Source organism: Mesorhizobium sp. M0910 (assembly GCF_040319465.1).
Classification (GTDB): domain Bacteria; phylum Pseudomonadota; class Alphaproteobacteria; order Rhizobiales; family Rhizobiaceae; genus Mesorhizobium.
Map to the genome: position 1 here is coordinate 112856 of NZ_JAMYNZ010000002.1, position 444691 is coordinate 557546.

Genomic DNA, 444691 nt, shown 5'->3' on the forward strand with positions numbered 1-444691 from the left:
GGCCGAGGCGAGAGGCGGCGACGGCATCAAGCGGTACCGGTGACAGAGTCACGAAGGCAGCGTTCTGTCACACCCCCCTCTGGCCTGCCGGCCATCTCCCTCTCAAGGGGGGAGATCGGCAGCTTTGACCTCGCCGTCCGTTCTGCAACACTGAAAATTAGCGAAAACCGATGCGAAATCCGATCTCCCCCCTTGCGGGGGAGATGGCCGGTAGGCCAGAGGGGGGTGTACGAGCGCAGAGTCAGCGCGAGTTCCCGCGCACAATCGTCATGAAATGCGCGCAACAAGCGGGCCTACTGCCCCATCTTGTAGTCGAGGAACCACTTCTTGTTGAGCGCGTCGAGCGTGCCGTCGGCCTTGAGCGCGGCGATCGCCGCGTTGACCGGCTTCACCAGGTCGGAGCCCTTGGGGAAGATGAAGCCGAAATCCTCGGTGCCGAGCGGCCCGCCGATCAGCTTCAGCCCGCCATTGGACGCATCGACATAGCCCTTGCCGGCAGTGCCGTCGGTGAGCACGACATCGACGTCGCCGGCCTTCAGCGCCTGCACCGTCGCGCCGAATGTCTCGAACAGCTTTATGCGCGGGTTCTGCTCATTGCCGTCGAGCACGCTGTAGACGGCGGTGTAGAACGGCGTGGTGCCGGCCTGCGCACCGATCAGCCCGTCCTTGAAGGCAGCGAACGTCTTGGCATCGGTGAAGCGTTTCTCGTCGCCGCGCACCAGCATGAACTGTTCCGAGCGCATATAGGGATCGGAGAAATCGACCTTCTGCTTGCGGTCGTCCTTGATGGTGATGCCGGTCATGCCGATGTTGTATTGGTTGTCGGAAACCGCCTGGATCATCGCGTCCCACGAGGTGTTCTGGTACTCGACCTTGAAGTTCAGCCGTTTGGCGATCTCGTTCATCGCGTCATATTCCCAACCGATCTGCTTACCGGTCTTGGCATCGATAAACTGCAGCGGCGGATAGGCGTTTTCGGTCACCACCACCACTTTCCTGCCGCCAAGATCCGGCAGCGCCTGCGCCAGGGCCGCGATGGGCACGAGAAGGCAAGCCAGCAGGCCGGCCAGCAGCAGTTTCGATTTGGTCATGACACGCTCCCCAAGAACTGAACCGCCTCGATCGACCGAGGCATGCAGGAAATCCGGCGCCGACTTTAGCTTTCCGCAGGCGCCTTGCAAGCCGCTCCGATGCGCCGCTCGGCACGAAAATGAGTTCCAATGCTTTCAATGGCGGCATTACGGAACGATCCGTATCGATTGCGGACCGGCAAAATCGAATCCACCTCGCGAAACAAAAAGGCGGCCGAAGCCGCCTTTCCGAAACCATGGGTTTTGACGACGCCTTATTCGGCGGCAGCTGCTTCCGCGGCCTTGGCGGCCTCGTCGGCGGCCTTCTTCTCGGCGGCGTCCTGCGCGGCCTTCTCGGCGGCCAGCGCCTGGGCGGCGGCCACTTTCTCGGCCTCGATACGCGCCTTCTCGGCGTTCAGCGCATCGCGCTCTTCATCGTTGAGCTTGCGGGCGCGCACGCCGGTGTTTTCCGAAATACGGGCCGACTTGCCGCGACGGTCACGCAGATAGTACAGCTTGGCGCGACGCACCTTGCCACGACGCACGATCTCGACGCCCTCGACCATCGGCGAATAGACCGGGAACACCCGCTCCACGCCTTCGCCGTAGGAGATCTTGCGGACGGTGAAATTTTCCTGGAAGCCGGCGCCGGCGCGGGCGATGACGACGCCCTCATAGGCCTGGACGCGGGTGCGGGTGCCTTCGGTCACGCGGACCTGAACGCGCACGGTATCGCCGGGCTGGAATTCGGGAAGCTTGCGCTTGGCTTCGATCTTGGCGGCCTGCTCGGCCTCAAGCTGACGGAGGATGTCCATCTCAATAATCCACTTCTTGTTCTTCCGACAGTCAGAGCGTCCGACACTCGCCTTGCAGTCGCATCGACCGCTCGGCTATGCCCTTCGTTCGAGAACTTCTGTTCGAGAACATCGGGCAGGGGCGACTACACCGTCACTGTTGACGGGTCCGGGAGAATTTTCTTCCGGTTCGGCGCGCACATACAGCTATTTCGGCGCTTTGTCACGCCTTCGCTGGCTCTTTTTTGGCGCTGCTTCTTTTTGGCTGGCGCCGCTGTGGCAATCCCGTGATCGCTTGTGGTCCAGGGGGTTGCGCCCGCGCGTCAAGCTTTCTAAGCCGGAAGATAAGCATTTTTCCTCCAGCGACGACACCCCTCATGCCAATCTTGGACGCGGTCCTGCTCTTTCTCGCCGGCTTTCTATCAGGCGCGGTCAACGCCGTTGCCGGCGGCGGCACGTTCATAACCTTTGGCGCCATGACCCTGGCCGGCCTGCCGCCGATCGTCGCCAACGCGACATCGTCGGTGACGCAATTTCCTGGCTATATCACCTCGACGCTGGCCTATTGGCACGACATCAAGCATTTCTGGCGCGGCGCACTGCTGCTCAGCCTCATTTCGGCTCTCGGTGCGCTGTCTGGCGCGCTCATCCTTCTAGGCCTCGACAACCCGTCGTTCCGCGCCTTGGTGCCGTGGCTGCTGCTGGCGGCAACAGCGTTGTTCGCTGCCGGGCCTTGGCTGAAGCCGGCGCCCAAGCCGGAGCATGAAGCCGCCGTGGGTTCGCTGGTCGGGTCGCTGGCGCAGTTCGCCACCGCCGTCTATGGCGGCTTCTTCGGCGCCGGCATGGGCGTCATGATGCTGGCGACGCTCGGTCTCACCCAGTCCGGCGATTATCATCGGCTGAACGCATTGAAGAACATGCTGGCCGTGGTCATCGCTGCGGTTGCCATCCTGGTCTTCGTCTCTGGCGGCGTCATCGCCTGGCTGCAGGCGATCATCATGATCCCGGGTGGCGCGCTCGGCGGCTATGCCGGCGTCTGGATCGCCAGGCGCGTGCCGCAGAACGCGGTGCGCGGCTTCGTCATTGCCGTCGGCCTGTTCCTGGCCTTCTACTATTTCGATAAGGGCTGAGCGGCTAAAAGATCCGGCCGTCGCTCCTTCGTCAGCCTCTCCGCTTCGGCCCGCCGCCACGCCGCGATCTTGCTGTGATTGCCCGAAATCAACACTTCCGGAATCGGCCGGCCCTCGAATTCCTGCGGCCGCGTATAATGCGGATGTTCGAGCAGGCCGTTTTCAAAGCTCTCTTCCTCGCCCGATACCGCATTGCCCATCACGCCGGGCAGCAGGCGCACCACGGCGTCGAGCAGCACGAGTGCCGCCGGCTCGCCGCCGGACAGGATGAAATCGCCGATCGAGACTTCCTCGAGGCCTCGCGATTCGATAACCCGCTGGTCGACGCCTTCGAAGCGGCCGCAGACGATCACCGCACCCGGCCCGGCGGCGAGCTCACGCACACGCCGCTGTGTCAGCGGCTTGCCGCGAGGGCTCATCAGCAGGCGCGGACGTGGATCGCCTGCCGGCGAGGCATGGTCGATAGCGCTGGCCAGCACGTCTGCCCGCATCACCATGCCGGCGCCGCCGCCGGCCGGCGTGTCGTCCACGGTCCGGTGACGATCGCGGGCAAAGTCGCGGATCTGGATCGTTTCGAGCGACCAAATGCCGGTCTCGAGCGCGCGGCCGGCCAGCGACAGGCCAAGCGCGCCGGGAAACATCTCGGGATAGAGCGTCAGCACCGAAGCCGAAAAACTCATCGATTGCCTCCGGCGTCCCTCGGCCCGCGCGGCCGGCCCTTGGGGTCGAAGCTGTCGCGCTCGGCAGATTCTCCGTCCTCGTCCTCGACCAACCCTGCCGCAGCCGGATCGATGCGGACAAAGCCGCCGGCGATCGACACTTCCGGAACAGCGGCCTGCGTGAACGGGATAAGCACGCCTTTGCGCCCCGCCAGCGTCACGTCGAGAATGTCGCCGCCGCCAAAATTATGCACGGCGACGACCTTGCCGATAATGGCACCGGTGTCGTCCTTGACCTCCAGCCCGACGAGATCGGCGTGGTAGAATTCGTCCTCTTCGCCCTCATCAGGCAACACCGAACGGTCGACGAACAATTCGGTGCCGGCAAGCGCCTCGGCGGCATGGCGATCGTTGACGCCTTTGAAGCGCACCACCACGACGGTGTTGGCAGGCCTGATGTCGACGATCTGGAAGGCGCGGCCATCCCTGGCGTAGAGCGGACCGTAATCGGCCAGCGCCAGCGGGTCGCCGGTAAAGCTCTTGACCCGCAATTCGCCCTTGATGCCGTGCGCGGCACCGATCACGGCCATCTGGACGGGGTTTTGCGGTTTGCTCATCTGCGGAAAATCCTTTGCCTTGCTCTAACCCCAGCCCATCGTCATTTCAATGATGCCGCTCTTCACCGCTTCCTAACCCGCATGCCGGAAGATGGCCGGGAACTGGAAGAGCGCAATGCAGGAATTCCTCATACCGGCAAAGCCCGATCTTCAGGCGGCGCGCGAGGCCTGGCTGAAGATGCTGGCGCGCGAACGCCGGCTGTCGCCCGAAACCGTCGAGGCCTATGAGCGCGACACGCGCCAGTTCCTGCATTTCCTGACCAGCCATTGCGGCGGCTCGCCCGGTATTTCCGACATCGCCGATCTGCGCCCGGCCGATCTGCGCGGCTTTCTCGCTGCCCGCCGTGCCGAGGGCGCCGGCGCCCGCACGCTCGGGCGCGGGCTGGCCGGCATCCGCTCGCTGCTGCGTTTCCTGGAACGGCGCGGCCTCGCCAATGCGGCAGGTGCGGCAGCCTTGCGCGCGCCGCGGCAGCCGAAATCGCTGCCCAAGCCGCTGACCGCAAGCGATGCAAAACACGTCGTCTCGGTGGAAGGCCAACTGGCGGAGGAGCCGTGGATTGCCGCGCGCAACGCCGCCGTGCTGACTCTGCTTTATGGGTCCGGCTTGCGGATCTCCGAGGCGCTCGGCCTGTCGGGCGCCGATCTGTCCTCACCTGGTGATACTGTGCTGCGCGTCACCGGCAAGGGCGGCAAGACGCGGCTGGTGCCGGTGCTGCCGGTAGCGCTGCGGGCGATTGCCGAATACCGCCGCCTCTGCCCCTGGCATCTCGATCCCAAGGGCTTGCTGTTTCGCGGTGCCCGCGGCGGCCCGCTCAACCCGGCGATCGTCCAGCGCGACATGGCCAAGCTGCGCTCGGCGCTCAACCTGCCCGACACGGCGACGCCGCATGCGCTGCGCCATTCTTTCGCCACGCATCTGCTTGGGCGCGGCGGCGACCTGCGCACCATCCAGGAGTTGCTCGGCCACGCCAGCCTGTCGACAACCCAGATATACACCGGCGTCGACACCGCGAGGCTGCTCGAGATTTACGAAGCAGCTCATCCTCGTGCGTGATGGACGCTTGAATAGGTGACGATCTCGTAACAATTTTGATGCGCTGATTAACCGTTTTGCCGCTTTTTGCGCCTACGAGTGCAGCATGAAACGCCTCATCGCCATCGCCGACCGCGCGACCCAAGTGTCGCTGAAGCTGCTCGTCGCGCTCAACGCCCTGTTTTTCCTCTCCTTCCTCATCATCGCGCTGCTCGCCGCGGGCAAGGCGCGCGCCGAGACCCCGGTCTGCGCCGGTACCGATATGCTGAGTGCGCTGCAAAAGAACGACCCGGCTGGCTACCGTAAGATCGAGGCGGACGCGGCAGCAACACCGAACGGCAAAGGCTTGCTGTGGAAGCTCGAAAAATCAGGCGAAAAACCGTCCTTCCTGTTCGGCACCATGCACCTTACCGACCCGCGCGTCACCACGCTGCCACCCGCCGCGCAGAAGGCATTCGATGCAGCTGGCACCGTCGTCATTGAGACCACCGAAGTGCTCGACAAGCAGAAGATGATGGCAGCATTGCTGAAAGAGCCGGATCTGATGATGTTCACCGACAAGACGACGCTTTCATCGCTGCTGTCGCCGGAGGACGCGGCGGTGGTCGACAAGGCGCTCGACGCGCGTGGCATCCCGCCGGCGACCGTCGCCAAGATGAAACCTTGGTTGCTGTCGGCGATGGTGGCGCTACCAGCATGCGAAGTCGCCCGCCAGGCTGGCGGCGCGCCGGTGCTCGACGTCAAGCTTGCCAAGGACGCCGAGGCTGCGGGCAAATCAGTCGAGGGGCTGGAGACAATCGCCGACCAGCTGCGCGCCATGGCTTCGCTGCCGATCGCCTTTCACCTGAAGGGGCTGGTCGATACGCTGAAGCTTGGCGACAAGGTGAACGACGTCAACGAAACCATGATCGTGCTTTACCGCCGTGGCGACACTGGCATGTACGTACCGCTGTTTCGGGCTGTCGTCCCCGAACAGGTCGACGACCAATCGGGTTACGCCGAATTCGAGCAGACCATGATCACCAGCCGCAACAGGGTGATGGTTGATCGTGCAGCGCCGATCCTCGCCCACGGCAATGTCTTCATGGCGGTCGGCGCCATGCACCTTCCCGGAGCGCAAGGCTTGGTCGAGGGTTTCCGCAAGACCGGCTATACTGTGACTGCCGTCAACTGAACAACACGGCGGAGTTGCACACCGAATCATCGCCACGCCTGGGTCAACCCCTACTCGCGGCGCGACGGCGGACCAGCCGCGCTTCGTGTCAAGAAACTGAAAAAGGTTCGCTTTGGCTCGACCGAACCCATTTTGCGGTGGAAATGCATGCCTGCAGGCGATTCCGGATCAGAATTGCCCTGTTTTCGGCGTTTTCAACGCCTAATGTGAAACTGATTCAACGATTGTACGTTGATGGCTATTACTTGATGTTTTTCATCCACGGAGGACACTTTTATGGCGAACACACCCAATCCGAACGACCCATTCACCTCGCCGGGCACCGCACGGCCAAGCGGCGGCGGCAGCGGCTGGCTGATTGCCCTGGTCGTCGTTATCCTGGCAATTGTCGCCTATTATGTTTTTGGAAGACGTAGCGAGGCACCTGCGCCTGCCGAACCGCCCGCAGCCAGCACACCAGCTCCGGCCCCAGCGCCTGCCGAGCCGATGAAACCAGCCGAACCGGCTCCTGCGCCAGCTCCGGCAACACCCGCTCCGGCTCCCGCTCCGGCAGAGCCTGCACCCGCGCCGGCTCCGGCTCCGGCTCCGGCACCCGCGCCGGCACCGGCTCAGTGATCAGACTGCCGACTTAATATATGAACGGCCCGCTGAAAGGCGGGCCGTTTTGTTTTTGGGAGCAGCCGTCGATGGCTTCATCCCTGGGATGACGAGGCGCGGATGTTTCAGCCAATATCTAAGGTTTGCGATTCACCGCTCAGATATGGATCGGCTTGAAGAACGTCGCCAGTGCCGCCTCCTTTACCGCTTCCGACATTGTCGGATGGGCGTGACAGGTGCGGGCCAGGTCTTCCGACGAGCCGCCAAATTCCATCAGCACGGCCGCCTCGTGGATCATCTCGCCGGCGCCGAAGCCGACGATGTGGACGCCGAGCACACGGTCGCTGGCCTTGTCGGCCAGGATTTTCACAAAGCCGTCGGTGTGCAGCATGGCGCGCGCGCGGCCATTGGCGCTGAACGGGAATTTTCCGGCTTTGTAGTCGACGCCGGCCTTTTTCAATTCTTCTTCGGTCTTGCCGATCGAGGCGATTTCCGGCGTGGTGTAGACGACGCTCGGAATCACGTCATAGTTCACATGCCCGGCCTGGCCGGCGATGGTTTCGGCCACCGCCACGCCCTCGTCCTCAGCCTTGTGTGCAAGCATCGGTCCGGCGATGACATCGCCGATGGCATAGATGCCAGGCACGTTGGTCCTGAGATGGCCGTCGGTCTTGACCCGGCCGCGCTCATCGACGTCGACGCCGGTCTCCTTCAGCCCGAGAGCGTCCGAATAGGCCCGTCGTCCCGTCGCAATCAGCACCGCGTCCGCCTCGATCGTCTCGGCTGCTCCGCCCTTGACCGGCTCGAAGGTGACAATCGCTCCCTTCTTGGCCTTGGCGACGCCGGTCACCTTGGCGCCCAGCCTGAACTCAAATCCCTGCTTCGACAGCAGGCGCTGGAACTGCTTGGAGACCTCGCCATCCATGCCGCCCAGGATGGTGTCGAGGAACTCGACCACGGTGACCTTGGCGCCAAGCCGCGCCCAGACCGAGCCGAGCTCCAGACCGATGACACCGCCGCCGACCACCACCAGATGGCCCGGCACCTTGTCCAGCGACAGCGCGCCGGTCGACGAGATGATCACCTTCTCATCGAAATCGACCTTGACGCCGGGAATGCCGGCGACGTCGGAGCCGGTGGCGATGACGATGTTCTTGGTCTCGATCTCCTCGACCTTGCCGTCATCGGAGGTCACCGACACCTTGCCGGCCGCAACTACCTTGCCGGTGCCACGAAAACTGTCGATCTTATTCTTCTTGAACAGGAAGGCGACGCCATTGACGTTGGCCGTTACCGTCGCATCCTTGTGTGCCATCATCTTCCCAAGGTTGAGCTTGGGCGCGCCGATCTCGACGCCGAGCGCCTCGAAGGAATGGCCGGCCTCGGCAAACATCTCGGACGCATGCAGCAGCGCCTTCGACGGGATGCAGCCGATGTTGAGGCAGGTACCGCCGAAGGTCGGGTCCTTTTCGACCACCGCCGTCTTCAGACCGAGCTGCGCCGCCTTGATGGCGCAGACATAGCCGCCTGGTCCCGATCCGATGATAACGACATCATAGGCCATGATACTGTCCCTTTTGCTTTAGCGGCCGCCGCCGATTTCCAGATTGGCGCCTGTTGTGTAGGACGCCTCGTCCGACAGCAGCCACAGAATTGCGGCTGCGACTTCCTCGGCGGTGCCGACGCGCTGCATGGGCACCACCTTGCGCATTCTCTCGGCGCGATCCGGCTGACCGCCGGAGGCATGAATTTCGGTGTCGATGATGCCCGGGCTGACCGCGTTGACACGAATGCCTTCGCCGGCCACTTCGCGGGCAAGCCCGATGGTGAAGGAATCGAGCGCGCCCTTCGAGGCGGCGTAGTCGACATATTGACCCGGCCCGCCAAGCCTTGCCGCGATCGAAGAAACATTGGCGATGGCGCCACCCTTGCCGCCATGCCTGGTCGACATCCGCTTCACCGCCTCGCGGGCGCAAAGCATCGGCGCGATTACATTGATGCGCATCATGCGCTCCAGCCGTGCAGCGCTAAACTCGTCGACGCGCGCGCTCTGGTCGACCACGCCGGCATTGTTGACGAGCGCGTCGAGCCGACCGAAACGGCCATCGACAGCCTCGAACATAGCCAATACGTCCGTCTCGCTGCCGACATCGGCCTTGACTGTGAAGGCTTCTCCGCCAGCAGCCTCGATGTCGGCGACCACCGTTTCGGCGGCTTTTGCATTCGACGCGTAATTGACCGCAATGCGATAGCCGGCCTTGGCGGCAAGCCTGCATGTAGCGGCGCCAATGCCGCGGCTGCCGCCGGTCACCAGCAGGATCTTTCCGCTCGCGCTCATTCCTGACATCCCTTCAGGGCAAAGACGTCCCAGGGCACCCTGGAAAAGCCGTTGGCGCCATTGGCCGCCGACATCTGCAACGACGCTCCCAAGTCAGGCAGGATCAGCTTCTTCGGCGCATCCTTTCCTTCGCCCGGCAGCAACGCGATATTGCCCTGGTCGTCGGCAGTGTAGATGACGCCCTCCCACACGGTGCAGGCGGCGAGCTCGTCGCCGGTGACGTCGCCGGCCGGGCATTTGTACATCAGCGAGCCGTGCGGCCGCGCCACGCCCTCCGTCCACATGACGATGCCGTCGAGCACGACGCCGTTGTCGAGCACCATCTTGAAGGTATTGGTGACGGTAGCCGACTCCATGGTCGGCCTGAAATCGATCTCGGCGGCGTTCTCAGGATCGCCATAGACGGCCAGTTCGAGCGGGCAGGCGGCGAGGGCCGCGGAGACCGTCTGCACGCCGAGTGCGCAGATTGTGACAAACAAACCGGACCGGAAACGGCACGAACTCATCCGGCGGCGCAGATCCATGCTCCGGCCCACGTCGGCCGCCCCCTAGAGGTCGAGCACCAGCCGCTCAGGATCCTCCAGGCTTTCCTTGACCCGCACCAGGAAGGTCACCGCTTCCTTGCCGTCGACGATGCGGTGGTCGTAGGACAGCGCCAGATACATCATCGGCCGGATGACGATCTGGCCGCCGACCACCACCGGCCGCTCCTGGATCTTGTGCATACCCAGAATGCCGGACTGCGGCGCATTGAGGATCGGCGTCGACATCAGCGACCCGTAAACGCCACCGTTGGAAATCGTGAACGTGCCGCCTTGCATATCGGCGACGGAGAGCTTGCCGTCGCGCGCCGCAAGCCCCAGCCTGCCGATGTCCTTCTCGATTTCGGCGATGGACATCTGGTCGGCATTGCGCACAACCGGCACGACAAGGCCTTTCTCTGTACCGACGGCAACGCCGATATGAGCGTAGTTCTTGAAGATGATGTCGGTGCCGTCGATCTCGGCATTGACCGACGGGATCTCCTTCAGCGCATGGGTGACGGCCTTGGTGAAGAAGCCCATGAAGCCGAGCTTCACGCCGTGCTTCTTCTCGAACACGTCCTTGTATTTGCTCCTCAGCGCCATCACCGCGCTCATGTCGACCTCGTTGAAGGTGGTCAGCATGGCGGCGGTCGATTGCGCTTCTTTAAGGCGGCGCGCAATGGTCTGGCGCAGCTTGGTCATGCGCACCCGCTCCTCGCGCGACGCATCGTCGGCAGCGGACGGCGCGCGCGCGGCAACGGGTGCCGGTACAGGCGCGGCCTTGGGCATTTCTGCCGGCTGCGACGGCGCGCCCCTGGCGATAAGGTCGAGCACGTCGCCTTTCAGCACCTGGCCGCGCTTGCCCGAGCCCGACACCTGGTCGACCGCGAGATTGTGCTCGGCCAGCAGCTTTGCCGCCGACGGCGCCGGCGGCATGGTGCGTGTCTCGATCGCGCCGGCGTCACCGGCAATCTTGGCGGTCTCGGCCGCAGCCTGCTTGACGCTCGAGGCTGCAGTCGGAGCCGAGGCCTGCGACACCGCCTCCTGCTTCGTTGCCGGAGCGGCGGCGGCATTGGCTGCCGCGCCGGCGCCTGCCGAAATCGTGCCGAGCAGCGCGCCGACGCCGACCGTCTCGCCTTCCTTGACGGCGATCTCGGCGAGCGTGCCCGCGGCGGCGGCCGGCACTTCCACCGTCACCTTGTCGGTTTCGAGCTCGACCAGCGGCTCATCGGCGGCGATCGCGTCGCCGACCTTCTTGAACCACTTGCCGATGGTCGCCTCGGTGACGGATTCACCAAGTGTCGGGACGCGGATTTCGGTTGCCATTGTGCCTGTCCGTTTCTTTCGGTTCTGTTCTATTCACCAAGCGCGTCGTCGAGCAAGGCGGCAAGCTGGGCGAGATGCTTCGACATCAATCCGGTCGCCGGCGAGGCGGCGGCCGGCCGGCCGGTATAGCGCACCCGCTGATGCTTGGCGTCGATATGCGCCAGCACCCATTCGAGATACGGGTCGATGAACGACCAGGCGCCCATGTTCTTGGGCTCCTCCTGGCACCACACCATCTCGGCATTACGGAAGCGCGACAGTTCGGTGATCAGCGCCTTGGCCGGGAACGGATAGAGCTGCTCGACGCGCAACAAATAGATGTCGTTGATGCCGCGCTTCTCGCGCTCTTCGTAGAGGTCGTAATAGACCTTGCCCGAACAGAGCACGACACGGCGGATTTTCGAATCCTTGGTGAGCTTGATGGCCTGGCCTGACAGCAGCTGCGCGTCGTCCCACAACAGCCGGTGAAAGGCGCTTTCGCCCGACATTTCCGGGAGGGTCGACACAGCCCGCTTGTGGCGCAGCAGCGACTTCGGCGTCATCAGGATCAGCGGCTTGCGGAAGTCCCGCTTCAATTGCCGGCGCAAGATGTGGAAGTAATTGGCCGGCGTCGTGACATTGGCGACCTGCATGTTGTCTTCGGCGCAAAGCTGCAGGAAGCGCTCGAGCCGGGCCGACGAATGCTCGGGCCCCTGGCCTTCATAGCCATGCGGCAGCAGGCAGACGAGGCCCGACATTCTGAGCCATTTGCGCTCGCCCGACGAGATGAACTGGTCGAACACCACCTGGGCGCCGTTGGCGAAGTCGCCGAACTGCGCTTCCCACAGCGTCAGCGCCTTCGGCTCGGCCAGCGAGTAGCCATATTCGAAGCCGAGCACGGCCTCTTCCGAAAGCATCGAGTTGATGACCTCGAAGCCGGCCTGCGCCGCCGACAGATTGTTGAGCGGGATATAGCGTGTCTCGTCGCGCTGGTCGTAGAGCACGGAATGCCGCTGCGAGAAGGTGCCGCGCTCAGAATCCTGTCCGGACAGCCGGATCGGATTGCCGTCGAGCAGGATGGCGCCGAAGGCCAGCGCCTCGGCCGTCGACCAGTCGATGCCTTCGCCGGACTCGATCGCCTGGCGGCGATTGTCGAGGAAGCGGATGATCGTCTTGTGCGCCTCGAAATCCTTCGGCACCTCGGTCAGTTTCTTGCCGATCTCCTTCAGCGTCTTGACCGGCACGGCGGTCTTGCCGCGCCGCTGTTCGTCCTGGTTGTCGGCCGAGCGCAAGCCGGACCACGCGCCGTCCAGCCAGTCGGCCTTGTTCGGCTTGTAATGCTGGCCGACCTCGAATTCCTGCTCGAGATGCGCCCGCCAATCGGCCTTCATCTTTTCGAACTCGGCCTGCGTGATGTGGCCTTCGGAAATCAGCCGGTCGGCATAGATCTGCACCGTCGTCTTCTGGTTGCGGATCTTGCGATACATGATCGGCTGGGTGAAGGCGGGCTCGTCGCCCTCATTGTGGCCGAAGCGGCGGTAGCAGAACATGTCCACCACGACAGGCTTGTGGAACTTCATGCGGAATTCGATCGCCACCTTGGTCGCATGGACCACGGCTTCCGGATCGTCGCCGTTGACGTGGAAGATCGGCGCCTCGATCATCTTGGCTACGTCGGACGGATAGGGAGACGAACGCGAAAAGCGCGGGTTGGTGGTGAAGCCGATCTGGTTGTTGATGATGAAATGCAGCGTGCCGGCGACGCGGTGGCCGCGCAGGCCGGACAGGCCAAGGATTTCGGCAATCACGCCCTGGCCGGCAAAGGCGGCGTCGCCGTGCAGCAGCAAGGGCAGCACCTTGGCACGCTCCTCCAACGGCACGATCTCCTCGCGGCTGCGGCCGAACATATAGTCCTGTTTGGCGCGCGCCTTGCCCATCACCACCGGATCGACGATTTCCAGATGCGAAGGATTGGCGGTCAGCGACAGATGCACCTTGTTGCCGTCGAACTCGCGATCCGACGAAGCCCCGAGATGGTACTTCACGTCGCCCGAGCCTTCGACCTCGTCGGGCGCGGCCGAGCCGCCCTTGAACTCGTGGAAAATGGCGCGGTGCGGCTTGGCCATCACCTGTGACAGCACGTTCAGCCGGCCGCGATGCGCCATGCCGAGCACGATCTCCTTCATGCCGAGCTGGCCGCCGCGCTTGATGATCTGCTCCAGCGCCGGGATCAGCGACTCACCGCCATCAAGGCCGAAGCGCTTGGTGCCCTTGTACTTGACGTCGATGAACTGCTCGAAGCCTTCCGCCTCGACAAGCTTCTGCAGGATCGCCTTCTTGCCGGCTGCGGTGAAGGAGATCTCCTTGTCGGTGCCCTCGATGCGTGCCTGGATCCAGGCCTTCTCCTCGGGATCGGAAATATGCATGAATTCGACGCCGAGCGTCGAGCAATAGGTCCGGGTCAGGATATCGAGCATCTGCCGGATGGTGCCGAATTCCAGCCCGAGCACATTGTCGAGGAAGATCGGCCGGTCGTAGTCGGCTTCGGTGAAGCCGTAATTCTCCGGCGACAGCTCGTTATAATCCTCCAGCGGCTTGGCAATGCCAAGCGGATCGAGATTGGCGTGCAGGTGGCCGCGCATGCGGAAGGCGCGGATCATCATGATGGCGCGGACGGAATCGCGCGTCGCCTGATGCACGTCGGCGTCGGAAAGCGCTGCGCCGTTGCCGGCTGCCCTGTCCTTGACCTTCTTTTCGATGTGCTTTTCGACCAGGCCCCAATTGCCGTCCAGGGCCGAGACCAGCTCGCCATTGGCCTGCATCGGCCAGGAGGGCTTGGCCCAAGAGGCGCCCTTGGCGTTCCTGCGCACGTCGCCGGCGTCATCCTTCAGCGCCGCGAAGAAGTCCTGCCATTCGGGATCGACCGAAGCGGGATCGTCCTCGTAGGCGGCATAGAGCGCGTCGATATAATCGGCATTGCCGCCATAGAGGAAAGAGGTAAGCGAAAACTGGTCGTTGGCCTGATCTTGTCTTGCCATTTTTGTCCGCGGAGCCGCGCTCCGTCTCCTTTTCAGAGCGAATAGAGAGTAGCGAATAGCGAGTAGGGATTTTCCCTGGTTCGCGCCGTTACTCTGTTCTTACCTATTCGCTATTCACTACTCGCTACTCACTAACCTTTGATCGCCTCGACCAGCGTCGTGCCGAGCCGGGCCGGCGATGGCGAAACCTTGATGCCGGCCGATTCCATCGCCGCGATCTTGTCTTCCGCACCGCCCTTGCCACCGGAGATGACCGCGCCGGCATGACCCATGGTGCGGCCGGCCGGCGCGGTGCGCCCGGCGATGAAGCCGGCCATCGGCTTGCTGCGGCCGCGCTTTGCCTCGTCCTTGAGGAACTGCGCGGCGTCTTCCTCGGCCGAACCGCCGATCTCACCGATCATGATGATCGACTTGGTCTCGTCGTCGGCGAGGAACATCTCCAGCACGTCTATGAACTCCGTGCCTTTGACCGGGTCGCCGCCGATGCCGACGGCGGTGGTCTGGCCGAGACCGACATTGGTGGTCTGGAACACCGCCTCATAGGTAAGCGTTCCCGAGCGCGAAACAACGCCGACGGAGCCCTTGCGGAAGATGTTGCCGGGCATGATGCCGATCTTGCATTCGTCGGGGGTCAGCACGCCGGGGCAGTTCGGCCCGATCAGCCGCGATGTCGAGCGGTCGAGCCTTGCCTTGACCTTGATCATGTCCATCACCGGTATACCCTCGGTGATGCAGACGATCAGCGGGATCTCGGCCTCGATCGCTTCCAGGATCGCTTCGGCCGCTCCCGCCGGCGGTACGTAGACGACCGAAGCGTTGGCGCCGGTCCTGGCCTTGCCTTCGGCAACGGTGGAAAAGATCGGCAGCGTCTCGCCCTTGGCGCCGGTCCAGGTCTCGCCGCCCTTCTTGGGGTGGATGCCGCCGACCATCTTTGTGCCGTGATAGGCGAGCGCCTGTTCGGTGTGGAACGTGCCGGTCTTGCCGGTCAGGCCCTGCACCAGCACCTTGGTGTTCTTGTCGACGAGAATGGACATGGTGGTCCTTTTTAAAAACCGTTGATCGGGGAAGGCCGCGCGCTCATGGTCACAACCGCTTCAGGTCGGCGACGGTGAGGTCGCTTTTGGCGTTGCCGGTGTTGAGCGTCGTCGCCGGCTCGAACATCAGCACGACAGGTTCCTCGCTCAGCGAGCGCGGCCGGTGCTCGACGGCGCGCGGCACGACGATGAACTCGCCGCTGCCAAGTTCCACCGTGCCGTCGCGGAAATCGATGGCGATGCGGCCCCGCAGCACCAGGAACGCTTCGTCCTCATTGTCGTGGGCGTGCCAGTCGAAGACGTCGCCGAACTTGGCGATCTTGACCTGGCTGTCATTCACGTCGCCGGCAATATGCGGATCGAAGACCTTCTTGATCTTCGCATCCGCCGCCTCGATGAGGTTTATCTTGTGCGGAGGCACAGACTCAGCCCTTCACCGCCGCGACAATCTTCTTGGCTGCGTCATCGAGGTCATCGGCCGAAACCACGTTCAGTCCGCTGTCGTTGATGATCTTCTTGCCGAGCTCGGCATTGGTGCCTTCCAGCCGCACCACCAGCGGCACTTGCAGGCCGACCTCCTTGACTGCGGCGATGACGCCCTCGGCGATAATGTCGCACTTCATGATGCCGCCGAAGATGTTGATCAGGATGCCTTTGACCGCCGGATCCTTGGTGATGATCTTGAACGCCGCCGTCACCTTTTCTTTCGACGCGCCGCCGCCGACATCGAGGAAGTTGGCGGGCTCGGCGCCGTAGAGCTTGATGATGTCCATCGTCGCCATGGCAAGGCCGGCGCCGTTGACCATGCAGCCGATATTGCCGTCGAGCGCGACATAGGCGAGGTCGTATTTCGACGCCTCGATCTCCTTCTCGTCCTCTTCGGTGGTGTCGCGCAATTCGAGCACGTCCGGGTGACGGAACAGCGCATTGTTGTCGAACGACACTTTTGCGTCGAGCACGCGCAGCCGGCCGCTCTTCATGACGATCAGCGGGTTGACCTCGAGCAGGCTCATGTCCTTCTCGACAAACGCCTTGTAGAGGATCGGAAACAGCGTGGAGCCGTCCTTGGCGGCGTCGCCGTCGAGCCTCAGTGCGGCGTTGAGCTTCTTCATATCGTCGGCCGTCACGCCCTTTTCCGGGTCGATGGCGACGGTAATGATCTTTTCCGGCGTGTCGTGGGCGACCGCCTCGATGTCCATGCCGCCCTCGGTCGAGACGACGAAGGCGACGCGCCCGACCGAGCGGTCGACCAGGATCGACAGATAGAGTTCGCGCTCGATGTCGGCGCCGTCCTCGATATAGAGCCGGTTGACCTGCTTGCCGGCCGGGCCGGTCTGCTTGGTGACCAGCGTATGGCCGAGCATCTCCTTGGCGTTGGCGACGACCTCGGCCACCGACTTCGCCAGCCTGACGCCGCCCTTGGCATCGGGCCCGAGCTCCTTGAACTTGCCCTTGCCGCGGCCGCCGGCATGGATCTGGCTCTTGACCACATAGAGTGGGCCGGGCAGCGCCGTGGCGGCAGCTTCCGCCTCGCTCGCCTTGAACACCGGCACGCCCTCGGCCACCGGTGCGCCAAAGCCCTTCAGCAGCGCCTTGCCCTGATATTCATGGATGTTCATGCGCTATGTCTCCAGCTTGCTTGGCGGCTTGGTTACCGGCTTACTTGGCCGCGAGATGTGGAGCGATCTTGACGCAGGCGTCGCACAGGCCCTGCACCGCCGCGACCGAATTGTCGAACATCTTCTGCTCGTTCTTTGTGAGCTCGATCTCGATGATCCGCTCGACGCCGCCGGCGCCGATCACCACGGGAACGCCGACATAGGTGTTCTTGACGCCATATTGGCCGGAGAGGTACGCCGCACAGGGCAGCACCCGCTTCTTGTCCTTGAGATAGGCTTCGGCCATGGCGATGGCCGAGGCGGCCGGCGCATAAAAGGCAGAGCCGGTCTTGAGCAGGCCGACGATCTCGGCGCCACCGTCGCGGGTGCGCTGCACGATCTGGTCGAGCCGCTCCTTCGAGGTCCAGCCCATCTTGATGAGGTCGGGCAACGGGATGCCGGCAACCGTCGAATAGCGGATCATCGGCACCATGGAATCGCCATGGCCGCCGAGCACGAAGGCGGTGACGTCCTCGACCGAAACCTTGAATTCCTCGGCCAGGAAATAACGGAAGCGCGAACTGTCGAGCACGCCGGCCATGCCGACGACATGGCTCTTGGGCAGGCCGGAAAACTTCTGCAGCGCCCAGACCATGGCGTCGAGCGGGTTGGTGATGCAGATGACGAAGGCTTTCGGCGCGTATTTCTTGAGGCCGGCGCCGACCTGCTCCATCACCTTCAGATTGATGCCCAGAAGATCGTCGCGGCTCATGCCGGGCTTGCGCGGCACGCCGGCGGTGACGATGCAGACGTCGGCGCCCTCGATACCGGCATAGTCGTTGACGCCGGTCAGCCTGGAGTCGAACCCATCGACCGGCGACGACTGCGCGATGTCCAGCCCCTTGCCTTGCGGGATGCCTTCGGCGATATCGAACAGCACGACGTCGCCGAGATCCTTGAGGCCGACCATGTGGGCGAGGGTGCCGCCGATCATGCCCGAGCCGATGAGCGCTATCTTGTTGCGTGCCATGTCAGGATGTTTTCCCTTTGACTATGACGGCGCCCAAATCCTTGACGATTTGATGACGGCGTCGGAGGAAGAGGCCGGAATGCTGCGGAACCGCGAAATTCGCCGCACGCAATAGCCCCGGCCGCACAAAAATTCAAACGATTATTTTGCAGTGAATAATTTCAATCGGTTAGAAACAATGGGACTTACGTAAGCGTCAAAATTCTGAAGCCGGCTAGAGGAATTCTACACAATGGCATTGGAAATCAGAAGGCTGTTTCCTGGCGATGACGCCCTTGTGATGCGGGTTGCCGACGAAGTCTTCGACGAGCCGGTCAGGCCGGATCGGCTCTCCGCCTATCTCGCGGAGCCCGGTCATTTCATGGTCGTGGCCCTCGCCGACGGCATCGTCGTTGGCCAATGCGCAGCTGTCATCCACCGCCACCCGGACAAGGTGAGCGAGCTCTACATAGACGAGGTCGGCGTGGCGCCGGCCTTTCAACGCCAGGGCATTGCGACGAGGATGCTCGACGCCATGTTCGCACTCGGCTGCGAGCATGGCTGTGAGGAGGCGTGGGTCGGCACCGAGCCGGACAATGTTGCTGCTCGCGCACTTTACGAGTCGCGAAAAGAGCCGCGTGGGCCGGCGGAGGGGTTCGTCATGTATATTTATCGGTTATAGGCGCCGGCAGCAGCGGCCTCTTCTGTACTACCCCTCACGCCTGGCCTGCCGTGCCTCGGTCGATGATCCCTGCGCCCTCTGCCTCTCCGCCCAGTTCTCCAGCCAGTCGTGGCTCTGCATCTCGATCAGCCGCGATGCGGTGCGCTCGAACTCGAAGACTTCGTTGCCGCGCTTGGCCGTATAGAGCTGCGCCGGCGGTGCCGCGGCGCTCATCACCAGCCGTACATGATGATCGTAGAGCGTATCGACCAGCAGGATGAAGCGCTTGGCTTCGTTGCGCTTGCCTTCGCCGAGCACCGGCACCCGGTCGACGACGATGGTCGAGAAACGACGGGCAATGGCAAGATAGTCGCGGGCCCCGAGCGGCCTCTCGCAGAGATCGGTGAAGGAAAACCGCGCCGCCTCGCCGGCAGTACGCGGCACCACGACGTGTCGGCCCTTAACCGTCAGCATCGTCTCGGCCGTCGGCCTGCCATGCGTCATCACCGCCCACAGCTCGTCGAGCGCATGGTCGGCGGCGGCATCGGCCGGGGTGATATAGACCGGCATGCGGCTGAGCTTGTCTAGGCGGTAATCCTTGTCGGCATCCAGCGCCAGCACGTGCGCGTGGCGCTCCAGGATAGCGACAAACGGCAAAAACAACTGACGGTTCAGGCCGTCGCGGTAGAGATCCTGCGGCGCGACATTGGAGGTGGCGACCAGCACCACGCCATTGGCAAACAACGCCGAAAACAACCTGGACAGGATCATCGCATCGGCGATGTCGGTGACCGAAAATTCGTCGAAGCACAGCACCCAGGCTTCCTCGGCAAGCGCGCGCGCCACCGGCGGGATCGGGTCGTCCTCCTTGACCGTACCCTCTTTACGCGCCTGCCGGTGCTTGTGGATGCGGTCCTGCACGTCGGCCATGAAATCGTTGAAATGCACGCGGCGCTTGCGCCGCACCGGCAACAGCTCGAAGAACATGTCCATCAGCATGGTCTTGCCGCGGCCGACGCCGCCATGGATATAGAGGCCCTTGACCGCCTCGTGCCCCTCGCGCTTGCGGGCGAACAACCACCCCAGCGCGCTTGATTTATGCGCCAGCCGCTTTGCCGATATCTCGTCGATCAGCCGGTCGAGCGCAGCGGCGATCCGCTCCTGCGCCGGATCGCGCCCGATGGCGCCCGTCTCGACCAGATGGTCATAGCGCTGCTTGACGGTCGCATGGGTCTGGAGGCCGTCACGCAGATGCATCGGTCACGTCGTTCCGGAGCAATTCCAAGAAAAGTGTGTAGCGGTTTTCTGTCCGGAATTGCGTAAAAAACAAAAGAGAGCAATTCCAGGAAAAGTATGTAGCGGTTTTCCGTCCGGAATTGCGTACCAATGGGGGCCGTTCTCTTACCTTGTAAGCGAGATCGGCAGGCCGTTGGAAGTCTGGCCGTCGAATTTCTCGCCGCCCGAGGAATAAAGCCGTGCCAGCGTGCCGCCATTCTCGTCATAGAGCGTCAGTTGCTTGCCGGCGACGTTCCAGGATTTGATGCCGTCGATCGGCGCCGGGCAATGCAGCGGTCCGGCGCGGTAGCCCGACCCGAATTTGGTCTGCGGCGTCGCCACCTGACAGCTCTGGCCGGACACGCTTGCTTTCCACACACCAGCGACGCTAGAGGCGGTCAGGTCGGCCGCACCGGCCGGCGCCGTCCCGTCGGGCGGCAGCGAGGCGACCTGCGTGTTCTGCGGCGCAGTCGGAAATTTCGACGGGTCGGCGGCGCCGGGTGTCGCCGGTGGCGGCAACTGGTTTGCAGTCACCTTGCCGGCAGGCGCAGCTTCCAGCGGCGCCGGCTGCTGCTCGTCCATCGATGAGAACCGCGAGGTCGAACAGCCGCTCGCAACGAGCGCGGCCAGCGATACGGCCAGCAGGCCGGTTTTCGAAAATTTCATTCTTCAACCTCCGTCGGATCGAGCTGGGGAAGCCGTCCGCGCAATGTCCCCCTCACCAAGATGGAGAAGGTGGCGAAATTTCAACCCGATATGGTTAAAATACGGTTTGCGCCGCTAATGTTGCAAATTTGTCGCAAAATGCACATTGCCTGAATTGCGTCGCGCCTTGGCCTTTGGCCGGCCTCTCCGGTTGATGCGATACGGCGCGCTGGCGTCAAATCCTTGGCGTTTCCTTGGCGTTCACCTCAATGCTTGTGCGGGCCGGCTCCGGCATTATCTCTTGGCGATCAGCAAACTGCAGGAAGCCGATTTCTTGGCCGCGAGAAAGAGAGCCGCCAACCGCTATTACAGCGGGCCGCCCAGCGATCATTTCGACGGCACCTTGTTCTTCAATCCCGGCGGACGGCCGCCGGGTCGCTTTGCCGATCTGTTGAAGTGGCAACTGAGCCGCGAGCGCTCGAAATGGCCGACGGCGGATCCGAGCCCGTTTCCGCCGGCAAGACCGGTCGAGCGCATCGATGGTTCTGCGCTGCGCCTCACCATGGTCGGTCATTCCTCGCTGCTCGTCCAGACAGCAGGCCTGAACATCCTGACCGATCCGGTCTGGTCGCGGCGTGTCTCGCCGCTCTCCTTCGCCGGGCCGAAACGCGTCAATCCGCCGGGCATCGCCTTTTCGCATTTGCCGCCGATCGACCTCGTGCTGGTCAGCCACAACCATTACGACCATCTCGACCTCGCCACGCTGAAGCGCCTGAAGGCAAAACACGACCCGCTGCTGCTGACGCCGCTTGGATGCGGCTTTCCGCGCATGACTGGGGCGACCGGGTCGATATCGGCGATGGCGTCGCCGTCCATGTCGAGCCGGTGCATCACTGGTCGGCCCGCGGTACTCGCGACCGGCGCATGGCGCTATGGGCGGGTTTCGTCGTCGAGACGCCCGACGCAAAGATCTATTTCGCCGGCGACACCGGCTTCCACGGCGGCATCAATTACCGGCTGATGGCGCAAAAGCACGGCGGCTTCCGCCTCGCCATCCTGCCGATCGGCGCCTACGAGCCGCGCTGGTTCATGGCGCCTCATCACCAGGATCCGGAAGAGGCGGTGCAAGGCATGCTTTTGTGCAACGCCGCCTATGCCGCCGGCTGTCACTGGGGCACGTTCCGGCTCACCAACGAGCCGATCGAGGAGCCGCCCAGAAAGCTCGGTGAAGCGCTCGATGCTGCCGGCCTGCCGCGGCAACGTTTTCGCGCCTTGCGGCCGGGCGAAGTCTGGGACGTGCCGGAGGTTTAGCGCGGCGGAACCTGAGGCATCACATAGACGTTTGTAGGTTGTTCAAACCTGTCGGTTGCGAGGTGCCTCTTATGATCAGGTGGATTATCATTCTTTTGATTATCGCGGCCGCGGCGAGCCTGCTCGGCATGCCGGCACTGGCCGGAGCCGCCGCCACCGGCGCGCGCATCCTCATCGGCATCGTGCTGATCATCTTCCTGCTGATCGTGCTTGGCGTCTTCGCGGTGACGTGAAAATCACGCCGCGCTGGTAATTTCTGCCGCTATCCGCCATATAGGCGCCAAACCGGCAAGAGACCTTTCGATCGATGGCAAGCGCGGCCCCTTTCGCCAAGATGAACGGCATCGGCAACGAAATCATCGTTGCCGATATGCGTGGCCGTGCCGATCGCGTGACGTCTGCGGCAGCCGTCGCGCTCAATGCCGACACGTCGACCCGGTTCGACCAGATCATGGCGATCCACGACGCCAGGACGCCGGGCACCGCCTTTTTCATCGATATCTTGAATTCCGACGGGACCAGCGCGCAAGCTTGCGGCAACGGCATGCGCTGTGTCGTCCAGGCGCTCGCCGCCGAGACCGGCCAGAAGACATTTGCCTTTGAAACAGTCGCCGGCATCCTAAACGCCGAGGAACATGCCGACGGAATGATCTCGGTCGACATGGGCAGGCCGCGCTTTGGCTGGCAGGACATCCCGCTGGCCGAGGAATTCCGTGACACCCGCATGATCGAGCTGCAGATCGGCCCGATCGATGCCCCGGTGCTGCATTCGCCGTCGGTCGTCTCGATGGGCAATCCGCACGCTATCTTCTGGGTCGACCGCGACGTCTGGTCCTACGAGCTCGAGCGCTTCGGCCCGCTGCTCGAAAACCACCCGATCTTCCCCGAGCGCGCCAACATCACCATCGCGCAGGTGACTTCGCCGGAGACCATGATCATCCGCACCTGGGAGCGCGGCGCCGGCCTGACCAGGGCCTGCGGCTCGGCCGCTTGCGCCGCCGTGGTCGCCGCGGCCCGCACCCGGCGCACCGGCCGCAGCGTCACGCTGATGACGCCCGGCGGCGGCTCGCTGCATGTTCTGTGGCGCGACGACGACCACGTCATCCTCACCGGTGCCGCCGAATGGGAATTTTCCGGCAGCTTCGATCCGGCGACCGGGGCCTGGGCGCGCGACACCGAAAGCGCCGCCTGATGGCTCCTCTTGGCAACAAGGGCATCGAGGTCGTCACCTTCGGTTGCCGGCTGAACACCTATGAATCCGAGGTGATGCGGCGTGAAGCCGAAAGTGCGGGCCTCGGCGGCCTCGAAGGCGGCGCCATTATCTTCAACACCTGCGCCGTCACCGGCGAGGCTGTACGCCAGGCCAAGCAGTCGATCAGAAAAGCCCGCCGTGAGAACCCGGCCGCCCGCATCATCGTCACCGGCTGCGCCGCGCAGACCGGTCCGCAGGGTTTCGTCGCCATGCACGAGGTCGACCTCGTCCTCGGCAATGAGGAAAAACTGAAGGCGCATTCCTATCGCGCGCTGCCGGATTTCGGCGTCAACGACACCGAAAAGGCGCGCGTCAACGATATTTTTTCGGTACGCGAGACGGCCGCCCACATGGTCGACGCCATCGAGGGCCGGGCACGCGCTTTCGTCCAGGTGCAGAACGGCTGCGACCACCGCTGCACCTTCTGCATCATTCCCTACGGTCGCGGCAATTCGCGCTCGGTGCCGATGGGCGCCGTGGTCGAGCAGGTCAAGCGACTCGTCGGCAATGGTTATGCCGAGATCGTGCTGACCGGCGTCGACATGACCAGTTTCGGCGCCGACCTGCCTGGCGCACCGAAGCTCGGCAAATTGGTCAAGACCATCCTGAGGCAGGCGCCCGACATGAAACGCCTGCGGCTTTCCTCCATCGATTCGATCGAGGCCGACGACGATCTGCTGGACGCCATCGCCACCGAGCCGAGGCTGATGCCGCATCTGCATCTGTCGCTGCAATCGGGTGACGACATGATCCTGAAGCGGATGAAGCGCCGGCACAGCCGCGACCAGTCGATCCGCTTTTGCGAGGATGTGCGCAAACTGCGCCCCGGTATCGTTTTCGGCGCAGACATCATCGCCGGCTTCCCGACCGAGACGGACGCAATGTTCGAAAACTCGCTGGAGATCGTCGAGGAATGCGGCCTGACGCATCTTCATGTCTTCCCGTTTTCGCCGCGCGAAGGCACGCCCGCCGCGCGCATGCCGCAGCTCCGCCGCGACGTCGTCAAGCAACGCGCGGCACGCCTGCGCACCGCCGGCGAGGCCGCCTATCGCCGCCATCTTGCCTCGCTCGCCGGCACACGCCAGTCGATCCTGGTCGAGCGTGACGGCCTTGGCCGCACCGAGGGGTTTACGCTGGCAGTGTTGTCGGCGGGCGCGCCGGGCGACATCGTCGAGGCTGATATCGCCGGCCATGACGGTATCAGACTGATCGCCGCGCCGCTTGCCGCCCGCGGCGTCTGAGAGCGCAAGACATGGCTGGTTTTTTCAAGAAGATATTTTCGTTCGGCAAGAAGGAAGTGGTCGAGGGGCGGCCCGACGAGACCGCACCGCTGCCGCCGATCAAATGGGACGAACTGGAGGCGCTGAAGCCGGCCGCCGAGCAGACCGTTCCGGAGTTTTTGAAACGCGAAGAGCCTCGCTCCGAGACCGAAGCCGTACCGCCGGTCGAGGCGGAAGCGCCCGCGCCGCAGCCGGCGCCTGTTGAAGAGGCCGAGCCCGAGCCTGCGCCGACCCTTCCGCCCGAGCAGGACACCCAGCCAGAACCCGCTCCGGAGCCAGAGGCGCCTGCCGAACAGGCGGCGTCAGACGCCGCTCCCGTCGTTCCCGAGCCAGCCCCGGAGCCAGAGCCGGAGGAAATTCCTGAGCCAGAGCCGACGCAGCCAGAAATCGTCCAGACTGAGCCTCCGCCATCCGAACGTGGCGCTGCCCCTCATCCGCCTGCAGGCACCTTCTCCCCTTATAGTGACGGGGAGAAGGGTGCTGATCGTCACGCCGAGCCTCGTTTTGAAAGCGGCAAAGAAAAAGCTCCGGCGCTGACGCCCCCCTCTCCCCGTCCCTTACGGGGGTCCGAAGGACGGGCGAGACAAGCGGCTCGCCCCGGAACGGGTAGGGGTGAGGGGCAGCGCCAACCTGCGCAAGACGCGGCACCCGCTGCCGAAATCACGCCAGCGCCGCCGCCGGCCGAAATCCCGCCGCCGATCCGCCAGCCAGCGCCCGTCGAGACGAAGCCGCCGCTCGCCGAGATCGCGCCCGAGCCGGAGGCCGTCCCGCAACCATCGCCGGAGCCAAAGCCCGCCTCCGGCAAAGTCACCGTAACCAAGAAGGTCGAGCAGAAAGCCGAGCCGCAGAAGGCGCCCGAACCGGCGCCGAGGCGCTCCTGGTTCCAGCGCATGCGAGACGGGCTTGCGCGCTCCTCCCGGGAGTTGTCGGGCAACATCGCCGGCGTCTTCACCAAGCGGAAACTCGACGAGGACACGCTGCAGGACCTGGAGGACGTGCTGATCCGCGCCGATCTCGGCATGGAGACGGCTTTGCGCGTAACCGATGCACTCTCCGCCAGCCGCTACGGCAAAGACGTCTCCGATACCGAAGTCCGCGCCATCATGGCGGCCGAGGTGGAGAAGGTGCTGTCCCATGTCGCCATGCCGCTGGAACTCGACCTCAGCCATAAGCCGCATGTCATCCTGGTGGTCGGCGTCAACGGCACCGGGAAAACAACGACTATCGGCAAGCTCGCCGCAAAGCTCACCGATGGCGGCCTTTCGGTGATGCTCGCCGCCGGCGATACTTTCCGCGCAGCCGCGATCGAGCAGCTGAAGATCTGGGGCGAGCGCACCAACTCGCCAGTCATTGCCTCGAAGCTCGGCGCCGACGCCGCTGGCCTCGCCTATGACGCATTCGAGCGGGCGAAGGAGGCCGGCTCCGACGTGCTGATCATCGACACCGCCGGGCGGCTGCAGAACAAGACCGAACTGATGGCGGAACTGGAAAAGATCGTCCGCGTGCTGGGCAAGCTCGATCCGGAAGCGCCGCACACGGTGCTGCAGACGGTCGATGCCACCACCGGCCAGAACGCGCTCAACCAGGTCGAGATCTTCCGCAATGTCGCCGGCGTCAACGGCCTGGTGATGACCAAGCTGGACGGCACGGCGCGCGGCGGTATTCTGGTGGCGATCGCGGCAAAGCATAAATTGCCGGTCTATTTCATCGGCGTCGGCGAACAGGTCGACGACCTCGAACCCTTTTCCGCAAGCGAATTCGCCAGGGCGATCGCTGGCGTGGCTTGACGAGCATGATCCCAATAAGGTGCAGGCTTTTTGGATTGAATCATGCGTAAGAAGGACCTTATGAGCCCACCCATTCTCGAACGCGACCCATCCGACCCGCAAAAGCAGAAGAAGGAAGCCGTCAATCCGCTGCTCAAGCTGGTGCTGGAGCTTGGCCCGCTGATGGTATTCTTCTTCGCCAATGCGCGCGGCGCATGGCTGGTGCAGAAATTCCCGGCGCTGGGCGAGTTCGGCGGACCGATCTTCGTCGCGACCGGCCTGTTCATGGCCGCGACCGCGATCGCGCTGATCGCTTCCTGGCTGCTGACCCGTACCTTGCCGATCATGCCGATGGTGTCGGGCGTCGTCGTCTTCATCTTCGGCGCGCTGACGCTCTATCTGCAAGACGATATCTTCATCAAGATGAAGCCGACCATCGTCAACACGCTGTTCGGCGGCGTGTTGCTCGGCGGCCTGTTCTTCGGCAAATCGCTGCTCGGCTATGTCTTCGAATCGGCCTTCAATCTCGACGCCGAGGGTTGGCGCAAGCTCACCTTCCGCTGGGGCCTGTTCTTCCTGTTCCTAGCCCTTGTCAACGAAGTGGTCTGGCGGAATTTTTCCACCGATACATGGGTTACCTTCAAGGTTTGGGGCATCATGCCGATCACGCTTCTGTTCACCTTCAGCCAGATGCCGCTGATCCTGCGCCATTCGCTCGAGGACAAGACCGAGAAAGCGGGAAACGCCGGCAAGTAGCAATTCCAGGAAAGGTCTGTGCAGCGGTTTCCCCTGGGAATTGCGTCAGAATAGGAGGGGACGAGGATGGAATTCATCATCACGCGCGACGAGCTGAGGACGATCTACAAGACGCCTCGGCCGACCGACGGCTCGATCCGCAAGGAATTGAAGACATTGGACGGCCACTGCCGTTCCTTCATCGGCAAGAGCCCGTTCGTGCTGATCGGCTCGTCCGACGGCGCCGGCAATGCCGATGTGACGCCCAAGGGCGACAGGCCGGGCTTTGTGGCAGTGCTCGACGAGAAGACCATCGCCATCCCCGACCGGCCGGGCAACAACCGGCTCGACACGCTGGAGAACATTCTTCTCAATCCCTCGGTCGGGCTGCTCTTCCTCATTCCCGGCATGAACGAGACGCTGCGTGTCAACGGCGATGCCCGCATCACCGTCGATGCGGCATTGCGCGAGCGGCTGGCGGTCGACGGCAAGGCACCGCAAAGCGTCGTCGTGGTGACGGTCAAGGCCGCCTATATGCATTGCGCCAAGGCCTTCATGCGCTCCGAACTGTGGAAGCCCGAAACCTGGTACGACCGCGCGACGCTGCCGACGCTCGGCCAGATCCTGCGCGACCAGCTGGCGCTTGCCGAAACGGCGGAGGCCACCGACCGCTGGCTTGACGAGGATTACAAGCAGACCATGTGGTAGCGTGCCCGGCAACGAATCGCCGAGCCGCTCCCTTTGCTGAACATTCTCGCCATTTCCGGCAGCCTGCGCGCCGCCTCGACCAATTCGGCCCTGGTCGCGGCCCTCACGCAAAACGCGCCGCCGGACTGTCACGTCTCCGTTTATGACGGGCTTGGTCGGCTGCCGATCTTCAACCCCGACGACGAAGGCGAGCGGACGCCGCCGCAAGCAGCGGCGCTGATCGATGCGGTCACCGCCACTGACGGCGTCATCGTCTCCTGCCCGGAATACGCACACGGCGTGCCAGGCGGCCTGAAGAACGCGCTCGACTGGCTGGTGTCGCGCGATGCCGCCGTCGGCAAGCCAGCCATGCTGGTGCATGCCTCGCCGCGCTCGCTGTTTGCCCGCGCCGCACTGGTCGAGGTCATGCGGACAATGTCTTTCGCGCTCTATGAGGAAGCAGCGCTCGAAATCGCGCTGCTCGGCAAGAGGCGGCCGGAGGTGGAGAAAATCCTGGCGGAACCGGAAAACCGGCTGGCGATGCGCGGCGCCGTTTCGGATTTCGCCGAGTTCATCCGCGTCGGCTGAGCGGCGCTCAACCCTTGCCTCTCCGCGTCTCGACGTCGGTCTCGCCGACGAACCAGTCGCGTGCAGCGACCTCCTCGAAGACCACCCAGACATCGTTGTTGGTCAGGCCGGTGACGCCGGTTATGGCCGCTGTCACCTGGGCGGCGATCGCGGCCTTTTTGCCGGCCGGGTCATCGGCAATCACCTCCTTGACCAGGCGGATGTTCACGAATGGCATGGGTCCCTCCCTTGGATATGCTTGGCGGCCGCTCAGTAGGTTTTGGCGCCGTTGACCATGAACCGGACCATGTAGAGCGAAGTCGTGCCGGCGATATAGAGGCAGTTCAGCTTGTTGCCGCCGAACACGCAATTGGCAACGACTTCCGGTACCTTGACCTTGCCGATCAGCGTCCCGTCTGGATCGTAGCAGTGGATGCCGTCGGCGGCGCTGGTCCAGATGCGGCCGTCCGCATCCAGCCTGAAACCGTCGAACAGGCCGGCGGTGCAGTCGGCAAAGACCTTTCCGCCTGAGACCGTCTTGCCGCCCTGGCCGACATTGAACACCCGGATGTGCGCCGGGTTTTGCGCACCATGCGTGCGGCCGGTGTCCGCGACATAGAGCTGGCGCTCGTCGAGCGAGAAGGCGAGCCCGTTGGGCCTGACCATGTCGGTGATCACCGCCTCGGTCTCGCCGGTGCCGGGATCGACCCGATAGACATGGCAGGCGCCGATCTCGCTTTCGGCCTTGTCGCCCTCGTAATCGGTATCGATGCCGTAGCTCGGATCGGTGAACCAGATCGAGCCATCGGACTTGACCACCGCGTCATTGGGCGAGTTCAGCCGCTTGCCGCGCCATTTGTCGGTGATGGTGATGACCGAGCCGTCATGCTCGGTGCGGCTGACACGGCGGCCGGAATGCTCGCAAGTAACCAGCCGGCCTTGCCGGTCGACGGTGTTGCCGTTGGAATTGCCCGACGGCTGACGGAACACGCTGACACTGCCGTCGGTCTCGTCGTAACGCAGCATGCGATTGTTCGGGATGTCGGACCATACCACATAGCGCCCGGCTGCAAACCAGGCCGGTCCTTCCGCCCATCGGCAGCCGGTAAACAGCCTGTCGACCTGTGCATTGCCGTTGAACAGCCGCGAAAAGCGCGGATCGAGAACTTCGTAGAATTCGCTGGCCATGGTTCCTCCCGGTAGCAGTCGCTTGGCGAGGCGCGATCAAGCCAGCCTGCGATCGATATGGCAAGATCGATGATGCGTCAGAAGCATTGTGGAAGCGAATGCTGGCCCGGACGGCAGGTCACATCCGGTTAACCGGCTATGCGCCCAGCGCAATGGTGCATTGCAACATCTTATTTTTGCAACGCACCATAACTATGTCATGCTTCGTATCGATCAAGGGAGGAACAACTGGCCGCAAATGCGGCGCAAAAGGAGACTCGCTATGATCATCGACAGCCTCATGAGCCGCGCTCGCGCCAGCATCGCCAAGCGCCGGCATTACAACCGCCTCGTCGCCGAAATCGACAGCTTCACCAGCCGCGACCTCGCCGACATGCGCGCCGATCGCTCAGAAATGCTCTACCAGGTCCACAAGCAGATCTACGGCTGAGTCTTCGGTCAACCTATCACAAACGGCGGGCAATCAGCCCGGCACGGCCAGCGCCTTCTCGATCTCCGGCAGCAGCAGCGTCTGCGCCGAGTCCGGCGTCAGCGGCCCGACATGCTTGTAGGCGATCTTGCCGTCCTTGCCGATGACGAAGGTCTCCGGCACGCCGTAGACACCCCAGTCGATCGCCGTGCGCCCGGCCTGATCGACGCCGATTGCCTGGAACGGATTGCCGAGATCGCCAAGGAACCGACGGGCGTTTTCCGGCTGGTCTTTGTAGTTCAACGCTGCCATGACGAAGCGTCTGTCCCGCGACAGCGCCAGCAGCACCGGGTGCTCTTCGCGGCACGGCGCGCACCACGACGCGAAGACGTTGACCAGCGTCACCTTGCCGGCGAACTGTTTTGAATCGAGGCCCGGCAAATTGGTGCCCTCGAGCGCCGGCAGGTTGGTCTGCGGCGCCGGCAGGCCGATCAGCGCCGACGGCACTTCCGACACGTCGCGCCCGGACAAGAGCTGCGCCAGGAACAATCCCGCCAGCCCGAGAAAGACGAGCAGCGGCAGCAGCACGATCAGGCGGCGGCGCCCCGGTGTTTCCGTTTCCGTGCTCATGGCTTGACTGCCCTATCGGAGCGCCGGCGCACGCCGGATGCTTCCAGCTCGGCGAGTTCTCGCTTGCGGCCGCGCTGGTCCAGCAGGATCCAGCCGATCAGCCCGCCCAGCACCACGGCCGTGATCGCATAGGCGGCGGTGACATAAAGCGCGTGTACGCTCATGCTTCTCGCTCCGCGGCGCTTTCCAAACGGTCCGTCTCGCCTTGTTCCGACATGTCCTCTCTTAACGCCGCGCCATCGGCTCCGCAATTGTTCGCCGCGCCGCAGGGATGAGCTGAAGCCAACACATCAATCCGTTCCGTGCCGCAGCGCCAGCGCCGCCGCCACCGGCCCGAGCACGGCAAGGAACAGGGTCAGCGCGGCAAGAATGAGGAAGGGCTGCAGGAACGGATCGGGGTCCGCTACCGCGCCATAGCTTGCCGATACGCCGAAGATCAGCACGGGAATGGTCAGCGGCAGTACCAGCACCGAGATCAGCAGCCCGCCGCGCGGCAACGCTACCGCCACCGCAGCACCGGCGGCACCGATGAAGGTAATCGCCGGCGTGCCGACCAGCAGCGTCAGCGCCGTGGCGCCGATGCCGGCCGGTTCCATGTTCATGAACAGGCCAAGCAGGGGCGCGGCGACGACCAGCGGCAGCACGCTTCCCGCCCAATGCGCCAGGCATTTCGTCAGCACGGTCAAGGCCAGCATTTGCCGGTCGTTGCCAAGCACCAGAAGATCGAGAGAGCCGTCTTCCCGATCAGCCTGGAACAGCCGGTCGAGGCCGAGCAGGCAGGCAAGCAAGGCGGCAATCCACAGGATCGCCGGGCCGATGCGGGCCAGCAGCCTCAGGTCGGGACCGACGCCGAACGGGATGGTCGCGATGACGGCGAGAAAGAAAATCACTCCAGTCAGCGCTCCGCCGCCGGCGCGGATGCTCAGGCGGATGTCGCGCAGGAAGAGGGACCACATTATGGTTTGGTCCCGATGCAGGCGTGAAGGCCAAGCAAAGGATGGAGTTCCGTCGCAGGACAGAGGGGGGCGCCGTAGAGCACCAACATCAAACGGCCTCGCCCATCACCAGCCCTTGTGCCCGCTCGATCCCCAGCGGCAAATGCGTCGCCGCGACCACGATCCCACCACTCTCGAGGTGCTTCTCCATCAATTCGCCGACTCTCTCCTCCGAAACCTTGTCCAGTCCTGCGGTCGGCTCATCAAGCAGCCACAATGGCCGATGGCTGACCAGCAGTTTTGCAATCGCCGCGCGCCGGCGCTGGCCGGTCGAGAGATAGCCGAACGGCAGATGGCCGATGCGGCCCAGGCCGACGGTTTCCAGCGCCTCTTCGACACCCGCAGAGCCCGCGCCCGAAAAATCGCGCCAAAAGCACAGATTCTCCTTGACGCTCAGCGCCGTCTTCATCGCGTTGAGGTGGCCGAGATAGTGACAGGCCGAGGCGACCGACGGGAAGTCTTCGCCACCACCTTCGAACCGCACACGGCCTGCCGCCACCGGCAACAGACCGGCGACGATCCTGAGCAGCGTCGATTTGCCGGCGCCGTTCGCCCCGGTGACGACCAGCGCCTGGCCATCCCCCAGCGCGAATTCGATGCCGGAAAATACCGTCTCGCCGCCGCGTTCGCCGCCCAGATTTTCGGCGATCAGCCGCATCCGTTCCCCTTCGCCGAAAAGTTCAAGTGCGGCTTCGGTGCGCCGCAGCAAAAATGGCGATTCCGTGTCTAGAACTATTCCAGAAAATTCTCTATATCCGCATCATCCGTGCCAGCGGTCGGCACGGGAACCGAATTTGCGCCGAACCAGCGCGCGTGCCGCCTTGAACGGCCCGGACGCTTGGGAACGGACAGCGGAAATGGCCGTACCCGCACCTTTGCGCGTGATTTGCATGCCCACTGGCGTCCGTTCCCTCCCGGCAACCGACAGTTAGGGATCGCACGTGTCCAAATCACTCGACAGCTTCAATTGCCGCCGCACGCTGACCGCCAGCGGCACCGAGTACATCTACTATGACCTTGTCGAGGCCGAAAAGAACGGCCTCACAGGCATTGGCCAATTGCCCTATTCGATGAAGGTGCTGCTGGAGAACCTGTTGCGCAACGAGGACGGCCGTTCCGTTACCAAGGAGAGCATCCAGGCGGTCGCCGGCTGGCTGACCGACCGGGGCACTGCCGGCGTCGAGATCGCCTATCGCCCGGCCCGCGTTCTGATGCAGGATTTCACCGGCGTTCCGGCTGTGGTCGACCTTGCCGCCATGCGCGACGCCATGGCCTCGCTCGGCGGCGACCCGCAAAAGATCAATCCGCTGGTGCCGGTCGATCTGGTCATCGACCATTCGGTCATCGTCGATGAATTCGGTACGCCGCTGGCTTTCGCCCGCAATGTCGAGCTTGAATATGAGCGCAACGAGGAACGCTACAAATTCCTGAAATGGGGCCAGCAGGCGTTCCGCAATTTCCGCGTGGTGCCGCCCGGCACCGGCATCTGCCATCAGGTCAATCTCGAGTACCTCGGCCAGGTGGTGTGGACCAACAGCGAAGACGGCGAGACCACCGCCTATCCCGACACCTGCGTCGGCACCGATTCGCACACCACCATGATCAACGGTCTTGGCGTGCTCGGCTGGGGCGTCGGCGGCATCGAGGCGGAGGCCGCGATGCTCGGCCAGCCGGTTTCCATGCTGCTGCCGGAAGTCATCGGCTTTCGCCTCACGGGCAGGCTGAGGGAAGGCGTCACCGCCACCGACCTGGTGCTCACAGTCACCCAGATGCTGCGCAAGAAGGGCGTCGTCGGCAAGTTCGTCGAATTCTTCGGTCCGGGCCTGTCCAACATGACGCTGGCCGATCGCGCCACCATTGGCAACATGGCGCCGGAATATGGTGCAACCTGCGGCTTCTTCCCGGTCGACAGCGAAACCCTCCGCTATCTCACCATGTCCGGTCGCGACGAAGGCCGCATCGCCCTGGTCGAGGCTTATTCGAAGGCGCAAGGCTTGTGGCGCGATGCCGGCTCGGCCGATCCGGTCTTCACCGACCTGCTGGAGCTCGATCTCGGCAGCGTCGTCCCGTCGATGGCCGGCCCCAAGCGGCCGGAAGGCCGGGTCGCACTTGAAGACATTCCGGCTGGCTTCGCCAAGGCGATGGAGACCGAATACAAGAAGGCCGCCGAAATCGACAAGCGCTATGCCGTCGAGGGGACGGACTACGATCTTGGCCATGGCGATGTCGTCATCGCCGCCATCACCTCCTGCACCAACACCTCGAACCCGAGCGTGCTGATCGGCGCCGGGCTGTTGGCGCGCAACGCCAACCGGCTCGGCCTCAAGCAGAAGCCGTGGGTCAAGACCTCATTGGCGCCGGGCAGCCAGGTCGTGGCCGAATATCTCGAGAAATCCGGCCTGCAGAAGGAGCTCGACCAGATCGGCTTCAACCTGGTCGGCTTCGGCTGCACCACCTGCATCGGCAATTCCGGCCCGCTGCCGGCGCCGATCTCTAAGACCATCAATGATAAGGGCTTGATCGCTGCGGCAGTCTTGTCCGGCAACCGCAATTTCGAAGGCCGCGTCTCGCCCGACGTGCAGGCGAACTATCTCGCCTCGCCGCCACTGGTCGTCGCCCACGCGCTGGCTGGGACCGTGACCAAGGATCTGACCACCGAGCCGCTCGGCGAGGATCGCAACGGCAATCCGGTCTATCTCAAGGATATCTGGCCGAGTTCGGTCGAGATCCAGGAATTCATCGAGAAGAACGTCACACGCGAATTGTTCGCCCGCAAATATGCCGACGTCTTCAAGGGCGACGAGTACTGGCAGAACGTCAAGGCGCCGGAAGGCCAGACCTATGCCTGGGACGACAATTCCACCTATGTGCAGAACCCGCCCTATTTCGCCGGCATGACGTCAGGCTTCGGCAAGATCGGCGATATCAAGGGCGCGCGTGTGCTCGGTCTGTTCGGCGACAAGATCACCACCGACCACATTTCGCCGGCCGGTTCGATCAAGGCGGCCTCCCCGGCCGGCAAGTACCTCACCGACCACGGCGTCGGCGTCGCCGATTTCAACCAGTACGGCACGCGCCGCGGCAATCATGAGGTAATGATGCGCGGCACCTTCGCCAACATCCGCATCCGCAACCACATGCTGGGCGAGAACGGCCGCGAGGGCGGCTACACCATCCATTACCCGTCGAAAGAAGAGGAATCGATCTACGACGCCGCCATGCGCTACAAGAAGGAAGGCGTGCCGCTGGTCATCTTCGCCGGCGTCGAATATGGCAACGGCTCGTCGCGCGACTGGGCGGCCAAGGGCACCAATTTGCTGGGCGTTCGCGCCGTCATCGCCCAGTCCTTCGAGCGCATCCACCGCTCCAATCTTGTCGGTATGGGCGTCATCCCCTTCGTCTTCGAGGAAGGCACCTCATGGGCCTCGCTCAACCTCAAGGGCGACGAACTGGTTGAGATCGACGGACTGGGCAACATCAAGCCGCGGCAGAAGATGACCGCCAGAATCACCTACGGCGACGGCAGCGTCAAAGAGGTTCCGATCATCTGCCGCATCGATACGCTGGACGAGCTCGACTACTTCAAGAATGGCGGCATCCTGCAATACGTGCTGCGCGATCTGGCAGCATAGAGAGAGGAGTAGGGCAGTAAGGGAGTAGGGAACGCTTCCCCTACTCCCCTACTCCCCTACTCCCCTACTCCCCTACTCCCCTACTCCCCTACTCCCCTACTCCCCTACTCCCCTATTCCCGGCTTTCCAAACCGTGCTGTCGCCGCCAGCAGCACACCGAGCATCAGCCCGTTGAGGATGTGCCACAGGAAGTGCGTGCCGAGCGGGAAGCTGCCGCAGACCAGCGGATCGATCATCCGGCAGTCGACCGATACGACGAAGATCGCCGAGCCCGCCAGATTGTACCAGCCGGCACGGTTGCCGCTCGCCGCCACCAAGGCGCCGAAGAAGGCGAGCGCCAGGAAGGGCGGCAGATAGCCGGTCGTGCCGTTCGACGCCTCGCGCAGCCAGTCCGGCACGGCAAAGGTCACCAGCCCGGCGACGGCATAGAAGGCGACGAAGATGGCGATCGCCTTGCCCCATTTCATGCCGAGAAAACGCCGCAGGTTGAACAGCGTGTAGGCCAGCGTGAACCCGGCGATTGGCAGCACGTCGGCCCAGACCGTGCCACGGTTGGCAAAGGTGTGGAACAGCGACGAGCCGACGCCAATCGCCACCACCCACCAGGCCAGCACTTCGGCGAAGATGCCGGTGCCGCGCCTGCGCACCTGCCAGACACCCCACAGCCCGGCGGCAAAAAAAGCCAGATTGCTCAGCGCATTGAGCGGTTCGGCCCAGAGTTCCGGCCCGGTCCGCTCGCAGTACAGGTCGACCGGCGCCAGGAGAGATTGCCACATGCTGATTGCCGCCCGAATCGCTTCCATCGTGTAGTGCAAGTCCACCTATTGCGCCCTTGCCAGCGGTTGCAACGGCAAAATTTCACCGCAACGTGACTTCCCGTTGACTGACGCTTCTGCCACATATTTCGACAACCAGAACAAAGCCGGCGTCACCGGCGGGATCGGAACGGCCATGCCATCTCGAAGACCATTGCGGCTTGCGGCCCTTGCGCTGGCCCTCTCGGCGTTTGCCGGCGGGGCCCTTGCCGAGCCAACCGACAAGCCATTAGGCGTCGTCGAGCTCTTCACCAGCCAGGGATGCAACTCCTGTCCGCCGGCCGACGAATTCTTCGCCGAGCTCGCCGCCAAGGAGGACATCGTCGCGCTCGCCTATCATGTCGATTATTGGGATTACCTCGGCTGGCAGGACACGCTGAGCCGCAAGGAAAATACCGAGCGGCAATATGAGTATATGCGCGCCTTCGGCAGCCGTTCCGTCTACACCCCGCAAGCCGTCATAAACGGCCGCAGCCATGTCAACGGCGCCAGCCGCAAGGAAGTCGACGGCGCGCTGGCCCGCATGGAGAGGGTCGGCGAAGGCATGCGCGTCGGCATCAAAGTCAGCCGGACCAGCGATCGCGTCATGATCGATGCCGGCGACGCCGTGACCGGCCCCGCCGACGCGCATGTCGTCATCGTCTATTTCAACCCGCCACAGACGATAAAGATCGGCAAGGGCGAAAACAGCGGCCGCAGCATGACCTACTGGAACGCCGTCACCAGCATCCAGACCGCCGGCATGTGGCACGGCAAGGCGCAGCGCTACGAACTGCCGATGAGCGAGATCGCCAAGAAGGGCGGCTGCGCCGTGCTGCTGCAGTCAGTTGGCAAGGACGGCATGCCCGGTCCGATCCTGGGTGCAGCCTTTATCCGCAAGCCTTAAATAGAGCGCTCCCCTTCTTCCCTGTGGGAGAAGAGGATAACCGCGCTCAAGCCTCCGACGACAGCCTGTCTGGAGGGATCGCACCGCCACGGCTCCGGCCAATAAAAAACCGGCGTCAGCTTGCTTCTGACGCCGGTCATTTAGGTTTTGGGATCGTCGCACCCGATCTTTCCAAGGAAAAACCGAGGTTGGTTCGATCCGACGCAGACCCGTGGGCGGGGGGCTTGGGGTTTACGAGCCGGTGCCGGACCGAACCGTCTCAGGCAACACCGGTAAATTCGTCGGACATTGGGGCATGAGCACGGATAAAAAAAGGCAGGATTGTGGCGAAGCATCACCAATTCCAACAGGCGTTTCGCAAACGTGACTGGACGCTGCAGAAACCGCACGACGCTGCCCTTGCTCGGCCGGGCCTTGCAATTCGGCAACGAAAGCGCCAACTTTGGTCGGCGTACGATTCATTGCGAGGATCCAGGCATGACTGATCGCAGCAGCGGGATGGAGGATGGGGACGCATCCGCAATACTGATCCCGCTGCATGAGGCAAGACGCGAACGCCTCGACCAGCCGGTGCAGTTCGACCGGCGCGAACTGGACCAGATCCTCAGACTCTACGGCCGTATGGTTGCCGCCAATGAGTGGCGCGACTATGCCATCGACCATCTCGCCGACCGCGCCGTTTTTTCTGTCTTCCGCCGCACCAGCGAAGTGCCGCTTTTCCAGATCGTCAAGGATCCGAAGCTGGCGCGCCGGCAAGGCGCGTTCGCCGTCATCGCCGCCGGCGGGCGCATCCTCAAGCGCGGCCAGGAGCTCGGCCGGGTGCTTGGCGTGTTCGACCGAACGCTGAAGCTGGTCGAAGCGTAACCTCTTATTTTTGTTCGCGGAACTTCCGCTCGGGCAGTGACTGCGGATCGGGCGGGATCGACGCCCCGCCATTGATCGGCAACTGCATGAACACCGTGTCGAGCCAGCGTCCGTGCTTATACCCTGAGCCTTCCAGGCGGCCGGAATGACGAAAGCCGAGCTTCTCGTGCAACCGTACCGAGGCGCTATCGGGCCGGCCGTCGCCGATCACCGCGATAATCTGGCGAAAACCTGCCGCCTTGGCCGCTTCGATCAGCCCTTGCATCAAGAGCAGCCCGACGCCTTGCCCTTTGGCCTCGGGCGCGACATAGACGGAATCCTCAACGACGAAGCGGTAGGCCGGGCGCGGCCGGAACGCCCCGGCATAGGCATAGCCGAGCACGCTGCCGGCCTTTTCCGCAACCAGATAAGGAAAGCCGCCCGCCATCAGGTTGTCGAAGCGCGCGCCCATCTCGGTGCGGCTTGGTGGCTCGAGTTCATAGCTGGCAGTGCCATTCGTCACCGCGTCGGCATAGATTTCCGTGATCCGGTCGAGATCGGCCGACGTCGCGGCCCGCAAGGTGATGCTGCTCATAATTTAGGCACGTCGTTCATCTGCCCCATATCACAGCAAAAGCCGGCACAAAAGAAAAGGGCGGCCATTGGGCCGCCCTTTCCACACTCCTGGTCCAGGAAAACCGTATTTAGCGACGGTCGCCCATGAACTGCAGCAGGAACATGAACAGGTTGACGAAATCGAGATAGAGCCTCAATGCGCCCATGATCGCCTTGCGGCCGGCGACATCAGTCTCGTCACCCTCGAAATACATCTCCTTGATGTTCTGCGTGTCGTAGGCGGTGAGGCCTGCGAAGATCAGCACGCCGATCGCCGAAACGGCAAAGGAAAGCGCCGACGACTGCAGGAAGATGTTGATCACCATCGCGATGATCAGGCCGACCAGGCCCATGACCAGGAACGACCCGAACGCCGAGAGATCGCGCTTGGTCGTGTAGCCGTAGAGGGACAGCCCGCCAAAGGCGGCGGCGGTGGCGAAGAAGGTCTGCGAGATACTGGCGGTGGTGTAGACCAGGAAGATCGACGACAGCGACAGGCCGACGAGGCCGGCATAGACCCAGAACGTCGTCTGTGCGGCCGAAACGCTCATCGACTGGACGCGGAACGACAGGAACATCACCGCTGCCAGCGGGGCAAAGATCACCAGCCATTTCAGCGGCGAGCCGAAGATCGCGTAGCCGAACGAGGTCAGCATCTCGCCGCTTGGCAACGTCGCGACCGCCGAGGCGGGATCGCTGGTCGTGGCCAGCATGATTGTGCCGACCGCGGCAAGGCCGGTGATGAGGAGGCCAAGCCCCATCAGATTGTAGACCTTGATCATGTAGGCCCGCAGGCCCTGGTCGATGGCAGCATCGACGCCGGCGCCGGGCACGGCGCGCGTCTGATAATTGCGAACGGGATCAGCCATGGAAATCCTCATATTGCTTCTGCCCCGTCCGGTGTCAGGTCCATTTGAACCCAGGCGCCGCTGGCGGGGCTCCAGCATGCCTGCGCCGAAATATGATGGTTCTTGGTGTAAAGGACAAGACCGTAACCAAACGTAATGCTCCGTGAAGTGCCAGAGATCCGGTTTTATTGGCCTTCCCGCCCGAAACATTAACGAGATTTAATCAAAACCGGCTCTGGCTCAAAGATTCCGCAGCACCGGCGCCGCCTTGTGGCCCAGCACCCGCCACGTGCCGGCAAGGCCGATGCCGACGGTGACCACCAGTGAAAAGCCGATGGTCGCCACCGCCACCTCGGGCATGAAGTGCGATGGCAGCGTCATGATGCGCGCGACGACGAACCATGCCGCTACACCGCCCGCCGCCAGTGCGAAGATCGCGGTGGCAAGGCCGATCAGCATGTATTCCAGCGAAAAAGCGGCGATCAGCGTTTTCCTGGTCGCACCCAGGGTCTTCAGCACCACCGCGTCGTGGATGCGAGCCCGGTTGCCGGCGGCGAGCGCGCCGGCCAGCACCAGCACCGAGGCGATCAACGCCACGCCCGCTGCCGCCCTGATTGCTGTGCCGAGCTGCGCCACCAGCCGGTTGACGATTTCGAGCGCGTCCTTGACCCTGACCGTCGTGACCGCGGGAAAGGCACGCGTGACGGCGTTGAGAAGGTGCGCGTCGTCGGCTGCCGACGCATTCGTCTCGGTCAGCGTAGCCAACCAGCCGTGCGGCGCCCCGGCGAATGTGTTGGGCGAGAACACCATGACGAAATTGATGCCCATGGTTTCCCATTCGACCTGGCGGAAATTGGCGATCTTGGCCGTGATGTTGCGGCCGAGCACGTTGACGGTGACGGTGTCGCCGAGCTTCAGCCCGATCTCGTTGCCTTCCTTGGCGGAAAACGAGACCAGCGGCTCGCCGGCATAGTTCTCCGGCCACCAGCTGCCCTCGGTCAGCGTCGCATTCTCCGGCATCTTTGCGTCATAGGTCAGGCCGCGATCGCCGCGCAGCACCCAGGCGCCCTCGGCCGGAACCTTGACCTTGTCGACAGCGACGCCGTTGAGCGCCATCACCCGGCCGCGCAGCATCGGCACCTTGATCAGCCTGCCCTGCGGCGCCTCTTTGGCGACCAGCGCAGAGAAAGCATCGACGTCGCCGCTCTGGATATCGACGAAGAAGAAGTTCGGTGCCCGTTCCGGCAGGCTGCCCGAGATCTGCCGCCTGAGATTGCCGTCGATCAGCGCCAGCGTCACCAGCAGCGTCAGCCCGAGGCCAAGCGACAGAACCACCGATGGCGTCAAGGCGCCTGGCCGATGGATGTTGCCGATGGCGAGCCTGAGCGCGGTCGAACGCACGCGCGGGCTTTTCTTTGCCGCCCACTGCACCAGCGAGCCGACGACACGCAGGACCAGGAACGACACCACCGTGGCCCCAATGAAGATCGAGGCAATACGGCGGTCGTCGGAAAACAGGATCACCAGTACCGCCAAGAGCAGGGCGATGCCCAATGCCGCGGCGATGTAGAGCGGGTGGGGAAAACCGCGGCCCTCGAAACCCATTTCGCGAAACAGCGCCGTTGCCGGCACGTCGCGGGCGCGGCCGAGCGGAAGCAAGGCGAAAGCCAGCGTCACCAGCAGCCCGAACAGCGCTGCCATGCCGAGGGCGCCGGGATAGAACCCACCTTCCGCCGGCACAGGAATAACCGATTGGAGTGCGGCGCTGGCCGCGAACGGCATCAATGCGCCGAGCACCAGGCCCAGCGTGATGCCGAGGGCGGCGATCATCAGGATCTGCACCAGATAGACGGCAAAGACGAACCCGCCCGAAGCCCCTAGGCTCTTGAAGGTGGCGATGACGCCGCGCTTGCCGTCGAGATAGGCACGCACGGCATTGGCCACGCCGACGCCGCCGACCACCAGCGCCGTCAGCCCAACCAGCGTCAGGAATTGCGAGAACCGCTCGATGTTCGAGGACAACGCCGGCGCCGCGTTGCTGCGCGTGCGGATCGACCAGCCGGCCTGCGGGAACTCTTTTGCCACCTGCTCCTGGATCGCCTTGATCTGTGCGTCGCCGGTGCCGCCGGGCAGCCGGACCTTATAGGCGTTCTCGACCAGGCTGCCCGGCTGGATCAGGCCGGAAGCGGCAAGCCCGTCGGTCGACACCATCAGCCGCGGCGCAAAGCCGAAGCCATCCGACACCGCATCCGGCTCGTTGACCAGCCTTGCACGCAGCTCGAATGTCGCGCTGCCGAGCTTCAGCCGGTCGCCGATGCCAAGATGTAGCCGCTCGAACAAGAGAGCCGGGGCGGCGGCGCCGAAGACGCCGGATTTTTCGCCGAACAGATCCTCTCGCGACAGCACCGGCTCGGTCTCAAGCGCGCCATAGAGCGGATAGGCGCCGTCGACCGCCTTGGCCTCGACCAGCGCCTGGTCGGAGCCGTCCTCGAGCCTGGCCATCGAGCGCATGTTGGCACTGTGCGAAACCGCGCCAAGCCGGTCGACGAAGCTGCGTTCGGCTCTGGTAAGATCGCGCTGGTTGAGCTGGAAGCGGAGATCGCCGCCGAGCAGCGTCTGGCCCTGGTCGGCAACACCGGCGGAAATCGCTTGCGCCACCGAATTGACGCCGCCGATTGCCGCGACGCCGAGCGCGATGCAGGCAAGGAAGATCAGGAAGCCGGACAGCCCGCCACGCATTTCGCGCAGCGAAAACCGAAAGGCGAGCCTCAGTGTTTGCGACAGCGGCATCAGGCGGTCACCTTGCCGGCCCTGGTGGCCGGCTCAGGCGCGTCCTCGATCAGCCCCGACCGCATCGACACCTGGCGCGAGCAGCGCGCCGCGAGTACCGGGTCATGTGTGACCAGCACCAGCGTCATGCCGCGTTCCGCGGCCTTGGCAAACAGCAGGTCGGCGACGTGCCGCCCCGTCGCCTGGTCGAGATTGCCGGTCGGCTCGTCGGCGATCAGGATGCGCGGCGACGGCGCCAGCGCCCGGGCGATCGCCACGCGCTGTTGCTCGCCGCCAGACAATTCGCCGGGGTAATGGGTGACGCGATCGCTGAGGCCGACCGCCGCCAGCTCGCGCGCCGCCACGCCGAACGGATCGGCATGGCCGGCAAGCTCCAGCGGGACGGCAACGTTTTCCAGCGCCGTCATGTTGGGGATGAGATGGAAAGACTGGAATACGATGCCGATGTTTCGCCCCCGAAACGATGCGATCTGGTCTTCGCTTTTGCCGTTGAGCAGCTCGCCGGCAATTCGAACCGTGCCCGAATCGACCCTTTCAAGCCCAGCCAAAACCATCAGCAATGTCGACTTTCCCGAACCTGAGGGTCCAACGATGCCTGTCGCTTCGCCGCCCGCCACATTGAGGCTGACGCCCTTCAGCACATGGACCGAGGAGCCACCTTCACCGAGCGTCAGCGATACGTCTTTCAGCGAAATGACGGCTTCTTCCAAAATCAAATCGTCCTATATGGAGGATGAAGGCTAGAGCATCCGATGCTCGACAAAAGATGAAAACCTGCCTTCGCCAACAGATGTTCCTGGTTCATATGGGGCCTGCCGCATGGCTTTCAAACACACCTTTGCCGCAGCCTTCGCCGTTTTCCTCGCCGTTTGCGGCGCCATTTCGTCGGCGCGCGCCGAACCCTTCACCATTGTCGGTTTAGGCGACAGCTTGATGGCGGGTTATGGGCTCGGGCCAGGTCAGGGCTTCACCGAAAAGCTGCAGGCGGCGCTTCGCGCCAAGGGCTACGATGTCACGGTCGCCAATGCTGGCGTCTCCGGCGATACGACGAGCGGCGGCCTGTCACGGCTCGACTGGTCGGTGCCGGACGGAACGCAACTCGTCATCCTGGAGCTCGGCGCCAACGACATGCTGCGCGGCGTTTCGCCCGCCATAGCGGAAAAAAACCTGGACGCCATGCTGGCAAAACTGAAGCAGCGCAAGATCGCCGTTTTGCTTGCCGGAATGCGCGCGGCGCCCAATCTCGGCGCCGACTACCAGAAGGCGTTCGACGCAATCTTTCCGCGACTGGCTGAAAAATACGGCGTGCCGCTCTATCCTTTCTTTCTCGAGGGCATCGCTGGTCAATCCGTCCTGCAGCTCGAGGACGGCCTTCATCCGAACGCCGGAGGCGTCGACCGCATCGTCGAGGGTATCCTGCCCGGTGTGGAGAAGGCCATTGCAACGGTGCGGGGTAATTCCTGAAGGCGAGGGTTCGCCGCCGCACCACATTCCGTAGGGGAAGATTTTAGGCAGCCCTGCGACCAACAAACCGCTTGCCCCGTTCGAATATCGATGATTCGCTAGGGGCAAGAGTTCGATTCGAGGACAGGAGGCTTCCCATGCCGCGTCTTTTTACCGCCCTCGAAATACCGCGTGATGCCGCTCTTTCGCTGTCCCTGCTCAGGGGCGGCCTGCCCGGAGCCCGCTGGATCGACGTCGAGAACTATCATCTGACGCTGCGCTTCATCGGCGATGTCGAGGGCCATGTCGCCGACGAAATCGCCAACGCGCTCGACCGTGTTCACCGCGCCTCCTTCCCGCTGACGCTGTCCGGCGTCGGCGCCTTCGGCCAGAAGAAGCCGCATGCGGTGTGGGCCGGGGTCGCCGCTTCGCCCGATCTTTCCGCATTGCAGGCCGAGATCGAGCGCATCTGCCAGCGGCTCGGCATCCCGGCCGACCCGCGCAAGTTCATGCCGCATGTGACGCTGGCCCGCCTGCGCAATTCGAGCCCGCTCGATGTCGCCCAGTACCTGTCGGCACGCGGCAATTTTTCGACGCTGCCGTTCCGGGTCGGCCGCTTCGTGCTGATGTCGTCGCGCGATTCGGTCGGCGGCGGGCCTTACGTCGTCGAGGAGGCCTGGCCGCTTTCAGGTGCCGACAACCGCATCGCCAGCCGTTTGGTCGGCGTCGCCGACGCTTCGCGGATCATGCGGTAGGCGGATATGGCCAGGGAGAAACTAGCAAAAGAGGCGATCCGCGCCGAACTTGCCGGCCTCGAAGGCTGGTCGCTGGCCAAGGATGGCGGCTCGATCACCCGCACCTTCACCTTCAAGAATTTCTCCGAAGCCTTTGCCTTCATGACCCGCGTCGCCCTGGCGGCGGAGAAGATGGACCACCATCCCGACTGGTCGAACGTCTACAAGACGGTGAACGTGACCCTCAACACGCACGACGCCGGCGGCCTGACGGCGCTGGATTTCGATCTGGCCAGGAAGATGAACCGCTATTTCGGCGGCTGAGCCTAGCTGCACCTTGCAGCGAGGTTCGGCTTTCACCACATTTTGCCTCGTGGTCATGCGTGAAGTCACGCGACGGCCGCACGGAGAGATTGATGGCGCAAAAATCCGGTTTTGATTTCTTCGGCCTCGGCAGCAAGCCGGGCAACGAGAGTGAGGTGCGCGACAAGTTCTGGCGTACGGCGAAGAAAGCCGCCCGGCATATCCCGTTTATGGAAGAGGTGGTCGCCGCCTATTACTGCGCCATGGACAAGAAGACGCCGCTTCGCGCCAAGGGCACATTGCTGGCTGCGCTCGGCTATTTCGTGCTGCCGACGGACGTCATCCCCGATTTCATCGTTGGGCTTGGCTTCACCGACGACATCGCCGTACTGACCGCCGCGATCACAACCGTCAGCGCCCACATCACGCCCGCGCACCGGCTCGCCGCCAAACAGGCCATCGCCGACAAGAGCTGAGCCGGCACGGCGCAAAAAATCGCGCGAGACTTTCCGGCCATCAAACCCACCGCCGCACCCGCGCCTTGTAGGCGCGATAGGCATCTCCGAACTTGCGCTCGAGATAGCGCTCTTCCGGCGCGATGACGCCGGTATTGATCACCCACAGCAGGGGGATGACGAGCGCGATAGCCCAAAGACTTCCGGCGGCGACGCCGAAGCCCAGATAAATGAGGGTCGCTCCCAGATACAACGGGTTTCTGGTCCGCCGATAGATACCGTCGACGACCAGCGCCGTCGTTGGCAAGGTCGGTGGTATGTTGGTTCCAGCGGCCTGAAAGCGGCCCGCCGCCATAAAGAGGAACACGAAGCCGCACACCGCGAGCACGGCGCCGGCCAGATAGCGGGCGAGCGCCTGCCCGGCCATGACCGGGAGCGGCGCGAGCACCTCGAGCACGGTTGCCGCCGCCAGGAAGCCGAGGAAAATCAAAGGCGGTAGCGCAATGACCCCGGGCACGTCGGACGCGCCCGATCCGCCCGCCGCCTCTCCGCCATCCGACCGGGGCACCGCGCCGCTAGCCGCCGCGCGGACGCCGACACGAATGCCAAACACGATCGCCAGGACGACTGTGCCGCCCGCGAGGATCAGGACTGTCTCGGAAATGGCCATGGCCAAATCTCCCGTAAGCCGCCAAGGAGGGCACCCTGGCCGAGTGCCGTGGCGACGAACGCAGACATGGTACCGCCTGCAGGGAAATTCGTCACGTACCTCAAGAAAAGCGGGAATCGCCCCGAAACCTAGCTGCTTGAAAAGTCAAACTCTTGCCGTTTTCGTGGCCTCCAAGTCGCGGCAGGGACAGTGCGCCAGCCGCTTTTTCGAGCGGCAGTGCGAAGACGGCGGCGGTTTCCTGGCGTGAACATCCTTTTCTTAGGGAAATTCACCGTTTGGTAACCCAGATTAAATCAAAATGAAGCGACGGGCAGGACGCCGAGCCGGCCTGCCGCCGCACCAGTGGAATACGGGAAAAGCGATGCGCGGATTGATTGCTATAGTTTCCAGCCTGGCCCTGGTGGCCCTGACGGCGCCCGCGCTGGCGCAGTCGGCCACCAAGATCGGCCAGCATAATGCCTGGGGCACCTACAGCTATCAGGCGTCGGGCGGCGGCAAGGTCTGCTATGTCCTGACCGTGCCAACCGACAAGCAGCCGCCGACGCTCGATCACGGCGACATGTTCTTCTTCGTCAGCCAGCGGCCGGGGCAGCAAGTGTCCTACGAGCCGCAATTCATTGCCGGCTATACCTTCCAGGAGGGTTCCAAGGCCACCGTCACCATCGACAAGAAGTCTTTCTCGATGTTCACGCGCGGCAAGTCGGCCTGGGTCGAGAACGCCGCCGAGGAGCCGGTGCTGATCGCCGCGATGAAGACCGGCACCGACATGAAGGTGTCGGCCAAGTCCGGCCGCGGCAACACCACCACTTACGTCTTCTCGCTGAAGGGCATCTCGGCGGCGCTGGCCTCGATCGCCAAGTGCAAGTAGGCGGTTAGGCGCGGTCTTCCCTTCCCTCCTTGTGGGAGAAGGTGGATCGGCGCGCAGCGCCGAGACGGAAGAGGGGTGTTGGACGGAACGCGGTCGGCGCCAAGCTGGAACACCCCCGACCGAGCTACGCTCGGGCCACCTTCTCGCAGGGGAGAAGGAAAGACCACCTGCATGACTCCGCCGCTAACCTGTGCTATGCGCCGCGCTTCATTTCGGGCCCGATGCTGTATTCGGCCGCAAATCGCTTATATTGGCGCAACAATGACCCTTTCATTCGATCTTACCACTGAGGGCGCGCGTGACGCGTTGCGTACCCGCACGACGCCTGAAAAGCCGTCGCTGATCGGCCTGACGCGCGCCGAACTCGGGGCCGCCCTCGTCGCCGCCGGCATCGTGCCGGAGCGCCAGGCGAAAATGCGCGCCCAACAGCTCTGGCATTGGATCTATGTGCGCGGCGTTTCCGACTTTGCCGGCATGTTCAACATCTCCAAGGATCTGCGCGCCGCGCTCGACAGGCATTTCACCGTTGCCAGGCCCGAGATCGTCGAGGAGCAGATTTCCTCCGACGGCACGCGCAAATGGCTGTTCCGCTTTCCGCCGCGCGGCGCCGGCCGGCCGGTCGAGATCGAGACCGTCTACATTCCCGAAGAAGGCCGCGGCACGCTCTGCATCTCTTCGCAGGTCGGCTGCACCCTGACCTGCTCCTTCTGCCACACCGGCACGCAGAAGCTGGTGCGCAACCTGACCGCCGAGGAAATCCTCGCCCAGCTTTTGACCGCCCGCGACCGGCTCGGCGATTTCCCCGACCGCGACACACCCGACGGCGCCATCGTGCCGGCCGAGGGCCGGAAAGTGTCCAACGTCGTCATGATGGGCATGGGCGAGCCGCTCTATAATTTCGAGGCGGTGAAGAAGGCGCTGCTGATCGCATCCGACGGCGACGGGCTTTCCCTCTCGAAGAGGCGCATCACGCTCTCGACATCGGGCGTCGTGCCCGAGATCTTCCGCACCGGCGAGGAGATCGGTGTGATGCTGGCGATCTCGCTGCACGCCACCAATGACGATCTGCGCGACCTTTTGGTGCCGATCAACAAGAAGTATCCGCTGAACGAGCTGATCGCTGCCTGCCGGGCCTATCCCGGTCTGTCCAACGCCAAGCGGATCACCTTCGAATATGTGATGCTGAAGGACGTCAACGATTCGATCGAGGACGCCAAGGCGCTGGTCAAGTTGCTCAAGGGCATCCCCGCCAAGATCAATCTGATTCCGTTCAATCCGTGGCCGGGCACCAACTATCAGTGCTCGGACTGGGAAACGATCGAGAAGTTCGCCGACTACATCAACAATGCCGGCTATGCTTCGCCGATCCGCACGCCGCGCGGCCGCGACATCCTCGCCGCCTGCGGCCAGCTCAAGTCGGACTCCGAGCGTATGCGCAAGGTCGACCGGCTGGCGCTGGAAGCGATGATGATCGCGGGGCATGGCGAGGTGTGAATCGCGTCGTCGCCTATCTGATCCGCTTCGCCGTCATCCTGGTCGGCTATGGCGTTGCTTCGCTGGCGGCAAGCGCCTTCCTTAACATCATGGTCCTGGCGTCTCTTGGGCTGATGACGGACGAGACGCAACCGGCGGCGCAGGCTTCGCTGTGGTTTTCAATCCCCTTCGTCGGGCTGTTCGTCGCTTATTTCGCTTTCATGCCGGCGGCGATCGCCATCCTGGTTTCCGAGATCCTTGGCCGGCGGGACTGGCTGTTCTATGCACTGGCGGGCGCGGCGGTAGCGGCGGTCTTCCTCGGCTTCGTCCACCAGACGGCCGATGCCAATTTCGAGGTTACCAACACAAGCGTCATGCTGGCGGTGATCGGCTGCGGTATGGTCGGCGGTATTTTCTACTGGCTGAGCGCCGGGCGCTCGGCCGGAAGCTGGCGCCAGATCAGCGCATGACCCCGAACCAAAGGCTCGGAAAGGATCATGCGCAAAATGAAAGTACCTATTTCGCCTGGGCCGTCAGGATCTTGAGCGCGAAGGCCGAAAAAACTCCGGCAAACAGATAGTCGACGACGCGGGTCACACGCGGGCTGGATTTCATCGCGGCCGAGAATTTTTCCGCCGCCAGCACCATCGGCGCCGTCACCGGGATCGCCAGCACGACGAACATCACGCCGAGGAAGAACAGCTTTCCCGGCGCGTTGGGATCATGCGCGGAGACGAATTGCGGCAGGAAGGTCATGAAGAACAGGATGATCTTCGGGTTGAGCAGATTGACCCCGAGCCCCGCGGCCCAGCTGCGGAACAGCGAGATCTGCGGCCCGCTCTTCTTCTCCGGTGAAAACGCCGACCCTTTTGTGATCGCCTGCCATGCCAGGAAGACCAGATAGCCGGCGCCGAAAATCTTCAGCACGAAGAACGCCATCGGCGAGGCGACGATCAGCGCCGAGACGCCGACCACCACCAGCGTGGTGTGAATCAGTGTGCCGCACAAGGCGCCGGCCATCGAGGCAAAGCCGGTGGCACGGCCCTGGCTCAGCGTGCGCGAGACGAACAGCGTCATGTCAGGCCCGGGCGTGATCGCCAGGATGAAGGTGGCGATGGCGAACTGGATAAGCGTCGTACTGTCGGGGATGAAGGACATGGCTCGTCTCCTAGCGGCAAAAGACGGCGCAGCCATAGCGCAGGACCCGTGTGCTCGCCAGCCTCTGAGCGATACAGCATCTGGTCCAAGCATCGTTCGTCCCTTGCGCTGGCCTAAAACGCCGTGATACCTCGCCCGCGAAGAACCCCTGTCGCGGAACTGCCCACCATGTCGAAAGCAAAAGCCGTCAAGAAAGTCGTGCTCGCCTATTCCGGCGGCCTCGATACCTCGATCATCCTGAAATGGCTGCAGACCGAGCTCGGCGCCGAGGTCGTCACCTTCACCGCCGATCTCGGCCAGGGTGGCGAACTGGAGCCGGCTAGGCGCAAGGCCGAGATGATGGGCATCAAGGACATCCGCATCGTAGATGTCCGCGAGGAGTTCGTATCCGATTTCGTCTTCCCGATGTTCCGCGCCAACGCCGTCTATGAAGGCAGCTATCTGCTCGGCACCTCGATCGCCCGGCCGCTGATCTCGAAACATCTTGTCGAGATCGCCAGGGAGACCGGCGCCGACGCGATCGCGCATGGGGCCACCGGCAAGGGTAACGATCAGGTGCGTTTCGAGCTTTCCGCTTATGCGCTGAACCCCGACATCAAGGTCATCGCACCCTGGCGCGACTGGTCGTTCAAGTCGCGCACCGACCTGATCAACTTCGCTGAGCAGCACCAGATCCCGGTGCCGAAGGACAAGAAAGGCGATGCGCCGTTCTCGGTCGACGCCAACCTTCTGCACTCCTCCTCCGAGGGCAAGGTGCTAGAGGACCCGTGGAGCGAGCCGCCGGAATTCGTCCACCAGCGCACCATCTCGCCGATGGATGCGCCCGATGAGGTCACCGAGATCGAGATCGAATTCCTCAAGGGCGATCCGGTTGCGCTCGACGGCAAGAAACTGTCGCCGGCGACGATGCTGGCGGCGCTCAATGATCTCGGCCGCGACAACGGCATTGGCCGGCTAGATCTGGTCGAGAACCGTTTCGTCGGCATGAAATCGCGCGGCGTCTACGAGACCCCCGGCGGCACCATCCTGATATCGGCCCACCGGGCGATCGAATCGATCACGCTCGACCGCGGAGCCGCCCATCTCAAGGACGAGTTCATGCCGCGCTACGCCGAGCTGATCTATAACGGCTTCTGGTTCGCGCCCGAGCGGCTGATGCTGCAGGCGATGATCGACAAGAGCCAGGAAGACGTTGAAGGCACCGTGCGGCTGAAGCTCTACAAGGGCAACGTGATTGTCACCGGCCGCAAGTCGAGGAATTCGCTCTATTCCGATGCGCTGGTCACCTTCGAGGACGACCGCGGCGCCTATGATCAGAAGGATGCCGAAGGCTTCATCCGCCTCAACGCGCTCAGGCTGAGGACACTAGCGGCGCGTAGCCGCAAGGGTTGAGCCAAATACTATTCCAGGAAAACCCGGCGGAGACGCCGGGTTTCTATTTGGTATCTCTAACATAAGAAAGTCAAACCAGCTAAATTGGCTCCTGTTGACCTTTTAAACGCCTCATCTAAATTCCCTCGCGCGACGGAGGGATTCTGATAATGAAAAACGCCATTTTTCTCCTGCTTGCGGCAGCCATCGTCTTTATTGGATGCCAGTCCTCGCAGGCGGCCTCGAAACGCGAGCAGAATCCAGACGGGTGCATCTCTGCTGTCCACCTGTGGAGCATCACGTTCAAGCACGAAATCGCCTCTTTCATGGGCGTCTCACAGGAGCGCATGCCGGCCTTGTTCTGCCAGCGCCTTGGCGAAGGAATACGCACCGGACGCATCAGCTACTCCGACATAAACGGCCTGCAGCTCGACCAATCGACCGAAATCTGGCTGGTCATCAAGGGCAAGTCAAAGGCGGCTGCTAGGGCCACCCCGGCGCCGCGGAACCCCAAATTCCGTACCTGCTCAAATGTTATCACCGGCTCCTTCGAGGTTGCCGCTTCCGAGAAATGCCCCTTGGGCGGCAGCTACTCGCAAGCTGCCGGAGTCCCGACGGTGATCGAGGGCAGGCCAAAGGCGGCTCCTTCAACGCCACCGAACTCCAAGTTCCGTACCTGCTCAAATGTTTACTCAGGCTCCTTCGAGGTTCCCGCTTCCAAGAAATGCCCATTGGGCGGCGGTTACGTGAACAATTGAGAGCCCAGGCGCTCGCCGCTCTTGGCATGCCACACGCACCGACAAAAAGCCCGGCACACGGCCGGGTTTTTTGTCGAACGGACATTTCTAGTCAGCCGCCGTCGATCGCGTCGGCGATATGGGCGATGGCCTGTTGGTAGACGCTCGCGGAATTCCAGCCGGCAATTGCACCGATATTCGCCTGCGCGCTGGCGCCCGGTCGCCAACCATGACTCTTGAGGAAGTTGGCGGTAGAAGCCAACGCAGTGGCCTTGTCGCGCAGGTTTTTGTTACCTACGCCATATGTCAAAACATTTCCGGGCAGGAACTGCGTGTGACCAATCTCGCCATGCGCGGCACCGACCGACGAGGCGCTCAACGCTCCGCGATCAACCAGCTTCAGGGCCGCAATGGCATGCGGGTAGAAGAACTCCGGACGGCGGCAGTCATAAGCAAGCGTTAAAATGGCGGAGACCGTATTCTGGTTGCCCATGGCGGAACCGAAGCCGGTCTCCATGCCCCAGATGGCGAGCAACACGCCCGGCGACACGCCGTAATTCTGTTCGATCTTGTCGAACAGCGCAGCATTGGCCTTCTTCAGCGCGCGGCCCCTGGCAATGATCGCGGACGCGCCACGGCGCTTCATGAAAGCTTCCACCGAGCCGCTGAAAGCCTTATGGATGGCGCGGTCGACGGAGATCGTCTTTGTCGCGTAGGTTGCGCGAGCCAGAGCGGCCAGACCCTTCGAGCCGACGCCGTCGGCCTTGGCCTCCGCGGCGAACTCCGGTTTCCACGCCTCGAAGCCGGCGCCGCTCTTGCCACAGCTGGCCGCCTGCGCGCCCGTCGCCAGCGCAAGCACCGCCACCACCGTGGCCACTACAAACATCTTCTTGGCAAGAAATGCCATGCTGCTCTCCTGGTTGCCGGAATCACGTTCCCAATTGCGAACTTGCCTGCCAAACACCTGCTTGTCACTGCCCCGGCGCCACGCCGATGCACTCAATACAGCAGGAACCTCAAATCCACCACACTGGCGGACGCCCGGGAATTTGCCTACGATCAAGTAATTATTGTGGCGGGGGCAGAATAAGCATGGAAGACGTTGACGTCGTGATCATCGGCGCCGGTTCAGCCGGGCTTTCGGCTGCCAAGACTCTGCGCGCTGCCGGTTTTTCCTTCAAATTGTTGGAAGCGATGAACCGCATTGGCGGCCGCGCCTGGACCAGCGATCAGCATTTCGGCGTGCCGTTCGACATCGGCTGCGCCTGGTTGCATGCCGCGGACCGCAATCCTTATTTTCCCGAGGCGAAAGCCGCCGCCTGGACGCTTCATCACCACGACATGAATGTCGATCATCTCTACTACCGCGAGCGAAAGGCAAGCGAAGCCGAAGAGGCGGCGATGAAGGTTGCCGACGCAAGGCTGTTCGAACTGGTGGCGGCACATCAGGTGAGGGAAGGCGACGACGACCGTCTTTCGGCATTGCTCGCCAAGGGACACGCGCCGCGCGCCGCCGCAACCTTCGCCGGGCCGATGGATTTCGGCGCCGACGAGGACGAGATATCGATCCGCGACTTTCAGGCGGCCGCCGATCTCGATCCGAACTATTTCACCAGGGAAGGCTTCGGTACGCTGGTTGCGCGCTTCGGCGCCGATGTGCCGGTGGCACTGTCGACGCCGGTGCGCAAGATCGTCTGGGATGGGCCGGGCGTAGCCTGCGTCACCGATCGCGGTACCATCTGCGCCAAGGCGGTTATCGTCACCGCCTCGTCGACCGGCTCTGCGGCATCTTTGGCGGCGACGTGCGAAAACATGTCGGACGCGCGATGATGACCAATTGGGGCGCTGAGCGGTTCGTGCGCGGCGCCTATGCGGCGGCGCGGCCAGGCCGCTCGCAAGCGCGCGCCACGCTGATGCAGCCGGTGGCGGAAAAGATCTTCTTCGCCGGCGAGCATTTGGCCGGTCCGCTGATGCAGACGTGCGGCGGCGCCAGGCTATCGGGCGCGGCAGTGGCCAAGGAGGTCGTCGCCCAGCTTGCGGCAAAATAGCGTCGGCCGGCAGGAACGTGGGCAGCTGACAGGCGTTTGGCGTTCTCCTGCTCGTATCGTCCTTCGCATTTCCAATGATTTGAGACGCCAATGAAGCTTTTCGACTGCCCGCATTGCGGCCATCGTCTCTATTTCGAGAACGCGCAATGCCTGAACTGCGCCAGCCTCGTGCTCTACGATCCCGAGCATGCGTGCTTCGCGCTGTCCGGCGGCGACGTCTTCCATTGCACCAATGCCGACGAATGCGCCTGCAACTGGATGGCGGAGCCCGGCCACGCCTTCTGCCGCGCCTGTGCGCTGAACCAGCTGATTCCGGATCTGTCGGTCGACGGCAACCGCCGCCGCTGGATCCGTGTCGAGGCGGCAAAGAAGCGTGCCGTGTATTCGCTGCTCGCCTTCGGCCTGCCGGTCGCACCCAAGCAGAATCCCGGCGACGAGATCGGCCTCGCTTTCGATTTTCTTGCCGATCCGATCGGCGGCGGTCCCGGTGGCGAGCGTATCTTGACCGGCCACGACAACGGCCGGATCACGCTCAACGTCGCCGAGGCGGATTCGGCAGAGCGCGAGCGACGGCGCGTCGAGATGGGCGAGAACTACCGCACGCTGCTCGGCCATTTCCGCCATGAACTCGGCCATTATTACTGGGACCGCCTGATCCGCGACGATCCGCAAAGGCTTGCCGGTTTTCGCGCTTTGTTCGGCGACGAGCGCGCCGATTACGAACAGGCGCTGAAGACCTATTATGCCGATGGCGCGCCGCCCGACTGGCAGCAGCGCCATATCTCGGCCTATGCGACGTCGCACCCATGGGAGGACTGGGCCGAGACATGGGCGCATCACATGCACATCACCGACACGCTGGAGATGGTGCATGCCCTGAATTTCCCGCTCGGCCGGTTGGAGACCGTTGAAGCCAACGAGCTGCCGCGCGCCGATACCGGCGGCAAGTTGCAGCCGGCACCATCGGAACCCGCCCCCAGGCCAGAGCCCTTCGAAAGGATTCTCGAGCGCTGGCTGGTGCTGTCGGAGGCGTCCAACTCGATCAACCGCTGTATGGGCCTGCCCGATCTCTATCCCTTCGTCATCTCGGACGTGGCGGCGCAAAAACTTGCTTTTGTTCACGAGCTTTTGACCGACCTGCCGAAAACGACTGGAACAAATCGTGAGCCGGCCGAAGCCTTTTAGCCGGAACGCATGCGGCTTTGCTTCGTTTTCGGTCCCGAGGGACTGTGAAACGGAGAGAAAACCATGAAACGCATATTGTTTCCGGCGGTGGCCGGAGCGCTCATAGCGATGTCGGGCTCTGCTTTGGCCGACACCGCCGTCTCGGCCATCACCGATCTCAATGTACGCGCCGGCCCCGGCCCGCAATATCCGGTCATCGGTGTGCTCGCGGCCGGCCAGTCGGCGACGCTCGACGGCTGCATCGCCAACAGCAAATGGTGTACCATCGCCGAGGCCAACGGCCAGGGCTGGGTCTATTCCGACTATGTGACGGCCGATTTCGGCGGCAGCCGTGTGGTCCTGACACAGCGTCCGGCCAGCGCCGACATTGCCGTCGTGACACCGCCTGCCGATAGCGCCGAATATTCCGACACCTATACCGGAGCGATCGTTGCCGGCGAGGCGATCGAGCCCATCCGCAGACCGCCGGCCGAGATCCGCACCTATGTCCGTACGCATCGGCTCGAACCGGTCTATCTCGAGGGCGAGGTGGTGACCGGCGCGACGTTGCCTGACACCGTCGAGCTGCGCGAGATTCCGGACTATGATTACCGCTATGTCTATGTGAACGGCCAGCCGGCACTGGTCGATCCAGGCACCAGGCGCATCATGTACGTCGAGCGCTGACAATACAAACAGGGCGGTCACCGTATAGCGGCGGCCGCTCGCACTGCCGACATTGCCACAAGCCGGTACTGCCGCTGCAATACCGGTTTCCACATTGCGGCCGATGTTCTAGACCTTGCGAGCCGAAGCACCAGCCAGCGAGCCCGCGTGACGATCGACCCAACCGCCTTCCAACAGTACCGGCACACCACCAACAACAAGACCACTTTGCCGCGGCTTCTGCTTGGAGCGGTGGTCGTCATCCTGTTCTGGCTCGGAACCACTGCCGCCGTGCTGTTCGGCGGCACATATGCCTTTGCCGTTTGGCAGGCGTCATCTGGCACCGCCCCGCTAGGTGGAGGAGCGGTGCAGGATTTCATGGCCTCTCCTGCGGGCATCCTCGCGGCGCTGGCTTCATTTGCCGGAATCTGGCTCGGCCTTTGGGCTGCAATGGGCTGGATCCATCGCGAAAAGCTGACCGCCCTGATTGGCGTCAGCCGGCGCATTTCTTGGGCGGGGTTCCTGAAAGGGTTGACCGCGGTGCTGATCACCTCGCTGCTTTCCGAGATCCTGCTTTATGGTTTGCAGCCCGACATCGCGCGCGGCGCGATCGGCCTGTCCTGGTGGCTTTTGTTCCTGATCCCGATCGCCACCCTGACCTTTCTGCAGACCTCGTCGGAGGAGATGCTTTTTCGCGGTTATCTGCTCAGGGGCCTGGCGAGCCGGTTCCAGAACCCTTTCATCTGGGCGCTGCTGCCGGGATTGCTGTTCACCTCCCTGCACTGGAGCCCAGGTTCGAGCGCCGCCATCAATGCCTGCGTGCTGGCCTCGATCGCCGCCTTTGCGCTGTTGCTGACCCTTCTGGTCTATGCCACCGGCAATCTCGGTGCCGGCTTCGGCGCCCATCTCGGCAACAATCTGACCGGTTTCCTGCTGATTTCGCACCAGCAAAGCTATAATTCCTTCGCCCTGTTCAACGCCAAGCCGCTCGAATCCGCCGGCTGGACGACTTTAGACGCCGTCCTCATCGCCGTGATCGGCATCGTCAGCACCCTGTTGACTGTTCTGTTGCTTTTGCATCCGCGCTCACCGCTGAAGGTCGAGCCGGATATGCCGCTCGCCGGCGGCGTGCGCTGATGCGCCTTGCCTGCCGCCCCGAGCATATTTGGCGCAAAGCCTGACGAAAGCTTGACTCTGCAGCCGATTTCCTGTCTACACGCCGCGAAATCCGCGACGAGTATTCCTCCGAGCAAACCGACCGGGACGCCGAAACCTCCTTGAGGTGAAGTGCTGTAAATCGATCCCGGAGGCCAACACCCGGCAGCGCTATGCGCCCCCGGGTGCTTTTTGGCTTTGGGCTTTTGCCCGGACCGGCTTTTGCTTGGACAGTTGGCGCGAACGCATTACCTCTCGGGCATCATCCGGGTGCCAGGGAAAAGGAAAAAGAATGTTTGAATCGCTACAGGAACGCACAAGAGGCGTGGAGGGCCATCGGCCCGACAGGGATCAAAATCAATCCAAGGCGCTGTCGCGCGGTGGGTTGACCAATGTTTGAGTCCCTGCAAGAGCGCCTTGGTTCGATCCTGAACGGCCTCACCGGCCGCGGCGCCTTGTCGGAGGCTGACGTCTCGGCGGCGCTGCGCGAGGTGCGCCGTGCGTTGCTCGAGGCCGACGTGGCCCTGGAAGTGGTGCGTTCCTTCACCGACAAGGTGCGCGAGAAGGCCGTCGGCGCCGCCGTGGTCAAGTCGATCAAGCCCGGCCAGATGGTCGTCAAGATCGTCCATGACGAATTGGTCGAGATGCTCGGCGCCGAGGGCGTCGCCATCGATCTCAATGCACCGGCTCCGGTCGTCGTCATGATGGTCGGCTTGCAGGGTTCCGGCAAGACGACGACCTCGGCCAAGATCGCCAGGCGCCTCACCGACCGTCAAAACAAGAAGGTTTTGATGGCCTCGCTCGACACGCGGCGTCCCGCCGCGCAAGAGCAGCTCCGCCAGCTCGGCGAGCAGGTCAAGGTCGCCACATTGCCGATCGTCGCCGGCCAGACGCCGGTCGATATCGCCCGCCGCGCCGTGCAGGCGGCCAAGCTCGGCGGCCATGACGTCGTCATCCTCGACACTGCCGGCCGCACCCACATCGACGAGCCGCTGATGGTCGAGATGGCCGACATCAAGAAGATGTCGTCGCCGCACGAGATCCTGCTGGTTGCTGATTCGCTGACCGGCCAGGACGCCGTCAATCTGGCAAAAAGCTTCGACGAGCGCGTCGGCATCACCGGCCTCGTGCTGACTCGCATGGACGGCGACGGCCGCGGTGGTGCGGCGCTCTCGATGCGCGCCGTTACCGGCAAGCCGATCAAGCTGATCGGCACCGGCGAAAAAATGGACGCGCTGGAGGAATTCCATCCCAAGCGTATCGCCGACCGCATCCTCGGCATGGGCGACATCGTCAGCCTCGTCGAAAAGGCGGCCGAGAACATCGACGCCGAACAGGCGGCGGCGATGGCCAGGAAGATGCAGTCGGGCAAGTTCGACCTGAACGACCTCGCCGGCCAGCTTCAGCAAATGTCGAAAATGGGCGGCATGGGGGGCATCATGGGGATGATGCCCGGTATGGGCAAGATGAAGGATCAGATGGCCGCCGCCGGTCTCGACGACAAGATGTTCGGCCGCCAGCTCGCCATCATCTCGTCGATGACCAAGGCGGAGCGCGCCAACCCCGATATTCTGAAGCACTCGCGCAAGAAGCGCATCGCCGCCGGCTCGGGCACCGACGCGGCCGAAATCAACAAACTGTTGAAGATGCATCGCGGCATGGCCGACATGATGAAGGCGATGGGCGGCAAGGGCAAAGGCGGCGGCCTGATGCGCGGCATGATGGGCGGCCTCGCTTCCAAGATGGGGCTCGGCGGCATGATGCCTGGCGGCCCAGGCGGTCCCGGAGGCGGCATGATGGGCGGCGGCATGCCGGATCTCTCCAAGATGGACCCCAAGCAGCTCGAAGCCTTGCAGAAGCAGGCGCAGGCGGCCGGGCTCGGCGGCATGAAGGGCCTGCCCGGCGGTCTTCCCGGTGGCGGTGGCCTGCCTGGGCTGCCCGGCGGCATGAAATTTCCCGGCCTGCCGGGCGGTGGCGGGCTGCCAATGCTTGGCAAGAATGGCCTCGGCAAGAAGAAGTGAGGGCGCCATGAACGAAGAGAAGGACATGGCGGACGCACGTGCGGCGCTGGCCAATTATCGCGCCTCGATCGACAACATCGACGCGGCGCTGATCCACATGCTGGCCGAGCGCTTCCGCTGCACCAAGGCAGTCGGTGTGCTGAAGGCGGAACATGGCCTGCCGCCTGCCGACCCGGCGCGTGAGCAGGAGCAGATCGCCCGTCTTCGCCAACTGGCCAAGGACGCCCATCTCGACCCGGATTTCGCGGAGAAATTTCTGAACTTCGTCGTCCGCGAAGTGATCCGCCATCACGAGCAGATCGCCGCATCCAACGGCGTGACGAAAACCGGCTGAGGACCAGCCACCAACCGATCAACCAAATCAGAGCTTTTAGGAGAAGAGAAATGCCACTGAAAATCCGATTGGCCCGTGCGGGCTCGAAGAAGCGTCCCTATTACCATGTCGTCGTCGCCGACGCGCGTTCGCCGCGTGACGGTCGTTTCATCGAGTCGCTAGGCTCGTGGAACCCGCTGCTGCCCAAGGACGGCGAACGCGTCAAGGTCGACGCCGAGCGCGTCAAGCATTGGCTGTCGCATGGCGCCCAGCCGACCGACCGCGTGCTGCGCTTCCTCGATGAAGCCGGCATCGCCAAGCGCGAAGCCCGCTCCAACCCGAAGAAGGCCGAGCCCGGCAAGAAGGCGCAGGAGCGCGCAGCCTTGCTGAAGAAGGCGCAGGAAGATGCCGCCGCGGCCGTTGCCGCCGCTGCAGCCGCGCCGGCCGAGGCGGAAGCCGCCAGCGCCGAATAAATCATCTCCACAACCACGAAACGGCGGGCCTTGCCCGCCGTTTTGCTGTTCGTCCGCATGGTGCGGCCCGATCAATAGCCCTCTGGGCAACTCGCAACGTACACACGACCGTTACGATCGCGATAACGGCACTGGCCGCTTTCGCTGGCACGGCCGATCAGCGCACCGGCCAAAGCGCCGGCCGCACCACCGATCACCGCGCCCTTGGTTGGGTTGCCGGCCACCGCAGCGCCGACCGCCGCACCGCCCAGGCCACCAACTGCCGCGCCTTGCTCAGTGCGGGAGCAGGCACCGAGCGGTACCAGCAAGGCCATCAAGATCATCACCTTTTTCATTGTCGTTCCTCTCCAACAGGGTGCCGTCCTCGCCGCTGAACCTCCTAACTCGCAACCAGGCGATTTGATCCAAAGAAGAAGATCGGCTGCCGCCCGGCGCTCTGGCGGCGTGGCCACCATCGAACGGCTTTCGAAGTCGCCGCTATTGGCTGAATGGGAACAACCCGCGCACCCTTGGATCGCGCAGATACAGGCCACCCCAGAGGATGGCGCCGAGATAGACGCCGAACAGTATGTGCGAGAACAAAGGGCTGCCGATCCGCACATGCGTGGCGACGGCGCCGCCGAGATAAGCGGTGAGCAGGATGGCGCCGAGCACCGAGGTGCGCGGCAGCGCGTAAAGCGCTGTCGAGACCAGTCCAATGATGCCGAGAATGCGCGAGACATTGGCATCGGCCGGCCAGCCGAGCTGCACCATGGTCTGGGTGACGATTTCGAGCGGCGGTAGCTTGATCACGCCGTCGAAGATCATGAACAGCACGACGACGGCGCTGAGCACGCGGCCGGCCCACAAGGCACGCGATGAGACGGGTGCTGCCTGAGACATGGTCATTGATGTTCCCTCCGGTCGTTGTGAGCACTGGCTCCTCCGCCAGCTCGAACCAAGGACGCGGCCCATTACGGCGATCCGACATGCCTCCAGTTCTTTTCACTCCAGCGGCGAACCTTGGGTGTGTACGTTCAGTCAGCAACGAACCTGGCCAAGTCCACCTTGCGGGGTGAGGTGGAGGGCGTTATCGAAAATCCATAGAAGTGTCTTCGAGCGCTCGACGCAGCAGCCGCCTAGTCGCACAACGAAAGCAATCGATGGCCGGAGAGACCGACCTGAAACAGTTGCTGGCGGCAATGACGCCGGAATTGCTTGCCGGGGTTCATGTGTTCACCACGTTGCCACCCGATGCGCCCGTTCCCGACAGGCTCCACCCGGTGATGCTATTTCGCGAGCGCGAGGGCATGACGCTGATCGTGCATGAAGACCATGCCAAGGCCGCTGGACTGAAAACCGTGTTCCGCTGCCGGATGCTGACGCTGAACATCCATTCGTCGCTGGACGCGGTCGGCTTCCTCGCCGCCATCACCGCACGACTGGCCGCGGCCGGCATCGGCGTCAATCCGGTCTCGGCCTTCTACCACGATCACCTGTTCGTGCCCGCCGACCGGGCGGAGGAGGCGCTGGAGTTGCTGTTGGACCTAGCGGAGGAGAACCGGCTGTGACGCCGGCACCTTGCTGGCCATTTGAGACGCCTGCGCTGCCCCTCATCCTCCTGCCGGAACCTTCTCCCGTGAGCGGGGAGAAGGGCGCTAACGGCCGAAGGCCGAGCCCGCGACTGCGGGCCGCCGGCCTTCCGGCGCCCCCGCGGAGGGCCAGCCGCGATAGCGGCGATACGGCCGTGAGCGAAACTACGCCGCCTTCTTCTTTGGCTGTATCAGCCCGCGCTCGACCAGCAGCTCGGCGATCTGAACCGCATTGAGTGCTGCGCCCTTGCGCAGATTGTCGGAGACGATCCACATCGAAAGGCCGTTGTCGATGGTCGAATCCTCGCGGATGCGCGAGATGAAGGTGGCGTCCTCGCCGGCCGATTCCAGTGGCGTGATGTAGCCGCCGTCCTCGCGCTTGTCGATGACCTGGCAGCCCGGCGCCTCGCGCAGGATCTCGCGCGCCTCATCGGCGGTGATCGGCTTTTCGAACTCGATGTTGACCGCTTCCGAATGACCGATGAACACCGGCACCCGCACGCAGGTCGCCGTCAGCTTGATCTTGGGGTCGAGCATCTTCTTGGTCTCGGCCACCATCTTCCACTCTTCCTTGGTGAAGCCGTCGTCGAGGAAGACGTCGATATGCGGGATGACGTTGAAGGCAATACGCTTGGTGAACTTCTTGACGTCGACGGTGTCGGCGACGAACACCGCGCGCGTCTGCGTGAACAATTCGTCCATGCCTTCCTTGCCGGCGCCGGAGACCGACTGGTAGGTGGCGACGACGACGCGCTTGATGGTGGCAGCGTCATGCAGCGGCTTCAGCGCCACGACCAGCTGCGCCGTCGAGCAGTTCGGGTTGGCGATGATGTTCTTGCGCGTGAACAGCGAGATCGCATCCGGGTTCACTTCCGGAACGATCAGCGGCACGTCCTGGTCGTAACGGAAGGCCGACGAATTGTCGATGACGACGCAGCCCTGCTTGCCGATCTTCGGCGACCATTCCTTGGAGACGTTGCCGCCAGCCGACATGATGCAGATGTCGGTGTCTGAAAAATCATATTGGTCGAGCGCCCTGACCTTCAGCGTGCGGTCGCCGAACGACACTTCCGTGCCTTGGCTGCGCCGCGAGGCCAGCGCCACCACCTCGCTTACCGGAAAGCCGCGTTCCTCCAGTATGTTGAGCATTTCCCGGCCCACATTGCCCGTGGCGCCGACGATCGCAACCTTGAAACTCATCGAAATCTCCTGTCCCTCTCCGCTCGGTTTCTGGAGAAAACCCGCCGGCCGATGCGGGTTTCAACCCCCGGGCCGGACCCGGGAGAGGGTGGTTAGGCCAAGGGAATCAGACCGTTTTGGTGGTCGTTTTGCCGGTTTTTTTGAGCAAGAACGTGATTTTGCTGGAACGAGGAGACGCAGCAACGCGCCCGGCCCAATGGTTCGCATTGGGGCCGGGGATGTCGAAGGCAGAAAGCGCCATCAAAAGGCCGCGCATCGAAAACTATCCCGTTCGGTGCCGGCTTTTACGCGGTTTACGTCTAGAGTCAATCGCAAGCAGGCCGACCCGCCCGCCCTGTACAATGACGGCGGCACCAAGTACGAACGAGCATCGTCTGGCTCGTGGCGCCCGTCTGTGGGCGCTTGCCGACATTTGACCCGTCGCCGGGTATTCAGAATCCGAATTTCGAAAGAGCAAGATGTCCAACTTCGAAGCTATTGTTCCCGCGCTGGCAAAGGCGCTGGAAAAACGCGGCTATGTCGAGCTGACGCCGGTGCAGAACGCCGTTCTCGAGCTTGGCCAGGCCGATGCGCTGGTTTCGGCCCAGACCGGCTCCGGCAAGACCGTCGCCTTCGGTCTGGCTTTGGCGCCGACCCTTCTCGATGGCGCGGAGCGCTTTTCCCACGCGGCGGCACCCCTGGCGCTGGCCGTGGCGCCGACGCGGGAGTTGGCCCTGCAGGTAACGCGCGAGCTGGAATGGCTCTACGAACTGACCGGCGCCACGGTGGCGTCCTGCGTCGGCGGCATGGACATGCGCACCGAACGGCGCGCACTGGAGCGCGGCGCCCATATCGTCGTGGGCACGCCCGGCCGCCTGCGCGATCACATCACCCGCAATTCGCTCGACATGTCGGCGCTCAAGGCAGTGGTGCTCGACGAGGCCGACGAGATGCTCGATCTCGGCTTTCGCGAGGATCTGGAATTCATCCTCGATGCCGCGCCCGCCGACCGCCGCACGCTGATGTTTTCCGCGACCGTGCCGCGCTCCATCGCCACGCTGGCCAAGGGCTACCAGCGCGATGCTGTGCGCATCTCGGCCTCCGGCGAGGAAAAGCAGCATCTCGACATCGAATACCGGGCGCTGAGCGTCGCCCAGGCGGACCGCGAAAACGCCATCATCAACGTGCTGCGCTATTACGAGGCCAAGAACGCGCTGGTGTTCTGCAACACGCGCGCCGCCGTCAACCATCTGACGGCACGCTTCAACAACCGCAACTTTTCCGTCGTGGCGCTGTCCGGCGAGCTTAGCCAGAACGAGCGCAGCCACGCGCTGCAGGCGATGCGCGACGGCCGCGCAAAAGTCTGCATCGCCACCGACGTCGCGGCACGCGGCATCGACCTGCCCAACCTCGAACTGGTCATCCACGCCGACTTGCCGACCAACCCGGAGACGCTCCTGCACCGAAGCGGGCGGACGGGACGGGCAGGACGCAAGGGCGTCAGCGCGCTGATCGTGCCCAACAATGCCCGCAGGCGCACCGAACGCCTGCTGCAAAGCGCCGGCCTTGCGGCGACGTGGGCGAGCCCGCCTTCGGCCGACGACGTCTTGCGCCGCGACGACGAACGCATCCTCGCCGACCCGGTCTTCAGCGAGCCGGTGACGGACGATGAGCGCGGCTTCGTCAACGCGCTTCTCGACCAACGTGGCGCCGAACTGGTGGCGGCAGCCTTCGTGCGTCTCTGCCGCTCCAGCCGCTCGGCGCCCGAGGATCTCTTGGACGTCGCTCCGTTCATGCCGTCGGGCGACAGACCCGCTGGCGACAGAGCCGCCCGCCGCGACGAGGCACCGAGCCGCCGCGACGATTTCGGCGACAGCGTCTGGTTCTCGCTGTCGGTCGGACGCCGGCAGAACGCCGAGCCGCGCTGGCTGATCCCGATGCTGTGCCGGGCAGGCGGCATTTCCAAGCGCGAGATAGGCGCGATCAAGATGCAGCCGGAGGAAACCTTCGTGCAGATCGCGGCGGACTGGGCCGAGCGCTTCCTCGCTGCGATCGGTCCCGACCGCAAGCTGCAGGGCAACATTGCGGTCAAGCGGCTGGACGCTACGCCGGATTTGTCGCGAGCCGGCTATCAGGAACCGCGGCCCGACAAGAAGCCGCATCGCGGCAAGCGCACCTTCGATCAGCACGCGCCCAAATTCGAGAAGCGCGCACCGGCCGACCAGCGCCCGGCATTCGAGGCGAAGCCCTGGGCCGGGAAACCGGCCAAGGCGAAGTTCGAAGGCGGACCTGCGAAACACAAGAAATCGAAGAAACGGCCGGGGTAAATAGCCAGCACTCTCCATTTCCGCACGCCCCTTGCGGTCTGCCGGAACTTTGCACAGTCTGGGGCGGGGAAATGGGGGTGGGCAGGACATGCGCGGCGAAGTTCTTCATTACGACGAAGACCAGGGTTTTGGTTTCATCACCGGAGCCGACGGCAACCGCTACACTTTGGCGCGCGAAGATTTGCGCCGCGAAGCATCGGTTGCCGGAGGTACGACCGTCGAATTCCAGCCGGCTGGCGGACGGGCACGCGATGTTTTTTCGATCCGCGTCCAACCTCGCAGTGCGCCTGCCGACGCCTCCACTGCAACCGCCGTGCCATCTCAGGCCGGCAATGCGCCAGCGGCACGTCAGCCGCAACATTTCGGCCGTTCCGCTGAACAAAGTCCGGCCGAATCCGCCGGCCTGTGGAACTATTTCTGGCTGGGTCTGACCGAGAATTACTTCAACTTCGCCGGCCGTGCCCGCCGCAAGGAATATTGGGGGTATTGCCTGTTCTGGACGATCGCGCTGATTGTGGTCATAGGCATCGGCGTCTTCATCGACGACGCCATGGGCAATCTCGACAACAGTGAATTGCCGGCAGTGACGGTCGGCCTTTTCGGCCTCTTTCTGCTGGCGACAGCCCTGCCGTGGTTCGGGCTGAACGTGCGTCGCCTGCACGACATCGGCCTGACCGGCTGGCTCTTCCTGCTTTTCCTGATCCCGACCTTCGGCACCGTGATCATCCTGATCTTCGCGCTGATCCCGACCCAGCCGCGTGAAAACCAGTGGGGTCCGGTGCCGGCAGGCGTCAGGGTTTAGCTGGCGCCGTGCCTAGCAGCCGCTCCATTCGCACATGTGATGCGTGCATATTGCAATTGAAAACAACCTTGGATAGTATCCGTACGGCACAGTATTTGGGGGCAAGCAGTGCGCGGCGCGATTTATCATTATGACCAGGATCAGGGTTTCGGATACATCAATGGAGCCGACGGCAAGCGTTACATCGTCGGGCATGAGGATCTGAGTCCCGGCGTGGCGTTGGTCAGAGGCGCACCCGTCGAGTTCCAGCCGGACCATGGGACTGCGCGCGCCGTCATTGCAGGAAGGCCAAGGGCTGCCGAATCCCGCAGCCTCATTCCCAACGGCGTTGAACCTGCCCAATCCACCGGATTATGGGCTTATTTCTGGCGCGCATTCAAAGTGAGACCTGTCAGCTTCACCGGCCGCGCCCGCCGCAAGGAATTTTGGGGCTTTTTTCTGCTCACGCTGATCGTGTTCTTCGCGCTTCTTGCGTTCGGCGTCCTCATCAATGCAGCGATCACAGCTGTCAGAGGCGACCTGGAATTTGGAGCTTTGGGTTATGCGCCAGCCTTCGTGTTCCTGCTACTGACTGTCCTGCCGTGGTTTGCCCTTATGGTACGACGCCTGCACGACATCGGCCTGAGCGGCTGGTTCGTTTTGCTGTACTTCGTTCCCGGCTTCAACACGCTGGGTCTGTTGGCGCTTGGGCTTATCCCATCCAAGGTCGGTGAAAACCTTTGGGGTCCGGTGCCGGCGGGCGTCAGGGTTTGGCGATCGCCTTCAGCGCCTCGCTCGAAAGCCTGAGGAAGACCTTCCGGCCCTGGCGCTCCGCGCCGAGCCCGACGTAGAAGCGCAGCGCACGCTCGTTCCAGTCCTCGGTGGTCAGGTCGATGCGGCCGATGCCTTCGCGCAGGCAATGGCCGGCAAGGAATGCCATCAGCGCTCGACCGACACCGCCATTGCGGGCATCATCGCGTACGAATAGGTCCTTGAGGAACAGCAGCCGCTCGAGATCGATGCCGGGATGCGCGATCGCAACCGAGGCCAGCCCGCAAACTTCACCATCGACGAAGGCGAGCGCAAAATGCGGATAGGCCGGACTTTCGTCGCCAAGCCATTTCTGCGCCGCCGACAAAGCTTGGCTGGCGTCGAGTGGCGGCTGCCGGTAATGCACCGCCATTTCGCAAAGCATGGCGGCGAGTGCGGCGGCATCCCCGGTCGTCGCCCAGCGGACGTCGACCGACACGGGATCAGCCCAGGAACTTGGCGATGATCGCGTCGCCCATCTCAGCGGTGCCGACCTCGGTCATCCCCGGCGAATGAATATCCCTGGTGCGCAAGCCCTGGTCGAGAACGGCGGCGATCGCGCCTTCCAGCCGGTCGGCCTCTTCAACCATGCCGAAGGAATAGCGCATGCACATGGCGAAGGAGGCGATCATGGCGATCGGATTGGCGATGCCCTTGCCGGCGATGTCGGGTGCCGAGCCGTGCACCGGCTCGTAGAGCGCCTTGCGCTTTTTTGTCTTCGCATCCGGCGCGCCGAGCGAGGCGGACGGCAGCATGCCGATCGAGCCGGTCAGCATGGCGGCGATGTCGGACAGCATGTCGCCGAACAGATTGTCGGTGACGATGACGTCGAACTGCTTCGGCCAGCGCACCAACTGCATGCCGCCGGCATCGGCCAACATGTGATCGAGCTTGACGTCGGCATAGCGCGCCTTGTGCGTCTGGGTGACGACCTCGTTCCACAGCACGCCAGATTTCATCACATTGCGCTTTTCCATCGAGGTGACGTGGTTCTTGCGCGTGCGTGCCAACTCGAAGGCAACGCCCGAAATGCGCTCGATCTCGAACGTATCGTAGACTTGGGTGTCGATGCCGCGCTTCTGGCCGTTGCCGAGATCGATGATCTGCTTCGGCTCGCCGAAATAGACGCCGCCGGTGAGCTCGCGCACGATGAGGATATCGAGCCCTTCGACCACCTCCTGCTTGAGCGAGGAGGACGCCGCCAGCGCCGGATAGCAGATTGCCGGCCTGAGATTGGCAAACAGCTCCATGTCCTTGCGCAGCCGCAGCAGACCCGCCTCCGGGCGGACCTCGTAAGGCACCGCATCCCATTTCGGTCCGCCGACGGCGCCGAACAGCACCGCGTCCGCGGCCATCGCCTTGGCCATGTCGGCGTCGGAGATCGCCGCGCCATGCGCGTCATAGGCGCAGCCGCCGACAAGGCCCTCATCGGTGACGAAATCGCTGCCGAGCCTGTCGTCCATGGCGGCGATCAGCTTCTTCACCTCGGCCATCGCCTCGGGGCCGATGCCGTCGCCGGCAAGCAGGAGAAGATTTTTCGAAGCCATGAGAACCGTCCCGATTGTTTAGCGCATGAACGCGGCCTTGCTAAACGCCAAGCAGCCGGCGCGCAAGCCTGCGGTTCATAGCATCGGACCCAAAAGTGGAAACCGGTTTGGCAGAATCCGATGCTCAAGCCAAAACGCCTACAGATGCGAAAGGATATTGACCAGCCTGCCGAACGGGTCGCGTACGAAGAAGCGCCGCACGCCCCAGGGTTCGTCCGCCGGACCGTATTCGATGGCAAAGCCGGCCGTCCTCATGCTTTCAAGCGCGGCATCGACGTCGTCGACTTCGATAGAGATGTCCGGCACCGGCGTTCCTGATCCCCCTTCGGCCATGAAACTGACCTGCATCGTCTCTTGCGAGCCGTAGGTAGCGATCCAGCCCATATCCATCTTGAGATCGAGGCCGAGCACATCCTGATAGAAGGGTTTTGCCGCCGCGATATCCTGCGTGTCTATGTTTGCAACGATGCGCCTGACCTTCACCATGGGCCGATCCTCGTGCTAACCGTGTCGTTGTCGCAACCGTGACAGGCATCAGGCTGTGCGCCGCAGCGCCGTCACCTCGATCTCGATCTTCATCTCCGGCTTGTTGAGCTGGCACACGATCATCGTTGCCGCCGGCCTGATCTCGCCAAAGGCCTCGCCGAGGATCGGGAACACCACATCCACGAAAGCCGCATCGGTGATATAGTAATGTGCCCGCACCACATCGGCCATCTCGAAGCCGCCGTCTTGCAGTGCCTTGGCGATGGTAGAAAGGCAATTACGCGTCTGTGCCTCGACCGTCTCCGGCATCGTCATAGTGGCATAATCGTAGCCGGTCGTTCCGGACACGAAACACCAGTCGCCCTGCACCACGGCACGCGAATAGCCGGCGGTCTTCTCGAAGGGCGAACCGGTGGAGATCAGTTTTCGCATGGGCGGCCTCGTTGGGTTGCTGAGCGTCGTCTAGCAGAGGGGGCCGGGCGGGCCATGAGCCAAGCTAGGCAAATTGTTGTCACGAGGCGGCAAGACGCTAACCTTGGAGATTGGCCGGAGCATCTATCCGTCGTCATCCTATGGCGGAGCAAGGAGCGTAGCGACGCAGCGTAGACCATAGGATCCATGCCGAGACATCATGGCTTTGCCACGGTGCAGAATTTCTGCTCAGCCGCGCCTTCCGACAACGGTCGCGGCATGGATCCTCGGGTCAAGCCCGAGGATGACGAATGCGCAGTGCGACCCCTTGTCGAAACCTTAATTCGCCGACCCCAGCGCCTTGTCCAGCGCTTCCTTGACGTCGGCCGGCCATGTACTCACCGCCGGCCACGCGTCCGGCTCGGGCTTGTCGCCGCGGCGGGCGAAATAGAGCTTATGGTTGACCGGGTCGACGGCCATGAAACCGTCATTGCCGCCGCAATCATGCGGCACGCAGCCGCTGGCAAAAAAGGCGCCCGAAGCGGTCGCCTCAGTACCGCCGCCGACCAGCAGGCTGGTCGCCATGTCGGGCATGTCCTTGCCGAGCAGCGTCTCGGCTAGCCTGTAGACGGCCTCGTTGTGAAAGGCATCAATGATGTTGTCGTATTTCGACGGATCGACGTCTTTCCAGTCGGTGCCCGGCTCCGGCATGTAGGTCAGAATACCGGACGTCGTCAGCCCGTCCGTCGGCGACCATTGCAGCGCCGGCTTGGAATCGCCCGGCAAAAGATAGGGTACGAAATAGATGGCGCTGTCGGAGATCGCGGCCGGCGGTGCGCCGCATTCATCCTGCTCGACCGTGGTCGTCTGGATCGTGCCGCCTTCCGGCTTCCACACGATCACCTTGGCCGGGCCGCATTGATTGCCGCCGTCGCCGACATCGACCAGCGCCACCTTGACACCGCCGACCTCGACGACCTTGTCGAAGAAGACGTCGTAATTGCGCGCCAGTTCCTTGCCGTCGAAGGCGAGCATCCGTTCCCCGTACTCTTCCTCCTGGGTGATGGTCAGCTGGCCGCCCTCGAACGGGATCGGCGCCTGTTTGTCATTGTCGGCTAGGGCCGCATTGCTCAACGCGCCCTGGTCGGCGGCCCCGCCGGACGCATCGTCAGCCGGCACGAGCACTATGTCGGTCTGTGCATGCGCGCCTGCCACCGGCATCAGAATCCACGCCAGCGCGCAGGCCCCGGCCAGAAGCGAACGTATCATGACTGTCCCCTCCGTTCAGCCGCCACGAACCCGGTCTGTCGCGACCAGGTCATCGTACCGCTCAGGCCCAGGGTCGCTCAGCAGCATTCTTCTTCTCGAACGAAGCGATGGCGCCGGCCTTCTCCATGGTCAGACCGATATCGTCGAGCCCGTTGAGCAGGCAGTGGCGCTTGAACTCGTCGAGGTCGAACTTGACCACGCCGCCGTCCGGCCCGCGGATTTCCTTGGCCTCGAGATCGATCGACAGCGTCGCGTTGGAACCGCGCGAGGCATCGTCCATCAGCTTCTCCAGGTCTTCCGGGCTGACGGTGATCGGCAGGATGCCGTTCTTGAAGCAGTTGTTGTAGAAAATGTCGGCGAACGAGGTCGAGATGACGCAGCGGATGCCGAAATCGAGCAGCGCCCACGGCGCATGTTCCCGGCTCGAACCGCAGCCGAAATTGTCGCCGGCGACCAGGATCTGCGCCTTACGGTAGGCCGGCTTGTTGAGCACGAAGTCCGGGTTTTCCGAACCGTCGTCCTTGTAGCGCATTTCGGCGAACAAGCCGGTGCCGAGCCCGGTGCGCTTGATCGTCTTGAGATAATCCTTGGGGATGATCATGTCGGTGTCGACATTGACGATCGGCATCGGCGCGGCGACGCCGGTGAGCTTGGTGAATTTTTCCATGGTTCTTGCCCGTCTTCTTCTCGTTGCGGGGAATTGCTGGCGCCCGGTTTACACAAAGCCGCGGGCAAATAAAAGGCGGGTGTTTCTGGACTTCCGTCGTCGATCGAAACACAAAACGCTTCAAAACCACCGGCCCATGGTGCACTTTTATCGACATGACAACGCGATCCACGATCCTTTACGCCAGCGAACCGGGCCTCGGCATCGCCGAGTTCCGCCGCGTGCTGGTGGAATCCGGCCTCGGCGAGACACGGCCCGTCGATGACAACACTCGATTGAAGGCGATGTTGTCAGCGGCCAATTTGGTGCTCACCGCGCGTCTCGATACAGAAGGCAAGCCGCTGGTCGGTGTCGCTCGCGGCATCACCGACTTTTCCTGGGTCTGCTATATCTCCGAGCTCGCTGTTTCTGCATCGGCGCAAGGGCTGGGTATCGGCAAGGGTCTGATGGATGAGGCACGCCGGCAACTCGGACCGTCCGTCGCCATCAGCCTGATCTCCATGCCCGACGCCGTCGGCTTCTATGAGCGTATCGGCATGGAGCGCATGCCCAACGCATTCTGGTTCGGCCGCAAGCGCTGAAATCCACTTTCAGCGACCTCAACCTGCGCAGCCTCGGCCAAGGTTCTGCCTCTTGACATGCAACCAGATGGTTGCATATTAGAGTCATGAGCATGGATGCCGTCTTTCGCGCCTTGGCCGACCCGACACGTCGGCGATTACTGGACAGCCTTCATGCAAGGAACGGGCAGACGCTGAACGCGCTGTGCGGTGAGATGGACATGACGCGCCAGGCGGTGACCAAGCATCTGGCGATCCTGGAAGAAGCAAACCTCGTCACCACCATCCGCAAGGGACGCGAGAAGCAACATTATCTGAATCCGGTTCCCATCAACGAGATCGCCGAACGCTGGATCGGCAAATTCGAGCGGGGGCGACTGGGCGCCCTCAGCGATTTGAAGAAACGCCTCGAAAGGGAAGACTGATGAGCAACATTTTCGTTTATGTCACCTACATCCGCACCTCGCCCGAAAAACTCTGGCAAGCGCTGACCGAGCCGGAGTTCCAGCGGCAATATTTCCTCGGCGCCCAGATGCTAAGCGACTGGAAACAAGGTTCGGCGTGGAAGATGGTTTACACCGACGGCCGCGTCACCGACAGCGGCGAGGTCCTCGAGATCGATCCACCCAAGCGCATCGTGCTCAAATGGCGCAACGAGTTCATGCCCGAAGTCAAGGCGGACGGCTACACACGCTGCACCTTCGCCATCGAGCAGGAGGGCGAGATGGTGAAGCTCGCCATCACACACGAGGCCGATGGACCGCACAAGCTGCTTGGCCATGTGGCGAACGGCTGGCCGCTCATCCTGTCCAGCCTGAAGAGCCTGCTCGAAACCGGCAAAGGCCTGTCCCGCCCCGCGTCGAAGGCTTGAGGTTGTTTCGATAGCGAAACGTTTCTGGAGACAGGCGATGTACAGTTCCGCGGTGCACAGCATGACGAATGGCAAGACCGTTATGGCGAGCGCCGATGTTTGCGCGCCGCCCGAGCGGATCTTTGACGCGCTCGTTACACGTGAGGTCGAGCGCTGGTGGGGGTCCGCCGCGACCTACCGGATGACCGGATGGACGGCCGACCTCCACGTCGGCGGCCGCTGGAGCGTCACCGTCGAGACGGCGGCCGGCAGACACCTGCCCGCCAGCGGCGAATTCCTGGAGATCGAAGAGCCGCGCGGGATCGTGCAGACGCGGAGATACGGCTGGGACCATCCGACGCTTGGCCGCCGCGAAACCAAAGTCGCCTGGCTGCTGGAGCCGATCGCCGGCGGCACACGCGTCACCATCTGCCATGGCGGCTTCGCCGGCCTCGCTGCTGCCGCGACGAAGCATGCCGAAGGCTGGGCCCAGGTGCTGGGCTGGCTTCAGGCGTATCTTGGTACGGACGGCTTAGTGGCGGCTTAATCCACCAAGCAACGGTAGCATCCCTTCGGGCTAGCGTTAAATTACATTCAATTCCCGAAACGGCCGCCCATCGGCGATCCGGCTATACCCGAACGCCGAGCAATCCACCGTGCGATAGCCGCCATGCACGATCAGTTCGGCCAGCGCCTTGCCGACCGCTGGAGCCTGCTGCAAGCCGTGACCGGAAAACCCGTTGGCGAAGAGGAAATTACCGACCTCGGGATGCGGGCCGATCACCGCATTCTGGTCGAGCGTGTTGTAGTCGTAATGGCCGACCCAGGCGCGCGTCGGCTTAATCGCCTCGAAGGCTGGAATGCGGGTCGCCAGCACCGGCCAGATCACCTCTTCGAACAGCGGCCAGTCGGGGTCGAAGTCGGCGGGGTCGGCCGGTCCTTCGCCCTCTTCCGGCTCGGCGCCGCCGGTGATGTAGACCGAGCCCTCCGGCCGGACATAGATGCCGCTCGGGTCGACCAGCAGCGGCATGTCGTCATATTTCTCGCGCGCCTCGAAGACGAAGACGTTGCGCTTGCGCGGCTCCACCGGCAGCGCCAGCCCGGCCATTGCCGCCACCTTGCCGGCATTCGGCCCGGCGGCGTTGACGACGGTGCCGGCCTCGAGCCGCTCGCCATTGTCCAGAAATACACCAGTGACGCGGCCGCCTAGCCGCTCGATACCCGTCACCGACGCCGTGATAAAGTCGATGTTCTTCGTGCGCAGTGCCTTGCGGAACAGCATCAGCATCGCATGCGCGTCGAACCAGCCTTCGCCGCTGCGGCCATAGGCGCCGGCGGAAATGCCCTCGACCGACAGCCACGGAAAGCGGCGGACGAGCGCCTCCGCATCCTCGAGCAGGATGTCGGCGCCCTCGGCCATCTGCGCTTCGTGGTTGGCCCGCAGGATAGGCAGCCCGTTTTCGCCGGCAAGGATGAGATAACCGCCTTCGCGAAAGCCGATATCGGCATCCGCGCCAAACTCTTCCCTGAGCCGCCGGAACAGTTTCAGCGTGAACTGCGACAGACGGATGTTTTCCGGGATCGAAAACTGCTGGCGGATGGAGGCGCAGGACAGTGTGGTCGCCGCATGAGAAAATTGCGGGTCGCGCTCGACAAGTGCAATCGAGCCCGAAAACCCTTCCTCGCGCAGATAATAGGCGACCGAGGAGCCGACGATGGCTCCGCCGATGATGACGATGTCATAATGCACCTTTTGGCCCTTCCGATCTGAACCGCCGAGTCACGCCGCCGGCAGGATGATCTCGAAGCGCGTGCCGCTCGCTGAGTCAACCAGCCGGATCGTGCCATCATGCGCTTTCAGGAGGGCCAGCACGATGCCGAGGCCCATACCGGTGCCGCCTGAATCGCGGCGCGTGGTGAAAAACGGCTCGAAGATGCGAGCCTGGTTGCTGGGCGAAATGCCGGCGCCGTCGTCGCTCACCTGGATCGTCGCCTTGCCGTCCGCGCTCGCCGCCGCAACGGAAACGAGCGTTGCGCCATGCCGCGCCGAATTGTCGATGAGATTGGCCAGCACGATTGCCGCGTTCTCGGCCGAGATGCGCAGGCCGATATCGCTGCCGGCCTCGAGGCGCATCGCCAGCCTGTCCTCGGCCGGCAGCAGCGCCAGCGCAGCACCGAGCGACGTGCTTTCGCCGCTCGGCTCGAGATTTTCGGCGCGCGCCAGGTCGAGCAGGCGGCGCACCAGAAGGTTGAGCCGGCCGGCATCGGTGACGATATTGTCCGAAAACCGCCGCCGCTCGGCCTCGTCCATCGCGCTGCCCGAATCGCGCAGCAGTTCGGCGGCCCCCTGGATCGCCGTCAGCGGCGATTTGAGCTCGTGCGAGACGTGGGTGGCAAAGGTCTGGATGCCGTCGGAGCGTGCGTGCAGCTTTTCGGCCATGTCGAGGAAAGCAGCAGAGAGTTCACCCATTTCGCGCGTGCCGTGGTGATCGAGCGGCCTGATCGCCGCGCGGTCGCCGGCGGCGATGCGTTTCGTGCGTTCCATCAGCGCATAGATCGGACGGCTGACGGCGCGCAGGAAGACCAGCCCGATCAGCAGCGCGCCGCCGAGGATGGCGATTGCCGCCAGCGCCACCTTGCCGCGCTCGCCATAGAGATGCTTGACGATGTTGTTCGGCGTCCGCGACAGATAGACGACGCCGGCGACCTTGCCGGAGACCGCAACCGGCATGGCCACGAAGACGCGAACCTTGGTGCCGCGGCTGACCGAATAGAGCGGCGGCGACGGCTGGTCGGGAACCCGCAGCCTGAGCGCGCTGGCGTAGCGGCCGGCAAGCGCTGCGCGAACCTCTTCGACAGCCGCGAGCGACAGGCCGGCCTCCTCACGGCCGGCGATGACCACGCCTCTGGGATCGAGCAGCCGGAAGCCGGCGAGCGTGGTCTTCTGCGTCTCGGCAAGAATGCCCGACAGGCGTGCGCCGATTGCCGCGAAGGCGGGATCGGCGCTGGCCGCGGTGGCCGCGGGCCGGGTCGGCAGGATCCCGTCGGACGCAAGATCGAGGCCCGGTTCGATCGGCTGGTAGGGAGAGGCCCGATCGCTGGTGTTGGGTGAAGGCACGGGTGCGCCTAGCTTTTCCGGGGCAAGGCCGGCCTCGCGAACCTCTTGCGCATAGATCGCGCCAAGGGCGGCGCCTTGGGCGATCAGCTCGGCCTCGGTCTGCCTGATCAGCTGGTTCTCGTAGAGCCGGAAGAAAAACAGGCCGGCCAGCGGCAGCGCCATCACCATGATCAGGATGGCGATGACGACCGTGGCGAGGCGAGGCCGCCATTTGCTGCCAATCAGTTCTTGGGCGCTCACGCGCCGCATCCGCCCAGCCGAAAACCGACGCCGTGCACGGTCTCGATCGCGTCGACGCAGCCGACGGCCGCCAGCTTGGCGCGGATATTGCGGATATGGCTGTCGACGGTGCGGTCTGCGACATGGATATTGGCCGCATAGGCGTTGGCCATCACCATGTCGCGGCCAAGCACATGCGCCGGCCGCGCCAAAAAGCCTTTCAGAATCGCGAATTCGATCGACGTCAGCGCCAGCGGCTTGCCGTCGAAGCTGGCTGTATGGCTTGCCGGAACCAGCAACAGTCTGCCATGCGAGAATTGCCGGTCGTCGGCTGGTTCCGGCGTGGGCCGGGAGCGGCGCAGGATGACGTTGACGCGGGCGACCAGCTCGCGCGGGCTGAACGGCTTGGTGACATAATCATCGCCGCCCATCTCCAGCCCGAGCACGCGGTCGATCTCTTCATCCCGCGCGGACAGGAACAGCACCGGCAGGTCGGATGTGTGGCGCAGCCGCCGGCACACTTCCAGCCCGCCCATTTCCGGCATGCCGATGTCGAGCACGACGAGATCGGGCGCATGGCGCTCTATCGCCTGCAGGGCAGCCGCGCCGTCCGGCACCGCCAGCGTTTTCATGCCGGCCTTTTCCAGCGCGAAGCAGATGATTTCGCGAATGTGCGGGTCGTCGTCGGCGACCAGTATGTGGTTCGGCATCAAATCAGCGGCCCGGCATGAAGGGTTCGGACATCGGAGGAACCACGAACGGGCCACGCCTGTCGAGGGCGCGGTTGAGCCGCCAGTCACGAAAGCTCCAGCCCCGCCAGTTTTCCTGGCCGGCGCGGAAGCGTGCTTCGTCCTGTGCATACCAGCCGGCGAGTTCGCGGATGGAGGCATCCTCCGCGGAAACCGTCCTGCTCTGGTGCTGGACGAAGCGATCGAGCGCTGGCAAGGCGCCGGGCCCGAGCGAGCGCAGGTACCAGACGTCGAGCTGGGTGCCTTGGCCGGTCATTTCGAAGCAATGGTCGACATTGTAGTTGGCGATCAGCGCGGCAAAGTTGATGAACGAGCAGGCATAGAGCGTCGCCGATAGCGTCAGAAGATTGGCGGCAAACAGCCATTCGTTGGACTTTTCGCGCGCGATGCGGGCTATGATCAGGACAAGGCCCGCCGCCACCAGCCCCATCCAGACGAACGCAGCGACACGCCAATAGGTCAGCGCATAGATACCGACATAGAGATCGAGCCGCAGGATCGACGAGACCACCAGGAGGATGTTCTGCGCCACCCAGGCATAAACCAGCCGGCGGATGAGCGGATCGCCGGAGGTCGCACTTCCCGGCCGCAGCGCCGCCAGCACGAAGCCGGCGGCCAGCAGCGCCGTGACGATCAGCGGATAGGCGCCGCGATGCGCGTAGGCGGCATAGGTCAGCCGGTCTGGAAGCGCGATGCCGCCCCACAGATAGGTGGCGTCGAGTGCGCTCTGCACCGCGAACAGGATGTTGAAGACGACGAGCGCGCGGAGGATAGCGGCCTTGCCGAAGACGATGTCCTCGATGGTGGTCCTGGTGGCCGGCGTCGCCGGTGCGCTGGCTGGCGACACCCTGCGGCGGCGGAGAAAGCGCGGCAGGCGCGGCTGCAGAAATGCCCAGACGCAGGCAAGCACGAACAGCCAGAAGGCGAGACGTGGCAGCTGGACGAGGTCGAGCAGTGCCATCAGGTCGATCAGCGAGAACCAATATTCAATGACCGGATTGGCGGCGCCGAACAGCGCGAGGAACACTGCGCCGAGGCCCAGCGGCATGACCCAGACGGCGATCGCCGCAAGGCGCACGCGCCGCCGGCCAAGCCGCCGCGCCGCCGTGCGCCAGCGGAAGAAATCAAGGACGAGCCGAAATGGCGTTGCAAGCAGGAACAGCGAGAGTTGGCCGGCAATACGGGCAAGGCCGCGCCGCAACCGTCCGGCCAGTGAAAGCGCGAAGATGGCCAGCCCCGCCAGCGCGATCGAGACGGACAGTGCGCTGACATTTTCCACAAGCGGCAGCAGCGCCATGAGCAGCGCAACCGGCTTGAACCAGAATTTGCCATCGTTGAAGGAGCCGAGAGGATGGAGAGCCATGCTCGCCGCGGCAATCGCAACGCCGAACAGGAAAAGCGTGATGCCCGCCGGTTGGCCATAGAAGAAAAAATCGGCCAGCGCGACGAGCAGGACGGCAACGCCGAAGCGGTTGCAATAGCTCGGCGCCGCCGGGAGGAATACTATCATGATCGGGCTTTCTCGGCGGCTTTGATGCGGCCGGTGGGCGGGGATTTCCGGACGAAAGGGAGGAGGTTTACCGAAGTCCGGGGCGGATCGACGAGCCACCAGCTTTCGCGGCGAAGCCGGTACGGCAGGGACCAACGGGAGTTCGTTTGCTCTTGCATGCCGCCCTTGTCGCATCCGGTCGGGTGGCAAGCGGGGCGGAGACGAGGAGATTTTCCGAAGTTGCGTGCAGTTTTTATGCACGGCTTGCCTCGGCCGGCTGCAGACGGCATAGATCGGAGATGACCACCGAAAGCTACCGCCCGCGCCGCTCGGTGCTTTACGTCCCGGCTTCGAACGACAAGGCGCTGGCCAAGATCCAATCGCTGGCCTGCGATACCGTCGTCATCGATCTCGAGGACGCCGTCGCCCCGGCCGACAAGCCTTCCGCGCGCGAAAAGCTGGTGGCGATTTTCGCCGGCCATTCCAACCGGCGCTGCGAGATGGTCGTGCGCATCAACGCGCTGTCGAGCGAGTGGGGCGGCGCCGACCTGCTGGCCGCGGCAAAATGCTCGCCCGACGCCATCCTGCTGCCCAAGGTCGACACGCCGCGCGACATTCTCGAGGCCGGCGACGTGCTCGACGACAATTTTATCGCCGACGAAGTCAAGCTATGGGCGATGATCGAGACGCCCAGGGCGCTGCTCAATATCGGGCCGATCGCTGAGCTCGGCCGCGACCCGGCCTCTCGACTGGTTTGTTTCGTTGCCGGAACGAACGACCTGGTCAAGGACACCGGCATTCTCGCCACGCCCGATCGGCGCTATCTCGTTCCATGGCTGATGCAGATGGTGCTCGCCGCGCGCGCCGGCGGCCTCGACCTGCTCGATGGTGTCTTCAATGATTTTCGCGATATGGACGGGTTTGCGCGCGAGTGCACGGAAGCGGCCGCCATGGGTTTTGACGGCAAGTCGCTGATCCATCCGGCTCAGATCGAAGCCGCGAACCGCGCCTTTGCACCGTCGCCCGAAGCAATAGCCGAAGCGCGCGCGGTCAAGGATGCCTTCGCGCTCGCCCAAAATACCGGTAGGGCGGTAGTTGCGCTGAACGGCAAGATGGTCGAGCGGCTGCATCTGGCGCAGGCCGAAAAACTGCTGGCGAAGGCCGCCGCTGTTCGCGCATGACTAACGCAACTGACGACAGGATTGAAGAATGAAACTCTACCGTTTTCTGTCCGGTCCGGACGATTCCAGCTTCTGCCACAAGGTGACGGCGGCGTTGAACAAGGGCTGGCACCTGTTCGGCTCGCCGACCTATGCCTATGACCAGGAAGCCAAGACCATGCGCTGCGGCCAGGCCGTGGTGAAGGACATCGAGGGCCAGGAATACGGCCCCGACACCAAGCTCAGCGATTGGTAGGGAGGTTCGCTGAAGCGCTCGTCCTTCGTCATCCTAGGGCGTAGCAGTCGCGAAGCGACGTCGCGGAGTACCCTAGGATCCATGCCGTTACCTCTGCCGAAGGGCACGGCGGATCAGGATTAGTCTAGTGTGATCTACCACCGATCGGGATAGCCCCGTTACCCAGAACGGGATGATGAGCGTTCGGTTCTGCACCGCCGGCGCACTGCATCACTATCACGGCATGGATCCTGGGGTCTGCGCCGCGTCGCTTCGCTCCTTGCTCCGCCCCAGGATGACGAGGAGCGGGGTCGCTCACTCCGCTGCCTCTTCGATCTTCTCCATATCGTCGTCCGACAGGCCGAAATGGTGGCCGATCTCGTGGATCAGCACATGGGTGACGATGTCGCCCAGCGTTTCCTCGTTCTCGGCCCAGTAGTCGAGGATGGCGCGACGATAGAGGGTGATGCGGTTCGGCCCCTCGCCGGTCTGCGGATTCCAGCGCTCGGCGATGCCGCGCCCCTCGAACAGGCCGAGCAGGTCGAAGGGCGTTTCCAGCGAAAGGTCGTCCATGATCTCGTCGGTCGGGAATTCGGCGATCTGAATGACGATCTCGCCGGTCAACTTGCGAAAGTCCTCCGGCAGATGGGCATAGGCCTCCAGCGCCAGGAGCTCGATTTCCTCCATCGTTGGCGAAAGCTGGTCGTGCCAGATGCGTGTTTGGTAGATGCGAGCCATGCTTTGTCCTTTGATCCCGGCATATAGGCTTTCAGGCCGAACTCGGCAAATGGTCGGGCTGCCGCCTTTGCCCCAGGATCATAAGCAGGAATAAATTCAGCGTGTCGTAATTCGCGTACGCACTGAGGAGGTGGTACCGTGCTGAACAAATTTCGAGCCGATGAGTCGACGGAAATGGTGGAAGGCGCGTCCTAGAGTTCCGCGACACCTTTCTTGCCCCTCGGGAAGGTTTGGTGGTCGTGATTGAGGTCTACCTAGACGAATCTGGCACTGACCATGACTCGCAAATTCTTTCCGTATCCGCCGTTTGGGCTTCAAAAGAAGACTGGCAGATCTGGACCCTCGAGTGGATCGTGGCGAAGGCGCCGATAAAAATTCACCACTCGGTCGATTGCCATAACAGGCATGGGGAGTACGAAGGGTGGACCCGTGAAGAGCGAGATAGACACGTCAAGCGCATCCTGCCGGTAGTCAAAAACCACTACATTCGGGGCATTATCGCCGCCGTCGACAGGCGGAAACTGAGCGAGGTCTTGGCTCACAAACATAGCTTAGCCATCAAGCCGGAAGACATGGTACGCGGCTGGTACTACATCTGCCTGCAATGGGCCCTTCGCAGCACGTGGGAGAAACTCGCATCGGAAGGCCACGATAACATCGCATTCGTCCATGAAGCCAACCAGTACAGCGCGGCGGCGACTGAGGCGTTCCAGCAAGTCCAGCGGCATTTTCCGGGAAAATCGGCGACTTTCAATTTCGGCTCAAAAACTAGGCACCCACCGCTTCAATGCGCAGACGTATTGGCATATGAGGGGAACCATCAAATGAGGAATTTTCGCGGTCCCCTACGAAAAACCCTCCAAGCTATCGACCCTAGCTTCAGCCGCTTTAGCTTTCGCAAATATGACGATGAAGAAGTCGATCAAATCGCCGACTTTACCGCCCAATATTTGAGACGCGTCGCTTCAGAATTGGCTTCAGGCTAGAGTCAAAAGCCGCCCCCTTTTTATCAACCCCAGGCTCCCGAGCGGTTTCCTTGAAAAGCTCGGATTGCTCTTTCTGGGAATAAATTCCCCATGACTCCGCTTGACTCTTCGGGCGGCCTCTGGAATCTATAGGAACATAACGGGAACAATTGTGAGTGGAAGCTGACCGTCATGGCGACAAGCGCCGTGGCGCGGGAGACTGTTTTTGCCCTGCGCCGCCAGATCGCGAAGATCGAAGGGACCTTGCCCGAGCGCCTGGAGGCGCCGGCCAGTTCGTCGTTTGACGCGGATGTCCCTCGTCAGAGTCTGACACCCTCTCGGCATCCGACACCCGCTCGGAATCTGACCATTGTCCGGCGCGGCCTCGCCGTGGCGCCGCCCGATGCGTTTTTGCGCACCGGCGCCGAGCGCCTCGATGCTGCGCTGAGCGGCGGCCTGCCGAAGGCGGCGGTGAGCGAGTTTCATGGCGCCGCGACCCGCGATGCCGGGGTCGTTGCCGGTTTTGCCTTGTCGCTCGTCAGCCTGATCCTAAGCCAGGGGCCGCGATTGCCGGTGCTGTGGATCGGCACATCAGAGGTTTTCCGCGAGGCCGGCTTTCCCTATGCCAGGGGGCTTCACGCCTTCTTCGGCATCGAGCCGGAGCAATTGCTGTTTTCCGAGGCGCCAAGGCTGCTCGATGCGCTGTGGATCGCCGAGGAGGCTGCCCGGATGACGGCGCTGGCCGCCGTCATCCTCGAAATCCGCGGCAGCCCGCAGCGGCTTGACCTCACCGCGACGCGGCGGCTGCACGCCCGCGCGCAGAGTGCGGGCCGGCCGCTGTTCCTGCTGCGCCAGGCCGGCGAGCCCGAACCGACGGCAGCGCCCGTCCGCCTCATCCTGTCGGCGGCACCGGCGGCAACGCGTAAGACGCTTGCCGGGCCGCTCGCCGGCTCGATCGGCCGGCCCGCCTTCACCGTCGCCATCGGCAAGAGCCGCACGGCCTTGCCCGGAAAATTCACACTGGAGTGGAACCCCGATGAACGCATATTCGAAGAAAGACGGGGCGAGCAAGGAAGGTCTCAGGAATGGGCCCCAGAACGGCCAAAGAATCCTATCCCTGTGGTTTCCGCATCTCGCCGCCGAGAGAATCCTGCGGCAGCGTCTGGGGCGGTCCTGGCGTTCCCGGCCGTCGGATCACCTGCCGCTGGTGATCAGTCACCGCGACCGGAACGCCCAGCGCATCGCCGCCCTCGACGAGCGGGCCGAGGCGCTTAATCTGAAGCGCGGCATGGGCATAGCCGACGCACGCGCCATGCATCCCTCGATCGACATCGTGGAGGCCGATCCGGAGGCCGACCGGCGCCTGCTCGAAGGCCTCGCCGACTGGTGCGACCGCTATACCCCGCTGGTGGCGCTTGACGGGACCGACGGCCTCTATCTCGACGTCACCGGCTGCACCCATCTTTTCGGCGGCGAACGCTCGATGCTGGACGATATCCTGTCGCGTTTTTTCCATCAGGGCTTCGATGTCCGCGCCGGGCTTGCCGCCACGCCTGGGGCTGCCTGGGCGGCGGCGCGGTTTGCTGGCGACCGCATCGTGCCCGATGGTAAGGAGGAAGCGCTTCTCGCGCCCTTGCCGCTGGCGGCGCTGCGCATCGACCCGGAGGTACGCGCCAGCCTCGAAAGCGTCGGCCTGCGCACGGCGGGCGCCGTCATGGCGGCACCGCGCGCGCCGCTGGCCCGCCGCTTCGGCGCATCGCTGCTCTTGCGTCTCGACCAGGCGCTTGGCCGCCTCGAGGAGGCCGTGTCGCCGCGCCTGCCGGTCGCACCGCTTTCGGTCGAGCGTCACCTTGCCGAGCCGATCATGCTGACCGAGGACATCGAGCGGCTGACCGGCATGCTGGCGACCACCTTGAAGAGCGACCTCGAGCGTCGCGGCGAGGGCGCAAGGCGGCTGGCGCTGCTGCTTTTCCGCGTCGATGGCGGCGTCAGCCGCATCGCCGTCGGCACCTCGCGGCCTCTGCGCGAGCCGCGGCTGATCCAGAAATTGTTCCACGAAAGGCTTGCCGCGCTCGAACAGGATATCGACGCCGGCTATGGCTTCGATCTCGTGCGCCTTTCGGTGCTGACCGCCGCCGCCTTCGACATGCAGCAGGCCGACCTTGCCGGCGAGACGAGCGACGACGGTGCCGATATCGCGCTTTTTGCCGACCGCATCCGCGCCCGGCTCGGCGAAGGTGCGGTCTTGAAACCGGTCGCCGTCGAGAGCCATCTGCCGGAGCGCGCCGTCGCCACCCTTCCCTTCGCGGAAGTGCCGCAGAGAACCTCGCCGCCGAAGCAGCCGGACAAGGCGAAGGACGCTCCCACGACCGTCTTCCAGCCGGAACGGCCGATCCGGCTTTTCCGTGCGCCCGAGCCGATCGAGGTGCCGGCCACCGAAATGCCGGAAGGCCCGCCTTTGAACTTCCGCTGGCGGCGCGCGCTCTACCGGGTCGCGCGCGCCGAAGGGCCGGAGCGCATCGCGCCGGAATGGTGGCGAGGGGCGGCGGGACGAGAAGATGCCCCGACCCGGGATTATTTCCGCATCGAGGATGCCGACGGCCGCCGTTACTGGCTCTATCGCCAGGGCCTTTACGGCGCCTCTCAAGTCCCGCCGCGCTGGTTCATGCATGGGATCTTCGCATGAATGCGCTGACGGCCATCCCCTATGCCGAATTCGGCATTCAGTCGAACTTCTCGTTCCTGCGCGGTGCCTCGAAACCGGAGGAGCTGGTGGTCGCGGCAAAATTCCTGGGGTTTTCGGCGATCGGTCTCGCCGACCGAAACACGGTGGCGGGCGTGGTGCGCGCCTGGCAGCAGGCCAAGGTTGAGGGTGTTTCCTATCATCCCGGCTGCCGCCTGGTTTTTTGCGACGGCACGCCGGACATCCTCGCCTACCCGCAGGACCGCAAGGGCTGGGGTCATCTGTGCCGCATGCTGACGCAGGCCAATCTGCGCGACGAGAACGAAAAGGGCGCAGCGCTTCTCAAACAGAGCGATCTTCTCGAATGGGGCGATCTCCTGTCGCTGGCCATACTGCCGGATCTGTCGGCGGACGCGGAAGCTGGCCTCGAACTGATTAGCCGGCTCAGGGATCGCTTCGGCGAAAACCTGAGGCTGGCGGTTTCGCCGGATTACCGCGGTAACGACCGCTTCCGTATCGAGCAGGCGGCGGCGATGGCCGAGCTGGCCGGCATCCCGCTGATGGCCACCAACGACGTGCTCTACCATACGTCGGAACGGCGCCCGCTGCAGGACGTGCTGACGGCGATCCGCCTCAATGTGCCCGTCGCCGAGGTGGGGCTGGAGCTGGCGGCCAATGCCGAGCGTCACTTAAAGCCGCCGCTGGAGATGGCACGGCTTTTCCGCAGGCATCCGCAAGCGCTGGCGGAAACGCTGCGTTTTGCCGGCGAGCTGACCTTCTCGCTCAGTGATCTGCAATACAACTATCCCGACGAGCCGACGGAATCGGGCCTCGGGCCGCAGGCCGAGCTGGAAAGGCTGGCCAAGGAGGGGGCCGCCATCCGCTACCCCTCGGGCGTGCCCGCTTTTGTGACGCAACGCATCGAGGAGGAGCTCGCCCTGATCGAGCGCCTGAACTACGCGCGCTATTTCCTGACTGTCCACGACATCGTCAAATTCGCCCGCAGCCAGAACATTCTCTGCCAGGGGCGCGGCTCCGCCGCCAACTCGATCGTCTGCTTCTGCATCGGCATCACCGAAGTTGGCCCGGACAAGATCGACACGCTTTTCGAGCGCTTCATTTCCGAGGAAAGAAACGAACCGCCCGACATCGACGTCGATTTCGAGCATGAAAAGCGCGAGGAGGTCATCCAGTACATCTATTCCAAATACAGTACCAAGCGCACCGCGCTGGCCGCTGCCGTCGTCAGCTACCGGGGCCGCTCGGCGATGCGCGAAGTGGCCAAGGCGATGGGCCTGTCGGACGACGTCCGCAGCGCGCTGTCCAGTTCGATCTGGGGCTGGTCGACCTCGGAACTCGGCGAAAAGGAGACAAAAGCCGGCGGCCTCGATCAGACCGATCCATCGACAAGGCACGTGATCGAATGCGCCAACGAGATCATGGGCTTTCCCCGTCATTTGTCGCAGCATGTCGGCGGTTTTGTCATCACCAGGGACCGGCTCGACGAGATCGTGCCCATCGTCAAGACGGCGATGGACGAGCGCAAGATGGTCGAGTGGGACAAGGACGACCTCGACGCGGTGAAAATCCTTAAAGTGGACGTGCTGGCGCTCGGCATGCTGACCTGCCTGCAGCGCGCCTTCACCCTGCTCCGGGATCATTATCCGGAGGCGCGGGACGATTACGGCCAACCCTATGTGCTGGCCACTCTGCCTGCCGAGGACAAGCGTGTCTACGACATGATCTGCCGCGCCGACACGATCGGCGTCTTCCAGATCGAATCCCGCGCGCAGATGTCGATGCTGCCGCGGCTGCGGCCGAAAAACTTTTACGATCTCGTCATCGAGGTGGCGATCGTGCGGCCCGGCCCGATCCAGGGCGACATGGTCCATCCCTATCTGCGCCGCCGGCAAGGCAAGGAAAAACCCGAATACCCCAAGCCGGAACTGGAAAAAATCCTCGGCAGGACGCTGGGCGTGCCGTTGTTCCAGGAGCAGGCGATGAAGATCGCCATCGTCGCCGGCGGCTTCAGGCCGGGCGAGGCCGATGAACTGCGCCGCGCCATGGCGACGTTCAAGCGCACCGGCACGATCGGCAATTACCGCAAGAGAATGGTCGACGGCATGGTCGCCAAGGGCTACGAAAAAGACTTCGCCGAGCGCTGCTTCAAACAGATCGAAGGCTTTGGCGAATACGGCTTTCCCGAAAGCCACGCCGCCTCCTTCGCCCTGCTGGTCTATGCCTCCTGCTGGTTCAAGACCTTCTATCCCGACGTGTTCTGTGCCGCGATCCTCAATTCCCAGCCGATGGGGTTTTACCAGCCGGCTCAGCTTGTCCGCGACGCGCATGACCACGGCGTCGAGATCCGCGACGTCGACGTCAATTTTTCCGGCTGGGATTGCGCCTTGGAGAAATCGCCTTTCGATCCGGATCGTATCCTTGACCGCCATGCCCAGATGCGCGGCGTCATCCGGACCAGCCATGCCGTCCGGCTGGGTTTTCGCCAGGTCAAGGGCCTGTCGAAGGAGCGCATGGAGACCTTTGTGCTGCGACGCGGCGACGGCTACGCATCCGTGCGCGATGTCTGGCTGCGCTCGGGCCTCAACGTCGACGAGATCGAAAAACTGGCACAGGCCGACGCTTTCCGCTCGCTTGGATTGAACCGCCGCGACGCTCTATGGGCGGTCCGCGCGCTCGACGGCAAGAGTGCCGCCGAAAAGCTGCCGCTGTTCGATCAGCCGGCGATCCGCTTGCGCGATCTCGAGCCTGAAACCCGGCTCCCGGCAATGCCGCTCGGCGAGCACGTCGTCCACGACTACCGCTCGCTCGGCCTGTCGCTGAAGGCGCACCCGGTCGCCTTCCTGCGTCAAAGGCTGGATCGGTCCGGCGTCACGCCCAATGCGCGGCTCGGCCAGGTGCGGGACGGCCGCCGCGTTTCGGTCGCCGGCCTCGTGCTGGTGCGGCAGCGGCCGGGCAATGGCAAGGCGATTTTCCTGACGCTGGAAGACGAGAATGCGGTCGCCAATATCATTTTCTGGGAAAGAACCTTCAACCGCTTCCGCCCCATCGTCATGGGCGCGCGTTTCATCCGCGTCACCGGCAAGCTGCAATCGGAATCGGACGTCATCCATATCGTCGCCGAGAAGGTCGAGGATCTGACGCCGTGGCTGTCGGTGCTGCTCGAGGAGGCAAGGCTTGTGGATGAACCTTCGAGCGGCCCCGAGGAGAAGCGGCCCGATAGCATCGCGCAAACGGAACTATTGGGAAAGGCAGAGAAGGTCATGCCCAAAGGGCGCAATTTTCAGTAGAACATGGCTGGCTATTGGCCTCTTCTCTTCGTCAGGCCGTTCCGCCCAGGCGCGGTGGCGTGGGCACGGCATCGTCAATGGTGATCGTACGTGCCTCCGAGGGCAGCATGATCGGAATGCCGTCCCGCACCGGATAGGCAAGCTTTGCCACCCGCGAGATAAGCTCGCCGCGCTCCGGATCCCAGGCAAGCGGCCCCTTGGTCAGCGGGCAGGCCAAGAGTTCCAGCAGCTTGGGATCGACAGTCCTGTTCCCGTCACGTCCATCCGCCATTCGATCCATCCTTTCCACAAGGCGACCGCTTCAGGTTTTTGCGCGTGGCCTCCCCTTCTCCCTTGTGGGAGAAGGAGGGCCAACCTACTGCAAACTCGAACCGAAATCCTCATTGTCGCGCGCCAGCGCCATTTCGGTGATGGCGATCAGGGTCTCGGCGCGTGTCTTCAGATCGGCCGCTTCGAGCAGCGCCTGTTTCTCGGCCGGCCCGTAGGGTGCCATCATCGACAGTGCGTTGACCAGCATGGCGTTTTCGGCGCGGCTGACGCTCTCCCAGTCGGCCTCCAGATCGTTGGCCTGCAGATAGGCGCGAAACGCTTTCAGCAGCGCCGGCCGGTCGATCTCGGCGTCTGCCTGCTCCTCGTCGAGATCGGCGAGAAAAGGTGCCAGCCGGCACTGGCGGAACGGCGTCTTGACCGTGAGTTCCTGAACAATGCGGAACCGGCACACGCCCTGCAGCGAAATCAGGTAACGGCCGTCGCCGCTCTCGGACAGCGCAATGATGCGCCCGGCACAGCCGACATTGCAGAGCTCCGGCTCGCCGTCTGGACGCAGCGCACCGTCGAGGCTGGGCTGGATCATGCCGATCAGCCGCGGCCCGGCGATCGCTTCGTCGACCATCTGCAGATAGCGCGGCTCGAAGATGTTGAGCGGCATACGGCCTCCCGGCAACAGCAATGCGCCCTCAAGCGGAAAGATCGGCATGGTCGACGGTAAGTCCGCAGCGAGCCGGTAATGCGCGTTTCCCGCCTGCACCTCAATCCTCCGATCGCTTTGTCAGGAAGCGCACCAAATCCGTCTCCTCCCGGCCGGCACAAGGCGCAACACCGGAAACCTGAAATCGAACGCCGTCCGAAAACCTAATCTGGCGCAGCTGCCGCCCACCGCAAGCCCGCGCGACAAAACAGTCTGCGCCGGCTCAGGAAAACAGCAGCGACGACAATTTGCGCCGTGCCGACAGCGTTGCTTCGTCGGTCATGCCCCATGCCTCGAAGAGCTGCAGCAACTGGGTTCTGGCGCCGTCGTCGTTCCACGAGCGGTCTGCCTTGATGATCGCCAGCAGATTGTCGGCCGCCGCCATGCGATCACCCTTGCCGTTCTGGATCATGGCAAGCTCGAACCGTGCCTGGTGATCCCCGGGATTTTCGGCCAGCCGCCGTTCCAGTTCCGCCGGATTGCCGAGCACTGCTGCTTGCGCGGCGAGCGCCATTTTGGCCCGCAGCGCGGCGAGCTGGGGCGCATCCTTCTTCGCTTCCGGCGCCCGCGCCAGCACCGCCTCGGCACCTTCGGCATCGCCGGCCTCGAACAGCAGGTCGCCCAAGCCGGCGATCGCCTCGATCGTCTCCGGCGCCTGTTCCAGGATGGCATCGTAGATGTCGGCCGCTGTCTGCACATCCCCGGCGTCGCGCGCCTCGGCAGCCGCGGCCAGCGCTTCGGCCACTTGCGGCGCGCCACCGTTCTTGCCGCCAACCTTCTGGATGAATTGCGTGATCTGGCTCTCGGGAATGGCGCCCATGAAGCCGTCGACCGGCTGGCCGTCCTTGAAGGCAATGACCGCCGGTATCGACTGGATGCCAAGCTGGCCGGCGATCGACGGATGGTCGTCGATATTCATCTTGACCAGCTTGACCTTGCCGCCGGCGGCTTTCACCGCCTTCTCCAGCAGCGGCGTCAATTGCTTGCAGGGGCCGCACCACGGCGCCCAGAAATCGACCAGCACCGGCTGGCGACGCGATTCCTGGATGACGTCTGCAGCAAATCCAGCGGTCGTTGTGTCCTTGATGACGTCGGCCGGCGCCTTCGCAAGCGCGACCTTCTCACGCGCGGCATCGGTGCCGCCATATTGCACGGTGGTGGCATACTGGCGGCCATTGCTGCCAAATGGGCCGCCAAAGGGGTTGCTATCGCTCATCTCTCGTCGCCTTTCGGTCGCGCCGCCGACCAAGGGACGGGCGCAACATCCTTCTTTAGAACCCGGTTTCAGTCACCCCGGTCTTAGTCACCCATGTGGCGATCATGCCGAGACTTTCAAGATAACAGCATCATGTCCGGTTGCCTCGACGAATTTGACCAGGTCCGCGGCAGCGATGGAAGTCGTCGCTTCATTGGTCAGCGGGTGGGCATTGACCACCGCATGGCTCATCAGCTTCTCGTCCAAAACGACCTTGACCCTTCGCTCGGTGTCGTTGATCAGCCCGAACACCGTGACCGCGCCCGGGACGACGCCGAGAAGCTCCATCAGCATCTCCGGCCGGCCGAAAGACACGCGCCCCGCAGCGCCGATCAGATGGTGGATCTGCTTGAGATCGACCACCGCCTCCTCGTCGACGCTGACCAGGAAGAAATTGTCCTTCTTGTCCTTGAGGAACAGGTTCTTGGTGTGGCCGCCGGCAATCTCACCGCGCAGCGCCTGCGAATCGGCGACCGTGAACAGCGGCGGATGCCGCCGCGTCGATACCTCGATCCCGAGTCCGGCAAGAAAGGCGAAAAGTTCGGCTTCGGTCTTCGGCATCGGTCTTTCTTCTGGTGGCCCGCTTTCAACGGCTTGTTTGGCTAACGCCGTTTACGGCCAATGATGCGGCCAAGACAAGTCCGTCGCGCAACGCGGGGGGTGATTGCCTTGCGACGTCCGGAGGAGCGCTTCTCCGCATTGCCGGCGAAGCAAAAAAGCCTGCGAATTCCCTGTTGCAATCGCCGCGCTCTTCAGCCATATAGGCGCGGCTTGCGGCCCAAAAGCCGCGCGAGCGGGTGTAGCTCAGGGGTAGAGCACAACCTTGCCAAGGTTGGGGTCGAGCGTTCGAATCGCTTCACCCGCTCCATTTCTCTCAAGGGAAATCAAGCATCGAAAAGCCGCGGTCCGCCGCGGCTTTTTCGTTTTTGCGCGCCAACAGGGCGCAGCGCGCCGAATCGGCTGGCCGCGCGCGCAAGTTCATTTGCCACGAGATTCATCCGCAGACCGCTCAGGTGCTTTTGAGCGTTCCGTTCATTCCGTTCGGGTAGAAGCCGCCCTTGCTGACGCCTTTCTGGTCGGTCAGATAGACGATCCGAAGCACTTCTTGCGGCGTCCTCGTGAAGGCGATTGCATCCGGGGTCGATGGAACGATATTGGCTTTGCCGTCCACTCGGATGCCCTGGTCCTTGTCTTCCGGTCCATCGATCTTGTCGCGGGCGTCGGAAACCGCATTGGCGGCCTTCCAGGCATCCTCGCCCATTCGGTAAAGCGACGATCGCGCCATCCCCATGTGGTAGGCCTCAACGGCCAGAATGCCAGCGGCGGCGGCCTGGAAATCCTTGTTTTTCAGAAGGGGCGCGGCGCCGGCATAGGCAGTGACGCCGACATCCTCGAACAGCATGCCGCCGAGCACGAAGTTCATCTGGTTGCCGAAAGGATCGAAGTCCGCTCCGAGCCCCGCCGCCTTGGCAACCGCCGCAAAGCCCGCATCGAAATCGATTGCCGGCCGGTCGACGGCATCGCTTCCAAGTGTCTTGCGATAGAACCTGACATGGGCAAGTTCGTTTTCGGCGACCTCACGCATGAACTCGCCGATTGCAGGCGTGTCAAAGCGAACCTGTTTGCCGCCAGCCACAGCGCCGGCCTTCGGGCCGGCATCCGAGTCATCGATCCCTTTTCCGGTTGTGCCGCGCAGGTAATATTCGGCTTCCATATATTGAGATTGAGGGCGAACCGGAAAATGTCTTCGTCTTTGACCTCATCCTGCGCATAGGCGCGGGAAACCGGGGCAAGCCCGGTGGCCGAAGCGAGCGTCGCTCCCAGGCCAAACTGCAATGCGCGGCGGCGTGAAACACGAAATGCAGGCGTGACGCGGATCATGGCTTCCTCCCAAAAGCCCGCCGGCATCAAACATTTTGGCACCTCAAAAGCGGGCCTGCGCTCCCAACTTCACGAACTGTGGAATGTTCCTCAATCGCCTTAAATGATCTCGCCGGATGGCGAGCACCGAGGTTTCCTCGATTGTAACCTCATGTCAGCCGACGCACATGCGCTGTAGCGGCGCTGGATCTGACGGCAGCAAAATCCAGCCGTTGCGGTCGTCCGAAGTACGCTGTCGATAAAATTCAGGACTTTTGCGTGCCGGTTTCGGACCAAGGTCCATCTTGCAGAATACTGTATTTGAACAAAGCTAGGTAACAGCCGGCTTTCACATTGGAAGTCCTGACGTTTTTCATTTGGAACCCATCCTGGCGGGAGGGCGACTCGAAGGAGGAACTATGAAAACGCGCACCTGTCTATTCGCGACTGTAGCCGCTCTCACCCTTGTCGCATCTCCGGTACTCGCTGCTCCCGGCGGCAATGGCAATGGCAATGGCAATGGCAACGGCAATGGCGGCAGCAACGGCAATGGCGGAAACTCGGCCGGGGCCGGCTCGCAGGGACACGGAGCCGCCACTTCCGCCGCGGCCAGGGACAAGTCGACGCACGGAGTTGCTCACGCAGCGGCGGTCGTTGCGACGACACCGGCCTCGCCACAGGCCACGTTGGCCTTGCAGGCAGCGCTGGCAAGGCAGACCGCGGATGACGCGGCAGACACTGCCGACGACACTTCCGACGAAACCGAATAAAGCTTTCGAAGCAGCCGCTTTTTGTGTTGAAAAGCCGCGGTTCGCCGCGGCTTTTTCGTTTCCCGACGACGAACTCTCAAGGTGAACAGCGCTTCCAGAAAAAAGCTGCTCCACGGCGGCACTGAAGCTACGCTAAGGCCAAACGCCGCCGCATCGGCGTCGGTTTCGATTGCATTCGAGGAGATCCCATGACCGGCTTTGTCGACCGCGAGCGCGCGACTGACCTGATGCAGCGCGCCGGCATCGAGGCGCTGGTGCTTTGCGAGCCCGAGGCGTTCCAATATGCCACCGGTGCCTGGATCGGCCCGGCAGGCCTGTTCCGGCGGGCCGGCGCCGGTTTCGTCGTTATTCCCAAGCGAGGCAACCTGCCGATCGGCGTCGTGGTGGCGGATTTCCAGGCTGCCCAGCTCCCGGCGGCGATGGCCGGCGCCATGGTACGCACGCATCCGATCTGGATCGAATCGGCGTCGCTCGAGCCGGCGACGGCCGACCGGCCTGTTGCGCAGCGCATCGAGGCCGGCCTGGTTGGCCGCGCCCCCGGTTTTTCACGTCCGGCGACCTTCGAGCTTGCCCGCTCCGTCCGCGAGCTGAAGACGATCCTCGCAGAATTCGGGCTGGAGCGTGCGACGCTCGGCATCGAGCTGGATTTCGTCTCGGCCAGCGATTTTTCCGCGATGCAGGCGATGTTGCCGGGCACTGCCCTGGTCAACGGTTCGCCGATCCTCGACCGGCTGCGGGCGATCAAGTCGCAGAGCGAGATCGACCTGTTGCAGCAGGGCATCGTCCTGTCGGAGGCCGGCCTGTCGCGGCTGCAGCAGCATGCAGCGGCCGGCATGCGTCAGTCTGAGCTGGTCGCGCTTTACCGGCAAGGCGTCGCGGATGTAGCCGGCGGGTCGTCGCAGCAAATCTCGACGGCGGAATACGTCACGCTGGGCGCTCGCCCAAAAGGCGCCGACGCGGTCGCCGCCGCCGGCGATCCGCTGAAGGCCGACATGGTGTGCAGCGTGAACGGCTATGCCTCGGATATGTCGCGGAATTTCACCTTCGGGCCGCCGTCGCCCGAACAGGCCGAATTGCATGCGATAGCCGAACGCGCCTTCGCCGACGGGCTTGCCGCGCTTATGCCCGGAAAGCCGTTGGCCGCCGTGCATCGCGCCGCCAGTGACAGCCTGGCGCGCCAGGGCCTGCGTTCCTATCGCCGCGGCCATTTCGGCCACGGCGTCGGCCATTCCGTGTTTTCCGAGCAATGGCCGTTCATCTCGGCCGACTGCGATGTCGCGATCGAACCCGGCATGGTGCTGGCATTCGAGATTCCGCTCTACATCGACAGTCTCGCCAGCTTCAATCTCGAGGACCAGTTCCTGATCACCGCCAACGGGCCGTCGCCGATGAACCGCCTGCCGAGACGTCTGGGGGTTATCGGCTGAATCCAGCCGGCGCCCTTATCTGGCGCCGGCCACGCCCCTGCGGAAATCCGACGGCGACATGCCGGAAAGCTTGCGGAACGACTTGTTGAACGCGCTGAGCGAGCCGAAGCCCGATTCCATGGCGACGCGCAGCACATTGGCATCCTGATGCATCAGCAGCGCCTGCGCGTAGCTGAGGCGCAGCAGATTCACATATTCATTGAGCGTCATGCCGGTCGATTTCTTGAAGATGCTCATGGCGTATTTGGGATGGATGTCGGCCGCCGCGGCGATGTCGACGCAATCGATCTCGTAGAGGAAATTCTCGGCGATGAAGTCGCACATGCGCCCGACATTGCGCAGCGATTGCTGATCGAACGGGCTGCCTAGCTCCTGTTCGACCGGCGTTTCCGGCACCAGCCGGTAGGGCTCGAACCGCACCCGCTCAAGCCGCAGCAAAAGCTCGTTGACGGCATGCTCCGCCTTGACCGGGTCGCCGGAGCGGGCATAGCGGTTCCAGCGCTCGAAATTGTGGTCGTCCGACCGGTCGGTGGCGTCGGTCACCAGCGTCGCGCCGGTCATCAGCCTGTTGCGGACGTCGACGGGCAAATGCAGCCGGAAGAAATGAACCAGCGGCAGATGCGCACCGGCGTAGATGGCATCGTCGGAGGCTTCGTCCATCTGGTGCGGCAGGCCGCCCCAGAACAGGCACATGTCGCCCGCAGAAAGCGAAAGCCCGTGCCCGTCCATGCGGTAATGCACGGCGCCACGCACGATGAAATTCACCTCGACCTGGGCATGCCAATGTGGCTTGAGCATCACCAGGGGCTGGGTGTGGAACATTTGCAGCAGCAGCGGCAGGCCCTCCACGCTGCTGGCGCCAGGCTGGTAAAACGGCCTTTCCGGCATCTTACTTTCCGCTCATTTCTTATTCCCTTTGTCGCGGACAAGGCTTTCCCGAAGCCTAGTCTAGCCACGCTCGCAAACAGAGAGCAACTGAAATGGGAGGATTTCAATGCGCTTAAAATTGACCTGCGCCGCGCTCGCGCTTGCCTTAGGCTCCAGCCCGGCCTTTGCGCAGTCCGGTGAAATCACGATCTGGAGCTGGAACATCGCCGCTTCGTCGCTGAAGGCCACCATAGCGGGCTTCAACAAGCAGTATCCCGACATCAAGGTCACGGTCGAGGACCTCGGCAACCAGCCGACCTACGACAAATCAATCGCCGGCTGTGCCGCCGGCGGCGAGGGCCTGCCGGACATCGTGACGATCGAGAACGGCGAAGCCGAAAACTACTGGAGCCAGTTCCCGGATTGCTTCGTCGACCTGCATACGCTCGGCTACACCGCGGAAGACCAGGCAAAATTCCCCGACTTCAAGCGTACCGAGCTCGAGGTTGACGACAAGGCCTATGCGATGCCCTGGGATTCGGGCCCTGTAGCGATGTTCTACCGCCGCGACTTCTATGAGAAGGCCGGCGTCGACCCGTCTTCGATCAAGACCTGGGACGATTTCATCGCCGCCGCAAAGAAGATCCAGGCCGCCAATCCCGGCGTGACGATGACCAACGCCGATTTCAACGGCGATTCCGAATTCTTCCGCATGATCTCCAACGAGCAGGGCTGCGCCTATTTCTCCGCCGATGGTCAATCGATCACCGTCAATCAGCCCAAATGCGTCGATGCCATGACCAAGATCAAGGAGATGAAGGACGCCGGCATCATTTCCTCTGCCGACTGGAGCACCAAGATCACCAACAACACCGCCGGCAAGGTCGCCAGCCAGATGTATGGCGGCTGGTATGAAGGCACCATACGCACCGAGTCGCCCGATGGCGCAGGCAAATGGGGCGTCTATCTGATGCCGAGCCTGACCGCCGACGGTCCGCGCGCCGCCAATCTCGGCGGCTCCTCGCTCGCCATCACTTCGGTGTCGAAGAACAAGGAAGCCGCCTACGCCTATCTGAAATACACGCTAGGGACGAATGAGGGCCAGATCACCATGCTGAAAGGCTTCGGCCTGGTACCGTCGCTGATCTCGGCGCTCAACGACCCTTACGTCTCCGAAGGCCTGCCCTATTGGGGCGGCCAAGCCGTGTGGAAGGACATCCTCGGCACCTTACCCAAGGTCGTCCCCAGCCGCGGCACTCCGTTCCAGAGCGACGCCGAAATCATCATCCGCGCGGTGCAGACCAAATATCTGGCCAGCGGCTATCCCGACGCCAAGGCAGCGCTCGACGATGCCGCAAGCCAGATCGCCGCGGCGACCGGCCTGCCGGTCAAGTCGTGATCTGATACGGGATGGCTCCAGACTTCGTGATCTATTTCGAACGCTGGCGCTGCCCCTCACCCTTACCCTCTCCCCATAAAGAACGGGGAGAGGGGGATCGCCAGCGTTGCGGCCAAGCCGGCAGGCGGATGAGGGGCGACGCTGGCCTTCGAACAAGCCGCCGTTTGCGGCGGCGCATCACCTGAACATCAACACCGCGCGCCCCAGCAGGCGAAAGCAGAAAGGAGGAAAGGAATGCGCTACCAGAACGCCACGGCTTATCGCTTTCTCGCGCCCTATCTGCTGATCTTCTCGATCTTCTGGCTGTGGCCGATCATCGATTCCTTCCTGATCTCGTTCCAGGCGACGCGCACCGTGCCGTGGCGGTTCGCGCCGACCTTCAACTGGGGCCGGCTGATCGGCGATCCCGCCTTCTTCAATGCCTTGAAGAACACATTGCTGATCCTCGTCATCCAGGTGCCGGTGATGATTTCCCTGGCGATAGTGATGGCGGTGCTTTTGAATTCGCCGCTGCTCAAGGCACGTGGCCTGTTCCGCTTTGCCTTCTTCGCGCCAGTCGTGGTCGGTGAGGTCGCCTATTCGGCGGTTTTCCGGCTGATGTTCAATCTCGACTACGGCATCATCAACAAATTGCTGAACAGCATCGGCCTGCCCAGTGTCGACTGGTTTACCAACGTCACCCCGGCGATGGCGGTGATCATGATGGCGGTGACCTGGCGCTGGGCCGGCTACAACGCCATCATCCTGCTCGCCGGCCTGCAGTCCATCCCCGAGGATGTCTACGAGGCGGCGACCCTGGACCGGGTCAGCAAGGTCAAACAGTTCTTTTACATCACGCTGCCGCTGCTCAAGCCGATCATCGTGTTCTGCGCCGTGCTGTCGATCATCGGCACCATGCAGCTGTTCACCGAGCCCTTCCTGATTACCGAGCGCGGCGGGCCGGGCGGCGGCACCGAAACGCTCGGGCTGCTGCTTTACCGCCAGGGCTTCCGGTCGCTCAATTTCGGCTACGCTTCGGCCGTCGCCTACACCATGGCCGGGCTGGCGATTGCCATTTCGCTGGTGCAGATATGGCTGACGAGGGAACCGAAATGACCTCGCGCTCCCCAATCAGCCATTCCCAGGTCAGCCGTTCCCAGGCCAGATTGGGCCGCAGCATCGCGCTGCATCTGTTCCTGACGCCGCTGGCGCTGGTCTGGCTGTTTCCGCTGTGGATGATGGTGGTCTTTTCCACGATGCCCGACAATGGCATCTTCAGCCCCGACATCGAGCTTTTGCCGCACGGCAATTTCCTCGACAATGTCAGCAATCTGCAGCGCGGCACCAATTTCATCGGCGCCATCGGCATCTCCGTCTCGGTGGCGGTGACCTATACCTTCCTGTCGGTGATGCTCACCTCGATGGCCGGCTGGGCGCTGGCGCGTTACAACTTCTTCGGCAAGGGCATGGTCGTAGCCATCATCTTCGGCACCATCACGCTGCCCTATGCGGTCGTGCTGATCCCGCAATTCATCATGGTGGCGCGCGACTTCAAGCTCGCCAACACCTGGGTGGCGCTGATCGTGCCGCCGCTGTTCAACTCGCTGGGCGTGCTGTTCATGCGGCAGAGTTTTTCGATGATGCCGCACGAGCTGTTCGACGCGGCCAAGGTCGAGGGCGTCAAGGAATGGCGGATATTCCTGTTCGTCGCATTGCCTCTGGCGCGGCCGATGCTGGCGGCGCTCGCCATCATTCTCTTCCTTGCTTCCTGGAACAATTATCTGTGGCCGCTGCTGATCAATTCCAAGCCGGGCGCAATGACCGCGCCGGTGGCGCTCGGCACGCTGATCGGTCTCACCAAGGTGTCCTGGGGCGGCATCATGGCGGGCGCGGTGATGCTGACGGCGCCAATGCTCGTCGTGTTCGTGCTTCTGCAGCGCCATTTCGTCGCCGGCATCGCCGCCGGCGCCATCAAGTAAGGATCAGCATGGCTGCAGTCACACTCAAAAACGTCATCAAGCGCTTCGGCGTCTTCGAAATCGTCCACGGCGCCAATATCGATATCGATGACGGCGAATTCGTCGTCTTCGTCGGCCCTTCCGGCTGCGGCAAGTCCACGCTGCTCCGGATGATCGCCGGGCTCGAGGACATCAGCGACGGCGAGATCGCCATTGGCGGCAAGGTGGTGAACGACGTCGAGGCGGCCGATCGCGGCATCGCCATGGTGTTCCAGTCCTACGCGCTCTATCCGCACATGACGGTCGAGCAGAATCTGAGCTTCGGCCTGAGAATGACCGGCAACCCCAAGGCAGATACCGAGCGGCGGGTGAAGCGGGCTTCCGAAATCCTGCGCATCGCCGAGCTGATGAAGCGGCGGCCGCGGCAATTGTCGGGCGGCCAGCGCCAGCGCGTCGCCATCGGCCGCGCCATCGTGCGCGAGCCGCAAGTGTTCCTGTTCGACGAACCGCTCAGCAATCTCGACGCCGAGCTCAGGGTGCAGATGCGCGTCGAGATATCGCGCCTTCACAAGGAGCTTGGCGTTACCATGGTCTATGTGACGCACGACCAGACCGAGGCGATGACACTGGCCGACAGGATCGTCGTCCTCAACGCCGGCAACATCGAGCAGATCGGCGCGCCGCTCGATCTCTACGACGACCCCGCCAACCGCTTCGTTGCCGGCTTCGTCGGCTCCCCGAAAATGAACTTTCTGGCGGCGAAAATGGTCGGGGCCGACAACGGCGCTGCGGTCGTCGAACTGGTCAATCATCGCGGCGCGCGACTGCGCAAGCCGCTTTCGGATGCTCTGCCTGCGACAGGCGGCGATGTCGTGCTTGGCGTGCGGCCGGAGCATTTCTTCGACGCCGGCCAGGGCGATTGCGACCTTACCCTCAAGGCCGACGTCGCCGAGCACTTGGGATCGGTGAGTTATGTCTATGCCAATTCCGGTACCGGGGGCGGACGCGAGGAACTGATCATCGAGCGCGAGGCCTCGCGGCATCGCGCGAATGGCGACGACCTGGTGGTGTCGATCAAAGCCGACCGCTCGCTTCTCTTCGACGCCACCGGCGCACGCATTCGCTAACCCATCTTTCTTTTGTCCGATCGCGATTGCTCGCGGCCACCCACGGAGATTTGACATGACGTCCAAACCAGAAAAAGTTCGCTGGGGCATTCTCGGGCCCGGCAACATCGCCAAGGCTTTTGCCGGGGGCGTCGCCCATTCGCGCACCGGCACATTGGTCGCCTTAGGGGCGCGCAATCCCGGCAAGGCGGGGCTCACCGAGGCTTTCCCCGGCGCCCGCATCCTGGACGGCTACGAGGCTTTGGTTGGCGATCCGGATGTCGACGCGATCTATATTTCGACGCCGCATCCGAGCCATGCCGAATGGGCGATCAAGGCGGCCGAGGCCGGAAAGCACGTGCTTTGCGAAAAGCCGCTTGGCCTGACCGCATTCGAAGCCGACGCCATGATCCATGCCGCGCGCAAGGCCGGCACCTTTCTCGGCGAAGCCTTCATGTACCGGCTGCATCCGCAGACGGCCAAGCTGGTCGAGCTGATCAGGGCCGGCGCGATCGGCGACATCAAGATGATCAAATCCAGCTTCGGCTTCGCCATGCCGGGCTTCATGCCGGAGCACCGGCTTTACGCCAAGGATCTCGCCGGCGGCGGCATTCTCGATGTCGGCGGTTATCCCGTCTCGATGGCGCGGCTGATTGCCGGCGCAGCAGTGGGAAAGCCCTTCGCCGAGCCGGACAAAGTCGTCGGCGCTGCGCATCTCGGCCAATCCGGCGTCGACGAATGGGCGTCGGCGCTGTTGCATTTTCCGGGCGGCATCGTCGCGGAAGTGTCCTGCAGCATCTCGCTCGCTCAGGACAATGTCTTGCGTATTGTCGGCAGCAAAGGCCGCATCGAGGTGGCGGATTTCTGGTATGCCAGCGGCCAGCAAGGCGGCACCGGCGAAATCCGCATCATCCGTCCGGGTGACACCGAGGTGGTCGAGGTCACGGAGGACGGCTGGCTGTACGCATTTGAGGTCGACGCCGCCGGCGAGGCCATTCTCGGCGGAATGCAGGAGTTCGCCTGGCCCGGCATGGGCTGGGCCGACAGTCTTGGCAATCTGCGCGTGCTCGACAAATGGCGGGCCGCGATCGGGCTCGAATACGACATCGAGAAACCAGCAAAGCGCGTCAACACGATCTCCGGACGGAAGCTGCGCTCCGGCGGAACCGCCATCCCCAAGCGCAGCATTCCGGGCCTGCCGCGGCCGGCCTCGTGCCTGGCGCTCGGCTTCGAGGATTTCCGCACCTTTTCGTCGGGCGCCATCCTGCTCGATGCCTATTTCGAGGCCGGCGGCAATCTGTTCGACACCGCCTTCGTCTACGGCTCCGGCTATACCGAGACGCTGCTCGGCCAGTGGCTGAAGAACCGCGGCGTGCGCGAGCAGTCGGTGGTCATCGGCAAGGGCGCGCACTCGCCGCTCTGCTATCCCGACGTCATCGGCAAGCAGCTCACCCAGTCGCTCGAACGGCTGCAGACCGACCATATCGACGTCTATTTCATGCACCGCGACAATCCGGACGTGCCGGTCGACGAGTTCGTCGATGCGATGGACCGCGAGGTCAAGGCCGGCCGCATTCGCGGTCCGTTCGGCGGCTCGAACTGGACGATGGACCGCATGGACAAGGCGATTGCCTATGCCGAGCGCACCGGCAAGCAGAAGCCCGGCGCGCTTTCCAACAATTTCTCGCTGGCCGAGATGCTGGAGCCGATCTGGGCAGGCTGCGTCACCTCCTCCAGCGACGAATGGAAGGCCTGGCTCGCCGCCCGGCAGATGCCGAATTTCGCCTGGTCGAGCCAGGGCCGCGGCTTCTTCACCGACCGCGCCGGGCGCGACCGGCGCGATAATGAGGAGCTGGTCCGGGTCTGGTATTCGGAGAGGAATTTCGGCCGTCGCGACCGCGCCATCGAGCTCGCCAAACGGCTGGGCAAAAGCCCGATCCACGTCGCGCTAGCCTATGTGCTGGCGCAGCCGTTTCCGTCCGTCCCGCTGATCGGGCCGCGCACGCTCGACGAGTTGGAAGACAGCCTCCAGGCGCTCGACATCTCACTTTCGCCGGACGATCTCGCATGGCTGGATAGCGGTTCGGATCAGGCCCGCGCGCGGGCCTGACGGCAGCGGCAGTCGCTTCGGCCTACGCTGCGCCCTTAGCTTCCGGACTGTTTGCACGGCCCTTACCCTCTCCCGCAAAGAACCGGGAAAGGGTAAGAATGAGGTCAGCGCAAAGGCCACTGGAAGTTAGGCAAGACAGATGCTCGACATCGCACCGACGAAACAGGCTGCCACCTGGCTCGATTCCTTTGCCCGGGCGCTCGAGGCCGGCGACGTCGAGGCGGCAACCAATTTGTTCGTCGAGGACTGCTACTGGCGCGATCTCTTGACCTTCACCTGGAACGTCAGGACGATGGAGGGCCGCGTCGCGATCCGCGACATGCTGGCGGCGACGCTGGCAACGACAAAACCTGCCCGGTGGCAGCTCAGCGGCGAAGCGACTTCGGACGAAGGCACGATCGAAGCCTGGTTTTCTTTCGAGACGTCATCGGCGTGGGGCCAAGGCATCATGCGCCTCAGGGACGGCAAATGCCGGACACTGTTTACCGCGATGAGCGATCTCAAGGGGTTTGAGGAGCGCAAGGGCCCGGCGCGGCCGCTGGGTGTCCGCCACAAGGCCGATCCGGAGCGCGAGACCTGGCTGGAGGCGAGGGCGCGCGAGACGCGTGAACTCGGCGCCGGCCAGCAGCCTTATTGCCTGGTCATCGGCGGCGGCCAGGGCGGCATCATGCTGGGCGCCCGGCTCCGGCAATTGGCCGTGCCGGCCATAGTCATCGAGAAGAACGCTCAGGCCGGCGATTCCTGGCGCAATCGCTACCGCTCGCTCGTGCTGCACGACCCGGTCTGGTACGACCATCTGCCCTACATACCGTTTCCCGAGAACTGGCCCGTGTTCACGCCCAAGGACAAGATGGGCGACTGGCTGGAGATGTATACGCGCGTCATGGAGCTCAACTACTGGACCTCCACGACATGCGTGAGCGCGTCCTATGACGAGACCGAAAGGGTCTGGACGGTCGAGCTCGATCGCGCCGGCGAGCGCATCACGCTAAGGCCGAAGCATATCGTCTTTGCGACCGGCGCCTATGGCCCGCCCAGGCGCATCGACCTGCCGGGTGCCGATGTCTTCAACGGCGAGATCCTGCATTCCAACCAGTATTCCAGCGGCGAGAAATTCCGCGGCAAAAAGGTCGCCGTCATCGGCGCCGCAAGTTCCGGCCATGACGTCAGCGTCGACCTCTGGGAGAGCGGCGCCCAGGTGACGATGGTCCAGCGCTCGCCGACGACGGTGGTCAAGTCGGACACGCTGATGGAGATCGGTTTCGAGATCTTTTCGGAAAAGGCGCTGGCCCGCGGCATCACCACCGAGAAGGCCGACATGATCGTCGCCTCGACGCCGTTCGCGCTGCTGCCGCAAGGCCAGCGGGCGCTTTACGACATCATCAAGGCGCGCGACGCGGCCTTCTACGATCGTTTGCGCGGCGCCGGCTTCGCCATCGATTTCGGCGACGACGAGACCGGGCTCCTGATGAAGGCCTACCGCACCGGCTCGGGCTTCTACATCGATGTCGGCGCTTGCGACCTGATCATCGACGGCGAGATCGGCATCCGCAGCGGCGTCGGGATCAAGTCGCTGACGCCGACAGGCATCCTCTTCGACGACGGCACCGAACTGGCGGCCGACGCAATCATCGCCTGCACCGGCTATCTCTCGATGAACGAAACGGTGGCGGCGATCGTCTCGCGCGAAGTCGCCAACAAGGTCGGCCCGTGCTGGGGGATTGGCTCGGGCGTGAAAGGCGACCCGGGTCCATGGCAAGGCGAATTGCGCAACATGTGGAAGCCGACGGCACAGGAAGCGCTGTGGTTCCACGGCGGCAATCTGGCGCTGTCGCGCTTCTATTCGAAGTTCGTCGCGCTGCAGATCAAGGCGAGGATGGAAGGCATTGCGACGCCGGTTTATGGAGCGGCGGGGCGGTGAAGCTGTGATCTCCCCCTTTGAGGGGGAGATGGCCGGCAGGCCAGAGGGGGTCGCCGCGCGTCGAGCGCCAGCCTCCATCCGTTGCAGGAAGACGAGCCCGGTCGAACCGACCCCCTCTGTCGCCTTCGGCGACATCTCCCCCTCAAGGGGGGAGATCACCCACGCCCGAAATGCCGGCTCGCCACCTCGACATGCGTGTCGTGCGCATGCGCTTCGAAACGCTCGGTTTCGCCGAGATCGTCCACCGCCTCGTTCGGCCACCAGCTGCCGCCGACCACGATTCCGTCCGAGACCAGCCTTTGCTCGGCGACCAGCGAGGCGCCGACCGAATCGACAAAGGTGAAGCGGCCCGGACGCAGCCGCAGCACCGCGATGTCGCCGACCGCACCCACCGCAAGCCTGCCGAGATCGGGCCTGGCGATCGCTTCGCCAGGGCGCTGCGTGGCGGCGCGCAGCACCTCGACCAGCGGCATGCCGAGCGCCAGCAGCTTCGACATGCAGACCAGGATGTCGAAGGCCGGCCCGTCGACGCAGTAGAGATGCACGTCGCTGCTGATCACGTCCGGCGCCAGCCCCTCGCCGAGCATCGCCTTGGCCACCTCGAAATCGAACGAGCCCATGCCGTGGCCGATATCGAAGATGACGCCGCGCTCGCGCGCCAGCCGCATATCTGGCCGCACCGCCCCCGAGGCGAAGACCGGCGCGTTGGGAAACGGCCGGAAGCAGTGGGTGAGGATGTCGCCCTTGCGCAGCCGCGGCAGCACTTCCGAGCGGCCCGGCGGCGGCTCGTCTATGTGCGCCATCAGCGGCAGGCCGGCTTTGTCGGCGGCTTCGAGCGCGAGATCGACCGGCGCGATGCCGCTGGTGCCGCCGGCATGGCGACCCGAGCGGACCTTGATGCCGACAACCACGTCCGCGTGCTCGCGAGCCGCCGCTACCGTCTCGCGCGGTTCGCAGAGCCGGAGGTCGCTACACTCGCCGACCGCCACGGTCTGCGAGAAGCCGAATATGCCGGCAAAGGAAATGTTGACGTAAGCCAGAATACGGACTTTCGAGCGCTCGATGACGTGGCGGCGAAAGCCGAGGAAATTGCCGGCACCGGCACTTCCGGCATCGATGAAGGTGGTGGTGCCGCTCTTTGCGGCGAGCCGGTCGGCATCGACGCCGAGCGACGTGCCGCCCCAATAGACATGGCTGTGCAGGTCGATCAGGCCCGGCGCGACGATCGAGCCCGTGGCATCGATGACGCGGGCGGCACGTTCGAAGGGGATTTCGGTGTCGATCGCGGCGATACGGCCGTCGGCAATCGCCAGATCGCGCTGCGCGTCGAGGCCGGACGCCGGATCGATGAGGCGGCCGCCTTTTATCAGGAGATCGAATTGCATCGCGCCTGTCTCCACTTTCCCGTCACGCCGGCCTGTAGGCAACGGCCTCGACCTCGATCTTGATGTCGATCATCAGCCGCGACTCCACTGTCGTGCGCGCCGGCGGGTCTTTCGGGAAATGCCGGGCGTAGACGGTATTGAAGATGCCGAAATCGCGGGCGTCTTCGAGCCAGACCGTCGTCTTGACTACGTCGTCCAGGGTACAGCCGGCCAGCGCCAGTGCCGCCTTGACGTTCGACAGCACCTGCTCGGTCTGTTCGGCGATGCCGCCCTTGACCACCAGCCCGTCTGTGCCGACCGGCACCTGGCCTGAGACATAGACGAAGTCGCCGGCCCTGACCGCCGGCGACAACGGCACATGGGATTTTCCAAAACACTGCTTGGGCAAGGAGGCCTCCTCTGGAAATCGTTGCGTGACCGAGCGACTTGTCAGCTTGGCGCGAGAGGACGCGGCCTCTCTGCGAGTCTCATCCAACATCTTCGAAGCCTATATCGCTTTGCCGCGAGAGCGCCAGAACGATCACTGCGCTCGGTGATCCTTCGCGTCAGCATCTGGACCCGCGACACCAGCCCGCTCAGCGGTCGATCCGCGTCGACAGGATGATCGACGACGACGTGCGCTCGACTCCGTCCATGGCGCCGATCTGGTCGAGAAGCGTGTCGAGATCCCTGATCGAAGGCGCCTCGACGATGACGATCATGTCGAAATTGCCGCTGACCGAGTGCAGCGTGCGAACCGGTGCCAGCGCCTGCAGGCTGCGCACCACCTTGTCGGCAAGCTTGGGGGTTACGGTGAGCAGGACATGCGCCCTGACCAGCCCCTGCTCGTAATCCGGCGACAGCCTGACCCCATAGCCGGCGATGATGCCGCGCTGTTCCAGCCGCTCGATCCGGCTTTGCACCGTCGTTCGTGAGACGCCGAGCCGCCGCGCCAGTTCGGCGGTCGAGGCGCGCGCATTGGTGCGCAGCAGGGAAAGCAGAGCCTGGTCGGCATCGCTGAGCATTTCGACGAACCTTACCGGCACATTGCCCAAAGAGAGGCTGCGTTTCGTACAATCTCACGCTTCCTTTCGACAGGCAAGCTGCGATTCTAACCCTGAATTTAGCATTGGTGCGAGGGACCGGTCATGAAGGAAATCATCGTCGTCGGCGCCGGCAAGATCGGCTCGACCATTGCCGAGATGCTGGCTTCCACGGGCGACTACCAGGTCACGCTTGTCGACCGCTCGGCGGCGCAGTTCGGCGCGGCCGAACTGCCTGAAACGGTCGAGACGCTGGAACTCGACATCGAGGCCGCCGGCACCCTCGAAGCGGCCCTGGCCGGCAAATTCGCGGTGCTCAGCGCCGCGCCCTTCCATCTGACCACGCGCATCGCCGAGGCGGCGGCCAGCGCCGGCGTGCACTATCTCGATCTGACCGAGGACGTCGTCAGCACCAGGCGGGTCAAGGAACTGGCGCGTTCCGGCAGCAGCGCCTTCATCCCGCAATGCGGTCTGGCGCCGGGCTTCATCTCGATAGTTGCCAACGATCTCGCCAGCCGCTTCGACACGCTGGAAAGCGTGCGCATGCGGGTCGGCGCGCTGCCGCAGTACCCGTCGAATGCGCTGAACTACAATCTGACCTGGAGCACCGACGGCGTCATCAACGAATATTGCGAGCCTTGCGAGGCGATCGTCGAAGGCGAGCTGATCGAAGTGCCGCCGCTCGAGGAGCGTGAAGAATTCTCGCTCGACGGCGTCACCTATGAGGCGTTCAACACCTCGGGCGGGCTGGGCACGCTGGCCGAAACGCTGAAGGGCAGAGTGCGAACGCTGAACTACCGCACCATCCGCTATCCCGGCCATGCGGCGATCATGAAGGCGCTGCTCAACGACCTCGGCCTGCGCCACCGCCGCGACGTGCTGAAGGACATTTTCGAAAGCGCCCTGCCGGCGACGCTGCAGGACGTGGTTATCGTCTTCGTCACCGTCAGCGGCCGCAAGAACGGTCGTCTGCTGCAGGAAACCTACGCTAACAAGATCTACGCCAGGCGCGACGGCGAAACGGTGCGCAGCGCCATCCAGATCACCACCGCATCGGCCATCTGCGCGGTGCTCGACATGCTCGCCGACGGCAGCTTGCCGGCCAGGGGCTTCATCAAGCAGGAGGACATCGCGCTCGACGCGTTCCTGGCCAACCGCTTCGGCCGCGCCTATGCGCAGCACGAGATGGTTAGCCGGCTTGCGGGGTGAGCTGCGTAATCTCCCCCCTCGAGGGGGAGATGTCGCCGAAGGCGACAGAGGGGGTCGCCTCGCGTAGAGCGTCAACCTCCATCTGTCGCAAGGGAGGTCGCATCCAGTCGAACCGACCCCCTCTGGCCTGCCGGCCATCTCCCCCTCAAGGGGGGAGAGCGCGAGCCATCAGACATGCAGTGCGTGCCCCAGCGCCTTCAGCGCCGCTTCCGGAAAACCCTCGCCCTGTGTCGGATGGGCATGGATCGTCCCGGCGATGTCCTCCAGCGTCGCGCCCATCTCCAGCGCCAGCCCAAACGCCGTCGACAGTTCCGACACGCCCTGGCCGACGGCCTGGATGCCAAGCACCAGATGGCTGTCCGCCCGCGCCACTACCCGGACGAATCCGTCATCGCCCAACTTCGTCATCGCCCGGCCATTGGCGGTGAAGGGAAACAGTCCGACCTTGATCTCGCCACGCGTCTTGGCCTCCTCCGGCGACAGGCCCGCGGTGACCAGCTCCGGGTCGGTGAAGCAGACAGCCGGGATCGCTCGTCTGTCCCAGCTGCGTTTGTGGCCGGCGACGATCTCGGCGACCATTTCGCCTTGCGCCATCGCCCGGTGCGCCAGCATCGGCTCGCCGGTGACGTCGCCAATGGCAAGGATACCACGCATCGAGCTGCGGCACTGGTCGTCGATGCGGATGAAGGGTCCGGCCATGTCGAGGTCGATCTGCTCCAACCCCCAGCCTTCGGTCACCGGCTTGCGACCGACCGTGACCAGCACCTTGTCGGCGGCAATCTTGCCGTTCTTGCCGCCATTCGTCTCGACCAGCAGCGCGTCGCGCTTAGTGGACAGCCCCTTGGCCTTGGCGTTCACGAGCACCTCGATGCCGAGTTCGGCCAGCCGCTTCACCACCGGCCGGGTCAGTTCCATATCATATTGCGCCAGCACGCGCGGCAACGCCTCGACCACGGTCACCTTGGCGCCCAGCTTGGCAAAGGCGATGCCGAGTTCCAGCCCGATATAGCCGCCGCCGACCACCGCCAGCCTCTCCGGAACTTCGCTCAGCGCCAGCGCCTCGGTCGACGAAATGACCGGACCGCCGAACGGCAGCGATGGCAGCTCGACCGGCGCCGAGCCGGTCGCTATCACCACCGTTTCGGCGCGGATCACCTGCATGCCGATCTCGGTCTCGACGGCAACGGTCTTGCCGTCGCGAAATGTCGCCCAGCCATGCACCGTCTTCACGCCAGCTTTCTTCAGCAGGCCGGCGACGCCGTTGTTCAGCCGGCTAACGATGCCGTCTTTCCAGGCAATGGTCGCCGCGAGATCAAGCGACGGTGCCGCGACCGTTATGCCGAGTGGGCTTTTGCCGCCGGCCATGTGCGAGAGCTTTTCGAACTCTTCGGCTGCATGGATCAGCGCCTTTGACGGGATGCAGCCGACATTGAGGCAAGTGCCGCCCGGTCTGCCTGCCTCGACGATCACTGTGTCGATGCCCAGCTGCCCGGCGCGGATGGCACAGACATAGCCGCCCGGACCGGCGCCGATGACCAGCAGCTTGCAGGAGATTTCCTTCATGTCAGCTGCGTCCTTTCGGGGATAAATGCCCCACCATCCGGCCGCTGCGCGCCTTTCCTTCTCCCCCTGTGGGAGAAGGTGGATCGGCGCGTAGCGCCGAGACGGATGAGGGGTGTTGGACGGAGTGCGGTAGGTGCCAAGCTGGAGCACCCCTCATCCGTCGCCTTCGGCGACACCTTCTCCCACAAGGGGAGAAGGGGGAGCCAGCGTCCCGGCGCCCCATGCTGCCGGGCGAGGGGGCCTTTGCGACCGTTCTCATCTCCTCAGTCCACAAAAATCAGCGCCGGCGTTTCCAGCAGCGTCTTTATCCGCTGGATAAACACCGCCGCGTCCCAGCCGTCGATGACGCGGTGGTCGAAGCTGGAGGACAGGTTCATCATCTTGCGCGGGATGAACTGACTGCCGTCCCATACCGGCCGCACCATCATCTTGTTGACGCCGACGATCGCCACTTCCGGATGATTGATCACCGGCGTCGTCGCCACGCCGCCCATGGCGCCCAGCGAAGTGATGGTGATGGTCGATCCCGAGAGTTCGTCGCGCGTCGCCGTGCCGGATTTTGCCGCCTCGGCCAGCCTGACAACCTCGGCTGCACAGTCCCAGATGTCGCGCGCCTCGGCGTGCTTGACCACCGGCACCATCAGCCCGGAAGCCGTCTGCGCGGCGATGCCGATATGGACGCCGCCATGCTGGTGGACGATGCCGGCTTCGTCGTCGAACAGTGCGTTGACATTGGGCTGGTCGGCGATTGCCTTGACCATCGCCCGCATCAAGAACGGCAGCAGCGTCAGCTTCGGCCTGTCCGCGCCCGGCCGCTTCTCCTTGTTGAGCGCGGCGCGCAAATCCTCGAGCGCGGTGACGTCGATCTCCTCGACATAGGTGATATGCGGGATGCGCGACTTGGCCAGCGTCATCTTCTCGGCGATCTTTCGCCTGAGTCCGACTATCTTGATGTCCTCGACCGCCTCGTTGCGGGCAAGGCCGGAAACCTTGGCGAGCCGGGGTCCGCGCGCCAGGAAAGCCTCGATATCCTCGTGCCGGATGCGCCCGGCCGCGCCGGTTCCCGGGACCTGCCGAAGGTCGATGCCGGCCTCTTTCGCCCTCAAGCGGACGGCCGGCGAGGCCAGTGGCTTTTCGCCCTCGGGGCGCGGCGCACCGACCGGCACTATACCCCCGAAAGCCGGCGCAGTACCCCCACCCCTAAACCCTCCCCACAAGGGGGAGGGGGACTCCGTATCCGCCGTTCGTGCGCCCTCGGTTCTTGGCACATGCCCGACCAAGGGCGAGCTGGACCTGGCTTCGGCTTTGGCGGCCGAAGCTCGTCCCCCTCCCCCTTGTGGGGAGGGGCTAGGGGTGGGGGTAGGTGCCACCTCACCCTCCGCCGATTTCGCGCCTGCGTTCACATTTCCCTCGCCGGCCACCTTCAACCTGACAATCGGCGAGCCGATCGCCACCGTGTCGCCGATCTCGGCGCCCAACCAGACGATCTCGCCATCGACGGGCGACGGAATTTCGACCGTCGCCTTGTCGGTCATGACAGCGGCAAGCACGGCGTCCTCGCGCACGAGATCGCCGACCTTGACCTGCCATTCGACGAGCTCGGCCTCGGCGACGCCTTCGCCGACATCGGGCAGCTTGATGACATATTCGCCCATCGTCCCCCCTCAGGCTTCCATCGTTTCGATCAGCGCGCGGCCTAGCCGGGCAGGACCGGGAAAATAGTCCCACTCCTGCGCATGAGGATAGGGCGTGTCCCAGCCGGTGACCCGCGCCACCGGCGCTTCCAGATGGTAGAAGCAGTTCTCCTGGACCAGCGCCGAAAGTTCGGCACCGAACCCCGATGTCAGCGTCGCCTCGTGCACGACCACGCAGCGCCCGGTCTTGTTGACCGAGGCGACGATCGTCTCGAGGTCGAGCGGCAGCAGTGTCCTCAGATCGATGATCTCGGCATCGATCCCGGTCTCCTCGGCTGCCGCCTGGGCGACATAGACCATCGTGCCGTAGGCAAGCACGGTGACCGCCGCACCCGGCCGTCGGATCACCGCCTTGCCGAGCGGCACCGTGTAATGGCCGTCGGCAACCTCGCCGAGCTCATGTTTCGACCATGGCGTTACCGGCCGCTCGTGATGACCGTCGAAGGGGCCGTTGTAGAGCCGCTTCGGCTCCAGGAAGATCACCGGGTCCGGATCCTCGATCGCCGCGATCAAAAGGCCTTTGGCGTCATACGGATTCGAGGGCACCACGACTTTCAAGCCGGAGACGTGGGTGAACAGCGCCTCCGGGCTCTGGCTGTGGGTCTGGCCGCCGAAAATGCCGCCGCCGGTCGGCATTCTCACGACGATCGGGCAGGTGAAATCGCCGTTCGACCGGTAGCGCAGCCGCGCCGCTTCCGAGACAATCTGGTCATAGGCCGGATATACATAGTCGGCAAACTGCACCTCGACGCAAGGCTTCAGCCCGTAGGCGGCCATGCCGATGGCCGCGCCGACAATGCCGGATTCGCTGATCGGCGCATCGAAGCAGCGGCCCTTGCCGTATTTCGCCTGCAGGCCTTGCGTGCAGCGGAAGACGCCGCCGAAGAAGCCGACATCCTCGCCGAACACGATGACTTGGCTGTCGCGTGCCATCGACACGTCCATGGCGTCGCGGATCGCCTCGATCATGGTCCGCCGCGGCATGGTCAGACCCCTGCCTGTTGGCGCTGGCGCCTGAGATGCGGCGGCATCTCGGCATAGACGCCCTCGAACATGTCGCGCGCCGAGGGCTTGCCGCCGGCATGCAGCGTGCCGTGGCGCTCGGCCTCCCGCTGCGCCGAAATCACCGTGTCGAGGATTTCCGCCTCGGCCTGGGCGTGGCGCTCGTCCGACCAGACGCCGCGCTGGATGAGATGGTTCTTCAGCCTGACGATCGGGTCACCGAGCGGCCAGGCATCGGACTCGGCCTTCGGCCGGTAGGCCGACGGGTCGTCGGAGCTCGAATGGGCGCCGACGCGGTAAGTGACGTATTCGACCAGCGTCGGCCCGAGATTGCTGCGCGCCCGTTCCGCCGCCCATTTGGCCACCGCATGGACGGCGAGATAGTCGTTGCCGTCGACGCGCAGCGACGGAATACCGAAGCCGAGCCCACGGGCGGCAAAAGTACCGGAGCCGCCGCGGGCGATGCCCTGGAAGGTCGAGATCGCCCACTGGTTGTTGACGACGTTGAGCACGACCGGCGCCTTGTAGGTCGAGGCGAACACCAGCGCCGAATGGAAGTCGGACTCGGCGGTCGAACCGTCGCCGATCCACGCGGCGGCGATCTTTGAATCGTTGCTGATTGCCGAGGCCATCGCCCAGCCGACCGCCTGGATGTACTGCGTCGCCAGATTGCCGGAGATAGAGAAGAAGCCGTGCTCCTTCGATGAATACATGATCGGCAATTGCCGCCCTTTCAGCGGATCGGCCTCGTTCGAATAGATCTGGTTCATCATCGTGACCATCGGGTAGCCGTCGGCGATGAGCAGGCCGGCCTGCCGATAGGTCGGAAAATTCATGTCGCCCCGCGACAGCGCCTTGCGGAAGGCGCAACTCACTGCCTCTTCGCCGAGATGCTGCATGTAGAAAGAGGTCTTGCCCTGGCGCTGCGCCATCTGCATGCGCGCATCGAAGCTGCGCAGCGTCATCATATGGCGCAGCCCCTCCAGCAACTCGTCGTCCGAAAGCAGCCCTGCCCACGGCCCGACCGCCTCGCCGGCGCGGTTGAGCACGCGAATGATCGAGAAGGCCAGATCGCGGATGTCGCGCGGGTCGACGTCGATCTTCGGGCGCGGCACCGAGCCAGCTTTTGGAATGCTCACATTAGAGAAATCCGGCGTCCCGCCCGGCCGCACTTCCGGTTCCGGAACATGGAAGCGCAGCATTCCGGCATCGGCCATGATCTCGGTCCTCCACTGTTGCCCGGCCAGGATATTTGCACACCGCCAGACCAGTGCCAATTCGTCGGGCGAGGCTTCGCTGCCGCTGGCTGCTGCCCGCGGCCGACAGGATGGAGATATGTCGGCGAAATTTCTTGTCGATCTTGCGCGCCGGCGCGCAATTTGGGAGATGATTGCGCCGGGTTTCCCGCCAGATAAGGCATGCGTCGGGTTGGGCGGCGCGAGCACCTCCTTCTCCCCTTGTGGGAGAAGGTGGCCGAGCGAAGCTCGGTCGGATGAGGGGTGTTCCAGCTTGGCAAGGACGGCACTCCGTCCAGCACCCCTCATCCGTCTTGGCGCTGCGCGCCAATCCACCTTCTCCCACAAGGGGAGAAGGAAAGGAGGGCGGCGCCGTTCACCCCGCGCCCGCGTCATGCTAATCAGCGCCCATGGCACAAAAGAAAGCATACGAGGTCGATGCATGGCTCGCGAAGCCGGATCCGCGCGTCTCGATCGTGCTGCTTTACGGTCCCGATCGCGGGCTGGTTGCCGAGCGGGCAAAGGCCTTTGCCGGCAAGACCGGCCTGCCGCTCGACGATCCGTTCTCGGTCGTCAGGCTGGACGGATCGGAAGTCGATCGCGACGAGGGCCGTCTGCTCGACGAGGCGCGCACCGTGCCGATGTTTTCGGAGCGGCGCCTGCTATGGGTGCGCAACGCCGGCGCTCAGAAGGCGCTTGCCGATGACGTCAAGGCGCTGACGTCGGAGCCCGCGCGGGACGCCATCATCCTCATCGAGGCCGGCGACTTGAAGAAGGGCGTCGGCCTGCGCGCCGTGGTGGAGGCGGCGGATAATGCCATGGCATTGCCTTGCTATGCCGATGAGGCCAGGGATATCGATACGGTCATCGACGACGAACTGCGCAAGGCCGGCATGTCGATGACACTGGAGGCGCGGCAGGCGCTGCGCCGCAATCTCGGCGGCGACCGGCTGGCCTCGCGCGGCGAGATCGAAAAGCTGGTGCTTTACGCGCATGGCCAGGCCGAAATCGGCCTCGACGACGTCAAGGCGACGTCTGGCGATGTCTCGGGCCTCTCCTTCGACGCGGCGGTCGACGCCCTGCTCGAAGGCAGGATCGCCGACTTCGACACCGCCTTCACCCGCCATTGCCAGTCCGGCGGCCAGCCCTTTCTGGTACTTTCATCGGCGATGCGGCAGTTGCAGGCGATTCAGGCGATGCGCGGCCTGATGGACGCCGGGGGCCGCAATGCCGCTTCGGTCGTAGCCGCGGCGCGCCCGCCGGTGTTTTTCTCCAGGCGCAAGCTGGTCGAGAAAGCCCTCGAACGCTGGAGCAGCGAGGCGCTCGGCCGCGCCCTCAACCGCCTGCAGACGGCGGTTCTGCAGACACGCCGGCGGCCGGATCTGTCGGTCGCGCTGGCACGCCAGGCCCTGCTCGGCATTGCCGTGGAGAGCGCCAGGCTGGCGCAGCGCACCTGATCTCCCCCCTTGAGGGGGAGATGTCGCCAAAGGCGACAGAGGGTCACAGCGCGTAGAACACCAGCCCCTTCCGCGACGACAGAGGAGGTGGGCGCTTGAAATTTGACGACCCCTTCTGGCCTGCCGGCCATCTCCCCCTCAAGGGGGGAGATTAACTACTTCGACGATTTCGCCAATCACCGCACGGCAGCAAAAATCTTATTTGCCGGCTAATTTTAGCAACCTACCTACTCCCGCTTCAGCCTTCGGCAAAGCTCGTCGAGCTGCTCCAGCGTCCGGTAGGCGACGCTGATCACGCCGCCGCGCTGGTTGTGCTCGATCGTGACAATCATGCCGATCGTGCTGGTCATCAGCCGCTCCAGCGCCAGCGTGTCGGCATCCTTTTGCGGCGGTGCGGCGGGCTGGCGTTTTGCCGACGGCGCGCCGACCGGCAGCTGCGCCAAGGCCTCGGCCTGGCGCACCGAAAGCCCCTCATCGATGATCCGCTTGGCAAGCCCGGCCGGGTCGTTGGCCGTCACCAGGGTACGGGCGTGGCCGGCAGAGAGCGCCCCGTCGACCAGCATGTCGCGGATGACGTCGGGCAGCTTGAGCAGTCTCAACGTGTTGGCGACATGGCTGCGGCTCTTGCCGATCACCTGGCCGAGATCGGCCTGGGTATAGCCATGGTCGTCGATCAGCTGCTGGTAGCCGAGCGCCTCCTCGACCGGGTTGAGGTCGGTGCGCTGGACGTTTTCGATGATCGCCAGTTCGAGCGCCGTGCGATCGTTGACGTCGCGCACGATAATCGGGATTTCGGTCAGCCCGGCGCGTTGCGCCGCACGCCAGCGTCGCTCGCCGGCGATGATCTCATAGCGGCCCGGCTGGGTTTTCGACGGCCGCGCCACCACCGGCTGCACCACGCCATGTTCGCGGATGGACTGGGCGAGGTCGGTCAGGTCGGCGTCGCCAAAATGCCGGCGCGGGTTTTTCGGGTTAGGGCTGAGGAACTCGATCGGCACCTTGCCGTCGGCCGCCAACCCGGGCTTTTCCGGTGCCGCCGGGCGATCGATTTCGCCGATCAGGGCCGCCAGTCCCCGTCCCAGTCTTTTCCTCGAAGGGTCTTCGTTCATCGTCCGTCCAGATCGTTTCGGTATCGAATCGCTTGTTGGTTACTGCTAGGCGGCACGCAATTTGCGCTCGCGGCGGATGACTTCCGAAGCAAGCTGCAGATAGGCCTGGCTGCCCGAACATTTGAGGTCGTAGAGAATCGCCGGCTTGCCGTAGGACGGCGCCTCGGAAACGCGGACATTGCGCGGGATGACGGTTTCATAGACCTTGTCGCCCATATGCGCCCGCACATCCTGCACCACCTGGTTGGCGAGATTGTTGCGCCCGTCAAACATGGTTAGCACGATGCCCTGGATCGTCAGGTCGGGGTTGATCGAACGGCGCACCTGCTCGACCGTCTCCAAAAGCTGGCTCAGGCCCTCCAGCGCGAAAAACTCGCACTGCAGCGGCACCAGCACCGAATCTGCCGCAGCCATCGAATTCAGTGTCAGCAGGTTGAGCGAGGGCGGGCAATCGATCAGCACATAGCCGAAATTGGCCGAGCGCGCGGCCGAAGCCCGCAGCGCGTTGCGCAGCCGCAGCACCCGATCCGGCGCCGAGGCGATTTCCATCTCGATGCCGAGCAGGTCGAGCGTCGACGGCACGATCGACAGGCCAGGCACCGCCGTCGGGATTGCCGCCGCTTCGAGGTCCAGTTCGCCGGTCAGCACATCATAGGAGGAGACCATGCGGTCGCGCCGGTCAATGCCGAGCCCGGTGCTGGCGTTGCCCTGCGGGTCGAGGTCGACGATCAGCACCTGTTCGCCTATGGCCGCCAGTGCGGTGGCCAGATTGATGGCCGTCGTCGTCTTGCCGACGCCGCCCTTCTGGTTGGCGACGGTGATGATTCGGGGGCCGTTCTTCATCATGGGTCTATGCCAGAAATTCATTTGGGCCAGAGATTCATTGGGGGTCGCCGGTCACAAGCCAGGGTGCGGTCGCAAGTCGGATACTTCGAGAATGACGCCCTGCGCGTCGGTTGCACTGGCATGTTCTACCAGATCGAAAGACCATCGTTGAGCGCTTTCTGCCACTTCGGCGCGGTAATCCCGGCCTTTGTGAAACAGGCCATGCGACCCCTTGGTTAGCCACGGCGCCGCCAGGTCGAGCAAGTCAGGCAGCGATGCGAGTGCCCTGGCTGTGACGATTTGCGGTGCAGGAACAAGCGGATAGCTATCGTCGATGCGGCGCGCGATGACCGTGGCGGGCAGATTGAACTGTCCGACCACCGTTTGCAGGAACGATGCTTTTTTCCGGTTGCTTTCAACAAGATCGATGCCGGCGCCTTCCCGCTCGGCAAGCAAAAATGCCAGCACGAGGCCGGGAAACCCGCCGCCGGAGCCCAGATCGACCCAGCGCTTCGCCTCTGGTTTGATTCGCGCCAGCTGCGCGCTGTCGAGGATGTGGCGGCGCCAGACATCGTCCTGCGTCGATTGCGCGGCCAGATTGATCCGGCGGTTCCATTTCTGGAAGACGGCCTCGAACGCGACCAGGCGATCGAATGTTTCACGTGAAACCGGGCCTGCTGCCTCTTGCAGGTTTGCCCAGGACGCAGCGCTCACGCGACCTGCTTTCGCGCAGCCGCCTCGGCATTGCGCACATGGGCGACGATAATCGCCAGCGCCGCCGGCGTCATGCCTTCCATACGCTGCGCATCGGCAATGGAGCGCGGCTGGCGTGCCAGCATCTTCTGCTTCAATTCATTGGACAGGCCGGGAACAGAGGCAAAGTCGAGCGATTCGGGAATCAGCCGGCTCTCTTCATGCCTGATCTGCGAGACGTCAGCCCGCTGGCGGTCGAGATAGACAGAATATTTAGCTTCCGTTTCAAGACGTTCGGCCGTTTTGCTGTCGATCGCCGCGAAAGCCGGTTCGATGCGCGCCAGCCAGGCGATGTCGACGCCCGGATAGGCCAGCAACTCATAGGCCGAGCGACGGACGCCGTCCCGGTTGATTTCGAGCCCATGGCGCGCTGCCTCATTGGGGGTCATGGTGGTGCCGAGGGCGAGGTGTCGCGCCTTCTCAAGGTCTTGCACGACATTGTTGAACCGCTGCATCCGCTCCGGCGAGGCAATCCCCAGCCTTATCGCCAGTGGCGTCAGCCGCTCATCGGCGTTGTCGGCTCGCAGCGATAGCCGGAACTCGGCCCGCGAGGTGAACATGCGGTACGGTTCGGCGATGCCGCGGCTGGTCAAATCGTCGACCATCACGCCGATATAGGCTTCGGTGCGGCTGAGCACGATTTCCTCGCTCGCCGACGCCTTGCGCGCTGCATTCAAGCCGGCAAGCAGCCCTTGCGCGCCGGCCTCCTCGTAGCCGGTGGTGCCGTTGATCTGGCCGGCGAGGAAAAGGCCGGCGATCCGCCTGGTTTCCAGCGTTGGCTTGAGCTCGCGTGGATCGACATGGTCATACTCGATGGCATAGCCCGGCTGCAGCATGGTTGCCCGCTCCAGCCCCCGAATGGTCTTCAGGATGTCGAGTTGTACGTCCTCGGGCAGCGAGGTCGAAATGCCGTTCGGGTAGACCGTGTCGTCGTCCAGCCCTTCCGGCTCCAGAAAGATCTGGTGGCCGTCACGATCGCCGAATTTGACGATCTTGTCTTCGATCGACGGGCAATAGCGCGGCCCGACGCCTTCGATCGACCCCGAATACATGGCCGAGCGGCCGAGATTGGCGCGAATCAGCTCGTGCGTTGCATTGGTCGTTCGGGTAATGCCGCAATGGATCTGCGGATTTTCGATGCGCGCGGTGAGCAGCGAGAACGGCACGGGGTCCTCGTCCGCCGCCTGGCTCTCCAGCGACGCCCAATCGATCGTCCTGCCGTCCAGCCGCGGCGGCGTGCCGGTCTTCAGCCGCCCGAGCTTGAAGCCGGCGCGGCTCATCGTCGCCGACAGGCCGACGCTCGCCTGCTCGTTCATGCGGCCGGCGACGATCTTCTTCTCGCCGATATGGATCAGCCCGCGCAAGAAAGTGCCGGTCGTCAGCACCACGGCGCCGCAGGCGAACCTGCTTCCATCCGCCAGCAGCACCGCCGCGATGCGTCCGTCGTCGATTTCCCCGTCGTTGATTTCGAAATCCAGGACCTCGCCCTCGACCACGTCGAGGCCAGCCTGTTCGCGAATCGCCGCCTGCATGGCGAGCCGATAGAGTTTTCTGTCGGCCTGCGTCCGTGGCCCGCGCACCGCCGGTCCTTTGCGGCGGTTGAGCAAACGGAACTGGATGCCGGCCGCATCGGCAACGCGGCCCATCAGCCCGTCCATGGCGTCGATCTCACGAACCAGATGGCCCTTGCCGAGGCCGCCGATCGCCGGATTGCAGGACATCACGCCGATCGTGTCGAAGCGCAGCGTCACCAGCGCCGTCCTGGCGCCAGCCCGCGCGGCCGCACTAGCCGCCTCGCACCCAGCATGGCCGCCACCCACCACCACCACATCGTAGCGATTGGTCATTTCAGAATCCCGAATTCAAGTGGACCGACACATGTCCCTGGAGGCACGCGCTGTCAAGGACGCAGGGCCTTCAGACGCATGACAGCCCCCGACAATGCAGACAGAGATCGCCTGGCGCCGCCCCTTTTCCTTCTCCCCTTGTGGGAGAAGGTGGATTGGCGCGCAGCGCCAAGACGGTTGAGGGGTGCTGGACGGAGTGCAGGTGATGCCAAGCTGGAACACCCCTCATCCGACCGAGCTTCGCTCGGCCATCTTCTCCCACAAGGGGAGAAGGGGAGACGCTACGAGCGAGATCGTTTCACGTGAAACAGTCCCCCTATTCCTGGGCCGTGTTTCACGTGAATCACCGCCGGTGCTCCTTCCCCTATGTTTCACGTGAGTCATTTCCCAATACAAAACTGCGAAAAAATCACATCGAGCATGTCTTCGACATCGACCGACCCGACGATTCGTCCGAGCCGATCCGCCGCCAGGCGCAGCTCCTCGGCCTGCAGTTCCCGGCCGCGATCACCACTGGCCACTGCTGCGAGCAGGAAGCGTTTCGTCTCATTGAGCAGCTCGACGTGCCGCTGCCGCGACGGCAGGATATCGCCGGCCTTGCCGATCTGGGCTGCGGCACGACGCCCGACCTCGTCCAGCAATTCGGCCAGATCCGTGCCGTCCCGCGTCGAGATGGCGAAATCAAAGTGCGCCGTGGGCGAGGGTGACTTGCCTCCCAACAGGTCAATTTTTGTTCCGACCCTCAGCGCCGGAATGCCGCTCGGCACCACACCGATCGCGATTGGCTCCGCCAGATCCTCCAGCAGCAACAGCAGATCAGCGCTGTGCGCCTTGGTCCTGGCCTTCTCTATGCCGATCGCCTCGATCTTGCCGGGCGCCTCGCGCAGACCGGCGGTGTCGGTTACCCTGACCCGCACCCCTTCCAGGTCCAGTACCACCTCGAGCAGGTCGCGGGTCGTGCCGGGCTCGTCGGTGACGATGGCCGCTTCGCGCCGCGCCAAGGCGTTGAACAGGCTGGATTTGCCGGCATTCGGCGCGCCAAGGATGACGACTTCGAACCCGTCGCGGATGATTTCGGCGGCACGAAAGCCGGCGACATGACGCTCGATTTCGTCGATCATGGCCTGAACATCGGACCAGACCGTATCGGCGACCGAACCCGGCACGTCGTCCTCGTCGGCAAAATCAATCTCGGCCTCGATCATCGCCCGGGCGTGGATCAGCCGTCGGCGCCAGCCCAGATAGAGTTCGCTCTGCACGCCCTGAGCGTTGCGAACGGCAAAGCGCCGCTGCGCTTCGGTTTCGGCGTTGATGAGATCGGCCAGCGCCTCGGCCTCGACCAGATCGAGCTTGCCGTTGAGAAAGGCGCGGCGGGTGAATTCGCCAGGCTCGGCATGCCTGACGCCGTCGAAGGAGGCGATGGTTTCCAGCATCCTCGCCACGACGGCGCGGCCGCCATGCACGTGGAACTCGGCGACGTCCTCGCCGGTGAAACTGTCGGGCCCGGCAAAGAAGACAACCAGGCCGCTGTCCAGCACCGATCCGTCCGGCGCCCGGAGCTTGCGATAGGTGGCCACGCGGTTCGGCACGGTCGATCCGGAAATCGTTTCGACAACGAATCGACTCTGCGGCCCGGAAATCCGGATCACCGCAATGCCGGCCGGCAGGCGCCCGCTCGACAGCGCTACGATGGAGTCTTTCAAAATCATTTGCCCGCTCTGCCGAAGCGCCCTAGCTATGCCTGTTCAATCCGCTATCGAGTAGCGCCGTGACATTGCCTGCACAAAACCTGCTTGCCGAAGAGGCCAGCCCCTATCTGCAGCAGCACAGCGGCAATCCGGTGCACTGGCGGCCGTGGTCGCCCGCCGCTCTGGCCGAAGCAAAGGCGCTCGAGCGTCCGATCCTGCTCTCTGTCGGCTACGCCGCGTGCCATTGGTGCCACGTCATGGCGCATGAGAGCTTCGAGAACGACGACGTCGCCGCCGTCATGAACCGTCTCTTCGTCAATATCAAGGTCGACCGCGAGGAGCGGCCCGACATCGACCAGATCTATATGGCGGCATTGTCCTCGATGGGCGAGCAAGGCGGCTGGCCGCTGACCATGTTCCTGACGCCGGACGGCAAGCCGTTCTGGGGCGGCACTTACTTTCCGCGCGAGGCCCGCTACGGCCGGCCGGGCTTCGTCCAGGTGCTCGAGGCGGTCGACAAGGCTTGGCGGGAGAAGAAAGAAAGCGTTAACCAAAGTGCCGACGGCTTGAGCACGCATGTCGAGACGCGGCTGGCGGGCAGCCGTGCCAAGGCCGTGCTCGACAGCGGCATGCTGGCAAAGTTCGCCAACGGCATTGACGGCATGATCGACCGCGAGCTGGGCGGCCTGCGCGGCGCGCCGAAATTCCCCAACGCGCCCTTCATGCAGAGCCTCTGGCTGTCCTGGCTGCGCGATGGCACCGCATCCCACCGCGACGCCGTTCTCCTCAGCCTCGAAAAGATGCTGGCCGGCGGCATCTACGACCATATTGGCGGCGGACTCAGCCGCTACTCGACCGACGCCGGATGGCTGGTGCCGCATTTCGAAAAAATGCTCTATGACAATGCCCAGCTCATCCGCTTGTGCAATTGGGCCTATGCGTCAACCGGCAAGGAATTGTTCCGGCTGCGAATCGAAGACACGATTGCCTGGCTGTTGCGCGAAATGCGGGTCGAGGGCGGTGCCTTTGCTGCCAGCCTCGATGCCGATAGCGAGGGCAAGGAGGGGTTGTTCTACACCTGGAGCAGGGATGAAATCGAGACCGCCCTTGGCTACGAATCAGCCTTGTTTTTCAAATACTTCACACTTGCCGACCCGCATGGCTGGGAAGGCAAGCCGATCATCCACCAAACCGAAGCCCAGCAGATACAAAGCGTCGTCGATCGTGACCTTTTGGTTCCGCCCAAGCAAAGGCTGCTGGCAGCGAGGGAACAGCGCGTTCGGCCCGGGCGTGACGGCAAGGCCCTGACCGACTGGAACGGCTTGACGATCGCAGCCCTTGCCGAGGCCGGACGATCGCTTGGCCGATCCGACTGGATCGAAGCGGCGGAAGCGGCCTTTGCCGCCATTGCCGCCATTGCGGCTGCCTCACGTGACGGCCGCCTGCCGCATTCGATGCTCGGCGCAAAGAAGTTGTTTCCGGCTCTGTCGAGCGACTATGCCGCCATGGCCAACGCCGCCATCTCGCTGTTCGAGGCGACCGGCAATCCCGACTATATCGATCGCGCCGGGAACTTCATTGAGCAACTCGATCTTTGGCACCGGGACAGCGACAAGACCGGCTACTATCTGACCGCGTCCGACAGCGCGGATGTGCCGATCCGCATCCGCGGCGATGTCGACGAAGCCATTCCTTCCGCTACCGGCCAGATCATCGAAGCCCTGGTCCGATTGTCGTCGCTTTCGGGCGATCTCGATCTCTGGGAAAAAGCCTGGACAGTCGCCGAGCATGCCGCCGGGCGGGCCGAGCACCAGCCCTATGGCCAGGCGGGTATAGTCAATGCCTGTACCTTGGCGTTCGAGCCGTTGAAATTGGTGATCGTGGATAGATCTGAGAATTCAAGGCTTGTTCCGGTTGCGAATCGAAATCCGGACCCGCGCCGGGTGGACATCGTCGTGCCTGTCGGCTCTGCGACAAACCTGCCGACGCTGCCAGGCGGCGTCCTGCCACCAACCGAAAAGCCCGGCGCCTGGCTCTGCACCGGCCAGGTCTGCCTGCCAGTGATAACGGAAGCTGAGGAGCTGGAACGGATGCTGCGGCGGTGATGGACCTGACGCTCCGTCCCTTCTCCCTTGTGGGAGAAGGTGGATCGGCGCTAAGCGCCGAGACGGTTGAGGGGTGTTGGAAGAAATGAGGCGATGCCAAGCTGGAGCACCCTCATCCGACCGAGCTTCGCTCGGCAACCTTCTCCCACAAGGGAGAAGGGAAGGCCCGCAACCCTACGTGTTCATCGAATCGAAGAAATCCGCATTGGTCTTGGTCTGCTTGAGCTTGTCGATCAGGAACTCGATGGCGTCGGTTGTTCCCATCGGCGCTAGGATGCGGCGCAGCACGAAGATCTTCTGCAGGTCCTGGCGCGGAACCAGAAGGTCCTCCTTGCGGGTGCCGGACTTGAGGATGTCCATGGCCGGGTATATGCGCTTGTCCGCCACCTTGCGGTCGAGCACGATTTCCGAATTGCCGGTGCCCTTGAACTCTTCGAAGATGACTTCGTCCATGCGGCTGCCGGTGTCGATCAGCGCGGTGGCGATGATGGTCAGCGAACCGCCTTCCTCGATATTGCGGGCAGCACCGAAGAAGCGCTTCGGCCGTTGCAGCGCGTTGGCGTCGACACCGCCGGTCAGCACCTTGCCGGATGACGGCACGACGGTGTTGTAGGCGCGGCCGAGGCGGGTGATCGAATCCAGCAGGATGACGACGTCGCGGCCGTGCTCGACGAGGCGCTTGGCCTTCTCGATGACCATTTCGGCAACCTGGACGTGGCGAACCGCCGGCTCGTCGAAGGTCGAGGAGACGACCTCCCCCTTCACCGAGCGCTGCATGTCGGTGACTTCCTCCGGCCGCTCGTCGATCAGAAGCACGATCAGGTAGCATTCCGGGTGGTTGGTAGTGATCGAATGGGCGATGTTCTGCAACAGCACCGTCTTGCCGGTGCGCGGCTGCGCCACGATCAGGGCGCGCTGGCCCTTGCCGAGCGGCGCCACCAGGTCGATGACGCGCGCCGAAATATCCTTGGAGGTCGGAACCTCCATCTCCATCTTCAGCCGCGAGGTCGGATAAAGCGGCGTCAGATTGTCGAAATGGATCTTGTGGCGGATTTTTTCAGGGTCGTCGAAATTGATCGTGTTGACCTTGAGTAGCGCAAAATAGCGCTCGCCCTCTTTCGGGCTGCGGATCGGCCCTTCGACCGTATCGCCGGTCTTCAGTGAGAACCGCCGGATCTGCGATGGTGAAATGTAGATATCGTCGGGGCCTGGCAGGTAGTTGGCATTGGCGGAGCGCAGGAAGCCAAAACCGTCCTGCAGCACTTCGACGACGCCGTCGCCGATGATCTCGATATCCTGGGTCGCCAGTCTCTTCAGGATTGCGAACATCAGCTCCTGCTTGCGCATGACGCTGGCGTTCTCGACCTCGAGCGATTCCGCATAAGCGATCAGCTCTGGTGGTTTCTTGTTCTTGAACTCTGTGAGCTTCATTTCTTGCATCATTAGACGGACTCTGAGTAAGCTTTGGGAAAAATATCGGCGGGATGCGACAAATGCCGGGCGCGGCCGAAGCGATAAATGGGCGGCGCATGACGGGAAGGAAGACCCGTCTTTTATCGTCGGTCGGTTGAAAGAGCAAGCCGCCTTTTGCGGGCAACCGAGGACGTCAGAACGGTTTTACGATAACCAGGACGACGATGACGATCATCAGCAATGTAGGGATCTCATTGACGATCCGCCAGTGCCTTGCCGATTTTTCATTGCGGTCTTCGGCAAATTTGCGGACGGCGCCGGCGAGATAGCCATGCACGGCCGACAGACCAACCACCGCAGCGATCTTGGCATGCAGCCAGCCGCCCTGAAAACCAAAGCCTTTCCAGGCGAGCCACAGGCCGAATGCCCAGGTAATCACCATTGCCGGATTGATGATGCCGCGCAGCAGGCGGCGCTCCATCACCTTGAAAGTCTCCGACTGGACGGAGCCTTTTTCGGCATCGGCATGATAGACCAGCAAGCGCGGCAGATAGAGCATGCCCGCCATCCAGGAGATGACGGCAATCACATGGATCGCCTTCGCCCAGGGATAGAAATCATCGGGCCCGAAGAAAAACAGCAGCCCAGCCAGCACCAGGAAGATGGCGATCGCAATTGCCGCGCGGCGCATCGCCCCTCGACCGCTGTTGGTGCTGTTCGCATTGTCTGCGCCCATCATCGTCACGATGCGCTCCGCACCAGTTTCATCATCTGCTCGACATGCGCCAGCGGCGTCTCCGGCGTGATGCCGTGGCCGAGGTTGAAGATCAGTGGTCCGTCGCCCAGCGCCTTCAGGATCGCCGCTACGCCGTCGGCAAGCGCCTTGCCGCCGGCTACAAGCCTCAGCGGATCGAGATTGCCCTGCACGGCGCCGTCGCGCTGCAATTCCTTCGCCGTCGACAAGGGCACGGTCCAGTCGAGGCCCAGCCCGGTCACGCCGGTCTTCTGGCGATAGCTTCGATAGTGATCTCCCGCGCCCTTGGGAAAGCCGATGATCGGAACGTTGGGATGGACAGCCTTCACTTGCCGGACGATCTCGGCCACCGGCTCGACGCAGAACAATTCGAAAGACGCTTCGTCGAGCACGCCTGACCACGAATCGAAGATCTGCACGACATCGGCGCCGGCTTCGATCTGGCGGATCAGATAGGCAGCCGAATGATCGGCGAGCACCTTCAGCAGCCGAAGAAAGGCCGCCGGCTCGCGATAGGCGAACAGCCTGGCCGGGGCCTGGTCGGGCGTACCGTGGCCGGCAATCATGTAGGTCGCCACTGTCCAGGGCGCACCGCAGAAGCCGATCAGCGTCGTTTCATCGGGCAGTCTGGCGCGCAATCGCCGCACCGTCTCGTAGACCGGCTCGAGATTCACGTGAAACGTTTCGCCGTCGAGAGCCTCGATCTCCACAGCCGTGATCGGCGTCAGCAGCGGGCCGCGTCCTTCCTCGAAGCGCACGTCGCGGCCGAGCGCATGCGGCACGACAAGGATGTCGGAAAACAGGATCGATGCATCGAAGCCGAAGCGTTCGATCGGCTGCAGCGTCACTTCGACGGCGAGATCCGGGTCGTAACAAAGATCGAGGAAGGATCCGGCCCGCCTCCTCGTCTCCCGGTATTCCGGCAGATAGCGGCCGGCCTGGCGCATCATCCAGACCGGTGGCGGAAACACCGTCTTGCCTCTCAACACGTCCAGCACGATCCGGTCTTGAGGCATTGAGCGCTAGCCTTTCCAGGCTTCCCTATAATTAAATATTCTATGTTTAGGAATCTTATGATTCTAAGAGTCTGTTGGTTGTGGTGGTTGTCTCCTGTCCCGCTTTGCTCTGGAAAAGACCAGCCAGCATATTGTCGCGCGCTTCTCCAGCGGGATTGCAGGACTTTGTGGAAAACCGCGAATTTACGACTGGAGTCAATGCGTTGCCGCCACGCCAGGGAAATTGCCCCTGTGGATGAAGCGAAGGCAAAAAGCTCCGTCCCCGGACTTGTCCCCAATCGCCCGGAGAAGCCGACAGCACATCGAATTGTGGACAAACCGGCATCTGATACAGTCGCTTTGCGGTGGCCGAGTTTTCCGCCCGGCTTATCCACATCGGCCCACAGCCTGGAATGTATCCTGTGAACAAACCGCAAAGCTTCTTTCATCTCCACCTGATTTCCGACGCGACCGGCGAAACGCTGCTGGCTGCCGGCCGCGCGGCTTCCGCGCAATACAAGGATGCGCGCGCCATCGAACATATCTATCCGCTCATTCGCACCGAAAAGCAGGTGACGAAGGTGTTCGAGGACATCGAAGAGGAGCCAGGCATCATCCTCTACACGGTGGTCGACCAGAAGCTTGCCCGCGGCATTGACGAACGCTGCGCGGCCATGGGCCTGCCCTGCGTCTCGGTGCTGGAACCGGTGCTGACGGTGTTCCAGTCCTATCTCGGCACGCCTGCCGGCCGACGCGTCGGTGCCCAGCATGTGCTGGACGCCGAATATTTCCGCCGCATCGACGCGCTCAACTTCACCATGGAGCATGACGATGGCCAGCTGCCGGCCAATATGGATGATGCCGACATCGTGCTCGTCGGCATCTCCCGCACCTCGAAGACGCCGACCAGCATCTATCTCGCCAATCGCGGCATCAAGACCGCCAACATCCCGATCGTGCTCGGCGTGCCGGTGCCCGAAAGCCTGGTCAATGCCACGCGGCCGCTGATCGTCGGCTTGGTCGCCACCGCCGAACGGATCTCGCAGGTCCGGCAGAACCGCATTCTCGGCACCAGCGCCTACGAACCGACCGACTATGTCGACCGTGCCGCGATCGCCGAAGAGCTCGCCTATGCCCGCCAGATATGCACGCGGCATGGCTGGCCGATGATCGACGTCAGCCGCCGTTCGATCGAGGAGACGGCGGCGGCCATCGTTGCCCTGCGCGGCAAGACGCGGTAGGGCATGTCGATATTCAGGTGATGCCGGCCTGCGAACGGCGGTTTCCTGCGCTTCCGGTACTCACGGACCCAAATGTCCGCTCCGTTCCGGTTCTCGGAACCCACCATTCTCTGCTCGGCCTGACCTGAATCCCGACACACCCTAGTGAGCGCCAGGAAACGGGCGAAAAAAATGACCGAAAAAATCATCCTTGCCTCAGGCAGCCAGTTCCGCAAGGCGCTGCTCGTCAATGCAGGCATCACTGTCGAAGCGGTTCCGGCTTCTGTCGATGAGCGCGCGCTGGAGGCGCCGCTGCAGAATAGTGGCGTGTCGCCGGAGGACGTCGCCCTGGTGCTCGCCGAAGCCAAGGCCACCGAAGTCAGCGAGCGCAGGCCCGGCGCCCTGGTGCTCGGCTGCGACCAGACGCTGTCGCTCGGCGACGAGTTGTTCCACAAGCCGGCCGACATGGAAGGAGCGCGCCGTCATCTGGTGGCGCTGTCGGGCAAGACGCATCATCTCAACAGCGCCGTCGTGCTCGCCCGTGACGGCCAGGTTCTGTGGCGGCATGTCGGCATCGCCAGTCTGACCATGCGCAAGCTCGATCCGGCCTTCATCGGCCGCCATCTGGCGCGCGTCGGCGCCAAGGCGTTGTCCAGCGTCGGCGCCTACCAGATCGAAGGCGAAGGCATCCAGCTATTCGAAAAAATCGAAGGCGACTATTTTACCATTGTCGGCCTGCCACTCTTGCCAGTGCTGGCCAAGCTGCGTGAGTTCGGGGCGATCGATGGCTGAGGCCTCGAAAAAAGCCTTCGTCACCGGCCACCCGATCGCCCATTCCAGGTCTCCGAAGATCCACGGCCACTGGCTGACGAAATACGGCATCGACGGCGTCTACGAGGCTATTGACGTTGCACCGGAGGCCTTTGCCGAATTTCTGCAGACGCTGGAGGCACAAGGCTATCGCGGCGGCAACGTCACCATCCCGCACAAGGAAGCCGCCTTCGCTTTGGCCGAGCGGCGTGACGCCGACGCCGAACAGATCGGTGCGGTCAATACGCTGTGGTTCGAGAATGGCGAATTGTGGGGCGGCAACACCGATGCCCATGGCTTTACCGCCAATCTGGACGAATATGCACCGGGCTGGGCGACCAACGGCCCCGCCGTGGTGCTCGGTGCCGGCGGCGCCGCTCGCGCGGTCATCCATGCGCTGAAGCAGTGCGGCATCAACGATATCCGCATCGTCAACCGGACGCTTGCGAGGGCGCAGGAACTGCGCGACCGCTTCGGTACCGGCGTCTCCGCCCATGGCATGGCGGCGACCGGCGAATTCCTCGAAGATGCCGGCCTGCTGGTCAACACGACGGCGCTCGGCATGCATGGCAATGAAGGCCTGTCCGCGGATCCGGGCAGACTGCCGGACCGCGCCATCGTCACCGACATCGTCTACGTGCCGCTGGAGACGCCGCTGCTTGCCACCGCCAAAGCGCGCGGCCTGAGAACCGTCGATGGGCTCGGCATGCTGCTGCACCAGGCGGTGCCCGGCTTCGAACGCTGGTTCGGCATCAGGCCACAAGTCACCGCCGAACTGCGGCAAATAATTATTGCCGATATCGGCGCGATAAAATGATCGTGCTCGGCCTCACCGGATCGATCGGCATGGGTAAGTCGACCACGGCCAAGATGTTTGCCGAAGCCGGCGTGCCGGTCCATGATTCCGACGAGGCTGTGCATCGCCTTTATGCCGGCAAGGCCGCGCCCTTGGTCGAGGCGGCCTTTCCCGGCACCACCAGATCCGGTGCGGTCGACCGCGCGGCACTGGCGGAGCGGGTGCTCGGCGACGCCCCCGCGCTGCAACGGCTGGAAGCGATCATCCATCCGCTGGTCCGTGCCGATGCCGATGCGTTCCTGGCTGAAAATCGTGCCGCCGGCGCGCCGCTTGCCGTGCTCGATATACCGCTGCTGTTCGAGACCGGCGGCGGGAACCGCGTCGACAAGGTCGTGGTCGTCACCGCGCCGCCTGAAGTTCAGCGCGCCCGCGTGCTGGCGCGTCCGGGCATGAATGAGGAGAAACTGGCGTCGATCCTGGCCAGGCAGGTTCCCGACGCCGAAAAGCGCCGGCGCGCCGACTTTGTCATTGACACTGGTCAGGGCTTTGACGCCGCTCGCGCGGCCGTCAAGGCCATCATCGCCGAACTAGTCGTGGATAAGGCAGCCAGGCCTGGTTAAGAGGCTTGCAGACCCACATTAGTGGTTGCCATTTTGTTCCTGGTGTGATTCGGCTAGAATGATGCCGGCACCAGTGGACTGATTCGATGCGTGAGATCATCTTCGATACGGAAACCACCGGCCTCGACACGCGCGAGGACCGCGTCATCGAGCTTGGCGGCGTCGAGTTGGTCAACCGTTTCCCGACCGGCCGAACCTTCCACAAATATATCAACCCGCAAGGCCGCCAGATACATCACGAGGCGCAGGCCGTGCACGGCATCAGCGCCGCCGATCTAGTCGGCAAGCCGACTTTCATGGAGATCGCCGAGGAGTTTCTGGCCTTCATCGACGGCGCCAAACTGGTCGCGCACAATGCCGGCTTCGACATCGGCTTCCTCAATCTCGAATTCGGCCGGCTTGGTCATCCGGCCATCGATCCGGGACGGATCGTCGACACGCTGGCGCTGGCGCGCCGCAAGCATCCGATGGGCCCCAATTCGCTCGACGCGCTCTGCCGCCGCTATGGCATCGACAACGGCCGCCGCACCAAGCACGGCGCGCTGCTCGATTCGGAATTGCTGGCCGAGGTCTATATCGAGCTCATCGGTGGCAAGCAGGCAAGCCTTATCCTCGACAGCATCCTGACTCCGACGGGCGGCAGGCAGAATGTCGAAGACATCGATATTTCGATCGGCGTCAGGCCGATCGCCTTGCCGTCGCGCCTGACCGACGCCGAGCGCACCGCGCACGCGGGCATGGTTGGCACATTGGGCGAAAAGGCGCTCTGGCTGCGCGTCGCCCAGGAAGCGAGTTCCGCGGCGTAGTGATTTTGACAGGACAGAGGGGGGCGCTGTCCCGCCGACGTCTCAAACAAAAAACCCGGCGCGAGGCCGGGTTTTCAAACGCTAGCAGCCGCGCTCAGCTCACCTTGACCTTGGCGGCAGCCTGGTCCTCTGCCAGCTTCTGCTGGAACATCTGCGCGAAATCGATCGGGTCCAGCATCAGCGGCGGGAAGCCGCCGTTGCGTGTTGCCTCGGCAATGATCTGCCGCGCGAACGGGAACAGCAGCCGCGGGCATTCGATGAACAGGATCGGCAGCATGTGCTCCTGCGGGAAGCCGCTGATGGCGAAGACGCCGCCATAGACCAGTTCGACATTGAACAGCACTTCCTGGTCGAACGACGCTTTTGCGTTCAGCGTCAAATTGACGTCGAACTGCTTGTCCGAAAGCGGGTTGGCGTTGACGTTGACGTTGATGGCGATGCCGGGAGCCTTGTCGCGACCGCGCAACGAGTTCGGTGCACCGGGGCTTTCGAAGGACAGGTCCTTCACATATTGCGCAAGCACGTTGAGCGAAGGCTGCGCCGCATTTCCATTACCGTTGGCTGCGCCGGTCGGCGCGTCGTCGTTGCTGGCCATAAGCTGTGGTCCTTTTGCCTGGGCAGCGTTGCTGACCGGATTGAAATTCGGGCGTTCGCTATCATGGCCGGCCCGACAAGACAAGTTTGCAAAAGACGCTGGTTGCCTTGCGGCTACTCGTCCTTGAGGCGGCGCCAGGGAGAATCCGGTCCGCGCGTATGGTCGTCGGCACGCGAATAGTCGCCGTCGTCGAGATCGATGACCTTGCCGCGTTGCCTTGCCCGCAAACCACTGCTGAGATCGGTGGCAAGCACGATGCGGCCTTTCAGCATCCGCCAGGCAAGATCGCGCACTGGCGGCAGGAACAGCAGAATGCCGAAAATATCCGAGATGAAGCCGGGGATGATCAAAAGGATCGCGGCCAGCACGATCATGGCGCCATGCGCAAGCTGGCCGCTCGGATCACGCCCGGCGTCCATTTCGGCACGTACCCTGACCATGACGCCAAAACCCTGGTGTCGAAGGAGCAAGGCGCCGGCGACGCTCGAGGCCAGCACCAGCCCGACCGTCGCCAGCGCGCCGATCTGGCGGCCGACAATGACGAAACCGGCTATCTCCAGCAGCGGAAGCGCGAGAATGAACAGGGGAAACAGCGAGATACGCAAATCTTGACCGATCGTTTCGATGTTTTGCCGGCCGGCGAGCAATCGCCGCTGGCACCAGAGCTGTTAGATAGGTATGGCTGCCTTTGATTTGAATGATTGCGCCATGCGTTCTATATGCTTTGGATACCGAACGCTATGTGATCGCGGCCCGTGCTTGGCCGCTGGTCCGGCCAAAGCAGGGATTGATCGGCGCAAGATATGGGCTTCTTCGACTTCGGCACGATTTTCTTTCTGATTGCGGCGGTGGTGATCTTCTTCCAGCTGCGCAACGTGCTTGGCCGACGCACGGGCAACGAGCGCCCGCCCTTCGATCCATATACGGCAGCGCGCAAAAACGACAAGGATGCCGCCCAGAAACCCGAGAACGTGGTTTCGCTGCCGCGCAAGCGCCTGACAGGAGAACCGGCGGCCGACACCTATGCGGCGATCGATGCCTTTGCCAAGCCCGACACCGATCTCAACCGGGGCCTGCGGGCGATCAAGGACAATGATCCGACGTTCGACCCGAAGACCTTCGTCGACGGCGCAAAGATGGCTTATGAGATGATCGTCATGGCCTACGCCGATGGCGACCGCAAAACCTTGAAGAACCTTTTGTCGCGCGAGGTCTATGACGGCTTCGTCGCGGCCATCGGCGACCGTGAGGCGAAAGCCGAAAAGATCCAGTCCTCCTTCGTCGGCATCGACAAGGCCGACATCGTTTCGGCCGAGATGAAGGGAAGCGAGGCCCACATCACGCTGCGCATCGTCAGCGAGCTGATTTCGGCGACCCGCGACAAGGCCGGCGCTGTCATCGACGGCGATCCCGAGACCGTCGCCGAGGTCAAGGACGTCTGGACCTTCGCCCGCGACACGCGCTCGCGCGATCCGAACTGGAAGCTCGTCGCCACCGAAGAAGAAGAGTGAACTGGACGGCGGCGGAGGCTGTCGTGTCGCTTTCTCGAGCCTTCCGCGAAAAATCCTTTGGCGAATTGCCGGGCTGGGGTGAGGACGACCATCTCCCTGCCTTTGACGCCTTTCGCCGCTCGGCCTTTCATATCCTGACCAAACCCTACCGCTCCGGCGCGCTCGGCGTCGACTACAATGGCTTTGCCGATGCCTATGCCGAAGCGCGTACCGTTTCGTCGCCGAATCGGTTGCAGGCACGAAGCTTTTTCGAGCGCCATTTCGTTCCGGCCCGTATCGATGCCGAAGATGGTGGTCCGGGCCTGGTAACCGGCTTTTATGAGCCGCAGGTCGAAGCCTCGCCGGTGCGCACGGAACGATTTTCGGTGCCGTTGCTGGCGCGCCCGGCCGACCTGGTCGACATCGACGACGGCAATCGTCCTTCCGGCTTGGATCCTTATCTCGCCTTCGCTCGTGCGGCGGCGAATGGCCCGGTCGAATATTTCGACCGCGGCGAGATCGAACGCGGCGCGCTTGCCGGAAAAGGGCTGGAAATCGCCTGGCTCGCCGACAAGGTCGACGCCTTCTTCATTCACGTGCAGGGCGCGGCACGGCTCAACATGACCGATGGCAGGCTTCGCCGCATCACCTATGCCGCCAAATCCGGCCAGCGCTTTACCGGACCGGGCAAGATCCTGAGCGAGGAAGGCGAGATCCCGCCGGAGAAGGTGACGATGCAGTCGATCCGTGCCTGGTTCAAGGCGCATCCGGAGCGGGTCGACGAGACCCTGTGGCGCAACCGCTCCTATATCTTCTTCCGCGAAACGGGCGTCGATGACCGGGAGCTCGGCCCGATTGCTGCCGCCAAGGTGCCGCTGACACCCGGCCGCTCGATCGCCGTCGACCGGCTGCTGCACACGTTCGGCACACCCTTCCATATCGATGCGCCATCGCTGACCGTCTTCGACGGAAAACCGTTCCGGCGGCTGATGATCGCGCAGGACACCGGCTCGGCGATCACCGGCCCGGCCCGCGGTGATTTGTTTGCCGGGTCGGGCGAAGCGGCGGGCGAGATCGCCGGCGTTATCCGCAACGCCGCCGATTTTTATGCGCTGATCCCCCGGTCGCTGGTTTCAGGAGCAGGCCGATGACCCGGCGCATCGACAGGCTGAGCGAGGACGACCGGGTGCTGTGGAACCTGGTGGCGCGCACGGCAAAACCGCTGAAGGGTAGAACCGCCGTCGAAATTCCACACGTTGGGCCGGAGATCGACGAGACCAGGCAGGCGCCGCCGCCGGCACAGGGCGCGGGCAATCCTGCCGCGGCCGCAAAGCCGAAGGCGCAGCATGTCTCCCACGCGCTCGACGAACCGACGCTGGACAAGCTGTCGAACGGCCGGCTGCCGATCGAGGGCCGCGTCGACCTGCATGGCCTGACCCAGGACGAAGCCTATTCGCTGCTGTTTTCCTTCCTGTGCCGGGCGCATGCCGGCGGCATCCGCTACGTCCTGGTGATCACCGGCAAGGGCTCTTCGTCGGGCGGTGATGGCGTCTTGCGGCGCGCCGTGCCGTCATGGCTGTCGACACCCGCTTTCCGGCCCCTCGTCTCCAGCCACGATCATGCCGCCCGCAAACATGGCGGCTCGGGTGCGCTCTATGTCCGCTTGCGGCGGGCGCGCTCATGAGGACATGCCGATGAGGGACGCACCTATGAGGATGCACCCATGAAGGTGCGCTGGTGACCCCGTTCGGCGAAAAGCTTCGCGTGCTGCGAAACGAGCGCGGCGTCAGCCAGAAGGACATGGCCAAGGCGATCGGCGTCAGCGCAGCCTATCTCTCGGCGCTGGAACACGGCCGCCGCGGTGCGCCGAGCTGGACGCTGATCCAGAAGATCATCGGCTATTTCAACATCATTTGGGACGACGCCGAGGAACTGGCGCGGCTGGCCGAAACCTCGCATCCGCGCGTCAAGCTCGACACGTCGGGCCTTAGCCCGGCGGCGACCGAGCTTGCCAATCTCCTGGCCGACAACATTGAAAAGCTCGACGAAGCCGAGCTTCGTCAAATCATTGCGTCGATCCGCGCCGGGCTGGCACGGCCGAAATGAGCTGCCTTGTTACTGGACCGAGCCGACCAGAACCTGCTGGCCGCCGCGGATGGAGACCCAGCGGCCGGTATTGTCGATCGCCTGCCGCTTGAGGAAACGATAGCCGGTCTGGTCCCAGGGACGGACCTGGTCGGTCAGATTGTCAAGGATGTAGTCGCCCTTGTCGGTGCGCACCGTCAGCACCGCGTGGCCTTCGCCATCCGGCTTGCGCACGACGGTCATCAGCAGATCGGCAAACGAGACGCCCAGCCGGTTCAGCTCACGGCGTTTTTCCAGGACATAGTCCTCGCAATCGCCAACGCCCTTGTCGGGGTAGGCCCAGACCTCATCCTTGCCGTAGATGTCGAAGTCGCTCTCCGGCTTGACGGCGGCGTTGACCTTTGCCGTGACGCTGAGCAGCTTGCGCCACAGCGAGCCGGTCAGGCTGGCGGGCGACAGATCCTTCGGGCGAATCGAGCATTCGGACGCGTAGCTCTTGCAGAAATCATAATGGCCGATCGGCTGCGAGGTCGGGCCACCTGTTATCATCGGGCCGGCCGCCGAGGCCGAACTGGCCCAACCTGCCGCCACAGTAAGTCCGGCCAGCGCGCACAGGCGCAGCGTTCTCGCCATTGGTGAGGAAATCATTGTCCCCGCTTGTCCCTTGTTATTAACGAAACGTTAAGGGGTATTTACAGCCCGTGTCAATTATGAGGATGGATTGATTTTGCGGCATGGTTACCCGCGTGGCGCCAACGCGACTATTGTGCAACAGGTCGACCCGCCGCACGGCCGCGCCAACCGATGATTTTGGCATAGACCGACCTGATGCGGATTGACGGGCATCATCACTGGTCGCCTATTTCTTGCCGGTCCTGACCAGCTTGGGCTTCACCGCAACACGGTTCTGACGGCCGTAGCTGGTGATGAAGTCGACGATGCGCGGCACGATTTCGGAGCGGAAGCGCGAGCCGTTGAACACACCATAATGGCCGACCGCAGGCTGCATGTAATGGGCGTGCCGGTCGGCCGGGATGTTGATGCACAGATCGTGCGCGGCCTTGGTCTGGCCGAGGCCGGAGATGTCGTCGTTCTCGCCCTCGACCGTAAACAGGGCGACATTACGGATCGCCGAAGGGTCGACCGCCACGCCGCGATGCGTCATCGTGCCCTTGGGCAAGGCCTGGCGGACAAACACGGTGTCGACGGTCTGCAGGTAGAATTCCGCCGTCAGATCCATCACCGCCAGATATTCGTCGTAGAACTCGCGGTGCTTCTCGGCATTGTCACCGTCATGCTTCACCAGATGCATGAAGAAGTCCTTGTGGGCGGTGATGTGGCGGTCGAGGTTCATGCTCATGAAACCCGAAAGCTGCAGGAAGCCGGGATAGACCTCGCGGCCGAAGCCCGGCACCGGCCAGGGCGCGCGCATGATGACATTGTCGCGGAACCAGTCGATCCCCTTTTCCTGCGCCAGCAGATTGACCGCTGTCGGATTGCGGCGCGTGTCGATCGGCCCGCCCATCAGCGTCATCGTCGAGGGCACGAACGGATCACCCTTGGCTTCCATCAGTGCCGCCGCCGCCAGCACCGGCACCGAAGGCTGGCACACCGCCATCACATGGGTGTCGGGGCCCAGCGCATGCAGCATGTCGACGATGTAGTCGATATAGTCGTCAAGATCGAAGCTGCCGTCGGCCAGCGGCACCATGCGGGCGTCGACCCAGTCGGTGATATGCACGTCGGCATAGGGCAGCATCGCCTCCACCGTGCCGCGCAGCAGCGTCGCGTAGTGGCCCGACATCGGCGCGACGATCAACAGCTTCGGATCCGGCCGGCGCCCTGCAGGAACCGCCCGCTCGAAACGAACCAGGTTGCAGAACGGCCGCGACCAGACGGTGCGTTCGCTGACCTCGACGTTTTTCCAGTCGACCACGGTCTTGGTCAGGCCGAATTGCGGCTTGCCGTAGCGGCGCGTCGTGCGCTCGAACAGTTCGGCCGTTGCCGCAACCGAGCGGCCCCAGGACGTGTGTGAGACCGGATTGAGCGGATTGGAGTAGAACAGGCGCACCGCATCGGCATAGAGGCGCGCCGGCTGCAAGGCGGCGTGGTTCAGTTCGTAGAGCTGGTAGAACATCGAGAACCCCGCTGCCGACTGCGATTGAAGGGCCGACGAGCAGCGCCGAGCCTTGAATGCTTTGCGGGGAAGTTAGCAACAATCTGCTGCGATGCAATACGTCAACCTGCGTGATTTATGCTCGTTCTTTCGTCCAAGGCGTTGAGAATCCGCCTTCAACGGCAACAGCCGGCTCAATGTGCACCTGCGAAGGCCAGGCAAGGGCCGGCTATCGGGACAATCGTTGGAGGCGGCGTCCGGCCGTGGCGGCCGGACCGTTAGACCCGTGCCATGCAGACAGCCGTATGGCCCGAGCTGATGAAGCCAAGCTGACTGGCTGCGCCCTTCGACAGATCGAGCATCCGGCCCCTGATAAAGGGGCCGCGGTCGTTGATGCGCACGACGACGCTGCGGCCATTGTTGCGATTGGTCACCTTCAGCTTGGTGCCGAACGGCAGGCTGCGATGCGCGGCGGTCAGCGCCGACGGGTTCATGCGCTCGCCGGAAGCGGTTCTGGAATGCAGTGAGTACCAGGAGGCACGGCCGCACTGAGCGGCGGCGTTGGCGGTGGATGCGCCGACCGTCAGGCCGGCCGCAATCGTGGCCGCGACGAGCGCGGCCTGATAGCTTTTCTTCATGCTTGGGGTTAGCTCCGTTGACAGACCCAAGCCGTTAGGTGCGGAACAAGGCAGCAAATGCGGCAATGATCTGTCGGTTCCATGGCAATGTTACACGTTTGGAGTCGGCGCGAAACAATTTGTCAGAGACTTTCCGCAGCGAGGCGCAGCTTCTTTGATGATGTCTGCGCCGATCTCCGGGCGTCTTGCACAAGATCAGAGATTAGCATCCAAGTAGAAGTTGGTGTAATCGAGCGGCCTCTTTTCGCTGTTCCATTCCGGCTGGAACGCGGTTTATGATCGACTTGGAACGGAGTTCTAGCGATGAGATTGATCAAAAATCTGCTGGCCTTGATTGTGCTCGCCATGGGCGTGCTGTGGACGTTGCAAGGCATCGGCGTTATCGGCGGCAGCTTTATGACCGGCCAGTCGCAATGGCTCTATGTCGGCATCGTCACCGCGCTGGTCGGCCTGGCCGGCCTGGCCTGGGCGAACCGTTCGCGCGTTTGAACGGGCGTCCATGCTCAAGCTCCCTTGAGAGCAGCGCACAGCGGACCCTGGCGGCCGGTCACCGCGACCAGTACTGCCAGCCCCAGTAGAAACTTTCGTCGCGCGGCGGTAAGCGGTTGCGCTCCGCGTCCAGATGCACCGGCGTTTTGCGTTCGCCGTCAGGCGGCTGTTTGTCCCCGGCCTTGATCAGGCGGAGCCAATGGCCGAAATGCGCGAACAATACAGCGATGGAATGGGGCATTGTCGGTCATTCCCGCCCTGCCCACGGGACGAGCACCCGCTCGATCCTGCGGATGATGAATTCGAGCACGAAGGCAATGGCCGCGATCACCAGTATGCCCATCACCACCACGTCGGTGACGAGGAACTGGGCAGCGGACTGGATCATGAAACCGAGCCCGCGCGTCGCGGCCACCAGCTCGGCGGCGACCAGCGTCGACCAACCGGCGCCAAGCGCGATGCGCAGACCGGTCAGGATCGAGGGCAGCGCGCTGGGCAGGGTGACGTGCCTGATCACTTGGCGCTGCGTGGCGCCAAGCGAGCGCGCTGCATTGATGCGTTCCTGCGAGACGCCGCGAACACCCGATGCCGTCGACAGCGCAACCGGCGCCAGCATGGCAATGGCAATCACCAGGATCTTGGACGGCTCGCCAATGCCGAACCAGATAATGATCAGCGGCAGATAGGCCAGCGGCGGGATCGGCCGCAGGAATTCGAGCAGCGGATCGAAGATGCCGCGCCCGATCGTGCTGATGCCGATAGCCAGCCCGATGGGAACGCCGATGACAAGGGCGACGATCAGCGCTGCAAACACCCGCCACAGACTGGCGGCGATATGCTGGAGCAGCGTCGCGTCGACAAAGCCGTCACCGGCGACGACGACAAATTTGTTCCAGACTGCCACAGGCGACGGCAGGAAAACCGGCGACACCAATTGCAGGCGGGCCGATGCCGTCCACACCGCCACCACCATTAGAATGGTGATCGCGCTGACCACGCGGGCCGAAACGCGGCTGCGTCTCGGCCGCGGCCGCGACCATGGCACCGACAGCGCGTCGGCTCCGTCGTCGACTTTGGAGCGCTGCGGCCGCTCGGTATAGGAGGTAACGGTCATGCTGCCTCCCCTTCGAAGATCGCGTCGGTCAGCTCGCCGCGCGCCGCGGCGAAGGCGGGATCGGCCTTGATGCTACGAATGGCCTCGCCGGCTGCATAGCGCCGGCTGAAACCGGCCTCGAAACTCCGCACCACCCGGCCAGGGCCGGGAGCGAGCACAATGATGCGAGTGGCGAGCACCAGCGCTTCGTCGATGCCGTGCGTGACCATCAGCACGCCGACCTGGCTTGCCGTCCACAGATCGAGCAGCGTTGTCTGCATGCGTTCCCGTGTCAGCGCATCGAGTGCGCCCAGCGGTTCGTCGAGCAGCAGGAATTGCGGCTCGGCTGCCAGCGCCCTGGCCAGGCCGACGCGCTGGCGCATGCCGCCGGAAAGCTCCCAGATGCGCTTGTCGCCGTCGCCGTCGAGCTTCACCAGCGCCAGAAGGTCGTCGGCAGTCCGCGCCCGTTCGGCGGCCCTGACACCGCGCAGCCTGAGAGCAAAGGCGACATTTTCCCGCGCGGTCAGCCACGGAAACAATGCGTCGTTCTGGAACACGACGGCGCGGTCCGAGCCTGGCGCCGTGATCGGCCTGCCGCCAATCGTGGCGCGTCCGCGCACAGGCTCGACCAGGCCCGCGGCGACGTTGAGCAACGAGGTCTTGCCGCAGCCGGAACGGCCGACCAGGACAACGAAGTCGTCCTTAGCGATGTCAATCGACACGCGTTCGACGGCCGGCGCCGGCTGGCCGTCATAGTGAACCGAGACTTGGTCGAGCACGAGATGCGTCATGTGGGGTCGCCGATATTCTGAACCTGCCTGCCCCGAAGCCGTTCCTCGTCAGCGGCTCCGGGGCAGGCAACGCGCGTCAGGGAAGGGAGGACGCGCGGTATTGAGCCGCCGCTAATTCGAGGCCAGCGCCTCGCCGACATATTTCGACGACACGTATTTCGAATAATCCGGCAACACGGCGTCGATCTTGCCCTGCTCCTTGAGGAAGGCCGATGTCGCCTCGACCGCCTTGACAGTGCCGCCACCGAGGAACTTTTCCGAGGCTTGCTCCTCGAGCGTCGGGAAGACATAGCCCCTCAGCAGTTGCGGCACGTCTTCGAGCTTGGCCCCGGTGATCCTGGCGATCTTGGCCGCTTGCGGCGAGGACACCGACCATTGATCCGGCTTGGCCAGGAAGTCGGCATAGGCAGCGCCCGTTACTTTGACGAAGTCGCGCACCGCTTCCGGGTTCCTTTCGGCGAAGTCGGTGCGCACGATCCAGGCGTCGAAGGTTGGCGCGCCCCAGGCGGCGACCTGCGAGGAATCCAGCACGACCTTGCCCGTCGTCTTGATCTGGCCGAGTGCCGGATCCCAGACATAGGCGGCGTCGATGTCGCCGCGCGCCCATGCCGCCGCGATCTCCGGTGGCCGCAGATTGAGAATATCGACCGACTTCGGGTCGATACCCTCATGCTTCAGCGCGGCAAGCAGGCTGTAATGCGTCGTCGAAACGAAGGGCACCGCCACCTTCTTGCCGGCAAGGTCGGCGGCCTTCTCGATGCCGGCGCCGTTGCGGGCGACAAGGGCCTCGGATTCGCCGATCAGCCCGACAATGAAGATTGTCTGGATTGGAAGCTCGCGGCTCGCCGCCGCCGCCAGCGGGCTCGAGCCGACATAACCGATGTCGACCGAACCGGAAGCGATGGCGGCGATCACGTCGGCGCCGGAATCGAATTTCCGCCAGTCGATTGCCGCCTTGGTCGCGCTCTCATAGGCGCCGTCGGCCTGCGGCACCTTCGAGGGTTCGACGACCGTCTGGTAGCCGATAGTGATCTTGAAGTCCTGCGCATCGGCTGGGCCGAGAAAGGCGGCACCAGCCAAGGCCGCCGAAGACAAGAGAACGATACGTCGCGAAATGGTGGACATGAAAGGCTCCTTGGAAACGAGAAAAACCGGATTGCGTCTCATAGTCACCTAACTCTATTGGTCTTGTAGAGTTAAATCCTTCCAATCGGTTCGGCCTTGTTAGAAAAAGTCATCTGGCTATGGCAGTTGCCCATTCGCACACTTCTGGGTGATGGCCCCGGGTGAGAATCGTCGTCCTTGCCCGGGAACCGCTTCCGCGCCGTCCATGCGCGCAGCAAGGATTTTCCCGCGTTCGCCCCTGCATCGGCAAATTCATGCTGTGAATAGCCAACAAATTGGAAACAAGTTCCCTGTGTTCGCGGTTAAGTCTAGTATCCTTATCGACATTGAAGGATTGGAGAGGACGATGAGCGACGCCACCCTCCTTGTTGCCGTGCGCGGCATGCTTTGGCCTTCAAATTCAGGGGCAGAAGCTGCCGTCGGTATCCTAGCCGATCGGGACATTCCTGCCGCCGGCCAGTTTGCCGGTGTGCCATTCGCGGCGGCTACTGTGCTCGCAAGGGCACAAGCCCCAACCAAAATGGCCATTGCGGCTTGAAAACGAAGCAAAATCAACGTTTCTGAGCTTGTATATCATGTCACTAGAATTTATCTGTAGTGACAGCTTGGACGCGGCGGGGAGGCACGCCAGGCGTTTCGCAACCGGTGGCCTTGCGCCATCGCATGACAGAGAAACGTTCGGGTTATGCTCACGAAAAAAGGTAAATACGGCCTCAAGGCGCTCGTCCATCTGGCGCGCCTGCCGGTTGGACAGCTCGCCTTCGTCAACGACATCGCCACAGGAAACAATATTCCGAAGAAGTTCCTTGATGCCATTCTTGGCGAATTGCGCAATGCGGGGTTCGTCCAGAGCCGCAAGGGCAAGGACGGCGGCTATCGGCTGGCGCGCCCGGCGGACGAGATCAAGGTCGGCCACGTCGTGCGCGTGCTCGACGGGCCGCTTGCCCCCATTCCTTGCGCCAGCCGCACCCAGTATCAGCGCTGCGAAGACTGCAACGAGGCGACATGCCAAGTCCGACACCTGATGCTGGAGGTCCGGCAGGCCATCGCCGAGGTGCTGGATCAGCGCAGCCTCGCCGAAATGCGCGATATCGTCGGCGACGAAGACTTTTCGGCGGCGTTGAAAATCCAGGCCTGAACCAATCTCTCCTGAGCCGGCGACGATCGCCAGCACAGCTGGTGTGCGTATGACCGGGCGCGTTACGCCAAATTCGATCATCATTGTCGGTGGCGGCGCCAGCGGCGTCGTGCTTGCGGCGCATCTGCTGAAGTCGCCCAATCCCGATCTCCGCGTCAGCCTGATCGAAAAACGCCCGCATTTTGGGCAAGGCATGGCCTATTCAACGCTGCTGTCGGCGCATGTGCTGAATGTCAGTGCGTTGGGCATGAGCGCCTATGCCGACGATCCCGGCAATTTCTCGCGCTGGCTGCTTGAACGCGGCATAGCGACGCCGGAACAGGCGCCAGTCTATGCGCCGCGCAGCGTCTACGCCCGCTATCTCAAGGAGCTGCTCGACGAGCTTGAGGCGCGTGAGCAGCACACGGGCCGGCTGCGCCTGATCCGCGAGGAGAGCCTGTCGATCTCGCCGACCGCCTCCGGCGTCGAGGTGGCGTTGGCCAACGGCACCAGCGTGGTCGCGCATCTTGCCGTGCTCGCCACCGGGCATGACGAAGAGCCGGGGGCGGGGCAGGGGCATGCGATCAGGATGGGATCCGAGGCGGACACTGCGCTCGACCCCGAAGCCCAAGTCCTGGTCCTGGGCACCGGCTTGAGCATGGTCGATGCCTTCCTGTCGCTCGAGCAGCGCGGCCACCGCGGCGCGATCGTCGCGGTGTCGCGGCGCGGCCTGCTGCCTTCGCCGCATCGCAAGGGCAATCCGATCAAGCTCGACGTCGCCGACATTCCGCTCGGCACCCAGCTTTCCTATTTCGTCGGCTGGTTCCGCGACCTGATCCGGGAAAACCAGAAGGCCGGTATCGACTGGCGCGACGTGGTCGACGGTCTGAGACCCTTCAACCAGAAGATCTGGCAGAACTGGCCGTCATCGGCCAAGCGCCGCTTCGTTGAGCACACCAAGGCCTGGTGGGACATCCACCGCCATCGCATGGCGCCGGAAGTCTACACCCGCGTTGCCGAGGCGGTGCAAGCGGGCCGCATCCGCCTTGTCGCCGGGCGCGTCGTCGAGATCGCCGCCGGCGACGGCTTCAGCGTACAGGTCCAGTCGCGCCACACGCAGCAGCTCGAAAGGTTCGACGTCACCCGCATCTATGATTGCACAGGCATCGCCAGGGACATCTCGACCACCTCGAACAGCGTGGTACGGTCGCTGGTCGACCGTGGGCTGGCACGGCCGGATCCGCTGCGCCTCGGCCTCGACGTGACCGCGAACTGCGAGGTCATCGCCGGCGATGGCACGGTATCGGCCAAGATCCTCGCCGTCGGGCCGCTGACGCGCGGCACCTTCTTCGAGATCGACGCCATTCCGGATATTCGCGTGCAGTGCGCGCGGCTGAGCAAGCGGTTGCTCGGATAAGGCCCCTTTGTCTCGACGCAATTTCGGATGCAAGACCGCCGACCAGCCAGCCCGTCGTGGTCGATACAGCCAGGCGATGACGATCGCCACAGGTTTCGGCCGTCTCGCATTGACCGGATTGGTGTCGCGCAGGCTCGTCTTTGTTCTCCTCCATGGATTTTGTCGCCGGCGCGGCCGCGAGCCGCGACCCTGGTCAGATGACCGGGCAAATTCTGCTTTCGTCGTCGCCGTGCCTTGCCTACCATGGGGCATGACCCAACGCGGAAGACTCTACGGCTGTCCGGTCGAGTTCGCGCTCGACGCACTCGGCGGCAAATGGAAGACGGTGATCCTGGCGCGCATCAAGGAACAGCCGATGCGCTAATCCGACCTGCGCCGGCTGATCCCTTCGCTTTCCGACAAGATGCTGAAGACCTCGTCAGCCTCTCGGTCTATATCGCCGCCGACCTGGATATAGGGCCGGCCTTCGGCGCCTGGATGGCCTTCTGGGCAAACCGTGGCGCGCCGCCGATCATCAAGGTGCTGCGCGTCGCCGGCCTCGGCAATCCGGATTTTCTGATCGAGATCGAAGCCCAGGCCGCGATCGCCTGAACCCTAAGCAGGTTCTGCAAATCTTTTGCCCTGCCTGGAGCCGGCGAAGCTTTCGCGAAATTCCATTCCCCTGCTGGCGGCCGGATTGGCACGATCTATCTTCTTTCCAACTGCAAACGGCTGGAAAAGACGGTAGGTTGCCGTCTTCCAGGGCGGTTGCTCATTCTGGCAACGGAGCATCTGATATGAGCAAGCACAAGATCGTGGCACAGGACGATGCATCGTCCCGCCTGCGCCCGCCCTATGCCTCGGTTCTCGACCTGATCGGGCAGACGCCGGTCGTCGAGCTGACCAAGTTCGACATCGGCAAGTGCCGGCTGTTCATCAAGCTCGAAAGCCAGAATCCCGGCGGCTCGATCAAGGACCGCATCGCGCTGTCGATGATTGCCGCCGCCGAAAAACAGGGCAAACTGAAACGCGGCGGGACGATCGTCGAGGCGACCGCCGGCAACACCGGTCTTGGTCTCGCCCAGGTCGGCATCCCCAAGGGCTACCACATCATCCTTGTCGTGCCTGACAAGATGTCGCGCGAAAAGATCCAGCATCTGCGGGCGCTCGGCGCGGAAGTGCGCATGACGCGTTCCGATGTCGGCAAGGGCCATGCCGAATATTATCAGGACATGGCCGAAAAGATCGCCGCCGAGCTGCCCGGCGCCTTCTATGCCAACCAGTTTGCCAACCCGGCCAATCCGCACGCCCACGAGACCACGACCGGGCCGGAAATCTTTCAGCAGCTAGAAGGCGATGTCGATGCGGTGGTCGTCGGCGTCGGCTCCGGCGGCACACTGACCGGGCTCGGCCGCTACTTTGCGAAAGTCTCGCCGAAGACCGAGATGGTGCTCGCTGATCCGGTCGGCTCGGTGCTGGCGCCCCTGATCAAGACCGGCAAGATGGTAGAGGCCGGAAGCTGGACCGTCGAAGGCATCGGCGAGGATTTCGTGCCGCCCAACGCCGATCTGTCGCTGGTCAGGAAGGCCTACTCCATCCCCGACAAGCAGAGCATGCTTGCGGTGCGCGACCTGCTTTCGAAGGAAGGCATTCTCGCCGGCTCGTCGTCCGGCACGCTGCTTTCGGCAGCACTCCGCTATTGCCGCGAGCAGACCGTGCCGAAGCGCGTCGTCACGTTCGTCTGCGACAGCGGCAACAAGTACCTGTCGAAAGTCTTCGACGATTTCTGGCTGGCCGAGCAGGGCCTTGCCGAGCACGAGCAGCATGGCGACCTGCGCGACCTGGTGATGCGCACGCTCCGCACCGGCGATGTCGTGTCCGTCGGCCCCGACGAAAGCCTGCTCAACGCCTATGGCCGCATGCGCCGCTCGGATGTCTCGCAACTGCCGGTGCTGGACGAGGGCAAGCTCGTCGGCATCATCGACGAAAGCGATATCCTGGCCAAGGTCGAAGGCCCCTATGACAGCCGCTGGGACCGCTTCAAGGCCCCGGTTCGTACGGCGATGACCTCCAATCTGCATACGCTGCAGGCCAGCCAGACGCTGGACGCGCTGTTGCCGGTGTTCGACCGCAACGAGGTCGCCATCGTCTTCGACGGCGACGAATTTATTGGCCTGATAACCCGCATCGACCTGATCAACCATCTGAGGCGCGCCCGATGACCATAAAAGCCACTGTATCGGGCAAAAACCGCCTCGCCTTCTCGACCCGCACCATCCATGGCGGCCAGAGCCACGACCCGACGACGGGCGCGGTGATGGTGCCGATCTACGCCACCTCGACCTATGGCCAGCAGAGCCCGGGCGTGCACAAGGGCTTTGAATATGCCCGCAGCCAGAACCCGACCCGCTTTGCCTTCGAACGCGCTGTGGCCGACCTCGAAAGCGGCACAGCCGCTTTCGCCTTCGCTTCGGGGCTGGCGGCGATCGCCACGGTGTTTGAACTGCTCGATTCAGGCGCGCATATCGTCGCCACCGACGACATCTATGGCGGCACGTTCCGATTGCTCGAGCGGGTGCGCAAGCGCTCGGCCAATTTGCAGGTCGACTTCGTCGACTTCACCGATCTTGCCGCCGTCGAGGCGGCGATCCGCCCCGAGACCAAGCTGCTCTGGGTTGAGACGCCGACCAATCCGCTGCTGCGTGTCGTCGATCTGGAAGCGGTCGCGGCACTGGCCAGGCACAAAGGCGTGCTTTCGGTCGCCGACAACACCTTCTGCAGCCCCTATCTGCAGCGGCCGCTGGAGCTCGGCATCGACATATCAGTCCATTCGACGACCAAATACCTCAATGGCCATTCCGACATGGTCGGCGGCGTCGCCGTGGTCGGCGACAACAAGGATCTCACTGAGCGGCTGAAATTCCTGCAGAACGCCATCGGTGCCATTTCCGGGCCGTTCGACAGTTTCCTGGCGCTGCGCGGCTTGAAGACGCTGGCGCTCAGGATGGAGCGCCATTCGTCGAACGGCCAGAAGATCGCGCACTGGCTGGAAAGCCGCCCCGACATCCGTCGTGTCATCTATCCCGGCCTGCCCAGCCATCCGCAGCACGCCATCGCCAGGCGGCAGATGCACGCCTTCGGCGGTATGATCACCGTCGAGCTCGACCGCGACCTCGCCGGCACCAAGCGCTTCCTCGAACACACGCAACTGTTCACGCTGGCCGAAAGCCTCGGCGGTGTCGAAAGCCTGATCGAGCACCCGGCGCTGATGACGCACGGCTCGATCCCGGCGAAAAAACGCGCCGAGATCGGGATATCCGATTCGCTGGTGCGCTTGTCGGCCGGGATCGAGGATGGTGATGATCTGATTGCGGATCTAGATCAGGCGCTCGCGAGTTGAGCCCGGCAACAAGAACCTTGCGAGACGTCGGCGGACAGTGCGCCTCTGCCCTACCGGGCATCTCGGCCACGAGGGGTGAGATTGGCCGTCATCTTGCGCTTTCGCCAACCTCCAACACTGAAACACGGACGGGACGGCGAAGCTGCCAATCTCCCCCCTCGAGGGGGAGATGTCCGGCAGGACAGAAGGGGGCGTGAAGGATCGCCAACGAGCGGCGCTTGTTCTGCATCCATCCATGTGTCTTACATTCTATTCCGTTGACCTTGGCGCCATCTGGCAGAATTGTAGCTTCCTGATCCACCTTGCTGCCTGGCTCCGGAAGCTATGGACAACCGACAACGCAACCAACCGACGGCAAGCGACACCCCGCTCACCTTCGCCATCCTCGTCTTCCCCGGCTTTCCGATGATGGCGTTCAGTTCGGTCATCGAGCCGCTCCGCGCCGCCAACGTGCTGGCCAAGCGGGACTATTATCGCTGGATCATTGTCGGCGCCGCCGAAGGCCCGGTCGAGGCTTCGAACGGCGTCGTCATCCAGCCCGGCTTTTCCGCCCATGACGCGCCGAAGGTCGATCGCATCGTCGTCTGCTCGGGCGGAGATGCCGATCATCTCGTCGCGTACGATGCCGTGAGCTGGATCCGCAAGAGCCTGCGCGGTGGCGCCCATATCGGTGCTGTGGCGGATGCGGCGTTCTTCCTTGCCCGCGCGGGCCTGCTCGACGGCCATGCCTGCACCTTGCACTGGACCAGCCAGGCCGCCTTCACCGAGGCCTTTCCCGACATCGAGCTCAGGCGCGATCTCTACGTCATCGACCGCAAGCGCTTCACCTCGGCCGGCGGTGTCGGCAGCCTCGACATGATGCTGGAGATCATCACCCGCGATTATGGCGCCGAGCTGTCGGCCGGCGTCGCCGAGTGGTTCGTGCACAGCCCGCTGCGCTCCAGCGTCGACCGCAAGCTGATGCCGCTGCGCTTACGCACCGGCGTGCAGAATGAACTGGTGCTGTCGGCCATCGCCATCATGGAGGATGCAGTGGAGGAACGGCTCGGCATGGCGGAGTTGGCGAATAGGCTTGGCGTCTCCTCCGACAAGCTCGAACGCAATTTTCGCTCCGAGCTCAGCATTTCGCCCAACGGCTACTACCGCCGGCTGCGGCTGAAGCGTGCCGCCGACCTGCTGGCGCATTCCACGCTGATGGTGCGCGACGTGGCGCTCGCCTGCGGCTTTGCCTCGATGTCGAGCTTTGCCCGCGCGTTTCGGGAAGAGCATGGGCATGCGCCGAAGGTGATGCGGAGGCATTAGGGGCCTCTGCAAGCCGCAAACGTCGGAGATTGGCCGAACACCCCTCCACTTCGTCATCCCAGGGCGGAGCAAGGAGCGAAGCGACGCGGCGCGGACCCTGGGATCCATGCCGTTACCTCGCGGCAGTGCGCCTGCGGACCCGTCCCGCGAAAAAGCTCGAACCATTCCGGATTGGTCTTCTCGATGAGCTCGATCTTCCATTGGCGTGGCCAGCGCTTCAGCGACTTCTCGCGCTGGATGGCGTCGACAATGTCGAAATGTTCCTCATACCAGACCAGACGCTGCACACCGTAGCGGCTGGTGAACCGCGAGCCCTCGCCGGATTTGTGCTCCGGCATGCGGCGGCCGAGATCATTCGTAACCCCGATATAGATCGTGCCGCGCTTCTGGCTTGCGGTCATGTAAACGTAGCCGGTCATGGTTTCAGGGTAGCGAGCATCGATGCGCGCACAAGCGCCATTCCGCCGCATTCTACGACCAATGTCACGGCATGGATCCTAGGGTCTGCGCTGCGTCGCTTCGCTCCTTGCTCCGCCCTAGGATGACGAAAACGTTCGGGCCCACAGTCAATCGCCGAGGTAATTGAAGGGGGCTGCCGCCTAGCGGCATCCGGCACAACACCTGCGGGATTTCGCACAGACTTTGCGCCACCCTTGGCCCATCCTCGCCGCTTCCAGGAGGCACCCATGAGCATTGTCGTTTTTGACCCCGACAGCACCGAGGACGTCGACTTCAAGGACCGCATGCGCCATCCGGCGGCGGCCGATCCGGCCGGCGGCATGTGGCTGTCCGATACCGAGCCGTCCTTCATCGACGCCGACGCGCTGCGCAAGGGGCGCCTTGCCAAGCTGCGTGCCTGGATGCGCGAGGCCGGCTATGGCGGCGTCGTTTTGTTCGACCCCTACAACCAGCGTTACGCCACCGGTTCGCGCAACATGTTCGGCTATTTCCTGCGCAACTCGACGCGCTACTTCTTCATCCCCACCGAAGGGCCGATCGTGCTGTTCGAATATCCGCAGAGCTACCATGTCTCGATGGTGCTCGACACGATCGACGAGGCGCGTCCGTCCAAGCTGGTATGGTCTTCGGTGTCGGGCCGCGACGACGAAACCGCGGGTCCCTTCGCCGACGAGATCGCCGATTTGCTCAAGGCGCATGGCGGCGGCTCGATGAAGCTCGGCCTCGACCGCTGCAGCCATCTGCAGGCGCTGGCGCTCAAAAAGCGCGGCTGCGACGTCCGCGATTGCCAGGGCGAGATTTTGGCGGTGCGCGCGGTCAAGACGCCCGAGGAAGTAAAATGCCTGCAGGTGTCGATGGCCGGCGCCGAGGCCGCCGTCTATGCCGTGCGCGAGGCGATCAAGCCAGGCGTTTCCGAAAACGAGCTGTTCGCCATCATGTATGGCGAGGTGATCCGCCAAGGCGGCGAGTTCATCGAAACCCGTTTGCTGACCTCGGGCCAGCGCACCAATCCTTGGTTCAACGAAGCGAGCGGCCGCAAGATCAGGCCGGGCGAACTCTTGGCGCTCGATACCGACACGATCGGCTGCTACGGCTATTATTCGGACTTCTCGCGCACCTTCCGCTGCGGCCCGGGCAGGCCGACGGATTACCAGAAGTCGCTCTACAAGATGGCGCACGACCAGGTTCAGCACAATATCGGGGTCGTCAAGCCGGGTATGACGTTTCGCGAGATTGCCGAAAAGGCCTGGAAAATTCCCGACCGCTTCGTCGACCAGCGCTACACCTCGGTCATGCACGGCGTCGGCATGCATGGCGAGACGCCGTTCATCGCGCACGCCATGGATTACGAAACCTATGGTCGCGACGGTGTCATCGTGCCCGGCATGGTGGTCAGCGTCGAAAGCTATATCGGCGAGAAGGGCGGCCGCGAGGGCGTCAAGCTGGAGGACGAGATCCTGATCACCGAGACCGGCACCGAACTTCTGTCGCGGTTCCCTTATGAGGACGATTTCTTGGAGAAACAGGTTTGATGCTCGTTCCCTCGCAAAGTTTTGATAGACGGACGCGTTTGGCCGGTCGCACGCTTTGGCGACTGTCGGAAACACCCTTTGCTTCGTCATCCTGGGGCGGAGCAAGGAGCGCAGCGACGCGGCGCAGACCCCAGGATCCATGCCGTGACTTCAGAACGCTGCTGCGGTGCAGGATTCTGTTCCGCCGCATTCCTCGGCAGCCGTCACGGAATGGATCCCAGGGTCTCCGCGACGGAGCTTCGCTCCTGCTTCGCCCTGAGATGACGAAGCTGGCTAGGCGTCGCCCAATCTCCACGGCTTGCGGTAGCCCACCGAAAGGAACAGCGTTGGCCGGGAAGCCAGGCAGTTTTGCATGAAAAGCCCGATCTCGATCAAGTCCGGCAAGGCGGCGGCGGTGTTCATCGATCTCCAGGAGGAGCATCGGCGGGACAAGCGCTATCTGGTCGAAGGCTATGGCGATATCCTCGCCAACGTACAGCGCCTGCAGGCAGCGGCACGGGCCAATCATGTGCCGTTGTATCACTGGGCCTATGTCGTCGATCTCGCCACAGCACGGCCGTTCCACCCGGTCGAGGCCAACGGCAAGTCGGCCTTTTCCGACAAGGACGATCCGCTGACGGCGATCTGTCCGGAAGTGGCGCCTGCAGCCGGCGAGACGATGCTGGTCAAGACCGATGCCAGCGCCTTCCGCGCGGGGCCTGCCGCCGGGCGGCTCAAGGCCGACGGCATCGAGTGGCTGGTCGTCGCCGGCGTCTGGACCGAGGCCTGCATCGATGCCACCGTCAAAGATGCGGTGGCGCTCGGGTTTCGCGTGCTGCTGGTCAAGGATGCCTGCGGCAGCGGCAGCTCGGCGATGCACCAGACGGCCATTCTCAACCTCGCCAACCGGCTCTATGGCGGCGCCGTCACCACCACCGAGGCCGCCTGCCGGCTGCTGGCCGGCGAGACGGTCGATGCCTGGCAGGTCGAGGGCTCAGTGCCGCTGCGTTTCAGCTACGAAAACGCCGCCCGGCTCTATGCCGAGCTCTGAGCGGAATCGCGCCGCGATGGTCACCGAAGCCGATCGACCCGAAATAAAAGACCGCGGAAAATACCAAACGCTGCTCGATCCGGAACTGTGGGCCTATATCGACAGGGTCAACGAGTGGTATCCGCCCGAAATCGTCTACATGCCGATCGACAGGCAGCGGGCGGTCTATGACGCCATGTGCCGGGCGTTTCGCGAGCCCTATCCACCCGGCGTCAAGGCCAGCGACAGCAGCGTCGGCGACCGTGCGATCCCGGTCCGGCGTTACCATATGGCGGGAACGGCGCCGCAGGCGATGGTCGTCTATTATCACGGCGGCGGTTTCGTGCTTGGCGGGCTCGACAGCCATGACGACATCTGCGCCGAGATCTGCGCCGGCACCGGCTTTGCGGTTCTGTCCGCCGACTACCGGCTGGCGCCGGAACATCTGCATCCGGCGGCCTTCGAGGATGCGCTGGCGGTGTTCGAATGGGCTGCGGCGACGACCGGCTTGCCGATCGTGCTCTGCGGCGAGAGCGCCGGCGGCAACCTGGCCGCAGCAGTGGCGCAGGCGACACGCACTCATCCTCGCCGCGCGATCGGCCAGGTGCTGATCTATCCCGAGCTCGGCGGTGACGAGCTAGACGGCCCAGAGCTGGACCGCAAAGCGCGCACCGGCTCCTATATCGAGCACGCCGAAGCGCCGCTGCTGACGTTGCGGGACGTCGAATTCTATCGCCATATCCGGGCAGCGAAGGGGCAGTCGCCGGACGACCCGACATTTTCGCCACTTGGCGATAGCGACTTCTCCAGCCTGCCGCCGACGGTAATCGTCACCGCGCAATGCGATCCGCTGTCATCGGACGGCCAGACCTATCGCGACCGCATCCTTGCCGCCGGCGGTAAGGCATGGTGGCGCGAGGAGCCGCGCCTCGTGCACAGTTTCCTGCGCGCCCGCAAGACCGTGCCGCGCGCCAGCGAGGCCGTTGATCGCATCGTCGCGGCTATAGCCGCGCTGGGCGGGGGTAAGTGGCCGGAGTGACGGCGGAGTGCGGCTCTCATGCCGGCCAGGCAAGCGCAGAAATCCTCTCTCCTCAAGCTCCCCACTGCGGAACAGCGCACAACAACTGCGGAAAACCGAACACTTGCCCGCTCAGGCCAGCATTATCATCACCTCACGTAAGGCGCCCTGCGAAACGCAACCACCCCCGCGGCGCGGTCGGTCGGAGGCGCCCAACAAAGAGGGAACGACGATGAAGTTCATGCTGACCGATCGGAAATTGCATCCGCAGGCCGCGCCCGTCGCCGACGGCTTCAAGAAGGGCCAGATGAACCGGCGCGAATATCTCGCCACCATGGCCGCGTTTGGTGTCAGCGCTGCCGGCGCGCTGGCGCTTGGCGGGCTTGCTCCGTCACCGGCCAGGGCCGAGGAGGCGAAGCGCGGTGGCGTCTTGCGCGTTGCCATGAACGTCAAGGGCTGGAAGGATCCGCGCACCTTCGACGGCGTCGAGATGTCCAACGTCGCCCGCCAGTGTAATGAATATCTGGTGCGCTGGAACCGCGACTTCACCTTCGAGCCATGGCTGCTCGAGAGCTGGGAGACCAGCGACGATGCCCGCGTGCTGACGCTGCATGTCCGCAAAGGCGTCAACTGGTCGAATGGCGACACCTTCAACGCCGACGATGTCATTCACAATCTGACGCGCTGGTGCGATGCGTCCGTCGCCGGCAATTCTGTCGCCGCGCGGATGGGCGCGCTGGTCAACGCGGACACCAAGAAAGCCGTCGACGGCGGCATCGAACGCGTCGACGACTTCACCGTGCGGCTCAATTTGCCCAAGCCCGACATTTCACTGATTGCCGGCATGGCCGACTATCCGGCGCTGATCATGCACCGCAGCTATGAAGGCGACGGCGACCCGATGAAGGCATTGGCGATCACCACCGGGCCGTGCGAACTCGTGGCATGGGACGCCGAGGTCGGCGCCGAAGTCCGCCGCAAGGACAAGCCATGGTGGAAGGGCGAATTCTACCTCGACGGCATCAAATGGGTCGACTACGGTTCCGATCCCAACGCCATGCTGTCTGCCTTCGAATCGGGCGAGATCGACACCGACCACGAAACCGCCTCCGACACGGTTGCGCAGACGGACTCCATGGGCCTGAGCAATTCCGAGATCGCCACCGGCTCGACGATCGTCGCGCGTTTCAATGTCGCCAATCCGCCCTATGACGACATCAAGGTGCGCCGCGCCGCCCAGCTCGCCGTCGACAACGCCGCTGTGCTGAAGATCGGCATGGACAACCGCGGCAAGCCGGCCGAGAACCATCATGTCGGGCCGATGCATCCCGAATATGCCGATATCGGCCCAGCCGTGCGCAACATCGATCAAGCCAAGGCCCTGCTCGCCGAGGCCGGCAAGGCCGATCACGAATACGAGCTCATTTCGGTCGACGTCGACTGGCAAAAGACCACCGGCGACGCCATCGCAGCGCAGATGCGCGAAGCTGGGCTGAAGATCAAGCGCACGGTGCTGCCGGCCGCCACCTTCTGGAACGACTGGAGCAAATATCCGTTCTCCTGCACCGAATGGCTCGGCCGGCCGCTGGGCGTGCAGGTGCTGGCGCTGGCCTACAAATCGGGTGCCGCCTGGAACGAGAGCGCCTACGCCAATCCGGAATTCGACAGCCTACTCGACAAGGCGCTGGCGATGCCCGATGCCGGTGCCCGCAAGGAGATCATGGCGAAGATCGAGCAGAATCTCCGCGATTCCGGCATCATCATCCAGCCCTACTGGCGCTCGGTCTACCGCACCTACCGCAAGGGCGTCCATGGCTGCGAGCAGCACCAGTCGCTCGAGCAGCATTTCGAGAAGGTCTGGCTCGAGGCGTGACTCGTGCCGCCCGACGGAAGGCCGGCGCGCAAGGCAGCGGAAGCCAGCGTCACCCGGCGGTGCCCGCCCTTGAAATCTCCCGCCCGAGGCGCACCGTTTCCCGCACCAGCAGGTCCAGATCGTCGCGCCGGGTACGGTGGTTGTTGATGGCGACCCTGAGGCAATGTTGGCCATGCACCGTCGTGTCGGAAATGGCGGCGATGCCTTCTTCCTGCAGCCTCAGCATGATCTCGGTATTGAGCGCTTTCAGGCGCTCAGCGTCCAACCCATCGGCGCGATAACCAAAGCAGACGATGTTGATGTTCACCGGCGCCACCAGCTCGAGCGCCGGTTCGGCCTCGATCAGCTGACCGAGATAGTGCCCTTGCGCGATGTTCTGGTCGATCAGCCCGCCGAACTTTTCGATGCCATGTTCTCTCAGCGCCATCCACACCTTCAGCGCCCGGAAGCCGCGTGACGTCTGCAAGCCGTAGTCGTGCAGCCATTGGCCGGAGGCCAGGCCGCGCGGCGTCGATTCCAGATATTCCGGCGTCACCGCGAACGTGCGGCGATGCGCGGAGGCATCCCGGATCAGCGCGCAGCCGACCTCGAAGGGCGCGTGCAGCCATTTATGCGGATCGAGCGCGATTGAGTGGGCGTGCTCGATGCCGGCAACGCGATGCGAATTGTCCGGCGCAATCGCAAGCAAGGCGCCGATGCAGCCATCGACGTGAAACCACAGATCCTCTTTTGCCGCCAGGTCGGCCAGCGCTTGCAGATCGTCGATTGCGCCGGTGTTCACCGTGCCGGCCGTACCGATTACGCAGGCCGGCTTGAAACCGGCGTCACGGTCCTCGGCGATCGCCGCCCGCAACGCAGCGATGTCGATCCGCAGCCCGGCATCGCTCGGGATGCGGCGCAGCGCCCGGTTGCCGAGGCCGAGCGCCTCCATCGCCTTGCGATGGCAGGAGTGAAGCTGGTCGGAGCCGTAGAAACGCAGTGGCTTGTCGATGCCGGCAACGCCGTGCTCGCGTATGTCGATGCCGGCCTTGGCGTTGCGCGCCACGGTCAGACCGATGATGTTGGCCATCGAGCCGCCGCTGACCAGTGTGCCGCTGGCCGATTGCGGAAAGCCCATCATTTCCTTGCACCAGTCGACGACCTGGTTGTCCATCAGCGCGGCGGCATGATTGCCGCCGCCGAGGTTGGAGCCCTGGATCGCCGCCAGGAAATCGCCGAGCGCGCCGGTGAAATTGCTCGAACCCATATACCAGGACCAGAAGCGCGGATGGATATTGCCCATCGGATAGGGCATCAGGCTCCTGGTGACGTCGCCATAGATTTCTGCCAGCGGCGCCGGCGAACGCGGCAGCGGCGATGTGAAGAAGGTCCTCACATCAACCGGCATCTCCTGCCACACCGGACGCTCTCTGACATCGCGCAGGTAAGCAACGGCATCGTCGACGATCCGATGCGACAGGACCTGCACATCGGCCCAGTTCGAGGGGTCAAGCGTTTCCTCGCTGGCCGTGACGGCCAATCCAGGTTTCGTGTCCATGCAGGCCGCTCCCGATGTGCCGCCGTCACGCCGGAAACTGGCAGCCGGGCGTCGACTGCGAAAGCGCGGTCTCCTCGGCGTCCATCTCCGCTTCGATGCCGTCGAACAGCGGCGTGGTCATGTAACGCTCGCCGGTGTCGGGAAGCATGCACAGGATCACCGAGCCGGGTAGCGCCTTTTCCGCGATCTGCCGCGCCACCGCGAAGGTCGCCCCGCCGGAGATGCCGGTGAAAATCCCTTCCTTCTGCGCCAGCGCCTTGGCCCATTTCATGCCCTCGGGCCCGGCAATCGGCACCACGTCGTCGTAGAGGCTTGTATCGATCGCCTCCTGCAGCACGTCCGGAATGAAGTCGGGCGTCCAGCCCTGGATCGGATGCGGCTCGAACGCTGGATGGCTGGCGGCAGGCGCGCCGCCGGCCCCGCGCTGCTGCGGCTTGCCGCTGCCGATAAGCTGCGCATTGGCCGGTTCGGCGAGCACGATCCGGGTCTCCGGCCGCTCGCGGCGCAGCACGCGTCCGACGCCGGCGACGGTGCCGCCCGTGCCATAGCCGGTGACGAAACAGTCGAGCCGCGAGCCGGCGAAATCGTTGATGATCTCGCGCGCCGTGGTCGCTTCGTGAATGGCGGCATTGGCCTTGGTCTCGAACTGGCGGGCAAGGAACCAGCCATTGGCCTCGGCGAGCTCCACCGCCTTCGTGTACATGCCAAAACCCTTCTGGGCGCGCGGCGTCAGCACCACCTTGGCGCCCAGCATGCGCATCAGCTTGCGGCGTTCGATGGAAAAACTGTCGGCCATCGTCACCACCAGCGGATAGCCCTTCTGGGCGCAAACCATGGCAAGGCCGATGCCGGTGTTGCCGCTGGTCGCCTCGACCACGGTCTGGCCCGGCTTCAAGGCGCCGCTGCGCTCGCCCTCCTCGATGATGTTGAGTGCCAGCCTGTCCTTTACCGAGGCGGCGGGATTGAAGAACTCGGCCTTCACATAGATCGTGGCATGGTCCGGTCCGAGATTATTGATGCGGATCACCGGCGTATCGCCGACCGTGTCGAGAATGCTGTCGAACAGACGGCCGCGCCCGGCGGTGGTTCTGATTTTCTGTTGATGCAACATGTCGATCTCCTCGCGTTGTCGTTGTCTCTTGTCGTCACGGGCCGGTTACAGACCGGTGGCTTGGGCGGCGAGGTTTCGAGACCTTGCCACGCTACATCTGCCTCCCGGCAATGCCAGCATCCGGCGCGGGAATTCGCTGCCGGATGCACCGTGTCACGTTTGGTGATAAAACAAAGGCCGACTGGCCAGCGTGGGAGCAGGCGTGGAAACTTACGTGGAATCCGCCCGATCGAGCCTCGGCGGCGAGATGGCCGGTCTTTCCGTGCGTCTGCTCGGACCGCTGACGATCGCACGCAACGGCATCATCATCCAGCTCCCAAAATCGCGCAAGCTGCGTGCGCTGCTCGCCTATCTGGCGCTGGCGCCGCATCCGGTCGGCCGCAGCCGCCTCTGCGAGCTTTTGTGGGATGTGCCGAACGACCCGCGCGGCGAGCTTCGCTGGTGCCTGAGCAAGCTTAGAGGCATCCTCGATGAACCGCACCATCGCAGGGTCGAGACACCAGGCGACACGATCGCGCTTGATCTGAAAGGTGCTTCCGTCGACGCTGTCGACATAGCCTCGGCCGCCGCCAAGGGTGTTGAGACGCTCGGTCTGGAGCGGCTGCAGGCCCTTTCCGGAATGTTCGCCGGCGATTTTCTCGATGGGCTGGAGATCGACCGCAGCCCGCATTTCAACGGTTGGCTGATCGCTCAGCGCCGCCGCTTCAGCTCCTGGCACGCCGCAATCCTGGAACACCTCGTCAACAAGCTTCCGGCGGATGCCGACGAAATGTCCTTCCATCTGGACAAATGGCTGGACCTCGCTCCGTTCGACGGGCGCGCGCATGTGGCTCTTCTGAAAAGGCTGGCGCAGCGCGGCCAGTTTGGCGCGGGCGAGGAACATCTCGCTTCCGCGGCGCGGCTGTTTGCTTCAGAGGATCTGGATTTCGGAGCCGTTCGGGAGGCATGGCGGACGATCCGCGGCGAACGACCTGCAGCAGCGCTCTGGGCGCGACCTTCACTCGTACCCGCGGCCCCCCACGCGTCAATTGTGCCTCCCCGTTCCGATACTGCTGCATCGCAGAAGGCTTCGCTCGCCGTGATGCCGTTTGCCGAAGAGGCGGCTGGCGGGGGCCCACGCGGAGGCATAGCCGATGGCCTCACCCACGACATCATCACCCGCCTGGCCAAGCTCAGGGATTTCTTCGTCATCGCGCGCGGCTCGGTGTTTGCCTTGGCGGAGAAAAACATCGCGCCCGAAGATGCCGGCCGGCGGCTCAACGTCGACTATGTCGCCACCGGCACCGTGCGCTGCCAGGCCGGCCGCGTCACCGTCGCGGTCGAGCTGGTCGAAGTGCGCACCGCCAGGATCGTCTGGGCCGAGACGTTCGAGCGCAAGCCGGACGACATCTTTGCCGTGCTCGACGACATCGGCAACAGCATCGTCTCGTCGATCTCGGCCGAGATCGAGACGGTCGAGCGCAATCGCGCCATGCTGAAGGCGCCCAATTCGCTGAACGCCTGGGAAGCCTACCACCGGGGCCTCTGGCACATGTATCGCTTCACCCGCACGGAAAACGAACAGGCCCGGCATTTCTTCGACATAGCCTTGAAGCTCGATCCGACCTTCGCCCGCGCCTATGCCGGGCTCTCCTTCACCCATTGGCAAAATGCCTTCCAGCGTTGGGGCGACCGCGACCAGGAAAGCGCCCTGGCCTTCGAGGCAGCCGGCCAGAGCCTGCTCGTCGACGATCACAATCCGGCCGCGCACTGGGCCATGGGGCGGGCGCTGTGGCTGCGCGGCGAGCAGGACGGCTCCCTCATCGAGCTCGTACGCGCCGTCGACCTCAGCCCGAATTTCGCGCTCGGTCACTATGCGTTGTCTTTCGTCCATTCGCAGTCGGGCGACCCGCAAGCTGCGATCGGCTCGTCCGATCATTCCAGGCATCTGAGTCCCTTCGATCCGCTGCTGTTCGGCATGTTGGGCGCCAGGGCGATGTCGCATGTCCGGCTTGGCCAGTTCGACGAGGCCGCCGAATGGGCGCTGAAAGCAGCCGCGCGTCCCAACGCCCACGCCATCATCCTGGCGATTGCCGCGCATTGCCTTGCGCTGGCGGGGCGGCTCGAGGAGGCACGAAGTTTCGCCGCTGCGCTGCGCAAGATGCTGCCGAACTACTGCGCCGACGATTTCATCGGCACCTTCCGCTTCGAGCCGGGCGCCGAGGCGCTGTTCCGGCAAGGCGCCAAGCGGATCGGGCTGCGGTGAGACAAGGCGTGGTTCGTCCGGCTCTCTAAACCGCTCATCGCGGCTGGCGCCACGAAACATCGTCATGTCCGCAGCCAAGGCGCATCGTCAGGCTGACCTTGAGGATGTTTGCCGTCGCTTGGCCCGACGGCCAGTACGAAAAGTCGGCAAAGGGGCGGCGTTTCTTTCGGCCCTCGCAACGGGTTGGGCTGGGTTCGAAAAAATACCACAATAGATCACGATTAGGGCGATCTTATAAGAAACGGTTTCGTCGCGTTTTTTCGTAGAGCAGGCGAAAAGTCACAACGATATGGAGTATTATTTGTATCAACGAGAAACAAAGCTAATGGAACGTTCCGTAATCTTGCTGGAGATGCATGTTTCAGTGTCTGCTAAGATAACCGGTTCTGATTCCGAAATATTAAGCATTTGCCAAATTCAATCCTGCGATATTGGGATCTGTCCTTGTCACAGGCGGATTCGAATGCAATTTCTTGGAAGCACAGCCGCGTCAGCGGATTGTTGAAACATGCTTGGGCGGACGGGGCACTAAGCATGGAGAGGAATATTGACATTCGCTAATGCGGCGGCCCCCGCCGGGAGCGTTCCCTCCGACGTTAGAGATTACGACAACCATCGGCTAAGTCGTCGAATGCGTCGCCTACAGCCTGGCTCTCGTTCGATGGCCGGCGAAGCTTTGCCCTCCTCCGATTGGCGCCAGACTCCGCGGCAAAGGCGGGGATCGCCGCCTGCAACGGCCTTCCGACATCGACGATGTCCGCCAGCCAGTCGGAGGAATGAACCATGAAATTCGTAATCTGTGCGGCCTTGGCCACTGCTGTGATGGCGATCGCCGGTTGTACCACCGACGATTACGATGATTGTCGCGGAAAGGGCTGCCTGGTTGATCCGCCCCACAAAGCCGGCCGAAAGATTGATGACCGGCCGCAGTTCGACAGGAACGGCAATCCCAACTTCGATACGCGGGGCCGCTACATCGGCTGCCATGGGCTCGGATGTAAAGTCGATGATCCTGATGACGGGGATCAAAGCATCGACGACAGACCGCAGTACGACAAAGAAGGCAATCCCAACTTCGATACGCAAGGCAACTACCAAGGCTGCCGCGGTATCGGCTGCGAGGTCGATACACCGGACGATGACAGTTCATCGAACGATGACGATTCCGAATAAGGGACTCCGGGGCGAAAAAGGAGGAAGCCAATTATGCCTGAATTCAGCGGCCTGGTCCGGCGACATTTCAAAATCGTTATGGTCGGCCTCGCGGGGCTGGGAATGACGCTGATCTCCGCTTTCGCTGCGGGTAACGCCTGCGACGGCATAAAGGTCGAAGCGACGAAGGCGCGCAAGCAGGAATATGCCACGCTCGTCGCCTCGGCGTTGAACAACAAGGTCAAGCCCGCTCGGGTGAAGTTCATCACGATCATGGAGAACGGCAACTGGAGCGCCGCTTACGTCTCCACGCCCGTGAGCGACGACGGTGTGATGTTCTTCCAGACAGTCGATGGAAAAAAGCAGTTCCGCGACGTCTGGGGCGGCTATGCCGAGCCGTCGGAAAAACCTGAACTGGTATCCTGGGCGAAGAAGCTCGGAGCGCCGCAAGATCTGGCAAAGTGTTTTGCCGAGCAAGTTACGGAATGATGGTGATCGGTGGAGATTTGCCGCCGACGCCGTTGGCGCATGAGGAGAACAACTATTCCGGCGTGACGGAAGTCGTGTCACGGTCTCCGAAGGTGACAAAGCTGATCCAACGAAAACCAGATAATCACGCCATGGGCACGGCTGACCGTGGCAATGACGGACAGCTGAAGAGGACATGGGGCGGGGCTGAGCAACTTAAGAGCTTGACTGCAACCGGAAAGGGAAATCGATGAAAACCGCAATACTGATTGCTGCCGTGGTTCCGGCCATGCCGACTTTCGCCTTCGCCGAGGACAAGTGCGCCGATGCCAACGATCAGGCACCATGAACCAGTGCTTCGGTGCCGAGTTTCAGAAATCCGACAAGAAGCTCAACGAGCTTTACAAGCAGATCGAAGCCCGCCTGAAGAACGATGCGGATACCAAGAAGCTTCTTGTTCAGGCACAGCGGGATTGGGGCAAGTTTCGCGACGCGGAGTGCAGTTTCCAGACCGCGGGAGCGGCCGGAGGAAGCATGATGCCAATGCTCATCGCGCAGTGCATGGACGGCCTTACGCAATCCCGTGCCAAAGATTTCGAAGGCTATCTGAAATGCCAGGAGGGCGACATGAGCTGCCCTGTTCCGGCCGCGAACTGACACACGCCACAGCTGATCTGATCACGATGACGCCGGCGGCGAGCGTGGCGTCGCCACCGGGCATGAAAGGATGCGAGGCGCGCAAGGGCAGTGCGGACAATTGGCTCAACGGCGATTTCATCGACGGTCCACTGTGCGCTACCGCAACGACAGATCGCTACCTAACCCGGACGGATAGGCATAACCGGAGACCAGTGACAGTCAGGAAATGGCGCCTCTCTGAGCAACACGCTGCGGTACTGTGCCGACGATTTCATCAATCCCTTACGTTTTCGAGCCCGACGCCGAGGCCCGTTTCGGCAAGGCACCAGGCGGATTGGCTGGGGTGATGGCGGCGCGCCTTACTAGTGGTCGCGACAAAGGCAAAACTTCAAGTTGCTCTCACCAAATCTGCAACGAGGATTCGACAGTGTCGTCCGCCGAAGCTAGGCTACTTTGGGGGTATTATGGGCCATGTCTCGCATCTTTTTCGTTCGTGTCTTGTTGTGGTTTGCATCGATGCTGCTGGGCGCTCCGGTGGCGCATGCCGGTTTGCAGTTTCAAGCCGGGCAGACCGACTCCGGATTTCAGTATATCCTCGTGTCGGGTGATTTCTCGTATCAGGACGACCTATCGGTTTTCGAGGCACTGGCACGGTCCAATGCATCAGTCGCTGTCACCTTCCAGTCCCCCGGCGGCAATATCCAGAAGGCTATGGAGCTTGGCCGCCTTATTCGTAGGCTGCGCCTTAGCACGGCTCAATTCAGGGCTGTCGAGTGTGCTTCGGCCTGTTCCCTGGCGTTCCTTGGTGGCGTTGTGCGCTTTGCCGAGCCGGGTTCCATCGGCGTCCATAGATCCTCATTCAGTGGCGACATTCCCGTAAACAGCAAGGACGCCGTTTCCGGCATCCAGCAAATGACCGCCGACATCATCACCTACATGATCGAAATGGGCGTGGATCCCGCTCTGCTTCAGCTTTCGCTGCAATATGACAGTGACGACATACGTTATCTTTCTAGGAGCGAGATGGCTAAGTACAAGGTCGTTACCTTGGAACCCGAAGCAAGCTGGCCGCAGGTCGCAAACCAGGCACCATCCTCGACGCCATCGTCCCAGCAAGCGCCGTTACAACCGCCTGTCGCCTCTTTGCCACCTGCTTCCACGAATCCTTCACTCGTTATTCCTCAAGCCCGCTCGGGCCGTATTCTCCGCTCCCAGGGCGCGGCGCCTTTAAAGGCCCTCCCAGAGGTAAAATCCGCCACGCTCGCAAATGTGCGAAACGGCGGCGCAGTCGTGATCTTGGGTAATGTCGAGCGATGGTACCGTGTCCGTGCAGGCGGTCAGGTCGGCTACATGCATGACACCTGGGTCTACGTCGACCAGTATGAGAGCGGCCCCTTCGGACAGCGTCATATCCAGGTCAAGAGCTTCGACAATCTCGCCGAGACGGAGGCCTATGTGCGATCGGCATCAATCCCGCTTGTCGCCTACCTCGCCACCAACGGGTGGTTCGCCATTACGTTACGCGGCACCTATGCCCAGGATGCCGCTAAGGACCTAGCCAAGGCGATGAAGGAAAACGGGGCGATCCCCGACGACGCCTACGTTACTTATGGCAACACTTACGTCCGCAATGTCTGTTGTCGCTAACCGGCACGTTTAACAGCAAGGGCAGCACTTCACCCGGCCGGACCCCAAAAGGCCATGAAACAACAAAAAAGCCCGGCAAAACCGGGCTTTTTCTTGGGGTCTCCGAACCATATCAAACGGTCCGAAACGGGAATTTGGTGCCCAGAAGAGGACTCGAACCTCCACTCCTTGCGGAACACGGACCTGAACCGTGCGCGTCTACCAATTCCGCCATCTGGGCTGGTGCGCGCTCATTAAGCGGGCGAGGGATGAGTGTCAACGCGCTTTTTTGAAAGCCGCGTTCCTTCTCCGGCTCAATGCTCCAGCACTTCCTTCGATGCCACCGTCGAATCGGTGTTGAGCGTGTATATGACCGGCACGCCGGTGCCGAGCTCGAGCTTGACGATCTCCTCGCCCGATTGGCCGTCCAGCGCCATGATCAGCGCGCGCAGCGAATTGCCGTGCGCCGCCACCAGCACCGTACCGCCGCGCAGCACATGCGGCTGCAGATCGTGCAGGTAGTAGGGCCAGACGCGCGCGCCGGTGTCTTTCAGGCTTTCACCGCCGGGCGGCGCCACGTCGTAGGAGCGGCGCCAGACATGCACCTGCTCCTCGCCCCATTTCTTGCGCGCATCATCCTTGTTGAGGCCGGAGAGATCGCCATAGTCGCGCTCGTTCAGCGCCTGGTCGCGGATGGTCTCGAGCTCGCTCTGGCCAACGGCGTCGAGAATATGCTGGCAGGTCTTCTGCGCCCGGATCAGCGACGACGTGAAGGCGATGTCGAATTTCATGCCGCGCGCCCTGAGCTTGGCGCCCGCCGCCTTGGCCTCGGCATGACCCAGTTCGGTCAGGTCGACGTCGCGCCAGCCGGTAAACAGGTTCTTCAGGTTCCATTCGCTCTGGCCGTGGCGCACGAGCACGAGAGTTCTCGACATATTTGCTCCTTCAAATTTTGTGAATCAGCCAAATCTTCAGCCAAATCTGCGGATCAGCCAAGTCTGTGGATCAGCTTGTCAGGCCGAGCACGTCCCGCATCGAATAGAGGCCCGGCTTGCGGCCGCGCGCCCACAGGGCTGCCTTGACCGCGCCGCGGGCAAAGATTGCCCGGTCTTCGGCGTGGTGGGCGAGCGTGATGCGCTCGCCGGTACCGGCCAGCACCACACTGTGATCGCCGACCACCGAGCCGCCACGCAAGCTGGCGAAACCGATCGAGCCTACCTTGCGCACGCCGGTATGGCCGTCGCGTACGCGAACATCGTTGCCGGCAAGTGCTACGCCGCGCCCGGCAGCGGCGGCTTCGCCGAGCAGCAGCGCCGTGCCCGACGGCGCATCGACCTTGTGCCGGTGATGCATTTCCAGGATCTCGATGTCGAAATCGTCGGCATCGAGCGCGCGCGCGGCCTGCTCAACCAGCACTGCCAGCAGATTGACGCCGAGGCTCATATTGCCTGACTTGACGATCGTCGCGTGCCGTGCCGCCGCCGCGATCCTGGCGTTGTCTTCGGCCGAGCAGCCGGTTGTGCCGATGATATGGGCGATGCGCGCCTGCGCGGCGTAGCCGGCGAATTCGACGGTCGCCGCCGGCGTGGTGAAATCGAGCACGCCGTCGGCCTTGGCGAAGGCCGGCAGCGGATCGTCGCCGATTGCCACCTCGAGCCTGCCGACGCCGGCCAGTTCGCCGGCATCCTTGCCGATATGGGGCGAGCCGGCCCGCTCGATGGCGGCGGCGACGCGGGCACCCGGTATCGTGTGGATGGCGCGGATCAGCGCCTGGCCCATGCGGCCGGCCGCGCCCACCACCACCAGGCCCATTTCCCCCGTTTCATTGATGTCGACGGTCGGTATGTCGCTCATGAATGTCTCCCGGCCGCCTGTTTCGCGTGACCATTTTGCGCCGCAGTCTGGATTGGCTTGGCGTCATCGACAAGCCCCAGCCCTTTCCTGCCCTGCACCCGGTGGAACCGCGCATAGACGCTGTGCGGGTCGGCCATCAACGAGGCATGCGTGCCCTGTTCGACCAGCCGGCCCTGCTCGAGCACGATGATATGGTCGGCATTGACCACCGTCGACAGCCGGTGCGCTATGACGATGGTGGTGCGCCCTTCCATGACATGGGTCAGCGCTTCCTGGACGCGGGCCTCGGCCTCGTTGTCGAGCGCCGAGGTGGCTTCATCGAGCAGCAGGATCGGCGCCTGCCGAACGATGGCGCGTGCAATCGATACACGCTGGCGCTGGCCGCCCGACAGCGTCACGCCGTTCTCGCCGACCGGCGTGTCGTAGCCTTGCGGCTGCTGGCGGATGAAATCGTCGGCCGCGGCCTGTTGCGCGGCGCGTTCAATCTCGGCGTCGGTGGCGCTCAGACGTCCGTAGCGGATGTTGTCGCGGATGGTGCCTTCGAACAGATAGGGCTGCTGCGAAACATAGGCGATCGAGCCGCGCAGCGAATGCTTGGTGACCTTTGAAATGTCCTGGCCGTCGATTTCGATGCTGCCCGACTCGACGTCGTAGAAGCGCTGCAGCAGCGCAACCAGCGTCGTCTTGCCGGCGCCCGAGGCGCCGACGATGGCGGTCACCTTTCCGGCGGCGGCGACAAAGCTCAAATCCTGCAGGACCGGCGCTTCTTCGACATAGCGAAAGGACACGTTGTTGAAGCGCACTTCGCCAGAGGTGAATTTCGCCTCGGCGGCTCCCGGCACGTCACGCTGCTGCGGCTCGAGGTCGAGAAGCTCGTAGATCATGCGCGCATTGACCAGCGACTTTTCCATGCCGACCTGCATGCGCGCCAGCCGCCTGGCGGGGTCATAGGCAAGCAGCAGGGCGGTGATGAAGGCAAACACCGCGCCGGGCGGCTGGCCGCCGACGGTCGCCCGGTAGCCGGAATAGGCGATAACGCCGGCGACGGCGAAGCCGGCCAGCATTTCGGAGATCGGCGTCAGCCGTTCCGAGACGCGGGCGATCTTGTTTGCCCGCTGCTCGGCGCCCGCGACGAGGCCGCCGATGCGGCGCGACAGCTCGTCTTCCAGGGTGAGGGCCTTGACGATGGCGATGCCTTGCGTTGCTTCTTGCATGGCGCCGATCAGCCGCGAGTTGATCTGCACCGATTCACGGGTGATGCGACGCACCCGGCGCATCAGATAGGTGACACTGTAGATCAAAGGCGGGCCGATCAGCAGCGACATCGCGGAGAGCATCGGGTCCTGCCAGATCATGACGCCGACCAGCGCGACAAGCGATACCGCATCGCGCGCCAGCGATGTCAGCGTCATCGACAGGAGATCGCGGATGCCGTTGACGTTCTCGTTGATCTGCGCGGCGAGCCGGCCCGAGCGGGTGTCGTTGAAGAAGCCGACGCCGAGCTTCATCAGGTGGTCGAAGATGCGGCGTTGATAGCGCGCCACCAGATTGTTGCCGATTTTGGCCAGCGTCACTGCCTGACCGTAGCTGGCCAGCCCGCGCAGCATGAAGGCGGCCAGGATCGACACGCTGATCAGCGCGATAAGATCGCCGCGCCGTTGGTAGAAGATCTGATCGATGACATCCTTCATGATCCACGCTGTGAAGGCGGTCGTCGCCGCGATCGTCACCAGGCACAGCACGGCAAGAGCATAGTACAAGCGATAATCGCGGCTGTTCTCGGCGATGACGCGGCGGATAATAGCCACGATCTCGCTGGGACGGACTTTCCCTTTGGTTGGTGCTGGAAGTGTCACGTTTGAGCGCTTTGTGTTTCGGTTCGGCCGGGCTGCAATTCGGCAACCTCTTAACGCCCCAATGGCGGCTTGCCTATGGCCGGGGACGGCGAAACTTCGTCGCGGCGCAGCTTGTGTCCTAAACCCGCCAGCGTCGCCCCGCCGTCTGCACGCCGAACAGCGACGGATTTCTGGCATAGGCGGCCAGCCCTAAAAGCGCTGCCAGCGGATGGGTGATGACGTAGACCGGCATGCTGCGCATCAGGGCGCTGTGCGGCGCCTTGTCCTCGAAGGCAGCGCGGAAACTGCCGGTCCGCAGCGCCGGCAGGATTTTTTGCGCGATGCCGCCGGTGAGGAAAACACCGCTGCGGCTCATGAACACCAGAGCGAGGTCGCCGGCGGTGCGCCCCAGGCAGGTGACGAAGATCGACAGCGCCTCTTCGGCCACCGGATCGTTCTTTGCCAGCGCCGCGGCGGTGATCTCGGCAGGCGTGGTGAAGGGCGACGGCTTGCCGTCCGCTTTGGCCACCGCCCGGTAGGCGTTTACCAGGCCGCGTCCTGACAGGATCTGTTCGCCGGAGATGCGACCCTCGAGCTTCTCGATATGCGGAAACACCTCGAAATCACGCGGCGAGCGCGGCCCGATATCCATATGGCCGCCCTCGCCGGGCACCGGTATCCAGTGATGCAGCGCATAAACCAGCCCGGCGACGCCGAGCCCGGTTCCCGGGCCGAGCACCACCCGCCCGGAATTCGGTTCCGGCTCGTCGCCGCCGATCTTTTCCATGTGCTCTTCGCCGAGCGCGACGACAGCCAACGCCTGCGCCTCGAAGTCGTTGAGCACCACGACGTCGCCGAGACCGAGACTGGCGAACATCTGTCTCGGCTTGACGATCCATGGGCAATTGGTGAGGGGGATCTCGTCGCTCTCGACAGGGCCGGCCACCGCCAGCACAGCTGAATTCGGCCGGACCGACGAGCGGTCGAGCACGGCCGACTGGATCGCCTCGTCGATCGTATTGAAGTTGGCGGTTTGGACGATGGTCGGCTCGCCGGCCTCGGAATTCGCGTCAAGTACGATCGAGAAGCGCGCATTGGTGCCGCCTATGTCGCCGATCAGGATCGGAAATCGCAACAGAGTGTCGTCGTCGCTTACGCCTGGCATGCTCTCGTCCGTTCCCGACGCGTATCGCCGTTCTCTCGTTGACTAGCGCATGACCGCAAAAAGGGAAATCGGTTTTCGAAGTGGAGAGGCACGGATGCAGACAGCGAACACGCTGCCCGCATCAGTGCCCCGGTCGTGGCCGCGGCAGCGGAATGCCGAACTCGGGCGTCGCCATAAAGGCGTTCGCCGAGGCCGGAAGCGCTGCCGCGCCGGCTGCGAGCGTCGGCGGCGGCGAAGGCTCTGCCGCGGGAGCGGGTGTGGCCGCAACCGGCACGCCGTCGCCATAGTAGGTGACTGCTTCCGCCGAGGGCGGAGCCGGCGCGTCGAGCACGAACTGGCATTGCCTGGGCAGGTTCGCCATCGTCATCACGTCGCGTGCCTTCGGCTTGTCCGGGTTCTTGTTGGGACGCCACGGCTCCTCGGTGAACCACCAGGCCAGCGCCTGGTCGCAGCCATCGCCCGGCGCCGTCGCTTCCTGCGCCTTGCAGTCGGGTGACCCAGGCTGGCAGCCGATGCGAATGTGGAAGTGGTAGTCGTGGCCCCAGAACGGCCTGACCTTGCGCAACCAGCTACGGTCGCCTTTGACCGTGTCGCAGAGCTTCTTCTTGATCCCGGGATTGACCAGGATGCGCTCGACTTCGGGATAGCTCGCGGCGCGCCTCAACAGCCGCGTATGCATCGGCGTCCACAGCCCGTCCTTCACCAGATGGGTCTTTTCGTCGACCATCAAGGTAGCGCCGATGGTTTCGCGCTCTTCGGCCGAGAGCTTGCGGTCGGGCATCGGCGTCAGCCAGATGTCGGCGTCGAGGCCGATCTGGTGCGAGGCATGGCCGGTCAGCATCGGACCGCCGCGCGGTTGCGAGATGTCGCCGATCAACAGGCCCGGCCAGCCATCGGCGGCGGCATCGCGCGACAGCTTCTCGATCAGCGCGATCATTGCCGGATGGCCCCAGCGGCGATTGCGCGACGGTCGCATCACCTCCCAGTGCCGGCCGTCCAGGGGCAGGGCGACGCCGCCGGAAAAACAGCCTTTGGAATAGAAGCCGATCGATTGCGCTGCTGCGAGTGCCGGCAGCTTTTTGGCGCCGAACAGGTCCTTTGCCCGTTGCTCGGCACTCCCTGGCTGCGTTGCAAGCGCCGCCAAGCTGGCGACGGCCAGTGCTGCCGTCAGCGGCAGCGTTTTGCCGGGCAAGGCTCGCTTCAACATTTTCCCCAAGCTGGACCCCTCCGCGATTTGAACCGCATCATACCATAGCCCGCGCAACGTATCGATCAGGACCGTTTCATCGGGCTGCGCGCCTCACCGTCGCGCCAGTCGCCGCTCGCCCACATGGCATCGAGCGCCGAGCGGTAGTCGGGAAAGCGAAAGCCATAACCGGCCGCCTTGATTGCCGCGTTGGCGACACGCTTGTTCTCGCCATAAAAAGACCGCGCCATGGGCGAAAGTTGGGCGGTCTCGAACGGAATTTCGGGCGGCGGCTCGATGCCCATCAATTGGGCGGCATAGGCGACGACGTCCTGCGGCGGCGCCGGCAGGTCGTCGGTGATGTTGAAGATGCCGCCGCGATTGCCTTCGGCCAGATGCCAGAGCGCGCCGGCAATGTCGTCGCAATGGATGCGGTTGAACACCTGGCCCGGCTTGACCAACCGCCGGGCGGTGCCGTTTTCCAGATTGACCAAGGCGTTGCGGCCTGGCCCATAAATGCCGGAAAGTCGCAGGATCGCCACCGGTCGGCCGACGTCGTGGCCCAGTTTCAGCCAATCCTGCTCGGCGGCAACCCTCATCGCTGATCGCTTCGATACTGGCCGGCATTCGGCGGCCTCGTCCACCCAATTGCCGCCATGGTCGCCATAGACGCCGACGGTGGAGAGATAGGCGATCCATTCGAGCTCCGGCATGTTGGCCGCGATCTCCTCGCGGGCCGCGCCCAGCACCGGGTCGCCGGCCTCGTCCGGCGCGACCGAGACGACGAGATGGGTTGTCTTCCCAAGGGCATCGCCGATTTCGGAGGTCAGTGTGCCATCGAAACGCAGCGGCACGATACCGGCTTGCCGCAGCGCCGCGAATTTTTCCAGCGACCGTGTTGTACCGAAGATCGTTGTGTCGGCGTCCCTGTTGGCGCGGGCGAAGGCCTTGCCCGAATAACCGGCGCCGAAGATGAAAATCTGCTTTTTTGTCATGTATGCGCCTCGATCGGCTTTGGCAGGGGCAGAAGCCATTCGCCTCTCACCGCCTCGTCATCTTCTGCCTGCAAAGCGGCTGCGGCACGTTCGGCAAACTCCCGACCCGGCACCAGCCGCGACAGCGCCCATACCGCGGCTCCGCGAACCAGGGGCGAGGCGTCGTCGAGCAGCGCGCGAACGGCGCCGGCCAGCGACAAGTCCTGGGAATTGCCGGCCGCTATCAGCACGTTGCGGATAAAACGGTCGCGGCCGATGCGCTTGATCGGCGAGCCCGAAAAAAGCGTTCGGAAGGCAGTGTCGTCGAGACGCAGCAGCTCGGCGATCGGCGGTTCGCGCAAGTCCGCGCGGGCGGCAAGCTTTGCCTCAGAAGCGGCTTGGGCGAACTTGTTCCACGGGCAGGCGGCCAGGCAGTCGTCGCAGCCATAGATGCGATTGCCGATCTTTTCCCGGAACTCATGCGGGATCGGTCCTTTGTTCTCGATGGTGAGGTATGAAATGCAGCGCCGCGCATCGAGCCGGTAAGGCGCCGGAAAGGCATCGGTCGGGCAGGCGTCGAGGCAGGCCTGGCAGGAGCCGCAATGATCGTTCTCAGGCGCGTCCGGCACCAGCTCGGCCGTCGTGAAGATGGTGCCGAGGAACAGCCAGGAGCCATGCGCGCGGCTAACCAGGTTGGTGTGCTTGCCTTGCCAGCCGAGGCCGGCCGCCTCGGCCAGCGGCTTTTCCATCACCGGTGCGGTGTCGACAAACACTTTCACGTCACCGCCGGCGCGCGCCACGATCTTGCCGGCGATCTCTTTCAGCCGGCCTTTCATCACGTCATGATAGTCGCGGTTCTGCGCATAGGCCGAGATCGCGCCGCGGTCGCGCTTCGCCAGCACCTCGCGTGGGTCGTGGTCGGGGCCGTAATTCATCGCCAGCACGACGATCGAGCGGACCTCTGGCCAAAGCGTCGTCGGTTTGCCTCGCCGCTCGAGCGTTTCGGCAATCCAGCCCATCGAGCCGTGAAAGCCGTCGGCAACGAACTCGGCCAGCCGCTCCGGCGCCTGCGGGATAGCATCGGGCGTGGTGACGGCAACGGCGTCGAAGCCGGCGTTCCGCGCCTCGCGGTCGATGAGCGCGCGCAGCTTTGCCGTATCAGAAATCGAGATCCGCATAATGTGACACCGGCGACAGGCCGCGCACCCGGTCGGACAGAAGCGGCCGGAACGAAGGCCGTGATTTCACCCTTGTATACCATTCGCGCGCGGCGCTGTGTTCGCGCCAGTCGATCTCGCCGAGATAGTCGAGCACCGACAGTGCCGCCGCCGCCGCGAGATCGGCATAGGTGACCTTGTTGCCGGCCAGCCAATGACGGGTGCCGGCCAGCCAGTTGGTGTATTTCATATGCTGGCGAATATTGGCGCGGGCGGCGCGGATCGCCGCCGAATCGGGCGAGCCGCCGCCTGCCGTTTCTGGCATGACCGGCTTCAGGACGCGCTCGCGCACCAGATGCCGGGTAACCTCGCTTTCCGCCTTGTTGAGGTACCAGTCGGTCAGCCGGCGGATTTCGGCGCGCTCCATCGGATCCTCGGCGAACAGCCGCTTGTCGCGCTTGAGTACGCCGCGCGTCTCGTCGAGATATTCGGCGATGACCATCGCGCCGACGATCGGCACGTCGCCCTCGGCAAGCAGGATCGGCAGCGTGCCGGCCGGGTTCAGTGCCAGGAACTCCTTGCGCCGCGTCCACGGCTTTTCTTCGATCAGCGCCAGTTCCTCGGCATACTCGCCAAAGGCGAGGCGGACGAAGCGGCAGCTGGCGAACATCGGATGGTGGAAAAGCGTCAGCATGGTCCCGCGATAATAGAGCGCACTGGCAAATCGCCGGCTGCGCCGGTAAGTCTTGGCCGCCCGATTCAGGGGCTGTCAGGGTGCTGCGACCTATAGGGGGAGTTCCGCGCCGTGACAAGCAAACCGTTTTCTCAAGCCCGCCCTCCAACGCCGAGGTTGCCATGGAAAGCCAAACCGTAGTCGAAGCGCTGCTGCTCGGCATGCTCGAGGGCCTGACCGAGTTTATTCCGGTGTCTTCGACCGGTCATATCCTGCTCGCCGGCCATTTCCTCGGCTTTCATTCGACCGGCAAGGCCTTCGAGATCCTGATCCAGCTCGGCGCCATATTGGCGATCCTCAGCGTCTATTTCCGCCGTCTCTGGAAGATGCTGCTCGAGCTGCCCTACGATCGGCTGACGCGGCATTTCGTCCTTGGCATTCTCATCGCATTCCTGCCGGCGGCCATTATCGGCGCACTGGCGCATGACTTCATCAAGACGGTGCTGTTCGAATCGCCGCGGCTGATCTGCATCATGCTGATCATCGGCGGTGTCATCCTACTGCTGGTCGATCGCATGACGCCGAAGCCGTATTACCACGATGTCGAGCGGTTTCCGACCAGGCTTTATCTGCAGATCGGGCTGTTCCAGTGCTTGTCGCTAATCCCCGGCACGTCGCGTTCGGGCTCGACCATCGTCGGCGCGCTGCTGCTCGGCGTCGACAAGCGGGCGGCGGCGGAATTCTCTTTCTTCCTTGCCATCCCGACGATGGTCGGCGCCTTCGCCTTCGACCTGTTCAAGAACCGCAATGTGCTAAGCAGCGCCGACTTGCCCATCATCACGGTCGGCTTCGTTGCCGCCTTCGTCACCGCGCTAATCGTCGTGCGCTTCCTGCTCGACTACGTCTCGCGCCATGGCTACGCGCTGTTCGGCTGGTGGCGGCTGGTCATCGGCATCGTCGGGCTGACGGGGCTGGCAATCTGGGGGTGAGCCGGCGCGGATAGCGCAAATCCCAGCCGGAACTCTATTCTTGCCTGAAGCCGAGCCATACGATCTTGTGGACGTATGGTTGGCAGGGGGAATGCGTGAGCGAAGTTCTTGACGCCCTCGTTATTGGCGCCGGTCCGGCGGGACTCGGCGTCAGCTACTTCTTGAAACGGCGGGCCCGCGACCACCGTGTACTCGATCGAGGCCGGATTGGCGAAACGTGGCGAACGCAGCGATGGAACTCGTTTCGACTGAACTCGCCGACCATTCGCTCCATCTTACCCGGTGATTCCTACGACGGCCCCGAGCCCTGGGGCGCGATAACCCACCACGAGTTCGTCGCATACCTCGAAGGCTATGCCGAGCGGCACCGCTTGCCGGTAAGCACTCAAACTCCGGTGCAAGAGCTGACCAGAGACGACGGGATCTTTCGCATCACCACGACGGACAGGGCATTTCTGGCGCGCACTGTGGTGATCGCCACCGGCGACCAGAATCGGCAGGTCCGGCCAGCAGGGTCGGCGGATTTGCCAACCGCAATTCGCCAAGTCGATTCCTCGGCTTATCGCCACCCGGCCGAGTTCGAGAGTGGCGCGGTGCTGGTGGTCGGCAGCGGCCAGTCGGGCGGCCAGATCGCCGAGGATCTGGCGTTGGCAGGACGTGTGGTCTTTTTGGCGACCAGCCGCAACGGCCGTTGGGTGCGGCGCTACCGCGGGGGCAACATACTTAATTGGCTGACGCTGTCCGGTTTTCTCGACGTTCCGCGCAAGGAACTCGTCCTCCCCTCCGGCAAGCTGCAGGCCCGCGCGCTGGTCGGCGGGACTCACACGATCAGCCTGCAATCGCTGAGCGCGCAGGGCGTGGTGCTGCTCGGCCGCTTCAGGGGTGTGGAGAACGGCAACCTCGTCTTCGGCGACGAGCTCGACGACCATATGCGATTTGCCGACGAAGTCTCCGCGAATGCCAAGCGCCTGGTTGACGAGTACATCGAGCGCGCCGGCCTCGATGCGCAACTGGCCGAGGATGATCCGGCCGAGACGATTGAACCGCGCTTGCCCGATCCTCCGATCCGCTCCCTCGACTGGACGGCGAGCGGCATCAGATCAGTGATCTGGTGCACGGGCTTCACCGGCGATTTCTCATGGGTTCGGCTTCCCGGCGCGCTCGATGCAGCCGGCCAGCCCGTCCACGAGGATGGCGTCGGCGCTGTTCCAGGTCTGTTTTTCGCCGGCCTCGATTTCGGATCGACGCGGAAGTCGGGCACCATACCGGCCATTCCAGAGGAGGCGGCCGCCGTCGTGGAGCGACTTGTCCAAGCGCGAGCCGACTTGCCACGGAACGGCGTCTAAACGAGCCGTCGAACGCGGTTCTTGAACGTGCAAGAACATGACAGCTCTGGCGCGATCAAGACGACGTACGCTGCCTAGCGGACCGAGCCGGCACAGCCGTTCGGAATGGTCGACCTGGAGACGCCAAAAGGAGGTGCGTCAAGGCGCACGATCGGTCAGCGCGCTCGCGCCTTCTTCCGCGGCGCAATGTGCGCAGCAGTAGATGATGTCATCCTGTTCGACGCCATGTCCGATGATCCGGCATCCGCAATGCGGACACGTCGGAGCAAGTTTCTGGACCGCGCATTCGAAGCTGTCGAATGTGTAGGTCTCGTCGGCCATCGTCACGTTGAAAGCCTTATCGTAGTCATTCCCGCATTGATCGCATCTGGCCATAGTTCTTTTCCTTCTTTCACTGGCTTCAAGCTCGACCAACCTGTCGCGCGGCGATAGGTTCCCGCCAGGATCAGGGGGTCGTCCTAAGGCGGAGACGACCGCGAGCCTGTGCCACGACGCTGTTCGATCGCACGGATCACCTCGTCGATACCCCGCGGCTCGATGTCGAGTTCCTTCAGGCCAGGCACGTCGATTGCTGCCACATTGTCCTGACGCATGAGATCGACCTGGTTGCGCGTTATGGGGGCAGCCGGGAGGAGTTCCGCGACGCCAGCCAAGGCGTTCCATACCGCAAACGGCACCGGCATCAGCTGGACGTGCGTACCGAGCTGTCGGGCGATCTCCCGAAGCAGTTCCTTATAGGTGTAGATGCGCGGGCCACCGAATTCGAATATGGATGAACCCTTGTGGGTTCGCCCGTCGATCAGCCGGCTCACTGCTTCTGCGACGTCTGCCACATGGACCGGCTGAAGCCGTGTGCCTCCATCGCCGAACAGCGGATAGACCGGCAGGAGGCGTATCAGCCTCACAATGGTTGTCAGGAAAGCGTCGTCAGGTCCTGTCATGACGGCGGGACGCACAATGAAAGCGCCGGGAAATGCGCTTTCCACGGCACCTTCTCCGCGCCCACGCGCCCTTATGTAATTCGAATCCGATTGAGGATCGGAGCCGATCCCCGAAATCTGGACGAACTGGTCGATCGCGCGGTCGCGCGACGCGGCAGCGAGATCGACCGCGGCCTTTACGTGCACGCGTTCAAAGGTCTGGACGCCCTGCTCGACGTAAAGACTGACGGCATTCACGACCGCCCGCGATCCGGTAATGGCCGACCCGATCGAGGACGCATCCGTTATATCCGCCTCGACTGCTTCGGGCATCCTCGTAATCGAGGAGAAGACCAGGGCCACGCGAGCCGGATGGCGAGATGCGGCGCGCACCGTGAAACCTCTTTCGAGGAGTCGCTTCACGATCCTGCGCCCGAGAAAGCCAGTTCCGCCGAACACGGTGACGATCCGTTCCGGGTTGAGATCGTCGGGATCCATTTGCCTCGCCATCCCTTTGTCCTCGCCTAGCTGTCACGAGGACTGCCCTGGCCGGCATTTGAACCAGCCCGTCGAACATCAGGACGATTGAGGAACAACGCAGGAACGCTTTTGTTCCGGTCAGCGCTGGGCGGATGCTTGACAGATCGGCAAACCATGATCTGAACCGCAGGCGCAGCAAAACGGCCCCACTTCGAGAATGGCCTAGTTTCGCCCGTAAAACACATTCTCGACATGCACCGGCCAACGCCACGGCAGCACCGCCACCATGTCGAAGCGCACCGATAATTTTCCGTAGTCGGATTGGCGCGACAGCCAGAAATCGGCGGCGCCTTCGATGCGGTGCTCCGATTCGCGACCGACGGCTTCCATTGCCTCCATCAGCGTGCGGCGCGCCTTGACCTCGACGATCAGCACCAGATCGCCACGCCGCGCGATCAGGTCGATCTCGCCGAACCTGGTGCGGTGGCGGCGGGCAAGAATTCGGTAGCCTTTCAGCATCAGCGCCGCCGCCGCCAGCCATTCGCCGTGATAGCCGCGCCGGTAGGCCTTTTGCCGGCTGGCGCTTGGCCGTTCAGCCATCGCCGTCTCCGCCGGCCCCGTCTCTTCCAGCATTCTTGAGGTCGAGCAGCCGACGATAGAGCGTCTGCTTCTGGCCACCCGTCATCTTGGCGGCTTCCGCCGCTGCCTTGGAGGCCGGCATTTCGGCGGCGAGCGAAAGCAGCAGCCGGTCGATGTCTTCTGGCTCATCAGCGACCGCATCGGCCGGGCCGACGCAGATGACGATTTCACCCTTGGGCGTATCGGCTCCCGCATAATGGCCGGCGAGCGATTGCAGGGTGCCGGTCCGCATCTCCTCGAAAGTCTTGGTCAGCTCGCGGCCGATCGCCGCCTTGCGGGCACCGCCCAGCACCTCGACCATGGCACTGAGCGTCTCGGCCAGCCGGCGCGGCGATTCGAAGAAGATCAACGTTGCCGGCACCGCCTTCAGCGCTTCCAGCCGCATCAGCCGCTGCCCGGTCTTCACCGGCAGGAAGCCGGCAAACAGAAACGCGTCCGAGGGCAGGCCGGATGCCGTCAAAGCGGCAAGTGCTGCTGACGGGCCGGGGATCGGCACGACACGAATGCCGCGTTCCAGCGCCTCACCGACCAGCCGGTAGCCGGGGTCGGAGATGAGCGGCGTGCCGGCATCCGAGATCAGCGCTACGCTTTGGCCGGCCAGCAGCGCCGCGATCAGCTTCGGTCCGGCCTCGCCGGCATTGTGCTCGTGGTAGGCGGTGGTGCGGCGGCGGATGCCGTAGCGGTCGAGCAGCACGCGGCTGACACGTGTGTCCTCGCAAGCGACGATATCGGCGGCGGCGAGCGTTTCCAGCGCGCGCAGCGTGATGTCGGCGAGATTGCCGATAGGCGTCGCCACCAGGTAGAGCGCCGGCTCGAGCGGCCGGGCGGCGATTTCGGTCTGCCCGACCACATAACTGCGTTTGGCCGATTCGCCGGTCACCTGCACAACTCCGTTCGACCCTGTTTGGCACGGCTCACGCTTGGTTGCAAAAGCCTGGGTTGCAAAGGCCCGGGTTCCAAAAGGGATGCCGACGTGAACCAGCCGCCATGCCTTCGCCATAGTAGGGAACGAAACCGTTGCCGGCGAATTTTACACCTGATCTCGGGAGGAGCAGGATGAACAGCCTGACCATACAGGACGTTTTCGAACCCTACTATGCCGGCCGCAAACGCTTCGCCGCGCCATGCGACAAGAGCCTGCCTGCCGAAGCCGCAGATGGCAGAGCCAAGAAGCCGCTTGCGCGTCAGAGATCGGCAGAGAGCAAGCCCGCAACCGAAACCGACAGCACGACGGAGCACTGACCGGACGATGCCCAATCGCTTCGACATTTTCATCACCCGCCTCGAAACAAAAAGCGCCCGCGATGGCGCAGCGTCACATTCCACAGACGACCAGCACCATGCCTCACGCGACAAAAGCGAGATCAAGCCGGCCCGTTCCGGAGAGACCAGCGAAAAAGATCGCGCCAAACACCGCCACAAGCACGAGGCTTGACCCCGCAAACCTTAGCGATCGGTCGAGACAGTTCTCGAAGCGCGGTTGCGAATGCTCCGCGATCTATCATTCAACCCAGATACTTCGAGACACGCGCCTCCAGCAGGCCCACCAGAGCCGGGTCCATGAATGCATAGTCGTCGGGAATATCGAGGCAGATTACTCGAGCCTTTTTCAGGCTTGTCTTGAATTTCTGCTGCAGTTTGGCGCGGTGCGTTTTTTCCATCACGAAGATGATGTCGGCCCAGGCGACGAGTTCATGCGTCAACGGAATGTCGGCATCGTGATTAGTGCCGCCCGAAGCGACCTCGATGTCCCGCCGCTTGGAAAACACCTGCTCCGCCGTCGGGCTGCGCAAGCGATTCTGCTGCAGATGAAGAGAACGTTCTTCAACGTGCTATCTGGCCAAATCCGCCACGACCGCATCGAGCACGATCATGCCGGCCGGCGTGGCGCGCAGGCGGGCATTGCCGATCGGTGCCACCAGGCCTTCGTCCTGCAGCACCGACAGCCGTGCCGTCGACAGGCCGCGCCCTGAAAATGCCTCGTAGCGGGAAAGGTCGATGCCTTCCGCCAGCCTCAGCCCCATCAGCAGGAACTCGTCGGCCTCTTCCGAGCGCGTCAGGATTTCGCCGCCGGTAACGCCATGGCCCTTGGCCTCGACCAGATTGGCCCAGGTCTCCGGCATTTTCTCGGCGATCGTCACCACGCGGCGGCCATTTTCGACGAACCGGCCATGCGCGCCGGGACCGACGCCGACATATTCGCCATAACGCCAGTAGGTGAGATTGTGCCGGCTTTCGGCGCCGGGCCTGGCGTGGTTGGAAATCTCGTAGGCCGGCAGTCCGTGCGCGGCGGTGATCTCCTGTGTCAACGCGTAGAGATCGGCGGCAAGCTCATTGTCTGGAATGATGAATTTCCTTGCCGCATGCAGTGCATGGAACGGCGTGCCTTCCTCGATGGTCAGCTGATAGAGCGACAGATGGTCTGCGGCGTGGCCGATCGCCTGCTCGAGCTCCGCCTGCCACGCTTCCGGCGTCTGACCAGGTCGCGCGTAGATCAGGTCGAACGACAGCCGTGGGAATATCTCGCGCGCCAGGCCGATCGCATGCAGGGCCTCATCGACATTGTGCAAACGGCCGAGGAAGCGCAGATCCTTGTCGTTCAGCGCCTGCACGCCAAGCGACACCCGGTTGACGCCGGCCGCGCGATAGCCGCGAAAGCGCTCGGCCTCGACCGAGGACGGATTGGCCTCCAGCGTCACCTCGATGCCATCAGGCACCGTCCAGTTCTTCGCCACTGCATCCAGCACCGCCGACACGGTCTGCGGCTTCATCAGCGAGGGCGTGCCGCCGCCAAGAAAGATACTGGTCACCTCGCGCGGCCCGGTGCGGCCGCGCATCGTCGCTAGCTCGGTCTCGAAGGCGCGGGCAAAACGCTCCTGGTCGACCGGCTGGTGGCGGACATGGCTGTTGAAGTCGCAATAGGGGCATTTGGCCGCGCAGAATGGCCAGTGGACGTAGACGCCGAAACCGGGGCTGCGGTCGAGCAGCATGGTCATGCGCCGGCCAATCGGGCTTGCGCGAATTTCTGGAAAGCACGGGCACGGTGCGACAATGCGGTTGGCTGGCCGGGCTTCCAGCCATGCTTTTCCTCCGCGCTCATCTCGCCGAAGGTCTTTTCGAACCCATCGGGCAAGAACACCGGATCGTAGCCGAAGCCGAGCTCGCCGCGCGGCGGCCATACCAGCGTGCCCTCGACCTCACCGCGAAAATATTCCGCCTGGCCATCGGGGAAGGCAAGGCAGATGACCGCGACAAAGCGGCCCTTGCGCTGGGCAGGCGTGATCGCGCCAACTTCTTGCAAGGCCACTTCCGTGCGCTGCATGGCCATGCCGAAGTCGCGGGAGCCGTCCGGCGTCTCGGCCCAGTTGGCGGTGTAGACGCCGGGTGCGCCGTCGAGCGCATCGACACACAGGCCGGAATCGTCCGACAGCGCCGGCAATCCAGTTGCCTTGGCGGCGGCCAAGGCCTTTATGAGGGCGTTCTGCTCGAAAGTGGTGCCAGTCTCGTCCGGCTCCGGCAAGCCGTATTCCTTTGCGGACTTCGCTTCTATGCCGAATGGCGCCATCAGATCGGTGAATTCGCGCAATTTGCCGGCATTGTGGCTTGCGACGACGATCTTATGCCCGTCAAGCGAGTGAACAGTTGGCGAATGCATCAGATGCCCCAGATTCTTGGCTCGGCGAATTCGATCGAATTGCCCGAGGGGTCGCGAATATAGATCGAGCGACCGCCCTGAGGCCATTCGAACTCACTTTCGATGGCGATTTTCTTCGCCTCAAGATGCGCTTTCCAGCGCGGGATTTCATCCGCGCTTGCGGCGAAGCAAAGATGGCCCTCGCCGACCGTGCCATGCGGCGGCACGGGCAGCTTGGCGTCGGCCCGCGGCGGCACTTTGGTCGCCTCGGCATTGAAGATAAGCAGCACGCCGTCGCCGCAGCGGAAGAAGAGATGCCTGCCATCGACCTTACCGAGCAGATCGAGCCCGAGGACGCCCGAATAGAACCGTTCCGCGGCAGCAAGGTCCGTCACGTAGAGTGCTGATTCCAGGATTGCGGAAGGAGTCACAGGATCGCCAATCTCTTCAATATTGACCGCAGCTAAGCCACCGCCATCTGCTGCAAGCTGACCAGGCGCTGAATGCCTTTCTTGGCGAGCCCCATCAGCGCCGCGAACTGCTCTTCCGAGAACGGCTCGCCCTCGGCTGTGCCCTGGATCTCGACGATACCGCCCTTGCCGGTCATGACGAAATTGGCGTCGGTGCCGGCCGAGGAATCCTCGATATAGTCGAGATCGATGACCGGCTGGCCATCATGGATGCCGCAGGAGATCGCCGCGACGTGATCCTTAAGCACCTTGCCCAGGCTCGCCATCTGGCGGGCTTCCATCCAGCGCAGGCAGTCGTAGAGCGCCACCCAGCCGCCGGTGATCGAAGCGGTGCGCGTGCCGCCGTCGGCTTGGATCACGTCGCAGTCGACGGTGATCTGCTGCTCACCGAGCGCCTGCAGATCGACCACGGCGCGCAGGGAGCGGCCGATCAGCCGCTGGATCTCCAGCGTGCGGCCGCCTTGTTTGCCGGCCGAAGCCTCGCGGCGCATGCGCTCGCCGGTCGAACGCGGCAGCATGCCGTATTCCGCCGTCACCCAGCCCTTGCCGGAGTTGCGCATCCAGCCCGGCACCTTTTCCTCCAGGCTGGCCGTACACAGCACATGAGTGTCGCCGAACTTCACCAGGCACGAGCCTTCCGCATGCTTGGAGACGCCGCGCTCGAAGGAGATGGGGCGCATTTCGTCGAATTGGCGTTTGGAAGGGCGCATTCAGGCTTCTTTCTTTCTTCGGAATCTTGGCCGGGGAATCTTGGCCGGCTTGTAGCCGCACGGGGCGTGAGGCGCAAAGGAAAATGGACCGGTTGCGCCGACGCCGCGGAAGTCTATATCTTCGGACCGGAGGTTTTTGGCTCGAATGACCAAGGTAGTCGATCCCGGTTCGCAGTCGCCAGTGCTCTCGTCGCCGGCACTTCAATCGCCCGCGCTTCAATCGCTCGATATGCGTTCGCGCGACATCTTCCGGCGCATCGTCGATTCCTATTTGAGGGATGGCGAGCCGGTCGGTTCGCGCAGCCTGTCGCGCATCCTGCCGTCATCGCTGTCGCCGGCCACCATCCGCAACGTGATGAGCGACCTCGAGCATCTCGGCCTGATCTACGCGCCGCACATCTCGGCTGGCCGGCTGCCGACCCAGGCCGGCTTGCGCTTCTTCGTCGATGCATTCATGGAACTCGGCGACCTCTCCGACGAGGAGCGCCGCACCATCGAGGCGCAGGTGCGCGCCTCCGGCTCGGGCGCGACGCTGGAGCATATGCTGACCGAGGCCAGCCAGATGCTGTCCGGCATGTCGCGCGGCGCCGGCCTCGTGCTCGCCGCCAAAAATGAGGCGGCGCTGAAGCACATCGAATTCATCCAGCTCGAGCCGACCAAGGCGCTGGCCGTGCTGGTCTCGCAGAACGGCGACGTCGAAAATCGCGTCATCGATCTGCCCGCCGGCATCACCGTCTCGCAATTGCACGAAGCCTCCAACTTCCTCAACGCCCATATCCGCGGCCGCACCCTGGCCGAGGCCCGGGTCGAAATCGCCCGCATCAAGGAAGAGACCAGGGCAGCCCTCGACACGCTGTCGCAGGATCTGGTCGAGAAGGGCCTGGCGGTCTGGGCAGGCGCCGAAAGCGGGGTGCCTGGGCGGCTTATCGTGCGCGGCCGCGCCAATCTCCTGGAAAACGTCACCGCCCAGGCCGACATAGAATTGCTGCGGCATCTGTTCGAGGATCTGGAGACGCAGAATGGGCTGATCCAGCTCCTCGACCTCGCCGAGGAAGGCCCGGGGGTGCGCATATTCATCGGTTCGGAAAACAAGCTGTTTTCGCTGTCGGGCTCCTCGCTGGTGGTGGCACCCTATCGCGACAAGGACGCGCGCGTCGTCGGTGCGCTCGGCGTCATCGGGCCGACGCGGCTGAATTATGCGCGCATAGTACCGATGGTCGACTATACCGCGCAGCTGATTTCGCGCATGCTGCGCTAGGAGCCGCCGCGGCCTGCCGCAAGGAGAAAAAGAATGGCGCTGGAATCGTTCAAGGCCCAGATCAGCCTCCTGCTCGAGGAAATGGTCAATCAGCCTGAGGATCAGCACGAGGTGCAAGAGCAGTTGCGTGAGAAGCTGCAAGAGATGCGGGCCATGGGCCTGCCGCTGCCGGCCGATCTGGTCGCGCTGGAAAAGCGCCTCGACGACGACTTCTACGCCTCTGGCAACTGAACGGGGTTCGGCTTCAAATCCTCGTGTGCTGGACGACCGCTTGGAACGACCAATGCCTGATCCCGTTTGTCCTCTTCGAGGCAAACCTCGGAGGACGTTAATGATCCGATCTGGCGGCTTTGCGGCCGTTGCCGTTGCCCTCCTTGCCGCGACACCGGCAGCCGCCCAGCAGGCGGATCAAAAGGTGCTCAAAGGCGAAGCCGCTTTTGGCGATTGGCACGCCGACAGGCCTGGCGTCCGCCGCCTGATCGGGCCGCAAGACATGCCGGCAGCCGACCCCGCTCAATCCGCTTCGAACGGGGGCGGCATGGCGGAACGGCCCGAAAGCGCCGAGCCAGAATTGCCGCCGGGCTTTTCGGCCGAAATGATCGCCTCCGGACTCTATAATCCGCGCGTCGTTCGCGTCGCTCCGAACGGCGACCTGTTCATCGCAAACGGCCATGCCGACCAAATACGCGTCTACCGTCTGGCCGAGGGCCGCGCCAAACCCATCGAGAAAGCGATTTTCGCCCAAGGCCTCAACTATCCATACGGCATCGCCTTCTATCCGCCAGGCGGCAAGCCGCGATGGGTCTATGTCGCAAACAGCGACAGCATCGTCCGCTTCCCCTATCGCGACGGTGACCTGAAGGCGTCCGGTAAACCAGAAACCATTGTCGCCAAAATCCCGTCGGGCGGTCACTCGACCCGCGACATCGCCTTCTCGCTTGACGGCAAGACGCTTTTTTTATCGGTTGGCTCGGACTCGAATGTCGCCGAGGACATGGACAGGCGGCCGGATGGCGGCCTCGACGCCTGGGCGAAATCAAAGCCGCTCGGGGCGGCCTGGGGCCCCGAGGAAGGCCGTGCCGATGTGCTCGCCTTTGACCCGGACGGGAAAAATCCCCGAACTGTCGCCACCGGCCTACGCAACTGTACGGGCATGACGGTGCAGCCCGCCAGCGGCGCGTTGTGGTGCGTCGTCAACGAGCGCGACGAGCTCGGCGACAATGTGCCGTTCGAGTTTGCGACTGAAGTCAAGGACGGTGCGTTCTATGGTTGGCCTTGGTACTACATCGGCAATCACGAGGATCCGCGCCATCAGGGCGAGCGGCCAGACCTCGCCGGCAAGGCCACTGTCCCCGACGTGTTGATGCAGGCGCATTCGGCGCCGATGAACATAGCCTTCTACGACGGCAAGAACTTTCCGGCGGATTACCGGGGTGATGCTTTCGTCACCATGCATGGTTCGTGGAACCGTGGCGCCAGGACCGGCTACAAGGTGGTGAGGCTCAAATTCAGGGATGGCAAGCCGACCGGCGAGTATGAGGACTTCATGACCGGCTTCGTCATCTCGAACGACGCCGTCTGGGGCCGCCCGGTCGGTGTCGCCATGGCCAAGGACGGCTCCCTGATCGTCACCGAGGACGGTAACGGCACCATCTGGCGCGTTACCTACGAAGACGGCCGCTCCTGAACGGCGGCGTCGCCTGCTGCGCTGGCGCAATCGAATTCGGCGCGAGGGAATTCACCCAACTTCAACATTGTGCGACAAGCGCGAACCATGACGCTCACCGGGTTCCTCGCCTATAGCGCCGCCCTCGGCATCGCCGCAGCCATCCCCGGCCCAGGCATCACCGCGCTTGTTGCGCGTGCGCTGGGTTCCGGCTTCCGCTCGTCGCTGGCCATGTCGTTCGGGCTGATGCTCGGCGACCTGACCTATTTGACTGCCGTGGTGCTCGGCCTGGCTTTCGTCGCACAGACGTTCGGCGTGATCTTCCTGGCCATCAAATGGCTGGGCGTCGCCTACCTCGCTTTTCTTGGCTGGCGTTTCTGGACGAGCGGCATCACGCCCGAATCGGTAGAGGCGAAGAAAGGCAAAGGCGGCTTGGCATCCAGCTTTGTAGCCGGTCTCGCCGTCACACTCGGCAATCCGAAGACGATGATCTTCTATCTCGCCATCACCCCTACCATCGTCGATCTGAAGACGATCACACTGGCCGATTACGGCATCCTGGTCGCGCTCACTATCATCGTTCTGCTCGTGGTGCTGGTGCCCTATCTGGCGCTGGCGGCCAAGGCGCGCTGGTTCCTGAAGTCGCCGCGGGCGCTGAGGGCACTCAACCGCACCGCCGCCGGCTTCATGGTCGGTGCGGCGGCGGCAATTGCCGCCCGCCAGTAGATCTCTTCGCCAATCCGCCCAACGCCCTGCAAGGCGCCGGTATTCAGCACGAACGTCACTCGGATATTTTTCGAACGTGCCTATCTTGCGTGGTGGATGGCTCTATCCTATGTCCGCCCGGCTCTTGCCGCTTGACCTCTGGGAGGAAAACCAATGAACAAGCCCGCCACCCACACACACGTGCCCGGCCGCGGCCGCATCTACAATTCGATCACCGAGACGATCGGCGACACGCCGCTGGTGCGGTTGGATAAATTCGCCAGGGAGAAGGGTGTCGTCGCCAATCTGCTGGCCAAGCTCGAATTCTTCAATCCGATCGCCTCGGTCAAGGACCGCATCGGCGTCTCGATGATCGAGGCATTGGAGGCTTCGGGCAGGATTACACCCGGCAAGACCACGCTGATCGAGCCGACCTCGGGCAATACCGGCATCGCGCTCGCCTTTGCCGCCGCCGCCAAGGGCTACAAGCTGATCCTGACCATGCCGGAAACCATGTCCGTCGAACGCCGCAAGATGCTGGCGCTGCTCGGTGCCGAGCTGGTGCTGACCGAAGGGCCGAAAGGCATGAAGGGCGCCATCGCCAAGGCGGACGAGCTGGCGGCAACACTGCCCGACGCCGTCATTCCGCAGCAATTCGAAAACCCCGCCAATCCGGAAATCCATCGCCGCACCACGGCCGAGGAAATCTGGAACGACACCCATGGCGAAGTCGATATCTTCGTTGCCGGCATCGGGACCGGCGGCACCATCACCGGCGTCGGCCAGGTGCTGAAGAAACGCAAGCCCTCGGTGCATGTCGTCGCCGTCGAACCGGAAGCCTCGCCGGTGCTGTCGGGCGGCCAGCCAGGCCCGCACAAGATCCAGGGCATTGGCGCCGGCTTCGCGCCAAAAATCCTCGACACGACGATCTACGACGAGATCGTCAAGGTCTCGAACGAGGATTCTGTTGCCAATGCACGGCTCGTCGCTCGGCTCGAAGGTGTGCCGGTCGGCATTTCGTCGGGTGCCGCCCTGCAAGCGGCGATCGTCGTCGGCTCGCGGCCCGAAAACAAGGGCAAGACCCTCGTCGTCGTCATCCCCTCCTTCGCCGAGCGCTATCTCTCGACTATCCTGTTCGAGGGATTGGGGACTTAGAGTCTGGACACGAGAGTGTTTGACCGGTTGTAGCGATCCTTCGCGCTGCCCCTCCGGCATCAAACGTTCTGTATCGACGCTTCGGCGTGGAAACCACCAAATCGTCGCTGCCCGGCAGGTGGAGGACTTCATGTACAAGCTCTATACGCGTGCCAATACCGGCGGCTTTGTCGTTGAGGCGGCGCTTGCATTGGCAGGCGTGCCTTTCCACCAGGTCGACGTTCCGAAGGGCCGCCTCGATCAGGCCTTTCTTGATATCAGCCCCTTGAACCAGGTGCCGGTGCTGATCTTGCCGGACGGACGCTCGATGACCGAATCCGCGGCGATCTGCATCCTGCTGGCCGAGCGCCACCCGGAAGCAGGCCTGGCGCCCGCGGCAAGTTCGCCTGACCGTGCGGATTTCCTGCGCTGGATGATCTTCATGTCGTCGGTCATCTATCCAGCCAACCTGCGGTTCTTCTACGCATATCGCTACACGGCCGACGCCGGCGGCGTGGACGCCCTCAAACAGGCGGCGGTCTCGGAAATGGATCGCAGCTTCGCCATTCTCGATGCCGCTCTCGACGGCCGCGACTGGCTGGCCGGCGACCAACTCTCGCTGGCCGACATCTATCTCGTCATGTTGGTGGCCTGGCATCCGGAGGTCGCGAAGGTTCCAACCGCTTGGCCGAACATCGAACGCCTGTGGGCCAATTTGCGGGAACATCGGGTGATGAAGAGGCTGAATGCTTCCCACGACATGTGGCCGGCCTGAGCACTCCGCCTTGTCTCAGTCTTTTTCCGCGCGGCCGAGCGCGGCCCGTCGTTCCTGCAGGAACCGGCGCACGGCTGGATCGCGTTCGAGGCCGATAGCCCGGTCATAGGCCTCGCTCGCCTGCGGAACTTTGCCGACCCTGGACAGCAGGCCCGCGCGGGCGGCCCAGTAAGGTTGATAGTCATACAGCCGCTTATCGCCGCTGAGTTGATCAAGGGCGCCCAATCCTGCCGAGGCACCTCCGGCCTCGGCAATGGCCACCGCACGGTTGATCGAAACCACCGGCGAGCCGGCAATCACCGACAGCGCGTCATAGAGCTCCTTGATCGCGACCCAGTCGGTGCCGCCGGTCAGCCGTCTTGTCGCATGGGCGGACTGCACGGCGGCCTCAAGCTGGTAGCGGCCGACAACGCCCTTGGCCGCGGCGCGCCCAAGCAGCGTCTCCGCTTCATCGATCAGTGTATCGTCCCACAGTGCAAGATCCTGCTCGGCCAGCGGCACATAATCGCCCGCCGCATTGCGCCGCGCCGCGCGCCGCGCTTCGGCGAACAGCATCAGCGCCAAAAGGCCGAGCGCCTCCGGCTCGTCCGGCATCAGCGTGGCCATCAGACGGCCGAGCCAGATGGCTTCGGTCGCGAGGTTGCGGCGCCGCGTTTCGGTGCCGGCCGGGTCGGACCAGCCTTCGGCAAACGCCGCGTAGATTGCTTCCAGAACGGTGCCCAGCCGCTCGCCGAGTTCGGCCCGCTCCGGCACGCGGAACGGAATGCCTGTCTCGCGAATTCGTGTCTTGGCGCGCACCAGGCGCTGGCTCATCGTGGCTGGCGAGACAAGGAAAGCCGAGGCGATCGTCGCTGCGTCGAAGCCCAGGACCGTCTGCAGGATCAGCGGCGCGCGGACGCCGGCCTCGATCGCCGGATGGGCGCAGGCAAACATCAGCCGGAGCCGCTCGTCCGGCAGGTCTTCCTCGACCATGCGTGCCTCCATCTCCTCGGCGATCAGCCTAAGGTGGTCGCGGGCCGCCTCGCTTGTCAGTCGTCGTCTGACCGCGTCGACGCGGCGCTTGCGTGCCACCGCCAGCAGCCAGGCTTCCGGCTTGTCGGGCACGCCCGCCTGTGGCCAACGCTCGAGCGCCGCTGCAAAGGCATCTGCCAAGGCGTCCTCGGCAGCGGCCACGTCGCGTGTGCGCGCGGCGAGATACGCGACCAGCTTGCCGTAGCTTTGCCGGGCGGCCGCTTCCGCCGCCGCCCGCGCGATCTCCGGACGACTGTTCATCACCCGGTCACTTCTGGGATGGGTACTCGGTCATTTCCCAGATCGGCCGCACCTCGATCGTGCCGGTGCTGGCACCCGGGCAGCGAGCCGCCCAGGCAATTGCTGCGTCGGCGTCCTCAGCCTCGATCATGTAGAAGCCGGCGAGTTGCTCCTTGGTGTCGGCATAGGGACCGTCGAGCACATTGGTCTTGCCGTCGGCCATCCGCACCGTGGTGGCGGTCTGGGTCGGCTTCAACCGGTCGCCGGCCAGCCACGCTCCGGATTTCTTCAACGCCTCGGTATAGGCTCCATAGGCTGCGCTGATTTCGTAGGTCTTCTCCGTCGGCGCGACCGCCATCGCGGCTTCGTTCGCATAGATCAAAAGCATGTATCGCATGGTCTTCTCCCGTTTTTCTCGAAGGCCGCTCCGTTGCGGGCCGAACGTATGTCGCGTGGCCTCGCCCGATTTCGACACGCGCTGCAAAAATCTTTCGGCTCCCATGGCATTTCACGCAAGCTCAACCGTTCGTCTAATGGCGACAATTGCGGGTTGGCATTTCCCGCCCGCTCTCTAAACTCGTCCAGGATCGCGCTGACGAGGAGAGTGCGGCAGATACTTCAGGGAGGAAACCGAATGCTCAATTTCAGGACGAAGTTCGTTGCCGCCAGCGCGGTAGCGCTGTCGCTTGGCCTTGGCGCGGTATCGGTCAAGGCACAGGAATTCATCAACGTGCTGACCGGCGGCACGTCGGGCGTCTACTATCCGCTCGGCGTCGCGCTGTCGGAAATCTACGGCAAGGGCATCGAAGGCGCGCGCACCCAGGTGCAGGCGACGAAAGCGTCGGTCGAAAACCTCAACCTGCTGCAGCAGGGCAAGGGCGAGATCGCCTTTGCGCTCGGCGATTCCGTCAAGCTGGCCGCCGAAGGCAACACCGAAGCAGGCTTCCCAGGCAAGCTCGACAAGCTGCGCGGCATTGCGGCCATCTATCCCAATTACATCCAGATCGTCGCCAGCAAGGAATCCGGCATCAAGACGCTCGCCGATCTCAAGGGCAAGAGCCTTTCGGTCGGCGCGCCGGCCTCAGGCACCGAGCTCAACGCCCGCACCATTTTCGCCGCTGCCGGGCTGAAATACGAAGACCTCGGGCGGATCGAATATCTGCCCTTTGCCGAGTCCGTAGAGTTGATCAAGAACCGCCAGCTCGACGCCACGCTGCAGTCGGCGGGCCTTGGGGTCGCATCGATCCGTGACCTCGCCACCTCCGTGCCGGTAAACATCGTTGCCGTGCCGGCGGAGGTCGTCGCCAAGATCGGCTCGCCCTATCTGTCCGTGGTCATCCCCAAGGGCACCTATGAGGGCCAGACCGAGGATGTCGCGACCGCCGCCGTCGGCAATTTCCTGATCACCAGCGCCGATGTCCCTGACGAGACCGCCTACCAGATGACCAAATTGCTGTTCGAGCATCTCGACCAGCTCATCGCTGCCCACGCCGCTGCCAAGGCGATCGACCCCGCCAAGGCGCTCGACGGCATGCCGGTGCCGCTGCATCCAGGCGCCGAGAGGTATTACAAGGAAAAGGGATTGGTGAAGTAAGGAGCCTCGCCTCGCTCGGCACCCTCCCTCGGGGAGGGGAGCGCCCCGCCAGGAACCCCGCCAATGACCGCAACCCCGACCGTTCTTTCCCCCACAGCGGAAGCTCCTGTCGAAGGATTGCCGCCGGGCTTCGGCGAAGGCATCGCCGGCAAGGCGGCTTTTCTCATCGCCATCGCCTTCTCCATCTTCCAGATCTACATCGCCGCCTATGGCAGCCTGCCGAGCCAGGTCGTACGCGCCATGCATGTCGGCTTCCTGCTGCTGCTCGGCTTTGCCCTAATCACCAATCTGCGCGCCAAAAGCGTCCCGGCGAAAGCAGTGTTCTGGACGCTCGGGGTGCTCGGCTTCGCCACCGGTCTGTACAATTGGGTGTTCTATGCCGACCTCATCCGCCGCTCCGGCTTTCTCACCACGCCTGACCTGATCGTCGGCGCGGTGCTGGTCGTGCTGGTCTTCGAGGCGGCGCGGCGGTTGATGGGGCTGCCGCTCGCCGTCATTGCCTTCATCTTTCTCGCCTACGCATTTGCCGGCAATCATCTGCCGCCGCCCTTCATCCATCGCGGCTATGATTTCGCCCAACTCGTCGACACCTTCGCCTATGGCACCGAAGGCATCTACGGCACGCCGATCTATGTTTCGGCCGCCTACATCTTCATCTTCGTCGTCTTCGCCGCCTTTCTTGAGCGCGCCGGCATGATCGCGCTGTTCAACGATTTTGCGCTTGGCCTGGTCGGCTCGTGGCGCGGAGGCCCGGCACAGGTCTGCGTGCTGTCCTCGGCGCTGATGGGCACCATTTCCGGCTCCGGCGTCGCCAATGTGGTGGCCAGCGGCCAGTTCACCATCCCGCTGATGAAGCGCTTCGGTTTCCGCTCGGCTTTCGCCGGCGCCGTCGAGGCGACCTCGTCGATGGGCGGCCAGATCATGCCGCCGGTGATGGGAGCGGTTGCCTTCATCATGGCCGAGACCCTGAACATCCCCTATGCCGCGGTGGTCAAGGCGGCGATCATCCCGGCGCTGCTCTATTTCGGCGCCTGTTTCTGGCAGGTGCACCTGGAGGCAGGCAAGGCCGGCCTGCACGGCATGGCCAAGGCCGACCTGCCCAATCCGTGGGATGCGGTGAGACAGCACTGGCCGCTGGTACTGCCGCTCGCAGCACTGATCTATCTGCTGTTTGCCGGCTACACACCGGTGTTCGCCGGCACCATGGGCCTCGCGTTGACTATCGTGCTCATCCTCGGCACGCCGCTGGCAGCATCGATCGGGCCGCTCGCCTTCCGCATCGTCTTCTGGCTGGCGCTCGGGCTTGCCGCGGCTTCCTTCATGAAATTCGGCGTCGACATCCTCAGCCTGGTCATCGCCGTGCTGGTCGTCGCCTGCCTCACGTTCAAGGGCGGGCGCGAGACGCTGCGCATATGCATCGATTCCCTTGCGGAGGGAGCAAAGAACGCGCTGCCGGTCGGCATTGCCTGCGCCATCGTCGGCATCGTCATCGGCACGTTGACGCTTACCGGCATCGCCTCGACCTTCATCGGCTGGATCATCTCGATCGGCGAGAACAATCTGTTCCTGTCGCTGCTTTTGACCATGCTCACCTGCCTGGTGCTCGGCATGGGCATACCGACCATACCCAACTATATCATCACTTCGTCGCTGGCCGGGCCGGCGCTGCTGTCGCTCGGCGTGCCGTTGGTGGTCAGCCATATGTTCGTCTTCTATTTCGGCATCATGGCCGATCTCACCCCGCCTGTGGCGCTGGCCGCCTTCGCCGCCGCACCCATGGCCAAGGAAAGCGGCCTCAAGATCGGCATCCAGGCCACCAAGCTTGCCATTGCCGGCTTCGTTGTGCCGTTCATGGCGGTCTATACCCCGGCGCTGATGCTGCAGGATCCCGGCCCGATCGCCGCCCAGTTCGGCTATCCCGTCGAGGTCGCCTATATCGTCATCAAAGCCTGCATGGGCATCGTCCTGTGGGGCGCCGCTGCCGTCGGATTTCTGGCCCGGCGCATGGCCTGGTGGGAACGCCTCATCGCCTTCGCCGCCGGTGTGCTGCTGGTTGCGGCGCTGCCGCTTACCGACGAGGCGGGCTGGGCGCTGTCCCTTGCCTGGATCGGCTGGCACTGCTGGCGCGCGCGGCAGGCTTCGCTGGCCAACTCGGCATGAGCCTCTGCATCGTCGCGGCCGGCAAGACGGTGACGCTCGCGGTCGCTGCCTTCACGCTCTCCTGGGTGCATTCGGTGGAGAAAACCCAGTGGCAGGAAGACTGGAAGGTGCTGGCGTCCGGCCTGCAGCTGGTCGGGGCCCGCATCAAGGGATCGGGCGCCGGGATGGAGCCGCCGCAAGGCTCGGTGCTGATAAACGGCTGGTGGGTCTATGCGCCCAAGGTCGGGCCACAGCGGCGCCTCGTGCTTGCCGCCTCGGGCGCTACGGGTCAGGGTTGGACGCTGTGCACGGCGCAGGACTGCCGCGAACTGGCTAAGCTGGCAGGCGACACGATCTCGCTGGAGCCGTGCGGGCCGGAGGGCTCCAGCCAGCCGCGGTAGCAGGCGATCATGCCGGCAAGTGGATGCGAGATCTCGACGTGGAAGCGGAAGCGGCCATCCTCCACCGTTTCGTAGGGATCCGAGCGTGGACCGAGCCACATCGGCAGCGGCAGGCCAAAAAAGCTCCAGCGGCGCAAGACCAGCGCCAGCCGGCCGTCCTCGGCAACCAGCGCCATCGCGAAGGTCAGCGGGCCGAAGCGTTCGCACAGCAGGCGCTGCGATCGACCCCGGCCTGCGAACTGTAGGCTCGAAAAACTGTGCTTGCCGAATGTCCGCGTCCAGGTCTCGCCGTCCTTCTCGGTGTCGAAGCGGACATCAACCGGGATGTCCTCGCTTGCCCCGGGGAAGCCGACCATCCGGGCCATTAGCCGGCCAAGAACATTGCGCCCGCGTTCGACGCGCGCGCGGCCTGCCGCCATTGTTGTGCAATCGTGCATGGCGCGGATTTCCCGGGGCAGGCCATGCCAGGCGTCGCCGAGCAAGACGGCATAAAGCGACTTGTCCCTGTCAGCGGGCTCATTCCTGAACCCGGTGTAGATTGTCTTGCCGGCGAACAGCGCTTCATAATCCCGGAGCTCCAAATCGCGCACCGCCGCCCGTGCGCCCGGCGCGGGCTGATGTCCGGCCAGCGCTTTGCGGACCAGCGCTTCGACCGCCATCGACGGGATCAGCGGCCCATCATTGCCCTCGGCCAAGAGATGCCACGAGCGCTTGACGATGGCGCCCGCCCGGTCAGATCCCTCCACCTCGACGAACATGCCGCCGCGATGCTCGCCCCAGCGCAGCCGGTTCGTTGCCTGATGCATCAGCGGCGCCAGCGGCAAAAGCGAACCGATCAATCCGGCGCGCACCAGCCAGGCGAGGCAGATCAGGGCGCGGTGCAGCAACTCGGGTACCGGCCCGGCTCCCATCCAGATGGTCCTCGCCTCCGGCCAAAGCTCGGCCAAGGCGCGCAGGTCGGGAACGTCGACAAGCGAAAACAGCCTGTATCGAAGCGGCAGCCGGCCCGGCGGCACGATGGTGTAGCGCAGTTGTTCGGTGAACGGACGGCCTTGTTCCGGACGGCCATTGCGAACAAGCCGCACCGGCTGACCGGCATAACCGGCGATAGCGTGAATGACGTTTCCGCCGACACCGGCAAAGGGCGACGGCGCGATGCCGCCGCGAATGCCGTCGACCCGCGTCAGGTCCGACGACAGGCGGCGCACAACCGCGGCCGTCAGCACCGGAAAGCTCGAGACGCCGGACAGCACGAAAACCCCGGCATTTCGCGCCGCCTCGTCGAACGCAGAGACGCCGGCGACGAAATCCGAGCCGTCGGCTAGATCGAGATAGTTGATGCGCCGGGCGATGCAGGCTTCGATCAGGCGATAGCGTCCCTCGCCATAGGCCTGGAATGGGCCGCTCGCGTCGACTACAATATCAGGCTCAAATGCAGCGAGTTGCGCGGCGAGATCGCCGTCACGGTCGAACAGGGCCGGCTCCAGCCGGGCTGCTGTCGGCGCAGGCCTGTCGCAATAAGCGTCAGCCTTGGCAAGCGAGCGCCCGGCGACGAAGAGGATCAGACGCGGTTCGCCCTCCAAAAGCTCGACGGTGCGACCGCCAAAGGTGCCATAGCCGCCGACGACAAGAACCTTCATCCGCAGTTCCCCCAAAATGCCCCGCGCCGCTCCCGGCCACGGCGGTGAGCCTAGCCGATCAACCTTGCCCTCACCTCGGCGGAAGGGATTTCACAATTGTCCTTCTTGCCGAACAGAGCGTAGCGGTTCTTTGCGATGCGGTCGTAGAGCCAGTCGCGAAGCGGGCGCGGCAACAGCAGCAGGATCCGCGCTGCCCGCCACGGCCAGCCGAGTTCGGCCATGACGGCAACGAAACTGTCCAGGCGGGTGAAAGCGGCGCCATCGACGATGACGAGATTGGTCTCGTAGCGATCCGCTCGCAGCCCGTATTTCTGGAACAGCATCTCGCCGAAGGGCGACTGCGCCGTTGCGAAATGGAAGCGGCCCTTGCGGTCGAGCTTCACCACCATGCGCACAAAGCCCGAGCACAACACGCAAATACCGTCGAACACGATCAACGGGCGACGTGATTCGAATTCTGGCGGCTCAGGAGAATGGTTCGGCTTGACGATCACGTGACGCCCGGCAGCTGGTGTCAGGCGACACTAGACCTGCCGGCGGCTCGATCAAAGCCCGGACTGCTGAAGGCTTGGCGTTGTCGCACGCCGTCTGTCGGTCAGCGCAGGGCGCTCGGCGCGATAGGTCGTTGACCGATTGTCGGCGTCGGGCCGGCATATCCGGCTGTCGTGACGGCTCTCCATGCTCATCATCAGTGCACGCTGATCCCAAGCGTGTTGCCCCGGCGCGCGCAGGCGGGGCCTGGGCCGCGCATGTAATAGCGCTCGGGCCGATAGGTCGGTGCGACGAATTCGCGGATGGCGGCAGCATAGCCGGCGATGTGATTCCAGAAGCTCATTTTACTCGGTCCCTGTCCCGTTTCGGATGTCCCTTCCGAATTGCGGGGATCATAGCGTCCAGGCGTGAATAGTCGGTGAACGCGATGTTAATCTCTGGTCGAAAATGCCTTCGTTCATGGCTGGAATGCGGCTGATTCGCGGTGTTTCCATGCAGTCCGTCGGCATTTCGCCCAGTGTGACTTTTGCATCACATATGTTTCGCCTGAATGTCGCTGAGGCGCGGTTTTGTTTCAGCTTTTTGCTGGACCGCGAAATTTCCGTGCACGCGGCCGGAAAACCAGGAACCCGCCCGTCAGCCGCACGTTGATTTCCCAGTGCCGGGACGAACCGGTTCCGCAGGCTGTGGTGCTCGGGTTGGGCCGCAGCCAAAAATCCGAAACTGCAAGAGAATGGAAAGGCAAAGGCCATGAGCTTCTTTTCGAAGGATATCAAAACACTCGATGACCTGTTCGTGCACACGCTGCGCGACATCTATTACGCTGAAAAACAGATCGAGAAATCGCTGCCGAAGATGATCGACAAGGCGAGTGATCCGCAGCTGAAAGCCGGCTTTGAGAAACATCTCGCCCAGACCAAGGGTCATATCCAGCGTGTCGAGCAGGTGTTCGAACTGCACGGTGTGAAGGCCAAGCAGGTCGACTGCCCGGCCATCGACGGCATTCTCGAAGAGGCCGACGACATCAGCGGCGACATCGCCGACAAGGAGGTCCTCGACGCTGCGCTGATCGCCTCGGCCCAGGCGGTCGAGCATTATGAGATGACCCGTTACGGCACCTTGATTGCCTGGGCCAAGCAACTGGGCCGCAGCGACTGCGCCAATGTGCTGGCCAACAATCTCAAGGAGGAGCAGGCGACCGACCGCAAGCTTACCGAGATAGCGGAAAGCAAGATCAACCTGCAAGCCGCCGAGTAGGGCAGCGATAGAGAATTGAGTTCAGGGCAAGGCCGGGCCGAAAGCCCGGACTTGCCTTTTTGCGCCGCCGGAACCGGAACGGGCTTTGGCCGTTCTCGGTTGAACGCCGTTCTCGGTTGAACCTTGTCGCGCAGGGAGTTTGTCATGGCGCCGCGCCCCGCCTGGAGAGGATATCTCAAGCTTTCGCTGGTTACTTGCGCCGTCGAACTGACCAATGTCGTGACCCAGGCGGAGAAAGTCTCGTTCCGCGTGCTCAACCGCAAGACCGGCAATACCGTCAAGCGCGTCTATGTCGATCCGGCCAGCGGCAAGCCGCTCGATGAAGGGGACGAGATCAAGGGCTACGAGATCGGCGACGGCGACTTCGTCCAAATCGAGGAGGAGGAGATCGAAGCCGTGCAGATCGAATCCTCGCACACGATGAGCCTCGATGGTTTCATCGAAAAATCCTCGATCCAGCAGATCTATCTCGATACGCCCTATTATGTGACGCCTGCGGACGAGGTCTCGGAAGAGGCCTTCGCCGTCATCCGCGACGCCATGGCCGCCAAGAAGACGGCGGGGCTGGCCCGTATCGTGCTCTATCGCCGCGAACGTCCGGTGGTCATCGAGCCGTTGGGCAAGGGTCTGCTGCTGACGACCCTGCGCTATGGCGATACGGTTCGCAGGCCCGAGATGGTGTTCGGCGACATCAAGCCGGTGAAGACCGACGCCGAAATGATCAGGCTGGCCGAACACATCGTCTATGAGAAACAGGCGAAGTTCGATCCTTCCGAATTCGAGGACAAATACGAAAACGCCCTGATCGAGCTGGTCCGCGCCAAGAAGGCCGGCAGGAAGGCACCGAAGACAAAGGCGGAACCACGGCCCTCCAACGTCGTCAATCTCTTCGATGCACTGAAGAAGAGCCTTTCGTCGGAAGCCGGTGCGCCGGCAAAGACCGGACGCCCGGCAAAGGGCGCCAAGTCCAAAGCCGCTCGGCGCAAATCTGCTTAGGATCAGACCATGGTCAGCCTCGAGCAGTATCACGCCAAGCGCAATTTCAAGAAGACCACCGAACCGGCCGGCAAGGTTTCGCGCGGCAAGAAAGCCGAGCCAGGTGGCATCTTCGTCATCCACAAGCATGCCGCCACCAGGCTCCACTACGACCTTCGTCTCGAGCATGGCGGCGTGCTGTGGAGCTGGGCAGTGACGCGGGGCCCGAGCCTCGACCCGCACGAAAAGCGGCTCGCCGTGCATGTCGAGGACCACCCGATCGACTATGCGCCGTTTGAAGGCACTATCCCGAAGGACCAATATGGCGGCGGCTCGGTCATTGTCTGGGACGAGGGAACTTGGGTCCCCGATGGCGACCCGGCAAAAGCGATGAAGAAAGGCCATATCAGTTTCGAACTGCATGGCCACAAATTGCATGGCGCCTGGCATCTGGTGCGGCTGAAGCCGCGTCCGGGCGAAAAGCGTGACAACTGGTTGCTGATCAAATCCGACGATGCCGCCGCGCGTCCGGGCGAGGACATTTTGCAGGAGGCGCCGCAATCGGTGAAATCCGGCCTGACCATCGAGGAGGTTGGCGAAGGCAAGACCGCCGATGGCAAGAAGCCAAGCGTCTGGCAGTCCGACAGGCCGGCCGCCAGCAAAGCGAAGGCCGTCGCCGCAAGGCGGCTCGAATTCATCGAACCGGCGCTCGCAACGCTGGAGCGGGACGCCCCGCCCGGCAAGGACTGGCTGCATGAGGTGAAGTTCGACGGCTATCGCATGCAGGCGCAGCTTGCCGGCACCGAGGTTCGGCTTTTGACACGCGCCGGCCTCGACTGGACCGACAAGTTCGGTGGCGCAATTGTCGCGGCACTTGGCGGCCTGAAATGCACCGATGCTATCATCGACGGCGAAATCGTCGTGCTGGCGGATAATGGCGTGTCGTCATTCTCGCTGCTGCAGCAAGATCTGTCGGCAGGCCGCACGGATCGTTTCATCTACTACGTTTTCGACCTGCTGCGTCTTAACGGTGAGGATATCCGTTCCGAGCCGCTGGTCGAGCGCAAGGAAAGGCTGCGCACGTTGCTCGCCGGACAGGCCGAGGATCAGGCCGTGCGCTTCAGCGACCACTTTGCCGAGCCCGGCAAGATCATGCTGGAGCATGCTTGCCGGCTGGGGCTCGAAGGCGTCGTCTCCAAGCGCGCCGATGCGCCCTACCGCAGCGGCCGGGTCCCGTCCTGGGTGAAGTCGAAATGTACGGCGCGCCAGGAATTCGTCATCGGCGGCTACATGCCGTCGGACAAGACCGGGCGGGGCCTGCGCTCGCTGCTGGTCGGCTATCACGAGGGCGGCAAGCTGCGCTATGCCGGCCGCGTCGGCACCGGCTTCACGGCCAAAAGCACCAACGAGCTGAAGAAGAGGCTTGATGCGCTGAAGACGACAACCTCGCCCTTCGACAGGGCGGTGCCAAGGGGTAAGGGGCTGGTCTGGGTCAAGCCCGAACTTGTCGGCGAAGTGGAGTTTCGCAGTTGGACGTCGGACCGTATAATACGCCACGCGTCGTTCCAGGGATTGCGCGAGGACAAGCCGGCGGAGGAAGTCGTGCAGGAGAAACCGAAAGCACGCTCAGCCCCGGCAGAGTCGAAGCCAAAGCCCGCCAAACCCGTGGCCACGGCGAAAACCTCGGTTACGCTGTCCCGCCCCGACAAGCTTCTGTGGCCCGAGGAGAACGTATCGAAGCAGGATCTGGTCGATCACTACGCGCTGGTCTGGCCGCGCATGAAGCAATTCGTCATCAACCGGCCGCTCAGCCTCGTGCGGGCGCCGGACGGTGTTGGCGGCCAATGGTTCTTCCAGAAGCATGCCTCGGCCGGCATGCACGACAAGATCGCCGTGATGAAGGATCCCACCGACGGCGAGGAGATATTGTTCATCCGCGATTTCGACGGTGTCGTGGCCCTCGTTCAACTTGGCGTCGTCGAGATCCACATCTGGGGCTCGACCACGGACGAGCTGGAAAAACCAGACCAGATCATCTTCGATCTCGATCCCGACGAGGGTGTCGACGTGAAGGCGGTGCTTGCCGCGGCGCTCGACATCCGCAGCCGGCTCGACGAACTGTCCCTGCCTAATTTCGTCAAGACCTCGGGCGGCAAGGGCTATCATGTCCTCGTCCCGCTGAAGCCGTCGGCGGACTGGGATGAGGTCAAAGGCTTCGCCCATGAGTTCGCTCGAGCGCTCGAGCAAGCCGCACCCGACCGCTACACGGCGACGCTGTCGAAGAAGGCGCGCACCGGCAGGATATTCGTCGATTATCTGCGCAATGGCCGTGGCGCGACCACGGTCGCGCCCTATTCGTCGCGCGCCAAGAAAGGTGCCACTGTATCAATGCCGGTGACCTGGGCGGAAATCGAGGCCGGATTGCCGCCGAACGCCTTTCCGATAGGCGACAAGACGACGCTGAAGCGGCTTGGGCAAGCCGATCCCTGGGAGGATTTTTTCAAGCAGGCCAAGCCGCTCAAGCGCGGCTAGAGCAATTCCAGGAAAAGTGTGTGGAACGATTTTCTGTCCGGAATTGCGTCAAAACAAAAAAGATAGAGCGGTTCGGCGTTTCCGTGGAGACGGCGAGCCGTTCTGGTGCGTCGAAGCGAGCCGTCAGGCGAGAAACGTCTTCTCGAATGCCTGCTTGCCTGTCGGCGAGAAGATCACTGCACGGCTGTCCTTCTCGCGCCGCGCCCATTTTTCGGCGAGGATCTTATCGAGAATGGCGGCGCCCAGCGTGCCGGCGAGGTGCGAACGCCGCACGCTCCAATCGAGGCAGGCCCGGCACACCGGTCGCCGCGCCTTGCCCTCGACATCGATGCCGATCGCGGCGAAATGCGAGGCGGCCGACGGCCCAAGCCGGATCTCCTCATCATTGCGCAGGAGCACTTGTCGAGCGACGAGACGGTCCAGCATCGCCACCGCCTGCTCGCCGGCGAGGTGGTCGTAGCAGACCCGCGCCACGCGCATGGCAGCGTCGCGTGGGCCAGGCCGCACTCGTTGCGGCCCGACCGCGGCGGCAACACCGGTGATCGCCTCAATCATGCCTGCTACCTGCGGGCCGGCGAGGCCGTAGTAGCGGTGCCGTCCCTGGCTTGCCAGCGTCAGCAGCCCGCCTTCCATCAGCTTCGACAGATGGGAGCTCGCTGTCGGAAGCGACACGCCGGCCTCGAGTGCCAGTTCACTCGCCGTCAGTGCCGTGCCGCCCATCAGTGCGGACAGCATGTTTGCCCGCGCCGGATCGCCCACCAGGCTGGCAATGCGGGCTATGTCAGGTCCTTCGCGCATGGTTCGTTCATCATCGAAGCATCCTCGTCAGACAAGCACTAATCTCGATGCAAATCAAGGAGACGACAATGCCTGCAAGGACTATTCTCGGCGCCGCGCCTGCTCGCCGGCCGTTCCCGTTCATTGTCTTGCGCCGCCTGCGGCTGCGGCTCCTGAAGCGGTGGTACGACCGTCATTTGCAGCGTCTCGACCTCGCCGAGATCGACGATCATCTGCTGCGTGACCTTGGCCTGACACCCGAAGACGTCCGCCGCGAATGCGCGAAATCCTTCTGGCAAACCTGACCGGCCAGCGAATTTGCCTAGCATATCGATCTTCGGAACGTTTCGACCCGGCTCGAACTGTGACCGCCAGAAAACATCCACCGCCAAGGAGGCGAAAATGACCATCACCTGCTTCATCCGCTACGAGATCGATCCGTTCGGCAAGGCGGCGTTCGAGGAATATGCACGCAATTGGGGGCAGGCGATCCCGCGCTGCGGCGCCGATCTGATCGGCTATTTCGCGCCGCACGAAGGCTCGGCCACTACGGCTTATGCCGCCTACAACATCGACAGTCTTGCGGCCTACGAAGCCTACCGCGCCCGGCTCGCCGCCGATCCCGCCGGCAAGGCGAATTACGAGTTCGCCCGGCGGGAAAAATTTATCCTGAAGGAGGACCACATCTTCCTCAAACTGGCCTCCGGGCCACATGCTTCTTTGGTGAAGCCATGATCGCCGTCATCTTCGAGGTCGAGCCGGCGGCGGGCATGCGCGATGCCTATCTCGGCATCGCCGCCGATCTGCGCCCACTGCTCGACGGCATCGACGGTTTCCTGTCGATCGAGCGCTTCCAGAGCCTTGCCGATCCGAACCGCATCCTGTCGCTGTCCTTCTGGCGCGACGAGGATGCGGTGAAGGCCTGGCGCAACACGCAGGAACATCGGCAGGCGCAGAGGGCTGGGCGCGGCGGCATCTTTGCCGGCTACCGTTTGCGGATCGCCCATGTCATGCGCGACTACGGCCTGACCGAACGCGCCGAGGCGCCAGCAGACAGCCGGGCGGTGAATGGGTAGCGACTGCTATGCATTCCCGATCAGCACCCCTGCCGCAAACACCAGCGCGCCGCCCAGCACCACCTGGAAGGCGGCGCGCCAGAATGGCGTCTGCATGTAGCGGTTCTGTACGAAGGCGATCGTCCAAAGTTCGAAGAACACCACGACCGCGGCGACGATCGTCGCCGTCCAGAAAAGCGGGATGAGATAGGGCAGCGCGTGCCCGAGCCCGCCCAGCGTCGTCATGACGCCGACGGTCAGCCCGCGTTTTACCGGCGAGCCGCGGCCGGATAGCTTGCCGTCGTCGGAGGCCACTTCGGTGAATCCCATCGAGATACCGGCGCCGATCGAGGCGGCAAGCCCGACCAGAAAGGTCTGGAACGTGTCGTGCGTGGCAAAGGCCGCGGCAAAGATCGGCGCCAGCGTCGACACCGAGCCATCCATCAGCCCGGCCAGCCCGGGCTGCACGTAGGTCAGGATGAACTGACGTTGCTCGGCCGCCGCCTCTTCGTCCTTGACCGCGCCCGATATATGCTTTTGCTCCAGCCGCTGCGCCAGTGTCTCGTGGCCCTGTTCGGCCACCGCCAGATCGTCGAGCAACTTTCTCGTCGAGGCATCGCCTGTGCGTTTGGCCGCCTCGATATAGAACAGGTAGGCCTGCCGCTCCATGGCCTCGGCTTGGCTGCGCACATGATCGATACCGAGCGGCCTCACCAGCCAGTCCGGCTTGCGCTCGTAATAACCCTTCACATGCTCGCGCCGGATCAGCGGTATGCGCTCGCCGAAACGCTTGCGGTAAAGCTCGATCAGCGCGTCGCGATGGCCGTCCTCTTCCTCCGCCATCTCCTCGAACACTTTGGCCGATTGCGGAAAGCTTTCCGCCAGCCCGTCGGCATAGGCGCGATAGATGCGCCCGTCATCCTCCTCGGAGGAGATTGCGAGCGCCAGGATCTCCTGCTCCGAGAGAGATTCAAACGGACGGCGGCCGAAGCCAAAAACGCGGGAAAGCATGAGAAATTCGCCCCAGTTTAGAATAGTTCTAAACTAGAGCTTCGCACATCCTCGGTCAATCGCGCCCCTCCACTCATCTGCTCAAAAGTATCGACGTCGAAACCGAACGAGGCATCGTTTGCTATCGGCAAACGTTCACCTATATGATCGAATCTGAACCAAGAGAAAGGAACCCCGCAGATGCCGGAACAACAGCAGCCATTTGACCCCAAGCCGGTTCTCGACCTGATCGCTAACATCGAGGCGGACTTGCAGCGCCTGAAAGGGCTGGTCGAGCAGCAGGTCGAAAAATTCGATCCCGCCAATCCACACAACAAGGCTCCCGACGGCAAGTTGACCGAGGAGGGCGTCGAGTGCTGCTATCGCCTGTTCGACGAGGGTAAGTCGCGCTATTCGGTTGCTCAGCAGATGAAGATCTCCTTCGCTGCTGCCACCCATCGCTTCAACACCTGGCGCAAGATGGGCGGCCCCAAACGGAAAAAGACGCTGTTGGGATGAGGAGCGGCCGGCAATGCCGGTCAGGCAACGATTTGTCGATTGAAGTGACGAATGCATAGCGGAGGGCGGAGGCGGCGGTGGGTGACAGTCACGCCCCACTCCTGCCTCCAAGTCGATTTGTAACGGTCACATTTTTTATTGGTGCGCGGCCTCCCTTTCCGTGCACCATAGGCGGTCTCATTTCTTGCAGGACCCCAGCCATGACCATCCCTCCCGGCATCGCCGATATTCACAGCGCAGCAGCGCGATTGTCCGGACTGATCGTCGAAACGCCGCTGATCGAATCGCCGGAGTTGAACAAGCGCTTCGGCGCCAGGATCCTGTTCAAGCCGGAGACGTTGCAGCGCACCGGCTCGTTCAAGTTCCGCGGTGCCTATAACAGGCTCTCCTCGCTCTCGGCGGAAGAACGCGCCCGCGGCGTCGTCGCCTTCTCGTCGGGCAATCACGCGCAAGGCGTTGCCGCCGCAGCGGCGATGTTCGGCGTCAAGGCCATCATCGCCATGCCTGCCGATGCGCCGGCGATGAAGGTCGGCAATGTCAGGAAGATGGGCGCCGAAGTGATCACCTTCGACCGGGTCCGCGACGATCGCACTGCCGTTGTCCGTTCTTACGTGGAAAAGGGCATGGTCCTGGTGCCGCCCTACGACGATCCGGCCATCATCGCCGGCCAGGGCACGATCGGCCTCGAATTGATGCGCCAAGCAAAAGCGCTTGGCGTCAGCCTCGATGCGGTGGTGGTTCCCTGCGGCGGCGGCGGGTTGAGCAGCGGCATTTCGATCGCGATCAAGGACGCCTCGCCGGACACCGCCGTCTGGGCTGTGGAACCCGAGCATTTCGACGACACACGCCGCTCGCTGATCCAAGGCGCCAGGGTGTCGAACGTGCCCGGCCACACCTCGATCTGCGATGCCCTTCTCGTCGCCGAGCCGGGTGCGATCACTTTCGAGATCAACCGCAAGAATCTCGCGGGCGCCATCGCCGTTTCCGACAAGGCGGTGGCTCAGGCGACGCGCGACGCGATGGCTTGCCTGAAGCTGGTGGTCGAACCTGGCGGCTGCGTCGGCTTGGCCGCGCTGTCGTCAGGCGAGATCGACCTTACCGGGAAATGCGTGGCCGTGGTGCTGTCCGGCGGCAATGTCGATTTCAGCACCTATGCCGAGATCATTGCTGCCAGCTAAGATAGCAACCAGTTGCAGGTCATGTGCCGGTTCGAGGCGCTCGAGCCTCCGTTGCGTCCGGTCGAACCGGCCCCATTCAAAGACTGAGATCAATGAAACTGTTCTTCAGCCGCAATCCCAATCCTCGCCTCGCGGTCGCCGTGGCACGTTATCTCAATGCCAAGGTCGAGTTTGAATTCGCCTCCCCCTTCGCTCCGGGGCAGGCCGAGCGCTTTCGGCCGCTCAATCCAAATCTTTCATTGCCCATCCTTGTGGACTTGGGAAAAAGCCTCTGGGAGGCCGATGCCATAGCCTGCCGGCTTTCACGCGACACGCATTCGCATTTCTGGCGCGCCGGCGACGACGAGCCGGAGATGATCCGATGGCTGAGTTGGGGCAAGGAGAACTTCGCAAGAGCCTGCGACGTTGTGCATTTCGAACGCGGGACCAAACAGCGCTATGGGCTCGGCCCGATCGATCAGGCACGGGTTGAGGAGGGCCTGAGGGACTTCAGTACCGCCGCTGCAATACTTGATGCTGAGCTTTCCCAGCGAGAATGGCTGGTCGGAAATTCGGTTTCCTACGCCGACTTTCGAATGGCGACGTTTCTGCCCTTCAACGACGTCGCCCGATTGCCTCTCGACGATTATCCCTCTGTCGGCCGCTGGTATCGGCAGCTTGAAGAAATCGATGCCTGGCGCGATCCCTTCGAAGGGCTCAATGCACCTGAATTGACACCGGTCCCGGGCCAGGCCAAGGCCGTGTGATTCTCGATCATTTGCGCAAGCTGATTGCGCCGACCCTAATCCAGCGTCCGGCGGAACCGCACCAGCGCAATGCCGGCGAACAGCGCCACGAACACCACCAGCCAGCCGATCTCCGTTGCAACTGCCGGCAGCTCGGCGCCCTTCAGCATCACCGCGCGGATAATGCGCAGGAAATGCGTCAGCGGCAGCACTTCGCCGAAAACTTGCGCCCAGTCCGGCATGCCGCGATAGGGGAACATGAAGCCGGACAGCATGATCGACGGCAGGAAGAAAAAGAAGGTGAGCTGCAGGGCCTGCATCTGCGTGCGGGCGATCGTCGAAATCGTGTAGCCGAGCAGCACCAGCGCCAAGACGAAGATCAGGACCGCCGTCAACAGCAGCGACATAGATCCGGTGAAGGGTATGGCAAACAGAAGCTTCGAGGCCGCCAGCACCACCACCACCTGCACGGCGCCTACCGCTAGATAGGGCAGCACCTTGCCCAGCATGATCTCGAGCGGGCTGGACGGCATCGCCAGAAGGTTCTCCATCGTGCCGCGTTCGGTCTCGCGCGTCAGCGCGATCGAGGTCATCATCACCATCGTCATCTGCAGGATGACGCCGAGCAGACCGGGCACGATGTTGTACTGCGAGACGGCTTCCGGATTGTAGCGCCGGTGCACCACCACCTGGAGCTGGCCCCGGGCAGCTTCGGCCGCCGTCTCCTGCATGCCGCGTGCCCTGAGCAGCGCCTGGTTGGCGACGGTGCCGAGCGTCGAGATGGCGCCGCTCGCGACGGCCGGGTCGGTTGCATCCGCCTCGATCAGGATCTGCGGGCTGTCGCCGCGCTCGACCCGTCGGGCAAAATCGGCGGGAATGGTGACGACGAAGGCGACATCGCCGCGCGCCATCAGGAATTCGGCTTCGGCGGCACTTTGCGCAACATGGTCGAAGCGGTAATAGCCGGTGGTCTGCAGCGCCGAAACCATGGCCCGCGTGTAAGGATCGCTGCTCATCGCCACCAGCGCTGCCGGCAGGCTCTTCGGATCGTTGTTGATGGCATAGCCGAACAGCACCAGCTGCATCAGCGGCACGCCGAGCATCATGGCGAAGGTGATGCGGTCGCGCCGCATCTGGATGAACTCCTTGATCAGCAGCGCGCCTAGCCTGGCGAAGGAAAAGATGCTGTTTATCCCGTTCTTCATCCCATGTTGTCCTTCGAACCGGACATGAACTGGATGAACACATCCTCCAGGCTGGTCTCGCCGGGCGATACCGTGACGCCCTTGTGCTCCTTCTCGACATCGGCAAGCGCTGCCTGAAGCGCCTTCCTGTCGGAACCGACGACATGCAGCGTCGCCCCGAACGGCGCCACCTGGTCGACGCCGTGGCGGCCATGAAGTGCGGCCGCGACCTGATCGAGCCGTGGCCCTTGCAGGACGAAGGTGGTCAGCCCGGCATTCCTCACCACGTCCTCGACCGTGCCAGTGGCCAGCATCTTGCCGTAGGAGATGTAGCTGATGCGGTGGCAGCGCTCGGCTTCGTCCATGTAATGGGTGGAGACCAGCACGGTCAGGCCGCCGCTCGCCAGCCGGTGGATCTCGTCCCAGAATTCGCGTCTGGCCTTCGGATCGACGCCCGCCGTCGGCTCGTCGAGCAGCAGCAATTTCGGCTTGTGCATGATGCAGGCGGCCAGCGCCAGCCGCTGCTTCCAGCCGCCGGACAGCGTACCGGCCAGCTGGTTCTTGCGCGATGTCAGGCCGAGCTCCTCAAGCGTCTTAGCCACATGCCCGTCGAGCGGCTTCAGCCGGTAAAGCCGTGCCACGAATTCGAGATTCTCGCCGATCGTGAGGTCTTCGTAGAACGAGAATCTCTGTGTCATGTAGCCGACTTCGCGCTTGATCCGCAGGCTGTCGGTGCGAATGTCGAAGCCCAGAACCGTGCCTTCGCCCTCATCCGGCGTCAGCAAGCCGCACATGATGCGGATGGTCGTCGTCTTGCCTGAGCCGTTCGGCCCGAGGAAGCCGACGATCTCGCCCTCGGCCACCGTCATCGTCACATGGTCGACGACGGTCTTGTCACCGAAGCGCTTGACCAGGCCATGCACGTCGATGACGTTCATTTTCCGATGTCCGCCAGATCGACGTCGACGATCTGCCCGGGCTGCAATGCGCTGGCGTCGCCCTCCGGCCGCGCTTCCACCAGATAGACCAGCTTTTGCCGGGTCTCGAGCGAGTAGATCACCGGCGGCGTGAATTCCGGATCCGGTGACACGTAGCTGACGCGAGCCTTCACGCCCGATCCGCAACCGTCGCAATGGACGTTGAGCAGCGTTCCGACATCGACCGAGGAGAACGCGCTTTCCGGCACATAGACGCTAAGCTTCACCGCGCCATCCGGCAGTATGGAGATGACCGGCGCGGTCGGCCCGGCCGTGTCGCCAGGATAGCGGATGACATCGTTGACCCGGCCGGGCGAGGGCGCCGTCAGCACGCGCTTCGACAGCCGCCATTGCGCTTGCTCCAGCGCCGACTGCGCCTGCCTGACCTGATTGTCGGCGGCCTTGATCGTCTCGGGCCGTGCCGGCAGGCCGCCGACGGCGAGATTGGCCTCCGCCTGGCCGACCTGCGCGTTGGCCGTCTCCAGCGTCGCGGAAGCCGTGTCGTAGTCCGCCTGTGTGCCGGTGCCGCGTTTGAACAGATCGCTGGCGCGGATGTAACGGCGTTTGGCGTCGGCGGCTTGCGCCTTGGCCATGTCGACCTGCGCCTTGAGCACCGCAATCTCTTCCGGCCGCTTGCCGACCTGCAGGTCGGCAAGTTGCGCCTGGGCCTGCGCAAGGGCCGCCTCGGCTTGTGCGATGGCGATCTTGGCGTCGGCGTTTTCCAGCGTCACCACCGGCGTGCCGGGCGTGACGCGGTCGCCGCGCTTGACCGCAATCGTCTCGACCTGCGCCACCTCGATCGGCGCGAGCAGGACGTAGTCGCCCTCGACGTAGCCGACGGCGAGCGGTGCTGCCGGCGCGCAGGCGCTGAAAAGCTGGGCGGCAAGCGGCAAAGAACAGAGCAGGCTCATGATCCAGGATCCTTCCGGACAGCCAAATCGCGCCGAGCTAAAATCGCGCTGAGATTGTCGGTTATTGTTGCCGCGATCTTGCCGGCCTCATCGTCGCCGATCTTGCGCCAGCCCATCCGGCGCATAACCGCCTCGCGGCCGATGCGGAAATAGACGACCTGGCCGATCAGCGTGAATACGGTGAGTTTTGTGCGCTCGCTCTCGGCCGGCTCGCCCGTCGCCTGTTCCCAGATGAGGCAGAGCCGGCGATGCGCCGGTTCGAACACGCCGTCATAGATACGGTCGAGCGCCGCGGTAGGATGCGACAGCTCGCGCAGGACGAACTGTACAATCTCGCCGGCTTCCGGCCTTGCCGCGATGAAGGCGACCATGCGCTCCAGTGCGACGGCTAAATGTGCCCGCGCGGCCTCGGTGTCCGCCAATGCCGCGACCGGCGCCTGCAGATTGCCGATCGCCTGGCCGGCAACGGTCTGGATGGTGTCGACGATGTAGTCGGCTGCCGCGTTGCGGAGCCCTTCCTTGCCGCCGAAATGATAGGCGATCGAGCCGATATTGGCCTTGGCCTCAGCCGCGATCTGGCGCGTCGACGTGCCGTCGAAACCCTGGCGTCCGAACAGCTTCAGCGCCGCGCGCACGAGTGCCGTCCGCGTCATATCTGCGGCGGTCTTGGGCGCCTCATGAGGAAGGCTGCTGGCGCTGGGCGATTTGATCATCATCGATAATTTAATCAATCGAATGATTAAAGTCAACTGCGATCAAGCGGCTTGCCAACTCTGGCCGTGCGCGCTCTAGTGCATGGCCATGGGCAAGGAAATCGAGCGTAAATTCCTGGTCTCAGGTGAGGAATGGCGGGCAATGGTCGAGGCGGACATTCATATCCGTCAATTCTACCTTGTCGCCGAACCCAGCCGTACGGTGCGTGTGCGCATCAGCAATGATGCCGTCGCCAAGCTGACGCTCAAGTTCGGCAGCCAGGCACGCCAGCGCGATGAATTCGAATATCCGGTGCCTTTGGCGGAGGCGCAGGAGATGCAGGCCTTTGCCATCGGACATGTCATCGAGAAGACACGCCATCATGTTAGACACCGCGGCTATCTCTACGAAGTCGATGTCTTCGGCGGGACGCTTGCGGGGTTGGTGATCGCCGAGCTCGAGACGCCGGAGGATGTACCGGACGAAATGCTGCCAGATTGGCTCGGCCGTGAAGTCACCGGCGAGTCGAGATTTTACAACGCGTCGCTCGCCCTTGGGGGGATTTCGGAGATCGTCGCATGAGCTTTCGTATCGATCCGCACATCTCGCTGACCGGCGAGATCAGACGCATCCTCGCTGAGGAGATCGGCAAGGCGCTTGTCCATCTGGACGCCGCGCGTGACAGGCCCGAGCAGGGGCTGCACAACTGTCGCAAACGGCTGAAGAACGTCCGCGCCTTGCTGCGCCTTGTCCGTTCCGGAGACGAAACATTCTGCGTGACTGAGAATGAATGCTACCGCCAGGTGGCGGCCCTGCTTGCCGGCCCGCGCGAGGCAACCGCACTGGTGGAAACAATCGACCGGCTAGCGGCAAGCTTTCCCGAGCAAAGTGCCGGCGGTGGCCTCGATGCCGTTCGCGACCGGCTCGTCGCGCGCCAGCATGAACTGCATGGCGGAGCAGGCCTCGATGCTGCGATAGGCGCGGCGATCGCCGCTTGCGAGGAAGGTGTCGGCCGGATCGACAAGCTCGCTCTGCCCGACCAGCCGGAGCAGGCTGCCGACGTGCTCGCCGAAGGCGCGCGCGCCACTTTGCGCCGCGCCAGGAAAGCGCTGGACAAGGCGGCTTCGCGCGGCGAAGCCGATGACTTTCACGACCTGCGCAAGGCGGCCAAGACGCATGGCATGCACCTGTCGCTGCTCGGCCGGCTGTGGCCGACGCCGATCAAGGCCCGGCGCAAGGCCGTCGATGAATTGGGCGAGCGGCTCGGCGAACTGCACGACGTGTTCGTCATGCGCGCGCTTCTCGATGCCGAGGACCAGCCGCTCGGTCCCCCTGAGGACACGCGGTTGCTTGCCAAGCTGCTGAAGCGCTCGGAAAAGAGCCTGAAAAAAACCTGCCTCGCCGAGGCGGCCGAGCTTTTCGGCGACCGTCCGAAGCGCTCGACAAGGAAGCTTGCCCACAAGGTGCGCGACGATCTCACAGCGGTATCGCACGAAGACGCCGGCGCGCCTGGCGTGGGCTGATCATGTGTAATTGGCCGCCTGTGATAATCGCCGTCTGGCATGACCGAGCCCGGCGACACGCTTCTGGACCGACTTGGCCGCTGGCTTGCCGGCCGACTGCAGGAGGAATCGTCCGGCTACAAGCCTTACACGCCGTGAGACGCTATTCGCGCAAGGAAATCCTGCACATCCGCCATCACTCGCTCTACACGCCGCGCGACTTCGACCTGTCGCCCTATTTCCGCATCATCAAGCCGACCCTCGAATATGGTTTCGACTACCGGCAGATGATTTGGGACGACAAGCCCTGGATTACCAGCGCCGAAACAAGGGTTCAGAGTGGCGGCTAGGCCGGCAGCGGCCGTCGTGTCTTTGCGGCGGCCCGGCCGGGTGTCCGCGCGCCGGCGTCGCGCGGATGCGGCCCTATCGGCATGATCACCGGGAACGGCGTTGCGCCGAACGCAAACGTCCACTTGTAACCGACCAGCCCGTCTTCGGGCGTCGTGTGCTGATCGTGATGCGCAAGCAATTTGGCGCGCTCGGCCAGTTCCTCCGCCTCCCGCCTGACCATTTCCGCCGTCTCGGGCCGCATCCGCCTGGAGAAGCTGACGAATGTCGCCTCGCGCTCCAGATGCGTGATGGCCCAGCCGATGAAGTTCTTGTTGGTCACCTCGAACAGTGGCCGCAATGGCCCGTCGAAATTCCACTGGATTGGCGTCTCGACCAGCAGCCTGGCCGACAGGCCGCGACCGAGCGCGACCAGCCCCAACTCCTCGAGGTCTCGCAGATAGAGGAACATCGAAGCCTCGCTCAACCCCTGTGAGCGCATGATGCCTTCGGGCGTAAATTTTTCCGAAAGCATGACGAAGATGAACAGCAGTGCCGGCCGGCCGGCGAGCTTGCGCTCGATCTCCGGCGCGACGTGGTTGGCAGGTCCTGGTCCTCTGTTCATAGAGCCGAGCACGTTCTCCAACTCCACGCCGGCGGCAGCGCAGATCTCCATCAGCCGGTCGAGCTTGCAGTTGCGCTCGTGGAAGATGCGCTTCACCGTCGGCTCGGAAACGCCCATTCGCTCGGCAAGGACGCGGTAGGTCACGCCCTTGGCCTTCAGCGTCCGCTTCAGCGCGTCGAAGATCAGGCCGTTCACGGGATGCACCTCTTTTGCACGATTTGGTATCAACCTTCGGTACTAGTCCCGATAGATCTTCCCGGAAAGTATCGAAAGGCCTAGCTCTCCGCCAGTCCATTACGGGAGACTAGCCATGAAAAGCCTCTTCACACCGATACTTCTCGCCATCTTCGGCATCGCGACTGCGCCGGCAGTTCAGGCCGCTGAACTCTGGCGCGCCAGCGGCCTCGAGCAACCTGAATCGGCGCTGTTCGACGCCGCCGGCCAGCGCGTTATCGTCTCGAACATCGTCGGCAATCCCGGCGAAGCCGACGGCAACGGCTATCTGTCGGTTCTGTCGATGGACGGCAAGCTGGTCACACAACACTGGACCGACGGCATGGACGCGCCCAAGGGCATGGCGATTGCCGGCGGCAAACTCTACGTCGCCGACATCACCCATGTGCGCGTCGTCGATCTCCAAAGCGGCAAGCTAGCGTCGACGATCGACGTGCCGAACGCTGTCTTTCTCAACGACATGACCGCTGATGCATCCGGCAAGGTCTACGTCACGGATATGCTTGCCGATACGATCTATCGCATCGACGGCGACCGGCTCGAACTGTTCATCAAGGATGCGGCGCTCGCTTCGCCGAATGGCATCTTCGCCGATGGTGGCCGGCTGATCGTCGCTTCGTGGGGCAAGGGCATCAAGCCCGACTTCAGCACCGCGGAGCCGGGCGGCCTGCTCTCGGTCGATCTCGCCACCAAGGCCGTTTCGCCTCTGGCTGGCGCGGAAAACTTTGCCAACCTCGATGGCGTCGTTGCCATCGGCGGCAGCATCTACGCCACTGCCTATATGACCGGCACGCTCTACCGCTACAAAGCCGGCGGTACGCCGCAAGTGGTTGCGACGTTCAAGCCGGGCAGCGCCGATATCGGCACAGATGGCAAGTCGACAATCTTCGTGCCGCTGATGAACGAGGGCGAGGTCTCAGCGTTGGGCCTCGACTAAGCCGGCAGTTGCCAGCTCAGGCGGCGGGCGCGGCTTTCTTCAGCTGCGCCCGCGCATCCGTGATCGATGCGGCATAAGTCACCAGCGGCCGCTTGACACCGTGGTTGATCAGCATGCGGCGTGTCTGCGGTGAAGCGCCTGAGATAATAAAGCGAACGCCGGCGCGCTTGGCCTTGTGGGCCGCGCCCTCGATGACATTGGCCGCCGTCGAATCGAAGAACGGCACCGCCGAACAGTCGAGGATGAAGTTCTTGCGCTGGTCGGCGATGCGGTCCAGCACCGTGCCGACGGTCGAGGCGGCGCCGAAGAAAAAGGCGCCCGATATCCGGTAGACGACGGTGTCGGCATCGCTCGCCTCGCTGGAATCATAAGCGCTGGCTCGGTCGGCGACGTCTTCCTGCACCAGGGATTGATGGTCCGCCTCCACCGCGATGCTCTTGGCCATGCGGTCGATGAACAGGATCGAGCCTAGCGCGAAGCCGACGACGATGCCTTCGGTCAGGTCGCGGAAGATGACGATCAGGAACGTCGCCATCAGTACCAGCGCATCGCCGCGCGAGGCGCGCAGCAAGGTGGCGAAGGCCTGTTTCTCGAACATGTTCCAGCACACCACCGCCAGCACGCCGGCAAGTGCTGCAAGCGGGATATAGCTGGCCAGCGGTGCCGCCACCAGCATCAGAGCAAGCAGAATGGCCGAGTGCATCATGCCTGAGACCGGTCCATGCGCGCCGGCCCGTACATTGGTCGCGGTGCGGGCAATGGTGCCAGTGGTGCATATGCCGCCGAACAAGGCGGAGGCGATATTGGCGAAGCCTTGCGCCACCAACTCGCAATTGGAGCGATGCCGCCTTCCGGTCATGCCGTCGGCGACGACGGCCGACAGCAGCGATTCGATCGCCCCGAGCAGCGCAAAGGCGATGGCGTCCGGCAGCACGTCGATTATCCTGTCGAGGCTGAGCGGCGGGAAGGCCGGCCATTGCAGGCTGCGCGGGATGCCGCCGAAGCGCGTGCCGATCGTCTCGGCCGGCATGGCGAGCAATGCGACGACGAGGGATGCCAGTCCGATGGCAATCAGCATAGCCGGCCACTTCGGCCGAAACCGCCTCAACGTCGCAATGGTGATGATGGTCAGCGCCGCCACCGCAGTTGCGGCGAGGTTGATTGTTCCGGCCGCTTCGCCGATGGCCATCAGCTTCGGCACCAGCGGCCCTGGCTCCTTGCCGGCGAGCTTCAGCCCGAACAGTTCGACGATCTGGCCGGAGAAGATGATGACAGCGATGCCGGCGGTGAAGCCGACGGTCACCGGGTAGGGGATGAACTTGATGTAGGTGCCAAGTCTGAGATAGCCGATGGCAAGCAGGAACACGCCGGCCATCATCGTCGCCAGCAGCAAGCCGTCGACGCCAACCCGCGCCACTGTCGCCGCCACAAGCACAATGAAGGCGCCGGCCGGGCCGCCGATCTGGAAACGGCTGCCGCCAAGCGCCGAGACCAGGAAGCCGCCAATGATCGAGGTGTAGAGCCCGCGCTCCGGCGTCACGCCTGAAGCAATGGCAATTGCCATCGACAACGGCAGCGCAATGATGGCGACAGTCAGCCCGGCGATGGCATCCGCCTTGAAATGCGTGAGCGTGTAGCCCTCCCGCAGCACCGTCACCAGCTTCGGGGTGAACAGTTCGGAAAATGTCGGCCGCGCCGGTTGATGCACTGCCCGCTGCGTCTGATCCATCGAGTGCCTTCCGCATGAAACCAAGGAGCGGCGGGATCGTCGGCAGGACTGTCGGCGGTCGCCGTCGCGACTTGGAGCGGCGTGCGTCCAAATAGGCGCACAGATACGCCCCAACACTTTTGACCCGCGCATCGGACTATCCGAAAACCGAATTTGATTTTCGGCGATGCGGCAGTAGCGTCAGCCTTGCGGGTTCTGCGGCGTGACAGGCTTGAGGCGAACGCCCCTGCCGCCACGCTCGCTCGCCTGGTTTTCGCCGATCAGCTCGACCCCGGCCTCTTCAAGGGCCTGGATGACCTTCATCAGCGTATCGACCACGCCCCGGACCACGCCGTCGCTCGCTTCCATGCGCTGAATGGTTGGAAGCGAAACCCCGGCGCGCTCGGCGAGGGTCTTCTGATCGATGCCGGCCAGCGCCCTCGCGGCACGCATCTGCGCGGCAGTGATCATCGGTCAAAACCCCGTCTGAGTTCTGCAGTATCACGTATAATACCTTCATGATGATGGGTCAAACATCATCTTGCATATGTGAAACATGCAACAGTCTTTGCCAGCCGGTGCGCTGGCATGCTACAAACCTCGGCATCGTTTGGCGGGACATCCATTACGGTACCGATTTTACAGTAGGACCTCAAAAAGGATGAGCAGGTGAAGACATTCAAAGCGTTGGCGACCTCGACAGTCGTGCTGTCGATGGTTTTCCTGCTGGCAGGCTGCGGACATGGCCTGATCAACAGGCTGATTTGAAATAGTCCGGCCGACGTCAGGTGCCGTCGGCCCGCCCTAGCCATCGCTGCAGCAGTCGTGCCGCCAGCCAGCACAGCATCGCCCAGGCAAAGCCGGCGCACCAGCCGGCCAGCACGTCGGACGGCCAGTGGACGCCGAGATAGATGCGGCTGATGCCGACCACCACCGTCGTCAGCACCGCCAGCACGAGCACATAGATCTTCGTCGTGCGCCCGGGCAAAAACCGTGCCGCCATGCTGCCCAGCGTCAAATACGTCACCGCCGACAGCATGGCGTGGCCGCTCGGAAACGAAAGCGATGCCACATCGGCGAGATGCGAGACCAGATCGGGGCGCGGCCGGTCGATATCGAATTTCAGCACGCTTGACAGGAGCTGGCCGCCCGCCACCGCGACGAACATGAGAAGCGCCGCGCCTGGCCTGCGGATAAGGAGCAGATAGACGATCATTGCTGCCGTGATCAGCACCAGCACGCTGGCGCTGCCAAGGCTGGTGACGTCGCGCATCGCTCCTTCCAGCCACGCCGGTCCGATCGGATTGTCGGGCTGGCCGGCCTTGCGGAAGGCAAGCAGGATTTCGGTGTCGAAGGCATGCGGCGTGGTCGCCCGCGCCAGCTCCATCAGTTCTTCGAACCCCCACAGCCCGCCGGCAATGACCAGCCCGGCCAGCAGAACCGGGAACTCCAGCCAGTTGCGCAGTCTGCTTGCAATCTTCTTCATCGGCCTGATCGCAGCTACAGCCTTTGCAGATAGGGCCCGAGCGTGATCAGCGCCACAGCTGCGACGGCAAGCACAATGCCGGTTGCCTGTAAGGCATTGACGCGCTCGCCGAAGAAGACCAGCGCCACCACATTCACCGACACCAGCTGGATCACCGCCGACAGGCTGAACGACACCGACATGCCGAATTCACGGATCAGCCTCAGCATGATCAGATTGCCCAGCGAATAGAGCGCCAACGTCAGCACGATCTTGCCGAGGCTCGGCGCCAGCCCCCACTGTTTTGCGGCCATCGCCGCCAGCAGGAAGATCACGGTCGAAACGCAGAGCTGCCCAAGTCCCCAGAAACTCACTTTTGTTCCTCCCGATGCGGTCCCTACGCGCCTGCCGCAGCTCTTGTTTCCGAAGCGCCGGTCGCGGTCAAGCGGGACTGATGTTGGATACGAAATCGCAGGTGGCAATTAGCCGGCATGTCATCAAACTGTGACCTGCCGGTAATACCGGATTGGCCAGACAACACGCTCCAGCAATCCATCCAGCCAGAGGCAGGCCCCCATGACTGAACAGCGCTCGACCGAACATCGCACCCCTGACGCCCATTTCCGCACCAGTCTGCTCGAGGAAAACGATGGGCCAGGAGCCAATCCCACCGACAACCGCACCATGGGTGAGATCATCGCCGCGCGGTTCTCGCGCCGCGGCTTCCTCAAGGGCTCGCTTGCCGTCTCGGCCATAGCCGCTACCGTCAGCCCGCTGGCGCTGATCGCCGCCGACAACGCCCGCGCCGCCGAAGGCTCCGCCTTCGCTTTCGACGAGCTCGAGGCCGGCATCGACGACAAGCATCACGTCGCACCTGGCTATGACGCCGACGTGCTGCTGCGCTGGGGCGATCCGCTGTTCGCCGATTCGCCGGAATTCGATCCGACAAAACAGTCGGCGGAAGCCCAGGCCAGACAATTCGGCTACAACAACGACTATGTCGGTTATATCCCGATCGGCGGCTCAGCCGAGCATGGCCTGCTGGTCGTCAACCACGAATACACCAATCCGCATCTGATGTTCCCGGGCCTCGTCACCATCGTCGATGGCAAAGCCAAGCAGGCGCCCCTCAGCAAGGAGCAAGTCGATGTCGAGATGGCCGCGCATGGCGGCACCATTGTCGAGATCCGCAAAGAAGCCGGCAAATGGCAGGTCGTGCGCGACGGCAAGCTCAACCGCCGCATCACTTCCAATACCGAGATGGCACTGTCTGGCCCCGTCGCCGGCCACGACCGCGTCAAGACCAGCGCCGACCCGAGCGGTACGAAGGTCATCGGCACCCTCAACAACTGCGCCGGCGGCGTCACGCCGTGGGGCACCTATGTCATGGCCGAGGAGAACATCCACGGCTATTTCTCGGGCGAGCTGCCGCAGGGCCATAACGAGGCGGCCAACTACAAGCGCCTCGGCATTCCCGAAGGCGCCTATGAATGGGCGGCGCATCACGACCGTTTCGATATCGGCAAGGAGCCGAACGAGCCGAACCGCTTCGGCTGGATCGTCGAGGTCGACGTCCAGGATCCGACGTCGGTGCCGAGGAAGCGCACCGCCATGGGCCGCTTCAAGCATGAGGGCGCAGAATCGATCGTCGCCAAGGATGGCCGTGTCGTCTTCTACCTCGGCGACGACGAGCGCTTCGACTATGTCTATAAGTTCGTCACCACAGGCAAGTTCAATCCGGACGATCGCGCCGCCAACATGAATTTGCTCGACGACGGCACCTTGCATGTCGCCAAGTTCGCCGAGGACGGTTCAATCGAATGGCTGCCGATCGTCTTCGGCCAAGGGCCGCTGACGGCGGAGAACGGCTTTGCCAGCCAGGCCGACGTGCTGATCGAGACGCGCCGCGCCGCCGACCTGCTCGGCGCCACCAAGATGGACCGTCCGGAAGACATCCAGCCCAATGCCGCCAATGGCAAAGTCTATGTCATGCTGACCAACAATTCGAAGCGCAAGGCCGATCAGGTCGACCCCGCCAACCCGCGCGCCGAAAATGCCTTTGGCCACATCATCGAGATCGTCGAGGACGGCGGTGATTTTGCCGCCACCAAGGGCAAGTGGGAAATCCTGCTGAAATGCGGCGATCCCGCCGTGGCCGAAATCGGCGCCACCTTCTCCACCGCAACCACTGCCAATGGCTGGTTCGGCATGCCGGACAATTGCGCGGTCGATTCGGCCGGCCGCCTCTGGGTTGCTACCGACGGCCAGGGCCCGAAGGCCACAGGCCGCACCGACGGCCTGTGGGCGGTCGACACGGAAGGCCCGGCGCGGGCGACCTCAAAGCTGTTCTTCCGTGTGCCGATCGGCGCCGAAATGTGTGGTCCCCTGTTTGCGCCGGACGACCAGACTGCTTTCGTTGCCGTCCAGCATCCAGGCGACGGTGGCGAGGATTGGGAGGCTTTTGGGCGTCCGTCCTATTATGAGGATTTGTCGACCCGCTGGCCTGACTTCAAGCCGGACATGCCGGTGCGCCCGGCGGTCGTTGCCATCACCAGGCAAGGCGGCGGCAAGATCGCGGTCTGAGACGCAGGAAGGCCTTGCAGTCTCGAGGAAGGATTTCGACCATACGAAATCCTTCCTTTCCTGATATGAGATGCATCCATGCTGCGCATCATGCGCCGACCAATCATTCGGTGCGCTGAACCACGGCCACATTCATTGTGCTTCGCAACCTGAAGCCAATGGACTCGTATAGTCTGATGGCCGTGGCGTTGCTGGCATAGGCGTGGAGATAGGGAACTTCGCCGCGCGCCATTATCCGGTTTGCCACGAACAGGGACAGCAGCTTGCCTAGGCCACCGCCGCGAAATTCCGGATGTGAGCACACCCCGCTGAGTTCGGTATAGCCAGGTTGCTTCATGCGCTCGCCGGCCATTGCCACAAGTCTGCCCTCGATTTTCACGCCCCAAAAATCGCCCAGGCTCAGGGCTTCGAGCGTGAATGGGCCAGGCTTGGTGAGCAATGCCAGGGCGAGCATCTCAGCCGCATCGTCTCGGGTCAGACGTTGCACACGTTGGTCAGACACGGTTTGCAACGGCCGCTCGGCAATCATTTGAACCCCGGCTGCGGTGGAAGTCGCAAAAAGCCCCGCGGGCAGAGCAATGGCGTCCGACTGAAGCAGGATGACACTCTCGCCCGCGGAGACAAGCTGTTCGAGCGCCCGCAGGCTTTCGGCGTCGTCGGCGCCAGTGGCGGCGAACGGAACGATCGACGGCCGATACCGCCTGGCGAGGTCATTACCTTGTGCGAACGCCCGATGTCGCGTCTGAAGCGCGCTCCAGATAGGGCGGTCGAGCAGGTGTCTCATTACGCCGCGGCCTCCGGATTTTTCACTCGACGGTCGAGAGGAGCCGCGGCTAGACCGTCCTCGATGGCGGTCAGCTGCTCAAGAAGCGGCCCCGAAAGATCCGCGCACAAATCCGCAACGGCGTTTTCGATGCGCGGCCAGACCTCGCGCTTTGCGACATCGACCAGCCGCCGGCCGTCCCGAGTGAGAGAGACAATCCTGCGCCGCTGGTCATCGGTCGACGGACTAACCTCGAGCAATCCCAATCCGGCCAGAAGCGAGACGCTTCGCGTTACACCCGGCTGCGCGATGCCAAGCGATTGCGCCAGTTCCCCGACAGGCAGCGGGCCCAGCCTGTCGAGCGCGGCCAGCAGTGGGTACTGGCTCGCCTGAACCGGAACATCCAGCCGGTCGAGCAGGCGCTGCGCCTCCGCTTGCAGTTGCTCGCCTATACGCTTCATCCTGCTGCCCAGGCACAAGAAGCCAAGCGATCGTATGATGTCTTCCATAAACCAATCCGTCTCGCGAAAAACAATAACATGATATATAACAAAACATGAAGATCAAGGGCATCGTCGCAAGGGCTGCACTCAGCGCTGTTTCCGTTGACTGATAAGGCTGCTTTGCCTGGCAGGCCAGTCGCTCAGTTGCGCAGCCGGTAGCCGGTCCTGAAGATCCAGGCGACGATTGCTATGCAGACGAGCAGGAAAACAACCGTCATGCCGAGGCTGACGCCGACCGAAACGTCGGACTTGCCGTAAAAACTCCAGCGGAAGCCACTGACCAGGTAGACGACCGGGTTGAACAGCGTCACCGTGCGCCAGATGCCCGGCAGCATGTTGATCGAATAGAAGCTGCCGCCGAGGAAGGTCAGCGGCGTGATGATCAGCAGCGGCACCAGCTGCAGCTGCTCGAAGCTCTTCGCCCAGATGCCGATGATGAAGCCGAACAGGCTGAAGGTCACCGCCGTCAGCACCAGGAAGGCGAGCATCCAGAACGGATGCTCGATGTGAAGCGGCACGAACAGCGAGGCCGTCGCCAGGATGATCAGGCCAAGCACGATCGACTTTGTCGCCGCACCCCCGACATAGGCGATGACGATCTCCAGATAGGACACAGGCGCCGACAGCAATTCGTAGATCGAGCCGACGAATTTCGGAAAATAGATGGCGAAAGAAGCGTTGGAGATCGACTGCGTCAGCAGCGACAGCATGATCAGCCCCGGCACGATGAAGGCGCCGTAGCTGATGCCGTCGATCTCGGTGATGCGCGAGCCGATGGCCGAGCCGAAAACGACGAAATAGAGCGACGTGGAAATGACCGGCGAAACAATGCTCTGCAGCACCGTGCGAAGGGCGCGCGCCATCTCCACCCGATAGATCGCCCATACCGCATGAAGATTCATGACCGCGCGCGGGTTCATGCCGGTTTCCTCACCAGATTGACGAAGATCTCCTCAAGCGAGCTGTTTTCCGTATCGATGTCGCGGAACTGGATGCCGGCCGCCTCGAGCTCGCGGATCAACGAGGCGACGCCCGGCCGTTCGCTCTGGTTGTCATAAGTATAGGTCAGCTGCCCGCCATCCGGCGAAAGCTCCAGCGCGTAGCGCGAAAAGGCGTCGGGAACGGTGGCCAGGGGACTGCGCAGTTCCAGCACAAGCCGCTTGCGGCCGAGCTTGCGCATCAGCTCGGCCTTGTCCTCGACCAGCACGATCTCGCCGCGGTTGATGACGCCGACGCGGTCGGCCATCGCCTCCGCTTCTTCGATGTAGTGCGTGGTCAGGATGATGGTGACGCCGTCTTCGCGCAGCCGGCGCACCATCGCCCACATGTCCTGGCGCAGCTCGACATCGACGCCTGCCGTCGGTTCGTCGAGGAACAGGATGCGCGGCTCGTGCGACAACGCCTTGGCAATCATCAGCCGGCGCTTCATGCCGCCGGACAGCGTGATCGCCTTGGCGTCCTTCTTGTCCCAGAGCGACAGGTCGCGCAGCACTTTTTCGACGAACGCCTTGTCCGCCGGCTTGCCGAACAGGCCGCGGCTATAATTAACCGTCGCCCACACGCTCTCGAAGGCGTCGATGGTCAGTTCCTGCGGCACCAGCCCGATCAGGCTGCGCGCCGCGCGGTAGTCGCGGTTGATGTCATGGCCGTCGACGGTGACGGAACCCGAGGAGCGGTTGACGATGCCGCAGACGATCGAGATCAGCGTCGTCTTGCCGGCGCCGTTCGGACCGAGCAGCGCAAAGATCTCGCCGCGCACTATATCGAGATTGATCTCCTTCAGCGCCTTGAAGCCGGTGGCGTAGGTCTTGGTGACCCCGGAAATCGAGATGATCGGCTGCATGGCTGAAAACGGCTGCTTGAAACAGAGTTGTTGATTTAATCCGCTGAATGTCGGTTCGCAAACCCGGATGTCAATGCCGCTCCTGACAGTTCTGGACATCGAGGTTCGCCGGAATAGGCGACACCTGGCCGATCGTCCAGCCAAATCCAGGCAAAAACAGATTCACCGACACTGCGGCGTTCCGCCTCGCGGCGGGACGCCGCTTTGACCGTCCCGCGCATGAAGCCTATCCTTGTACAAACAAGCAGCAGCCGGAGCCGCCATGGACCCGCTCATTCTGTCGCGCATTCAGTTCGGCGCGAACATCTCGTTCCACATCCTGTTCCCGGCGATCACCATCGCGCTCGGCTGGGTGCTGCTGTTCTTCAAGCTCCGCTACAACGCGACAGGCGATTCGGCCTGGATGCGCGCTTATTTCACCTGGGTTAAGGTATTCGCGCTGTCCTTCGCCATGGGCGTGGTTTCCGGCGTCACCATGAGTTTTCAGTTCGGCACCAACTGGCCGGGCTATATGGAGACGGTCGGCAACATTGCCGGCCCGCTGCTGGCCTACGAGATCCTGACCGCCTTTTTCCTCGAGGCGGCGTTCCTCGGCATCATGCTGTTCGGCTTCCGCCGCGTCTCGAACCGCGTCCATACGCTGGCGACGGTGCTGGTGGCCGGCGGCACCACCTTGTCCGCCTTCTGGATCATAGCACTCAATTCGTGGATGCAGACGCCGGCCGGCTTCGAGATGCGCGATGGTGTAGCGCACGCCACCGACTGGTGGGCCGTTGTCTTCAATCCGTCCATGCCCTACCGGCTCGTCCATATGCTGCTTGCTTCGGGGCTGACCGTCTCGTTCCTGATCGCCGGCCTGTCGGCGCTGCGCTATCTCTACGGCGATCGTTCGGAATCGATGTGGAAGGCGCTGCGCACCGGCGTCTTCACCGCCGCGATCCTGATCCCGATCCAGATCTTCGCCGGCGACCAGCACGGCCTCAACACGCTCGAACACCAGCCGCAGAAGATCGCCGCCATGGAGGCCAACTGGAACACCGGTCCCAACGTGCCGCTGGTGCTGTTTGCGCTTCCCGATGAAGCGGCGAGCGAGAACAGGTTCGAGCTCACCATTCCCGACGGCGCCAGCCTCATCCTCAGGCACAGCGCCGGCGGCGTCGTGCCGGGGCTGAACGATTATGCCGGCAACCATCCGCCGGTATTTCCGGTGTTCTGGGGCTTTCGCATCATGGTCGGCACCGGCCTCCTTATGCTCGCCGTCTCCTGGTCGGCGGCCTTCTTCCTCAAGCGCCGCCACAGCCTGCCCAAGCCGCTGGCGCTCGTCATGGTGCCTATGGCGCTGTCCGGCTGGCTGGCGACGCTGGCCGGCTGGTACACCACTGAGATCGGCCGCCAGCCCTGGCTGGTCACCGGCGTGCTGCGTACCGCCGATGCTGTCGGGCCGGTCGCCGGCAGCCATGTCGCGCTGTCGCTCGCGGTCTACCTCATCCTCTACGTGCTGCTCTTGGTCGCCTATCTCAGCGTGTTGGTGCATCTGGCATTGAAGGCGGCGAAGGATGGAGACACCTCGCCGCTGCCGGGCGTCATGAACAGGCCGCTGTCGCAGCCGGTTGCGCAACCAGGAGAAACATCATGAGCTTCGACTGGCCGACCCTGCTGCCTCTGATCTTCGCCGGGCTGATGGGCCTCGCCATCCTGATCTACGTCATCCTCGACGGCTTCGATCTCGGCATCGGCATCCTGTTCGCCGCAGCCGAAGGCACCGAACAGGATACGATGATCGCCGCCATCGGCCCGTTCTGGGACGCCAACGAGACCTGGCTGGTGCTGGCGGTCGGCCTGCTGCTGGTCGCCTTCCCGCTGGCGCACGGCACCATCCTGACCGCGCTCTACATTCCGGTTTTCGTACTGCTGGTCGGCTTGATCCTGCGCGGCGTCGCCTTCGATTTCCGCGCCAAGGTGCCGGCCGGCAGGAAGCACCGCTGGAACCGCATCTTCTTCCTCGGCTCGGTCATCGCGTCGCTGGCGCAGGGCTATATGCTCGGCGTCTATGTGCTCGGCCTCGACGTCGGCCCTGGCGGCATGGCGTTCGGCGCGCTGGTGGCGCTCTGCCTTGCCGCGGCCTACGCGGCGATGGGCGCGGCCTGGGTCATCTACAAGACGGAAGGCGATCTGCAGAAGAAGGCGGTGCTGTGGCTGCGCACGGCGCTGGTGCTGACCGCGCTCGGCATGGTCGCGGTATCGCTGGCCACGCCCTTTGCCAGCGCGCGCATCTTCGACAAATGGTTCGTCTGGCCGGCCATGCTCTATTTGTCGCCGCTGCCGATCCTGTCGGCAGTGCTGTTCCTGTGGCTGTGGCGCCAGACCTTCCATATGCCGAAACCCGGCGACCGCCACGCGCTGCTCCCGTTCCTGACATTGGCCGCGATCTTCACGCTCGGCTTTGCCGGCCTCGCCTGGTCTTTCTACCCCTTCGTGGTGCCCGACCGGCTGACCATCTGGCAGGCTGCTTCGGCACCCGAAAGCCTGGCCGTCATCCTGGTCGGCACGGCCGTCGTGCTGCCGATCATCATCTTCTATTCGTTCTTTGCCTACCGCGTGTTCGGTGGCAAGGCGACGGATCTGACCTATGACTGACCGGCATCGCCGTCGCCGCCTGAAACAGAATATTCATCTTCAAGCGGAATAACCTTCTCTGGCCGGCCCAGCAGAATCGCCGGCAAGAAGAAGGGCAACAGAATGAACCCCTTTTCTGCGGCAGGACAGGATCGGCTGTTGCTTTTGCTGATCCGGACAGTCGCGCTGATCGGCGCACTCGCGCTTGCCGGCCTGCTGCCGGCCATGCCGCAGGCGCATGCCCAGGACGCGGCCAACTGGACGGGCGTGTGGGACACGAAATGGCGCGGCGGCGGCGCCCAGATCAAGTTCGAGCAGACCGGCGCCGACGTAAAGGGCGTGTACCCGCTTTATAACGGCCGTATCGAGGCAAAGGCCGAAGGCGACAAGCTTGTCGGCCACTGGTTCGAAGGCGACCGCCAGGGCGCCTTCACCTTCGTCCAATCGCCTGACGGCGGCAGCTTCATGGGCCGCTTCGATGCCGCCACCGCCGAATGGTGGACAGGTGTGCGCGTCAGCGCCGTCGAGGACGTGCGTGTCGACCAGTCGAGCCCGATGAGCACCATGCGCTCGTTCCTGCAGACGATGAACGAGAGCGGCGCCGACAACGTGCCGCGCGCCACCGGCGGCGGCATGGGTCTTGCCGGTCTGGCGGCGGGTCTCGTCGACGTCACCGAGGCCGACCGCGGCGGCCTCAACATGCCCGATTACACCAAGCTGCTGTTCACCGTCATCGACAACGCGACGTTCCGTCTGTGGAGCCTGCCGCATGACATTATTTCCAGCGACGAGGTGACGGCGACGCTGCCGCAATACGGCACCAGGGTCTCCTTCGCCGTCACTTTTCGCCGCAAGAATGGCGACTGGTTCATCGTCGGGCCGCCACTTGGCCAGCTTCAGGCCAAGCTCGCCGAATTCCAGGAAGCGCGTGGCGAAGCCGTAGACATGGTCGACGATCCGAGCAGGCTCGCCTCGCCGCGCGATACGTTCAAGGTGCTGTTGAGCGGCCTCACCGAAGCCGGCGATCCGGCACAGGCGGCGCTCGACCTGCGCAACTACAGTCAGGCGGTGCGTGGCGACGAGGCGTTCCTGCTCGAGCGCTATCTCAAAAAGGTCATCGACCGCATCGGCTACGTCTATTGGCAGGAGATCCCCGACGATCCGAAGAGCAACACCCCCTTCGTCTATTTCGAGCATCCCGCCGGCAACATCGTCATCGGCCCGGTCGAGACTGACCCCGACGGCACCGGCAAGCGCAAGATCTGGCAGTTCACGCCCGAGACGCTCGCCCACATCCGCGCGCTCTACGCCGACGTCGAAGACGTGCCGGTGGCGCCGGAATTCGCCGCCTTCGCCAGCACCGACCCGTTCTTTATCGCCCGTGGCCTCGCCCGCGAGATCAGCCCCGGCCTGCTCACCCGCGCCGGCCCGATGGAGCACTGGCAATGGTGGATGCTCGGCCTTGCCGCACTGGCCGGCATCGTCTTCGGCTTCATCGCCAATGCGCTGATTTCCTTGTTTGTGCGAAGGACGGACAGCCCGGCCTTCTTCCGCATCGTCGAATGGGCGGTGCGCTCGATCGTGCTTGGCTTCTTCCTGCTGTTGACGCTGCGCCCGCTCGGTCTGCCGCAAGTGGTCGCCGCCCCGGTCAAGGCAATCGCCTGGAGCCTGATCGTGATCGGCGCCGTGCCGGTGGTCTGGCATCTGATCGGCAAGGTCGCCGAACACTATCGCGGACTGTGGCAAGTGCCCGGCTATCACGACACGCTGATTTCGCTGTCCACCGGCGTCGCACGCGTCGCCGTGCTGGTCGTCGCCTTCCTGCTGTTGGCCGAAGTGCTCGCCATCCCCTACGAAGGCGTCATCGCCGGTCTCGGCATCGGCGGTCTGGCGGTGGCGCTGGCCGCGCAGCCGACGCTGCAGAACTTCCTCTCCGGCCTGACGCTCTATGCCGACCGGCCGGTAAGCGTCGGCGACTTCTGCAAGTTCGGCGACCAGTCCGGCACGATCGAGCATATCGGCATGCGCTCGACGCGCATCAGGTCGCTCGACCGCACCATCATCTCGGTGCCGAACTCGGATTTCGCCGGCATGCAGATCGAGAACTACGCCCATCGCGACCGCACCCGGTTCGCGACGACGCTGCAGCTGCGCTACGAGACGACGCCCGATCAGCTGCGTTACGTCCTGGCCGAGCTGCGCAAGCTGCTGATTGCCCATCCGCGCGTTGTCGATGAGCCGTGCCGCGTGCGCTTTGCCGGCTTCGGCGCCTATTCGCTCGATATCGACGTGTTCACTTATATCAAAACCGCCGACGTGGCCGATTTTCAAGCCATCCGCGAGGACATCCTGTTGTCCATGATCAACGTCATGGATGATGCCGGCGCGCAGTTCGCCTTCCCTTCGTCACTGGAATACAGAGCCACCGACCTTCCGGTCGACGACGAAAAACGCATCGCCGCGGAGAAAAGGGTCGGCGATTGGCGCGAGGCGCAAAATCTGCCTTTCCCCGACTTCAGCCAGATCGACAAATTCGCCCTCAACAACACGCTTGCCTACCCGCCTGAGGGCTCGGCGCATTATCGCGAGACAGAGCCCGACCCGGACTCGGCCGAGGCAAAGGCGACGCTGGAGAAAGTGCGCTGGAGCCTGCCCTGGAAAAAGGGGAGGTAGTTTCGAGACGTTGGCGGGACAGCACCCCCCTCTGGCCTGCCGGCCATCTCCCCCGCAAGGGGGGAGATTAGCAGTTTCAGCGCTCCGCTCGTCCTGAACGTTGGAGATTTGGCGAAGGTCGAGGTGATAGCCGATCTCCCCCCTTGCGGGGGAGATGTCCGGCAGGACAGAGGGGGTGCGAAGGATCGCCGACGCTTATTCTCCGTCGCGCCCGCCGGCGCAAAAGCTCAGCTCTTGTTAGCGGCCAGCACCAGCACCGGCTTTTCGCTGTAGAGGTTGGGGAACAGCCGCTTCAGGTTCTCGACCTTGGGCAAATCATTGTAGACGATATAGGGATAAGTCGGGTTGAGGGTCAGAAAGTCCTGGTGGTAGTCCTCGGCCGGATAGAAGCTCTTGCCGGTCTCCAGCGTCGTCACGATCGGCTTAGGAAACACCTTGGCCTTGTCGAGCTGGGCGATATAGCTTTCGGCGATCTTTTTCTGCGTGTCGTTTTCCGCAAAGATCGTCGAACGGTACTGTGTGCCGCTGTCCGGCCCCTGGTAGTTCAGTTGCGTCGGATTGTGCGCCACCGAGAAATACACCTGCAGCAGCTGGCCGTAAGTAACCTTGGACGGCTCGTAGGTGATCTCGACGGATTCGGCATGGCCCGTCCGGCTGGTGCCGACCATTTCATAGACGGCCGTGTCCTTGTCGCCGCCGGCATAGCCGGAGACGGCGCTGGTGACGCCCTTGACGTGCTGGAACACGCCTTGCACACCCCAGAAGCAGCCGCCGGCGAAGACCGCCTTTTCGGTGCCGGCGGTGGCCTTCTCGTCCATTGCCGGCGGCGGGATCACCACCGCGTCTTCGGCCGAGACTGCCGGGGTCTGCCAGAATACGGCGGCGGCGGCCGTGAGGATGAGCGCGGCAGCTGCTGCTTTTGCGAAAATCGACGATCGTTTCACGGCTGCGGTCATGTCTGATCTCCCATGATGTGGCGTGGATTATACGACGGATAGGTCCGCCGGGCTCTCACATTGCTGTGCGCATCGCCTATTTGGCCGGAGCCATGGCATCGCAGGCCTTGGTCGCCTCTGCCTTCTTCATGGCGTCCGTCTCGGCGTCGGCCTTGTTCATGCAGTCGGCCTTCATCGGATCGGTCGCCTTCATCGCGGTCGTGGCCATCGCGTCAGCCGCCATGGCGCCGGCCGGCTTCATTGCGTCCGTTGCCGGCTTCATGGCGCCCGTTGCCGGCTTCATGGCGTTTGTCGCCATCGCCGGCTTCATCGCATCTTCGGCTCGCGCCGCGCCTCCTGCGAACAGCGCCGCCGAGCAAAGTGCGAAGGCGAGTACCGCCAGGGTCGGGCGATTGGTCAAACGATTGGTCATGATGATCTCCTAGGGTTTGGCAGGGGTTGACGGCATGCGGCGGCGCCGCTGCGCGTTGGGGGAATTTCGCGCGGGTTTCTAATTCGTAGCGGCAGCAAGGATCGGCCCGCCGCCCGGCACCTGTACCAGCACCGCCGTGCTAAGGCCGCCCGTCGTCGCCGGCAGCGGCAGCGCGGTGGCGTCGCCGGTCCAACTGCCCAGCCTGGTCAGCGAATGCACGACATTGGCGTGCGGCAGCGTGCGGCCGGTGTTTTCTCCGCGCGCCACCGGCACCTCGACGACGCCCTTGCCGTAACGCACCAGCCAGACGTCGGCCTTGCCTCCGGGCACCGGACCGGCGCCGATGCTGACCATCCCGCCGGCGAGCGACAGCGAAGGTCCGTCGGCGCGGCCGCCGCTCGAAATCAGCTGCTCGATCTCGCCGGGCCTGGCGCCGACCGCATCGGCCTTGCCGTTGACCACCACTTGTGGCGTGAACGGGCCGGAACGGCCGAGCGACGGTTCATAGCGGACCTGGCGCTGCGTGAATTCTTCTTTGCCGAATGTGTCCTTCCAGCCGAGATAGTCCCAGTAGGTGACGTTGAAGGACAGCGCCAGCACGCCGGGCCGGTCCTTGACCTTGATCAGATTGGCGTTGGCCGGCGGGCAGGACGAGCAGCCCTGGCTGGTGAACAGCTCGACGACGGTCTGCGTCTGGCCGGCGGCCGCGCCGGTTGCCGACAGCACAGTTGCCGAAAACAGTACCGCGGCGAGCCCCATCAGGGCTGTGCTGCGTTTCGATCCGGTCATCGCTGTTCTCCTGTGCGGTTCCATGTCCACACTTCGCCGCCGAAACACGGTTCGTTACAGCATCACCGCTTCGTGATCGTTCGCAGCTCTCTCTTCCTCTTGTGGGAGAAGGTGAATCGGCGCGAAGCGCCGAGACGGTTGAGGGGTGCTGGAAGCAATGAGGCGTCGGCGTTCCCTGGAACACCCCTCATCCGACCGAGCTTCGCTCGGCCGCCTTCTCCCACAGGGGGCAAAGGGAAGACGGTCGCTCGCAACCAACACGCCACCCGGTGTGACGGGCGGCGGTGTGATGGACGGGCAGCCTAAGCGGGCCGATATGCCCTCGCACTCAGCTGCGGCGTCCTATTGTGTCAACAGCGTTTCCGATGCCCGCTGATTGAAGGCGCACTTGCCGGTTACTGTGTAGAAAAAGTCCGCGTTGGAATCGGTGATGGTCGGAGATGTCGGCACCGGCGATCCCCCGTCTTCCCACGCTTGTGTGCTGGTCTGGCCGCACGGCACCAGCGTAAAGATATCGACCGTTTGGCCACTGGCGATCTCGACGCCGTCCGCGTAGAGGCGGTTCGATGTCGCCGGATCGTTCGATTTGAGCACCGTTGGATTGCCTGACGGCACATCCATCTGCAGGTAGAGCTGGTCCATCTGGCTGACGTCGATCACCGCGCCGGCACCGGTCGCCGGGTACATGGTGTTGACGCAGGTGGTCGCATATTTCTTGCCGTTGGAAGCGGTCTGGGTGATCGTGGTGCTGGGCAGCCCATAAAAGCTGAGCACCGTGGTGGTCGTACACACCTGCTGCTGGACCGTAGTGATCGTCGCTCCGTTGATGGTGGAGACGGTCGCCGTGCCATAGCCTTTCGGATCGCCATAACCGTTGTATGTGTAGGTGATCTTCATCAGCTTGTTGGCCACCGTGTCCCCGAATTTGGTGCCGTAGAGCGTCATTGTCTTGCCCCACCAGCCCGAGACCTTGGTCACCTTGAACGTGGCTTGCACCAATGCCGGCCGCTTTGTCACTGCCGACGCAACGCCGACCTGCACCGTGTTGATCCTGGCGATCTGCATGAAATTCGTCGGCATGGCAAAGCCGGCCGAAGCCTTGATGCTGGCGGCGCCGTCGGTGGCGACGACGAAGCTGTCGAGCTTGGCCGTGCCTTGCCCGCCATTGGCCAGGTATACCTCCTGCAGTTTTACCTGACGGTCCGCCAATGAGGTGTCCGTCGCAAGCGTCGTGATCGACAGCGACGCTGCATCGAGGGCGTTCTGCATCGATGCCCTGGTTGAAACCGCCGAGGTATAGTCGATGGAAAAGCCCAATGCGGCAACCATCGGGATAAGCAGGATGGCGAGCATCGGCGCGAACGAGCCGCTCACCGATCTGAGAAATTTGCGTGCTGACAGCGGCATTCCGATCCCCCCGAAACGGCGATAGACCGGTGGGCTACCACGCCGGGCGCAAACTATGCTCTAATCTCATGGATCAAAGTTTAACGACTTTGCCGCCTTGCCGCCGCACCCGCGCCCCGCCGCTTGCCGATATACCGTGCCCCTGCTAAAGCGCGCCGCATGACCACGCCGATCAAGAACATCCGCAACTTCTCCATCGTTGCCCATATCGACCATGGCAAATCCACGCTTGCCGACCGGCTGATCCAGTCGACCGGCGGGCTGGAGCTGCGCGACATGAAGGAGCAGGTGCTGGACTCGATGGACATCGAGCGCGAGCGCGGCATCACCATCAAGGCGCAGACGGTACGGTTGAAATACCGCGCCAACAATGGCGAGGATTATATCCTCAACCTGATCGACACGCCCGGCCATGTCGACTTCGCTTATGAAGTGTCGCGCTCGCTTGCCGCCTGCGAGGGCTCGCTGCTGGTCGTCGACGCCTCGCAAGGGGTCGAGGCGCAGACGCTGGCCAATGTCTACCAGGCGATCGACAACAACCATGAGATCGTCGTGGTGCTGAACAAGGTCGACCTGCCCGCTGCCGAGCCCGAGCGCATCCGCGAGCAGGTCGAGGAGGTGATCGGCATCGACGCCTCCAACGCCGTGCTGATCTCGGCCAAGACCGGGCTGGGCATCCCCGACGTGCTGGAAGCGATCGTCAACGATCTGCCACCGCCGCGCGAGGGCGACATCGCGGCCCCCTTGAAGGCGATGCTGGTCGACAGCTGGTACGACGCCTATCTCGGCGTCATCGTGCTGGTGCGCATCATCGACGGCGTGCTGAAGAAGGGCCAGACCATCCGCATGATGGGCACCGGCGCCAGATACCTGGTCGAGCGCACCGGCGTCTTCACGCCCGCCCGCATCAATGTCGACGAGCTCGGCCCCGGCGAGTTCGGCTTCTTCACCGGCTCGATCAAGGAGGTTGCCGACACCCGCGTCGGCGACACCATCACCGAAGACAAGCGCCCGACGGCACAAGCCCTGCCCGGCTTCAAGCCGGCGCAGCCGGTGGTGTTCTGCGGCCTGTTCCCGGTCGACGCCGCCGATTTCGAAGACCTGCGCGCCGCGGTCGGCAAACTGCGCCTCAATGACGCGTCCTTCTCCTTTGAAATGGAAACCAGCGCCGCGCTCGGCTTCGGCTATCGCTGCGGCTTCCTCGGCCTTTTGCATCTTGAAATCATCCAGGAGCGGCTGGAGCGCGAGTTCAACCTCGACCTCATCGCCACCGCACCCTCGGTCGTCTACCGCCTGCTGTTGAACGACGGCACGGTCAAGGAACTGCACAATCCGGCCGACATGCCCGAGGTGGTCAAGATATCGGCCATCGAGGAGCCGTGGATCCGCGCCACCATCCTCACCCCCGACGACTATCTCGGCGGCATCCTGAAACTCTGCCAGGACCGGCGTGGCATCCAGGCCGACCTGTCCTATGTCGGCAAGCGCGCCATGCTGATCTACGATTTGCCGCTCAACGAGGTGGTCTTCGACTTCTACGACCGTCTGAAGTCGATCTCCAAGGGCTATGCCTCCTTCGACTATCACCTGACCGACTATCGCGAGGGCGACCTGGTGAAAATGTCGATCCTGGTCAACGAGGAGCCGGTCGACGCGCTGTCGATGCTGGTCCACCGCACGGCGGCGGAAAAGCGCGGCCGCCAGATGTGCGAGAAGCTGAAGGAGCTGATCCCGCACCATCTGTTCAAGATCCCGATCCAGGCGGCGATCGGCGGCAAGGTCATCGCCCGCGAAACCATCTCGGCGCTGCGCAAGGACGTCACCGCCAAATGCTACGGCGGCGACGTCTCGCGTAAACGCAAGCTGCTCGACAAGCAGAAAGAGGGCAAGAAGCGGATGCGCCAGTTTGGCAAGGTGGATATTCCCCAGGAGGCGTTTATCCAGGCGCTGAAGATGGGGGATTGAGGGGGCTGTGCCTGTGGCCGGACGCAGTGGAATTTCAGACCAGCGTTGCACGGCGAAAATAGTTACTCGCCATTGCGGGTTCCCGGCCTTGCACTTCAGAGTCGCCCCGCAGCGGCCATTTGCGCCCCAACAGACACATTGCTGAGCGCGCACCATTGACAGCCATCTTCTCGGAATGTCGACAGTACCGTTATCGCCTCGACCGTCCCATCGGTGGACGGCGGCCGCCGGTGGCGTTTTTGCTTCACAATCCAAGTATCGCCGATGAAGAGGCCGATGACGCCACTCTGCGGCGGGGAATTGGGTATGCCAAACTATGGGGTTGCGAACGACTTACGTTCATAAACCCGTGGGCGCGCATTGCAACATTGTCTAGAGAGTTATGGGCAAGCGGTGACCCTGTCGGGCCGCTGAACGATGGTCACATTCTTCGGGCAGCGACTGAGGTGAAAGAGGCTGGCGGCTTCATCGTTTTGGGCTGGGGTGTCATTCGCCCGCCACGGCAATATCTACCGGCAGCTACCTCGAGATTGCGTGACGTTGAGCAACTCGTTCGGGAAACTGGGTGCGAAATTCGTGCACTCGGCTCGAATAAGGATGGATCGCCAAAACATCCTCTCTATATATCACGTGAGTCGAAACCGTTTCTGTGGCCCCCTTCTTCGGTTTCACGCTTACTTTAATAACTTGTGGGAAACTCCGATTTGCCGCAAAAGTCGTGGTATGCGGCTTGATTCGGCTTCAGAATCAGGATGGCAACGCGAACCTGGGGGAAGGGAGCGCGATTATGTTTTCAGATGGCGACATGCTGCAACTGCAACAGGAGCAGTATCATCATGATCGGAGGAACCACTCCGATATCCTGTGCTTGCATAAAAACGACAGGCTAAAACATTACGGACTCCACTACTGCAAATACGTGGGACGGCTGGCGCGCGGCTTGACTGAGCCAAAGGCTTATGACCGGACGTTGACTGACACTGCACTTGTCTGTCTTAGCGCAGCAAATACACTCCATCAGCATCTGCCCGCACCAAATGTTGCCGTCAAACCTGCCACCCAAATCGACCCGCTTCGCACTTTTGCTGATGCAGCTGGTCGGTTTGCGGACGCATGCGAGAAGATTGATCACGCCGAAGACTGCCTTCCTATTATGCGTAGCGCCAACATCGACATCATGACATGGGTTGCACAGATATCTGAAGAGCGAGGCCTCAACCTCCACGAAGCTGTAATACAGCGCAGGAGCGAATTGCGTGAGCGCCAGTTCTACATCACGGAATAATCTTGGCGGCGGTGGATTCTGGAGCGGCGAAAAGCTTCTAGCTAACCAATCCGTTGTAATGGATTTTGACCCATTGCACATAGATGCGAATGCGTACAACTTACGCATGGGTAATGTCCTTTTTAAGACGGCGGAACTATCTGGAGAACATCAAGGAAAAACTGTTTTAGCGGAGAAGCAATGCTTTTTGATTCCTCCCGGGCAGTTCGCATTTCTCCTTACAAAAGAGGAGGTGTCGATACCTTCAGATGCTATGGCGTTCATATCTATGCGGACGCGCATTAAGTACCAAGGGCTTATTAACGTTTCGGGATTTCACGTTGATCCAGGGTACAAAGGAAAGCTGATATACGCGGTTTACAACGCCAGCCCATCGCCCGTTCAGATATGTGAAGGAGATCCCGCCTTTAAGATCTGGTTTTGTAGCTTGGATAGAACATCAAGCCCACCGTACCTTTATGACGGAAAAGCTATAAACGATATTGATAACGAACTTGTTCGGGGCATGAGCAAAGAGATATTGTCACTTCAAGGGCTTTCTGAGAAAATTAGACAGATTGAGAGCGACGTTGACAAAAGAATTTCCACTCAACAACCTGTAATAGACAGCTTAAGTAATCTCTGGAATAACATCTCTCTAGGTGTTATCTTGGCTTTGGTAGGCATTGTATTAACCATTGTTGCTCCAACAACGTTGGGTGTTGGATTGAATCTTCTTAAGAAGATTGAGACTAAGTGGCCAGTACTTGGTGCCCCTGAGCTTAGTCCTCCCGCTCAAACAAGTCCTTAAACTGCGGCTAAAAAAGTTCTACTGAAACAGGAGATCCACGAATCAGCCCTAGCGGATTTACCGCTGCGTTCCTCTGCAATGTTCGAAGATGATAAAGTGGACTCTTGAGCTTGGTTAGTCCGAATTGCGTACGGCGGTCAGATGGATTTCCGCCGGTGTATAGCCGTCGCTTGTGAGCTTAGAAACAATGGTGATATCCCCCCGAACGGTATCTTTGGTCCAGATATCATGAGCCGTCACCGGGTCGACCAGCTTCATTCTGAGGCGCGATTCTGTGACGCCTTTCGGGACAGCCGCCCAGCCGGTATTGATCTTGTCCTTGTCCTGAGCGTGTATTTCAAGCGTGACGTCGTCGTAACTGTCGTACCGTTCAAAATCCTCTTTGGCGCTGAACTCTTCGGCATATGGGATTTGCTTGACGACTTCTGACTCGACACGTTCTCTATCAAATAGGATTGGCACACCGCCTTCACGCTGGCTTGGAATGAAGAAGCCCTGCACCGCCTTCGCCAAGCGCTTTACCGTGGCGGGTTTCCCATACTTCGCATCAAGAATCTTCTTTATGTCCTCTTTCGACTTACCGGTGTTTTTGGCTAGCTGATCGACAATGTTGTCTAGTTTCCGCCTGAGCGCGCCATCCTCCACCGCCTTTACCGCTGCATCCTTCAAAAACGACGCGCCGTAAAACAGGACTATCATCGTAACGACCGTGACCAACGAGTCGTACGAGTCCGGTATGTTGACCTTGAAAAGGTCCTCAAGCATTGGCGGAATCTCGGTTTTCAAATCGTCCTGAAAGGCAACGATCAGCGACACCACGAATAGCTCCCGAAGGGGGCTTTCTTGGGACAAAGAGCGAACATTTATCTGACTCCGCTCGATGTGAACACCATCGATTAGGCTGGGAAGTAAGGAAACGGCATCCTGGATTGCTATGTCTGCTGCTTGCAGCGCCGCTATTACGTCCACCAAAGGTGTTGAGCCTCTTGTGTCGTAAGTGATTTGTATTGGAAGGTTGATCGCCGCCATTGTTGAAGCAAAGCAGAATTGTGTTTGATTAGATAGCCATAGCCACAATTCTCACGATCTTATCCGGTGGAGTTTGACGCTTTTGCTCATAAGGACCTGAAAATCCATTCTCTCCACATCTGGCGAAGTAGGCGGCGCAACCCCCTTCCACCCATCCCGCCGCCATGCCATGTTCCCCCTCGCGGCCGGGCAGGCCGTTTCATTCCGGGGGGAATATCCAATGTTTTACGCTTCCGTGCGCCGCGCTGCCGCGGCGCTTTGCCTTGCCGCCTTGTTTGCGCCCGTCGCGCATGCCGGCGATGTCACCTTCGAGATCAAGAACAGCCATCCGAACGCCATGCGCGTCGAACTCTACAGCCAGGACCGCGACCATGTCTGGCCGGGCAACAATCAGGATTATTATCTCAACGACGGCGAGACCAAGTCGATCCCGCTGTCCTGCAATGACGGCGAATCGATCTGCTATGGCGCCTGGGTCGATGGCGACGACAGCACCTATTGGGGTGTCGGCCCCGGCAACACGGAAAAGTGCGACGATTGCTGCTACACCTGCAGCGGCGGCGAGACCGAGGAAATCGATCTGGTGCCGTGACGTGGCAAATCTCCCCCCTTGAGGGGGAGATGGCCGGCAGGCCAGAGGGGGTCGGTACGTCCTGATGCGACGTCCCATCGCGGACAGATGATGCCGGCGCTCCACGCGCAACGCCCCCCTTCTGTCGCCTTCGGCGACATCTCCCCCTCAAGGGGGGAGATCAGGCGCCCAGCCTCTCAGGCAGCTTGACGCCGTCCCGGCCGCCGCCATAGCGTGACGCCTTCAGCAAGGAGATGCACCCATGGCAGGCACGGTCGAAGGCGAAAAAATCGATATCGGCTTTTCCGGGCGCCGCTGCATCCATTCGCGCAATTGCGTGCTGGGCGATCCCCATGTCTTCGTGCCCAATGCGCCCGGCCAGTGGATCCACCCCGAGGCGGCCAGCGTCGAGAAGATCGTGGCGCTCGCCGAAGCCTGCCCGTCCGGCGCCATCACCTATATCCGCAAGGATGGCGGGCCGCAGGAGCAGCCGCCGGTGGTCAACACCGTGCGCATCAGGGAGAACGGCCCGCTGGCGGTGCACGCCGAGATCGTGCTTGGCGGCGAGACGTTCTTCCGCGCCACGCTGTGCCGCTGCGGCGCCTCGGAAAACAAGCCGTTCTTCGACGGCAGCCACGCCAAGGCAGGCTTCACCGCCACGGGCGAGCCGCCGCTGAAGGATACGCCGGCGCTGGAGGCGCGCAATGGCCCGCTGACCGTCACACCGACGACCAACGGCCCGCTCAAGCTCGAAGGCAATGTCGAAATCGTCACCGGCACCGGCCACACGGTCGACCGCACCCAGCGCGCCTTCCTCTGCCGTTGCGGCCATTCCGCCAACAAGCCGTTCTGCGATGGATCGCACAAGCGCGTGGGGTTTGTGGGGTAGGAGGGCTGTCCGGCCAAGCTGCCAATCTCCCCCCAAGTGGGGGAGATGTCCGGCAGGACAGAGGGGGGCGCCATAGAGCGCCAATTTCAGCAGTACAATGCCTCATACGCCATTGCCTCCAAAACACCGCGCAAATGCCCGATCGATGCGTAAGGTCATGACCTCTGCTGAATTGAAGCTCTGGAACGAGCTTCGCGCGCACCGGCTGATGGGGCTTGGCTTTCGGCGACAACTTCCGGTCGCCGGTTACATTGTCGATTTCGCCTGCCCGGAGCAGAAGCTGATCGTGGAAGTCGACGGCTCCTAGCATACCGAAGCCGATGCTGTTGCCAGAGACGAAGCAAGGACAGTGCGCCTGGAACAGGACGGCTGGACCGTCCTGCGTTTCTGGAACGATGACATCATCCGCGACATCGACAATGTCTGCCAGCATATCGTGATTGCGGCGGGGCTCGCCGAGGTGCCTTAGATCGTGGCAAGGTCGGCGGGACAGCGCCCCCTCTGTCCTGCCGGACATCTCCCCCACGAGGGGGGAGATTGGCCGTCACCACGATCATCGCCCGTGGCCCAGCCATCACGGCTTTATCGATCGGCCGGTATCCGCTAAGGGGCGGAGACGAATTCTCCGGACGCAAATATGACCGCCAGGCCCAAACCCTCACCCCTGTTCCTCGGCATCGACACCGGCGGCACCTACACCGACGCGGTGCTGTGGTCGGAGGCCGGTGGCCCAAGCGGCAAAGTTCTGGCCAAGGCCAAGGCGCTGACGACGCGCCACGATCTCGCCGTCGGCATATCGGGCGCGGTCGATGCGGTGCTGCAAAAAGCCGGCACCGACCCGACTGCGATAAAACTGGTGTCGATGTCGACGACGCTTGCCACCAACGCGCTGGTCGAGGGCCAGGGCGGCCGGGTCGCGCTGGTGATGATCGGCTTTGCCGAGGGCGACCTTGCCCGCGACGGGCTGAAGGCCGCACTTGGCACCGATCCCGTGGTGTTCTGCCCCGGCGGCCACGATGTCCACGGCAATGCGGCAAAGCTCGATCTGTCCGGGCTGGAGGCAGCTTTGCCGGAATGGGAAAAGTCGGTGTCCGGCTTTGCAGTCTGCGCCTATTTCGCCACCCGCAATCCGGCGCACGAGCTAAGCGCGCGGAACCTGATCCGCGACGTAACCGGCCTGCCGGTCACCGCCAGCCACGAACTGTCGGCCAAGCTCGGCGGGCCGCGCCGGGCGCTGACGACCTTGCTCAACGCCAGACTGATCTCGATGATCGACCGGCTGGTCGCGGCAACCGAAGGCTTTTTGGCCGCGCGCAACATCGCCGCCCCGCTGATGGTGGTGCGCGGCGACGGCGCTTTGGTCTCGGCCGCCTTTGCCCGCCAGCGGCCGATCGAGACGATCCTGTCCGGCCCGGCCGCCAGCCTCGTCGGCGCCCGCCACATGACCGGCCTCGACGATGCCGTGGTCTCCGACATCGGCGGCACCACCACCGACGTCGCCGTGCTCGACAAGGGTCGGCCGCGGCTCGATCCGGAAGGCGCCACCGTCGGCGGCTTCCGCACCATGGTCGAAGCGGTCGCCATGCGCACCTTTGGCCTGGGCGGCGATTCCGAAGTGGCGCTGGAGGACGGCGTGCTCAACCCGAAAATCCTGCTCGGGCCGCGCCGCCTGGTGCCGCTGGCGCTGGCCGGCATGATACATGGCGAGGCGGTTGCATCAGAGCTGGAACGCCAGCTGCGGGCTCCCAATCCTGGTCGCATGGACGGACGTCTGGCGGTTCGAACCGGCGTGCCGGAGCGGCTGGCGGCCGGACTGACCGGTGCCGAAGCCAAGCTTTACGAACCGATCGGTGCCGTGCCGCAGGCTCTCGACAGATTGCTGACCTCGAATGCCCAGAACGCCACCTTGAACCGGCTGGTGTCGCGCGGGCTGGTGCATGTCGCCGGCTTCACGCCGTCGGATGCCGCGCATGTGCTGGGCAGGCAGGCCAATTGGGATGCGGCCGCGGCGCGTCTCGGCGCCGAGCTGTTCGCGCGCAGGCGCGACGGCCGCGGCCAGTTCATCGCCGCCTCGCCGGAGGCGATCTCGGAACGGGTGCTGACCGCGCTGACCCGCCTGTCGGCCGAAGTCATCCTCGAGACCGCCTTCGCCGAGGATGGGCTGGATGGCGCGGCGACCGTCGCCCATGCGCTGGTCCAGCGTGCCGTCGACGCCCATCCAGGCATCGCCCGCCTCAGCGTCGCGCTCGACCGTCCGGTGATCGGCCTCGGCGCCTCGGCGCCGCTGCACTATGCCGGGCTGGCTGAGCTGGTCGGCAATCGATGCGTGGTGCCGGAGGATACCGATGTCGCGAATGCGCTCGGCGCCGTCGTCGGCCAGGTCCGGGTCTCGGCCGAGGCGCGGGTCAGCCAGCCCAAGGAAGGGCTGTTCCGTGTCGCCTCAGGCGAAAGCGTGCGGGACTTCAACGACGAGGCGGCGGCAATCGCGGCGGCGGAGAAAGATGTGCGGGCGATTGCCGCTGGACGCGCGAAGGACGCCGGCACCGACAGCGCCGAGATCGAAATCGCAAGCGAGTTCCGCGTCTCGACCGTCGAGGGCCAGCGCATGTTCATCGAGGCGCATGTCGTGGCGATCGCGTCGGGACGGCCAAGGATTGCGGTGTGAGCGCGTAATCTCCCCCCTCGAGGGGGAGATGTCGCCGAAGGCGACAGAGGGGGTCGCCTCGCATGAAGCGCGACTTCCTTGTGCCGCAGGAGGCCGAGCCCGGTCGAACCGACCCCCTCTGGCCGCTTCGCGCCCATCTCCCCCTCGAGGGGGGAGATCGGCAGCGAAAACGCCCTACCTTCACCTAAGCCGAATTGACCCTGCCACCCTGACATGTCAAAGGCCCGGCCTAGCCTTCGTCTGGAGAAGCCCTGATGACCGATCGCGTCGAGATCGCCGGATTGCGGATTGCCCGCGAGCTTCATGATTTCGTCGTGAACGAGGCGCTGCCGGGCACCGGCATCGAGGCGGAGGCATTCTGGAACGGTTTTTCGGCCATCGTCCATGATCTCTCGCCAAAAAATCGGGCGCTGCTCGAAAAGCGCGACGCCATGCAGGACAAGCTCGACCGCTGGTACCGCGACAATGGCGCGCCCGTCGACATGGAGGCCTACAAGACGTTCCTCCGCGAGATCGGCTATCTCCTGCCCGAGGGGCCGGCGTTCAGCGTGACCACCGAAAATGTCGACCCTGAAATCGCTTCGGTCGCCGGGCCGCAGCTGGTGGTGCCGGTGATGAACGCGCGTTATGCGCTGAACGCCGCCAATGCGCGCTGGGGTTCGCTGTACGATGCGCTCTACGGCACCGATGCCATTCCGGAGACGGACGGCGCCGAGCGAGGCAACAAATTCAATCCGGCGCGCGGTGCCAAGGTCGTCGCCTGGGTGAAAAGCTTCTTCGACGAGGCGGCGCCGCTCACCACAGGCAAATGGGCCGGCGTCAACGGGCTTTCGGTCGCCAACGGCATGTTGCGGCTCGGCGAGGGTGCCGGCGCCACCACGCTTGCCGACCTCAAGCAGTTTGCCGGCTATCGCGGCGATGCCGCCAATCCCGAAGCCGTCCTGCTGGTCAAGAGCGGCCTGCACATCGAAATCGTTGTCGACCACAACAACCAGATCGGCCGCACCGATCCGGCCGGCATTGCCGATGTCGTGCTGGAATCTGCGCTGACCACCATCCAGGACTGCGAGGATTCGGTCGCCGCGGTGGATGCGCAGGACAAGGTGCTGGTCTACCGCAACTGGCTCGGCCTGATGAAGGGCGACTTGGCGGAAGAGATCACCAAGGCCGGCAAGAGCTTTGTCCGCAGGCTCAACCCCGACCGCACCTATACCGCGCCGGATGGCGGCACGCTGACCTTGTCCGGCCGCTCGCTGATGCTGGTCAGGAATGTCGGCCACCTCATGACCAATCCGGCGATATTAGACCGCGAAGGCAACGAGGTGCCGGAAGGCATCATGGATGCGGCGCTGACGGTGCTGATCGCGCTGCACGACATCGGCCCGAAGGGGCGGCGCGCCAATTCTCGCGCCGGCTCAATGTATATCGTAAAGCCCAAGATGCACGGGCCCGACGAAGTTGCCTTCGCGGTCGAGATTTTCGACCGCGTCGAAGCGCTGCTCGGCATGGCGAAAAACACCATCAAGATGGGCATCATGGACGAAGAGCGGCGCACCACCGTCAACCTCAAGGAGGCGATCCGCGCCGCGAAAGATCGCGTCGTCTTCATCAACACCGGCTTTCTCGACCGCACCGGCGACGAGATCCACACCTCGATGGAAGCCGGCCCGATGATCCGCAAGGGCGACATGAAACAGGCCGCCTGGATTGCCGCCTACGAAGCCTGGAACGTCGATACCGGCCTCGAATGCGGGCTGGCCGGCCGCGCCCAGATCGGCAAGGGCATGTGGGCGATGCCCGACCTGATGGCGGCAATGCTGGCCGAGAAAATCGCGCACCCCAAGGCCGGCGCCAACACCGCCTGGGTGCCGTCGCCGACGGCAGCAACCCTGCATGCCACGCACTACCACAAGGTCGACGTCCACGCCGTGCAGCAGGCTCTGAAGAGCCGGCCCAAGGCCAGGCTCGACGACATCCTGTCGGTACCGGTGGCAAGGCTGCCGAACTGGTCTCAGGAAGACATCCAGAAGGAGCTCGACAACAACGCGCAGGGGATTCTGGGCTATGTCGTGCGCTGGATCGACCAGGGCGTCGGCTGTTCGAAAGTACCAGATATAAACGACGTCGGCCTGATGGAGGACCGCGCCACGCTGCGCATCTCCTCTCAGCACATCGCCAACTGGCTGCATCACCGCGTCTGCACGCCCGAGCAGGTCATGGAGACGATGAAGCGCATGGCGGCTATCGTCGACCGCCAGAATGAAGGCGATCCGCTCTACCGGCCGATGGCACCGGAATTCGACAAGTCCATCGCCTTCCTCGCCGCCTGCGATCTCGTCTTCAAAGGCCGCGTCCAGCCCAACGGCTACACCGAGCCAGTGCTGCACGCGCGGAGGTTGGAATTGAAGGCGAAAGGGCAGGAGCGATAGTCGCCAGCGTCCCCCTCCCCTCAAGGGGAGGGTGGCCCGAAGGGCCGGGAGGGGTCCTGGGTGCAGTGCGCTGACGCCCATTCTGACGATGCGCCTCGGGAAGAGCACGGCAACGCTCCGCACGCGGATCGGTTTCGAAATACAGCAAGGCCGAGGGTCCCACCACTGACCCCACCCGGCCGCTTCGCGGCCACCCTCCCCTCAAGGGGGAGGGGAGCGTCCCTCACGCCGCTTGTGCCATCCGCTCCGAACTCATGCGGTAGGAAATCGCCTCGGCCAGATGGATGCGGCCGACCGTCTCGCTGGCCTCAAGATCGGCCAGTGTCCGCGCCACCTTCAAGACGCGGTGGTAGGCTCGTGCGGAAAAGCCGAGCTTTTCGCTGGCATCCCTCAGCAGCGACAGGCCGGCGGCATCCGGCATGGCGATCTCCTCGATGACCGACGGCGAGCAATGCGCGTTGGTGGTGGCGGAGGTCGCGCCGAGCCGTTCGAAACGCTCACGCTGGATCGTACGGGCGCGGGCGACGCGTAGTGCCACAGCTGCGCTCTTCTCCGCCCGGTCCGGCCGGATCAGATCGCTGGCCGAGACCGCCGGCACCTCGATCCTGAGATCGATGCGATCGAGCAGCGGGCCGGAAATGCGCGCCTGGTAGTCGGTGCGGCAGCGGTCGCCGCGCAGGCAGCGATAGCCCGGCTCGCCGGCCATGCCGCAGCGGCACGGGTTCATCGCCGCGACCAGCTGGATGCGCGCCGGATAGGTGACGCGATGATTGGCGCGCGCGATCATGCAGTCGCCGGTCTCCAGCGGCTGGCGCAGCGCATCGAGCGCCTGCGGCGAGAATTCGGGAAACTCGTCGAGGAACAGCACGCCGTGATGGGCGAGCGAGGCCTCGCCCGGCCGCACGCGCAACCCGCCACCGACCATCGCCGCCATCGAAGCCGAATGATGTGGCGCGCGGAACGGCCGCCGGTCGGTGAGCTTTCCTTCCCCGAGCTCGCCGGCCACCGAGGCGATCATCGAGACTTCGAGCAATTCCCTGGGCGCCAGCGGCGGCAGGATCGACGGCAGCCGCTGCGCCAGCATCGACTTTCCCGACCCCGGCGGCCCGACCATCAAAAGATTGTGGCCGCCGGCGGCCGCCACCTCCAGCGCCCGCTTGGCGGTCTCCTGGCCCTTGATGTCGGCAAGGTCGGGCAGGTCGCGCGCCGCGGCATGGATGCCGGCTTCCGGCCGTGACAGAACCTGCGTGCCGCGAAAATGATTGGCGATGGCAATCAGGCTGCGCGGCGCCAATATGTCGAAATCCTTGCCGGCCCAGGCCGCTTCCGGCCCGCAGGCGAACGGGCAGATCAGGCCCTTGCCTTCGGCATTGGCGCCGATCGCCGCCGGCAGCGCGCCGGCCACCGCGGCAATGGTTCCGTCGAGCGACAATTCGCCAAGCACGACATAGCCGGCGAGCATGTCGCCCGGAATGGCGCCGAGCGCCGCCATCAGCCCGAGCGCGATCGGCAAATCGTAGTGGCTGCCTTCCTTCGGCAGGTCGGCGGGTGCCAGATTGACGGTGACCTTCTTCGACGGCATCGACAGGCCGGATGCATGAAGTGCTGCCTGCACCCGCTCGCGGCTTTCGGCTACAGCCTTGTCGGCCAGCCCGACGATGTGCATGTTGACCTTGCCCGGCGCGATCATCACCTGCACGTCGACCGGCACGGCCTCGATGCCTTGGAAAGCAACCGTGCGAACCCGCGCCACCATGTCTTCACCCCGGATGCAGGCTTTTGCCCCAAGCCTTTGCGATCATGCCGCGAACGGCGTCACCGGAGACAACCACAGATTTCCGGCGAAGGCAAGAACATTTGGGGAACGGCTGAACGCAACGGCTGCGATGGTTTGCAACGCGGCCGCTCGCGAAGCGAGGCTAGCTGCGCTTCTCCTCCACCGCATTCCAGAACAGGCTGGCGATGTCGGCGCCGCCGAAGCGCTGCACTTCGCGTATGCCGGTCGGTGAGGTCACGTTGATCTCGGTCATGTAGTCGCCGATGACGTCGATGCCGACAAGGATGAAGCCGCGCTCCTTCAGCGAGGGGCCGATGCGGGCGCAGATCTCGCGTTCGCGTTCCGTCAGCTCGGTCTTTTCGGCGCGGCCGCCGACATGCATGTTGGAGCGCGAATCGTGCTCGGCCGGCACGCGGTTGATGGCGCCGACAGGCTTGCCGTCGATCAGGATGATGCGCTTGTCGCCAGCCCGCACCTCCTTGAGGTAGCGCTGCACGATGTAGGGTTCGCGGAACATCTGGCCGAACATTTCGAGCAGCGAGGCGAGGTTGCGGTCGGCCTCATGCAGGTGGAAGATGCCGGCGCCGCCATTGCCGTAGAGCGGCTTGACGATGATGTCGCCGAACTCCTTGCGGAAGGCGGCGACCTCGAGCGGATCCTTGGTGATCAGCGTATCCGGCATCAGGTCGGGAAATTCGGTGACGAAGATCTTTTCCGGGCTGTTGCGCACCCAGGCCGGGTCGTTGACCACCAGCGTCTTCGGATGGATGCGCTCGAGGATATGCGTGGTGGTGATGTAGTTCATGTCGAAAGGCGGATCCTGCCGCAAAAGGATGACGTCCATCTCCGATAGGTCGGTGCGGACTTCTTCGCCTAGCGAATAATGATTGCCCTTCTCGTCGCGGACCTGCATCGCCTCGATACGGGCAAACACCTTGCCATCGCGCAGCGACAGCCGGTTGGGCGTGTAGTGGAACAGCTGGTGCCCGCGCCGCTGCGCTTCCAGCGACAGCGCAAACGACGTGTCGCCGGCAATCGACACGGTGGAGATGTGGTCCATCTGGACGGCGACTTTCAGGGGCATGGGTGCTCTCCGGCGCACTTGGAGCGACGTGCGTCCACCTGGACGCACATACGCTCCAACATTCTTGAATCTATGCATCGTGCTTTCCGAAAATAGATTCCGATTTTTCGGGCCGATGCATCGACGAGAGCGATATAAGGAAATCGGCGGCCTCTGCCAATCGGCCAAGGTCATGATAAGGCTGCGCTTCGCTTGGCGCAGGCCCCAATGCGATGTGCGTTCAGCGGTCGAAGACCAGCCTGGAATAGCCGAGGAAGGACAGCGCCATGGCAACCAGTGAGGCGACCGCAAGGGCGACGAGCGGCGGCACCATCGGCAGCGCGAACAGCATGGCGCAATAGACGAGATAATTGACGAGGCTGGTGGCAATGCCGACGCCGCCATAGCGTGCGCCCTCTTGCGCGACGCCGCGGCTGGAAGGCGAGAAGGTCAGATGGCGGTTGATCAGCCAGGTGACGGACAGGGCAAAACCGATCGAGATGATGCGAGCCGCGAAGGGGCCAAGCGGCGCTATCGCCAACACCAGCCAAAGCGCCGCCGCGTCGGCGACGAAGCCGATGCCGCCGGCGACAATGAAGCGGGCGAGGCGTCCCATTTAGGGCTCTAAGCCGCCCGCGGGGTCTTGCGCGGTCCGGTCTTCAAAGTCGCGAGCGCACTTGCGCGTTCACGTTCGACGCGGCCGGAAGGCATCGACAGATAGAAGATACGCTTCTGCTCGGCCCGGCCGCGCGACACCGAATCGAGGATTACCCCGGTCACCGCCGCCAGCATCGACAGCAGCAGCAGCCCGACCGACAGTACCCACGTCGGCATGCGCGGCACAAGCCCGGTTTCGGCGAACTCGATCAGCACCGGCGCCATCAGAAACAGGCTTGATGCCAGGAAGAACACCGAAAAAGCGCCGAAGAAACGCAGCGGCTGCGTCTCCTTCATCAGCATGGCGAACATCCACAGGATCTTCGCGCCGTCGCGAAAGGTCGATAGCTTCGACGAGGAGCCTTCCGGCCGTCGGCCATAGTCGAGCCCGATCTCACTGACCGGCAGTTTGAGTTGCGAGGCGTGCACCGACATTTCGGTCTCGATCTCGAAGCCGCCGGAAACCGCGGGAAAGCTCTTCACGAAGCGCCGAGTGAAGGCGCGGTAGCCGGAGAAGATATCGGTGAAGTCGGAGCCGAACAGCCGCTTGTAGAGGCTGTTGAAGATGCGGTTGCCGAAGGCATGACCGGTCCTGCCGCCATCGTCGGTGACGCCGCGCCGGGTGCCCACCACCATGTCGGAGCGCTCGGTCAGCAGCGTGTTGATCAGTTGCGGCGCGTCCTCCGGCGTATAGGTGCCGTCGCCGTCGGCCATCAGGTAGATGTCGGCCTCGATGTCGGCGAACATGCGGCGCACGACATTGCCTTTGCCCTGGCGCGGCTCACGCACCACGATGGCGCCGGCAGCGCGGGCTCGGAGCGCCGTAAGGTCGCGCGAATTGTTGTCGTAGACATAGATCGCGGCGGAAGGCAGCGTTTCGCGAAAGCGCCGCACCACTTCACCGATCGTCAGCTCCTCATTGTAGCAAGGCAGCAGCACGGCGATGCTCGGCTCATGGCGCACGTCTTGTGGCATTTTCGTCTCCGGATGCCCTGTGAGGCCCCTGACCGCTCAAACGCTGGCCTCGCTCGGGCGGCTTTACTATTTATTGAAGCTGTTAAGGCTAGGTTTAAACCGCCCCGTATTCCTTCCAAAGGTCCTGATATGAGCACAGCCGACGATGGCGCCTCCAGTTGGAGGTCCGAGATCGCGCTGGCGCTGCTTGCCACATTGCTGGCGCTTGCCGTCAATGCCCTTGCCGGCTTCCCGGAACTGACCAATGCCGGCGGCGACAACGACAATCTGCTGCGCCTCGTCGAAGTTCGCGACATGCTCGCCGGCCAAAGCTGGTTCGATCTCCACCAGTACAGGATGGGCCTGCAAGGCGGCTTCGTCATGCACTGGTCGCGGCTGGTCGATGCGCCGATCGCCGCCATCATCATCGCCGTATCGGCCCTGACCGGCAGCGCGGCGCTTGCCGAGAATGTCGCGCAAGTGCTGTGGCCGGCGCTGCTCTTCTGCCTGACCGTATTTTTCACCGCCCGCGCCGCACGCAGCTTTGCCGGTCACGGCGCTGTGCTGCCGGCTGTCGTCGTCGGCGCCGCCGCACTGCATTTCCTCGGCATTTTTTCGCCCGGCGCGCTCGATCACCACAATGTCCAGCTGATGCTGAGCATAGCCAGCCTGAGCTTTTTGCTTGAAGCGCCGTTGCGCAGGGCGGCGGCATTGCTCTCCGGCCTGTGCGCCGGATTGATGCTGGCCATCGGTATGGAAACCGCGCCCTACGTTGCCACCATCGGCGCCTATGTCGCCATGCTGTTTGCCCTCGACGCCAATGGCGAGAGGTCGATCGCCAGGGATTTCGGCCTCGGCTTTGCCGGCGTTTCCGCTCTCGTCTTTGTCGCCACCATTGCGCCATCCGCCTGGGACCAGGCGCAATGCGACGCCTTCTCGACCGTGCAGTTCGTCGTCGCAGCGATTGCCGGAACCGGTCTTGCAACCATAGCGTCGACCGAGCCGGCGGGCCGCACGCGCCAACGGCGCATCGCCTCACTTGGCCTGCTCGCCATGCTATTGAGCGCTGTCGTCGTCTTGTTGTTCCCACAATGCCTGGCAGCGCCCTATGCCAATCTCGATCCGCGCCTCAAGGAGCTATGGCTTGATCACATCGACGAGGCGCAGTCGCTGTTCAAATTGCTCGCCGAGGATCCGGCCGAGGTGGTGGCGCGCTATGCCACGCCGCTCATTGCGCTCGTGCTGATGGCGCTTCGCCTTGGCCGCGGTGGCTGGCGGCGGCAGGACAGCCTTGTCGGCGCGCTGCTGGTCGTGGCCTTCATCGTCAGCGCCTGGCAGGTACGCGGTTCGACATTCTCGATCGCCTTCGCCGTCATTCCGCTTGCCGCCTGGATTGCCAAATGGCGTCAACGGGCCGAGGCCAGCGCGTCGCGCGGTGTGGCGCTGCGCATGGCTGCCGTCTGGCTGGTTTCGGTGAATGCGGTCTGGACTGGGGCTGCCGCGGCGACCTCGGTAGCCTTCGACCACAGCAACACCACGGCGGATAATGGCGACGGCACCGACGTCGCTTGCCAGCGCAAGGCCTCCTTTGCGGCACTCGGTCGCCTGCCCGGCACCACCGTGCTGGCAATTTCCAATCTCGGATCGCCTGTCCTGGCCTATTCCGGACACCGGGTCTTCGCCGGGCCTTATCATCGCAATGTCGCCGGCAACCTGCTGGCGCTCGATGCCTTCCTTGGGTCCGATGCCGATGCCAGGACGGTCGTGGCGGATCATAATGTCGGCCTCGTCGCGCTGTGCCCCGGCAGCGCCGAAAGCAAGCTCCTCGCAGCCAAGGCGCCGACAGGCTTTCTTGCCGGGCTGATGCGCGGCAGCGTGCCGGAATGGCTTGAGCCGGTTGCCGAGACCAGCGGAGCCGCCGTCGAATTGTACCGCGTCCGGCTGGGCGGCTGATCGATCGGCGGCGCGTGCGGCCTTTTGTCGGACATAAGTCGCGTCAATCCACTCTTTCGCCCTTGCCCGCCCGACACGGCTGGATAGGATGCGCGCCGGCCGACCGAGATCATTGGACCGGGAGAGAATTTCATGATGCCATCGGCACGCTTTGCCGACCTCGAAGGCGCTTCGGTGCTGATCACCGGCGGCGGCTCCGGCATTGGTGCGGCCTTGACCGAAGGTTTTGTCCGCCAGGGGGCAAAGGTCGCCTTCATCGATATCGCCGACCGTCCGAGCCTGGCGCTGGCCGATCGGTTGGACAAGGAGCTCGGCCGGCGGCCGTTCTATCTCAAGACCGACATACGCGACATCGAGGCATTGCGGGTATCAATCGCCAAAGCCGCCGAGGCGCATGGCGACGTGACCGTGCTGGTCAACAATGCCGCTCAGGATGACCGTCATGCCGTCGAAGACGTCACGGTCGAGTTCTGGGACAACAACCATGCCATTAACCTGCGCCCGCATTTCTTCAGCGCACAGGCGGTGGCGCCGGGCATGAAGCGGGCCGGTGGCGGCTCGATAATTAATTTCACCTCGACCTCGTTTCTCATCAACCATCCCGATATGCCGGCCTATACCGCCGCCAAGGCGGGCATCGTCGGCCTTACCAAGGGTCTCGCCGGCAAGCTCGGTGCCGACGGCATTCGCGTCAACGCGATCGCGCCCGGCTGGGTAATCACCGAGCGGCAGAGAAAGCTCTGGGTCACCGAACAGGCGCTCGCCGCTCACGTCGCCAAGCAGTGCATCAAGCGTGTGATGCAGCCGGACGACATTGTCGGCACCGTGCTGTTCCTGGCGTCGGATGCTTCACGCATGCTGACCGCGCAGATGCTGATCGTCGACGGGGGGTTCCTGTGATCTCACCGAGCAAGGCAGCTTCCGTCGCAGCCGTCGACTGGGGCACCACCCGCATGAGAGTATGGCTGCTCGACGGCACCGGCGACGTTCTCGCCGAGCGGCGCGGCGATGACGGACTGATCACCGCCCAGGCTAAAGGGTTTTCGTCCATTCTCGAAGGGCATCTGGCCGCCATGGGCGCACCCGAAAACCTGCCGGTCATCATTTGCGGCATGGCCGGCTCGCGCCAGGGCTGGCTGGAGGCGCCCTATGTCAGCGTTCCCACGCCGATCGGCGCTATCCTGGCCGACGCTGCCCGTATCCCCGGCCAGCGCCGCGATATCCGCATCGTGCCCGGCCTTGCCCAACGCCTCGCCGATGCACCTGACGTCATGCGCGGTGAGGAAACGCAGCTTGCCGGAGCCGGTTTGCCGGCAAAGGGACGTCACCTCGTCTGCATGCCCGGCACCCATTCGAAATGGGTGCTGGTCGAGGACGGCTCTGTTGCCGGGTTCGGCACCTGGCCGACCGGCGAGCTGTTTTCGGTGCTGGCCGCGCACTCGATCCTGCGCCATTCGCTGGGCGAGCCGCCGCAGCCGGTTGCCGCCGAAAGTCCGTTTTTTCGGGACTGGTGCCTGAAGGCGTTGGCCGAAGGCGGTGACGTCGTTTCAAGATTGTTCTCGATCCGCGCCGCCAGCCTGTTGCAGGACCTGAAGCCCGAAGATGCCGCCGCCTGCCTGTCCGGCCTGCTGATCGGCGGCGAGATCGCTTCGGCAAATCGCCGTTATGGAGCAAGCGCTGTGCCCGTCGTGCTGATCGCGTCGGGCGCCCTCGGCACGCTCTATGCCGAGGCGCTCGGCCTTGCCGGGCTCGCTTTCAGGGCGGTCGACGCCGACGAGGCGGTGCGTGCCGGCCTTGCCGAAGCCGCGCGCGAAAATGGCATGATCGCCAAAAATGGAGTTGCCGCATGACCGAAACCGCACCTTTTCCAAAGCTCGAGCGGGGTCTGGTCGCGATCCTGCGCGGCCTGAAGCCAGGCGAGGCGGTGGCGATCGGCCAGACGATCTTCGGCGCCGGCATCGAAGCGATCGAGGTGCCGCTCAACTCGCCCGAGCCCTTTGCCTCCATCGCCAGCATTGTCGAAGCGCTTCCTCCAACAGCTCTGGTCGGCGCCGGCACGGTGCTCACCGCCGCCGATGTCGACGGTCTGCACAAGGCCGGCGGGCGGCTTCTGGTCAGCCCCAATATCGATGCCGAGGTCATGGGCCGCGCCAAGCAGTACGGCATGGTGACAATGCCCGGCGTGTTCACGCCGACCGAGGCATTCCAGGCAATCCGGCTCGGCGCCTCGGCTCTGAAATTCTTCCCGGCAAGCGTGCTTGGCGCGGCAGGCATTTCGGCCATGCGCGCGGTGCTGCCGGCCAGTGTGCTGGTCGGCGCGGTCGGCGGCGTTTCGGACAAGGATTTTGCCGGCTACAAGGCAGCCGGCGTCAGCGTCTTCGGTCTTGGCTCCAGCCTGTTCAAGCCGGGCATGAGCGTCGACGAAGTGGCAGCACGGGCGAAAGCCGCAGTTCAGGCTTGGGACGCGGCGTTTGGAGTGGCATGATGAGCGAGACAATCGTTTCGGTTTTTTCCGACCATGTCTGCCAATTGGGCGAGGGGCCAAGCTATGACCCTGCGACCGACACGCTCTACTGGTTCGACATCGTCAACGGCCAGCTCCTGGAAAAGCGTTTGTCCGGCGGTGCGGTCAAGATCCACGAGCTCCGCCAGATGGCCAGTGCCATTGCCGTCATCGATAACCAGCGTCAGCTGATCGCCACCGAAACCGGCCTGCATGTCCGCGACGTCGCGACCGGCAAGCTGACGCTGCACACGCCGATCGAGGCCGACAATCCGCTCACCCGCTCGAACGATTCGCGCGTTCATCCTTGCGGCGCGCTGTGGGTCGGCACTATGGGCAAGGGCGAGGAGAAGGGTGCCGGTTCGATCTACTGGTTCTTCAAGGGCGAGCTGCGCCGGCTCTATGCCGACGTCACGGTGCCCAATTCGATCTGCTTTTCCGAGGATGGGACGATCGCCTATTACACCGACACCAGCACCGGGCTGTTGATGCGCGTCGGCTGTGATCCGGTGGCCTGACTGCCGGTTGGCGAACCGAAGGTCTTCGTCGACCACCGTTCGGCCAAGGGCTATATCGATGGTTCGGTGCTCGACCGTGACGGCATATTGTGGAACGCCTGCTGGGGCGGCAGCGTCGTCGAAGCCTATGGACCCGACGGCAAGCTCGTCCATTCGGTGGCGATGCCGGCGACGCAGCCTTCCTGTCCGGCTTTCGTCGGCAGGAATGCCGACCGGCTGGTGGTCACCTCCGCCTGGTCGGGCAAGAGCGAGAAGCAGCGCCTGCTCGACCCGCAAGCCGGCATGACATTCATGCTCGACATTCCAGTCAATGGTCGCTTCGAGCCGCGCGTGCTGATTGGCTAGACCATGATCCCGAAAAGTGGGAACCGGTTTTCGGAAAAGATCATGGTCAACCAGGAAGATGGCGCCGTTGCTGTCGTGCAGGCGTCCAGCTGACGTCGGTTCCGCGAAAGCCGAATGCGCTCGCCGTGCGATGCTAGAACGGTTCATCGTTTCGCGGGAACGCCGAAACGCTCTATCTCTTTGTTTTGACGCAATTTCGGACGGAAAACCGTTTCACACTTTTCCTGGAATTGCTTTAGGCAATCGTGCTGCCGGGAAATCGTTTCGATCATGTCAAGCCGCGAGCCGAAGCTGATCCTTGTCTACGAGCCAGAAAAGGCTTGCTTCGATCGGCTGGTCGCCGATAACCACGTGCCGGAGCGTGCCGCCGAAATCGCCTCCTATCTGGCGCAATCGACCGATATCGCTGCTGAATTCGACGCACTTGCCGCCGCTTGCCAGAAGCGCGGCCTGTCATTTGCGCCGGTGACGCTCGACGACGCCGCAAGCGTTCTCGGCGGCGAGGACCCGAAGACCACGCTTGTCTGGACGCTGACCGACGGCGTCGCCTATTTCCGCGGCGGCGCCGCACCGGCTCTGGTACGGCTGAATGGCCTGAAGGCGATCGGCGCCGACGATGCGCTGTTCGCGCTCTGTCAGGACAAGTTCCGGTCCGGCGCCGTGCTCGGCGCGCTTGGCCTGCCGGTGCCGCAGGCGGGCCTTGCCCGTGACGGCGCCTGGCTGGTCGCGCCACCGGCCTCGCCCGCCGGCTGGTTCGTCAAGCCGAACCGGCTCGGCGCCAAGATCGGCATCTGGCCGGATTCGCACTGCCACGATCTCGGCCACGCGCTGGAGCTTAGCCGACGCGTCTTCGCCGCCTATCGCGACGATGTCATCGTCCAGCCCTATGTCGCCGGCTGCAACGCGCGCGCCAGTTTTCTCGGATTGAGGCCGGATACCGGCGTCGAGGCGCTGGGCATCGCCTTTGTCGATTCGGGCGGCGATTTCCAGACCATGCAGGACAGCCTGGCGCTTTACGGCGATACCGGCGCAGGGGCGAAAGCTGCGGGAAAATATACCGAGCCAGTGCTGCTGCCGGTCGCCGGCAGCCAGCCTGAAGCCGATGCAAGAATCCGTCGCATCGCCGAACGCCTGATGGTCGGGCTTGGCCTGCGGGATGTGTTTTCCATCGATTTCCGGGTCGAAGCCGACGACAGCGTCCACCTCATCGAGTTCGAGGTCTGCCCCGGCCTGCCCTGCTTCGATTTCCGCGATTACTGTCGCCAGCAATGGGGCTTGAGCCTCGCCGACGCGATGGCGGAGGCAGCGGCGAACCGGCTTCTCGCCTAAATCCCCTCGACCAGCACAATTTCACCATCGGCCACCTTCTGGCGGATCGCGACGGCGCGCTGGTATTCGGGCGAGTGGTAGCAGTCATGCGCCGCCGCAAGCGACGGAAACTCGATTATCACGTTGCGGTCGCGGCCCGGCCCCTCGGCCTTCTCATGCGCGCCGCCGCGCGCCAGGAACTTGGCGCTGAAGCGATCGAAGGCCGGTTTGGCGGCGGCGACATAGTCTTTGTAGCCTTCCGCATCGCGCACGTCGACGCGAGCGATCCAGTATCCCTTGGGCATGGTATTTCTCCGGGTTAATTCCTGGCGTCAGGCCGAGCGCATTTCATCGAGAATGGCTTCCGCCGCCGCCCGCCTGTCGGTGGCGCCGACGATCGGCCGGCCAACGACGAGATGGCTGGAGCCGTTGCGGATCGCCTGCGCCGGCGTCACCACGCGTTTCTGGTCGCCATGGTCGCTGCCCTTCGGTCGGATTCCCGGCGTCACTACCGCCAGATCGGGGCCGACGATGCGGCGTACCGCCTCCGCTTCCTCGGCCGAACAGACAATGCCGCCCATGCCGGCATGCAGCGCCTGCTCGGAGCGCCTCAGCACCAGCGTATGCGGGTCATATTCATAGCCGGCGTCGATCACGTCTTGCTCGTCCATCGAGGTCAGCACGGTAACCCCGAGCAGGCAAAGGTCGCTGCCCCTGGCAGCCTCGACCGCCGCCTTCATCGTCTTCGGATAGGCGTGGATGGTCAGCATGCTCATGCCCATCCTGACGATGTTGTCGACCCCCTTGGCAACGGTGTTATCGATGTCGAGCAGCTTCATGTCGAGAAAGATCCTGGTGCCGCCGCTGGCCAGCTCGCGGGCGAAGTCGAGCCCGCCGGCAAAGGCGAGCTGGTAGCCGATCTTGTAGAAGGAGACGATCCCGTCGAGCTCGCGCACCGCCTTCTCGGCTTCCCTCAGCGTCGGCAGGTCGAGGCCGACGATCAGCCTTTCCTGAATTGTGTCGGCACGCGCGGCGTCCGGGATCATGCCTCGATCCGCGTCGACAGCATGCGCGAGGTTTCGATCAGCGTTCGGCATAGGTGCTCCATCGATTGGCGTAGTCTTTCGTCCCGGAAGTTGCCTTCGTCGTCGAAGGCGCTACCGCCCTCCGGCACCGAACACTCCGGTGTCACGACCTCCATCCGGCAGCGCACCAGCACGGCGCGCAGATGGTTGATGCAACGTATCCCTGCAAAGGGTCCGCTGGAAGACGAGCAGAGGCCGGCGACCTTGCCGGCAAGCGGCCTGAACGTCCGGCCCCCATCCTTGCGCAGTTGGCTCACCCAGTCGATGGTGTTCTTGAGCAGCGGCGGAATGGAGCCGTTATATTCGGGCGTCGCGATCAGCAGGCCGTCATGGGCGGCGATCATCCGGCCGAGCCTGACGGCGTTTTCGGGAATGCCTTCGTCCTTTTCCAGATCCTGGTCGAGGATCGGCAACGGGTAGTCGGCAAGGGAGATGCGGGTCACCTCCGCGCCCTGCATGGCAAGTTCCTTCTGCGCCACGTCGGCAGTCCTGCCGCTATAGGCGCCGCTGCGCACCGAACCGGCGACGACGAGAATTTTCGGGATGATCGGCATCGCAATCCCCTGCTGTGGCGGCAGCTATAGGCGATGCGTGGGATGAATCAATAGCCGAGATTGCGGCACGCATTTAGAGCTGGCCGTTTTGGCGACCGGCGCCAGCGGATAGGGCGGACCTCGTGGGATTGAAATGGGTAGGCTATGGTCTTGTCGCTCTCGCGGTGGCTGCTGCCGCCGGCTACGCCGCTTTCGTCCTCAGCCCGTGGCCTTCGGTCCTTCTGATCCGTTACGCTTTTCACAAGCATGCAGTGGCAAAGAACCGCGCGCTTGAAAAGCACGTGCCCGCCAATGTCGGCGAACTGCGCGACGAGCGCTATGGCGAGGACCCCGACGAGACCCTTGACGTCTTCTTTCCCGTGGACGCTCAGGCAAAGGCGTTGCCTACGGTGGTCTGGGTGCATGGCGGCGGCTTCGTTGCCGGAAACAAGGCCGACATCTCGGCATATATGAAAATACTGGCCGGTCGGGGCTACGTCACTGTCTCGGTCGGCTATTCCGTCGCCCCCGGCGCCCGCTATCCGACGCCAGTCCTCCAGGCCAACAAGGCGCTTGCCTTTCTTTCCGGTAATGCCGGCCGCTACCACATCGATCGCAACAGGCTTTTTCTTGCCGGCGACTCCGCCGGCTCGCAGATCGTCGCTCAACTGGCTGCCACAATCAGCAATCCCACCTATGCCGCCATGATGGACGTTGGTCCGGGCATAGAGCGCGCGCAACTGAAAGGCGTTGCACTGTTCTGCGGCATTTACGATCCCGCGATGATCTCGCCCGAAGGGCCTTTCGCCGGCTTCAACAGGACCGTTATGTGGTCGTATCTCGGCGTGAAGCGGCTGGACGATGACCCGCGCATTGCCGAATTTTCAGTCGACAGACACCTGACGCCGCAATTTCCGCCGGCATTCGTCTCGGTCGGCAATGCCGATCCGCTGGCGCCGCAGTCGCGTCAGATCGCGCGCGCGATCACGGCGCAAGGCGTCGCGGTCGACACGCTGTTCTTTCCGGACGACTACAGTCCGGCCCTGCCGCATGAATATCAGTTCGATCTCGACGGCAAGGCGGGAGAACAGGCGTTCGAAAGGCTGACGGCATTCCTGGACCGATTGGCCAACCAGCCGCAATGACCGGCATCCGGAACTCCGACATGTGTTCAGCCGCGCCGATAGATCCAAAGCTGCGTCGGCGGAATGTTGCGGATGACGAAATGGAAATGCTCGACCGTATAGTCGCCGCGGCCGGGCGGGATCGGCGACAGCGGCCCGTAAGTCAGTTGCACGATCGGCCGGCCCGCCGGGATGCGGTCGAGCAGGCTCTCGACATAGGCGATGCGCTGGGCGACCGGGAAATTGAGCAGAGGCACGCCCGATATCACAGAATCGAAGATCAGGTCGCACCTGTCGCCAAGCGTCGCGTCGAGATTGAAGGCGTCGCCCTCGATGACGTTGACGCCTGGATAAAGCTGACGCAGATGGCGCACGAAATCAGTGGCATATTCGACTGCGTAGAGATTCTCAGGCTTTATGCCCTGCGCGAGAATGGCGCGTGTGATGACGCCTGTGCCGGGCCCGACCTCGAGCACCGGCAGGCCGGATTTCGGATCGACGATCGAGGCCATCTTGCGCGCGGTGACGGAACTGGTCGGGACGATCGAACCGACCGCCTTCGGCTTGTCGATCCAGCCCTTGAAGAACTTCAACTCGTCGTCGAACTTTTCCGCCAGCGTCTTTCGCAGTCCGGGACTACGCGTCATCGAAAGTCCTCCTCAACGCTCCCTCGCATGCTACTTAACAGCTACGAGGTGCAAGACAAGGCGAATCCCCGGATAAGGTGTTGATGACGCTCGGGAAGCGTTTTCCAGGGATCAGCTTCGGTGCTCGCCGAACGTTTCGAAAAAGTCCTTCATGCGGGCGAAAAATCCGCTCGACTGAGGCGAATTGTCCTTTGAGGAAAGCTGCTCGAATTCTTCCAGCAATTCGCGCTGGCGGCGCGAAAGGTTCTGCGGCGTCTCAACCACGGTCTGGATGTAGAGGTCGCCAATATTGGGCTGGCGCAGCACCGGCATGCCCTTGCCCTTGAGGCGGAACTGGCGACCGTTCTGGGTGCCTTCCGGCACCTTCACCTTCGTCTGGGTACCGTCCAGTGTCGTCACCTCGAACGAGCCGCCAAGCGCTGCCGTTGTCATCGAGATCGGCACCTTGCAATAAAGATCGGCGCCGTCGCGCTGGAAGAATTCGTGCGGCTTGACCGCGAGGAATATGTAGAGATCGCCGGACGGGCCGCCGCGTAGGCCGGCCTCGCCCTCATTGGCCAGCCGGATGCGGGTGCCGTCCTCGATGCCGGCAGGGATGTTTACCGACAGCGAGCGCTCCTCGGTGACACGGCCCTGGCCGGCGCATTTCGGGCACGGATCCTTGATGGTCTGGCCGCGCCCCTGGCATTGCGGGCAGGTGCGCTCGATCGAGAAGAAGCCTTGCGTGGCGCGCACCTTGCCGTGGCCGTTGCACATCGAGCAGGTGACGGGCTGGGTGCCGGGCTTGGCGCCGCTGCCGGAGCATTCCGAGCACGAGATCGAGGCCGGCACGCGAATCTGCGCGGTCTTGCCGGAAAATGCCTCCTCCAGCGTGATTTCCATATTGTAGCGCAGGTCGGCGCCGCGCTCGCGGCCGCCGGACGAGCGGCGCTGGCGCCCGCCCATCATGTCGCCGAAAATGTCTTCGAAAATGTCGGCGAAGCCGCCGGCGCCAAAGCCCTGCGCCCCGCCATTCATGCCGCCGTGCTCGAAGGCCGCGTGGCCGAAGCGATCATAGGCGGCACGCTTTTGCGGGTCCTTCAGCGTTTCGTAGGCTTCGTTGATTTCCTTGAACTTGTGCTCGCAGGCATGGTCGCCTGGGTTGCGGTCGGGATGGAACTGCATGGCCAACTTGCGGAAAGCGCTCTTGAGCTCCTTCTCGTCGGCGCCCTTTTGCACGCCCAGCGTTTCGTAAAAATCAGCTTTCATGTTTTCCCGCAGTCCGGATAGTCAACGTCTTGAAGCATCGTTGCGTCGTTTGCCGGCACGCTGTTCCGATTTAGGTGTGATGGAGCCGCGATGCCAGTGTCTACGAGGCTTTGTCCGCATTTTTTCGGGGAGCTCCGCGTTTTTCTGGCAAAGGGTTGCAAAAAAGCCCGGCTGCGCGCCGGGCTTTTTGCTTACCTTTACCGTCAGGCGGTTCAGGCCGACTTCTTCTTCTCGTCGTCCTCGTCGATTTCCTCGAAATCGGCATCGACGACGTCGCTGTCCTTGGCGGCGTCAGCCTTGGCGTCGGCCTCGGCGGCTTCCTTCTGCGAAGCCTCGTACATGGCCTGGCCGAGTTTCATCGAGACTTCGGCGAGCGTCTGCGTCTTGGCCTCGATCTCGGTCACATCGTCGCCTTCGGCAGCGGTCTTCAATGCCGCGATCGCATCGGCAATCGCCGTGCGGTCGGCCTCGGAAACCTTCTCGCCATATTCCTTCAGCGACTTCTCCGAGGAATGCACCAGCGCCTCGGCCTGGTTGCGGGCCTCGACCAGCGCGCGCCGCTTCTTGTCCGCTTCGGCATTAGCCTCGGCGTCCTTGACCATCTTCTCGATGTCGGCGTCCGAAAGGCCGCCAGACGCCTGGATGCGGATCTGGTGCTCCTTGCCGGTGCCCTTGTCCTTGGCCGAGACGTTGACGATGCCGTTGGCGTCGATGTCGAAGGTGACCTCGATCTGCGGCACACCGCGCGGCGCAGGCGGGATGCCGACCAGATCGAACTGGCCGAGCGCCTTGTTGTCGGCGGCCATTTCACGCTCGCCCTGGAAGACGCGGATGGTCACCGCCGACTGCGAATCCTCGGCCGTGGAAAACACCTGGCTCTTCTTCGTCGGGATCGTCGTGTTGCGTTCGATCAGCCGCGTAAACACGCCGCCCAGCGTCTCGATGCCGAGCGACAGCGGCGTCACGTCGAGCAACAGCACGTCCTTGACGTCGCCCTGCAGCACGCCGGCCTGGATGGCGGCGCCCAATGCAACAACTTCATCCGGGTTGACGCCCTTGTGCGGCTCCTTGCCGAAGAACTGCTTCACGATCTCCTGGATCTTGGGCATGCGGGTCATGCCGCCGACCAGGACGACTTCGTCGATTTCGCCGGCCTTCAGGCCGGCATCCTTGAGCGCCGCCTTGCAGGGATCGATCGTGCGCTGGACGAGATCCTCGACCAGGCTCTCGAACTTCGCCCGCGTCAGCTTCAGCGTCAGGTGCTTGGGGCCGGTGGCATCGGCGGTGATGAAGGGCAGGTTGATTTCGGTCTGCGTGGTGGAGGACAGCTCGATCTTGGCCTTTTCAGCCGCTTCCTTGAGGCGCTGCAGGGCGAGCTTGTCGTTCCGCAGGTCGATGCCCTGTTCCTTCTTGAACTCGGCCGCCAGATATTCGACCAGGCGCATGTCGAAATCCTCGCCGCCGAGGAAGGTGTCGCCATTGGTCGACTTCACCTCGAACACGCCGTCGCCGATTTCGAGCACCGAAATGTCGAACGTGCCGCCGCCAAGGTCATAGACGGCAATCGTCTTGCCTTCCTTCTTGTCCAGTCCATAGGCAAGTGCGGCCGCCGTCGGCTCGTTGATGATGCGCAGCACTTCGAGGCCGGCGATCTTGCCGGCATCCTTGGTCGCCTGGCGCTGGGCGTCGTTGAAATAGGCCGGAACGGTGATGACCGCCTTCTCGACCTTCTCGCCGAGATAGGCCTCCGCCGTTTCCTTCATCTTCTGCAGGATCATCGCCGAGATCTGGCTGGGCGACTGCTTCTTGCCGCCGGCCTCGACCCAGGCATCGCCATTGTCGCCCTTGACGATCTTGTAGGGGACAAGCTTCTTGTCCTTCTCCGTCACCGGATCGTCGTAGCGGCGGCCGATCAGGCGCTTGACCGCGAAAATGGTGTTTTCAGGATTGGTGACCGCCTGGCGCTTGGCCGGCTGGCCGACGAGGCGCTCGCCGTCGCTGTTGATGGCGACGATGGAAGGGGTCGTACGGGCGCCTTCCGCATTCTCGATGACCTTGGATTCCTTGCCATCCATGATGGCGACACAGGAGTTGGTTGTTCCCAGATCGATACCGATTACTTTTGCCATTGTTCTAATCTCTCCGCTAAGCAGGCTCTCAGGACCCGTACAGGCGTTCCGACGAAAGCCCCTGTTCACAAGAAATTCCGCTCCGGCAACCGGCATTCGGCGCTGGACGGCTTGGCGCGTATATAAGAACAGGCTGCGTGGCGCGCAAGCATTCTGCGCAAGGCGTTCACCATTCATCGTGGTTGATCGGATCCGGGACCGGCAGGCCCGTATTTCCGGCGGTGATCCAGCCGGCCCGGCCCTCGGCCCACGAACCTTTTCGCCTCGCCCCGCGGCTGACGCTCAGGTGCCGCGCGGTGCGGCCCCGGAAAGGAAAGCCCCATGACCACAGATTCAGAGGCTCCATGGTCTCAGGGAACAGCAGGAGCTCAGCGCGACCATCGCCTTCCCATGACCTGTGGGGGGAGATCCATGTCTTGCGACCACGGCTCGTTCGTGCGCTCTCGTGGCGGCCGTTTGCGCCGCGCCATCCAGGCTGCCAGCGTATTGTCGATCTTGGCGCTCGCCGCTGGGCTGAAGAAGCCCGATCTGCAGAAGGTGAAACAAGGCAACCGCAAGCTCTTCCTGCCACGGACGGCCAGGCCGCGGCGCCATTCGAACTGAAATCCAAGGCCGTGCACTGGAAAGGCCTTGGAGGAAAGGTCTGCACCAGAAGAGAAGTCGCTCGCACCGCTTCTCGCCTTCTGCGCGGACGCCGGATTCCTGTCGACAAGCGGCGCCGAGATGATTACGCCGAAGGGGTCTCAACAACGGGAAGCGGACATGGCTCAAAAAACCCTGATCGCGCCATCGGTGCTGGCGTCCGATTTCTCGAAGCTCGGCGACGAGGTCGAGGCGGTGACGGCCGCAGGCGCCGACTGGATCCACCTCGACGTCATGGACGGGCATTTCGTCCCGAACATCACGTTTGGGCCACCGGTGATCAAAGCGATCCGCAACCGTACCAAGGCCTTCTTCGACTGCCATCTGATGATCGCCCCGGCCGACCCCTATCTGGCCGCTTTCGCCGAGGCCGGCTGCGACGGCATGACGGTGCACGCCGAAGCCGGGCCACATCTCGACCGGTCGCTGCAAACGATCAAAAACCTTGGCAAAAAGGCCGGTGTGTCACTCAACCCCGCGACACCGGAGACGATGATCGAATACGTGCTTGACCGGCTTGATCTGATCCTGATCATGACGGTCAATCCGGGGTTCGGCGGCCAGGCTTTCATTTCGGCGATCGTCGACAAGGTGAAGCGGATGAAGGCGCTGATCGGCGGCAGGCCGATCAGGATCGAGATCGACGGCGGCATCTCGCCTGAAACTGCGCCCCTGGTCACCGCCGCCGGCGCCAGCGTGCTGGTCGCCGGTGCGGCCATCTTCAAGGGCGGCAGCGTCGAAGCCTACCGGGCAAACATCGAGGCAATCAGGATAGCGGCGGACAAGGCGGCCGGCTGACCGCCGCCGCCGTCCGGCCGGAGACAGCCGCTCGGGGTAAACATGAGCAACCATCTGTTTGATGCTTTCCGTGCCCGGATGCCCGCGCCCGGACGCCTTTTGATGGAGGCAGAGGACGGGCGCTCGATCAGCTATGGCGATATGCTGGCGCGCTCCGCACAACTGGCGCATGCGCTGTCGCGGCTGGGCGTCGAAGCCGGCGACCGCGTCGCCGTTCAGGTCGAGAAGAGCCCCGAGTCCATTTTCCTTTACCTCGCCTGCCTGCGTGCCGGCGCGATCTTCCTGCCGCTCAACACCGCCTATACGCTGACCGAGCTCGACTATTTCTTCAGGGATGCTGAGCCACGCCTGGTTGTCTGCGACCCGGCGCGAGTGAGCGAAATCGGCGCCTTGGCGCAGGCCTCGGGCGCTGCGGTCGTGACACTCGGCAGCAAGGGCGAGGGTTCGTTGACCGATCGCGCCTCTGAGGCGGCCGTGGACTTCCACGATGTGGCGCGCGGGCCGGACGACCTTGCTGCTATCCTCTACACGTCCGGCACCACCGGCCGTTCGAAAGGCGCCATGCTCAGCAACGAAAACCTCGCCTCGAATGCGCGGGTGCTGGTCGACCTCTGGCGCTTCACCGCCGCAGACGTGCTGGTTCACGCGCTGCCGGTTTTCCACACGCATGGCCTTTTCGTCGCCACCAACGTCGTCCTGATGGCCGGCGCCTCGATGCTGTTCGAAACCAAATTTGACCCGGCCCGCATCGTCTCGCTGCTGCCGCGCGCCACCGTCCTGATGGGCGTGCCGACCTTCTACGTCCGCCTGCTGCAGCAGGACGGTTTGAACCGGCAAGCGGCGAAAAACATCCGCTTGTTCATTTCCGGATCGGCGCCGCTTTTGGCCGAGACGCACAGAGCCTGGCGAGAGCGCACCGGCCACGCCATCCTCGAGCGCTACGGCATGACCGAGACCAACATGAACACGTCGAACCCGTATGAGGGCGAGCGGCGAGCCGGCACGGTTGGCTTCCCGTTGCCCGGCGTCTCCCTGCGCATCACCGATCCCGAGAGCGGCGAAACACTTGCCAAGGGCGAGGTCGGCATGATCGAGGTGAGGGGTCCCAATGTCTTTTGCGGCTACTGGCGCATGCCGGAAAAAACCAGGGCCGAATTCCGTGACGATGGTTTCTTCATCACCGGCGATCTCGGGCTGATCGATGCCGACGGCTATGTCCACATCGTCGGTCGCGGCAAGGACCTGATCATTTCGGGTGGCTACAATATCTATCCGAAGGAAGTCGAGAGCAAGATCGACGCGCTGCCCGGCGTCACCGAAAGCGCTGTCATCGGCGTTGCCCATCCGGATTTCGGCGAAGGCGTCACTGCGGTCGTGGTGCGGGCGCCGGGCTCGACCATCAGCGCCGCGGGGATCATCGAGGCCATCGCCGGGCGCCTCGCCAGGTACAAGCATCCGCAACGGGTGGTCTTCGTCGACGAACTGCCGCGCAACACGATGGGCAAGGTGCAGAAGAACCTGCTGCTCGAAACCTACAAGGACCTCTATACGTCCAAAACCGGCTAAGCCGGAGGGATAGCGTTAGCTGCAAAAACTTTGGCGCCGTCGATCCAGACGCTTTTAATGTCCACATCGTCCGACAGCGAAACGATGTTGGCGGCGGTGCCTTTGGCGAAACGCCCGAGCCGGTGCGACTGGCCGATCGCTTGCGCCGGATAGAGCGAGGCCATGCGCAAGGCTTCGTCGAGGTCGAGACCGACGACGCGGTGCATGAAGCGCACCGCGGAAATCATGTCGAGATCCGCGCCCGCCAGCGTGCCGTCGGCAAGTGTCAGCCTGCCATCCTTGCGGTGGATGGTGCGGCCGTTCAGCGTGAACGAGGTCATGTCGGTGCCGATCGTCGCCATGGCATCGGTAACGAGCAGGATCCTGCCCGGCCCCTGCTTGGCGCGCAAGGCGATCGCCATGGTGGCCGGATCGACATGGATACCATCGGCGATGATGCCGGCATAGAATGTGCCGGTATCGATTGCCGCGCCAGCCAGCCCTGGCTCGCGATTGCCGATCTGGCTCATTGCGTTGAACAGATGGGTGACCACCGTTGCGCCGGCGTCGGCAAAGGCGCGGGCCGTGGCATAGCCGGTATCGGAATGGCCGATGCTGACGACAATGCCGGCCTTGCTAAGTGCCGACACCTGGCCGGACTCGACCGATTCGGGCGCCACCGTCGTCAGCAGCACGGGCAGGTTTTTCCGTGCGGCGATCAGCATCGCCTGGTCGGGGCCTAGCATCGGCCGGATCAGGGCCGGGTCATGCGCGCCCTTGCGGGCGATCGAAAGATGCGGCCCTTCAAGATGCAGGCCCAGGAACCCTGGCACCTTCCTCCGTGCCGCCTCGGCTCCGGCCGCAACCGCCGCGGCGGTGATCTCGGATGTGTCGGTGATCAGCGTCGGCAACAGCGCCGCCGTGCCGAAGGGTGCGTGCGCCCGGCAGATGGTCCCGATCGAGGCAACGTCCGGATGGTCGTTGAGCATGACGCCGCCGCCGCCATTGACCTGCAGATCGACGAAGCCAGGCGCCAGCATGCCGCCGCCGGTCTCGATACGCGCAACATTTGATGGAATCGCGCCGGCGGCAACGATGGCCTCGACGAGGCCGTCGCGCACGACAAGCGCCGCATTGTCGTGCCAGTCGTCGCCATCGAAAATCCGGGCGCCAGTCAGGGCGAAACGGTCGCTCATAGCGTTTCCGTCACCTTGCGCAGATTGGGCGGCGTGTCGGGGTCGAGGCCGCGATGGCGGGCAAAAGCCTCGACGAAACCATAGAACGACACGATCAGCGTCAGTGGATCGGTCAGCGGATGACCGGTTGCGACATGCGGCAGCGGCTGTGCGCTCCTTGCCTTGTTCGACGTCACAAAGACGGCGGCGCCCTTGCCGGCCAGGCTGTCGGCGGCATCAGCCACCGACGGTTCGGACGCATCGCGAGCAGCCAGAGCCAGCACCGGGAAGCCGGGACCGACCAGCGCCAGCGGGCCGTGCATGACCTCGGCGGCACTATAGGCTTCCGCGTGCATGGCGCAGGTTTCCTTGAATTTCAGCGCCGCCTCGTTGGCGATCGCCGCCGACGGGCCACGGCCAAGGATGAACAGCGATTTCGGCGTCTCGAGTGCCGCAGCCAGCGCCATCCAGTCGCACGCGATCGCCTTGCGAAAATGCTCCGGCAGGCGGGCAAGTGCTGCCAGAAGTTTGTCGTCGCCGGTGCAATGCGCCATCAAGGCGAGCCCTGCGACGGCCGAATTGACGAAGGTCTTCGTCGCCGCAACGCTGCGCTCCGGTCCGGCCAGGATGTCGATCGCGTAATCCGAGGCTCGCGCGAGCGGCGAATCGGCAGTGTTGGTGATGGCGACGGTCAGCGACCCGCCGGCCCGCGCCGCCTGCGCCATTGCGACGATGTCCGGGCTCTTGCCGGACTGCGAGATCGCCAGGCAGGCCGAGCCGCCCAGCTTCAGCTTGGCGCCATAGATCGAGGCGATCGACGGGCCGACCGATGCAACCGCCAGCCCGGCGGTCAGCTCCACGGCATATTTCATGAAGGTCGCGGCATGGTCGGACGAACCGCGCGCCACGGTGACGACGAAATTCGGGTCGCGCTCGCGAATGTCGCGCCCGGCCTCGGTCAGCACCGCGGCCGAGCCGTCGAGCAGGCGCGCGGTGGCCTCCGGGATCTCGTCGATCTCGCGCCGCATATGGGTAATTGTTGCGCTCATGACCGGCCCTCTTCGCCCGGCCCGCTTAGCCGGAGTTCGGCGACAAAATCATAGGCGTCGCCTCTGTAGATGGAGCGGGTGAACTCGATCACCTTGCCGCTCGCCAGATAGGAGATACGCTCGATATGCAGCCCGGCAATGCCTGGCGGCACTTCGAGCAGATGCGCATCGCCATCGCCGAGATTGGTGGCGGAAATGCGCTGCACCGCCCGCACCGGTCTGTTGCCGGTCTGTTCCAGCGCCGCGTAGAGCGACGAACCGATCGCCGCCGGATCGGGCAGCACGCTTGTTGATAGCGAGGCGCGCTCGATCGCCAGCGGCGTGTCGTTGGCAATGCGCAGGCGCGCCACGCGCGCCACCAATTCGTTCGATGCCAGGCCGAGCACCATCATCTCGTCGGGCGACGGCGGATAGAGGCCGCGGTCGAGCCAGGCTGAACGCACCGCCATGCCGCGCCGCGCCATGTCTTCGGTAAACGAGGTCAGCATCGACAGCGACTGCTCGACGCGCTCCATGCGCGGCGCAACGAAGGTGCCGGAACCATGGCGCTGGACGAGGATGCCGCCCTTGACCAGGTCCTGCACCGCCTTGCGCACGGTGACGCGCGAGATGTCGGCCTTGCTGGCGATGTCGCGCTCGGAAGGCAGCGCATCGCCCGGTCCGATCAGCCCGCGTTTGACCGCGTCCTCGATGCTCTTCCTCAGCTGCAGATAGAGCGGCGCGCCGCTCTGCGACGATTGTTTCAGCGCCGTGAATATCTGGTCGGCGGCCTCGCTCATCGCGCTGTCTCCGCCGTATTTGCGAAAATCCGAACCGCCATCTGCACCGCGCCGCCCAAGGCGTCGTCGAGCGGCGGTTTCAGCAGCGCCCGGTAGCGGGCCGACAGGCGCGGCGCGTAAAGCGGCGCCAGCCCGCCGAGCAGGCAGAGCGGATCGTCGCCGCCCAGGTCGAGTACGCCAAGCGCTGCCTCGACATCGGCGACCGCCTTGTCGAGGATCCAGATAGCGACGACGTCGCCTTTTTCGGCGTGTTCGAACACCTTGGGCGCGAAGCCGCCGAAATCGCCGGGCTTGGCGTTGGTGGTGAATTCGACCACATCCTCGGGATTGTTGCGGAAGATGGCGAGCATGGCCTGCGTCAGCGGCGAGCCTTCGCGGATGCCGTCATAGGCGAGCAGCGTCTGCTCAAGCAGGTCGCGACCGATACGGGCGCCGCTGCCCTGGTCGCCGACCTGGAACCCCCAGCCGCCGATGGCGCGCGACTTGCCTTGTCTGCGCGCCATATAGGCGGTGCCGGTGCCGAGGATGGCCATGGCGCCGTCGCCGGAGCCGACCGCACCTTCCAGCGCGATTTCGGCGTCGGTCTCGACACGGCTGATGCGGAACGGCAGGATCGCTTCGAGCTGCTGCCTATAGGTCCCGACATTGGCGCCGGCCAGGCCGAGAACGGCCGGAGTTTTCGGGATCAGTGCGGGATCCCTGCCCGCGGCGACAAAGGCCTGCTGCGCCGCGTCGACGATGTTCGTCCTGGCGCCGGTGAGATCGGTGCGGATGTTGGCGGCGCCGCTTTTGGCGCGGCCGAGGACGCTGCCGTCGGCCGTTGCAAGGGCCGCCCTGCAGCTGGTGCCGCCGCCATCGATGCCGAGCACGAATTCCACGCGATTTCTCCTCGGGGCGGATAATACCAATAAAATACCAATAGCCAAGGGTTAATTTCCATTTCAAAAAAGTTAAGGCCTAGTTTGTTGAGAAATCAGCGGATTTCGTCTGCAGGCCTATCCCGACGCAGGGATTTCATTAATGCGTGTGGACAAGTGGTATTTTTTTGGTATTGTTTCTGGATTGGAGGAAAGCGGATGGCCGAAACGCGCACCGAAGCGCTTCACCACAATGCTGAGGGACTGGACATCCAGGCCCCGGACGCCATCCTTTCCTCTTTGGCCAACGCACAGATCGAGGCCGCCAAGGCCGTGCACGGCGCCATTCCTGCCATTGCCGCGGCAGCCGAAATTATCGCAACCCGGCTGAAAAGCGGCGGCAAGCTCGCCTATGCGGCCGCCGGCAGCTCGGGCCTGATGGCATTGGCCGATGCGCTGGAACTGCCGGGCACTTTCGGTATCCAGCGCGACCGCATCGCCATCCTGATCGCCGGCGGCGACGAAGCTTTCAGGACACTGGCCGGCGGGCCTGAGGATGACGTTGATGAAGCTTCGGCAGCGGTCGCCGCCGCTGGCATCGGCAATAGCGATTGCCTGATCGCCGTCTCGGCCAGCGGCTCGACACCTTACGCTGTCCGGGCGATCGAGGAAGCCAGGCGCCGCGGTGCGGCGACGATTGCCATCGCCAACAACAGGGATGCGCCGCTGCTGCGGCTGGCCGACATCGCCATCCTGCTCGAAACGCCGCCGGAGCTGATTGCCGGCTCGACGCGCATGGGCGCCGGCACCGCCCAGAAGATCGCGCTCAACATGCTGTCGACGCTGGCCGCCATCCATCTCGGCCATGTCCATGACGGCTACATGGTCAACCTCATGGCCGACAACATCAAGCTGCGCGACCGCGCCGCACGCATCGTTGCCGCCGTCAGCGGGCGCGACAAGGACGAGGCGGCGCGCCTGCTCGAAAAGAGCGGCGGCGCCGTCAAGACCGCCATTCTGCTCGCCGCCGGCGCCACCAGCGCCGATGCGGCCGAGAAGATACTGGAAGGGACCGGCCACAAGCTGCGGCCAGCCCTTTCCGCAATCGAGGGGAGCAAGGGGCGCAATGCCTCTGTTCTCATCAAAACCGAACCTGAAAAAGGTCAACAGGGAGACTGAGCATGATAACGAAGCTACTGACGGCACTTCTTCTCGGCACCAGCATTCTCGGCTCCGCCGGGGTGGCCTACGCCGACGACGTAACGCTCAACATCGAAAGCTGGCGCGGCGACGACCTTGCCATCTGGAAGGACAAGCTGATCCCGGCCTTCGAAGCCAAGAACCCGGGCATCAAGGTGGTGTTCGCGCCGTCGGCGCCAACCGAATATGACGCCGCCCTCGGCGCCAAACTCGCCGCCGGCTCGGCCGGTGACCTGATCACCTGCCGCCCGTTCGACAAGTCGCTGGAGCTCTTCAAGAAGGGCAACCTCGCCGACATATCGACCCTGCCCGGCATGGAGAACTTTTCCGACGTCGCCAAGGCCGCCTGGCAGACCGACGACGGCAAGTCGAGCTTCTGCGTGCCGATGGCCTCCGTCATCCATGGCTTCATCTACAAAAAGGACGCCTTCGACAAGCTCGGCATCAAGGTGCCGGAGACGCGCGACGAATTCTTCGCCGCGCTCGACAAGATCAAGGCCGACGGCACCTACATCCCGATGGCGATGGGCACCAAGGACCTCTGGGAAGCGGCGACCATGGGCTACCAGAACATCGGCCCGAACTACTGGAAGGGCGAGGAAGGCCGCCTGGCGCTGATCAAGGGCGAGCAGAAGCTGACTGATCCGCAGTGGGTCGAGCCCTTCAAGGAACTGGCCAGGTGGAAGGACTATCTCGGCGACGGCTTCGAGGCGCAGACCTATCCGGACAGCCAGAACCTGTTCACGCTCGGCCGCGCCGCCATCTACCCGGCCGGCTCGTGGGAGATCGGCCTGTTCAACACGCAGGCGCAGTTCAAGATGGGCGCCTTCCCGCCGCCGGTGCAGAAGGCCGGCGACACCTGCTACATCTCCGACCACACCGACATCGGCATGGGCCTCAATGCGGCCTCGAAGAACGCGGACGCGGCCAAGACCTTCCTGTCCTGGGTGGCCTCGCCGGATTTCGCCACCATCTACGCCAACGCGCTGCCGGGCTTCTTCAGCCTGAACAACACCCCGGTGAAGATGGAAGACCCGCTGGCCCAGGAATTCGTCTCCTGGCGTGGCAAGTGCAAGTCGACGATCCGCTCGACCTACCAGATCCTGTCGCGCGGCACGCCGAACCTTGAAAACGAGACGTGGGTTGAATCGGCCAACGTCATCAACGGCACCGACACGCCGGAAGCTGCCGCCAAGAAGCTGCAGGACGGCCTCGACAGCTGGTACAAGCCGGCGAAATAAGAGCGCGGCGAAGCGTTGTCTCCCCCCTCGAGGGGGAGATGTCGCCGAAGGCGACAGAGAGGGTTGGTCGAGGCAGGCTGCGGCTTGATCGCTGCTGGAAAGCACGGTCGAAACTACGATGGCGGGCCGCCTCGGCCGACCCCACCCGCCTCGCTTCGCGAGGCACCCTTCCTTGGAGGGGAAGGCGCCGCGCCCTTTGACGGCAATTGCAAGACCTGATCCGCGGGGACCGAACGCATGGCCGCAGCACCGAAAAGACCGTTCCGTTGGCATATCGGCGTTTTCCTGGCGCCGGCGTTGCTGGTCTATACGGCGATCATGATCCTGCCTCTGGCCGGCACGCTGCAGCTTTCCTTGTTCCGCAACATCAATCAGTCGCAGGTCTTCGTCGGACTGGAAAATTTCCGCATGCTGTTCGGTGATCCCAACTGGTCGGTCAACTTCTGGAACGCGCTCAGGAACAATGTCTGGTTCTTCATCATCCATATGCTGGTGCAGAACCCGATCGGCGTCCTTTTGGCCGCACTTCTGTCCAGCCCCAGGCTGCGGTTTTCCGCCTTCTACCGCACGGCGATCTTCGTGCCGACGATCCTGTCCTTCGTCATTGTCGGCTTCGCCTGGAAGCTGATCCTGTCGCCGCTATGGGGCGTGGCGCCGCATATGATGGACCTTGTCGGCCTGAAAAGCCTGTTCACGCCCTGGCTCGGCAAGGCGCAATATGCGCTGACCGCGCTCAGCCTGATCTCGGTGTGGCAGTTCGTCGGCATCCCGATGATGCTGATCTATGCGGCACTGCTGTCCATTCCCGAAGAGGTGATCGAAGCGGCCGAATGCGACGGCATCACCGGGATGGCGCAGTTCTGGAAGATCAAGCTGCCGCTCATCCTGCCGTCGATCGGCATCATCTCGATCCTGACCTTCGTCGGCAATTTCAACGCTTTCGACCTGATCTACACCGCGCAAGGCGCGCTGGCCGGGCCGAACTATTCAACGGATATTCTCGGCACCTTCCTCTACCGCGCCTTCTTCGGTTTCCAGCTGCAGGTCGGCGATCCCAACATGGGCGCGGCGATCGCCACGATGATGTTCCTGATCATCCTCGGCGGCGTCTGCGTCTATCTGTTCCTCGTGCAGACGCGCTTGCGTCGCTACCAGTTCTGAGGCGCGACATGAGCACGGCAACCCGCTCGCTGCCCCGCACCATTGGCGCCCACGCGATCCTGTTGACCTACACCGCCATCGCGCTGTTTCCGGTCATCCTCGTCATCACGAATTCGTTCAAATCGCGCGCAGGGATTTTCGGCGCGCCGCTGACGCCGCCAACGCCAGGGACCTTCGACCTGATCGGCTACGCCACGGTGATCGGCCAGGGCGACTTCATCCACTATTTCCAGAACAGCCTAGTCGTCACCGTCGCCTCGCTGTTCTTCGTGCTTCTGTTCGGCGCCATGGCTGCGTTCGCACTGTCGGAATACCGCTTCCGCGGCAATTCGCTGATGGGGCTCTATCTGGCGCTCGGCATCATGATCCCGATCCGCCTCGGCACCGTCGCCATCCTGCAGTTGATGGTGGCGAGCGGGCTGGTCAACACGCTGACGGCGCTGATCCTGGTCTACACGGCGCAGGGCCTGCCGCTTGCCGTCTTCATCCTGTCGGAATTTATGAAGCAGGTCTCGGACGATCTGAAGAATGCGGGCAGGATCGACGGCCTGTCCGAATACACCATCTTTTTCCGGCTGGTGCTGCCGCTGGTGCGCCCATCGATGGCGACGGTCGCGGTCTTCACCATGATCCCGATCTGGAACGATCTGTGGTTCCCGCTGATCCTGGCGCCGTCGGAGGAGACCAAGACAGTGACGCTCGGCGCCCAGCTGTTCCTCGGCCAGTTCGTCACCAACTGGAACGCCATTCTGGCGGCACTGTCGCTGGCGATCATGCCGGTGCTGATCCTCTACGTCATCTTCTCGCGGCAGCTGATCCGCGGCATTACTTCGGGAGCGGTCAAGTGAGTTCGCAACAACCTCTGCGCGTCGTCGTCACCGGTCTCGGCAATATGGGCCGCAGCCATGCGCTGGCCTACCATACCAATCCGGGCTTCGAGATCGCGGCGCTGGTCAATCGCTCCGACGTGCCGTTGCCGGCCGGGCTCGCCAGTTATGGCATCAGGCGCTCCTTTGACCAGGCGCTGCGCGACGAGAGTCCTGACGTCGCCTGCATCGCCACCTATTCCGACAGCCATGCCGACTATGCGGTGAGGGCGTTCGAGGCCGGCTGCCATGTCTTCCTCGAGAAGCCGCTGGCAACCACCGTCGCCGATGCAAAGCGCGTGGTCGCGGCAGCCAAGGCCAACGGCAAAAAACTGGTGATCGGCTACATCCTGCGCCACCATCCGTCCTGGATCCGGCTGATCGCCGAGGCGCGTAAGCTCGGCGGCCCTTACGTGTTCCGAATGAACCTCAACCAGCAATCCTCCGGCCATAGCTGGGAGACGCACAAGCAGTTGATGCAGACGACGTCGCCGATCGTCGACTGCGGCGTGCATTATCTCGACGTGATGCTGCAGATCACCGACGCCAGGCCGGTCGAGGTGCGCGGCATGGGGCTGCGGCTGACCGACGAGATTGCGCCCACGATGTATAATTACGGCCACCTGCAGGTGCTGTTCGACGATGGTTCGGTCGGCTGGTACGAGGCCGGCTGGGGGCCGATGATCTCGGAGACGGCCTTCTTCGTGAAGGACGTGATCTCGCCCAATGGCTGCGTGTCGATCGTCATGAAGGAGGGCGTCAGGTCCGACGACATCGACACCCACACCAAGACCTCGACCATCCGCCTGCACAGTGCGGCGACCGGCGCGGACGGCAAGTTCGCCAAGCCGGACGAGATGCTGTCGATGGAGGGCGAACCAGGCCATCAGGATCTCTGCGATCTCGAACAGGCATTTGTGCTCAAGGCGATCCGCGAGGATCTCGACTTGACCCGCCATATGGACGACGCGGTGAAGTCGCTCGCCGTCTGCCTTGCCGCCGACGAGAGCGTGCGCAGCGGCCTCGCCGTGAAACTCTAGAACAGGGACGAAGCCGTGGGCTCGCTGAACATCGAGAATGTCAAAAAGGCCTTCGGGCCGGTAGAGGTGCTGAAGGGCATCAACCTCGAGGTGACGGATGGCGAGTTCGTCGTCTTCGTCGGTCCATCCGGCTGCGGAAAGTCGACGCTGCTCAGGGTCATTGCCGGGCTGGAGGACTCGACCTCGGGCCGCGTGGTGATCGACGGGGCGGACGTCTCCGCCACCCCGCCGGCCAAACGCGGCATCGCCATGGTGTTCCAGACCTATGCGCTCTATCCGCATCTGACGGTGAAGAACAACATGGGCCTCGGCCTCAAGCAGGCGGGCACACCGGCGGCCGAGATCGACCGCCGCATCGGCATCGCCTCGTCGATGCTGTCGCTGGAGCCCTACCTAGAGAGGCGGCCGGCCGAGCTTTCCGGCGGTCAGCGCCAGCGCGTCGCCATCGGCCGCGCCGTGGTGCGCGAGCCCAAGCTTTTTCTGTTCGACGAGCCCCTGTCCAACCTTGATGCCGCGCTGCGCGTCAACACCAGGCTGGAGATCGCGCAATTGCATCGCCGGCTGAAGGCCACGATGATCTATGTCACCCACGACCAGGTCGAGGCGATGACACTGGCCGACAAGATCGTCGTGCTGAACGCGGGAAAGATCGAGCAGATCGGCGGACCGATGGAGCTTTACAATTCGCCGGCAAATGAATTCGTCGCCGGCTTCATCGGCTCACCGAAGATGAACTTCGTCGACGGGGCCAGGCTTGGCGAGACGGCCAAGACCATCGGTGTCCGTCCCGAGCACCTGACCGTCGATGCGAAATCCGGTGCCTGGAAAGGCACGGTTGTCCATGCCGAGCATCTTGGCGCCGACACCAATCTCTATCTCGACTGCGAGAAGGCCGGCTTGATCACCGTGCGCATTTTTGGCGTCTACAACGCCGAACCTGGTGCCACGCTCTACGCGACGCCGGATCCGGCGAAGACGTACCGGTTTGGGGCCGATGGGAGGGTGCTGAAGTAGCTGCTCTTTTTCCTTCTCCCACAAGGAGAGAAGGGAAGGGTGCGCTACACGTCAGCCCTGAACGTCTGCTTCTGGATGCCCAGCCCTTCGATGCCGAGCTCGACGACGTCGCCGGGCTTCAGGAACACCGGCGGCTTCATGCCGAGGCCGACGCCGGGCGGCGTGCCGGTCGAGATGATGTCGCCGGGGTGCAGCGACATGAACTGGCTGAGATAGGACACGAGATAAGCGACGCCGAAGACCATGGTCTTGGTCGAGCCGTTTTGCATCGTCTTGCCGTTGACCGTCAGCCACATCGGGATGTTCTGCGGGTCCTTGACCTCGTCCTTGGTCACCAGCCACGGACCGATCGGCCCGAACGTGTCGCAGCTCTTGCCCTTGGTCCACTGGCCCTGGCGCTCGGCCTGGAACGCGCGCTCGGAGACGTCATGCGCGACGCAATAGCCGGCGACATAATCCAGCGCCTCGGCCTCGGTGACATACTTCGCTTTTCTGCCGATGACCACGCCGAGCTCGACCTCCCAGTCGGTCTTGACCGAGCCGCGCGGGATCAGCACGTCGTCATTCGGCCCGACAATAGCCGAGCTTGCCTTCATGAAGATGATCGGCTCAGGCGGCACGGTAGCGCCGGTTTCGGCGGCGTGGTCGGAATAGTTGAGACCGATGCAGATGAATTTGCCGGTGCCGGCGACGCAGGCGCCGATCCGCGGCTTGCCGGAAACTGCCGGCAGCGATTTCGGATCGAGCTTCGACAATGTCTCGAGCGATGCCGGGTCAAGCGTCTTGCCGGCAATGTCGGTGACATGGGCGGAGAGGTCGCGGATCGTTCCATCGGCATCGAGCAGGCCGGGGCGTTCGTTCCCCGCCTCGCCATAGCGCAGCAGTTTCATGCAGTTTTCTCCCAGTTGCGACCAGAGGCCGTTTGCAAACTCGCTCCGCTGCGGCGAATGGCGTGGGTTTCGAGAACCGGAGCGGAGCGTACTTAAGTACGTGAGCACCGGAAGCGCAGAAAGCCGCGTCAGGCGCCCGGCGGAGTAGGGTTTCAAATGGCCTCTTAGATCGACCAGCCACCGTCGATATTATAAGCCTGCCCCGACGTATAGGTGGCGCCGGCCAGATAGACGGCGAGATCGGCGATTTCCTCGGGCGTGCCGAGGCGGCCCATCGGCTGGCGGGCGATGAAGGCGGCGCGAGCTGCTTCGTAGTCGCCCTGCGCATGCATGCGATTCTGCAGCGACGGGCTTTCGACCGTGCCCGGACAGATCGCATTGCAGCGTATGCCCTTGCCGACATAGTCGGCGGCGACCGATTTGGTCAGACCGATGACGGCTGCCTTGGTCAGCCCGTAAACGAAGCGGTTCGGCACGCCCTTGGTCGAACTGGCCAGCGACGCCATGTTGATGATCGAGCCGTCGCCGCGTTCCAGCATGCCGGGCAGCACGGCGCGGATGGTGCGGATCATCGAGCGGACATTGAGATCATAGGCGAAGTCGAGATCGCCGTCCTTCATCTCGAGGATTGAGCCGGAATGGACGAAGCCGGCGCAATTGAACAGCACGTCGACGGTGCCGATCTCGGCAAAAGCGGCATTCACCGCCTCGTCGTTCAGCACGTCGAGCTTGCGGGTCTTGATACCGGGCGTCTTGCCGAGATCAGCGAGCACCACCTCGTTGATGTCGGTGGCATGGACGATGGCGCCGGCCTTGGCGAACGCCAGCGCACTTGCCCGGCCGATGCCTTGCGCCGCCGCCGTGACGACAACGATCTTGCCAGTCAGATCTGCCATGCTTTTCTCCTCGCCCGTCTTTAATCGTTCGGCTTTTTACCGGCACAAGGCCGGGCGCAATGTGCCAGGCGGACAGTACCATCCCGCCTGTTTCGGTATTCGCCTGCCGCCCAAATGTTTTTTCTCGGTAAAGAACATCTGTTGGCCCGTCAAGCCCGGACGTCCCCTCCGGGACACTCAGTCGCCGTAGGGTACCCAGACGTTCTTGACCTCGATCGCACGGCGCAGCAAGGCATCGCCGGCTGCTTCGCTCGATGCCCAGTCGAGGCTGTGGCCGTTGCCGGTCCAGACACGCTTGAGATTGCCGATGGACTCGGCCTCCGCCTTGGCACAGGTCTCGGCATCGGCGAACATCCAGAGCCCGTCGACATCGTCGTGCTTGGCCAGCACGCCGGCCAGCTCGGCGCTACGGCCGGTGACGATGTTGATGGCGCCCGCCGGAACGTCGGAATATTCGATGACCTGGTAGAGGTCGGTGGCAAGCAGCGGGTATTTTTCGGACGGCACGGCGACCACGGTGTTTCCCATGGCGAGCGCCGGTGCCATCAGCGAGATCAGGCCAAGCAGAGGCGCATTGTCCGGTGCGATGATGCCGACGACGCCGACTGGCTCGTGCAGCGCCAGCGCGACGGCGCGGGCCGGCGGCTGGTGGACGCGGGCCTCGAATTTGTCGGCCAGGCCGGCGTAGAGGAACAGGCGCTCGATCGACAGCTCGACCTCTTCGCGCGCCGCCTTGGCGGTCGCGCCGGTGAGCTGGGTCAAACGGGCGGCAAACTCGTCGGCGCGGCCGGAAAGATTTTCGGCCACGTAGTAGAGTACCTGGCTGCGGTTGTAGGCGGTCGCCTCCGGCCAGGCCTTGCAGGCGCGCGCGGCCGCGACGGCGTCGCGGATATCCTTGCGGTTGCCGAGACCGACCTCGCCGGCAAGCTTGCCCTTGGCGCTGGCGATGGCCAAGGAATAATTGCCGTCCGGCCGGACCTGCTTGCCGCCGATGAACAGTTTTGCCGTGCGGTCGATGGCGCCACCTTCCGCCTGCTCGACAGGTTGGGCAGAAGACGTTGCCGGTTTGATGATCGGGCCAAGCGGCAGTTTTGCCGAGAGATATTCGAACATGCCCTCGCGCCCGCCTTCGCGGCCAAAGCCGCTCTCGCGATAGCCGCCGAAACCGCAGGAGGCGTCGAACATATTGGTGCCGTTGATCCAGACGACGCCGGCCTTCAATTGCGGCGCGATGTGCAGGGCAAGATTGATGTTCTCGCTCCACACCGAAGCGGCCAGGCCATAGCGTGTGTTGTTGGCGAGCTCGATCGCTTCCTCGGTGTTGCGGAAGGTCATAGTGGCGAGCACCGGCCCGAACACCTCTTCCTGTGTCAAGATGTTAGCCGGCGAAACACCGGTCGCCAGCGTTGGCAGATGGTAATAGCCCGCGGCGGGCAGTGCCGAGTCCGGCTGCCAGCAGATCGCGCCCTGCTTGGCACCTTCGGCAATCAGGCCCTTGACGCGATCGAGCTGAGTCAAATCGACCAGCGGGCCGATATCGGTGTTCTTGTCGAGCGGGCTGCCGACGCGCAGCCGGCTCATCCGCGTCTTGACCTTGGCGATGAAGGCGTCGGCGATCCCTTCCTGCACCAGAAGGCGCGAGCCGGCACAGCACACCTGGCCCTGGTTGAACCAGATACCATCGACTAGACCCTCGACGGCGCTGTCGAGGTCGGCATCCTCGAAAACGACGAATGCCGACTTGCCGCCAAGCTCCAGCGACAGTTTCTTGCCCGAGCCGGCAGTGGCCTTGCGGATGATCTTGCCGACCTCGGACGAACCGGTGAAGGCTATCTTCTGGACGCCGGGATGGTTGACGATTGCCGCGCCCGCCTCCGGCCCGCCCTGGACGATGTTGACGACGCCCTTCGGCACGCCGGCGCGTGCGCAGATCTCGGCAAACAGGATCGCGGTGAGTGGCGTGAATTCCGCGGGTTTGAGCACCACGGTGCAGCCCGCGGCGAGCGCCGGCGCGATCTTCCAGGCGAGCATCAAGAGTGGGAAGTTCCACGGGATAATCTGGCCGACGACGCCGACACCCTTGTGGCCGGGAAAATCCCTGTCCAGCGCCTGCGCCCAGCCGGCATGATGGATAAAATGGCGGATCGCCAGCGGCACGTCGATGTCGCGGCTCTCGCGGATCGGCTTGCCATTGTCGATTGTCTCAAGCACCGCGAACAGCCGTTGGTGGCGCTGCATGGCGCGGCCGATGGCATAGAGCACTTTGGCTCGGCTGTAGCCGGTGCTGGCGCTCCATTTCGGCAGCGCTTTTGTGGCGGCCGACACCGCCGCGTCGATGTCGGCGGCACCAGCGTCCGACACCTTGGCCAGCAGCTTTCCCGAGGACGGATCGCTGGTGTCGAAGGTTTTGCCTTCGCTGGCTGCCTTCCAGTCGCCGCCGATGAACAGCGCCTTGCCGAAATCCCGCGCGGCCAGCCAGGCATCGGCCTCGTTGCGGGCTTCCGGCGCCAGCCCGTAATCCATGGCGTGATAGCGTTCGAGGATGTTCATGAAGCGCTCCGAATCACGCCATCGCGTGGCGATGATTGGCCGAGTAGTGGCCGGTCAGATGATGCTCGAGCTGGCGCTCGATATCGGTCAAAAGGCTCGATGCTCCGAAGCGGAACAGCTCCGGCTCCAGCCACGGACGGCCCAGTTCTTCCTTCATCAGCACCAGCCAATCGAGCGAGGCTTTTGCCGTGGAAATGCCACCGGCCGGCTTGAAGCCGATGAGATAGCCGGTTTCCTCGAAATAGGCGCGGATCGCGCGCACCATGGCAAGGCCGACCGGCAGCGTCGCGTTGACACTTTCCTTGCCGGTCGAGGTCTTGATGAAATCTGCACCCCCCATCATCGCCACCATCGAGGCGAGCATGACGTTGCGCAGCGTGGCGAGGTCGCCGGTACCGAGGATCACCTTCAGATGCGCCTCGCCGCAAGCGGCGCGCATCGAGACGATCTCGTTATAGAACTCCTGCCATTTCGCCCCGAATACCAAACCGCGCGGGATGACGACGTCGATCTCGTCGGCGCCGTCGCGGACCGATGCTTCGATCTCTTGCAGGCGCGTCGAAAGCGGTGCAAGTCCATGCGGGAAGGCGGTCGAAACGGCGGCGACATGGACGCCGCTGCCGCGCAGCGCTTCGACGGCGGTGGCGACGAAGGGATGATAGACGCAGACCGCCGCGGGGCGGATCTTTTCACCAGTAATGCCGAGCCCTTCGACGATGTCGCGACGGAACGGGTTGACCGCCTTGGCACAGAGCCGGCGCACGCGCTCTTCCGTGTCATTCGAGTTCAGCGTCGTCAGGTCCATGCAGGCGACGGCGCGCAGCAGCCAGGCCGCCTGGTTATCGGCCTTGATCGAGCGTCTTTTGGTCAGGCTGGCGACGCGGCGTTCCAGCGCCGAGCGGTTGACGCTGCGCATCGATTCCATGAAGCCGAGATCGAGCCTCATGCCGGGATTGCGGGCAATGCCATGGGCTTGCGGCATCGGCGCATTGGCGGCGGCGCGCGCCGGCAGCGGCGTGATCTTGGACGTGCCGAGATCGGTTTCGCGGATTGTGCTGCTCATCTCCTGCCCCTTGTTCAGCGAGTTATGCCGAAGATAGACCGTGAAGCAGCGCTTCACGAGTCCTTCAAGCGGTCATAGCGGAAAAAGACGGTCGAGGCAGCCGACTTTTGACCGTATGGTCAAAATCAGGGTCGCAAACCAGTAGACTCTGAACTGCCGCGTCTCAGCCGACGAAGGCGCGCTCGACGACGAAGCTTGCCGGATGATGCAGCGAGCCTTCCTGGAAGCCGTGGCTTTCAGCCAGCTCCTTGACGTCCTTGAGCATATGCATCGAGCCGCAGATCATGATGCGGTCGGTCTCGGGATTGAGCCTGTCGATGCCGAGATCGGTGTAGAATTTGCCCGAGCCGATCAGCGCGGTGATGCGGCCCATGCGCTCGGAGGTCTCGCGCGTCGTCGAATTATACAGCGTGACGCGGCCGCCGGTAAGCTCGCCGATCAGCGGATCGTTCTCCAGTGCGGCCACCAGTTCCTGGCCGTAGGTGAGCTCGGCATTGTCGCGGCAGGTATGGGTCAGGATAACCTGCTCGAACTTCTCATAAGTATCGGGATCGCGCAGCAGGCTGGCGAAGGGAGCAATGCCGGTGCCGGTCGAGATCATGAACAGGCGCTTGGCCGGCGTCAGCGCGTCGACCACCAGCGTGCCCGTCGACTTCTGCCGCATGATGACGGTATCGCCGATCTCGATTTTCTGCAGCTCCGAGGTAAGCGGGCCGTCCGGCACCTTGATCGAGAAGAACTCGAGTTCGTCGTCCCAGGACGGGCTGGCGATCGAATAGGCGCGGAACACTGGCTTCTCGGCATTGGGCAGGCCGATCATGACGAATTCGCCGGAGCGAAAGCGCAGCGACTGCGGCCGGGTGATGCGGAACGAAAACAGCCGGTCGGTATAATGCTTCACCGAGACCACGGTTTCGGCATAGACATTGGCCGGTATCGGGAACTGCAACGGCCGGGCGCCGGCTGTGTTGAACGCGGATGTGGTGTTCATCAAACCTAACCTTCTGGGCCGGCTCAGCGCCGGCGCCAAATCTCCACCTGCGCGCCCGAACCGGTCAGGTTCCAGCGTGCCGTTTGCACACTCCGAAGCGGTAAGCTCTTGTGTCCGGAATTTATTAGTATACAAACGATATTTGCGTCAAGACGCCGCCGTAAAACAGCTTTCCAAACTAAGGCATGTAGGCAGTTCGGGCATTTCGGGTTTCGACAATGGGACAGAATTTTTCGGCGCAAGCGCTGGATTCGACTGGCAGCGTCGTCGCCGGCATCGATGTCGGCGGAACTTTTACCGACCTCCTTCTGATCGACGGCCGTGACGGTGGCCGGGTGCACATCGCCAAGACCCCGACGACAGTCGACAACCAGGCGTTCGGCGTCGTTTCGGCACTTGGCGCCACCGGATTTCCGGTCGACGGCATCGACCTCATCGTGCACGGCACGACGACGACCACCAACGCGGTCCTGGAGCGCCGGCTGGCCAAAACCGGCATGATCACCACACGCGGCTTTCGCGACGTCATCGAGCTTGGCCGGCGGACACGGCCGCAGGCCTATGGCATGACGGGCACCTTCGTCCCGATCATTCCGCGTAATCTGCGGCTCGAACTGTCGGAGCGGGTCGAGGCCTCGGGCGCGGTGCGCATCCCGCTCGACGAGGCCGAGATGCGGACAGCGGTTTCACAACTGATCGCAGCCGGCTGCGAATCCCTGGTCATCCATTTCCTGCATTCCTACGCCAACCCGGCGCATGAGCGGCGCGCCGCCGAGATAGCGGCCGAGCTTTGGCCGAACGGCTACATCACGACAGGCCACGCCCTGCTTTCGGAAGCGCGCGAATTCGAGCGCGGCGTGACCGCTTCGGTCAACGCTTCGGTGCAACCGATCCTCGAACGCTATGTCGAGCGGCTGCGCAAGGAGCTGGCGTCAAAAGGCTACGCCCGCGACTTCCTGATTATGAACGGCAATGGCGGCATGATCTCGGCCCGCTTTGTCACACGTGAGTCGGCCAAGACCGTCATGTCCGGCCCCGCTTCCGGCGTCATTGCTGCCGCCTATACCGGCAAACGCGCCGGCTTCGAAAACCTGGTCACCTACGACATGGGCGGCACCTCGACCGACGTGGCGCTGATCCGCAACGCCGAGCCGGCGGTGTCGAACGAGATCGAAATCGAATATGCGATGCCGATCCACGTGCCGATGGTGGCGGTGCATACGGTCGGCGCCGGCGGCGGCTCGATCGCCCGCCTCGATGCGGCAGGCCTGATCCAGATTGGCCCGGAAAGCGCCGGCGCCAATCCCGGGCCAATCTGCTACGGACGCGGCGGCTTGGAGCCGACCATCACCGACGCCAATCTGGTGCTCGGCAGGCTAGCGCCGAAGAAGCTGCTCGCGGTGGAAAACCCGGTCACCGTCGAACGGGTCACCGGCATATTCGAGGACAGGATCGGCCGCGCCACAGGCTTGTCCGGCGTCGAGGCGGCGGGTGCGGTGCTGCGGCTCGGCAACGTGAAGATGGCCGGCGCCATCCGCATGGTCTCGGTGTCGCGCGGCCACGACCCGCGCGATTTCGCGCTGTTCGCCTTCGGCGGCGCCGGTCCGCTGCATGCGACGGCATTGGCGCGCGAACTAGGCTTGCCGAAAGTGCTGGTGCCGGCGCGGCCAGGCATCACCAATGCTCTCGGCTGCGTCGTCGCTGATCTGCGCCATGATTTCGTCAACACGGTCAACCAGCCGGTGGCCAGTCTCGATGAAAACCAACTCCGCGAGACATTGGAACGGCACCGAAACGAAGGCGAGGAGCTGATCGGCAAGGAAGCGGTGAAGCCGGAAGCAATCCGCGTCACGCATTCCGCCGACATGCAGTTCGTCGGCCAGACGCATATCATCAACGTGCCGCTGCCGTCGTCTGCGGTGACACGCCAGGTACTGCAGCAACTGTTCGAGAGTGCCTATTTCGCCCGCTTCAAGGTCGAGCTGCCGGAAATCCGCGCCAATCTGGTCAACCTCAACACGTCGGTTACCGGCGTGCGGCCGACGATCGATCTGTCCCGGCTGATCGACCCGGCCGGGCGCGCCAAAACGCTCGAAGAGGCGCGGCGCGAAATCCGGCCGGTCTGGTATGCCGGGCGCTGGTACGATACGCCGGTCTACAGCAGGGAAAAGCTGCCGCTCGACGCAGTCATCATGGGGCCGGCGATCCTCGAACAGATGGACGCTACTACCGTGCTCGAGCCCGGCGACCGGGCGCGCTCGGATGCCGACGGCAACATCATCATCGATATCGGTGAGGCCTGAGATGGCGCAGCTCGACACTATTACGCTTTCGGTCCTCCAGGCGGCCCTGCAGCAGGTCTGCGACGAAATGGACCTGACGTTTTCGCGCGCCGCGTTCTCGCCTGTTATCGCCGAGGCCAATGACCGTTCGGATGGCATCTATTCGGCGCTCGATGGTTCGCTGATCGCGCAAGGCAGCCAGGGTCTGCCGGTGTTCGTCGGCGTCATGCAGTATTCGACCAAAACGGTGATCGAGATGATCGCCGACGGACGCTGCCTGCCGCCCGAGCCAGGCGATATCTACATCGTCAACGATCCTTATCTCGGCGGCACCCATCTGATGGATGTGCGCTTCGCCATGCCGGTCTACCGGGACGGGAAGATCTTCTGCTGGCTGTCGAACACCGGCCATTGGCCCGACATTGGCGGTTCGGTGCCGGGCGGCTTCTCCGCTTCGGCAACGGCGGTCGAGCAGGAAGGCTTGCGGTTGCCGCCGGTGAAACTGTTCAAGAAGGGCGTGCTCGACCCGGAGATCTACGCCATCATCTGCTCCAACATCCGTGTTGCCGACCAGCGCATTGGCGATATCCGCGCGCAGGCGGCGGCACTGCTGATCGGCCAGGACAGGCTCAACGGAATCCTGGATCGTTACGGAGATGAAACGGTTGTCGAAGCGATCGCCGAATTGCGGCGCCGCGCCGCTGAACAGATGCGCGTCAACATATCGGCCATTCCCGACGGGATCTATCGTTCGCAGGCCTTCGTCGATTCAGACGGCGTGGTAAACGAGCCGCTGATCATCGCGCTGGCAGTCGAGAAAAAAGGCGACACGCTCAGCTTCGACTTCTCGGGCTCATCAAAACCCTGCGCCGGGCCGATGAACAGCGTTCTGGCGACGACCTTGTCCTCGGTCTATCTCGCCATGCGCCATATTTTCCCGGATGTGCCGATCAGCGCCGGCGCTTTCGAACCGCTAATCGTCAAGCGGCCGGAAGGCACCTTCCTCGACGCCAAATATCCGCGCCCTGTATCGGGCTGCGCAGCCGAGGTTTCGCAGCGCATCGCCGAGGCGGTGTTCGCGGCGATGGTGCAGGCTCTGCCGGACAGGGTGACGGCGGCTCCGGCCGGCTCCAGCGGCAATTTCGCACTCGGCGGCAACGACCCGGCGCGCGGCCGCGACTACGTCATGTACCAGATTTCCGGCGGCGGCTATGGCGGCAACGCCGATCACGACGGACTGACCAATGGCTGCTCGACCATAGGCATCTCCAAGTCGCCGCCGGTCGAAATCATGGAGCAGGCCTTTCCGGTGCTCTACCGCCACTATGCGCTGCGCGAAGGCTCCGGTGGCGCCGGCAAGCATCGCGGCGGTTTTGGGCTTGCCTATGAGGTGGAAATCCTGCGCGGCGATGCACGTGCCTCTTTCGTCATGGACCACGGCCGCTTCGGCCCGCAAGGCGCGCTCGGCGGCAAGGGCGGCGCGGTCAACACGGTGACCGTGTTCCACGACGGCAAGGAACATGTGCCGCCGCACCTGTCCAAGGAGCAGGACATCGCGTTGAAAGCCGGCGACCGCGTGCGCGTCGGCACGCCGGGCGGCGGCGGCTATGGTGATCCCTTGCAGCGGGACGCCGATCTGGTGGCGAGGGATGTCGCGCTGGGCTATTACACGCCCGCAGAAGCCGCCGAAAAGTTCGGGGTCGCTCTCTCGGCGGATGGATTGGGGATCGACCGGGCGGCCACGGAAAAGAGGCGCGCCGGATGACGGCGCGGCCTCGGATTCCCTCATTTGCGGCCAACAATCAGTTGCGGTGATCCAGCCTCGCGACCAGCCGGTCGCCGGCCCACTGGATGCCGCAGACCAGGACGATCAGGACGATGACCACGGCGATCATGACTGACGTTTCGAAGCGCTGGTAGCCGTAGCGGATGGCGAGGTCGCCGAGACCGCCGGCGCCGATGGCGCCGGCCATCGCCGAGGCGCCGATCAGCGTCACCAGCGTCACCGTGAAGCCGGCGACGATGCCGGGCAGCGCTTCCGGCACCAGCACCTCGCGAATGATCGTCCAGCGGTTGCCGCCCATGGCGCGCGCCGCTTCGATCAGCCCGTGGTCGACCTCACGCAGCGACACTTCGGCGATCCGGGCATAGTAGGGCGTCGCCGCGATCGACAGCGGAACGATCGCTGCCCAGGTGCCGATCGAGGTGCCGACGATCAGCCGCGTCACCGGGATCAGCGCAACCAGCAGGATGATGAAAGGCACAGAGCGGAAGCCGTTGATGACAGCGCCAAGCGCGCGGTTCACCCACAGGTTTTCGGCGATGCCGCCGCGGTCGGTGGCGACCAGCGCCAGGCCAAGCGGCAGCCCGAAAACCAGCGAGATGAGGCCGGAGGCGGCCGTCATCAGGATCGTTTCCCAGATCGAACGGACGAGAAGCTCAAACAGAACCGGCGACATGGCCAAGCACCTCCACCCGCGCTTGGCGGGCTTTCAAGAACGCGATCACCTCTGCCAGGTGAGCTTCATTGCTGCCGGCGACCGCAACGAACAGTGTCCCGACAGGCTGCTGCTGGACGTGATCGATGCCGCCATGCACGAGGCGGAACGAGCCGGGAACTGCCGAGGCAAGATCGGACAAAAGCGGGCTTCGCGCGGCCTCACCGGCCACGTCGATCCTGAGGATCGCCTCCACACCGGCGTTCTGCGTTAGCCGGCTTGCGATCTCCGCCGGCAATTGCGGCCGGATGCCGCCGAGCAGGCTCTGCGTGATCGCCGACTTGGGGTCCGCAAAAATCGACCAGACCGGGCCTTGCTCGACGATCCGCCCAGCGTCGATCACCGCGACACGATCGGCGATCGAACGGATCACCTCCATCTCGTGCGTGATCAGCAGGATGGTCAGGCCGAGCTGCCGGTTGATGTCTCTGAGCAAGGCAAGGATGGAGCGCGTCGTCTCCGGGTCCAACGCCGAGGTCGCTTCGTCCGACAGCAGCAGCACCGGGCGCGCCGCAAGCGCCCGGGCAATGCCGACGCGCTGCTTCTGCCCGCCCGACAGAGACGCCGGATAGGCTTTCGCCTTCTCCGACAGGCCGACAAGCTCGAGCAGCTCGGCGGCGCGCGCCAGGCGTTCGGCCCTGGGCCGGCCTTCGATCTTGAGCGGCAGCGCTACATTGTCTTCGACCGTCTTGGCGGACAGCAGGTTGAAATGCTGGAAGATCATGCCGATGCGCCGGCGCAGCGGCTGCAATTCGCGCTCGCCGAGCCGGCTGATGTCGCGGCCTTCGATGAAGACCTGTCCTGAATCCGGCCGCTCCAGGCCGTTCAGGCAGCGTATCAGCGTCGACTTACCGGCGCCGCTACGGCCAATGATGCCGAGGATCTCGCCCTGGCGCACGCTGAGCGACACGCCGTCCAGCGCCGCTGTCGCGCCGAAACGGCGCTTCAGCTCGATGAGGCGCACGACGTCGTTCGGTCCCGCGGAGCGGCCGCCGACGGGATGCGTGACTTCGGTGACCGAGGCGAAATGCTGGTTCATAAAAGTTCCTGTATTGGTGTCCCGCAAACGCGATCGCGGTCCGCGTTGAAGCGCGGACCGCTTTATCATGCCGGGCTTCAGCGCCCAGTCGAGCTCGGCATCAATAGGCGCTGATGCCGGTTCCCTTGTAGACCCGGTCGAATTCGGCCTTCACCTTTTCGTTCTGATAGGAGGCGACCAATGTCTTTACCCAGGGCTGGTTTTCATTGCCGGCCTTGACCGCGATGAAATTGCGATAGGGATTGTCGGCCACCGCCTCCTGGGCGATGCGGTTCTCCGGTGTGAGGCCGCTTTTAAGCGCCCAATCCGTGTTGACTACGGCCCCGTCGAGGTCTTCCACCGAGCGCCCGACGATGCCTGCGTCCAGCTCCTTGATGACCAAGTGCTTCGGGTTTTCGGCGATGTCGGCGGTCGTCGCCAGAATGCCGGTGCCCTCCCTGAGCTTGATCAGATGTTCGCTCTGCAGGACGCGCAGTGCGCGGCCCTCATTGGACGGGTCGTTCGGCACGCCAATGACCGCGCCTTCGGGCAGGTCGGCAATATTCGCGTACTTCTTGGAATAAAGGCCGATCGGCCAGACCCCGGTATAGCCGACCGGGACGATGTGATAGCCCTGCGTCTTGATCTGGTTGTCGAGATAGGGCTTGTGCTGGAAGGCGTTGGCGTCGATTTCGCCACGCTCGAGCGCTTCATTCGGCTGGGTATAGTCGTTGAACACCACGGTCTCGATCGTCAGGCCCCTCTCCGCCGCCTGGGCGGTGACGACGCGCCAGACGTCCTCGTCCTCGCCGCTCATGATGCCGACCTTGACCGCCGTCTTGTCCTCGGCGAACGACGGCGCAGCAAGGCTGACAATCGCAACCGCTGATGCAAGAAGTACAGCGAAGCCGGCGCGCCGGCTTATAGTTGCCGAGAAGAATTGAAGCAAAGTGTTGGTGTTCCCAGGCATGGTCAATCTCATCGGTTTTGCAATCGTTGCGGCCAGGCGGAATGCGAAGCCTTGCGGGCATCATCGGAAATGCTGATCGCCAGATCAAAGAACAGTATTTCACACCAGATGAGGAGCCGGGAATATTCTCTCAAAGTTTCTGGCCTGGCGAGCACAGGACCCTGCCGCCTGGCGTGGTGACTCGCTATGTGGCCCGCCGTGCGTCGGAACGGCGGGCCTTTCTGCGTCGGAATGCCCAACAAGGGCAGCAGTCTGGGATGTCGACAATGCTGGACGCGCCGCATGTCCCTTCAAAGCGACGCGCTTGTTCACTCGATGACCTTCACGATCCTGCGCGTGCCAGGATCGACCAGGACGGTCCGATTGTCGACGACGACGTAGCGGTATTTGACGCTGGGAACTTCATGAAGCTCGACGGTATCGGGCAGTGTCGAGCCGACATTGAGCTCCACGCCGGGAAGCTGGACGGACGCCAGAGGCTGCTTTTTCACATACTCGCGTACGATCGTCTCCTGCTGCGGTTCGATGACCACGTCCTGGGCCGCAGCGGCGCCAACACCCGCAAGCAGCAAGAACCCAGCCGCAGCCGCGGAAAGATGCATTCTCATGATCGTCTCCTTTCGTCGTGAGCCACCTCTGCGCTGCGCCGCGTCATGCCGTTCGCAGCGGGGTCGCTAGGTCGGTAACGTCACCGGGCAAAGCTTGTTCCGCCGCTCGGATCGCTTGCCGTTTCGCTCGGTTAATTTGGAACAAAGTTTTTTAGCCGCAGTTTTACGCGGTGAAGGGACGCATTTTCCAAGGAGATCTCTCATGAAAGGCGTTCTGATTACCAGCATGCTAGCAATCAGCGTCAGCTGCGGAGCGGCACTTGCCCAGACGCAGCAGTCGACCGACGACCAGTCCGGCGCCAATTGCGCAGCCGGCACTGCCAACTGTCCAAATGGCGCAAAGATGGGCGAGCAGGCCCAGGGCAAGGCCGGCGCTACGACTGAACAACAGGCGCAGGGCAACAAAAAGCTGAAGACCGACGAGCAAGCCCAGGGCAAGGCTGGCGCTACGACTGACCAGCAGGCTCAGGGCAAGCCGAAAATGAAGACCGACGAGCAAGCTCAGGGCAACGCTGGCGCCACGACTGACCAGCAGGCCACGGGCAACACCAAAATGAAAACCGACGAGCAGGCCCAGGGCAAAACCGGAACCACCACTACCGAGCAGGCCCAAGGCAACACGAAAATGAAGACCGAGGAGCAGGCTCAGAGCAAGACTGGGACCACGACCAGCGAGCAGACTCAGGGCAACGCCTCTACGCAGACGCAGGACCAGAGTTCGACCGCTTCCATCAGCAATGTGACCGTTGAACAGAAGACAGAAATTACCCAGGTCATCAAGGAAACGAATGTCCAACCGGTTTCCAATGTCGATTTCGACATCTCTGTCGGCGTCGAGGTTCCGCGAAAGAAGGTCCGGCTGCATCGTCTGCCGGCGCGCATCGTCAAGATCGTTCCGGCTTACGAATCCTATGAATATTTCGTGCTGGCCGATGGCCGGATCGTCATCGTCGATCCGAATACCTACAAGATCGTGCTTATCCTGACCTAGTTGTAGCCGGACGGTTTGCAAGACCGTTTGATTGCACCGGTAAGCCCGCGGCGCGACTTGCGCGGCGGGCCTTACCGCATCCCGCTCCACAGCGTTGCAGCGTCTGCAAATCGCAGATCACGGTCCGTCCTCGGGGCGAGGAGCCAGCATGGTCTGATCGATGGTGTCGGGCAGGCATGGACTTGGAGCGCACCTTGTTCGGAATGACGCGGTGGCCATGGCATCAATATTCGGGACCAGCACCATTCTCGCGTAGTGCCGCGGCCACAGCGGTTCTCCAAACAAGATGAAGATGCCGCCAACCATCAGCGCCAGCAACAAGAGCGCCGTTGCGTTTGCAAATATCTCGCCGTAGCGCATGGTAACCTGTCCCGGCCGGAAATCGATTCAGCCTGTGACAGCGGCAATCGGAACGGCGCCGAAACCCAGCTCTACTGCCCTCGGCGCCTCGCGAATGCCGCCTCCCATTGGATCCTCCCGGGAATAGGCCAAGTGAATAACGGCACTCTCGGTACTTTGTTCCCGGGGCCGACGACAGCCGCTCCCTTCAAGCCCGGCGTCTCCGTTGGCGAAACCGCTGGCGGTCGTCGCCCTCATTGATGCGCGGCAGCGAGATCCTTCACGTGACGTTCGTGCATTTGCAGCACCGGAAGCGTCTTTTTGGCAAATTCCTTCATCGCCGGATCGTCGCCGGAATTTGCGTAAGCGGAAAACAGCGCCACCGCTTCCTTATGCGCCTGGGTCTGCATGTCGATGTATTTCGATTGGAAGCTGTCCCCGCTGGCCTCCTTGAGTTGGTCGAGCAGCGCCTGGTGCTTGGTGTCCAGCGGCGGGCCGGCTGGCGCGGTGGCCGAAGTCGTCTGACCCTTGCTGAGCGCCGCCTTGAACTCCTCGTCGGCCTTGGTGTGGTCCGTGACCATTTGCGCCGCGAAGGCTTTTACGTCGTCGGCCTTCGCCTGCGTCTGCGCAAGTCGGCTCGATTCGATTTCGAATGTATTGGCGATGGGCACCGTCTTGACGAACGTCGCAGTGTCAACCTTGCTCATGGTGTCGGTCGTTAGAGGCGTCAGCGTCGCCGATTGGGCAAAAGCAACCAAAGGCGCGCCGGCCATCATCGCTGCCGCAGTGATGGATAGAAGTGTTTTCATGGGAGCTCTCCGAGGCTGATGTCATCCCTCGATGGCTCAACGCGGAAGCTGCAGCGAGGTTGCCTGGTCGTGGCGCCAGAGCCGCCGCGACGCCAGACAATAGTTTGGAAACGCAAAACAAAGGACGCCGGCTGCGTCCCGCAAATTGCAACGCACGCGGCGAGATCGTACGCAATCGTACAAGCTCTTTCGCTTTGCCGCGGTCTTGCTATCGTTGGCCGGGAGAGATGGGTGGAGGCTTCCGTGGGGCAGATCAAGTCGCCGCTTGGTATGGATACCGACAAAGCCATTCATACCGTCATGGCCGACTACCATTCCGGCGATATTCTCTCGACCACCGTCGTCATAGCCGATTTGCGCAGACGCTTTCCCTGGTTCCGGCAAACCGACGAGGAGCTGGTTGGCTTCATCGTTCGCGCGTTGGACGGTCGGGAGATCGCGGTCAGTTTTGACCACCGCGGCCGTTAGGCGCTAATTTGCGGCAAAAACCAACAGGCCGCGGAGCCTATGCTCCGCGGCCTGGTGCTGTGATCACCGGGCGCTTACTTGCCGCAGTGGTTGTCGTTCAGCGTCGGAGCCATCGTGCCAGGAGCCTTGCCGGTCGCATCGGGCAGAGCCCCCTGCGGGCCTGGCGGGCAATTCCGGTCGGCATTCGAATTCGTCGTTGAGAAATCGCGAATGCTGTTGGTGATGGTCGAATCCGTGCCGCTGTCAGGGCCGCCATTATCCGGGACCACGATCGTCCGCCCGCTGCCGTCGGTAGCGTCTCCGGAGGGATCGCCGACGTTCTGGGCCATCGCTGACGTGGCCAGACCGATCGTAAGCGCGGAAGCTGCGAGAATTTTCGTGAACATGATGCTTCTCCTTTTTACGAGGGTCGTCGCGTTGCGACTAAGAAAACAACCGTTCGGGCGGGCGAAGGTTCCGACAAATTCCCCATGAATTTCAGCATGTTCTCAGGTGTTCAAGGCGGCCGCCATGCCATTCTCTGCAGGCATGCATCTGTGGACTTTTCTGACGGCACGGCCCGGCATTTTGCTTGCCGCATGAGTGTACGCCTTACCGTCCCGCCGGAACAGGAATGCTCCTTGCGAGTTCATACCTTTGTACAATGCGACGCGCTGATGCGAATGGCGGCAGCGCAAACAAGGAGAGCAGACATCATGGGCCTTGGAACCATTCTCATCATCATCTTGGTCCTTGCCTTGCTTGGCGGCTTCAGCGGCTTGGGCGGCGGACCGTTCTATGGCACCGGCTATTACGGTGGTGGCGGCCTCGGCCTGGTGCTGCTTATCGTCATTATCCTGGTCCTGCTTGGGCGCATTTGAGGCATGTCGCGCAAAAGCATGCCCCCGGGCTTGACCCGAGGGTGTGCAGCGGTTTTGTGATAACGACATGCATAAAACAGGAACCTAAAGTGCATCGCATGAGGCCGGTCAAGCGCGACACGCGTTAGTGTCACGCTCGCGACAAAAACGCCTGCCGCCTGGTAATAAGCGCCGGGCGTTTTGTCGTGAAAAGACAAGATTCCAAGTATCCTTGGCAAACCGGGGCCCTGGCCAGAAAGGGCGACTCGGTGCCGAACCTTTCGGCGCCGAGGACGCCACCATAGCAGCAGCTTAGTGTTGGCGATCGGCGGCCAGCGCTTCTTTCAGATCGGCGCTGAGCACACCCTCGTTGAACAGCGACATGATACGGGCTGCCAACCGCTCGCGGACAGGACTGTCGTCCGCAACACCCAACTCGCGGCAGCAGTCGTCGAGCGCTTTTCTCAGCACGCTCAGTTCGGCTGGAGTTGCTGCACCTTGCATCGACATGCCATCCTCCCTTGAAAAGGGCGAAAGCGCGAAGCGTCTTTCTAGCGTCCACTCGCCATGCCTGTGTGGACGACTCCAATTCAATTAGCGCCGCTCTCGTCCAAACTCAATGTACAGAAATTACCAAGCAGACAGTTTGGGAACGACTGTCTCGCACCTGCATTGTTGCTGCGATCCAACCCACCCTCATTTGGATCACTGGGCGTAGCCCACGACGCCCGAATGGAGCCCGTTGCATCCCTCGCGACGGGCTCTTTTGCGCCCGGCGATCTCAATTGTCGTTTTCGTACCAAACCGTCTTTGGTACGTTTCCGACTCTAACTTTCAGTCGGATGTTTTCGTAGGCAAGCGGCAGGAGAACTGCCGTGCATCGATTCATTTTTTTATTTAGTAGGCTCCATACCTTTCAGTGCTTATATAAGCGCTATCGTTCGCAGGTTATACCGGGCGCGGACGGCTGGGAGATAAAAAAGCTCTTGCCCTGTTTTGGGCCCAGCTATGTCTGATCCAGCAACTTCCAATAAGAATCCATATTCCAATAGAAATCCATACAAAAACAAGCTGTTGCGCCGAATGAGCGCCGGCGATTTCGCATCTCTCGAGCCGCACATCGAGCGCTGTTCGCTGGAGTTACGGCAATCGCTCGAAGTGTCCGGATCGCCGATCGAGGCCATCTATTTCCTCGAGGAGGGTATCGGTTCCGTGGTTGCGAAAATGCCGAACGGCAGCGATGCGGAAGTTGGCCTTGTCGGCTTGGAAGGTATGACCGGCTCGGCCCTGATAATGGGCGACGACCGTACGGTCCATGATTGCTATGTGCAGCTGGCGGGAGAAGCCGCCAAGATCGACGCCGAGCCGTTCAAAGCGGCGCTGACACAAAGCCCGACGCTGCGGCTGTTCTTGCTGCGCTACGTGCAATATCTGCATGTACAGACTGGCTTTACCGCGCTGGTCAACGCGCGATCGAAACTTGAAGACCGGCTGGCGCGCTGGCTGCTCATGTGTGACGATCGGGTGGACGGCGGCCGGCTGACGATCACTCACGAATTCCTGTCGATCATGCTTGGCGTAAGGCGCCCGGGTGTCACGGTCGCGCTGCAGCTGCTTGAGGGGCGAGGGCTCATCCGGTCCCGCCGCGGCGAAATTATCATCCGCGACCGCGATGGTCTCGTCGCACTGGCAGATGGCGGCTACGGCTTGGCCGAGGCCGAATACACCCGCCTGTTCGAGCATATCGGCGAGCGCTGACGGCGCTTTCCTGGCCGATTGCTGCCGCAGGTCGAGCCCTTGCGACACCACACGCGGGTCGGAAAAATTTTCAAAGCTCCCGTCGCTTCAGGGAACTTGTTTCCGGTCGGAGGGTTATCGGACGCCTCCACTTTGCGAGGCGGCACCAACCATTCGGGAGAGGATCATGGCGACCACGAAAAAGGCCGCGAAGGCGGCAAGCAAGGGCCTTGAGGATCTGTTCCTCGACGGGCTCAAAGACCTCTACTACGCCGAGAAGAAGATACTGAAAGCGCTGCCCAAAATGGCCAAGGGCGCGGAGTCGGAAGAAGTGACCGCCGCTTTCGAGAAACACCGCATGGAAACCGAAGGACATGTCGACCGCCTCGAGGAGGTGTTCGAGAAATTCGGCAAGCCGGCCCGCGGCAAAACCTGTCCGGCGATTGACGGCATCATCGAAGAGGGCTCGGAAATGCTCGAGGAGTATAATGGTGCTCCCGCGCTCGACGCCGGGCTTGTCGGTGCGGCGCAAGCTGTCGAACATTACGAGATCGCTCGCTACGGCACTTTGATCGCGTGGGCGGAAGAACTTGGCAAGAGCGACGTTGTCGAGCTGCTCAGGGCAACTCTCAAGGAAGAGGTCGCGACCGACGAAGCGCTTTCCAAGCTCGGCGAAAGCGGTGTCAACGAACGCGCAATGCAAGAAGCCGCTTGATTTCAAAACCGCAACCGAGCCTCGGAAATGTTGCCAAGGCTCGGTTGGCCGCGGCGAACCGGTGAATTTTGCATTGGTCCGTCATGAACGATAGAGCGGGCAGCTAGAGCCTTGAAGCGGTGCCTCGGAGCGGACTTACTCGATCTGCTCGAACGTGCATTGCCGGGGCTCCTTGTCCGGCCGCCAGCGCAACAGCTTTGTCCCGTGCCGGAACCGGTCCCCTGTCACATGGTCGAACCGAACCTCGACCACCAGTTCAGGCTTTATCGGTTCCCATTGTCCGCTCCGCTCCGTGCTCCAGCGGCTTGGTCCGCCCGGCGCCTTGCCGGTGAAACCCGGTTTGGCCCGCAGTTTTTCCAGCCGTCTGGTCAATGCTGCCCTGTCGTCCTTGCCGATGGTCGAGGTGAACCCGACATGGTCCAGCCTGCCTTCGTTATTGTAGAGGCCAAGCAGCAGGGATCCGACTTCGTTGCTGCCGGCGAGATAGCGAAAGCCGCCGACCACGCAATCCGCAGTGCGCAGTCGCTTGACCTTGACCATGGCGCGCTCGCCGGGCCGGTATGGCCCGGCTATCAGTTTTGTAACAACACCGTCGGTGGAGCCGTGGCCGGCGCCCTGCAGCCAGCGCTCGGCGGTGGCGGCGTCGTGCGTATATTTGGACAGGTGCAGTTCGGGCCGTGCCGCCGTCGCGACAAAGGCCTCAATCGCCTGCCTCCTGGTGGTGAGAGGCTCTTCGATGATGATCCTGCCGCCGGGTTCGGCCAGCATATCGAACAGGACCAGCCTGGCGGGCGTCTCAAGGCTCAACTTGCGGATCCTGCTTTCGGCGGGATGAAGGCGCATTTGCAGGGCCTCGAACGAGGACGATCCGTCGACCTCGATGACGATCTCGCCGTCGGCAACAAACCGTCGCGAGCGCACATCGCGCAGCACCCCGACGAGCTCGGGAAAATAGCGGCCGAGCGGCTTGCCCGATTTTGCACGCAGATCGACGGCATCGTCGCCCTTGAACACGAGGCAGCGAAACCCGTCCCATTTCGGCTCGTATTGCCAAAGCCCGTCGTCGCCAGGAATTGCATCGGCGGCTTTGGCTTCCATCGGACGAAGGTCGAGCGGCAACGGAAATGCGGTCATGGCTGGCCCGCGCCGCCGCTACGGCATTCGCTACCGCCGTCGGCCATTCCTCTGTGCCCCGCTTTGCTGCCTCGGCGCCTTGCGGCCGGCTTGGTCGGCTGAAGGCGACAGCGGATCGACCTCGCCAGACCCACCGATCTCCTTGGTGATGCGATAGGCCAGATAAGCGACGGCTCCAGCAAGCAGCAAGCGGACCATGACTGCAAATCCTTCGTTGGCGTGAACCCACCAACCCGCAGGCCGAAGGTTTTGTTCCGCCGCTGCCCATCGCCGGGTGAATCGTCGGCGGCGCAACCAAAATCCAGGCGCATCGTTTGTTGCTTATCGACAAAAAGAATTTGCGATGAAGACGCTCTTGCCCTTGTTCGCTTTGACCATGGCGCTATTCCTGGCCAGCAGCGCCTGGCCCGACGGGTGACCGCGATGCTCCTCGTTGTTCCGGTTTGGCAGGACATCGCGGCACGACTGCTTCTGACCGCACTCGCCGGCCTGTTGATAGGCCTCAACCGGGAGGCGCGCGGGCACGCGGCGGGGCTACGCACCACCGTGCTGGTAGGGTTGGCGGCTGCCATCGCAATGGTCCAGGCCAGCATTCTGCTGGGAACCGTTGGCAAGCACCCGGATTCGTTTGCATCGATGGACGTCTTGCGCTTTCCGCTGGGCGTGCTGACCGGGGTCGGCTTTATCGGCGGTGGCGCCATTCTTCGCCGTGGCAGTCTTGTCAGCGGCGTCACCACGGCGGCCACATTGTGGGTGATGACGGCGATCGGATTGGCTTTCGGTGGTGGCCAATACGGCTTGGGCGCGGCCGGCACGGCACTGACGCTGGCCACCTTGCTCGTCCTGAAATGGGTGGATCTTCGAATTTCGCGCGAACACCACGCCCAGTTGGCAGTGACCTGGAAGGCCGCAGCCCGACAGGAACTCGATACGATGATCGGGCCGCTTGGTTACCGGGCACGCCTCGTCGCGATAGAGAGGCGCCCGGATATCAAAGACCCTGTTTTCTCGTTCGAGATCAGTTGGAGGCGGCCGGACACTGGCGCACCGCCAATAGATCTGCTGGAATCGGTGGGCGAGCATTGCGAGATCCAGAAGTTTGATCTCCTCAGCGAACCTGCCCGGTAGCTGGCGGCTTGCAACGATCGCGGCCTGAATCAGGCCATAGCTTCTCCACACCCCTTTCGATACCTATCTGTCGAGGCAGGACTCAAGGAGCAAGCAAAAGACCGTGGCACAGCGATCGGGAAGTGCTGATCTCCCACTTCACGGCGGGCGCGTACCGAAATGGCTTGGCGACCGCATGACGCGGCTTGGCGCGGTCATGTGCGAGGCGATCATCCACCATTACGGCCGCGATGAATTGCTGCGCCGGCTGGCGCATCCGTTCTGGTTCCAGTCTTTTGGCGCCGTGATGGGGATGGACTGGCATTCCTCCGGCATCACCACCAGCGTCGTCGGAGCGTTGAAGCGCGGTCTGTCGCCGCTTTCCGGCGAACTCGGCATCCACGTTTGCGGCGGCCGCGGCGCGCATTCGCGCAAGACCCCGCATGAGCTCGCCCTGATCGGCGAGCGTGTCGGTCTCGACGGGCAAGGCCTCGCGACTGCCAGCCGGCTTGTCGCCAAGGTGGACAGCGCCGCGGTCCAGGACGGTTTCGATCTCTATCTGCACGGCTTTATCGTCACCGACGACGGCAAGTGGGTGGTGGTGCAGCAAGGCATGAACGGCGACAGCAAGGTGGCGCGCCGCTATCACTGGCTGTCCGAGGGCCTGAAGAGCTTTGTCGACCAGCCGCATGCTGCCATCGAGGGCGCCAATCAGGGCGAGATCGTCAACCTGACCGACCGCCGCGCCGAAGCGTCGCGCCAGGGACAACTGGACCTTCTGCACGACCTTGGACCGGATCGCATCGTGAGGGAACTTGCCGCTTTGGAGCGGGGTTCGGCGCCAGCGCCGGACCCGGCACAAAAGCTGCTGCCGCATCTGGTCATGCCGGCGCACCACGATGTGCGCGAAAGTGATGTCGTCATGCGCCGCCTGCACGGCAATATCGCCGCGGCGGCTGAGCGCGGTCCGACGGATTTCGCCGAGCTTCTCCTCGTGCCCAATGTCGGCGCGCGCACGGTGCGGGCGCTGGCGTTGGTCGCCGAAGTCGTGCATGGCGCGCCGTGCCGTTTTTCCGATCCAGGACGCTTCTCGCTGGCGCATGGCGGCAAGGACAGGCACCCGTTCCCTGTGCCGCTGAAAGTCTATGACGAGACGATCGGCGTGCTGAAGTCGGCTGTCCACAAGGCCAGGCTCGGCCGTGACGAAGAGATCGGCGCCTTGCGGCGGCTGGACGACCAGTCGCGGCAGGTCGAGCGCTATGTCACCGGCCCAAGCCTGAAGGAAATCGTCGCCGGGGAGTTCGAGCAATCGCATCTGCTCGGCGGCCGCAGCGCCTTCGGTTGGGAGGGTGTACCCGAAACGGCCGCAGTCAAATCAACGAAGTGATCGGCTCGGATCAAGGCTCCAGGTCGATCAGGGCGACGCCGAGTTCGGGATGATGCCTGCGGCGCAGATGGCCAGGCGTCTCCACCAATGTGACCTCGAGCGTCGGCCGCACGATTCCGTCCAGCAGATGACCACCCCTCGTGGTGCCGTCACTCAATCCAAGGACTGCGTGGACGTGCAGGCTGGGCCTGCCGTCGTCGCCGATGGCAACATCGCCGATCGCGCTCAGCACTTCACACTGTTCTCGAACGGGGATCTTCCGGTAGGTTCTTTCTCCAGGGTCGAACCAGCCGACGGTTGCCCTTTCGAAAGCGCCGAGCGCAGTCAGCGACGCGCCGCCGACGCCACGCTCGACCGCAAACGACGTCAGCTGCGCAAACGCCTCTTCGCCGGGATCAAGCACAACCACAAACGTTCTCTGCCCGGCGCTTTCGGCAACAAGTTGTGATTTCATGATTTCGCTCCAGCCGTCAGGAATTCAAACCCACCACACCAGCAATGCCAGAAAGACGAGACCCACCAGGCCGGCGATGAAAATGATCCGGCGCGCCCGCGTCCGCAGGATGATCTCGCCCTGCCGCGCCTGCTCCGCCGAAAAGACAGGACCATTCTTGTCCGGGTCGCTGCTCATCCATCGTCTCTTTCCGGGGCAATTATTCGGCATTGATTGGATCTGGCGCCCGATAGAACACAATTTCGTTTGGCGGATGAGGTTCCACGGCTGGGCGCCGTTTGCATCTATTCCTTTGGCGCGGTGGCGGGCGCGGTATAGCGGCGGCGCACTGCGTCCAGGATGTGGTTGCGGCTCTCCTGCGCCGAAAGTGTGCCGTCTTTCTCCGCCTCCGCGGTCTCGCGCGCCAGTTCCTTGTCCCTGATCTGGTGGCGAAACCATTCGGAATAGTCGCCGGCGCGCAGATGATGTTCCCAGGTCCTGTCGTCGATGCCCTCGGCGATCTGGGCGAAAATCATCAGATTATGGGCGCGGAGATTCATTGCATTGTCGGGACCGCGGAAATAGAAGCTGCCCTTCTCGTCGAGCTGGCCCTCGGCATATTTGCGGCTGTGGCGCTTGAGCGACTGCCGCGGCTCGATTGGCTCGACCATGGCGGGTTTCTTGTGCGCCTGCGGCCGCCAGAACAGCACGCGCTGGTCTTTTGGAGAGCTCAGATCCTTGTCCTTTGGCGGTTCGGTGCCGGTCTCGCGGCAGAACGTCTTGATGACCTTTTTCGCCTTGGGGCCGAGTGCGATGACGGCGGTGACCAGCCGCAATGCCTCGGTTGAGATCGCGTCCGGATGAACCGTGATCAGGATCGTGCCCGGCAATTCCATCGCCAGCACCATTGGAGTATCGTCGCGCCGCTTCGGCAGGAGGTGATGCGCCTCGTCGATGATCAGCCAGTGCGGTCGTGCCGTACGGAAACGAAGACTGCCGAGGCCCGGCAGCAGGTCGGCAAAGAAGTCCGGCCGCTCGTTGACGCGCAGCGCCAGGCCATTCACGACAAGATTGTTGTCAGGCTTCTCCAGGAGATCGAGCAATTGCGTTTTCGTCGGCGCGTTCGAGCCGTCGCCCAGCCGGACTGCGCCTTCGAGGCCATCGTAGTCGCCTTCCGGATCGAAGATGCAGAACTGGAACTTTCTCTCGACGAAGCGCTCCGTCAGTGCGGTCGCCAGGGTCGATTTGCCGATGCCGGAGCTCCCGGCGATCAGCACCGTATCGGTTGGCGACAGATACACCTCCTTGCCGTCCTCCGAGCCAAGCACAATGCCGTCGCGGCTCGGCACAAGCTCGCGATCGCGCTCCACCACCTTGGCGATCAGTTCCTCGACGCCCTTTCCGCGCGCGCCGCGTGTCACGAGATCCGCCGTTTCCTTGACTGCCGGCAGTGCGTTGTCGACGGCGACGCTGAAGCCGCAGGCGCGCAGGAAGGCGTGGTCGTTTTCGGCGTCGCCGACGCCGACGACGTTGTGCGGCGACAATCTGAGGTCCTGAAGCGCGGCTGTCAGGCCGGTCGCCTTGTTGATGCCGCTGGGCAGGATCATCACCGCGCCCTTGTTGAAGATGATTTCCAGCTCCAGCCCCAATTTCTTGATGACCTCGAGCGCGGTAGCCTGATGCGGTTCCCAGGTTGCGACGATCGAGCGTCCGACCGAAAGCGGTTTGACACCGCGTTTCCTGAGTTTGGCGATGAGCTCGGGGGCGGGCGGCGGAGATATCGTCCGCTCCTCCTCGCTGGCCGGCGTGTAGATCAACGCGCCGTTTTCGGCGACGACCTTGTCGAAGATCGCGACTTCGGGAAAGACGCGTTTGAGGTCGGGCAGCTCGCGCCCGGTGACGAGAATGAGTTTGCGGCCGCTCTTCTTGAAGCGTTCAAGCGCCGCAAGCGTCTTCTCGGCAACGATCCCCTCATGCGCCAGCGTGCCGTCATAGTCAGTGGCCAGGGCAATGAAATACATGCCGTCAGTAGCCGCCCACGATCGGCAATATCTCGCCGGTGATATAGCTCGAGCAGTGCGGCGAGGCGAGGAACACGTAGGCCGGCGCGATCTCCTCCGGCTGGGCGGGCCGTTTCATCGGCGTATCGGCGCCAAATTTCGAAACATCGCCGGCTTCCTTGTCCGAGGGGTTGAGCGGCGTCCAAACCGGCCCCGGCGCCACGGCGTTGACCCTTATGCCCTTGTCGACAAGGTTGCCCGAGAGCGCGCGGGTGAAGGCATGAATGCCGCCCTTGGTCATGGAGTAGTCGACCAGTTGCTTCGAGCCCTCGATGCCGGTCACTGAACCGGTATTGATGATTGCCGAACCGGGCTTCATGTGCGGTACCGCTTCCTGCGCCATGTGGAAATAGCCGTAGAGGTTGGTCTTCAGCGTCGTGTCGAAATGCTCCTCGGTCAGCTCGCTGAAATCGCTGGAGTGGATCTGGAAAGCGGCGTTGTTGACCAGCACGTCGATGCGCCCAAACTCCTGCACGATCTCAGCCACCGCGTTGTGGCAGTGGTCGCGTTCGCTGACATCGGCCTTGATCAGGATGCAGCGCCGGCCTTCGGCTTCGACGGCCCTTTTGGTCTCTTCGGCGTCCTTGTCCTCCGAGAGATAGACGATCGCCACATCGGCGCCTTCACGCGCATAGAGCACGGCCACCGCACGGCCGATGCCTGAATCGCCGCCGGTAATGACGGCCACTTTGCCGTCGAGCTTTTTCGATCCGATATAAAATGGCGCATCATAAAGCGGCGCCGGCTCGATCGCCCATTCATGCCCCGGCTTGGGCTGGTGCTGCTCGGGGAAGGGCGGCTCGGGATATTTGCGGGCGCCGGCCTGCATAGCGCCTTTTTGCTTGCCATTGGATTTGGACTTGTCCTTCTCGTCGATACGGCGCTGGATATGCCGCTGCTTGGCGGCCTCGCCGGCGATTTCCGATTTCATCTGCATGGTCATCTCCCTGGCTTGAAACCCAACAACGCATGTCCGGCGAAAAGGTTTATGCCATGGCGTCATTCCTTCAGTCCGGAGCGGATCGTGCGAAGTCTGAGCCACGGCAACCCGCTGCAGTACGAACCCGCTGAAAATGCCCAGGAGATTGCGGCGTCCTCAGCGGCGCATTTGTTCGGCCCGCCCTGAATCACAGATTGTTCTGCAGTGTCGCCCGACCGCTGGCTTCAGCCGTTCTATTCATGTCGCTGCCCTTGCCATTGAGTTGCCTGGCCTCGTCCTCGGCTGCGTCTTCGAGCTTGGCGACGAGCAGATCCTTGAGGTCGCCAACCTCTTCCTCGATGTCTTCGATGGGTACCCCAGCGTTGGCCGCCTCTTGCTTGCATTCCCTAGCGAGGATTTCCGCCTCCTTTTCAAGCCTGATCGGAGGCGGCGGCACATGAACGTTTTCGTGAATCCAGTCCTGCAAGAATTCTATCGCATTAGCACTCATGGTGCTCACCTGTAACGGCAAACTGTAGTGTCATTAACGTACGTGCTGCAAAATGGATGCTTGGCAACGCCGAATTTCAAACAGCGATACTTAACGATAGCGTGATCGCCAAAGAGCTAGAGCTTTGCAGTCAAGCGAAATCATTTGGCGTCGCAGAATGTCGCTAACCAGACATTTGGGGCGGGGTGTAATTTGCAGGCATCCCGCCCTAAGACGCGTTGCGCCGTCGCGCCGGTGTTGCGCGGTTCGGGTCGCCTGACGGCCGAACATCGTCACCTGCGGCAGATCGTGTCGGCCGCTCAGCGACACGGTCGGCGCGCATTTTGCGTTTATGCGCCATCCAGAACGGCAAGAGCTCGGCAAGAAAACTGTATAGCGTGGTCTTCATCGGCATGCTCCGGACCGGATTACAACTCGTGATCCCGCATTTCCGTTCCGACAAAGAGTCGCGTTCCGACAAATCCGTCGCTTCTACAATTGCGATTCGATCGGCAGGCACCCAACCAGCGCTGCAACGATGCGCCGATAGAGACTGGCCTCCGGTTCACGCGAATATTGCCGCATCTCGCCATCCGCCAAGCCGAGCCACCGCAAGGCGCCTTTGTCCAGGACCAGCTGGTAGCTCGTCTGCGGTGACTTTTCGTGCTCGAACAGCCGGCGCAACTCCATCACCAGATTGATATCGTGGAAAAGCACGCCCATTTCCGCATTCAACGACACCGAACGCGGATCGAAATTGAAGGAACCGACAAACCCCAGCGTGTCGTCGACCGTAAAGGCCTTGGTATGCAGGCTGGCTCCCTTTGAGCCGAAAACGGAGATGTTGGCCTGGCGGTCGAAGGGCTGCAATTCGAAAAGCTGGATACCTTTTTTAAGCAGCTTGCGGCGGTATTTGGCATAGGCGCCGTGCACGGCGGCGACGTCCGTCGCGGCGAGCGAGTTGGTCAGGATTGCAACCTCGGCGCCACGGTCCACCAACTTCGACAGGATGGCCAACCCGGTGCGGCTGGGGATGAAATAGGGCGAGACAATTTCGAGGCGCTGCCTGGTCGCCGCGATAGCGGGAAGCAGCTCCTTTGTCAGCCAATTCCTGCGCCTCTTGCCGCGCACCTTTTCCGGCGGATCGGAAATGACGCGAACGCCTTTCGTCCAGCAGACGTCGCTGTGCGCTACAATGAACTCCGTGATCGTGCGCCAGGCACGGAGGCTGTTCAAAAGCTGGCCGTCCGCGGTCGCATCGAGATTGTCGAGGAAATCGGCGCGCGAGCCCGCTGTAGCCGGGTTGAGCAGTTCGATAGGCTTTGCCGCCTCGCAACTCCAGAACGCCTCGAAGATCTGCATCGTCTGCCCTACGGCAGGACCGAGAAGCAACAGGTCGAGATCGCGAAAATTCGTCTCCGCAGCGTCGAAATAGGCATCGCCGATGTTTCTTCCTCCGACAATGGCCAGGCTCCCGTCGGCGATCCAGGCCTTGTTGTGCATGCGGCGGGTCATCGCAAACAGCCGGGCGACCATCTCCAGCGAGCGAAAGATGCTGCCGTTCCTCATGCCGCTGGGGTTGAACAGCCTCAGCTCGATGTTCTTGTAGCTGTTGAGCGCCAGGTAAGCGGCGTCGCTGTTGCGCGGATTGATGTCGTCCAGCAGCATGCGGACGCGGACACCGCGCTCCGCCGCCTTGACGACCTCCTGCATCAGCAGCCGGCCGCTATGGTCGTCGTGCCAGAGATAGTACATCAGGTCGAGGCTGCTGGTGGCACTGCGCGCCGCAAGGATTCGCGCGGCAAACGCGTCATAATTGTCGGCGATCAGCAGCAACCCGCTATTGCCGGCCGCGATCTTGTCCCGGGCAAACCGCGAAATGGCTGTATCCATGAAGTGCACCGACAAACATCAGCGAAGCAAACCGTCTGAAATCTGCCTAACAACCCTTCAGGTTCATTCTGGTTGCAGTCGCGGCTGCCGTATCGCGTCCAGGTTCAGCCGGGCCTTGATCGGCAGATGATCGGAAGCGCGCTGCGCCAGCGGCGTCTTGTGCACCTCGATGCTGGAAATCAGGTGCGGCGGCCTGGCCAGGATGCGGTCGAGCGCAAACAGCGGAAAGCGCGACGGAAAGCTCGGCAGAACCGCATCGATCGGACCGAAATGCGGCAGCAGGGCCAGCAGCGAAGACCTGTTGCGGACGCGCCATTCGTTGAGGTCGCCAAGCAGGATTGTCGGCCGCAGAACCGGGTGCGTGGCTTCGACCAGCGCGTTGGCCTGCTGCGAGCGCGACCGCCGCAGCAGGCCAAAATGTGCGGCTATGATCCTGAGCGAGACGCCCTTCAGCTCCAGATCCGCGATGACCGCACCGCGCGGCTCAAGGCCGGGCAGCCGGATCTGGTTCACGCTTTCGACCACGCCGCGGCGCGCCAGGATCAGATTTCCGTGCCAGCCATGGCTGCGGCGGTTTTCCGGGACATGTGTGGGGACGAGGTCGCTGTCCCGCTCGAGCGCTGCGAGATCGAGCAAACCCTGCCTGCTTCCGGTCCTTTCGTCGGCCTCCTGCAAGGCAATGATATCGGCGTCGAGTTCCTTGACCACGGCTGCGACCCGCTCCGGATCGAACCTGCCGTCGGTGCCGACGCATTTATGCACATTGTAGGATGCAACCGTGGTGCACGAAATTTCATTGCCGGGCGCCGTAAACCGCGGCACTTCCCTTCGCAGCGCAGCGCCAAGCGACCTTGGAAGGGTAGGCGATCGATCCAGCATGTGATCCATTTGCTGTTGAGTCGGCGAGTGGCGGCCATTGCGATTATGGCGCGTGCGGAGGTCTGAAACAACGACGACCTTGCAAAACCGTTCCACCACCGGCCTCGGCGCGCGGTCTGGAACCCTGACGGGCAACAACACGTTTCGGGAGGGCAGCGCAGTCAACGGAGAAGTCGAATGCAGCCCTTAGCCGCAAATTCCGCCCCCCGCTCAGGCCCGCTCAGGATCGTCCCGTTCGATGGAACCGTAACCGTTCGGTTCTCCGACGCCATTATTGCGTCGAGCGCGCGGGCAAAGCTGCTCTACGAAGACGGTCATGATCCTGTCTTCTACATACCCTTCGAGGACATCTATTTCGACCTTCTGGAGAAGACGAACACAACGAGCCACAGCCCGCTGAAGGGCACGGCAAGTTATTGGCGTGTTCATGCGGTCGGCTCGTCGGCAGAAGACTTCATGTGGGCCTACGAGACGCCCGACACCCCGGCACTGGCGATCGCCCGCCACGGCGCGTTCGATCCCGGCCGGGCGCGGATTGAGGCCGATCCCGCGGAGGACAAGCGGCATACGCCGCACGTCACCGAATAGACTCACATCGGCAACGGCGCCAGCTTTCCGTCAGAACTCTTCAAGGATGCGCAGGCTGTCTTCGTATTTCTCTGTCGAGGCACCGATCTGCCGTGCCTGCCATAGATTGTCGACAAGATCGGCGCGCTTGACCGGCAACGCCAGCGGATTGGCCGCAGCCCTGCGAACGAACACGGAATCGTCCTCGTTCGGCCGCCGCGTCAGTGCGTCGACGGCCGATACGATGGACGGCCCGAACCCGGCCGCCTCAAGCCGATCGCGATTCCAACCGTCGCCTTTTTCGATGACGTCGTGAAGATAGGCGATGGCTTTCTGATCGAGCGTTTCGACGGCATCGACGACCCGGCGGCAATGTTCGATATAAGGCCGCCCTGTCTTGTCCGTCTGCCCGGCATGGGCCTGTTCGGCGATTTTCGCTGCGCGATAAAGCACGCTCATTGGGTCGATCCCGTAACGAACAGCCGCACCAACGCGCCATTGTCCGTGCGAGTTCCTACGCGCCGCGGGAACCTGCTGCCTCGCTTGCGAGCTGAATGCCGCGGTGGCGGGCGGAATAGTCAGGAGACGCGTTCAAAACTGTCGAGGCTGGTTCCAAAGGCACGCCAGGCGGGGAGTTTCCTGGCTCGGGCCGGCGCCCCTTCCTTTTCCGCCGACAAAGCGGCATCCGCAACGGTGTGCCACAGCATCTCCAGCTTCCCGTTCCTGAGGATGCCGGTATAGCTCACCGCCGCGGCTCCGACCCGCCCTTCGGCCGCGCAGGTGAATCCGATGATATCTCCATGGCAGGCTCCGAACAGCGGCACCGTCGTGCCGAAGAAGGCGCTGTCCTCCAGCGCCGTCCTGAAGGTTCCGCTGATCCGTCCGCCCTCTTCGCTGGTCAGTTCGACGACCGACCCGTACTGGTTCCGCCAGGTGCCCAGCCAACTCATCGCTGCTCCTCCTGATTGCTGCCATAGCGATTGCGTTGGCACACGGCCTCCAAGCCGCGGCCGAGGTAGCGGCCTTCAATCAGCCGCAATGCCAGCCATCGACATCTGAACGAAGCGCAGCGGCGCTTCCAGCGTCCAGGTGATGCCGTGCCTCTCAAATTCCAGGCGGCCGGTGCCGCTGAGCGCCTGCGGGGTGACGCGTTTGAGCACGACCGTTCCGAAACCGCGTCGCGTGTTTTCATCGACCAATGGTCCGTCCAGTTCCCGCCAGACAAGGCGGAAGCCGTCGCTGCCATCGGCGGCTGGCGTCACGGTCCATTCGACCTCGACCCGCCCGTCAAGGCGCGACAGCGCTCCGTGCTTTACCGAATTGGTGGCCAGCTCGTGAAAGGCAATGCCGAGATATTGCACCGCATTCGGCTGCAGCATGATCATCGGCCCGCTCATCGATAGCCTGGCCTGTGTCGCGAAGGCCTTGGTCTGGGCATGGATTAGTTCGCCGATGGTCGCGCCACGCCATTCGGCATCGACCAGCAGATCGTGTGATTCCGAAAGTGCCATGATGCGTTCCCGGACTTGGGAAAGGAAAGCCTCTGGCGTACCCGCCAGCTTGCTGGTCTCGCGGATCATCGAGACGATCACCGAATACTGGTTTTTAACGCGATGGTTGACTTCGCGCATGAGTGTGCGGATACGCCGTTCGCTGTCCTTGTGCGGGCTGATGTCGCGCGCGATCTTGGAAGCGCCGACGATACGCCCAATGCCGTCGCGTATCGGCGAGATGGTGAGCGAAACCGGAACCAGGGTGCCGTCCTTGCGCTGCCGGATAGTCTCATATGAAGGGATCCGTTCGCCGGCGCGAATGCGGCTGATGATCATGGCCTCCTCATCCAGGTGGTCGGGCGGGATGAGCATCGTCACCGGGCGACCGATCGCCTCGGCGGGCGTGTAGCCGAACAGGCGTTGTGCCGCGTCGTTCCAGCTGGTGATAATGCCGTTCAGGTCTTTCGACACGATCGCGTCCATCGAAGATTCGACGATGGCAGCGAGCCTTATGCTGGCGTCGTCAGCCAGCGCCTGGGTGCGCAGGTCGAGCAGGGTGTTAATGGCGCCGACGACCTCGCCGTTCGCATCGCGAAGCAGGACCGGATGCGCGCTGAACGGGATGAACTGGCCGTCCGGCCGCTCGGCGATCGCCCGGCCCCCAGGAACGTCCCGCTCCTCCAGCAAGGCAACGGCCATCGGACATTCGTCGTGCGCCATCGGCCGCCCGTCGAGGTGGCGAAGCTTCCATGATCCGCACCAGCGGTCCTGGCCGATAACCGGACGATATCCCCAGAGATCGGCAGCGGCTTCATTGAAGAACGAGATGTAGCCTTGTCTATCGGTGGTGTAGACAGCCACAGGCAACGCCTGCATCAGATCGGCGGAGGAAACTTGCGGGATTCCGCCAGTCTTTAGTTCAACGACGTCCACTAGTCCCCCGCTCCGCTTGGCTTGCCGACGGATTGCTACGTCATCTAAATGCGCGCGAGCGTTTTCGGTTCCGTTCGATCCGCTTTCGGACATTCAGGCTGATCTGCGTTTCGCGGCCGTTCCCGGACCTTTGTTAGGAGCCTTGCCGCCTTCCTGCGCCAGGCTTCTGCGCAGAATATCGGCGAGGTTGACGACATTCGTCCTCGGCGCAGGTGCCGGCTTGGGCGGTTTCTTGCCCTTGCGCTTGGCTTCGATCATCGCAACCAGCGCCTGTTCATAAGTGTCTTCGAACTTTGACGGGTCGAATTTGGCGGGCTTCTTGTCGATCAGCAATTGCGCGATTTCCAGCATCTCGGGATCGACCTTGCGAGCCTTCAGTCCTTCGAACACCGCGTCCGTTGCGACCACTTCATTGTGGTTGCGTAATTCCGTCATCACCATGCCCTTGCCCAGCGGCTGGATCAGCACCTCTCGGCCTCGCTGGTACAGCACGACGCAGGAGCGGGCTGCCACTTTCTTCCTGGCCATGGCGTCCCGGATCACCGCGAAGGCCTCAGTGGAGGGCGCGTCGGCCGGAACCAGATAATAGGGCTTTTCGAGGTAGCGTGCGTCGATTTCGGCGGTGGGCACAAACTCGCCGATCTCGAGCGTGTGCTGCGATACCATCTTTAGTTTCTTGATTTCGTCCGGCTCTATGCGGATGAATTCGCCCTTCTCGACTTCATAGCCCTTTACCTGGTCGGCAGCCTCCACCGTATCGCCGGTCTCCTCGTCGATATAAGCGCTCTTGACCGGGAGACCGTCCTTGCGGTTCAGGATCCTGAAATGCACTTTCTCGGCCTCGCTGACGGCGCCGATGATCTTGACGCCACAGGAAACCGATCCGACCTTCATAAAGCCCTTCCAGGCAGCTCGCGGCGTCGCCATGTCAATCACTCATTTGCCGAACGGACGGAACGGCTGCGAGCCGAAATCGTTCCGCCGTGGCAGGCTGGTCCGTACGCCGGCCCGGACGAGAACATTCGGTTCATTTTCGTCAGGGGAATAGCGGAATGGCCAAACGCAGCGCAGGGTTGCTCATTTATCGCCAAAGCCGAGGTTCACTTCAGGTGCTGCTGGTGCATCCCGGCGGCCCATTCTGGGCGAAGAAGGACGACGGCGCATGGTCGATCCCGAAGGGCCTGGTCGACGAGAACGAAGACGAACTGACGGCGGCAAAACGCGAAGCCGAAGAGGAGCTCGGGGTCGCCATCGATGGAGTTTTCGAACACCTTGGCAGCTACCGGCAGCCGGGCGGCAAGCTCGTCGTCGCGTGGTGCGTCGAAGCGGACTTCGACAGCGACGCCATAAGCAGCAACACCTTCGTCATGGAATGGCCGCCAAGGTCCGGCTCGATGAAGGAATTTGCCGAAGTCGACAGAGCGGGCTGGTTCTCCCTGCCTGAAGCCAACGTCAAGATACTGAAAGGCCAGCGCGCCATGCTGGCGGATTTGGCCGGTCGGCATGGCGACCCATGAAATCGTATCGGCTCAGTACTTCAGGGAGGCGCCTGGCTTGCCTTACGGCGCTATCCCAAGCGAATTTTGCGCGCGCAGCGTGCGTAATGTGATCGAATAGCGGTGCTCGGCGACCGGCGGAACGCTGTGCTCCCATTCGTTGCGCGCAGCACCCGTCATCAAATAGGCTGATCTTGGCTCGACGGTGACCGTCTTGCGATCCCATCGCGTGCCGTTTTTCCGGCGCAGGCGGAAGCTGCAGGCGGCCAGCAGCGAAACGCCGGCGACCAATTCGAAATGAGGCTTGTCGCGGTGCCAGCCAATACCGGCGCCCGGCCGGTACTCGTTGATCAGCACCTGCACGAAGGTTTCGGCCGGCAGGCGGGCAAAGGCTGCAACTTTGTCCCTGAGCGGCAGCAGAAAGCCGGGTATCGGCGGTGCTTCGACGACTTCGCGCCGGTCGTAGTCGTAACGCAGCCCGAAGCCGACCACCCGCCGGTTTGCCAGATGGCCGTGAAAGTCGAAGGGCTGAAAAGGCAGGCCGTCGAGCTGGCTTGCCAACGCTGCTTCCTCGTCCGGCGTGATCAGTTCGGGCCGGTAGCGGAATCCTTCCGGCAGGTCGTCGGTGGCGGCAAAGAGATCGCCCTGACGGGCTGCAGCCGATGTCTTGAGCGGTGGCATCAACTGTACTTGGTGAAGCCGGCCCGTAGCGGCAAGGCTGCTTCGGCAGCAAGGAACCTCGCTCTCCGTGCAGGGTTATTCACACGATGGCGTGGATTGGAGCACTGCCGAGCATTGGAGCTGTCGAGATGCCTTCAACTGCGATCAGAAACATCGACTACCAGCCGGCGACGAGGGTACTCTCGGTGTGGTTCGTCCCGAGCGGAAACCGCTATGATTACGAGGACGTTCCGCCGCAGGTCCACGCCGCGTTCCGCGAGGCTTCGTCGAAGGGCCGGTTCTTCAACGAACATATTCGCGACCGGTATAAATACCATCTGGTCGAGCAGAGCCATTCGAGCTGAGTCTTCCGACGCTTCTCAACCATGATCTCGGCTCTCCGCCATTCGTAGCCGCGCGGCAATGAGCGGACTTCGCAGTTGGTGAGCGACCTGATATTGATCATGGTTTCACCGGAAACATCGAAAGCCTGGAATGCCCGCCGAAGTCGAAACAACCGAGCAGCTCCAGCAATTGCTCGATACCCCGCATCTGGCGGGCGTGCTGGATAGCGAACAATTCAAGAGATTTCTCGACCAGCTGCCGATCGCGATCGCAATTTCCGATCTCAGCGGCGATGAACGTGTCGTCTATGTCAATTCCGAGTTCCAGAAATTGTCAGGCGTATCCGTCGCCGAGCTCGAGCGCTGGAACTGGGCCGCACTGAGCGGAGAAGGCTTGAGCGAATACAAGGACCGGCCGCTGGCCCGGGCCATCGTCGAGGATATCGATCGTGCGGGAACATTCAGGATACAACGTGCTGCCGCAGCGCCAGCCATCGTCGATGTCTATTCGAACCTGATCGAGGACGAGCGTGGGCGACGGTCCTTTCGACTGGTCGCCCTTGTCGACGTTACCGCGCACAAGGCAAGCGACAGCGAGGCCATCGAACAACGCATTCGGGAAAAGGACATGCTGCTGCGCGAGTTGCAGCATCGGATGAAGAACAATCTCCAGATGATCACGGCTCTCATCAGGTTGGAGGCCCGCAGTGCGGCGTCACCCGATCAGAAACGCTTCGAGCGCCTCGCCGGCCGCGTCGACGCGCTCGCAATTCTCTACCAGACGCTGTCGGTCGACGAACAGAAGGCCGAAGTGGACCTTGGCGTCTATCTCAGCCAGATCGCTTCCGCCGTGATGACGTCGCACGCCATGCAGGGCATCCGGCTGGACATGAAGGTCGATGCCTATCCCGTGTCCATCAACGTGGCGATGCCAACGGGTCTGGTGGTCAATGAGCTTTTGACGAACGCGCTGAAACACGCCTTTCTGGGTCGCGAAGGCGGGACGATCACGCTGCGCAGCGTCGTCGACGGAGACGGTTTTCGCATCGTAGTCGCCGATGACGGCATCGGCCTGCCCGAAGGCGAGACCTGGCCGAAACCCGGCAAGCTCCGAGCGTTGATCGCTCAATCGCTGACTGAAAATGCCAAAGCCCGGTTCGAGGTGGATTCTGCCCCCGGCAAAGGAACGCGGGTGACCATCGTGTTCAACAGATCGGCCGCCGTCGCGACGTAGCTGGCCGAGCAAGCGCCATTCAAGGCCATCCGCATCAGCCAGGCCGGTCGATCACCTTGCGCGTGTGGCGGGCGATGACACCTTCTTCGTCGGTCGCGATGACGCGGACTTCGACCTTGCTGTCCGCCTGGCTTATGAGCGCTTCATGGGAGTTGTTGTCGGCTTCGTCGATCGCCACGCCGAGCCAGCCAAGCCTGCCGCAAATCGCTTTGCGGGCCGCGGCAGAGTGCTCGCCGATGCCGCCGGTGAACACCAGGCATTCCAGCCCGCCCAGCGTGTTGGCGAGGGCGGCAACTTCCCTGGCGGCGCGGAAGGCGAAAAGCTCCACCGCTTCGCGCGCCCGGCGGTCGTCGCTGGCCTCCAGCGTGCGCATGTCGCCGGAAATGCCGGACACGCCGAGCAGGCCGGATTCCTCGTAGAGCATGTCTTGCAGCGCCTCTCCCGAAACACCTCTTTCCAGCAGCAGGTACAAAAGCACGCCCGGATCGATGGCGCCGCAGCGTGTGCCCATGACCAGGCCGTCAAGCGCCGAAAAGCCCATCGTCGTATCGACGCTTCTCCCGTCGCGCATGGCGCACAGGCTCGCCCCGTTGCCGAGATGGGCGACGATGGTTCTTTTCGCCGCCAGATCGGGCGATATCTGCTTGAGCCGGCCCGTGACATATTCGTAGGAAAGCCCGTGAAAGCCGTAGCGGTGGATGCCGTCTGCCTCATAGCGGCGCGGCAGCGCAAAACGGCTGACCAGAGGCTCGATGGTCCTATGGAAGGCCGTGTCGAAGCATCCGACCTGCGGCAGGTCGGGCCGCAGCGTGGCAAGCGCCCGGATTGGTGTGAGGCTGCGCGGCTGGTGCAATGGCGCAAGCGGCGTCAGTCTGTCGAGAGCCTCGATAACTGTCGGCGTCAGGCGAACAGGTTCGACGAACTCGCGCCCGCCATGGACGATGCGATGGCCGCCGGCGATCAGTTTCCTTCCGCCAAGTTCGTTCTCGATCCATTGCAGCATCTGGCCGAGGCCCATGTCGCGTGATGCGTCAGCGGCAAGTGGCCGATCGCACTGCAACTCGCCATCGGCGGCTTTCGCGGTCAGCCTTGGCGCATCGCCCAGATCCAGCGAGCCGCGCGAGGCAAGATCCAGCTCGGCGGATGCTGCAAGGTCGTAAAGTCCGAACTTGATGCTCGACGAGCCGGCATTCAACGCAAGGATCGATCGTCGCATCAATCGCCGGCCCTTGTCGCGCCGTCCTGCGGCCAGGACCATTTCTGGATCTCGGGCATGTCCTCGCCATGTTCGCGGACATAGGCTTTGTGCTCGGCTAATTTCCCATGCAGCGCCGCGGCAAGCTCCTTCGCCCGCTCGGCCAGCCCCGGCACGCGCGCGATCGCGGCGAGCGCCAGATGATAGCGGTCGAGCTGGTTGAGCACGACCATATCGAACGGCGTCGTCGTCGTGCCTTCCTCGCGAAAGCCATGCACATGCATGTTGTCGTGGTTGGCGCGCCGGTAGGTCAGACGGTGAATGAGATAGGGGTAGCCGTGATAGGCGAAGATGACCGGCTTGGCCTTGGTGAACAGCGCGTCGAATCTATGGTCGGCAAAGCCATGCGGATGCTCGGAATTCGACTGCAAAATCATCAGGTCGACGACATTGACGACGCGGATCTTCAGGTCCGGAACGCCCGAGCGCAGGATGTCGGCTGCGGCAAGCGTCTCCAGCGTCGGCACGTCGCCGGCGCAAGCCAGGACCACATCCGGATCTTCGCCCTTGGCAACCGTCCCGGCCCATTCCCAGATGCCCGCGCCGGCCTTGCAGTGCGCTTCCGCGTCCTCGGCGGACAGCCATTGCGGCGCCGGCTGCTTGCCGGCGACGATGACGTTGATGCGGTTGTAGGTTTTCAGGCAATGGTCGGTTATCCACAGTAGCGTGTTTGCATCCGGCGGGAAATAGAGCCTTACCGTGTCGGCCTTCTTGTTGGCGACGAAATCGGCAAAGCCTGGATCCTGATGGCTGAAGCCGTTGTGATCCTGCCGCCAGACATGCGAGGTCAGCAGGTAGTTTAGCGAGGCGATCGGCTTGCGCCAGGCAAGTTCGCCGGAGGTCTTCAGCCATTTGGCATGCTGGTTGACCATGGAATCGACGATGTGGACGAACGCCTCGTAGCACGAGAACAGGCCGTGGCGGCCGGTCAGCAGATAGCCCTCCAGCCAGCCCTGGCAAAGGTGCTCGCTGAGCACTTCCATGACGCGGCCGCCGCGGGAAAGATGAACGTCGTAAGGCTCGATCCGCTCCATCCAGACCCGGTCCGTAACCTCGAACACGTCGTCGAGGCGGTTCGAGGACGTCTCGTCGGGTCCCATCAGCCGGAAATTCCTGGCCTCGGCGTTCAAGCGGATCACGTCGCGAAGATAGCTCCCCACGGTCCGCGTCGCCTCCCCAACAGTGCCGCCCGGACGCGGTACGTCGAGCGCCAGGCCTTTCCAGTCGGGAAGCACGAGGTCTTGCTTCAGCAGGCCGCCATTGGCGTAGGGGATTGCGCCCATGCGTCTTGGCCCTATGGGCGCCAGCGCCGCGATCTCCGCCAGGAGATGCCCGCCTTCATCGAACAGCGTCTTCGGTTCGTAGCTGCGCATCCAGTCTTCGAGGATCTGGCGGTGCGCCGCGTCGCCGCGCGCGTTCGACACCGGCACCTGGTGCGAACGCCAGGAATCCTCGACTCGTCTGCCGTCGACCTCTTTCGGCCCGGTCCAGCCCTTTGGGCTGCGCAGCACGATCATCGGCCACAGCGGCCGCTCTCCCTTCCAGCCCGCGGCTCGTGCAGGCTCCTGGATGGAGTGGATCCGGTCGAGCACGGTATCGAACGTGCGGGCCATCTCCCGATGCATCGGGGCAGGCTCGTGGCCTTCCACGAAAAAGGTTTCGTAGCCATAGCCGAGGAACAGGCTGCGCAACGCCTCGTCTTCCATACGGCCGAGGATCGTCGGGCTGGCGATCTTGTAGCCGTTGAGATGCAGGATCGGCAGGACGGCACCGTCGGATGCCGGGTTCAGGAACTTGTTGGAATGCCAGGCCGCGGCGAGCGGGCCGGTCTCGGCTTCGCCGTCGCCGACGACGCAGGCAACCACAAGGTTCGGATTGTCGAAGGCGGCGCCGAAGGCATGGACCAGCGCATAGCCGAGCTCTCCGCCTTCGTGGATCGAGCCGGGTGTCTCCGGGGCCGCGTGGCTCGGCACTCCGCCGGGGAACGAGAACTGCCGGAACAGCTTTCGCAGGCCGTCTTCGTCCCTGCCGATCTCGGGATAAATTTCGCTGTAGGTGCCCTCGAGCCAGGTGTTCGCGACCATTGCCGGGCCGCCGTGACCCGGCCCGCAGATGAACAGAACATCGAGACCACGTTCACGGATGATCCGGTTCAGATGCACATAGATGAAATTGAGGCCGGGCGTCGTGCCCCAATGGCCGAGCAGCCGCGGCTTGATGTGCTCGGGCCGCAAAGGCTCGCGCAAGAGCGGATTGTCGAGCAGATAGATCTGACCAACCGAGATGTAGTTCGCGGCGCGCCAGTAGCGGTCCATCAGATCCATCTGGTCAAGGCCGGTTGTTTGCGCAGTCGTGCGGGCCTCGTCGTTCATGGAATGCCTCCGGAATACCCTCGTCCGTCGTTATCTGGAGTGGCGTCGCCTCGGAGAAAGGATTTGCCTCGAAATAAGTTTGGGCGGGCGCGGCCAGCTCCCGCTTGCCGATCCTGCAACCCGCCTCGCGCGACAAAAAGCGGGTCGGTCTTTTGGGGAACCTCGGGGCTTGCCAACGGTTAGGAAGCTGCACCGCATTGCATGAATCCAAGGGGACTGCCGAGGCCCCCGGGACATCGACTGGCCAAAGTGCCGTTGAGCAGCTTGGGCGATTGTGGCGGAGGCCCGTAGGAGGAGCAAAAAATGCTCGATCTCTCCCATGCCCGCAACCAAATGGTCGACATTCACCTAAGCCGCCGTGGCATTCGCGACCGCAATGTCCTTCAGGCGATGCGCGAGGTCCCGCGCGAGGCTTTCGTCGAGCCCGGTTTTGAAGAATTTGCCTATGAAGACGGGCCGCTGCCGATCGCCGAAGGTCAGACGATATCGCAGCCCTATATCGTTGCGTTGATGATCGAAATGGCCGGGGTCGGAGCCGGTGACCATGTTCTCGAGGTCGGCACCGGCTCGGGCTATGCGGCTGCCGTAATGAGCCGGATCGTCGAACGTGTCTACACCATCGAGCGCCACGCCGCGTTGGCTGAATCGGCAAGGCAGCGGTTTAAAAAGCTTGGCTACGACAATATCGAAGTCCGCACCGGCGACGGCACCAAGGGTTGGCCAGAGGCTGCACCCTTCGATGCGATCCTGGTTGCAGCCGCTGGACCCGGCGCACCGCTCGCTCTGCAAGAACAGCTCGACGTCGCCGGCCGGCTTATCATCCCGGTCGGCGATGAATTCGACGCGCAGCGCCTACTCAAGGTCACCCGGACCGGCGCAGCAACTTACACCGAGGAGGATTTCGGCGGCGTGCGGTTTGTTCCGCTGATCGGCGAGCAAGGCTGGGGCGAGCCAGGCAGCGACAGCCAGATAGCGGCCGATCTTCCGCACCGGCATCAGCGCAGGAGCAGCCTGCCGCAGATGATAGCGGCCGCCGCCGAACCGCTTCCGGTTTTCGACGATCCGGCCTTCGGTGCGCTGTTCGACCGGTTTGCCGACCGCCGCGTCGTCTTGCTCGGCGAAGCCAGCCACGGCACGTCGGAGTTCTATCGTGCGCGCGCCGCGATCACTCGCAGGCTGATCGAGAAGCATGGCTTCACCATCGTCGCGGTCGAGGCCGACTGGCCCGATGCCGCGGCGATCGACCGTTACGTCCGCCACCGGCCACCACGGCCGGGCGCCGATCCGCCGTTCCAGCGCTTTCCCACCTGGATGTGGCGCAACACCGACGTCGCGGCGTTCGTCGACTGGATGCGAGAGCATAATGAGCGGATCAGGATATCCTCCCGGCGGGCCGGGTTCTATGGCCTCGACATCTACAATATGGGCGGGTCGATCGCGGCGGTCCTGCAATATCTCGACCGGGTCGATCCGCAGGCGGCGAGGATCGCACGCGAACGCTACGGCTGCCTGACTCCGTGGCAGAACGACCCGGCCACTTATGGCCGTGTCGCACTCACCTCCGGCTACCAGAAATGCGAGAAGGCCGTGCTCGAGCAATGCCGGGAACTGCTTGCCAGAGAGCTCGACTATGCGCAGCAGGACGGGTTCGATTTCCTCGACGCCACCCAGAACGCCCGCCTGGTCGCCTCCGCCGAGCGCTATTACCGCACCATGTATTATGGCGGCGCGCAATCCTGGAACCTGCGCGACACCCACATGTTCGAAACGCTGGAGCACCTGCTGCAGGCCCGCGGCCCGAACGCCAAGGCGGTGGTGTGGGCACATAATTCCCATATTGGCGATGCCCGCTATACCGAGATGGGGATCGTCAGGGACGAATTGAACATCGGCCAGCTCTGCCGCCAGCGTTTTGGCGACGAGGTTGCCTTGATTGGGCTCAGTACGCATTCCGGGACGGTGGCCGCTGCCACCGACTGGGACGGCGACATGGAAGTGAAACCGGTTCGGCCTTCCCACAACGACAGCTATGAGCGGCTTTGCCACGACAGCGGCGTCTCGCCTTTCCTGCTCGATTTCGAGCGCGACGACACGCTGCGCCAACGGCTTCTGGAGCGCCGGCTGGAACGCTTTATCGGCGTCATCTACCGGCCCGAGACCGAGCTCCACAGCCACTATGCCGACGCCTCGCTCGCCCGCCAGTTCGATGCTTTCGTCTGGTTCGATGAGACCAATGCCGTGACGCCGCTTGGGCCGGAGCATGCGGGGACAGGCCTTCCCGAGACTTATCCTTTCGGGCTGTAGCGAATCTGGAACTTGGGGAAGCGGAAAATCGAAAGGAAGGAGGTCACCAATGGCCGGAAAGAAGACTCATGAGCAGCAATTGCGCATCATCGAAGAGCGCGAGAACACGAAAAACGCCGGCAAGGATTTCGACGCGGAAGCGGATTTGAAAAAGACCAGGCAAGAGCGCGAGGCGTTCCGGCGCGGTGCCGAGCTCAGATTGGACCCGAAGGATATTGCCGATCCCGACGATCGCAACATCATCCGCGGCGAGCACCAGGAAAGCGCCCACAACAAGCATCGCGCCGACCGCTGAACGGCCGGATCGCTTGACGTTAAGTCAATACGATGCCGGGTCCGTCCCTTGACCTTAATCCCTGGGGCTATTCGGCAAAAAATGTCGCGGCGACAGCAATTGAGACGAGGCTCAGCATTGCCAGGCCTGCCCTGACCACATGCGAAGCCTCCCAGACGTTGCGCAAATCTCTCCAGTCGCCGGTCTGCTTTCGAGAGAACATTGAAAAAAACGTCGCGGCGGATTTCGGCAGGACAGTGTCTTGCACCCAGAAATTATTGACGGGGTGGGTGACCAACCAATAGGTCGCGTGCTCCGCCAGCAATGAGACAAGCGCCGCCAAGGTCCACCAGAATCGGGCGCTTGGATAGGGCGTCAGGTAAAGCAGGACGGCGAGTGCAATGATGCCGCCGATCTCGGCGAACCCGCCGATTGTGAAGCCGGGATAGTAGATCGCCTGCACTGATCTGTAGGTGGCCTCCTTGAGGCGCAACTTGCCGGGCAATTCCAAAGCGTGCGCGAGCGAGAGCGCCATCGAGACGGCGACCAACAGAAGCGTGGCGATCGTCAATGCGCGCATGTTTCCTGCTCCCGACCATGCCCTCGTGGCGCGCGCGTAGACAGGGTGGTTGGTGATCCTGAAAAGGCGCCCGACTTCGCCGGCAGGCTGTTCGGTCATTCCCCGATCTGGCTGGTCGAGCGTTCGTGGAGCCTGGCGCCGGTCTGCGCGTCGACCGCGACCATGCTGACCTCGTAGCCCCAGAGCTTGCGGATGTGGCGCAGCGTGGCGTCGCGGCTGCCGCCTTCCAGCACGATGCCGTCCTTGACCTTGTGCTGCAGGCGCAGATGCCGGTCGCCGAGCAGGTCCACATCCACCACCTGGATGTCAGGCCGGCTGGCGCCGATGTCGTAGCTGTGGGCGAGTGCGCTGCGGATACTCTCGTAGCCGCGCTCATTGTGTATCGAGGCGACTTCGTAATGGGGGTCGTTGGCAGCGTCGGCAAGCACAAAGAACCGCCATTTCCGTATCAGGGTAGGGCTCAGATATTGGCGGATGAAGGACTCGTCGCGATGGTTGGCCCAGGCGTCCAGCAAGGTCTGGCGCCAGTTGCCGTTGCCGGCGATATCGGGGAACCAGTCGCGGTCCTCGGCCGTCGGCGCGGTCGAGATGCGCTGGATGTCCTGCATCATGTCGAGACCCAGCGCGTAAGGGTTGATACCGGAAAAGCGCGGATCGTCGAAGCCCGGCTGGAAGATCACGTTCGAATGGTTGCGCAGGATCTCCAGCATGGCACCTTCGCCGATCAGCCCGCGGTCGAACAAAAGGTTCATCAGCGTGTAATGCACGAAGGTGGCGCAGCCCTCGTTCATCACCTGCGTTTGGCGCTGTGGATAGAAATATTGCGCGATAACGCGGACAATCCGGATAACCTCACGCTGCCACGGTTCCAGGATCAGGCTGTTCTTCTCCAGGAAATAAAGCAGGTTCTCCTCGGGCAGCTTGAGCGATTTCTTGCGCTCCGCCATGGTGTCCGTCTCGCGGACCTTGGTGCCGTCCTTGGACGGCGGCAGCGTGCGCCACAGATCGTTGTAGGAGCGCTCCTCGTATTCCAGGCGCTCGCGAAGGCCCTCGCGCTGCTTTTCCGACGACAGCTTCGGCGGCCGGTGATATCTGAACACGCCCTGTTCCATCAGCGCGTGTGCGGCATCGAGGATCTCTTCCACCGCATCGACGCCGTGCCGCTCCTCGCAGCGGGCAATATAGCCCTTGGCGAAGTCGAGATAGCTGAGGATGGCGCCGGCGTCCGTCCACTGCCGGAAAAGATAATTGTTCTTGAAGAAATGGTTATGGCCGAGTGCTGCGTGCGCCGTCACCAGGGCCTGGAGGGCCATGGTGTTTTCCTCCATCAGATAGACGATGCAGGGATTCGAATTGATGACGAGTTCATAGGCGAGCCCTCGCCCGCCTTTGCGATAGAGCAGTTCCTGGTAGAGGTAGTGCTTGCCGAAGGACCAGTGCCGGTACATCAGCGGCATGCCGACCGAGGAATAGGCGTCGAGCATCTGTTCGGACGAGATGATCTCCATCTGTACCGGATAGGTGTCGAGGTGGAGCTCTTCGGTGGCGATCGCCTCGATGGTCTCGTAGGCGCGCGACAGCGTCCTGAAATCCCAGTCGGAACCGGAAAACAGCAGCCCGGATCTGCTCGCCATCAGCCCCCTCTTTCACCGCTCTTTTGATAGCCCGGCTGTCTGGCGAAGAGCTGGCGGAAAACCGGGTAGATGTCGGCCGCGGTGGCGATGCGGCTCATCTGGAAATTCGACCACCTCAGCTTGACCGCACTGTAGGCACGCCATAGCGACGTGCCGTTGTCGGTAGCGCCGAAGATGTGGCTCTCGCGCTCGTCGAGGATCTCGACATAGGCGAAATACTGGCACAGCCGCATGATCTGTTCGTCGAGCAGGGCGATGCAGCGCTCGGAATCGGTGACGAAATTGTCACCGTCCGAGGCCTGGGCGACATAGATGTTCCATTCGCGGCTGGGATAGCGTTGCTCGACGATGCGGTGCATCTCCTCGAGCGCGGTGGAAACCACCGTACCGCCGCTCTGGGTGTTGTAGAAGAAGGTTTCCTCGTCGACCTCCTGCGCCTCGTGGGTGTGGCGGATGAAGACCACCTCGGTCCGGTCGTAGCGCCGCTTCAGGAACAGGTGCAGCAGCACGAAGAAGCGCTTGGCCAGATCCTTCTCGCGTTCGCCCATCGAACCGGACACGTCCATGAGGCAGAACATCACCGCGTTGGCGTTCGGCACCGGCTGCGCGTCGAAGCGGTTGAAGCGGATATCGACCGGGTCGACATAGGCGATCCGCTTGCGGCGACGCTCCAGTCGATCGAACTCTTCCTGCAGCGCCACGATGCGCTGGCGCATCTCGACGTTTTGCGGCTTCGCCTCCAGCGACGCAATCTCCTGCGCGATCGCATCGAGGTCCTCCTGCTTGGGACGCCTGAGCGCTATGCGGCGGCCATGGCTGTTGCGCATCGTGCGCCCGACATTGATGTTGGTCGGCGAGCCGGTCGCGGCGAAGCCGGCCCGGCGCGGCTTGAAGGCGAGGATCTCCTTGAGGTTGAGCTTGACCATGTCAGGCAGTTCGAGGTCTTCGAAAAAGAGGTCGAGCACCTCTTCGCGCGACAGCACGAAACGGAAATCGTCCTCCGATTCGGTTCTCCCCGGGGCGGACCCCATGCCGCCGCCCTGGCCGGGCTTGGGCAGCCGGTCGCCTGGGGAGAAATGCTTGTTGCCGGGCAGGACGTGCTGGCGGCTGCCGCTGTTCCTGGCATCGTTGAAGCTCGGCTCGCCGGTGCCCCGCGCCGGCATCGAAACGGCATGCTCGGCGTCCACGTCGGCGATCTTGCCGGTGCGGATCTGATCGCGGATCGTGCGCTTCAACTCTTCGCGCGCCCGCCGCAGGAAACGCTGCCGATTGCCGAGGCTTTTGTCCTTCGGGTTCAGTCGGCGATCGATGAAGATCGGCATATGTTACCCCGGGCTGGCTTCAACCCGCCTTGTTCACCCGCATGTACCAGTCCACCAGCCGGCGAACCTGGCGTTCGGTGTAACCGCGCTGGATCATCCGCTGCACGAATTCGGTATGCCGCTTCTCCGTCACGCTGTCCTGCTTGGAGCCGAAGCTGATCACCGGCAGCAGGTCCTCGACCTGCCCGAACATCCGCTTCTCGATGACTTCGCGCAGCTTTTCGTAGCTCGTCCATGACGGGTTGCGGCCATGGTTTCTGGCCCGCGCGCGCAGCGTGAACTTCACCACTTCATTGCGGAAGTCCTTGGGATTGGCGATGCCGGCCGGCTTTTCGACCTGCGACAGTTCGTTGTCCAAAACCTCGCGATTGAGGATCTGGCCGGTATCGGTATCCTTGTAGTCCTGATCCTCGATCCAGGCATCGGCATAGGCGATGTAGCGGTCGAACAGGTTCTGGCCGTATTCGCTGTAGGATTCCAGATAGGCCTTCTGGATCTCGTGGCCGATGAACTCGGCATAACGGGTGGCCAGCTCCGACTTTATGAAATCGAGATAGTCCGCCTCTGTTTCCTTCGGGAACTGCTCGCGCTTGATCGCCTCTTCCAGGATGTACATCAGATGCACCGGATCGGCGGCCACCTCTTCGGTGTCGTAGTTGAAGGTCTGCGACAGGATTTTGAAGGCGAAGCGGGTGCTGACGCCGGTCATGCCTTCATCGACACCGGCGGCGTTTCGGTACTCCTGGACCGACTTCGCCTTGGGATCGGTTTCCTTGAGGTTCTCGCCGTCATAGACGCGCATCTTGGTGTAGAGCGGCGAATTGTCGTGTTCGGCCAGGCGGGTCGAGACGGTGAACCGGCTGAGGATGTCGAGCACTTCCGGAGCGCAGGGGCTGTTAGCCAGTTCGCTTTCGCGCAACAGCTTCTCGTAGATCTGCCGCTCTTCGGTGACGCGCAGGCAATACGGCACCTTGACCACCAGGATGCGGTCGAGGAACGCCTCGTTGTTTTTGTTGTTCTTGAACTGCAGCCATTCCGATTCGTTGGAATGGGCAACGATGATGCCCTGATAGGGGAAAGCGCCGAAATTCTCGGTGCCGTTGTAGCTGCCTTCCTGGGTGGCGGTCAGCAGCGGATGCAGCACCTTGATCGGCGCCTTGAACATCTCGACGAATTCGAGCAGTCCTTGCGTCGTCCGGTTCAGCCCGCCGCTATAGGAATAGGCGTCCGGATCGGACTGGCTGAAGTTTTCCAGCTGCCTGATGTCGACCTTGCCGACCAGGGCCGAAACGTCCTGGTTGTTCTCGTCGCCCGGCTCGGTCTTGGCGATGCCGATCTGGCGAAGCCTGGACGGCATCAGCTTGACGACGCTGAATTTGGAGATGTCGCCGGACAATTCGTCGAGACGCTTGGCCGCCCAGGGCGAGATCAGGCCGGTCAGCCGCCGCCGGGCGATGCCGTATTTGTCCTCCAAAAGGTCGCCCATGCGGTCGGGATCGAACAGCCCGAGCGGTGATTCGAAGACCGGGCTGACCTGGCCGCCGACCTTCAGCGTATAGATCGGACGCTGCTCCATCAGCCTTTTCAACTGCTCCGCAAGCGAGGACTTGCCGCCGCCGACCGGGCCGAGGAGATAGAGGATCTGCTTGCGTTCCTCGAGCCCTTGCGAGGCATAGCGGAAATAACCGGCGATACGCTCGATCGTATCCTCCATGCCGTAAAAGTCGGCGAAGGTCGGATAGATCTTGATCGTCCGGTTCGAAAAAATACGGCCGAGCCGCTCGTCCTTGCTGGTATCGACAAAGGTCGGCTCGCCGATCGCCTCGACCATCCGCTCGGGCGCCGAGGCGTACATCGACTTGTCCTCGCGGCAGGCAAGCAGATATTGCTGCAGGCTTATCTCCTCCTGCGCCGCATTCTTGTAAACCTCGGAAAACAGATCGAAGACGTCGGATTGATTCTCACGCATGGTATTCCTAGCCCCGGAGCCGATGTGGCTGCATGTTTGTCTCTTGAACAACCAAATGTTGGAAAGCCCTTGTGGTTCCCTTCACTTCGCAGAGAGTGCATGTGACCGAACGATAAGAGTCTAGATAAGGGCATCCTGAGTGCAGACAAGGCGTGGAACGTCCTGCTCGCGGCACAAAATCCTGAATCGCACGACGTCCTGCGGGCGACATCCAACAAGACGGAGGAACGGTTCGGGTCCTTTCCGGTTGTGAGGGAAAGGAGACGGTCGATGTCTGGGAATAGTTTGTGGTTGCTCGTTGTTGCAGGCGGTCCACTGCTGCTGGCAGTCCTGATCGCCTACGCCCTGCTCACGCAGCGCCGTCGCGGCCCGGCGGAGCGCAGGGAAAGCGAGCGTGCGACCGAGCGCCTGTATCAGGAAAAGAAGGACTGACCGACGGGATCGCAGCTCAGCTGCCGGCAACCGCCAGCCCGGTCGCTTTTTCGGCGCGCAGCAGCATGCCAAACAGGTCGCGCGGCTCATCGGGATCGGCCAGAAGGTCTAGTTCCTCGTAAAGGCCGGTCCGCTGCAGCTGATCGCGGACGTAGCGCAGCGCGGAAAAATCCTCGATCGCAAAGCCGACGGAGTCAAACAATGTGATCTGTCGGGCATCCGTCCGGCCTGCTGCCTTTCCTGTCATCACCTGCCACAATTCGGTGAGCGGGTGATCCGCATCGAGCTGCTGGCTCTCGCCTTCGATGCGCGTCTGCGGCGGATATTCGACGAAGATGTCCGAGCGCAGCAGAATGTCGCGATGCAGCTCGGTCTTGCCCGGGCAGTCGCCGCCAACCGCGTTGATGTGCACGCCGGATCCGACCATGTTGTCGGTCAGGATTGTTGCCGACCGCTTGTCGGCGGTAACCGTGGTGATGATCTCTGCACCTTCGACGGCTTCCTGCGCCGACGCGCAGAGCTTGATGTCGAAACCCATGCCGGCAAGGTTCCTCATGCATTTCGTCGAGGCCGCCGGGTCGATATCGTAGAGACGCAGCCTGTCGACGCCAAGCAGCGCCTTGAACGCAATCGCCTGGAATTCCGATTGCGCGCCATTGCCGATGATCGCCATGCACCTGGCAGCCTCGGGAGCGAGGTATTTCGCCGCGACCGCCGAGCTTGCGGCGGTTCTGAGCGCCGTCAGGATGGTCATTTCCGAAAGCAGCATCGGATAGCCATTGCCGACATCGGCAAGCACGCCGAAAGCGGTCACGGTCTGGCGGCCGTCACGCGTATTCTTCGGATGGCCGTTGACGTATTTGAACCCATAGAGCTGCCCGTCGCTGGTCGGCATCAGCTCGATCACGCCGTCAACGCTGTGCGAGGCGATGCGCGGCGTCTTGTCGAACAGCTCCCAGCGCCTGAAATCCTCTTCGATATAGGCGGCAAGCTCAAGCAGGAAGCGCTCGATGCCGATGGCAAGCACCAGCTTCATCATGCGGTCGACGCTGACGAACGGGACGATGTTCAAATTGACGGTCATGGCTCAGAACCCCCTCGTCGGACGGTCCATGATCCGCCGGCCCATCAGGCTCGCGGTCAGGTCGACCAGAAGCGTGGCGGTGCGGCCGCGTTCGTCGAGAAAAGGGTTGAGCTCGACTAGGTCGAGACTGGTGACGAGGCCGCTGTCATGCAGCATTTCCATTGCCAGATGCGCCTCGCGGAAGGTGGCGCCACCTGGAACGGTGGTGCCGACCGCCGGGGCGATCGACGGGTCGAGAAAATCGACGTCGAGGCTGACGTGCAGCATGCCGTTGGCGGCGCTCACCCGCTCGAGAAAGGCGCGAAGCAGTTGCGCAATGCCGTGCTCGTCGATCGAACGCATGTCATGGACCGTCACGCCGGCTCTGCGCAACGCTTCCCTTTCCGCCAGGTCCACGCTGCGGATCCCCAGCGCGCATATGCGAGCCGGGTCCACCTGCGCTGCAAGGCGGGGGAAATAGCCCTCGAAGCCGGGCTGCCCGCTGGCGTAGGCCAGCGGCACACCATGCAAATTGCCGCTGGTGGTCGTGTCGAGCGTATGAAAATCGGGGTGCGCATCGAGCCACAGCACGAAGAGCGGCCGGCCGGCATTCGCGGCCCGGCGGGCAATGCCGGCGAGCGTACCGGCCGAAATGCTGTGGTCGCCGCCGAGAAAGATCGGCATCGCATCGGCGCTCGCGGCATAGGCCGTTTCGCTGATTGCTGCCGTCCAGGCGGCAATTTCCGGCAGCGCCTTCACCGCCGCGTTGCCGTGTACGACAGGACGCATGTCGGCCGGGACGATCGTTCCGAGGTCGGTCAGCGTATGGCCGAGCTCGGTCAGTGCGGTGGCCAGGCCGGCCGTGCGCAGCGCACTCGGCCCCATCTCGCAGCCCATGCGGCCTGAGCCGGCCTGGATCGGTGCGCCCACGATCGTGCAATGCATTCTCATACCCCGCCAATTACGATGCCTTTATTGAAGCCCGCATCGCTGGCAGAATGAACATGTCAAATTGGCAAATTTGTCGAAATGCCTTACCATAGTGACATCATCTACTTCCGTTGTGAGCAATCATGGACCAGCTCGACGAGCAGATCATCACCTCTCTGCGGCACGACGCCCGGCGCAGCATTTCCGATCTTGCCGTCGGCCTGGGTGTCTCCCGGGCAACGGTAAGGTCCCGGATCGAGCGACTTGAGAGGGACGGCGTCATCGTCGGCTACACCGTCATTCTGCGCGCCGACGCGGTCGATCAGCGCGTGCGTGGCATCATGATGATCGAGATCGAAGGCCACGCCGCCGATCGCGTCATCCGGGCGCTGGGCGGCTTCTCCGAGGTCTCGACCATCCACACCACCAATGGCCGCTGGGATCTGGTGATAGAACTCGGAACCCAGACCCTGAGCGAGTTCGACGCCGTGCTGAGACGTATCCGCCTGATCCCCGGAATTACCGGCAGCGAAACAAGCCTGCTCCTGGCAACGCCACGCACCACCAAGGCTCGGCTGTGACTTCGAGGAACTGCGCTTGACCTGCAGCGGTAACGAAATCCGCCAAGGAACCTTCAATTGCCGCCGCGGTTAGAGCAGTTCCAGTAAAAGTGTGGAACGGTTTTCCGTTCGGAATTGCATCGGAACGAAAAGATAGAGCGGGTCAGCGTTTCCGGGAAACGACGAACCGTTCTGGGCCGGACAGGCCTCCTTCGAGGGAGAACAATCATGGCTCACGCCCAGCAGGAACTGGTCGAATTCGTTATCAGCAAAGCCTTCAACCCGGTCATGCGGGCCAAACCGGACGGAAAATCCGATGCCGAGCGCAAGACGCTCGAACACGTCCAGCAGGCCACGAAGACCGAGATTGAGCGCTATCGCCGTTACGGCTCGGCCGAGGAGGTCGCGACCAATTTCAAGCGCGACCTGAATTCCGACGCTGCCAAAAAGTTGCACGCCCAGCTGCGCCGACTGCATCTGCCGACGATCGAGGACATTCGTGACGACTTCGAGGACAAGGCCCGCAAGTTCGGGGTCAAGGCCTCGTCGTAGATCCGCGACAGATCGCCTCGGTGACGTCCGTCAGGCCGTCATCACAATCCATCCTTGGTCGGAGGCCACCCTGACCGAGCTGTCTCGGGGATGTTGTCCGACGTCAGCTCGCCGCGATTGAGCTTTTCAATCGCTTCATCTCAATCGCTTCATCGGCTTCGCTTTCGTCGAGACCGGAAAGCGGCAAGCCATCGACCACGACGGCTTCGTCGCTCTCGCTGTCATAGACGTCCCAGAGGCCTTCCGGATCCTGTCGTTTGTCGTAAACGGTTGGCATGGCCATTTCTGTAACCACTCCGGCAGGCAACGCCGCTATTGCACGCCCGCCACCCAGGGCCCGGGCCTTTTCTGACTTGCTGCCTGCCCGAAACAAACTCGGGCCATTGGTGGATGTTCCCTGCCGGAGGCGTGCTTGACTTCAACCTGACATGGCTAGAATCGGCCGGCTTCTCCGATCGGCCCTCGGATCGCCTGGGTCACGACGGTGTAACGCGTGATTTGACCCTCCTCCGGGTCCTCCCCGTGGAAATGGATTGCCGCGTTCGGCGGCAGCCGCGCAGTGCTGCCGAACTGCTTGACGGCGGAGACATGCACGATCTGCATGTCGGGGTCGCGCGTCATGGCGTCCATCGCTGCCAGCTCGGCGCTGCTGCTGCCACCGATCCGCCAGCTGGCTTCCAGCACACCCGATCGCCAGATGCCCGAGGAATCGACACCTTGGCCGATGTCGTAGTTGCGTCGCGAAGCGAAGAATCCTGGATAACCATCCATCGCTGCGTCATAGGTCCTCGCCTGCGCCACGGCCAAACCCAGCGCCGGAGATAATCGCAGCTCATCCAGCGCCTCCCATCCGCCGCGCACCACAACCAGATCGGATCCGCCGTAAACGGGCTGTCCGTCGTTGTCGGTCGTCGTCCGCTGGGTGCCGTAATAGCTGATCGACAATTCGTCGATCATGGTTCTGCCAACGCTCAGCGTAACGATGTCGCGAAGCTGCGTTTCGAGAACAAGGCCGTATTCGCTTAGCTCAGACGATGGATATTGGTCCAGCAGCCTTTCGACATCGCCGACTGTCGCGGCGGTGTGCTGGTCGCGGCCCCGCGAAGCGCGCGGTGGCTTGAACCGGACCAGCCCGAGCTCCAGCAGACGTTGCGCTGCGCGCAGCGCGTCATGGCGTGAAAATGCAGTGTAGCCGGGCAGTACGGCCGCGGCGACGGCGCTGCCGAAGCCGGCGGGCCATTCTTTTGGCCGTGCCGCCGATCCGTCCACCAGCTCGTGGGTTATGGCCTTGGTGGTTGCGAGGCGCCAAGGCACCACCCCGCCGAAGAGATCGTCGGGCCCGTTTATGCCCAGTTGAACCGCATCGGCAGCAAGCAGGCTGTCGTCCGGCACGAAATACAGCCCGCCGCTGTCACCGCCACCTTCACGCAGGCCCTCGCGGAAGGAAAATCCCTTCAACGCTGCAATCGTGCGCGCGACGGCAGCGACGGTTTCCCGTTCATGGGCGTAGATGGTCTCGCCGCCCGGCGCGGAGAATGCGACCACAACACCTTTCGCCCCGCTTGGTTGCCTACCGCTTAGCCCGGTCATGTCGCGCCCTTCGTCCATTGCCGAGCCCATTGCCGTTTCCGCGGCAATGCGTCCGAACCAAAAAACCCGTTGGCGCGGCGAATGTTCCGGCCAACGGCCGGCTGCGGGTTTGACCGGGTGGCTGCCCGGAGCTTCTTTCGGTCGACGTCGAGACGCTGCGTCCCGGCGAGAAGGCCGCCGTGGACGACGTGCTGAAGGAGGCCGCCCCACACGTCCTGGGAGACGCCGACCTCGTCGGCACATTCGAACGGGCTTGAGACCGGAGTTCGCTGTCGCATGAACTGCGGCCGATGGCCGGAATAATCGCTAAATCAGCGGTTCATGTTCATGATCGCGTTCATCGGCATCAAGTTGTGGTCGAGATTGGCCATGATCCAGATCGAGCCGCCGATCACCAGAACTACGATCAGCACGCCGAAGGCAAGCGCCAGGGCGTTGTTGGTGTTGTCCGGTCCCGTCGTGATATGCAGGAAGAAGACGAGATGCACGCCCATCTGGGCGATCGCCAGCACGACCAGCGCCACCGGAACGCCGGGTGCCCATATCAGGTCGGTCCCGTGCAACCAGAACGAGGCGATGGTCAGCAGCGTTGCCAGCCCGAGGCCGATCACATAGCCACGTAGCCCGGATCCGACGTCGGTGTCGCCGAGGTATTCGTCACCCGGCGCCGTATCGATGTCGTAGCGCTCCAGGCCATGGGTGTCGCGCCGTTGCGCGTGGCGATCATCCGCATTGCTCATCGACTTGCTCCCAGGAGATAGACCACGGTGAACAGCGCGACCCAGATGATGTCGAGGGCGTGCCAGAACAGGCTGAAGCACATGAAACGCCGAAGAATATCGTCGCGGAATCCCTTGGCGAAGATCTGCGCCATCATCGTGAGCAGCCACAGCAGCCCCGCCGTGACGTGAAGGCCATGGCATCCCACCAGCGTGAAGAACGCCGACAGGAAAGCGCTGCGCGTCGGTCCGGCACCACTGGCAACCATATGCACGAACTCGCGCAACTCGAGCAGGATGAAGGTGGCGCCGAGCACGAAGGTGACAGTCATCGCGACATAGAACCAGGCGCTTCGCCGCGCTGTCACGGCAAGGCCGGCAAGACCGCAGGTAAAGCTCGACAACAGCAAAGCGGCCGTCTCGATCGCGACGTTGCGCAGGTCGAACAGCTCGGCCCCGCTTGGTCCGCCCGCCGTCTTGCCCGCCAGCACGGCATAGGCCGCGAAGAAGGCGGAGAACATCACGATGTCGCTCAGAAGGAAGATCCAGAAGCCATAGCCGACGACGATCCGGATCGGGGCCGGGCCGCCGGGTGCATGGCCGTGCCCGCCATGGATACGGTAAGGGTCACGCTCTCGAACGTCTATCGCGGTCATGGCCTTGGCCCCGTGTAGGTAGCCAGTGCCTCGCGGCGCGCGCTTCGGTTGGCGCGGTCGATCCGGGCGACTTCGGCGGCAGAAATGACGTATTCGGGTTTGTCGCGCCATGCGAATACGACGAAGGTAGCGAAAGCACCGAGCGCGCCGAGTGCCACCATCCACCAGATGTGCCAGATGAGAGCGAAACCCATCACGGTCGCAAAGAAGGCGCAGATGAACCCGGTGGGACTGTTGCGCGGCATCTCGATCGGCTCGTATTCAGGCTCGTCGCGCAGGCGGTTTTGCTCGCGTGCCCGCTGCTTGATGCTCCAGTAGGGCTCTTCGCCCTCGACGTGCGGAAGCGCGGCGAAGTTGAAGACCGGCGGCGGCGAGGGCGTGGCCCATTCCAGCGAGCGCCCGTCCCAGGGATCCCCTGTGGAATCTCGAAGCGCCGCACGCTGCCGGATGCTGACGACGAGCTGTATGATCTGCGCGACCACGCCGGCGGTGGTGATGATCATGCCGGCGCCCGCAACCAGCACCCAGGGATACCAGGCCGGCACGTCGAAATGCTGCATGCGGCGGGTCATGCCGAGCAGGCCGACGGCGTAGAGCGGCACGAAGGTGGCGTAGAACCCGATCAGCGTCAGCCAGAAGGCCAGCTTGCCCCAGCCCTCGTGCAGCCGGAAACCGAATGCCTTGGGAAACCAGTAGGTATATCCCGCGAAGGCGCCGAACAGCACGCCGCCGATGATGACGTTGTGGAAATGCGCCACCAGGAACAGGCTGTTGTGGAGCAGGAAATCGGCCGGCGGCACCGCCAGCAACACGCCCGTCATGCCGCCGATGACGAACGTCACCATGAAGCCCAGCGACCACAGCATTGGGGTCGCGAAGCGGACGCGGCCACCATACATGGTGAACATCCAGTTGTAGATCTTCACGCCGGTACCGACAGCGATGATGCTGGTGGCGATGCCGAACGCAGCGTTGACGTCGGCGCCGGCGCCCATCGTGAAGAAGTGGTGCAGCCACACCATGAAGGAAACGATGCAGATGAAGAGTGTCGCGGCCACCATCGAGCGGTAGCCGAACAGCGGCTTGCTGGAGAAGGTGGAGATGACCTCCGAGAAGATGCCGAACGCCGGCAGGACGAGGATGTAAACCTCGGGATGGCCCCAGGCCCAGATCAGGTTCACGAACATCAGCATGTTGCCGCCGGCTTCGTTGGTGAAGAAATGAAAGCCGAAATAGCGGTCGAGCGTCAGCATCGCGAGCGTGGCTGTGAGGATCGGGAACGCGGCGACGATGAGCAGGCTGGCGGCGAGCGAAGTCCAGCAGAACATCGACATCCTGAGATAACTCATGCCGGGCGCCCGCATCTTCAGGATCGTGGTGACGAAATTGATGCCGGTGAGCAGCGTTCCGACACCCGCTATCTGCACCGCCCACAGATAGTAATCGACACCGACGCCCGGCGAGTAGGCGGTCTCGCTGAGCGGCGGATAGGGCAGCCATCCGGTGCGCGCAAACTCGCCGATCACCAGCGAGATGTTGACCAGCAGCGCGCCGGTGGCGGTGAGCCACAAACTCACCGAGTTGAGCGTTGGAAAGGCAACGTCGCGGACGCCGAGCTGCAGCGGCACGACCAGGTTCATCAGGCCGATGACGAACGGCATCGCCCCGAAAAAGATCATGATGGTACCGTGGGCCGAAAAGACCTGATTGAAGTGGTCGGGCGGCAGATAGCCGGGCGCCTGGAACGCGAGGGCCTGCTGGGACCGCATCATGACGGCGTCGCTGAAGCCGCGCAGCAACATCAGCAGCGCCAGCAGCACGTACATCACGCCAATCCGCTTGTGATCGACGCTGGTGATCCATTCGCGCCACAGATAGGGAAAATGGCCGGCCAGGAAGACCCAGGCCAGCACGCCGAGGATTGCCAGGGCGACGACCGCCGAGGCGATCATCGGCAGAGGCTGATCGAACGGAATGACGTCCCAGCTCAATTTTCCGAGCATTGTCAGCCTCCTGTCTTGGACGATACGCTCGGCTCGGCGCGACCGGCCTGGGGACCGGGCGCGGGCGGAACGCCCTGCGTCGCGATTTCATGGAAAAGGTCCGGCTCGACCGAGCGATAGGTCGAAGGCGGCACGTTGATGCTCTGTCTGGCTAGTTCCTGGTAGCTGACCTTGTCGAGTGCCTGTCCCTGGCTTCGCGCCGAATTGACGAACGCGTCGAAGGCATCCGCTGCGACGGCATGCAGCACGAATTGCATGCCTGGAAAACCGTCGCCGCTGAAATGGGCCGACCGCCCATAGAATTCGCCGGGCTGATCCGCCTGCAGGTGAAGCTGCGTCGTCATGCCGTTCATCGTATAGATCATGCCGCCGAGCTGAGGCACGAAGAACGCATTCATGACGCTTGCCGAGGTGAGCGAGAAATGCACCGGCCTGCCCGCCGGCACCACAAGCTGGTTGATGCTCGCGACATTCTGCTCGGGGTAGATGAACAGCCATTTCCAGTCGAGCGAGACGACCTGCACCTCGAGCGGCTTTTGCTGGGAATCCAGCGGCTTTATTGGATCGAGGTCATGCGACCCGATCCAGATGATGCCGCTCAAAAACAGGATGACGAGGATGGGGATCGACCAGACCACCAGTTCGATGCGCCCGGAATAGGCCCATCCCGGCAGGTACTGCGCCCTTGTGTTGGTTTCCCGGAACCACCAGGCAAAACCGAGTGTCGCCAGGATCGTCGGGATGACGATGGCCAGCATGATGGCGACCGAATTGAGCAGGATCGTCCGCTGCGCGGCGCCGACTGGTCCTTGCGGGTCGAGTACGCCGCCCTGGCAGCCGGCAAGCAGCGCGGCCAGCAGCATCGTCGCGCCGACGCGGCCAACACGGATGGCCGCACAATTTCGAACGATCGCCCTCAGCAACATGAGATCTCGCCGTGTCCTGAAAACCGATTGAACGTTGCAGGCAGCGTGGCTGCCAACCCCGAATGTGCGCGCCGGTGTGCTCCTGGCGACAGTTTCTTCACGCACGGGGCCCCGGCTCGCAGAACCACATGCGGCGGATGTCATCGTTAAGCGGTCGACCTGTCGAGAACCCCTCCAAATCCTAAAAACCAGCGGCAAATCCCAAGCAACCAGAGCCAAATCCTAAGAAAACCAGAACCAAATCCCTAAGAAACCAGAAACAGTATCCAGATCGAAGTTATCGCCAGAAACGTGGCGAATGCCAAGGCGGCAAACCGATTCATGGCCGCGCCCATGGTTGGTCCATTTAGTCCGCTCCCTGCGACGTGGCTGCTGAATCCAGTGATGCTGCTCTGGAGGGCTGCGCCAACCGAACGAATGTTCGTCGCGAAAGTTCCCAAAAACCTAGATCCACCGCAGCCTTTGGTTGCAGCGCAGAGCAGCAACGCGATGCGAACCAGGGGCGGCTGGGCGGCTTTCTGCCAAACCGGAAGGAGTTCGGCTTTGCGTATGTAAAAACTACTTGTGTAGGTGAAAATAGTTGCTACTAATCAGCTGGGCCGGCGCATGGGCGGCTCTGGGAGGAATTTCGGCATGACAAGACTGCGCGGCCTCGCGTGGGATCACCGACGCTGCTGGGGTCCGCTCGAGGCCAGCATCGGGCCGTATTGCGCCGCCAATCCCGGTCTTGAGATCGAATGGGACCGCCGCAGCCTCTATGAGTTCGGCGAGGGCGCGCTTGGTCCGGTGCTCGGCGCCTATGATCTTGTCGTGTTCGATCATCCGTTCATCGGCGATATTGCCGAAGGCGGGCTGATGGTGCCGTTCGATTTGTCGGCTGAGCAGCGCCGCGGCTTCGAACGGGATTCGGTCGGCGCATCCTGGCAATCCTACGCGAGGGACGGGCGCCAATGGGCGTTGCCAATCGATGCTGCCTGCCAGGTTGCCTCGTATCGCCCTGATCTACTGGAGCGCTACGGTTCGTTGCCGCACAGCCATGATGACGTGCTGGAGCTCGGCCGGCGCGCCTTGAAGGACGGCAAATGGCTTGGGCTGCCGTTGGTGCCGACTGACGCCATGTGCCTGCTTTTGACGCTGGGTGAGCCCCGCGAAGACGGCGACGAGTTCATTGCTGGGGAAAAAATCGAGCAGGCCGTCGGGCAGTTGCGCCAGCTTGCGGCGCTGTCGCACCCGAACTCGCCGAAATGGAACCCGATCCGCTGCTACGATCATATGATCGCGCATGACGACGTGGTCTACGTGCCGTTCGCCTTCGGCTATGTGAACTACGCCTCCAGGGCAGACAGGCCGTATCTGCGCTTCGCCGACGTGCCGACACCGCGATCCGCCGGCGCCTTGCTCGGCGGTGCCGGCATCGGCGTCAGCGCTCAATCGAAACACAAGCAGGCAGCCATCGATTACGCGCTGTTTCTGTGCTCGCCCGGCTATCAGCGCGGCGACTACGTGAAATCCGGCGGACAGCCGGGATCGCTGGCGGCGTGGCAGGATGCCGAGGTCAACGCTCTCTCAGGCGGCTTCTTCGCCTCGACGCTGGCGACGATCGAAGCTTCCTATCTGCGCCCGACCCATCCGGGCTTCATCAGCTTCTTCCGCCAATGCGCCCCTCACGCCGCGGCGGCCATCACCGGCGAATTGCCGGCGGCGGAGCTCGCGGACCGGCTGAACCGGCTCTATCGCGAGACCAGGCATGGCCAGCCGCAACGGAGCGTCGCGTAATGGCCACCGATATTGCCCAGATCGTCGACGAAGGCGAAAGCGGCCGCAACGGCTACCGCGTGCCCGCTGTGGAGAAGGCGCTCGACATACTGGAATTCATGGCTGCCAGCGGCGAGCCGCTGACCCAGACCGAGATCGCCACCGGAATGGGGCGCTCCATTCACGAGATCTACCGCATCCTGCTGCTGCTGGAGAAGCGCGGCTACATTTTCCGGACGCAATCGGACCGCTTCCGCCTGTCGCTGAAGCTGTTCGAACTGGCGCATATGCATCCCCCGGTGAACCGCCTGGTCGAATGCGCGCTGCCGGTGATGCGCGGCCTGGCCGCCAATGCCGACCAGAGCTGCCATCTGGTCGTCCGCGAAGGCGAGAGCGCACTGGTCGTGCTGCAGATCGATTCGCCTTTGCCGATGCGTTATTCGGTTGCCCTTGGCTCGCATTTCCCGATCCTCGAAACGAGTTCCGGCGCGGTGCTGCTGGCGCATTCTGGCCGCGCCGAGCGCGACCGCATCGTCGAGCGGATCGTCGCTGCAGGCGAAGGCCAAGGCAGCCGGGCGGAAATCGAAGCGCGGCTGAACGAAGTCGCAAGGCTCGGCTATGAAATGCGCGCCTCGCTGGCTGTCGAGGGCTGCATCAACATCTCGACGCCGGTGCGCGACCATACCGGCGCAGTCATTGCCGCGCTCACCGTCCCGTTCCTGCCGCAAAAGGCCGCGCGCTTCGATCGCAGCACCGTCTTTGAGCGGACTAAGGCGGCGGCCGAGACGATATCGGCGGCGATGGGCGCGGGCGAAGCTGCCGCCTCTTCACGTGCCGACCCGGAACGGCGGGACTATCCGTTCAGCAACTGACAAGAAATACAGGGAGAAGAAACATGAACTGGTCCAAATCGATGCTGTTTGCCTCGGCGGCCGTGCTGGCTCTGAGCGGCGCCGCGGCACAGGCCGAAAACATGCCGAAGCGCATCGGCTACGTCACCAACTACGCCACGCATGAGTGGTATCAGAACGTCATCAAGGGTATGCAGGCCCGCGCCAAGGAACTCGGTATCGAGCTCGAGGTGCAGGACGCCAATCTGGACGTCGCCAAGGAGGTCTCCGCCGCCGAAGATTTCATGGCCAAGGGCGTCGACGTCCTGATCATCACGCCCGTCAACGAGGAAGGCGTCGTGCCGCTGCTGCGCCAGGCGAAATCCAACAACGTTCCGGTCGTGCTCGAAGGCAATCCGGTTAAGGGCATGACCACAATGGTCGCGATCTGCGACTACGACACCGGCTACACCGCCGGCGTCGAAGCCGGCAAATACGCCAAGGAAAAGCTCGAAGGCAAAGCCAAGGTGATGAATGTCGGCCTGCCGCTGCTGTCCGCCACCGTCCTGCGGTCGCAGGGTTTCATGGACGGCCTGAAGACCATCATCCCCGACGCGGTCATGGTCCACGACCTCGACGGCGGCGGCAATCCCGATCGCGCACTCGAAGTCTCTTCGGCGGCTCTTGCCAAGAATGCCGACATCAACATCATCTACGGCATCAACGATTCCTCCTCGCTCGGCGGCCTTCAGGCCTGGAAAGCGGCCGGCAAGCCGCAGGACGGCCTGTTGACTGTCGGCACCGGTGGCGAAGGCCTCGCCTTCATCAATGCGATGCAGAACGAGCCGTCCTACCGGATCGAGGCCGCGATGTTCCCGGAAAAGGAAGGCTACACCGCCATCGATGCAGCGGTTAAGCTCTTCAACGGCGAAGAGGTGCCGGAACACATCGTCAGCCCGACCGCGCCGATGAACGGTGACGCCTGGAAGAAGTTCTACGACTACGATGGCACCACACGCAAAATCAAATGGGATGCCGTCAATTCGCTTCAGCCACCGGAAAAATGCATGAAAACTTCCGCCGATCTGAAGAAGTAAGGATTCCGGGTAGCCCTTCCCGCACGGCGGGAAGGGCAGCGGATCGGATATGCCGACGGAAAAACAGGGCAACCGTCCTGTTTTGGCCCGCAGGTTTCCAAACGGCGACGGCACCGATACGGGCCCGGAAATGAAATGGACATGAGCGAGCTTACGCAATCCTCTGCGCCAAGGCGTTTCATCGGCGGCCAGCTGCTGGGCAGCAGCCAGCTGGTGCTCGGCGTGATCCTGGCCGTGCTCTGCATCGCCATGTCGATTGCGGCGCCGCAATTCTATTCCGAGGCCAACATCATCGCCATCCTGCGCCAATGCGCGCTGGTGCTGATCGTTGCCTCCGGCATGACGATGCTGATCATCACCGCGGAAGTCGACCTGTCGGTCGGTGCATCGCTGGCTTTTGTCGGCTGTATCGGCATGGCCGTGCTCAATTCAACACACAGCCTGACGCTCGGCCTGCTGGCGGCACTCGCCTTTTCAGGCGCGGTCGGCCTGTTCAACGGGCTGGTCGTCACCATGCTCAAGGTGAACTCGCTGATCGCCACCATCGGCACCATGATGATGCTGCAGGGCGGCGTCTATCTGTTCACCCGCGAGGCGGTGCAGAACCACCACCGACTTGCCGGCTTCACCGATCTCGGCGCCGGCTATATCGGCGCGATCCCGCTGCCCGTGGTCGTTGCCGCGGTGATTTTCGCGCTGGCCGCGGCAACGCTGCGCTTCACCACGCTCGGCCGTTATCTCTACGCTGTCGGCGCCAACGAGCGCGCGGTTCGTCTCTCCGGCGTGCGCTCGCAACGCTTAAAACTCTTCGCCTTCGTCGTCACCGGCCTCTGCGTCGGCATTGCCGGCATGATCCTGTCGTCGCTGATGAATGCCGGCCAGCCGACCGCCGGCCGCGGCTTCGAGCTGACGGTGATTGCCGCCGTCATCCTCGGCGGCACCAGCCTGCTTGGCGGCCGCGGCTCGCTGCTTGGCACGTTGCTGGGCGTGCTGGTGCTGAAGGTCATCGACAACGGCATCATCATCCTCGGCTGGAACCAGGATCTGCAGCTGGTGGTGCCCGGAATCGTCATCATCCTGGCGACCTATCTCGACATCGTGCGGAACAGAGCCAATGTCGGTTGATTTCCTTCACCCCGCCGAAACCGTGGCTGTCGATAAAAGCGTGCCGGCGCTGGAGATGCGCGGCATCGGCAAGCGCTTTCCCGGCGTGGTGGCGCTGGATAACGTCGATCTGACCCTGGAACCCGGCAAGATCCATGCATTGATGGGCGAGAACGGCGCCGGCAAGTCGACGCTGATCAAGATCATGGCCGGGGTCTACGGCAAGGATGCCGGCACCATTCGCCTGCGCGGCCGCGAGGCCGACATCAAGTCGCCGCGCGACAGCCTGAAAGAGGGCATCAAGGTGGTGTTCCAGGAGATCGCGCTGATCGCCGAATTCAGCGTCGCCGAGAACATCTTCCTCGAAGGCTATCCGACCGGCAAAGGCGGGTCGATCGACTGGAAGAAGATCCGTGCCGATGCGGCCGCCCTGTTCAAGCGTATCGGCTTCAACGTCGACCCGGCGGCGCGCACGGGATCGCTGCCGGTCAGCCAGCAGCAGATGGTCGAGATCGCCCGCGCACTCGCCCATGAAGCACGCGTCGTGGTGATGGACGAGCCGACCTCCTCGCTGACGCCGAACGAGGTCTCGCTGCTGTTCACCGTCATTCGCCGGCTCGCCGCGCTCGGCATCGCCGTGCTCTATGTCAGCCACAAGCTCGACGAGGTCTTCGAGATCGCCGACACCGTGACCGTATTGCGCGACGGCCGCCACGTCTCGACCAGGCCGATCGGCGAGCACACCAACGATACGCTGATCCAGGACATGATCGGCCGGCGCATCGAAAACCTGTTCCCGCGCAAGCGCGGTGCACCAGGCAGCAAGGTCGCCCTTTCCGTGCAAGGACTTAGCACGGCTAAGAAGCTGAAGGACGTGTCGTTCGAAGCGCATGCCGGCGAAGTCCTCGGCTTCTTCGGCTTGATGGGGGCGGGTCGGACCGAGCTCGCCAAGGCGATTGTCGGCTTCGATCCGATCACCTCCGGCACTATTTCGGTCGATGGCAGCCCGCTGCTGCCGCACGACACGCACACCGGCGTCCGGCTCGGCATCGGCCTGCTCACCGAAGACCGCAAGAGCGAAGGGCTGATGGGCGAGCTGCCGGTCTACCAGAACGCCAGCCTCGCCTCGCTCGGTGCCTTCGCCAGGATGGGCTTCGTCGATAAGGCAAGCGAACGCAAAGCGGTGCAGGACTATGTCGACCGTTTCCGCATCAGGACGCCCAGCTTGTTCCAGCAGGTCAAGAACCTGTCGGGCGGCAATCAGCAGAAAGTGCTGATCTCGCGCTGGCTGATGCGCGGTCTCAAGGTGATCGTCGTCGACGAACCGACCCGCGGCATCGACGTCGGCGCCAAGTCGGAGATTTTTGCGCTCATCGACCGGCTCGCCGGCGAAGGCCTGGCGGTCGTCATGATGACGTCCGAAATGCCCGAGCTGCTGGGGCTTGCCGACCGCATCGCGGTGATGTGCGAAGGCCGCCTCACCGCTATCATGTCCCGCGACGAGGCCACGCAGGAGAACATCCTCAATGCGGCGATCGGCTAAGACGATGACGCCTCGGAACGGGACCAAGTGATGAGCCTGGCAGGCACCGACACGATGAAAGCTGGGCCGTCCATGCTGGCGCGGCTCGTCGCACGGCAGGAAGTGGCATTGCTCCTCTGCCTCATCCTGGTGATCGCGTTCTTTTCCTTCACCGCCGAGAATTTCTTCTCTGTGCGCAACATCACCAATGTGCTCGGTCAGGCTTCGCTAGCACTGACAGCCGGCATAGGCTGCGCCATCGTCTTCATCTCCGGCGAGGTCGACATCTCGATCGGGTCGCTGCTGGCGACCATCGCGCTGCCGCTGATCATCATCATGAACGACACCAACTCGCTTGTGCTCGGCATCAGCGGTGCGCTGCTGTTCGGGCTGATCATCGGCGTCGTGAATGGTTATCTGACGGCCTATGCCGGCATCAACTCGCTGATCGTGACCCTGGGCACGATGTTCATCATGCGCGGCGGTGTCTACCTCTACACCGGCCAGCGCGCCATCCCCGACGATGCAGCGCTCGACAGCTTCATCGCGCTGTCGGACGGTCGCCTGTTCAACGTCGTTCCCTATTCGGCTGTCATTGCCCTCGTTCTGCTCGCCGTCTTCGCCTACGTGATGCAGCACCGGCCGTTCGGGCGGCAGATCTATGCCGTCGGCGGCAATCCGGAAGCAGCGCGGCTGGCAGGCTACGACGTGCGCCGCGTCAAGTTCATCTGCTTCATCATCAGCGCGCTGCTGGCAACGGTAGCCGGCATTATCCTGGCCGCCCGCGTCGGCTCGGCGCAGCATACGGCTGGGCTGAATTTCGAGTTCCAGGTCGTCGCCGCCACCGTGCTCGGCGGGGTGAGCCTTGCCGGCGGCATCGGCAGCCTGACCGGCATGGCGCTCGGCGTGTTGATCCTGCAGTTCCTGTCCAACGGGCTGCGCGGGCTCGGCCTGCCGACCGAATGGCAATTGGTCATCACCGGCATGATCATCATTGCCGCCGTCGCTTTCGACGAAGCGAAGCGCCGGCGCGCCATTGGAGTCTGACATGGATCGTCTCAAAGGGAAAACCGCAATCGTCACCGGCGCCGCCGACGGCATCGGCCATGCGATCAGCGAGGCAATGGCGCGTGAGGGCGCGCACGTCTTCCTCGGCGACATCGATGATGAGAAGGGCGAAAAATTCGCAGCCGAGCTGCGCGCCGCCGGCCACCGCGCTGACTACATCCATTGCGACGTGGCGGAGGAGGCCGACATCGCCGCCCTGGTAGACGGCGCCGTCGGCAAAACCGGCCATCTCGACATTCTGGTCAACAATGCCGCCATCGCCATCGGCGGCATGCCGGTCCATGAGATGACCGACGAGCAGTGGCACCGGCTGATCGCAGTCAACCTGACCAGCGTGTTCCGCGGCTGCAAATATGCGCTGCCGCATATGATCGCGCAGAAATCGGGCTCGATCATCAACATGGCCTCGGCGCAAGGTCATATCGGGCTCGACGGCTGGACCGCCTATGCCGGCGCCAAAGGTGCGGTGATGGCGATGACGCGTCAGATGGCGGTCGAGTTCGGCCCGCTCAACATCCGCGTCAACTCGATCTCGCCCGGAACCATCAACACGCCGATGAACGACAAACTGATCAAGGAGATCGGCGGCAATCTCGCCAAGGCCTGGGTGAAAATGCATCCGCTCGGTCGCATCGGCAAACCGTCCGAAGTGGCAGAAGCCGCCGTCTATCTCGCCTCCGACGCCGCCGGCTTCACCACCGGTACCGACCTGCGCGTCGACGGCGGCCTCACCGCGGCACCCCGCTACGTACCCGACCTGCTTTGACAACCAATGAGACAAAAATGAACAAGGCCCTCGAAGGCGTCCGCATCCTCGATTTCAGCCATCTGCTGCAGGGGCCGTTCGCCACGCAGCTGCTCGGCGACATGGGCGCCGACGTCATCAAGATCGAGCGTTCAGGCGCCGGCGACATGTTCCGCGGCATGACCTTCTTCGCCAAATGGGTCGGCGGCTCCGAAAGCCCGAATTTCCTCGCTTGGAACCGCAACAAGCGCTCCATCGCGCTCAACCTGAAAAGCCGCAAGGTGCATGCCATCATCATGGACATGGCTGAGAAGGCCGATGTGGTGGTGCAGAATTTCCGCCCCGGCGTGCTCGCCAGGCTCGGCTATGGCTACGAGGATTTCAGGGCGGTCAATCCCGCCATCATCTATTGCTCGGGTTCCGGCTATGGCGAGGAGGGCCCCTACGTTGAGCGCCCCGGCCAGGACATGCTGATCCAGGGATTGTCCGGGCTGATCTCCAACACCGGCCGCGGCGATCAGGCTCCTGTTCCGGCCGGTGCCGGCCTGGCCGACCAGATCGGCGCCATGAACATGGTCTACGGCATCCTGTCGGCGCTCTACTATCGCGAGAAGACCGGCAAGGGCCAGAAGATCGAGGTCAATCTGCTCGCCGGCATGCTGGCGCATCTCAATCAGGAATATGTCGCCGTGCTCAATCTCGGTGAGGATTTCGTGCGCCCGAATTCCGGCATCGGCCACCCCGGCATGCAGGCGCCGTTCGGTGTCTATGAAGCGAAGGACGGCGGCTATGTGTCGATCGCCATGAGCCCGTTCAAGACGCTGTACGAAGTGCTGGAGGCGCCGCAGCTTGCCGTCTACGACGATCTGAAGACCCTGTTCGACAGGCGCGACGAGGTGTTCGACAAGGTCAACGCCGAAACCAGGAAGTTTGCCACGCAGGACCTGCTGGCGCGGCTGCTCGCAGCCGACATCTGGTGCGCCGAGGTGAAGGACATAAGGCGCGCAGCCGAGGACCCGCAGGTTAAGCACCTGGGCATGATCACCAGCTACGATCATCCGCGCGGCGGCAAGGTCAGGGTGGTCGCGCCGGCTGTCAAGATGAGCGAGACGCCGGCTACCATAGAGCGGCCGGCGCCGCTGGTCGGCCAGCATGGCCGCGAGATACTGGCCGAGTTCGGCCTCTCCAGCGGCGAGATTGCAGCGCTTGAGGCGTCCGGCGATATGACCGTGGATGCTGCCTGACGATGAGCGTTTACCAGACACTCAGCTTGGAAATATCCGGGCGCGTCGCAGTCGTCACCTTCCGGCGCGCCGATCAGCTCAACGCCATGAACCGGCTGATGCAAAGCGAGATCACCGAGGTTTTCGAGGCGCTGTCGCAGGATGACGGCGTCGGCGCGATCGTAGTGACCGGCGAGGGGCGCGGCTTCATGGCCGGCGCCGACATCAAGGAATACGCTGCCCAGACAGCTATCGAGTTCGACGCCTTCCAGGCCGCCGGCACGCGCATGTATGCGGCAGTCGAGAACAACCGCAAGCCGGTCATCGCCGCGGTCAACGGCTTTGCGCTCGGCGGCGGCATGGAGCTGGTGCTGTGCTGCGACATCGTCATCGCCAACCAGTTCGCGAAGCTCGGCCTGCCCGAGATCAAGCTCGGGCTGGTCCCGGGCGGCGGCGGCACGCAGCGCAGCGTCCAGAAGCTCGGCCGCAACCGCTCCAACCTTTTGCTGATGACCGGCGCCATCGTGCCGGCTTCCGAGCTCGTCGCCGCCGGGCTGGTCAACGAGGTCGTCGACGCCGAAAAGCTGATGCCACGGGCGCTGGAACTCGCCGGCATGATAGCCGCCGAACCGGCTGCCGCGATCGAGGCATTGAAGGCGCTGACGGCGCACGCCGTGTCGGGCGACTTGGCGGAAGGCCTTGCCATGGAGCGCGACGTACTGGGCGGGCTTTATCGTAGCGAGACCGGCCAGCAGCGGGTGAAGGCGTTCGCCGAAAAAAGCGCCGCGCGGGCGAAGGCTGGGCAATGACGTCCCTGGTCAAGCAAAACCGGCCGCGCTTCACCGATGTCGAGGGCCTGGCCGCGATGGTCGGCGGCGGCGACGTCTTCGGTGTCGGTGGCCATCATTTTGCCCGGCTGCCGATCGCCCTGCTGCGGGCCATCGCCCGCTTGGGCGTCAAGGATCTTCGCTATGTCTGCTGGGCCGGCGGCCTGCCGCTCGAACTGCTTCTCGAAGCGAATGCCGTGGCGGCGGTCGATATCTGCTTTTCCAGCCTCGATATTTTTGGCTTGCCGCCGCGCTTCCGCGCGGCCGCCGAGACCAATGCCGTGCCGGTCCGCGACTGGACGGCGCTGGCTATGATCCAGGCGCTGCGGGCGGGGCAGCAGAACCTGCCGTCGATGCCGTTCAGCTTCCGGAGGGTTCGGACATGCTGGCGCGCGTGCCGGGTGCGATCGCCGCGCCCGATCCGATCGCGGGAATTACGACCGGGATCATCCCGGCCTTGCGGCTCGATACGTTCGTCGTCCATGCCCAGCGTGCCGACGAGAGCGGCAATGTCCAGATCATCGGACCACGGGCGCTGGATTTCGCCATGGCCGGCGCGGCGCGCCAGGTGCTGGTGACGGTCGAGGAGATCGTCCCGGTCGGAGCGCTGCGGCATGATGGTCGGCAGAGCATTTTGACCCGCAACCGGGTGTCGGCGATCGCGCTGGCAGCAGGCGGCGCCTATCCCGCCTCCTGCCTGCCATTCTATGTGACGGATTATCAAGCGTTGGCGGGGGCGTTCGCGGCCAAGGAAATACCTTTGTCGGACAGCCTGGGCATGCCTTCGGAAGGCGTGCCGGAGCGGGTTCAAGATGCTGCAAAAGTCGGCGCTGAAACAGTCCTCGCAATGCCCAGGCTCGTGCACGGCAACAAGGAGGCGTCCATCGACGAGATCATCGCCGCCCGCATCGCCGCTGAGCTCGACAATGAGAGCTTTGCCAGTGCCGGCGCGGTGTCGCCGCTCGCCAATGTCGCCTACCGGCTGGCCAAAGCGACGCACGCGCCGGACATGATCATCGCTACCATGAGTTGCGGTCATCTCGACATAGCACCGAGCCCGATGATCCTGTCGCTGATCGAAAGCCTCGATTGCGAGACGGCGGTGGCGCATGCCGGCGGCGACGACACCTATTCGACCTACTATCAGGCCGGCGCGGTGACGCATGAGATCGTCGGTGCCGCGCAGGTCGACCGCCGTGGGCGCGTCAACACCATTGCGCTGCGCAAGCGTGACGGCAGCCTTATCCGGCTGCCCGGGCAAGGCGGCATGGCCGACGTCGCCAACATGCATCGCGATTATCTGCTCTACGTCCCCCGCCATTCCGTGCAGTCGCTGGTCGAGACGGTCGAGATTGCCAGCTCGGCGCGCGGCCTGTTGACTGAGGCCGAACGCGAGCCGATGGGCTATCGGACCGGCGCGGCATTGGTGTTCACCGACCTTTGCGTGTTTCGGCTCGACGGGGAGAGCCGGCAATTGGCCGTCATCGAAACCAGGCCGGGCGTGACGCGCCAGCAGCTCCAGGATGCCACCGGCTTTGCCCTGACATTCGATGCCGATTGCCGCGAACTTGCGCTACCCTCGAACGAGACGCTCGACATCCTGCGAAACCGCATCGACCCGCTCGGTCTGCGGCGCCTCGAATTCGTCAGCGCGAGGGAGCGCAGCGCCCTGATCGCCGAGATCCTCGCCACCGACCGGCGGATGGTCGAGCGCTGCATCGCCGCACAGCGGTCGCATACTGCACCGGATTGAAGGGGGTGCGCATGGCAAAGCCGTTGCTCGAAATGTCGGCCGCGAGGGTCTTCTTCGATGGCATCTTCACCAGCCCGCGCGTCGCGCATCCGGAAGGCGTGGCGATCCATCGCGACGGCTCGATCTGGTGCGGCACCGAAACCGGCGACCTGCTGCGCTTGGCCGCCGATGGCGGCTCGGTCGAACGCATGGGCGGCACGGAAGGCTTTCTGCTTGGCATCGCGTTCGATAGCGCAGGCAACTGCTTTGCTTGCGATCTCAGACATGCGGCGGTCTTTCGCTGGGATGCCGCGGTGGCCGAGATGCAACGCTTCGCTTCGGCCGGCATCCGCGTGCCGAATTATCCGATCGTCGACGAGGCGCGCGGCTGGCTCTATGTCTCCGATAGCCTCGGCGAAGACAACCGTTCCGGTATCTTCCGCTATGATCTGAAGACCGGCGAAGGCGGCCTGTGGTGCCGCGAGGCCATGGCCTTCGCCAACGGCATGGCGTTGGCGCCGGATGGCAATGGGCTTTACGTCGTGGAAAGCCACGCGGCCTGCGTCAGCTATGTGCCGATCCGTGCCGACGGCACGGCAGGACCTCGCCAGCTCGTCGTGGACGGCGTGAACAACGTCCCCGATGGCGTCGCCGTGGCGCCGGACGGTTCGCTGTTCATCTCGTGCTACGAGCCGAGCCGCATCTATCGCTGGCGACAGAATAGCGGGCTCGAGGTGCTGATCGAGGATCCGGCGGCAACCACGCTCGCCCATCCCACCAACATCGCCTTCAAGGGCGACAAGCTCTACACCGCAAATCTCGGCCGCTGGCACATTACCGAAATCGACTTGACGGCGATTCCATAGATCTGGGCAGCGGCGCCGCCCTATGCCAGGCGGCCATGACTGGAGCGGATGCGCAGCACCTGCACCCTCGACGGCAGCTCGATCAGGAACTCTTCGTCACGCTCCAGATGGTGGATCCTCGTCGGATCGCCGCCGGTGAACGCCGCCATCGCTTCGACATTTTCCCAATAGGAGATCGTCACGAATTCCGAATGGCTCGGCGTGTCCTCGCGAAAGGTCTGCACGCCAAGTGCCTTCTCGATCAGCGGCTTGATGCCGGCTTCGTAATTGTAACTCTCGTAGGCATCCGCCTTTTCAGGCACGGTTCTGCCGCGCCAGATACGGGCGATGGTCGGAGTTTTCTCCGTAATTTTCTCTGTCATGGCAACGAATCCCTGCTGGTCTGATTGGTCCGCCGGCGTTCGAAGGCCAGCCAAGGAACGGATCTCCCTGGCTGGCAGCCTGGTATCCCATTGCCAGCGACTTTTCATCTTCCCCGGCCGACATAGGTGGCGCTGCCCGGATAGGCCTCCTTGCCGACCGGTGGGAGACTTACTCCTGATCCTCGGCGCCGCCTCCGTGAAAGAAGGACCGGATTTCCTGCATGTCGACGCTGCCGTCACCGTCCTCATCGACGGCGTTGAATATCCGCCCGACGAAATCCTGGACTTCGGTCTGGGAAAGCGCGCCATCGCCGTCCGCATCGACTATGGCGAACATCATTCGCATCCTCGCGCCATGCATCCCGCGTCCCATGCCGCCGCGGCCTCCCGTCTCCCAATCTCGGTCAGGCGGGCCCATCCTGTAGTCGTGATGCCAGCGGTCGCGACCGCGCCGTTCCGCCCGGGGCGCGCGATCCTCTTGCATTCTCTCCTCCAGCATCTCGGTCATCATCTGGCGCATCATATCGCGCATGGCATCCTGGCTCTGCCCGCTCATTCCGGGCGCCGGAGCTGCGGGCGCGGGCGGGCTCGTCTGGCCGAATGCCGGCGCGGCCAACATAGCCAGCGCCGCGGCAACTACAGTGGTTTTGCTTGCGAGCGTCATCGTAATCTCCATCGGTATGAATTGGTGGCTGCTGCATCCAAGCCAAACCGGCTGCTCGCCTCATGGTTCCTGGTCAGTCGGCTCGACCGCGCAAAAGTCCGCCTGGTCGCGGCAACGAAAGCCGCTTGCCCACGTTGCCGTTGATGCGAAGCTCCACCAGGAGGAAAAAATGGCCGACGATAAGAGCAAGCGGGATTTCCGCGACCGCGATCGCGTTGCTGCGGAAGACGACCGTGAAGTCGAGTATTTTGCCCAGCAGAACGGCATCACCGCCGACCAGGTCCGTCAGCTGATCAAGAGCTTCGGCAATGATCGCGGCCGCCTGGTCGAAGCCGCGAAGGCGTTGCGGGGGATTTCACCTGCCGGAGCCGACGAGGTGACCAGGGAAGCCCGCCAGCAGGCGACACCCATGCATCTCGGCAAACCCGACGAGTGATGCCAGGCAGCTGCTCTGCCGCTGCCGCAGGCGTCAGAATTTGCGGCTCAGATAATCCGAGCCGCGCAGGCCGAACCGCCACTCGGCATCGATAGCCTTGGAAATGCCGATCCGGCGGCCTGTAAGAATGGCGCTGGCGTCGCCCGGCTGCCTGAATTCGAATGGCGGCACGTCCAGTGGCAGCCCGTCATGGAATGTGTCGATTGCCAGCGCCTGGCAAAGACGACCGGGTCCCGAGCAAAGCAGCCGGGGGTCGTCAACGCCGCGATTGGCCCGCATAACCTCCAGCCCGGATTGCGGTTCGATTGCGCGGATGAGCACGGCACTGCCGGGCAGGCACACGGCATTGAGGCACCAGTGCAGGCCATAGGAGCGATAGACATAGGCGCTGCCTGGGGTGCCGAACATTGCGCCATTGCGCACCGTCCTGCCACCGAAAGCATGCGAAGCCGGGTCATCGGGGCGATAGGCCTCGGTCTCGACGATGATGCCGCCAACGCCGTGCAAAAGCAGCGTCGCCCCAATCATGTCGCGCGCCACGGTGGTGGCGTCTCGGGCAAAGAATTCCTGGTTCGTGGTCAACGTGCACCGGACTGATCGCGCCTCAACCTGGCGCGTCAGCAAGTTCTCGGACCGGAAGCAAAATGTCCAGCCACTGCTCTCGGATCTGCGATATTCAGCGCAGCATGGCTGCGCCGATGAAAACCGCCGCGGCGAGCACGACGATGGCGGCAATCACCAGCACCGGCCCATATCGGCGCGGCCGGACGTCTGGCTCATCCTTCAGCGGACGCATCGCATTGGCATAGCTCGCCTGGTTGGTGAACTCCGGCTTTTCATGAGGCGCAGACCGATCCTTTGCCGGAACGCTGCCGGCCGATTCCGCGTCCGTTTCCATGGGAGCCGCGGCCGGATCGATTCCCGGTGTCTTATCGCCTTCGCGCCCGGCGTCGATATCGCCCCGCGCTTGAGCCGGGCTTCGCCCAACAGGTGCTGCGTCGGTCATCGTCGAGGTCCTTTCAGAGCATCGGCCTCAAGCATTCTAACCTGCGTCTCATTTCAAAGTTCCCATGTTCAAAGTTCCCCTTTTTAAAGTTCCCCCCTTCTTAAAGTTCCAACAAGCGGAAGCCGCCTGGGCCTGTTTACAGGAACAACCGGCGATCGAGCGGGTTGAGCAAGCATCGGGAGAGCAACATGGACTTGGTGCGCCACGCGCCTACATGCGCGGCAGTTCGACAACGGGCCCCAGCGAGCGCGCATGATCTACTTCACCGCCGACACGCATTTCAGCGACCCGCGCATTTTGCGCATCGACCGCCGCCCGTTCGGCTCGCTGGCGGAGCATGATCGGGCACTCATTGCGTTCTGGAACGAGACTGTCGGCCCGGACGACGAGGTCTGGCACCTCGGCGATTTTGCCAGGGGCTCGGCGTCCTTCGTGTCGTCACTGCTGTCGTCTCTTCATGGCAGCAAGCACTTGATCATCGGCAACAACGATGCTGCGGCCACCATTGACGCGACGGGTTGGGCGAGCACGCAACACTACAAGGAGCTGACGCTCGATGGCAGCCTGCTGATCCTTTGCCACTATCCTTTTCGCACCTGGAACCAGATCGGCAGGAGGTCGATCGACCTGCATGGCCATTCGCACGGCCGGCTCACCCCGGTCACGCGCCAGTATGACGTTGGTGTCGACAGCTGGGATTTTCGTCCGGTCACGCTTCCCACCATCCTCGCCAGCCGCGGCCGCCGGCCGGCACGGGCAAAACCCGGCTGAAGGCGGCTGGCCGCAACCGGAACCTCTGCGGAGCTGAGGCGTTCGAAAAATTGCAAGGCGTAACGGCAACGCAATGGCTCAGAAGATCACGACAGGCATGAATGACCGGCCGCGCAATGAAACCATCGGCCAATCCGGCGAAGGCCTGCCGGACGACAGCAGCAAGCCGCTCGAGGTCGACGAAGGCTTGGTCGCCCGGTTGAGAAACAAGCTGCAGGGCAAGCCCCGGCAAGCCGCTCAATCCAACATGGACGAGGTTCCGGCAGGCGTCCCCGGCGCTGGCGAGAACATTTGCCGCCGCTGTGCAGGGTCAGGCATGATCGACGGCCGAACCTGCCCCGAATGCGGCGGAACCGGCAAGGTGACGACGCCGATAGGCTGAGGCTAGAGCAATTCCAGGAAAAGTGTGAAACGGTTTTCCGTCCGGAATTGCGTCAAAAAAGATAGACCGGTTCTGCGTTTCCGTAAAACGATGAATCGTCTAGCGTGGATCAGATCGCCGGCACCCACTTCCAGAACACGCCCTCCTTGCGGTCGGGGTAGTGCTTGAAGTCGCATTCGAAGCGCCAACCGTAATTCTTGGCGGCGGCAAGCGCCTCCTTGCTGACCGGGTTCATGCCGGTTCCCGGCGCAAACCAGTCCTCCAGCAAATCGTCGGGTATGTAGGCGCCGATCCTCAACGGCAGCTTTTCGAGGACGACATCCATTTCGGGCGGTGCGGGCACGGGGGCGCTCCCTTCGGGGTCTATCCACGAACAACTCGTTCAACGCCAAGCGGGTTCATTCTTTTGTTCACAGTCCTGGAACGCTTTCTGGAGACCGCCGATCACCTCGGCGGACGTCTCGAACATCGCCTTCAGCTGCGGCTCATCGACCTTCTCAATGTCCTCGCGAAGGTGCTGTTTCACCTCCTCCAATTTCTTCTGCATCTTCTGCGTGTGGTGGCGCGGATCGCGGTCGGCAGCGCTTGTCATGATCAATCTCCAATTTGCGGATCTCGGAGAACTCGGCCCGGCCTCTGAGGATCGCCAGGTGGGTTTGCAGTGTAAACGGCTGGCCGATAGCTGTGGTTCCCGATTGCGGAGACGGTCTGCGCGGGCCTCGGCTCGCCATTCTCGTTCTCGGCCGACCGGTAGAGGCGGTGACAAGACAAGTCGGAGAGGTCGCTTCCAATGAATTCGAGACGCAGCAGTCGAAACGAGCATAGATGAAGCTGGGAACTGATGGCGCCTCTAGCCAAGGACGGTAATCCGCCACCAATATCCTACGCCTCGTTCGCGATCCATTCGAGCGAGGCGCCATGCGGGTCAGTCCAAGCTACAGGGGAGCCATTCGCAGATAAGAGGAAGCGGCCGGGCGGCCAGCTTGTTTCGGCGCGTGTGGCGATGGACGGGAAGACGCGAGGGAATTCGTTCGATACCCAATAAGGCGAGAGACGCATCGCCTGCTCGGCGAAAGCTTCTCTGTCACCAGGGTCGGAGACATAGTCGAGGACGGCTGTGTGAAAGATGACGAGTGTAGCGTCGTTCGGCGCTTCGTTGCAGAGTTGCACGAGGTCGCTCCCGCGCAGGTCGCCCTTCACCACCCGAGGCTTGACTGTGGCAGCGATCTTCAGGGCCGCCCGTAGATTGGCGAGCCGTGCTGTCTGTTCCGGCCAGACCAGTGTCTCAAGCCATGCGACTTGCGAGTCGTCCGAAGCATCTATCGGGCTCAGGTCCAATCCCGCCCGCCAGACGACTTGCGGCAAGGCCGTCGGCAATGGCGTTGTTTCGCTGGCGAAGCATCGGAAGACAGGCTGCTCCAAGGCCATCGCGGGTCCGCGGATCACCGTGCGTCCATAGTCATAGCCGTAGAGGTCCGGCATGAGGCAGAGCCCTGCGGATGTCCCGACCTCGATGAGCGCCAGCGGCTGCGACAACCGCGCCAGGACGGGGAGCAGGGTGGCGCATCTTCCCGGCTCATTGGTTTGCGTTGAGCGCTCGAGCATAAGCGAGCGGATAGCGTCTGGATTAGCCTGAAGCGCCTGGCGAAACTCGGTCCACCCTGTCGGCGTACCGAACAGGTGACGCACCGCGGCAAGTAGAAGGTTCGGTTGCCGCTTTAGGTCCGGAAGGGTCGACAGGAAACCGAGCGCCTCCCGATCCCCAGCGACTGCCCGAGCCAACTCCTCGTAGAGCGGCGAGCGACCGCGAGCTTCCGTATCGGCGAAGCGAATATATCGGGCTGAGATCTCGGCCAAGCCCTCCTCGTCCATATCCGCTGATCCTCGGTCCCGACGTCTCATCACAGTACATGATCCACGGATCTTATTGGAGCTATGCCCGGCGTTTTTGCACAAGCTTGACCCTCCGCGGACTTCCCGCGGTCGCCTACTTAACCGTTGCGCTAGGAGGTTGTACGCAATCCAAAAATCTGGGGAACTGTTCGTAATTGGTGGCTCATCCAAGGGGTGCAGTCCACCATGTCTCCGGTATAAACCATTACCCATGTCTCCGGGTCGTACCCTTGAGAAATGGCGCACCCGACAGGATTCGAACCTGTGACCTCTGCCTTCGGAGGGCAGCGCTCTATCCAGCTGAGCTACGGGTGCCTTCAGGATCGGCGATCCGGAAAACGAACCAGCCGGTAAACCGGCCAGCCCCGGCTTCTTAGCGGAAGCCGGGCCGGGCTTCAACGGGCAAGTGGAGTTTGCACGAAATCCGGTCAACGTTTTGAACCGCGCTCTTGATCGGATTGAGCTTACCCAATAGAGCCAAGGAGGGGGATATCAATTAATGGACAAACGAAGCCTCACCGAACGCGACATCTGCACGAAATTCATTCTGCCCGCCGTTAAGCTCGCCGGATGGGACGAGATGTTGCAGGTTCGGGAGGAGGTCTATTTCACCAAGGGCCGCATTATCGTACGTGGCAAGCTGGTGACGCGTGGCAAGGCAAAAAAAGCCGACCTCGTTCTCTACTATAAGCCGAATATCCCCATCGCCTTGATCGAAGCGAAGGACAACAACCACGGCGTTGGCGATGGTATCCAGCAGGGCCTCGACTATGCCGCGACGCTGGACATCCCTTTCGTCTTTTCCTCAAACGGCGACGGTTTCGTCTTTCACGACCGCACGGGCCAGAGCGACACCAAGGAGGCGAACCTCGGCATGGACGCCTTTCCGTCGCCCGCCAATCTTTGGGCACGCTATCGCGCCTGGAAGGGCCTCGACCCGGAAGCAGAACAGATCGTGCTTCAGGATTATTTCGACGACGGCAGCGGCAAAGCACCCCGCTATTATCAGGTAAACGCCGTCAATGCCGCGATCGAGGCCATCGCCAAGGGGCGCGATCGCGTGCTGCTCGTCATGGCGACGGGGACGGGCAAGACCTACACGGCATTTCAGATCATCTGGCGCCTGTGGAAGGCGGGTCGCAAGAAACGCATACTCTTCCTTGCCGACCGCAACGTGTTGATCGACCAGACGATGGTGAACGACTTCCGCCCGTTCGGCGCGGCGATGGCGAAGCTTTCGACGAACGCAAAGACCATTGAGCGGCAGGACGGCACCACGGTCGATCTGACACTGGCGCTCGACAGGAAGCGGCGCATCGACACCGCCTTCGAGGTCTATCTCGGTCTCTATCAAGCGATCACCGGACCGGAGGAGCGCCAGAAGCTCTACAAAGAGTTCTCCCCCGGCTTCTTCGACCTAATTGTCATCGACGAATGCCATCGCGGCAGCGCGGCCGAGGATTCCGCGTGGCGCGAAATCCTCACCCACTTTTCCGGTGCAACGCAGATCGGCCTGACTGCCACGCCGAAAGAAACGGAATACGTTTCAAACGCCGATTATTTCGGCGAGCCAATCTTCACCTATTCATTGCGCCAGGGCATCAGTGACGGCTTCCTTGCACCCTACAAAGTCATCAAGGTCCACATCGATCGCGACATTGAGGGCTATCGCCCGGAACTTGGGCAACTCGACCGAGATGGTAACGAAGTCGAGGATCGAATCTATAACGCTAAGGATTTCGACCGGACGCTGGTTCTTGACGACCGCACTTTGCTTACCGCCAAGAAGGTCACCGAATTTCTAAAGGAAACCGGCGACCGCTTCCAGAAAACCATCGTGTTCTGCGTTGACCGGGAGCACGCAGCGCGTATGCGACAGGCACTCATCAACGAGAACAAGGATCTTTGCGACGAGAACCACCGATATGTCATGCGGATCACCGGCGGTGACAGCGATGGCCAGGACCAGCTTGGCAATTTCCTTGACCCGGAATCGAAGTATCCCGTTCTAGTCACGACCTCGCGGCTTTTGTCCACCGGGGTTGACGCGCAGACCTGTCGGCTAATCGTGCTCGATCGCACGGTAGGGTCGATGACCGAGTTCAAGCAAATCGTCGGGCGCGGCACCCGCGTTCACGAGGATACCAAGAAATTCTACTTCACGTTGATCGACTTTCGTGGCGCGACCAATCATTTCGCTGACCCAGAATTCGATGGGGATCCGGTGCAGATTTACGAACCCAGCGAAGACGATCCGATCACACCGCCCGACGATACTGTCGTCGGTCTTGGTGAAGGTGATCAAGCGCCATATGAACCGGGCGATAGCGAAACCATAATCGATCAGCCGGGCGTTCCGCTACCGCCGGGCAACCACGTGCGCAAGATTTACGTGGACGGCGTCGGCGCCCGCATCGTCGCCGAGCGCGTCGAATATCTTGACGAGAACGGCAAGCTCGTCACCGAAAGCCTGCGCGATTTCACTAAGACGGCGTTGAAGAAGCGTTTCGCCAGTCTCGACGATTTCCTCAGACGCTGGAAATCTGCTGAACGCAAACACGCGATCGTTGAGGAACTGGAAGCCGAGGGCCTGGCGCTTGACGCCATCGCAGATGAACTGGGCAAGAACCTCGATCCCTTCGATCTGATCTGCCACGTGGCATTCGACAAGAAACTTTTGACACGCCGCGAGCGTGCCGAAAACGTCAAGAAGCGCGACGTGTTCACCAAATACGGGCCACAAGCCCGGGCCGTGCTCGATGCGCTGCTCGAAAAATATCGGGACGAAGGCGTAATCCATCTCGACGACGCCAACGTGCTGAAGGTGACGCCCTTCACTGCGATGGGCAGCGTCGTCCAACTAATCAAGGCGTTCGGCGGCAAGGAGGGCTTTGAAAAGGCCGTCCACGAAATGCAGGACGCCCTTTACCAGGAGATCGCATAGCCAATGATTGTCCGCACCACTGTCAAATCCATCCAGGACATCATGCGCCAGGATGTTGGCGTTGATGGCGACGCACAGCGCATCAGCCAGTTGTGTTGGATGTTCTTCCTCAAGATCATCGACGACCAGGATCAAGAACTTGAACTGACTAAGGACGGCTACCACTCGCCGATTCCGGAAAAACTCCAGTGGCGCAACTGGGCGGCCGACCCAGAAGGCATCACCGGGCAAGCCATGCTCGATTTCATCAATGATGAACTTTTCCCTGCATTGAAAGGCCTGCAGCTCACTGGAAAACCGGGCGACCGGCGCCGCGTAGTGCGCGACGTGTTCGAGGACGCGTACAATTACATGAAATCCGGACACCTCATCCGGCAGGTCTTAAACAAGATCAACGAGGTTGATTTCAATAATCTCGACGAGCGGCGGCACTTCGGCGAGTTCTATGAGCAGTTGCTGAATGATCTTCAATCGGCAGGCAATGCCGGCGAATATTATACACCGCGCGCCGTGACTGCCTTCATGGTTGATCGCATTGACCCGCGCCCAGGAGAAACGCTGTTCGATCCTGCCTGCGGCACGGGTGGCTTTCTCACCTGCGCTATTCGTCACATGGAAAAAGGCTACGTCCGCACGCCCGCGCAGCGTGAGACGATGCAGGGCGCACTTCGCGCGGTGGAAAAAAAGCAGCTTCCGCACATGCTCTGCGTCACCAACATGCTGCTGCACGGCATCGAGGACCCGAGCTTCGTGCGCCACGACAACACGTTGGCCCGCCCGCTGATTTCATGGAGCAAGGACGAGCGCGTCGATATCGTCGTCACCAATCCGCCCTTCGGCGGGCGCGAGGAAGACGGCATCGAGAACAATTTTCCGACCTTCCGTACCAAGGAAACGGCGGACCTGTTCCTGGCGCTGATCGTGCGCCTCTTGAAACCGAATGGTCGCGCCGCCGTGGTTCTGCCCGATGGCACGCTGTTCGGGGAGGGCGTGAAGACGCGGCTCAAGGAACATCTGATGGAGGAGTGCAACCTCCACACCATCGTCCGCCTGCCCAATTCCGTGTTCAAGCCCTATGCATCGATCGGCACTAACCTGTTGTTCTTCGAGAAGGGCGCGCCAACGAAAGACATTTGGTTCTACGAGCATCGCGTGCCGGAAGGCCAGAAAGCCTATTCGATGACAAAGCCGATCCGGCTGGAGCATTTCGAGGGCTGCATTGACTGGTGGGGCGGCAAGGATCGCGAGGGCCGCGAGGAGACGCCGCAGGCGTGGCGCGTCACGGCCGAGGAGGTCAAGGCGCGCGGCTACAATCTCGACATCAAGAACCCGCACGCGGTGGCGGACGATCATGGCGACCCGGAAACGCTGCTGGCCGACCTCGCCCGCGCCGAAGCCGAAACGGTGGGATTGCGGGATCAGTTGAAGGCGATCCTCGCCGAGGCGCTGGCCCGATGAATGCGCAACGGCTATTGGCGCATTACGAGAAGATCGCCGACGCGCCCGACGCGATCGCACGGCTGCGCCGCTTCATTCTCGATCTGGCGGTGCGCGGCAAACTCGTCCCGCAAGATACGAACGACGAACCGGCATCGGAATTGCTGAAGCGGATCGCAAAGGAGAAACTAGATCAATCCGATTTGCCGCAAGGATGGCGTCGAGCCAAGGTCGGTTCGATCCTAGATTTCCAATACGGCAAAGGCTTGAAGGCAAGCGAACGATTAGACGAAGGCCCAGTGCCCGTGTTCGGTTCAAATGGGATCGTCGGCTTCACCGATGAACCACTGACGGTGCGCCCTTCGATCATCGTAGGCCGTAAAGGATCAGCTGGTGCCTTGACTCTCTGCGATGGCCCGTCGTGGACGACCGACGTTGCCTACTTCGTCGAGTCTCCGCTATTCCTTAATCTTCGATTTCTGTTAAACGCGCTTGCGGCTCTCGATTTGGACAAGCTCGGAAAGGGCGTGAAACCCGGCTTAAGCCGTTCCGACGCATACGAGCAGATAATCGCCCTCCCACCCCTCGCTGAGCAGCACCGCATAGTCGCCAAGGTCGATGAGCTGATGGGTCTCTGCGATCGGCTGGCGGCAGGGCGGGGAAACCGCGAGGGGTTACGCGACAGGTTGACGGCGTCGAGCCTCGCCCGCCTCAACGCGCTTGATGCCGAAACCTTCCTGGCCGACGCCCGCTTCGTCCTCGACGCGCTGCCCGCCCTCACCACGCGCCCCGACCAGATCAATGCCCTGCGCCAGACCATCCTCAACCTCGCCGTGCGCGGCAAGCTGGTGCCGCAGGACGAGAAGGACGAACCAGCGTCGGAACTGCTGAAGCGGATCGCGAAGGCAAAGGCTGAACGGAAGAAGAAGACCGGCGACGCACGGATCAAGATGGAGCCCGATCCGACGCCCGACGAACTCGAAATGGCGCTTCCCTCGGGATGGGCCGTTCAATCATTCGAGAACCTCTTTCTGTTCATCGACTATCGCGGGAACACGCCTCCCAAGACGGATGAAGGAATCCCACTCATCACCGCGAAGAACATTCGCATGGGCTACCTGAACCGTGAGCCGCGCGAATACATATCGAAGGTGACTTTCAAGACGTGGATGAAGCGCGGCTTCCCCGAGATCGGCGACTTGTTCTTCACCACGGAGGCGCCGCTCGCAAACATCTGCCTGAACGATATCCAGGAACCATTTGCACTCGCGCAACGCGCCATCTGCTTTCAGCCATATGCGATGATTGATACAAAGTTCCTGATGTTCGCGGTGATGAGCGATCTGATGCAGTCGCTGATCGACAAGCACGCAACCGGCATGACGGCCAAGGGCATCAAGGCGGCCAACTTGAAGCCGCTTCCGATCCCGATCCCGCCCCTCGCCGAGCAGCACCGCATCGTCGCAAAGGTTGATGCGCTGATGGCGCTCTGCGACCGGCTAGAGGCGAGCCTCAATACTACCGCCGCCACCCGCCGGCGCCTCCTCGACGCGCTGCTGGCCGAAGCGCTAGCGCCGGTCGAGAATCGAGAACTGCAGGCAGCGGAATGACGACAAGGCTCGTCGACTCAGGTTGGTCGCGGGAAGTCGCCGAGGCCATTCGCGAGGATGCAAGCGAGTTGCGGATCATTTCCCCGTTTATAAAAGCGGGCGCATTGCGACGCTTGCTTTCAGCGGGTCCGAAAACCGTTCAGGCTATCACCCGGTTCAATTTGTCAGATTTCGCGGAAGGCGTCAGCGACGTTGTGGCCCTGCGGCGGCTGCTGGAGGTCGGAGGGACGGTGCGCGGCGTCAGGAACCTGCACGCTAAGATGTACCTGTTCGGATCAAACAGAGCGATCGTGACATCTGCCAATCTGACGGAGGCCGCGCTCACCCGAAACCACGAGTTCGGCTTGGTTTCCCAAGATGCAGAAATCATCGCGGCGTGCCGCCGCTATTTCGATGATCTTTGGATGCGCAGCGGTGCCGACCTTACGGTCCAGCAGCTCGATAAATGGGACGAAACGGTGACGCACCATCGAGCGAAAGGCGGGCGCCCAAATCTCCCCATCGGCCTCGGCGACTTTGGCGCCGACGCAGGGATAGTCGACTCTCCGGCAACCTTGCCCATAAATGTTGCCGATGCTCCCCAGGCATTTGTGAAGTTTCTTGGTGAGGGCGACAATCGGGTTCCATTAGCATTCCCCACGATCGAGGAAATAGAGCGATCTGGTTGCCATTGGGCTGTCGCATACCCCGCCACAAAGCGGCCGCGAATGGTTAAGGACGATGCGGTGATCTTCATCGCACGACTGACATACGATCCGAATGACATCCGGGTTTTTGGGCTTGCGATAGGCATGCATCATGTGCCGGCACGAGACGATGCCACGCCCGAAGACATTACTCACCGCGATTGGAAAGCAACGTGGTCCCGCTATATTCGCGTCCACCATGCCGAATTTGTTGCAGGCACGATGGCCAACGGCATCTCTCTCAACGAACTCATGGGTGCTCTCGGCGCAAATTCGTTCGCGTCGACGAAGCGCAATGCATCACGTGGCGAAGGGAACACTGATCCGAGAAAGGCTTACCAACAACAAGCAGCGGTTGAGCTTTCTAACCAAGGCACATCGTGGCTTAGTGAGCGATTGCAGGCCGCGTTCGACCAGCATGGCAAAGTGCCTCAGGATGAACTCGACAAACTTGATTGGCCGGATAACGTCCGGCCATATCCGTAGACCAACCTCTCACTGCTGCTCGGCATACAGCAGCCGCGTCGTCGCGTTCGCCGTCGCCGTCGACAGGCTGCGCTGGATCAGCGCCTCGACATGGTCGTTGCGCTGGCGCGCACTGTCGGCGCCCATCACCACGATGATCAGCCTGTGCCCGTCTGCATTATAGGAGGTAACGATGTTGAAGCCCGAAGCTCTGATGTAGCCGGTCTTGATGCCGTCGACGCCGCGCACCCGGCCGAGCATGTCGTTGTGGCCGCGCACCAGCCTGCCGCGGAACATGAAGTCGCTGTCGGAGAAATAGTGGAAATGCTGCGGGAAGCGGGTGTGCAGCGCCATGCCGAGCACCGCCATGTCACGCGCCGTCGTGTGCTGGTCGCCATCCGGCAGGCCCGAGGCGTTGCGGAAGACGGTGCTGCTCATGCCGATCTGGCGCGCCTTGGCGGTCATCATGCCGGCGAACGCCTCTTCGCTGCCGCCGAGATATTCGGCAACGGCGACCGCCACGTCATTGGCCGATTTGACGACGATGGCGCGGATCGCCGAATCGACGTCGATCGTCTCGCCGCGCCTGAACCGCAGCTTGGTCGGCGGCTGCCGCGCGGCGTAGTCCGACACCGGAATTTGCGTCTCCTTGCTGATCCGCCCCGACTCCAGCGCCTCGAAAAGAAGGTAGAGCGTCATCATCTTGGTCAGTGACGCCGGATAGCGTGGCGCCGTGGAATTGACCTCGAACAGCGTCTTGCCGGTGCCGGCGTCGATGACCATCGCGGCATATTTCTGCGGCGGCGCCGGCACGGCCAGCACGCTGTCGGGCGGCGTCACCGTCGTGCAGCCGGCGGCAAACAGCAGCAGCGCCAGCACCGCGACGTAATTGTGGATGAGCGAAAAGAAGCGCAAGGCGGACAAGTCGGTTCCGAAGGCAGGCTGTTTCCGAGACGAGGCGAAGCTATCTTACCGCAAAGGCGCAGTCCATTTGGTTAATATCGGTCGGGGCCTGGATTGGTGCCCTGTCCACAGGCCCACGTGGCCGCTGTGCCGAGCCGGCTGAGGGGAATTGCCGGCCACCACGCTTGCGCAACCGGCGGCGAGTGGGCTTTGCTGGCGCCGGCAGAATCGGGCCGCCTGAATTCGGGCTGGCAGAATCGGTAGGTGCACATGGATACGGTCACGATCACGGCAAAAGGCATTTCGGTATCGGTCGATCTTGCCGTCGGCCATCTCGCCGACATGGCGGTCGATATCGATGGCCTTCGGCTGAACCCTTTGCATCGCGCACCCTGGGTCGGCGAGCCGCGCGAGACGCTGCCGAAAGATCTGCCTGAAGGTACGGTCCACCTGTCCGGCGATTTCCTCTGCGCGCCGTTCTCGATCAGCGACGTCGAAGAGGCACCTTTGCATGGCTGGCCGGCCAATAGTCGCTGGGACGTCGTCGACAGCGCGGCAACGGTCGATGGCTGGCGCGCCGTCTTGCGGCTGCAGCGCCCGGTCATGGGCGCGAGCGTCGACAAGATCCTGATCGTGCGCGACGATCATCCCTTTCTCTATCAGGAGCACGTCTTTTCCGGCGGGGCCGGCGCCATTCCGGTCGCCCACCATCCGATGACGGTGATGAAGGCCGGCGGCAGGCTGGCGTTCTCGCCGAAGCGCCTTGCCGCGACGCCGAACGAGCCGCCGGAGCCCGATCCGGCCCGCGGCCGCTCTTTGCTCGCCTACCCGGCGCGCAGCACCGACCTGACGCGCTTTCCCGCCGCCGACGGCGGCACGATCGACCTGACCGCCTATCGCATGGACCAGCTGCGTGAGGACTTCGTCACGCTGGTCGAGGCCGACCATGGCGGACCGGGCTGGACCGCGCTGGCGCGCCAGGCGGAAGCCGACCTCGTGCTGGTGCTGAAGAACCCGGCCGAACTGCCGGTCACCATGCTGTGGGTCAGCAATGGCGGGCGCGATTACGCGCCATGGAGCGGCCGCCACCGCGGCGTGCTCGGCATCGAGGACGGCCGCACGGCCGTCGGCCATGCCGCGTCGCTCGGCGACAACTGGCTGAAGCATGAAGGCGTGGCGACCGCCTTTGCCCTTGCTGAAGGGCGCCGCTTTTCGTTCCGCCATGTCATCGGCGCACTGCCATGGCCATCCGGCGAGCCGCCGCGCGACGTCACGACCTCGCCGGGCCGCATGCGCATCCTGGCGGCTGACGGTGCCGAGCGCGACATCGGCTTCGACAACGATTTCCTGCGGATCAGCCAGTCCAGGCCCGATTGAAGGCCTGGCACAAGCCGCGTTTGAAATTTTCGAAAACTGCCGCCAAAATGCGCCAGAACCATCTTAACGGATGCCAATGTCTGAGATCGCCCATCTCGCCGCTACCATTTTCAAGCGCGCCGGCAAGGCGCCGCGCTTCATTGTTGCCATTGCGGGTCCGCCCGGCGCCGGCAAGTCGACATTGTCGGCAGGCTTGCATGACCTGCTGCCGGAAGGCACGGCGGAAGTCGTGCCGATGGACGGGTTCCACTACGATGACGTCGTGCTCGAGCGGCGCGGCCTTCGCCAGCGAAAAGGTGCCCCGGAAACCTTTGATTTTGCCGGCTTCGAAGCGCTGCTGAAGCGCATCCGCGCTGGCGAGCCGGATATCGCCATCCCGGTGTTCGACCGCAGCATGGAGCTGTCGCGCGCTGCCGCTGCGATCATCGCCGCCGAGACCAAATTCATCCTGGTCGAAGGCAATTACCTGCTGCTCGACGAAGAGCCATGGACGCGGCTGGCGCCGCTGTTCGACTACTCTATCTTCGTCGACGTGCCGCGCGCCGAGCTCGAGCGCCGACTGCTCGAGCGATGGCACGAGCACGGCCGGTCCGACCAGGACGCGCGCGCCTGGATTGCTTCCAACGACATGCCGAACATCGACCGCGTGCTTGCCCGTCGGCGGCCCGCCGACCTGGTGGTCGGTGGACAGGCCTGATCTGGTAAGGACTGTTCGGCCGGAACCTTAACACTTTCAGGCCGTTATCCCGGACACGGCAATTGCATGAGGGAACGGTTAGATGGAAACCATGGCAAGAAAGCCTGCGCCCGCCAAGGGCAAGGTAACACGATCAAAAATCACTCGAGCGAAAACCAGCGCCGGCCCGGCAGGAGCGGCCCACTCCAAGGATGCGGCAAAGCCCAGCTTTGGCAAGGCGGCGCCGAAAAAGGTGATGCCTGCCGCGGCCAAAGCCGCTGCACCCAAGGCCAAAAGGTCGGCAAGCAGCAGAGGATCGATCGCAGGCAGCGCGATGCGCACCGTTAAGGCAACGGCCAATGTCGCCGCCGGTGCCGTGCTTGCGACCGCCAAAGGTGCGGCGTCGCTTGCCGCTTCCGTAGTCGGCAAGGGCGGCTCGAAACCCCGGACCAAGGCAAAATAGCCGGGGCAGTCAGGGTTCTGATCAGGCTCTGGCCGGAATGGTGAGGCCCCTCTGCACCGCCGGCCGGGCAAGGCCACGCTCCAGCCATGCGCCCACGCCCGGGAAATCGTCGAAACCGACGAGGTCCCGCGCCTCGTAAAAGCCGATCAGATTGCGCACCCATCCAAGCATCGAAATGTCGGCGATGGTGTAATCGTCGCCCATGATCCAGTTGCGGCCCTTGAGCCTCGTTTCGAGGACGCCGATCAGCCGCCGCGACTCGTCGCGATAACGCTCGAGCGGGCGCTTGTCGGCGATTTGGCGCCCGGCGAATTTGTGGAAGAAACCGACTTGGCCGAACATGGGCCCGATGGAAGCCATCTGGAAGAACACCCACTGGATCGTCTCGTAACGCAGCGTTGCGTCTGCCGGGACCAGCTTGCCGGTCTTGTCGCTGAAATAAAGCAGAATGGCGCCGGATTCGAACAGGCCGATCGGCTTGCCGCCCGGGCCGTCCGGATCGATCATCGCCGGGATCTTGCCGTTCGGGTTCAAAGACAGGAATTCCGGCGTCCAGCTCTCGTTCTTGCCGATGTCGACGGCATGCGGCTCGTAGGGCAGGCCAAGTTCCTCCAGCGCGATCGATATTTTCACCCCGTTCGGCGTCGGAAACGAATAAAGCTGGATGCGGTCGGGGTGGCTCGCCGGCCAGCGCCTGGCGATCGGAAACGCGGACAGATCGGTCATCGAAACTCCTGGTCGGGGACCGCGCCGAGCGGCATGGTCATGGCGGGTCGCAGTGAGTTAGGCGCGACGCCTGGCGCGATCAATATGCGCATGGAAAGTTTCACCGGCCCCGGTGAAAGGCCCGCAAAGGGTGTGGTCACACGGCCTTGACCGCCAGCACCGCATTGGTGCCGCCGAAGGCGAAGCTGTTGCTCATCGCGGTGCGCACCGCGCGCTCGCGTGCCACGTTCGGCGTGATGTCGAGATCGCAGTCGGTGTCGGCTTCCCGATAATTGGCGGTCGGCGGCACGATGCCTTCGCGGATCGCCATCACGCAGGCGATCATTTCCAGCGCGCCGGATGCGCCGAGGCAGTGGGCATGCATCGATTTGGTCGAGGAGACAGAAAGCTTGTAGGCATGGTCGCCGAACACGCGTTTGATCGCCGCCGTCTCGATCTGGTCGTTGGCCTTGGTGCCGGTGCCATGCGCGTTGAGATAGTCGACGTCCTCCGGATTGAGCCCGGCGTCGACGAGGCAGAAGCGCATCGCCGCCTCAGGCCCTTCGATAGTTGGCGCGACGATGTCGGAGGCGTCGGCGGAAAGGCCGACGCCGGCGATTTCGGCAAGAATAGCGGCGCCGCGCGCCATGGCATGCTCATACGTTTCCAGCACTACCATGCCGGCGCCTTCGCCGAGCACGAGCCCCTGGCGGTCGGCCGAAAACGGCCGGCAGGTGTCCGGCGACAATACCCGCAGGGCTTCCCAGCCCTTGAGGATGCCCCAGACCAGTGGCGCATCGGTGCCGCCGGCGACCATGACGTCGGCCCGGCCGAGCCTGATCTGATCGACCGCGGAGGCAATGGCGTGGTTGGATGACGAGCAGGCAGAGGTGATGCCGAACACCGGTCCACGCAGACCAAGATTCATGCTGACATGGCCGGCGGCTGCGCCCGGCATTACTTTCGGTACGGTGAAGATGCCGGCGCGGTTCTTGCCTTCGAGCAGGATGGCGCGATAGTTCTCTTCGATTGCCTCCCAGCCGCAGACGCCGACGCCGACGATGGTGCCCATCCGGTAGGTGTTGGCCGCGTGCGGGTTCAATCCCGCCTGCTGTGCCGCCTCCCGCGCGGCGATCGTCGCCAGAAGGCTGAAGCGGTCCATCGACACGACCTGTTTGCGGTCGATGCCGTGCTCGGGAAGCGCCTTGATTTCGCAGCCGACCTTGACCTTCAGATCATGCAGCAGCGGATTGTCGATCGCGCCGATTGCTGAACGGCCGGCGCGCATCTCATTCCAGATTGCCGGTGCATTGGTGCCGAGGCCGCATAACCCGCCGATGCCCGTGATGACGATGCGCTTGTGCATTCAGTCAGGCTTTTTTCGCGATCAGCGCGCGAACCGCCTCGACCATGTCGCCGACATTCTTCAGATTGCTCCAGGCATCGACCGTGTTCATCTCGATTTCGATGCCATACTCTTCCTCGAGATCGAAGATGATCTCCGTCAGTTCCAGCGAATGGATGCCAAGCGCGGTCAGTTCGGTACTGGTGGTGATTTCCTCGCCGCCCGGCTCGGCATGAGCCTTGATCTTGGCGATGATATCGTTTGCCAGCTGGTCAGCCATTCGGTTTCTTCCCCAACTCTGTCGTTTCCCGACGCCAACTGATCAGCGCCCCTTTTGTCCTCGATTACGCCGTCATCGTCGCCTTTTACCCCCGCCAGGCGCCGGTGACCGTACCAAGGTGGCTCCCTCTATAGAAACCGAAACGCTGTCAAGCAACAAGCTATATATCGACAAAGCCGCCGCAGTGCTTAACGTTGGTGTCGTGGACACGATCGCAAATAGCTTGACCTCAGTGCCGCCGGCCCAGCGCGTTGCCGGCGTTGCACGGCTTGGCTGCGACTGGAACGGAGGCCGCACGCGTCTTCGGCGCCTGTACCAGGACGGCTCGGCCAAGATCCGCATGCCGGCAGTCTCGGCCGGTCCGCTCGAAGCCGTCCTGATCAACACTGCCGGCGGGCTGACCGGTGGCGACCGTCTCGCCTGGGAGGTCGATGTCGGTGCCGGCGCGTCCGCAACGATAACGACGCAGGCCTGCGAGAAAATCTATCGCGCCGCATCCGACCGCGCCGAAGTGCGGGTGCAATTGAGCGCCGGCGAAGGCGGCCACATTGCCTGGCTGCCGCAGGAAACCATCGTCTTCGACCGCTCGGCCTTTGCCCGCACGCTTGACGTGGAGCTTGCCGCCGGAGCCGAGGCGCTGATCCTGGAAGCTACCGTCTTCGGCCGCCTGGCCATGGGCGAACGGGCTTCGCAAGGCCAATTCCATGATCGCTGGCGCGTCCGCCAGGACGGGGCGCTGATTCACGCCGAGGAGTTCCGCATCGGTGCCGACATTGCCGCCACCTTGAACCGTCCGGCGGTTGCCGGTGGTGCCGCCGCCGTAGCGACGCTGCTGATGGTGTCGTCGCGGGCAGAAGCTTTGCTCGAGCCGACCCGGGCCATGGTCGGCGGACAGGGCGGCGTCAGTTTCTGGAGCGTGCGGAAATCTGGCAAGCTTCTTGCTCGGCTGTTCGCCGAGGACGGCTACCAGCTCCGCAAGCGGCTGGTGCCGCTTGTCGAATTGCTCAACGGACGGGCGGGCCTGCCCAAATTATGGTCACTCTGATTTCGATTGTGCCACTGCAGGAAAACGCATGAATCTGACGCCGAGGGAGAAAGACAAGCTGCTGATCGCCATGGCGGCGATCGTGGCCCGCAAGCGGCTCGAACGCGGCGTCAAGCTTAACCATCCGGAAGCGATCGCGCTGATAACCGATTTCGTCATCGAGGGTGCCCGCGACGGCCGCGCCGTCGCCGAGCTAATGGAGGCCGGCGCCCATGTCGTCACCCGGGCCCAGGTGATGGAAGGCATTGCCGAAATGATCCACGATGTGCAGGTCGAGGCGACGTTTCCAGACGGCACCAAGCTGGTGACCGTGCACGAGCCGATCAGATAAAATCGCCAAGGAGAGGAAAATGCTTCAGCTGCGTCCGAACTGCGAATGCTGTGACAAGGATCTGCCGCCCGATGCGACGGACGCGGTGATCTGCACCTTCGAATGCACCTTCTGCGCCGACTGCGCACAAAACGTGCTCGGCGGCGCCTGCCCGAATTGCGGCGGCAACTTCTCGGCTCGCCCGATCCGTCCGGCAGCGCTGCTGACGAAATATCCGGCCTCCACCAAGCGCGTCCTCAAGGCAGAAGGCTGCGGTCCGGCCCGCAAGGCGGCGTGAGAGGCATGATGATCTCGAAGATGGAAGCTACGCCGATGATCCCCGCTACGATGAAATGCACGACGCTGTCGGCGGCCCTGCTGCTGGCGGCAGCTATGCCGGCCTATGCCCATGTCGGCGTCGGCACGGTTTCGTCCTTCACCGCCGGCTTCTCCCACCCGCTCTCCGGCCTCGATCATATGACGGTGATGATTGTCGTCGGCCTATGGGCGGCGCTCAGGGGCGGCAAGGCGATCTGGGCATGGCCGCTGGCTTTCGTCGGCGTCATGCTGGCCGGCGGCGCGCTCGGTATGCTGCATGTGCCGATGCCTTTCGTCGAGCCGGCCATATTGGCGTCCGTCGTGGCACTCGGGCTGCTGGTTGCGCTCGCCGTCGATCTTCCCGTCTCGGCCGGCGTCGCCGTCATCGGCCTGTTTGCGCTGTTCCATGGCTACGCCCACGGCACCGAGGTGCCTGAAAATGCCGCTGGGCTTGGCTATACCGCAGGCTTTGCCGTTGCCACCGCGTTGCTCCATGCCGTCGGCATCACGGCTGGTCTCGGCCTCGGCTGGCGCTTCAGTGGGCTTGCCCGCGCCGCTGGCGCCGCCTGTGCCGCGATTGGCGCCGGCCTCGCCTTCGGCATCCTGTGAGGCAGTGATGATCCCCGGCGAAATCATCACGGCAAGCGGCGAGATCGAACTGAACAAGGGACTGCCGACGGTCACCATGAAGGTGGCCAACAGCGGCGACCGGCCGATCCAGGTCGGCAGCCACTATCATTTCTTCGAGACCAATGAAGGGCTGAGATTCGATCGCGACAAGGCGCGGGGCATGCGCCTCGACATCGCCGCCGGCACCGCGATGCGCTTCGAGCCCGGCCAGGAGCGCGATGTTACGCTAGTGCCGTTCGGCGGCAAGCGCGAGGTCTACGGATTTCAGCAGAAGATCATGGGCAAGCTGTGAGATCGAAGGCGTCGAGCAGTTTCGGCTCAGCCGGGCGGCTTGGCCGCCGCATAGATGACGACCTTTCCCGAATCGTCGAATTCAACCGCCAGAACGTCCTCGGTCTGCACTCGCCGCGAGTCGATAGCGTTGAACAGCAATGCGTTCGCCTCGATCTCCTTGCGCAGCTCGGCAATGTCGTCCCGATGTTGCCTGACCTTGCTTTCGATCGCCGGCGGCGGGCCGCCTTCGGTGCGCGCGGCGTCGGTAAGAAACACGATATCGACTTTGTCGAGCTTGGATGTCTTTCGCACGGCAGCGATGTTCTCACGCGTGCGGTCGATCGCCGAGCTGACCTTGCCGGCTTCCGCATTTGTCTTGGTCTCCTCCTGGCCGACCTCCGAGCCGACGATCCGGTTGACGGTCTCGGCGCTGTCGAGGCTCTGCGCGTTCAGCGCGGCGTGCGGAATGCTGGCGGCCAGAAACGCGGTCGCGGCAATGCCATGCACCCATCTGGTGTCGGAGAAGGTGGTGATCGCCATCGCTCGTTCTCAGGGTCCTTTTCGAGGCTTGTGTCAGGGCGACAGGACCGAAACGAAACGTCCCCCGTGAAGGTTCCCTTTGCGATGCGGCGGGCTGACCGGGCGCCGGCCCGCCGCCTCGTCTCGTCAGCTCGCTTTCTTGGTGATCAGCGTCAGCGCGCCATTGGTGCTCATGCTGGCGGCGATCACCTGCGCCGAGGTGAGCCCCTTGGCTTCGAGTGCGGACTTGACCTGCGGTGTCGCGTCGATCGAGCCGCGCAGTTTCTGCAGATCGGCGTCGCTGCGCTTGGCGATCACCTCGTTGACCTTGGCTTGAGTGTCCGCCGGCAGATCCTTGATGTCGACGACGTTGATCGCCTGGATGGTGGGCGCCTGTGGCTGCGCTCCGGGCGCGGCAGGAGCAGGCGCGGCCGGCGCCGGACTGGGCTGCTGCGCAGGCTGTTGCTGGGCGCTGGCGGCGGTTGCGAGCACCAGCGTGGCGGCGGCTGCCAGAAGGGTCGTTTTGCGCATGGATGTTCCTTTCCATCGATTGGCAAATGGTCGTTTTGGGGTGACCCGGCCACCTCAAACGCCAAATGGGATCGGAAAGTGTCGCTCAGCGGGTCATTGCGTGATCATAGGATGGCGGCAATGTGGGGCCCGCCTTCGACAAGCGGTATTTTCGGGCTGTATTTCGGGAGCAATTGCTGATGGCTAAAATCACCCGCGCCGCCTATGCGCAGATGTACGGCCCGACCGTTGGCGACAAAGTCCGGCTCGCCGACACCGAGCTGTTCATCGAGGTCGAAAAGGATCTCACCGTTCACGGCGAGGAGGTGAAATTCGGCGGCGGCAAGGTCATCCGCGACGGCATGGGCCAGAGCCAGGTTTCACGCGCGCAAGGCGCGGTCGACACCGTCATCACCAATGCGCTGGTCGTCGATGCCACCGCCGGTATCGTCAAGGCCGACATCGGCTTGAGGGACGGCCGCATCGTCGCGATCGGCAAGGCCGGCAATCCGGATACCCAAGGCGGCGTCACCATCATCATCGGTCCCGGCACCGAGATCATCGCCGGCGAAGGCAAGATCCTGACCGCCGGCGGCTTCGACGCGCATATCCACTTCATCTGCCCGCAGCAGATCGAGGAAGCGCTGATGTCGGGCATCACCACCATGCTCGGCGGCGGCACCGGCCCGGCGCACGGCACGCTGGCGACCACGTGCACGCCGGGGCCGTGGCATCTGGCGCGCATGATCCAGTCTTTCGACGCCTTCCCGATGAATATTGGCCTGTCGGGCAAGGGCAACGCGTCGCTACCTGCCGCGCTCGAGGAGATGGTGCTCGCCGGCGCCTGCTCGCTGAAGCTGCATGAGGACTGGGGCACGACACCGGCTGCAATCGACTGCTGCCTGTCGGTCGCCGACGATTACGACGTGCAGGTGATGATCCACACCGACACGCTGAACGAGTCCGGCTTCGTCGAAAACACGGTCGCGGCGATCAAGGGCCGCACCATCCATGCCTTCCACACCGAAGGCGCCGGCGGCGGCCACGCGCCTGACATCATCAAGGTCTGCGGTCTGCCCAACGTCATTCCGTCCTCGACCAATCCGACGCGTCCCTACACGGTCAACACGCTGGCCGAGCACCTCGACATGCTGATGGTCTGTCACCATCTGTCGCCGTCGATCCCCGAAGACATCGCCTTTGCCGAAAGCCGCATCCGCAAGGAAACCATCGCCGCCGAAGACATTCTTCACGACATCGGCGCCTTCTCGATCATCTCGTCGGACAGCCAGGCCATGGGCCGCGTCGGCGAAGTGGCGATCCGCACCTGGCAGACCGCCGACAAGATGAAGCGCCAGCGTGGTTCGCTGCCGCAGGAGACCGGCGACAACGACAATTTCCGCGTCCGCCGCTACATCGCCAAATACACCATCAATCCGGCCATCGCGCATGGCCTGTCGAAGGACATCGGCTCGGTGGCGGTCGGAAAACGCGCCGACCTTGTGCTGTGGAACCCGGCCTTCTTCGGCGTCAAGCCGGACATGGTGCTGATCGGCGGCATGATCGCCGCCGCCCCGATGGGCGATCCCAACGCCTCGATCCCGACGCCGCAGCCGATGCACTATCGGCCGATGTTCGGCGCCTACGGCAAGGCGATGACTAATTCGTCGGTGACCTTCGTTTCGAAGGCCGCGCTCGACGCCGGCCTGCGCGGCAGGCTCGGCGTCGACAAGCAGATGGTGGCCGTCGAGAACACCCGCGGCGGCATCGGCAAGCATTCGATGGTGCTCAACGACGCCACGCCGCATGTCGAGGTCGACCCGGAGACCTATGAGGTCCGCGCCGACGGCGAACTCTTGACCTGCGAGCCAGCAACCGTGCTGCCGATGGCGCAACGCTACTTCCTGTTCTGAACCATAGGCGTTAGAACGACCGATGTAGAACATGCCGCGCCAGGCCTATGGACCAGCAACTCCCCTACGCCCACGACATTTTCCCGCATATCCGCATCGTCCTGGGCATGGTGATCGGCCTTGGCGTCACCCGGCTTTTGTCGGGGCTTGCCCGTATCGTCCAGCATCCCAGCCAGTACCGGCTCTATCCCGTGCATCTCGCCTGGGTTGCGTCGGTGCTTTTGATGCTGGTGCATTTCTGGTGGTGGGAGTTCGGCCTCTTCCAGATCGAGAATTGGACCTTCGGCAAATACCTGTTCATCATCTTCTACGCCGTCACGCTGTTCCTGCTCTGCGCGCTGCTGTTTCCGGACTCGATGCTGGACTACACCAGCTATGAGGATTTCTTTTATTCGCGCCGGGCCTGGTTCTTCGGCCTGCTGGCGGCGACCTATCTGCTCGACGTGGTCGACACGCTGCTGAAAGGGCCGGCGCATTTCGCCCATTTCGGCGTCGAATATCTGATCCGCACGCCGGTTTTCGTCGCGCTTTGCGTCATTGCGGTCCTGCTGCGCGACCGCCGCTTTCACATCGCCTTTGTCGCCGGCGCGCTCGTCTATCAGGTATCGTTTATCATGCGGCTCTTCGACACGATTGTTTGAGCGCCATTGGGGCGGCGGACGCGATAGGCTAGGCTTTTGGGAGAGGCAGTTTTTACATGAAGCTCGATATTCGCACCGACTTCACCAAATTCCCGCGCGCAGTCGCCGTCCTGGCCGCAGGCGAAGCCGGAACCACCACGCCATACGACCGGGCGGTGCTTGCCCATGACGAGCGGCATCTGCGCCGTCGTGCCATCGAAACGGCCGGTAGCGACAAGGTGCTGGTCGACCTGCCCGAACCGGTGACGTTGAACCATGGTGACCGGCTGGTGCTGGAGGATGGCCGCCACATCGAGATCATCGCGGCCGAAGAGCCGCTCTACGATATCAGGGGCAGCGACCCGATCCATCTCGCCGAGCTCGCCTGGTACATCGGCAACCGCCATCTCGCCGCCGCCATCGAGGCTAACCGCATCCTCATCCTGCGCGACCATGTCATTAAGACGATGCTGGAGGGATTGGGCGCCATTGTGAGCGACGTCTCCGAACCGTTCAAGCCGGTGCGCGGCGCCTATTCCGCGCATGGCGGGCACGGCCATGCCCATGCCGAGGCACATGCGCACAGCCACGCCGAAGCGCATTCCCATAGCCATAGCGATTCTCATTCCCACAGCCATTCGCACGACCATGACCATGACTGACCGGCCTTCCAGCGTTGCCCAGCCTTCCAATATTGCTTTGTTGCGGCTGATGGCGTGGCTGTCGCCTTCCTTCCCGGTCGGCGGCTTTTCCTACAGCCATGGCCTGGAACAAGCCGTGCATGCCGGGCTGGTTGCCGACAGCAAAGATCTCGCCGCGTGGCTGGAAACGCTCGTCGAGATGGGTTCGGGCTGGAATGATGCGGTGCTGTTTGCCCAAAGCTGGCGCAGGGCGCGCGAAACCGGCGATCTCGATGAAATCGTCGCCCTTGCCGAAGCTCTGGCAGGCTCGCGCGAGCGTCATACCGAGACGATGCTGCAGGGCGCCGCTTTCCTGAAAGCAGCCTCCGCCTGGCCGTGCCAGGTGCTGGATCGCCTGCCGACCGAATGTGCCTATTGCGTTGCCGTCGGCGCTGTTGCCGGCGATCACGGCATTTCGCTGCGGGACGCCCTGGCCGCCTTCCTGCAGGCCTTCTTCTCCAACCTTGTTCAGGCCGCGATCCGGCTCGGCGCCGTCGGCCAGACCGGCGCCACCGCGCTGCTAGCCGGCTTCGAGCCGCTTGCCCTGGCTACGTCCGACCGCGCTGCCGGCTCGACCCTCGATGATCTCGGCGGCTGCGCTTTTATCTCCGACATCACGGCGATGAAGCACGAGGCCCAGTATTCGCGGCTGTTCCGCTCATGATCGTCCTCGCTTTCGCCGTCTCGCTCGTCCTGCTGCTGATCACAGCACTGCATGTCTATTGGGGCATTGGCGGCATCTGGCCGGGCAGGGACGCCGCCTCCTGCGCTCGTGCGGTCATCTGCTTTCATGGCGTCGACGAGATGCCGGCACCCTTCGCCAGCTTCGCCGTTGCCGCCTGCCTTGGCCTGGCGACACTGTGGCCGATGGCGCTCGAGGGCATCTTTGCCACGCCGTTTCCCAAGGCCGGGCTTGCCGCCACGTCGCTGCTCATCGCGCTGGTTTTCCTGGCGCGCGGCATTGCCGGCTTCACGCCCTGGTGGCGCCGGCTGACGCCCGAACAGCCTTTCGCGCGGCTCGATCTGCGTTATTATTCGCCGCTGTGCCTGCTGATCGGGCTTGCCTTCGCCATTCTTGCCGTCACGGAGTTCCCCGCATGATATCGCCCAACGGTCCTCTTCGCATCGGCATTGGCGGCCCGGTCGGCTCGGGCAAGACGACGCTTACCGAAAAGCTCTGCAAGGCACTGCGTGACGAGTTTTCGATCGCCGTCGTCACCAACGACATCTACACCAAGGAAGACGCCATGATGCTGGCCAGGTTGCAGGCCCTGCCCGAGGATCGCATCGTCGGCGTCGAGACCGGCGGCTGTCCGCACACCGCCATCCGCGAGGACGCCTCGATCAATCTGCAGGCGATCGCCGAGATGACCAGAAAATTCCCCGATCTCGACATCGTCTTCATCGAATCGGGCGGCGACAATCTCGCCGCCACCTTCTCGCCGGATCTTGCCGACCTGACGCTCTATGTCATCTCGGTTTGCCAGGGCGAGGAGATCCCGAGGAAGGGCGGACCGGCGATCACCCGGTCCGATTTCCTGGTCATCAACAAGAGCGACCTTGCGCCCTATGTGAACGTCAATCTCGACATCATGGAACGCGACGCTGCCCGCATGCGCGGCAAGCGGCCGTTCGGCTTCACCGACCTGTCGCGCGGCAAGGGGCTGCAGGAGGTGATCGATTTCATCGTCGGGCATGGCGGGCTTCGGGTCGGCGCGGCCACCAGCACGGCGGCATAACGGCGCTCGCCTGTACCAAACGAAACCGGTTGCGCGTGTTCCAGCCGCGCGGCATCCTTGCTTCTTTCACGGAGGTTTACGATGAGCATCACGCGCCTGCAGAAGGAAGTGCTGACCAACCTGCCGTTCTATGAGGAGCGCGTCGATCTGGCTTGCGCCTTCCGCTGGACGGCGCGGCTCAACATGCACGAGGCGGTGGCCAACCATTTCTCACTGGCCGTCAGCGACGATGGTTCGCAATTCCTGATGAATCCCAACCAGGTGCATTTCTCGCGCATCAAGGCGAGCGATCTGCTTCTGATCGACGCCAACGATCCCGGCACGCTCTCCGGCCCGAATGCGCCCGATCCGACGGCGTGGGGCCTGCATGGTGCCATTCATCGCAACGTGCGTCATGCGCGCTGCGTCATGCATGTCCACTCGATCCACGCCACCGTGCTTGCCTCGCTCGCCGACTCGACGCTTCCGCCGGTCGACCAGAACTCGGCAATCTTCTTCAACCGCCATGTCGTCGACGCTCATTATGGCGGGCTGGCCTTCGAGGAAGAGGGCGAGCGCTGCTCGCAGCTTCTTGTCGACCCGAAGGTCAAGGTGATGGTGATGGGCAACCATGGCGTGCTGGTCATCGGCGACAGCGTCGCCGACACCTTCAACCGCATGTTCTATTTCGAGCGCGCCGCCGAAACCTATGTCAAGGCGCTGTGGACCGGCCGGCCGCTGCGGGTACTGTCGGACGAGATCGCCGAGAAAGCGGCAAGGGAACAGGAAGACTATCCCGGCCAGGCCGAACGCCACCTCTCCGAACTGAAGGCGATCCTCGACGAGCAGGAACCCGCCTACCGGACTTGAGCGCGGTCCCGCCGGGCCTGGCTTAAAGCCCTAGTTCGGCTCGCAATTCATCGGCGCTGTTGATGACAATCGCCCCCGGCGGCCCCTCCATAGGCACCTCTGGCCAGAAGATCGTCTTCATTCCCGCTGCCAGCCCCGCCGTGGCGCCGGTCACGCTGTCGTCGACCGCCACGGCCTCGGTGGGATCGACGTCGGCCAGCCAGGCGGCGCGCAGGAAAGGTTCGGCATGCGGCTTGCCTTCACGCACGTCGTTGCGGCTGACCGTCTTCATGCCGGGATAGACGAGGCCGACGGCGCGCAGATTGGCATCGACGATCAGCCTGTCCGAGTTGGAGACCACCGCTTGCGGTACGCTAAGCGCGCGCAACTCGTGGAAGATCTCGATCGCGCCTCTGCGCGGCGTCAGCGTTTGGGCCATCGGCAGATAGTAATCGTATTTGCGCACGATCCAGTCGTCGAAAGGCAGGTCGAGGCCGAACTCGTCGCGTAGCATTTCGTAGACTGGCCATGCGGCGATGCCGAGCACGCGCTCATGCAGGTCGGCCGGCGGTACGATGCCGACACTGTGCAGCGCCGCGATCAGCGCCGCTTCGTGCAGCGGCTCGCTGTCGACCAGCGTGCCGTCCATATCCCAGAAAACCGCTTTCGGCGTCATGCAAGGCTCCATTCTCAAAAATCCCTTAAAGCGTTTGGCGCGGGAGATAAACCGCGGCGTCCCCGTCTATGCATGTCGCGCAAAAGTGTGCAGCGGTTTTGCGATACGGACATGCATAGAAAGCAAGAATCTAAGGCGCATCGCATAAGGCCGATTGAACGCGACGCGCTTTGGACCGAGATTGTGCGACCTCGACAGCCTTGCTGTTGCAACGAGACTGGGTCGACCCGCCACTTCGCTCCAAACACCCAAGTCTCAGCCCTAAGCAATTGCTCTTGCAATAGGCAATTGCGCGCAAGTTCATTCCCTGCGAAACTACGGCGCTCCGCCTCTTTTGCCCGGCGGGGTTGGGAGGCAGGAACTTGAATTCGCGGCAGGATAGCGGCGGCAACAGGCTGGACGATGCGGCGCGCGCCGGCTGGCTCTATTACGTTGCCGGCAACACCCAGGACCAGATCGCCGCCACGCTTGGCATCTCCCGCCAGACGGCGCAGCGGCTGGTGTCGCTCGCAGTCTCCGAAGGATTGATCAAGGTGCGCGTCGACCATCCGATCGCCAATTGCCTCGACCTTGCGGCACGGCTGAAATCGCGCTTTGCGCTTGATCTGGTCGAGGTGGTGCCCAGCGACCCTTCTTCTTCCTCCACCGTCATCGGCGTCGCCGAGGCGGCGGCGGCCGAGATCGAACGGCGGCTGCGGTCGTCGACGCCGATCGTCATGGCGATCGGCACCGGCCGTACGCTGAAGGCCGCGATCGAGCAACTGCCGCCGATGGAATGCCCGCAGCACAAAGTGGTGTCGCTGACCGGCAACATCTCGCCGGACGGCTCGGCCGCCTTCTACAACGTCATCTTCACCATGGCCGACAGGGTCAAGGCGCGCTCGTTTCCGATGCCTTTGCCGGTCATCGCCTCCTCGCCGGAGGAGCGCGAGATGCTGCTGAGCCAGCCGATGATCCAGCCGACGCTGGCGCTTGCGGCTGAGGCCGACGTCACCTTTGTCGGCATAGGCGATCTCGGTCCGAAGGCGCCGCTTTACGAGGACGGCTTCATTTCGGAGGGTGAATTAAAGGCGTTGCAGAAGGCCGGCGGCGTCGCCGAGATCGTCGGCTGGGTGTTCGATCGTGACGGCCGCATGATCGAGGGTATTACCAATGATCGGGTGTCGTCGGCACCGCTGCCGTCGCGCGAAAAGTCGCTGGTGATCGCGCTTGCCATGGGCGACCGCAAGCTGCCGGGCATCTTCGCCGCCGTCAACCGGCGGCTGGTCAACGGCCTGATCACCGATGAGCGGACCGCCGCCGCCTTGCTAGCGGGCGCATGATCTCCGAGCCGCTGGCGGTCGGAAACGATCATGTGAAATCGAAACGTATCTGAATCCCCGATAAACGAGCGTCACTACTGGTGCCGGCCGCATGGATCGTTGCCGTCGAGAAAGCCCATGTCGCGCTGCAGATGCGGCGGCAGCTCCCGGACGTCGAGATAAGCCCGTTTCCGCGCCGCGTGCCTTGCCAATCCCCGCGCCAACCGTGAAAACCAGCCATGGGCTGGAGCAAGAAGCAGCTTTTCCTGTATTGTGGTCATGATCGTCTGCCTTCGCTATCTCTAGGCGTAATTGATCTTCAATACGGAATATCGGTAGGCCCGGCCGGTGCCGCCAATCAAACGTCGATCACTGCCCATAAGGAGGGCTTATGCCGGAGCTCAATTCACGACAGCTGGTTTCGCAGCTTCCTCCGCTTCAGGCGATCCGGGTATTCGAAGCGGTGGCGCGGCATCTCTCGTTCACCAAGGCCGCCCAGGAGCTTGGCATGACGCAGGCGGCGGCAAGCTATCAGATCAAGCTTCTGGAGGAGCGCATCGGTGCGCCCCTGTTCTTGCGCCAGCCAAAACACATCGTGCTGACCGAACCCGGCCAACGCCTGGCGCCCGCGGTCAGCGAAGCATTCGCGCTGTTGAGCGGCGCCTATGCCGCCGCGCGCACCGGCGCCGACGGCGTGCTTTGCGTTTCGACGCTGCTGACCTTTGCCTCCAATTGGCTGGCCCAGCATCTCGGTTCGTTCCAGGTCGCGCATCCGTCGCTGGCGGTGCGCGTCGATACTTCGAACAGGGTTGTCGACTTTGCCAGAGAGGATATCGACATCGCCATCCGCTCCGGCGCCGGCAACTGGCCGGGCGTCGAGACCCATATGCTTTTCAGGGCCGATTTCACGCCGGTCCTTAGTCCAAAGCTCGCGGCAAGCATCGGCGGCGTCAAGGAGCCGGCCGACCTGCTGCGGCTGCCGATCCTCGACCCGGGCGACATCTGGTGGCGGGACTGGTTTGCCGCCGCCGGCCTGCCGGTCGAGGAACTGGCCAAGCGCCCCGGCACCAGCATGGGCGCGCAGGCCTATGAGGCCAATGCCGCGATTGCCGGCCACGGCGTGGCGATCGTCACCAAGGCGCTGTTCAAGGCCGAACTTGCCGACGGCCGCCTGATCCAGCCCTTTGATCTGGTCGGTGACGACGGCCACGCCTATTGGCTGGTCTATCCGACGGCGCGGCGCAACGTGCCGAAGATCCGCGCCTTCCGCGATTGGATCCTGAGCGAGATCGCTTGCCAATAGGCTGAATCCCAGCAAGCCCGACAGCAAAGCTCCGGGCCAATCAGCCCGGCTGAAATCTTTCGTCAGACATGCCGCAAACGTCCCAGCTTGTCGCCGCACGAGACCCGGCGTGCTGCGCTGCAGCAACGAATCCGTCTTGACAGAATTCATCGCAGGTGAGTAATTGCCCACAGCCAAGGCAAATGCTCATCTTGGTTTATGGGAGGAATTTTGATGAAACTTCGCACGTTCACCCTAGGCCTGTTCTCGGCCAGCGCCCTCGCTTTCGCCGCGCATGCCGAATCCATCACCATCGCCACGGTCAACAATGGCGACATGGTCCGCATGCAGAAGCTGACCGACGACTTCACCGCCAAAAATCCCGACATTCAGCTACAGTGGGTCACGCTCGAGGAAAACGTCCTGCGCGAGCGCGTCACCACCGACATCGCCACCAAGGGTGGCCAGTACGACGTGATGACCATCGGCACCTATGAGGTGCCGATCTGGGCCAAGCAGAACTGGCTTTTGCCGCTCGACAAGCTCGGCGACGATTATGACGTCAAGGACATCATCCCGGCCATAGCCGGCGGCCTGTCGGTCGACGGCAAGCTCTACGCAGCGCCGTTTTATGGCGAAAGCTCCTTCGTCATGTACCGCAAGGACCTGATGGACAAGGCCGGGCTCAAGATGCCCGATGCACCGACCTGGGACTTCATCAAGCAGGCCGCCGACAAGATGACCGACCGCGCCAACGGCGTGAACGGCGTCTGCCTGCGCGGCAAGGCCGGCTGGGGCGAGAACATGGCCTTCCTGACCGCCATGTCGAACTCCTTCGGCGCGCGCTGGTTCGACGAGAACTGGAAGCCGCAATTCGACCAGCCCGAATGGAAGAACACGCTGCAGTTCTATGTCGACCTGATGAAGGCCGACGGCCCCGAGGGCGCGTCGTCCAACGGCTTCAACGAAAACCTGGCGCTGTTCCAGCAGGGCAAATGCGGCATGTGGATCGACGCTACCGTCGCTGCGTCCTTCGTCTCCGACCCGAAGAACTCGACCGTCGCCGACAAGGTCGGCTATGCGCTGGCGCCGGACAATGGCCTCGGCAAGCGCGGCAATTGGCTGTGGGCCTGGTCGCTGGCCATCCCCGCCGGCACCCAGAAGGCCGACGCCGCTCAAAAGTTCGTTTCCTGGGCGACTTCGAAGCACTATCTCGAACTGGTCGCTTCAAAGGAAGGCTGGGCCAACGTTCCGCCCGGAACGCGCACCTCGCTCTACAACAACCCGGAGTACCAGAAGGCGGCGCCTTTCGCGAAAATGACGCTGGATTCCATCAACGCCGCCGATCCGACGCACCCGACCGTCAAGCCGGTGCCTTATGTCGGCGTCCAGTTCGTCGCCATTCCTGAGTTCCAGGGCCTTGGCACCACTGTCGGCCAGCTCTTCTCGGCGGCCCTTGCCGGCCAGACGAGCGTCGACGACGCCTTGAAGCAGGCACAGGACGCCGCCACCGCGACGATGACCGAGGGCGGGTACATCAAATAAGGCGCCTCCCGGTGCCGGTTGCCCATGGCAGCCGGCACGGGCCGCCCGAATCCCAGTTCGGGCGGCCAACTTTACGCCGCTGAAAAACTTGGCCGACCTCGAAGGGTGACCGTCATGGCTACTCAGCAGACCCGTTCGCTTGCCCGCTTCATGATGGCGCCATCCGTGGTGCTGCTGCTGGTTTGGATGATTGTGCCGCTGGCATTCACGCTGTGGTTCTCCTTCCAGCAGTACAACCCACTCAATCCGATGCGCGACGGCTTCGTCGGGTTTTCGAACTACGCGCTGTTCTATTCCAACCCGGCATTCCTGCAGTCGATCCTCAACACGCTCACCATCGTCGTCAGCGTGCTTTTGATCACGGTGATCGGCGGCATCCTGCTGGCCCTTCTGCTCGACCAGCCGATGTGGGGACAAGGCATCGTCCGCATCCTCGTCATCTCGCCGTTCTTCGTCATGCCGCCGGTGGCGGCACTTGTCTGGAAGAACATGATCATGCATCCGCAATACGGCGTCTTCGCCGATATTGCGCGCTTCTTCGGCGGGCAGCCGATCGACTGGTTCGGGCAGCACCCGCTCCTGGCGATCATCATCATCGTCGCCTGGCAGTGGCTGCCGTTTGCGACGCTGATCCTGTTGACCGCGCTCCAATCGCTCGACGGCGAGCAGAAGGAAGCCGCCGAAATGGACGGCGCCGGCTTCATCAGCCGCTTCATCTATTTGACGCTGCCGCATATGTCGCGCGCCATAACCGTCGTCATCCTGATCCAGACGATCTTCCTGCTGTCGGTCTATGCCGAGATCCTGGTCACCACCAATGGCGGCCCGGGTTATGCCTCCACCAACCTGCCCTTCCTCGTCTACCAGAAGGCCTTGCTGGAGTTCAAAATCGGCCAGGCGTCCGCCGGCGGCATCATCGCAGTCATTCTCGCCAACATCGTCGCCTTCTTCGCCATGCGCGCCGTCGGCAAGAACCTGGACAAATAAGGGAGGATAAGATGGCACGTGCAGTCACCACCCGGCACAAGACGATTGCGACTGCGGCCGCCTGGATCGTCGCCCTGCTGATCTTCTTCCCGATCCTCTATACGATCATCACCTCGTTCAAGTCGGAGCAGGAGGCCATCCAGGGCTTCAACCTGTTCCCGTCGGGAACCATGGAGAGCTATTCCGAGGTCCAGGCGCAGAACGGCTATTTCAAATTCTTCCTCAACTCGGTGTTCCTCTCGGTCGGCTCGACCGTCCTGGCTCTGCTCGTCGCCATACCGGCGGCATGGTCGATGGCGTTTTCGCCGGGCAAACGCACCAAGGACATTCTGATGTGGATGCTTTCCACCAAGATGATGCCGGCCGTCGCGGTGCTGTTTCCGATCTATCTGATCTTCCGCGACACCGGATTGCTCGACAGCCGCATCGGCCTGATGGTCATGCTGATGCTGATCAACCTGCCGATCGTGGTCTGGATGCTCTACACCTATTTTCGCGAGATCCCTGGCGAGATCCTGGAAGCGGCGCGCATGGACGGCGCATCGCTGTGGAACGAGATAATCTACGTGCTGACACCGATGGCGGTGCCCGGCATCGCCTCGACCATGCTGCTTAACATCATTCTCGCCTGGAACGAGGCGTTCTGGACGATCCGGCTGACCACCACCGAGGCAGCGCCGCTTACCGCTTTCATCAGCTCCTTCTCCAGTCCGCAGGGGCTGTTCTGGGCCAAGCTTTCGGCCGCCTCGACGCTGGCGATCGCGCCGATCCTGATCATGGGCTGGTTCAGCCAGAAGCAGCTGGTCCGAGGCCTGACATTCGGTGCGGTAAAGTAGCGGGCATCGCCTGACGCAAAACGAAAAGGATAGCCCTTCGGGGGAGGAAACCATGGGAAACATCACGCTCAAGAACGTCTCCAAATCCTTCGGGGCGACGTCCATCATCCCCGGCCTTGATCTGGTCATCGAGGACGGAGAGTTCGTCGTCTTCGTCGGTCCGTCGGGCTGCGGCAAATCCACCCTGTTGCGTCTGATCGCCGGTCTGGAGGATACCAGCGGCGGCACCATCATCATCGATGGCCGCGACGTCACCGGGGAGGCGCCGGCCAAGCGTAAGCTGGCCATGGTGTTCCAGTCCTATGCGCTCTACCCGCACATGACGGTGGCCAAGAACATCGCCTTCCCGCTGAAGATGGCGGGCGAGGACCAGGCAACCATCGACAAGAAGGTGAAGGACGCCGCGCGGATCCTGAACCTCACCAACTACCTCGACCGCCGCCCCGGCCAGCTCTCCGGCGGCCAGCGGCAGCGTGTCGCCATCGGCCGCGCCATCGTCCGCCAGCCATCGGCCTTCCTGTTCGACGAACCGTTGTCCAATCTCGACGCGGCGCTGCGCGGCACCATGCGGCTGGAAATCAGTGAACTGCACCACCAGCTCCAGACCACCATGGTCTACGTCACCCACGACCAGATCGAGGCGATGACCATGGCCGACAAGATCGTCGTGCTCAATGCCGGCAATATCGAGCAGGTCGGCTCGCCGATGGAGCTCTACAAGACGCCGAAGAACCTGTTCGTTGCCGGCTTCATAGGTTCGCCGAAGATGAACCTGATCGAAGGCGCGCCGGCCGCCAAATATGGCGCCAAGACAGTCGGCATCCGCCCGGAGCATATGAACATTTCGAAGGCGTCAGGCGACTGGAAGGCGACGGTCGGCGTTGCCGAGCATCTCGGCTCCGACACGTTTTTGCACGTCCAGGCGGATGGCGTCGGGCAGCTGACGGTGCGTGCCGACGGCGAATTGGCCGCCCATCACGGCGACACGATCTATCTGACGCCGGACAAGGCCAAGCTGCATCGTTTCGGCACCGATGGGAAGGCGATGCTGCAATGAGGCTCCGGGGTAAATCGGCGCTGATCACCGGATCGGCGCGCGGCATCGGCAGGGCGTTCGCCGAAGCCTACATGCGGGAGGGAGCGACGGTCGCCATCGGCGACATCAATCTCGAGGCTGCCGAGAAGACGGCTTCCGAAATCGGCGGCAACGCCTACGCGGTGATGCTGGACGTCACCGATCTCGCGTCGATCGATGCGGCCGTCAAGGCGGTCGAAACCAGGGCCGGCAGCCTCGATATCTTGATCAACAACGCCGCCCTGTTCGACCTGGCGCCGATCGTCGAGATCACCAAGACAAGCTACGACAAATTGTTTTCGGTCAACGTCGCCGGCACGCTGTTTACGTTGCAGGCCGCCGCCCGTTCTATGATTGCCCGCGGCAAGGGCGGCAAGATCATCAACATGGCAAGCCAAGCCGGGCGCCGCGGCGAGGCGCTGGTCGCCGTCTACTGCGCCACCAAGGCGGCGGTCATCTCGCTCACCCAGTCGGCAGGGCTCGACCTGATCAAACACGGCATCAATGTCAACGCGATAGCACCGGGGGTCGTTGACGGCGAGCACTGGGATCATGTCGATGCCTTGTTCGCCAAGTTCGAGAACCGGCCGAGGGGCGAGAAGAAGAGACTGGTCGGCGAAGCCGTGCCTTATGGCCGCATGGGCACGGCGCAAGACCTCACCGGCATGGCGGTGTTCCTGGCCAGCGATGAGGCCGGATACATCGTCGCCCAGACCTACAATGTCGATGGCGGCCAGTGGATGAGTTGAGGGGGGCGAAGGCGCTCTTCTCCCCGTCTCCTCACGGGGGAAAGAGCCGTCCCGCTAAAGGGTAAAGCAGATGACCGTGAAACTCTCTTCTTCCATCCTAGCCAAGCTGCCGCCCAAGGTCGCCGGCCCGAAATACGATCGCGCCGCGCTCAAGGCCGGCATCGTGCATTTCGGCGTCGGCAATTTCCATCGCTCGCACCAGGCCGTCTACCTCGACGACCTGTTCAACTCGGGCGTTGGCCACGACTGGGCTATCGTCGGCGCCGGCGTCTTCGAGGGCGAGAAGGTCGGCCGCGGCAAGCTGCAGGAGCAGGACTGGCTGACCACCGTGGTCGAGCAGGACAGCGGCCATATGAGCGCGCGCGTCACCGGCGTCATGATCGACTTCCTGGTGCCTGGCGACGCGATCGCAATTGTCGAGCGGCTTGCCGATCCGGCGATCAAGATCGTTTCCCTGACTATCACCGAGGGCGGCTATTTCATCGATCCGGCTTCTGGCGTCTTCAATCCGACACATCCCGACATCGTTGCCGACGCTGAGCCGGGGGCGACGCCGAAGACCGTCTTCGGCCTCATCCTCGCCGGGCTGCTACGCCGCCGCGCCGACGGTATCGTGCCCTTCACCGTCATGTCCTGCGACAACATCCCCCATAACGGCCATGTCACCTCAGATGGCGTCATCGGCCTTGCGCGGCTGATCGACGAAGGTTTGGCAAACTGGGTGAGCGAGAAGGTTGCCTTTCCCAATGGCATGGTCGATCGCATCACGCCGGCCACCACCGACCGCGAGCGCGGCATTCTCGCCAGCGAGTTCGGCCTCGACGACAATTGGCCGGTGTTTTGCGAACCGTTTAAGCAATGGGTGCTGGAGGACCGTTTCACCGACGGCCGGCCGCCGCTGGAAAAGGTCGGCGTGCAGTTCGTCAGCGACGTCGCGCCCTATGAGCTGATGAAGATCCGCATCCTCAATGGCGGCCATGCGACCATCGCCTATCCGGCCGGGCTGATGGACATCCATTTCGTCCATGAGGCGATGCATGAGCCGCTGGTACGCGGCTTCCTCGACAAGCTCGAGCATAATGAGATCATCCCGACCGTGCCGCCGGTTCCGGACACCGACCTCGAAGATTACTACCAGCTCATCGAGCACCGCTTCTCCAATCCGAAGATCGGCGACACCATACGCCGGCTTTGCCTCGACGGCTCCAACCGCCAGCCGAAATTCATCATTCCGACGATCGCCGACCGGCTGAAGGCTGGCAAAAGCGTCACCGGCCTGGCGCTGGAATCTGCGCTCTGGTGTCGCTACTGCTTCGGCACGACGGATTCCGGTGCCGTCACCGAGCCCAACGACCCTAACTGGGGCCGGTTGCAGGCGACGGCCAAGGCGGCCAGGGACATGCCTGGCGCCTGGCTTGCCATGGAGGACATCTATGGCGATGTCGGCCGCTCGCCGCCCTTCGCCGAAGCGTTCGCCCATGCGCTCAAATCGCTGTGGGCGGACGGCGCGCGCGCGACACTGACGCGCTATCTCGCCGGCGACCTCTGAAGCCGATCCAGCGCGATGACGCCTGAACTGGTCATTTTCGACTGTGACGGCGTGCTGGTGGACAGTGAGATGCTGTCCGTCTCGGCATTGCTGGAGATGATCGCGCTTGCCGGCGGCAACGTCAGCGAGGACATTGCCTACGAGCACTTCCTCGGCAAGAGCATGAAGAGCGTCCGCGAAATCCTCGCAAGCGACTTCGGGCTCGATCTCACCGACCAGCATCTGACCGAGATGCGCTCCGAACTGATGCGCAAGTTCCGCCAGGAGCTGAAACCGATGCCAGGCATCGCACAGGTCCTGCCGAAGCTCGGCGTGCCGTGCTGCGTCGCCTCCTCCGGCACGCTGGAGCGCATCCGCTATGCGCTCGAGGTTACGGGGCTGCTTGGGCTGCTGGAGCCGCATCTGTTCAGCGCTGCCATGGTGGCGCGGGGCAAACCGGCGCCCGATCTCTTTCTCCATGCAGCAGATAAAATGAGAGCGGCCCCGCGAAACTGCCTCGTCGTCGAGGACAGCCCGGCCGGCATCGAAGCGGCGCGGGCGGCCGGCATGCGCGTCCTTGCCTTCACCGGCGGCTCGCACACCGGCAACCCGGCCTTGAAAGCGCGGCTTGCGTCGAGTGAGCCGGACTTTATATTCGCTGACATGCTGCAATTGCCCGATCTGATTGCAGGCCTGGGAGCGAGAGCAAGAACACCTTGACCAATAGTTTCGTTTGCGCGGTCGATGTCGGCACCGGAAGCGCCCGTGCCGGCATTCTCGACACCGGTGGCGCCTTGCTCGGCCGCGCCGAGCACCCGATCGCCATGCAACAGCCGAAGGCCGATCACGCCGAGCACGATTCGCAGGATATCTGGTCGGCGGTGTGCAGTGCCGTGCGTGCTGCCCGCGAAAAGGCGCACGTGAAGGCTGAGGATATCGTCGGCATCTCTTTTGACGCCACCTGCTCGCTGGTGGTGCGGGACCGGCATGGCGGCCAGCTCAGCGTATCCGTTACTGGCGAAAGGCGCTGGGACACCATCGTCTGGCTCGACCATCGCGCAATTGCCGAGGCCGATGAATGCACCGAAAGCGGCCACGCCGTGCTCGACTATATCGGCGGCGTCATGTCGCCGGAAATGGAAACGCCGAAGCTGATGTGGCTGAAGCGCAACCTGCCCGGAACATGGAACGAAGCCGGCTACCTGTTCGACCTTACCGACTTCCTCACCTGGAAGGCGACCGGCTCGCTCGCCCGTTCGCAATGCACGCTGACCGCCAAATGGACCTATCTGGCCCATGAAGCGACCGGCTGGCGGCGCGACTTCTTCGAAGCGGTCGGGCTCGGCGACCTTTTCGAGCACGGCAATTTGCCAGAGAAGGCGAGCCCGGTCGGCGCAGATATCGGTCCGCTCAGCGCGCAAGCCGCGGCGGAGCTTGGCCTCACCGAAAAATGCCGGGTCGGCGCCGGCGTCATCGATGCCTATGCCGGCGCGCTCGGCGTGCTCGGCGGTTTCGCAGGTGACGCGACGAACATCGGCCGCCATCTGGCCCTGATTGCCGGTACGTCGAGTTGCGTCATGGCGATGTCGCCAGATCCGCAGCCTTTCGCCGGTGTCTGGGGGCCATATTATGGCGCAGCCCTTCCCGGTCTTTGGCTGTCGGAAGGCGGCCAGTCGGCCACAGGAGCGCTGCTCGATCACATCATCCGCTGGCATGGCGCCGGCGGCGAGCCGGATGCCGTAATGCATGCCAGGATCGCCCGCCGCGTCGCCGAGCTGCGCGCCGCCGAGGGTGGCAACCTCGCCGCAAGGCTGCATGTATTGCCGGATTTCCATGGCAACCGCTCGCCGCTTGCCGACCCGCATGCCGTCGGCGTCATTAGCGGACTGACACTGGATTCCTCCTTCGACAGCCTGTGCAAGCTTTACTGGCGCACCGCCGTCAGCATCGCGCTTGGCGTCCGCCATGTGCTGGAAGCACTGAACGAGAACGGCTATCTGATCGACACGCTGCACGTCACCGGCGGCCACACTAAGAACCCGCTGTTGATGGAACTCTATGCCGACGCCACCGGCTGCACGGTGGTCGAGCCGCTGGCGGACGAGGCGGTGCTGCTCGGCACCGGCATGATTGCCGCCACCGCGGCCAGGCTTTTTCCCGATTTGAATGCCGCCTGCGTTGCCATGCAGCAAGGCGGCAGGACGCGAGAGCCCAATCCGGCTGCCGCCGGCCGGTTCGACCGCGACTACCGCGTGTTCCTCGAAATGCACAGGCAAAGGCGGTCGCTGGACGCGATCATATAGGTCGAACGGCTTTCACGCGCTATCGCTGGTTCCAGCGCCGAACAACCGGCTCGTCGAGATCATGCTCATAACCGAGCACGCTTATGCTGGCGGTATCCAGCACGAACAGCGCGCCCTCTTGCGGCGGCAGGCCGAGCCAGCGCGCAGCCAGCACTCGCAGGAAATGCGAGCTTGAAAACACCAGGATGTTGCCGTTGGCCTGGCGCAGCTGGCTGACGATGCGGTCCGCCCTCGAGCCGACGTCCGCGGCTGATTCGCCCCTCGGGCAACCGTCGCGAAAGAGACGCCAGCCTGGACGTTCGGCAAGGATTTGCTTGGTGGTCAATCCCTCATAGGCACCATAATCCCACTCTGCCAGATCGTCCTTTTTTACGCCCGAAGAGCCGAAGCCGGCCAGCGCACAGGTGTTGAAGGCGCGCTGCGACGGGCTCGACCACACCGCCGAGAAGGACAGGCCCTTTAGCCGCTCAGTGACCCGCCTCGCAGCGTCCTCGCCGGCCGGCGTCAGCGGTATGTCGGTCCGGCCGGTATGCTTTCCGGATGCACTCCATTCCGTCTCGCCATGCCGAACCAGATAGATTTCGGGAAACGCGCTCATCAGGGTGCCTTTCAAATGAATCCACCGTGACCATAGCGGCTTCCATAGCCTCTCCAACAGCCTGCATTGAGCTGACTGGCTTAACCCTTCCGCAAGTCAGCCCCTTGCCACCGGTGCCTATTTCATAGACAAACCCGTCGTAATGCGGAATCCGGCCGATCGTGGCCGTTTCTGCGCTGAGATGCGGCTTCCGGCTCTTGCCGACGTGCCGCAATCGGATAGGCGGAAAACTGGAATGTCTGCGATCGAAGCCGACGCTCGCGCGCCGGAAAACCTTTGGCGTCGGGAAATCAGGGCGATGCTGGCGCTCGCCTGGCCGATGGTGCTGACCAATCTCGGCCAGACCGCGATGACCGCTACCGACGTCATGATGATGGGGCGGCTGGGGCCGGACACGCTGGCCAGCGGCGCGCTTGGCGCCAACCTCTATTTCATGCCGCTGATCTTTGGACTTGGCCTGATGCTGGCGACCTCGCCGATGATGGCGACCGAGCTCGGCCGTCACCGCCACTCGGTGCGCGACCTGCGCCGCACCGTGCGCCAGGGTCTGTGGCTGGCGATCCTCATCTGCCTTCCGATATGGGCCCTTCTCTGGCACGGCGAGAGCGTGTTGCTGGCCATGGGGCAGGAGCCGGCGCTGGCGCATCAGGCGGGTATCTATCTGCGCTGGCTCGAATGGGCGGTGCTGCCCTTTTTCGGCTATATCGTCCTGCGCTCGTTCATTTCGGCGCTGGAGCGGCCGGGCTGGGCACTGATCATCGTTTTCGTTGCCGTCGCCTGCAATGCCTTCTTCAACTGGCTGTTCATGTTCGGCAATCTCGGCATCCAATCGATGGGCATCGCCGGCTCCGGCCTTGCCACCACTTTGTCCAGTACGCTGATGTTCGCCGGCATGGCGACGGTGGTGATGCTTGAGAAGAAATTCCGGCGCTATCGTCTGTTCGGACGCTTCTGGCGCGCCGATTGGCCGCGCTTCAAGGGCCTGCTGCGGCTCGGCCTGCCGATCGCCGGCCTGCTGGCGTTCGAGGTGACGATCTTCAACGCGGCGGCCTTTCTCATGGGCCTGATCGATGCGGCTTCGCTTGCCGCCCATGCGATCGCCATCCAGATCGCCTCGGTCACCTTCATGGTGCCGCTCGGCCTCAACCAGGCGGTGACGGTGCGCGTCGGGCTCGCCCACGGCGCCGGCAATCCGGAAGGTGTCAGCCGGGCTGGCTGGACCGCCTATGTCGTCGGTGTCTCCTTCATGGCGCTGATGGGGCTGGTGATGATCTTGTGGCCGCATCTCTTGATCGGCGCCTTCATCGATGGGGGCAATCCGGCTAATGCCGAGGTGGTGGCGCTTGCCGTGTCGTTCCTCGCTTTTGCCGCGCTGTTCCAGGTTTTTGACGGCGCGCAGGCGGTAGCCAGCGGCATGCTGCGCGGGCTGCACGACACCAAGGTGCCGATGATCTACGCCGCGATCGGCTATTGGGGCATCGGCCTGCCGCTCGGCGTGCTGCTCGCCTTCCGTTTCGGCTTCCATGGCGTCGGCATCTGGATCGGCCTGTCGTCGGGACTGGCGGTGGTTGCTGCACTCCTGCTGGGGCGCTGGCTGCGGCGGGACAGAATCGCGCCGCCGCTGGTATTCGGGCGTTGAATTGCTGGTCGCCCGGCTCAGCGGGCGGCCGCCCGCTGCTCGAGCGAACGTGCGTATTGCGTCAGCGGGAAGCACATGGCGAAGAAGATCAGCGCTACCAGCCCATAGACTTTGAACGGTTCGAAGGTCGCATTGTTGATCGCGTTGGATGTCCTCACCAGCTCCTCGAAACCGATGATCGAGGTCAGCGCGGTCGACTTGATCAGCTGCACCAGGAAGCCGACCGTCGGTGCGCGGGTGATCGAAAACGCCTGCGGCAGAATGATCAGCCTGAGCTCCTGCAGGTAGTGCAGGCCGAGGCTGGCGCCGGCGTCCCACTGGCCGCGCGGCAGCGCATCGACGCCGCCGCGCCAGATCTCGGCGAGATAGGCGCTGGCGAAGAAGGTCAGACCAAGCACCGCCGCGGTCCACGGCTCGATGCGCAGGCCCAGCATCGGCAAGCCGAAGAACATCAGGAAGAGCTGCATCAGCAGCGGCGTGCCCTGGAAAAGCGCGATGTAGCCGGAGGCAAGCCGCCGTGCCCATTTATTCTTGGCGATCCGGAAGAACAGCACGACCATACCAACCACGGCGCCGCCCATAAACGCAGCCAACGACAAGAGCACCGTCCAACGCGCCGCCAGCAGCAGGTTGCGCAGAATATCCCAGAAGGTGAATTCGATCATGACACACCGGCTCCGAGAAGCCGGCGCCCGCCGCCGACCAGCAGCCGGCGCAGCCCGATCGACAGGGCGAGATAGACCATCGTCACCACGAAATAGGTCTCGAAAGCCCGGAACGTGCGCGCCTGCAGCATGTCGGCTTCATAGGTCAGCTCGCGCACCGCGATCTGTGACACCACGGCGGATTCCAGCATCATGATGACGATCTGGCTGGTCAGCGCCGGATAGATCACCTTGAGCGCCTGCGGCAGCACGATCTTGATGAAGACCTGGCGCGGCCTGAGCCCAAGCGCCAGTGCCGCTTCCGTCTGCCCGGGCGGCACCGCGTCGAGCCCGGCGCCAACGATCTCGATCGTGTAGGCGGCCATGTTGAGCGTCATCGCCAACATGGCTGCCAGCACCGGATCGAGCCTGACGCCGATGCTGGGCAGCCCGAAGAAGATGAAGAACAGCTGCACCAGGAACGGCGTGTTGCGGATCACCTCGACATACCAGCCGATCGCCCGCTTGAGCAGCAGCGGACCGTTCCGCCGCCCTGCCGCGCCGAGGATGCTGAGCAACGTTCCCGCCAGCGTGGTCACAGCGATCAGCAGGATCGTCGTGGCCGCGCCGCGCGCGATCGCCCCTGTCGCCCCGGCAAGCCAGCCGAAGTCGAGGCTATAGGTCACTGGCCGTCAATCCTTGAGATTGGCGGGATCGAGCGGTGTCTTCAGCCAGGCCTTCGAGCTTTCGTCCAGTTTGCCGTCGGCCAGCATCTTGGCGACCGCATCGTTGACCGCTTGCTTGAGGCGGTCTTCCTTCTTATTGAGGCCGATATGCGAGGGCGAGGTGAGAAGCTGGAATTTCTGCTCCGGCTTCAGTTCCTCCTGGCGAGCCAGCACCTGGGCGCCGACATCGTTGCCGACCACCATCAGTTGGGTCTGGCCCGAGATGAACGCCTGGATGACGGAATTATAGTTGTCGAAACGGCGGATGTCGGCCGAGGCGGGTGCCGCCTCGGTCAGCGAGGTGTCCTCCAGCGTGCCGCGATTGACGGCGATCGACTTGTCGGCAAGGTCTTCCTTGCCTTTGACCGAGAGTGCTGCCGGGCCGATGACGGCGATGTAGTAGGGTGCGTAGGCGGCGGCGAAATCGATCACCTGCTCACGCTCCTTGGAGTAGCCGACGCTCATTAGCAGGTCGACGCGTTTGTCGGTCAGGTACGGAATGCGGTTCTGGCCGGTCACGCTGACCAGATTGAGCTTGACCTTGAGCTGGTCGGCGATGGATTGCGCCACGTCGATGTCGTAGCCCTTGATGCTCATGTCGGCGCTGGCCGAGGAGAAGGGCGGGAAGTCGGAAAAGATGCCGACATTGATCGCACCGGCCTTGGTGATGTCGTCGATGGCGTCGGCATTGACGGCCTGGGTGGTGGAAGCAAGACCGGTCGCCCCGAGCATCAGCACGGCGGCGATGGATGATTTGAGTTTCATGTGAAGTGTCATTGTTATTCCCCTGCTGGAAGCTTGTTTGTTGAATGCGGCCGCCGGCTCCAGCGCGGCGGTCGCCTTTGGGTTCTCTAGTGGACCATGATCTTCTCCGAAAACCGGTTCCCACTTTTCGGGATCATGGTCGAGCGTGTCAGCCCGCTTTGCTGGTGATTGCCGGGCTGAACACCATCAGGCTGAGGATCTCGAACAGCACCTGCGCGCCGGCATGCGCCGTGTTGGTGGTTGCGTCATATTGCGGCGCCACCTCGACGACGTCGCCGCCGACGATATTGAGGCCCTTCAGGCCGCGCAGCAGCTCGAGCACTTCCCGCGTCGTCAGCCCGCCGACCTCCGGCGTGCCGGTGCCCGGTGCGAAGGCCGGATCGATGCTGTCGATGTCGAAGGAGACATAGGTCGGGCCGTCGCCGACTATCCTGCGCGCCTTCTCGATAATGGCGGGAATGCCGAGGCCGGTCACCTCTTCGGCATGCACCACGGTCATACCGGACTCATAGGTGAACTCCCACAGATATTCGGCCGAGCCGCGAATGCCGATCTGGATGGTGCGGCTCGGGTCGAGCACGCCGTCCAGCACCGCGTTGCGGAACGGCCCGCCATGGTGGAACTTGGTCATGTCGAACAGGCCGCTGGTATCGCAATGAGCGTCGATATGGATCATGCCCACCGGCGCCTTCTTGCCGACCGCCTTCAGGATCGGGTGGCTGATCGAATGGTCGCCGCCGACAGACAAGGGCAGGACGCCGGCGTCGACGATCTGGTTGGTGCGGCGTTCGATGTCGTCATGGCTGGTCTCCAGCCGGTAGCGGCTCTGGAACGGCACGTCGCCGATGTCGGCGACCTTCAGCTCATGCGTCGGTGCGCATTCCAGCACATGATTGTAGGGGCCGATGCGCTCGATGGCGCGCAACGCCCTTGGCCCGAAACGGGCGCCCGGCCGGTTGGTGACGCCCAGATCCATCGGCACACCGATCATCGCCACCTGCAGATCGCCGAAATCCGGATTGTCGGCGGCGATTTCACGATAGGGCGCCGCGAGGAAGGTCGGGATGCCGGAATAGGGCGCCAGTCGCGTGCCGGTCTTGGAGAAGATCTTGTCGGCGACACGCTGGAATTTCAGGTCGAACATTTCGCCGCCATGGCTCTCGCCGTATTTGCGGCGCAATGCTTCGAGCTTGCCGCGGTCGTAACCCATGTCGGTCCTCCATGGCTGGTGCGGCGCGCGGGCGGCGGCCTCGATAGCCGCAGCCGCCGGCTGCCTGCAGATTTCACGTCTTGATGCAATGCCTGGGCAAAGTGTCCCGTAGCTGCATTGAAAAATCAATTGATATTGTTAGTGTGTTATCTGTGAGAAAATCTCACAGAGCCCAGGGTCCAAATGGCCAAGCGTTTGCCACCGCTCAACCCGCTGCGCGCCTTCGAGGCGACGGCGCGCCACGCCTCGCTGAGCAAGGCGGCGGCTGAGCTCAACGTCACCCACGGCGCCATTAGCCATCAGATCAAGGCGCTCGAGCAATCGTTGGGTGTCAAGCTGTTCGAGCGTGCCGGTCAGCGGGTGAAGCTGACGCCGCACGGCGCCGAGCTGCTGCCGGCGGTGTCGACCGCCTTCGACGGCATTGCCGCCGCCACGCAGCGCATGACGAGACCGGCCAGCACCGGCGTTCTCTCTGTATCCTGCGTGCCGGCGTTACTGTTGCTGTGGATGATCCCGCGGCTGGGCAGCTTCACCTCGCAATATCCGGATATCAGGCTGACGCTGATCCCATCCAATGATGCCAAGGACGTCCGCGCACCGCATATCGATGTCTGCGTGCACTATGGCGACGGCAGCTGGACCGACTGCTGGATGCGCAAATGGTCGGGCCTCGAACTGTTCCCGGTGGTCAGCCCGACGCTGATCAACAACCGCCCGATCCGCACCGTCCGCGACCTCGCCGATCACGTCTTCCTGCATGGCGACGACGGCCGCGAATGGCATACCTGGCTGGCCGCCGCCGACGCGCTGGACCTCGAGCGCGGCCGTCGCCATCATCTCGGCGATGCGCGGATGGCGACCGAGGCCGCGGTTCACGGCCATGGCGTGGCGCTCGGCGATACGGTGACGGCAAGCGGACTGCTCGCCAGGGGCCTGCTTGTCGCCCCGTTCAGTCTTTCCGTGCCGGCCGTCGACGATTTCTACGTCGTCTGCCGCAACGAGATGCGGTCGGCGCCGATCGTGCAATTGTTCATCGACTGGCTGTTTGCCGAGAAAGAACAGGCCGACCGCCGCGCTGACGCACCGGTGGCAGGCCGCATCGGCATTCGCCGCAAGCGTCCAGCGCTCAAGGTGGTCGGCGCCAAGACCGCATCCTGAGGCCGAAACTGCCGTAGGCGCCGCTTGCAGCAGGGGCTTCTTTTTGTCGGGCCAGCCCGCAAAGCGGGAGGCGCGTTCAAAAATTCGATGCTAAGAGGCATTTGGAGCAATTCCAGGAAAAGTGCGCAGCGGTTTTCCGTCCGGAATTGCGCTAGACAAAAGCTAGAGCGAGCAACGAAGGCGCATTAAGCGATGGCAAAGACCGATATAGCGCGGCGCGTCTACAATCACACCTGGAAGCTCGACCCGATCGTCCGCAGCTTGCTCGACACCGATTTCTACAAGCTTCTGATGCTGCAGATGATCTGGGGTATGTATCCCAAGGTCGACGCCACCTTCTCGCTGATCAACCGCACCACCTCGGTCCGCCTTGCCGAGGAGATCGATGAGACGGAGCTGCGCGAGCAGCTCGACCATGCCCGCACCTTGCGCTTCTCTAAGAAAGAGATGATCTGGCTCGGCGGCAACACCTTCTATGGCCGCAAGCAGATATTCGAACCGGAATTCCTCGCCTGGCTGGAAAATTTCCGGCTGCCCGAATACGAGCTTTCCAAGCGCGACGGCCAATACGAACTCGCCTTCAGCGGTCCGTGGATGTACACGACGCTGTGGGAGATCCCGGCGCTGGCAATTATCAATGAACTTCGATCTCGCGCGGCCATGCGGGCGTTCGGGCCGTTCGCGCTCGACGTGCTCTATGCCCGCGCCAAGGCCAAGATGTGGGCCAAGACCGAGCGGCTGAAGGCGCTGCCCGGCATCCGCATCTCGGATTTCGGCACCCGCCGCCGTCATTCTTTCCTGTGGCAGCGCTGGTGCGTCGAAGCGTTGAAGGAGGGCATCGGCGAGGCCTTCACTGGCACCTCCAACGTGCTGCTCGCCATGGACAACGATCTCGAGGCGCTCGGCACCAACGCGCATGAGCTGCCGATGGTGTTCGCCGCGCTCACCAATTCGGAAAAGGAATTGAAACGGTCGCCCTACAACGTGCTGCAGGACTGGCAGCGCTACTACGGCGGCAACCTGCTGATCGTACTGCCGGACACCTTCGGCACTGCGGCGTTCCTGCGCGATGCACCGGACTGGGTCGCCGACTGGACCGGCTTCCGCCCCGACAGCGCGCCGCCGATCGAAGGCGGCGAGAAAATCATTTCCTGGTGGCGCGAAAAGGGCAAGGACCCCAAGCAGAAGCTGCTCATCTTCTCGGATGGGCTGGAGGTCGAGACCATCGAGGAAACCTATCGCCATTTCCGCGGCAAGGTGCGCATGTCCTTCGGCTGGGGCACCAACCTGACCAACGATTTCGAGGGCTGCGCGCCGACCGAGACCAACCGGCTAGACGCCATCTCGCTGGTCTGCAAGGTCACCGAAGCCAACGGCAGGCCGGCGGTCAAGCTTTCCGACAATCCGGCCAAGTCGACAGGCGACGAGAAAGAGATCGAGCGCTATTTGCGCATCTTCGGCCAGAAGGACCGCGTGGAGCAGTTGGTGAAGGTGTGAAGTAGGGGAACTCTTGCGTAGTATGAGTTCCTTCGCGCCCCCCTCTGTCCTGCCGGACATCTTCCCCGCGAGGGGGGAGATTGCGCCCTCATTGCTGCTTTCGCCAATTGCTGAAGTTGCAGAAGGAGAGCCGACGGCGGAACCGCCGATCTCCCCGCTTGAGATGTCCGGCAGGACAGAGGGGGGCGCTGTAGAGCGCTGCATTTCGGCAATCAGGCCCTTTCCCGGCCTCGTCGCTTCCTTGGCATTCCCATCCACGCCCGCCTTCGCCCACGCCTCCGACCGCGGCCATGTCCTGCTGCTTCCCACCGGCTACTACGTCGTCGGTGGCGCGCTCGCGGTTGCCGCCAGCTTCCTTGTCCTGGCTCTACTGCCGCCGGACTCCCTCGACCGCTTCTGGCGCAAACGCCTGCCGCTTTTTACCTTCGGCGACGGCGCGCGGACTGCCGTCAGCCTGGTATCCTTTGTCGGCTTTGCAATTCTGATTGCCGCCGGCCTGTTCGGCAGCCGCGATCCGCTTTCCAATCCGCTGCCGCTGACCGTGTGGACGCTGCTCTGGGTTGGCCTGGCTCTGTTGCAGGGGCTCGCCGGCGATCTCTGGTCGTGGCTCAACCCCTGGTACGGGCCATGCCGCGTCGCCTCGCGCCTGTCCGGCAGAACGCAGCCGAATCTGCTCCCCCAACGGCTCGGCTATTGGCCGGCTTTCCTGCTGTTCTTCGCCTTCGCCTGGTTCGAGCTGATCGACCCTGCGCCAGACGATCCGGCGCGGCTGGCCTGGGCCGCCGGCGCCTATTGGCTGCTGACCTTTGCCGCTATGCAGGTCGTCGGATACCGCGACTGGAGCCTGCGCGGTGAGTTCCTGACGGTGTTCTTTTCCATGGTAGCGCACTTCGCCATCATCGAGCGCAACGAAGACGGCCGGCTCAAACTCTGCTGGCCGGGTGCCAAGCTGCTCGGTGGCGCGCCGCTACCGCTCAGCGGCGTCGCTTTCCTGCTGCTTGCGCTGTCGTCTGTGTCCTTCGACGGCCTGTCGAAAACCTTCTTCTGGCTAGGCTGGTTCGGCATCAATCCGCTGGAGTTTCCTGGACGCACCGCTTTGATCGGCATCGGCAGTTTCGGTCTTGTGCTGAGCTTTGCCGTGCTTGCGGCCGTGTTCGCGCTAGCCGTCTTTCTTGGCCAGCACCTTGCCGGCAGCAACCATTCGCTCGGTCACGCCGCCGGGCTTTTGGCCTGGTCGATCGTACCGATCGCGCTCGCCTACCACTTCGCGCATTATCTGACGGCGCTGCTGGTCGACGGCCAATATGCAATTGCCGCTCTCTCCGACCCGTTTGCGTTTGGCTGGAACCTGTTCGGTACCGCAGACATGTCAATTGAAGCCGGCGTTGTCGCCGGCGCCGGCTCGGCGTGGTGGCTGTGGAACCTCCAGGCCGGCGTCATCATTGGCGGCCACATGCTTGCTGTGCTTGTCGCCCATGGCTTGGCCTGGCGGCTGCACGCCATTCCGGCTCGCGCCGCGCTCAGCCAGTTCCCGCTCACCGTGCTGATGATCGCCTACACCGTCCTCGGCCTATGGCTGCTTGCGACGCCGAGCGCCGGATGAACGAGGTGTGCGATGGCCGTCAATCGAACCTTGGGGAAAGCTCGCTTGCCACGTCAGAGCTTTGGTGATTTAGTTTGTACACATGCAATTTTCGCCCCTCTTAACAAGAGTGGCCTGCCTGCTACAGCCATTGGTCAAAGCTCAAAAACAAGGGGAACTGCCGTGACTGACAAGAATGGGTTTTTCGATCTCTCCAGATCCGCTCTCACCCGCCGCACGGCGCTGAAGGGCCTTGCCGCCGGCGCCGGTCTTGCCGTCGCGCCGGGTTTCGTGCGTTACAGCCAGGCGCAGAACTCGGCGCCGATCAAGATCGGCTTCCAGTCGCACCGCACCGGCATCGGCGCCGCCTATGGCCGCTGGTACGAGAAGACCACAGCGGCTGCCGTCAAGGCGATCAACGATGCCGGCGGCATCAACGGCCGACCCGTCGAGGTGATCATTGAGGATGACGGCACCGATCCCGGCCGGGGCGCCGAAGTCGTCGGCAAGTTCGCCTCTCAGCACAAGACCGATATCGTCTACGGCACGCTGTTTTCGCATGTCGTCATCGGCTCGGCGCCGGCCGCCGGCGAGGCCAAGATGCCCTATTTCGTTGTCAGCGAAGGCCACCACGTCGCCTCGACCAAGTTGAACCGCTACGTCTTCCAGCCCGGCATCACCGATGTGAAGAGCCAGATCCAGTCGATGGCGCCGTGGATTGCCGCCAATGCCGGCAAGAAGGTGACGCAGATCTTCCCCGATTTCGCTTTCGGCTACGACCATCGCGACTACCTGCCGCCGGCCCTGAAGGCGCAAGGCGCCGAGGTCATTGCGCAGATCGCGATTCCGCCGACGGAATCCTCCTTCACCAAATATTTCCCGCAGATCCCCGCAGAGACCGAGGTGATCTACCACGTCATGGTCGGCCCGGCGGTGCTCACCTTCGTCAAGGAGCTCGGCGAGTTCTACGGCTCCAATCGGCCGCAATTGTTCGGCTTCATCGATTCGCTCGAAGCCACCGACATCAACAGCCCCGGCCTCGAATTCCTCGACGGCAGCCATTTCTGGGAAGGCTCGCCGCGTTATGCGCAGCCCGATGACTCCCCTGCGCAGAAAGCCTACCGCGCCGCCGTCGGCATCGACGACAATGGTGCCGCCGTCGGCGACCCCAAGGACGTCTCCACCGCCGCGCACATGTTCGGCTGCTGGGAAACGCTCTACGTCGTCAAGAAGGCGATGGAGGATGCCGGCTACAAGGGCTCGGAAGACCGCGCCAAGCTGGTCGAGGCGACCGAGGCGTTGACCGAGTTCGCCGAGGGGCCGGAGCACCCGCAAGGGCCGAAAACCTTCAACGGCAAGATCCACCAGTGCTTTGGCATCCAGAACATCTCCAAGGTTGAAGGCGGCCGGCTGAATGTCGTCCACAAGACCAAGATCGAGGACGGCCTCTACGAGCCTGAGGGGGATTACACGACGCAGACGCTGTGAGCTTGGCTGCTGCAGCAAGCGTGAGCGCCAAGATACCCCCCTCTGGCCAGAGGGGGGTGCTTCGCGCATCCGCCGGTGCTTAGGCGATGCACTTCGGACCTCACCTGCTCCTCGCCGCCCTCGAAGGCCTCGTCACCTCCGCCGTGCTGGCGCTGACGGCGCTTGGGCTGTCGCTGGTGTTCGGCGTCATGCGCGTCGTCAATGTCGCGCATGGCGAGTTCTTCATGCTGGGCGCGGTGCTTGCCTGGGCGATCTCAACGGCGATATCCGGCCATCCGGCGCTCGGCTTCCTGGCCGCCCTGGTGCTGGCGCCGCTGATCGTCGGCCTGATCGCGCTGCTCGCCGAACGGCTGGTGCTGTGCCGGCTCAACTACAATCCGGAAGCCACCATCGTCGCCACCATCGGCATGCTCTACATCATCCAGCAATTGGCGCTGACCTTCTACGGCCCGGAGGCGCGGCCGGTGGAGCCGCCGTTCAGCTACCGCATCCTCCTGCCGTGGTTCGGCTATTCCGGCTACAAGCTGTCGATCATCGCCGCGTCGGCGCTGCTGCTGGTCGCGACCTGGCTGGTGCTGACGCGCACGAAAATCGGCCTCGTCATGCGCGCCACGCAATATGACAGCGAGACGGCGCAGGCCTTCGGCATCCCGGTGACCAGAGTCTATGCCGGTGTTTTCGCGCTCGGCGCCATGCTGGCTGCTGTCGCCGCGGTGCTGATCGTGCCGATCAGCCAGGCCCACTATCTGATGGGACAGGACCCGCTGTTGCTGTCGTTCATCGTCGTCATCATCGGCGGCCTCGGCTCGCTGCGCGGCACGGTCGTCGCCGCGGTGCTGATCGGCCTTTCCGACGGCATCATCTCGGTGTTCTTCTCACCGACGCTGGCCAAGATCATCGCCACCTTGCTCGTCGCCATGGTGCTGGTGTTCCGGCCGCAGGGCCTATTCGGGACGACATCGCGATGAAGGATGCTTCGCCGGCAAAGCAATATGCGCTGCACCTCGGCGTCATCGCCCTGCTTTTCGGGCTTAGCTTCGTCCTGCCGGAATACCATCACGGCCTGCTCGCCCGCATCATGGTGCTGGCGGTCTTCGCCATGGGCTACAATCTGCTGTTCGGCTATGTCGGGCTGCTCAGCCTCGGCCATGCCATGTTCTTTTCAGCCGGGCTCTATGGCGCCGGCCTTGCCGTCATCCATCTCGGCTGGAGCGTGCCGGCCGCCTTCGCAGCCGGGCTTGCCTGCGGCGCGCTTCTCGCGCTGGTGATCGGGCTGCTGGCGCTGCGCACCTCCGGCGTCGCCTTCATGATCGTCACCATGATGTTCGCTCAGGTATTTTATCTCGTCATTCTTTATTTCGCTGCCTGGACCGGTGGCGACCAGGGCATGGTCGTGCCGCAGCCGATGCGTGTCCTTGTCCTGGGCAGCACGTCACTCGACCTCACCAACCCAACCGTGCGCTATATGAGCGCGCTGGCACTGTTCTCGATCGTGCTGCTCATAAGCCTGGCGATAGTCCGCTCCGGCTACGGTCGCGTGCTGGTCGCCATCCGCGAGAACGAGGAGCGGACCAAGATGTTCGGCTACGACACGTTCTCCAGCAAGCTCGCCGCCGTCGTCATCTCCGGCAGCATCTGCGCGGCTTCCGGCGCGGCCTATGCGCTGCTGTTCGGCTATGTCGGCTCGAGCTTCGCCTCGGTGCAATACTCCATCCTGCCGCTGCTCTGGGTGCTGCTGGGCGGTGCCGCCACCACGCTCGGTCCGCTGATCGGCACGCTGTTCATGTATTATGTCATCGACGTCGCCAGCGGCTACACCTCGGCCTATCTGCTGGTCGTCGGCATAGCGCTCATCCTGCTGGTGCTGTTCTTCCCGAGAGGCATTCTCGGCAGCATCCGCCAGCGCTGGCTCGGGTGGTTGCCATGATGCCGCTGCTCACCACCAAAGGCCTGTCGCGCAGTTTCGGCGGCTTGCGTGCCGTCGACGGCGTCGACTTCGCGCTGATACCGGGCGAGATTCGCGCCATTATCGGCCCCAACGGTGCCGGCAAGACCACCTTCGTCAGCCTGGTCAGCGGCCGCATCCAGCCCTCGTCGGGCATGATCGTCTTCGACGGCGCCGACATCACCAGCCTGCCTGCCTACGCCCGGGTTCGCCTCGGCATCGCCTATACGTTCCAGATCACCAGCGTCTTTGCCAATCTCAGCGCCTACGACAATGTTGCCCTGCCGGTGCAGCGCACGCTGACCGACGGCCGCTCGAAGGGCGCGGTTCACACCGGCGTCATGGCGGCTCTCGAGCGCACCGGCCTTGCCGACCGGGCGCAAATGCCTGCCGGGCAATTGTCCTACGGTCACCAGCGGTTGCTGGAAGTGGCAATGGGACTGGCACTGAAGCCGCGGCTGCTGATCCTCGACGAACCGACGCAAGGGCTTGCCGACAGCGAGATCGACAATTTCATCGAGCTGGTGCGCGAGATCGCCGATAGCGCCACCGTGCTTTTGATCGAGCACAACATGCCGGTGGTCATGCGGCTCGCCGACCGCATCACCGTCTTCAACGCCGGCAGGATCTTGGCTGAAGGCACGCCCGAGCAGATCCGCGCCAATGCCGCGGTGCAGGACGCCTATCTGGGGACGACCCATGGCTGAGGCCCAGTCCAAGGCACTGACGATCTCCGGGGTCGACTGCTTCTATGGCGAGGTCCAGGTGCTCTATGGCCTCGATCTTGTCTTGAACGAGGGCGAAGTGCTCTGCCTGTTCGGCCGCAACGGCGCCGGCAAGACGACGACGCTGAAGGCAATCATGGGCCTGGTGCCGGTAAGCTCCGGCTCGATCAGGCTCGAAGGGCGGGAATTGAGCGGCTTGCCGGCGCACGAGGTGCCCAAGGCCGGCGTCGCCTACGTGCCGCAGGGCCGGCGGCTGTTCGCCGAGATGACGGTGGCGGAAAACATCGAGATCGGCCTGATGGCCCGCAACAAGGGCAAGGCGACGCGCGAGAACGTGCTCGATCTCTTCCCGCTGTTGCGCCAGCGCCTCAGGCAGCGTTCGGGCACGCTATCCGGCGGCGAGCAGCAGATGCTGGCCATGGCCCGCGCCCTGTGTCTGGAACCGCAGGTGCTCCTGCTCGACGAGCCGACCGAAGGGCTGATGCCGTCGATGATCGCCAAGATCCGCGAAACCGTGTCGAAGCTGCGTGCGCTTGGCGTGTCGACAATTCTTGTCGAGCAGCGCGTCGATGCCGTGCTGTCGGTCGCAGACCGCGTTTGTTTCATCGAAAACGGCCGCAACCGCGAGACGGTCGATGTCGAGGAACTGCGTTCCGATCCCTCCGCGGTCCGTCGCTATGTCGGCGTCGGATGATCAGGCAAAGAACAGCAAGCCGGCAAGCAGGAATGTCGGGATCAGCACCGCGCCCGACCATGCCATATAGCCAAAGAAGCTCGGCATCTTGATGCCGCGATGCCTGGCAATGGCATAGACCATGAAATTCGGCGCATTGCCGACATAGGTGTTGGCGCCCATGAACACCGCGCCTGCCGAGATCGCCGCCAGCGTCGAGGCGAGCTCGGTCATCAGATGCTGCGCATCGCCGCCAGCCAGCTCGAAGAACACCAGATAGGTCGGCGCATTGTCGAGGAAGGACGACAGCGCTCCGGTCAGCCAGAAATAGGCAAGGTTGTCCGGCGCGCCGGTCGGCGAACTGACCAGCAGTACCAACGGCGCCAGCGCGCCATCGAGCCCGGCCCGCAATATGGCGACGACCGGCACGATGCAGATGAAGATGCTGGCGAACAGCTTCGCCACCTCGGCAATCGGCCCCCAGTTGAAGGCGTTTGCGCCGCGAAACTCCTTCGGCGAGACGACAAGCGAAGTGAAGGCCAGTATCAGGATGGCGGCGTCCCGCACCAGATTCTGCAGCTCGAGGCTGACACCCTGAAATGAGAAACTCACTCCCGGCTTCCAGGCAGCGGAAATCAGGATCGCGGCGATTACGCCGGCCAGCAGCGGGATGTTGGCCAGGCCGCGAATGCGCACCTTGCTGTCGGGCGTCGGATCCTTGATCTTCGGCGCGCCTTCCTCCCGGCGATGCATGATGATGTCGATCGCCAGGAAAACAGCCAGCACCACGCCGGCGACGAACAGCGTCTCGGGCAGCAGGTGAACTGTCGTCCAGAAGAAATCGACGCCGCGCAGAAAGCCGACGAACAGCGGCGGATCGCCCAGCGGCGTTAGCGACCCGCCGATGTTGGACACCAGGAAGATGAAAAAGATGACGACATGGGCGTTGAAGCGCCGGTTGTCGTTGGCGCGGATGAGCGGCCGGATCAGGATCATCGAGGCGCCGGTTGTGCCAATGATCGAGGCAAGCAGCGCCCCTCCCAGCAACAGCCCGGCATTGACCAGCGGCGTGCCGTGTATGTTGCCGGCAACGAAGATACCGCCCGAAATGGTGAACAGCGCAAACAGCAGGATGATGAACGACATGTATTCGGTGAGCAGCGCATGCAGCACTGCCTGCGTGGCGGACGGGATGCCGAAGGCGATGGCCAGCGGCCCGATCACCAACGCTGCCCAGAAGGCAGCGATCTTGCCGTAATGGTGCTCCCAAGCATGATGGAACAGCAGCGGGCCGGTCGCGATGCAAAGCAATAGCCCGGCAAACGGCAGCACCCACCAAAGCGACATGGCGGCGCCCGGCAATTCGTGCGCTTCGGCCGCGAGAACCGCATTCGGAGAAAAGATTGCTGCAACAAGTGCAGCACTTGCCGTCAACGCCGCAAACCGCATGAAGCCCCTCAAAAGTCTGTCAGGTTCGGCTGGATGACGTTCAAATCAGTGTCACGCCGGCATCGCGCATCCGGCCCAGCATCCTCTCCACGGAGCCGTTGAGATCGATGCCGCGGCAGGCGTCGAGCCGCACGGACGTCTCAAAACCGAGCTTGACCGCGTCGAGCGCCGAAAAGGCGACGCAGAAATCCGTCGCCAGGCCGACCAGGGTCAGCGTCTCGATGTTCCGATCCCGGAGATAGCCGGCAAGGCCGGTCGGCGTCGTCCGGTCGTTCTCGAAGAATGCGGAATAGCTGTCGATCGCAGGACGGAACCCCTTGCGGATCACCAACTCGGCCTTGCTCCAGGCGAGGCCCGAATGGAAATCCGATCCCAGGCTGCCCTGGATGCAGTGATCCGGCCACAGCGTCTGGTGGCCATAAGGCACGTCGATCGTTTCGAACGGGTGCTTGCCGGGGTGGCTGGAGGCAAAGCTCGAATGGCCGGCAGGGTGCCAGTCCTGCGTCAGCAGGACGTGCTCGGTCCGCCGGATCAGGTCATTGACCAACGGCACGATTTCGTCGCCACCGGCCACTTCAAGGGCGCCACCCGGGCAGAAATCGTTCTGCAGGTCGATAACGACAAGCGCTTCGTCGGCCATGGAGCCTCCTTATTTTCTTGGTCTTGAGCTTAGGCTCCAATGAAAACGCGACCGGACGCAGAAACTTGACCAGATGGCCGGCTGCGTCAACCTCTCATGGCATAACAAATGCGTTCCGGGTGCACCGGGGCCAACAGCCGTGCAAACTCTGGCTTTGACAATTCCTGCCGGCTTGATATCATTTGCATACGAATGAATTTCCTGCCTTGAATGCTCGGGAAAATCTTTCGGCAGAATCCCCTCTCGGGAAGCCCATTCTGGGAAGGCAAAGCGTGATCCGTTACGCAAAACCCACCACGGTCGACGACGCCCTCGCGTTGCTGGGCGAAGGGCAATGGCGCATCCTCGCCGGCGGCACCGACTTCTATCCGGCACAGGGCAGCAAGCCTTTCCGCGACAATGTCCTCGATATCAATGGCCTGGTGGCATTGCGCGGCATTGCCGAAGCCGAAAACCATTGGCTCGTCGGCGCGCGCACCACCTGGACCGATCTCGTCCGCCATCCTCTGCCGGCGGCTTTCGACGCGCTGAAGCAGGCGGCGCGGGAAGTCGGCTCGGTGCAGATCCAGAACGTTGCCTCGATTGCCGGCAATCTCTGCAACGCCTCGCCGGCCGCCGACGGCGTGCCGGCGCTGCTGGTGCTCGATGCCGAAGTCGAACTGCGTTCCGCTGTGGCGACCCGGCATCTGCCCCTTGCAGAATTCATCCTCGGCAACCGTCGCACCGCACTGCAGCCCGGCGAAATGGTCACGGCAATCCGCATTCCCAAACCCGCGACCGCCGGCAGCTCCGCCTTCGTGAAACTCGGCGCGCGGCGTTATCTCGTCATCTCCATCGCCATGGCCGCCGCACGCCTGGCCGTCGAAGATGGTATGGTCAGGAACGCGGCCGTCGCCGTCGGTTCCTGCTCGGTTGTCGCCAGGCGCCTGGCGGGTGTCGAGGCGGCGCTACGCGGCCGGCCCGTCGGCCACGCGCTGGCCACTGCGATCCAATCCGCACCGATGGACGAGCTGTCGCCGATCGGCGACGTGCGCGGCAGCGCCGAATATCGGCTGGACGCTGCGCGCGAGATCGTCGCCCGCGCCGTGCTTGGTGCGATGGGCGCTGTTCCCGACGAAAGGGCGGCGGCCTGATGGGCATGGAGCGCGCCGACATCGCCTTCGAAGTCAACGGCGCCGCCGTCAGCGTTTGTGTGCCGCCGGTGCGGCGGCTGTCTGCGGTGCTGCGCGACGAGTTGCGGCTGACCGGCACCAAGATCGGCTGTGATGCCGGCGATTGCGGCGCCTGCACGGTGCTGGTCGACGGCGAGCCGGTCTGCGCCTGCTTGATGCCCGCGGCTTCCGCCTCCGGCACCGTGGTGACGACAGTCGAAGGCCTCGCCAATGGCCGGTTGTCGGCGCTGCAGGCTTCGTTCCTCAGCCATGGCGCAGCGCAATGCGGCGCCTGCACGCCCGGCCTGCTGGTCGCGGCAACGGCACTCCTGGACAGGACGCCTTGCCCGAGCGAGGCCGAAACGCAGGATGCACTGGGCGGCGTGCTCTGCCGCTGTACCGGCTACCGCAAGATCGTCACCGCGGTGATGGACGCTTGGCGCCACGCCGACGGCCTCGATCCGCGCATGCCATCCTCTGGCCATGCCGTCGGCTCCTCCCCGATCCGCGTAGATGGCCTGCCGAAAGTCACCGGCGACGAAAAATTCGGCGGTGATTCATTCCCGGCCGACGCGTTGTCGGTGCTGGTGGTCCGCTCGCCGCATTATCGTGCCGCTTTCACTTTTGGCGACCTCGGCAGTTGGGTGAAATCCCGTCCCGGCATTGCCGGCGTCTTCACCGCCGCCGACATTCCGGGAAAGAATTGTTTCGGCGTCATCGCGCCCTTCGCCGACCAGCCGGCGCTGGCCGAAGGGGTTTCGCGCTTTCGCGGTGAGGCGGTGGCGCTGGTTGCCGGCGAACGCGAGGCTATCCTCGATCTCGACCTTGCCGATTTTCCTGTCAGTTGGACCGAGTTGCCGCATTTTCTGGAAACTGGCGAAGCGCAGGCCGGCGGTGCGCAACTGGTCCATGAAAACCGGCCCTCGAACCTGCTCACCTCCGGCTTCGTCGAGCGTGGCGACCCGGAAGCCGCGCTTGCCGGTGCGGCTTTCGTCGTTTCCGGCGCCATCGACACCTCCTATGTCGAGCACGCCTATATCGAACCGGAAGCCGGCTATGCCTTCATGGACGGCGACACGCTGGTGGTCGTCGCCTGCACGCAGGCGCCCTATATGGACCGTGACGACACGGCAAAAGTGCTCGGCCTTGCCCCGGAAAAGGTGCGCATCGTGCCGACCGCCACCGGCGGCGGCTTCGGCTCCAAACTCGACGTCTCGCTGCAACCGCTCATCGGCCTCGTCGCCATGAAGACCGGCCGGCCGGCGGCGCTCGCCTACAGCCGCACCGAATCGATGATCTCGACCACCAAGCGCCATCCGGCTCTGATGAGAGCGAGCATCGGCGCCGATGCCGGCGGCCGCGTCACCGGCATGGTCTTCGCCGGCGATTTCAACACCGGCGCCTATGCCAGCTGGGGGCCGACGGTCGCCAACCGCGTGCCGGTGCACGCCTCCGGCCCCTATGCGACGCCGAACTATCGTGCCGAAGGCCGCGCCATCCACACCAATGGCCCGATTGCCGGCGCCTTTCGCGGTTTCGGCGTGCCGCAGGCGACGATCATGCAGGAGACCCTCTATGACGACCTGGCCGACAAGCTCGGCATGGATCGGCTCGCCTTTCGCCTGAAGAACTGCCTTCGGAACGGATCCGAAACAGTTACTGGGCAGCGGCTCGAGTCGGGCGTCGGCATCGCCGACTGCCTGGAGGCCCTCCGTTCACATTGGCAACGTGCCGTTCGCGATGCCGAAGCGTTCAATGCCGGTAGCAGCATCAAAAAACGCGGCGTCGGCATCGCTTCTTGCTGGTACGGCTGCGGCAACACCTCGCTGCCCAATCCGTCGACCATCAAGGTCGGCATCTCGATATCGGGCGAAGTCGTCCTGCATCAGGGGGCGGTCGATATCGGGCAAGGCTCCAACACCGTCATCGCGCAGATCTGCGCCGACGCGTTGGGTCTGCCATTGGAGAAGTTGCGGCTGAAAGGCGCCGATACGGCGATCACGCCCGACGCCGGCAAGACCTCGGCCTCGCGCCAGACTTTCGTCACCGGCAAGGCCGCCGAAAGGGCCGGCCGCGCCTTGCGCGAGGAGATCTTGCGTTTTGCCAATGTCTCGCAAAAGGCGGCGATTGCGCTGGACGGCACAAGCCTGAGCGTTAGGGAAGGCGAAGCGACGCGCCGCATCGATCTTTCCTCGCTGAAGGCAGACGTCGAAGGTTTTGTCTTCCGGGCCGAGGAAAGCTACGACCCGCCGACACAGCCGCTCGATGCAAAAGGTCAGGGCAAGCCTTACGCCGTCTATGGTTATGGCGCTCAGATCGCCGAACTGGAGGTCGACCTCAAGCTCGGCACCGTGAAGCTGATAAAAATCACCGCCGCCCACGATGTCGGCAAGGCCATCAATCCCTTGCTTGCCGAGGGCCAGATTGAGGGTGGCATCGCCCAGGGCATCGGCATGGCGCTGATGGAAGAATATATCCCCGGCCGCACCGAAAACCTCCACGACTATCTGATCCCGACGATCGGCGACGTGCCGCCGATCGAGACCGTCCTGATAGAAGTTCCGGATCCGGAAGGACCCTTCGGCGCCAAGGGTTTGGGCGAGCATGTTCTGATTCCGACGGCGCCGGCGATCCTCAACGCCATCCGCCATGCAACAGGTGTGCTGGTCACCAAAATTCCGGCGACGCCGACCCGCATCCGCGCCGCCATCCGCGACAAGGAGGCGCGCCGATGAGCGAGCTTGCCGAACGCTTCGAGACGCATGATCCCGGCGAGAAGCTGGTGGCCGAGAAGATCCGCTGCGATGCCTGTCCGGTCATGTGCTACATCGCCGATGGCCGCACCGGCGCCTGCGATCGCTACGGCAATGTTGGCGGCAGGATCGTGCGGATGGATCCGCTGACCATCCTCGACCACGCGGCCGAGACCGGCGCCGCAATCGTACCCTTTGCCGAGGAAGGCGAGGCATGGGACGGCGAACTGGTCAACACCGGCCGCCGCTTCGTCACCGCCATCGGCGCCGGCACCACCTATCCCGATTACAAGCCGGCGCCTTTCATCGTCAGCCAGGAGGTCGAGGGCGTCGATCTGGTCACCGTCGTCACCGAGGGCATCTTCTCCTATTGCGGCGTCAAGGTGAAGATCGACACCGATCGTCATATCGGCCCCGAAACGGCGACGGTCCGTGCCCAAGGCGAGGCGATCGGCCATGTCACCACCGGCGAATACGGCTCGCAGATGCTGTCGCTGGGCGGCGTACATCATTTGACCGGCGGCTCGAAGGCTGAAGGGCGCGCCACCTGTGACGCCATGCTCGCCCTGTGCAACCGCAAACCGGTCGAGCTCGTCATCGACGGCGGCGCCACCGTCATCGTCGAAGCCGGCAAGCCGCCGGTCATCGACGGCAAGCTCGAGCAGCGCATGCGTGTCGGCTGTGGTTCGGCCACCATCGGCATGTTCGCCACCCAGTGGCGTGGCCTTGTCGACGAGGTGGTGGTCGTCGACGACCATATTACCGGCGTGGTCTCCGAGCATCAGGCCGGCAAGGTGCTTGGCTGGCAGGACACCGGCATCAAGATCATCGGCCGCCGTTCGACCCCGGGCCGTTATTTCAAGGTGTCGGAGCCCGGCCTCGGCTGGGGCGGCACCAGTATTTCCGACCCGCTGTCGATCCTTGGTGAATGGAACGCCAAAAAGGGTGCGCGCCCCGGCATGTCGCTGCTGATGGTCTCGACCACCGGCGAGCAATTCGCCTATTACGAGCTCGACGACGAATTGAAGCCTGTGCAGAAACCGTTCCCGGAGCGGCTGCGGAAGTCGGTCGAACTGATCGAGGACAATTGCGAGCCGGCGCTCTGCACCGTGCTTTTCGTCGGCGGCGCCGGCGGCTCGCTGCGCGCCGGCGTCACCGAGAACCCGGTCAATCTGACCCGCTCGGTGCAGGGCCTCAAGACCTATGTGACGGTCGGCGGCGCGCCGGTCTATGTCTGGCCGGGCGGCGGCATCACGCTGATGGTCGACGTCACCCGCGTGCCGGAAGGCGCCTTCGGCTATGTGCCGACGCCGGCGCTGGTGGCGCCGATCGAGTTCACCATGCGCCGCGACGATTATGTCAGGCTTGGCGGCTACGAAGCCGAAATCCGCAGCGTCGACGATATCCTGGCCAAGGGCGGCGAATATCTCAATCCGCGCCGCGGCACGGCCGCACCCCCGGACAATCCCTGGCCGCCGCTGGCTCAGTTGCGTCGCGCGGCCGCAAACGGGGCCGGGCGATGAACGGCCCGCAGGCGCATTGGCTCGAGGACGGCCGGAGGGTTCACCTCAATCATGGGCCGATCGACCTGATCGTCGAGGCATTCGGCGAGGCGAGTGAATGCAGCGCCGCATATCACCAGGCGGTGGCGCGCTTCCAGACAATCCTGGTTGAACTGGTCGAAGAGTTGCCCGAACTGCGGCGCCCGGCCAGCTCGCGGCCACGTCCTTTCGCTGGCCCGACGGCGCGCCGCATGGAAGCGGCGGTCGTTCCGCTAGCGAAACAATTCATAACACCGATGGCGGCCGTCGCCGGCTCGGTAGCCGACGAAGTGCTTGGTTCACTGCTTGCCGGCCGCCAGCTCGAGCGCGCCTATGTCAACAATGGCGGCGACAGCGCGATCCACCTCGGCCACGGCCAGTCGATCACGCTTGCCATTGCCGGGACAGGTCATGGGTTGGCAGATCGTCTCACGATCCGCGCCGAAGACGGGATCCGCGGCGTCGCGACAAGCGGCTGGCGCGGCCGCTCCTTTTCGCTGGGCATCGCCGACGCGGTCACGGTGCTGGCGCGAACGGGTGCTGCAGCCGATGCCGCCGCGACCTTGATCGCCAACGCCGTCGACCTGCCCGGTCATCCAGCCGTTAGGCGCGTACGGGCGCGCGATCTCGCGCCTGACAGCGATCTCGGCGACCGTTTGGTGACGCAGCGCGTGGGGCCGCTTTCCGCCGCTGAAATCGCTATTGCACTGGAAGGTGGATTTGCCGTTGCCGAGGAGTTTCGGCGGCGCGGCCTGATTGCCGCCGCGGCGCTTTTCCTCGGCGGTCAGGCACGCGTCGCAGGTCCGATGAGGCTCGCCAATAAAGCTTTAGAGAGGGAAATTGCTCATGCCTGAGTTTCCGATCCGCAAGATCGCCGTGCTGACCGAAGAGATTTTTCACGAGGGCGGGCCGGTGGCGAAGGTGCCGCGGCGCCGCGCGGCGGCCATGGCTGTGGTCAAGAACCCGTTCGCCGGCCGTTACGTCGAGGAACTGCAGAGCGCCATGGAGGATTTGAAGCCGCTCGGGCTGCTGCTCTCCGACAGGCTTATTGCCGCATTGGGCGGCGACGTGAAACAGATCGACGGTTACGGCAAGGGCGCCATCGTCGGCATGGCGGGCGAGCTGGAGCATGGCGCGCTGTGGCATGTGCCGGGCGGCTATGCCATGCGCGAACGGCTCGGCGACGCCAAGGCGATCGTGCCGTCGGCAAAGAAGGTCGGCGCTTTCGGCGCGCGGCTCGATGTGCCGCTCGGCCACATCAACGCCGCCTATGTGCGCAGCCATTTCGATGCCATGGAAATCGGCATCAGCGATGGCCCGCGTCCCGACGAGATCCTGTTCTGCCTCGCAATGACCTGCGGCCCGCGTGTGCACGACCGCATGGGCGGGCTGGCGGCCAAGGATATCAAGGCATGGGACGGGCTGCGGTGAGCCCCGAAGACAATCTGCTCAAGCTGGTCGAGGCCGAGGAACCTGACGAGAACGACTATCGCTTGCAGGAGCAGGTCGGCTTCATCCTGCGCAAGGCGCATCAGCGCCATGTCTCGATCTTCGCCGCACACATCGCCGATCTGACGCCGCCGCAATTTGCCGCTTTGGCCAAATTGCGCGACGTCGGCGAGACCTCGCAGAACCAGCTTGGCAGCCTGATCGCCATGGATGCGGCGACCGTGAAGGGCGTCATCGACCGGCTGAAAGCGCGTGGCTTTGTCGAACTTAGCAAACACGAAGTCGACAAACGGCGCCTGCTGGTCAATCTGACGGCCGAGGGGCGCGACGCGATCGAGCGGCTGATCCCGCTTGCCCGCGAGATCACGCAGGAAACGCTGGCGCCGCTTTCCGCCAAGGAGGCGGCCATTTTCATGAAGCTGCTGGCCAAGCTGGCTTAATCTGCTGCCTGCCGGCGTTTGATTGTTGTTCCTGCCGGGCGCTGAACGCCCGGCAGGAAAGCCTCGTCTCAGAGGCCGTTGTCCTTCAGGATCTGGGCGGCATTTTCCTTGGTGATCTTCTGCGTCGGCAGGGTGATGGTCTTTTCCACCTTCTCCCCGTTCAGGAACTTGATCGCCTGCCGCAGCCCTTCGGCGCCCGGCGTCACATAAGTGAACGTCGCCGTCAGCTCGCCATTGGCGACCAGCTGCACGCCTTCATTGGGCAGGCCGTCGATGCCGATGAACTTGATGTCCTTCTCACGTCCGACGTCCTTGGCGGCAAGATAGGCGCCATAGGCCATCGGATCATTATGGCCGTAGACGAGATCGATCTTCTCGTTGTTGCGCAACGCGGTCGCCATGATGTTGTAGGCCTGGTCCTGCTTCCAGTCGCCCGACTGCTGGTCGAGCAGGTATTTTATGCCCGGCTCCTTGTCGGTGAATTCATGGAAGCCGTCATGGCGATCGTGTGCCGGCTGGGTGCCCATGCCGCCCCAGATCTCGACGACGTTGCCGGCGGCCTTGCCCTTGCCGCCAAGCAGCTCGACGGCATATTCACCGGCAGCCCGGCCGATCAGCTTGTTGTCGCCACCGACGAACTGCGTGTAGTCATTGGTTTCGACGTTGCGGTCGAGCACGAAGACCGGGATCTTGGCATCGATCGCCTGCTGCACGACACCGGTCAGACCGGCGGATTCCTTCGGCGATACCAAGAGCGCATCGACCTCCTGACGGATCAGGTTCTCGACGTCGGCCACCTGCTTCTCGGTCTTGTCCTCGCCGTCGGTGATGATCAGTTCGACTTCCGGATGCTTGGCCGCTTCGGCCAGGATGTCCTTGTTGAACTGAGCCCGCCAGGGTTCGATGGTCGTCACCTGCGAGAAGCCGATCTTCCACTTCTTGTCCTGCGCATGGGCGCCGCCGGCAAGCATGGCGGTCGTGGTCAGGAGTGCCGCTGTCAGCCCGGCGAGCTTCAACAATTCACGTCGTTTCATTTCTTGTTTCCTCCAATATTCAGAGACGCGGTCTCTTGCGACGGCCGCTTTGCCGCGACCGTTTCCTTGTGCGCTTGCCCACCGGGCAGCCGCAGATAGAAGAGAAGATCACCGGCATTGCGCTCCTGTACGAGCACGGTACCGATGATGATCATCCCCTTCAGCACCAGCTGAAGGTTCGAATTGATGTTGTGCAGCTGCAGGATGTTGGAGAGCAGCCCGAAGATCAGCACGCCGCAGAACGTCCCGGTGAGGCTGCCGCGTCCGCCCATCAGGCTGGTGCCGCCGATGACCACGGCGGCAATCGCGTCGAGCTCCAGGCCGGCGCCGGCGTCCGGCTTGCCTTGCCGGTACTGCGCGACATAGAGCACCGCCGCGATGCCGGCCAGCAGCCCTGACACGGCATAGGTGGCGATCTTCACGCGGCCTGCGGCGATGCCCGACAGCCGCGCCGCCTCCTCATTGCCGCCGATTGCATAGACATAGCGGCCGAACGGGGTGAAGCGCAGCACGGCGCCGTAGATCAGGATGGCGCCGAGGAAGAAGAGGCCCGGCATCGGGATCACGCCGAATACCAGCGAGCGCAGCATTTCGAAATCGGCCGTGGCGTTCGAGCCGGTATAGACCGGCAGCACCGCATTGTTCTGGCCGGCTGTCAGCCGGGCGATGCCGAGCGCAGTAACCATCATCGCCAGCGTCACGATGAAGGGCTGCAGCCGCCCCGCGACGATGATGAAGCCGTTGAGCGCGCCGAACAGCAGGCCGACGCAAGGCGCCACCAGCAGCACGCCGAGCACGCCGAATTTTGAGCCTACCTGCGGCAGCAGGAACCACAGCACCAGACTGCACAGGATCACCCCGACAATGCCGGGTGTCACCAGCCCGCGAACGCTGTCCAACCTGATGTCGTGCGTGGCCTGCGCGCCGGCGCGGGATTTTTCGATGTTCAGCAGGATGAAACGAGTGACGAGAATGCCGAGGCAAAGGGCTGCCAGGGCAACTGTCGGCACCCCCAGCACCACCGCCGGCGTCACGCCGGGGACCGTCAGCAGCATGGCACAGACGACCGTGCAGATAGCCATCAGCGAGCCGACGGAAAGGTCGATACCGCCGGTGATGATCACCGCAGTCATGCCGGTGGCAATCAGCCCGGTGGTCGACACCTGGCGCAGCACGTCGAGCAGGTTGCCGTAGGACAGGAAGATGTTGTTGCCCTTGGAGCTGATCGGCGAGCCGAGCACGCCGATCAGGAAGATGGCGATCAGGCCCCAATAGAGCTTCGTCCGGGACAGGATATGCAAAATGCTCATGCGGCAGGCCTCGTCATCGTCCGTCGCGGCGCCGCAAGCCGCATGATGGCCTCCTCGCTGGCTTGCGCGCGGGACAGGATTCCCGTCTGGCGGCCGTCGGCCATGACGAGGATACGGTCGGAAAGATGCAGCAGTTCCGGCAATTCCGAGCTGATGACGGCGATCGCCAGCCCGTCTCGCGCCAGCTTGAAGATGAGATCGTAGATTTCCCGCTTGGCACCGACATCGATGCCGCGTGTCGGCTCGTCGAGCAGCAGCACCCGCGGCCTCGTCGCTAGCCATTTGCCGATGACGACCTTCTGCTGGTTGCCGCCGGACAGCGTGCCGGCCGGCTGCTCGACGGTCTCGCAGCGAATGCCGAGCGCCTTGACGGCGTCCCGTGCCAGCCCTTGCTCACCGGCCAGCGAGCGCACGCCGAACCGCGCCAGCGCGCCGACCAGCGGCAGCGCGACATTGTCGGTGATCGAGGCCTCGAGATGCAGGCCTTGCGTCTTGCGGTCTTCCGTGACCAGGGCGATGCCGAGCCGGCGCGCATCGCGCGGCGAACGGATTTCTACTGCCTCGCCATCGAGCCTGATCTCACCGCCGGCACGTCCGCCGCTGGACCCGAAGATGGTTTCCAGGATTTCGGTACGGCCCGAGCCCAGCAGCCCGCCGATACCGAGGATTTCTCCTGCGGCAAGATCGAAGCTGACGCCGTCGAGCACGGTGCGCCAACCATGGCGATTGGGCTTCGACAACGACAGCTCGCTTACGGACAGGACCGTGTTGCCACCGGGGATGCGGTGCTCCTGGGAGGAAGCAAGCAGGTTTCGCCCGACCATCGCCGAAATTATGGCGTCTTCGTCGAGCTTGTCCATCACCCGCGTCAGGACGTGGCGTCCATCGCGAAACACGGTGACGCGGCTGGCCAGATGCATGACCTCGTCGATGCGGTGCGAAATGTAGACGATCGCCACGCCGCTGTCGGCGAGCTGGCGGATGATGCGGAACAGCCGCTGGCATTCGGCCGGCGAAAGCGCCGAGGTCGGCTCGTCCATGATCAGAATGCGCGCCGACATCGACAGCGCCTTGGCGATCTCGACCAGCTGCTGTTCGCCGACGCGCAAGGCACCGACGCGCGCATCCGGGTCGAGCTCGATGCCGAGCCTTTGCAAGAGCGCGCCGGCAGCGCGGCTGCTCGCCTTGCGGTCGACGATCAGCCCGGCGATCAGCTTCTCGCGGCCGAGAAAGATATTGTCGGCGACGCTAAGTTCGGGAACGAGGTTCAGCTCCTGGTGGATGATGGCGATGCCGGCGCGCTCGGCTTCGCGGACGCCGGCAAAGCGCACCGGATGGCCATCGATACTGACCGTTCCGTTATAGTCCGTATAGACGCCGGACAGGATCTTCATCAGCGTCGACTTGCCGGCGCCGTTCTCGCCCATCAGCGCATGGACCTCGCCGCGCCGCAGTTCGAAGCCGACATCGACAAGCGCGGCGATACCGCCGAAGGACTTGGAGATGTGCTCGGCGCTCAGCACGATCGCCGAGCCGTCCGCCACAACGCCTTGCGCAGGGATGGAATTGCCGTGCTGCATGATAAGGACGGCCTCCCTCCGTCGTCACCGAACACCTCAAACGCTAATCTAAACGTTTCGATCATGTCAAGGCAATATCTGGAGCCTGAGATTGTTCCATTTCAATTCTTGCGCAAAATCATAAGATTCCGTACGTATTGCTACCGTGGAGTGGTGAAACGTTTCGAAAATGACAGCGTCAGGACGAAAAAAGCAGCGCAAATTCACTGCTCCGACCATGCTTCACGTGGCCGAGGCCGCGCGTGTTTCCGTGGCCACCGTGTCGGCGCTGATCAACGGCACCGCGACCGTCAGCCCCGAGCTCAGCCAGCGCATCGAACAGGCGATCCGCGACATCGGCTACAAGCGCAACGCCATTGCCCGCAGCCTGAAGATGGGCACCACACGCACCATCGGGCTCACCGTCCCACACATCACCAACCCGTTCTTCACCGACGTGGTTTCGGTCATCCAGCAGGCTTTCGACAGGGCCGGCTACGCCGTCATGCTGTGCTGCACCGACGAGCACCTGAACACGCAGGACGACCAGATCAGACTGCTGCTCGACCGCATGGTCGACGGACTGATCGTCGCGCGTGTCGGCGACGGCGCGATCCTCAAACGGATTGTCGACGACGCCAACGTGCCGGTCGTGCTGCTCGACCGTGTTTGCCAGGGTGTCGATACCGATGCCGTCGTTCTCGACAATCAGCGCGCGGTGTTCGACGCCATCACCTACCTGATCGATCTCGGCCATCGGCGCATCGGCTACATCTCCGGCTCGTTCGATATCTCGCCGATGCATGACCGCATGGCGGGATACCGCGAGGCCCTCCAGGCCGCCGGCCTGCCGGCCGAACCCGAGCTCGTCCGCTTCGGCAACTTCCATGAAGTCGACGGCTACAACGCCACCATGCAGCTGCTTTCGCTGCACGACCGGCCGAGCGCCATCTTTTCGGCCAACAACCCGATGGTGATCGGCACGATGAAGGCCATTCGCGATATCGGCCTGTCCTGTCCGGAGGATATTTCGGTCGCCTGCTTCGACGACTTTCCGTGGTCGGATGTGTTCCGGCCGCAATTGACCACGGTCGCACAGCCGGTGCAGGCGATTGGCGAACAGGCGGCCAATCTGCTGCTCGACCGGCTCGCCGGAAACAGGGATGCGCCGCCGCGCAAGCTGACGCTCAAGGGACGCCTGATGATCCGCAATTCATGCCGTCCGCTAGGTGCGACTGCGCAGAGCGTCAGCGCGTAGGGCTCCGTTCAGAAACTTTGCAATGCCGGACGGACCAGCGCTCCCTCTGTCCTGCCGACCCGGGCCTTCGCAGCCACTACGGGCGTTCGTCGTTCGAAAACCGAGGAATTGAAGGAGGCGGCGCCGATCGAGCCAAGTGGCCAACGATCAGCCAGCCGACAGTCAGGAAAATCTTGGCAATCGAAGCATGTCGGATTAGGAATATGACGAGATGCGGATGATCGTTCACACGGGCGCCGGCTTGAGTCATGCGCGTGAAATCGATCCTAATCGGGTTGGTTCTTGCTGGGATGGCCGTATTCTTCGGCTGCACCACCGGCGGCGCATTAAAGACTTTCCCCTCGGCCTATGGCGGCCTCACCGACGCCGGTTTTCGCGTTCCGCCGGTTCCGATCTACAAGGTTGACCCAAAGTTCCATCGGCAGACAGTACCTTATGCGACTGAAGAGGCGCCGGGCACCATCATTGTCGATACAGGAGCGAAGTTCCTCTACTACGTGTTGGGAGACGGTCAGGCGCTGCGCTACGGAATCGGCGTTGGCAAGGCGGGCTTCGAGTGGCATGGCACTGCTCACGTTGCGAGGAAGCGCGAATGGCCGGATTGGAGCGCGCCGTCTGCGATGATCGTGCGCGAGCAGAAGCGAGGCCGCATTATACCGGCCCATATGGAGGGCGGACTCATGAACCCGCTTGGGGCGCGGGCGCTCTATCTTTTCAACGAGAAAGGTGACACTGGATATCGCCTGCACGGTAGCCCTGAATGGTGGTCCATCGGCAAAGCTGTGTCGGCGGGCTGCATTCGCCTCATGAACCAGGACATCATCGATCTCTATGACCGCGCCACAATCGGCACCAAGGTGATCGTCGTTTAGTGGACGCCGCGTTTCCCGCAAACGGACGAGCATGACGGATCGAAAACCTCCGCGTAAAACGCGGGAAATGTTCGCTATGTCTTCGCACACCGGTTCGCGATGTTCCCTGCCTAAGGCCGGCCTTGCCCGCAACAGTGGCAAGTGGCGAACCAACTCTCAGGCAGCTTCCGACAGCGATTTGTGAGCGTCGGCCAGGATCTCGAACGAGCGCACCCGCGCCGCATGGTCGAAAATCTGCGCTGTGACCATCAGCTCGTCGGCGCCGGTGCGGCGCACGAAGGCCTCGATGCCTTGCCTGACCGTTTCGGGAGAGCCGACGACGGCGCAGGAAAGCGCTTGGCCGAGCATGGTCTTGGCCATTGGATCGAGGTCGCGCTCATATCCTTCGACCGGCGGCGGCAATCGGCCGGGCCGGCCGGTGCGCAGATTGACGAAGGCCTGCTGCAGCGAGGTGAACAGCAGCCGCGCCTCGGCATCGGAAGAAGCGGCCAAGACGTTGAGGCCGAGCATCACATAAGGCTTGTCGAGCTGCTCCGAAGGCTGGAAACGCGAGCGGTAGATCTCCAGCGCATGATCGAGCTCGGCCGGTGCAAAATGCGAAGCAAAGGCGTAGGGCAGGCCGAGCATGGCGGCAAGCTGCGCGCCGTAGAGGCTGGAGCCGAGAATCCAGATCGGCACCTTTTCGCCTTCGCCGGGCACCGCGCGGATGCGTTGGCCGTCTTCGGCCGGCTGGAAGTAACCGATCAGCTCGACGACGTCCTGCGGGAAATTGTCGGCGCCAGCGTCGAGGTTGCGGCGCAGCGCCCGTGCCGTGGCCATGTCGGTGCCGGGCGCCCGCCCGAGGCCGAGATCGATGCGACCAGGATGCAGAGCATTGAGCGTGCCGAATTGCTCGGCGATGACCAGCGGCGAATGATTGGGCAGCATGATGCCGCCAGCGCCGACGCGTATCGTGTTGGTGCCGCCGGCCACATGGGCGATGACCACCGAGGTGGCGGCGCTGGCGATGCCCGGCATATTGTGATGCTCTGCCAGCCAATAGCGCCGGTAACCCAGCCGCTCGGCATGGCGGGCGAGATCGAGCGAATTGGCGAGTGACTGCGAAGCGTTGCTGCCTTCGACGATCGGCGACAGGTCGAGAACGGAAAGAGCGGTCATCGGCGCGGGTTTCCTGTGGGCCGAACGGATGTAGGAAGCCGTTGCCGAGGCGGCAAATTCAAAATGTTGATTGAGCACTGCGGCACAACGGACGTGCGACCGATGCAAGGTCGTTGATCTGCACACTAATCAATGACGCGCTTAGCCTTTTACGCCGCTACTTTTTCGCCTCGTGAATTTCTTCGTCCTCGATCACCGCCGTATGCTGCGCCGCGAGGAAATTGCCGACATGACTGAGGCCGTCGAAATGATCGCAGAACACCTTGATGACGACCAGCAGCGGCACCGCCAGCAACGCGCCGACGAAACCCCACAGCCACGACCAGAAGGCGATGGCGATGAGGATCGCCACTGCGTTGATCTCGAGACGGCGGCCGACCACCGTCGGCGTCACGAACTGGCCTTCGACGACATCGCACATAAGGACGAAGGCCGGTGCCAGCAGCGCATAGGAAATCGTGTCGAAGCTGATCAGCGCGATGATCGTGACCAGCGTGATGGTGGTCAGCGCCCCGATATAAGGCAGGAAATTGAGCAGAGCCGCTGCCGCGCCCCAGACCTGCGCGTTGGGCACGCCGAGCGCCCAAAGGCCGAGCCCGATGACAATGCCGAGACATGTATTGATGACCGTGACGGTAAGCAGATAATGCGAGATTTCACGTTCGACGTCGTAGACGACGCGCAGCGCCCGCTTCTTTTCGCTGAGACTGGGGAAGGACTGGACGATCTTTTCATAGAACATCGTGCCCGAGGCGAGCAGGAACAGCGACAGGACGAAGACGATGGTAACGCTGACGCCAGCCGACAGCACATTGCCGGCCGCCTGCGAGAGAATACCGGATGGCGCCATCGCTACCCTCTGAACGCCCGGCTCCTGGGATGTCTGTGTCAGGCCCTCGATCTGGCGCGAAATCTCCACGATCCGTTCGAACGGACGGCGCAGTTGTGCCAGACGTTCGGTAAGCTGCTGGCCGATCGTCGAGGTGTTGTTGATGAGGTCGATGACCGGGCCGCTGAGCAGATATCCCGCGACGGCGACGAGGCAGAACGAAAGCAGCACCAACAGTGTCGCTGAAATGACATCGGGCATGCCATGCTTGCGCAGGAAGCGAACGATCGGCGTCAGCGTCAGCGCCAGCAGGAAAGCCAGAATGACCGGCATGAAGAAGGCGCGCGCGAAGTAAAGCGCGTAGATCGCCATGAGAATGAAGATGCCGACGAGCAGCGAACGCATCAGATGCGCATCCGCCCGCGCCTCGACGCGCGGATCCGGGCTTTCGGCAGCGCTTGCGCCCGAAGCGTCGGGTTCGGCTTTCATTCTGACCCTCGGCGGCACACCGCGATTGGTGCAGACCGTTGGCGAAAACGCCTCTGTCGCTTCAAGGTTCCGTTAGCTGGCGTCACCGGCAAGGCCGCCTCGCGGCCTTGGCAATGAATCAGGTGACCGGGAATCAGGCAACCGGCGCCGCCACGGCGGGAACGGCCTTCGCAGTTTCCCGGCGCACGATCGGCGCCACTTTGGTGCCGTAGAGTTCGATGGCCTTCATCACCTTGGCGTGCGGCATGGTGCCGATCGCCATTTGCAGCAGGAAGCGGTCGTTGCCGAATATTCTGTGCTGGGCAATGATCTTCTCGGCCACCTGTTCTGGATTGCCGACGAACAGCGCGCCGTTTGGGCGGCGCGATTGGTCGAAATGCGCCCGCGATGTCGGCCCCCAGCCGCGCTCGCGGCCGATGCGGTTCATCACCTCGGCCTGCGGCGCGTAAAAATCGTCGGCTGCCTGGTCCGTGGTGTCGGCAATGAAGCCGTGGACGTTGAGACTGGTGGCAAGGCTTGCCGGATCGTTGCCGGCGCGCCTGGCTGCATCCCTGTAGATGTCGAACAGCGGTGCGAACCGCGCCGGCTCGCCACCGATGATCGCCAGTGCCAGCGGCAACCCGAGCACGCCGGCGCGGGCGACGGATTGCGGTGTTCCACCGACGGCGATCCAGATCGGCAATTTGTCCTGCAAGGGCCGCGGGTAGACGCCGCGGTCGTTGATCGGCGCGCGCAGACTGCCCGACCAGGTCACCTTGACATGATCGCGGATGGCGAGCAGCAGGTCGAGCTTCTCGGCGAAGAGCTCGTCATAATCTTCGAGATTGTAGCCGAACAGCGGAAAGGACTCGATGAACGAGCCGCGCCCGGCCATGATCTCGGCACGGCCGCCGGACAGAAGATCGAGGGTGGCAAACTGCTGGAAGACGCGCACCGGATCGTCGGAGGACAGCACGGTGACAGCGCTGGTCAGCCTTATGCGCTTGGTCCGTTCGGCCGCCGCCGCCAGCGCCACCACCGGAGCCGAGGCAGCATAGTCGGGACGGTGGTGCTCGCCGAGACCAAAGACGTCCAGCCCGACCTGGTCGGCGAGCTCGATCTCCTCGATCAGGTTGCGCAACCGCTCATGCGCACCGATCGCACCGGGACCTGGTTCCGGGCTGACGTCGGCGAAGGTGTAGAGACCGAGTTCCATAGTGTGTCATCTCAGCGTTTTGTCTTGGCGCTACACGTAGCGATCAGTCCGCCGCCCCGCCAGATGCCTGGATGGTGAACAGTGCGGGTGCCTTTCAGCCGAATTCAATCGAAATGGCGTCTCCCGGCTGCAACAGATCAGAATTTCATGGCTGGCATACCGTTTTGGCGCTTGAACTCTCGGTTTTCGCGCGTATGTAAGCCTCGCAAATTGACTTCAGGGAAGTGGACTTGGCTATCTATAGGGAAAAAGACGTTTTCGAGCGGCGCAATGCCGCAAACGAGGCAAAGAAGGCGCTTCTGGAGCGCTTCAAGGCAAAGCCGGCGGCAGATGATCCAGCGGTGCTGGCACGACAGGCCGAGCGCAAGGCGATCCTCGAGGCCCGCGCGATACGCGAGGCCGAAAAGGCCAGGCTGAAGCAGGAAAAGCTGGCGCGCGAAGCGGCCGAAAAGGCCGAGCGCGAGGCAGCTGCCGAAGCGGCACGCATCGCCGCGGAAGAAGCCGCACAGGCCGAAGCGAAGATCCGGGAAGCTGAAGAGAACGAGCGCATCGCCCGTTTTCTTGCCGACGAGGCCGAACGCAAGGCCAAGCGTGACGCACGCTATGCCGCGCGCAAGCAGCGCACCGGCAGGACGCCGCCCGGCTTCTCCGCGCGATAGCGCCTTCCGGCACTGATCAGCCGAATTCAAGAATCAGGGCCGCCTTGCAGCGGCCCCGAACGCGTTCGTCTGTCAGAATCGGCTAAGCCGCGAGCTTCAGTCCCATGATGCCGCAGACGATTAGCGCGATGCAGGCCAGCCTGATCGCCGTCGCTGGCTCGCCGAGCAGCCATATCCCCCAACAGCGCCGTGCCGAAGGTGCCGTTGCCGGTCCACACCGCGTAAGCGGTGCCGACCGGCAACGCCTTCAGCGCCAGGCCGAGCAAGGTCAGGCTGACGATCATCGAGGCTATCGTCAGGACGGTCGGCAGCGGCTTCGAGAATCCGTCGGTGTATTTAAGGCCGATCGCCCAGCCGATCTCGAACAGTCCGGCGAACAACAGGAAAATCCACGACATCGGAACGCTCCGTTTCGATGGCATCCGGCCGATTTCTTGAAAAGCGCAAAAATTGCCTTCGCCGCATCCATAGGGGATGCGCGTGAGCTTAATGAACAATCATACCGGCCGCGTTTGCGGCCGGTCGAAATAAGCCGAAACGGTAGCTGCGGCCCTACTTGTCCTTCAGCTTCATCGCCTTCACCGGCGGTGCCTTCAGGGCCGGCGCCGGAGCGGGTTTCTTCGCGTCCTTCTTCGGCTTGCGGGCTTCCTTGCCTGCCTTCATCGCACCCTTAGCCATGATTCGTTCCTCCAGTTGATGTCTGGCGAAGTGAAACAAGAGAAAACGCTCGACTGCAAGAGGCCGCTGCCGGGCAGTCGCCCTGGCCGATGGCTGTCAACCGGTTTCTAATTCCCTCGTAAACCGCAGTGGTCCGTGCCATGGTCTTCTTCGCACTGCAGCATCAGCCCTCGCGTTTCGCCGGCTGATGATCAGGCAGGCCGGTCAGGACGACAATGCGGATCCACATCGGTTGCCAGATGAGCTTCGACTTCCCGCAGGAAACACCGCTGATCGCGATGCTAAATGTCCATTATTCGCGCGCATCCGATCTTGAGCGGCCGGACTTCCTGACGTCGAACCCGCCGGTGCCGATCGAGAGCTACCGCGACAGTTTCGGCAATTGGTGCAACCGTCTCGTTGCGCCGGCCGGGCGCTTTGCCTTCGGCACCGACGCGGTCATCCGCGACCCCGGCTCCTTCGAGACGCGTGAGCTGACGGCGTGGCAGCACGAGGTGCGCGATCTGCCGTCGGAGACGCTGCTGTTCCTGCTGCCCAGCCGTTATTGCGAGAGCGACGTGCTGTCGAACGAAGCGTGGCGGCTGTTCGGCAGCACCCCGCTCGGCATTCCGCGCGTTCAGGCGGTCTGCGACTTCGTCCATAACCACATCGTCTTCAACTATTTCAATGCACGGCCGACGCGCACCGCCGCCGAGGCCTATCGCGAGCAGAGTGGTGTGTGCCGCGACTTTGCTCACCTCGCTGTTGCCTTCTGCCGCGCCCTGAATATTCCAACCCGCTACTGCACCGGCTATATCAGTGACATCGGCCTGCCAAAGCCGTGGTCGGACATGGATTTCGCCGCCTGGATGGAGGTCTATCTCGGCGGCCGCTGGCACGCGTTCGACCCGCGCAACAACGCGCCGCGCATCGGCCGCATCCTGATTGCCTCCGGACGCGATGCCGCCGATGTGCCGCTGACCCACATTTTCGGGCCGGGCGCGCTGGCTGGCTTCAAGGTCTGGACGGACGAGGTCGTCGAATAGCCCCGCGCCGGCCTTTTGGACAACTGACCTTGTGAACAACTCGGCGCTTCAGGCGTTGTGAGAGCTGTGGAGCGTGGGCGGACGCTCCGCCAATCTCGGTGCATCAACCAAGGCAGCACACCGTGGCGGCGCATGGCGGGTCGAAAAAAGTGATCTATGCGGCGCTCGCCGGAAATCTTGCGATCGCACTGACCAAATTCGCCGCTGCCTTGTTCACGGGCAGCTCGGCAATGCTCTCGGAAGGCGTCCACTCGCTCGTCGATACCGGCAATGGCAGCCTGCTGCTTTACGGCATGCACCGTGCCGCGCGCCCGGCCGACCGTACGCATCCGCTCGGCCATGGCCGCGAGCTGTACTTCTGGAGCTTCATCGTTGCGCTCCTCGTCTTTGCACTGGGCGCCGGCATATCGTTCTACGAAGGCGTGACGCACATCATGACGCCGGAGCCGATTGCCAACGCCAAGGTGAACTACGCTGTCCTTGGCCTTTCCTTCCTCTTCGAAGGCACCTCTTGGCTGGTGGCGCTGAAGGAGTTCCGCCATCAAAAAGGCAGCCACGGCTGGCTCGAGGCGGTGCAGCTCAGCAAGGATCCGAGCGTCTACACCGTACTCTTCGAGGACAGCGCGGCACTTCTCGGCCTCGTTGTCGCCTTCGCCGGCATATCGGCGGCGGAACTGCTGGACATGCCGAAGCTCGACGGCGCCGCGTCGATCGGCATCGCGCTGATCCTGGGCGCAACCGCGATCTTCCTGGCGCGCGAAAGCAAAAGCCTGCTGCTCGGCGAGCCGGCTTCGCCCGAGGTGCAAATGAAAGTATTGGACATCGTCCAGCAGGACCCGGCGGTGCAGCGGGCGAATGGCGCGCTGACGCTGCATATGGGTCCGCAGGAGATCGTCGCCGCTCTGAGCATCGAGTTCGAGGACCACTTGTCGGCGCCCGAGATAGAGACCTGCGTCGAACGCCTCGAGACGCGGCTGAAAGCGGAGATGCCGGAGGTGACGCGGCTGTTCGTCAAGCCTCAGACCACCGGCACCTGGGAACGCCGGAGCAAGGCCTTGGCGGGGGCATCCGGACAAGAACCGGCCTAAGGAAAATGGCTTGAGGAAATCGATGCGCCATCGGACAGTCCCGGTTATGATCGCAGGCAAAAGCTCGGGAGGAACGAAGATGAAAATCGACGGCGGGTGTCATTGCGGCGCCATCACTTACGAGGCCGAGGTCGATCCGGAAAAGACCACCATTTGTCACTGCATCGATTGTCAGAAGCTAACCGGAACGGCCTTTCGCGTCACCGTGCCGGCGTCCCAGGACAATTACAGGATCACCAAGGGCAAGCCGAAAATCTACATCAAGACCGGTTCGAGCGGCGCCAAGCGCGCCCAGGCGTTTTGCGGTGAGTGTGGCTCGCATCTCTACGCCACGTCGGCGGGCGAGGGACCGAAGGTTTACGGCATCAGGGTCGGCACGGCACGGCAACGCGAGCAACTGGTGCCGAAAAAGCAGATCTGGCACCGCTCGGCGCTGCATTGGCTGCCGGAATTCGAAGGCACGACCATCATCGAGGAGCAGTAGCGCCAGATCCGGGTGAAGCCTCCGGTTCCGGCGTAGCTCTCAATCGTCGCCTTCGACGACCCTTAGCCTCAACTGCCCGGTTTTCGAATCAGCGACGCGCGGGCTGCTTTCCGCTTTTGCTCCGCTGCCATTCGAACCAGCGGTATCCTCCGCCGGCTGCACGCCAAACTCCAGCGCCTCGATCTTTTGTCCGCGCCGGGTCACCTTCGATGTCGAGACCAGGATGTCGTCGATATCCTTGGCCGATTGACCGAAATGCGTCTGCAATTTGCGCACCCGCTCGTCGAGCCGGGAGACGTCTTCCATTAGCCGGATGACCTCGCCCTGGATCAGGTGCGCCTGCTCGCGCATGCGGGCATCCTTGAGGATTGCCTGGATGACCTGAATCGACAGCATCAAAAGCGATGGCGAGACGATGACGATCCGCGATCGATGCGCCTTTTGGACAACGGCCTCGAAATTCTCATGGATTTCGGCGAACACCGATTCCGAGGGCACGAACATGAAGGCGGTGTCCTGCGTCTCGCCCTGGATCAGGTATTTTTCGGAAATATCGCGGACATGCACCTCGATGTCGCGGCGGAAAGCCTGTGCTGCCGACTTCTGCAGGTCGGCGCCTTCGGCGGCACGGATGGCATTCCACGCCTCGAGCGGAAACTTTGCGTCGATGGCAAGTGACGGCGCGCCGTTCGGCATCTTCACCAGGCAGTCGGGCCGGCTGCCATTCGACAAGGTCGCCTGGAATTCATAGGCGCCGTGCGGCAATCCGTCGGCGACGATGGCCTCCATGCGCGACTGGCCGAAGGCGCCGCGCGTCTGCTTGTTGGAAAGGATCGCCTGCAATTGCACGACCTGGCCGGCCAGCGACTGGATATTGCCTTGCGCGATATCGATAACCGCCAGCCGTTCCTGCAGCTTGGCGAGGCTCTCATGCGTCGATCTCGTCTGCTCGGTCATGGTCTGGCCCAGGCGGCCGGTCATGGCATCGAGGCGCTGGCCGATCGACTGGGTCAGTTCCGCCTGGCGCGCCCCGAACACTTCGGCGATGGCGCCCATGCGGCCTTGCATTTCCGCCTGGCTTGCCAAGATGCCGGCCATCCGCACCTCGGCGTCACGGGCGTGGTCGGCGGCTTCGGCGGCCGCCACTGCACGCGCCTTGGCCGATCGCCAGAGCGCAACGACGAGCGCCACGAACAGTCCAAGGAACAGCATTGCGCCGAAACCCAGGGCTTGGCCGAGCGTGAGCGTGGTGGCGCCGAGGCGGGCGACAGGTTCGGACAGGATGGTGGCCAGATCGTTCATGCCGACAGCATAGATGATTCGGTCTGCCGGCACAGATCAAAACGTGAACGACCCGAAGCCGTCCCGGTTGACGCTTTTCCTGCGAGGTCTTAGGTGAGACGCCATGTCGATCAAGCCGCTTATCATCCTCCCCGATCCCGTCCTGCGCCAGGTTTCAAAACCGGTCGAGCGTGTCGATGGCGATTTGCGCAAACTGGCCGGCGACATGCTGGACACTATGTATGACGCGCCCGGCATCGGCCTCGCAGCGATCCAGGTCGGCGAACCCTTGCGCATGCTGGTGATCGACCTGGCCAAAGAGGACGAGACGCCGGCACCGCACGTCTTCATCAATCCCGAAATCCTCGAAAGCTCCGACCAGCGTTCGGTCTATGAGGAAGGCTGCCTGTCGATCCCGGATTACTATGCCGAGGTCGAGCGTCCGGCGGCGGTGCGGGTGAAGTTTCTCGACCGCGACGGCAAGCTGCAGGAGATCGAGGCCGAGGGGCTGATGGCGACCTGCCTGCAGCATGAAATCGACCACCTCAACGGCGTGCTGTTCATCGATCACATCTCCAAGCTGAAGCGCGACATGGTGGTCAAGAAATTCAAGAAGCTCGCCAGGGACAAGGCGCCGGGCAAGATGGTGGGGTAGGCGTCGACGAAATGCCCCTGCGTGTCATCTTCATGGGTACGCCTGAATTCTCCGTGCCGACGCTGCGGGCGATTGCCGGGGCCGGGCACGGGTTGACGGCCGTCTACACGCAGCCGCCGCGCGCCGGCGGCCGGCGCGGGCTCGAACTGACGCCGTCGCCGGTGCAGCGTGAGGCGGAGCGGCTGGGCGTCGAGGTGCGGTCGCCGGTGTCGCTGAAGAGCGAGGCGGAGCAGGAGGCGTTCCGCGCCTTGGGTGCCGACGTCGCCGTGGTCGTCGCCTACGGGCTGCTTCTGCCCAAACCCATTCTCGAGGCGCCGCGGCTCGGTTGCCTCAACGGTCACGCATCGCTATTGCCGCGCTGGCGCGGCGCTGCCCCTATCCAGCGCGCCATCATGGCCGGCGATACCGAAACGGGCATGATGGTGATGCGGATGGACGAAGGCCTCGACACCGGGCCGGTGGCAATGGTTGAAAAATGTCCCATTGGACCCGACATGACGGCCGGCGATCTGCACGACCGGCTGATGGTCCTCAGTGCTGCGCTGATGGTGCAAGCGCTCGAGCGGCTGGAGCGGAATACGCTGACATTTACCACACAGGCGGAGGTGGGGGTGACCTACGCCAAGAAAATCGATAAATCGGAGACTCGCATAGCCTGGCTGCGACCTGCTGGCGACGTGCACAACCAGATTCGCGGCCTGTCGCCCTTTCCCGGTGCATGGTGCGAGGCCGAAATCGGCGGCCGTGTAGAACGGCTGAAACTGCTTCGCTCGACGCTCTCGCAAGGCGCCGGCGAACCGGGAGGAATTCTCGATGACCGGCTGACGGTCGCCTGCGGGTCAGGCGCGATCAGGCTGGTCGAAGTTCAACGTGCGGGCGCAAGGCCCATAGCCGCGCAGGAGTTTCTGCGCGGGGCCAAGCTCGAAAAAGGAATGAAATTGTCATGAGCATGATGTCCATACGCGCGGCGACGCCGCGGGACCGCGAGGCGATCCGCCTTGTCGAAGAACACGCATTCGGCCAGCAGACGGAGGCCGGACTGGTCGACGCGCTGGTCAGCGGCGGTGATGCCGTCGTCGAACTGGTGGCGGACGAAGACGGGCAAGTGGTCGGGCATATCCTGTTTTCACGGCTTTTCGTGCAGAATGGCGGCAAGAGCTTCCCGGCGGTGGCTTTGGCTCCTTTGGCGGTCGAGCCGTCGTTCCACGGCACCGGCATCGGCGGTGCGCTGGTCCGCGAGGCGCATATCCGCCTGAAGGCTGCTGGCGAGACGCTCGCCGTGGTGCTCGGCGATCCGGCTTACTATGGCCGTTTCGGCTACAGCCGCGCCCGTGCCGCAAAATTCGAGAGCGACTATCAAAGCGAAGCCCTGCAGGCGCTTGCCTGGGGCGAGGCGCCGGAGACCGGCAGGCTGGTCTACGCCTCGGCCTTCGGCTCAGCCCTCGCCGCCTGATTTCGCCTCGATCCGGGAATGCCGCGTTTTCGCCTCGACATCGAATATGACGGCAGTCTCTTCGCCGGCTGGCAGCGCCAGGCCAACCAGCCATCGGTGCAGCAGGCGATCGAGCAGGCGATCGAGAAGTTCTGTGGTGAGCAGGTTTCGCTGCGCGCCGCCGGCCGCACCGATGCTGGCGTCCATGCGACCGCTCAGGTGGCGCATGTCGATCTGATCAAGGCATGGCCCGGCGACAAGGTGCGCGACGCCGTCAACGCGCATCTGCAGGCGGCCAAGGCGCGCATCGCCATCCTGAAGGCCGCCGTCGTGCCGGATGGCTTCGATGCGCGTTTCTCGGCGATCGGCCGCCATTACCTCTACCGCATCGTCAATCGCCGCGCGCCGGCGGCGCTCGACAAGGGCAAGATCTGGTGGGTACCGAAGCAGCTCGATGCCGGGGCCATGCACGAAGCGGCAAAGGTGCTGCTTGGCCGGCATGATTTCACCACCTTCCGCTCGACCCAGTGCCAAGCCTCCAGCCCGGTCCGCACGCTCGACCGGCTGGATGTCAGCCGGGCGGGCGATTTCATTGAGGTCCGCGCTTCGGCGCGCTCATTCCTGCACAACCAGGTGCGCTCTATGGTCGGCTCGCTCAAACGCGTCGGCGAAGGCGGCTGGACTGTTGCCGACCTCAAGGCGGCGCTTGAGGCGCGCGACCGTGCGGCCTGCGGTCAGGTGGCGCCGCCCGACGGGCTGTTTCTCGTCGGCGTCGACTATCCGACGCCTGGCTGATCCGGAACGCTGATCCCGAGCAGCGCCTGCAGTCCGAACAGGACGATCAGCGAGGCCACGAACATGCCGGCAAAAACGGCGCTGCCGACGGCCGCACCCCTGCCGATCGCAACGTTGGTCATCCGCCAGGTCAAGACCATCGACAGCGCGAACAACAGCAGCGACACGAGTCCGGAGACTTCGTTGGCCGACGTCAGGAAAAGCCGGATCAACGCCGATGGCAGCATCATCCAGGCGATGATTGCCGAGGCCCAGTTGCTGGCCACGACATAATGGACGAAACGGCCGCCGACGCCGACCCGCGGCGCCACCAGCGCGAGGCCTATGAGCGGCAGCACCCAGGCGCCGATATCGACGGTGGCCAGGCGGATCAACATGCTGAAACGGCCGACGAATGCGTTGGGGTCGCCGATCTCGTTGGCAATACCGACCCAGCCGACGATCAGTGCCGGCGCCGCGACGACGATGGCAAAAAAGGAGTTCCAGAATCCGTCCGCCGAAAGGTCGAGCAGGCGAAATCCGTCGGCCTTGCCGAGCATCAGCCGCCAGGCACCGGCAAGCGAAGCGTAGGTTTCATCCGCTGAAAGCATCACTAGGATATGTCCTGCGCAAACCAGTCTTCAACGAAGCGCAGATAAATCTGCGTCAGCGTCTCGAGGTCGGCAATCGCCACGCGTTCGTCGACCATGTGCATGGTCTTGCCGACAAGGCCGAATTCGACCACCGGACAATAATCCTTGATGAAGCGGGCATCGGAGGTGCCGCCGGAGGTGGAGAGCGCAGGCTTCCTGCCGGTCACCGCCTTGATCGAGCCGCCAAGCGTCTCGATCAACCTGTCGTCGCGTGTCAGAAAAACGTGGCTCGGTCCGTCGCGCCAAGCGATCTCGTAGTCGACGGGCGTCGCCTTGCCGGCGCGGTATTTCTTGCGTTTCGCCGCCCGGTCGAGGCGGTTGTGGATCTCGGCCTGGATCGTCTCGGCGGTCCATGTGTCGTTGAAGCGAATATTGAAGGTAGCCGCCGCCTTCGCCGGGATGACGTTGGTGGCAGGATTGCCGACATCGATGGAGGTCACCTCAAGATTGGTCGGCTGGAAATCCCTTGTTCCGTTGTCGAAGACGGGGTGAAGCAAGGCGTCGACCAGCGTCACCAGGCCGCGCACCGGGTTGTCGGCCAGCTGCGGATAGGCGGCGTGTCCCTGGCGGCCGTTGACGACGACCGTGCCCGATAGCGAGCCGCGCCGGCCGATCTTGATCATATCGCCGAGCGCGTCGGGATTGGTCGGCTCGCCGACGATCGCAGCATGCCATTTCTCGCCTTTGGCGGCCGCCCATTCGAGCAGTTTCGTCGTGCCGTTGATCGCCGGACCTTCCTCATCGCCGGTTATCAGCAGCGAGACCGACCCCTTCGGGCCGCCCTTCTGCGCGATGTGTCGCGCTACCGCCGCGACGAAACAAGCAATGCCGCCCTTCATGTCGACGGCGCCGCGGCCGAACATCTCGCCATTGGCGATGTCGGCGGCAAAGGGCGGGTGCGTCCAGGCTGTTTCATCGCCCACCGGCACGACATCGGTATGGCCGGCAAACATCAGATGCGGGCCGTTGCCGGAACGCCGCGCATAAAGGTTCTCTATGTCAGGTGTGCCGGATTCGGAAAACACCGGGCGCTCGACGGCAAAGCCGAGCGGCTTCAACATTTCTTCCAGCGCGCTCAGCGCACCGCCTTCGGCGGGCGTCACGGAAGCGCAGCGGATGAGAGCAGCCAGATTTCTGGTCGGATCGGTAGGCAGCGTCATGGGCAAAGCGATAGTCGAAAGCGCAGGGACTGTCACGGCCAGACATAAGGGCCAGACATGCCGCCGACATTATGGTTTTCATGTCGTATGATTGCGGCAAGGCCTCTCGACCATGGCAGGGCCATCGCATGATCACGCATGGCAAGACAATCGTAATCGCCGGTGCCGGCAGTATCGGCTGCTACGCCGGCGGCTGCCAGATACTTGCCGGGCGACAAATGGTTCTGCTGGCGGCCGGGCATCGAGAAGGCGCTGCAAGTAGCGGTCAAGAGCGGCGCGACGCAAGGCATGGCCGGCCGGGCAGGAGAGAAGCGGATCGCCTTGCCTGTCGCCGCCGTCAGATGGTAGCCCGCACAGGTGCCCAGTAACGGCCCTTGCCGGTGCGCTTGGCTTCGTAGAGCGCATGGTCGGAACAGGTGAGCAGGATTTCCGGATCGCCGCCGTCGGCGGGTGCGAAGGCGCTGCCGACGCTCAGGCCGACATGGATGGCGGAACCGACCCCGAGGTCGAAAGGCACCGAGACCTTTTCGATGGCCCGCTTTGCCAGGTAGGTGGCCTCGATCTCCGAGGTTGCGGGCAAAAGGATGACGAATTCATCGCCGCCGATGCGGAAGACAACGTCCCCCGGACGGAAGCCGCGCTTCAATCGTTCGGCCACCTTGCGCAGCAGCACGTCGCCGACGGCGTGGCCAAAACGGTCGTTGACCTGTTTGAAACCGTCGAGATCCATGCTGAGCACTGCAAACGGCTTGCCGCCATTGGCGGCCGGCGCCGCAAGCTCGCGGCACATGTCGCGCAATTTCTCCTGCAGGAAGATGCGGTTTGGCAGGCCGGTCAGCGCGTCCTTGATGGCCAGGTCGCGATTGTCCAGTTCGGCGCGGATCATGCGGGCATTGATTGCGTGGTTCTGAAGCAGCACGATGATGACGCCGGCCACATAGAACGGCGTTTGAATTCCGACGATCGGCATTCCGGGCGCCGCAGAAAACAATGCACCGGCCACGTAAGGCAGGCTTACGGCCAACATGACGAATATGGCGAAGCGCGGGGTCGCCGCATTGCGTGACGACACCACGCCGACGACGCCTGCGACATTCAAGGCGGCAAGTACGGAAAGCGCCATATTCCCGCTGGCAACACAGCCATAGCAGCCGAGGCCGAAGACGACCGACCAGACGCCGCTGGCTGCCATCAGGCCCGCCAGCGGCCCTTTCGAGCCGCGCCTGCGGGCCTGTTCGCATTCCCGCATCAGCAGAACGCGGACGGTGAAAAGCATCAGGTCGGCGGCAATCCAGGCGTAGGGCCACCAATCCCCGGTGGCGAGAGCGGCGCTGACCGCAACCAGCAGAACGCTGATGGTGCCGAACAGGACTGCGAATTTGCGGTCGAAGGTGGTGTCGAGAAGCCGGGCGCGGACAGCTTCCGGTTCCAATTTCATCGGCGAAGAGAACCAGGCAAACAGGCGAGCGGCGGCGCTCCACGTTTTGCGCGGCTCCTTGGTGATCAGGGATAGGTCGCTTGCCAGTCGAGCGCTCCGTGCCGGTCGACACAGTCTTCGCCGGCATGCTGGGCCAGGGTGATTAACATTCGCTTAGAGCATCCGGCGCAAAACCGGGCTTTCGGAACTCCCCGCTCTGCCGCTCTAGCGGATCTGCCGCCGGGTCGCCGGTTTTAGCTTGCCGGCCCCGGTCGTCTGCGGACTGCAGGTCTACGCGGCGGACCCTGCTCGGGATCGGTCTTCGCCGCACGTGCCGGCTGCCCATGAGGGGTTTCGATCAGCGTGATCTTCTGCCAGATCTTTCGCGAGAGGTTCGAAGCCAGGTTCTCGATATCGTTGACGCCGTCGATGACCACGGCGTCATTCACCGATTGCGCGAACAGCGCGGCGATCTTGCCGGTGATCGACAGCATTTCGGAGCAGTAGTCGAGATAGCGGGCAAGGTCGGCGGCGTTGGTGATACGGGCTGGCGAATGGGCAGTCGGATTGAAACTGGGTGAAAGTGCGGCCGGATCCTTGGTCAGCTGGTGCATGTCGATGACATGGATCAGCGAACGCAACCCGTGGAGCTGGCGAAACACCCGCTTGCGCTTGATCCGCTCCTCGGAGCGAATCAGGGCCAGGAAGCCCAGCACCGCGAGGATGATCACGTTGAGGGAGGCTTCGATTCCTTGCACCGACTGGAAGGCATCGTGGTTTCCCGAGATGCGGCCGAGCGGCAGGATTGTGCCGACGAACAGGAACATCAGCGCTCCGGCGACGAAGGCGGCGATGATGAGGCCGCGCAGCCACCAGATCGGCGCCTCCAGCGCCTTGGCGGCTTTCGCCAGATCGCGCGACAGCGACACCAGCTCGGCGGCGACGCCGCGCAAGCCTGCATCGGGAAAGCGCTCGGCGACGCGCCCTTCCAGCCGTTCGGCGGTTTCGAGGATCAGTTTCGGATCAAGCGAGCGGTAGCGCATGACGAAATGTCCGATCGGCGCTCAGGGTTCAGCCGGGGGCATTGGTGCGCTTGCCGTAGCGGTTGGGGCCGGGTTGCCCTGGAAACAGGCAAAGCACCAGGAAAGCGATGATCGAGACAACCGGTACGAAAAGCACCAGCGCCGCAACGCCCGGCTTGTCGAGGTCGTGCAACCGCTTGACCGCCAGCACCACGTTCGACCAAAGCGAGGCAATGAAGGCGATGAAGAAAATAAACGACCACATGTTGCTCTCGGTGGTGCCTTCCGGCACCAGCGTGAAACGGTAGAGCGGGAAGGCCTGTATGATGGCCACCAGCAGTCCTCCAAGAAAATAGGCCGCGCGGCTGACCCGGCCCGAAGCTTTGAAGAAAAGCCAGATGAGGTCTGATCTATCAGGCAAGCGAATTCCGTCCGTATTCGTTGAGAAAGATCAATCGCGCAGCAATTCGTTGATCGATGTCTTGGAACGGGTCCTGGCATCGACCCGCTTGACGATGACGGCGCAGTAGAGGCTGGGGCCGGGCTCGTTGTTTGGAAAAGGCTTGCCGGGCAGCGAGCCGGCGACGACGACGGAATTAGGCGGCACCTCGCCGTAGAAGATCTCGCCGGTGGCGCGGTCGACGATCTTGGTCGACTGGCCGATGAAGACGCCCATGCCGAGCACCGAGCCCTCGCGCACGATGCAGCCTTCGACCACTTCGGAACGGGCGCCGATGAAACAGTTGTCCTCGATGATGGTGGGACCCGCCTGCATCGGCTCCAGCACACCGCCGATGCCGACACCGCCCGACAGATGCACATTCTTGCCGATCTGGGCGCAGGAGCCGACCGAAGCCCAGGTGTCGACCATGGTGCCGCTGTCGACATAGGCGCCGACATTGACGAAGGACGGCATCAGCACGGCGCCGGGCGCGACATAGGCGGAGCGGCGCACGATCGACGACGGCACGGCGCGGAAGCCGGCCTTCTCGAAATCGACGGCGCTCCAGCCGTCGAACTTCGAGGGCACCTTGTCCCACCAAACCGCCTGACCGGGACCACCCTTGATGATCTCCATCGGGTTGAGCCGGAAGGACAGCAGCACCGCTTTTTTCAGCCACTGGTTGACGTGCCATTTGCCGTCGGCCTGCCGCTCGGCGACGCGGGCGACGCCCCGGTCGAGCAGGTCGAGCGCCGATTGGATGGCCTCGCGCGTCTCGCCGCGGGTTGCGGTCGAAATCGTGTCGCGTTCCTCGAAGGCGTTCTCGATGATCTCCTCGAGGCTCGCGAGATCGTGCTTCGACATGAATTCGCTCCATTACCAAGCTGTTAAGGGCCGGCGCCTTAACCTGTTTGAAAGTCGCGCGGACCCTATGTGAAGGCTTGGGGAGGGTCAATCGCGGCAGCGTCACGGGACGGCGCAAGTGAATGAATTGGACGGGTAAAGCAAATATGACTCCCATGGAAAAGGCGGGATGGACGCCGCTGCCGCATTCGGACGAGGATCTGGAGCGGTCGAGAAGCGTGCCGGACACGCCGCAAACGCGCGCGGAGACATATCGGCTGGCCTGGAACGACCCCGATTTCATGACGCGGCGCGAGTTGCGCGCGGTCAGGCTGCAGCTCGAACTGCTGAAACCGGAGATGATCCTGGCCGAGCGCGGCATCCAATCGACCGTCATCCTGTTCGGCGGCGCCCGCATCCCCGAGCCCGGCGGCGAAGCCTGGGCGGCCAAGAACGAGACGCAGAAGAAAAACCTCGAGCAAAACAGCAAATATTACGAGGAGGCGCGCAAATTCGCCCGCCTCTGCTCACAGCAGTCGGCCACCTCGTACTATCGCGAATTCGTCGTGGTGACCGGCGGCGGGCCGGGCGTCATGGAGGCCGGCAATCGTGGCGCCGACGATGTTGGCGCGCCGTCGATCGGTCTCAACATCGTGCTGCCGCACGAGCAGGCGCCAAACGCCTACGTGACGCCGGAACTCTGCTTCAACTTCCACTATTTCGCGGTCCGCAAGATGCATTTTGTCATGCGTGCCAAGGCCGTTGCGGTATTTCCCGGCGGCTTCGGCACGATGGACGAGTTCTTCGAAACGCTGACCCTGATCCAGACCGGCCGCATGGAACGCGTGCCGGTCATTCTGTTCGGCAAGGCTTTCTGGGCAAGGGCAATCGACCTCGATTTCCTCGCCGAGCAAGGCACGATCACTCCCGGCGACCAGGATATCATCGATTTTGTCGAGACCGCCGACGAGGCCTGGGGGATCGTCAGCCGCTTCTATAAACTTTGACAAGCAAGCAGGACTTGAAGCGCGCAGGCTGCCTCAAGCAGGGACTTCGACGATCGCCGTGAGAAAGCCGGCGAGATCGTCGGTGACGAAGTCCACATCATCCTCGTTGGCCGGGTCGCGTTCCCAAATTTCCGAGAAGGTCGGCTCGAAATTGCGCGGCACCACCAGCACCGTGGTCATGCCCAGCGATTTCGGTACCGACAGGTTGCGGGCGAGATCTTCGAACATCACCGCATTTTGCCCGGTAACGGCATGGAGTTCGGCAAATCTCTCATAGGATTGCCGCGCCGGCTTGGGGTTCAGTCCGGCTGCGACGATATCGAAAATATCGTCGAAATGCTCGAGAATGCCCAGCTGCCGCGCGGTGCGTTCGGCATGCCGGCGATCGCCATTGGTGAAGATGAATTTACGGCCGGGAAGCTGGCGAATGGCGGTGCCGAGGACGGGATCGGGCACCAGCCAGGAATAATCGATGTCGTGCACTTTCTCGAGAAAATCGTCGGGGTCGATGCCGTGGCGCGTCATCAATCCGTTCAGTGTCGTGCCGTATTCGCGGTAGAGCTCCTTTTGCAGCTTGCGTGCTTCCTCGCGCGGCAGCGTCAGCAATTCTCCAACGTAGGCGGTCATCTTCACATCGATCTGCGAGAACAGATTCGAATGGTGCGGATAAAGCGTGTTGTCGAGATCGAACACCCAGTCGGTGACATGGGCAAAGCGGGCGGGGTCGGGAAGTGTGGTCATACCGTCCTTATGGCACGAAACGATCTTTCTAACAGGAGGTTTATCCACAACCTATACGCGCCAAGAGTGGTGAAAATGGCGAAACGATTAACATTTTAAGCATCGCCGAAAGGTGGCATTCAGCGCTTGCTGACACCAAGACGGAGCAGTGGGAGCCAGCGATGAATCACATATTTCTAAAGTCTGCCGCCATCGCTTTCGCCTCCGTCGCCGCCTCACTTCTGCCGACGCTGATCGTTGTGCCGGCGATGGGATTTTCGATCAATCGCACCATCTGGCTGACATCCACCCTGTGCCCACTCGTTCTGGCCTGGGGCGCCGGCGCCTATGCATTCTGGCAAAGCGAAAAGGTGAAGAACGCGCACCGCGACCTTGCTCGCAATCATGCCCAGCTTGCAGCCGCGCACCGGCGCCTGGCGGACAAGGCGAGCCGCGACGACATGACCGGCATGCTCAACCGCGAAAGTTTCTTTGCCGCCCTCGACGGCTCTCGGCGTAAGTCCGATCGCGGGGCATTGCTGATCGTCGATGCCGACCATTTCAAGACCATCAACGACAGCTACGGCCATCTGATCGGCGACGATGCGCTGCTCCTGATCGCAAAGGCGATAGAGCGTGGCGTGCGCAGCGGCGACGTGCTTGGGCGCATCGGCGGCGAGGAATTCTGCGCCCTTCTGATTGGTGCCACCGAACACGAGGCCAGGCGCGTCGCTGAGCGCATCCGCCGTGAGGTCGAGCGTATCCGTTTCCGGCCGGTCGACGAACGATCGGTTCCGCTGACAGTCAGTATTGGCGGCATCACCTGCGGCAGGGACGCCGCAGTGTCGGAGCTGATGCGCGCCGCCGACCAGCGGCTTTACGAGGCCAAGCATCGCGGCCGCAATCTGTCGATCATCGACCGCGATATTTCCGAAGCCGCCTGAGCTCGGCCCTGAGCCTTCCGCTGGGAGAGTTCCACCCTGTCTGCATTCAACCGCGCCGTGGCCAGACTGTCAAAATCCGAGTATGGCGATGCGGAACAGCAGGGCGGCGGCCGCCAGTGCGACCAGAGCGATGCCAAGGCCAATGGGAGAGCCCCAGCCATACCACTCCATCGCCAGCTTGGCGTATTTGAACTCCTCAGCCGGTGTGAGTGGGCCGCGCGTCGGGGTCTGATTCATTTTCACTCCTTGCAGGCTGCGATAGGCCTTGCCTTGTGCCCGATGCAGCACATTATTATAACAGCCATAATGTTAGGCAGATTGATAGTTAGATGATCGAAATAAATTCGTCAAGCATGAATCGGGCAGACATGAAGACCGCTATCAGCCTTGCCATTATGGGCTGGCAGGACGCGACGCAGGCTTATGACGAGGCAGTGGGCGATAGGCTTGGGCTGAGTATGGCGGAACGCCATTGCTTGGCGCTGCTCTATGGCGGCCCGCGATCGGCTGGCGAGGTCGCGGCCGCAACAGGGTTGACGCCGGCTGCGGTCACCGCGCTGATCGACCGGCTGGAAGCGCGCGGCCTGCTGACACGAACGCGCAGCCTCGAGGACAGGCGCAAGGTGGTCATAGAGGCGACGGAACTCACGCGAGAACTATCGACGCGCTATTATGGCGCGATCGCTCAGGAGGGGGAAAACGTGATCGCCACATTCACCGACATTGAACTCGGCACGATCCTGCGCTTCGTCACGGCATCCCTCGACCTTCAGCGCGACCAGCTGGCCCGGCTGAAGGCCGAGGCCTTGGAGACAACCGACAGCCTATAGGCTCGCCGGGTCGATCGCTGGCTCGCCTTTGCGGCGCGCCACGATCGCCGCAAGATCGGCTGTCTCGAAAGCATCACGCAGGGCGTCGAACGACGGCAGCACGAAATAGGCACGCTGGAACTTGTCGATCTCGTAGCCGGTGCGCATTACGGTTTCCAAGTCGAAGGGAACATGGTGTCCCTCGCCGCCTTCGACCGCGAACTGAAGCTCTGTGAAGGATGACATCAGCCCGGCGCCGAAAGCCTTCAGCGGCTTGCCCGGCTCGCGTATCAGGCCGTATTCGACGGTGTACCAGTAAAGCCTGGTGATCATCTCGTCGCCGCCGAGCGCAATCACGCTATCGGCCTTCTTGCCATACATCTGCATGAAGTCGGCGAAGACCGGCTGCGTCAGGATCGGCACGTGACCGAAGAAATCATGGAACATGTCGGGCTCGACAATGTAGTCGAGCTCCTTTTGGGTTCGCAGCCAGTTGGTGACCGGGAAGCGGCGGTTGGCGAGATGGTCGAAGAACGGCTGGGCGGGGATGAGCCCCGGCACGGCGACGATCTCCCAGCCGGTGAACTTGCGCAGCTTCTCGCTGACCGCACCGAAATCCGGGATCTTGTCGAGAAGGCCGAGTGCCGCGACGCCGTCGAGGTAGGAGTGGTGGGCCAGCTTCCTGGTCAGCTTCGTCTGGCGGTCGCACAGCGTGCGCCACACCGCCTGTTCTTCGTCGCTATAATTGTAGCCCTGCGCCACGGTGAAATCGGCACGGCAGACGGAATAATCGCCGCGAAGGCCTCGCGCCGCGCATTCGCGGGCATAGTCGGCAACGTTCATTGTCATGGCTTGCTCTCCCTGGAAATCATGACCAGCGAATTGCCGGAAATTCTAGCCGGATCGCGCGAGGCAAATCAGCTTTGATGGTGGCTCAAATGCAGGGTTGGAGGTAAAAGACTCCACGATCGAGCTTTGGGAGAGTGAAAATGCCTCAATTTGACGAATTCGAGATCAAGATGCTCGACATCCTGCAGCGCGACGGGCGCAAGCCGGTATCGGAATTGGCGCAGCAGATTGGCCTGTCGACGACACCTTGCGCGCGGCGCTTCGAGACTCTTCAGCAGGCGGGCATCATAAAAGGCTTCGCCGCGGTACTCAGCCGCCGCGCCGTCGGTCTGATGGTCGAAGTGTTCATCCAGGTGCGCCTCGTGACCCACAGCGACGGCTCGCCCGAAACCTTTATCGCCGCCGTGCAGCGCATGGACGAGGTGTCGTCGTGCTGGACGATGACTGGAGACTACGATTTCCTGCTGCATGTCATGGTGCCGTCGGTCGACGAACTCAATGCCTTCGTCATGCACCGGTTGATGCGGCTCGAAGGCGTGCGCGACGTCCACACGCAGCTTGTGCTGCAGAACATCAAGGGACCCGGCCATGTGCCGCTGGCACATCTCAGACGATAGCATTTCTGCGGAAAAGCTGCACACGAACTGCTGAAGCGAGCCAATCTCCGGAACTAGATCGCCGACTACGACATGCGGACCGCCATCGCATAAGGCCCGCCATGAAAATCGTCCTGATCAACCCGCCGCATACCGCCATCGGCAGCCGTGTGCCGGACGACCATCTGCCGCCGCTCGGTTTGCTGGCACTGGGCGGTCCGCTGATCGACGCGGGACATCAAGTGCGGCTTGTGGACGCCGAATTCGGGCCGATGGCGCTTGCCACGCTGGTCCGGGACGCCTTGAGCGACCATCCCGACTGCATTCTGATCGGCCATTCCGGCTCGACCTCTGCGCATCCGACAGCCCTGCTGATCGCCGGCATGGTCAAGGACATCCAGCCGGCGACAATCCTGATCTATGGCGGCGTGTTTCCGACCTATCATTGGCGCGACATACTGGCTGAAACGAATGTTTTCGACTTTATCGTGCGCGGCGAGGGCGAGGCGACCATCGTCGCGCTGGTCGAAGCGCTTGAGAAACGCAAGCCGCTGTCGAATGTGGCGGGCATCGCCTTTCCTGACGATTTGCGCCAGCCCTTTGCAACCCGGCCGGCAAGAACGATCATCAACCTAGACGACTACCGCATCGGCTGGGAACTGATCGACTTCAGTCGCTACAGCTACTGGGGAGGCAAGCGCGCGGCGGTCATGCAGTTCTCGCGAGGCTGTCCGCATCTGTGCAACTATTGCGGCCAGCGCGGCTTCTGGACGCGCTGGCGGCACCGCGACCCCATGAAATTCGCGCGGGAGATTGCCTGGCTATACCGCGAGCATGGCGTCGAGCTGATCAACCTTGCCGACGAGAACCCGACGTCGTCCAAAAGAGCCTGGCGCGCCTTTCTCGACGTGATGATCGCCGAGAATGTGCCGGTGCTGATCGTCGGCTCCACCCGCGCCGATGACATCGTCCGCGACGCCGACAGCCTGCATCTTTATCGCCAGGCCGGCGTCATTCGCTGGCTGCTTGGCATGGAAAATACCGACGAGCAGACGCTTGCATTGATCCGCAAGGGCGGCAGCACCTCATCCGACCGCGAGGCGATACGGCTGCTGCGCCTCAACGGCATCTTGTCGATGGCGACCTGGGTGGCCGGTTTCGAGGACGAAAGCTTGCGCGACCTCTGGCGCGGCTTCCGCCAACTGATCGCTTATGACCCTGACCAGATCCAGGCGCTCTATGTGACGCCGCATCGCTGGACGCCGTTCTTCAGGATTGCCAGGGACCGCAAGGTGATCCAGCTGGACGCCCGCCTGTGGGACTACAAGCATCAGGTGCTGCAGATGACCCGCCTCAAGCCGTGGATGTTGTTCTTCGCCGTCAAGCTGATCGAACTGGCGGTGCAGTCGCGGCCCAAGGCGTTGGCGCGTATCCTGTTCCACAAGGATCCGGAGCAACGGCATTCGATGCGCTGGTACACCAAAATGGGCCGCCGCGTCTGGTTCCGCGAAGTCTGGGGCTTTCTGGTCCGCGACCGCCGCCTGAAACATGGCCCGACGCTCGCCGAATTCTGGGGCTCGCCGCAAGACGAGGAAGAGGAATCGATGGTTGTCGAACGCCTGCCGCGTCAGTCCGTGACCGCTATTTCGCCAAACGCTTGAGCCCCTCAGACACCCGGCCTCACGGCACGATTAGCGTGCCGGCGCCGTGTTCGGTGAACAGCTCGAGCAGCACCGCATGCGGCGTCTTGCCGTTAAGGATGACGACGCCTGCGACGCCGCGCTCGATTGCCTCGATGCAGGTCTCGACTTTGGGGATCATGCCGCCCGAGACCGTGCCGTCCTTGATCAGGGCCTTGGCCTCGGCCACCGTCAGCTCGTCGATCAGCTTCTTGTCCTTGTCGAGCACGCCGGGCACGTCGGTAAGGAACAGCAGGCGCGTCGCCTGGCAGGCGCCGGCGATGGCGCCGGCAAAAGTGTCGGCGTTGATGTTGTAGGTGTGGCCGTCGCGGCCGGGCGCTACCGGCGCCAGCACCGGGATCATTTCGGACCGCGCCAGGAGGTCGAGCAATGTGCGGTCGACTTCGACAGGCTCACCAACGAAGCCCAGGTCGAGCACCCGCTCGATGTTGGAATCCGGATCGATCATGGTCTTGCGCGCTTTTTCGGCAAACACCATGTTGCCGTCCTTGCCGCACAGGCCGATCGCCCACTCGCCCTCGGCATTGATCAGCGCGACGATCTCCTTGTTGATCGACCCGGCCAGCACCATCTCGACAATCTTGACGGTCTTCTGGTCCGTGACGCGCAAGCCGCCCTCGAATTTGGATTCGATGCCCATCTTGCTGAGCATGACGCCGATCTGCGGCCCACCACCATGCACGACGATTGGGTTGACGCCGGATTGTTTCAAAAGTGCGATGTCGCGGGCGAAAGCCTTGCCGAGCGCGATGTCGCCCATCGCGTGGCCGCCGTATTTCACCACGACCGTCTTGTTCTCGTAGCGCTGCATATAGGGCAGCGCCCTTGAAAGCAGCGCGGCCTGCATTTCGGCGGTGGCGGCGACATCCGTCATCGGCGTGGTTCCCAGCGTGGCATGAACGGCGGCGTCTTAGCGGGAATTGCGGCAGGGGGCAAACGGCTTTGCTGTCACGATCGATCAAATCGGTACTACTATTTGCTTGACCATGATCTTGTCCGAAAACCGGTTCCCACCTTTCGGGATCATGGTCTATGCCGGCACCTGCAGCGGCGCCCGCCGTCCCAGCCAGCCCGAGATCTTTTCCATCTGCGCGGCGAACGACAGAAGCGTTTCCTCGTCGCCGGGGCGGCCGGCGGCCTGGACGCCGAGCGGCAGGCCGGTATCGGTGACGTAGACCGGAAGCGTGATCGACGGTTGCCCGCTGACGTTCTGGATCGCCGGCCAGTGGGTGAACCAGAGGCTCTTGTCCATCAGCTGGCCGAATAGCGGCTTGAACTTCAGCAGGCCGGCGAGGCGCAGTCTGTCCAGGACATTCTCGATGAATTCGTCGACGCCTTTCGGGTCCATGGTGCCGCAGGCGAGCGGCGGGTGCGCGATGACAGGCATCAGCACTGCATCATAGTGCGCGGTTTCGGTGATAAGCCGGCGCGACGCGGCGTGCAGCCGCTGCAGGCCAGCATAGATTTCGCCGGCCGAGAGGATTTCACCGAACCGGCTCATGACGCGCGTGGCGCGTTCGATGTCGCCTGAGATGGAGCGGCCGACGCGCAAGGCCTCGCCCCGCATCGTGCCGGCCACCGCCGCGGCGACGGTTCTGGCGAAATCGGCGATGAAATCGCGATCGATATAGGGCAGGTCGATCTCCTCGACGCTGTGCCCGCCTTCGCGCGCCAGCGCGATCGCCGCATCCAGAGCTTTCAACGTCTCTTCCGATATCGGCAGGCCGAGCGGCGATTTTCGATAGAAGGCGAGGTTGAGCTTGCCCGGATCGCGCCCGGCCGCCGCAGCAAAACTGCCGGTCGGCGACGGTGCCGCGTAGGGCGACAGCGGGTCAGCCCCGTGGGTCAGGTCGAGCAGCACCGCCGTATCGCGCACTGAGCGGGCCAACGCATGGTCGACGACGAAGCCGTACCAGCTTTCGGTGACGAGCGGTGTCAAGGGCACGCGGCCGCGCGAGGTTTTCAGCCCGATCAGCCCGGTACAAGCGGCAGGCACCCTGATCGAGCCGCCGCCGTCCGAGGCATGCGCCACCGGCACGATGCCGGCCGCGACCAGCGCAGCCGCACCGCCCGAGGAACCGCCGGTCGTGTGCGCGGTGTCCCATGGATTGCGGGTGACGCCGTAAGCCACCGACTCGGTCACCAGCCTCAGTCCGTGTTCGGGTGCGGTGCTGGTGGCGATCGGGATCAGGCCGGCGGCCAGATAGCGTTCCGTCATGACCGAGTTGAAATCGGGGGTGAAAGCTGGGATGCGGCTGCCGCCATGCGTCGGCACGCCCTTCATGGCGATGCCGAGGTCCTTCAGCGCAAAGGGCACTCCGGCTAGCGGCAGCTTGTGGTCGACGGTTTTCGCTCGCGCCCGCGCCGCCTCAAAAAGCGGTTCGGCAATGGCATTGATCTCCGGCCGGGTGGCCTCGGCCCGGGCGATCGCCGCATCGACGAGATCTTGCGGTGTGATCTCTCCCTTGTGCACGAGCGCGGCCTGGCCGGTTGCGTCATGCTCCCACAGAACCCGCTCGATCGACATGGTCGCCCTCCCGCTCATGGCAAGCTAGCGGGCGGCGATTCCATTGGCAATCGAGGCTGGCGCTGCCGGTGCGCAAGACCATTTCAGTCGTTGCAAATACATTGCAATCGCCTAATTTGGCGGCCGATGACGCCGCAGGACATCAGCAACCTGATTGTCCGGACTTCGATGAAGGACCGGGCTGCGTTCGATCTGCTCTACCGGCAGACCAGCGCGAAACTTTTCGGCGTCTGCCTTCGTGTATTGAAGGATCGGGGAGATGCAGAAGAGGCGCTTCAAGAGATCTTCGTCAAGATATGGACGAAGGCGGACCGTTTTGCCGTTTCGGATCTGAGCCCGATCTCCTGGCTGGTGGCCATTGCGCGCAATCATGCGATCGATCGGATCAGAGCGCGGCGAGAACCTGCCGCCTATATCGATGCCGCGCTCGACGTGGCCGATCCGGCGCCCGGGCCGGAGGCCATGGCCGTGGTGGGCGGTGAGTCCGGACGCATCCACCATTGTCTCGAGGAGTTGGAGAGTAACCGGGCGGCGGCCGTCCGGGGCGCCTATCTGGATGGCAAAAGCTATGCCGAGCTGGCGGAGCGCTATGGCGTACCGCTGAACACGATGCGGACCTGGCTGCGTCGCAGCCTGTTGAAACTGAGAGAATGCCTGGAAAGATGACGCTGGCTGACGACAATGGACCGGAACGTAGGGGCGACGACCTGTTCGCCGCCGAATACGTTCTTGGCGTTCTAGCCGCCGATGAACGCGAGATCGCGTCGCGCCGCATCGATGCGGACGCCGCTTTCGCGCGCCTTGTCGATAGCTGGGCGGCGCATCTTTCGCCGATGGCCGCCGCCTATCCGGAGACAGAGCCTCCGATCAGGGTCAAGGAAGCATTGGACCGCCGGCTGTTCGCTGCAGAGCCGCGGGCCGGCCTCTGGTCGAGCCTTGGCTTCTGGCGCGGTCTTGCCGCCGCCGCCATTGCAGCGCTGGCGATCTACATCGCCGTGCCTTACTTCCGCCCGCCCACCGAACCGCCGCAGACGCGGCTTGTCGCCTCGCTGGCGGCCGAAGGCAGCGACGTCAAATATCTCGTTGTCTACGATGCCGCCCGTCACGAGGTCGGTCTTTCCCACGTTTCCGGCGAGCGGGCCGCCGGCAAGGACTTCGAATTGTGGATGATCGAAGGCAAGAAGGCGCCGGTGTCGATAGGCATCATCCCGGCCGGCGCGACCGCGCATTTGGCCATCCCGCCCCCCGTCCAGGAGAAATTGGCGCAAGGCGCCGTGCTTGCGGTCAGCGTTGAACCTGCCGGCGGTTCACCGACCGGCCAGCCGACTGGACCGGTGGTCGCAGCGGGCGATCTGAAGAGCATCTGACCGCTTCTCATCTCCGGAAGCAGACCTTAAAATCTATCTTCCGCGATTTAAGCGCCTGCAAAGCTTGTTGGTGGTTGTCGATCCGCGCCGGGAAAATTTCGGCGACACAATTTTTCTGCGGAGAGGACGAAACTCCGGAATTTTCTATCGCGTATCTCCTTGCGTTCCCGAATAAGGGGAACGATAACCCGAGGAGATTGAAATCATGCGTAAATTCGCCACCCTTTTGCTCGCCGGCACGGTCGCCATTTCTGCGCTCGCCACCATTGCCTATGCCCAAAACCCGATGGTCGGCGGCGCCGCCATGTATGCCCAGAAAAACATCGTCGAAAATGCGGTCAACTCGAAGGACCACACGACGCTGGTCGCTGCCGTCAAGGCGGGCGGCCTGGTCGATACGCTGCAAAGCGCCGGCCCCTTCACCGTGTTCGCGCCGACCAACGAGGCCTTTGCGGCACTTCCAGCCGGCACGGTAGAGACGCTGCTCAAGCCTGAAAACAAGGACAAGCTGGTCAAGATCCTGACCTGCCATGTCATCGACGCCAAAGCGATGGCCGCCGACGTCGCCAAGATGGTCAAGCACGACGGCGGCACGCACAAGGTCAAGACGGTCGGTGGTTGCGAACTGTCGCTCAAGACCGACGGCGGCAAGGTCACCGTGACCGACGAGAACGGCAACGTCGCCAATGTGACGATCGTCGATGTCGAACAGTCCAACGGCGTCATCCACGTCGTCGACAAGGTTCTCCTGCCGAAGATGTAACAAACGCACGCTGCCGGCGAAGATATCGCTAGGGCCTCCCTGCGCACACTCCGCGCCGTTCACGCAAGATGGATAGGCGCGGAGTCCCGCTTTGAGGACAGCGATCGTCACCGGCTTTTGATTTCCGTGTGGCGGTCGAATTTGGCACAAGCAGTAACAGGAGGAATGGCCATGAACCGTCGCGAGCTTCTTTTGAGTGGTGCGGCAGCCATTGGCGTTGTCGCAGGCGCCACCGCGCTGCGCATGGGCGGAGCCCAGGATGCACGCGCGGCCGAGACATTCGAGGTTACCAAGACCGAGGCCGAGTGGCGCGCCATCCTGTCCGACGCGGCCTTCAATGTGCTGCGCAAGGAGGGCACCGAATATCCGGGCACCAGTCCGCTGCTCAACGAGCACCGCAAAGGCATCTTCGCTTGCGCCGGCTGCGGCCTGCCGGTCTATTCGTCTGAGACCAAGTTCGATTCCGGCACAGGCTGGCCGAGCTTCTGGCAGGAAATCCCGAATTCCATCGGCAAGACCGTGGACAGATCGTTGGGCATGACCCGCACCGAGGTCCATTGTCGCCGCTGCGGCGGCCATCTCGGCCACGTCTTCGACGACGGTCCGCCGCCGACCGGGTTGCGACACTGCATCAATGGCGTCGCCTTGACCTTTAAGCCGGCGACGGCGTGAGGACGGCTGCGACCCTTACTTTGTCGGAGCGCGCTAGAGCATCGGACCCAAAAGTGCGAAGCGGTTTTGGGAAAATCCGATGCTCAAACAAAAAGTTGGAGCGATGGAGTGTCCGCCGCTCCAAGACCTCGTAATGGTTGATTTTGCGCATGACCCCGAAAATCGCTTTTCGGGGTCATGCGCGAGGGCGCCAGGCGGGGGATCCAGCGCGCCTCAATGGCCTCCGCCACCGCCGCCCTGAGCGGCTGGCTTGCGGATCACCAGGGTGAAGAGCCCAAGCGTCGCGAACAAAACCGTCAGCATGAAGAATACGTCCATGAACGACAGCAGCGACGCCTGCTGCTGGACCATGCCTGACAGTTTGGAGATGGCCGCCTTGGAGGCGTCGAGCCCGGCGGTCTGCTCGAAGTTGAGCGTCATGTTCTGCAGCTTCTGTTGCGCAGCGGCACTTCCCCATTGCACGTGCTCGGAGAGCCTGGCGTAGTGGAAGGCATTGCGGTCGATCAGCACGGTGTTGATGACGGCCAGGCCGACGGCGCCGCCGAGATTGCGGGTCAGGTTGAACAGGCCAGACGCATTCTTCAGCCGCTCCGGCGGCAAGGTTCCGAGCGCAATGTTGTTGATCGGCACCATGCACAGCATCATCGAGCAGCCGCGCAGGATCTGCGGGATCAGCAGTTCGTAGAAATCCCAGTCGGCGGTGAGATGCGTCATCCACCAGGTTCCCGTGGCGAAGCCGAAGAAGCCGATCATCATCATGATGCGCGGGTCCATCTTGTTCGACAGGATGCCGGAGATCGGCGCGGTGAAGAACATGGCCAGGCCGCTGACGAACAGCGCCTCGCCGATCATCATCGAATCGTAGCCGCGGATGCGCCCCAGGAACACGGGATAAAGATAGGTCAGACCGTAGAGGCCGATGCCGACCACGAAGGAGAACAGCGAGCCGAACGCAAAATTGATATTGCTGAAAGCCTTCAGATCGACAATCGGCTCCTCGGCGGTGAACACGCGCCAGAAGAACAGCACCGCGCCGAAGGTCATGATGACGGCGCAGACGAACACCGCCTGATCCTGCAGCCAGTCGTTGTTGGGGCCTTCCTCCAGCACATATTCCATGCAGCCCAGGAAAGCGGCCATGCCGGCAAGCCCCCACCAGTCGAACTTGCTGAACAGCTGATCCGGCGGTAATGGTTGCGGTCGCCATGACCCTTGCTCCCGGTTCCGCTTTACTTCGATGCCGAAGGCGCCGTGCGGCTGTCGACGGCGACGACGACGCTCAGGCCGGCGCGCAGTTTGCCCGTCTTCAGCACATCCGCGGGCACGTCGATGCGAACCGGAACGCGCTGCACCACCTTGGTGAAATTGCCTGTGGCGTTCTCCGGCGGCAGCAGCGAGAACACTGCTCCCGAAGCCGGCGCCAGCGACGACACGGTACCCTCGAAGTCCTGGCCGTCGATCGCGTCGACCGACACCCTGACCTTTTCACCAGGCACCAGCCGGGCAAGTTGCGTCTCCTTGAAATTGGCGACGATGTAGAGCTTGTCCATTGGCACGATGACGGCGAGCTTCTGTCCGGGGCTGATCAGGTCGCCCTGCTCGACCGAGCGGTTGCCGACCACGCCGTCATAGGGTGCGCGCAGTACGGTGAAGGACAGATCCCGCACCGCCTTGTCGTGGGCAAGCTGCAGCGAGGCCAGCGTACTGGCCGATTCCGCCCGCTGCGCCTGGAGCACGCCGATATTGGCCTGAGCCGCCGCGATCTGCGCGTCGGCGCCGGCTAGTGCGGCATTGGCTTGCTCGACCGCCGTCTGGGCGTCGTCCAACTGGGCCTGGGTACCGACCCGGGTCTTGAGCAACTGGGCGGCGCGGACCTGAACCCGCTTCGCATTGTCTGCTGCGGCCTGGTCGGCGGTCTTCTGCGCCTGCGCCTGCTTGAGCGAGGCGCGGGCCGCTTCGGTCTGGGCATCGATGCGGTCGAGCGTCTTGCTCAACGTGGCGATCTGCGCCTCGGCCTGGGCAACGGCTATCTTGTAGTCACCGTCATCGACGATCAGCAGCGGGTCGCCGGCCTTCACCTGCTGGTTCTCGGTCACTTTGACCTGATCGACATAGCCCGAGATTTTTGGCGAGATGAACGCCGTGTCGGCCTGGACATAGGCGTCGTCGGTCGAGATCATGAAGCGCCCGTCGGTCCAGTAGTCATAGCCATACCATGCGCCGGCGCCCAGCAGGGCCAGGCCGATGATGGGCAACAACATCGAGCGCATCGAGCGCTTCTTTTTGGCGGGAGCCAGCGGGGTGATGTCGGCGGGCTTGAGAGGGGCTTCCGGCGCTTCGATCGCAGGTTGGACCTTGGCGCTGGGGAAAGGGCGGACTTCGGCACTGGTAGGCGCGTTCGAGGACATGATATCTCTCTAAATTAACTGGCGCTGAATGTTGTCAGACTGAACCGTTCGGTTCGATCTCGACATTGACTTAGCGCTTAAACAGGCCCATATCAAGAGCAATCGAACCGGATGGTTCGAATTATTTTACGAGGTGTGACATTATGGCCGAAGCCCCCAAGGCCGCTCCTTTGTCTGATTCAGGCCCATTGTCCAGCGCTGGCAAGGAGCAGTGCGATCTGCTGGACAGTCTGCCGCGCGGCCGCCCGGCCGCGGGGCAAGACCCGGTCAAGCGAAGCCAGATCATCGAGGGTGCGCGCCGTGTCTTCATCGACAAGGGCTTCGAAGCCGCGTCGATGAACGACATTACGCGCGAGGCCGGCGTGTCCAAGGGCACGATCTATGTCTACTTCGCCAACAAGGAAGAGCTGTTCGAAGCGCTGATCGAGGAAGAACGCGGCACGATCTTCAAGAATATGTATGAGGTGCTCGACCAGATCGGCGACCTTCGCCAGACGCTGGTGAAGTTCGGCATCGTGCTATCCATGAAGATCACTTCGGCCAGGGTCATCCTGGCGCAGCGGACGGTGATCGGTGCGTCGGAACGGATTCCGGAGCTTGGCGCGCGATTTTACGAACGCGGGCCGAAGCGCGGCCATGACAGGGTTGTCGTTTTCCTCAACATGGCTATCGAACGTGGCCTGCTGAAGATCGACGACGTCGAGCTTGCCGCCTATCAGTTCACCGAACTGTGCCTGGCCGGTCTTTTCCGCCAGTGCATATTCGCCTATCGCACCAAGGCGCCAAGTGTGGCCGAGATTGAACATATCGTCAGGTCGGGCGTCGACGTGTTCCTGAAGGCCTACGGCACAGAACAGCTTGCAGAGCAGGAACGGGCCTCCAGTCCCGCCTGACCAGCCGTCGGAGGCCGTTGCCTATCCGCCATTGGCGGCGAGCACGATCGCCGCACGCAGTTCCTCGAGGCCCTCGCTCTTTTCCGACGACGTGGCGAGCACGAAGGGGAAGGCCGCCGGGCGTTTCTTGATCTTCTGAAGCGTTTCCTCGACCAGTCGCGGTACCCCCGCCGCCTTGATCTTGTCGGTCTTGGTCAGCACGATCTGATACGACACCGCCGCCTTGTCGAGCAGCGACAGCACCTCGTCGTCCTTGGCCTTGATGCCATGGCGGGCATCGATCAGCACGTAGACGCGCTTCAGCGTCACCCGGCCCTTCAGATAGTCGAACACGAGCTTCGTCCACTCGTCGACCTTTTCCTTCGGCGCCGTGGCGTAGCCATAGCCCGGCATGTCGACCAGGGCCATCGGCGGCAGGTCGGCGCCCTCTCCCGAAAATCCGCCCGGCACGAAATAGTTGAGTTCTTGCGTGCGGCCCGGTGTGTTGGAGGTGCGCGCCAGCCCCTTCTGGTTGACCAGCGCGTTGATCAGCGACGATTTGCCGACATTGGAGCGGCCGGCAAAGGCGATCTCGGGCGGACCCTCCGGCGGCAGGAATTTCATCGCCGGCACGCCGCGGATGAATATCCAGGCTCGCGTGAACAATTCGATGCCGATCGTGGTCTTGTTCAACGCGTTCAAACCGCTGCCTCCAGAAGAAAAATGTTGCTGCCACGAATGGCATCGAGATTGCGGCTGATCTTTTCCACCGGCCAGTGCCACCACGCCAGCGCCAGCAGCCGCCGGATGGTCCTGTCGTCGAAGCGCATCTTTACCACCTTGGCCGGATTGCCGGCGACGATCGCATAGGCCGGCACATCGTGCGTCACCACCGACTTTGCCGCGACAATGGCGCCGTCGCCGATCTTCACGCCCGGCAGCATCACCGCTTCCATGCCGATCCAGACATCATTGCCGACGATCGTGTCGCCGCGGACCTCCTTCGACCATGTCGCCGGGTCGAAGCCTTCCTCCCAGCCGTGACCGAAGATGTTGAACGGATAGGTCGAAAAACCGGACATGGCGTGATTGGCGCCGTTCATGATGAAGCGCGCGCCTTCGGCAATGGCGCAGAACTTGCCGATGACCAGCCTGTCGCCGATGAACGGGTAATGATGCAGCACGCATTTTTCGGCGAATTTGTCGGGCCCGTCAGGGTCGTCATAGTAGGTGAAATCGCCGATCTCGATGTTCGGCGCCGTTACCAGCGGTTTCAGAAAGCCGACGCGCGTGTGCAACGGGATCGGATGCTTGATCGATGGATTGGGTCCGGTCATATCGAGCTCCGTCGGGCAACTGCCAGCCAGGTCAAAATAGCGCGATCCGCCCGGCCGTACCAATCGCTTAATCCAGACCGCCAGCCTGTACAAAAAGCCCCGGACGAACCGGGGCTTTCTGGTTTCGCATCATCGGAGCGCCGGCTATTCCGCCGGCGACGGTTTCTTGCGGAACAGCGCGACCAGATTGTCCCACAGTTCGATCTTGGCGCCCTGCCGCTTCATGATCACGCCCTGCTGCAGGATCGACAGCGTGTTGTTCCAGGCCCAGTAGATAACGAGACCGGCCGGAAAACCCGCCATCATGAAGGTGAAGATCACGGGCATCCAGGTGAAGATCGCCGCCTGCGTCGGGTCCGGCGGCGTCGGGTTCATGCGCATCTGCAGGAACATCGTCACGCCCATGATCAGCGGCCAGACGCCGATCATCAGCATGTGCGGCAAGGTGATCGGGATCAGCCCGAACAGGTTGAAAATCGATGTCGGGTCCGGCGCCGCCAGATCCTGGATCCAGCCGAAGAACGGCGCGTGCCGCATCTCGATGGTGATGTAGAGCACCTTGTAGAGCGAGAAGAACACCGGAATCTGCAACGCCACCGGCCAGCAGCCGGCGAGCGGATTGATCTTCTCGGTCTTGTACAGCTCCATCATCGCCTGCTGCTGCTTCATCTTGTCGTCCGCGTATTTCTCGCGGATCTCGAGCATCTTGGGCTGCACCTTCTTCATGTTCGCCATCGACGCATAGGACTTGTTGGCGAGCGGGAAGAACAGCGCCTTGACGATGACGGTGGTGGCGAGGATCGCCAGGCCGAAATTGCCGAAGAATTTGTAGAGCGTGTCGATCAGCCAGAACATCGGCTTG

452 protein-coding genes, 3 tRNA genes and 9 pseudogenes (2 of these 464 cut by a window edge) are annotated in these 444691 nt (G+C 63.2%); 237 read left to right on the top strand and 227 right to left on the bottom strand.

Going from position 1 to position 444691, the window contains the following annotated elements; translation table 11 throughout:
- The 3 genes from NKH78_RS04345 to rplS all read right to left on the bottom strand — a co-directional run.
- Nucleotides 1–27 carry the start of an amino acid ABC transporter permease gene (locus NKH78_RS04345; protein WP_254817833.1) on the bottom strand. It extends 789 nt beyond the left edge of the window, so 27 of the gene's 816 nt are visible here — the first part of the coding sequence; it begins with the start codon at nucleotides 25–27; its stop codon lies beyond the left edge, outside the window.
- Between the two features lie 266 nt (nucleotides 28–293).
- Nucleotides 294–1091, bottom strand: coding sequence for a transporter substrate-binding domain-containing protein (locus tag NKH78_RS04350; RefSeq protein ID WP_254817834.1), 798 nt, complete (start codon nucleotides 1089–1091; stop codon nucleotides 294–296).
- Between the two features lie 254 nt (nucleotides 1092–1345).
- A complete protein-coding gene (gene rplS, locus NKH78_RS04355) occupies nucleotides 1346–1885 on the bottom strand; it encodes a 50S ribosomal protein L19 (RefSeq protein ID WP_254817835.1) in 540 nt (179 codons plus the stop codon).
- Between the two features lie 356 nt (nucleotides 1886–2241).
- Between rplS and NKH78_RS04360 the strand changes: the two genes are divergently transcribed.
- Entirely contained in the window at nucleotides 2242–2994 is a 753-nt protein-coding gene (locus NKH78_RS04360) for a sulfite exporter TauE/SafE family protein (RefSeq protein WP_023679781.1), read from the top strand.
- On the opposite strand, the gene trmD is transcribed toward NKH78_RS04360, so the two are convergent.
- Together trmD and rimM are read right to left on the bottom strand one after the other, a co-directional pair.
- On the bottom strand, nucleotides 2976–3674 hold the full coding sequence (trmD, locus tag NKH78_RS04365; RefSeq protein ID WP_352701251.1) for a tRNA (guanosine(37)-N1)-methyltransferase TrmD: 699 nt from the start codon (nucleotides 3672–3674) through the stop codon (nucleotides 2976–2978). The two genes, NKH78_RS04360 and trmD, sit on opposite strands and share 19 nt — an antisense overlap.
- Nucleotides 3671–4270, bottom strand: coding sequence for a ribosome maturation factor RimM (gene rimM / locus NKH78_RS04370; protein ID WP_352701250.1), 600 nt, complete (start codon nucleotides 4268–4270; stop codon nucleotides 3671–3673). Before rimM ends, trmD begins: the two co-directional genes overlap by 4 nt.
- 115 nt (nucleotides 4271–4385) lie before the next feature.
- Between rimM and NKH78_RS04375 the strand changes: the two genes are divergently transcribed.
- Complete coding sequence (locus tag NKH78_RS04375; protein ID WP_352508964.1) at nucleotides 4386–5324, top strand: tyrosine recombinase XerC; 939 nt, start codon at nucleotides 4386–4388, stop codon at nucleotides 5322–5324.
- 85 nt (nucleotides 5325–5409) lie between these two features.
- A complete protein-coding gene (locus NKH78_RS04380) occupies nucleotides 5410–6477 on the top strand; it encodes a TraB/GumN family protein (protein WP_352738339.1) in 1068 nt (355 codons plus the stop codon).
- A 754-nt stretch (nucleotides 6478–7231) separates the two neighbouring features.
- Here the strand turns inward: NKH78_RS04380 and lpdA (NKH78_RS04385) are convergent.
- The 9 genes from lpdA (NKH78_RS04385) to mdh all read right to left on the bottom strand — a co-directional run bounded on the left by lpdA (NKH78_RS04385) (nucleotide 7232) and on the right by mdh (nucleotide 17941).
- A complete protein-coding gene (lpdA, locus tag NKH78_RS04385; protein ID WP_352738340.1) occupies nucleotides 7232–8638 on the bottom strand; it encodes a dihydrolipoyl dehydrogenase in 1407 nt (468 codons plus the stop codon).
- 18 nt (nucleotides 8639–8656) lie between these two features.
- Nucleotides 8657–9412 carry an SDR family oxidoreductase gene (locus NKH78_RS04390; RefSeq protein WP_352701245.1) on the bottom strand — a complete coding sequence of 252 codons (756 nt, stop codon included), beginning with the start codon at nucleotides 9410–9412 and terminating at the stop codon, nucleotides 8657–8659.
- Nucleotides 9409–9864 (bottom strand): hypothetical protein, encoded by a 456-nt coding sequence (locus tag NKH78_RS04395; protein ID WP_502899779.1) that lies wholly within the window; start codon nucleotides 9862–9864, stop codon nucleotides 9409–9411. The genes NKH78_RS04390 and NKH78_RS04395 overlap by 4 nt, the downstream gene beginning before the upstream one ends.
- A 96-nt stretch (nucleotides 9865–9960) precedes the next feature.
- A complete protein-coding gene (odhB, locus tag NKH78_RS04400) occupies nucleotides 9961–11262 on the bottom strand; it encodes a 2-oxoglutarate dehydrogenase complex dihydrolipoyllysine-residue succinyltransferase (RefSeq protein WP_352738341.1) in 1302 nt (433 codons plus the stop codon).
- A gap of 29 nt (nucleotides 11263–11291) precedes the next feature.
- The gene (locus tag NKH78_RS04405) at nucleotides 11292–14279 is read right to left on the bottom strand and encodes a 2-oxoglutarate dehydrogenase E1 component (protein WP_352882084.1); all 2988 of its coding nucleotides are present in this window, start codon (nucleotides 14277–14279) and stop codon (nucleotides 11292–11294) included.
- Between the two features lie 131 nt (nucleotides 14280–14410).
- Complete coding sequence (gene sucD / locus NKH78_RS04410) at nucleotides 14411–15313, bottom strand: succinate--CoA ligase subunit alpha (protein WP_352479658.1); 903 nt, start codon at nucleotides 15311–15313, stop codon at nucleotides 14411–14413.
- A 49-nt stretch (nucleotides 15314–15362) separates the two neighbouring features.
- Entirely contained in the window at nucleotides 15363–15734 is a 372-nt protein-coding gene (locus NKH78_RS04415) for a cupin domain-containing protein (protein ID WP_352738344.1), read from the bottom strand.
- A gap of 4 nt (nucleotides 15735–15738) precedes the next feature.
- Nucleotides 15739–16932 (bottom strand): ADP-forming succinate--CoA ligase subunit beta, encoded by a 1194-nt coding sequence (gene sucC / locus NKH78_RS04420; protein WP_352738345.1) that lies wholly within the window; start codon nucleotides 16930–16932, stop codon nucleotides 15739–15741.
- Nucleotides 16933–16972: 40 nt separating this feature from the next.
- Nucleotides 16973–17941, bottom strand: a complete 969-nt coding sequence (gene mdh, locus NKH78_RS04425; protein ID WP_352507328.1) for a malate dehydrogenase — start codon at nucleotides 17939–17941, stop codon at nucleotides 16973–16975.
- Between the two features lie 232 nt (nucleotides 17942–18173).
- Here mdh and NKH78_RS04430 point away from each other — a divergent pair, with 232 nt between their 5' ends.
- Nucleotides 18174–18602, top strand: a complete 429-nt coding sequence (locus NKH78_RS04430) for a GNAT family N-acetyltransferase (RefSeq protein ID WP_352738347.1) — start codon at nucleotides 18174–18176, stop codon at nucleotides 18600–18602.
- A gap of 27 nt (nucleotides 18603–18629) precedes the next feature.
- On the opposite strand, the gene zapE is transcribed toward NKH78_RS04430, so the two are convergent.
- A complete protein-coding gene (gene zapE / locus NKH78_RS04435) occupies nucleotides 18630–19838 on the bottom strand; it encodes a cell division protein ZapE (RefSeq protein WP_352882089.1) in 1209 nt (402 codons plus the stop codon).
- Between the two features lie 144 nt (nucleotides 19839–19982).
- The gene (locus NKH78_RS04440; RefSeq protein WP_352479663.1) at nucleotides 19983–20522 is read right to left on the bottom strand and encodes a protease inhibitor Inh/omp19 family protein; all 540 of its coding nucleotides are present in this window, start codon (nucleotides 20520–20522) and stop codon (nucleotides 19983–19985) included.
- A 313-nt stretch (nucleotides 20523–20835) separates the two neighbouring features.
- Here NKH78_RS04440 and NKH78_RS04445 point away from each other — a divergent pair.
- From NKH78_RS04445 to NKH78_RS04480, 8 genes and pseudogenes are all read left to right on the top strand, one after another.
- Nucleotides 20836–21812, top strand: a pseudogene (locus NKH78_RS04445) (MBL fold metallo-hydrolase).
- Nucleotides 21813–21883: 71 nt separating this feature from the next.
- The gene (locus tag NKH78_RS04450) at nucleotides 21884–22045 is read left to right on the top strand and encodes a DUF1328 family protein (protein WP_031195454.1); all 162 of its coding nucleotides are present in this window, start codon (nucleotides 21884–21886) and stop codon (nucleotides 22043–22045) included.
- A 74-nt stretch (nucleotides 22046–22119) separates the two neighbouring features.
- The gene (gene dapF / locus NKH78_RS04455; protein WP_352649361.1) at nucleotides 22120–23004 is read left to right on the top strand and encodes a diaminopimelate epimerase; all 885 of its coding nucleotides are present in this window, start codon (nucleotides 22120–22122) and stop codon (nucleotides 23002–23004) included.
- The gene (gene mtaB, locus NKH78_RS04460; RefSeq protein ID WP_352738351.1) at nucleotides 23004–24305 is read left to right on the top strand and encodes a tRNA (N(6)-L-threonylcarbamoyladenosine(37)-C(2))-methylthiotransferase MtaB; all 1302 of its coding nucleotides are present in this window, start codon (nucleotides 23004–23006) and stop codon (nucleotides 24303–24305) included. Before dapF ends, mtaB begins: the two co-directional genes overlap by 1 nt.
- Nucleotides 24306–24316: 11 nt before the next feature.
- Nucleotides 24317–26131 (top strand): signal recognition particle-docking protein FtsY, encoded by a 1815-nt coding sequence (gene ftsY, locus NKH78_RS04465; protein ID WP_352738353.1) that lies wholly within the window; start codon nucleotides 24317–24319, stop codon nucleotides 26129–26131.
- Nucleotides 26132–26191: 60 nt separating this feature from the next.
- Nucleotides 26192–26866 carry a septation protein A gene (locus NKH78_RS04470; RefSeq protein ID WP_352701417.1) on the top strand — a complete coding sequence of 225 codons (675 nt, stop codon included), beginning with the start codon at nucleotides 26192–26194 and terminating at the stop codon, nucleotides 26864–26866.
- 66 nt (nucleotides 26867–26932) lie between these two features.
- Nucleotides 26933–27553, top strand: a complete 621-nt coding sequence (locus tag NKH78_RS04475; RefSeq protein WP_352479669.1) for a pyridoxamine 5'-phosphate oxidase family protein — start codon at nucleotides 26933–26935, stop codon at nucleotides 27551–27553.
- Between the two features lie 33 nt (nucleotides 27554–27586).
- Nucleotides 27587–28120, top strand: a complete 534-nt coding sequence (locus tag NKH78_RS04480) for an NADPH-dependent FMN reductase (RefSeq protein ID WP_352701235.1) — start codon at nucleotides 27587–27589, stop codon at nucleotides 28118–28120.
- 7 nt (nucleotides 28121–28127) lie between these two features.
- On the opposite strand, the gene NKH78_RS04485 is transcribed toward NKH78_RS04480, so the two are convergent.
- Nucleotides 28128–28337, bottom strand: coding sequence for a tautomerase family protein (locus NKH78_RS04485; protein ID WP_254817859.1), 210 nt, complete (start codon nucleotides 28335–28337; stop codon nucleotides 28128–28130).
- Nucleotides 28338–28369: 32 nt separating this feature from the next.
- Entirely contained in the window at nucleotides 28370–29287 is a 918-nt protein-coding gene (locus NKH78_RS04490; protein WP_352882097.1) for an SMP-30/gluconolactonase/LRE family protein, read from the bottom strand.
- A gap of 262 nt (nucleotides 29288–29549) precedes the next feature.
- Between NKH78_RS04490 and NKH78_RS04495 the strand changes: the two genes are divergently transcribed.
- Complete coding sequence (locus NKH78_RS04495) at nucleotides 29550–29717, top strand: hypothetical protein (RefSeq protein ID WP_254817861.1); 168 nt, start codon at nucleotides 29550–29552, stop codon at nucleotides 29715–29717.
- 33 nt (nucleotides 29718–29750) lie between these two features.
- On the opposite strand, the gene NKH78_RS04500 is transcribed toward NKH78_RS04495, so the two are convergent.
- The 4 genes from NKH78_RS04500 to ccmA all read right to left on the bottom strand — a co-directional run bounded on the left by NKH78_RS04500 (nucleotide 29751) and on the right by ccmA (nucleotide 31979).
- Nucleotides 29751–30326 carry a DsbE family thiol:disulfide interchange protein gene (locus tag NKH78_RS04500; RefSeq protein ID WP_352882100.1) on the bottom strand — a complete coding sequence of 192 codons (576 nt, stop codon included), beginning with the start codon at nucleotides 30324–30326 and terminating at the stop codon, nucleotides 29751–29753.
- Nucleotides 30323–30490, bottom strand: coding sequence for a heme exporter protein CcmD (ccmD, locus tag NKH78_RS04505; protein WP_352479673.1), 168 nt, complete (start codon nucleotides 30488–30490; stop codon nucleotides 30323–30325). Before ccmD ends, NKH78_RS04500 begins: the two co-directional genes overlap by 4 nt.
- A gap of 126 nt (nucleotides 30491–30616) precedes the next feature.
- Nucleotides 30617–31282, bottom strand: a complete 666-nt coding sequence (gene ccmB / locus NKH78_RS04510) for a heme exporter protein CcmB (RefSeq protein ID WP_352479674.1) — start codon at nucleotides 31280–31282, stop codon at nucleotides 30617–30619.
- Nucleotides 31283–31370: 88 nt separating this feature from the next.
- The gene (ccmA, locus tag NKH78_RS04515) at nucleotides 31371–31979 is read right to left on the bottom strand and encodes a heme ABC exporter ATP-binding protein CcmA (protein ID WP_352507392.1); all 609 of its coding nucleotides are present in this window, start codon (nucleotides 31977–31979) and stop codon (nucleotides 31371–31373) included.
- A 283-nt stretch (nucleotides 31980–32262) separates the two neighbouring features.
- Here ccmA and acnA point away from each other — a divergent pair, with 283 nt between their 5' ends.
- Complete coding sequence (gene acnA, locus NKH78_RS04520; protein ID WP_352802180.1) at nucleotides 32263–34953, top strand: aconitate hydratase AcnA; 2691 nt, start codon at nucleotides 32263–32265, stop codon at nucleotides 34951–34953.
- 104 nt (nucleotides 34954–35057) lie between these two features.
- Here acnA and NKH78_RS04525 read toward each other — a convergent pair whose 3' ends face one another.
- Complete coding sequence (locus NKH78_RS04525; RefSeq protein WP_352882104.1) at nucleotides 35058–35729, bottom strand: ceramidase domain-containing protein; 672 nt, start codon at nucleotides 35727–35729, stop codon at nucleotides 35058–35060.
- A gap of 175 nt (nucleotides 35730–35904) precedes the next feature.
- Here NKH78_RS04525 and NKH78_RS04530 point away from each other — a divergent pair, with 175 nt between their 5' ends.
- Both NKH78_RS04530 and NKH78_RS04535 read left to right on the top strand, forming a co-directional pair.
- Complete coding sequence (locus NKH78_RS04530; RefSeq protein ID WP_352507393.1) at nucleotides 35905–36654, top strand: DUF1223 domain-containing protein; 750 nt, start codon at nucleotides 35905–35907, stop codon at nucleotides 36652–36654.
- A 477-nt stretch (nucleotides 36655–37131) separates the two neighbouring features.
- Nucleotides 37132–37518, top strand: a complete 387-nt coding sequence (locus tag NKH78_RS04535) for a DUF2794 domain-containing protein (RefSeq protein WP_254817869.1) — start codon at nucleotides 37132–37134, stop codon at nucleotides 37516–37518.
- A gap of 4 nt (nucleotides 37519–37522) precedes the next feature.
- On the opposite strand, the gene NKH78_RS04540 is transcribed toward NKH78_RS04535, so the two are convergent.
- The 4 genes from NKH78_RS04540 to NKH78_RS04555 form a co-directional block, all read right to left on the bottom strand.
- On the bottom strand, nucleotides 37523–38092 hold the full coding sequence (locus NKH78_RS04540) for a GNAT family N-acetyltransferase (protein WP_352691082.1): 570 nt from the start codon (nucleotides 38090–38092) through the stop codon (nucleotides 37523–37525).
- Between the two features lie 109 nt (nucleotides 38093–38201).
- Nucleotides 38202–38981, bottom strand: a complete 780-nt coding sequence (locus tag NKH78_RS04545; protein WP_352507341.1) for a Bax inhibitor-1/YccA family protein — start codon at nucleotides 38979–38981, stop codon at nucleotides 38202–38204.
- Between the two features lie 219 nt (nucleotides 38982–39200).
- Nucleotides 39201–41750 (bottom strand): ABC transporter permease, encoded by a 2550-nt coding sequence (locus NKH78_RS04550; protein WP_352882108.1) that lies wholly within the window; start codon nucleotides 41748–41750, stop codon nucleotides 39201–39203.
- Nucleotides 41750–42460 (bottom strand): ABC transporter ATP-binding protein, encoded by a 711-nt coding sequence (locus tag NKH78_RS04555; protein WP_352479681.1) that lies wholly within the window; start codon nucleotides 42458–42460, stop codon nucleotides 41750–41752. Before NKH78_RS04555 ends, NKH78_RS04550 begins: the two co-directional genes overlap by 1 nt.
- A gap of 109 nt (nucleotides 42461–42569) precedes the next feature.
- On the opposite strand from NKH78_RS04555, the gene NKH78_RS04560 reads away from it, so the two are divergent.
- The 4 genes from NKH78_RS04560 to NKH78_RS04575 all read left to right on the top strand — a co-directional run bounded on the left by NKH78_RS04560 (nucleotide 42570) and on the right by NKH78_RS04575 (nucleotide 44706).
- The gene (locus tag NKH78_RS04560; protein ID WP_352650229.1) at nucleotides 42570–43214 is read left to right on the top strand and encodes an arylesterase; all 645 of its coding nucleotides are present in this window, start codon (nucleotides 42570–42572) and stop codon (nucleotides 43212–43214) included.
- A gap of 137 nt (nucleotides 43215–43351) precedes the next feature.
- Nucleotides 43352–43948: an RNA 2',3'-cyclic phosphodiesterase gene (thpR, locus tag NKH78_RS04565; RefSeq protein ID WP_352738358.1), complete on the top strand. Its 597-nt coding sequence runs from the start codon at nucleotides 43352–43354 to the stop codon at nucleotides 43946–43948.
- Between the two features lie 6 nt (nucleotides 43949–43954).
- Nucleotides 43955–44251, top strand: a complete 297-nt coding sequence (locus NKH78_RS04570; RefSeq protein ID WP_254817876.1) for a 4a-hydroxytetrahydrobiopterin dehydratase — start codon at nucleotides 43955–43957, stop codon at nucleotides 44249–44251.
- 92 nt (nucleotides 44252–44343) lie between these two features.
- The gene (locus tag NKH78_RS04575) at nucleotides 44344–44706 is read left to right on the top strand and encodes a YkvA family protein (protein WP_352701228.1); all 363 of its coding nucleotides are present in this window, start codon (nucleotides 44344–44346) and stop codon (nucleotides 44704–44706) included.
- 40 nt (nucleotides 44707–44746) lie between these two features.
- Here NKH78_RS04575 and NKH78_RS04580 read toward each other — a convergent pair whose 3' ends face one another.
- The gene (locus tag NKH78_RS04580) at nucleotides 44747–45355 is read right to left on the bottom strand and encodes a methyltransferase family protein (protein ID WP_352738361.1); all 609 of its coding nucleotides are present in this window, start codon (nucleotides 45353–45355) and stop codon (nucleotides 44747–44749) included.
- Between the two features lie 361 nt (nucleotides 45356–45716).
- Here NKH78_RS04580 and NKH78_RS04585 point away from each other — a divergent pair, with 361 nt between their 5' ends.
- From NKH78_RS04585 to NKH78_RS04595, 3 genes are all read left to right on the top strand, one after another.
- A complete protein-coding gene (locus NKH78_RS04585) occupies nucleotides 45717–46223 on the top strand; it encodes an invasion associated locus B family protein (RefSeq protein ID WP_023721899.1) in 507 nt (168 codons plus the stop codon).
- 261 nt (nucleotides 46224–46484) lie between these two features.
- On the top strand, nucleotides 46485–47717 hold the full coding sequence (gene rlmN, locus NKH78_RS04590; protein WP_352738363.1) for a dual-specificity RNA methyltransferase RlmN: 1233 nt from the start codon (nucleotides 46485–46487) through the stop codon (nucleotides 47715–47717).
- On the top strand, nucleotides 47714–48166 hold the full coding sequence (locus NKH78_RS04595) for a hypothetical protein (RefSeq protein ID WP_352738365.1): 453 nt from the start codon (nucleotides 47714–47716) through the stop codon (nucleotides 48164–48166). Before rlmN ends, NKH78_RS04595 begins: the two co-directional genes overlap by 4 nt.
- Before the next feature lie 46 nt (nucleotides 48167–48212).
- On the opposite strand, the gene NKH78_RS04600 is transcribed toward NKH78_RS04595, so the two are convergent.
- Nucleotides 48213–48854 carry a LysE family translocator gene (locus NKH78_RS04600; RefSeq protein WP_254817881.1) on the bottom strand — a complete coding sequence of 214 codons (642 nt, stop codon included), beginning with the start codon at nucleotides 48852–48854 and terminating at the stop codon, nucleotides 48213–48215.
- A 168-nt stretch (nucleotides 48855–49022) separates the two neighbouring features.
- Here NKH78_RS04600 and NKH78_RS04605 point away from each other — a divergent pair, with 168 nt between their 5' ends.
- Both NKH78_RS04605 and NKH78_RS04610 read left to right on the top strand, forming a co-directional pair.
- On the top strand, nucleotides 49023–50246 hold the full coding sequence (locus tag NKH78_RS04605; protein WP_352738366.1) for an argininosuccinate synthase: 1224 nt from the start codon (nucleotides 49023–49025) through the stop codon (nucleotides 50244–50246).
- 149 nt (nucleotides 50247–50395) lie between these two features.
- Nucleotides 50396–50983 (top strand): hypothetical protein, encoded by a 588-nt coding sequence (locus tag NKH78_RS04610; protein ID WP_352738369.1) that lies wholly within the window; start codon nucleotides 50396–50398, stop codon nucleotides 50981–50983.
- A 91-nt stretch (nucleotides 50984–51074) separates the two neighbouring features.
- Here NKH78_RS04610 and NKH78_RS04615 read toward each other — a convergent pair whose 3' ends face one another.
- Complete coding sequence (locus NKH78_RS04615) at nucleotides 51075–51869, bottom strand: lytic murein transglycosylase (RefSeq protein WP_352479692.1); 795 nt, start codon at nucleotides 51867–51869, stop codon at nucleotides 51075–51077.
- A gap of 185 nt (nucleotides 51870–52054) precedes the next feature.
- Between NKH78_RS04615 and NKH78_RS04620 the strand changes: the two genes are divergently transcribed.
- The 8 genes from NKH78_RS04620 (at nucleotide 52055) to rpsP (ending at nucleotide 58802) form a co-directional block, all read left to right on the top strand.
- A complete protein-coding gene (locus NKH78_RS04620) occupies nucleotides 52055–52792 on the top strand; it encodes a flavin monoamine oxidase family protein (RefSeq protein WP_352738371.1) in 738 nt (245 codons plus the stop codon).
- Entirely contained in the window at nucleotides 52765–53010 is a 246-nt protein-coding gene (locus NKH78_RS04625) for an FAD-dependent oxidoreductase (protein WP_352738373.1), read from the top strand. Before NKH78_RS04620 ends, NKH78_RS04625 begins: the two co-directional genes overlap by 28 nt.
- Before the next feature lie 90 nt (nucleotides 53011–53100).
- Nucleotides 53101–54195, top strand: a complete 1095-nt coding sequence (locus tag NKH78_RS04630) for a zinc-binding metallopeptidase family protein (RefSeq protein ID WP_352701222.1) — start codon at nucleotides 53101–53103, stop codon at nucleotides 54193–54195.
- Between the two features lie 63 nt (nucleotides 54196–54258).
- Nucleotides 54259–54861 (top strand): DUF1236 domain-containing protein, encoded by a 603-nt coding sequence (locus NKH78_RS04635; RefSeq protein WP_352479695.1) that lies wholly within the window; start codon nucleotides 54259–54261, stop codon nucleotides 54859–54861.
- Nucleotides 54862–55008: 147 nt separating this feature from the next.
- Nucleotides 55009–55977, top strand: a complete 969-nt coding sequence (locus NKH78_RS04640) for a CPBP family intramembrane glutamic endopeptidase (protein WP_352738375.1) — start codon at nucleotides 55009–55011, stop codon at nucleotides 55975–55977.
- Between the two features lie 410 nt (nucleotides 55978–56387).
- A complete protein-coding gene (gene ffh, locus NKH78_RS04645; RefSeq protein WP_352738377.1) occupies nucleotides 56388–58016 on the top strand; it encodes a signal recognition particle protein in 1629 nt (542 codons plus the stop codon).
- A 7-nt stretch (nucleotides 58017–58023) separates the two neighbouring features.
- Nucleotides 58024–58350 (top strand): chorismate mutase, encoded by a 327-nt coding sequence (locus tag NKH78_RS04650; protein WP_254817890.1) that lies wholly within the window; start codon nucleotides 58024–58026, stop codon nucleotides 58348–58350.
- Between the two features lie 50 nt (nucleotides 58351–58400).
- Nucleotides 58401–58802 (top strand): 30S ribosomal protein S16, encoded by a 402-nt coding sequence (rpsP, locus tag NKH78_RS04655; protein ID WP_254817891.1) that lies wholly within the window; start codon nucleotides 58401–58403, stop codon nucleotides 58800–58802.
- Nucleotides 58803–58873: 71 nt separating this feature from the next.
- On the opposite strand, the gene NKH78_RS04660 is transcribed toward rpsP, so the two are convergent.
- Both NKH78_RS04660 and NKH78_RS04665 read right to left on the bottom strand, forming a co-directional pair.
- Nucleotides 58874–59137: a YMGG-like glycine zipper-containing protein gene (locus tag NKH78_RS04660; RefSeq protein ID WP_023680734.1), complete on the bottom strand. Its 264-nt coding sequence runs from the start codon at nucleotides 59135–59137 to the stop codon at nucleotides 58874–58876.
- Between the two features lie 142 nt (nucleotides 59138–59279).
- Nucleotides 59280–59690: a DoxX family protein gene (locus NKH78_RS04665; protein ID WP_352690925.1), complete on the bottom strand. Its 411-nt coding sequence runs from the start codon at nucleotides 59688–59690 to the stop codon at nucleotides 59280–59282.
- Between the two features lie 254 nt (nucleotides 59691–59944).
- Here NKH78_RS04665 and NKH78_RS04670 point away from each other — a divergent pair, with 254 nt between their 5' ends.
- On the top strand, nucleotides 59945–60352 hold the full coding sequence (locus tag NKH78_RS04670) for an ACT domain-containing protein (RefSeq protein ID WP_352479699.1): 408 nt from the start codon (nucleotides 59945–59947) through the stop codon (nucleotides 60350–60352).
- Between the two features lie 186 nt (nucleotides 60353–60538).
- Here NKH78_RS04670 and NKH78_RS04675 read toward each other — a convergent pair whose 3' ends face one another.
- Both NKH78_RS04675 and NKH78_RS04680 read right to left on the bottom strand, forming a co-directional pair.
- Nucleotides 60539–61573, bottom strand: coding sequence for an aspartate-semialdehyde dehydrogenase (locus tag NKH78_RS04675; protein ID WP_352479700.1), 1035 nt, complete (start codon nucleotides 61571–61573; stop codon nucleotides 60539–60541).
- A 106-nt stretch (nucleotides 61574–61679) separates the two neighbouring features.
- The gene (locus tag NKH78_RS04680; RefSeq protein ID WP_352450216.1) at nucleotides 61680–61829 is read right to left on the bottom strand and encodes a hypothetical protein; all 150 of its coding nucleotides are present in this window, start codon (nucleotides 61827–61829) and stop codon (nucleotides 61680–61682) included.
- 202 nt (nucleotides 61830–62031) lie between these two features.
- Here NKH78_RS04680 and NKH78_RS04685 point away from each other — a divergent pair, with 202 nt between their 5' ends.
- The 3 genes from NKH78_RS04685 (at nucleotide 62032) to NKH78_RS04695 (ending at nucleotide 65467) form a co-directional block, all read left to right on the top strand.
- Entirely contained in the window at nucleotides 62032–63879 is a 1848-nt protein-coding gene (locus NKH78_RS04685; RefSeq protein WP_352778356.1) for a DEAD/DEAH box helicase, read from the top strand.
- A gap of 88 nt (nucleotides 63880–63967) precedes the next feature.
- Nucleotides 63968–64681, top strand: a complete 714-nt coding sequence (locus NKH78_RS04690) for a DUF805 domain-containing protein (RefSeq protein WP_352507361.1) — start codon at nucleotides 63968–63970, stop codon at nucleotides 64679–64681.
- A 108-nt stretch (nucleotides 64682–64789) separates the two neighbouring features.
- Nucleotides 64790–65467: a DUF805 domain-containing protein gene (locus NKH78_RS04695; RefSeq protein ID WP_352738381.1), complete on the top strand. Its 678-nt coding sequence runs from the start codon at nucleotides 64790–64792 to the stop codon at nucleotides 65465–65467.
- Here NKH78_RS04695 and NKH78_RS04700 read toward each other — a convergent pair.
- The 6 genes from NKH78_RS04700 to leuD all read right to left on the bottom strand — a co-directional run bounded on the left by NKH78_RS04700 (nucleotide 65424) and on the right by leuD (nucleotide 69850).
- The gene (locus tag NKH78_RS04700) at nucleotides 65424–65909 is read right to left on the bottom strand and encodes a GNAT family N-acetyltransferase (RefSeq protein WP_352738383.1); all 486 of its coding nucleotides are present in this window, start codon (nucleotides 65907–65909) and stop codon (nucleotides 65424–65426) included. The two genes, NKH78_RS04695 and NKH78_RS04700, sit on opposite strands and share 44 nt — an antisense overlap.
- Nucleotides 65910–65913: 4 nt before the next feature.
- Complete coding sequence (gene leuB, locus NKH78_RS04705; protein WP_352738385.1) at nucleotides 65914–67017, bottom strand: 3-isopropylmalate dehydrogenase; 1104 nt, start codon at nucleotides 67015–67017, stop codon at nucleotides 65914–65916.
- Between the two features lie 138 nt (nucleotides 67018–67155).
- Nucleotides 67156–67500 (bottom strand): VOC family protein, encoded by a 345-nt coding sequence (locus NKH78_RS04710; protein ID WP_352738405.1) that lies wholly within the window; start codon nucleotides 67498–67500, stop codon nucleotides 67156–67158.
- A gap of 51 nt (nucleotides 67501–67551) precedes the next feature.
- Nucleotides 67552–67935 (bottom strand): RidA family protein, encoded by a 384-nt coding sequence (locus NKH78_RS04715; RefSeq protein ID WP_352738387.1) that lies wholly within the window; start codon nucleotides 67933–67935, stop codon nucleotides 67552–67554.
- Nucleotides 67936–68253: 318 nt separating this feature from the next.
- On the bottom strand, nucleotides 68254–69183 hold the full coding sequence (locus tag NKH78_RS04720; protein ID WP_352738388.1) for an Ivy family c-type lysozyme inhibitor: 930 nt from the start codon (nucleotides 69181–69183) through the stop codon (nucleotides 68254–68256).
- Nucleotides 69184–69244: 61 nt separating this feature from the next.
- Entirely contained in the window at nucleotides 69245–69850 is a 606-nt protein-coding gene (gene leuD, locus NKH78_RS04725; protein WP_352738391.1) for a 3-isopropylmalate dehydratase small subunit, read from the bottom strand.
- Nucleotides 69851–70005: 155 nt separating this feature from the next.
- Here leuD and NKH78_RS04730 point away from each other — a divergent pair, with 155 nt between their 5' ends.
- The 4 genes from NKH78_RS04730 to NKH78_RS04745 all read left to right on the top strand — a co-directional run bounded on the left by NKH78_RS04730 (nucleotide 70006) and on the right by NKH78_RS04745 (nucleotide 71807).
- The gene (locus NKH78_RS04730; RefSeq protein WP_352479709.1) at nucleotides 70006–70431 is read left to right on the top strand and encodes a GNAT family N-acetyltransferase; all 426 of its coding nucleotides are present in this window, start codon (nucleotides 70006–70008) and stop codon (nucleotides 70429–70431) included.
- A 92-nt stretch (nucleotides 70432–70523) separates the two neighbouring features.
- A complete protein-coding gene (locus tag NKH78_RS04735) occupies nucleotides 70524–70835 on the top strand; it encodes an ArsR/SmtB family transcription factor (protein WP_031213186.1) in 312 nt (103 codons plus the stop codon).
- Complete coding sequence (locus NKH78_RS04740) at nucleotides 70835–71281, top strand: SRPBCC family protein (RefSeq protein ID WP_352479710.1); 447 nt, start codon at nucleotides 70835–70837, stop codon at nucleotides 71279–71281. The genes NKH78_RS04735 and NKH78_RS04740 overlap by 1 nt, the downstream gene beginning before the upstream one ends.
- 37 nt (nucleotides 71282–71318) lie before the next feature.
- Nucleotides 71319–71807 (top strand): SRPBCC family protein, encoded by a 489-nt coding sequence (locus tag NKH78_RS04745; RefSeq protein ID WP_352738393.1) that lies wholly within the window; start codon nucleotides 71319–71321, stop codon nucleotides 71805–71807.
- A 36-nt stretch (nucleotides 71808–71843) separates the two neighbouring features.
- Here NKH78_RS04745 and NKH78_RS04750 read toward each other — a convergent pair whose 3' ends face one another.
- The 4 genes from NKH78_RS04750 to NKH78_RS04765 form a co-directional block, all read right to left on the bottom strand.
- Nucleotides 71844–73010, bottom strand: a complete 1167-nt coding sequence (locus NKH78_RS04750) for an NAD(P)/FAD-dependent oxidoreductase (protein ID WP_352738395.1) — start codon at nucleotides 73008–73010, stop codon at nucleotides 71844–71846.
- A 30-nt stretch (nucleotides 73011–73040) separates the two neighbouring features.
- Nucleotides 73041–74540 carry an ATP-binding protein gene (locus NKH78_RS04755; protein ID WP_502899783.1) on the bottom strand — a complete coding sequence of 500 codons (1500 nt, stop codon included), beginning with the start codon at nucleotides 74538–74540 and terminating at the stop codon, nucleotides 73041–73043.
- Between the two features lie 74 nt (nucleotides 74541–74614).
- Nucleotides 74615–75307 carry a response regulator gene (locus NKH78_RS04760; RefSeq protein WP_352882128.1) on the bottom strand — a complete coding sequence of 231 codons (693 nt, stop codon included), beginning with the start codon at nucleotides 75305–75307 and terminating at the stop codon, nucleotides 74615–74617.
- Nucleotides 75308–75311: 4 nt separating this feature from the next.
- Nucleotides 75312–76856, bottom strand: a complete 1545-nt coding sequence (locus NKH78_RS04765; RefSeq protein ID WP_352507374.1) for a DUF4153 domain-containing protein — start codon at nucleotides 76854–76856, stop codon at nucleotides 75312–75314.
- A gap of 278 nt (nucleotides 76857–77134) precedes the next feature.
- Here NKH78_RS04765 and NKH78_RS04770 point away from each other — a divergent pair, with 278 nt between their 5' ends.
- Complete coding sequence (locus tag NKH78_RS04770) at nucleotides 77135–78016, top strand: HpcH/HpaI aldolase/citrate lyase family protein (RefSeq protein WP_352507375.1); 882 nt, start codon at nucleotides 77135–77137, stop codon at nucleotides 78014–78016.
- Nucleotides 78017–78044: 28 nt separating this feature from the next.
- Nucleotides 78045–78251 carry a DUF1737 domain-containing protein gene (locus tag NKH78_RS04775; RefSeq protein ID WP_352470863.1) on the top strand — a complete coding sequence of 69 codons (207 nt, stop codon included), beginning with the start codon at nucleotides 78045–78047 and terminating at the stop codon, nucleotides 78249–78251.
- 294 nt (nucleotides 78252–78545) lie between these two features.
- On the opposite strand, the gene NKH78_RS04780 is transcribed toward NKH78_RS04775, so the two are convergent.
- Nucleotides 78546–78968: a metallopeptidase family protein gene (locus NKH78_RS04780; RefSeq protein WP_023680515.1), complete on the bottom strand. Its 423-nt coding sequence runs from the start codon at nucleotides 78966–78968 to the stop codon at nucleotides 78546–78548.
- A gap of 233 nt (nucleotides 78969–79201) precedes the next feature.
- Here NKH78_RS04780 and NKH78_RS04785 point away from each other — a divergent pair, with 233 nt between their 5' ends.
- The 4 genes from NKH78_RS04785 to NKH78_RS04800 all read left to right on the top strand — a co-directional run bounded on the left by NKH78_RS04785 (nucleotide 79202) and on the right by NKH78_RS04800 (nucleotide 85924).
- Nucleotides 79202–79954, top strand: coding sequence for a DUF3800 domain-containing protein (locus tag NKH78_RS04785; protein WP_352507376.1), 753 nt, complete (start codon nucleotides 79202–79204; stop codon nucleotides 79952–79954).
- A gap of 171 nt (nucleotides 79955–80125) precedes the next feature.
- Nucleotides 80126–81208, top strand: coding sequence for an ImuA family protein (locus NKH78_RS04790; protein WP_352507377.1), 1083 nt, complete (start codon nucleotides 80126–80128; stop codon nucleotides 81206–81208).
- Nucleotides 81141–82619 carry a DUF6504 family protein gene (locus NKH78_RS04795; RefSeq protein ID WP_352507378.1) on the top strand — a complete coding sequence of 493 codons (1479 nt, stop codon included), beginning with the start codon at nucleotides 81141–81143 and terminating at the stop codon, nucleotides 82617–82619. Before NKH78_RS04790 ends, NKH78_RS04795 begins: the two co-directional genes overlap by 68 nt.
- Nucleotides 82616–85924 (top strand): error-prone DNA polymerase, encoded by a 3309-nt coding sequence (locus NKH78_RS04800; protein WP_352507379.1) that lies wholly within the window; start codon nucleotides 82616–82618, stop codon nucleotides 85922–85924. The genes NKH78_RS04795 and NKH78_RS04800 overlap by 4 nt, the downstream gene beginning before the upstream one ends.
- Nucleotides 85925–85955: 31 nt before the next feature.
- On the opposite strand, the gene NKH78_RS04805 is transcribed toward NKH78_RS04800, so the two are convergent.
- The 4 genes from NKH78_RS04805 to NKH78_RS04820 form a co-directional block, all read right to left on the bottom strand.
- Complete coding sequence (locus NKH78_RS04805) at nucleotides 85956–86195, bottom strand: Trm112 family protein (protein WP_352507380.1); 240 nt, start codon at nucleotides 86193–86195, stop codon at nucleotides 85956–85958.
- Nucleotides 86196–86279: 84 nt separating this feature from the next.
- The gene (locus tag NKH78_RS04810) at nucleotides 86280–86951 is read right to left on the bottom strand and encodes an LON peptidase substrate-binding domain-containing protein (protein ID WP_023675985.1); all 672 of its coding nucleotides are present in this window, start codon (nucleotides 86949–86951) and stop codon (nucleotides 86280–86282) included.
- A 163-nt stretch (nucleotides 86952–87114) separates the two neighbouring features.
- Nucleotides 87115–88107, bottom strand: coding sequence for a thioredoxin (gene trxA / locus NKH78_RS04815; RefSeq protein WP_352507381.1), 993 nt, complete (start codon nucleotides 88105–88107; stop codon nucleotides 87115–87117).
- Nucleotides 88108–88209: 102 nt separating this feature from the next.
- A complete protein-coding gene (locus NKH78_RS04820; RefSeq protein WP_254817917.1) occupies nucleotides 88210–88707 on the bottom strand; it encodes a prolyl-tRNA synthetase associated domain-containing protein in 498 nt (165 codons plus the stop codon).
- Between the two features lie 232 nt (nucleotides 88708–88939).
- On the opposite strand from NKH78_RS04820, the gene NKH78_RS04825 reads away from it, so the two are divergent.
- Nucleotides 88940–89014 (top strand) — tRNA-Gly (locus NKH78_RS04825).
- Between the two features lie 141 nt (nucleotides 89015–89155).
- On the opposite strand, the pseudogene NKH78_RS04830 reads toward NKH78_RS04825, so the two are convergent.
- Nucleotides 89156–90027 (bottom strand): annotated as a pseudogene (locus tag NKH78_RS04830) (ferritin-like domain-containing protein).
- A gap of 398 nt (nucleotides 90028–90425) precedes the next feature.
- Between NKH78_RS04830 and NKH78_RS04835 the strand changes: the two are divergent.
- Nucleotides 90426–90776 carry a hypothetical protein gene (locus tag NKH78_RS04835; RefSeq protein WP_352882131.1) on the top strand — a complete coding sequence of 117 codons (351 nt, stop codon included), beginning with the start codon at nucleotides 90426–90428 and terminating at the stop codon, nucleotides 90774–90776.
- 188 nt (nucleotides 90777–90964) lie between these two features.
- The gene (locus NKH78_RS04840; RefSeq protein WP_352507382.1) at nucleotides 90965–92203 is read left to right on the top strand and encodes a M24 family metallopeptidase; all 1239 of its coding nucleotides are present in this window, start codon (nucleotides 90965–90967) and stop codon (nucleotides 92201–92203) included.
- A 15-nt stretch (nucleotides 92204–92218) separates the two neighbouring features.
- Here NKH78_RS04840 and NKH78_RS04845 read toward each other — a convergent pair whose 3' ends face one another.
- Nucleotides 92219–93091 carry a helix-turn-helix domain-containing protein gene (locus tag NKH78_RS04845; RefSeq protein WP_352507383.1) on the bottom strand — a complete coding sequence of 291 codons (873 nt, stop codon included), beginning with the start codon at nucleotides 93089–93091 and terminating at the stop codon, nucleotides 92219–92221.
- Nucleotides 93092–93197: 106 nt separating this feature from the next.
- Here NKH78_RS04845 and NKH78_RS04850 point away from each other — a divergent pair, with 106 nt between their 5' ends.
- The 6 genes from NKH78_RS04850 (at nucleotide 93198) to NKH78_RS04875 (ending at nucleotide 101543) form a co-directional block, all read left to right on the top strand.
- Nucleotides 93198–94469 carry an extracellular solute-binding protein gene (locus NKH78_RS04850; RefSeq protein WP_352738400.1) on the top strand — a complete coding sequence of 424 codons (1272 nt, stop codon included), beginning with the start codon at nucleotides 93198–93200 and terminating at the stop codon, nucleotides 94467–94469.
- A 234-nt stretch (nucleotides 94470–94703) separates the two neighbouring features.
- A complete protein-coding gene (locus NKH78_RS04855; protein WP_254817930.1) occupies nucleotides 94704–95564 on the top strand; it encodes a carbohydrate ABC transporter permease in 861 nt (286 codons plus the stop codon).
- Nucleotides 95561–96427, top strand: coding sequence for a carbohydrate ABC transporter permease (locus tag NKH78_RS04860; RefSeq protein ID WP_352701196.1), 867 nt, complete (start codon nucleotides 95561–95563; stop codon nucleotides 96425–96427). Before NKH78_RS04855 ends, NKH78_RS04860 begins: the two co-directional genes overlap by 4 nt.
- An 8-nt stretch (nucleotides 96428–96435) precedes the next feature.
- On the top strand, nucleotides 96436–97533 hold the full coding sequence (locus tag NKH78_RS04865) for an ABC transporter ATP-binding protein (protein WP_023675944.1): 1098 nt from the start codon (nucleotides 96436–96438) through the stop codon (nucleotides 97531–97533).
- 55 nt (nucleotides 97534–97588) lie between these two features.
- Complete coding sequence (locus NKH78_RS04870) at nucleotides 97589–99622, top strand: aldo/keto reductase (protein ID WP_352614659.1); 2034 nt, start codon at nucleotides 97589–97591, stop codon at nucleotides 99620–99622.
- Between the two features lie 139 nt (nucleotides 99623–99761).
- Entirely contained in the window at nucleotides 99762–101543 is a 1782-nt protein-coding gene (locus NKH78_RS04875) for an NAD(P)-binding domain-containing protein (protein ID WP_352738402.1), read from the top strand.
- Between the two features lie 155 nt (nucleotides 101544–101698).
- Here the strand turns inward: NKH78_RS04875 and NKH78_RS04880 are convergent, their stop codons facing one another.
- The 3 genes from NKH78_RS04880 to NKH78_RS04890 all read right to left on the bottom strand — a co-directional run bounded on the left by NKH78_RS04880 (nucleotide 101699) and on the right by NKH78_RS04890 (nucleotide 103932).
- Nucleotides 101699–102928: an amidohydrolase/deacetylase family metallohydrolase gene (locus NKH78_RS04880; RefSeq protein WP_352777777.1), complete on the bottom strand. Its 1230-nt coding sequence runs from the start codon at nucleotides 102926–102928 to the stop codon at nucleotides 101699–101701.
- A gap of 22 nt (nucleotides 102929–102950) precedes the next feature.
- Complete coding sequence (locus tag NKH78_RS04885) at nucleotides 102951–103316, bottom strand: RidA family protein (RefSeq protein WP_023675940.1); 366 nt, start codon at nucleotides 103314–103316, stop codon at nucleotides 102951–102953.
- Nucleotides 103317–103503: 187 nt separating this feature from the next.
- A complete protein-coding gene (locus NKH78_RS04890) occupies nucleotides 103504–103932 on the bottom strand; it encodes an Lrp/AsnC family transcriptional regulator (protein WP_352474012.1) in 429 nt (142 codons plus the stop codon).
- Nucleotides 103933–104055: 123 nt separating this feature from the next.
- Here NKH78_RS04890 and NKH78_RS04895 point away from each other — a divergent pair, with 123 nt between their 5' ends.
- Nucleotides 104056–105159, top strand: a complete 1104-nt coding sequence (locus NKH78_RS04895; protein ID WP_352737887.1) for a saccharopine dehydrogenase family protein — start codon at nucleotides 104056–104058, stop codon at nucleotides 105157–105159.
- A gap of 168 nt (nucleotides 105160–105327) precedes the next feature.
- Here NKH78_RS04895 and lpdA (NKH78_RS04900) read toward each other — a convergent pair whose 3' ends face one another.
- The 4 genes from lpdA (NKH78_RS04900) to NKH78_RS04915 all read right to left on the bottom strand — a co-directional run bounded on the left by lpdA (NKH78_RS04900) (nucleotide 105328) and on the right by NKH78_RS04915 (nucleotide 110635).
- A complete protein-coding gene (gene lpdA / locus NKH78_RS04900; protein WP_352737886.1) occupies nucleotides 105328–106722 on the bottom strand; it encodes a dihydrolipoyl dehydrogenase in 1395 nt (464 codons plus the stop codon).
- 263 nt (nucleotides 106723–106985) lie between these two features.
- Nucleotides 106986–108377 carry a dihydrolipoamide acetyltransferase family protein gene (locus tag NKH78_RS04905; protein WP_352737885.1) on the bottom strand — a complete coding sequence of 464 codons (1392 nt, stop codon included), beginning with the start codon at nucleotides 108375–108377 and terminating at the stop codon, nucleotides 106986–106988.
- A 9-nt stretch (nucleotides 108378–108386) separates the two neighbouring features.
- The gene (locus NKH78_RS04910; RefSeq protein ID WP_352737884.1) at nucleotides 108387–109400 is read right to left on the bottom strand and encodes an alpha-ketoacid dehydrogenase subunit beta; all 1014 of its coding nucleotides are present in this window, start codon (nucleotides 109398–109400) and stop codon (nucleotides 108387–108389) included.
- Between the two features lie 2 nt (nucleotides 109401–109402).
- Nucleotides 109403–110635, bottom strand: a complete 1233-nt coding sequence (locus tag NKH78_RS04915; RefSeq protein WP_254817940.1) for a 3-methyl-2-oxobutanoate dehydrogenase (2-methylpropanoyl-transferring) subunit alpha — start codon at nucleotides 110633–110635, stop codon at nucleotides 109403–109405.
- A gap of 428 nt (nucleotides 110636–111063) precedes the next feature.
- Between NKH78_RS04915 and holA the strand changes: the two genes are divergently transcribed.
- Nucleotides 111064–112110 carry a DNA polymerase III subunit delta gene (holA, locus tag NKH78_RS04920; protein ID WP_352614672.1) on the top strand — a complete coding sequence of 349 codons (1047 nt, stop codon included), beginning with the start codon at nucleotides 111064–111066 and terminating at the stop codon, nucleotides 112108–112110.
- 227 nt (nucleotides 112111–112337) lie between these two features.
- On the opposite strand, the gene NKH78_RS04925 is transcribed toward holA, so the two are convergent.
- The 5 genes from NKH78_RS04925 to mnmE form a co-directional block, all read right to left on the bottom strand.
- Entirely contained in the window at nucleotides 112338–113219 is an 882-nt protein-coding gene (locus NKH78_RS04925; RefSeq protein ID WP_352491256.1) for a ParB/RepB/Spo0J family partition protein, read from the bottom strand.
- Nucleotides 113220–113264: 45 nt separating this feature from the next.
- A complete protein-coding gene (locus NKH78_RS04930) occupies nucleotides 113265–114065 on the bottom strand; it encodes a ParA family protein (RefSeq protein WP_352737883.1) in 801 nt (266 codons plus the stop codon).
- 51 nt (nucleotides 114066–114116) lie between these two features.
- The gene (rsmG, locus tag NKH78_RS04935) at nucleotides 114117–114758 is read right to left on the bottom strand and encodes a 16S rRNA (guanine(527)-N(7))-methyltransferase RsmG (RefSeq protein ID WP_352737882.1); all 642 of its coding nucleotides are present in this window, start codon (nucleotides 114756–114758) and stop codon (nucleotides 114117–114119) included.
- Nucleotides 114755–116644 carry a tRNA uridine-5-carboxymethylaminomethyl(34) synthesis enzyme MnmG gene (gene mnmG / locus NKH78_RS04940; protein WP_352737881.1) on the bottom strand — a complete coding sequence of 630 codons (1890 nt, stop codon included), beginning with the start codon at nucleotides 116642–116644 and terminating at the stop codon, nucleotides 114755–114757. Before mnmG ends, rsmG begins: the two co-directional genes overlap by 4 nt.
- A 380-nt stretch (nucleotides 116645–117024) precedes the next feature.
- Complete coding sequence (mnmE, locus tag NKH78_RS04945; RefSeq protein ID WP_352737880.1) at nucleotides 117025–118353, bottom strand: tRNA uridine-5-carboxymethylaminomethyl(34) synthesis GTPase MnmE; 1329 nt, start codon at nucleotides 118351–118353, stop codon at nucleotides 117025–117027.
- A gap of 59 nt (nucleotides 118354–118412) precedes the next feature.
- Between mnmE and NKH78_RS04950 the strand changes: the two genes are divergently transcribed.
- The gene (locus tag NKH78_RS04950) at nucleotides 118413–120437 is read left to right on the top strand and encodes a thioredoxin domain-containing protein (protein ID WP_352737879.1); all 2025 of its coding nucleotides are present in this window, start codon (nucleotides 118413–118415) and stop codon (nucleotides 120435–120437) included.
- 174 nt (nucleotides 120438–120611) lie between these two features.
- Here the strand turns inward: NKH78_RS04950 and rho are convergent, their stop codons facing one another.
- The 3 genes from rho to hemE all read right to left on the bottom strand — a co-directional run bounded on the left by rho (nucleotide 120612) and on the right by hemE (nucleotide 123620).
- Nucleotides 120612–121877: a transcription termination factor Rho gene (gene rho, locus NKH78_RS04955; RefSeq protein ID WP_023675925.1), complete on the bottom strand. Its 1266-nt coding sequence runs from the start codon at nucleotides 121875–121877 to the stop codon at nucleotides 120612–120614.
- Between the two features lie 166 nt (nucleotides 121878–122043).
- The gene (gene hemJ / locus NKH78_RS04960) at nucleotides 122044–122586 is read right to left on the bottom strand and encodes a protoporphyrinogen oxidase HemJ (RefSeq protein WP_352882531.1); all 543 of its coding nucleotides are present in this window, start codon (nucleotides 122584–122586) and stop codon (nucleotides 122044–122046) included.
- A gap of 5 nt (nucleotides 122587–122591) precedes the next feature.
- Complete coding sequence (gene hemE, locus NKH78_RS04965) at nucleotides 122592–123620, bottom strand: uroporphyrinogen decarboxylase (RefSeq protein ID WP_352882145.1); 1029 nt, start codon at nucleotides 123618–123620, stop codon at nucleotides 122592–122594.
- 401 nt (nucleotides 123621–124021) lie between these two features.
- On the opposite strand from hemE, the gene NKH78_RS04970 reads away from it, so the two are divergent.
- The 5 genes from NKH78_RS04970 (at nucleotide 124022) to dnaQ (ending at nucleotide 127851) form a co-directional block, all read left to right on the top strand.
- The gene (locus NKH78_RS04970; RefSeq protein WP_254817949.1) at nucleotides 124022–124840 is read left to right on the top strand and encodes a pyruvate, water dikinase regulatory protein; all 819 of its coding nucleotides are present in this window, start codon (nucleotides 124022–124024) and stop codon (nucleotides 124838–124840) included.
- A gap of 171 nt (nucleotides 124841–125011) precedes the next feature.
- A complete protein-coding gene (locus NKH78_RS04975; protein ID WP_352882148.1) occupies nucleotides 125012–125611 on the top strand; it encodes a Maf-like protein in 600 nt (199 codons plus the stop codon).
- The gene (locus tag NKH78_RS04980; RefSeq protein WP_352882151.1) at nucleotides 125604–126446 is read left to right on the top strand and encodes a shikimate dehydrogenase; all 843 of its coding nucleotides are present in this window, start codon (nucleotides 125604–125606) and stop codon (nucleotides 126444–126446) included. The genes NKH78_RS04975 and NKH78_RS04980 overlap by 8 nt, the downstream gene beginning before the upstream one ends.
- Nucleotides 126443–127045 carry a dephospho-CoA kinase gene (gene coaE / locus NKH78_RS04985; protein ID WP_352882154.1) on the top strand — a complete coding sequence of 201 codons (603 nt, stop codon included), beginning with the start codon at nucleotides 126443–126445 and terminating at the stop codon, nucleotides 127043–127045. The genes NKH78_RS04980 and coaE overlap by 4 nt, the downstream gene beginning before the upstream one ends.
- A gap of 86 nt (nucleotides 127046–127131) precedes the next feature.
- Nucleotides 127132–127851, top strand: a complete 720-nt coding sequence (dnaQ, locus tag NKH78_RS04990) for a DNA polymerase III subunit epsilon (RefSeq protein ID WP_352802257.1) — start codon at nucleotides 127132–127134, stop codon at nucleotides 127849–127851.
- Between the two features lie 94 nt (nucleotides 127852–127945).
- Here the strand turns inward: dnaQ and secB are convergent, their stop codons facing one another.
- Both secB and NKH78_RS05000 read right to left on the bottom strand, forming a co-directional pair.
- Nucleotides 127946–128446: a protein-export chaperone SecB gene (gene secB / locus NKH78_RS04995; protein ID WP_254817954.1), complete on the bottom strand. Its 501-nt coding sequence runs from the start codon at nucleotides 128444–128446 to the stop codon at nucleotides 127946–127948.
- 113 nt (nucleotides 128447–128559) lie between these two features.
- A complete protein-coding gene (locus NKH78_RS05000) occupies nucleotides 128560–129051 on the bottom strand; it encodes an FxsA family protein (protein WP_352882157.1) in 492 nt (163 codons plus the stop codon).
- A gap of 198 nt (nucleotides 129052–129249) precedes the next feature.
- On the opposite strand from NKH78_RS05000, the gene NKH78_RS05005 reads away from it, so the two are divergent.
- The 4 genes from NKH78_RS05005 to NKH78_RS05020 are packed head-to-tail and all read left to right on the top strand — an operon-like array spanning nucleotide 129250 to nucleotide 132042.
- Nucleotides 129250–129957, top strand: coding sequence for a Tim44/TimA family putative adaptor protein (locus tag NKH78_RS05005; protein ID WP_352476801.1), 708 nt, complete (start codon nucleotides 129250–129252; stop codon nucleotides 129955–129957).
- Between the two features lie 23 nt (nucleotides 129958–129980).
- Nucleotides 129981–131087, top strand: a complete 1107-nt coding sequence (mltA, locus tag NKH78_RS05010) for a murein transglycosylase A (protein ID WP_352882161.1) — start codon at nucleotides 129981–129983, stop codon at nucleotides 131085–131087.
- A complete protein-coding gene (locus NKH78_RS05015; RefSeq protein WP_352882164.1) occupies nucleotides 131084–131620 on the top strand; it encodes a Smr/MutS family protein in 537 nt (178 codons plus the stop codon). The genes mltA and NKH78_RS05015 overlap by 4 nt, the downstream gene beginning before the upstream one ends.
- A 53-nt stretch (nucleotides 131621–131673) precedes the next feature.
- Entirely contained in the window at nucleotides 131674–132042 is a 369-nt protein-coding gene (locus NKH78_RS05020) for a helix-turn-helix domain-containing protein (protein WP_352882167.1), read from the top strand.
- 9 nt (nucleotides 132043–132051) lie between these two features.
- On the opposite strand, the gene NKH78_RS05025 is transcribed toward NKH78_RS05020, so the two are convergent.
- The 3 genes from NKH78_RS05025 to NKH78_RS05035 all read right to left on the bottom strand — a co-directional run bounded on the left by NKH78_RS05025 (nucleotide 132052) and on the right by NKH78_RS05035 (nucleotide 134775).
- Nucleotides 132052–132669, bottom strand: coding sequence for a transglutaminase-like cysteine peptidase (locus NKH78_RS05025; protein ID WP_352476804.1), 618 nt, complete (start codon nucleotides 132667–132669; stop codon nucleotides 132052–132054).
- A gap of 211 nt (nucleotides 132670–132880) precedes the next feature.
- Entirely contained in the window at nucleotides 132881–134158 is a 1278-nt protein-coding gene (locus NKH78_RS05030; protein WP_254817961.1) for a polyhydroxyalkanoate depolymerase, read from the bottom strand.
- 257 nt (nucleotides 134159–134415) lie between these two features.
- Nucleotides 134416–134775 carry a septal ring lytic transglycosylase RlpA family protein gene (locus tag NKH78_RS05035; RefSeq protein ID WP_352701166.1) on the bottom strand — a complete coding sequence of 120 codons (360 nt, stop codon included), beginning with the start codon at nucleotides 134773–134775 and terminating at the stop codon, nucleotides 134416–134418.
- Nucleotides 134776–135078: 303 nt separating this feature from the next.
- Here NKH78_RS05035 and NKH78_RS05040 point away from each other — a divergent pair, with 303 nt between their 5' ends.
- Nucleotides 135079–135264: a hypothetical protein gene (locus NKH78_RS05040; RefSeq protein WP_352701165.1), complete on the top strand. Its 186-nt coding sequence runs from the start codon at nucleotides 135079–135081 to the stop codon at nucleotides 135262–135264.
- 58 nt (nucleotides 135265–135322) lie between these two features.
- On the opposite strand, the gene NKH78_RS05045 is transcribed toward NKH78_RS05040, so the two are convergent.
- The 4 genes from NKH78_RS05045 to tauA form a co-directional block, all read right to left on the bottom strand.
- Entirely contained in the window at nucleotides 135323–135505 is a 183-nt protein-coding gene (locus NKH78_RS05045; RefSeq protein WP_254817964.1) for a hypothetical protein, read from the bottom strand.
- A gap of 6 nt (nucleotides 135506–135511) precedes the next feature.
- Nucleotides 135512–136378: an ABC transporter permease subunit gene (locus tag NKH78_RS05050; protein WP_352701164.1), complete on the bottom strand. Its 867-nt coding sequence runs from the start codon at nucleotides 136376–136378 to the stop codon at nucleotides 135512–135514.
- Entirely contained in the window at nucleotides 136375–137148 is a 774-nt protein-coding gene (locus NKH78_RS05055) for a taurine ABC transporter ATP-binding protein (protein ID WP_352737878.1), read from the bottom strand. The genes NKH78_RS05050 and NKH78_RS05055 overlap by 4 nt, the downstream gene beginning before the upstream one ends.
- Nucleotides 137149–137259: 111 nt before the next feature.
- Nucleotides 137260–138273, bottom strand: coding sequence for a taurine ABC transporter substrate-binding protein (gene tauA / locus NKH78_RS05060; protein ID WP_352701162.1), 1014 nt, complete (start codon nucleotides 138271–138273; stop codon nucleotides 137260–137262).
- A gap of 346 nt (nucleotides 138274–138619) precedes the next feature.
- On the opposite strand from tauA, the gene NKH78_RS05065 reads away from it, so the two are divergent.
- The 6 genes from NKH78_RS05065 (at nucleotide 138620) to NKH78_RS05090 (ending at nucleotide 145488) form a co-directional block, all read left to right on the top strand.
- A complete protein-coding gene (locus NKH78_RS05065) occupies nucleotides 138620–138811 on the top strand; it encodes a hypothetical protein (RefSeq protein ID WP_352737877.1) in 192 nt (63 codons plus the stop codon).
- Nucleotides 138812–138958: 147 nt separating this feature from the next.
- On the top strand, nucleotides 138959–139411 hold the full coding sequence (locus NKH78_RS05070; RefSeq protein WP_352476864.1) for an RrF2 family transcriptional regulator: 453 nt from the start codon (nucleotides 138959–138961) through the stop codon (nucleotides 139409–139411).
- Between the two features lie 49 nt (nucleotides 139412–139460).
- Nucleotides 139461–140807, top strand: coding sequence for an FAD/NAD(P)-binding protein (locus tag NKH78_RS05075; RefSeq protein ID WP_352737876.1), 1347 nt, complete (start codon nucleotides 139461–139463; stop codon nucleotides 140805–140807).
- A gap of 776 nt (nucleotides 140808–141583) precedes the next feature.
- On the top strand, nucleotides 141584–143008 hold the full coding sequence (locus NKH78_RS05080; protein ID WP_352689815.1) for a pyridoxal-phosphate dependent enzyme: 1425 nt from the start codon (nucleotides 141584–141586) through the stop codon (nucleotides 143006–143008).
- Nucleotides 143005–144186, top strand: coding sequence for a cystathionine gamma-synthase (locus tag NKH78_RS05085; RefSeq protein WP_352737875.1), 1182 nt, complete (start codon nucleotides 143005–143007; stop codon nucleotides 144184–144186). The genes NKH78_RS05080 and NKH78_RS05085 overlap by 4 nt, the downstream gene beginning before the upstream one ends.
- A gap of 324 nt (nucleotides 144187–144510) precedes the next feature.
- On the top strand, nucleotides 144511–145488 hold the full coding sequence (locus NKH78_RS05090) for a GlxA family transcriptional regulator (RefSeq protein ID WP_352737874.1): 978 nt from the start codon (nucleotides 144511–144513) through the stop codon (nucleotides 145486–145488).
- A 137-nt stretch (nucleotides 145489–145625) separates the two neighbouring features.
- Here the strand turns inward: NKH78_RS05090 and NKH78_RS05095 are convergent.
- Nucleotides 145626–145907: pseudogene (locus NKH78_RS05095) on the bottom strand (GIY-YIG nuclease family protein); the annotation flags it as partial.
- 267 nt (nucleotides 145908–146174) lie between these two features.
- Between NKH78_RS05095 and NKH78_RS05100 the strand changes: the two are divergent.
- The 4 genes from NKH78_RS05100 (at nucleotide 146175) to NKH78_RS05115 (ending at nucleotide 151379) form a co-directional block, all read left to right on the top strand.
- A complete protein-coding gene (locus tag NKH78_RS05100; protein WP_352737873.1) occupies nucleotides 146175–147479 on the top strand; it encodes a M24 family metallopeptidase in 1305 nt (434 codons plus the stop codon).
- A gap of 352 nt (nucleotides 147480–147831) precedes the next feature.
- On the top strand, nucleotides 147832–148509 hold the full coding sequence (locus NKH78_RS05105; RefSeq protein ID WP_352737872.1) for an isochorismatase family protein: 678 nt from the start codon (nucleotides 147832–147834) through the stop codon (nucleotides 148507–148509).
- A 16-nt stretch (nucleotides 148510–148525) separates the two neighbouring features.
- The gene (locus NKH78_RS05110; protein WP_352737871.1) at nucleotides 148526–149527 is read left to right on the top strand and encodes an alpha/beta hydrolase; all 1002 of its coding nucleotides are present in this window, start codon (nucleotides 148526–148528) and stop codon (nucleotides 149525–149527) included.
- Between the two features lie 211 nt (nucleotides 149528–149738).
- A complete protein-coding gene (locus NKH78_RS05115; protein ID WP_352737870.1) occupies nucleotides 149739–151379 on the top strand; it encodes an ABC transporter substrate-binding protein in 1641 nt (546 codons plus the stop codon).
- 49 nt (nucleotides 151380–151428) lie between these two features.
- On the opposite strand, the gene NKH78_RS05120 is transcribed toward NKH78_RS05115, so the two are convergent.
- Together NKH78_RS05120 and NKH78_RS05125 are read right to left on the bottom strand one after the other, a co-directional pair.
- A complete protein-coding gene (locus NKH78_RS05120; RefSeq protein ID WP_352777757.1) occupies nucleotides 151429–152916 on the bottom strand; it encodes a pyridoxal phosphate-dependent decarboxylase family protein in 1488 nt (495 codons plus the stop codon).
- Nucleotides 152917–152941: 25 nt separating this feature from the next.
- Nucleotides 152942–154027, bottom strand: coding sequence for a PLP-dependent cysteine synthase family protein (locus NKH78_RS05125; protein WP_352508625.1), 1086 nt, complete (start codon nucleotides 154025–154027; stop codon nucleotides 152942–152944).
- A 247-nt stretch (nucleotides 154028–154274) separates the two neighbouring features.
- On the opposite strand from NKH78_RS05125, the gene NKH78_RS05130 reads away from it, so the two are divergent.
- The 6 genes from NKH78_RS05130 to NKH78_RS05155 all read left to right on the top strand — a co-directional run bounded on the left by NKH78_RS05130 (nucleotide 154275) and on the right by NKH78_RS05155 (nucleotide 160178).
- On the top strand, nucleotides 154275–156272 hold the full coding sequence (locus tag NKH78_RS05130) for a transcriptional regulator (RefSeq protein WP_352737891.1): 1998 nt from the start codon (nucleotides 154275–154277) through the stop codon (nucleotides 156270–156272).
- A gap of 783 nt (nucleotides 156273–157055) precedes the next feature.
- Entirely contained in the window at nucleotides 157056–157445 is a 390-nt protein-coding gene (locus NKH78_RS05135; protein ID WP_352509730.1) for a hypothetical protein, read from the top strand.
- Nucleotides 157446–157478: 33 nt separating this feature from the next.
- Nucleotides 157479–157913: a hypothetical protein gene (locus tag NKH78_RS05140; protein ID WP_352737868.1), complete on the top strand. Its 435-nt coding sequence runs from the start codon at nucleotides 157479–157481 to the stop codon at nucleotides 157911–157913.
- On the top strand, nucleotides 157910–158146 hold the full coding sequence (locus NKH78_RS05145; RefSeq protein WP_254817983.1) for a hypothetical protein: 237 nt from the start codon (nucleotides 157910–157912) through the stop codon (nucleotides 158144–158146). Before NKH78_RS05140 ends, NKH78_RS05145 begins: the two co-directional genes overlap by 4 nt.
- Before the next feature lie 91 nt (nucleotides 158147–158237).
- Nucleotides 158238–158549 carry a lysozyme inhibitor LprI family protein gene (locus NKH78_RS05150; protein ID WP_352882183.1) on the top strand — a complete coding sequence of 104 codons (312 nt, stop codon included), beginning with the start codon at nucleotides 158238–158240 and terminating at the stop codon, nucleotides 158547–158549.
- Between the two features lie 453 nt (nucleotides 158550–159002).
- Nucleotides 159003–160178 (top strand): hypothetical protein, encoded by a 1176-nt coding sequence (locus NKH78_RS05155; RefSeq protein WP_352737866.1) that lies wholly within the window; start codon nucleotides 159003–159005, stop codon nucleotides 160176–160178.
- Nucleotides 160179–160313: 135 nt separating this feature from the next.
- Here the strand turns inward: NKH78_RS05155 and NKH78_RS05160 are convergent.
- The 9 genes from NKH78_RS05160 to NKH78_RS05200 form a co-directional block, all read right to left on the bottom strand.
- A tRNA-Leu gene (locus tag NKH78_RS05160) sits at nucleotides 160314–160398 on the bottom strand.
- Between the two features lie 73 nt (nucleotides 160399–160471).
- On the bottom strand, nucleotides 160472–161092 hold the full coding sequence (locus tag NKH78_RS05165) for a 2,3-bisphosphoglycerate-dependent phosphoglycerate mutase (protein ID WP_352737865.1): 621 nt from the start codon (nucleotides 161090–161092) through the stop codon (nucleotides 160472–160474).
- Between the two features lie 70 nt (nucleotides 161093–161162).
- Complete coding sequence (gene dapB, locus NKH78_RS05170; protein ID WP_352882534.1) at nucleotides 161163–161987, bottom strand: 4-hydroxy-tetrahydrodipicolinate reductase; 825 nt, start codon at nucleotides 161985–161987, stop codon at nucleotides 161163–161165.
- Between the two features lie 20 nt (nucleotides 161988–162007).
- Complete coding sequence (locus NKH78_RS05175) at nucleotides 162008–163867, bottom strand: ABC transporter ATP-binding protein (protein ID WP_352777754.1); 1860 nt, start codon at nucleotides 163865–163867, stop codon at nucleotides 162008–162010.
- A gap of 118 nt (nucleotides 163868–163985) precedes the next feature.
- Nucleotides 163986–165011, bottom strand: a complete 1026-nt coding sequence (locus tag NKH78_RS05180) for a glucokinase (RefSeq protein WP_352737863.1) — start codon at nucleotides 165009–165011, stop codon at nucleotides 163986–163988.
- A 121-nt stretch (nucleotides 165012–165132) separates the two neighbouring features.
- Nucleotides 165133–166218, bottom strand: a complete 1086-nt coding sequence (mepA, locus tag NKH78_RS05185) for a penicillin-insensitive murein endopeptidase (protein ID WP_352737862.1) — start codon at nucleotides 166216–166218, stop codon at nucleotides 165133–165135.
- Between the two features lie 65 nt (nucleotides 166219–166283).
- Complete coding sequence (locus NKH78_RS05190) at nucleotides 166284–167192, bottom strand: SDR family oxidoreductase (RefSeq protein WP_352737861.1); 909 nt, start codon at nucleotides 167190–167192, stop codon at nucleotides 166284–166286.
- Complete coding sequence (gene queG / locus NKH78_RS05195; protein WP_352737860.1) at nucleotides 167189–168349, bottom strand: tRNA epoxyqueuosine(34) reductase QueG; 1161 nt, start codon at nucleotides 168347–168349, stop codon at nucleotides 167189–167191. Before queG ends, NKH78_RS05190 begins: the two co-directional genes overlap by 4 nt.
- A complete protein-coding gene (locus NKH78_RS05200; protein ID WP_254817994.1) occupies nucleotides 168330–169022 on the bottom strand; it encodes a glutathione S-transferase family protein in 693 nt (230 codons plus the stop codon). The genes queG and NKH78_RS05200 overlap by 20 nt, the downstream gene beginning before the upstream one ends.
- A gap of 161 nt (nucleotides 169023–169183) precedes the next feature.
- Between NKH78_RS05200 and NKH78_RS05205 the strand changes: the two genes are divergently transcribed.
- Both NKH78_RS05205 and NKH78_RS05210 read left to right on the top strand, forming a co-directional pair.
- Complete coding sequence (locus tag NKH78_RS05205) at nucleotides 169184–169990, top strand: undecaprenyl-diphosphate phosphatase (protein ID WP_352737859.1); 807 nt, start codon at nucleotides 169184–169186, stop codon at nucleotides 169988–169990.
- A gap of 95 nt (nucleotides 169991–170085) precedes the next feature.
- Nucleotides 170086–171336, top strand: coding sequence for a flavin-containing monooxygenase (locus tag NKH78_RS05210; protein ID WP_352737858.1), 1251 nt, complete (start codon nucleotides 170086–170088; stop codon nucleotides 171334–171336).
- 138 nt (nucleotides 171337–171474) lie between these two features.
- On the opposite strand, the gene NKH78_RS05215 is transcribed toward NKH78_RS05210, so the two are convergent.
- From NKH78_RS05215 to rsmI, 4 genes are all read right to left on the bottom strand, one after another.
- Nucleotides 171475–171711, bottom strand: a complete 237-nt coding sequence (locus tag NKH78_RS05215; RefSeq protein WP_254817997.1) for a metallothionein — start codon at nucleotides 171709–171711, stop codon at nucleotides 171475–171477.
- Between the two features lie 83 nt (nucleotides 171712–171794).
- A complete protein-coding gene (locus NKH78_RS05220; RefSeq protein ID WP_352509713.1) occupies nucleotides 171795–172766 on the bottom strand; it encodes a complex I NDUFA9 subunit family protein in 972 nt (323 codons plus the stop codon).
- A 192-nt stretch (nucleotides 172767–172958) separates the two neighbouring features.
- A complete protein-coding gene (locus NKH78_RS05225; protein WP_352509712.1) occupies nucleotides 172959–173336 on the bottom strand; it encodes a YraN family protein in 378 nt (125 codons plus the stop codon).
- On the bottom strand, nucleotides 173329–174255 hold the full coding sequence (gene rsmI / locus NKH78_RS05230; RefSeq protein ID WP_352882192.1) for a 16S rRNA (cytidine(1402)-2'-O)-methyltransferase: 927 nt from the start codon (nucleotides 174253–174255) through the stop codon (nucleotides 173329–173331). Before rsmI ends, NKH78_RS05225 begins: the two co-directional genes overlap by 8 nt.
- Nucleotides 174256–174431: 176 nt before the next feature.
- Here rsmI and NKH78_RS05235 point away from each other — a divergent pair, with 176 nt between their 5' ends.
- Nucleotides 174432–174617: a hypothetical protein gene (locus tag NKH78_RS05235; protein WP_352509495.1), complete on the top strand. Its 186-nt coding sequence runs from the start codon at nucleotides 174432–174434 to the stop codon at nucleotides 174615–174617.
- A 7-nt stretch (nucleotides 174618–174624) separates the two neighbouring features.
- Nucleotides 174625–174810: a hypothetical protein gene (locus NKH78_RS05240; RefSeq protein ID WP_023678976.1), complete on the top strand. Its 186-nt coding sequence runs from the start codon at nucleotides 174625–174627 to the stop codon at nucleotides 174808–174810.
- Nucleotides 174811–174880: 70 nt separating this feature from the next.
- On the opposite strand, the pseudogene NKH78_RS05245 reads toward NKH78_RS05240, so the two are convergent.
- The 5 genes and pseudogenes from NKH78_RS05245 to rph form a co-directional block, all read right to left on the bottom strand.
- Nucleotides 174881–175203, bottom strand: a pseudogene (locus tag NKH78_RS05245) (low molecular weight protein tyrosine phosphatase family protein).
- Nucleotides 175204–175207: 4 nt separating this feature from the next.
- The gene (gene hemW / locus NKH78_RS05250; protein ID WP_352737856.1) at nucleotides 175208–176371 is read right to left on the bottom strand and encodes a radical SAM family heme chaperone HemW; all 1164 of its coding nucleotides are present in this window, start codon (nucleotides 176369–176371) and stop codon (nucleotides 175208–175210) included.
- Nucleotides 176368–177030, bottom strand: coding sequence for an RdgB/HAM1 family non-canonical purine NTP pyrophosphatase (rdgB, locus tag NKH78_RS05255; RefSeq protein ID WP_352737855.1), 663 nt, complete (start codon nucleotides 177028–177030; stop codon nucleotides 176368–176370). Before rdgB ends, hemW begins: the two co-directional genes overlap by 4 nt.
- Complete coding sequence (locus NKH78_RS05260) at nucleotides 177030–177440, bottom strand: VOC family protein (RefSeq protein WP_254818002.1); 411 nt, start codon at nucleotides 177438–177440, stop codon at nucleotides 177030–177032. The genes rdgB and NKH78_RS05260 overlap by 1 nt, the downstream gene beginning before the upstream one ends.
- A gap of 32 nt (nucleotides 177441–177472) precedes the next feature.
- A complete protein-coding gene (gene rph / locus NKH78_RS05265; protein WP_254818003.1) occupies nucleotides 177473–178189 on the bottom strand; it encodes a ribonuclease PH in 717 nt (238 codons plus the stop codon).
- A 145-nt stretch (nucleotides 178190–178334) separates the two neighbouring features.
- Between rph and hrcA the strand changes: the two genes are divergently transcribed.
- The 6 genes from hrcA (at nucleotide 178335) to NKH78_RS05295 (ending at nucleotide 183727) form a co-directional block, all read left to right on the top strand.
- On the top strand, nucleotides 178335–179447 hold the full coding sequence (hrcA, locus tag NKH78_RS05270) for a heat-inducible transcriptional repressor HrcA (RefSeq protein ID WP_352737854.1): 1113 nt from the start codon (nucleotides 178335–178337) through the stop codon (nucleotides 179445–179447).
- Between the two features lie 33 nt (nucleotides 179448–179480).
- Complete coding sequence (locus tag NKH78_RS05275; protein ID WP_254818005.1) at nucleotides 179481–179678, top strand: hypothetical protein; 198 nt, start codon at nucleotides 179481–179483, stop codon at nucleotides 179676–179678.
- A 100-nt stretch (nucleotides 179679–179778) separates the two neighbouring features.
- Entirely contained in the window at nucleotides 179779–181134 is a 1356-nt protein-coding gene (locus NKH78_RS05280; RefSeq protein WP_352737853.1) for a PQQ-dependent sugar dehydrogenase, read from the top strand.
- An 87-nt stretch (nucleotides 181135–181221) separates the two neighbouring features.
- Nucleotides 181222–181839 carry a LysE family translocator gene (locus NKH78_RS05285; RefSeq protein ID WP_352509491.1) on the top strand — a complete coding sequence of 206 codons (618 nt, stop codon included), beginning with the start codon at nucleotides 181222–181224 and terminating at the stop codon, nucleotides 181837–181839.
- Between the two features lie 153 nt (nucleotides 181840–181992).
- Nucleotides 181993–182973 carry a cysteine synthase A gene (cysK, locus tag NKH78_RS05290; RefSeq protein WP_254818008.1) on the top strand — a complete coding sequence of 327 codons (981 nt, stop codon included), beginning with the start codon at nucleotides 181993–181995 and terminating at the stop codon, nucleotides 182971–182973.
- A gap of 130 nt (nucleotides 182974–183103) precedes the next feature.
- The gene (locus NKH78_RS05295) at nucleotides 183104–183727 is read left to right on the top strand and encodes a glutathione S-transferase family protein (protein ID WP_352737852.1); all 624 of its coding nucleotides are present in this window, start codon (nucleotides 183104–183106) and stop codon (nucleotides 183725–183727) included.
- Between the two features lie 15 nt (nucleotides 183728–183742).
- Here NKH78_RS05295 and NKH78_RS05300 read toward each other — a convergent pair whose 3' ends face one another.
- Together NKH78_RS05300 and NKH78_RS05305 are read right to left on the bottom strand one after the other, a co-directional pair.
- Nucleotides 183743–184999 (bottom strand): RNA polymerase sigma factor, encoded by a 1257-nt coding sequence (locus NKH78_RS05300; RefSeq protein WP_352882202.1) that lies wholly within the window; start codon nucleotides 184997–184999, stop codon nucleotides 183743–183745.
- A gap of 7 nt (nucleotides 185000–185006) precedes the next feature.
- Nucleotides 185007–185375, bottom strand: a complete 369-nt coding sequence (locus NKH78_RS05305; RefSeq protein WP_352737850.1) for a YciI family protein — start codon at nucleotides 185373–185375, stop codon at nucleotides 185007–185009.
- A gap of 237 nt (nucleotides 185376–185612) precedes the next feature.
- Between NKH78_RS05305 and NKH78_RS05310 the strand changes: the two genes are divergently transcribed.
- The 3 genes from NKH78_RS05310 to NKH78_RS05320 all read left to right on the top strand — a co-directional run bounded on the left by NKH78_RS05310 (nucleotide 185613) and on the right by NKH78_RS05320 (nucleotide 189112).
- Entirely contained in the window at nucleotides 185613–186572 is a 960-nt protein-coding gene (locus NKH78_RS05310) for a TAXI family TRAP transporter solute-binding subunit (protein ID WP_352737849.1), read from the top strand.
- A 63-nt stretch (nucleotides 186573–186635) separates the two neighbouring features.
- On the top strand, nucleotides 186636–188732 hold the full coding sequence (locus tag NKH78_RS05315) for a TRAP transporter permease (protein WP_352737848.1): 2097 nt from the start codon (nucleotides 186636–186638) through the stop codon (nucleotides 188730–188732).
- A complete protein-coding gene (locus tag NKH78_RS05320; protein ID WP_352737847.1) occupies nucleotides 188729–189112 on the top strand; it encodes a DUF1850 domain-containing protein in 384 nt (127 codons plus the stop codon). Before NKH78_RS05315 ends, NKH78_RS05320 begins: the two co-directional genes overlap by 4 nt.
- Here NKH78_RS05320 and NKH78_RS05325 read toward each other — a convergent pair.
- From NKH78_RS05325 to NKH78_RS05335, 3 genes are all read right to left on the bottom strand, one after another.
- A complete protein-coding gene (locus NKH78_RS05325; RefSeq protein WP_352737846.1) occupies nucleotides 189001–190752 on the bottom strand; it encodes a saccharopine dehydrogenase family protein in 1752 nt (583 codons plus the stop codon). The two genes, NKH78_RS05320 and NKH78_RS05325, sit on opposite strands and share 112 nt — an antisense overlap.
- Before the next feature lie 50 nt (nucleotides 190753–190802).
- Nucleotides 190803–191183 (bottom strand): thiol-disulfide oxidoreductase DCC family protein, encoded by a 381-nt coding sequence (locus NKH78_RS05330; RefSeq protein WP_352777748.1) that lies wholly within the window; start codon nucleotides 191181–191183, stop codon nucleotides 190803–190805.
- Between the two features lie 257 nt (nucleotides 191184–191440).
- The gene (locus NKH78_RS05335) at nucleotides 191441–191587 is read right to left on the bottom strand and encodes a hypothetical protein (RefSeq protein WP_254818015.1); all 147 of its coding nucleotides are present in this window, start codon (nucleotides 191585–191587) and stop codon (nucleotides 191441–191443) included.
- 407 nt (nucleotides 191588–191994) lie between these two features.
- Here NKH78_RS05335 and NKH78_RS05340 point away from each other — a divergent pair, with 407 nt between their 5' ends.
- The 3 genes from NKH78_RS05340 (at nucleotide 191995) to ligD (ending at nucleotide 196008) form a co-directional block, all read left to right on the top strand.
- Nucleotides 191995–192501 carry a YciE/YciF ferroxidase family protein gene (locus NKH78_RS05340; protein ID WP_352737844.1) on the top strand — a complete coding sequence of 169 codons (507 nt, stop codon included), beginning with the start codon at nucleotides 191995–191997 and terminating at the stop codon, nucleotides 192499–192501.
- A 144-nt stretch (nucleotides 192502–192645) separates the two neighbouring features.
- A complete protein-coding gene (gene ku / locus NKH78_RS05345; RefSeq protein ID WP_352509484.1) occupies nucleotides 192646–193497 on the top strand; it encodes a non-homologous end joining protein Ku in 852 nt (283 codons plus the stop codon).
- Between the two features lie 9 nt (nucleotides 193498–193506).
- Nucleotides 193507–196008, top strand: a complete 2502-nt coding sequence (gene ligD, locus NKH78_RS05350) for a DNA ligase D (RefSeq protein WP_352737843.1) — start codon at nucleotides 193507–193509, stop codon at nucleotides 196006–196008.
- A 123-nt stretch (nucleotides 196009–196131) separates the two neighbouring features.
- Here ligD and NKH78_RS05355 read toward each other — a convergent pair whose 3' ends face one another.
- Nucleotides 196132–196806, bottom strand: a complete 675-nt coding sequence (locus NKH78_RS05355; RefSeq protein WP_254818019.1) for an ArsR/SmtB family transcription factor — start codon at nucleotides 196804–196806, stop codon at nucleotides 196132–196134.
- A gap of 68 nt (nucleotides 196807–196874) precedes the next feature.
- Between NKH78_RS05355 and NKH78_RS05360 the strand changes: the two genes are divergently transcribed.
- The 3 genes from NKH78_RS05360 (at nucleotide 196875) to NKH78_RS05370 (ending at nucleotide 197861) form a co-directional block, all read left to right on the top strand.
- Nucleotides 196875–197090, top strand: a complete 216-nt coding sequence (locus NKH78_RS05360) for a DUF1127 domain-containing protein (protein ID WP_254818020.1) — start codon at nucleotides 196875–196877, stop codon at nucleotides 197088–197090.
- 97 nt (nucleotides 197091–197187) lie between these two features.
- On the top strand, nucleotides 197188–197520 hold the full coding sequence (locus NKH78_RS05365) for an NIPSNAP family protein (protein ID WP_352737842.1): 333 nt from the start codon (nucleotides 197188–197190) through the stop codon (nucleotides 197518–197520).
- Nucleotides 197517–197861 (top strand): antibiotic biosynthesis monooxygenase family protein, encoded by a 345-nt coding sequence (locus NKH78_RS05370; RefSeq protein ID WP_254818022.1) that lies wholly within the window; start codon nucleotides 197517–197519, stop codon nucleotides 197859–197861. Before NKH78_RS05365 ends, NKH78_RS05370 begins: the two co-directional genes overlap by 4 nt.
- Before the next feature lie 6 nt (nucleotides 197862–197867).
- Here NKH78_RS05370 and mbfA read toward each other — a convergent pair whose 3' ends face one another.
- The gene (mbfA, locus tag NKH78_RS05375; protein ID WP_254818023.1) at nucleotides 197868–198851 is read right to left on the bottom strand and encodes an iron exporter MbfA; all 984 of its coding nucleotides are present in this window, start codon (nucleotides 198849–198851) and stop codon (nucleotides 197868–197870) included.
- A gap of 180 nt (nucleotides 198852–199031) precedes the next feature.
- Between mbfA and NKH78_RS05380 the strand changes: the two genes are divergently transcribed.
- From NKH78_RS05380 to NKH78_RS05390, 3 genes are all read left to right on the top strand, one after another.
- On the top strand, nucleotides 199032–199349 hold the full coding sequence (locus NKH78_RS05380) for a hypothetical protein (protein WP_352509480.1): 318 nt from the start codon (nucleotides 199032–199034) through the stop codon (nucleotides 199347–199349).
- Nucleotides 199350–199549: 200 nt separating this feature from the next.
- Nucleotides 199550–200527, top strand: a complete 978-nt coding sequence (locus NKH78_RS05385) for a threonine/serine dehydratase family protein (protein ID WP_352737841.1) — start codon at nucleotides 199550–199552, stop codon at nucleotides 200525–200527.
- A gap of 92 nt (nucleotides 200528–200619) precedes the next feature.
- Complete coding sequence (locus tag NKH78_RS05390) at nucleotides 200620–201273, top strand: glutathione S-transferase family protein (protein ID WP_254818026.1); 654 nt, start codon at nucleotides 200620–200622, stop codon at nucleotides 201271–201273.
- 35 nt (nucleotides 201274–201308) lie between these two features.
- Here NKH78_RS05390 and NKH78_RS05395 read toward each other — a convergent pair whose 3' ends face one another.
- The 4 genes from NKH78_RS05395 to NKH78_RS05410 are packed head-to-tail and all read right to left on the bottom strand — an operon-like array spanning nucleotide 201309 to nucleotide 205037.
- A complete protein-coding gene (locus tag NKH78_RS05395; protein WP_352477089.1) occupies nucleotides 201309–202445 on the bottom strand; it encodes an ABC transporter permease in 1137 nt (378 codons plus the stop codon).
- 8 nt (nucleotides 202446–202453) lie between these two features.
- Nucleotides 202454–203374, bottom strand: a complete 921-nt coding sequence (locus NKH78_RS05400) for an ABC transporter ATP-binding protein (protein WP_352737840.1) — start codon at nucleotides 203372–203374, stop codon at nucleotides 202454–202456.
- Nucleotides 203371–204324, bottom strand: a complete 954-nt coding sequence (locus NKH78_RS05405; protein ID WP_352737839.1) for an HlyD family secretion protein — start codon at nucleotides 204322–204324, stop codon at nucleotides 203371–203373. Before NKH78_RS05405 ends, NKH78_RS05400 begins: the two co-directional genes overlap by 4 nt.
- A complete protein-coding gene (locus NKH78_RS05410; protein WP_352737889.1) occupies nucleotides 204321–205037 on the bottom strand; it encodes a CerR family C-terminal domain-containing protein in 717 nt (238 codons plus the stop codon). The genes NKH78_RS05405 and NKH78_RS05410 overlap by 4 nt, the downstream gene beginning before the upstream one ends.
- 88 nt (nucleotides 205038–205125) lie before the next feature.
- Between NKH78_RS05410 and NKH78_RS05415 the strand changes: the two genes are divergently transcribed.
- From NKH78_RS05415 to NKH78_RS05425, 3 genes and pseudogenes are all read left to right on the top strand, one after another.
- Nucleotides 205126–205599: a CYTH domain-containing protein gene (locus NKH78_RS05415; protein ID WP_352737838.1), complete on the top strand. Its 474-nt coding sequence runs from the start codon at nucleotides 205126–205128 to the stop codon at nucleotides 205597–205599.
- Entirely contained in the window at nucleotides 205596–206540 is a 945-nt protein-coding gene (locus NKH78_RS05420; RefSeq protein WP_352737837.1) for a CHAD domain-containing protein, read from the top strand. Before NKH78_RS05415 ends, NKH78_RS05420 begins: the two co-directional genes overlap by 4 nt.
- A gap of 143 nt (nucleotides 206541–206683) precedes the next feature.
- Nucleotides 206684–206869 (top strand): annotated as a pseudogene (locus NKH78_RS05425) (hypothetical protein); the annotation flags it as partial.
- On the opposite strand, the gene NKH78_RS05430 reads toward NKH78_RS05425, so the two are convergent.
- Nucleotides 206866–207666 carry a helix-turn-helix domain-containing protein gene (locus tag NKH78_RS05430; protein WP_352737836.1) on the bottom strand — a complete coding sequence of 267 codons (801 nt, stop codon included), beginning with the start codon at nucleotides 207664–207666 and terminating at the stop codon, nucleotides 206866–206868. The pseudogene NKH78_RS05425 and the gene NKH78_RS05430 overlap by 4 nt on opposite strands.
- 115 nt (nucleotides 207667–207781) lie before the next feature.
- Here NKH78_RS05430 and NKH78_RS05435 point away from each other — a divergent pair, with 115 nt between their 5' ends.
- The gene (locus tag NKH78_RS05435; RefSeq protein WP_352509402.1) at nucleotides 207782–208642 is read left to right on the top strand and encodes an SMP-30/gluconolactonase/LRE family protein; all 861 of its coding nucleotides are present in this window, start codon (nucleotides 207782–207784) and stop codon (nucleotides 208640–208642) included.
- A gap of 16 nt (nucleotides 208643–208658) precedes the next feature.
- On the opposite strand, the gene NKH78_RS05440 is transcribed toward NKH78_RS05435, so the two are convergent.
- The 4 genes from NKH78_RS05440 to NKH78_RS05455 all read right to left on the bottom strand — a co-directional run bounded on the left by NKH78_RS05440 (nucleotide 208659) and on the right by NKH78_RS05455 (nucleotide 212189).
- Nucleotides 208659–210371 (bottom strand): SulP family inorganic anion transporter, encoded by a 1713-nt coding sequence (locus NKH78_RS05440; protein WP_352701120.1) that lies wholly within the window; start codon nucleotides 210369–210371, stop codon nucleotides 208659–208661.
- 180 nt (nucleotides 210372–210551) lie between these two features.
- The gene (locus NKH78_RS05445) at nucleotides 210552–210821 is read right to left on the bottom strand and encodes a helix-turn-helix domain-containing protein (protein WP_292656925.1); all 270 of its coding nucleotides are present in this window, start codon (nucleotides 210819–210821) and stop codon (nucleotides 210552–210554) included.
- Between the two features lie 313 nt (nucleotides 210822–211134).
- Nucleotides 211135–211836 (bottom strand): phosphatase PAP2 family protein, encoded by a 702-nt coding sequence (locus NKH78_RS05450; protein WP_352476869.1) that lies wholly within the window; start codon nucleotides 211834–211836, stop codon nucleotides 211135–211137.
- A 14-nt stretch (nucleotides 211837–211850) separates the two neighbouring features.
- Entirely contained in the window at nucleotides 211851–212189 is a 339-nt protein-coding gene (locus NKH78_RS05455) for a hypothetical protein (RefSeq protein ID WP_352737835.1), read from the bottom strand.
- A gap of 202 nt (nucleotides 212190–212391) precedes the next feature.
- Between NKH78_RS05455 and NKH78_RS05460 the strand changes: the two genes are divergently transcribed.
- Entirely contained in the window at nucleotides 212392–214398 is a 2007-nt protein-coding gene (locus NKH78_RS05460) for a PhoX family protein (RefSeq protein ID WP_352737834.1), read from the top strand.
- Between the two features lie 103 nt (nucleotides 214399–214501).
- Here NKH78_RS05460 and NKH78_RS05465 read toward each other — a convergent pair whose 3' ends face one another.
- The 4 genes from NKH78_RS05465 to NKH78_RS05480 form a co-directional block, all read right to left on the bottom strand.
- Complete coding sequence (locus NKH78_RS05465; protein ID WP_352476871.1) at nucleotides 214502–215182, bottom strand: GNAT family N-acetyltransferase; 681 nt, start codon at nucleotides 215180–215182, stop codon at nucleotides 214502–214504.
- Entirely contained in the window at nucleotides 215182–215670 is a 489-nt protein-coding gene (locus tag NKH78_RS05470; RefSeq protein ID WP_352737833.1) for a MarR family winged helix-turn-helix transcriptional regulator, read from the bottom strand. The genes NKH78_RS05465 and NKH78_RS05470 overlap by 1 nt, the downstream gene beginning before the upstream one ends.
- A 134-nt stretch (nucleotides 215671–215804) precedes the next feature.
- Nucleotides 215805–216566 carry an ABC transporter permease gene (locus NKH78_RS05475; protein ID WP_352509411.1) on the bottom strand — a complete coding sequence of 254 codons (762 nt, stop codon included), beginning with the start codon at nucleotides 216564–216566 and terminating at the stop codon, nucleotides 215805–215807.
- Nucleotides 216567–216580: 14 nt separating this feature from the next.
- Nucleotides 216581–217507 (bottom strand): ABC transporter ATP-binding protein, encoded by a 927-nt coding sequence (locus NKH78_RS05480; protein ID WP_352509392.1) that lies wholly within the window; start codon nucleotides 217505–217507, stop codon nucleotides 216581–216583.
- A gap of 262 nt (nucleotides 217508–217769) precedes the next feature.
- Between NKH78_RS05480 and NKH78_RS05485 the strand changes: the two genes are divergently transcribed.
- From NKH78_RS05485 to NKH78_RS05495, 3 genes are all read left to right on the top strand, one after another.
- The gene (locus NKH78_RS05485) at nucleotides 217770–219143 is read left to right on the top strand and encodes a cytochrome ubiquinol oxidase subunit I (protein ID WP_254818041.1); all 1374 of its coding nucleotides are present in this window, start codon (nucleotides 217770–217772) and stop codon (nucleotides 219141–219143) included.
- Nucleotides 219140–220144, top strand: coding sequence for a cytochrome d ubiquinol oxidase subunit II (locus NKH78_RS05490; RefSeq protein ID WP_352509391.1), 1005 nt, complete (start codon nucleotides 219140–219142; stop codon nucleotides 220142–220144). The genes NKH78_RS05485 and NKH78_RS05490 overlap by 4 nt, the downstream gene beginning before the upstream one ends.
- 102 nt (nucleotides 220145–220246) lie before the next feature.
- Entirely contained in the window at nucleotides 220247–222796 is a 2550-nt protein-coding gene (locus NKH78_RS05495; protein ID WP_352882221.1) for a mechanosensitive ion channel family protein, read from the top strand.
- Nucleotides 222797–223023: 227 nt separating this feature from the next.
- Here NKH78_RS05495 and msrA read toward each other — a convergent pair whose 3' ends face one another.
- The 4 genes from msrA to NKH78_RS05515 form a co-directional block, all read right to left on the bottom strand.
- A complete protein-coding gene (gene msrA / locus NKH78_RS05500; protein WP_352476876.1) occupies nucleotides 223024–223752 on the bottom strand; it encodes a peptide-methionine (S)-S-oxide reductase MsrA in 729 nt (242 codons plus the stop codon).
- Nucleotides 223753–223828: 76 nt separating this feature from the next.
- A complete protein-coding gene (locus NKH78_RS05505) occupies nucleotides 223829–224164 on the bottom strand; it encodes a hypothetical protein (protein ID WP_352691881.1) in 336 nt (111 codons plus the stop codon).
- A gap of 78 nt (nucleotides 224165–224242) precedes the next feature.
- Nucleotides 224243–224953: a DUF1223 domain-containing protein gene (locus NKH78_RS05510; protein ID WP_352691879.1), complete on the bottom strand. Its 711-nt coding sequence runs from the start codon at nucleotides 224951–224953 to the stop codon at nucleotides 224243–224245.
- 342 nt (nucleotides 224954–225295) lie between these two features.
- On the bottom strand, nucleotides 225296–226360 hold the full coding sequence (locus NKH78_RS05515) for a TadE/TadG family type IV pilus assembly protein (protein WP_352691878.1): 1065 nt from the start codon (nucleotides 226358–226360) through the stop codon (nucleotides 225296–225298).
- Between the two features lie 159 nt (nucleotides 226361–226519).
- Here NKH78_RS05515 and lepA point away from each other — a divergent pair, with 159 nt between their 5' ends.
- The 4 genes from lepA to NKH78_RS05535 all read left to right on the top strand — a co-directional run bounded on the left by lepA (nucleotide 226520) and on the right by NKH78_RS05535 (nucleotide 230400).
- The gene (lepA, locus tag NKH78_RS05520) at nucleotides 226520–228325 is read left to right on the top strand and encodes a translation elongation factor 4 (RefSeq protein WP_352691876.1); all 1806 of its coding nucleotides are present in this window, start codon (nucleotides 226520–226522) and stop codon (nucleotides 228323–228325) included.
- 155 nt (nucleotides 228326–228480) lie between these two features.
- On the top strand, nucleotides 228481–229008 hold the full coding sequence (locus NKH78_RS05525; RefSeq protein ID WP_352882224.1) for a DUF1643 domain-containing protein: 528 nt from the start codon (nucleotides 228481–228483) through the stop codon (nucleotides 229006–229008).
- A gap of 104 nt (nucleotides 229009–229112) precedes the next feature.
- Nucleotides 229113–229610 carry a hypothetical protein gene (locus NKH78_RS05530; RefSeq protein ID WP_352691872.1) on the top strand — a complete coding sequence of 166 codons (498 nt, stop codon included), beginning with the start codon at nucleotides 229113–229115 and terminating at the stop codon, nucleotides 229608–229610.
- Nucleotides 229582–230400: a dCTP deaminase domain-containing protein gene (locus tag NKH78_RS05535; protein ID WP_352691870.1), complete on the top strand. Its 819-nt coding sequence runs from the start codon at nucleotides 229582–229584 to the stop codon at nucleotides 230398–230400. The genes NKH78_RS05530 and NKH78_RS05535 overlap by 29 nt, the downstream gene beginning before the upstream one ends.
- Before the next feature lie 114 nt (nucleotides 230401–230514).
- On the opposite strand, the gene NKH78_RS05540 is transcribed toward NKH78_RS05535, so the two are convergent.
- Nucleotides 230515–231429, bottom strand: coding sequence for a hypothetical protein (locus tag NKH78_RS05540; RefSeq protein WP_352737832.1), 915 nt, complete (start codon nucleotides 231427–231429; stop codon nucleotides 230515–230517).
- A 220-nt stretch (nucleotides 231430–231649) separates the two neighbouring features.
- On the opposite strand from NKH78_RS05540, the gene NKH78_RS05545 reads away from it, so the two are divergent.
- The 5 genes and pseudogenes from NKH78_RS05545 (at nucleotide 231650) to NKH78_RS05565 (ending at nucleotide 237983) form a co-directional block, all read left to right on the top strand.
- Nucleotides 231650–232021, top strand: a complete 372-nt coding sequence (locus NKH78_RS05545; protein ID WP_352648388.1) for a hypothetical protein — start codon at nucleotides 231650–231652, stop codon at nucleotides 232019–232021.
- 241 nt (nucleotides 232022–232262) lie between these two features.
- Nucleotides 232263–232889: a CDGSH iron-sulfur domain-containing protein gene (locus NKH78_RS05550; protein WP_352882227.1), complete on the top strand. Its 627-nt coding sequence runs from the start codon at nucleotides 232263–232265 to the stop codon at nucleotides 232887–232889.
- A 97-nt stretch (nucleotides 232890–232986) separates the two neighbouring features.
- Nucleotides 232987–233358: pseudogene (locus tag NKH78_RS05555) on the top strand (endonuclease domain-containing protein).
- 168 nt (nucleotides 233359–233526) lie between these two features.
- On the top strand, nucleotides 233527–235554 hold the full coding sequence (locus NKH78_RS05560) for a hydantoinase/oxoprolinase N-terminal domain-containing protein (RefSeq protein ID WP_352882229.1): 2028 nt from the start codon (nucleotides 233527–233529) through the stop codon (nucleotides 235552–235554).
- A gap of 254 nt (nucleotides 235555–235808) precedes the next feature.
- A complete protein-coding gene (locus NKH78_RS05565; protein WP_352691908.1) occupies nucleotides 235809–237983 on the top strand; it encodes a malate synthase G in 2175 nt (724 codons plus the stop codon).
- Between the two features lie 223 nt (nucleotides 237984–238206).
- Here NKH78_RS05565 and NKH78_RS05570 read toward each other — a convergent pair whose 3' ends face one another.
- From NKH78_RS05570 to NKH78_RS05585, 4 genes are all read right to left on the bottom strand, one after another.
- On the bottom strand, nucleotides 238207–239739 hold the full coding sequence (locus tag NKH78_RS05570; RefSeq protein WP_352686193.1) for a YifB family Mg chelatase-like AAA ATPase: 1533 nt from the start codon (nucleotides 239737–239739) through the stop codon (nucleotides 238207–238209).
- 163 nt (nucleotides 239740–239902) lie between these two features.
- Nucleotides 239903–240844 (bottom strand): glutathione synthase, encoded by a 942-nt coding sequence (gshB, locus tag NKH78_RS05575; protein WP_352879150.1) that lies wholly within the window; start codon nucleotides 240842–240844, stop codon nucleotides 239903–239905.
- 220 nt (nucleotides 240845–241064) lie between these two features.
- Nucleotides 241065–241439: a GtrA family protein gene (locus tag NKH78_RS05580; RefSeq protein ID WP_352879152.1), complete on the bottom strand. Its 375-nt coding sequence runs from the start codon at nucleotides 241437–241439 to the stop codon at nucleotides 241065–241067.
- Between the two features lie 8 nt (nucleotides 241440–241447).
- The gene (locus NKH78_RS05585; RefSeq protein ID WP_352879154.1) at nucleotides 241448–242455 is read right to left on the bottom strand and encodes a glycosyltransferase; all 1008 of its coding nucleotides are present in this window, start codon (nucleotides 242453–242455) and stop codon (nucleotides 241448–241450) included.
- Between the two features lie 129 nt (nucleotides 242456–242584).
- Here NKH78_RS05585 and NKH78_RS05590 point away from each other — a divergent pair, with 129 nt between their 5' ends.
- The 6 genes and pseudogenes from NKH78_RS05590 (at nucleotide 242585) to NKH78_RS05615 (ending at nucleotide 249082) form a co-directional block, all read left to right on the top strand.
- Nucleotides 242585–244387: a GtrA family protein gene (locus NKH78_RS05590; protein WP_352882234.1), complete on the top strand. Its 1803-nt coding sequence runs from the start codon at nucleotides 242585–242587 to the stop codon at nucleotides 244385–244387.
- 132 nt (nucleotides 244388–244519) lie between these two features.
- Complete coding sequence (locus NKH78_RS05595) at nucleotides 244520–245287, top strand: SDR family NAD(P)-dependent oxidoreductase (protein WP_352701103.1); 768 nt, start codon at nucleotides 244520–244522, stop codon at nucleotides 245285–245287.
- Complete coding sequence (locus NKH78_RS05600; RefSeq protein WP_352882539.1) at nucleotides 245287–246237, top strand: 2-dehydro-3-deoxygalactonokinase; 951 nt, start codon at nucleotides 245287–245289, stop codon at nucleotides 246235–246237. The genes NKH78_RS05595 and NKH78_RS05600 overlap by 1 nt, the downstream gene beginning before the upstream one ends.
- Complete coding sequence (locus tag NKH78_RS05605; protein ID WP_352701102.1) at nucleotides 246234–246872, top strand: 2-dehydro-3-deoxy-6-phosphogalactonate aldolase; 639 nt, start codon at nucleotides 246234–246236, stop codon at nucleotides 246870–246872. Before NKH78_RS05600 ends, NKH78_RS05605 begins: the two co-directional genes overlap by 4 nt.
- A pseudogene (locus NKH78_RS05610) lies at nucleotides 246872–247753 on the top strand (SMP-30/gluconolactonase/LRE family protein). The gene NKH78_RS05605 and the pseudogene NKH78_RS05610 overlap by 1 nt, the downstream one beginning before the upstream one ends.
- Before the next feature lie 270 nt (nucleotides 247754–248023).
- Nucleotides 248024–249082, top strand: coding sequence for a D-alanine--D-alanine ligase family protein (locus NKH78_RS05615; protein ID WP_352882239.1), 1059 nt, complete (start codon nucleotides 248024–248026; stop codon nucleotides 249080–249082).
- Here NKH78_RS05615 and NKH78_RS05620 read toward each other — a convergent pair.
- The 3 genes from NKH78_RS05620 to NKH78_RS05630 are packed head-to-tail and all read right to left on the bottom strand — an operon-like array spanning nucleotide 249079 to nucleotide 250700.
- Nucleotides 249079–249366, bottom strand: a complete 288-nt coding sequence (locus tag NKH78_RS05620) for a DUF1330 domain-containing protein (protein WP_352702059.1) — start codon at nucleotides 249364–249366, stop codon at nucleotides 249079–249081. The two genes, NKH78_RS05615 and NKH78_RS05620, sit on opposite strands and share 4 nt — an antisense overlap.
- Nucleotides 249367–249393: 27 nt before the next feature.
- On the bottom strand, nucleotides 249394–250107 hold the full coding sequence (gene pyrF, locus NKH78_RS05625) for an orotidine-5'-phosphate decarboxylase (RefSeq protein ID WP_254815723.1): 714 nt from the start codon (nucleotides 250105–250107) through the stop codon (nucleotides 249394–249396).
- Complete coding sequence (locus NKH78_RS05630) at nucleotides 250104–250700, bottom strand: NADPH-dependent FMN reductase (protein ID WP_352507080.1); 597 nt, start codon at nucleotides 250698–250700, stop codon at nucleotides 250104–250106. Before NKH78_RS05630 ends, pyrF begins: the two co-directional genes overlap by 4 nt.
- Nucleotides 250701–250828: 128 nt before the next feature.
- On the opposite strand from NKH78_RS05630, the gene NKH78_RS05635 reads away from it, so the two are divergent.
- Nucleotides 250829–251824 (top strand): alpha/beta hydrolase, encoded by a 996-nt coding sequence (locus tag NKH78_RS05635; protein WP_352882244.1) that lies wholly within the window; start codon nucleotides 250829–250831, stop codon nucleotides 251822–251824.
- 26 nt (nucleotides 251825–251850) lie between these two features.
- On the opposite strand, the gene pmtA is transcribed toward NKH78_RS05635, so the two are convergent.
- From pmtA to dnaK, 3 genes are all read right to left on the bottom strand, one after another.
- The gene (gene pmtA / locus NKH78_RS05640; protein WP_352686209.1) at nucleotides 251851–252450 is read right to left on the bottom strand and encodes a phospholipid N-methyltransferase PmtA; all 600 of its coding nucleotides are present in this window, start codon (nucleotides 252448–252450) and stop codon (nucleotides 251851–251853) included.
- 111 nt (nucleotides 252451–252561) lie between these two features.
- Entirely contained in the window at nucleotides 252562–253698 is a 1137-nt protein-coding gene (gene dnaJ / locus NKH78_RS05645) for a molecular chaperone DnaJ (protein WP_254815727.1), read from the bottom strand.
- A gap of 212 nt (nucleotides 253699–253910) precedes the next feature.
- Complete coding sequence (dnaK, locus tag NKH78_RS05650; protein ID WP_023679851.1) at nucleotides 253911–255827, bottom strand: molecular chaperone DnaK; 1917 nt, start codon at nucleotides 255825–255827, stop codon at nucleotides 253911–253913.
- A gap of 411 nt (nucleotides 255828–256238) precedes the next feature.
- Between dnaK and NKH78_RS05655 the strand changes: the two genes are divergently transcribed.
- From NKH78_RS05655 to NKH78_RS05665, 3 genes are all read left to right on the top strand, one after another.
- Nucleotides 256239–256430: a hypothetical protein gene (locus NKH78_RS05655; protein ID WP_352736919.1), complete on the top strand. Its 192-nt coding sequence runs from the start codon at nucleotides 256239–256241 to the stop codon at nucleotides 256428–256430.
- 159 nt (nucleotides 256431–256589) lie between these two features.
- Nucleotides 256590–257267, top strand: coding sequence for a ribulose-phosphate 3-epimerase (rpe, locus tag NKH78_RS05660; RefSeq protein WP_352736918.1), 678 nt, complete (start codon nucleotides 256590–256592; stop codon nucleotides 257265–257267).
- Nucleotides 257268–257309: 42 nt separating this feature from the next.
- Complete coding sequence (locus tag NKH78_RS05665; protein WP_352736917.1) at nucleotides 257310–258833, top strand: malonate--CoA ligase; 1524 nt, start codon at nucleotides 257310–257312, stop codon at nucleotides 258831–258833.
- Here the strand turns inward: NKH78_RS05665 and nagA are convergent.
- The 4 genes from nagA to NKH78_RS05685 are packed head-to-tail and all read right to left on the bottom strand — an operon-like array spanning nucleotide 258830 to nucleotide 262693.
- Nucleotides 258830–260008 (bottom strand): N-acetylglucosamine-6-phosphate deacetylase, encoded by a 1179-nt coding sequence (gene nagA, locus NKH78_RS05670; protein WP_352736916.1) that lies wholly within the window; start codon nucleotides 260006–260008, stop codon nucleotides 258830–258832. The genes NKH78_RS05665 and nagA overlap by 4 nt on opposite strands.
- Nucleotides 260005–261036 carry an SIS domain-containing protein gene (locus NKH78_RS05675; RefSeq protein ID WP_352686219.1) on the bottom strand — a complete coding sequence of 344 codons (1032 nt, stop codon included), beginning with the start codon at nucleotides 261034–261036 and terminating at the stop codon, nucleotides 260005–260007. The genes nagA and NKH78_RS05675 overlap by 4 nt, the downstream gene beginning before the upstream one ends.
- Nucleotides 261033–261815 (bottom strand): GntR family transcriptional regulator, encoded by a 783-nt coding sequence (locus NKH78_RS05680; protein ID WP_352507073.1) that lies wholly within the window; start codon nucleotides 261813–261815, stop codon nucleotides 261033–261035. The genes NKH78_RS05675 and NKH78_RS05680 overlap by 4 nt, the downstream gene beginning before the upstream one ends.
- Entirely contained in the window at nucleotides 261812–262693 is an 882-nt protein-coding gene (locus tag NKH78_RS05685; protein ID WP_352736915.1) for a glucosamine kinase nucleotide-binding domain-containing protein, read from the bottom strand. The genes NKH78_RS05680 and NKH78_RS05685 overlap by 4 nt, the downstream gene beginning before the upstream one ends.
- A 198-nt stretch (nucleotides 262694–262891) precedes the next feature.
- On the opposite strand from NKH78_RS05685, the gene NKH78_RS05690 reads away from it, so the two are divergent.
- From NKH78_RS05690 to NKH78_RS05715, 6 genes are all read left to right on the top strand, one after another.
- A complete protein-coding gene (locus tag NKH78_RS05690) occupies nucleotides 262892–263851 on the top strand; it encodes an N-acetylmuramic acid 6-phosphate etherase (protein WP_352736914.1) in 960 nt (319 codons plus the stop codon).
- Between the two features lie 2 nt (nucleotides 263852–263853).
- The gene (locus tag NKH78_RS05695) at nucleotides 263854–265113 is read left to right on the top strand and encodes an ABC transporter substrate-binding protein (protein ID WP_352736913.1); all 1260 of its coding nucleotides are present in this window, start codon (nucleotides 263854–263856) and stop codon (nucleotides 265111–265113) included.
- A 237-nt stretch (nucleotides 265114–265350) separates the two neighbouring features.
- Nucleotides 265351–266274, top strand: a complete 924-nt coding sequence (locus tag NKH78_RS05700; RefSeq protein WP_023718922.1) for a carbohydrate ABC transporter permease — start codon at nucleotides 265351–265353, stop codon at nucleotides 266272–266274.
- An 8-nt stretch (nucleotides 266275–266282) separates the two neighbouring features.
- Complete coding sequence (locus NKH78_RS05705) at nucleotides 266283–267122, top strand: carbohydrate ABC transporter permease (RefSeq protein ID WP_352882254.1); 840 nt, start codon at nucleotides 266283–266285, stop codon at nucleotides 267120–267122.
- The gene (locus tag NKH78_RS05710; protein WP_352736911.1) at nucleotides 267119–268180 is read left to right on the top strand and encodes a Gfo/Idh/MocA family protein; all 1062 of its coding nucleotides are present in this window, start codon (nucleotides 267119–267121) and stop codon (nucleotides 268178–268180) included. The genes NKH78_RS05705 and NKH78_RS05710 overlap by 4 nt, the downstream gene beginning before the upstream one ends.
- Before the next feature lie 15 nt (nucleotides 268181–268195).
- On the top strand, nucleotides 268196–269194 hold the full coding sequence (locus NKH78_RS05715; RefSeq protein ID WP_352476910.1) for an ABC transporter ATP-binding protein: 999 nt from the start codon (nucleotides 268196–268198) through the stop codon (nucleotides 269192–269194).
- 44 nt (nucleotides 269195–269238) lie between these two features.
- Here NKH78_RS05715 and NKH78_RS05720 read toward each other — a convergent pair whose 3' ends face one another.
- From NKH78_RS05720 to NKH78_RS05740, 5 genes are all read right to left on the bottom strand, one after another.
- The gene (locus tag NKH78_RS05720) at nucleotides 269239–270084 is read right to left on the bottom strand and encodes a fumarylacetoacetate hydrolase family protein (RefSeq protein ID WP_352736910.1); all 846 of its coding nucleotides are present in this window, start codon (nucleotides 270082–270084) and stop codon (nucleotides 269239–269241) included.
- Between the two features lie 164 nt (nucleotides 270085–270248).
- Nucleotides 270249–270980: an SDR family oxidoreductase gene (locus tag NKH78_RS05725; protein WP_352736909.1), complete on the bottom strand. Its 732-nt coding sequence runs from the start codon at nucleotides 270978–270980 to the stop codon at nucleotides 270249–270251.
- Nucleotides 270981–271157: 177 nt separating this feature from the next.
- Nucleotides 271158–273530 carry an aldehyde dehydrogenase family protein gene (locus tag NKH78_RS05730; protein ID WP_352777724.1) on the bottom strand — a complete coding sequence of 791 codons (2373 nt, stop codon included), beginning with the start codon at nucleotides 273528–273530 and terminating at the stop codon, nucleotides 271158–271160.
- Between the two features lie 13 nt (nucleotides 273531–273543).
- Entirely contained in the window at nucleotides 273544–274593 is a 1050-nt protein-coding gene (gene deoC, locus NKH78_RS05735) for a deoxyribose-phosphate aldolase (protein WP_352507064.1), read from the bottom strand.
- 163 nt (nucleotides 274594–274756) lie between these two features.
- Nucleotides 274757–275584: a ferredoxin--NADP reductase gene (locus NKH78_RS05740; RefSeq protein ID WP_352476915.1), complete on the bottom strand. Its 828-nt coding sequence runs from the start codon at nucleotides 275582–275584 to the stop codon at nucleotides 274757–274759.
- 218 nt (nucleotides 275585–275802) lie between these two features.
- Here NKH78_RS05740 and NKH78_RS05745 point away from each other — a divergent pair, with 218 nt between their 5' ends.
- Together NKH78_RS05745 and NKH78_RS05750 are read left to right on the top strand one after the other, a co-directional pair.
- Nucleotides 275803–277887, top strand: coding sequence for a hydantoinase/oxoprolinase family protein (locus NKH78_RS05745; RefSeq protein WP_352777723.1), 2085 nt, complete (start codon nucleotides 275803–275805; stop codon nucleotides 277885–277887).
- 1 nt (nucleotide 277888) lies between these two features.
- On the top strand, nucleotides 277889–279631 hold the full coding sequence (locus NKH78_RS05750) for a hydantoinase B/oxoprolinase family protein (protein ID WP_352736905.1): 1743 nt from the start codon (nucleotides 277889–277891) through the stop codon (nucleotides 279629–279631).
- Nucleotides 279632–279668: 37 nt separating this feature from the next.
- Here NKH78_RS05750 and NKH78_RS05755 read toward each other — a convergent pair whose 3' ends face one another.
- The 4 genes from NKH78_RS05755 to NKH78_RS05770 form a co-directional block, all read right to left on the bottom strand.
- Nucleotides 279669–280325 carry a methionine ABC transporter permease gene (locus NKH78_RS05755; protein WP_352476918.1) on the bottom strand — a complete coding sequence of 219 codons (657 nt, stop codon included), beginning with the start codon at nucleotides 280323–280325 and terminating at the stop codon, nucleotides 279669–279671.
- On the bottom strand, nucleotides 280306–281403 hold the full coding sequence (locus NKH78_RS05760; protein WP_352820324.1) for a methionine ABC transporter ATP-binding protein: 1098 nt from the start codon (nucleotides 281401–281403) through the stop codon (nucleotides 280306–280308). The genes NKH78_RS05755 and NKH78_RS05760 overlap by 20 nt, the downstream gene beginning before the upstream one ends.
- Nucleotides 281404–281503: 100 nt before the next feature.
- Complete coding sequence (locus tag NKH78_RS05765) at nucleotides 281504–282352, bottom strand: MetQ/NlpA family lipoprotein (protein WP_352736901.1); 849 nt, start codon at nucleotides 282350–282352, stop codon at nucleotides 281504–281506.
- A 308-nt stretch (nucleotides 282353–282660) separates the two neighbouring features.
- A complete protein-coding gene (locus NKH78_RS05770; RefSeq protein ID WP_254815751.1) occupies nucleotides 282661–282960 on the bottom strand; it encodes a DUF1236 domain-containing protein in 300 nt (99 codons plus the stop codon).
- A gap of 202 nt (nucleotides 282961–283162) precedes the next feature.
- On the opposite strand from NKH78_RS05770, the gene NKH78_RS05775 reads away from it, so the two are divergent.
- Nucleotides 283163–283951, top strand: coding sequence for a DUF1236 domain-containing protein (locus tag NKH78_RS05775; RefSeq protein ID WP_352686247.1), 789 nt, complete (start codon nucleotides 283163–283165; stop codon nucleotides 283949–283951).
- A 117-nt stretch (nucleotides 283952–284068) separates the two neighbouring features.
- Here the strand turns inward: NKH78_RS05775 and NKH78_RS05780 are convergent, their stop codons facing one another.
- Both NKH78_RS05780 and NKH78_RS05785 read right to left on the bottom strand, forming a co-directional pair.
- Nucleotides 284069–284311 carry a polymerase gene (locus NKH78_RS05780; protein WP_254815753.1) on the bottom strand — a complete coding sequence of 81 codons (243 nt, stop codon included), beginning with the start codon at nucleotides 284309–284311 and terminating at the stop codon, nucleotides 284069–284071.
- Between the two features lie 233 nt (nucleotides 284312–284544).
- Nucleotides 284545–285099: a DUF4142 domain-containing protein gene (locus NKH78_RS05785; protein WP_352507057.1), complete on the bottom strand. Its 555-nt coding sequence runs from the start codon at nucleotides 285097–285099 to the stop codon at nucleotides 284545–284547.
- Nucleotides 285100–285330: 231 nt separating this feature from the next.
- Between NKH78_RS05785 and NKH78_RS05790 the strand changes: the two genes are divergently transcribed.
- Nucleotides 285331–285567, top strand: a complete 237-nt coding sequence (locus tag NKH78_RS05790; RefSeq protein ID WP_352686251.1) for a hypothetical protein — start codon at nucleotides 285331–285333, stop codon at nucleotides 285565–285567.
- Between the two features lie 74 nt (nucleotides 285568–285641).
- On the opposite strand, the gene NKH78_RS05795 is transcribed toward NKH78_RS05790, so the two are convergent.
- The gene (locus NKH78_RS05795; RefSeq protein WP_352507056.1) at nucleotides 285642–285953 is read right to left on the bottom strand and encodes a hypothetical protein; all 312 of its coding nucleotides are present in this window, start codon (nucleotides 285951–285953) and stop codon (nucleotides 285642–285644) included.
- 309 nt (nucleotides 285954–286262) lie between these two features.
- Here NKH78_RS05795 and NKH78_RS05800 point away from each other — a divergent pair, with 309 nt between their 5' ends.
- Complete coding sequence (locus tag NKH78_RS05800) at nucleotides 286263–286427, top strand: DUF3309 family protein (protein WP_023677107.1); 165 nt, start codon at nucleotides 286263–286265, stop codon at nucleotides 286425–286427.
- Nucleotides 286428–286718: 291 nt separating this feature from the next.
- On the opposite strand, the gene NKH78_RS05805 is transcribed toward NKH78_RS05800, so the two are convergent.
- On the bottom strand, nucleotides 286719–286916 hold the full coding sequence (locus tag NKH78_RS05805; RefSeq protein ID WP_254815757.1) for a hypothetical protein: 198 nt from the start codon (nucleotides 286914–286916) through the stop codon (nucleotides 286719–286721).
- Nucleotides 286917–287414: 498 nt separating this feature from the next.
- Between NKH78_RS05805 and NKH78_RS05810 the strand changes: the two genes are divergently transcribed.
- Complete coding sequence (locus NKH78_RS05810; protein ID WP_502896173.1) at nucleotides 287415–288164, top strand: Crp/Fnr family transcriptional regulator; 750 nt, start codon at nucleotides 287415–287417, stop codon at nucleotides 288162–288164.
- Between the two features lie 166 nt (nucleotides 288165–288330).
- A complete protein-coding gene (locus NKH78_RS05815; protein WP_254815759.1) occupies nucleotides 288331–288858 on the top strand; it encodes a YciE/YciF ferroxidase family protein in 528 nt (175 codons plus the stop codon).
- 135 nt (nucleotides 288859–288993) lie between these two features.
- On the opposite strand, the gene NKH78_RS05820 is transcribed toward NKH78_RS05815, so the two are convergent.
- Complete coding sequence (locus NKH78_RS05820) at nucleotides 288994–289992, bottom strand: ATP-dependent DNA ligase (protein WP_352507054.1); 999 nt, start codon at nucleotides 289990–289992, stop codon at nucleotides 288994–288996.
- A gap of 30 nt (nucleotides 289993–290022) precedes the next feature.
- Entirely contained in the window at nucleotides 290023–290190 is a 168-nt protein-coding gene (locus NKH78_RS05825) for a hypothetical protein (RefSeq protein WP_352507053.1), read from the bottom strand.
- 225 nt (nucleotides 290191–290415) lie between these two features.
- On the opposite strand from NKH78_RS05825, the gene NKH78_RS05830 reads away from it, so the two are divergent.
- Both NKH78_RS05830 and NKH78_RS05835 read left to right on the top strand, forming a co-directional pair.
- Nucleotides 290416–291120, top strand: coding sequence for an MgtC/SapB family protein (locus tag NKH78_RS05830; RefSeq protein WP_352476927.1), 705 nt, complete (start codon nucleotides 290416–290418; stop codon nucleotides 291118–291120).
- A gap of 103 nt (nucleotides 291121–291223) precedes the next feature.
- A complete protein-coding gene (locus tag NKH78_RS05835; RefSeq protein ID WP_352507052.1) occupies nucleotides 291224–292486 on the top strand; it encodes a DUF763 domain-containing protein in 1263 nt (420 codons plus the stop codon).
- A 10-nt stretch (nucleotides 292487–292496) separates the two neighbouring features.
- Here the strand turns inward: NKH78_RS05835 and NKH78_RS05840 are convergent, their stop codons facing one another.
- The 8 genes from NKH78_RS05840 to NKH78_RS05875 form a co-directional block, all read right to left on the bottom strand.
- Nucleotides 292497–292940 carry a PPC domain-containing DNA-binding protein gene (locus NKH78_RS05840; RefSeq protein ID WP_352507051.1) on the bottom strand — a complete coding sequence of 148 codons (444 nt, stop codon included), beginning with the start codon at nucleotides 292938–292940 and terminating at the stop codon, nucleotides 292497–292499.
- A 24-nt stretch (nucleotides 292941–292964) separates the two neighbouring features.
- Nucleotides 292965–293117, bottom strand: a complete 153-nt coding sequence (locus tag NKH78_RS05845; RefSeq protein ID WP_254815765.1) for a peptide ABC transporter permease — start codon at nucleotides 293115–293117, stop codon at nucleotides 292965–292967.
- Nucleotides 293118–293224: 107 nt separating this feature from the next.
- Nucleotides 293225–294940, bottom strand: coding sequence for an HAD family hydrolase (locus tag NKH78_RS05850; RefSeq protein WP_352686262.1), 1716 nt, complete (start codon nucleotides 294938–294940; stop codon nucleotides 293225–293227).
- Nucleotides 294941–294944: 4 nt separating this feature from the next.
- Nucleotides 294945–295916, bottom strand: a complete 972-nt coding sequence (locus NKH78_RS05855; RefSeq protein ID WP_254815767.1) for an SDR family oxidoreductase — start codon at nucleotides 295914–295916, stop codon at nucleotides 294945–294947.
- 190 nt (nucleotides 295917–296106) lie between these two features.
- Complete coding sequence (locus NKH78_RS05860; RefSeq protein WP_352882264.1) at nucleotides 296107–296409, bottom strand: hypothetical protein; 303 nt, start codon at nucleotides 296407–296409, stop codon at nucleotides 296107–296109.
- Between the two features lie 208 nt (nucleotides 296410–296617).
- A complete protein-coding gene (locus NKH78_RS05865; protein WP_352882265.1) occupies nucleotides 296618–296797 on the bottom strand; it encodes a hypothetical protein in 180 nt (59 codons plus the stop codon).
- 83 nt (nucleotides 296798–296880) lie between these two features.
- Entirely contained in the window at nucleotides 296881–298281 is a 1401-nt protein-coding gene (locus NKH78_RS05870) for a phospholipase D family protein (protein WP_352507048.1), read from the bottom strand.
- 63 nt (nucleotides 298282–298344) lie between these two features.
- Nucleotides 298345–299160: an endonuclease/exonuclease/phosphatase family protein gene (locus NKH78_RS05875; protein ID WP_302893445.1), complete on the bottom strand. Its 816-nt coding sequence runs from the start codon at nucleotides 299158–299160 to the stop codon at nucleotides 298345–298347.
- A 177-nt stretch (nucleotides 299161–299337) separates the two neighbouring features.
- Between NKH78_RS05875 and NKH78_RS05880 the strand changes: the two genes are divergently transcribed.
- On the top strand, nucleotides 299338–299748 hold the full coding sequence (locus NKH78_RS05880) for a DUF427 domain-containing protein (protein WP_352507047.1): 411 nt from the start codon (nucleotides 299338–299340) through the stop codon (nucleotides 299746–299748).
- 30 nt (nucleotides 299749–299778) lie between these two features.
- Here the strand turns inward: NKH78_RS05880 and NKH78_RS05885 are convergent, their stop codons facing one another.
- The 4 genes from NKH78_RS05885 to ku (NKH78_RS05900) all read right to left on the bottom strand — a co-directional run bounded on the left by NKH78_RS05885 (nucleotide 299779) and on the right by ku (NKH78_RS05900) (nucleotide 303080).
- Nucleotides 299779–300186, bottom strand: a complete 408-nt coding sequence (locus NKH78_RS05885) for an HD domain-containing protein (RefSeq protein WP_352507046.1) — start codon at nucleotides 300184–300186, stop codon at nucleotides 299779–299781.
- A 119-nt stretch (nucleotides 300187–300305) separates the two neighbouring features.
- On the bottom strand, nucleotides 300306–300677 hold the full coding sequence (locus tag NKH78_RS05890) for an avidin/streptavidin family protein (RefSeq protein ID WP_352882267.1): 372 nt from the start codon (nucleotides 300675–300677) through the stop codon (nucleotides 300306–300308).
- A gap of 75 nt (nucleotides 300678–300752) precedes the next feature.
- Nucleotides 300753–302153 (bottom strand): PAS domain-containing HWE histidine kinase family protein, encoded by a 1401-nt coding sequence (locus NKH78_RS05895; protein ID WP_352647949.1) that lies wholly within the window; start codon nucleotides 302151–302153, stop codon nucleotides 300753–300755.
- A gap of 93 nt (nucleotides 302154–302246) precedes the next feature.
- A complete protein-coding gene (ku, locus tag NKH78_RS05900) occupies nucleotides 302247–303080 on the bottom strand; it encodes a non-homologous end joining protein Ku (RefSeq protein ID WP_352476937.1) in 834 nt (277 codons plus the stop codon).
- Between the two features lie 125 nt (nucleotides 303081–303205).
- Between ku (NKH78_RS05900) and NKH78_RS05905 the strand changes: the two genes are divergently transcribed.
- A complete protein-coding gene (locus tag NKH78_RS05905) occupies nucleotides 303206–303670 on the top strand; it encodes an NUDIX hydrolase (protein WP_352507043.1) in 465 nt (154 codons plus the stop codon).
- 42 nt (nucleotides 303671–303712) lie between these two features.
- Here NKH78_RS05905 and NKH78_RS05910 read toward each other — a convergent pair whose 3' ends face one another.
- Entirely contained in the window at nucleotides 303713–304330 is a 618-nt protein-coding gene (locus NKH78_RS05910) for an alpha-ketoglutarate-dependent dioxygenase AlkB (protein WP_352507042.1), read from the bottom strand.
- 128 nt (nucleotides 304331–304458) lie between these two features.
- Between NKH78_RS05910 and NKH78_RS05915 the strand changes: the two genes are divergently transcribed.
- Complete coding sequence (locus NKH78_RS05915; RefSeq protein WP_352882271.1) at nucleotides 304459–304674, top strand: KTSC domain-containing protein; 216 nt, start codon at nucleotides 304459–304461, stop codon at nucleotides 304672–304674.
- A 130-nt stretch (nucleotides 304675–304804) separates the two neighbouring features.
- Nucleotides 304805–305887: a sensor histidine kinase gene (locus NKH78_RS05920; RefSeq protein WP_352882274.1), complete on the top strand. Its 1083-nt coding sequence runs from the start codon at nucleotides 304805–304807 to the stop codon at nucleotides 305885–305887.
- Between the two features lie 34 nt (nucleotides 305888–305921).
- On the opposite strand, the gene NKH78_RS05925 is transcribed toward NKH78_RS05920, so the two are convergent.
- On the bottom strand, nucleotides 305922–307103 hold the full coding sequence (locus tag NKH78_RS05925) for an acetate/propionate family kinase (RefSeq protein ID WP_352882277.1): 1182 nt from the start codon (nucleotides 307101–307103) through the stop codon (nucleotides 305922–305924).
- Complete coding sequence (locus NKH78_RS05930; protein ID WP_352882280.1) at nucleotides 307103–309514, bottom strand: phosphoketolase family protein; 2412 nt, start codon at nucleotides 309512–309514, stop codon at nucleotides 307103–307105. Before NKH78_RS05930 ends, NKH78_RS05925 begins: the two co-directional genes overlap by 1 nt.
- A gap of 303 nt (nucleotides 309515–309817) precedes the next feature.
- Between NKH78_RS05930 and NKH78_RS05935 the strand changes: the two genes are divergently transcribed.
- A complete protein-coding gene (locus tag NKH78_RS05935) occupies nucleotides 309818–311818 on the top strand; it encodes a protein-L-isoaspartate(D-aspartate) O-methyltransferase (RefSeq protein ID WP_352736888.1) in 2001 nt (666 codons plus the stop codon).
- Between the two features lie 49 nt (nucleotides 311819–311867).
- A complete protein-coding gene (locus tag NKH78_RS05940; RefSeq protein WP_352882284.1) occupies nucleotides 311868–312113 on the top strand; it encodes a hypothetical protein in 246 nt (81 codons plus the stop codon).
- Between the two features lie 67 nt (nucleotides 312114–312180).
- On the opposite strand, the gene NKH78_RS05945 is transcribed toward NKH78_RS05940, so the two are convergent.
- From NKH78_RS05945 to NKH78_RS05960, 4 genes are all read right to left on the bottom strand, one after another.
- Entirely contained in the window at nucleotides 312181–312672 is a 492-nt protein-coding gene (locus tag NKH78_RS05945) for a DUF1772 domain-containing protein (protein ID WP_352476945.1), read from the bottom strand.
- A gap of 95 nt (nucleotides 312673–312767) precedes the next feature.
- The gene (locus NKH78_RS05950) at nucleotides 312768–314306 is read right to left on the bottom strand and encodes a SpoVR family protein (protein WP_352736885.1); all 1539 of its coding nucleotides are present in this window, start codon (nucleotides 314304–314306) and stop codon (nucleotides 312768–312770) included.
- The gene (locus NKH78_RS05955) at nucleotides 314306–315628 is read right to left on the bottom strand and encodes a YeaH/YhbH family protein (RefSeq protein WP_352476946.1); all 1323 of its coding nucleotides are present in this window, start codon (nucleotides 315626–315628) and stop codon (nucleotides 314306–314308) included. Before NKH78_RS05955 ends, NKH78_RS05950 begins: the two co-directional genes overlap by 1 nt.
- A 19-nt stretch (nucleotides 315629–315647) precedes the next feature.
- Entirely contained in the window at nucleotides 315648–317597 is a 1950-nt protein-coding gene (locus NKH78_RS05960) for a PrkA family serine protein kinase (protein ID WP_254815786.1), read from the bottom strand.
- Between the two features lie 270 nt (nucleotides 317598–317867).
- On the opposite strand from NKH78_RS05960, the gene NKH78_RS05965 reads away from it, so the two are divergent.
- The gene (locus NKH78_RS05965; RefSeq protein ID WP_254815787.1) at nucleotides 317868–318029 is read left to right on the top strand and encodes a hypothetical protein; all 162 of its coding nucleotides are present in this window, start codon (nucleotides 317868–317870) and stop codon (nucleotides 318027–318029) included.
- 16 nt (nucleotides 318030–318045) lie between these two features.
- Here NKH78_RS05965 and ocd read toward each other — a convergent pair whose 3' ends face one another.
- Both ocd and rocF read right to left on the bottom strand, forming a co-directional pair.
- Nucleotides 318046–319113 carry an ornithine cyclodeaminase gene (gene ocd / locus NKH78_RS05970; RefSeq protein WP_352736883.1) on the bottom strand — a complete coding sequence of 356 codons (1068 nt, stop codon included), beginning with the start codon at nucleotides 319111–319113 and terminating at the stop codon, nucleotides 318046–318048.
- A 3-nt stretch (nucleotides 319114–319116) separates the two neighbouring features.
- Entirely contained in the window at nucleotides 319117–320037 is a 921-nt protein-coding gene (rocF, locus tag NKH78_RS05975; RefSeq protein WP_352476948.1) for an arginase, read from the bottom strand.
- 128 nt (nucleotides 320038–320165) lie between these two features.
- On the opposite strand from rocF, the gene NKH78_RS05980 reads away from it, so the two are divergent.
- Both NKH78_RS05980 and NKH78_RS05985 read left to right on the top strand, forming a co-directional pair.
- Nucleotides 320166–320603: an Lrp/AsnC family transcriptional regulator gene (locus NKH78_RS05980; protein ID WP_352476949.1), complete on the top strand. Its 438-nt coding sequence runs from the start codon at nucleotides 320166–320168 to the stop codon at nucleotides 320601–320603.
- Between the two features lie 207 nt (nucleotides 320604–320810).
- Nucleotides 320811–321134 carry a hypothetical protein gene (locus tag NKH78_RS05985; protein ID WP_352736882.1) on the top strand — a complete coding sequence of 108 codons (324 nt, stop codon included), beginning with the start codon at nucleotides 320811–320813 and terminating at the stop codon, nucleotides 321132–321134.
- 103 nt (nucleotides 321135–321237) lie between these two features.
- Here the strand turns inward: NKH78_RS05985 and NKH78_RS05990 are convergent, their stop codons facing one another.
- The 6 genes from NKH78_RS05990 to cyoA form a co-directional block, all read right to left on the bottom strand.
- Nucleotides 321238–321417: a hypothetical protein gene (locus NKH78_RS05990; protein WP_352882289.1), complete on the bottom strand. Its 180-nt coding sequence runs from the start codon at nucleotides 321415–321417 to the stop codon at nucleotides 321238–321240.
- Nucleotides 321418–321566: 149 nt separating this feature from the next.
- Nucleotides 321567–322679 carry a DUF3182 family protein gene (locus NKH78_RS05995; protein ID WP_352882291.1) on the bottom strand — a complete coding sequence of 371 codons (1113 nt, stop codon included), beginning with the start codon at nucleotides 322677–322679 and terminating at the stop codon, nucleotides 321567–321569.
- 356 nt (nucleotides 322680–323035) lie between these two features.
- Nucleotides 323036–323464 carry a cytochrome o ubiquinol oxidase subunit IV gene (gene cyoD / locus NKH78_RS06000; RefSeq protein WP_352736877.1) on the bottom strand — a complete coding sequence of 143 codons (429 nt, stop codon included), beginning with the start codon at nucleotides 323462–323464 and terminating at the stop codon, nucleotides 323036–323038.
- Nucleotides 323461–324099, bottom strand: coding sequence for a cytochrome o ubiquinol oxidase subunit III (cyoC, locus tag NKH78_RS06005; RefSeq protein WP_352736875.1), 639 nt, complete (start codon nucleotides 324097–324099; stop codon nucleotides 323461–323463). Before cyoC ends, cyoD begins: the two co-directional genes overlap by 4 nt.
- Complete coding sequence (gene cyoB, locus NKH78_RS06010) at nucleotides 324096–326102, bottom strand: cytochrome o ubiquinol oxidase subunit I (RefSeq protein WP_352882295.1); 2007 nt, start codon at nucleotides 326100–326102, stop codon at nucleotides 324096–324098. The genes cyoC and cyoB overlap by 4 nt, the downstream gene beginning before the upstream one ends.
- Before the next feature lie 2 nt (nucleotides 326103–326104).
- Entirely contained in the window at nucleotides 326105–327028 is a 924-nt protein-coding gene (cyoA, locus tag NKH78_RS06015) for a ubiquinol oxidase subunit II (RefSeq protein WP_352507028.1), read from the bottom strand.
- Nucleotides 327029–327661: 633 nt separating this feature from the next.
- On the opposite strand from cyoA, the gene NKH78_RS06020 reads away from it, so the two are divergent.
- From NKH78_RS06020 to NKH78_RS06075, 12 genes are all read left to right on the top strand, one after another.
- The gene (locus tag NKH78_RS06020; protein WP_352686285.1) at nucleotides 327662–328804 is read left to right on the top strand and encodes an extracellular solute-binding protein; all 1143 of its coding nucleotides are present in this window, start codon (nucleotides 327662–327664) and stop codon (nucleotides 328802–328804) included.
- Complete coding sequence (locus NKH78_RS06025; RefSeq protein ID WP_352507026.1) at nucleotides 328804–329655, top strand: IclR family transcriptional regulator; 852 nt, start codon at nucleotides 328804–328806, stop codon at nucleotides 329653–329655. The genes NKH78_RS06020 and NKH78_RS06025 overlap by 1 nt, the downstream gene beginning before the upstream one ends.
- 23 nt (nucleotides 329656–329678) lie before the next feature.
- Entirely contained in the window at nucleotides 329679–330710 is a 1032-nt protein-coding gene (locus NKH78_RS06030; RefSeq protein ID WP_352507025.1) for a sugar ABC transporter substrate-binding protein, read from the top strand.
- Nucleotides 330711–330851: 141 nt separating this feature from the next.
- A complete protein-coding gene (locus NKH78_RS06035) occupies nucleotides 330852–331835 on the top strand; it encodes an ABC transporter permease (RefSeq protein WP_352736873.1) in 984 nt (327 codons plus the stop codon).
- Entirely contained in the window at nucleotides 331825–333357 is a 1533-nt protein-coding gene (locus NKH78_RS06040) for a sugar ABC transporter ATP-binding protein (RefSeq protein ID WP_352507023.1), read from the top strand. The genes NKH78_RS06035 and NKH78_RS06040 overlap by 11 nt, the downstream gene beginning before the upstream one ends.
- A gap of 30 nt (nucleotides 333358–333387) precedes the next feature.
- Nucleotides 333388–334383, top strand: coding sequence for an ABC transporter permease (locus tag NKH78_RS06045; RefSeq protein ID WP_352736872.1), 996 nt, complete (start codon nucleotides 333388–333390; stop codon nucleotides 334381–334383).
- A 1-nt stretch (nucleotide 334384) separates the two neighbouring features.
- Complete coding sequence (locus NKH78_RS06050; protein ID WP_352507021.1) at nucleotides 334385–335170, top strand: SDR family NAD(P)-dependent oxidoreductase; 786 nt, start codon at nucleotides 334385–334387, stop codon at nucleotides 335168–335170.
- A gap of 17 nt (nucleotides 335171–335187) precedes the next feature.
- Complete coding sequence (locus NKH78_RS06055; RefSeq protein ID WP_352507020.1) at nucleotides 335188–336393, top strand: CaiB/BaiF CoA transferase family protein; 1206 nt, start codon at nucleotides 335188–335190, stop codon at nucleotides 336391–336393.
- A gap of 2 nt (nucleotides 336394–336395) precedes the next feature.
- Nucleotides 336396–337181: an enoyl-CoA hydratase/isomerase family protein gene (locus NKH78_RS06060; RefSeq protein ID WP_352686292.1), complete on the top strand. Its 786-nt coding sequence runs from the start codon at nucleotides 336396–336398 to the stop codon at nucleotides 337179–337181.
- Nucleotides 337178–337777 carry a CoA-transferase gene (locus tag NKH78_RS06065; RefSeq protein ID WP_352882298.1) on the top strand — a complete coding sequence of 200 codons (600 nt, stop codon included), beginning with the start codon at nucleotides 337178–337180 and terminating at the stop codon, nucleotides 337775–337777. The genes NKH78_RS06060 and NKH78_RS06065 overlap by 4 nt, the downstream gene beginning before the upstream one ends.
- A 269-nt stretch (nucleotides 337778–338046) precedes the next feature.
- Nucleotides 338047–338952 carry a CoA-transferase gene (locus NKH78_RS06070; RefSeq protein ID WP_352882541.1) on the top strand — a complete coding sequence of 302 codons (906 nt, stop codon included), beginning with the start codon at nucleotides 338047–338049 and terminating at the stop codon, nucleotides 338950–338952.
- Between the two features lie 11 nt (nucleotides 338953–338963).
- Nucleotides 338964–339797 carry an SMP-30/gluconolactonase/LRE family protein gene (locus NKH78_RS06075; RefSeq protein WP_352736868.1) on the top strand — a complete coding sequence of 278 codons (834 nt, stop codon included), beginning with the start codon at nucleotides 338964–338966 and terminating at the stop codon, nucleotides 339795–339797.
- Between the two features lie 20 nt (nucleotides 339798–339817).
- Here the strand turns inward: NKH78_RS06075 and NKH78_RS06080 are convergent, their stop codons facing one another.
- Nucleotides 339818–340159 carry an antibiotic biosynthesis monooxygenase family protein gene (locus tag NKH78_RS06080; protein WP_352736866.1) on the bottom strand — a complete coding sequence of 114 codons (342 nt, stop codon included), beginning with the start codon at nucleotides 340157–340159 and terminating at the stop codon, nucleotides 339818–339820.
- Nucleotides 340160–340328: 169 nt separating this feature from the next.
- Nucleotides 340329–340823: an EF-hand domain-containing protein gene (locus NKH78_RS06085; protein WP_352476969.1), complete on the bottom strand. Its 495-nt coding sequence runs from the start codon at nucleotides 340821–340823 to the stop codon at nucleotides 340329–340331.
- Nucleotides 340824–340992: 169 nt separating this feature from the next.
- Here NKH78_RS06085 and NKH78_RS06090 point away from each other — a divergent pair, with 169 nt between their 5' ends.
- Nucleotides 340993–341259: a DUF3606 domain-containing protein gene (locus NKH78_RS06090; RefSeq protein ID WP_352701054.1), complete on the top strand. Its 267-nt coding sequence runs from the start codon at nucleotides 340993–340995 to the stop codon at nucleotides 341257–341259.
- A 33-nt stretch (nucleotides 341260–341292) separates the two neighbouring features.
- Here the strand turns inward: NKH78_RS06090 and NKH78_RS06095 are convergent, their stop codons facing one another.
- Both NKH78_RS06095 and NKH78_RS06100 read right to left on the bottom strand, forming a co-directional pair.
- Entirely contained in the window at nucleotides 341293–341841 is a 549-nt protein-coding gene (locus NKH78_RS06095) for a DNA-3-methyladenine glycosylase (protein ID WP_352686306.1), read from the bottom strand.
- A 94-nt stretch (nucleotides 341842–341935) separates the two neighbouring features.
- Complete coding sequence (locus NKH78_RS06100) at nucleotides 341936–342265, bottom strand: hypothetical protein (protein ID WP_352686309.1); 330 nt, start codon at nucleotides 342263–342265, stop codon at nucleotides 341936–341938.
- Between the two features lie 252 nt (nucleotides 342266–342517).
- On the opposite strand from NKH78_RS06100, the gene NKH78_RS06105 reads away from it, so the two are divergent.
- Complete coding sequence (locus NKH78_RS06105) at nucleotides 342518–343036, top strand: metallophosphoesterase (protein WP_352686312.1); 519 nt, start codon at nucleotides 342518–342520, stop codon at nucleotides 343034–343036.
- 73 nt (nucleotides 343037–343109) lie between these two features.
- A complete protein-coding gene (locus tag NKH78_RS06110) occupies nucleotides 343110–343418 on the top strand; it encodes a hypothetical protein (protein WP_352686679.1) in 309 nt (102 codons plus the stop codon).
- A gap of 109 nt (nucleotides 343419–343527) precedes the next feature.
- Here the strand turns inward: NKH78_RS06110 and NKH78_RS06115 are convergent, their stop codons facing one another.
- From NKH78_RS06115 to NKH78_RS06130, 4 genes are all read right to left on the bottom strand, one after another.
- Nucleotides 343528–343761 carry a hypothetical protein gene (locus tag NKH78_RS06115; RefSeq protein WP_254815811.1) on the bottom strand — a complete coding sequence of 78 codons (234 nt, stop codon included), beginning with the start codon at nucleotides 343759–343761 and terminating at the stop codon, nucleotides 343528–343530.
- A gap of 39 nt (nucleotides 343762–343800) precedes the next feature.
- Nucleotides 343801–344010 carry a hypothetical protein gene (locus NKH78_RS06120; protein ID WP_352882303.1) on the bottom strand — a complete coding sequence of 70 codons (210 nt, stop codon included), beginning with the start codon at nucleotides 344008–344010 and terminating at the stop codon, nucleotides 343801–343803.
- A 290-nt stretch (nucleotides 344011–344300) separates the two neighbouring features.
- Nucleotides 344301–345290 (bottom strand): DUF2332 domain-containing protein, encoded by a 990-nt coding sequence (locus tag NKH78_RS06125; RefSeq protein WP_352701050.1) that lies wholly within the window; start codon nucleotides 345288–345290, stop codon nucleotides 344301–344303.
- 259 nt (nucleotides 345291–345549) lie between these two features.
- Nucleotides 345550–345626 (bottom strand) — tRNA-Arg (locus NKH78_RS06130).
- Nucleotides 345627–345810: 184 nt separating this feature from the next.
- Between NKH78_RS06130 and hsdR the strand changes: the two genes are divergently transcribed.
- Genes hsdR through NKH78_RS06150 form a run of 4 tightly spaced genes read left to right on the top strand, consistent with a single transcriptional unit; the run spans nucleotide 345811 to nucleotide 352474 of the window.
- Nucleotides 345811–348255, top strand: coding sequence for an EcoAI/FtnUII family type I restriction enzme subunit R (gene hsdR, locus NKH78_RS06135; RefSeq protein WP_352686317.1), 2445 nt, complete (start codon nucleotides 345811–345813; stop codon nucleotides 348253–348255).
- Between the two features lie 3 nt (nucleotides 348256–348258).
- Entirely contained in the window at nucleotides 348259–349713 is a 1455-nt protein-coding gene (locus tag NKH78_RS06140) for a type I restriction-modification system subunit M (RefSeq protein WP_352686319.1), read from the top strand.
- The gene (locus NKH78_RS06145) at nucleotides 349710–351302 is read left to right on the top strand and encodes a restriction endonuclease subunit S (RefSeq protein ID WP_352686321.1); all 1593 of its coding nucleotides are present in this window, start codon (nucleotides 349710–349712) and stop codon (nucleotides 351300–351302) included. Before NKH78_RS06140 ends, NKH78_RS06145 begins: the two co-directional genes overlap by 4 nt.
- Entirely contained in the window at nucleotides 351299–352474 is a 1176-nt protein-coding gene (locus NKH78_RS06150; RefSeq protein WP_352701049.1) for a phospholipase D family protein, read from the top strand. The genes NKH78_RS06145 and NKH78_RS06150 overlap by 4 nt, the downstream gene beginning before the upstream one ends.
- Before the next feature lie 9 nt (nucleotides 352475–352483).
- Here NKH78_RS06150 and NKH78_RS06155 read toward each other — a convergent pair whose 3' ends face one another.
- On the bottom strand, nucleotides 352484–353377 hold the full coding sequence (locus NKH78_RS06155; protein ID WP_352686324.1) for a D-alanyl-D-alanine carboxypeptidase family protein: 894 nt from the start codon (nucleotides 353375–353377) through the stop codon (nucleotides 352484–352486).
- Nucleotides 353378–353626: 249 nt separating this feature from the next.
- Between NKH78_RS06155 and NKH78_RS06160 the strand changes: the two genes are divergently transcribed.
- Both NKH78_RS06160 and NKH78_RS06165 read left to right on the top strand, forming a co-directional pair.
- Nucleotides 353627–354733: a hypothetical protein gene (locus NKH78_RS06160; protein WP_352686326.1), complete on the top strand. Its 1107-nt coding sequence runs from the start codon at nucleotides 353627–353629 to the stop codon at nucleotides 354731–354733.
- A 76-nt stretch (nucleotides 354734–354809) separates the two neighbouring features.
- Entirely contained in the window at nucleotides 354810–355430 is a 621-nt protein-coding gene (locus NKH78_RS06165; RefSeq protein ID WP_254815818.1) for a nucleoside triphosphate hydrolase, read from the top strand.
- Nucleotides 355431–355508: 78 nt separating this feature from the next.
- Here NKH78_RS06165 and NKH78_RS06170 read toward each other — a convergent pair whose 3' ends face one another.
- Nucleotides 355509–355751 (bottom strand): hypothetical protein, encoded by a 243-nt coding sequence (locus NKH78_RS06170; RefSeq protein WP_352686329.1) that lies wholly within the window; start codon nucleotides 355749–355751, stop codon nucleotides 355509–355511.
- Here NKH78_RS06170 and NKH78_RS06175 point away from each other — a divergent pair.
- A complete protein-coding gene (locus tag NKH78_RS06175; RefSeq protein WP_302893450.1) occupies nucleotides 355744–355872 on the top strand; it encodes a hypothetical protein in 129 nt (42 codons plus the stop codon). The two genes, NKH78_RS06170 and NKH78_RS06175, sit on opposite strands and share 8 nt — an antisense overlap.
- Nucleotides 355873–355893: 21 nt before the next feature.
- On the opposite strand, the gene NKH78_RS06180 is transcribed toward NKH78_RS06175, so the two are convergent.
- From NKH78_RS06180 to NKH78_RS06190, 3 genes are all read right to left on the bottom strand, one after another.
- Nucleotides 355894–356598 (bottom strand): glutathione S-transferase family protein, encoded by a 705-nt coding sequence (locus NKH78_RS06180; RefSeq protein WP_352686332.1) that lies wholly within the window; start codon nucleotides 356596–356598, stop codon nucleotides 355894–355896.
- A gap of 136 nt (nucleotides 356599–356734) precedes the next feature.
- On the bottom strand, nucleotides 356735–357943 hold the full coding sequence (locus NKH78_RS06185) for a beta-ketoacyl-[acyl-carrier-protein] synthase family protein (RefSeq protein ID WP_254815821.1): 1209 nt from the start codon (nucleotides 357941–357943) through the stop codon (nucleotides 356735–356737).
- A 4-nt stretch (nucleotides 357944–357947) separates the two neighbouring features.
- The gene (locus tag NKH78_RS06190) at nucleotides 357948–358202 is read right to left on the bottom strand and encodes an acyl carrier protein (protein WP_023677013.1); all 255 of its coding nucleotides are present in this window, start codon (nucleotides 358200–358202) and stop codon (nucleotides 357948–357950) included.
- A gap of 202 nt (nucleotides 358203–358404) precedes the next feature.
- Here NKH78_RS06190 and NKH78_RS06195 point away from each other — a divergent pair, with 202 nt between their 5' ends.
- From NKH78_RS06195 to NKH78_RS06215, 5 genes are read left to right on the top strand one after another with little or no spacing between them, the layout of a single operon-like run.
- Nucleotides 358405–359247, top strand: a complete 843-nt coding sequence (locus tag NKH78_RS06195; protein ID WP_352882307.1) for an urease accessory protein UreD — start codon at nucleotides 358405–358407, stop codon at nucleotides 359245–359247.
- A 28-nt stretch (nucleotides 359248–359275) separates the two neighbouring features.
- Complete coding sequence (locus NKH78_RS06200; protein ID WP_352882310.1) at nucleotides 359276–359578, top strand: urease subunit gamma; 303 nt, start codon at nucleotides 359276–359278, stop codon at nucleotides 359576–359578.
- 19 nt (nucleotides 359579–359597) lie between these two features.
- A complete protein-coding gene (locus NKH78_RS06205) occupies nucleotides 359598–359855 on the top strand; it encodes a DUF1272 domain-containing protein (RefSeq protein WP_254815822.1) in 258 nt (85 codons plus the stop codon).
- Between the two features lie 35 nt (nucleotides 359856–359890).
- Nucleotides 359891–360484, top strand: coding sequence for a HupE/UreJ family protein (locus NKH78_RS06210; RefSeq protein ID WP_352477099.1), 594 nt, complete (start codon nucleotides 359891–359893; stop codon nucleotides 360482–360484).
- A 7-nt stretch (nucleotides 360485–360491) separates the two neighbouring features.
- On the top strand, nucleotides 360492–360797 hold the full coding sequence (locus tag NKH78_RS06215; protein WP_352476983.1) for an urease subunit beta: 306 nt from the start codon (nucleotides 360492–360494) through the stop codon (nucleotides 360795–360797).
- Between the two features lie 26 nt (nucleotides 360798–360823).
- Here the strand turns inward: NKH78_RS06215 and NKH78_RS06220 are convergent, their stop codons facing one another.
- Both NKH78_RS06220 and NKH78_RS06225 read right to left on the bottom strand, forming a co-directional pair.
- Nucleotides 360824–361318: a hypothetical protein gene (locus tag NKH78_RS06220; RefSeq protein ID WP_352820256.1), complete on the bottom strand. Its 495-nt coding sequence runs from the start codon at nucleotides 361316–361318 to the stop codon at nucleotides 360824–360826.
- A 126-nt stretch (nucleotides 361319–361444) separates the two neighbouring features.
- Nucleotides 361445–361828: a hypothetical protein gene (locus NKH78_RS06225; protein WP_023677006.1), complete on the bottom strand. Its 384-nt coding sequence runs from the start codon at nucleotides 361826–361828 to the stop codon at nucleotides 361445–361447.
- Nucleotides 361829–362007: 179 nt separating this feature from the next.
- On the opposite strand from NKH78_RS06225, the gene ureC reads away from it, so the two are divergent.
- From ureC to NKH78_RS06260, 7 genes are all read left to right on the top strand, one after another.
- On the top strand, nucleotides 362008–363720 hold the full coding sequence (ureC, locus tag NKH78_RS06230; protein ID WP_502899780.1) for an urease subunit alpha: 1713 nt from the start codon (nucleotides 362008–362010) through the stop codon (nucleotides 363718–363720).
- Between the two features lie 47 nt (nucleotides 363721–363767).
- A complete protein-coding gene (locus NKH78_RS06235; RefSeq protein ID WP_352686335.1) occupies nucleotides 363768–364361 on the top strand; it encodes a hypothetical protein in 594 nt (197 codons plus the stop codon).
- Between the two features lie 56 nt (nucleotides 364362–364417).
- Nucleotides 364418–365002, top strand: a complete 585-nt coding sequence (locus tag NKH78_RS06240; RefSeq protein ID WP_352882314.1) for an urease accessory protein UreE — start codon at nucleotides 364418–364420, stop codon at nucleotides 365000–365002.
- Complete coding sequence (locus NKH78_RS06245; protein ID WP_352686341.1) at nucleotides 364995–365684, top strand: urease accessory protein UreF; 690 nt, start codon at nucleotides 364995–364997, stop codon at nucleotides 365682–365684. Before NKH78_RS06240 ends, NKH78_RS06245 begins: the two co-directional genes overlap by 8 nt.
- Nucleotides 365681–366121 (top strand): DUF3995 domain-containing protein, encoded by a 441-nt coding sequence (locus NKH78_RS06250; protein ID WP_352882318.1) that lies wholly within the window; start codon nucleotides 365681–365683, stop codon nucleotides 366119–366121. The genes NKH78_RS06245 and NKH78_RS06250 overlap by 4 nt, the downstream gene beginning before the upstream one ends.
- Nucleotides 366118–366759 carry an urease accessory protein UreG gene (gene ureG / locus NKH78_RS06255; protein WP_352686343.1) on the top strand — a complete coding sequence of 214 codons (642 nt, stop codon included), beginning with the start codon at nucleotides 366118–366120 and terminating at the stop codon, nucleotides 366757–366759. Before NKH78_RS06250 ends, ureG begins: the two co-directional genes overlap by 4 nt.
- A gap of 81 nt (nucleotides 366760–366840) precedes the next feature.
- Nucleotides 366841–367608, top strand: coding sequence for a class II aldolase and adducin N-terminal domain-containing protein (locus tag NKH78_RS06260; protein ID WP_352686345.1), 768 nt, complete (start codon nucleotides 366841–366843; stop codon nucleotides 367606–367608).
- 22 nt (nucleotides 367609–367630) lie between these two features.
- Here the strand turns inward: NKH78_RS06260 and NKH78_RS06265 are convergent, their stop codons facing one another.
- Nucleotides 367631–368263, bottom strand: coding sequence for an HAD family hydrolase (locus NKH78_RS06265; RefSeq protein WP_352686347.1), 633 nt, complete (start codon nucleotides 368261–368263; stop codon nucleotides 367631–367633).
- 362 nt (nucleotides 368264–368625) lie between these two features.
- Between NKH78_RS06265 and NKH78_RS06270 the strand changes: the two genes are divergently transcribed.
- Nucleotides 368626–369585, top strand: a complete 960-nt coding sequence (locus NKH78_RS06270; RefSeq protein ID WP_352686350.1) for a sugar-binding transcriptional regulator — start codon at nucleotides 368626–368628, stop codon at nucleotides 369583–369585.
- 74 nt (nucleotides 369586–369659) lie between these two features.
- Here NKH78_RS06270 and NKH78_RS06275 read toward each other — a convergent pair whose 3' ends face one another.
- The gene (locus NKH78_RS06275) at nucleotides 369660–369845 is read right to left on the bottom strand and encodes a hypothetical protein (RefSeq protein WP_254815832.1); all 186 of its coding nucleotides are present in this window, start codon (nucleotides 369843–369845) and stop codon (nucleotides 369660–369662) included.
- Between the two features lie 110 nt (nucleotides 369846–369955).
- On the opposite strand from NKH78_RS06275, the gene gcvA (NKH78_RS06280) reads away from it, so the two are divergent.
- From gcvA (NKH78_RS06280) to NKH78_RS06320, 9 genes are all read left to right on the top strand, one after another.
- Nucleotides 369956–370867, top strand: a complete 912-nt coding sequence (gcvA, locus tag NKH78_RS06280) for a transcriptional regulator GcvA (protein ID WP_352686354.1) — start codon at nucleotides 369956–369958, stop codon at nucleotides 370865–370867.
- 213 nt (nucleotides 370868–371080) lie between these two features.
- Nucleotides 371081–372391 (top strand): ABC transporter substrate-binding protein, encoded by a 1311-nt coding sequence (locus NKH78_RS06285; RefSeq protein ID WP_254815834.1) that lies wholly within the window; start codon nucleotides 371081–371083, stop codon nucleotides 372389–372391.
- A 114-nt stretch (nucleotides 372392–372505) separates the two neighbouring features.
- Nucleotides 372506–373378 carry a carbohydrate ABC transporter permease gene (locus NKH78_RS06290; protein WP_031195183.1) on the top strand — a complete coding sequence of 291 codons (873 nt, stop codon included), beginning with the start codon at nucleotides 372506–372508 and terminating at the stop codon, nucleotides 373376–373378.
- A gap of 11 nt (nucleotides 373379–373389) precedes the next feature.
- The gene (locus NKH78_RS06295; protein ID WP_352476993.1) at nucleotides 373390–374214 is read left to right on the top strand and encodes a carbohydrate ABC transporter permease; all 825 of its coding nucleotides are present in this window, start codon (nucleotides 373390–373392) and stop codon (nucleotides 374212–374214) included.
- A gap of 52 nt (nucleotides 374215–374266) precedes the next feature.
- Nucleotides 374267–375271: an ABC transporter ATP-binding protein gene (locus NKH78_RS06300; RefSeq protein WP_352686356.1), complete on the top strand. Its 1005-nt coding sequence runs from the start codon at nucleotides 374267–374269 to the stop codon at nucleotides 375269–375271.
- The gene (locus tag NKH78_RS06305; protein WP_352686359.1) at nucleotides 375268–376038 is read left to right on the top strand and encodes an L-iditol 2-dehydrogenase; all 771 of its coding nucleotides are present in this window, start codon (nucleotides 375268–375270) and stop codon (nucleotides 376036–376038) included. Before NKH78_RS06300 ends, NKH78_RS06305 begins: the two co-directional genes overlap by 4 nt.
- A 70-nt stretch (nucleotides 376039–376108) precedes the next feature.
- Nucleotides 376109–377587 (top strand): mannitol dehydrogenase family protein, encoded by a 1479-nt coding sequence (locus NKH78_RS06310; RefSeq protein WP_352686362.1) that lies wholly within the window; start codon nucleotides 376109–376111, stop codon nucleotides 377585–377587.
- A gap of 15 nt (nucleotides 377588–377602) precedes the next feature.
- Nucleotides 377603–378286, top strand: a complete 684-nt coding sequence (locus tag NKH78_RS06315; RefSeq protein ID WP_254815839.1) for an HAD family hydrolase — start codon at nucleotides 377603–377605, stop codon at nucleotides 378284–378286.
- Entirely contained in the window at nucleotides 378283–379869 is a 1587-nt protein-coding gene (locus tag NKH78_RS06320) for an FGGY-family carbohydrate kinase (RefSeq protein ID WP_352686365.1), read from the top strand. Before NKH78_RS06315 ends, NKH78_RS06320 begins: the two co-directional genes overlap by 4 nt.
- Nucleotides 379870–379888: 19 nt before the next feature.
- Here NKH78_RS06320 and NKH78_RS06325 read toward each other — a convergent pair whose 3' ends face one another.
- Nucleotides 379889–380470 (bottom strand): histidine phosphatase family protein, encoded by a 582-nt coding sequence (locus NKH78_RS06325; protein WP_352686648.1) that lies wholly within the window; start codon nucleotides 380468–380470, stop codon nucleotides 379889–379891.
- Nucleotides 380471–380702: 232 nt separating this feature from the next.
- On the opposite strand from NKH78_RS06325, the gene NKH78_RS06330 reads away from it, so the two are divergent.
- Entirely contained in the window at nucleotides 380703–382106 is a 1404-nt protein-coding gene (locus tag NKH78_RS06330) for an MATE family efflux transporter (protein WP_352736682.1), read from the top strand.
- 17 nt (nucleotides 382107–382123) lie between these two features.
- Here NKH78_RS06330 and NKH78_RS06335 read toward each other — a convergent pair whose 3' ends face one another.
- The 4 genes from NKH78_RS06335 to speB form a co-directional block, all read right to left on the bottom strand.
- Nucleotides 382124–382771, bottom strand: coding sequence for an amino acid ABC transporter permease (locus tag NKH78_RS06335; protein ID WP_352736684.1), 648 nt, complete (start codon nucleotides 382769–382771; stop codon nucleotides 382124–382126).
- The gene (locus NKH78_RS06340) at nucleotides 382768–383436 is read right to left on the bottom strand and encodes an amino acid ABC transporter permease (protein WP_254815843.1); all 669 of its coding nucleotides are present in this window, start codon (nucleotides 383434–383436) and stop codon (nucleotides 382768–382770) included. Before NKH78_RS06340 ends, NKH78_RS06335 begins: the two co-directional genes overlap by 4 nt.
- Nucleotides 383437–383442: 6 nt before the next feature.
- A complete protein-coding gene (locus NKH78_RS06345; RefSeq protein ID WP_352701025.1) occupies nucleotides 383443–384252 on the bottom strand; it encodes a transporter substrate-binding domain-containing protein in 810 nt (269 codons plus the stop codon).
- Between the two features lie 136 nt (nucleotides 384253–384388).
- Nucleotides 384389–385450: an agmatinase gene (speB, locus tag NKH78_RS06350; protein ID WP_352736686.1), complete on the bottom strand. Its 1062-nt coding sequence runs from the start codon at nucleotides 385448–385450 to the stop codon at nucleotides 384389–384391.
- Nucleotides 385451–385633: 183 nt separating this feature from the next.
- Here speB and gcvA (NKH78_RS06355) point away from each other — a divergent pair, with 183 nt between their 5' ends.
- From gcvA (NKH78_RS06355) to NKH78_RS06390, 8 genes are all read left to right on the top strand, one after another.
- Nucleotides 385634–386608, top strand: a complete 975-nt coding sequence (gene gcvA, locus NKH78_RS06355) for a transcriptional regulator GcvA (RefSeq protein ID WP_023676980.1) — start codon at nucleotides 385634–385636, stop codon at nucleotides 386606–386608.
- A gap of 192 nt (nucleotides 386609–386800) precedes the next feature.
- On the top strand, nucleotides 386801–388105 hold the full coding sequence (pncB, locus tag NKH78_RS06360; RefSeq protein WP_352472380.1) for a nicotinate phosphoribosyltransferase: 1305 nt from the start codon (nucleotides 386801–386803) through the stop codon (nucleotides 388103–388105).
- A 163-nt stretch (nucleotides 388106–388268) separates the two neighbouring features.
- Entirely contained in the window at nucleotides 388269–389708 is a 1440-nt protein-coding gene (locus NKH78_RS06365) for a hypothetical protein (protein WP_352769572.1), read from the top strand.
- A 162-nt stretch (nucleotides 389709–389870) separates the two neighbouring features.
- Nucleotides 389871–391175 (top strand): ABC transporter substrate-binding protein, encoded by a 1305-nt coding sequence (locus tag NKH78_RS06370; RefSeq protein WP_352736690.1) that lies wholly within the window; start codon nucleotides 389871–389873, stop codon nucleotides 391173–391175.
- An 86-nt stretch (nucleotides 391176–391261) separates the two neighbouring features.
- Entirely contained in the window at nucleotides 391262–392143 is an 882-nt protein-coding gene (locus NKH78_RS06375) for a branched-chain amino acid ABC transporter permease (protein WP_352882333.1), read from the top strand.
- Complete coding sequence (locus NKH78_RS06380) at nucleotides 392140–393102, top strand: branched-chain amino acid ABC transporter permease (protein ID WP_352736691.1); 963 nt, start codon at nucleotides 392140–392142, stop codon at nucleotides 393100–393102. Before NKH78_RS06375 ends, NKH78_RS06380 begins: the two co-directional genes overlap by 4 nt.
- A complete protein-coding gene (locus NKH78_RS06385) occupies nucleotides 393099–393827 on the top strand; it encodes an ABC transporter ATP-binding protein (protein ID WP_352736693.1) in 729 nt (242 codons plus the stop codon). The genes NKH78_RS06380 and NKH78_RS06385 overlap by 4 nt, the downstream gene beginning before the upstream one ends.
- A complete protein-coding gene (locus tag NKH78_RS06390) occupies nucleotides 393820–394539 on the top strand; it encodes an ABC transporter ATP-binding protein (RefSeq protein WP_352472376.1) in 720 nt (239 codons plus the stop codon). The genes NKH78_RS06385 and NKH78_RS06390 overlap by 8 nt, the downstream gene beginning before the upstream one ends.
- On the opposite strand, the gene NKH78_RS06395 is transcribed toward NKH78_RS06390, so the two are convergent.
- Entirely contained in the window at nucleotides 394540–395967 is a 1428-nt protein-coding gene (locus tag NKH78_RS06395; protein ID WP_352736695.1) for a sodium:proton antiporter, read from the bottom strand.
- Nucleotides 395968–396007: 40 nt separating this feature from the next.
- Nucleotides 396008–396607 (bottom strand): bifunctional nicotinamidase/pyrazinamidase, encoded by a 600-nt coding sequence (gene pncA, locus NKH78_RS06400; protein WP_023676971.1) that lies wholly within the window; start codon nucleotides 396605–396607, stop codon nucleotides 396008–396010.
- Nucleotides 396608–396879: 272 nt separating this feature from the next.
- Between pncA and NKH78_RS06405 the strand changes: the two genes are divergently transcribed.
- The 6 genes from NKH78_RS06405 to NKH78_RS06430 are packed head-to-tail and all read left to right on the top strand — an operon-like array spanning nucleotide 396880 to nucleotide 403941.
- A complete protein-coding gene (locus NKH78_RS06405) occupies nucleotides 396880–397740 on the top strand; it encodes an FAD binding domain-containing protein (RefSeq protein WP_352539932.1) in 861 nt (286 codons plus the stop codon).
- Nucleotides 397740–400493, top strand: a complete 2754-nt coding sequence (locus tag NKH78_RS06410; protein ID WP_352736699.1) for a molybdopterin-dependent oxidoreductase — start codon at nucleotides 397740–397742, stop codon at nucleotides 400491–400493. The genes NKH78_RS06405 and NKH78_RS06410 overlap by 1 nt, the downstream gene beginning before the upstream one ends.
- The gene (locus tag NKH78_RS06415) at nucleotides 400490–402034 is read left to right on the top strand and encodes a 6-hydroxynicotinate reductase (protein ID WP_352736701.1); all 1545 of its coding nucleotides are present in this window, start codon (nucleotides 400490–400492) and stop codon (nucleotides 402032–402034) included. Before NKH78_RS06410 ends, NKH78_RS06415 begins: the two co-directional genes overlap by 4 nt.
- Nucleotides 402031–402906, top strand: a complete 876-nt coding sequence (locus NKH78_RS06420) for a UPF0280 family protein (protein WP_352736703.1) — start codon at nucleotides 402031–402033, stop codon at nucleotides 402904–402906. Before NKH78_RS06415 ends, NKH78_RS06420 begins: the two co-directional genes overlap by 4 nt.
- On the top strand, nucleotides 402899–403483 hold the full coding sequence (locus tag NKH78_RS06425) for an amino acid synthesis family protein (protein WP_352467809.1): 585 nt from the start codon (nucleotides 402899–402901) through the stop codon (nucleotides 403481–403483). Before NKH78_RS06420 ends, NKH78_RS06425 begins: the two co-directional genes overlap by 8 nt.
- Nucleotides 403465–403941: a MarR family winged helix-turn-helix transcriptional regulator gene (locus NKH78_RS06430; protein ID WP_502894214.1), complete on the top strand. Its 477-nt coding sequence runs from the start codon at nucleotides 403465–403467 to the stop codon at nucleotides 403939–403941. Before NKH78_RS06425 ends, NKH78_RS06430 begins: the two co-directional genes overlap by 19 nt.
- A gap of 68 nt (nucleotides 403942–404009) precedes the next feature.
- Here the strand turns inward: NKH78_RS06430 and NKH78_RS06435 are convergent, their stop codons facing one another.
- From NKH78_RS06435 to NKH78_RS06445, 3 genes are read right to left on the bottom strand one after another with little or no spacing between them, the layout of a single operon-like run.
- Nucleotides 404010–404975, bottom strand: a complete 966-nt coding sequence (locus NKH78_RS06435; RefSeq protein WP_254815861.1) for a substrate-binding domain-containing protein — start codon at nucleotides 404973–404975, stop codon at nucleotides 404010–404012.
- A complete protein-coding gene (locus tag NKH78_RS06440) occupies nucleotides 404972–406285 on the bottom strand; it encodes an ABC transporter permease (protein WP_352736705.1) in 1314 nt (437 codons plus the stop codon). Before NKH78_RS06440 ends, NKH78_RS06435 begins: the two co-directional genes overlap by 4 nt.
- The gene (locus tag NKH78_RS06445; protein WP_352472367.1) at nucleotides 406282–407865 is read right to left on the bottom strand and encodes a sugar ABC transporter ATP-binding protein; all 1584 of its coding nucleotides are present in this window, start codon (nucleotides 407863–407865) and stop codon (nucleotides 406282–406284) included. Before NKH78_RS06445 ends, NKH78_RS06440 begins: the two co-directional genes overlap by 4 nt.
- A 217-nt stretch (nucleotides 407866–408082) precedes the next feature.
- On the opposite strand from NKH78_RS06445, the gene NKH78_RS06450 reads away from it, so the two are divergent.
- Nucleotides 408083–409102: a LacI family DNA-binding transcriptional regulator gene (locus tag NKH78_RS06450; protein WP_254815864.1), complete on the top strand. Its 1020-nt coding sequence runs from the start codon at nucleotides 408083–408085 to the stop codon at nucleotides 409100–409102.
- 248 nt (nucleotides 409103–409350) lie between these two features.
- Nucleotides 409351–409974, top strand: a complete 624-nt coding sequence (locus tag NKH78_RS06455; protein ID WP_352736707.1) for a L,D-transpeptidase — start codon at nucleotides 409351–409353, stop codon at nucleotides 409972–409974.
- 156 nt (nucleotides 409975–410130) lie between these two features.
- Here the strand turns inward: NKH78_RS06455 and NKH78_RS06460 are convergent, their stop codons facing one another.
- The 3 genes from NKH78_RS06460 to NKH78_RS06470 form a co-directional block, all read right to left on the bottom strand.
- Complete coding sequence (locus NKH78_RS06460; protein WP_352736709.1) at nucleotides 410131–411132, bottom strand: LLM class flavin-dependent oxidoreductase; 1002 nt, start codon at nucleotides 411130–411132, stop codon at nucleotides 410131–410133.
- Nucleotides 411133–411289: 157 nt separating this feature from the next.
- Nucleotides 411290–412450, bottom strand: coding sequence for an AI-2E family transporter (locus NKH78_RS06465; protein WP_352736710.1), 1161 nt, complete (start codon nucleotides 412448–412450; stop codon nucleotides 411290–411292).
- A gap of 133 nt (nucleotides 412451–412583) precedes the next feature.
- Nucleotides 412584–413645 carry an LLM class flavin-dependent oxidoreductase gene (locus NKH78_RS06470; protein WP_352736712.1) on the bottom strand — a complete coding sequence of 354 codons (1062 nt, stop codon included), beginning with the start codon at nucleotides 413643–413645 and terminating at the stop codon, nucleotides 412584–412586.
- A 230-nt stretch (nucleotides 413646–413875) separates the two neighbouring features.
- On the opposite strand from NKH78_RS06470, the gene NKH78_RS06475 reads away from it, so the two are divergent.
- Entirely contained in the window at nucleotides 413876–414304 is a 429-nt protein-coding gene (locus NKH78_RS06475; protein WP_023718183.1) for a DUF6481 family protein, read from the top strand.
- An 82-nt stretch (nucleotides 414305–414386) separates the two neighbouring features.
- Here NKH78_RS06475 and sugE read toward each other — a convergent pair.
- Together sugE and NKH78_RS06485 are read right to left on the bottom strand one after the other, a co-directional pair.
- Nucleotides 414387–414702: pseudogene (gene sugE / locus NKH78_RS06480) on the bottom strand (quaternary ammonium compound efflux SMR transporter SugE).
- A 154-nt stretch (nucleotides 414703–414856) separates the two neighbouring features.
- Nucleotides 414857–414982, bottom strand: coding sequence for a hypothetical protein (locus NKH78_RS06485; protein ID WP_013528464.1), 126 nt, complete (start codon nucleotides 414980–414982; stop codon nucleotides 414857–414859).
- Nucleotides 414983–415197: 215 nt separating this feature from the next.
- Between NKH78_RS06485 and NKH78_RS06490 the strand changes: the two genes are divergently transcribed.
- From NKH78_RS06490 to NKH78_RS06500, 3 genes are all read left to right on the top strand, one after another.
- Nucleotides 415198–416007 (top strand): transglutaminase-like domain-containing protein, encoded by an 810-nt coding sequence (locus NKH78_RS06490; RefSeq protein ID WP_254815869.1) that lies wholly within the window; start codon nucleotides 415198–415200, stop codon nucleotides 416005–416007.
- Nucleotides 416008–416129: 122 nt separating this feature from the next.
- Entirely contained in the window at nucleotides 416130–417095 is a 966-nt protein-coding gene (locus NKH78_RS06495) for a cation diffusion facilitator family transporter (RefSeq protein ID WP_352477025.1), read from the top strand.
- A gap of 79 nt (nucleotides 417096–417174) precedes the next feature.
- On the top strand, nucleotides 417175–417579 hold the full coding sequence (locus NKH78_RS06500) for a GFA family protein (protein ID WP_352506031.1): 405 nt from the start codon (nucleotides 417175–417177) through the stop codon (nucleotides 417577–417579).
- 39 nt (nucleotides 417580–417618) lie between these two features.
- Here the strand turns inward: NKH78_RS06500 and NKH78_RS06505 are convergent, their stop codons facing one another.
- Nucleotides 417619–418881 carry a DNA recombination protein RmuC gene (locus NKH78_RS06505; RefSeq protein ID WP_352506030.1) on the bottom strand — a complete coding sequence of 421 codons (1263 nt, stop codon included), beginning with the start codon at nucleotides 418879–418881 and terminating at the stop codon, nucleotides 417619–417621.
- Nucleotides 418882–418984: 103 nt separating this feature from the next.
- On the opposite strand from NKH78_RS06505, the gene def reads away from it, so the two are divergent.
- From def to truA, 4 genes are read left to right on the top strand one after another with little or no spacing between them, the layout of a single operon-like run.
- The gene (gene def / locus NKH78_RS06510; RefSeq protein ID WP_023676950.1) at nucleotides 418985–419515 is read left to right on the top strand and encodes a peptide deformylase; all 531 of its coding nucleotides are present in this window, start codon (nucleotides 418985–418987) and stop codon (nucleotides 419513–419515) included.
- 17 nt (nucleotides 419516–419532) lie between these two features.
- The gene (gene fmt, locus NKH78_RS06515; protein ID WP_352736924.1) at nucleotides 419533–420462 is read left to right on the top strand and encodes a methionyl-tRNA formyltransferase; all 930 of its coding nucleotides are present in this window, start codon (nucleotides 419533–419535) and stop codon (nucleotides 420460–420462) included.
- Entirely contained in the window at nucleotides 420459–420968 is a 510-nt protein-coding gene (locus NKH78_RS06520) for a GNAT family N-acetyltransferase (RefSeq protein ID WP_352701004.1), read from the top strand. Before fmt ends, NKH78_RS06520 begins: the two co-directional genes overlap by 4 nt.
- Nucleotides 420969–420986: 18 nt before the next feature.
- Nucleotides 420987–421742, top strand: coding sequence for a tRNA pseudouridine(38-40) synthase TruA (truA, locus tag NKH78_RS06525; RefSeq protein WP_352701003.1), 756 nt, complete (start codon nucleotides 420987–420989; stop codon nucleotides 421740–421742).
- Here the strand turns inward: truA and NKH78_RS06530 are convergent.
- The 7 genes from NKH78_RS06530 to dapD form a co-directional block, all read right to left on the bottom strand.
- Complete coding sequence (locus tag NKH78_RS06530; protein WP_254815875.1) at nucleotides 421724–422332, bottom strand: transporter; 609 nt, start codon at nucleotides 422330–422332, stop codon at nucleotides 421724–421726. The genes truA and NKH78_RS06530 overlap by 19 nt on opposite strands.
- Nucleotides 422333–422334: 2 nt before the next feature.
- Nucleotides 422335–423534: a succinyl-diaminopimelate desuccinylase gene (gene dapE / locus NKH78_RS06535; protein ID WP_352701002.1), complete on the bottom strand. Its 1200-nt coding sequence runs from the start codon at nucleotides 423532–423534 to the stop codon at nucleotides 422335–422337.
- A 32-nt stretch (nucleotides 423535–423566) separates the two neighbouring features.
- Nucleotides 423567–423803: a hypothetical protein gene (locus NKH78_RS06540; RefSeq protein WP_352701001.1), complete on the bottom strand. Its 237-nt coding sequence runs from the start codon at nucleotides 423801–423803 to the stop codon at nucleotides 423567–423569.
- A 68-nt stretch (nucleotides 423804–423871) separates the two neighbouring features.
- A complete protein-coding gene (locus tag NKH78_RS06545) occupies nucleotides 423872–424972 on the bottom strand; it encodes a GGDEF domain-containing protein (protein ID WP_352701000.1) in 1101 nt (366 codons plus the stop codon).
- Nucleotides 424973–425205: 233 nt separating this feature from the next.
- Entirely contained in the window at nucleotides 425206–425994 is a 789-nt protein-coding gene (locus NKH78_RS06550; protein ID WP_352700999.1) for a hypothetical protein, read from the bottom strand.
- Nucleotides 425995–426022: 28 nt separating this feature from the next.
- Nucleotides 426023–426394, bottom strand: coding sequence for a DUF805 domain-containing protein (locus NKH78_RS06555; RefSeq protein ID WP_352700998.1), 372 nt, complete (start codon nucleotides 426392–426394; stop codon nucleotides 426023–426025).
- 30 nt (nucleotides 426395–426424) lie between these two features.
- On the bottom strand, nucleotides 426425–427279 hold the full coding sequence (gene dapD, locus NKH78_RS06560; protein WP_352506026.1) for a 2,3,4,5-tetrahydropyridine-2,6-dicarboxylate N-succinyltransferase: 855 nt from the start codon (nucleotides 427277–427279) through the stop codon (nucleotides 426425–426427).
- A gap of 146 nt (nucleotides 427280–427425) precedes the next feature.
- On the opposite strand from dapD, the gene NKH78_RS06565 reads away from it, so the two are divergent.
- Nucleotides 427426–428265 carry an LOG family protein gene (locus NKH78_RS06565; protein ID WP_352506025.1) on the top strand — a complete coding sequence of 280 codons (840 nt, stop codon included), beginning with the start codon at nucleotides 427426–427428 and terminating at the stop codon, nucleotides 428263–428265.
- Between the two features lie 33 nt (nucleotides 428266–428298).
- Here the strand turns inward: NKH78_RS06565 and NKH78_RS06570 are convergent, their stop codons facing one another.
- The gene (locus NKH78_RS06570) at nucleotides 428299–429006 is read right to left on the bottom strand and encodes a pyrimidine 5'-nucleotidase (protein ID WP_352477037.1); all 708 of its coding nucleotides are present in this window, start codon (nucleotides 429004–429006) and stop codon (nucleotides 428299–428301) included.
- A 161-nt stretch (nucleotides 429007–429167) separates the two neighbouring features.
- On the opposite strand from NKH78_RS06570, the gene NKH78_RS06575 reads away from it, so the two are divergent.
- The gene (locus tag NKH78_RS06575; protein WP_352700997.1) at nucleotides 429168–429929 is read left to right on the top strand and encodes a GGDEF domain-containing protein; all 762 of its coding nucleotides are present in this window, start codon (nucleotides 429168–429170) and stop codon (nucleotides 429927–429929) included.
- A gap of 69 nt (nucleotides 429930–429998) precedes the next feature.
- Here NKH78_RS06575 and NKH78_RS06580 read toward each other — a convergent pair whose 3' ends face one another.
- Nucleotides 429999–430166, bottom strand: coding sequence for a hypothetical protein (locus NKH78_RS06580; protein ID WP_352686439.1), 168 nt, complete (start codon nucleotides 430164–430166; stop codon nucleotides 429999–430001).
- A 92-nt stretch (nucleotides 430167–430258) separates the two neighbouring features.
- On the opposite strand from NKH78_RS06580, the gene NKH78_RS06585 reads away from it, so the two are divergent.
- The gene (locus NKH78_RS06585; protein ID WP_352736716.1) at nucleotides 430259–430759 is read left to right on the top strand and encodes a MarR family winged helix-turn-helix transcriptional regulator; all 501 of its coding nucleotides are present in this window, start codon (nucleotides 430259–430261) and stop codon (nucleotides 430757–430759) included.
- Here NKH78_RS06585 and phhA read toward each other — a convergent pair.
- Complete coding sequence (gene phhA, locus NKH78_RS06590; RefSeq protein ID WP_352736718.1) at nucleotides 430754–431587, bottom strand: phenylalanine 4-monooxygenase; 834 nt, start codon at nucleotides 431585–431587, stop codon at nucleotides 430754–430756. The two genes, NKH78_RS06585 and phhA, sit on opposite strands and share 6 nt — an antisense overlap.
- A 140-nt stretch (nucleotides 431588–431727) precedes the next feature.
- On the opposite strand from phhA, the gene NKH78_RS06595 reads away from it, so the two are divergent.
- Nucleotides 431728–432204 (top strand): Lrp/AsnC family transcriptional regulator, encoded by a 477-nt coding sequence (locus NKH78_RS06595; protein ID WP_254815887.1) that lies wholly within the window; start codon nucleotides 431728–431730, stop codon nucleotides 432202–432204.
- Between the two features lie 101 nt (nucleotides 432205–432305).
- Nucleotides 432306–433844: a magnesium-protoporphyrin IX monomethyl ester anaerobic oxidative cyclase gene (gene bchE, locus NKH78_RS06600; RefSeq protein WP_352777703.1), complete on the top strand. Its 1539-nt coding sequence runs from the start codon at nucleotides 432306–432308 to the stop codon at nucleotides 433842–433844.
- A 19-nt stretch (nucleotides 433845–433863) separates the two neighbouring features.
- Here bchE and argB read toward each other — a convergent pair whose 3' ends face one another.
- On the bottom strand, nucleotides 433864–434757 hold the full coding sequence (argB, locus tag NKH78_RS06605; RefSeq protein WP_352736722.1) for an acetylglutamate kinase: 894 nt from the start codon (nucleotides 434755–434757) through the stop codon (nucleotides 433864–433866).
- A gap of 156 nt (nucleotides 434758–434913) precedes the next feature.
- Nucleotides 434914–436410 (bottom strand): amidase, encoded by a 1497-nt coding sequence (locus NKH78_RS06610; protein WP_352736724.1) that lies wholly within the window; start codon nucleotides 436408–436410, stop codon nucleotides 434914–434916.
- Between the two features lie 126 nt (nucleotides 436411–436536).
- Here NKH78_RS06610 and NKH78_RS06615 point away from each other — a divergent pair, with 126 nt between their 5' ends.
- The 4 genes from NKH78_RS06615 (at nucleotide 436537) to msrB (ending at nucleotide 439212) form a co-directional block, all read left to right on the top strand.
- Nucleotides 436537–437076, top strand: a complete 540-nt coding sequence (locus tag NKH78_RS06615) for a sigma-70 family RNA polymerase sigma factor (RefSeq protein ID WP_352506016.1) — start codon at nucleotides 436537–436539, stop codon at nucleotides 437074–437076.
- Complete coding sequence (locus NKH78_RS06620; RefSeq protein ID WP_352686657.1) at nucleotides 437073–437777, top strand: anti-sigma factor; 705 nt, start codon at nucleotides 437073–437075, stop codon at nucleotides 437775–437777. The genes NKH78_RS06615 and NKH78_RS06620 overlap by 4 nt, the downstream gene beginning before the upstream one ends.
- Nucleotides 437778–437982: 205 nt before the next feature.
- A complete protein-coding gene (locus NKH78_RS06625) occupies nucleotides 437983–438540 on the top strand; it encodes a fasciclin domain-containing protein (protein ID WP_352882363.1) in 558 nt (185 codons plus the stop codon).
- 171 nt (nucleotides 438541–438711) lie between these two features.
- Nucleotides 438712–439212, top strand: a complete 501-nt coding sequence (gene msrB, locus NKH78_RS06630) for a peptide-methionine (R)-S-oxide reductase MsrB (RefSeq protein ID WP_352477048.1) — start codon at nucleotides 438712–438714, stop codon at nucleotides 439210–439212.
- Between the two features lie 213 nt (nucleotides 439213–439425).
- Here the strand turns inward: msrB and NKH78_RS06635 are convergent.
- A pseudogene (locus tag NKH78_RS06635) lies at nucleotides 439426–440388 on the bottom strand (DHA2 family efflux MFS transporter permease subunit); the annotation flags it as partial.
- Between the two features lie 53 nt (nucleotides 440389–440441).
- The gene (locus tag NKH78_RS06640) at nucleotides 440442–441620 is read right to left on the bottom strand and encodes an HlyD family secretion protein (RefSeq protein WP_352686454.1); all 1179 of its coding nucleotides are present in this window, start codon (nucleotides 441618–441620) and stop codon (nucleotides 440442–440444) included.
- A gap of 143 nt (nucleotides 441621–441763) precedes the next feature.
- On the opposite strand from NKH78_RS06640, the gene NKH78_RS06645 reads away from it, so the two are divergent.
- Nucleotides 441764–442513, top strand: a complete 750-nt coding sequence (locus NKH78_RS06645) for a TetR/AcrR family transcriptional regulator (RefSeq protein WP_352506014.1) — start codon at nucleotides 441764–441766, stop codon at nucleotides 442511–442513.
- A gap of 21 nt (nucleotides 442514–442534) precedes the next feature.
- Here the strand turns inward: NKH78_RS06645 and yihA are convergent, their stop codons facing one another.
- The 3 genes from yihA to yidC all read right to left on the bottom strand — a co-directional run.
- On the bottom strand, nucleotides 442535–443194 hold the full coding sequence (gene yihA, locus NKH78_RS06650) for a ribosome biogenesis GTP-binding protein YihA/YsxC (RefSeq protein WP_352472343.1): 660 nt from the start codon (nucleotides 443192–443194) through the stop codon (nucleotides 442535–442537).
- Nucleotides 443191–443829 (bottom strand): CatB-related O-acetyltransferase, encoded by a 639-nt coding sequence (locus NKH78_RS06655; RefSeq protein ID WP_352452996.1) that lies wholly within the window; start codon nucleotides 443827–443829, stop codon nucleotides 443191–443193. Before NKH78_RS06655 ends, yihA begins: the two co-directional genes overlap by 4 nt.
- A gap of 144 nt (nucleotides 443830–443973) precedes the next feature.
- Nucleotides 443974–444691, bottom strand: partial view of a membrane protein insertase YidC gene (yidC, locus tag NKH78_RS06660; RefSeq protein ID WP_352736727.1) — the final stretch only. The gene runs 1106 nt beyond the window's last position; 718 of the gene's 1824 nt are visible here — the last part of the coding sequence; its start codon lies off the right edge, out of view; its stop codon occupies nucleotides 443974–443976.

Bases quoted from the DNA above. Each gene is read 5' to 3' on its own strand.
- NKH78_RS05470 (WP_352737833.1), bottom strand. From the start codon at position 215,670: ATGGAAGACATCATACGATCGCTTGGCTTCTTGTGCCTGGGCAGCAGG.
- NKH78_RS05200 (WP_254817994.1), bottom strand. From the start codon at position 169,022: ATGCTGACGCTTTTCCACCATCCGATGTTCGCCAGCTGCCGCTTCGTC.
- thpR (WP_352738358.1), top strand. From the start codon at position 43,352: ATGCCGCGTCTTTTTACCGCCCTCGAAATACCGCGTGATGCCGCTCTT.
- NKH78_RS05480 (WP_352509392.1), bottom strand. From the start codon at position 217,507: ATGCAGCCGATCATCTCGATTTCCGGGGTCACCAAGACCTACGCCACC.
- NKH78_RS05945 (WP_352476945.1), bottom strand. From the start codon at position 312,672: ATGCGCGCATTGACGATCGCCACGCTTCTGTTGGTCGCCGTCTCGATG.
- NKH78_RS05950 (WP_352736885.1), bottom strand. From the start codon at position 314,306: ATGGCGAGCAGATCCGGGCTGCTGTTTTCCGGTTCCGACTGGGATTTC.
- NKH78_RS05825 (WP_352507053.1), bottom strand. From the start codon at position 290,190: ATGGTCCGCTTGCTGCTTGCTGGAGCCGTCGCTTATCTGGCCTATCGC.
- NKH78_RS05240 (WP_023678976.1), top strand. From the start codon at position 174,625: ATGCCCAATCGCTTCGACATTTTCATCACCCGCCTCGAAACAAAAAGC.
- NKH78_RS06200 (WP_352882310.1), top strand. From the start codon at position 359,276: ATGAATCTGACGCCGAGGGAGAAAGACAAGCTGCTGATCGCCATGGCG.
- NKH78_RS05930 (WP_352882280.1), bottom strand. From the start codon at position 309,514: ATGAACGACGAGGCCCGCACGACTGCGCAAACAACCGGCCTTGACCAG.
- NKH78_RS05045 (WP_254817964.1), bottom strand. From the start codon at position 135,505: ATGCCCCATTCCATCGCTGTATTGTTCGCGCATTTCGGCCATTGGCTC.
- NKH78_RS04605 (WP_352738366.1), top strand. From the start codon at position 49,023: ATGTCGAAAGCAAAAGCCGTCAAGAAAGTCGTGCTCGCCTATTCCGGC.
- NKH78_RS04720 (WP_352738388.1), bottom strand. From the start codon at position 69,183: ATGATACGTTCGCTTCTGGCCGGGGCCTGCGCGCTGGCGTGGATTCTG.
- coaE (WP_352882154.1), top strand. From the start codon at position 126,443: ATGATCGTGCTCGGCCTCACCGGATCGATCGGCATGGGTAAGTCGACC.
- NKH78_RS06585 (WP_352736716.1), top strand. From the start codon at position 430,259: ATGATCGAAATAAATTCGTCAAGCATGAATCGGGCAGACATGAAGACC.
- NKH78_RS06420 (WP_352736703.1), top strand. From the start codon at position 402,031: ATGAACGGCCCGCAGGCGCATTGGCTCGAGGACGGCCGGAGGGTTCAC.
- NKH78_RS05215 (WP_254817997.1), bottom strand. From the start codon at position 171,711: ATGGCCAGATGCGATCAATGCGGGAATGACTACGATAAGGCTTTCAAC.
- NKH78_RS05805 (WP_254815757.1), bottom strand. From the start codon at position 286,916: ATGTCGATGCAAGGTGCAGCAACTCCAGCCGAACTGAGCGTGCTGAGA.
- NKH78_RS04500 (WP_352882100.1), bottom strand. From the start codon at position 30,326: ATGAGCACGGAAACGGAAACACCGGGGCGCCGCCGCCTGATCGTGCTG.
- NKH78_RS05155 (WP_352737866.1), top strand. From the start codon at position 159,003: ATGTCTCGCATCTTTTTCGTTCGTGTCTTGTTGTGGTTTGCATCGATG.
- NKH78_RS05385 (WP_352737841.1), top strand. From the start codon at position 199,550: ATGACCATCCCTCCCGGCATCGCCGATATTCACAGCGCAGCAGCGCGA.
- NKH78_RS05140 (WP_352737868.1), top strand. From the start codon at position 157,479: ATGCCTGAATTCAGCGGCCTGGTCCGGCGACATTTCAAAATCGTTATG.
- msrA (WP_352476876.1), bottom strand. From the start codon at position 223,752: ATGACCGCAGCCGTGAAACGATCGTCGATTTTCGCAAAAGCAGCAGCT.
- NKH78_RS05630 (WP_352507080.1), bottom strand. From the start codon at position 250,700: ATGCCGATCATCCCGAAAATTCTCGTCGTCGCCGGTTCGGTGCGCAGC.
- NKH78_RS05530 (WP_352691872.1), top strand. From the start codon at position 229,113: ATGTTTTCAGATGGCGACATGCTGCAACTGCAACAGGAGCAGTATCAT.
- dnaQ (WP_352802257.1), top strand. From the start codon at position 127,132: ATGCGTGAGATCATCTTCGATACGGAAACCACCGGCCTCGACACGCGC.
- NKH78_RS06505 (WP_352506030.1), bottom strand. From the start codon at position 418,881: ATGAACGATCTGGCCACCATCCTGTCCGAACCTGTCGCCCGCCTCGGC.
- cyoD (WP_352736877.1), bottom strand. From the start codon at position 323,464: ATGAGCAATGCGGATGATCGCCACGCGCAACGGCGCGACACCCATGGC.
- argB (WP_352736722.1), bottom strand. From the start codon at position 434,757: ATGACGGATGTCGCCGCCACCGCCGAAATGCAGGCCGCGCTGCTTTCA.
- queG (WP_352737860.1), bottom strand. From the start codon at position 168,349: ATGCGGATCTCGATTTCTGATACGGCAAAGCTGCGCGCGCTCATCGAC.
- NKH78_RS05665 (WP_352736917.1), top strand. From the start codon at position 257,310: ATGAGCAACCATCTGTTTGATGCTTTCCGTGCCCGGATGCCCGCGCCC.
- NKH78_RS05080 (WP_352689815.1), top strand. From the start codon at position 141,584: ATGAGCAAGCACAAGATCGTGGCACAGGACGATGCATCGTCCCGCCTG.
- NKH78_RS05090 (WP_352737874.1), top strand. From the start codon at position 144,511: ATGGACAACCGACAACGCAACCAACCGACGGCAAGCGACACCCCGCTC.
- NKH78_RS06050 (WP_352507021.1), top strand. From the start codon at position 334,385: ATGGATCGTCTCAAAGGGAAAACCGCAATCGTCACCGGCGCCGCCGAC.
- NKH78_RS05740 (WP_352476915.1), bottom strand. From the start codon at position 275,584: ATGAACACCACATCCGCGTTCAACACAGCCGGCGCCCGGCCGTTGCAG.
- NKH78_RS05990 (WP_352882289.1), bottom strand. From the start codon at position 321,417: ATGGCCATGCCAACCGTTTACGACAAACGACAGGATCCGGAAGGCCTC.
- NKH78_RS05365 (WP_352737842.1), top strand. From the start codon at position 197,188: ATGACCATCACCTGCTTCATCCGCTACGAGATCGATCCGTTCGGCAAG.
- NKH78_RS06225 (WP_023677006.1), bottom strand. From the start codon at position 361,828: ATGCGCAAAACGACCCTTCTGGCAGCCGCCGCCACGCTGGTGCTCGCA.
- NKH78_RS06220 (WP_352820256.1), bottom strand. From the start codon at position 361,318: ATGGCGATCACCACCTTCTCCGACACCAGATGGGTGCATGGCATTGCC.
- NKH78_RS06025 (WP_352507026.1), top strand. From the start codon at position 328,804: ATGGCCACCGATATTGCCCAGATCGTCGACGAAGGCGAAAGCGGCCGC.
- NKH78_RS05360 (WP_254818020.1), top strand. From the start codon at position 196,875: ATGCCTGCAAGGACTATTCTCGGCGCCGCGCCTGCTCGCCGGCCGTTC.
- NKH78_RS06450 (WP_254815864.1), top strand. From the start codon at position 408,083: ATGCTTCACGTGGCCGAGGCCGCGCGTGTTTCCGTGGCCACCGTGTCG.
- NKH78_RS06580 (WP_352686439.1), bottom strand. From the start codon at position 430,166: ATGAATCAGACCCCGACGCGCGGCCCACTCACACCGGCTGAGGAGTTC.
- hemW (WP_352737856.1), bottom strand. From the start codon at position 176,371: ATGACCATGCTGCTCGACCGCAGCCCCGGTTTCGGCGTCTACGTCCAC.
- NKH78_RS04575 (WP_352701228.1), top strand. From the start codon at position 44,344: ATGGCGCAAAAATCCGGTTTTGATTTCTTCGGCCTCGGCAGCAAGCCG.
- NKH78_RS05615 (WP_352882239.1), top strand. From the start codon at position 248,024: ATGTCAAGCCGCGAGCCGAAGCTGATCCTTGTCTACGAGCCAGAAAAG.
- NKH78_RS04470 (WP_352701417.1), top strand. From the start codon at position 26,192: ATGAGCCCACCCATTCTCGAACGCGACCCATCCGACCCGCAAAAGCAG.
- hsdR (WP_352686317.1), top strand. From the start codon at position 345,811: ATGGACAAACGAAGCCTCACCGAACGCGACATCTGCACGAAATTCATT.
- NKH78_RS04740 (WP_352479710.1), top strand. From the start codon at position 70,835: ATGAGCAACATTTTCGTTTATGTCACCTACATCCGCACCTCGCCCGAA.
- NKH78_RS06165 (WP_254815818.1), top strand. From the start codon at position 354,810: ATGTCTGAGATCGCCCATCTCGCCGCTACCATTTTCAAGCGCGCCGGC.
- NKH78_RS04550 (WP_352882108.1), bottom strand. From the start codon at position 41,750: ATGCCGCTGTCGCAAACACTGAGGCTCGCCTTTCGGTTTTCGCTGCGC.
- NKH78_RS04545 (WP_352507341.1), bottom strand. From the start codon at position 38,981: ATGGCTGATCCCGTTCGCAATTATCAGACGCGCGCCGTGCCCGGCGCC.
- NKH78_RS04925 (WP_352491256.1), bottom strand. From the start codon at position 113,219: ATGAACGAAGACCCTTCGAGGAAAAGACTGGGACGGGGACTGGCGGCC.
- NKH78_RS05190 (WP_352737861.1), bottom strand. From the start codon at position 167,192: ATGACAAAAAAGCAGATTTTCATCTTCGGCGCCGGTTATTCGGGCAAG.
- NKH78_RS05340 (WP_352737844.1), top strand. From the start codon at position 191,995: ATGAGCTTCTTTTCGAAGGATATCAAAACACTCGATGACCTGTTCGTG.
- NKH78_RS04380 (WP_352738339.1), top strand. From the start codon at position 5,410: ATGAAACGCCTCATCGCCATCGCCGACCGCGCGACCCAAGTGTCGCTG.
- NKH78_RS04600 (WP_254817881.1), bottom strand. From the start codon at position 48,854: ATGTCCTTCATCCCCGACAGTACGACGCTTATCCAGTTCGCCATCGCC.
- NKH78_RS05235 (WP_352509495.1), top strand. From the start codon at position 174,432: ATGAACAGCCTGACCATACAGGACGTTTTCGAACCCTACTATGCCGGC.
- NKH78_RS06330 (WP_352736682.1), top strand. From the start codon at position 380,703: ATGTCTGCGATCGAAGCCGACGCTCGCGCGCCGGAAAACCTTTGGCGT.
- NKH78_RS05620 (WP_352702059.1), bottom strand. From the start codon at position 249,366: ATGCCCAAGGGATACTGGATCGCTCGCGTCGACGTGCGCGATGCGGAA.
- NKH78_RS06175 (WP_302893450.1), top strand. From the start codon at position 355,744: ATGCGCACCGTTAAGGCAACGGCCAATGTCGCCGCCGGTGCCGTGCTT.
- NKH78_RS06310 (WP_352686362.1), top strand. From the start codon at position 376,109: ATGACCGTGAAACTCTCTTCTTCCATCCTAGCCAAGCTGCCGCCCAAG.
- ffh (WP_352738377.1), top strand. From the start codon at position 56,388: ATGTTTGAGTCCCTGCAAGAGCGCCTTGGTTCGATCCTGAACGGCCTC.
- NKH78_RS05280 (WP_352737853.1), top strand. From the start codon at position 179,779: ATGATCCGATCTGGCGGCTTTGCGGCCGTTGCCGTTGCCCTCCTTGCC.
- lepA (WP_352691876.1), top strand. From the start codon at position 226,520: ATGACCACGCCGATCAAGAACATCCGCAACTTCTCCATCGTTGCCCAT.
- NKH78_RS06430 (WP_502894214.1), top strand. From the start codon at position 403,465: ATGGGACGGGCTGCGGTGAGCCCCGAAGACAATCTGCTCAAGCTGGTC.
- NKH78_RS05845 (WP_254815765.1), bottom strand. From the start codon at position 293,117: ATGAGCAGCGACCCGGACAAGAATGGTCCTGTCTTTTCGGCGGAGCAG.
- NKH78_RS05755 (WP_352476918.1), bottom strand. From the start codon at position 280,325: ATGTCGCCGGTTCTGTTTGAGCTTCTCGTCCGTTCGATCTGGGAAACG.
- NKH78_RS06035 (WP_352736873.1), top strand. From the start codon at position 330,852: ATGAGCGAGCTTACGCAATCCTCTGCGCCAAGGCGTTTCATCGGCGGC.
- NKH78_RS05490 (WP_352509391.1), top strand. From the start codon at position 219,140: ATGAGCTTCGACTGGCCGACCCTGCTGCCTCTGATCTTCGCCGGGCTG.
- NKH78_RS05435 (WP_352509402.1), top strand. From the start codon at position 207,782: ATGAAAAGCCTCTTCACACCGATACTTCTCGCCATCTTCGGCATCGCG.
- NKH78_RS04665 (WP_352690925.1), bottom strand. From the start codon at position 59,690: ATGACCATGTCTCAGGCAGCACCCGTCTCATCGCGTGCCTTGTGGGCC.
- NKH78_RS06485 (WP_013528464.1), bottom strand. From the start codon at position 414,982: ATGGCTAAGGGTGCGATGAAGGCAGGCAAGGAAGCCCGCAAGCCGAAG.
- NKH78_RS06440 (WP_352736705.1), bottom strand. From the start codon at position 406,285: ATGAGCATTTTGCATATCCTGTCCCGGACGAAGCTCTATTGGGGCCTG.
- NKH78_RS04405 (WP_352882084.1), bottom strand. From the start codon at position 14,279: ATGGCAAGACAAGATCAGGCCAACGACCAGTTTTCGCTTACCTCTTTC.
- NKH78_RS04475 (WP_352479669.1), top strand. From the start codon at position 26,933: ATGGAATTCATCATCACGCGCGACGAGCTGAGGACGATCTACAAGACG.
- ku (WP_352509484.1), top strand. From the start codon at position 192,646: ATGGCGCCGCGCCCCGCCTGGAGAGGATATCTCAAGCTTTCGCTGGTT.
- dnaJ (WP_254815727.1), bottom strand. From the start codon at position 253,698: ATGAAAGCTGATTTTTACGAAACGCTGGGCGTGCAAAAGGGCGCCGAC.
- NKH78_RS05655 (WP_352736919.1), top strand. From the start codon at position 256,239: ATGTCTTGCGACCACGGCTCGTTCGTGCGCTCTCGTGGCGGCCGTTTG.
- NKH78_RS05085 (WP_352737875.1), top strand. From the start codon at position 143,005: ATGACCATAAAAGCCACTGTATCGGGCAAAAACCGCCTCGCCTTCTCG.
- NKH78_RS06210 (WP_352477099.1), top strand. From the start codon at position 359,891: ATGATCCCCGCTACGATGAAATGCACGACGCTGTCGGCGGCCCTGCTG.
- NKH78_RS06060 (WP_352686292.1), top strand. From the start codon at position 336,396: ATGAGCGTTTACCAGACACTCAGCTTGGAAATATCCGGGCGCGTCGCA.
- odhB (WP_352738341.1), bottom strand. From the start codon at position 11,262: ATGGCAACCGAAATCCGCGTCCCGACACTTGGTGAATCCGTCACCGAG.
- NKH78_RS04765 (WP_352507374.1), bottom strand. From the start codon at position 76,856: ATGATAGTATTCCTCCCGGCGGCGCCGAGCTATTGCAACCGCTTCGGC.
- NKH78_RS05405 (WP_352737839.1), bottom strand. From the start codon at position 204,324: ATGAGCCTGCTCTGTTCTTTGCCGCTTGCCGCCCAGCTTTTCAGCGCC.
- NKH78_RS05690 (WP_352736914.1), top strand. From the start codon at position 262,892: ATGGCCGAAACGCGCACCGAAGCGCTTCACCACAATGCTGAGGGACTG.
- NKH78_RS05295 (WP_352737852.1), top strand. From the start codon at position 183,104: ATGTACAAGCTCTATACGCGTGCCAATACCGGCGGCTTTGTCGTTGAG.
- NKH78_RS04525 (WP_352882104.1), bottom strand. From the start codon at position 35,729: ATGTGGCAATCTCTCCTGGCGCCGGTCGACCTGTACTGCGAGCGGACC.
- NKH78_RS04390 (WP_352701245.1), bottom strand. From the start codon at position 9,412: ATGAGCGCGAGCGGAAAGATCCTGCTGGTGACCGGCGGCAGCCGCGGC.
- NKH78_RS04675 (WP_352479700.1), bottom strand. From the start codon at position 61,573: ATGAGTTTCAAGGTTGCGATCGTCGGCGCCACGGGCAATGTGGGCCGG.
- NKH78_RS04360 (WP_023679781.1), top strand. From the start codon at position 2,242: ATGCCAATCTTGGACGCGGTCCTGCTCTTTCTCGCCGGCTTTCTATCA.
- NKH78_RS05865 (WP_352882265.1), bottom strand. From the start codon at position 296,797: ATGAAGACCACGCTATACAGTTTTCTTGCCGAGCTCTTGCCGTTCTGG.
- NKH78_RS04975 (WP_352882148.1), top strand. From the start codon at position 125,012: ATGACCGAAAAAATCATCCTTGCCTCAGGCAGCCAGTTCCGCAAGGCG.
- NKH78_RS05565 (WP_352691908.1), top strand. From the start codon at position 235,809: ATGACCGATCGCGTCGAGATCGCCGGATTGCGGATTGCCCGCGAGCTT.
- deoC (WP_352507064.1), bottom strand. From the start codon at position 274,593: ATGAGCAGCACAATCCGCGAAACCGATCTCGGCACGTCCAAGATCACG.
- NKH78_RS05025 (WP_352476804.1), bottom strand. From the start codon at position 132,669: ATGATTTCCTCACCAATGGCGAGAACGCTGCGCCTGTGCGCGCTGGCC.
- rocF (WP_352476948.1), bottom strand. From the start codon at position 320,037: ATGCATTGCACGATCGTGGGCGCACCGATCCAGGCCGGCTCAGGCCGC.
- NKH78_RS06625 (WP_352882363.1), top strand. From the start codon at position 437,983: ATGCGTAAATTCGCCACCCTTTTGCTCGCCGGCACGGTCGCCATTTCT.
- NKH78_RS05765 (WP_352736901.1), bottom strand. From the start codon at position 282,352: ATGCCTGGGAACACCAACACTTTGCTTCAATTCTTCTCGGCAACTATA.
- NKH78_RS04820 (WP_254817917.1), bottom strand. From the start codon at position 88,707: ATGCCGAAGACCGAAGCCGAACTTTTCGCCTTTCTTGCCGGACTCGGG.
- NKH78_RS04540 (WP_352691082.1), bottom strand. From the start codon at position 38,092: ATGAGCAGCATCACCTTGCGGGCCGCGACGTCGGCCGATCTCGACCGG.
- NKH78_RS05840 (WP_352507051.1), bottom strand. From the start codon at position 292,940: ATGAAATCACAACTTGTTGCCGAAAGCGCCGGGCAGAGAACGTTTGTG.
- NKH78_RS05380 (WP_352509480.1), top strand. From the start codon at position 199,032: ATGCCGGAACAACAGCAGCCATTTGACCCCAAGCCGGTTCTCGACCTG.
- rpe (WP_352736918.1), top strand. From the start codon at position 256,590: ATGGCTCAAAAAACCCTGATCGCGCCATCGGTGCTGGCGTCCGATTTC.
- NKH78_RS05120 (WP_352777757.1), bottom strand. From the start codon at position 152,916: ATGGACACGAAACCTGGATTGGCCGTCACGGCCAGCGAGGAAACGCTT.
- NKH78_RS04980 (WP_352882151.1), top strand. From the start codon at position 125,604: ATGGCTGAGGCCTCGAAAAAAGCCTTCGTCACCGGCCACCCGATCGCC.
- cyoB (WP_352882295.1), bottom strand. From the start codon at position 326,102: ATGCTCGGAAAATTGAGCTGGGACGTCATTCCGTTCGATCAGCCTCTG.
- NKH78_RS04430 (WP_352738347.1), top strand. From the start codon at position 18,174: ATGGCATTGGAAATCAGAAGGCTGTTTCCTGGCGATGACGCCCTTGTG.
- cyoA (WP_352507028.1), bottom strand. From the start codon at position 327,028: ATGTTGCTGAGGGCGATCGTTCGAAATTGTGCGGCCATCCGTGTTGGC.
- NKH78_RS05325 (WP_352737846.1), bottom strand. From the start codon at position 190,752: ATGAAGGTTCTTGTCGTCGGCGGCTATGGCACCTTTGGCGGTCGCACC.
- secB (WP_254817954.1), bottom strand. From the start codon at position 128,446: ATGGCCAGCAACGACGACGCGCCGACCGGCGCAGCCAACGGTAATGGA.
- NKH78_RS04375 (WP_352508964.1), top strand. From the start codon at position 4,386: ATGCAGGAATTCCTCATACCGGCAAAGCCCGATCTTCAGGCGGCGCGC.
- NKH78_RS05515 (WP_352691878.1), bottom strand. From the start codon at position 226,360: ATGCCGCTGTCAGCACGCAAATTTCTCAGATCGGTGAGCGGCTCGTTC.
- NKH78_RS05850 (WP_352686262.1), bottom strand. From the start codon at position 294,940: ATGTATTTCATTGCCCTGGCCACTGACTATGACGGCACGCTGGCGCAT.
- NKH78_RS05055 (WP_352737878.1), bottom strand. From the start codon at position 137,148: ATGACGCATCTCGTGCTCGACCAAGTCTCGGTTCACTATGACGGCCAG.
- NKH78_RS05390 (WP_254818026.1), top strand. From the start codon at position 200,620: ATGAAACTGTTCTTCAGCCGCAATCCCAATCCTCGCCTCGCGGTCGCC.
- NKH78_RS04585 (WP_023721899.1), top strand. From the start codon at position 45,717: ATGCGCGGATTGATTGCTATAGTTTCCAGCCTGGCCCTGGTGGCCCTG.
- NKH78_RS06090 (WP_352701054.1), top strand. From the start codon at position 340,993: ATGGCCGACGATAAGAGCAAGCGGGATTTCCGCGACCGCGATCGCGTT.
- mepA (WP_352737862.1), bottom strand. From the start codon at position 166,218: ATGTTGAAGCGAGCCTTGCCCGGCAAAACGCTGCCGCTGACGGCAGCA.
- NKH78_RS05130 (WP_352737891.1), top strand. From the start codon at position 154,275: ATGGCCGGTCTTTCCGTGCGTCTGCTCGGACCGCTGACGATCGCACGC.
- NKH78_RS05605 (WP_352701102.1), top strand. From the start codon at position 246,234: ATGACCGAAACCGCACCTTTTCCAAAGCTCGAGCGGGGTCTGGTCGCG.
- NKH78_RS04580 (WP_352738361.1), bottom strand. From the start codon at position 45,355: ATGGCCATTTCCGAGACAGTCCTGATCCTCGCGGGCGGCACAGTCGTC.
- NKH78_RS04835 (WP_352882131.1), top strand. From the start codon at position 90,426: ATGAAAACGCGCACCTGTCTATTCGCGACTGTAGCCGCTCTCACCCTT.
- NKH78_RS05820 (WP_352507054.1), bottom strand. From the start codon at position 289,992: ATGACCGCATTTCCGTTGCCGCTCGACCTTCGTCCGATGGAAGCCAAA.
- dapF (WP_352649361.1), top strand. From the start codon at position 22,120: ATGGCAAGCGCGGCCCCTTTCGCCAAGATGAACGGCATCGGCAACGAA.
- NKH78_RS05815 (WP_254815759.1), top strand. From the start codon at position 288,331: ATGGCGACCACGAAAAAGGCCGCGAAGGCGGCAAGCAAGGGCCTTGAG.
- NKH78_RS06080 (WP_352736866.1), bottom strand. From the start codon at position 340,159: ATGACAGAGAAAATTACGGAGAAAACTCCGACCATCGCCCGTATCTGG.
- pyrF (WP_254815723.1), bottom strand. From the start codon at position 250,107: ATGATCCCGGACGCCGCGCGTGCCGACACAATTCAGGAAAGGCTGATC.
- NKH78_RS06620 (WP_352686657.1), top strand. From the start codon at position 437,073: ATGACGCTGGCTGACGACAATGGACCGGAACGTAGGGGCGACGACCTG.
- NKH78_RS04560 (WP_352650229.1), top strand. From the start codon at position 42,570: ATGGCTTTCAAACACACCTTTGCCGCAGCCTTCGCCGTTTTCCTCGCC.
- NKH78_RS05050 (WP_352701164.1), bottom strand. From the start codon at position 136,378: ATGACCGTTACCTCCTATACCGAGCGGCCGCAGCGCTCCAAAGTCGAC.
- NKH78_RS06390 (WP_352472376.1), top strand. From the start codon at position 393,820: ATGGCTGAGGCCCAGTCCAAGGCACTGACGATCTCCGGGGTCGACTGC.
- NKH78_RS05465 (WP_352476871.1), bottom strand. From the start codon at position 215,182: ATGAGACACCTGCTCGACCGCCCTATCTGGAGCGCGCTTCAGACGCGA.
- NKH78_RS04685 (WP_352778356.1), top strand. From the start codon at position 62,032: ATGTCCAACTTCGAAGCTATTGTTCCCGCGCTGGCAAAGGCGCTGGAA.
- NKH78_RS06645 (WP_352506014.1), top strand. From the start codon at position 441,764: ATGGCCGAAGCCCCCAAGGCCGCTCCTTTGTCTGATTCAGGCCCATTG.
- NKH78_RS06250 (WP_352882318.1), top strand. From the start codon at position 365,681: ATGATCGTCCTCGCTTTCGCCGTCTCGCTCGTCCTGCTGCTGATCACA.
- gcvA (WP_023676980.1), top strand. From the start codon at position 385,634: ATGGCCAAGCGTTTGCCACCGCTCAACCCGCTGCGCGCCTTCGAGGCG.
- ku (WP_352476937.1), bottom strand. From the start codon at position 303,080: ATGGCGACGCCGCGAGCTGCCTGGAAGGGCTTTATGAAGGTCGGATCG.
- NKH78_RS05795 (WP_352507056.1), bottom strand. From the start codon at position 285,953: ATGTTCACGAAAATTCTCGCAGCTTCCGCGCTTACGATCGGTCTGGCC.
- NKH78_RS05695 (WP_352736913.1), top strand. From the start codon at position 263,854: ATGATAACGAAGCTACTGACGGCACTTCTTCTCGGCACCAGCATTCTC.
- NKH78_RS06190 (WP_023677013.1), bottom strand. From the start codon at position 358,202: ATGGCTGACCAGCTGGCAAACGATATCATCGCCAAGATCAAGGCTCAT.
- NKH78_RS04495 (WP_254817861.1), top strand. From the start codon at position 29,550: ATGATCATCGACAGCCTCATGAGCCGCGCTCGCGCCAGCATCGCCAAG.
- NKH78_RS05595 (WP_352701103.1), top strand. From the start codon at position 244,520: ATGATGCCATCGGCACGCTTTGCCGACCTCGAAGGCGCTTCGGTGCTG.
- NKH78_RS05335 (WP_254818015.1), bottom strand. From the start codon at position 191,587: ATGAGCTTCTGGAATCACATCGCCGGCTATGCTGCCGCCATCCGCGAA.
- NKH78_RS05960 (WP_254815786.1), bottom strand. From the start codon at position 317,597: ATGCGTGAGAATCAATCCGACGTCTTCGATCTGTTTTCCGAGGTTTAC.
- NKH78_RS05355 (WP_254818019.1), bottom strand. From the start codon at position 196,806: ATGCGCGAAGGACCTGACATAGCCCGCATTGCCAGCCTGGTGGGCGAT.
- NKH78_RS06465 (WP_352736710.1), bottom strand. From the start codon at position 412,450: ATGAAAGCCGAACCCGACGCTTCGGGCGCAAGCGCTGCCGAAAGCCCG.
- NKH78_RS04490 (WP_352882097.1), bottom strand. From the start codon at position 29,287: ATGGCCAGCGAATTCTACGAAGTTCTCGATCCGCGCTTTTCGCGGCTG.
- mbfA (WP_254818023.1), bottom strand. From the start codon at position 198,851: ATGCTTTCCCGCGTTTTTGGCTTCGGCCGCCGTCCGTTTGAATCTCTC.
- NKH78_RS04670 (WP_352479699.1), top strand. From the start codon at position 59,945: ATGGCCGGAGAGACCGACCTGAAACAGTTGCTGGCGGCAATGACGCCG.
- hrcA (WP_352737854.1), top strand. From the start codon at position 178,335: ATGACCAAGGTAGTCGATCCCGGTTCGCAGTCGCCAGTGCTCTCGTCG.
- NKH78_RS05985 (WP_352736882.1), top strand. From the start codon at position 320,811: ATGGCTCACGCCCAGCAGGAACTGGTCGAATTCGTTATCAGCAAAGCC.
- NKH78_RS06100 (WP_352686309.1), bottom strand. From the start codon at position 342,265: ATGACCGACGCAGCACCTGTTGGGCGAAGCCCGGCTCAAGCGCGGGGC.
- NKH78_RS05935 (WP_352736888.1), top strand. From the start codon at position 309,818: ATGCTCGATCTCTCCCATGCCCGCAACCAAATGGTCGACATTCACCTA.
- cysK (WP_254818008.1), top strand. From the start codon at position 181,993: ATGAACAAGCCCGCCACCCACACACACGTGCCCGGCCGCGGCCGCATC.
- rplS (WP_254817835.1), bottom strand. From the start codon at position 1,885: ATGGACATCCTCCGTCAGCTTGAGGCCGAGCAGGCCGCCAAGATCGAA.
- NKH78_RS04485 (WP_254817859.1), bottom strand. From the start codon at position 28,337: ATGCCATTCGTGAACATCCGCCTGGTCAAGGAGGTGATTGCCGATGAC.
- NKH78_RS06575 (WP_352700997.1), top strand. From the start codon at position 429,168: ATGAATCACATATTTCTAAAGTCTGCCGCCATCGCTTTCGCCTCCGTC.
- sucC (WP_352738345.1), bottom strand. From the start codon at position 16,932: ATGAACATCCATGAATATCAGGGCAAGGCGCTGCTGAAGGGCTTTGGC.
- NKH78_RS04690 (WP_352507361.1), top strand. From the start codon at position 63,968: ATGCGCGGCGAAGTTCTTCATTACGACGAAGACCAGGGTTTTGGTTTC.
- NKH78_RS06240 (WP_352882314.1), top strand. From the start codon at position 364,418: ATGAAGCTCGATATTCGCACCGACTTCACCAAATTCCCGCGCGCAGTC.
- NKH78_RS05830 (WP_352476927.1), top strand. From the start codon at position 290,416: ATGCTCCTCGTTGTTCCGGTTTGGCAGGACATCGCGGCACGACTGCTT.
- NKH78_RS05220 (WP_352509713.1), bottom strand. From the start codon at position 172,766: ATGGCGAGGCAAATGGATCCCGACGATCTCAACCCGGAACGGATCGTC.
- NKH78_RS05030 (WP_254817961.1), bottom strand. From the start codon at position 134,158: ATGTTCTACCAGCTCTACGAACTGAACCACGCCGCCTTGCAGCCGGCG.
- NKH78_RS06295 (WP_352476993.1), top strand. From the start codon at position 373,390: ATGGCACGTGCAGTCACCACCCGGCACAAGACGATTGCGACTGCGGCC.
- NKH78_RS06315 (WP_254815839.1), top strand. From the start codon at position 377,603: ATGACGCCTGAACTGGTCATTTTCGACTGTGACGGCGTGCTGGTGGAC.
- NKH78_RS05165 (WP_352737865.1), bottom strand. From the start codon at position 161,092: ATGTCGAGAACTCTCGTGCTCGTGCGCCACGGCCAGAGCGAATGGAAC.
- speB (WP_352736686.1), bottom strand. From the start codon at position 385,450: ATGGGTTACGACCGCGGCAAGCTCGAAGCATTGCGCCGCAAATACGGC.
- NKH78_RS05720 (WP_352736910.1), bottom strand. From the start codon at position 270,084: ATGAAACTGCTGCGCTATGGCGAGGCGGGGAACGAACGCCCCGGCCTG.
- NKH78_RS05135 (WP_352509730.1), top strand. From the start codon at position 157,056: ATGAAATTCGTAATCTGTGCGGCCTTGGCCACTGCTGTGATGGCGATC.
- NKH78_RS06640 (WP_352686454.1), bottom strand. From the start codon at position 441,620: ATGTCCTCGAACGCGCCTACCAGTGCCGAAGTCCGCCCTTTCCCCAGC.
- NKH78_RS05315 (WP_352737848.1), top strand. From the start codon at position 186,636: ATGACCGCAACCCCGACCGTTCTTTCCCCCACAGCGGAAGCTCCTGTC.
- NKH78_RS05225 (WP_352509712.1), bottom strand. From the start codon at position 173,336: ATGGCTGAACGGCCAAGCGCCAGCCGGCAAAAGGCCTACCGGCGCGGC.
- ligD (WP_352737843.1), top strand. From the start codon at position 193,507: ATGGTCAGCCTCGAGCAGTATCACGCCAAGCGCAATTTCAAGAAGACC.
- NKH78_RS05680 (WP_352507073.1), bottom strand. From the start codon at position 261,815: ATGAGCGAGGCCGCCGACCAGATATTCACGGCGCTGAAACAATCGTCG.
- gcvA (WP_352686354.1), top strand. From the start codon at position 369,956: ATGCCGGAGCTCAATTCACGACAGCTGGTTTCGCAGCTTCCTCCGCTT.
- NKH78_RS05445 (WP_292656925.1), bottom strand. From the start codon at position 210,821: ATGATCACTGCCGCGCAGATGCGTGCCGCGAGGGCGCTGGCCGGCATC.
- nagA (WP_352736916.1), bottom strand. From the start codon at position 260,008: ATGAGCGACCGTTTCGCCCTGACTGGCGCCCGGATTTTCGATGGCGAC.
- NKH78_RS05320 (WP_352737847.1), top strand. From the start codon at position 188,729: ATGAGCCTCTGCATCGTCGCGGCCGGCAAGACGGTGACGCTCGCGGTC.
- NKH78_RS06490 (WP_254815869.1), top strand. From the start codon at position 415,198: ATGCGGATCCACATCGGTTGCCAGATGAGCTTCGACTTCCCGCAGGAA.
- rdgB (WP_352737855.1), bottom strand. From the start codon at position 177,030: ATGCATTCGCCAACTGTTCACTCGCTTGACGGGCATAAGATCGTCGTC.
- NKH78_RS04865 (WP_023675944.1), top strand. From the start codon at position 96,436: ATGGCTGCAGTCACACTCAAAAACGTCATCAAGCGCTTCGGCGTCTTC.
- NKH78_RS05675 (WP_352686219.1), bottom strand. From the start codon at position 261,036: ATGAGCGCAACAATTACCCATATGCGGCGCGAGATCGACGAGATCCCG.
- lpdA (WP_352737886.1), bottom strand. From the start codon at position 106,722: ATGAAGGAAATCTCCTGCAAGCTGCTGGTCATCGGCGCCGGTCCGGGC.
- rpsP (WP_254817891.1), top strand. From the start codon at position 58,401: ATGCCACTGAAAATCCGATTGGCCCGTGCGGGCTCGAAGAAGCGTCCC.
- NKH78_RS05905 (WP_352507043.1), top strand. From the start codon at position 303,206: ATGGCCAAACGCAGCGCAGGGTTGCTCATTTATCGCCAAAGCCGAGGT.
- NKH78_RS06425 (WP_352467809.1), top strand. From the start codon at position 402,899: ATGCCTGAGTTTCCGATCCGCAAGATCGCCGTGCTGACCGAAGAGATT.
- NKH78_RS05855 (WP_254815767.1), bottom strand. From the start codon at position 295,916: ATGCAGATGAAATCGGAAATCGCCGGCGAGGCCGCCAAGCAGCGGCAT.
- NKH78_RS04615 (WP_352479692.1), bottom strand. From the start codon at position 51,869: ATGGCATTTCTTGCCAAGAAGATGTTTGTAGTGGCCACGGTGGTGGCG.
- NKH78_RS06145 (WP_352686321.1), top strand. From the start codon at position 349,710: ATGAATGCGCAACGGCTATTGGCGCATTACGAGAAGATCGCCGACGCG.
- NKH78_RS05040 (WP_352701165.1), top strand. From the start codon at position 135,079: ATGAGATTGATCAAAAATCTGCTGGCCTTGATTGTGCTCGCCATGGGC.
- NKH78_RS05450 (WP_352476869.1), bottom strand. From the start codon at position 211,836: ATGAAGAAGATTGCAAGCAGACTGCGCAACTGGCTGGAGTTCCCGGTT.
- NKH78_RS04840 (WP_352507382.1), top strand. From the start codon at position 90,965: ATGACCGGCTTTGTCGACCGCGAGCGCGCGACTGACCTGATGCAGCGC.
- bchE (WP_352777703.1), top strand. From the start codon at position 432,306: ATGAAAATCGTCCTGATCAACCCGCCGCATACCGCCATCGGCAGCCGT.
- NKH78_RS05540 (WP_352737832.1), bottom strand. From the start codon at position 231,429: ATGGCGGCGATCAACCTTCCAATACAAATCACTTACGACACAAGAGGC.
- NKH78_RS06545 (WP_352701000.1), bottom strand. From the start codon at position 424,972: ATGAAATTGGAACCGGAAGCTGTCCGCGCCCGGCTTCTCGACACCACC.
- msrB (WP_352477048.1), top strand. From the start codon at position 438,712: ATGAACCGTCGCGAGCTTCTTTTGAGTGGTGCGGCAGCCATTGGCGTT.
- NKH78_RS04760 (WP_352882128.1), bottom strand. From the start codon at position 75,307: ATGCCGAACCACATACTGGTCGCCGACGACGACCCGCACATTCGCGAA.
- NKH78_RS06565 (WP_352506025.1), top strand. From the start codon at position 427,426: ATGACTCCCATGGAAAAGGCGGGATGGACGCCGCTGCCGCATTCGGAC.
- NKH78_RS05300 (WP_352882202.1), bottom strand. From the start codon at position 184,999: ATGAACAGTCGTCCGGAGATCGCGCGGGCGGCGGCGGAAGCGGCCGCC.
- NKH78_RS06265 (WP_352686347.1), bottom strand. From the start codon at position 368,263: ATGACGCCGAAAGCGGTTTTCTGGGATATGGACGGCACGCTGGTCGAC.
- NKH78_RS06215 (WP_352476983.1), top strand. From the start codon at position 360,492: ATGATCCCCGGCGAAATCATCACGGCAAGCGGCGAGATCGAACTGAAC.
- NKH78_RS05485 (WP_254818041.1), top strand. From the start codon at position 217,770: ATGGACCCGCTCATTCTGTCGCGCATTCAGTTCGGCGCGAACATCTCG.
- NKH78_RS04440 (WP_352479663.1), bottom strand. From the start codon at position 20,522: ATGAAATTTTCGAAAACCGGCCTGCTGGCCGTATCGCTGGCCGCGCTC.
- NKH78_RS06070 (WP_352882541.1), top strand. From the start codon at position 338,047: ATGCCCAGGCTCGTGCACGGCAACAAGGAGGCGTCCATCGACGAGATC.
- NKH78_RS06300 (WP_352686356.1), top strand. From the start codon at position 374,267: ATGGGAAACATCACGCTCAAGAACGTCTCCAAATCCTTCGGGGCGACG.
- NKH78_RS04620 (WP_352738371.1), top strand. From the start codon at position 52,055: ATGGAAGACGTTGACGTCGTGATCATCGGCGCCGGTTCAGCCGGGCTT.
- NKH78_RS05285 (WP_352509491.1), top strand. From the start codon at position 181,222: ATGACGCTCACCGGGTTCCTCGCCTATAGCGCCGCCCTCGGCATCGCC.
- NKH78_RS06595 (WP_254815887.1), top strand. From the start codon at position 431,728: ATGCCTCAATTTGACGAATTCGAGATCAAGATGCTCGACATCCTGCAG.
- NKH78_RS04530 (WP_352507393.1), top strand. From the start codon at position 35,905: ATGCCATCTCGAAGACCATTGCGGCTTGCGGCCCTTGCGCTGGCCCTC.
- NKH78_RS06030 (WP_352507025.1), top strand. From the start codon at position 329,679: ATGAACTGGTCCAAATCGATGCTGTTTGCCTCGGCGGCCGTGCTGGCT.
- NKH78_RS06415 (WP_352736701.1), top strand. From the start codon at position 400,490: ATGAGCGAGCTTGCCGAACGCTTCGAGACGCATGATCCCGGCGAGAAG.
- ccmB (WP_352479674.1), bottom strand. From the start codon at position 31,282: ATGTGGTCCCTCTTCCTGCGCGACATCCGCCTGAGCATCCGCGCCGGC.
- NKH78_RS05910 (WP_352507042.1), bottom strand. From the start codon at position 304,330: ATGCCACCGCTCAAGACATCGGCTGCAGCCCGTCAGGGCGATCTCTTT.
- NKH78_RS04845 (WP_352507383.1), bottom strand. From the start codon at position 93,091: ATGCCGGAAAGGCCGTTTTACCAGCCTGGCGCCAGCAGCGTGGAGGGC.
- ocd (WP_352736883.1), bottom strand. From the start codon at position 319,113: ATGACCGTCAATTTGAACATCGTCCCGTTCGTCAGCGTCGACCGCATG.
- ftsY (WP_352738353.1), top strand. From the start codon at position 24,317: ATGGCTGGTTTTTTCAAGAAGATATTTTCGTTCGGCAAGAAGGAAGTG.
- NKH78_RS05510 (WP_352691879.1), bottom strand. From the start codon at position 224,953: ATGACCGGATCGAAACGCAGCACAGCCCTGATGGGGCTCGCCGCGGTA.
- def (WP_023676950.1), top strand. From the start codon at position 418,985: ATGTCGATCAAGCCGCTTATCATCCTCCCCGATCCCGTCCTGCGCCAG.
- NKH78_RS05725 (WP_352736909.1), bottom strand. From the start codon at position 270,980: ATGGCAGATCTGACTGGCAAGATCGTTGTCGTCACGGCGGCGGCGCAA.
- NKH78_RS04805 (WP_352507380.1), bottom strand. From the start codon at position 86,195: ATGGCGGATGGACGTGACGGGAACAGGACTGTCGATCCCAAGCTGCTG.
- NKH78_RS05730 (WP_352777724.1), bottom strand. From the start codon at position 273,530: ATGAACATCCTCGAACGCTATCACGCCATGGATTACGGGCTGGCGCCG.
- dnaK (WP_023679851.1), bottom strand. From the start codon at position 255,827: ATGGCAAAAGTAATCGGTATCGATCTGGGAACAACCAACTCCTGTGTC.
- NKH78_RS06235 (WP_352686335.1), top strand. From the start codon at position 363,768: ATGGACCAGCAACTCCCCTACGCCCACGACATTTTCCCGCATATCCGC.
- NKH78_RS04715 (WP_352738387.1), bottom strand. From the start codon at position 67,935: ATGCGAAAACTGATCTCCACCGGTTCGCCCTTCGAGAAGACCGCCGGC.
- rho (WP_023675925.1), bottom strand. From the start codon at position 121,877: ATGCAAGAAATGAAGCTCACAGAGTTCAAGAACAAGAAACCACCAGAG.
- NKH78_RS05545 (WP_352648388.1), top strand. From the start codon at position 231,650: ATGTTTTACGCTTCCGTGCGCCGCGCTGCCGCGGCGCTTTGCCTTGCC.
- NKH78_RS05115 (WP_352737870.1), top strand. From the start codon at position 149,739: ATGAAGTTCATGCTGACCGATCGGAAATTGCATCCGCAGGCCGCGCCC.
- pncA (WP_023676971.1), bottom strand. From the start codon at position 396,607: ATGGCCGACGAAGCGCTTGTCGTTATCGACCTGCAGAACGATTTCTGC.
- NKH78_RS04855 (WP_254817930.1), top strand. From the start codon at position 94,704: ATGCGCTACCAGAACGCCACGGCTTATCGCTTTCTCGCGCCCTATCTG.
- NKH78_RS04735 (WP_031213186.1), top strand. From the start codon at position 70,524: ATGGATGCCGTCTTTCGCGCCTTGGCCGACCCGACACGTCGGCGATTA.
- NKH78_RS06615 (WP_352506016.1), top strand. From the start codon at position 436,537: ATGACGCCGCAGGACATCAGCAACCTGATTGTCCGGACTTCGATGAAG.
- NKH78_RS05860 (WP_352882264.1), bottom strand. From the start codon at position 296,409: ATGAGTGCTAATGCGATAGAATTCTTGCAGGACTGGATTCACGAAAAC.
- ureG (WP_352686343.1), top strand. From the start codon at position 366,118: ATGATATCGCCCAACGGTCCTCTTCGCATCGGCATTGGCGGCCCGGTC.
- mnmE (WP_352737880.1), bottom strand. From the start codon at position 118,353: ATGATTTTGAAAGACTCCATCGTAGCGCTGTCGAGCGGGCGCCTGCCG.
- NKH78_RS04730 (WP_352479709.1), top strand. From the start codon at position 70,006: ATGACAACGCGATCCACGATCCTTTACGCCAGCGAACCGGGCCTCGGC.
- ccmD (WP_352479673.1), bottom strand. From the start codon at position 30,490: ATGAGCGTACACGCGCTTTATGTCACCGCCGCCTATGCGATCACGGCC.
- NKH78_RS04850 (WP_352738400.1), top strand. From the start codon at position 93,198: ATGCGCTTAAAATTGACCTGCGCCGCGCTCGCGCTTGCCTTAGGCTCC.
- NKH78_RS06530 (WP_254815875.1), bottom strand. From the start codon at position 422,332: ATGCTTTCAGCGGATGAAACCTACGCTTCGCTTGCCGGTGCCTGGCGG.
- NKH78_RS06205 (WP_254815822.1), top strand. From the start codon at position 359,598: ATGCTTCAGCTGCGTCCGAACTGCGAATGCTGTGACAAGGATCTGCCG.
- NKH78_RS06045 (WP_352736872.1), top strand. From the start codon at position 333,388: ATGAGCCTGGCAGGCACCGACACGATGAAAGCTGGGCCGTCCATGCTG.
- NKH78_RS06065 (WP_352882298.1), top strand. From the start codon at position 337,178: ATGACGTCCCTGGTCAAGCAAAACCGGCCGCGCTTCACCGATGTCGAG.
- NKH78_RS05760 (WP_352820324.1), bottom strand. From the start codon at position 281,403: ATGAACCAGCATTTCGCCTCGGTCACCGAAGTCACGCATCCCGTCGGC.
- NKH78_RS06245 (WP_352686341.1), top strand. From the start codon at position 364,995: ATGACTGACCGGCCTTCCAGCGTTGCCCAGCCTTCCAATATTGCTTTG.
- zapE (WP_352882089.1), bottom strand. From the start codon at position 19,838: ATGCATCTGCGTGACGGCCTCCAGACCCATGCGACCGTCAAGCAGCGC.
- cyoC (WP_352736875.1), bottom strand. From the start codon at position 324,099: ATGACCGCGATAGACGTTCGAGAGCGTGACCCTTACCGTATCCATGGC.
- NKH78_RS05810 (WP_502896173.1), top strand. From the start codon at position 287,415: ATGTCTGATCCAGCAACTTCCAATAAGAATCCATATTCCAATAGAAAT.
- NKH78_RS06520 (WP_352701004.1), top strand. From the start codon at position 420,459: ATGAGCATGATGTCCATACGCGCGGCGACGCCGCGGGACCGCGAGGCG.
- NKH78_RS05890 (WP_352882267.1), bottom strand. From the start codon at position 300,677: ATGAGTTGGCTGGGCACCTGGCGGAACCAGTACGGGTCGGTCGTCGAA.
- NKH78_RS04755 (WP_502899783.1), bottom strand. From the start codon at position 74,540: ATGGCGCTGCCGCTGGCCGGCCTGTTTTTCTTCCGGCTCTACGAGAAC.
- NKH78_RS06290 (WP_031195183.1), top strand. From the start codon at position 372,506: ATGGCTACTCAGCAGACCCGTTCGCTTGCCCGCTTCATGATGGCGCCA.
- NKH78_RS06435 (WP_254815861.1), bottom strand. From the start codon at position 404,975: ATGAAACGACGTGAATTGTTGAAGCTCGCCGGGCTGACAGCGGCACTC.
- NKH78_RS05310 (WP_352737849.1), top strand. From the start codon at position 185,613: ATGCTCAATTTCAGGACGAAGTTCGTTGCCGCCAGCGCGGTAGCGCTG.
- NKH78_RS05800 (WP_023677107.1), top strand. From the start codon at position 286,263: ATGGGCCTTGGAACCATTCTCATCATCATCTTGGTCCTTGCCTTGCTT.
- NKH78_RS04905 (WP_352737885.1), bottom strand. From the start codon at position 108,377: ATGGGCGAATATGTCATCAAGCTGCCCGATGTCGGCGAAGGCGTCGCC.
- hemE (WP_352882145.1), bottom strand. From the start codon at position 123,620: ATGCCTCAAGACCGGATCGTGCTGGACGTGTTGAGAGGCAAGACGGTG.
- NKH78_RS06140 (WP_352686319.1), top strand. From the start codon at position 348,259: ATGATTGTCCGCACCACTGTCAAATCCATCCAGGACATCATGCGCCAG.
- NKH78_RS05065 (WP_352737877.1), top strand. From the start codon at position 138,620: ATGAGCGACGCCACCCTCCTTGTTGCCGTGCGCGGCATGCTTTGGCCT.
- NKH78_RS06375 (WP_352882333.1), top strand. From the start codon at position 391,262: ATGCACTTCGGACCTCACCTGCTCCTCGCCGCCCTCGAAGGCCTCGTC.
- NKH78_RS05110 (WP_352737871.1), top strand. From the start codon at position 148,526: ATGGTCACCGAAGCCGATCGACCCGAAATAAAAGACCGCGGAAAATAC.
- mnmG (WP_352737881.1), bottom strand. From the start codon at position 116,644: ATGACCAATCGCTACGATGTGGTGGTGGTGGGTGGCGGCCATGCTGGG.
- sucD (WP_352479658.1), bottom strand. From the start codon at position 15,313: ATGTCCATTCTCGTCGACAAGAACACCAAGGTGCTGGTGCAGGGCCTG.
- NKH78_RS04790 (WP_352507377.1), top strand. From the start codon at position 80,126: ATGGCGACAAGCGCCGTGGCGCGGGAGACTGTTTTTGCCCTGCGCCGC.
- NKH78_RS05925 (WP_352882277.1), bottom strand. From the start codon at position 307,103: ATGCGACGATCGATCCTTGCGTTGAATGCCGGCTCGTCGAGCATCAAG.
- NKH78_RS05775 (WP_352686247.1), top strand. From the start codon at position 283,163: ATGAAAGGCGTTCTGATTACCAGCATGCTAGCAATCAGCGTCAGCTGC.
- NKH78_RS05915 (WP_352882271.1), top strand. From the start codon at position 304,459: ATGCCTTCAACTGCGATCAGAAACATCGACTACCAGCCGGCGACGAGG.
- NKH78_RS06610 (WP_352736724.1), bottom strand. From the start codon at position 436,410: ATGTCGATCGAGCGGGTTCTGTGGGAGCATGACGCAACCGGCCAGGCC.
- NKH78_RS04890 (WP_352474012.1), bottom strand. From the start codon at position 103,932: ATGCTCAGCGATGCCGACCAGGCTCTGCTTTCCCTGCTGCGCACCAAT.
- rlmN (WP_352738363.1), top strand. From the start codon at position 46,485: ATGACCCTTTCATTCGATCTTACCACTGAGGGCGCGCGTGACGCGTTG.
- NKH78_RS05495 (WP_352882221.1), top strand. From the start codon at position 220,247: ATGAACCCCTTTTCTGCGGCAGGACAGGATCGGCTGTTGCTTTTGCTG.
- phhA (WP_352736718.1), bottom strand. From the start codon at position 431,587: ATGACAATGAACGTTGCCGACTATGCCCGCGAATGCGCGGCGCGAGGC.
- rimM (WP_352701250.1), bottom strand. From the start codon at position 4,270: ATGAGCAAACCGCAAAACCCCGTCCAGATGGCCGTGATCGGTGCCGCG.
- NKH78_RS06335 (WP_352736684.1), bottom strand. From the start codon at position 382,771: ATGATCGAATTCACCTTCTGGGATATTCTGCGCAACCTGCTGCTGGCG.
- lpdA (WP_352738340.1), bottom strand. From the start codon at position 8,638: ATGGCCTATGATGTCGTTATCATCGGATCGGGACCAGGCGGCTATGTC.
- NKH78_RS05105 (WP_352737872.1), top strand. From the start codon at position 147,832: ATGAAAAGCCCGATCTCGATCAAGTCCGGCAAGGCGGCGGCGGTGTTC.
- NKH78_RS05015 (WP_352882164.1), top strand. From the start codon at position 131,084: ATGACCCGGCGCATCGACAGGCTGAGCGAGGACGACCGGGTGCTGTGG.
- NKH78_RS04770 (WP_352507375.1), top strand. From the start codon at position 77,135: ATGACCACCGAAAGCTACCGCCCGCGCCGCTCGGTGCTTTACGTCCCG.
- NKH78_RS04650 (WP_254817890.1), top strand. From the start codon at position 58,024: ATGAACGAAGAGAAGGACATGGCGGACGCACGTGCGGCGCTGGCCAAT.
- NKH78_RS05400 (WP_352737840.1), bottom strand. From the start codon at position 203,374: ATGAACGTCATCGACGTGCATGGCCTGGTCAAGCGCTTCGGTGACAAG.
- NKH78_RS05420 (WP_352737837.1), top strand. From the start codon at position 205,596: ATGAGCTTTCGTATCGATCCGCACATCTCGCTGACCGGCGAGATCAGA.
- NKH78_RS06260 (WP_352686345.1), top strand. From the start codon at position 366,841: ATGAGCATCACGCGCCTGCAGAAGGAAGTGCTGACCAACCTGCCGTTC.
- NKH78_RS05750 (WP_352736905.1), top strand. From the start codon at position 277,889: ATGGCGCAGCTCGACACTATTACGCTTTCGGTCCTCCAGGCGGCCCTG.
- NKH78_RS04350 (WP_254817834.1), bottom strand. From the start codon at position 1,091: ATGACCAAATCGAAACTGCTGCTGGCCGGCCTGCTGGCTTGCCTTCTC.
- NKH78_RS04910 (WP_352737884.1), bottom strand. From the start codon at position 109,400: ATGCCGCGGCGGACCATGATCGAGGCGATCCGCGACGCCATGGACGTG.
- tauA (WP_352701162.1), bottom strand. From the start codon at position 138,273: ATGTCCACCATTTCGCGACGTATCGTTCTCTTGTCTTCGGCGGCCTTG.
- NKH78_RS05410 (WP_352737889.1), bottom strand. From the start codon at position 205,037: ATGATCAAATCGCCCAGCGCCAGCAGCCTTCCTCATGAGGCGCCCAAG.
- NKH78_RS05005 (WP_352476801.1), top strand. From the start codon at position 129,250: ATGGGCTTCTTCGACTTCGGCACGATTTTCTTTCTGATTGCGGCGGTG.
- NKH78_RS06055 (WP_352507020.1), top strand. From the start codon at position 335,188: ATGAACAAGGCCCTCGAAGGCGTCCGCATCCTCGATTTCAGCCATCTG.
- NKH78_RS06445 (WP_352472367.1), bottom strand. From the start codon at position 407,865: ATGCAGCACGGCAATTCCATCCCTGCGCAAGGCGTTGTGGCGGACGGC.
- NKH78_RS05550 (WP_352882227.1), top strand. From the start codon at position 232,263: ATGGCAGGCACGGTCGAAGGCGAAAAAATCGATATCGGCTTTTCCGGG.
- NKH78_RS05870 (WP_352507048.1), bottom strand. From the start codon at position 298,281: ATGGATACAGCCATTTCGCGGTTTGCCCGGGACAAGATCGCGGCCGGC.
- NKH78_RS05700 (WP_023718922.1), top strand. From the start codon at position 265,351: ATGGCCGCAGCACCGAAAAGACCGTTCCGTTGGCATATCGGCGTTTTC.
- NKH78_RS04880 (WP_352777777.1), bottom strand. From the start codon at position 102,928: ATGCAATTCGATCTCCTGATAAAAGGCGGCCGCCTCATCGATCCGGCG.
- NKH78_RS05570 (WP_352686193.1), bottom strand. From the start codon at position 239,739: ATGGTGGCGCGGGTTCGCACGGTTGCTTTCCAAGGCATCGAGGCCGTG.
- NKH78_RS05780 (WP_254815753.1), bottom strand. From the start codon at position 284,311: ATGCGCTACGGCGAGATATTTGCAAACGCAACGGCGCTCTTGTTGCTG.
- NKH78_RS05275 (WP_254818005.1), top strand. From the start codon at position 179,481: ATGGCGCTGGAATCGTTCAAGGCCCAGATCAGCCTCCTGCTCGAGGAA.
- NKH78_RS06180 (WP_352686332.1), bottom strand. From the start codon at position 356,598: ATGACCGATCTGTCCGCGTTTCCGATCGCCAGGCGCTGGCCGGCGAGC.
- NKH78_RS06380 (WP_352736691.1), top strand. From the start codon at position 392,140: ATGAAGGATGCTTCGCCGGCAAAGCAATATGCGCTGCACCTCGGCGTC.
- NKH78_RS05475 (WP_352509411.1), bottom strand. From the start codon at position 216,566: ATGAATCTTCATGCGGTATGGGCGATCTATCGGGTGGAGATGGCGCGC.
- NKH78_RS04895 (WP_352737887.1), top strand. From the start codon at position 104,056: ATGAAGGAAATCATCGTCGTCGGCGCCGGCAAGATCGGCTCGACCATT.
- NKH78_RS06120 (WP_352882303.1), bottom strand. From the start codon at position 344,010: ATGACAAGCGCTGCCGACCGCGATCCGCGCCACCACACGCAGAAGATG.
- NKH78_RS04535 (WP_254817869.1), top strand. From the start codon at position 37,132: ATGACTGATCGCAGCAGCGGGATGGAGGATGGGGACGCATCCGCAATA.
- NKH78_RS04630 (WP_352701222.1), top strand. From the start codon at position 53,101: ATGAAGCTTTTCGACTGCCCGCATTGCGGCCATCGTCTCTATTTCGAG.
- NKH78_RS05885 (WP_352507046.1), bottom strand. From the start codon at position 300,186: ATGAGCGTGCTTTATCGCGCAGCGAAAATCGCCGAACAGGCCCATGCC.
- NKH78_RS05940 (WP_352882284.1), top strand. From the start codon at position 311,868: ATGGCCGGAAAGAAGACTCATGAGCAGCAATTGCGCATCATCGAAGAG.
- NKH78_RS05785 (WP_352507057.1), bottom strand. From the start codon at position 285,099: ATGAAAACACTTCTATCCATCACTGCGGCAGCGATGATGGCCGGCGCG.
- NKH78_RS06085 (WP_352476969.1), bottom strand. From the start codon at position 340,823: ATGACGCTCGCAAGCAAAACCACTGTAGTTGCCGCGGCGCTGGCTATG.
- NKH78_RS04635 (WP_352479695.1), top strand. From the start codon at position 54,259: ATGAAACGCATATTGTTTCCGGCGGTGGCCGGAGCGCTCATAGCGATG.
- truA (WP_352701003.1), top strand. From the start codon at position 420,987: ATGCCGCGTTTTCGCCTCGACATCGAATATGACGGCAGTCTCTTCGCC.
- NKH78_RS05560 (WP_352882229.1), top strand. From the start codon at position 233,527: ATGACCGCCAGGCCCAAACCCTCACCCCTGTTCCTCGGCATCGACACC.
- NKH78_RS06460 (WP_352736709.1), bottom strand. From the start codon at position 411,132: ATGACCGCTCTTTCCGTTCTCGACCTGTCGCCGATCGTCGAAGGCAGC.
- NKH78_RS04745 (WP_352738393.1), top strand. From the start codon at position 71,319: ATGTACAGTTCCGCGGTGCACAGCATGACGAATGGCAAGACCGTTATG.
- NKH78_RS06410 (WP_352736699.1), top strand. From the start codon at position 397,740: ATGGGCATGGAGCGCGCCGACATCGCCTTCGAAGTCAACGGCGCCGCC.
- NKH78_RS05965 (WP_254815787.1), top strand. From the start codon at position 317,868: ATGTCTGGGAATAGTTTGTGGTTGCTCGTTGTTGCAGGCGGTCCACTG.
- NKH78_RS05745 (WP_352777723.1), top strand. From the start codon at position 275,803: ATGGGACAGAATTTTTCGGCGCAAGCGCTGGATTCGACTGGCAGCGTC.
- NKH78_RS05180 (WP_352737863.1), bottom strand. From the start codon at position 165,011: ATGCCAGGCGTAAGCGACGACGACACTCTGTTGCGATTTCCGATCCTG.
- NKH78_RS06305 (WP_352686359.1), top strand. From the start codon at position 375,268: ATGAGGCTCCGGGGTAAATCGGCGCTGATCACCGGATCGGCGCGCGGC.
- ccmA (WP_352507392.1), bottom strand. From the start codon at position 31,979: ATGCGGCTGATCGCCGAAAATCTGGGCGGCGAACGCGGCGGCGAGACG.
- dapD (WP_352506026.1), bottom strand. From the start codon at position 427,279: ATGTCGAAGCACGATCTCGCGAGCCTCGAGGAGATCATCGAGAACGCC.
- NKH78_RS06020 (WP_352686285.1), top strand. From the start codon at position 327,662: ATGACAAGACTGCGCGGCCTCGCGTGGGATCACCGACGCTGCTGGGGT.
- NKH78_RS04450 (WP_031195454.1), top strand. From the start codon at position 21,884: ATGATCAGGTGGATTATCATTCTTTTGATTATCGCGGCCGCGGCGAGC.
- NKH78_RS05100 (WP_352737873.1), top strand. From the start codon at position 146,175: ATGAGCATTGTCGTTTTTGACCCCGACAGCACCGAGGACGTCGACTTC.
- NKH78_RS06075 (WP_352736868.1), top strand. From the start codon at position 338,964: ATGGCAAAGCCGTTGCTCGAAATGTCGGCCGCGAGGGTCTTCTTCGAT.
- holA (WP_352614672.1), top strand. From the start codon at position 111,064: ATGGCACAAAAGAAAGCATACGAGGTCGATGCATGGCTCGCGAAGCCG.
- NKH78_RS04930 (WP_352737883.1), bottom strand. From the start codon at position 114,065: ATGATGAAGAACGGCCCCCGAATCATCACCGTCGCCAACCAGAAGGGC.
- pmtA (WP_352686209.1), bottom strand. From the start codon at position 252,450: ATGACGCGTAGTCCCGGACTGCGAAAGACGCTGGCGGAAAAGTTCGAC.
- NKH78_RS06395 (WP_352736695.1), bottom strand. From the start codon at position 395,967: ATGCGGTTTGCGGCGTTGACGGCAAGTGCTGCACTTGTTGCAGCAATC.
- dapE (WP_352701002.1), bottom strand. From the start codon at position 423,534: ATGACGCTGCCTACCGATCCGACCAGAAATCTGGCTGCTCTCATCCGC.
- NKH78_RS05460 (WP_352737834.1), top strand. From the start codon at position 212,392: ATGACTGAACAGCGCTCGACCGAACATCGCACCCCTGACGCCCATTTC.
- pncB (WP_352472380.1), top strand. From the start codon at position 386,801: ATGGCAAAGACCGATATAGCGCGGCGCGTCTACAATCACACCTGGAAG.
- NKH78_RS05875 (WP_302893445.1), bottom strand. From the start codon at position 299,160: ATGCTGGATCGATCGCCTACCCTTCCAAGGTCGCTTGGCGCTGCGCTG.
- leuB (WP_352738385.1), bottom strand. From the start codon at position 67,017: ATGGCTTCGAAAAATCTTCTCCTGCTTGCCGGCGACGGCATCGGCCCC.
- NKH78_RS06275 (WP_254815832.1), bottom strand. From the start codon at position 369,845: ATGACCACAATACAGGAAAAGCTGCTTCTTGCTCCAGCCCATGGCTGG.
- gshB (WP_352879150.1), bottom strand. From the start codon at position 240,844: ATGCCCCTGAAAGTCGCCGTCCAGATGGACCACATCTCCACCGTGTCG.
- NKH78_RS06570 (WP_352477037.1), bottom strand. From the start codon at position 429,006: ATGACCACACTTCCCGACCCCGCCCGCTTTGCCCATGTCACCGACTGG.
- NKH78_RS05585 (WP_352879154.1), bottom strand. From the start codon at position 242,455: ATGCCACAAGACGTGCGCCATGAGCCGAGCATCGCCGTGCTGCTGCCT.
- NKH78_RS04570 (WP_254817876.1), top strand. From the start codon at position 43,955: ATGGCCAGGGAGAAACTAGCAAAAGAGGCGATCCGCGCCGAACTTGCC.
- NKH78_RS05505 (WP_352691881.1), bottom strand. From the start codon at position 224,164: ATGACCAATCGTTTGACCAATCGCCCGACCCTGGCGGTACTCGCCTTC.
- NKH78_RS06385 (WP_352736693.1), top strand. From the start codon at position 393,099: ATGATGCCGCTGCTCACCACCAAAGGCCTGTCGCGCAGTTTCGGCGGC.
- NKH78_RS04875 (WP_352738402.1), top strand. From the start codon at position 99,762: ATGCTCGACATCGCACCGACGAAACAGGCTGCCACCTGGCTCGATTCC.
- mdh (WP_352507328.1), bottom strand. From the start codon at position 17,941: ATGGCACGCAACAAGATAGCGCTCATCGGCTCGGGCATGATCGGCGGC.
- NKH78_RS04780 (WP_023680515.1), bottom strand. From the start codon at position 78,968: ATGGCTCGCATCTACCAAACACGCATCTGGCACGACCAGCTTTCGCCA.
- rph (WP_254818003.1), bottom strand. From the start codon at position 178,189: ATGCGCCCTTCCAAACGCCAATTCGACGAAATGCGCCCCATCTCCTTC.
- NKH78_RS05590 (WP_352882234.1), top strand. From the start codon at position 242,585: ATGAGCACAGCCGACGATGGCGCCTCCAGTTGGAGGTCCGAGATCGCG.
- NKH78_RS05370 (WP_254818022.1), top strand. From the start codon at position 197,517: ATGATCGCCGTCATCTTCGAGGTCGAGCCGGCGGCGGGCATGCGCGAT.
- NKH78_RS05125 (WP_352508625.1), bottom strand. From the start codon at position 154,027: ATGTTGCATCAACAGAAAATCAGAACCACCGCCGGGCGCGGCCGTCTG.
- NKH78_RS05035 (WP_352701166.1), bottom strand. From the start codon at position 134,775: ATGAAGAAAAGCTATCAGGCCGCGCTCGTCGCGGCCACGATTGCGGCC.
- NKH78_RS06040 (WP_352507023.1), top strand. From the start codon at position 331,825: ATGTCGGTTGATTTCCTTCACCCCGCCGAAACCGTGGCTGTCGATAAA.
- NKH78_RS06285 (WP_254815834.1), top strand. From the start codon at position 371,081: ATGAAACTTCGCACGTTCACCCTAGGCCTGTTCTCGGCCAGCGCCCTC.
- NKH78_RS05580 (WP_352879152.1), bottom strand. From the start codon at position 241,439: ATGGGACGCCTCGCCCGCTTCATTGTCGCCGGCGGCATCGGCTTCGTC.
- NKH78_RS05150 (WP_352882183.1), top strand. From the start codon at position 158,238: ATGAACCAGTGCTTCGGTGCCGAGTTTCAGAAATCCGACAAGAAGCTC.
- NKH78_RS06500 (WP_352506031.1), top strand. From the start codon at position 417,175: ATGAAAATCGACGGCGGGTGTCATTGCGGCGCCATCACTTACGAGGCC.
- NKH78_RS05705 (WP_352882254.1), top strand. From the start codon at position 266,283: ATGAGCACGGCAACCCGCTCGCTGCCCCGCACCATTGGCGCCCACGCG.
- NKH78_RS04660 (WP_023680734.1), bottom strand. From the start codon at position 59,137: ATGAAAAAGGTGATGATCTTGATGGCCTTGCTGGTACCGCTCGGTGCC.
- NKH78_RS06470 (WP_352736712.1), bottom strand. From the start codon at position 413,645: ATGGAACTCGGTCTCTACACCTTCGCCGACGTCAGCCCGGAACCAGGT.
- NKH78_RS04800 (WP_352507379.1), top strand. From the start codon at position 82,616: ATGAATGCGCTGACGGCCATCCCCTATGCCGAATTCGGCATTCAGTCG.
- NKH78_RS06185 (WP_254815821.1), bottom strand. From the start codon at position 357,943: ATGCACAAGCGCATCGTCATCACGGGCATCGGCGGGTTATGCGGCCTC.
- NKH78_RS05980 (WP_352476949.1), top strand. From the start codon at position 320,166: ATGGACCAGCTCGACGAGCAGATCATCACCTCTCTGCGGCACGACGCC.
- NKH78_RS05440 (WP_352701120.1), bottom strand. From the start codon at position 210,371: ATGGATCAGACGCAGCGGGCAGTGCATCAACCGGCGCGGCCGACATTT.
- NKH78_RS06160 (WP_352686326.1), top strand. From the start codon at position 353,627: ATGGATACGGTCACGATCACGGCAAAAGGCATTTCGGTATCGGTCGAT.
- NKH78_RS06655 (WP_352452996.1), bottom strand. From the start codon at position 443,829: ATGACCGGACCCAATCCATCGATCAAGCATCCGATCCCGTTGCACACG.
- ureC (WP_502899780.1), top strand. From the start codon at position 362,008: ATGGCTAAAATCACCCGCGCCGCCTATGCGCAGATGTACGGCCCGACC.
- leuD (WP_352738391.1), bottom strand. From the start codon at position 69,850: ATGGAAAAATTCACCAAGCTCACCGGCGTCGCCGCGCCGATGCCGATC.
- trmD (WP_352701251.1), bottom strand. From the start codon at position 3,674: ATGAGTTTTTCGGCTTCGGTGCTGACGCTCTATCCCGAGATGTTTCCC.
- NKH78_RS06150 (WP_352701049.1), top strand. From the start codon at position 351,299: ATGACGACAAGGCTCGTCGACTCAGGTTGGTCGCGGGAAGTCGCCGAG.
- NKH78_RS05920 (WP_352882274.1), top strand. From the start codon at position 304,805: ATGCCCGCCGAAGTCGAAACAACCGAGCAGCTCCAGCAATTGCTCGAT.
- NKH78_RS05415 (WP_352737838.1), top strand. From the start codon at position 205,126: ATGGGCAAGGAAATCGAGCGTAAATTCCTGGTCTCAGGTGAGGAATGG.
- NKH78_RS05205 (WP_352737859.1), top strand. From the start codon at position 169,184: ATGGAAAGCCAAACCGTAGTCGAAGCGCTGCTGCTCGGCATGCTCGAG.
- NKH78_RS05770 (WP_254815751.1), bottom strand. From the start codon at position 282,960: ATGAGAATGCATCTTTCCGCGGCTGCGGCTGGGTTCTTGCTGCTTGCG.
- NKH78_RS05955 (WP_352476946.1), bottom strand. From the start codon at position 315,628: ATGCCGATCTTCATCGATCGCCGACTGAACCCGAAGGACAAAAGCCTC.
- NKH78_RS05075 (WP_352737876.1), top strand. From the start codon at position 139,461: ATGACCGGGCGCGTTACGCCAAATTCGATCATCATTGTCGGTGGCGGC.
- NKH78_RS06110 (WP_352686679.1), top strand. From the start codon at position 343,110: ATGGCTCAGAAGATCACGACAGGCATGAATGACCGGCCGCGCAATGAA.
- NKH78_RS06125 (WP_352701050.1), bottom strand. From the start codon at position 345,290: ATGGACGAGGAGGGCTTGGCCGAGATCTCAGCCCGATATATTCGCTTC.
- NKH78_RS05305 (WP_352737850.1), bottom strand. From the start codon at position 185,375: ATGCGATACATGCTTTTGATCTATGCGAACGAAGCCGCGATGGCGGTC.
- hemJ (WP_352882531.1), bottom strand. From the start codon at position 122,586: ATGGGCGCAGACAATGCGAACAGCACCAACAGCGGTCGAGGGGCGATG.
- NKH78_RS05880 (WP_352507047.1), top strand. From the start codon at position 299,338: ATGCAGCCCTTAGCCGCAAATTCCGCCCCCCGCTCAGGCCCGCTCAGG.
- NKH78_RS04680 (WP_352450216.1), bottom strand. From the start codon at position 61,829: ATGCGCGGCCTTTTGATGGCGCTTTCTGCCTTCGACATCCCCGGCCCC.
- NKH78_RS06105 (WP_352686312.1), top strand. From the start codon at position 342,518: ATGATCTACTTCACCGCCGACACGCATTTCAGCGACCCGCGCATTTTG.
- mtaB (WP_352738351.1), top strand. From the start codon at position 23,004: ATGGCTCCTCTTGGCAACAAGGGCATCGAGGTCGTCACCTTCGGTTGC.
- NKH78_RS06365 (WP_352769572.1), top strand. From the start codon at position 388,269: ATGTCCGGCAGGACAGAGGGGGGCGCTGTAGAGCGCTGCATTTCGGCA.
- NKH78_RS04870 (WP_352614659.1), top strand. From the start codon at position 97,589: ATGACGTCCAAACCAGAAAAAGTTCGCTGGGGCATTCTCGGGCCCGGC.
- NKH78_RS06455 (WP_352736707.1), top strand. From the start codon at position 409,351: ATGCGCGTGAAATCGATCCTAATCGGGTTGGTTCTTGCTGGGATGGCC.
- NKH78_RS04860 (WP_352701196.1), top strand. From the start codon at position 95,561: ATGACCTCGCGCTCCCCAATCAGCCATTCCCAGGTCAGCCGTTCCCAG.
- NKH78_RS05145 (WP_254817983.1), top strand. From the start codon at position 157,910: ATGATGGTGATCGGTGGAGATTTGCCGCCGACGCCGTTGGCGCATGAG.
- NKH78_RS06345 (WP_352701025.1), bottom strand. From the start codon at position 384,252: ATGACACTTCACATGAAACTCAAATCATCCATCGCCGCCGTGCTGATG.
- NKH78_RS05070 (WP_352476864.1), top strand. From the start codon at position 138,959: ATGCTCACGAAAAAAGGTAAATACGGCCTCAAGGCGCTCGTCCATCTG.
- NKH78_RS04610 (WP_352738369.1), top strand. From the start codon at position 50,396: ATGAAAAACGCCATTTTTCTCCTGCTTGCGGCAGCCATCGTCTTTATT.
- NKH78_RS04915 (WP_254817940.1), bottom strand. From the start codon at position 110,635: ATGGCCGATGCCGGAATGCTGCGCTTCCATGTTCCGGAACCGGAAGTG.
- NKH78_RS06550 (WP_352700999.1), bottom strand. From the start codon at position 425,994: ATGCGCTACCGCTCGCTTGATCCGAAACTGATCCTCGAAACCGCCGAA.
- trxA (WP_352507381.1), bottom strand. From the start codon at position 88,107: ATGAGCGATAGCAACCCCTTTGGCGGCCCATTTGGCAGCAATGGCCGC.
- NKH78_RS04775 (WP_352470863.1), top strand. From the start codon at position 78,045: ATGAAACTCTACCGTTTTCTGTCCGGTCCGGACGATTCCAGCTTCTGC.